Genomic DNA, 366,386 nt, shown 5'->3' with positions numbered 1-366,386 from the left:
GTCAAGAGGGAAACAGCCCAGACCATCAGCTAAGGTCCCCAAGTGTGTGTTAAGTGGGAAAGGATGTGGAGTTGCAAAGACAACCAGGATGTTGGCTTAGAAGCAGCCACCATTTAAAGAGTGCGTAATAGCTCACTGGTCGAGTGACTCTGCGCCGAAAATGTAACGGGGCTAAACACACCACCGAAGCTATGGCTTGTCGTAGCTTTCACTTTGTTCTGGTACACCGGGACATTAGTCAGAATCAACCGATAAGGTTGTTCAAGATTCTGACCAAATGCCCCAGCTAAACGCACCAGCCTGAAGTGAAGGCTACGACAGGGGTAGGGGAGCGTTGAATGTACGTTGAAGTCAGACCGTAAGGACTGGTGGAGCGCATTCAAGTGAGAATGCCGGTATGAGTAACGAAAAGACAAGTGAGAATCTTGTCCGCCGTAAGACTAAGGATTCCTGAGGAAGGCTCGTCCGCTCAGGGTAAGTCGGGACCTAAGGCGAGGCCGAAAGGCGTAGTCGAAGGACAACAGGTTGATATTCCTGTACCACCGTAAGCCGTTACGAGCAATGGGGTGACGCAGAAGGATAGTGACGCGGACTGATGGATGTCCGTCCAAGCAGTGAGGCTGATGTGTAGGCAAATCCGCACATCGATAAGGCTGGGCTGTGATGGGGAGCGAAAATTGCAGTAGCGAAGGTCATGAGTTCAGGCTGCCAAGAAAAGCCTCTAGCCAGGTGAAGGTGCCCGTACCGCAAACCGACACAGGTAGTCGAGCAGAGTATGCTAAGGCGCTCGGAAGAACTCTCGTTAAGGAACTCGGCAAAATGACCCCGTAACTTCGGGAGAAGGGGTGCCTCGGTAGGGTGAATAGCCCGAGGGGGCCGCAGTGAAAAGGCCCAAGCGACTGTTTAGCAAAAACACAGGTCTGTGCGAAGCCGTAAGGCGAAGTATACGGGCTGACGCCTGCCCGGTGCTGGAAGGTTAAGGGGAGTGGTTAGCCGCAAGGCGAAGCTATGAACCGAAGCCCCAGTAAACGGCGGCCGTAACTATAACGGTCCTAAGGTAGCGAAATTCCTTGTCAGGTAAATTCTGACCCGCACGAATGGCGTAACGACTTGGGCGCTGTCTCAACGAGAGATCCGGTGAAATTTTAATACCTGTGAAGATGCAGGTTACCCGCGACAAGACGGAAAGACCCCATGGAGCTTTACTGCAGCTTGATATTGGACTTTGGTACGATCTGTACAGGATAGGTGGGAGCCTTGGAAGCCGGAGCGCCAGCTTCGGTGGAGGCATCGTTGGGATACCACCCTGATCGTATCGGAGTTCTAACCTGGTACCGTAATCCGGTACAGGGACCGTGTCAGGTGGGCAGTTTGACTGGGGCGGTCGCCTCCTAAAATGTAACGGAGGCGCCCAAAGGTTCCCTCAGAATGGTTGGAAATCATTCGTAGCGTGCAAAGGCATAAGGGAGCTTGACTGCGAGACCTACAAGTCGAGCAGGGACGAAAGTCGGGCTTAGTGATCCGGTGGTACCGCATGGAAGGGCCATCGCTCAACGGATAAAAGCTACCCTGGGGATAACAGGCTTATCTCCCCCAAGAGTCCACATCGACGGGGAGGTTTGGCACCTCGATGTCGGCTCATCGCATCCTGGGGCTGAAGTAGGTCCCAAGGGTTGGGCTGTTCGCCCATTAAAGCGGTACGCGAGCTGGGTTCAGAACGTCGTGAGACAGTTCGGTCCCTATCTGTCGTGGGCGCAGGAAATTTGAGAGGAGCTGTCCTTAGTACGAGAGGACCGGGATGGACGCACCGCTGGTGTACCAGTTGTTCCGCCAGGAGCATCGCTGGGTAGCCAAGTGCGGACGGGATAAGCGCTGAAAGCATCTAAGCGTGAAGCCCCCCTCAAGATGAGATTTCCCAGTATGTAAGACCCCTTGAAGACGACGAGGTTGATAGGTTCGAGGTGGAAGCGCAGCAATGCGTGGAGCTGACGGATACTAATCGGTCGAGGGCTTATCCAAGAACATCTCGTTTCAGCTAATGCAAGAAACCTTCGCAAAGGTTCGTATCCAGTTTTCAGGGTGTAACCGATCGTTAATGCCACAGGATAATTCCTGTGGCTTTTTTATTTTCGCTAGAATAGCTTAACATGCCGATGTTACATAGCCGCAAGAAATTGCCCAATAGAAGTCGGCCATTTGGATTTAAGGATCTATACGACAATGGGCACAAGGACTTCAAGTGAATAACACTTCATTCGCCTATTCAATTGCACCTCATTATTTTCCACTTTGGATTCAAGTCCTTCTACCGCCATTCCGTGTGGTATTCGTCTGCTCCTTTGACGCTTAGAATATTTGTGAAGTTACAAAAATGCCCTGATGTCATTTTTATAAGGTTAAAAAGACGTTATGAGAACGGAATAAGGTTAAAAATGCGGTATTTACAAGTTCGTTACCGAATACTATAATCAAGATCATAAAATGCATTCTTACAATGTTACAAAATAATTATTTTTGTAAAGTTGTTTATTGGAGGGCTAGTAGAGCGACATGACAAACAAACGACTAAACGTAGGACTTATCGGGCTAGGCGAAGTGGCGCAGGTCATCCATTTGCCGGTGCTTCAATCCTTGCCGGAACAATACCGAATCGCCGCCATTTGTGACATTTCGCAGAAGCTGGTCGAGCAAATTGGCAGCCAGTATAACGTGGAGAATTTGTATACCGATATGAACGAGCTGGTCAAACAAGCGGATTTGGACATCGTATTCGTGCTTAACAGCGACGAGTATCATGCTGAATGCGCCATTCAAGCCGCGAATAATAAGAAGCATGTATTCATCGAGAAGCCGATGTGCCTGACGAATTCCGAGGCGGATGCCATTATCGAAGCGCGCGACCGCAACGGGGTCCAGATCATGATCGGATATATGCGCCGTTACGCGGCTTCGTTCGTTCAAGCTGTCCAAGAGATCGGCGGGATGGATAATATCACTTATGCACGGGTGAGAGATATTATCGGCCAGAATCACTTCTTTATCCGCCCTACGAGCCGAACGGTGTCGTTTGACGATATTCCGGAGGCAGCGAAGAAGGACCGCAGCGAAAGAGCAGAGCGGCTTGGCAGAGAGGCGACAGGGCTTGAGCCCGAGAACCCGCTGTTCGGATTTTACCGGCTGCTTGCGGGATTGGGAAGTCATGATCTGTCGGCCATGCGCGAGGCGATCGGCATGCCGAAGGCTGTCTTGGCAGCAAAACTATCCACGCACAGCGACAGCATCTTCTTGAACGCGCTATTCGATTACGGCACCTTCTCGGTTACGTATGAAATGGGCATGGATCAACAAGGGCGCTTCGACGCGCATGTGGAAGTGTATGCAAGCCGCAAGTCCGTGAAGGTTCAATATGACACCCCGTACATCCGTCATCTCCCTACGAAGCTTCTTGTAAACGAGACCGAAGGCGAAACGTACACGGAATCGGTCATTCGTCCGACGTTCACGGATTCGTATACGCTGGAATTGAAGTATTTGCACGAAGTGATCACGCAAAATCTGACCCCGAAAACGACGGTGGAAGATTCGAAGGAAGATCTGAAGATTTACCAAATGGTAATGGATGCACTGAAAGCCAGCCAATAGAGAAGATGCGATGCGGAGGGACGAGCATGAATCAGCAGCGCACGAATAAGCGCTATGAAGGCGATCAGAATTCGCATATCGCATTTCCGCTTGGGGGAATCGGGGCCGGGAGCTTTTGTCTGGAAGGCACCGGGGCCATGTCGCATTTTGCCATGCATCATAAGCCGGATAATAGGAACGAACCGATCGTGTTCTCCGCCCTCAGCGTGAAAGGACGGGACGGTATCGTTGGCCGCGTGCTCGAAGGACCCGTGCCGAAACGCAAAATATTCGGCAGCCGGATGAAAGATTCCAGCCCGGGCAGCGGACTGTACGGAAAACATTACGGACTGCCGCGGTTTGACGAAAGCGTTTTCGAAGCGGCGTTCCCGTTCGGCAGAATCGAACTGCGCGATGATAAGGTACCGGCGGCTGTCACGATTACGGGCTGGAGTCCGTTCGTGCCGCTGCAGGCGGACGATTCCAGCTTGCCGGTCGCGGGACTGGAGTATACGTTCGAGAATCTGACCGACGAGCAGCTAGAGCTCGTATATTCCTATCACGCGGCGAACTTCATGGCCGAATACGACTCGAATGATCAGCGTGTCCGGCTGGCCGATTCGTTGAACGGTTTCGTGCTGGATCAGCCGGCCATCGCAGGTCAGCCATGGAAGCAGGGAGCGTTCAGCGCGGTAACGGATCATCCGGAAGCGAAAGTCGATTGCGCTTGGTTTCGCGGAGGCTGGTTCGATTCGGTAACGATGATTTGGAATACGGTCGAAGCCGGGGGCTGGAGGCAGCAGCCTCCCGTAGACGACGACGGAAGGCCGAGCCCCGGCGCAAGTCTATACGTACCGCTGACGTTGAAGCCGCATGAACGGCAAACGGTGCGAATCATGCTTTCCTGGTACGTGCCGGAGTCCGACCAGAGAGAAGGCCTGCCGTCTCCCGTCCCCGCTGCTGTCGGCGACACGACTGCGGTGAGCGCGCAGGCTGCCGCTTCGGCGTATCATAAGCCCTGGTATTCGGGTAAATTCGCGAATATCTCCGAGGTCACTGCGTTTTGGACGAATAACTATGCGCGTTTGCGGGAGGAAAGCTCGGCTTTCACGGACACGTTCTTCGGTACGAGTATGCCGGAAGCGCTGGTGGAAGCCGCTTCTGCGAATCTATCCATCCTGAAGTCGCCGACCGTGCTGCGGCAAACCGACGGAAGGTTCTGGGGCTGGGAAGGCAGCGAGGATGCCAGGGGCAGCTGTCATGGCACCTGCACGCATGTTTGGAACTATGCGCAAGCGCTTTCGCATCTGTTCCCGGATTTGGAACGCTCGATTCGAGATACCGAATTCGAAGAGGGACAAGACGTTACTGGACACCAGAATTTCCGGGTCCCGCTGCCGATTCAACCGGCCGATCACGATTTTCATGCTGCGGCCGACGGTCAGCTCGGCGGCATGATGAAGGTGTACCGGGAATGGCGGATCAGCGGCGATTCGGAGTGGCTGCGCGCGATTTGGCCGAAAGTGAAGCAAAGCTTGCATTATTGCATGGAAACATGGGATCCGGAACGCAACGGCGTTCTCTCCGAACCGCATCACAATACGTACGATATCGAATTCTGGGGTCCGAACGGCATGTGCTCGTCCATTTATATCGGAGCGTTGAAGGCTGCGTCGCGAATGGCCGAAGCCTGCGGCGAGGATGCAGAGCCGTACGAAGAACTTTATCGGCGAGGCAGATCCTACATCGAGAACGAGCTGTTTAACGGGGAGTTTTTCGAACAGAAGATTGTTTGGGAAGGGCTCCGAGCACCTTCGCCGATTCATGCCAAAGCAGCGTGGAACGTCAATTATTCGGTTGAGGCAAGGGCGCTTCTGCAAGAGGAAGGCCCGAAGTATCAGTATGGTCAAGGCTGCTTGTCGGACGGCGTCATCGGGGCTTGGCTGGCCGAAATGTGCGGGCTTGGCGATATTCTCGATCGTGACAAAGTACGGAGCCACTTGCTAAGCGTGTACCGTTATAACCTGATCCGCGATTTATCCGAACATCCGAATCCGCAGCGGCCCGGTTTTGCTCTCGGCGACGAGGGAGGATTGGTGCTTTGCACATGGCCGAATGGCGGTAAACTGTCGCTGCCGTTCGTATACAGCAACGAGGTGTGGACGGGAATCGAATATCAGGTGGCCTCGCACCTAATGTCGCTTGGCTGTCTCGAAGAAGGGCTTGATATCGTACAGACCTGCCGCAGCCGGTTCGACGGCAAGGTGCGGAACCCATTCAACGAGTATGAGTGCGGTAACTGGTATGCGCGCGCGCTGGCTTCTTACGGGCTCCTGCAAGGCTGGAGCGGCATTCGGTATGATGCTTGTGAGCGAACCTTATACATCTCGCCGCGAACGGATGGGGATTACAGCAGCTTCCTATGCACCGCAACCGGCTACGGCATTGCAGGCATAAGGAATCAAGAACCTTTCGTAGAGGTTAAAGCAGGACAGATCGCGATTGATCGCATTCAATCGGGCTAGCCGGCAGGCTGATGCAGCAAGATGGCAAGGGCAAAGAACGGATTCACCATTAACCCTAAATCCAAGGAGTGTTCAACATGCCGAAAGTATTGACGGAAGAACAAGTACAGCATTTTATCGATAAAGGCTGGGTTAAAATAGAAAATGCCTATCCCCGCGATGCGGCGCTGAATGTACAGGAGTTTCTCTGGGACGAATTGGCCAAACGCGGCATTCAAAAGGAAGATTCCGGCACGTGGACGGAACCGGTCGTACGTCTCGGCAATTACGTTCATCCGGTCATGGACGGCTTGAACTCGGAGCGGCTTACAGGGGCGATCGAGGATTTGCTCGGAGAAGGCCGTTGGGAAAGCGGCAAGGATATGACAGGCGTCATGTGGGGCGGCTATATCATTAACTTCGGGCCGGAAGTTCCAGGCGGCTGGCATTACGACGGAAGCCACTTCCGCCATTATCTGGACAGCTGGGAGCAAGGGCTGCTGCTCGTCTGCCTGTTCTCGAGCGTGAAGAAAGGCGGCTCCGGAACGCTGGTGGCCGAAGGCTCGCACAATATCGTCGCGAATATGCTGGCGCAGCATCCGGAAGGCCTGGGTCTGGGAGAAGCCATCCGCGAATGCAACAAGCATCCGTGGCTCGCGGAATTGGTCGGCAAAAAGCCGGTATCCGACGATATCTACGCCGATGAGCCGAAGCAAGAGAAGAAATCGAAGAAAGAACATTTGGCTAAATTCATGGATACCGCCTACGAAGATCCGGCCGGTTACTCCCTGCGCGTTGTCGAATCGACGGGCGAGCCTGGCGATATGATCATCTGCCATCCGTTCCTGTACCATGCGCCGTCGGATAACGAGCTTGGCGTTCCGCGCTTCATGTGCAATCGGGTTGCGCCGACTCGCGAACGGATGAACCTGAATCGCGAGAATCCTGCCGATTATTCGGTCGTGGAAAGAATGATTCGCTCGTCGCTGGGACTGCAAGACGGCGAACCGTGCACTTGGGAAAGAAAAGAAATCGAACAAGCCGAATCGAAATAAGGACGAACAAGAAGAAGGCTGATGAAACGTCGCAATGACGAATCGTCAGCCTTCTTGTTTGAGCCGCGCTTGCCGCTGTTTCAATTGCGGCCTCCCCGTTATCGGGTATCTGCCACCTGATCTGTCATCCGCTCCGTCATCCGCTGGTTCGACGAAGACGTGCTTTCGCCGAATACGACCGACGTGGCCAAGCGGATCGTCTCGAAGGCACGATCCGGCTTGTTCAACCGCTGCAGCAGCTGCTCCGTCGCGCGAAGCCCGAGCTGAAGCTCGTCGTTGGCAACGGTCGTCAAGGTGAAACCGAGCAAGGAGGCTTCTTCGATTTGATCGAAGCCCGAGACGGCGATGTCTTGCGGGACTGACTTGCCGGTTTCATTCGCGTACCGAATGACATGGATGGCGATTTTATCGTTCACGCAGACGAAGGCGGTAGGAAGCGAACGGAGCTCCTTCAGCGAACGGGCAAGGCCTTCGTATTGCTGGTAACCGTCGGGGCTCGGCGCGAGGATGCAGTAAGCCGGATCGACGGAGCGATCGGTATCGAAGTGAGCCCTCTGGAAGCCGAACCAGCGCTCCATGAAGCTTCTGCACGAAGAGATGTCCCCGATAAACCCGATGCTTGAATGGCCTGCTGCGATCAAGTGGCGCGTAATGCGATAGACGCTGTCTTCGTTCTCCATGAAGACGACGTCTGCCTGCAGGCCGGAGAGCGAAAACTCGGGATTGATGTTGATGAACACCTTCGGCATGGGCAGCTCCATCAGCTTGTCGGTGTAAGGCTTGACCATGCTCCCTGCAACGATAAAGCCGTCGATATCGTTATTCGTCAGCACGGCCGGAAGCGCGAGCGATTGAATGTCTTCGTCCTTGATGAAGCTGATCTTCATCTCGTACCCGTTGCTGCTTAGGATTTGCTCGACGCCGCTCATGACGTTCATCCAGAATCCGATGCCGTGATGCAGCTGATGCTTGGTGATATAGGCAATGCTTTTCAGTTTGCCGGCAGTCTCCGGCGGCTGTCCCGAAACGGACGGCTTTATTTTCTTATAGCCCATGGCGATGGCTTGTTCGATGACTTTGCGTTTGGTCTCGACCGTAATGCTGGGGTGGTCGTTAAGCGCTTTGGATACCGTGTTTCTGGATATGCCAAGGCTGAGCGAGATATCGCTGGTCGTAATCTTTTTAGGCATAGGTATCATTCCTTTAGGTAGTTAAAGTTCCTAATTTTATTTTAGAGCAGAGGGCTGTTTTGTCAATAAACAGAATGGCGAAATTGTAACCTTACAAAAATTTTAATGAACTTAGGCGGAAATCGATTATCCGGTCTGTTAACCGTCATATTTTTCATGATATAGTATCGTTATCGACATGTTTGATTACATATATCCAGTTTTGTAATAATATATATTACAAAAATAAAAATTACGAGGCATATTACTAAACAGATTATGACTGAAACTGCTTCACGACAAAATGAAAGCGCTTCTAATAAATGCGATCCATTGGCCAACAACGAGGCTAGAGGGCTAGGATAATCGTTTCTGACATCATGCTGTCTGGAGGAATAGAGGTGCTTCTCAAAACGTCGTACTCGTTAAAGAACAGAGCCTATTTGTTGCTATTCTTAAGCTCCATCATCCCCCTGATCACGATTGGCTACATCTCCTACATCTCGATGGATTCTTTGTTGAATCGCAACATCGACGACGGCATCCGGAGCAATATGAAGCAAATCCAAATCAGTCTCAGCAGCGTGTTCACTAACCTCGAGGATTCAGCCCTTCAGCTGGCCATGTATAACGGCAAAGTCGCGGATGATATCGAAACCTATCTCGATACGACCGACATTCTGACCAAATACGAGAAGAAGAAATCCGTCATCGACAACATCTCGTTCATCAATGCTTCCAAACCGGATATCGGCCTTATCTTTATCTATTACGCGAACAAGCATCAGGTCTTGTTCGAGAACCAGAGCGTCCAGCAAGGGTTCGACCCGGGGCAGCTGCCCGCGCTCGCCGACGGCATCAACGCGACATTCTACGGGCCTCATATTTCGGTGAAAGCGGCGCATGACAGCAACGTGTTTTCCATTGCGAGGAAAGTCAACCTGATCGAAGGCGCCGACATGTACGTATACATGGAGACCAGTATGGAGCTGTTCGTGAATTTGCTTAAATCGCAGCAGTATGAGCTGGCCGTGTCGTCGATTCTGGTCAACGATCACGGTACGATCATGTACAGTCAACAGCATAAGGATTTTCCCGTGGGCTCCTCGATCGACATTACGAGGCTGTCCGAAACGGGTAAAACGAGGGGGATCCGAGACGGGTACTACGTGTTCTCCGAGAAAGGACAGCAGGGCTGGTACATACTTTCCGCGGTGGATATGAAGTCCTACAGCTCCGACGTTCGAAAATGGATGGGCAAATTCGCGTTCTTCGCGATCGTTTCCATCGTCATCAGCCTCTTGCTGGGGCTCGCGATGTGGCGAATCGTCTACAGGCCGCTTCGAACGATCAATCGCGAGATCAAGCTGCTCGCCCATAACAAGTTCAATTCGCAGCTCAAAACGACGGGCATTCTCGAGTTCGACGGCTTGCTGGCCGAATTTCACGATATGAAGAGCAAGATTGCCGAGCTATTCAAGGAGCTGGAAGAAAAGGAACGGAAAAAGCGGGTGATCGAGGTGGAGAAGCTACTGCATCAAATCAACCCCCACTTCCTGCACAATACATTGAATACGGTCCAATGGCTGGCACGAATGAACGGCCAAGACGAAATCGACCGGCTGGTCGCGCTGTTTACGCGCGTGCTGCACTACAATCTGGGCAAGGAAGGCGGAATCGTCGCTTTGAACGAAGAAGTGGAAGCCTTGCAAAATTACGTGGATTTGCAGCGGATCCGTTACGCCTATCATTTTGACGTGCAAATCAAGATCGATCCGGCGCTGCTGGACGTGAACGTGCCGCGATTCATCATGCAGCCGATCGTCGAGAATGCCATCTATCATGGGCTCAAGGACGAAAGCGGCTATATTCAGATCGAAGCTTCCCGTCATGGCGAGGAGCTGCTCATTACGGTCAGAGATAACGGAGCGGGCATGACCGAGCGCGACGTCGAACGGCTGCTCGAGCCGCTCTCGGACGAGCATAAGAAGGTGGGCATGGGCATCGGCCTCAGTTACGTCCGCTACATGCTGGACGTGAATTACGGCGATCGCGCTTCGATGGAAATCATCGGAGAAAAGGATATAGGAACGACATTCACGCTACGACTTCCAATTAGCCGCGCGCTCGGCAAGGAGGAACTGACATGATTAAAACATTAATCGTAGACGACGAAATATACGTTCGGAAAGGGCTGATCTCGATCATGCCCTGGGAGAAGTTCGGATTCAAGATTATCGGGGAGGCCAGCAGCGGAGAGAAGGCGCTCGAGTTTCTGAATGAACATCGCGTGGATGTGGTGTTCATGGACTTGACGATGCCCGGCATGTCGGGCTTCGAATTGATGAAGGAGACGCGAGCCGCCCATGCCGGCGTGAAGACGGTCGTGCTGACCTGCCATCAGGATTTCGATTTTGTCCAGAAGGCGATGCGGCTCGGCGCCATCGACTATATCGTGAAAACCCAATTAGAGAAAGAGAAGTTGGAGGAGCTGCTTGCGCGGATCTCCGATCGCATTAAGATCGACAGCCCGGAACGAAGCAGCGTTATGCCTGCCTATGCGCACGAGCAAGGCAAACGATACTCCGACGAAGTCGTTGCTTCGATCCGTAATGCGATGCTGTACATGAATGCGCATTTGTTCGACGGCATTCATCAGGAAAAAGTTGCCAAAGCGGTCAACATGAGCAGAGGCTACTTCAGCGTCTGCTTCAAGGATATTGCCGGGAAGCCGTTCAGCGAATATTTGCGCGGTCTCAAAATCAGCGCAGCCGAGTCGCTGCTGCGGGAAACGAGCAAGCCGGTGTACGTAGTCGCCGATCAGCTAGGCTTCCAGGACGAGAAATATTTCAGCAAGCTGTTCCGGGAACAGAATGGCATGACGCCTTCCGAATACCGGGAACGAAACCGTTAACTGAAAAACCGCTTTCTTACACAAGGGACGATTTTCATGAGATAGGCAGAATCACGTCATGAAAACGCGTACAACTGCTAACCGAAATCCCATTATATGAGGAAGATCGTCTATCCCGCGGTCTTCCTCCTTGCGTTTAAGATAAAGACAGCAAGAGGAATTACTGAAGAACAAGGGGGATTCATATGAACAAAAAAATGAAAACCGTTGCATCGATGTCGCTCGTAGCCGCCATGATGCTGACAAGCGCAGCTTGCAGCAACTCCAACGATTCCAGTGACACCGGCAATGCGAGCAACAGCAAGAACACGGGCAATGCTGCCGCTTCGAACGACAAAGCGAACAACGCGGCGGCCAACACGGCAGCCAACACGCCTGCCGAGAAACCTGATCCGTTCAGCAAGCTGCCTGAAATGGTCGAGTTTACAACTGGTATTTCGGTTCCTTTCGACATGAAACCGCCGGCAGGAGAAAGCAACGAAAACAACGATGTAACCAAATGGTTCGAGGAAAACTTGAATATCAAGCGGAAGATCGCTTGGACGACCAGTGACCAAAACCATGCCTTCGAACAAAAATTGAGCCTGCTGATTGCGGCGAACAACATACCCGACGTGCTTTCGATCAGCGTCGATCCTAACGGTCTGAGCCTCCTGAAGAAGCTGATCAAAGCGGACATGATCGAGGATCTGTCGAAAGTATACGAAGACTACGCGTCTCCAAACCTGAAGAGCAGCCTTGCGTTGGGCGGTCCGGATGTACTGAAACAGGTATCGTCAGACGGGAAGCTGTACGCCATTCCTTCGATTTCGGACGTCGAGACGGCGATTCCGATCATCTGGTCGCGCAAAGACTGGCTGGACCAAGTCGGCCTTCCCGAGCCGCAAACGCTCGACGACGTGGAAACAGACCTGAAAGCGTTTAAAGCCAAGTTCGGAGCAAGCGCGGGCGTGCTGCCTTCGCAGCAGCTGTTCTACGGCGCGGACACGGACTCCTTCGACTTCGTATTCGGCGCTTACAACTCTTATCCGGGCCAATGGATCAAAACGGCTGACGGCACGGTCGGCTACGGCTCGGTTCAGCCTGAAATGAAAGGCGCGCTGGAAAGACTGGCGAAATGGTACAAAGAAGGCTATATCTCGCCTGACTTTATCATGAACGACAGCAACAAATCGGTTGAACCGATCGCGCAAGGCAAAGCGGGTATCTTCGAAGGCGCATGGTGGTCCACGTGGTATCCGCTTCCGGATTCCGTGAAGAACGACCACAAGGCGGATTGGCAGGCGACAGTGCTTAAAGGCGCAGACGGCATCGCGCATGCCAAAGGTTACGGTGCCGTAGGCGGATTCGTTGTCGTGAAGAAGGGTTACGCGCATCCGGAAGCGATCATGAAAATGCTGAACTACGCACAAGAAGCGAACACGAAGAAGCTTGACTGGTATAACAAGCTGACGATCGACGAAGGCGCGAAATATTTGAATGCGAAAATGAACTTGCTGCCAGTCAGCGCAAGCGCGAAAGATCCGCATGAAATTACGGTTCGCTACAAAGCGATCATGGACGTTGTCAACGGCAAAACGAAAATGGAAGACGCCGATCCGGAAACGAAGGTTCAAGCAACCGCTATTCAGAACTACCAAAAGGCGACGGACAAATTCGCGGACATGGGACTGTGGAGCCTTGCGAACCAATTCTACACCGGTGCAGCCGGCCTCGTGAAAAACCCTGTTCAACAAACGCTTCCTGCATTCGTCGGTTCCACTGACCTGATGCAGAAGAAGAAAGCTTCCATGGATGATCTCGAGAAGAAAACGTTCCTCGAAATCATTACGGGCAAGAAGCCGATCGACGCGTTCGACAAATTCGTCGAACAATGGAACAGCATGGGCGGTAAAGACATTACGACCGAGGTCAATGACATTGTAAACAGCTAACGGCTGCGTATGCGGTTCCGATTTACACGTTTTCAAACAAGTGCTGAGCGGTTCCAAGCCTCAGCACTTGTTTTATCCGAATTGAGGTGGAATTATCGTGAAATCAAACAGAGTGCGCAACAAGGAAGGCATCCACTATCATTTCATGCTGCTGCCGAGCATTGTCCTGTTGGCGATCTTCAGCATTTATCCGACGCTTGGTTCCATCATGGCATTCAAATATTTCGATCCGGTCAAGGGAATCTGGGGCTCGCCTTGGGCAGGATTGGATCATTTCAAAATGTTGTTCCAAATCCCGGAGTTCAAGCAAATAACGATAAACACGGTTACGATCTCGCTGGTCAAAATCGTGCTCAACGTTTCCTGCGCCCTTGCCTTCGCGCTGCTGCTGCACGAAATCAAGCTGAGATGGTTCAAACGAAGCGTGCAAACGATCGTTTATCTTCCTTTCTTCCTGTCCTGGGTTATTTTGGCCGGTATTTTCAAAGATTTCTTCTCCATCGACGGTCTTGTTAACGGTTTGGTTCATCGGATATCCAGCAGCCATGGGCCGACGATGTTTTTCAACAGCGACACCTGGTTCATGATCATTGTGTACGTAACCGATGTCTGGAAAGGCTTCGGCTTCAACGCCATCGTTTTCCTCGCGGCTCTGACAAGCATTAATCCGAACCTGTACGAAGCGGCCGATGTAGACGGAGCTTCCAGATGGGCTAAATTGGTCAATATTACGCTGCCGAGCATCAAAGGAACGGTAGTGCTGATTCTCATATTAAGTCTCCAAGGGATATTGAGCGGCGGCTTCGACCAAATCTTCAACTTGTACAATCCGCTCGTATATCAAGTCGCGGATATTTATGACACGTATATTTATCGCATGGGCTTCCAGAGCAATCAATATGAATTCGCTACCGCGGTCGGACTGTTCCGCTCGGCAGTTGCCTTTATATTTATTCTCGTCTCGCAATGGCTGGCAGAAAAATATGGCGAATATAAGGTTTTCTAGACAACGGGGTGAAATGGATGGGAATCAGGTTAACGAAAAGCGATATCATTACCAACACGATTATTTACAGCATTCTGACGATGCTGGCCGTGATTACGCTCGTTCCGCTGCTGAACATTCTGGCAATATCGTTAAGCGACAGCGCCAAGGCAACGGCAGGGCTTGTCACGGTGTATCCGCTTGGATTGAGCTGGAGCACGTACACGACCATCTTCAAGGATCATGCCATTCTCACGGCTGCGGGCGTATCGTGCGAACGCGTCGTGCTCGCGCTCGTCATCAACATGGTGCTGGTCGTGCTGGCGTCTTATCCGCTATCCAAAAGCAACAAGACGTTTCGGTTCAGAGGCGTTTACATGTGGATCATCATCGGAACGATGCTGTTCGGTCCAAGTATAGTGCCGATGTTCTTTACGGTGAAGGATTTGCACATGCTCGGCACGATTTGGGCGCTCGTCATTCCTGGCGCGGTCGGGCAGTTTAATATCATTCTCATGATGAACTATTTCCGCAATATCCCGTCCGAGTTGGAGGAATCGGCCAGCATCGACGGCGCAGGCCCGTGGCGGCGATTGCTGCAAATTTACGTGCCGCTCTCCCTGCCGATAATGGCTACGATCGCGCTGTTCGTCGTCGTGGGCAACTGGAACGCGTACTTCGACGGCTTGATCTATTCCATGGATCCGAAGGACTTCCCGCTGCAAACGTATATTCAACAGCTTGTCGTGAATTACGATACGACGATTCGCGACGTGGAGCAGGTTCGTAGCCTGCTGGCCGTATCCAACCGAAGCCTGACGGCCGCGAAACTGGTCATTACGATGATTCCGATCCTGCTCGTGTATCCGTTCATGCAGAAGTACTTCATCACCGGAATCATGCTTGGTTCCGTAAAAGAATAGCAGGATCGGCCAATGCCGATCCAGAACTAATTAACGAGCATTCGGCGAGTCCATTGGACGGCTTCGGGTGCTCGTTGCAATCGTTAACCATAGAGGAGGCCGCTTCACCATGATGTACGACTTGAAACAAGCGAAGAGCCGGGCATTCACCGCGGAAAATAAAACCGGCGCCGCAGGCAGCGGAGGGCAAACGAAACAAGGCCGCAAAGGCTCCCCGTGCCTGGAAGGATTCCGCCAAGGCGAAACCATCGAGCTGCTCCGCTGCGAGGGACCGGGCGTTATCCGTCATATCTGGATGACGATCCCGCCAGGCAATGTCGATCATATGCGAAACGTCATTCTGCGCATGTACTGGGACGACCAGGAGCATCCGAGCGTGGAAGCGCCGATCGGCGATTTCTTCGGCATCGCGCACGGGCGGCAGAAGCCGATGATGTCGGATTGCGTCACGATGCAGGCCGGCAAAGGGTTGAATTGCTGGATTCCGATGCCGTTCCGGAAGAATGCCGTTCACGGTCGAGAACGATTCCGAATCCGACGTGCGGCTGTTGTTCTATCAAATCGACGTGACGCAGGGCGATGAGCTTGACGAATCCGCGGGGTATTTTCACGCCCGGTTCCGGCGCAGCAATCCGTGTCCGATGCATGAAGATTTCGTGATCGCGGACGGCATAGCGGGAAAAGGCGCGTATCTGGGCACGACGCTCGGCGTACGGAGTTTGGAGAACAACTCCTGGTGGGGCGAAGGAGAAGTGAAATTCTATATCGACGACGACCGCGACTACCCGACGATCTGCGGGACGGGCGCCGAAGATTACATGGGCTCGGCCTGGGGGCTGGAGGAAGTGTTGACGCCATTCCAAGGCGCGCCGCTCGTGGACGGCAAACAGGGCTTGTATTCGATCTACCGCTTCCATGTGCGCGATCCGATCTATTTTGAACGCAGCTTGAAGGTCACGGTGCAGCAGATGGGCTATGGGAACAAAGAGCAAGCGCGTCTTCATTATGGCGACGAGCAGTTCGTACATTATCGCGCGATGGGCAGCACCGACGAGGCGGAAGATTGCTACTTCGAACGCAGCGATGATTATTGCGCCGTCGCTTATTGGTACCAGACGCTGCCGTCGCTGCCGTTCGATCATTTTCCGAACAGGGCGGAGCGCAGCGCGGATTTGAAGCCGAATGAAGCCGAAGGGCCGAAACGGACGGATATGTAGCGTTCGTTCTGGAAGAATAGGCAATCGATTCTACCATTAATATCCCCTTTCGATAGACTGCGCAAAAAGAGTTCATGGTATGATGGACTCAGCGCTGCCTTCCGGAAGGGGATTTTGCGTTGCGGAAGGCGGTTTGGGAGAACCAAGCAGGAGGGAAAGCAGATGACACGGATTAACGAACTGCGGGACGGCGAGGAATTCGTCGGCTTCTATCTCATCAAGGAGAGCGAAGTGAAGCAGACCAATACGACGCCGCCGAAGGATTTCATGAACATTACGCTGTCGGATGCCAGCGGGCAGGTGCCGGGAAAACTATGGGATGCGTCCGAGAGCGACAAGGAGCAATTCAAGGCGCTGACGCTCGTGAAGGTGCAGGGAATCGTCCAGCTGTACCGCGAGAAGCTGCAGGTGAAAATCAATCGCATTCGGAAAACGACGGAAGCGGACGGCGTGACGTTGACGGATTTCGTGCGCGCGGCGCCCGTCGAACCGGAAACGCTCGTCGCTCGCATTCGGAACGTTGCCGACAGCATCGCCGATGCGGACATTCGTGCGATTGTCGCGTACTGCCTCGATAAAGCAGGGGATCGCCTATTCCATTCGCCGGCGGCGAAATCGCATCATCACGCCTATTATGCGGGACTTGCCTATCATATCTCGAGGATGCTGGAGCTGGGCGAATTCATCTGCGCGCAGCGTCCGTTCTTGAATGCGGACTTGGTCAAAGCGGGTATCATCCTGCATGATATCGCGAAGCCGGAGGAAATGGTGTCCGAGCTTGGCATCGTATCGGATTACAGCAATACGGGGAAATTGATCGGCCATATTTCATTGGCTTCGTTATGGATTGCAGAAGCAGCGTTCCATGCAGGAATCGCCGTGGATTCGGAGCGCGTTATGGCACTGCAGCATCTCGTGCTGTCGCATCATAATTTAGGGGAATGGGGCAGTCCCGTCCAGCCGCAAATCGCGGAGGCGGTTGCGCTGCATTATATCGATTCCCTCGATGCCAAGCTGCAAATGATCGAGGATGCGCTGGATACCGCCGCGAGCCATGAGGATTGGACGCCGCAGGTAAGAGGGCTGGAGAATAAGGCCTTCTATCGCTTGAAGCTATAGCTGCCCGAGCGAAGCCGTCTCTGCTTGATCGAAACCGTAGCTGCCCGATCTGGCATGCGATTGCCCCGAAGCGGGCAAACGGGTAAAATGGATTCCGATGAAAGGGGATTGAAGGATGATACGATTTGGCATTATCGGAAGCAACTTTATAACGGATCAATTCATAGAAGCGGTGCGCGAGGTCGAAGGCGTAACCTTGTCGGCGCTGTACTCGCGGACCGCGGAGCGGGCGGAAACGTTCGCGGCGAAGCACGGCATCCCGCTGACGTTCACGGACATCGACGACTTGCTGGCGAGCAGCGAGGTTGACGCCGTCTATATCGCGTCGCCGACATCGTTCCACGCGGAGCAGTCCATTCGCTGCATGCGCGCAGGCAAGCATGTGCTGTGCGAGAAGCCGGCGGCATCCAATTCGCGCGAGCTGGAGGGGATGATTCAGACGGCGGTCGAGCATGGCGTCGTCTTCATGGAAGCGATGAAGAGCTCGTTCATGCCGGGCTTTCAAGCGATTCGGGAGCTGCTGCCTTCGCTTGGCGCCATTCGTCGGTATACGGCAAGCTATTGCCAATACTCGTCGCGCTACGATGCGTACCGCGCCGGCGAAGTATTGAACGCGTTCAAGCCGGAGTTCTCGAACGGGGCGTTAATGGATCTTGGCGTGTACTGCGTCTACCCGATGATTCTGCTGTTCGGCACCCCGGAACGGATTGCCGCCAGCGGCACGATGCTCTCTTCCGGCGTCGACGGCCAAGGAAGCATCGTTGCAGGTTATAAGGAGATGGAGGCGGTCATCTCGTATTCCAAAATCTCCAACTCATCGCTGCCCGCCGAAATTCAGGGCGAAGAAGGCACGATGACGATCGATGCGATCAATCTGCCGCGCAAGCTCACCGTCCGTTACCGAGATGGGCGCGTGGAAGAGATTGCCGCGCCGGAGCAGGGATTAGTCATGAGCTATGAAGTGCGGGCATTCGCAGAGCTGATCCGGAGCGGACAACTCGAGGGGACGCTCAACTCGCATGCCCACTCGCTGGCGGTCATGAACGTGCTGGACGATGCGAGACGCCAGCAGGGGCTTGTGTTCCCGGCGGATTTGAAGTAATTGATTGAATGTACGATTCATCGGCGGCAGCACTGGACTTTCTCTTCATGGGGTCCGGGGCTGCCGCTGTTTGCGTTGTCAAGACTAACTTATGTCCAGTACGCCAATTGTCACATCCGGTAAGTGTGCTATAGTAAAGGTTAGTCGTTGGATTTCGGAACTGATAGGATGTGAGACTCGCCTTGTCTACGAGAACGAAGATTTTCATAAGCTCAATCGCTCAAGATTCGCTACGGCAGCTTCGCGAGCGCATGTGGGACATTCTGCGGGAGCTCGGGCATGAACCCGTGCTGTTCGAACGGAATTTCGGAGCATGGGATTCCCACACCAATCCGGTCCAAAAGTGCATCAAATGCGTACGAGAATCTGATGCGTTTTTACTTTTCATAGCCAACAAGGCGGGCACCTTCTACGAAAAGCCGCAGCGGACCGTGACGCACATGGAATTCATCGAAGCTTGCGCCCGGCGGAAGACCATTCTCGTGTTCGTGGACAGCGCAGTGAAAGCAGAATATTTCTCCAAAGCGAAATGGATTATCGACGAGTACGTGGAGGCCTATAAAGCAGAAACTTCCTCATTTCCAACGGCATCGGAAACCGTGTCCGCACTCCGTTCTGCCGGTCTGTCTTCTCATGTCGACCCCTATGTTTGGTTTTTCATCCATGACATTGTTGGACGGGGAATCTACTTCGAAGAGTTAAATCTCGCTGTCGCTCCTGATTGGAAGGCGTATTTCAGCGACTTGTTGCGAAGAGGCATCCAGCTGATGCCGTTCAAAGCCGCGATTGAAACGAACGAACGCCAATTGGATCAATACGATCATTTCTACGATATACTGAGCAAAGCCATCGTGAATGTGAACATGACCGGATTTCGCGATCTTAAAGCCTTCCTGGAGTCCTTCCAACGTTCGGTGACAGGCGAGGTCGTGGAGCATGACTATGGTTTCGTGAAGGAACCGGTGGGCGCTTTCCGTAATTGCTCCGCCGTCACGTTATATGAATTCGAAGACGATCGTATGGTTATGTTGGGAAAGACGGGTTTTGCCACCGGCGAAGATTATTACCTGTTGGACAACAAAGACGCTTACGTTGCTCTTACGTACAGCAATCCCGAGCCGGACGATCAGGTATTCTTCAGGGAATCCAATTGTACCTTTTACTTCTGCCTGCGGCTCGCGAACCATGTGATGACGTTTCACTTCCCGTGCGGTCCAGAGTGGAACGCCGACAAGTTCATGGCTTCCAAGGATAGCGTCATACGTGTTATAATTGAAAAAAACGCATTGGCTTTCGAACTTGCACGAATGCTCATAGGAGGGATGCAGCATGGCGACTAAGGTATATGTATCATTGAACGGAGCTGTTACGGAAGCAGTAGGTACGCAGCCGAAGGATGCGCTGCTGTTCGCGCCTTCTAAGAAAAGCATGACGCAGGTTATACTTGAGCAGCGGAAGACGCGTCGGAGTAACAGTCAATTCATTAAGGAACGGCTTGAAGAGGCGTTCAGAAGATAAGAGCTCTTGTACAAACAAGCGCATGATCAAAGCCGCGAAGGCTTTGATCATGCGCTTGTTTTGTTGTTGCCGTCTACTGGCTGCGCTTATAATGCGCCGGCGTGTTGCCCGCGACTTTCTTGAACATCCGGTAGAAATGCGGCAGGCTCTCGAAGCCGCAGGAGGCGGCGATTTCCGCGACGGTGCGGTCTGTCTCGGCGAGTAATTCCTTCGCATGCATGATGCGCTTCGCCACTATATATTCCGTTACGCCGAGGCCGGTATGCTGCTTGAACATGCGCGAGAAGTACGACGGACTTACGGATGCATGGGAAGCGAGCGCCGATAGATGGAGGGATTGCGGCAAATGAGCGTCGATTTCATTCAGCGCGTTCTGCAGCCATGCGGGTCTGGAACCGGCATAAGGCTGCATGCGGTTGCCGGGATTGAGCTTGCGGTTCGTATGCAGCAGGACGGTTTGCAGCAGCAGCAGAATCGCTTGCCTGAACCCGGGCTGCCTGGCTGCGAGTTCTTCCTGCATGTCGCCGAACAGCCCTTCCAGGCGCTGCCGCTCCGCGGGGAGCAGTTCCAGCTTGTAGCTTCGGTTGGCGCGCGCCGTATCGAAGCATTGCAGAAACGAGAAGGAGTCGATTCCGGCGGCGGAAGCCTGCACGAACTGGCCGCTGAAGAATACGACGGAGGAGGTAATCGGCTCATCGGGATGAGGAAGCGTCTTATGAATCGTATTGCCGGGAATGAGGTAGAGATCGCCTGCCTGCATTTCGTAGAACGTATGATTAATGAAGAACGTGCCTGCCCCGCCGTGGACGTAAATGATTTCGTGCCAGTCATGCAAATGGTCCGGCAGCTCCGCTTGCAGGTTCTTCGTGCTGCTCAATTCGAGCGATACAGGAAGCGCGCTGTCGGAAGCAAACTGCTTGCGCATGGGATCCATCCCCGTCATCTCCTTCAATGGGCTGAGTATGGTTGCGGAAGTACAAGAAAAGGTATATTTTCAGCGATATTCGCAATTTAGATTCTGTTTCTTACGATCTATAATTGAACTATATCGGACGCCTAACGGATTGTCCATCTCAAGAATAAGGAATGGTGAATGCGGTTGGAACATGTGATTACTACGGGCGCGGACGCGCTTTATATGAATGAACGCGATCATGTCGTGACGGCATTGCGCGAGATCGGCGCCGGCGAGACGATCAAATATCGCAACGCGGCAGGCTTGCAGGAAGTAACGACGCTGAACGATATTCCGTTCGGCCACAAAATCGCGATTGCCGAAGTCGACGGCGGCGCCGACGTGCGCAAATACGGCGAAGTGATCGGACGTGCCGTAGAGCCGATCGCGGCAGGCCAGCACGTGCACGTACACAATATCGAAGGCATCCGCGGACGCGGCGACCTCGGCACGAAGGAGACGGAATAATGGAACGTACATTTATGGGCTATGAGCGTCCGAACGGCGATATCGGGATTCGGAACCATCTGCTGATCATCCCGACGGTCATTTGCTCCAATCAGGTGAGCAGCAGGATCATGCAGATGGTGCCCGGCGCCGTCGCGATCCCCCATCAGCATGGGTGCAGCCAGATCGGCGCGGACAAGGACCGCACGTTCGAGATGCTTGCGGGCACGGGCAAGAATCCGAATGTCGGCGCCGTCATGATCATCAGCCTCGGCTGCGAAGTGGTGGATCCCGTAGCGCTTTCCGAGGAAATCCGTAAGACCGGCAAACCGGTCGAATTCTTCGACATTCAATCCGCCGGCGGTTCCGTCAAAGCGATCTCCTATGGCGCGGAAGTGGCCAAGCGGCTGATGGCGGATCTGCAGAAGCAGGAGAAGGTGCCGGTTCCGCTGAGCAAATTGAAGGTTGCCGTCAAATGCGGCGGCTCCGACGCGACGTCGGGTCTGGCGTCCAATCCCGCGCTCGGCGTGGCGGCGGATTCGCTTATCGGCGAAGGCGGCTCGATCGTCATCGGCGAAACGACGGAAATCATCGGCGCGGAGCATCTGCTTGCCGAGCGCTGCGCGACCCCGGAAATTTCGGATAAGCTCTATTACATCGTCGACCGCTTCGAGAAAGAAGTCGAGCGGATGGGTGCCGACATGCGCGGCGGCAATCCAAGCCCGGGCAACATTGCAGGGGGATTGTCCACGATCGAAGAGAAATCGCTCGGCTGCATCAGCAAATGCGGCACGGCGCCGATCCAAGGCGTCATTGAATACGCAGAACGCATTCCGGAGCATGGTTTGTACTTCATGGATTCGCCTGGCAACGACATCGAATGCGTATCCGGCATGGCGGCCGGCGGCGCGCATATCGTCTGCTTCACGACCGGCCGCGGAACGCCGACAGGCGCGGCAGTCGTGCCGGTGATCAAAATTACCGGCAACCAAATGATGTTCCGGCGCATGGAAGACAACATGGACGTCGATGTCAGCGATATGCTGGATGGCAGCGTAAGCCTGGAGCATGCCGGCGGGCGGATTTGGCAGGAGATCTTGGACGTGGCGGAAGGGAAATGGACGAAGGCGGAAGTGCTGGGACATACGGAATTCAGCATTAACCGGATCGGTCCGAGCTTGTAATAAATATCAGTGCAACATGCACAGGCAACGGGCAACAGGCACAGGCAACAGATATCGGAGGTGCTCCCTGCATGGGTGCGTTATTGACCAACTGGCTTGACTTGGACTACCGTCCGGCCTTGCCTCAGAATAAAGAAATGGGCATCGGCATCATCGGTGCCGGAGAAATCGTGGAAGCCTGCCATCTGCCGGCTTACCGGATGGGCGGTTTGCGCGTCGTCGGTATTTTCGATCTGAACCGCGAGCGGGCGGAGCAGCTGGCAGCCAAGTTCGGCATCGCGAAGGTGTACCGGGAGCTCGACGAGCTGCTGCTCGATGCCGAGGTGCGCTTCGTGGATCTGGCCGTGCCGGCAAAGGTTCAGCCTGGCATCGCGGAGCGGGCCGCTGCGGCGGGCAAGCATATTCTATGCCAGAAGCCGCTGGCGGAGTCGTATGGGGAAGCGGTGCGAATCGCCGAAGCCTGCGCGAAGCACGGGATCAAAGGCGCGGCGAATCAGCAAATGCGCTGGTCGCCGGGCATCCGGGCAAGCCGTACGATCATCCAGCGCGGCTGGCTGGGCGAATTGCTGCAGGCGACGATCCAAGTGAACGTGAAGCAGGATTTTGCCAATTGGGGCTGGCTGCGCGAGATGCCGACGCTGGAATTCATGTATCACAGCATTCACTATATGGATGCGATCCGTTTCCTGTTCGGCCCGCCGGAGTACGTCTATGCCGACGGGGCCCGCTTCCCGGGCCAGCAAACGATCGGCGAGACGCGTACCTTGCTGCATGTGAAGTTTCCGGGCGAGTCGCGCGGGCTGATTCACGATAACCATAACCATATCGCCGGCGAGGATGACTGGTTCGCCACCTATCGGTTCGAGGGGACGGAAGGCATCATCAAAGGAACGAACGGATCGCTCTACAATTATCCGGTCGGACGTGAGGATACGCTCAGCTTCCATTCAAAGCTTGTTCATGAAGATTATTGGTTTAACCCGCGGCTTCACGGCAAATGGTTCCCGCATGCGTTCATGGGAACGATGGGCGAGTTGATGCGCGCCGTGGAAGAAGAGCGCGAGCCGGAGAACAGCGTGGAAGACAATTTGAAGACGATGCAGATGGTATTCGGGGCGTACTTGTCGGTGCAAGAGAATCGGCCGGTCACGCTGGCGGAAATCGCGAATAGCTAGATGGAGAGGGAGAGGGAGCGCAGCCGCGCTTCTTTTTTTATTACCAGTATGAAACAATTGGCTGCGAAGAAGCGTTGATTAGGTGAACGTAAACATTCGGCAGGGGACGATGGGATGAATCGAAAGCGGAACTGGATCGCGCCATGCGCGGTTATAGTGGTCTTGGCAGGCTTGCTGGCAGCTTGTTCGGGAGGAAATGAGGCTGCAACTACGAATGGGGGTAATATGCAGGAGAATCATGATGCAGCGGGAACGGTCGAGACTCCGGTCATTGCAGCGGCGGACGAGGATCCCGCGCCTGCACCAACCGAGAAGGAAGACGATTCCGTCCGCGCGCTGTTCAAGCTGCCAAGCGGACAATTGAGCGTGAAGCCGGTGACGAAAGCAGTCGTGCAGGCATTCGACGCGCCAAGCTGCTACGGCGCCCAGAACGATCTGAAATGGCAAGGCGAGTACGAGGCGGTTTGGGAACCGGACAAAGGGGATACTGTAAGAATAGGGACCTTCCCTGCGGATTTTGAAATCGTGCAGCAGACCGACAAACCGATTACGATGCAGCACTTCCGGTTCGGCGACACGGATCTGCTTGTTTATGTGCCCCGGTATACCGACTGCCACGCGTTGGAAACCTATTTCTTCGGCGTGCAGGACGGCGAAGCGTTTCCCGTTCCTATGGTGATGAGCGATAAAGAAACATGGCCGAATATCGGGCAGCTGCCTGGACATTTGCTGCAAGTGAAGAACGGCGAGATGATCGTCACCGGCGGTTATGCGGCAGGTCAAGATACGATCCCTGTGTATTATTTTCGCTATGATGCGGCGAATCGCGTTCTCGTTCTGACCAAGACGGAACAGGCGCAGGTGAACGCTATCATTCAGTAACGGGCGGACTACGCAGCGAGCCGGGGCGGATGCGGATTATGGCGATGAGCATGCCGGCGCAGGAGAGGGATTGAAACATTTTCAGGGGGCGTCTCGTTTAGAGGGTACAGCTATGCAAGACTGATAGAATGGAGATGATTCACATGAAGAACGTTTCACCCGTCAAAATGCTCGTGCTCTCGGTACTCTTGGTCGGCGCGATGATGGTATCCGCCTGCTCGAACGATTCGAATTCTGCCAACGACTCCAATTCGGCTACGCAAAATAATGCGCCGTCAAATAACGCAGCGCCTCCGGCGGATACGTCGGACTCGGGCAATAACGTACCTGCGGACAACGGCCAGTCTGGAAACACGGGAAACAGCGGCAATGCCGGAAATACCGGCAGCGCCGCCAACGGCGGAAGCGACACGTCAAATGCGCCGGCGGATCAAGCGGACAGTTCGAGCGTCAAGCAGATCAAAGCGATGCTTGAGCTGGCGAAGAGCGGGAAAGCGGCGGGCATTCCGTTTGCGGCCGATAAAGGACTGATCGATGACGTCGAGAAGGATTGGGGCAAATCCGACAAAACCGACTTCGCCGGTCAAGGCATGTATGCGACTTACGCGAAGAAGCACGCGGTTATCGGCTTCAACAAAGGCAGCCAGATCTTCGATGTCCGTTCCGATGCACCGGAGCTGCAGCAGCTCACCTTGAAGCAAATCGAAGCTGCATTAGGCAAGGCGGCGAAGGTGACCAAGAACGGTACCGACACGATCTACGCGTACGAAGCGAACAAAACCTTCGAGCTGCGGTTCATCCTTTCGGCAGACACGGGGAAAGTCGATCACATCTCGGTGTACGCGCCCGCGGATGCAGTGAATAATATGGCTGGGTAAGCTGGATAGAGAAAGGAGCGAGAGCGTTCTTCGTCAGTATAGGCGGGGGACGCTCTTTCTTCACGCGGCGGCTGGCGGGGAGTCTTGTTGGCGCGTTATTTTCAGCATTTGGCCGGATTGCTATAATGAGAGAACGAAATAAACGCAAATGAGAGTGATTCATTCATGAATACGGAGCAATTAGTCGAATGGGCACGGGCCCATCGCATAGCGGAGAGAACGGAAGCCGGGTTTAGAAATTACATGGATAACTGGAAGAAAGACGATCGAGGGGATCTTTTCGGTACGTTTAGAGGAAAGTCCAATTTGAAATTGCTGCGGACGGAACTTCATTCGCTTCAACTTACACATGTGATCGGATATTCCGACTTCGTCTATTGTAATATTAATATTTATTATCTAGGACAGGATATCGGGCATTATCGGATGGTTTTCACGCTTGAAGGCGAGCCTGCTGACGATGTCATTCATTTCGATAAATACCTGGATAACGCCATTAGGGAAGGGACCGTTAAGGTTGAAATCGTACTGAAGGCGATACAATAAGGCTATACAATCGAAGCGATCGCCAAACTTGTGGAATTGGATGAAGAGCTCATAAGACCTTTGTTTTGAGTGCAGACCGGGGCGGCTGGCCAAGCGGCCATAAAAAAAGGCCAACCAGAAGTTCTGGTTGACCCTCGGCCGTTGTTCTGCCGCCGCTAGGCGTTTAAACGTTTATTATTCTCGTGCGCGATGGACAGCAAGGTCACATAAATCGGCTGCACATTGAACTTCTTGCCGAACTCGAACTTATATTGGGCCGTTTGGACATTATTTGTTTTATAGTAAGGGGAAGTAATATAATGAATCGTAATTTCGCTGTCATCGAAACCCGTTCCGCCGGTTTCCATGGTCACCTCATAAATGGCATTCAAATGAATGGAAGCCACTCTTGTTTTCTTGCCGGTAACGCCTTGGTGATCGATCAGCATCAGCCGGTCGTCCGTGAAAATAAAAGCATCGCGCACGAGCTTAAAGCCCAGCTGTATTTTCTCTTCCGGCATCAAATAAGCGCCATATTGAGCGTGCAGCTCCTGTACGGATACTTCGGAGTAATTCCCCAATAAACCACTGAATAGTCCCATATCAATACCTCCTGATCATGTCGATTCGAATCGGAAAACGCAGTTTCTTGTTATATATTCTCTATTTGCTATAAATTTCCTTCCTGCCATGATTCAGATAATCGCGAACGGAGATGATCGGGGTGCTGGGACTACCGAGCGGCAGCGTGTTTCTTGTTCCTTGGACGGAGCAATGGAATACGGAATATCAGGAAGAAGCAAAGCGGATCACGGGCGAAATTCAGCCTCATCTCCTTGCCGTTCATCATATCGGAAGCACCGCGGTTCCCGGGCTAAGCGCCAAGCCGGTCATCGACATTGCGATCGAGCTGCCTTCGTTCGAAGCGGGTCTTCGCTGCGTGCCCGGATTAACGCGCATCGGTTATGCCTACAAAGGCACGAATATCTTGCCGGACCGGCATTACTTCAATAAAGGCGAGCCAAGGACGCATCAGATCCATATGTACCGGACCGGCAGCGAATATTTGCGCAAACAGCTGCTGTTCCGAGATTATCTGAGGAAGCATGCGGCTGCAAGAGCGGGCTATCAGCAGTTGAAAGAGCAGTTGATTCAGAATAACGGATCGGATAAGTATGCGTATTCGGATGCGAAAACGGATTTCGTGCTGAGCATGATTATGAAGGCGGAACAAGAAGAGCGGCGAGACTGAGCGAGTTGACTATTCGATGGCCGGCATTCGGATGAAGGAGAGGCATTCTCCACCCGGCTGCCGGTCTTTTGCCATCGCAAAATCAACGTGCGAATATGCCTGACTTGGTATATACTACCAACTAAGAACGATGCCTTCATGGATGACCGGTATCACTAAACAACGGAACACCTACATGACGCACGAAGAAGAGGAGTATAACATGAAGCCAATTCGCAACTCGGCAAAAGCCGTCATCATCGATCGCGACCGCGTCCTGCTTACCAAGAATGAGGATCAATGGGGATTCTTCTATCTCTTCCCCGGCGGCGGGCAAGAGAAGGGCGAGGATCTGCGTTCGGCCGTCGTACGCGAATGCTTGGAAGAAATCGGCTGCGAGGTCGAGCCGGGCGACATTATCCATATCCGCGAATATATCGGGAACAATCATGAATTCGCGGAGTGGGATCATGACGTGCATCAGGTGGAGTTTTATTTTGCCTGCCGGCTGGTGAATCATACGGAGACATTCCACGGCAGCAATCCGGACGAGCTCCAAGTCGGCGTAGAATGGGTGGCGCTTGAGCAGCTGCACGAGGTCAGACTTTATCCGCACTCCCTGATCAAACAGCTTAATCGCACGGCAGCAGCCGTTTGTTATGTGGGGGATACGAATTAATGGCATAATGGCATGACAGTCCTCGCTGAACGCGAGGAGACGAAATCCAACGCGGGAAGGCATGGGATGACAATGACTACGAAACCTTCGATTGAAGCGAGATTGGCGGAATTGGGCATTACGCTGCCTCAAGCAAGCAATCCGGCAGGCAATTATACGAATTGCGTGATCGTGAACGGGCTGATGTTCGTTTCGGGGAAAGGACCGTCGGGTAATCCGAAAGGCAAGCTCGGGAGCGAATACACGACGGAAGAAGGCATTCATTTCGCCAGGCTGGCCGGCATCGAAGTGCTCGCCGCCGTACAAGCAGAGCTCGGTTCGCTCGATCGCGTGAAACGCGTCGTGAAAGCGCAAGGCTTCGTCAATGCGGTGCCGAGCTTCGAGGAGCATCATAAAGTGTTGAACGGATTTTCGGACTTGATGGCGGAGGTATTCGGGGAGAAAGGAGTCCATACGCGTTCGGTTCTCGGCGCGGTCTCGCTGCGGAACAATCTGCCGCTCGTCATCGACTCTATATTCGAGGTGGAGAACTGAAGTACGGCATAGGGGGAAGGAACATAACATGAATGAAATCATAAAAGAGTCCGTCATTAAGCTAGCTGAAGCTTTCCAATTCCCCGAACGGGTACTGCATGGGGAAGATTTGCCTTGGGTGCCGTTTGATTCGGGAGAGAACGTCAATTGCTACTTTAAACCGCTGCGCTTCGATCTATCGACGGGGACGTGGATTTATTTATTCCGCATAAAGGGCAATCGCACGCTTGGCCGCCATCGCCATACGGGCGGCAGCGTGATCGGCTTCAATATCGAAGGCGAGTGGGGATATGAAGGAAGAACGTGGACGGCGAAGCCGGGGACGTTTGTTTTTGAACCGCCCGGCGATATTCATACGTTAATTACGGGCGCACAGGAAGTGACGACTCTGTTCATCTTGAGCGGTTCGCTGCAGTACTTCGACGAGGACAACCGTATTATCGGACAGGACGACGTTTATACCGTTTTGCAGAAATATCAGGATTATTGCAGCGCGAACGGCATCGCGTTTCGCGAGGATTTGATCTATTGACGGAGGTTGGGCATGAGTAATTCATGGCATCGCCATCTGGGCATATACGGCATTTGCCGCAGCGAAGACCGCCTGTTGTTGATCCACAAAACGGGAGGTCCTTACACCGGCAGATTTGATCTGCCCGGGGGGAGCGTCGAACCGAACGAGACCATCATCGAGACGCTGCATCGGGAATTCCTGGAAGAGACAGGCGTCGTCGTTACGCCGCTCCGATCGATCGGCACGAAGGATTTTCTAGTCCCTTGGGTAAGAGAGGGGTATGCTCACACGCATTGCCATCATATTGCCGGTTTGTTTGAAGTGGCTTACGAGAGCGGCGATCCGAGCGAATCCCCGCGCATTGACGATTCGCTTGGGGCGGAATGGGTTCCAATCAGCCAAATCGATGCGGATCAAGCATCTCCGCTGGTTATGGCGGCGCTCGATTGGATCCGGCACGGCGTGCTGGATTGGAGAACGAAGAGATATGATTCGTGGGAAATGAAAGCATAGGTGCAAGTCCATATTGCAGCGATGAAGAGCAGCGACATGGAATTGAAACGAGGGATCGCGAGTGCAGGCTTTTCCGATACGAATGACCGAACGGCTCGTACTTCGCCAGTTGAAGCTCGGGGATGCTCCAGAACTGTTCGCGTATTTTGCAAAAGACGAGGTCACCGAATACTACGATTTGGACAGCTTCACGGAGCAGCAGCAAGCGGCATCGCTTATCCAGCGCTGGAACGAGCGATTCGATCGGCAGGACGGCATCCGCTGGGGAATTGCCTTGAAATCCGAGGACCGTATCATCGGAACCTGCGGGTTTCATAGCTGGACGAAGGAACATGCGAAAGCGGAAATCGGCTACGAATTATCGCCCGCCTACTGGCAGCAAGGCATTATGAGCGAAGCACTGGGCAGCGTCATTCCTTACGGGTTCGAGTCGATGGGGCTTAATCGCATTGAAGCCTTCATCGATCCGGATAATATAAGCTCGAGGAAGCTGCTGGAGAAAGCAGGCCTGCGCGAAGAGGGGCTGCTGCGGGACTATTTCTATGAGAAGGGGCGTTTCGTGGATGCCGTGCTGTTTGCAAGGCTGAAGCGGGATTGTTAGCGAGTGCGCGCGCCCGCCCGTTGTAAGAATAGGGTAAAGAAGGAGCATCCAACATGCTGGACAAGTCGATTCCGTATTTCAACGTGATCATGAAACGAAGCGCCGCGCTGCCTGTTCCGGTTCCCGTGCTGCCTGCCGGGTATTCGTTTGCTGCTTTCACGGAAGGCGATGAAACGCATTGGGCTGACATTGAAGCTGCAGTTGGAGAGTTTGAAGATGGTGGCGAGGCGAAGGGGTATTTTCACGACGCATATTTGCCGGAGCGGGACCAGTTGTCCGAACGCGTCTTGTTCGCGAGAACTCCAGACGGCGAATACGCGGGCACCGTTACCGCTTGGTGGAATGACGACGGGGATCGGCGAGTAGCTTCGCTCCACTGGCTTGCCGTGAAGCCGGGCTTCCAAGGACTTGGCCTAGGCAAAGCGCTCGTTCGACAATGCCTGCTGACGCTGGCGCGCACGGAAGGCAAGCAAGATGTCTATTTGCATACGCAGACTTGGAGCTATAAGGCGGTAGGCCTGTACTTGCAGACAGGTTTTGAGATCGAGCCGACGTCAAGCTTCGGCAGCTACCGGAACGATTACGAGCAGGCGATGCCGTGGCTTCGCGAACGATTGAACAGGTGACGGCTGCGCCATGAGACCGGACCGGACCGATAAAGGGGTGCAGGGGATGGAAATCGTATTCGATGCCTATGTCATTTCGGATAACAAAGACAAGCTGGACCATGCCGTTATTTTGGATTATTTGGCCAGAAGCTACTGGGCAAGCAACCGGCCGCAGGAGCGGATTATTAAATCCATCGCGAACTCGGACTGCTATGGCGTATACCTTGAGGGACGGCAGGTCGGTTTTGCCCGTGTCGTCACGGACGGGGCCACGTTCTATTATCTGTGCGACGTGTTTATCCTTGAAGCTTATCAGGGACAGGGGCTGGGCAAAAAGCTGATCGATGCGATCGTACACGCTCCCGAATACGAGGATATGACGGGCCTGCTCGGCACGAAAGATGCCCATGGGCTGTACAAGCAATACGGCTTCGAGCCCAGCGAAGGACGTTTCATGCGCAGGGCCCCTCAAGCCGTTCAGGCCATTACGCCGAATGAAACGGCTTGATTTAGTCAAAGAATGAGGCAGGTAGACAGAGGAACCAGAAGACGACCTAAGACATAACGATAAAAGGTGATTGAACCATGAACGTAAAACAACTGGCGGCAGAGAAGGCCGTCGAACATATCGAACACGGCATGACCGTTGGCCTCGGAACGGGCACGACGGCTTACTTTGCCATTCAGCGCATCGCTGCCCGCGTGAAGGAAGGGCTTGGCATCCGGGCCGTAGCCAGCTCGATGCATTCGGAAGAACTGGCGCGGCAGCTCGGTATTCCCATCGCGCCCTTCGCCGCGATTGAAGGCATCGATGTCACGATCGACGGCGCGGACGAGGTCGACGAGGCGTTGAACCTGATCAAGGGCGGAGGCGGAGCGCTGCTCCGAGAGAAGATCCTGGCTGCGAACAGCGCCAAATTCATCGTCATCGTCGACGAATCGAAGCTTGTCCGCAAGCTGGGGACATTCCCGCTGCCGGTGGAGGTCATCCCGTTCGCCTATGAGCTCACGAGGAGACAAGTACAGGCCTTGGGCTGCGAACCAACGCTTCGGACCGTCGACGGCAAGACGTTCGTGACGGATAACGGCAACTTCATTCTCGATTGCGCTTTCCCTGTCATCGACAATCCGGCGGATTTGAGCGGCAAGCTGCACTTGATTCCCGGTGTCGCGGAGCATGGATTATTCGTGAAGATGACCGATACCGTCATTATCGGCAGCGGCGATGGGACGACTCGTTATCTGTAAGGGAAAGCCGAACGCGCATGATATCGGAACGAAAGGATGCTGCGGATGCTGAAAGCAGTCTTGTTCGACTTGGACGGCACGCTGCTGGACCGCGACCGGTCGTTGGTGTCGTTCTTGGAACAGCAATACGAACGCGTGCCTGGGTTCCGGAGCGTCGGCAAAAAGGCGTTTATCCATCGCTTCATTGAGCTGGACCAGAAAGGCTACGTGTGGAAAGACCGCGTCTATCAGGCGCTGATCGAAGAGTGGAAGCTGAGTCTGGATTGGCAGGAGCTGTTGGACGATTATGTTTCCTCTTTCAAGTACCACTGCATCGGGTTTCCGGGGCTGCTCGGGATGCTGGAGGAACTGAAGCTGCAAGGGCTTAAACTGGGCATCATCACGAACGGGTTCGGCGTCTTCCAGATGAACAACATCCGCGGCTTGGGGATTGAGGGGTACTTCGATGCGATTCTCGTTTCGGAAATCGAAGGGTTACGGAAGCCGGATGTTCGTATCTTCGAGCTGGCGCTGCGGCGGCTCGGCGTCGAACCGGGAGAAGCCGTCTTCGTCGGCGACCATCCCGTGAACGACGTGGAAGCGAGCATGCGCGCAGGGATGCGCGGCGTCTGGAAGGAAGACGAGGCGCTTGGCCGACCAGGCGGCGATGCATGGACGATCAGGGAATTGCCCGAGCTGCTCGGCCTGATTGGGGACCGGAAGCAATGGATATCTTAAATGAAGCGCGATGGCGAGCTGATTTATGATTCATGGAGAGGCAGCTCACCGTTTTCTTAGCGAAAGGTCATCCTTTAGAGGATGGCCTTTTGTATGTTGCAGCGATAATTATATAATTTTAATCGGTAATTATTTATTGTAAAACGATAAACCCCATGCTACAATCAAACTGAAATTATCATGGTGAGGTGTACGTTATGGAACGAGGAACAACACTCTTTTTAAAGATCGTCGTTTGTCTAATTGGACTTGCGATACTTGCGCTGTTCATCTTCTTGGTGCCGGCGATCGGAAACTATGCAGCGGAATTGTATCCGGATCAGGCGTACGTGAAAGTGCTCTTTTTTATTGATTTCTATGCGATGGCGATCCCGGTTTACTTTGCCCTGTATCAAGCGTTTAACCTTCTCGTCTATATTGACAAGAACCAGGCGTTCTCGGAATTAGCCGTAACGGCATTGAAGCATATCAAGAACTGCGCGTTCACAATCAGCGTTTTGTATGCAGCGGGGATGCCGCTCTTCTATCTCCTGGCTGAGAGAGACGATTCCCCAGGGGTGATCGTCATCGGAATGCTCATGATTTTCGCCTCCTTGGTCATTGCGGTCTTCGCCGCGGTATTGCAGAAGCTGTTACGGAACGCCATCGATATTAAAGCCGAGAATGAATTAACGGTCTGACGGACACGATTGCGCATGCCAACAGTATGAGGACGACGAGGTGCTTCTTATGAAACGAGGAACAACGTTATTTTTAAAGGCAGCCGTTATTTTGATGGGCATCCCGGTTCTTGCCTTATGCGTATTCGCAGTGCCCGAGATCGGGAATTTCGCAGCAAAATCGTATCCGAATATCGGCCCGATGAATTATCTCGTTTTCGCCGTGATGTACGGAGCGGCTGTGCCTTATTATATCGCTCTCTATCAGGCTTTCACCCTTCTACGGTACATAGACGAGAACAAGGCGTTCTCGGAATTAGCTGTCCAAGCGTTAAAGAAGATCAAGTACTGCGCGATTGCGATCAGCGGTTTGTATGTATTGGGCATGCCGCTCCTTCGGCTTATTGCGAAGAAAGTTGACCCACCCATTGGATTATTGGGGCTCATCATTATATTGGCTTCGCTGGTTATCGCCGTGTTTGCTTCTATCCTAGAGCGGCTTTTGAAAGAAGCTGTCGATTTGAAATCGGAGAATGACTTCATTGTCTAAAGGCGAATGAACAGCGGGTTATATGCAACCGACTTAATGGGTACATAATTGACGGTCCGAGGTGAAAACATGGCCATTATAATTAATATTGACGTGATGCTGGCGAAGCGGAAAATGAGCGTCACGGAGCTTTCGGAGAGAGTCGGAATCACCATGGCTAACCTATCCATATTGAAGAACGGAAAGGCGAAAGCCGTCCGGATTTCGACGTTAGAAGCCATATGCAAGGCGTTAGATTGCCAGCCTGGGGATGTTTTGGAGTACAGACCCGAAGAAAATACGTAATGGATAAGCGCTTAACAACGATCTTTCTATGGAAAACAAAACCTAGCAAAACCCCGTCAATGGCTGACGGGGTTATTGGTACGTCCATTCACTTGCCCGGGGATGCATAGTGCTGCTTGGCGTATTGTCTGGGCAGGAGACCGACTTTCTTCTTGAACACGCGGAGGAAGCCCGAATAATCGTTAAAGCCTGCATCCATGCTGGCTTCGGTTACGCTGCGTCCTTCCCGGAGCAGAGTTTTGGCCAAGGCGATGCGCTTGTAAAGGATGTATTCATGGATCGTGCTCCCGGTATGCTTCTTGAACAGCCGGCTTAGATGGTATTTGCTGATGAAGAACAAGCCCTCCAGCCGTTCCAGCGATAAATCTTCGGCCAGATGCCGGTCGAGATAAGCGATCACCGGGGCGAGCTGCGGAGGCAGGTCCAATCCGCTGTCCTTGTCTTTGTTCTTATAGAAACAGCGCTGCACGAGAACGAGGATTTCGAGCAGGCAGCCCAGTTTGACGACCGGCGTTTCGGGATAAGGCTGCTTCTGAAGCTCGTCGTATTTGGCGAACAGCGCCTCAAGCGCCGCGCGTTCGTGCTCGCTCAGCCTGATCTTGTTATGCTCGCCGATGGGCCGGTCATAGAAGCATTGAAGCAGGTTCAGCTCGTTCGTCTGGAATAGGGCGACCAGCGCCGGATCGAATTCAATCGTCACCCGCTCGTACGGCGCATCCGTCGTGAGGGCCGGCTTATGAATTTCATGCTCGTTCGTAATGATGAGATCGCCGATTCGCAGCCGATAAACGGCTTTGTCCACGAAATAATTCACGTCGCCCCGTATGAGGAAGAACATTTCGCAGCCCTGATGCAAATGGAAATGAATATTGAACGACGGTTGACGCGTCGCATGGAGGAATTTCACATGGTCGTCGAGCCGGGCGATATAGTCGTTGATCATCCTGCCGTTCCTCCCTGTGATTTTGAGCAATATTATCCACTTTGAGCGCAATTTCGTCAAGGAAGTTGTACTTGGAATTCGATAGGATGAGAGGGTAGGGTTGTATTCCAAAGCATACGGGAGGCGGACAAATGAGCGATCGTATCATTAAATTCGGGCTTGTCGGGATCGGCAGCATTGGGCAGCATCATGTGAACTATTTGCGCAGCATGGATCATGTGGCATTAGTCGGCGTCTGCGACACGGACAAGGAGAAGGCGGACGCAACGGCGAAGGTTTGCGGGGCAAGAGCCTATTATGACGCCATCGATTTACTGGATCAAGCCGAACTGGACGTTGTCATCATTGCGGTACCGCATTACGATCATCCTGCCATTGCGATCGAAGCGTTCAAGCGGGGCATTCATGTCCTGTGCGAGAAGCCGATCGCGGTTCATGTCAATGCCGCCAAGGCGATGATTCAAGCCTATGAAGCGGCCAAAGGGCAGAAGCCGGACCTGCAATTCGCCATTATGTTCCAGGAGCGGACGCTGCCTTTCTACGCCAAACTCAAGGAAATCATGGAAAGCGGCGCACTGGGCAAGCTGACGCGCGCGACATGGATTCATACCAAATGGTTTCGTTCCCAAGCGTATTACGACAGCGGCGGCTGGCGCGCGACATGGGCTGGCGAGGGCGGAGGCATTCTGACCAATCAATGTCCGCATACGCTGGATATGTATCAATGGCTGTTCGGTTTGCCGGACTTGATCTCGGGTCATGCCCATATCGGCAAATACCACGATATCGAGGTAGAGGACGAAGTAACGGCTTATTTCGAGCATGCATCCGGCATGGTCGGCCATCTGATCGTGACGACGGCGGAGCTGCCGGGTACGAACCGGATGGAAATCGTGGGCGATCTAGGCAAGCTCATTTTGGAAAATAACAAGCTGCTTTATTATAAATATCCGCAATCGATGCTCGCGTTCTCGCAGGAGACGGATCAGCGTTTTGCCGAATGGGATATTGCGCCGGAGGAGATCGCGGTCGACACGAACGTTCCGAACGGGCATCACGTCGTAACGGAACGGCTGGTGCAGCGGCTGCTCGGCCAACAGGTCGACCTGATTGCGGAAGGACCGGAAGGGCTTGGTTCGCTTACGTTAGCCAATGGCATCATGCTGTCTTCCTTCCAGAAGCGGCCCGTTACGGTGCCGATTGACGGCAACGCTTTCCAAGCGGAGCTGGAAGAGCGGATTCGCACCTCGAACTATGTGAAGAAGGCCGTCCAAGCGCCGGCTGCAAACCCAGACATGTCCGCTTCCTTCGGGACGACCAAATAGGAGGAGAGAACGAACATGGCTGCCGTTAAACTCACATGCTTCGCCGATGAGATTTCGCATGACTTGGAAGAACAGTTGGATGTGCTGCAGCAGGAGGGACTTCGCCATATCGAGGTTCGCGGCGTATGGGGCAAGAATGTCCTCGATTTGACCGGAGAAGAGCTCCGGCAAATCCGCGCGATGACCAAAGAACGCGGCTTCGGCATCTCGTCCATCGCGTCGCCGATTGGCAAATACGCGCTCCAAGACGATTTCGCGCCGCAAATCGAGAGCTTGCATCGGGCGATCGCGGCCGCGCATGCACTGGAGACGCCATATATCCGGGTGTTCTCGTATTACTTGCCGGAGAACGCCAGCTTGGACGACTGCCGGGACGAAGTGCTGAGCCGCATGAAGCAGCTGGCCGATATCGCCGCGCAGCATCATGTCACGCTTATACTGGAGAATGACGATCATCTGTACGGCGCTAAGGACGACCGCTGTCTGGACATCCTGCAGCATTGCGCATCGGACTCCCTTCGGCTTGCGCTTGATCCGGGCAACTTCGTCATCAACGGCGTGAAGCCGATGACGGATGCCTATCCGAAATTGCAATCGTACGCGGCTTACATCCATGTGAAGGATGCGACAGCCGAGCCGAGGCGATTCGTGCCGGCCGGCGAGGGAGACGGTCAGATCGATCGGCTGCTGCCAGCGCTTCGGGAGCGCGAGTACGCCGGATTCCTGTCCGTAGAGCCGCATCTGCACGATTACATGCCGCATGCCAGCAATCCCAAACGCGTCGTGACGGCTGTCCGCGCGTTGAAACGGCTGCTGGAGCAGGCGGATATGGCGTGGGAATAACTAGAGCGTGCAAATAAGGCGAGATCGATTAAGCCCGGAATAATAGCAAGAAAAGCAAGAGCCACCGTCGTGTTAGACGGTGGCTCTTCGTATGATTTATCGGATGTGGATACGCGTAAAAATGGCATCGATACATAATAGAATATATATTTTTCCAGCATAAGTCTACTGTTTTTTTCGCCAAACCTGTATGGTTATTACAGCGACCGCGGCGCGAGTATGAGCAGGGAGTTGGACCATGGAAACGTATTATTGGGACGGTAAAATTGATTACTTGAAAGCATCGGAGCGCTTGTATTACAACGATGATTATGTGCAGTTTCTGGTAGAACGCGTCTGGAAGATCGACAAGCCCATGCATATCATGGATTTTGGCTGCGGCTTCGGCCATATGGGAGCAAGGCTGCTGCCGCTGCTGCCCGAAGGCTCGGCCTACGACGGCATGGACATGGGCGCCGGGCTGATCGAACACGCGCGCGCTCTCTTCAGGCATGCGCCGTACAAGACGTCGTTCACGGTCGGGGATATAACGAAGACGGCGGTCGAACGCAAATACGACATCGCGGTCTGCCATGCCGTGCTCCTTCATATGGCCGATCCGGAGGCGCTGCTTCGCGCCATGGCAGGATGCGTGCGTCCCGGCGGGCTCGTGATCGCGTTCGAGCCCCACTGGATCGGCAACGCGGCCAACTATGATTACGAAGGGATCGAGCAATTGGACGTCACGCCGCTGGGCTTGCTTCAGGAATTGTACGAGCGCGACCGCCGCCGGACGGGGAAGGACGGCAACATCGGCTTGAAGCTGCCGAAGCTGTTCGCCCGAATCGGGCTGGGCGGCGTGCAGTGCCGGCTGAGCGATAAAGTGAACCTACATGACCCGGGCATGGACGAGGAGGAGCGGGCACGGCTGTTCGAGGGGATACGAATCGCCGATCCCGGCGAGCGCGAACCGTTCACCTTGCAATTGCTCGAGCGGGGCATGTCGCCGGTCGAAGCCGACCGTCTGTACGAGGCCGAGCATCGCTTATCGCGCGAATTCAACGCTTCCGTCTTCGCCGCTTACGCGCCTGGCATGAAGATAACGTTCGGGACGGTGCAGGAGGACTCAACCCCAACATGACAGTCCGGAACGGTTGACATTCAGACTCGATCTGGTAGAATAATCCATCTGTATAAGTCGCATCCACCTGGGAGGGATGAACGTTGCATGAGCAAGTAGCGAAAGCGAACAAGGCGGCGTGGGAAACGAAGGCGTACCAGGCATGGGTACATAGCTACGGAACGCCAGCGGAGCTTGCGGAGGAACTGAAGCAGAGCGGTATGCACAACTTGCGGTATTGGTTGAAATATACGGGCGATCTGAAGGGGAAGCGCGTGCTGAACCTGCTTGGTTCCCATGGCCGAAAGGCAATCGCGATGGCGATGCAGGGGGCAGAGGTAACCGTCGTGGATATCTCGGAAGAAAATCGCTTATATGCCTTGGAGGTTGCGGCTGCTGCGGGCGTGAATCTGACGTATATCTGTTCGGACGCCTTGCGGATTCCGGATGAAGAGAGGCTTGGGCAATTCGATTTCGTGTTGATGGAATTCGGGGTGCTGCACTATTTCACGAACTTGAACGACATCTTCTCGGTCGTCCGCCACAGGCTTGGCGCTGGCGGCCGGTTCCTGTTGACGGACTTCCATCCCTTCGCGCGCGCCTGGCTGAACACGACGAATCTGAGCCAGCCGAGCGGCGATTACTTCGACGAGAGCTTGAAGGAAGGCGACGTGGCTTTTGGAAAACTGCTGCCCGAGGAAGAGCAGTCCGGTCTGAACAAAGTGCTGGTGCGAGGCTGGACGGTCGGCGACATCATTACCGCGATCGCTTCGACTGGGCTGTATATCCGGACGTTCGAGGAGATCCCCGGTGCGACGAATCCGAAGGTTCCCGAGTTTTATACGCTGATTGCAGATAACGCGGATGTACGGCTTGCGCCGCTGCATCCTTGATCATGACGAAGAACGAAGGACTATGGCGGAGGGCCATGGTCCTTCGTTATGGATGCAAAGAAGCCGAAGGAGCAAAGAGGCTGACAGTTAAGAACCGGCGTAGTCCATCGTTATAAACGGAACATCCATACAGGTACATGCACTTCTAGGCGCTCACCCACATAGAATGTAGAACAGTCTCGAATCGTCGGGGAGTTTAATGAGCTTGCCCGGCCATTACATCGTGGGGGTGGCCGTATTATGCCTGGATTTTTTGCTGCAATCGCATTGTTCATTAAACAGCTGTCGCTTCTTGTCTCCTATGTCAAAAACAATGCTTTTCCCCAGCCGCTGCAAGAAGAGGAGGAGCTTCGGCATCTTCAGCTAATGGCGGAAGGAAACCAGCAGTCGCGTAATTTGCTTATCGAGCACAATCTGCGTCTCGTGGCTCACATCGTGAAGAAATTCGACAACACGGGCGAAGGGCTGGAAGATCTCATCTCCATCGGCACGATCGGATTAATCAAGGCGATCGAAAGCTTTCAGACGGGAAAAGGTACGAAGCTCGCGACGTTCGCTGCTCGTTGTATAGAAAACGAAATACTTATGCATCTTCGGTCGCTCAAGAAGACCCGCAAGGACGTGTCCCTGCACGATCCGATCGGAACGGACAAAGAGGGCAACGAAATCACCCTCATCGATATCCTCGGCACGGAAGCGGACGAAGTCGCGGATCGGGTGCAATTGAAAATCGAGAAGAGCAAAATATATAAAAACCTGGACATATTGGACGAACGGGAGAAAGAAGTCGTCGTCGGACGGTTCGGCCTCATCACCGGCGGGGAGGAACGGACGCAGCGGGAAATCGCGAAGGAGCTCGGCATTTCGCGCTCGTACGTGTCGCGCATCGAGAAGCGGGCGCTGATGAAGCTGTACCATGAGTTTTATAAGGCGAAGAAGTGAGGATTAGCTTTGTTATGCTAAAGAAGCCGGCGATGCCGGCTTTTTTTATTTACATAGTTTGTCTATACGTAACAAAAGTACAGTAACCTGCTGAAACATAAGGCTGATAATATACTTTAAATTCGACAACACATGGGAGGGTCTAGAAGATATCATCTCCATCGGCATAATCGGACAAATCAAGGCGACCGAAAGCATCCAATCAGGAAAGGAAAGGAAAGGAAAGGAAAGAAGCCGTGACGTCCGCGGCGCCTATGAATAGGCTGGGAATTTCAGGGAAGCATAGTGATTACTATGCTTCCCTTTCGGCTTCATCAACTCGCAACCAGTGAACGTAGGTGGGATGTCACATGAACGCTAATCTTCCGGTGGACGTGAATGAACGCGTCAGCGTGAATCACGATGCGCTGCGGCATGTGTTCCATAATTGCGCAGACATCGTATTTAGACCTTTAAAAATGTCGGATCACTCGGAAATCCTGCTCGTTTATATCGAAGAGCTGACGGATTCCAATAAATTAGAAGCTATTATTTCGGCCTGCATGATTACGCGAGACTTGAATCGTTTGGCACAATATACAAGCGTTTATCGTTTATCGGAAGTCGTGGCCAAAGTCTTAAAAGGCGGCACGGCTATTTTCGTGGAAGGCCAGCCTTTCGCATTCTTGGCGGATCTGGCCTCGTTCAAACAACGCGCAATCAATGAGCCGTCGAATGAAGCGGCCATTCGCGGTCCGCGGGAAGGATTCACGGAAGACCTCAAAACGAATTTAAGCCTGATACGAAGAAAAATCAGCCATCCTTCGTTAAAGTTCGAAATGCATCTGGCAGGCGAGCTAACCAACACGGAGTACGTCGTTGCCTATGTGGAGGAGAAGGTCAAACCGGGGCTGCTGGAAGAGGTTCATAGAAGACTTCAATCCGTGCGCACGAATCAAGTACTGGATCCCGCTTATATAGAGGAATACATAGAGGACAAGAGCTTATCCCTATTTCCGCAAATTCAAAATACGGAACGTCCGGATACGGTATCTGCAAGTTTATTGGCAGGCAGGGTAGCCATCATTGTCGATGGATCTCCGAACGCCTTGCTGCTGCCGATGACATTTTGGGCTGGACTTCAAGCGGCGGAAGACCACTATGAACGCTTCATCTACGTCTCGGCAGTGAGAATTCTACGGCTGCTGCTTGCTATTCTGTCGTGCTTGCTGCCTTCCGTGTACGTTGCGCTTACGACGTTCCATCCGCAAATGATTCCCCTTGCTCTAATGTTGAGCATATCCGCTTCCAGGGAAGGAATCCCGTTTCCGACCGTCATCGAGACGCTGCTGATGGAGTTGATGTTCGAAGGACTGCGGGAAGCCGGCCTTCGTTTGCCTAAAGCGATCGGTTCTGCCGTCAGCATCGTAGGCGCGCTCGTAATCGGGGAGGCGGCCGTCCAAGCCGGATTCATCTCGGCACCAATCGTAATGATCGTTGCCGGCACCGGAATTGCATCGTTCGCTTTTCCCAGCTACAGCTTGGCATTGCCGTTTCGTATGCTGCGTTTCCCGCTGCTCGTCGCAGGAGGATTCCTTGGTCTGTACGGCGTCGCGATCGGAGTGATGGTCATTATGATTCACCTTGTCACACTGAAATCGTTCGGCACGCCTTACTTGACCCCCGTAGCGCCAATCCGGAAAAATTTCTGGAAGGATGCGATCATTCGAATGAATAGACGGTATGTACCGGCGCCGAAACGGCAATGAAGCACCTGCGCGTCATGACGTGGCTGGCGATGCTAGCGTTCATTTCCGGATGCTGGGACAGGAATGAAATCAATGATTACGCGTTCTGGATCGGGGATGCGTTGGATTCGGCGGGGGATGGGCAAATCAGAAAAAGCGCTCAAATCGCGGTTCCTGCAGGTTTTAGGAATGCAAACGGCGGAGGGGGAAGCGAGCAGAGAGGCAGCATCGTCATATCGGCAACCGGCTCTTCGATCATTGATTTGACGCAGCAGGTTCAAGATAAGCTGCCCCGCAAGGTGTTCTTGGGACATCGCAGGTCCATCTTCTTCGGCGAAAAGCTGGCCCGTCAGGGTATCGGCGATATTATGGATCAATTTACCCGAAATACAGATACGCGCATGCGGACGGGCATCTTCGTCGTGAATAACGGGGAAGGAAAGGACGCATTGGATATCGTCAGCCCATTTAATCAATTTTCATCGATCGTGGCCGTGGACCAAGACCGGTTTTGCCGCTTAGGGGACACCTCCCTAAGAGACGTCCTGCTCGATGCAGGACGGGACGGCGTTCGTCCTTCTATGCCGATGATTGAGATCGCGCCTCAGAATGAACAAGAGAAGCAGGATAGTTTCCAAGTGCGGTCGGTTGCGATCTTTAATAAGCGCCTGCAGATGGTCGGAGAGGTGAGCGGCAGAGAGTCCTTGGAATTGTTCTGGGTCAAAGGCGTGATGAAGAACCAGTTCATTACGGAGGAAACGGGTACAGGCAAAGTATCCTTATACGAATCCAACTTGAAGAAATCCGTCCGTACCGAAATCATCGGAAATCGGTTGAAAGCCTACGTGAAGCTCTCGGGAAACGGCAGGCTGCTCGAAAACAATACGAATTACGATTTCTCCAATACCTCCCAACGCATTCCGCTCGAGCGTAAGCTGAACCAGATCAAAGCGAAGCAGGTCGAAGCGACGATCAAAAAAGTGCAGCTTAAGTATGGACAGGACGTGTTCGGGATCGGAGAAGAATTTCACAGAGAGCATCCCTACCAATGGAAGAAGCTTCGTACGCAATGGGACCGGCTATTCCCGACGGTCGAGGTATCGGTAACGGTCAAATTGAAAATTCAAAGTACGGGGGATGTCGGCAAACGTATCCCTGGATTAGGAGGTCAAAAATGAGAATATCGCCTTGGCAGCTGTTTTGGATGTTAACGACGTTGGAAATTTCAATGAGCATTTGGCTGACGGTGTCTCCCACCATCGAGATTGCGAGACAAGATGCTTGGATCTCCTTGGCCGTGGCCGGTGTCATTGGACTGTTCGTGACGTTGATTGTCATCCTGCTTTGCCAACGGCATGCTTCGCATACGCTCGTGGAATTTGTCCAGAAGCTGCTCGGGAAATGGGTCGGCAAGCTGTTCGCTGCGTTGTATATCCTGATGTGGATATCGGTGTCCGCGGATATCCTGCGAATATTTTCCCTGTTCATTAAACAATACTTATTCCACGATACCCCGATGTGGATCATATCGGGACTGATGGTTGCGGTGATGATTTACATCAATTTCGCGGGCAGCGTCGAGGCGATCGCCCGTTTCAGCCAACTGGCCGGTCCCTTGCTCTTGATCGGCATCGTCATTACTTTCGGCTTGAATGCGTCCAACCTGCATATCGATCTGCTCTTTCCCGTTTACGCAGACTCCGGCGCGGCCCACATCATAAAGGGCTCGTTCGTGAATGCCTCCTTTCTAGGCGAATCCATGATGATCATGATGCTGACGCCGTTCGTCGCAAATGCGAAAAAGATGATGAAGCCGGCGCTGTTTGCCATTTGCATCGCTTCTGTGATTGCGATCCTTACATCCATCATGGTCATTATGACCTTTGGCACCAATATTGGATCATCCTTGATTTTTCCTTATTTCAGTATGGTGCGATTTATTAATTATCTTGAATTTATCCAAAACATGGATGTTTGGATCATGTTCATCTGGATATTCAGCGTATTCGTCAAGCTGGCCAGCTATTTGTTCATCAACAGCTACGGGACGGCTCAGTTGCTCGGCATTAAGAATTGGAAGGCGGCGATCGGATTTGTTGCAACGATCCTGTTCGCGATCTCCTTGGTGCCCGCTAATGTCGTCGGGATGCTGGATTACGCAAAATTTATCTGGATCATCTACATTTTCCCGATCTTCATCGTAGGCTTGCCCATTGCCTTATTACTCGTCAGTCTTATGCGAGGGCAACTGGTTGCGCAGCAAGAGAAATAGGCCGGATCAAGCTGGCTTGTCGTAAGGGCTTCGGCGTTGTGCGCCGAAGCTTTTTTTGGCAGGCGTAACCGAGAACGCCGTACTCGCGCGACAGCGGATGCGCTCTGATATAATGGACGAGAACGGAATCTATCTCATCCGCCCGTTGCAGGCGATAGAGGCGATAGAGGCGATAGAGGCGATAGAGGCACGCAGAGCAGGAATGCCGCATAAAGGAGGGCGTTGCCGTGAACGAAGTCACTATATCCGCCATGCACTATCCATATATCCGGGATATCGGAACGACGCTAACCGAGCCGGGCTGGATTCATCCTGATCGCGCGGCGGATTATCATGTGCTGATTTATTGTATTCAAGGTCAAATGCAAGTCGTCGAAGAAGGAACGGAGTACTTGCTGAGGGATGGCCAAATCCTCTTTCTAAAGCGGGGTCTGCATCATTGGGGCGGAGAGGGAACGATGCCCGGTACGTCTACGGTCTGGATTCATTTTTACGATTCTTGCGGCGAGGCAGCAGCATCGGGGGAGCAGGCGGACGCTCCGCGGCCGCTGCCGAAGATGCATGCTCCCGGCATCTTGACGCCGGGAGACTACGATTTTGCTATCCTACTGCCTAAGACGATCAGCGTCGGCGGAATGCCGCAGCAATTGAAGCGCATAACCGAGATCAACGCGCTGAACCATGCTCCCCAATCGTTGAAGCATCTCTATTTGAGCATGGAACTAATGGCTCTGCTGCTGGATTTGCATAGGGGTTCGCAGCCGGGCAAACCGCGCAGCAAGTCGGAGGCACTCGCGCAGAAGCTTGCCGTTTTCTTGGAAGCACATTGCGGGGAGAAGCTGGATACGGAACGAATCCAAGCGCATTTCCAACACAATTACCGGTATTTGACGACGTTGTTCAAGGCCAAGTACGGCATGGCTATATCCAAGTACCATGAGAGACGGCGGATTCAGAAGGCGGCCGAATTATTGAAAAATACCTCGATGAACATCACCGAGGTCAGCTATGAGGTTCAATTCGAAAGTCCCTATTATTTCAGCCGCGTATTCAAGAAGGTGATGGGCGAGTCGCCCACCGAATATCTTAGGAACGTGTACAGGATGAACAGCGAGCATGATCGCCGTCCGCACTAAAGTGTCGTGCGTGCGTTCGGATGCGAGGTCCGCAAGGATGCATCATCCGGACGAAACACCGTTACTGCTCGTCGAAAGACGGAATGGCGACTTCCTGTCCGCCTTTCATGGCGGATTCATGGGCGCAAATGCCGGCCGCCGTCCAATCGGCTGCCGTCACCGCATCGATCGCCGGAGATCGTCCCTCGACGATGCTGCGCACGAATTCATGCACGAGATGCGGATGGGAGCCATGATGGCCGTTGCCTTGCAGCACGGACTGATGGGGATCGTCCGGGTTGAGATCGATTTGGTCCGTGATATAACGCGCCAACTCGGGCGGCAGCAGATCGGGTCTCGCGGCGGGATGAACCCGTGCGGCGGCCATGGTTCGCCCGCGGCCCTCCTCCAGCGGGCCCATGCGAAACAGGACTTGATCTTCGTCCTCCATATGCCATTCCATGGATGACTGTTCCCCGTATATATTGAAGCTTTCCATGTAGCTCCTGGCGGTATGGAACAAAGAGCGCGTCACTTCCGCGCTGAGATTCGGCTTGTCCAGCTGGAAGATGGCCGTCTCGACAGGGAACGGATTGCCGTATTGCTGCCGCAGTTCTTCTCTCATGACGCCCGAACCGAAGCAGTGGACCTTCGTCGCCCGCGCGCCGGCAATTGCAAGAAGCGGCCCGACCGCATGCGTGGCATAATGCATCGGCGGCAGCCCATTCCAGTAGGCCGGCCAGTTCTCCATATCCTGATAATGGGCGCCTCTCAGAAACTGCAGGCGGCCGAATTCGCCTTGCTCCAGCATTCGTTGGGCATGGAGGAATTGATAAGTGTAAACGGCCGTTTCCATCATCATATAGTTCTTGCCGCTTTCCCGCTGCGCCTTGACGATGGCATGAAGCTCTTCGAGGGTCGTCGCGGCCGGCACCGTGCATGCGCAGTGCTTGCCGGAACGAAGCACATCTACGGCTTGCTTGCCGTGCAGCGGAATAGGCGTGACCAGATGTACGGCATCATAGTCGTCGGACAGTAAAATTTCCTCCAATTCGGTATGTCTCCGTTCAAATCCGAATTTGTCTCCGTATTGTTGTAACCGTTCCGCGTCGGGATCGCAGATTCCAACGTACTCCACGTCGGGATGGGCATGATAGATCGGCGCGAATGCGCCGCCGAACCGCAATCCAGCGATGGCAACGCGAATTTTCTTGGTTTGGTCGGACATCGGGTTATTCTCCTTTGCGTGTCGAGTGCTTTTCACTACTCATTATGGAGAATTGGGCCGGACAATTGAATGCACATCCCACTTGAAAACCTGTACAATGATCAGGTTTTTCTACACGCTTCCAGGGCGGTCTAGACGAGTGTATGGACCTCGTCTATCTGTACGCTTTGCCTTTTGCCCGGACTCGGCATAGAAGGCGCCGAATATTGACTTCCATGAGAGGAAAAAGTAATCTGATTTTGGCTGAAGCATGAAGGGGACATGGAATGAAAAATATTCTTCTAGTTGACGATGACGCCCATATAAGGGCGCTTCTTCGGTATGTCATGATCAAAGAAGGCTATCGGGTATACGAGGCACAGAACGGCGCGGAAGCGGTCAAGCTATTGGAATCAAACCCGATGGATTTGGCCGTCATCGATATTATGATGCCGATCATGGACGGGTTCGAATTATGCGATTTTGTCAGGCAGCATTACGATATTCCGATCATCATGCTTACTGCGCGGGACCAATTGTCCGACAAGAAGCAAGGTTATCTCAGCGGAACGGATGAATACGTAACGAAGCCGTTCGAGCCCGAGGAACTGGTCTACAGGGCCAAAGCATTGTTTCGCCGCTACAATCGTACTTCCAGCGATATCATTCGGATGAATCGAATCGTGATCGATCGGAAGAACGTAGAGATTTCGGATGGGCAGTCCGTTCTCTTCTTGCCGATGAAAGAATTCGAGCTGCTGTCGCAGCTCGCGCAGTTTCCGGGACGGCTGTTTTCGCGCGATGAACTGATCCGCCTTGTTTGGGGAGCGGACTACGCCGGCGACGATCGAACGGTCGATGTCCATATTAAGCGGCTTCGCCAACGGTTTACGGCGTATGCGGACGATTTCACGATTCAGACGGTAAGGGGGATCGGTTACAAGGTCGAGGTGAACAAACGATGAGATCCTTATACTTTCGGGTCTTCCTTATTACAATAGTCGTCATTCTAGTTAGCAGTTTACTTGGCTTCCTGTTAGCGAATACCTACTATCATATGAAACTGAAACCTTTTAATGACGAGAAGCTGATAACGATCGGAAAGCAAATGAAGCAATTCGTTGAGCAGACGCCTGACGAAGCGGATCAGTACCTGAACAATGCCGCGGCGCTTGGGTACGAAATTTACTTGACGGACGGCCGAGGAGATGAACGATCGTTCGGGAAAGACTTCCGAAAACGGGATTTGGACCGGGATGCCATAGAATCGGTACTTAGCGGCAGCTTGTACCACGGCGTGGCCCAGTTTCCGAACAAATGGTTTATCTCTGGCTTTTTCGAGAATCGATTAAGCAATACAGTCGGAATCCCCGTTCGTATTAAGGATCGGGATTATGCGTTGTTCCTGCGTCCTGACGTGATTTTGCAGTTCGGCGAATTACGCATATTTTTTGCATTAATCGGTCTGTTTACCGTAGGCATTAGCATCATCATCTTCTTATTCAGTACACGCTATTTAGTCAAGCCGATCACGCGGTTGTCGGATGCGACGAAACGGATTGCCCAAGGAAATTATAATTTGAGACTGCCTACCCGCAGACGCGATGAAATCGGGCGATTGGCCGAACATTTCATGAGCATGAGCGCCGAGTTGGAACGAGTCGATCAAGCGCGCCAACAATTCGTATCGAATGTATCGCATGAGATACAATCGCCGCTCGCCTCGATTCAAGGTTTCGCGAAAGTGATGGCCGAACGAGATCTCCCGAACGAAGAACGCAGGCACTATGCATCGATTATAGAAGACGAGAGCCGGCATCTCTCGCTGCTCAGCAAACAGCTGCTGTTGATCTCCTCGCTGGAACAAGGACAAGAGGCCGTTAACAAAACGACTTTTTCGCTGCGGGACCATATTCGCCAAGTCGTTCAGGTGCTGCAATGGCAGCTGGAAGACAAGGAGCTGTCGATTAAAATTACCGTGCCCGACTCGATTCGGCTGCATGGCGACGAGGTACTGCTGATGCAAGTTTGGATGAACCTGATCGGCAATGCCGTGAATCATATTCCTCGCGGAAGAACCATTGATATCCGTGCGGAGCGCAAGAACGGGCAATGCGAGATAGCCATTCAGGATACGGGCGACGGCATCGACCCCGAGCATCTGCCGTTCTTGTTCGACCGGTTCTATCGGGTGGATCGCGCGCGCAAACGCACCTCCGGCCGGACGGGGCTAGGTCTAGCCATTGTCAAGAAAATCGTCCAACTGCACGACGGGAGCATAGAGGCGGCCAGTTCATCTGCCGGAACGCGCTTTACCGTGACCCTGCCCCAACTGTAACCTATTATTCACTCGCCGTTCATTTTCGCTTCCTATACTGATGGCATTCGGAAGGAGGGAAGCAAGATGTATCTGGCGATTCGCGAAATGAGATTTGCAAAGGCCCGGTACGCGTTAATTGCGGTAATTATGGTGCTTGTTGCCTTTCTGGTTCTGTTCGTTACCGGACTTGCGCAGGGACTTGCGTATGACAACGCGGCTTCTGTTAAGAATATGGGTGCCACTCATTTTCTATTGGAAAACAATTCCAACCACCGTCTCGCCCGATCCCAGGTCGACCAGCATCAGCTTGACGCGGCCCGTTCAATCGTTGGCGAAGCAAACGCAGAACCGCTTGGCGTGAAAATGACCACGGTTAAGCCAGTCGGCAGCAGCGAAAAGGTGGATGTAACGTTGCTCGCGGTTGATTTCAATAGCTGGCTGGCACCAAAGATGACCGAAGGTAGAGGCGTACCTCTCTCTGACCAAACGGCAGGACATGTTCTCGTCGATCGCAAGCTGTCCGATTCCGGGGTCGAAATCGGCACGATCCTTGTCGATCAAGCTTCGGGAACCGAATGGACGGTAGACGGGTTTGTTGAAAAGGAGTCTTTCAGCCATACGCCGGCCGTATTCCTTACCATGCAGGATTGGTTTCATCTTCAGGCGCTGACGGCGGTTCGTCAAGGAACCCAATCCCAATCAACGGTCAGCCGGGTTTACAATGCGATTGCGATGAAGGATTCGAATGGAAAAACGAAGGAGCTGCAAGCGGCGTTATCGAACACGGAAGTCATATCGAAATCCGAGGCGGTATCCGCGATACCGGGTTACAAAGAAGAGCAAGGATCGCTGCTGATGATGATCGTCTTCTTATTTGTCATCTCCGCATTCGTGCTGGCCGTATTCTTCTATGTCATCACGATTCAGAAGAGCAGCCAATTCGGCATTTTGAAAGCCATTGGCACGCGGACGGCTTATTTAGCGAGAAGCGTAACCTTGCAGGTATTGCTCTTAGCGATCGGCAGCATGGTGATTAGCATTTTACTGGTCAAACTTTTTGAGGTCCTATTGCCGGCTTCAATGCCATTTCAATTAGGGATGTCCAGCTTGTCGCTTACCTGCTTGTCTTTCGTAATCATGTCTTTGGCGGGTTCGCTGTTTTCGGTTTGGAAGGTTGCGCGGATCGACGCCTTAGATGCAATCGGGAGGACGGCGGCATGACGAACAGACTCGAACTACAAGCGATTACGCGGACGTTTCAAGACGGCGATAGCGAAAGAACGATTTTGGATAAGCTGGATTTCGAGGTTGCGGAAGGCGAGCTTGTTGCGGTTATGGGGCCATCGGGTTCGGGCAAGAGTACGTTTCTGTCCATCGCGGGCGTGCTTCTTGCGCCGACGAGCGGGGATGTGCTGCTCGACGGAGAATCGATCCTCGGCAAAGACAAGAAGGAACGTTCCGAACTTCGACTTCGGAAAATCGGCTTTATATTTCAAAGCGCCAACCTAATCCCCTACCTGAAAGTAGAAGAACAACTGATGCTGGTAGCGAAACTTGCCGTCATGGATAAGGCAAGGGCAGCAAAGCGCGCTGGAGAATTACTGGAGCAACTCGGGCTATCTCATAGACGAAGCGCATATCCGGACAATCTGTCCGGGGGAGAACGGCAGCGGGTTGCGATCGCAAGAGCCTTCATGAATGACCCGGCCGTCCTGTTCGCGGATGAACCGACGGCAAGCCTGGATGCATCGAGAGGACTCGATGTCGTGCGCATGATTTCTAAACAAGTAAAAGATCAGCGCAAGAGCGCGGTAATGGTGACCCATGATGACCGGATATTGCCGCTTTGCGATCGCGTTCTTTTCCTGGAGAATGGCAAACTGATACCACGTTGAACAGCGATATGATTTCAATGGCTGCGGTGTTCTTCGCATGCAAAAAGCCGAGAGCGTTAGCTCCCGGCTTTTCCGTATGGCGAATTATCTTGTAAAGTCTGCCGATTGCGAACGGGACGTGGTTTCGTTCCCTTTTTCATCCTTGATGACATATACGACTCTCACCTTATAGCTTGTTCCTTCAGTAAGCTGCGCCAGGGAATATAGACGATTGCTCGTGTCTCCGGAAGTGACGAAGACGTAATTCGTACCTTTCACCAGCTTATCAGGCTGGGGTTGCAGCACGCCGTCCACTTCGTAACGAACGAATCCCCATTCCTTCGTCCGGGCGAACACGTTGCCGCTGCTGTCTTTCACCGGATTATACGTGCCCCCGTTGTCAGTCGAATATTCGTAGTAAGAAGTGAACTGCGAATCCGGATCCGTCAGGTCCAAGTCTTGGTCGACTTGGAACTGCATCGCCAGGAAATAGCCGCCGCTCGTTGCAAAGATAGGGGTGGAAGCGTCCGTAGCAACATGACTGATGGTATGGACCGGAGTCGGCGCTACTGCGGTAAAGTCCACAGATTGAGAACGGGACGTTGTCAGGTTCCCTTTTTCATCCGTGACTTCGTATACGACTCTGACCTTGTAGTTCGTTCCGTCAGGAAGCTGCGCAAGAGAAGCCAACCGATGAGTCGTGTCTCCGGAAGTGACGAAGACGTAATCGGTGCCCGCTACCAATTTGTTAGGTTGGGGTTGCAGCACGCCGTCCGTTTCGTAACGTACGAAACCCCACTCTTTCGTCCGCTTGAACACATTACCGTTGCTGTCGAGCACCGGGGAATACGAGTCCCCGCCGTCAGTCGAGTATTCATAATAAGATGCGAACTGAGTCGCCGGATCTGCCAGGTTCAAATCCTTGCTGACTTGGAACTGCATCGCCAGGAAATAGCCGCTGCTCGTTGCGAAGACGGGGGCCGAAGCGTCCGTAGCAACGTAATTCATGGTATTGACCGCCGAAGAGGTAAAGTCCACCGATCCAGAACGGGAAGTGGTTTCGTTCCCTTCTTCGTCCTTGATGACGTATACGACTCGGACCTTATATTGCGTTCCGTCAGGCAGCTGCGCAAGGGAAGCCAACCGATGGGTCGTGTCACCGGAAGTGACGAATACGTAATCGGTACCCGTTACCAACTTATCCGGTTGCGGTTGCAGCACGCCGTCCGCTACGTAACGTACGAATCCCCACTCCTTCGTCCGCTTGAACACGTTACCGCTGCTGTCCAGCACCGGATTATACGTAGCTCCGCCGTCAGTCGAGTATTCGTAGTATGAAGTGAACTGCGAATCTGGATCTGTCAGGTCTACGTCATGGTCGACTTGGAACTGCATCGCCAGGAAATAGCCGCCGTTCGTGGCGAAGATAGGGGCCGAAGCATCCGTAGCAACGTGATCGATGGTATGGATCGGAATCGGCGCTACCGCGGAAATCGCCGTGTTGACCGCCGTGAACGTATGTCCTGCCTTATCCGTGATTTCAATAACCGCTTTCGTTGGTGCCGCAAATCCGTAAGTCGTGCGATCCCAACGCTGGCCTTCCCCGGCTGTAAACGCTTCGTCGCGTTTGTCGAATGCGACGCTAAGCTGTCCGTCCGCTTCGCCTAAATCGGTATCGTCCGCTTCCAGCACGCGAATATGTTCGCCCTTCGATGTAGCGGAAGCGAGGAACGTAGTGCCGTCGTACAGGGAAACCTTGATCTGTTGAATGTTCGAGTAGGGCAGGCGGTCAAGATTGATATTGAAGCCCACGTTGTAAGCGTCTTCTTCCTTCCAATACCCGAAGTCTTCGGGAACCAAATACGCGGAGTCAGGCGCTAAAGTCTTTACGACCAGCGGCGTGCTTGCCGTCGAAGCGTTACCGGCTGCGTCCTTCGCCTTCACTGTAAACGTGTATTCCGTGTCAGTGACAAGCCCCGTCGCGGAGTATGATCTTCCAGACTGCGAAGCCACCTTCACGCCGTCTTTGTAAATGTCGTATCCGGTAACCGCGACATTATCGGTCGAAGCCGTCCAGTTAAGTTGAAGGCTGTCTTGCTCGATTTGCGAAGCCGCAAGTCCAGTCGGTGCGGTTGGTGCCGAGGAGTCCGTTGTATATCCACCGCCACCGCCACCGCCGCCGCCGCCGCCGCCGATAGGAGTTGGATCCGTAGCAGGTTCATTGGTTGGGTCCGTAGTCGGATCAGTAGTAGGATCAGTTGCCGGGTCCGTGGTTGGATTCTTGGTTGGCTGAATTTCTTCTTGCGTCTCGATGAAGTTTGAAGCCATCACCGCCGCCTGTTCCCGGAGGGCTTCGCCTTTAGGGTTGAAAGATCCATCAGGGTTACCTTTGATCAATCCGTATTTCAACGCCAACGCGACAGCGTTTTTCGCCCAATCCGAAATGCTGTCCGCATCCGTAAACGTGTTGGCAGCTACTTCGTCTTTCGGGATAGCGCCTGTGGAAATCAACGCGTTTACCATGATTACCGTCGCCGCCTCACGGGTCAACGGGGCGTTCGGGCTGAAGAGCGTCGCGCTCGTACCATGAATGATTCCTGCCTTGAAAGCGACGTCAACGTAAGGGGCCGCCCAAGCGGGTACGTCCTTGAACTGCGATGAAGCCGTTTGGTTCAGATCCACTTTCAAGCCCATCGACTTCACGATCATGACGATGAACTGCGCGCGGGTCAGTTGTCCTTTCGGGTCGAAGTTACCGTCCGCATCTCCTTGAATGATGCCTTTGTCCAGAAGTTCCTGGATCGCGTCTTTCGCATAGTTGCTTGCACCGTCCGTGAATCCGGGTGCCGTTGCGGATGTTTCCGCGTAACTGGTTCCCGCCGCGCCGAGCGAACTGAGTACCAAAGCGGACGACAATACTGCTGAAGCTATTTTCTTGTTCATTTTTAAACGTTCCTCCGATTGTTTGGCGGGCTTGGTAGAATAGGTTGTCCTATGAAACGATGCCCGAATGATTGCCTTATTTTCATTATCCTGTCACGACTCAAAGTCGCTTACCGCCTTTGATTATCGAGATGAAATGCTATTCGACATCCCGAGAACTCAATCCGCCTCCCATATTTATCCACGACTTTAGGACTACTACTCCCGGATTATCCCATCTGAGTTAAAAGTTTGTAAATACATGTTTCGACTAAAAATTCATTCTGTTGGAATACATTTACATATTTCTAGCGGCCTGTACTTTTGAAACTTTATATGTCTTTATTCCTATTTTTGAAAAATGGTGTTGCTAGATGCCATTGTTTGCATATTCCAAGTGAAAGAAGGCTCCCGGTTGTTAAGTCAACATTTTCGGCGCGGTTTATGAAGTGAAGCACTATAATTTGGATCCGCGCATTGTAATGCTTATGATTCTTAGGCCTCATAAGAAACCCGCATGTAAATGTCCCGGCGTCATGCGAGCCGAAGGAGCGAAAAGAAACAAAAAAATACATTTATATACATTATGGGGACTAAAGAGGAGGGCATTTCGGATACGTCCAATTGGAGAGCGAGATAAACGAAATATAAAAAAATGGAAACTTTCATGCCGTGAAGGTTATAAAACGCGGAAATAAATAACCGGTTGAACTTGGATGACATCCAGGTCCAACCGGTTCTTATTCGTTATTCGGTGCCGCCGACTGCCGGAGGCTTAAGGGGGATATGCACTCAGAAAGAAACATACGATTGCGTATAACGATGCAAGCAGGAGGGATCCCAGCGATATTGCCGCTCCTCATGGCTGGCAGCCGCCCGCTCGACATGTCTATTCGCGTTCAGGAGCGCGGACTTCACGAGCTCGGATCTCAAGGCTCCCCACGCCGCCTGCTTCTGCTGAACATAGTCGAGGCCTTCCGGTAATGTCCGGCCTTTCATGCGTTGAAGAGGGGCCGTCCACATCACCAAGTCGCCGCTAAGCTGCTTGCAAGGAATCGCAAATTCCGCTGCTCCGACTGCACCCGTATGGGCGGTGATCGCAAGCAGTCCGCAGCAATAATCGTTGCCGCGGCCCGGATGCAGCTTCTCGGTCCATTCGCGGTCGAAGCGAAAACATTCGATGCGGGTAATCGTATCTTGCTGCAAAAGGGCAAACGATGAGCCAACCACCGAATTTTTGAAACGGAGCCATTCTATAAGCCCGGGAAGCGTGTCGCGGCGATACCCGGCGGATTCATCGATCAACGAACGGTCGGCAATCGTGTTCAGCATCCTAATTCCTCCTATAGTCAAGTTGAGTTATGGCAGAAAACAAAAAAGACCCTCTCCGGAATCAGAGAAGGTCATAGGTATGTATGGATAACTATCCTCGCTCTTATCTCCCAGATTCGCTTCGCAAAGCGTTCCGCAAGAATTAGCACCGTGCATTCCTCTGTGACACAAAGGTTTGTCGGTTGCCGGGTATCATCGGGCTTGTCCCTCCACCTACTCTTGATAAGAATAAACATATGAAATTTTCATCATTATGCTATAAAAGTACGCTGTCTGTCAAGGGAGATGGCAATTGTACGACAGAGGCATGTTTAAAGAGCATCATTTTCTGCTATACTTGTGCACATCACGTCAAGAGAGATGGAGATTTACCGCATGAATCGCAAAACAGTTCTCGTTACATTGATCGTTTCGCAAATCATATATGTGATATCCGTAGTCGCATGGCTGTTCGTGCTGGGCATGTCCGTGATGGGTTTCGACAGCCCGCAGGCCCAATACGACATGATGACATGGCTGATATTCATTTATATCCTGATTTATCCGCTGGCGATGGCCGCTTCGGCGGTTACCGCGTGGGTTCTGTTCGCTCGCCGGAGACACCGCTCGGCGCTGCTCTGGAATGGCATCCCGCTGCTCTGGATCGTGCCGCTGTTCGCGCTTCTGATCTATGTATTCGTCGCTTAATCATGTCTCTATGCACAAGAGCCTTGTCCGGATTCGTTTCGGGACGAGGCTCTTGTTCGTTTTCGCGATAATTCGCTATTGACAGTGAATGGGAATCGCAGTACTCTCATTGTGTAATCGTTTACGTAATCGATTACATGAACGATTGCAACCCTTTTCGAGGTGAATAAAGATTGTCCAAAGCAACGATCAAGCAAGTCGCGGCAGAAGCCGAAGTGTCGACGGCTACTGTCTCGCGCGTGCTCAACGACAGCGGCTACGTCAGCGCTGAAGTCAAGGAACGCGTATTCGGCGCCATCGCCAAGCTCAATTATCAACCGAGCGCCATCGCAAGAAGTTTGAAGCAGGACAAGACGTTCATGATCGGCGTCATCGTTCCGGACATATCCAACCCGTACTTCATGGGCATTTCCAGAGGCATCGAGGACGTGGTAGGCCCGGAAGGCTTTCAATTGATGTTCTGCAGCTCCGACGAGGCACCGGAGAAGGAAGCAAGGCTGCTGCAGCTGCTCCACGAGAAACGCGTCGATGCCATCGTGCTTGCCACGTCCGGCGGCAACGTGGCGAACATCAACAGCCTGCGGGACAACGGCCAGCGGATGGTGCTGATCGACAGGCGGCTTGAAGAAGAAGCCGGCACGAACGAGACCGGTCTGCCGGCGCTTGATCTGGTCGCGGAGGATAACGTCCAAAGCGCCTATGAATTGACCAAAGCGCTGTTGGACGACGGTCATGTCCGTATCGGCGCGGTGAACGGTCCGACGAGAGTCAGCACGGGACGCGAGCGCTTGGAAGGCGTGCTTCGCGCGATGAAGGAGCGCGGCGTCGAGGATCGGCTGCTGCTCTACAGCGGGGATTTCTCCGCGGAAGGCGGCATTCGGGCCGTCCGGCAGTTTCTGAACGAGGAAGAGAAGCCGACGGCGATCGTCTCGCTGAACAACCAGATGAGCCTCGGCGTGCTGCTGGAGCTGGTAGGAAGCGGACTGCGCATTCCCGGCGATATGGCTGTCGCTTCTTTCGGCGAAGTGGAAGCAGGCCGTCTATTGAAGGAGCCCGGTCTGTACTACGTGGACCAGGATCCTTACGAGATGGGCCTCCAGGCCGGCGACCTGCTGCTGCGTCTCATTCGGGGCGAGAACGAGGCGCATTCGCCTTCCAGCAAGATTTTTCATCATGAAGTCAAACGCATTCATTCCTGAATTCCAACAAATCCACGTGAAGAAAGAGGAACCTACCCATGAATACGCATATCGGCAACAGACTGCAGGGCAGCTTGCCTACGATCGGCATCCGGCCTATTATCGACGGCCGCCGCGGAGGCATTCGCGAATCGCTCGAAGACGTAACGATGGAGATGGCGCGCAATGCGGCCGCGTTCTTGTCGGAAAACTTGAAACACAGCAACGGCTTGCCGGTGGAATGCGTAATTGCAGATACTTGCATCGGCGGCGTGGCGGAAGCCGCGAGAGCGGAGGAGAAATTCGCGCGTGCCGGCGTCGGCCTGACGATCTCGGTAACGCCTTCCTGGTGCTACCCGACCGAGACGATGGATACGCATCCGACGAGACCGAAAGCGATTTGGGGCTTTAACGGCACGGAGCGTCCGGGCGCCGTATATCTGGCCGCCGTGCTTGGCGCGCATAATCAGAAGGGGCTTCCCGCGTTCTCCATCTACGGCCGCGACGTGCAGGACATCGGCGACACGACGATCACGCCGGACGTGCAGGAGAAGCTGCTGCAATTCGCCAAAGCGGGTCTTGCGGTAGCTGCGATGCAGGGCAAATCGTATCTGTCGATGGGCTCGGTGTCCATGGGGATAGCGGGCTGTATCGTCGACGAGACCTTCTTCCAGCGTTTCCTCGGCATTCGCAACGAGTACGTGGACATGACGGAGTTCGTGCGCCGCATGGGCCTTGGCATCTACGATCAGACGGAATATGAAACCGCTCTCGCATGGGTCAAAGCCAACTGCAACGAAGGCGCGGAAGTCAATCCGGAGCATCTGCAGCGCACGGAAGAGCAGAAAGCGGGCGATTGGGAAACCGTTGTGAAAATGACGCTCATCGCCCGCGATCTGATGATCGGCAACCCGAAATTGGACGAGATCGGCTACGGCGAAGAAGCGCTCGGCCATAATGCGATCGCCGCCGGCTTCCAAGGTCAGCGCGCATGGACGGACTACTTCCCGAACGGCGACTTCATGGAAGCGATCCTGACGTCTTCGTTCGATTGGAACGGCATCCGCGAGCCGTTCATGCTGGCAACGGAGAACGATACGCTGAACGGCATCACGATGCTCTTCGGTCATCTGCTTACGAATGCCGCGCAAATTTTCGCGGACGTGCGCACGTACTGGAGCCCGGATGCGGTGAAACGCGTAACGGGCCATCAATTGGAAGGCCGCGCGGCGAACGGCATTATCCATCTCATTAACTCCGGTCCGGCGGCGCTAGACGGAACGGGCCGCCAGACGATCGACGGCCAGCCGGCAATGAAACCGTTCTGGGATATTACAGAGCAGGAAGTGAGCGATTGCCTGGGAGCGACGAAATGGAGCCCGGCGGTCGACTTCTTCCGCGGCGGCGGCTTCTCGACGGACTTCACGACGCGCAGCGGCATGCCGGTTACGATGGCGCGCATCAACTTGGTCGCGGGTCTCGGACCGGTTCTGCAATTGGCCGAAGGCTACACGGTCGAACTGCCGGACGACGTGCACGACAAGCTTGATCAGCGCAGCAACCCGACTTGGCCGACGACTTGGTTCGTGCCGAATCTGACGGGCGAAGGCTTGTTCAAGGATGTATACACGGTCATGAACAACTGGGGCTCCAACCACGCGGCCGTCAGCTACGGCCACATCGGCGGCGATCTGATCACGCTTGCGGCGATGCTGCGCATTCCGGTCAGCATGCACAATGTTTCGGACGACCGCGTGTTCCGTCCAAGCATGTGGAGCGCATTCGGCGGCATGGATCCGGTCGGCGCAGACTTCCGGGCATGCCAAACGCTGGGACCTCTGTACCGCTAACAGCGGGCGGACGTGCAAACAACGATAACGCGGAAAGCGATGGTGCTCACATGATCGAAACGAAGGAACGGCTATATACCGGCAACGGACAGCGCACCTACCCTGGCGAAGCCAAGGAGGCGCTCTTCCCGCTCGGCGGCATCGGCACGGGCAATATCTCGCTCGGCAGCCGCGGCGAATTGAAGGACTGGGAGATTTTCAACCTGCCGGCGAAGAACACGTTCATGCCGAATACGTTTTTTGCCATTCGCGTCGAGCAAGAGGGACGGAAGCCGGTAGCCAAAGTGCTGGAGTCGAAGCTGCTTCCGCCGCATGCGCTCTCGCACGGCTACCATCCGCTTACGGGAGCCGGACTGCCGCGCCTGGACGAATCCGAGCTGATCGGCACTTATCCGATGGCGCGTATCGCGTTCCGGGACAGCGAGCTGCCGGTCAACGTAGAGCTTGAGGCGTTCACGCCGATGATTCCGCTCGATCCCGAGAATTCCGGCATTCCGGCGGCTTCGCTGACCTATCGCGTCACGAACGTCAGCGATCTTCCGGCCGAAGTCGTCATTGCGGGCTCGATGATCAATCCCGTCGGCGGATTGACCTACGACAAGTTCAGCAATTTGGACTGGAACATGCCTTGCGGGCAGAACGTGAATGCATTCCGGCAGGATGCGGACGTATCCGGCCTTGATCTGACTTCCGAGAAATGGGCGCCCGGCGATCTGAACTACGGCAATTTGGCGCTGCAGACGACCAACACGCATCTGACGGTTAAGCGGGCGTGGCTGCGCGGCGCGTGGTACGATTTTCTGCAGGAGTTCTGGGACGACTTCACGGAAGACGGCCGGCTGACGGATCTCGGGTACGAGACGCCTTCGGAGGAGCATAAGACGGACACGGGCTCGCTCGGCGTCATCGAGACGCTTCAGCCTGGCGAGACCAAGACCTTCCGATTCGTGCTGTCCTGGTACTTCCCGAACCGCATTAACGGCTGGAACGAGCATAACCGGGATAAGACCCCGGGCCGTGAAACGATCCGCAACCATTATGCGACGCGGTTCTCGAGCGCCTGGGAGGCCGGCGCGTACCTGCTGAACAATCTGGATGGACTGCGGACGCGGACGGAAGCGTTCCGGGATGCGCTGTTCGGCACGACTTTGCCGGGTTACGTGATCGACGCCTTGGCCGGCAATATGCCGGTGCTGCGCAGCTCGACCTGCTTCTGGCTCGAGAACGGCAAGTTCCTCGGCTTCGAAGGGACATTCGACGACGGCGGTTCTTGCGACGGCAACTGCACGCATGTGTGGAACTACGAGCAGACGCTCGCGTTCTTGTATCCATCGCTTGAGCGGACGATGCGCCGGGTCGAGTTTATGGAGGAAGTCGAAGATTCCGGTAAAATGAATTTTCGCGCATTCAGCATGTTCGGCTGCGGTGGACCGTGGGGCGGTAAATCCAGCCATCCCGCCGCGGACGGCCAGCTTGGCGCGGTCATGCGCGTGCTTCGCGAATGGAAGCTGTCCGGCGACGGCGATTTCCTGCGGGAGCTGTGGCCGAACGTGAAGCGGGCGCTTGATTTCGCGCTCGCCCACTGGGATCATGACGGCGACGGCGTGATGGAAGGCGTACAGCATAATACGTACGACATCGAGTTCCACGGCCCGAACCCGCTGACCGGCATTATGCTGCTCGGCGCCCTGAAAGCCGCGGAAGCGATGGCACGCTTCTTGGCCGACGACGAAGCGGCCGACCGTTACAGTACGACCGCGGCAGTTAGTGCCAAGCGGCTGAGCGAGCTGACGTGGAACGGCGAATATTTCGTTCAGGTGCTGGACGACGTCAACGCGCATAAGTACCAGCACGGGCTCGGCTGCCTGTCCGATCAGCTGCTCGGCCAGCAGCTGGCGCATCTATACGGCCTCGGCCATCTGATGGAAGAGGATCGGCTCAAGAGCGCCGTCCATGCGGTTTTCCGGCATAATTTCAAAGCGGATTTCAAGGATCACGTGAACTGCCAGCGCGTATATGCGCTTCATGACGAGCAGGGGCTCGTGCTCTGTTCCTGGCCGAACGGCGGACGGCCGAAGCTGCCGTTCGTTTACTCCGACGAGGTATGGACAGGCATCGAGTATCAAGTGGCGACGAACCTGATCTACGAAGGCTTCATCGATGAGGGGCTGACGATCGTGAAGGCGGTTCGCGAACGTCAGGACGGCTACCGGCGCAGTCCGTGGAACGAAGTGGAATGCGGCCATCACTATGCCCGCTCGATGTCGAGCTGGGGACTGTTGATCGCGTTCGCCGGCTTCGAGTTCGACATGGCAGCAGGCACGATGTCGTTCAAACCGGCCATGGAGGACGAAGATTATACGACCTTCTGGAGCACGGGCCGTGGCTGGGGCGTCTACAAGCAGGTCAAAGACCCGTCCAGCGGCAAGCTGGTTCCGAGCGTCGACGTGCTCGGCGGCGATATGAGCGGCGTTCAAGTGCATGCATGCGGTACGACGATCCAATTGTAATCGAAGGAAGATCAGCGACCGTTCCCCGGCTATGTCGGGGGACGGTTATTTGCGTTTTAGCGCGTTTAAGGGGGCGCGACAGATAAAATAGTAAAAATCGAATTTTCACGAATTGAAATGGATGCTATGATCAGTTTAATAGTGGAAAGAATGTCAGCCGAAAGGAGAATTGCGCGATGTTGTACATCTTTGGCGGTTTGCCTGGCACCGGTAAGTCTACGTTGTCGGCAGCTTTGGCGCGGGAGCTTCGGGCGACGTACCTTCGGGTTGACGTCGTGGAACAAGCGATGCGGGTTACCGGGAGCAAGCTTGAAGGGCCGGAGGGCTATATCGTCTGTTACGAGCTTGCGAGGCAGAATCTCCGAATAGGCCTAGACGTGATCGCGGATACGGTCAATCCCATTCAGATCACGCGCCAAGATTGGCGCGGCGTGGCGGAATCTCTCGAGGTTCCTTTTGTCGAAATCGAAGTCATCTGCTCCGACGAGCATGAACACAGACATCGCGTCACGACGCGCGTAACGGATATTTCCGGCCTTGCTCTCCCCACATGGGATGACGTTAAGAACAGATATTACGAGGTTTGGGACCGCGATCGCATCGTGATCGACACGGCGCATCAAACGGTGGAGGAGAGCTTGATGACGCTGCGTGCGCAGCTAGGCATGAAGCGTGCAAGCGATACGGGGTCGGCTAGCGGACTTCAATAATAGGCAAGAGTACGATTAATAGGAGATGTGCGATGAACAGCGGATTTCTGATGGATACGGATCGCAACCGGCAATTGACGCTGAAACAAACCAAACAAGCGGCGCTTAACGCTTTGCGGCAATACGAGGTGGATTGGACTGCCATTCACTTCATCCAAGTTTCCGAGCATGTCACCTTCCGCGTCGAAAGCAGCGAGGGCGGCAAGTTTTTGCTCCGCATCCACCCGTCGAACAAAGCAAGCGGCGAAACCTTGTCCGAGTTGGAATGGCTGGCGGCTCTGGGGCGTAAAGGGCTAACCGTGCCTGAAGCCGTACCGAACCGACAAGCCGCGTTCATTACCAAGGCTGCGACTATCGACGGCCAACAATACGAGACGACTTTATTGCGATGGATCGAAGGCGAGCGCATGGGCAAGGGGGAGCTTACGGAAGCGCGAATTCGGACCATGGGCTCCTTGATGGCCAAGCTTCACGAGGCTAGCGCCGATTTCGGTCCCGGCGAAGGCTTTGCGCGTCCTGCTTGGGGGAGCGAAAGCTTTAACCGGGACTGGGAGCATCTGAAGAAGCATCGCGAGTCTTTTATTTCGGATGAAGCGATGGAGCTCTATGCGATGGCTGCTGCTAAAGTTGCGAATCAATTAAGCACGTTCGTGCCGCACAGGCAGCATTACGGGATGATCCATGCAGATTTGCACATTGGCAATATCGTTTTTCATGAAGAAGAACCGTTCGCGATCGATTTCGGCAGATGCGGCTTCGGCTATCATCTATACGACATCGCCCAGTCGATCATGGGGCTGTACCCTCCCCAGAGAGCGCTCTTCATCGAAGGGTACGAGAGCGTCAAACGGATGAATGACAATGCCGTCCCGATGCTGGAATGCTTCTTCATCATGTCGATCATTGAGGCGTACAGCTTCCATGCCGAGAATGAGCTGGAAACGGAAGGCTTAATAGAAGAGCAGCCTTATGCGCAGGCGATATTAAGCGCCTATGTGAACGGGCAGCCGTTCTTGTTTCAGCCGCTTGGGTAATCCAAGCATTCCGGCATTGAAACCGGGATGGACAACGATCGGCAACGTTCGTATAATCACGTTGACACCGATTTCATCTAGATGTGGGAGGAATACAAGTTGAGAGGCATCGTCAATCCGATCGTACCCGGCTACTACGCCGATCCGGAAGCGCGCACGTACGAAGGCCGTTACTGGATCTATGCGACCCGTTCCATTACGGAATATACGCAGCAAATGAATTTGGAAGCGTTCAGTTCTGCCGATCTCGCAACATGGGAGAAGCACGAAGGCATCATCGCGATGGAAGATTTCCCGTGGATTTGGCGCGCCGTGTGGGCGCCGACGATTATCGAGAGCAAAGGCCGGTATTACCTGGTGTTCGCGTCCAACGATATTCAGAATAACGATGAGACCGGCGGCTTGGAAATCGCTGTCGCCGACAAGCCGGAAGGCCCGTTCCGCGGCTACTTGGGCAAACCGCTGATCGATCGCTTCATTCACGGCGCGCAGCCGATCGATGCGCATCTGTTCAAGGATGACGACGGCACGATTTACTTGTATTACGGCGGCTGGAGCCATTGCAACGTCGCGAAGATGAACGAAGACATGACGGGCTTCGTGCCGTTCGAGAACGGAGAAGTTCATATTAGCATTACGCCGGCAGGCTACGTGGAAGGGCCGTGCATGGTCAAGAAGGACGGCTTGTACTATTTCATGTGGTCGAAAGGCGGCTGGACAAACGGTACATACAGCGTCGATTATGGCGTCAGCGACAGTCCGCTCGGTCCGTTCGAGCCGAAAGGCACGGTGCTTCAGCGCCAGGAGCCGATTGCGGAAGGCCCGGGCCATCATGGATACTTGCATCTGCCGGAGAGCGACGAATGGCTGATCGTCTACCATCGCCGGATTATCGGAGATACGGATCCCGGAAGCCGCGTGCTCTGCATCGACCGGATGGAAATCGGCGGCGGCGAGATCAAGCCGGTCACGATGACGGAGCGCTGGTAATCGTGCGAGGCTGCAAACGCGGCTTTGCGTTGTGCAGCATACATCGTCGACGAACAGGCGCCCTTGAAGGGGCGTCTGTTTGTTTGTTTGTTTGTTCTTGCCTCGTGAGCTGACTAGCATAACGAATACAACAGAAACAGCCTCCAAGCTCGTATTCGGCATAGGCAAGCACAATATTATGGCCGTCTGCGCCGCGGATCGGAAATCAGCGGGACTTATCAGGAGTGTTGCACGAACGGTTAGCAGCCTGCAGCAGTTTCCGGCTTGTCCGAACATGCGTTGCCAGCCTAGCAACAGAGTTCACCTAGACGAAGGTGTAACTGGTGTCTAGTCCATGGATAGCAGCGTGCCGAACGTCGCTCTCATAACGCGTCTAGCCCATGCCGAAGGTTTTACCAAAGAGAATCACTGTAACGAACTCAGCAAGCGTTATTCTCGATTTCTAGAGTCCATTCGAATTTTAACGAATCGAGGGAAGCTTAATGAAGTGAAATCGAGCGGTAATCGAGTAAAACGGGGGCCATGGCGTCGAATAGGGTGTGCAGGATTCGTTAGAATCTCAAACAGCCGTAAAAACCAGTAATAGGGTTTCTGGAGTTCATTAGAATAGCCCCGCCAAGCACCAAGCATCATGCGTCAGCACCAAACAGCAAGCATCAATCACCAATAGCCCCGCCAAGCGCCGAGCGCCTCGTCAAGCGCAAGCGCCCCGTCAAGCGCCGAGCGCCCCGTCAAGCGCCGAGCGCCCCGTCAAGCGCAAGCGCCCCGCCAAGCGCCGAGCGCCCCGTCAAGCGCCAAGCGCCCCGCCAAGCGCAAGCGCCCCGCCAAGCGCAAGCGCCCCGTCAAGCGCAAGCGCCCCGCCAAGCGCAAACGCCAGGCTCCTGGTGCTCAGGCAATTACATGCATCCGTGAGAAAGGCGTGCGCATTTTAACGCACGGGCAAGAGCGTCCGACCTCGTATTGACCGCATCATGTGCCATCCACGAAGCTAAACAGCAAGAAACCTGCCTCGTGATCGGGCAGGTACCTTCTTTGCTTCCTTGCTTCATTGTATCGTTCACGGTCCGCCTTCTGTCGTTAAATCATGCGCGAGAGCTTCCGGAATTGCATGGCGCTCATCCCTTCCCACCGTTTGAAGATCCGGCTGAAATAATGAAAATCCTCGTAGCCGACGGCGCCGGAAATCCATTCGACCGTATGATCGGTCTCGCGCAGCAGCCGTTTCGCTTCCTGATGGCGGACGGACTGGACGAATTTATTCGGCCCGACGCCCATGAGCGCCTTGAATTGCCGGCTCATGTAATCCTCGTGGACGAGCACGTATTTCGCCATTTCGGCACAGGTCCAATTGCGGCTGCAATGCGTGCGGATTTCCTCTGCCAGCGAAAGCAGAAGCTGTTCGTATTTCGGATGCGCTTGCTGGGCAGATTCATTCCCTTGGCGGACGAGCAGCGTGACGAGATGGAGCAGCATCGCTTTGCAGGCGGTATCGTAGCCTGAACGGCGCTCGTTCCACTCCTGCGCGATGCCTTCCAGCAAGGAGACGATCCGCCCGGAGACGTTGGGATACAGATAGCCTGGCAGCAGCGGCTTGTCTTGCAGGAAGGGAACCGCGCTGAAAGCGAGCGGATTGATCTGCAGCTCGTCTACGATAATGTTGTGGTTCGCGGCCGCTCCGTCGAAAAAGTCAAAATGGACGCCGAGCAGCTCCGCATGCGGCTCCGATAACACTTCCACGACATGCGGAATCCACGGGGGAAGCAGGAGCAGCGCGCCTGTCCTGGCGATGTGCGGCTCGCCGCCGATGATCGCCCGGATTTCGCCATGCTTGACGAAGAGCAGCTCGAAATCGTAAATGCGGCGATGCCAATGATAGGCGGGCGTCCGGACATGATGCTGGGCCCAATGGATGACAGGCGATAAATCGCGCAAGCTGCAAGGTCGGGGAACGGCATAGAAGGGGGTTGCCATCAACGTCACCACCGTTTCGGATAATTACGGAAAAATCCAAAAACCGATCCTTTTTATGTAAATCCAACGCGGTTAGCAGAATGGTACCATGTAAGCGCATTCTCTTTCAAGTATAAGAAAGGCGGTTGAGGCAGATGAACGCGCAGCAAATGTTTCAATTATCCGGACGAGTTGCCGTGGTGACGGGCGGCGCCGGGGGACTCGGCTACACGATGGCGCAGACGCTGGCGGAAGCCGGGGCCGCGGTCGTGATTACGAGCCGCACGCTGGCGAGGGCGGAGGAAGCCGCTGCCAAGCTGAAGGAAGATACAGGGGCCGACATCGCTGCGCTGGAAGCGGATCTCGCGGGCTTCGGCGGCGCGGAAGCCATGGTACGCCATGTCGTGGAACGATACGGACGCATCGACATTCTCATTAATAATGCCGGTACGAATATTCGCAAGCCGATCGAGGATTACGACGAAGCAAGCTGGGATCATGTGATGGGCGCGAATTTGAAATCGCCCTATCTGTGCGCGCGGGCCGTTACACCGATTATGAAGGCGCAGAAATCCGGCCGCATCATTAATATCGCCTCGATGCTTGGCGCCGTCGCCCTGCCGGAACGATCCGCGTATTGCGCAAGCAAGGGCGGCGTGATTCAGCTGACCAAGGTGCTCGCGCTGGAGCTGGCGCCATTCAATGTCACGGTCAATGCGCTGTGCCCGGGGCCGATCGCCACGGATTTGAATACGGTCGTCATGAACAATCCCGAAGCGAACCGGTTCTTCATCGAGCAGATCGCGCTCGGCCGCTGGGGCAGGCCGGAAGAAATCGCCGGTCCGATTCTGTTCCTGGCTTCCGATGCCTCAAGCTTCATGACAGGCTCGGCGTTAACGGTCGACGGCGGCTGGACGGCGAGATAGACGGCGGATATTCAGATCGTGATACTTGAAACGATACGAAATGATACGAAATGATACGAAACGATACGAAACGATACGAAACATGAAAGGGTGAGCGAACGATGCAAATCGGACTTTCCATGTTCGGCACGACGTATGCGATGGGGCTCCATCCCCGGTCGGGAAGAACGCCTCTGACGGCGGAGGCTGTCATCGCCTGGGCGCTTAACGCGAATCTGCAAGGCGTCGAGCTGCCGGACTCGATTCTCGCGGCGGCCGACGTGCCGGCCATCGCACGCATGACGCAAGAACGCGGGCTCTACGTATCGGTCGCCTGCGGCGGTTACGATCCAGCCAAGCTCGGCGAAGCTTGCCGGCTGGCGGCTGCTTGCGGAGCGCGGATCGTCCGCACCGTCGCGGGCGGCGCGCGCATCGGCGGCGACCGGCGCAATATGGCGGGGCGTTGGGGGACATTCCTGGAAGAGGTGCGCGAAGGGCTGGCTGCGGCGGTCCGCATCGCCGAACGCGAAGGCGTTGCGATCGCGTTGGAGAATCACCAGGATCTCGCTTCGGAGGAGCTCATCTGGCTGTGCGAGTCCATCGGTTCCCCGAATTTCGGTCTTACGCTCGATACGGGCAACCCGCTTGCGACAGCGGAGGAGCCGGTCGATTTTGCCCGGCGGATCGCGCCTTACCTGAAGAATGTCCATCTCAAGGATTATTGGATTTATCCGAGCGAAGAGGGCTATCGGCTCGTCCGCTGTCCGCTTGGACAAGGCGCGGTCGATTTTCCGGCGCTGCTGGAGGTGTTTCGGCAGTTTGGTCCGCAGGAACTCCCGATGTCCATTGAAATCGGGGCATTGGAGGCGCGGCATATTCGAGTGCTGGCGGACGATTATTGGCCGGATTATCCGGATCGTTCCGCGAAGCAACTGGCGTCCTTGCTGCGATTCGTGGCAGCGAACAGCAAGCCTGCGGCGGATTGGCGCACGCCGCACGAGCGCGAGGCTTCGCCGGAAGAGGTCGTCGCATATGAGCGGGCACAGCTTCGGTCGAGCATTGCCTATATGCAGTCGCTGATCGCGGAAGTCGAATCAGGTGAATCGGGCGAATCCGAGGAGGCGGTCTCATGATCATTGACTTGAACGGGAAAGTAGCGGTCGTTACAGGTGCGGGAAGAGGAATCGGGCGGCAGATCGCGCTGACGCTGGCCCGGGAAGGGGTCAGAACGATCGCGCTGGATGTCCGGCAGGACCTGCTGGACGAACTGGGCAGCCAGTTTGCGGAGCTCGGCTACGAAGGCGCGCAATATATTTGCGACGTGCGGGATGCCCTCCGCGTAACTGAAGTAGTAAGGGAGGCAAGCGAGCTGTTTGGCCGCATCGACATTCTGGTTAATAATGCCGGCGTTGCCAGTGGCGGGGTCGTGGAATCGCTAAGCGAAGACGTCTGGGACGCCAACATGGACATTAATTTGAAAGGCACGTTCCTGATGTGCAAAGCCGTCGCGCCGATCATGAAGGCGCAGGGGGCGGGCAGAATACTGAACGCCGCTTCCTTCGCGGCGATCGTTCCTGCTTTCGGCAGCGCCGCATATGCCTCCTCCAAGGCGGCGGTCAAGCAGTTCACCCGCGTGCTGGCCGGCGAGCTCGGGCCTTGGAACATTACCGTCAACTGCTATTCGCCCGGCATGATTCCGACGGAAATGAACCATTTTGCGGAGCTCAGCGAGGAGCGGCAGAACAGGCTGCTCGATACGTTGACGCTCCGCCGCTGGGGCAGCAAAGACGATGTCTGCAGCTTGATTTGCTTCTTGGCCTCGGATCACGCTTCTTATATTACCGGCACGATGATCGACGTCAGCGGCGGCAAGCTGGCAACGCAAATCCCGAAGGCCGCCTATGATGTCGCCGCGCAGAGGGATGTGAAGGCGCAATGACCGGAATCGAGGTTACAGGCAAGACGATGCTCGTTACCGGCGGCTCGCAAGGAATCGGCGGCGCCATAGCGGACCGGTTCGCGCAGCTTGGCGCCCGGGTTGTCATTGCGGACGTGAACGAAGCGGGCGCCGAGAAGGCGGCTCAGCTTAACGAAGCGGGACATGAAGCGTATTTTATTCGCTGCGACGTCTCCAGCTCCGAGGATATCCGGGCGCTGGCAGCGGAGGTCGGGGAGAAGCTCGGCGCCGTATCGGTGCTTGTCAATAATGCGGGCATTTTCCCGAGGGCCGACCTGCTGCAGACGGAGGAGGCATTCTGGGAGCGCATTATGGATATCAACTTGAAGGGAACGTATCTGATGTGCCAAGCGTTCGTGCCTGGCATGATCGAGCAGGGAGGCGGCAGTATCGTGAACATCGGCTCCACGCACGCCAGAATGGGGAGCGAAGACGCGATGGCGTACGCGGTATCGAAAGGCGGCATCGTGACGTTGACCAGGAATTTGGCCAAAGCGCTGGGGAAGCATGGCATCCGCGTCAACGTCGTGCAGCCCGGCTGGGTAGCTTCGGAAGGCGAGACGGCGAGGATTATCGCGAGCGGCGTCAACCCTGATAAGCTGTTCGCCGACGCGGGCTCGCGGCTGCTGCTCGGCCGGATGCAGACGGGACAGGATGTGGCGGACAGCGTGCTGTTTCTCGCTTCTTCATTAAGCCAACAGGTGACCGGCCAGGTGCTGACGGTAGACGGAGGATTAAGCCTTCGCTGACAGTCATATAGTGATTGACAGAACAAGCGGGCCGGGACTATACTTCTCACTGTACGATCGTTCAACGAAATCTGGAGGTAACGGAAATGGCGCAGCTCAGTCGAAAAGAACAAGCATCGGCAACGAGAGAGAAACTACTAATAACGGCTAAAAATCTTTTCGCTGAGATGGGTTATCACGGTACTCCGGTTCGTGCGATCACGAGACAGATTCAGAAGGGCGATGGCATTCTCTATCATTATTTTCCCGGCGGCAAGCAGGAAATCATGTCTGTTCTGCTAAGGGAAAGTTTTGAGCATCGCGTCCAGGAAATCAAACAGCTGACGAACGAGACGATCGAGCATCTCCCGCTTCGGGACGCCCTGCTCGTCATATTGGGCAAGATCAACGAGCTGTTCCTCGACGATCTCGACCTGATGCGGATATTGTTCCGCGAGAACGAGCTGTTTGATCTGGAAGAAGCGAAGCAGTTGTCCGTCTTAATGTCCGAGCAGGTGGAGTCGATTGCAGAATTCCTGCGGCGCAGGCACGCAAGAGGCGAGATTCGGTTCATGAATTTCACGTTTGCCGCCCGCCAGCTGCTGTCGATATGGATGCAGCATTCGTTTAGCTGCATTGTCGGCATCAAAGTGGTCACGGCACCCGACGTGTCCGCTTATTTGGAAGAAATGGTCGATTTCACGGTAAGTCTCTGGCAGGCGTGACGGAGTGAACTCAGGTACTCGGCACCGATAATCCTTGATTCGGGCAAGCGGCCCGGCAAGGATTCATTGAAATTCAAGAGCGCACTCGCGCGCAATTGTATCGATTGGGGAAGAAACTTGCTTCGACGTCCGTATCGGGCGGCGGCGGCCGTTTCTTCTTGTTCGTTGGAGCTGAACCATCGTCCGTCTTTCGCAGGCACGCAAACGAAACTCCGGCAAGCTGCCGCCTGTGCCGCAAGCATCTTGCGGAACTTGTTCGGAGTTTCATCATTTCTCAAGCATGAAGGTGATGAAAGGGATGTTTTGGTCAAAATTATTAAGCCGGCGTTTTCTGTTGTTTACGCTGCTGCTGCTCATCAAAGGCAGTCTTGTCATGTTCGTCGTATTCGATATCGGATTCTCGTGGGAAACCATCATAACGGAATTGCCGTTCATATGGATCGTGTTCTGCTGCATCGAGCTGTTCGCGAGCAAACGAAAAATGCTTTATTACTTAATCTCTGACTTATTGATTACGCTGCTCTATTTTACAGTCGTCATGTATTACAAATACTATGGCGTTATCGTTACGTACCATGCGCTTCATCAAGCCGACAAAGTCACGAAGGTCGGAGAGAGCACTTATTCACTCTTAGATCCTTATTATCTGCTGTTCTTCATCGATATCATTATTATTGCCGTTATCGCATTCTGGCCGAAGAAGAAGTCTTATTATCCGCACGCTACGAACAGATTGCCGCGCCCTGTGCGCAAAGCGACGCTGTATACCGTCATTATCGCATCGCTGGCGCTCTGCGTGTTCAACATCTGGCCGAACCGGGCAAGCATGAACGAGAACAAGCAAGCGGAAGACATGGGTATTCTCAACTACGAGGTATTCACGCTGCTTAACGATTCCACGGAGAAAGACGAGATCGTTCCGATGGATCAAATTACGCAGGCGAAGATCGATGAGCTGAAAGGGATTCAAACATCGGGCACGCCGAGTAATTTCGGAGCCGCCAAAGGCAAAAACCTTATTATCCTGCAAATGGAATCGTACCAGGATTTTCTAATCGGATTGAAAATCGACGGCCAGGAAGTTACGCCGAATATGAATAAATTAGTGCAAGAAACGTTCCACTACGACCGTTTCTATACGAGCGCGGGCCAAGGCACCACATCCGACGCCGAATACGTCGTCAATACATCGCTCTACGTGCCGCATCATGAAGCGGCTACGGACAGCTATGTCGATAAAGCTTTGCCGAGCTTGCCGAAATTGATGCACGCGAACGGTTACGATACGGCGACGTTCCATACGAACGAAGTGCATTTCTGGAACCGGAACAACCTGTATTCCGCGATCGGCTGGGATAAGTATTACGATCAGAAGTTCTACGGCGACGAGGACCATATCGCGTTCGGCGCTTCCGACGAAGTGCTCTACTCGAAGACCCTGCCGGAGCTGCAGCGTATGGACCAGGCCGACAAGCCGTTCTATGCGCAAGTCATTTCGATGAGCGCGCATCATCCGTACAACATTCCGACGTCCAAGTATAAAATGACGCTGCCGGACAAAATGGAAGGCACGCTGCTCGGCAACTACATCCATGCGCAGAATTACGCGGATTACGCGCTGGGTCAATTCATTCAAGGTTTGAAAGATACGGGCCTGTGGGACGACAGCGTCATTGTTATGTATGGTGACCATCAAGGGCTTCCGATATACTCGCTGAGCGGCGACGAGAAAGATATGTTGAAAGACATGCTCGGTCATGAGTACGGCTATCCGGACATGTTCCGCATTCCGCTTATTCTGAGCGTGCCTGGCGTGACGTATCCAGCCACGCAGCACGACGTCGGCGGTCAAATCGATATTTTGCCGACGGTGGCGAATGTACTCGGCGTTTCGACGGCGAACCAAATTCACTTCGGCGAAGATTTGCTCAATACAACGTCCAATATCCTGCCGATGCGGCACTTCCTGCCAACCGGCTCGTTCATCAATGACGAGAACGTGTTCCTGCCGGGCAAAGGCTACTCCGACGGTACGAACTTCCCGCTCCCTGGCGAGACGAACCCGGCGAAGGCCACGGAAGACCAGTACAATCGCGCATTGGAATTGCTGAATCTGTCGGACAGCTTCGTGTCGCATCTTCCGCTTAAAGAAGGCGGCGACGTAGAATAACGGCTGAGACGGTAAGCATGGACGGATCATGAATCGCAGCCATACTCGAATCGCGGAGGGATCGCCCAATGAGATATCGAACTATACCGGGAACCGATTTGAACGCGGCCGTCATCGTTATGGGGACGGCCGGGTTCGGCGGCAGCATGACGGAAGAGGCCGCTTATCGACTGTTTGACATGTATGTGGAACGGGGAGGCAATTTCATCGATACGGCGCTCGTCTACGACGACTGGCTGAACCAAGGCCGCAGCCTGACGGAAATCAGGCTCGGCAAATGGCTGAAGGCGCGCGGCAATCGCTCGAAGCTCCTCATCGCGACCAAAGGCGCGCATCCCGAGCTGTCGACGATGCAGATCAGCAGAATCGGCCGGGAAGATATAATCGCGGACGTCGAGCGGAGCCTGCTTCAGCTTCAGACCGATTACATTGATTTGTACTGGCTGCATCGGGACGATCCATCAAAGCCCGTATCGGGCATTATGGATACGCTGGGCGAGCTGGTCAAGGCCGGTAAAATCCGCAGCATCGGCTGCTCCAACTGGACGGTCGAGCGGATTCGGGAAGCGAACGCGTACGCGAGCGCGCATGGACGCACGCCGTTCGTTGCCAGCCAGCCGCTCTGGAACTTTGCCGTCCTTAATCCCGGCTCCATCGGGGATCCGACGCTCGTCGTAATGTCGGAGGCGGACAAGCGTTATTACGAAGAGACGGGAATGGCCGTCATTCCGTTCTCATCGCAGGCAAACGGCTTCTTCAGCGGCCGGTACGCGCGCGGACGCGAAGCAGGTATTCAGGGCAGCGCCGCGGCAGTCTCGCGGCAGTATTTCAACGAAGCCAGTTTTGACCGGCTGGACCGCGTGCAGGCGCTTGCCGCCGAACTTGGCGCAGCGAGCTCCGCGGTCGCGCTGGCGTATCTAACGTCGCACCCGTTCCCGGTCTATCCGATCATCGGGGCGACGAAGCCGGAATACATGCGCGAAAGCTGCGCGGCGGGCGATTTAACGCTCACGCCGGAGCAAATGCGATTCCTGGAAACAGGCGAGCGGTAATGCCGAGAGATCAAGAGGCATAACGCGCAAAGTCTGTCGGTCATCATGGCCGGCAGGCTTTTTTGCATGCTGCGAGGACGGCATGCGCTATTGTGTTGGCGCGACGCTTCCGCCAAGCTGTTGGTTTGTCGTAGAGCGCGGCGGCTAGTATACTTAACCTACTGGAATCAATGTATTGGGAGGAGAGACGGCATGAGCAGCTATATCGAACAGGCGGACGGCGTTTTTCCATCCGTTTGCTCTTTGGATTGTCCCGATCAGTGCGGACTTCTCGTTCATAAGCAAGACGGCGTTATCGTCAAAATCGAAGGCGATCCTTCGCACCCCGTCACGCAAGGGGCGATTTGCAATAAAGTACGGAACATGACGGCCCGAATCTACGACGAGAAGCGGCTGCAATATCCGCTTAAGCGGGTCGGGCCGAAGGGGAGCGGCCAATTCCAACGAATCAGCTGGGAAGAAGCCGTTCAAACGATCGCTTCCCGCTGGAAGACGCTGATCGCAGCGGAAGGACCGGAGGCGATTCTTCCGTACAGCTTCTACGGTAACATGGGCCGCATTAATACGGAGGGCATGGGACGGCGGTTCTTCAACCGGATGAATGCCAGCAAGTTAATCTATTCGATCTGCGAGGCGGCAGGTTCTGTCGGTTACGGCTACACGATGGGCGGCAGCTTCGGAGTCGATCCCGAAGACACGGTTCATGCGAAGCTCATCATCATGTGGGGCGTGAACGCGGTCAGCACGAACATGCATCAGGTCACGCTTGCGGAGAAAGCGCGCAAGAACGGCGCGAAGGTCGTCGTCATCGACGTGCACCGCAATCGGACGGCCAAATGGGCGGATTGGTTCGTTCCGGTCAACCCGGGCACGGACGCAGCGCTCGCGCTTGGTCTCATGCATGTTCTGTTCGCCGAGAACATGGTAGACGAGGCGTTCATGGAACAATACACGATCGGTCATACGGAGCTGCGTGAGCATGTCAAAGCCTACACGCCGGAGGCCGTGGCCTCGATTACGGGCGTACCCGCCGAAGATATCGTCACGCTTGCCCGCATGTACGGGGAGTGTGATGGAGCCGCGTTCATCCGGATCGGCAACGGACCGCAGCATCACGATAACGGCGGGATGACGACGAGGACGATTGCCTGCCTGCCGGGACTCACGGGCCAGTGGTTGAAGAAAGGCGGCGGCGCGATCAAAGGGAACGGCGGACATTTGGCAATGAACCGGATCGCCTTGGAGCAGCCGAGTCTGAAGCCGAAGGAATGGAATCGCCCGCGCGACATCAATATGAATCTGATCGGCAGCGCGCTGCTTGAATTGGAGCAGCCGATCTATTCGCTCTATGTCTATAATGCGAACCCTGCCGTCGTCGCGCCGCATGCGGGCAAAGTGAGAGAGGGGCTGGCCCGCGAGGATTTGTTCACCGTGGTGCATGAGCTCTTCATGACGGAGACGGCCAAGTATGCGGATATCGTGCTCCCGGCTACGTCCGCCTTCGAGAACACGGACGTCTACTCGTCGTACTGGCATCATTTTATTCAAATCCAAGAACCGGTTGTCGCGCCGTATGGCGAAAGCAAATCGAACACCGAGGTGTTCCGGCTGCTGGCCCAGGCGATGGGGTACGAGGATGAAGCGCTGCGGGACAGCGATCTCGCCATGATCGATCAGGCGTTGAACAATCCGAACAACCCCAATCTGGCGGGCATTACCGGCGCGCTGCTGCAGGAGAAGCAGTTCGTCAAAGCGAACGTCAAGCCGATCCTGCCGGGCAAGCTTCGCACGCCGAGCGGACGTATCGAGCTGTATTCCGCCGCCATGGAACGGCAAGGCTTCCCGCCGCTGCCGACCTACATTCCGCTGCCGGACGACGGACCGTATCCGTTCCTGTTCATACCGACGGTGAATCACAATTTCCTTAATTCCACCTTCGCCCACAACGAGAAACACGCCGCGATGGAGAAAATGCCGAAGCTGTACATGAACGCCGCCGACGCAGCCGGGCTTGGCATCCAGCAAGGCGATGCGGTGAAAGTGTGGAACGATCGCGGAGAGTGCGAATTAACGGCCGTCGTCGGCGAAGACGTGCTGCCTGGCGTCGTCGTCAGCCAAGGCTTATGGGCCGACGGCGCGGACAGCAAGGCCGTCGTTAACGCGCTTACCCCCGATCGCGTAGCGGACATGGGGCAGGGGGCAACGTTCTTCTCGGGCCGCGTTGACGTGGCGCGGGTTTAGGTTGAACAGGGCGCGGCAGAGCAGCGAAGAGCCCTGCAAGGCGGGGCACAGCACGGCACAGCACATCGCGAAGATTGAGGCGAAGCTGCTGCCCATAATTTCACTTAATTTAAGTTAGTTGCTTGACATTTTTAACTGTAACTCATATAATTACAGTAACGAAGAAACAGCAGGACGGCTAATCGGGCAGCAGCTCAAGCAGCGTCCTCTTTTCTCGCCCATACTGTAACATAAGTGATTACAGTTATGGGGGGTGACATACAAATACGAATGACGGGTGGTGCTGACGATGAGCTTTGCGATCAGTGATTGGGTACAAGGCAGGACGAAAGACGGAGAACTTATTCAAGGCTTTATTACATCGCTGAACGAGAAGCAGAATATTGCGAGCGTGTATGTCGTTCAATCGGATCATGATGCGGCGGTCGGCACTACGGTTGCCGTATTAAGCAGCTGGCTGAAAGAACAACCGACGCTGCAGGTGTTGGATTACGAGGAGCCAATCCTCGATTTCATAGAACTGGCTCTCTCGACGAGGGATACGGAATGGTTCGCGGAGCTGACGGGACGGCTGCACGAGATCGCGCAGCGGCAAGATAGCGGCGGGCCGGTTCTGCATAACCGCAATCGGCTCGGCCGGATCCTCGGATGACGGAGAACGATATGGACAGCAGTTTGCGATGAAGATCGCTTCTCGCGTGGATGTTCTGCACGATATCGTTTCGTTCCGCTCAATCGGACTCATGGAAGAAACGACGCAGTTGGGCGGCGACCATTGCCGGTTTTCCGCCATCATCGGGGCCGGAATGATCCAGGCTGGGGAAATCGATCGACCGGGCGCGGGGCAGGACTTCGGCCAGCTTGCGGAGCACGCTGATTAAGAAGGCCGGACTCTTGCCTCCGCCCATCAATAATATTTTGGTCCGAACATTCGCATACGACGCTAGCGTCCCTTCCGTTTCTTGTACCAGCACATTGTCATAATGAAACGTTGGAACGAGCGCCTTCAGCGGCACGTCGTCCTGCTTGCCCTTGCCGTCGCGAAGCATGGAGAGGTTAAACAGCGGCTGCAGCAGGAAGCGGGGTATCGCGTTCAACAGGGGAGACAGGCTAAGACCTTTAAGGACCGTAATGAGAGCCGAAGCGATTTTGCCATCGGCTATTTCGCGTTCATAGCGCTGAATAAACGTATTTAAGACCGGGCCTGCCTCGAAGGGAGGCTCGTAGAGCGCCGCTTTCCGGATCGCCGGCAGGTGGAGCGTCCCGTACAGGGCGATGACCGCTCCAGAGCTCAGTCCGAATACATAACACGCCCCGGTCTTGACGAGCAGCGCTTCAAGATCTTCGCATTCCTTCTGCAGGCCGTAGTTCTCGCCGCACGGACCGCTTAAACCGCGTCCGCGCCGGTCGGGGATATAGAGCGTGAATTCGTTCGCAAGCTCCGCTGCGAGTCCCGTAAAGTTCTGAGCGGCTTGCATGCCGCCATGCAAGATGACAAGGCCCGGACCGCGTCCTTGCCGTCGGTAGCCGATCTTTGTCCCGTCTTTCGATGTGACGTAATCGGTCGTATACGTTTGTTGGTTATCCATGCACGACACCTTCCTGTTCATTCGGATCAGTCTTAACGCTATCCGTTTATCAAGTAGGATATGCCGGCATTATGAACGGGACATGAACGGCAGTTGAACGGCAGCTGAAGCTCCTTGGAAATTGCTTCTTCAAGTTGCGGCAAGCCGCTGTTATGATAGAGGATGAATCGGCAAGACCAAACGTATGCCATGGAGGTAAGCGGATGCGATTAACGACGGAACAAATCATTTCGTATCAAACGGAAGGGTACCTGATCGTGCCGGACGTGCTGAGCGCCAATGATTTGCAGCCGGTCATCGACGAACTGGAACGGGAGATCGACGATCGGGCTCGCAGGCTTTACGCAGAAGGCAAGTTGAAAGCGCTTTACGAGGAGGAGCCGTTCGAGAAACGGTATGCGAGCTTGTATCGGGATTGCCGGGAAATCGGCAAACGGCTCGATATTCAAGATTATTTGGGCGAAGCGATGTTCCGCCATCTGGGCAGCGAGAAGCTGCTCGACGTGGTGGAATGCCTGCTGGGCAGCGAGCTGAGCTGCAATCCGATCCAGCATTTGCGCGCGAAGATGCCGTCCAAGTACACGGGCGACGAGCCGGACTATTTTCAAAACGTGCCTTGGCATCAGGACTGCGCCGTAACGACGCCGGATTCCGGGGCATCCGAAATCATTACGTTCTGGATGCCGCTTGTCGATGCGACGGCGGAAACCGGCTGCATGGAAGTGATGCCGCGCGTGTTCAAGCAAGGCTACTTGAACCACCGGGCGGAAGGCGGGACGATGATCGATCCCGATAAGCTTCCGGAAGTGAATCCCGTGCTTGCGTCATGCACGAAAGGCAGCCTGGTCATCATGAACAAATATACGCCGCATCGCGGCATCGGCAACCGATCGGACATCGTGCGCTGGTCCATCGACTTGCGCTATCACAAGACGGGCGCGAATTCCGGCCGTTCGTTCCAGCCGTCCTTTCCCGTTCGCAGCGTCTCGGATCCGGCCAGCGTGCTGACCGATCCCGAAGAATGGCGGCATCTGTGGCGGTCGGTCAAGGAAGAGAAGGGGCGGAAGCTGCACCGCGTGTAAGAATATCGTGTAATCGAGGCGGAATTTGCTCCGGCTCTATTGGAATCTTATTCGATCTCTATTCGATCTCTATTCGAACCCTACTCACAACAAAAGACCTGTCTGAACGCTCAGACAGGTCTTTTCGCTTTGCGATAGGCCAGGGGCGCCATGCCCTTGCGTTCCCGGAAGATTTTGGCGAACGTTTTGTAAGAGCCGAACCCGACCTCGAGCGCGACTTCCACGACGCTGAAGTCCGTGGAGATCAGAAGCGAGCTGGCATGCCGCAGCCGAAGATCCTGCAGGAAATGGACGAACGTCTGCCCGGTCTTTTCTTTGATCACTTCGCTGATCCGCGACGCGCTCATGCCGAATCGATCCGACAGCTGCGTAAGCGTGACGTCTTCCTGATAATTGCGATGGATATGGTGGATGATCGGCCAGACGGAAGCGTGCGGCTTTGCTGCGTGCGCCGGGGCCGCTTCTGCGGGCAGATGCTTCCTGCGTTCGCGGTCAAAGCAAACCAGCAGTTCCTTCAATCGGGCTTGCAGCAGGGTCAGCCGCCAGGGCTCGCTGCCCTCGTACTCCCGCATCATATCGTCGATGAGGAAGCGGGTCCGTTCCGCCATGCCGCCGGTAAACGTCGTGTAGGGCGGGAGCGAGCTCGGTTCGATCAGCTCCGCCAATCCGTCGCCATGGCCGCCGGCGTCCATGAGCAGATCCATGCTGAACATGCAGTTGTACAGCAGCAGGGTGCTGCCCGGTTCCGTGAACAACTCGTGGACCTGATAGGGCTGCACGAACGTGAACGTGCCCGGCACCATTTCGTGCCTGACATTGTTGACGACCTCGGAGCCGCGGCCTTCGATCACGTAGGACAGCTCCAGAAAGTCATGCCGATGCGCCCGGAAGCCGCGGCCCAGCGAATGAATGCCGATATGAAAGGGGAACGTCGTATCGACGTTCGGATACGTCTTCAAATAGTCGGGAAAATGGGTCATGGCAAATACGGTCCTCCGAAGAAATGGGACGTTTATCGAAATATGAGACAAGCTTTTTTCTATGGATTATTCTATCATAGAAACGGTAGCGTGTGTTATCATGCATAGGTATTCGGAGAGGAAGATGGGGAATGGCAATTCGGATCGGTATCATCGGCGCGGGCAATATTGGAAGCGTTCACGCGAAGCATTTTTCACAGCTGGGCGACCTTTGTGAAATTACGGCGATTACAGACGTTTATCTCCCGATGGCGGAGCAGCGCGCGGCCGAGTATGGCATTCCAGCCGTGCTTGAATCGCCTGAGGCGCTTATTCAAAGTCCGAACGTAGACGCGGTTATCGTCGGCGTACCGAATCAATTCCACGCGGAGCTGGCTATTCAAGCCATCGAGGCAGGCAAGCATGTGCTGCTGGAGAAGCCGATGGGCATCAACGCGGCAGCGGCCAAGCAAATTCTGAAAGCGAGCCAGAAGTCCGATCGCGTAGTCATGGTCGGTCATCAAATGCGCTGGGAATCCGTGCCGATGCAAATCAAAGAACAGATCGACCGGGGCGAGCTCGGTAAAATTTATACAGCCAAGACAGGCTGGTTCCGCCGCAAAGGCATTCCGGGCTGGGGCACGTGGTTTACGCGCATGGATCAATCCGGCGGCGGCCCGCTGATCGATATCGGCGTACATATGCTGGACTTGGCCCTCTACCTGATGGGCAATCCGAAACCGGTATCGGTCTTCGGTTCCACCTATGCGGAATTCGGTCCGAAGCGCAAAGGCATCGGCACGTGGGGCAAGCCGAATTGGGACGGCATTTACGATGTCGAGGATCTGGCGACGGCGATGATCAAAATGGAAGACGGCAGCACGCTGACGCTTGAAGTGAGCTGGGCCGTCCACATGGATACGGACAATACGCCGTTCGTGCATCTCATGGGCACGGAAGGCGGCGCCAGCTACCGCGGCGCGACTGGCAAGCTGCTGACGGAGAAGTTCGACAAGCCGATGGAAACGGCGTTGTCGCGTCCGGAGAACGACGAGAACGAGCGTCTGCGCTTAAGCCGTCATTTCCTGGATTGCATCAAGACGGGCAAGCAGCCGATCACCTCGGCGCTTACTGGCTTTACGAACAATTTGGTGCTGGATGCGATTTATGAATCGTCCCGTACCGGCCATGAAGTGATATTGGATTGGAACTTGTAATCCCTAACCTTACAAACGGAGGCTGACTAATTATGCTTAAAGGACTTTCCCGCGCCGGACTCGGCGAAATCGGAAGCGACGAGCGTTTCATCGCGCTTGCTGCCGAATACGGCTTTCAAACGGTTGACATCGATGCCAAAGGACTAATCGACCGCAACGGCCTCGAAGGCGCACGCAAGCTGCTCGCCGATAACGGCGTCACGATCGGCTCCATCGGCTTGTCCGTGGAATGGCGCGCATCGGAAGAGAAATTCCGCGACGGCCTGGCGAAGCTGGCCGAAGATGCCGCGGCCGCAGCCGCGCTTGGATGCCGCAACTGCTGCACGTACATCCTGCCGGCCACGGATTACAAAGCGGCCCATTTCACGGTGCTCGCAACGCGCAGACTGCGCACTTGCGCGCAAATCCTCGGCGCATACGGCATTCGTCTCGGCTTGGAATTCGTCGGCCCGCATCACCTGCGCACGGCATGGGCGAATCCGTTCCTATGGACGATGCACGAAACGCTGGACTGGATCGACGCGATCGGCGAGCCGAACGTCGGCCTGCTGTTCGATGCTTACCACTGGTACACGAACGGCCATACGCTGGCGGACATCGAAGCGCTGACGCCGGATCAAATCGTACACGTGCATATCAACGATGCGCCGAACGTGGCAGTCGAAGACGTCCTCGACAATGGACGCATCTATCCGGGCGAAGGCGTGATCGATCTTGCGGGTTTCCTGAAAGCGCTGAACGCGATCGGGTACAGAGGCTCCGTCACGCAGGAGATCTTGTCGAAGGAAGCGCCTGCGGCAGATGCCGCAACGCTGCTGGCTCGTTCCAAAGCGGGATACGATAAGGTATACCAGGCAGCCGGCTTGGTTTAAGCGGCCGCCGATAAAGGCGACTTAGCCGATTATCGGAAGTCATAGAGAAGTCCCGCAATGGCGGCATATCGCCGTCCTGCGGGACTTTTTGGCGTGTCTCGGAGCGGTTGACGGCGGGACAGGGACGTCACCTGCCGATCAACTTTTGCAGACAAATATGCTACAATGAGTCTATTAAATCGTAAAGGAATGAGAGATTGATCATGAACGTTATCGAAGCGATTCGTACAAGACGGAGCATCGGCAAAGTCACGCAGGAGCCGGTTGCCAAAGAAATGATCGAACAGATTTTGGAAGCGGGCACATGGGCTCCGAATCACCGTTTGACCGAGCCTTGGCAGTTTTTCGTTATGAGCGGCGAGGGCCGCAATAAGCTGGGCCAAGCGCTTGCGGCGATCGCAACGAGCCAGGCAGGCGAAGACGCGGATGCGGCCGTGCTGGAAACGAAAGCAGCCGACGCCATGTCGAAGGCTCGTCGTTCGCCGGTCGTGATCGGAGTTGCCGTCGTTCCGGTGGAACGGCGCGACGTCATTGAGCTGGAAGAATACGGCGCCGTATTCGCGGCCATTCAAAATATGCTGTTGACCGTCAACGAGCTTGGACTCGGCGCGGTGTGGAGAACCGGCGAGCCATGCTTCCACCCGCTTATGAACGAGGCGTTCGGACTGCGTCCCCAAGATAAGATGCTGGGCTTTATCTACCTCGGCGTTCCGGACATGACGCCGACGCAAGGCAAGCGTTCGGCAGCCGCAAGCAAAACAACTTGGATCGAGGCTTAATTGTCGGTCTAGGTAAAACAAAGAGGCGAGTGAGCTTCCGCAAAGGGAACTCACTCGCCTCTCTTGTTATGACAAGGATTGTGTCAAGGATTGTCTTACAGGAATGTGTTAAAGGATTGTCTTAAAGGATTGTCTTAAAGGATTGTCTTAACGAACGTCGATCGTGACTTCGTTCGGACGGTATACGGCAATCAGCTTGCCCTGCGCGTCAGCGGCGAACATAACGGTACGTTCTTGCGGAAGCGTGAAGGCGTAACCGGTGCCGGACTGAGGATCGCGAATTTCGATCGCCGCATCGCAGCTGAATTCCGAGACGAAGATGTACAGCGAACCGGAGGCGAACGCAAGCTTGCGACCGTAAACGCCGGGCAGATCGCCGCCGTGCAGCCATTCCACTTCGGTTTCGACGCCGGCTTGCTCGAGCGCATGGCCGTATACGGCTTTCAGCGGCTTCAGGCGCTCGTTCAGCTCGATCGGCAACGGGCAGTAGAGCAGGCGTCCTGCGCCGAGCTCCACTTCCGTCAGCTTCGCCGGTCCGCCTTCTGCCGTTGCCGGTAAGCCTTTGCTGCTGTCCGCGATGCGGGTACCGCCGAACGAAACCGGAATCAGCTTGCCGTTCAGCTCCAGCAGCTCTTCGCGAAGCAGGTTGCCGACGGCGCCCAGTCCGAGCTCGTTGGCCTTCGCTTGTACCGGACGCCAGTACGCGTCCAACCCGAGCGGACCCGTGAAGAGCAGCGTGCCGCCGTGCGTTTCGATATGAGCCGTCAATGTTTCCAGCGCTTCGGAGCTGAAGTTATGCGCGCTCGGCACGATGATCAGCTTCGGCTTCGTCGTTGCGAGCGATTCGAGCTGGTATTCGCCGAGGCCGAACGCATGCACGTTCATCGTGTACGACAGCGTGCGGATCGCGCGGGTCGTTGCTTCGCCCGCCAGCTTACGGTTGGAGAAGTCGTTGGAATACGGGTAGATGACGGCGACGTCTTCCAGCTTGCGGTCCACGAACAGATCGCGGATGGTCTCCATGAAGGAGCCGAAATCATAGGAGACGTTGGCTTCCGGCTTCTCGGTGCCGTCTGCGCGAACGGCGCCGATATGGGATTCGTTGATATTGTGCATGTAGAAGTTGATGTTCCAGATCCATTGAACCGCGCCGGCGCCGCCCGTAGAGAAGGCATAAGCGTATTTGCGCTCCAGGATGTTGCGCAGCTCTTCCTCGCTCCGTTTGGCGCGGCCGTCCGGCGTTTCAACGTACATGATGCCGGTTTCCTGAATCAGGTTCGGCTTATCCGGCGCTTTCGCGAAGATGCCGTCCCATACGAGGTCGTCCATCAGCCACCAGGAATGAACCGTCGTATAGTCGACGGCTTCCGCATAGAAGAACGGCGACGGACGCTGCGCGCCGAGGCCTTCGTCTTGGCCGACCGTCACGAGCTGCTTCGGCTGAATGGAGCGAATCGTATCGATCAGCTGGGATGCCCAGCGGTTGTGCATGTCCATCGTGAACAGCGTGTAATCGAGCCAAGGTCCGCCGCGCTTCTCGACCACTTCCGTCGTGCCGAAAGCGATGTCGCCAGGTTCCGGAAGCTTGACGGCGCCGAAGGAAGGCAGCTCGGACGGCGTCATGTTCCAGCGTTCCTGGAGCAGCTCGATCGAGCCGTGGCGCGCTTCCAGCCATTCCAGGTAAGCGGCATGCTCGAACGAATCGTGCGCGGAGCGCGGGCCGTTGCTGAACACCCGTTTCGGATCGAACATGGAAGGCTCGTTGATGAGATCCCAATGCACGTGCTTCGATTGCGCGTGACGCGACACGATCGCCGCGATGAACCGCTTCTGCGCTTCCACGCTGCGCGGATCGAGGTAAGGGTTAACGCCTTCCCATGTCTCCGGCGTGAAGGCGAAGAAGTTGAACGTCACTTCCATGTCGTGGCGTTTCGCCGTCAGGAAGAGCGCGTCGATGGCGCGAAGGACTTCTTCGTACGGATGGCCATCGACGAACATGTAATTGCGCCATGCCGTCCAGATGCCCGTGCGGATGGAGTTGATGCCCGCGCGCTTCATTTGGGCGATATCGCGGTCCCAAACCGCCGCGTTCGGAAGGAACAAGTATTTGCGAGCGACGTCGCTCGTCATGTAGGTCATGCCGACGATCGGCAGCGGACGGCCGTTCTTGATGAAATAGTCGCGGTCGCACGTAATCATCTCGCCGGATTCGAGCAGCGCTTGGTCCATGCCCCAGAAGCCTTGGCGGAGCAGGCGGCGTTCGCCCGTCGGCGAAACGGCTTCGCATTCCAACGTATAGAAGCCGGCTTCCGCATCCAGAGGCGTTACGATGCGTTGAATGACGAGCTCGCGCCCGATTTCAAGCGTTGCTTCCGTGCGCCAAATTTCGGCAAATCCGCCGTTGTCGTAGTCGAACGAAGGGACCGATTGCTGCACTTCGCTGCTGACCGCTTTCAGGACGCGGATGTTGAAGGTCCAAGCCGCCGTCCGCGAGCTGACGCGCTCCGTGCGGGTTTGCAAGATTTGCTGCCCCTGCAGCATCAGGACGGGACGTTCTCCGAGCTCATAGGAGCCGTAGTTCGGCTTAAGCCACAGCTCCGTTACGCCGGACGCCGTGAAAGCCGCCCATTTGGCCAGCGCTTCCGCACCGTTTCCGGACCAGAAAGCATCGCCGAGCTGCTGGTTCACGAAGATCATCCGGCTGCCGGCGAACGGGCCTTTGGTGAACTCGATCAGGACGGCCGGCGCGGAACGTTCGCGATCCAGGCCGTCGCCGCTGATGCCTTTCAAGAGCGGGTAAATATGCGCATCGATCGGACCGGCGGATCCGTTCTGCTGGCCGGGACAATCGTCCGCGTGCGTAACGTGCAGCACCAGTCCGAAGGTCGGTTGAATCGTGAAGAGCGACTCATAGCCCTCGAAGAGCGCGATGTCACGGTTGGCCGCCAGCTTGGCGACGCCTTCCGTAGCTACAGGCAGCGCCTCGTGGATGTGGATCTGCTGATGATAGGCGGTTTGATCCGGTTCCGCTTTCCAGCTGCCCGCTTCGCCTGTTACAGGCGTTTTGAACGGAGCGCCGCCGGCGGCGATCAGGCCTTTGCCTTGGTTAGCATGCGCAAGGATAGCCGGCCATGCGGCTTTCGGGAAGTACGAACCGTGAAGATGCACGTAGACGTCCGCGTCTTGAAGCGCATCGGCCAGCTCGGCCGCGTTAACGATGCGGAAATCTTCTTGCAGCCTTGCGAGCGCTGCCGCATTCGGCCTTTCGCCTGCGTATGGAAAACTTCCGTCATAGAATAAAATCTGCTTGCTCATTCTCTTTCACTGCCTCTCGATGTGGTGGTGGATAATAATAATACAGATCCAATAAAAATGTTAGGTTTGTTAGGTGACGGGCACTTTATACGCGGCTCACTTTAGAGCTAAAATAAAGAAAAGTCAACTGTTCGCTCAAAGCGAGCTTTAGATGAAAGGAGGCGCCTTCAATGGCCCGAAAAATATCGATGCAGCAGCTCGCCGACCGGCTTGGCGTGTCCAAATATACCGTGTCGCAGGCGCTCGCAGGCAAGCCCGGCGTCAGCGAAGCGACTCGCAGGGAAGTAACGGCATTAGCCGGCGCGTTGGGCTATACAATCAAACCGTCTGCAAGCGGGGATAAAGAGATCCTGGAGGAGAAGCTGGTCTTCATCGGACTGGACGAGAGTCACGACCAGGAGCCAAGCTTCTGGCTGCGGGTGCGGGAAGGGCTTGAGGCCGGCTGCCGGCTGCAGGGACTGCAGCCGAAATTTTTCACATTCGGGGCGGAAGAGTCGAATGCCCCGGAGCTCGTTCCGGGAGGCGGCGTGAACGCCGATCCGGATACCGTTCCTGCGGCAGCCGGGTTCATCATAGCGGGCAAATGCCCGCTCGGCATGCTGCTGCGCCTTAAGCGGCTTGGCTTGCCGATTGTACTGGCGGATCACGAAGAACCGCTGATCGGCGCGGATGCGGTTCTGAATGCCAATGCCGAAGCCGGGCGCATGGCTTGCCGTCACTTGCTTTCGCAAGGATGCCGCCGCATCGTCTTCATCGGACGCGACAGCTTTGCCGTCAGCTTCAGGGAGCGCTGGTGGGGCTGCCGGCAGGCGCTGGACGATTTCAAGGAATCGAGTGGGTCCAAGCGCGGCGGCGCGGACGCGAATCCCGTGCAGCTTAAGAAATGGACGGTACCCTATGGCAGCGTAGCCCTGTCTGCCTGCCAGGCGGCAATGGGACGCAAGCTGGAAGCGGCGATAGAAGAGGGGCTGCCGGACGGATTCGTTTGCGCGAACGACGATCTGGCGCTGCAATTGCTGGAGCTTCTGCGGAATCGGAACTTGCAAGACAGCGTTCGGGTCGTCGGCATCGACAATACCGCTGCAGGCATGAAGGCGGCAGTGCCGCTGACAACGGTAGACCTGGCAAAGGAAACGCTCGGCATACGAGCGGTCGAGGCATTCGCGCGCAAGCTGCTGCAGCCCGAGGCGCAGCCGGAGAAGATCATCCTTGCCGCAAGGCTCATCGTCCGGCGTTCCGGATAGGCGTTCCCGTCATGCCGTCCCGTTCGTGCAACGAAATGCCGCAGGACAACGCTCGCATCCGCATTTGTCCGCATAAACATACAGCAGAAGCCTATCCCGTAACGCGCCGCGCCGTTAACAGACGGCGACAGCCGCATCACCTTGGCCGAGAGGAGTTTCCGTCATGCTATGGGGAGTTAAAAGCGTTTACGATTTCGCCCTGCTGGTGCTGATCTTGTTCATTCTGCTTGTCGTTCTGCTGTTCGTTGCGATTCTGCTGTAAATTGAGCAGGGCAGCGCGTATCCATCAGTCGCTGTCCGGAGCGTTCGCAACTCTTGCGAGCGCTCTTCGTGCTGTCTGCCGAAGGCTCGTGATTGCCGAGAGAAACCGATCGGCAGGCGCCCCGGCCAGATTTTCCGGAATGGCATAAGCCGCTCTGATTTGACACATACTTCAAGCAAATGAACAAGAGGAGGGCACGATCATCGCAACGAAGAGCGCTGGACAGAACAAATACAAGAAGATGACAATGTCGCCTAAAGAATACCAAAACTATGCCAAAACAAGGGAACCGTCCAGGTCGATTTTTGCCAATTGCGTCCGGGCTTTCCTCGTCGGCGGCTTGATCTGCATCTTGGGACAAGCCATATCCGAAGTGTTTATTTACGGCCTCCATATGTCGCGGACGGCTGCGGGTAATCCGACGGTCGCCGTGTTGATTCTCATATCCGTCATTCTGACCTGCCTCGGCGTCTACGATAAAATCGCGCAGTGGGCCGGAGCGGGCACGGCCGTTCCCGTAACGGGTTTCGCCAATTCCATGTGTTCCGCTGCGCTCGAGCATCGGAGCGAGGGACTCGTGCTCGGCGTTGGCGCCAATATGTTCAAGCTGGCGGGCTCGGTTATCGTATTCGGCGTCGTCGCGGCTTTCTTCGTCGGTTTGGTCTATTTAATCTTCGGAATCGGAGGACACTGACATGCTGCGCGGCAAACAAACATGGTGGTTCGATAAACGGCCCGTCATCATCGGCGCGGCGACGGTCGTCGGACCCGACGAGGGGGACGGACCGCTCGCCGCCGACTTCGACCTCGTTCATCCGGAGCTGGACATGCAGCAGAAGAGCTGGGAGAAAGCGGAGCGCCTCCTGCTGGAGCAAGCGTCCGAGATGGCGCTGGAGAAGGCCAAGGTCAACAAGCAGCAGCTGCAGTTTTACGTCGGCGGCGATCTGATGAACCAAATCATCAGCAACAGCTTCGCGGCAAGGACGATCGGCGCGCCGTACCTTGGCGTATTCGGCGCCTGCTCGACCTCCATGGAGTCGCTCGCGCTCGCGTCCCTGATCGTCAATTCCGGTTCCGGTCAATACGTGCTTGCGGGAACGTGCAGCCACAACTGTACGGCGGAGAAACAGTTCCGCTACCCGACGGAATACGGCGCGCAGAAGCCGCCTACCGCGCAATACACCGTTACCGGCGCGGGGGCGGTCGTCGTGGCGCCGGATGGCGAAGGGCCGGTCGTGGAATGCGCGACGATCGGCAAGATCGTCGATTTGGGCATCACGGACCCGTTCAATATGGGTGCGGCGATGGCCCCGGCGGCGGTTGATACGCTGACCGCGCATTTCAACGATACCGGCAGGCAGCCGAAGGATTACGACCTCATCGTCACGGGGGATCTAGCCACTGTCGGCCACGCCATCGCCAAAGATTTGTTTGCCAGAGACGGCGTTCCGATGGAGGATACGGTCTTCGGCGATTGCGGGCTGATGGTTTACGATGTGCAGAATCAGAAGGTGCAGGCGGGAGGGAGCGGCTGCGGCAGCTCCGCCGTCGTCACCTACGGCCATCTGTTGAAACGGCTGCAGAAGGGCGAGTTGAAACGGATTCTCGTCTGCGCGACGGGCGCGCTCTTGTCGCCGTTGTCTTATCAGCAGGGAGAGTCGATACCTTGCATCGCCCACGCCGTTGCGCTTGAAAGTCCGATGCATCAATAACAAGAGGAAGGGAGCATGGCAGCATGATTTATTTGTGGGCTTTTATCGTGGGCGGCGGCATCTGCCTGATCGGCCAGCTGTTGTTCGACGTGGCGAAGCTGACGCCGGCGCATACGATGGCATCGCTCGTAGTGGCGGGAGCGGTCGTGGACGGCATCGGCTGGTACGATCCGCTCATCAAGTTCGCCGGAGCCGGGGCGACGGTTCCGATTACCAGCTTCGGCAACGCGCTCGTTCACGGGGCGCTGACGGAGCTTCATCGCGACGGATGGATCGGGATCATTACGGGGATCTTCGACATTACGAGCGCGGGCATATCCGCGGCGATCATTTTCTCGTTCCTGGCGGCAATTGCAGTCAGGCCGAAAGGATAGCTTCACCTATAACGCAAGCGCGGCATTGGAGATTCCCTCTGTGGGAATCTCCAATTTTTTTTGGCGGTTATGCGCCTATACGGGAGAATGTATTTTCTGTAAAATAATAGGATCAGGAGCCTGCCCGAAGAAGCTGCTTTTGTACATGCCCAATTACTGGATTTATACCGCTTACGCTGCATGAATCCGGTCATTGGGCCTCGTTATACCTTCGACTGCCGGCATCGGACAGACTCCTAGACGCAGCACTTATATCTTGCATTTTTCCGGGAGGAATGTTCATGGAGACTCGTACAGCGGAATACCGGTTAAGCAATGAAATCCGCCGCAATCTAGAAAGCTGCATCCTCGGGAAACGTTCCGAAATCGAGCGGCTGTTAACGGCGCTTCTGGCCGGCGGCCATGTCCTTATCGAAGATGTCCCGGGAACGGGCAAAACACAACTCGTGAAGGCGCTGTCGCGCACGATCGGCGGGCAGTTCCGCCGCATTCAGTGCAACCCCGACCTGCTGCCTTCAGATATAACTGGCGTAGCGATTTACCACCCGAAGCATGAGACGTTTCTATTTCGCCCCGGTCCCGTAATGGCGAACCTGGTCCTCGTCGACGAGATCAACCGCGCGACGACGAAGACGCAGTCCGCGCTGCTGGAAGCGATGGAAGAACGCCATGTGACGGTAGACGGCGACACGTATGACCTGCCTGTGCCGTTCACGCTCATCGCCACCCAGAACCCGATCGAATTCGACGGCACGTACTCGCTGCCCGAAGCGCAGCTGGATCGTTTCATGATGAAAATTTCGCTCGGATATCCCGACGCGGCTACCGAACGTCAAATGATCGTTTCGCCGAATGCCACTTCGCCCGCGGAGTCGCTGGAGGCCGTCGCTACTTCCGCGCAGGTAGCGCTCATGATGGAGGACGTAAAGCGGGTTCATCTCGACAATGCCGTGGCGGATTATATCATCCGCATCATCCGCGCCACGCGCGAGCACAGCGGCGTTCAGCTCGGGGCGAGCCCGCGGGCGGCGATTTCGCTGACGGCGGCCGCCAGGGCGAGCGCGTACCTGCAGGAACGCGACTACGTTATTCCCGACGATATCAAGCAGCTGGCCTCTCCGGTGCTGGCGCATCGGATTATTATGCACACGGAGTCCCGAATGAACGGCCTCACGGCGGAGGATGTCGTGCAGGCGGTCGTCCGTGAAACGAGCGTACCCGTCCGAATGGAGCGTTAACGCCTATGTTGACGGCGAAAGCGACGATATTCAGGTGGCGGCTGATCGGATTTCTCTATATAGCCTCATTGCTGTTCGTGCTGTTTCAAGGCGGCAAAACGTCGCTGATGCTGTTCTGCATCTTCAACGTGCTGCTCGTTTATTTGGTATTCGGCCGCTGGAGCGGCATCGCCCAGGTATCCGGCGAACGCAGGCTGAACAACGGCGCGAGCACGCTGACGGAACAGGCGCTCGTCGCGGGAACGCGGCTCGAAGTGAATATCGATGTGCAGCTCCCCGGCATTTGGCCGATCCCGTATGTGCTCGTCCGCGATCGGCTCGTCGCCCAGAACGGCAATTCCGTCCCGTTCGAAGCTTCGTTCGTGCCGAACTACCGTCGGGCGGGAACGATCAACTACATGACGCCGCCGCTCGAGCGAGGCGTTTATCATTTCGAATCGACGGAATGCTCCACGCGCGATATCTTCGGCTTGTTCGAGCACAAGGGGACCTTCCAATCGTCGATTCCGTTCAGCGTGTATCCGCGCACGGCGGCCATCCGCGAATGGCGGCAGATGCAGCGAGGCTTCAAAGGGCCGTTCTCGACGTCCGCCTCGCGTTCGTCATCGAAGGAAACGACGCAGATCAACGGCGTCCGCGAATATATTTACGGCGACCGGCTCTCCCGCATCCATTGGAACGCGACGGCTAAGACCGGTCAATGGAAGTCGAAGGAATTCGAACGGGAATCGCTGCCGCGCATGATCGTCATGCTGGATCGCTATCTGGGCGCATACGAGAATAAAGGCCAGTTCGAGCTTGCGGTTTCCGCCGCGGCCTCGCTGCTCGACTTCGGCTTTCGCCGGTCGACGGCCGTCGGACTGATCTCCGTCGGCTCGAAGCATGAAGGCTACGCGCCGAATGCTTCTGCCGATCAGCGCGAGCTGATGCTGAAGCATCTCGTTCGCGTCCAGGCCGACGGCGAGCAGCCGCTGTACCGCGCGCTGCGCCAGTCGGGCTCCCTCGCAGGAGGAGGCTCGTTCGTCATCATCGTCAGTCCGCAGACCGGCGAGGAGACGATCCGCGCGATGGAATGGCTGAGCCGGTCGGGCGTCGTGCCGGTGCTCGTTCATTTGAAGCGCGAAGAAGAGACTCGCGGCAGCAAGGTCAGCGATATTCGTTCCGGCGAGTGGCTGCGCCTGCTCCGTCGCAGCGGATTTACTGTCTATACGATCGGCAAACTGCAAGAGCTTCCCGAAGCGTTGGAAGGAGGCCGGGTATGACCGCCATTCGACGCATCGCGATTCACTGGCTGCTTGATGGCATGTATCGCAAAATTTCCGCCGTTTTCGCGGCTTTATTAATCTATCAATGGATTCGCTGCCTAGGCGATTATTGGTGGAGCGAGACGTTCGCGATCGTGAACGGAGTCCTGCTCGTCGCGGTTTTGACGAACCTGCTCATTCCGTCCAAGACGGTATCGATCGGCGTGCAGCTGATCGCGGTCGTGGGCTTTAACATCTCCTATACCCATTTCGAGTGGCTTCCCTTCGTGGGCAGCCATAGGAAATTCTTGAATTGGATGTATTGGATCGGCAATCATTTCGAAGAAGTGAATCCGTATCTATGGATCAGCCTTAGCATTCTGGCCGTGTTTCATCTCATCGTGCTGCTTCGGCGCAAGCGGGGCTACATTTTGCTGGTTGTCGGGGCGGCCATTCTTTCCCTCGCAGTGGCGGATTCCATCTTCACGCCGATCTATCTGTGGGAAGAAATCGCCTGGAGCGTATTCATCGGTCTCGGATGGCTGGTCGCCAGCCATTTCGCGCGTTTCAAGGAACGGCATCCGGACAACTGGGCGCAGCTGCTGGAATATCCGCTCAGCCTGTTCGTTCCGATTCTCTTCATTCTTACGCTCGTCATGGCGGCTGGACTGTTCGTTCCGACCGTGAAGCCGGTGCTGTTGGATCCCTACACGGCCTGGAAGGAATCTCGCGGGGAGACCGTGACTACTTATGTGGGAGACAAGGCTATCGTCGTATCCGCCAGCAAGAACAATGCCGATACCCATTCCGGGTATAGCCGCAACGACAGCGTGCTTGGCGGCGGGTTTACCTTCGATTACACGCCTGTCATGACGGTGACGACGACGATGCGAAGCTACTGGCGGGGCGAGACGAGGGCACAGTATAACGGCAGCGGCTGGGTAGAGTCTTCCGACGAGAAGCTGGAGGAATCGCAGAAATCAATCGTTTCCGGACGAACGCTTCAAGCGAACGGCATCCCGGACTCGACGGTGACGGATACCGTCAGTCAAACGGTCGTCATGGAACGCAAAGACAAGTTTCCCGTTCTGTTCGGCGCTGGTCCGATCTCCAAGGTCACGCTGATCAACGGCAGCAAGGAAGCGTTTCCGGCTATGAGCTGGCTCCCCGATTCTTGGGAACTTCGCATGCCGAAGTCGGCCTCGGTCCATTATCCGAAGTCTTACACGATCGAATCGCAGGTACCGGTGCTGGACGAGAACGCCCTTCGCAGCGGAGAAGCGGTCAAACCCGCGTCAGAGGACGTGGGCGAGATCTACACGAAGCTGTATCCGGACATGCCGGACAGGGTCAAGAACCTTGCCGAGCAAATAACGAAGGATGCGGCGACGCCTTACGATAAAGTTCGAATGTTGATCGACTATTTGCAGCAGAACTACCAGTACACGAACACGCCGGATCTCAGCCGAAAATCGAGCAAGGATTTCGTCGACGCGTTCTTGTTCGAAATCAAGGAAGGCTATTGCGATTACTTCTCTACTTCTTTGGCGGTCATGTCGCGTTCGCTGGGTATTCCGACCCGCTGGGTAAAGGGTTATTCCTCGGGAAGCCTGCCAAGCGCCGATATTATGCAGATGCTCCAAGGTCCTGGCGGCAACGCCAATCCGGAGGGAGCGGGCACGTATACGGTGCGCAACGCGGACGCGCATTCATGGGTCGAAGTGTATTTCAACGGTTACGGCTGGCTGCCGTTCGAAGCGACGCCGGGATTCTCCTTCCCGTATGCGCTGCCGCAAGACGAGCCGGCGCCGGTCGTACAACAGGATCCTGTGACGGACGACAGCACGACCGTTGCCCCGGCCGACGAGGCGAATGGTTTCGAAGTGAAGCCGTGGATGTTCTGGTCGGCGGCAGGACTGCTTGCACTGGCGTTCGCGGTGTACGCTTATCGCGCGTTTCCGGTGCTGCTCCGCCGATATCGCGGCGGCCCGGATACGGTCAATGCCAGAGTCGTCAGGGAAACGAACCGTTTGATCAAGCATTGCCGCAAGAAGGGGATGGACGTGGAAACCAACGAAACGGTGCGGGAAACGATGGGCCGCTGGGCGGCACGGCTCACGTCGCTGCAGCCTCAGTTTAACCTGGTTCAGCATGCGTTCGAGAAAGCGATGTACAGCAGTCAGGCGATAACCCAGGAGGAAGCGGACCGGGTAACCGCCACGATGAAGCAAATCCGCGAGCATATCGGCTGACGCCGATGGCCGGCATGGGTGCGCAAGCGCCGTGCCGGCTTTTTTGCAACAAATTCACAACTTATGGTATAGTTTGCGTGATAGCAACCAAAGGCTGGTCGTACTCATGCGCATATATGAGCATGCTCATAAGCGTACTGCTCGCCTATGCAACCGAAGGAGTCGAAACTATGTTTGAACGGCTGTTGCCGCATATGCGCGTCAATACCATCTATGATATTAATTTGCATGCCTTGAAAGAGCAGGGCATCGTCGGCATTATTACCGATCTTGACAATACGCTCGTCGGAGCGAGAGTGCCCCTGGCGACCCCTGAGCTTGTCAAATGGCTCGACGACGTGCGCGATCTCGGCTTTAAAGTCGTGATCGTGTCCAACAATAACGAAACGCGTGTTTCCAAATTTGCGAAGCCGCTCAATATTGCGTCCGTCCATGCCGCGCGCAAGCCGGCCAACAGGGCATTCATCCGTGCATTGCAGGCACTGGACCTGCCGGCGGAGAAAACAGCCGTCATTGGCGATCAGATGATGACGGACGTGCTCGGCGGCAGGCGGATGGGGTTGTTCACGATTTTGGTCAGACCCATTGCGCCGGACGATGAAGGCATCATGACCCGTTTCAATCGGATGCTTGAGAAAGTCGCCCTGTCCCGTCTGCGGAAGAAAGGGCTATGGCCCGAGGAGGAACGGAATTCATGATTAAGCACCAAGAAGAAGGCGTAAAGTCGTGCGCTGGCTGCGGCGTCAAGCTGCAAACCGAGGCATCGGACAAGATCGGATACATTCCGGCATCGGCACTGGAGAAGGAACCGCCTGTTTGCCAGCGCTGTTTCCGGATCAAGAACTATAATGAAGCGGCATCGGTCGCGATCGACCAAGACGAATTCCTGCGGTTATTGGGCGGCATCGCCGGCACGCAAAGTCTCGTTGTCCATATCGTCGACCTGTTCGACTTCGAGGGCAGCTTGATTTCCGGACTGCAGCGATTCGTCGGGAACAACCCCGTGCTGCTGGTCGTTAACAAGATCGATTTGCTGCCGAAGGGCATCAACCCGAACCGCTTGCTCAATTGGGTGCAGAAGCAGACGAAGGCGGAAGGCTTGAAAGTCGTCGACATCGTGCTCTGCTCCGCCAAACGCAATATCGGCTTCGAGCGCGTCATTGAAGCGATCGGCAAACACCGCGGCGATCGCGATGTCTATGTCGTCGGTGCGACGAACGTCGGCAAATCGACGCTCATCAACCGGCTGATCCGCGATTACAGCGACTTGGAACGCGAGCTAACCACGTCCCGCTATCCGGGTACGACGCTGGACGCGGTCCATATCCCGCTGGACGATGGCAAAGAGATCATCGATACGCCGGGGATCGTCTACGGGCATCGGATGACGGAGATCGTGCCGCGCGACGTGCTCGGCGCCTTGCTGCCGGATAAGCCGATCAAGCAGCTCGTCTATCAGTTAAATGCCGGTCAGACGCTGTTTTTCGGCGCGCTGGCCCGATTCGATTTTATCGAAGGGGACCGTCAATCCTTCTCGATCTATGTTTCCAATGCGCTGCAGGTGCATCGGACCAAGCTGGAGCGCGCGGACGAGCTGTTCGCGGATCATAAAGGCGAAATGCTGGCTCCGCCTTCGCGGGAGCAGCTCGCCGATATGCCGGCATGGACGCGTCATCGGCTGAATATCCGCCGGGGAACCGACACCGATATCTTCGTCTCGGGTCTCGGCTGGATTCACGTCAATGCCGCGAGCGGCGCGCTTGTGGACATTCATGCGCCGAAGGGGATCCGGGTGCTGACCCGCGATGCGCTCATTTAGTCCACCGCTTCATCACGTCTAGGGGAGAGTGACAGGAAGAATGGGCAACAATGTGGACAGCCATACGGTGCTCTACAGCGTCATCGGAGACCCGATTCGGCACTCCAAGTCGCCGATCATGATGAACCGCGCCTTCCGGGAATGCGGCATCAACGGGATCTATACGGCGTTTCATATCACGGCTGACCGGCTCGGCGATTTCGTCGCCGGCGTTCGGGCGATGGGCATTCGCGGCGTGAACGTCACGATTCCGCATAAGCTCGACATCATGCCATTGCTGGATGAAATTCACGAGAGCGCGCAGGCGATCGGAGCCGTTAACACCATCGTGAACGACGGCGGCCGATTGACCGGCTACAATACGGACGGCATCGGCTATGTCCGGTCGCTCAAGGAAGAAGCGAGATCCGACTTGTCGGGCGCGCGCGTGCTTATCGTCGGAGCGGGCGGAGCTACGCGCGGCATTCTCTATGCCCTTGCCCGCGAAGGCGTTGCCTCGGTGACGATTTCGAACCGGACCGTCGCGCGCGCGCAGGAGCTGGCGGATGCGTTCGGCGGCCAAGGCCCTTCCATTCGGGCGATCGGGCAGGATGAACTGCAGGCCGCATGCGCGGATAGCGACATTATCATTAACACGACGTCGATCGGCATGTATCCGAACGTGGATGCAACGCCGCTTGACTGTTCGTGGCTTCGCCCGGGCACCATCGCCAGCGATCTGATCTACAACCCGCTGACGACGCGCTTCCTGGAAGAGGCGAAAGCCCAAGGCTGCCTCATTCACGGCGGACTTGGCATGTTTATTTACCAAGGCGCTTACGCCTTCGAATATTGGACGGGGCAGCCGGCTCCCGCGGCGGCAATGCGCGAAACGGTGCTGTCGGCGCTTCAGTCCTAAAGCCTAATTACCATGAGAGAAGGAACACAAACTATGTTGACAGGTAAGCAAAAAAGCCATCTGCGCTCGCTCGCGCATCACTTGAACCCGATTTTTCAAGTCGGCAAGGGCGGCATGAACGATAATTTGATCCGCCATATCGAAGAAGCAATCGAAATTCGCGAACTTATCAAGGTGAACGTGCTCAACAACAGCGTCGAAGATCCGAAAGAAGTAGGCGCGTGGGTAGCGGCGGAATCCGGCTCCGAGCTCGTACAGGTCATTGGCAAGACGATCGTGCTGTACAAAGAATCGAAGGACCACAAGACAATCGAGCTGCCTAAGTAGGGGCTCGTCAGGCTGGAAACGGAAGGAGCTGCGGGCAATTGGTTAAAGTCGGCTTTATGGGCGGCACGTTCGACCCCATTCATTACGGACATTTGCTTGCCGCCGAAACCGCGAGGGAGACGTGCGGCTTGGACGAAGTATGGTTTTTCCCGTCGGGTGAGCCGCCTTTGAAAGACAGCGGACCGCAGGCCGACGGGGCGTCGAGATTGGAGATGGTGTATCGGGCAATCGACTTCCAGCCGCATTTCCGTGCGATGGATATCGAATTGGAGCGGGAAGGCACCAGCTTTACGATCGACACGATCAAGGCGCTGCACGAGCTGTATCCCGACCGTTCGTTCAGCATCATTATCGGCGCGGACCGCGTCAACGACCTGCCGCAATGGCACGAGATCGAAGCGCTCGCGGGGATGGTATCGTTCATCGGCGTCACCAGGGCGGGGGAAACGTTCCAATTGGAGCAGCTTCCGTCGTTCATCGCCGACAAGCTGACGATCATCGAGATGCCTTTAATGGATATTTCCTCTACCGCCATTCGGAATCGCGTCGCCGCAGGACGTTCCATCCGGTTCTTGCTGCCGGAGAAAGTGCATTCTTTCATTCGGAGGAACGGACTCTATGAATCGGTATGAGATGATGGAGGCCGTCAAGGCGGAAATGCCGGAGCGGCGCTGGAAGCACACGCTCGGCGTCATGGAAACGTCGGTGCTGCTCGCGGAACGGTTTCAAGGCGATCCGGTCCGGGCCGAGCAGGCGGCAATTCTTCACGATGTAGCGAAGTATTGGCCGACGGCACGCATGGAAACGATGATCAAGGAGCAGCGGCTTCCGGAAGAACTGCTCCGCTACGATAAAGAACTATGGCATGCGCCGGTCGGCGCATTCGTCGCTGAACGGGATTACGGCGTGAACGACGCCGAAGTCTTGGATGCAATCCGCTATCATACATCGGGTCGCGAAAGCATGACATTGATGGACAAAATCGTCTGTTTGGCCGACTATATGGAGCCGGGACGGGATTTTCCGGGTGTCGATCACATTCGGGAGCTGGCCGGGCATAGTCTGGAAAAAGCGCTGCTCGCGGGCTTCGATTCGACGATTTCATATTTGCTGCAGCAGGGCAAACGGATCTTTCCGCTGACCATTGCTGCAAGGAATGATTTGATTACACAACTACGGGAGGCTGGGCAATGACAATTAGCTCTGAAGAACTGCTGCAAGCGGTCGTAACGGCGGCAGAAGATAAGAAAGCACAGAATATCGTCGCGCTCGATCTGCAGAACATCTCGCTCGTCGCGGATTACTTCGTTATTTGTCACGGTAATTCGGACGTTCAAGTTCAGGCGATCACGACGGAAATCCGCAAACAGGCGGAATCGCGCGGCGTTCGCGTTCGCGGCATCGAAGGCGCGGACAGCGGCAGATGGGTGCTCGTTGATATCGGCGACGTCGTCGTGCACGTATTCCACCGGGACGAACGCGAATATTACAGTATCGAACGACTTTGGTCGGATGCGAAGGTCGTGGAGTTTGCATGACTTTGATCGCCGGCACGACAATGAATTTGAAGATCGCGCGTGAAGTTTCGCCTTACGGATACTTTATGACCGACGGCGAGAACGAAGTGCTGATGCATTATACCGAGCTTGTCGGCCATCGCCCGCAAATCGGCCAATTCTATGACGTGTTCCTCTTCTTCGATTCCGAGGACCGCATCGCCGCTACGATGAAGAAGCCGCTTATCCAGCTCGGACAAGTGGCTCGTCTTGCCGTTGCGGACCTTCATCCGCGCATCGGCGCGTTTCTGGAGATGGGGCTTGGCAGGCAGCTGCTGCTTCCGTTGTCGGAGCAGCCGGAGCTGAAGGAGCTGCGTCCGAAACGCGGCGACGAGGTGCATGTTATCCTCGCCCACGACAAGATCGGCCGTCTGGTCGCGAAGGTCGCGTTCGAGGAAGAACTGGCAGAGGTTGCGTTCAACGCACCGAGCTCCTGGCACAACACTTGGGTCGAAGGCTGGGTCACGAAGACGCTCAAAATCGGCTCGTTCGTCATGATCGACGGCGGCGTGCTCGGTTTCGGCGCATACGGCTTCATTCCTGCGGAGGAGCGGACGCGGCTGCTGCGGCTTGGCGAGCGCGTGAAGGCGCGCGTGACGTTCGTCCGCGAGGACGGACGCGTGAACCTGTCGATGAACCAGCGCAAGGAAGTCGGCCGTTTGGAGGATTCCGACCGGATTCTGGCGTTTATGAAAGAACGTCCGAATGGCGGAATGCCGTACTCCGACGAGACGCAGGCCGAGATCATCAAGCAAAAGTTCGGCATCAGCAAAGGCGCGTTCAAGCGTGCCCTGGGTAAATTGATGCGCGACGGGCTTGTGACGCAGGAAGGCAGCTGGACGAAGCTGACGGAGCAGGGCGCTGCGGCATCGGCTGAACCGGCACCGGCATCGAAACCGGGCGTTTCGGAGTAAGGAGGCGGCGTGATGGAAGCATACACGCAGTTTGCAACCGTATATGACCGCTTGATGGCGGACATGCCTTATGGGGAATGGCTTGCATTCGCGGAGGCCTGTTGGAAGCGGTACGGAAAACCGTCGACCGTCGTCGATCTCGGCTGCGGCACGGGCAGCGTATCGATTCCGCTCGCTCGCGCGGGCTATACGGTATACGGGATCGACCTTTCATCCGATATGCTGACGATCGGGCGCGGCAAGCAGGGCGATGCGGTCATCGGCGGAACGGTGACATGGCTGGAGCAGGATATGACGGAATGGGAGATCGGCGAGCCTGCCGACAGCGTGATTTCGTTCTGCGACTGCATCAACTATCTGACCGAGGAAGACGATGTGTTGGCCGCGTTTCAGGCGACATTCGCCGGGTTGAAGCCGGGCGGCGTCTTTCTGTTCGACGTCCATGCGCCGCAAACGCTGCAGCGTTATGCGGAGGAGCAGCCTTTCGTGCTGGACGAGCCGGATGTCGCGTATATCTGGACGAGCGAGCTGGATGAGGAGCGGATGGAAATCGAGCATCGGTTGACGATTTTCGCCGAAGCTTCCGGGGGTCGCGGAGGAACGTTCGCGCGTATCGAGGAAGTGCATGTTCAGCGCGCGTATGACGCGGAATGGATTAAGGAAGCCCTGCTGGCGACCGGCTTCTCGAAGGTGGACGCATTCGGAGACTTCAAGCTGGAATCGCCGGATAACGACACGGAGCGGTTGTTTTTTGCCGCCGTGAAGTGACGGTTGAATTGTCAGCTTGAATAGGAGCTATCCATAGACGTTATGAACAGACAGACATAGGCATGGCCGTCAAGCGCCGCTTGGCGGCTTGTTGTATTATAGGGTCAGTAGGCGTTACAAACCTTGACATGACGCGACACGTTCCATATAATCGAATTATCTATTGAAAAGATGGCGTTGAAGAGGAGCAGTAGCTTTGGAGCGTTAGGACTAGAGAGCCGGCGGGTGGTGGAAGCCGGACCAACGTGAAGCGAACTCGCCTTGGAGCCGCATGCGATCGAATCTCCGATTCGGGAAGCATGCCGTTTCGCCCGCGTTAAGGGTATAGAGTGAGCGGCGGTAAAGAATACCGTCCGTTAACTAGGGTGGTACCACGGGAGCGTAATCCTCTCGTCCCTAGCGATTTCGCTGGGGGCGGGAGGTTTTTTATTGCATTCTGCGGCATGCAGGCATGCTTGCACAGGGTAGAGAACAGGGAGGTAAATCGATTATGACACAGGAACGTCAGGAACAGCAGGGTTATAACCCGCTCGTTATCGAGCCGAAATGGCAGAAGCATTGGGATGAGAACAAATCGTTTAAGACGACGGAGGACGCGGGCAAACCGAAATTTTACGCGCTCGACATGTTCCCGTATCCGTCCGGAGCAGGGCTTCACGTCGGACATCCGGAAGGCTACACGGCGACGGATATCGTCTCGCGTTACAAAAGAATGCGCGGCTACAACGTCCTTCACCCGATGGGCTGGGATGCGTTCGGATTGCCGGCGGAACAGCATGCGCTCGATACAGGCGAGCATCCGCGGGAGATTACGGTCAAGAACATCAACAACTTCCGCCGCCAGATCAAATCGCTCGGCTTCTCGTACGACTGGGACCGCGAATTCAGCACGACGGACCCGGATTACTACAAATGGACGCAGTGGATTTTCATCCAGCTGTTCAATAAAGGGCTTGCTTACGTAGCGGAAGTACCGGTCAACTGGTGTCCGGCGCTTGGCACGGTATTGGCGAACGAAGAGGTTATTAACGGCCTCAGTGAACGAGGCAATCACCCGGTCATCCGCAAACCGATGCGCCAATGGGTGCTTCGGATTACGGAATACGCAGAGCGCCTGCTCGAGGACTTGGAAGAGCTCGACTGGACGGAGAGCATCAAGGACATGCAGCGCAACTGGATCGGTAAATCCACGGGCGCGGAAGTGACGTTCGCGATCGACGGTCACGATGCATCGCTCGTCGTCTTCACGACTCGTCCGGATACGCTGTTCGGCGCTACGTACTGCGTGCTTGCGCCTGAGCATGAGCTGGTGGCTGCGATTACGACGGCGGAACAACAAGCAGCGGTGAAAGACTATCAGGAGACGGCTGCGCGCAAGAGCGATCTGGAGCGTACGGACCTGAACAAAGACAAATCGGGCGTATTCACGGGCGCTTATGCGATCAATCCGATCAACGGCGTACGCGTGCCGATCTGGATTGCCGATTATGTGCTTGCGGGCTACGGGACGGGCGCCATTATGGCGGTTCCCGGCCATGACGAGCGCGACTGGGAGTTCGCGAAGCAGTTCGATCTGCCGATCCTCGAGGTCGTGCAGGGCGGTAACGTGAGCGAAGCGGCGTTCGCCGGCGAAGGACCGCATGTGAATTCGGGCTTCTTGGACGGCCTCGGCACGGAAGAAGCGATCGCGAAGGCGATTGAATGGCTGGAAGCAGAGGGTAAAGGCCAAGGCAAAGTAACGTATCGTCTCCGCGACTGGCTGTTCAGCCGTCAGCGCTATTGGGGCGAGCCGATCCCGATTCTTCACTTGGAAGACGGCACGATGAAGCCGGTTCCGGACGATCAATTGCCGCTTCTGCTGCCGGACGTCGAACAGATCAAGCCGTCTGGCACAGGCGAATCTCCGCTGGCCAACGTGACGGAATGGGTCGAGACGGTCGATCCCGAAACAGGCATGCGCGCGCGCCGCGAGACGAACACGATGCCGCAATGGGCAGGAAGCTGCTGGTATTACCTGCGCTTCATCGATCCGCATAACGCCGAAGAGCTCTGCTCCAAAGAAAAGCAGGCCGAATGGCTTCCGGTCGATCTCTATATCGGCGGCGCCGAGCATGCGGTGCTTCACTTGCTCTATGCGCGTTTCTGGCACAAGGTGCTCTACGATATCGGCGTAGTCGATACGAAAGAGCCGTTCCACAAGCTGGTCAACCAAGGCATGATTCTCGGCACGAACAATGAGAAGATGAGTAAATCCCGCGGCAACGTCATTAATCCGGACGATATCGTGAACGAGTACGGCGCGGATACGCTGCGCATGTACGAAATGTTCATGGGCCCGCTGGAGGCAACGAAGCCTTGGAATACGAACGGCGTAGAAGGCATGTACCGTTTCCTTAGCCGCGTATGGCGCTTGTTCATCGGCGACAACGGCGAGCTGAGCGAGAAAATCGGCGGCGACGCCGCGGATGCGTTCAAGCGCACATGGCACCGCACCGTGAAGAAAGTAACGGACGATTACGAGAACCTGCGTTTCAACACGGCGATCAGCCAATTGATGATCTTCGTGAACGACGCGTACAAAGCGGATTCGCTGCCGCGCGAAGCCGTGGAGCAGTTCGTGCAAATGCTGTCGCCGCTGGCGCCGCATATCGCCGAGGAATTGTGGTCGAAGCTGGGCCGCACCGACGCCTTGTCTTATGCAGCATGGCCGGCTTACGAGGAAGCTTGGACGGTCGATCAAGAAGTCGAGATCGTCGTGCAAGTGAACGGCAAGATCATGGATCGGATCTCCATCGCGGCCGATACGGACGAAGCGGAAATGGAACGGATCGCGAAAGCGTCAGATAAAGTGGCAGAAGCGATTGCAGGCAAGACCGTTCGCAAGCTGATCGTCGTGAAAGGCAAGCTGGTTAACATCGTCGTCGGCTAATCCGGCATCGACATCGAACCTGAAAAAAAGAGGTGAACGACCTCTTAACGCAAAGCATGCGTTAAGGGCCGTTCACCTCTTTGCCGTACAAGGCGTCGGAGACGCGCTCGAGATCCTCGTGGTACTTGGCATGGGTGGCCCGGATAACCCCGTTGAACACGCCGTCCAGCTCCCGGTTCAACAGTGCCAGCGCCTGCGCGGTAATGCCGCCGGGAACGACGACCCGGGCTTGCAGCTCTTCGGGCGACATGGCCCCGCCGGTGAGCAGCTGACCCGTACCGAGCAGCATTTCGCTGGCGATCAGCCTGGCTTGCTCGCGCGGGATGCCGGTCTCTTCGTACGCCGCATCGATAAATCTCTGGAGGAGGCAGGCCATGATGGCAGGGCCGACGCTGGATAGATCCGAAACGACGCGCGTATGCGCCTCATCGATTTGAAGCGGTTCGCTTATATAGGAGAGCAGGCCGTTGAGCCTGATGATATCGGCATCGGTCATACGGCTGCCGTACATGCAGAGCGTAGCTCCGCTGCACATGTAATTGGTGATGCTCGGAATCACCTTGGCGATCTTGCAAGGCAGCGAGTCCTCCAGCTGTTTCAGCAGAACGGGGCTCGTGATCGATATGACAAGCTGGTTCGGTTGGACGTATTCGCGGATGCCGTCGAGGACTGTTTTGTATTCATGCGGCTTCACGCATAGGAAAATCACGTCCTGATCGATGACGGCATCGCGGTTCAAAGGGACAGCCTGCAAGCCGGGGTGACGGTCAGCTAAGCAGGCGGCTTTGCCAAATGTTCGATTGCTGGCCGTGATTTGCGATGGCTTTAACGCCCCCGAGCCGATAAATGCATCGATTAGCAAGCTGCCCATGCTCCCGATCCCGATAAACCCGACATTCATTGCAATCCCTCCCATGCGCCTTTTTTGCATCAGCGCAGCTTCAACAGCATTTTACGATTCGATCGATGCGCTTCGAACGCCTCGCTTCCCAAGCGTCGGAATCGAAGCGATGATGCTCTTACTACACTATGCAAGCCGGCAAGGCCATCATGACCATTTTTCTGGAAAAAGATCGTATAACGACAAAAGGAGGCGATTGCCATGTTGAAGCGGCCGAAAAGCAGAACCGGATGGAGCGCATCGCAGTGGGGAGCCGCCGCATGCATCGCGGTTGCTTTGCTCCTGATCGCCGTGGCGCTGATGAAGAACGGTTCGAACGATCAGCCCGAATGGCAGGATATGAACGGGCAAGTGGATCGCGCCTTGATGCCGTTGGAATTGAAAGCAGCGGACAAGCAGGATGCGGCGAAGAAAGACTTAGAGAAGCCGGACGCTGATAAGATGCCGGATGCTGATAAGAAACTGGATGCTGACACTGACAGGAAGCAGGAGCCGCCGAAGGATGGAACGGCAGCGGAGCCGTCGAAGGACGAAGCGGACACCGTGCCGGCGGAAGGAAAGGATGCTGCATCGGCTTCCGGCGAAGGCAAGATCGATATTAATCACGCTTCCGCAGCGGAACTGGACGCCCTTCCCGGCATCGGCGCTGCCAAAGCGGAGGCGATCGTGGCGGACAGGGAACGGAACGGCCTTTTTCAACGATCAGACGATTTGCTCCGTGTCAAGGGAATTGGGCCGAAACTACTAGATAAAATGAAGTCTTACATTGTTCTCCAGCCATGATTATGCGACAATGATAGAGATAGGGTCATTGCTGGCCCGTCCATTCAGGCGAGGAGGAAATTTCAAATGTCCGAACAACGCAAGCTTTCGATTGAAACGCTATCCGTCCACGGAGGCCAGGAAATTGACCCGACCACCCTTTCGCGCGCAGTGCCAATCTATCAAACGACTTCCTATGGATTCCGAGATTCGGAACATGCGGCTAATTTATTCGCTTTGAAGGAATTCGGCAACATCTATACGCGTATCATGAATCCTACGAGCGACGTATTCGAGAAGCGGATCGCCGCGCTCGAAGGCGCGCCGGCGGCGCTTGCAGTCGCTTCCGGTTCATCCGCCATTACATATTCGATTCTGAACATCGCCGAAGCCGGGGACGAAATCGTTTCGGCTAACAGTTTGTACGGCGGTACGTACAATTTGTTCGCGCACACGCTGCCGAAGCTCGGGATCAAAGTCACTTTCGTCGATCCGTCGAATCCGGCCAACTTCGAAGCGGCGATTACGGACAAAACAAAAGCGGTGTTCGCCGAAACGATCGGCAATCCGAAGGGCGACGTCATCGATATTGAAGCGGTGGCCAACATTGCCCACAAGCACGGCATCCCGCTTATTATCGACAATACGTTCCCGAGCCCGTACCTATGCCGGCCGATCGAGCATGGCGCGGACATTGTCGTCCATTCGGCGACGAAATTTATCGGCGGCCACGGCACGTCCATCGGCGGCGTCGTCGTAGACGGCGGCAAGTTCGACTGGAAGAGCAGCGGCAGATTCCCGGGTCTGACGCAGCCGGATCCTAGTTATCATGGCGTCGTATATACGGAAGCGGTAGGGCCTGTCGCGTACATTATCAAGATGCGCGTGCAACTGCTGCGGGATACGGGGGCGGCCATCTCGCCGTTCAACTCGTTCCTGCTGCTGCAGGGCCTGGAGACGCTGCATCTGCGGATGGAGCGCCACAGCTCGAACGCAATGGCGGTCGCGCAATTCCTCGAGCAGCACGAAGCGGTCGAATGGGTAAACTATCCGGGACTAGCCAGCCATCCGTCCTACGACCTGGCTCGGAAATACATGCCGAAAGGACAAGGCGCGATTCTGACCTTCGGCATTAAAGGCGGCATCGACGCGGGCAAGAAAGTCATTGACGCCGTGCAATTGTTCTCGCATTTGGCGAATGTCGGCGATTCCAAATCATTGATCATTCATCCGGCCAGCACGACGCACCAGCAGCTGGACGAGAACGATCAGCTCGCCGCGGGCGTGTCGCCGGGCATGATTCGGTTGTCGATCGGCACGGAAGGCATCGATGATATTTTGCATGATTTAACACAAGCTTTGGCAGCTAGCCAGCAGTAATTGCATGACAGCAGGAAGGATGACTTCTTAGACATGGCACCGGAAGTGCAAGACGGATTGAGAAAAGATTGGGATACGTATTTTATGGACATCGCGTATATGGTTTCGACCCGTTCGCGCTGTCCCCGCAGGCATGTCGGAACCGTGCTCGTGCAGGGGAAGAAGCTGCTCGGTACTGCGTATAACGGCGCGCCTATGGGCGTAGCGGACTGCTCCGAGGACGGCTGCATGATCGTGGAGGAGCTGGAAATGCAGGTCGAGGACGGCGTGGAGCGCATGATCAAGAAGCAGCGCTGCATTCGAACTATTCACGCTGAGCAGAATTTGCTCCTATTCACGGACCGGATCGATCGCGAGGGTTCGACCGTTTACGTGACCGATCAGCCTTGCTGGACATGCGCCAACATGCTTGCGAACAGCGGCGTGAAGGAAGTCGTGTATCATCGCGCGTATTTGAAGGACAGCGAGAAAGTCATTTCGCTTATGCAGGTGAAAGGTATCGTATTCCGGCACTTGTCCGCATACGCGCCGCCGGTTCAGGCTGGCATGGATGTCATTTCATAACGGGTTTCGCGATGCAAGAGGAAGAACCTCTGGCTGCGCCCGGGAAAACAGTGTTTGGCCGTTAATGGCCGGGCACGTTTTTCCAGGGTCGGCCGGAGGTTTTTTTGCATTTTTGCAGTTACGCCGAGCGTAGGCGAATGGAGTATGACAAGCGTGATCGTCAAGTGGATGGACTTGCTGCCGTTACGCGTAGCGTCGGCGGACATTAACAAGGAGGCTGAGTCCGATGTCGCAGAGGCCGCTCGTTTGGTTTACCGTTTGCTGGGTGCTGGGCAGCAGCGCTGCCGCGTCCTTGCCGTCGCTCGGAATCGCTGCTGCCGGTGCGGCGCTGCTTGCTTTGCTGGCGTCGCAGGTTCTGCTGCGGCGCTGTTCGTGGACGCTCGCCGCCGCTTGTATGGCGGCGTTCGGGTTGGCCGCCGGGCAGCGGACGTGGACGGATGCCCGGAACGTTACGGCGCTGCCGGAGCCCTATGCGGCTGCGCTTGCGGCTTCGCCTGCGGACGGAGCGGCTTATGAAGCGAAGCTCGCAGGGAAGATCGTGTCGCCGCCGGAGATTGACGGCGACCGCGTGCAGTTCCGCGTGGCGGGCAGCAGCATCGCCGTCAGCGGGGAAGGAGCGCCCGTGCCGGTGAAACTCGGCGGCGAGCGGCTGCTCGTGCAGGTCAAGCTGGCGAAGGAAGAAGAGCTGCAGGCGGCCGCGGCATGGAAGCGCGGGCAGCAGGTCATCGTCACCGGCGCATTAACGGTGCCGGCCTCCGGCACGAATTTCGGCGGCTTCGATTACCGCGCTTATCTGCGCGGCCAGCGGATCCACTGGCTGCTCGGCGCGGACGGTGCGGCCGCCGTCCACGCGAGCGCCGGCCCGCGCTGGAGCGTCGCTTCGCTGCTGCAGCGAATGGATGCCGTGCGCGCCGCGCTCGGCCGGCGGATGGACGCGCTGTATCCAGGCGTCCAAGCCGGTTACATGAAAGGCCTCGTCCTCGGCATAAGCGATGATCTCGATCCCGCCATGTTCCGCCAGTTTTCGCAGCTGGGACTTACGCATATCCTGGCGATTTCAGGCCTGCACGTCGCCGTCTTCCTCTATGCGCTCGGCGGCCTGCTTCGAATGCTGCGCATGACGCGCGAACGCATGCTGCTCGTCATGATCGCGGCGGTGCCGCTCTACGTGCTCCTTGCCGGCGCATCGCCGTCGGTCGTCCGCTCCGGCATCATGGCCATGCTCGGCTTAGCCGCGGCGCGCTTGCACAAGCTGAAGGACGGCTTGCATTTGTTGGCGGCCGCCGCCTTGCTTATGCTCCTGTGGGAGCCGTACATGCTCGGAAACGTAGGCTTTCAATTGTCGTTTCTCGTGACAGCCGGACTCATAATGGGCACGTCGTCGTTCCGCAAGCTGCTTCCCCGGGGCGGGAAGTGGTGGACCACCTCGATGTACGATTTGCTTTCCGTCACCGTAGTCGCGCAGGCGGTCTCGCTGCCGCTCACGATCTATTATTTTAACGGGCTGCATGTGCTGTCGATCGCCGCAAATCTGGTCCTCGTGCCGTTCATCAGCTTTGTCGTCATGCCGCTCGGCGGGGCTTCGCTCCTGTTGGAAGGGCTGTGGCATCCTGCAGGCGTCCTGGTCGCGCAGATGACGGTGCTCGGTAACGAGCTGACTTTCGGATTCATTATGAAGCTGAGCAGCTGGAAGAGCTTCCGGCTCATTTGGGCTACGCCGCCCTTGTGGTGGGTCGCGGCATTTTACGGGGCGCTCGGCGTCGTGTTCTATACGCTGGGCAAGCTGCAGGCGGCGAAGGAAGATTCGGCTGCCGCCGAAGGGGAAACTTCGAGGGAGGTGAGCAGCATTGCCGATGAGCCCACGCAGCCTCTGCAGTTGCCGCGTGCCAACCAATCTCGCGTAGAACCTCGCAATGCGGGTAAGGACGCCGAAACCGCCGTTTGGTCAGCTCCGTTCATTGAGCTTCCTACTGTTTCGCCAGCAGCCCAGAGGAAGCATCATTTCGCGCTTGCCGGTGCTGTCTCTGCCTTGGCGGCCCTGCTCGTCGGCGCATATTATCCGGATGCCTTCGACCGAAACGCTTATGTCGATTTTTTGGACGTCGGTCAAGGGGACTCCATCTACATCCGAACAGCTGGTGGCAAGCATATGCTCATCGACGGCGGAGGAGCTGTGTCTTTCGGCAATTATGAGGCTTGGCGCCAACGCAAAGATCCGTTCGAGGTCGGAAGGAAAGTCGTCGTGCCGCTGCTTCAGCAACGCGGCGTGCATCAGATCGACCTGCTCGTGCTGTCTCATCTCGACAGCGATCATATCAAGGGATTGCTGGCCGTCATGGATGCGATTCCGGTACGGGCCATTCTCTGGAACGGCACGGTGAAAGCATCCGAGGATGCCGTATCGCTGCTTCGTTCGGCGGTGGATGCGGACATTCCGATGTATCGTGCGGCGAGCGGGCTGAATTGGCGCATAGACAGCGGCGCGTCCATTCAAGTCATCGGCTCGCCGCCAAGTTTGCTAGATGCGGAATCGTTCCGGTCCGTCGTGGATGCGAAGGCTCCATCGTCCGCATCTGAGGAGCTCGCCTCCTCTCCTCCAACAACCGGAGTACCGGACGCAGCCATTCCTGCCGTGCCGGACGTGGAGGATCAGAACGGAGAAAGCACGGCGCTGCTCATCAATCTATACGGCAGGCAATTCCTGTTCACCGGCGACGCGGACGCCGAGGAGGAACGCAGTCTGCTGACACAGCTTCACGCGGGGGAGGAGCGCAGCCCCGAGCAGAGTAGTTCTTCGAAAACACCTGCGGCGGAGACGCCGAAGACGCCAACGACGCCGAAGACGCCAGCGACAACAAAGAAACAACAGCCCATCGACGTCATGAAAATATCCCATCATGGAAGCAAATCCTCCTCGACGGACGAATGGCTGGCTTTCTGGCAGCCTTCCGAGGCAGTCATCTCCGTCGGGCGCAACAATATGTACGGTCATCCGCATCCTGATGTCTTGGAACGGTTAAGACAGGCTGGTATCGAGGCTGCCCGGACGGATCTGGACGGGGAAGTACAGTTCCGGATCAACCCGGGCGGAGTGCTGCAGCAACGTCATGACGTCCCGGCCCGCTGACAGCAAGCCGGGCTGTTCGCATGGCTTGCGTCCGATTCACCCATCCGCCACACCTTCGCCAAAACTCCGCTCGCGGCCCGTCCTCCCGTCACCGGACCCGCAACCACCTCATCCCAATTTCTTTCCGTTATCCGTGGATAATGCTGGCCGTTCAGGAAAAGAATAAGCGAAGCGACTACCTCCAACATCCAGGAAGAGAGGCGAATAAACATGGCGAATCCAAAAGAACCACCGCAGCAGCCCCGCGACGAATCGCGCAGGCAGTTTCTGAAATACTCGGGTACCGCTATCGGCGGCGTCGTCGTCGGCGGCGTGATCGGCGGACTTATCGGGGCGAATGCCAAATCGGACAAGGACGAGACGCCGCCGAAGACGACGACCGATACGGGCAAACCGGCGAAAGCCGCCGACCGCGACTACAACCAGGCGCTTATGTTTTTCAATCAGGATCAATTCGTTACCGCGGAAGCGGCGGCCGAGCGGATTTATCCGAAGGATGATTCCGGTCCGGGCGCGAAGGAGCTCGGCGTTGCCTTCTTCATCGACCACCAGATGGCCAGCGCATACGGCATGAACGCGCGCGAGTATATGAGCCCGCCTTTCTACAAGTCGGAGGCTACGCAGGGCTATCAGCTTTCCTTTAAACGCCGGGAGCTAGTCGCGCTCGGACTCGATTCTTTGAACGTGTACAGCAACGACAAGCATCAGAAGGGATTCCCGGATCTTACGCCGGAAGAGCAGGATCAGGTGCTCAGCGATTTCGAGAAGGACGTCGTTCAAATTAAAGGCGTGCCGGCGTCGACATTCTTCACGTATTTCCTGAACCTGACGATCGAGGGCGTCTACGCGGATCCGCTGTACGGCGGCAACAAGAACATGGACGGCTGGCGGATGCGGAATTACCCCGGCAACCAAATGAGCTTTACCGACACGATCGACAAAGAAGATTTTGTGAAAATGGAACCGTTAAGTCTAAGCGACCATCTGGAAATCGGCTAAAGGCAAAGGAGCGAAGTTACAATGGCAACCAAACTTCCCAAAGTGCCGATCGTAATCGTCGGCATGGGCTGGGTAGGCGGCATCATCGCCGCGGAATTGACGAAAGCCGGCCATTCCGTCGTCGGCTTGGAGCGGGGCAAGAGCCGGAATACGCAGGATTATTATCACGTGCACGACGAGCTGCGGTACGCTTCCCGCTATGAATTGATGCAGGATCTGTCGAAGGAAACCGTGACGTTCCGGAACACGTCCAAGCTGAGAGCGCTGCCGATGCGCAGTTACGGCTCCTTCCTCTTGGGGGATGGGCTCGGCGGCGCGGGCGTCCACTGGAACGGGCAGTATTACCGCTTCCTCCCGTACGATTTCGAGATTCGGAGCAAGACGATCGAGCGCTACGGCGCCAAGAAAATTCCGGAAGGGATGGCGATCCGCGACTGGGGCATTAAATACGACGAACTCGAGCCGTATTACGTGAAATACGAGCAGATGGCCGGCATCGGCGGCGAGCCGACCACGCCGGCCAACGTCGGGGCGATGTCCAAAGCATTCCCCGTCGGCCCGATGAAGAAGACGCCTGCCATGAAGCTGTTTGAAGATTCGGCTTCGAAGCTCGGCTACCATCCGTACGTCATCCCATCGGCGAATTTAACCGAGGTGTACAAAAATCCGGACGGCATCGAGCGGGCGCCTTGCCAATACTGCGGCTATTGCGAGCGTTTCGGCTGCGAGTACGGCGCGAAGGCCGATCCTGTCGTAACCGTGCTTCCGGTCGCCCAGAAGTCGGGCAAGCTGGACCTGCGCACGCATGCCAACGTGACGGAGATCCTTCACGACGGGAAGAAGGCGACAGGCGTGCGCTACGTCAATACGCCGACCGGCGAGGAGTACATCCAGCCCGCGGATATCGTCATCATGTCCAGCTACCTGTTCTCCAACGTCAGGTTGCTGCTGCTCTCCAAGCTCGGCACGCCGTATGATCCCGTTACCGATACGGGCTCGGTGGGGCGCAATTACGCCTATCAAGTCAACGGCGCCAGCACGAGCGTCATGTACGAGGACCGTGAGTTCAATTTGGCGATGGGAGCGGGAGCGCTCGGAAGCAGCATCGACGATTTCAACGGGGACAATTTCGACCATAGCGATTTGAAGTTCCTGCACGGCGCGAACATTCGGTTCACGCAGACGGGAATGAGGCCGATCCAGTACCAGCCCGCGCCGACAGGCACGCCGAAGTGGGGCGCGACGTTCAAGAAAGAAACGCTGCATTATGCCAACCGCATCTTGACGGTCGCCGCGCAAGGATCCAGCATGCCGTGGCGTCATCACTATCTGGATTTGGATCCGGAATACAAGGATGCGCTGGGGCTGCCGCTGATCCGGCTGACGTTCGACTTCGAAGACCAGGACCGCGAGCTGGTCAAATACATCGCCGGCAAAACGAAAGAAATCGCCGACGGCATGGGCGGCACGAAGACGGAGATTCACGATTCCATCAAGCAGTACAATATCGTGCCTTACCAATCCACCCACAATACGGGCGGCACGATTATGGGAAGCGACCCCAAGACATCCGTCGTGAACAACTATTTGCAAATGTGGGATGCCGAGAACGTGTTCATCTGCGGCGCGTCCGCCTTCTCCCATAACAGCGGCTTCAATCCGACCGCGACCGTAGGCGCGCTCGCTTACCGGGCTGCCGAAGGCATCGCCAAATATATCGCCAAGCCGGGATCGCTCGTATGAGCGGCGGGGAGAGCGGCAAGCTTTCCGTGGATCGCGATCTGATCAAGCACCTGACAGAGCTGCGCAAGCGGCTGATCATCGCATCGGTCTGGTTCGTATTGTCGCTTGCCGCCGGCCTGTACGTCTCTCCCCGCCTGCTTCACTTCGTGAAAACGCATCTCGGCTCGGTGCGGGTGGAATGGAGCGTGTTCGCGCTGTCCGACGGCATCGCCGTGTACATGAAATGCGCGCTGATGATCGGTCTGATGCTGTCGCTGCCGGTGTTTTTGTACCAAATTTGGGCGTTCGCAAGGCCGGGCATGACGGATGCGGAAGCCAAGAGCACCTTGCTCTACGTACCGATGTCGTTCTTCCTGTTCGTGGTCGGGGTGTTGTTCGGGTATATCGTGGCGCTGCCGATGATGATCTCGTTCATGATCAAGCTCAACCATTCGATCGGCGCGAACGAGGTGTACGGCATTCAGCATTACGTGTCGTTTCTTGTAAGCTTCCTGCTCCCGATGGGACTAGCCTTTGAAATGCCGCTCGTCATGCTGCTGCTCACGCGCGTCGGATTGCTGACGCCGGGCAAGCTGAAGCAGGTGCGCAAATACGCGTACGTAGGGCTGGCCGTCCTGGGCTCGCTGATTTCGCCGCCTGATTTCGTATCGCATATGTCGGTCACGTTTCCGCTCATCCTGCTGTTCGAGATCAGCGCGTTTATCAGCATGCAGTATTTGAGAAGACGCTCGAAACAAGCCTTCAAACCGGCGCTTCCATGATGGCTTCGAGGGGCAGGGCTTCCATTCAAACGGTCGGAACGCGCTTTATAATCTTGCAACACTAGCGAAAGGAGGTTACTGCCATGTTCAACAATGTCGGCGTTTCCGGCTTGATCATTATTTTGGCCATTGCGTTGATCGTATTCGGTCCGGCAAAGCTGCCGCAGCTCGGCCGCGCGTTCGGAGACACGCTTCGCGAGTTCCGCAACTCGACGAAGGGCATCATCATCGACGATGCCGAAGAGAAGCAGCCAGTCAACGAGCTGGAGCAAGCAAAATAAGGAGTGTAGATGATGAAGGAACGGATTCGGAAAGGTCTGCTGACGGCGGTCCTGTGCTGTGCTGCCGCGCTCGCGCTGAGCGGATGCGGGGGGAATAACGACAATGCCGCGAATAACGCCGGCAATAACGCCGGCACGAATAACGGAGCCAATACGGGCGCAAGCTCAGGCGGCGAACAGGCGATTACGGTCAAAGCGTCCAACTTCAAGTTCGATCAGACCGAAATCCGCGTCAAGCAACATGATAAGGTGACGATCAAGCTTCATAACGATGCCGGCTTCCACGGATTTACCATCCCGGATTACAATGTGGATATTAAAGAGAACGACGGAACCGCAAGCTTCACCGCCGACAAGACGGGCGAGTTTCCGTATCACTGCTCGGTCGTGTGCGGTTCGGGCCACGCGAATATGGTCGGCAAATTAATCGTCGAATAGCCGAAATACCCAGGAAAACCTCAATGAAAAAGCCCCATTGCCGACTGCGTCGCATCGCAGATGACAATAGGGCTTTTTTGGGCTAGCACAGTTCCTTGATCTGCTTCGCCAAATCCATCCGCTGCAACTTGAGCTGCCAGATCAGATCCCGGATCGCCGACTCTTCCTCGGAACTGCTGCTTTGGCGCATCTGATTGAACAGCTCCATCATTTTGAAATTGATGGTATTGAACTGCGACCACAGCTGTTCCTTCGTCAAGTCCCGCATATGATCGTCGTAAGCGGATTCCAGCTGGCGCATCGACGCAGCGATTTCAGCCTGCCAAGCCTCATCTCCGAGCGCCGCCGCAAAGTTGTACATATCTAAATGATCGTCCACCCATTGCTTGCTCCATTGCTCTTTGGTCAGCATAGTAAGAACGCCCCTTTCGCGGGTAACGTAACCCTGGATTTCAGTCTTCGCGCAAAACGATCTCGAACCTATGTAACCGTATCCCCCCGGTTTGACACAATTGTCTTCTGGTGGTAATGTTTGTTGCAATCAGGGAGGGAGTCGTTGCTCATGAATACGATCGTTTCCATTCAGGAATTCGCACCGGATCAAGTCGCGGCGCTTCAAGCGGCCCTGCCGGGATTTGCTTTCGTCGATGCGTCATCGCTCGATTCGGAAGCGGCCAGGGAACAGTTGAAGTCCGCTGAAATTATAATCGGCTGGAACCGGGACGTCAAGAAGACGTTGTTCGAAGAAGACATCGCGTTGAAATGGCTGCAAACGTTGAGCGCCGGCGTTGACGCCATTCCGCTCGAGCGGCTTCACGCGCACGGAGCTGCTTTGACGAATGCATCCGGCGTGCATGCGTTTCAAATCTCCGAATCGATATTCGCCATGCTGCTTTCGCTAACTCGCGGCGTGCACCGCGCGATTCGTAACCAGCCGGCAGGATCGTGGCAGCCGTCGCCTCGTCTCGGCGAAGCGCATGAGAAAACCATGGCCATCGTCGGCGTCGGCGCGATCGGTCTGGAAACGGCCAAGATCGCCAAAGCTTTCCGCATGAAAGTACTGGGCGTTCGCAGATCGGGCTCGCCCGCCGAATACGTGGACGAGATGGCGGGACTGGATCAGCTGAACGATGTATTGGCGCAGAGCGATTACGTCGTCAATTGTCTGCCGCTCACGAACGAAACGAAGCACTTGTTCGGCAAAGCGCAGTTCGATGCCATGAAGCCGACCGCGTACTACATTAATATTGGCAGAGGAGCCACGACGGATACGGCCGCTTTGTTGGATGCCCTGCAGAAGGGGGACATCGCCGGTGCCGGCTTGGACGTATTCGAGCAGGAACCGCTGCCGGAAGGTCATCCGCTCTGGACGCTGGACAACGTAATCGCGACGCCGCACGAGGCAGGCAATACGGACTGCTACATGGAACGCGCAATGGAGATCGTGCTGGACAATTTGGCCCATTACCGCGTTCACGGAATTCCGTGCCGCAATCTCGTCGATTTGGCCGCCCAGTATTAATGCCGCGCTGGCACCGAACGAGGACCGTACCAATGCTGGAAATTCTCTGGCAGGGTGTACGGTCCTTTTATTTTCTGCTATTCTTTTGATGTAATAGGTACGTTTAATCGAGGTACCGTGCTCATCTAAAATTTTAATAAAAAAAGTTTATATGCTGTGCAACTTTCGGCGAACCATATCCGTCTGTTAAGTTGCAAGAGGGGGGACCACCGTGGTGGAGCCAGGCCTGATCAAAGCCGCTCAAGCCGGCGATGGCGAAGCTCTTATTGCGCTGTTGCGACAAATAGAGAATCATGTGTACCGGACCGCATTTTATATCGTCAATAACGAGCAGGACGCGATGGATGCCGCGCAAGAAGCCTTGATCCGCATTTATACGAAGATCGGCACGTACGAGGAGAAGGCGCAGTTCAAGACGTGGGTCCAGCGGATCGTTACGAATATTTGCATCGATAAGTTCCGTCGGAACAAGCCGACCGTATCCATCGACGAGCATGACATGGTGTTCCAGGACCATCATTCCGTCGAGGAGGAAGTCATGTCTTCTTATACCTCGCAGGATATCCGCAAGGCGATCGACAAGCTTCCCGAGCATCATCGGGCCGTCGTCGTGCTGCGATATCTGCAGGACTTCTCATACAACGAAATTGCAGACTCGCTTGATTTGCCGCTCAATACCGTAAAATCTTACTTATTCCGGGCAAGGCAGCAGCTGCAAACATACCTGCATGATTACCAGAGAGGAGGTGTCCGAGGATGAATTGTCAAGAGGTGATAGACTATATGCAAAGACAACTTGATGGGGACCTGGATGAACGGGAAACCGAAATCTTGATGAATCATACGCGGCATTGCTCCGATTGCGCGGCTATGTTCGAGCGGCTGAAGCTGCTTTCTTCGGGACTTGAAAATCTGCCTAAAGTTGTGCCAAGCTACAGCCTGGTGGATGCTATATTGCCGAAGCTCGCCGAGATTCAATCATCGGCCGAGCCATCCGTGCCAGTTCCGCATATCGTAATCGGCGGGGTGGATGCGACGCCGCCACCGCGGCGGGCGAAACCGGCCGCAAGCGGCTGGCGGCGCTGGCTTCCGCTTACCGCGGGCGGCGGCGTCGTGGCCGCGGGCGTGCTGATCGGCATGTTCTTCCTAAGCAATCAAGGCATGCATTCGGTTCGCGATAGTGCCAACAGCGCTCAAATGACGGCCGACGCAGGCACCGCTGCATCGAATACGAGCAGCAACGATTCCGCGGATACGTCGAACAGCTTTACTAAATCCACCGGCAGTCCTTCCGCGAGCGATGATGCCAAGAATGACAGCAGCGTCAAGGCGCAGGCGACGAACGATTCAGCGAACGATTCCGCCGTGGAACCGAAGAAAGAGTTTGTCCGCAATGTCGATCCGAACGGTGAACCGATGCCGCCGATAACGGCGGGGGGACAGAACGGAGAAACGGTCGCTCCCGGTGAAAATTCGCCGAATGAATCGTCCATCGTCAACAATTCCGGCAATATGGCCGCGTTGGACAGCGGGGCTGACGGTGCCGCCGACAGTACAACGAAGAGCACTTCGAACGGGGCATCGGATGCTGCGGCGGCTGATTCATCGAAAGCCGCGGATCAGACTTCGGCCGCAACCAATGCCAATACCATGCAAAACGCGGATAAAAGCAGCGTTTCCAATCAAAATGCCGCCTCTCGCAACAATAGCGGCAAGAACAGCTCGCCGACTTCGAAGATCATGGCATCGCCGATTTCCCCGAATCAGCAGTACCAAGCCTTCATTGTCGATGGTGCGGTAAGCATCTATACGGTCAGCGACAGTTTGCCGGTGTTCCTGGGCAGCAGCCGCAAAGACATCTCCGACTTGAAATGGTCGGATGACAGCAAGCAGCTGACGTATACGGCCGTTCAAGCCGACGGCTCGAAGGTCACGTACACGGTCGATCCGAAGGCGGGAACGGAACAGGCGCAATCTAGCAAATAATGATTTTGCCCATGCACACATGGCGTGACATTCGCGTATGGTGTAGAGAAGAAGGAGTCATAAGACGATCGAGCAAGCCTTGACGTCGTATGACCATTCGCAGCCGGTACCATGGACCGCCGCTAGCGAATGTTTATATAGATGTTCGGGGACAAAGGGATGGGGTGCAGGCTGCCGCATCCCTTTGTTGCGTTTTCGTCGGAATGGCGCTATCGTTAGAATAATGTTTTTAAGGGGGACGAGCGGATGGAGCTGAAGGATGCCGCGAAGGAATGGAAAGCGGGGACGTTTAGACCCGTTTACGTGCTATATGGGAAAGACCGTTACCGGATGCGTCAATTCGTCGAATCGTTGACGGACAAGCTGCTGCCGCCGGACGAACGGGAGCTGGGCATCGTGAAATACGATACGTCGGAGACGCCGGTCGAGGAAGCGGTGGCGGAGGCGGATACGATGCCGTTCTTTGCTTCGCGCAAGCTCGTGCTCATTCGGGACGTGTCCGTGCTCGCGGCGGCCCAAGGCAAGGAAGGCAAGCTGGAACACGGCACCGATTCGCTGATCGCTTACTTGAAGCAGCCTTGCGAGAGCAGCGTTGTCGTCTTTCAAGTGATGGCGGAGAAACTCGATGAACGGCGCAAAGCCGTCAAGCTGTTGAAGGAGCAGGGTGCGCTGATCGCCTTCCAGGAATTGCAGGAGCAGGATTTGCTGCAATGGACGATGAAGCGCGCGGAAGAACAGGGAAGAATCATGAACCGCGAAGCCGCGCAGCTTCTGCTGGCCCGGACGGGCACGAACATGCAGCAGCTCGCGCATGAAGTGGACAAGCTCTGTCTCCATGCCGGCGGCGGCGGGCAAATCACGAACGAGGATGTTGAAACGCTGATTGCTTCGACCGTGGAGGAGGACGTATTCGCGCTGATCGACGCGATGGCGTCGCTTAATGTGGAGAAGGCGCTGCGGTTGTATGCGGAGCTCCTGCTGCGCCGGGAAGAGCCGATCAAGATCGCCGCGCTTATTGCAAGGCAGTTCCGGATCATGCTGCAAGTGAAGGAGCTCGAGCAGCATAATTATTCGCATCAGCAGATGGCCGGCCAAATGGGGCTGCATCCGTATGCCGTCAAGCTGGCTGCCGAGAAAGCAAGACGTTTCACGCCTCAGACGCTTGGCCGGCATTTGAGCAAGCTGGCCGAGCTGGATTACGGGATGAAGACGGGCCGGGTAGACAAGACGCTCGGGCTGGAGCTGTTTCTGCTATCGCTGGCTGCGTAATCCGCCCGTGCGGCGTCACGGCCGCTTACAGGCGGCAGGCGGCGTTCGGAACGATACCTGATCGCCCTGGATGACGGACGCCGCCATGCACCTTGCTGGCGGCGTCTCCTGCTTAGCGATTCCGCCCGCCGCACCTTGCAGTGCGCAGCGAACGAACGTATCGCCTTTGAAAGGCATAAAAAAGTCCTGCTCGTTCGCCGAAGCGAAAAGCAGGACCTTCAATTCGTTTGATTAAGCTTGTGCGCTAAGTGCGTTCAGCTTTTTAGCCAGGCGCGACTTTTTACGAGCAGCAGCATTTTTATGGATCAGGCCTTTTGTTACAGCTTTATCCAGCTTTTTCGTTGCAGTGTTCAAAGCTGCTTTAGCGGCTTCAACATCAGTAGCAACAACAGCTTGGTCAGCAGCTTTAACGGCCGTGCGAAGCGCGGATTTCTGAGAAGCGTTCAAAGCGCGGCGTTTCTCGATTGTTTTCACGCGTTTTACTGCGGATTTAATGTTTGGCATTGCATTCACCTCCTGTAAAAAGGGAAAACCCTTTGTAACAACACAACTTGACATAGTTTATCATGGGCAAGGACAAATTGCAATAGCTCTTCAAGCTTCAATTCCGCGCAAACCGCGCCTTTACCGCATAATTCAAGTCCGGCTTCCGCAAACTAACGTCATTCGACGATGGAAGGAGCGCCCTTATTATATGAGTGACCTTGATTTGCAGGAATTTAACGTGGGCATTGACTTGGCGCTGGAAGCGAAAGAACTGGCGGAATCCGCGGGAAACGGGCCGATCCCCGGCGTTATGTCCGAGGTATCGGAAGATGACGGCATCAAGATTACCCGTCTGGATGTGACGACCGAAGAAGGGTCGCGCATCATGGGGAAAATGATTGGCCATTATGTGACTTTCGAGGTGCCCGAGCTGCGCAAACAGGATACGGGCCTGCAAGACCGCGTCGCCACGAAGCTGGCGCAGGAATTCGCCGACTTCCTGGACCGGATCGGAATCGGCAAAACCGCCAACGTCTTGATCGTCGGCCTCGGCAACTGGAACGTGACGCCGGATGCGCTTGGGCCGATCGTCGTGGAGAACGCGCTGGTGACGCGGCATTTCTTCGAGCTGATGCCCAACGAAGTGGCACCGGGCTACCGGAACGTGAGCGCGGTTGCGCCGGGCGTACTGGGCATTACCGGCATCGAATCGAGCGATATCGTGCAAGGCATCGTCGACAGGTCGAAGCCCGATCTCATCATCGCCATCGACGCGCTCGCATCGAAAGCGCTGGAGCGGGTCAATACGACGATCCAAATAGCCGATACCGGCATACATCCCGGATCGGGCATCGGCAATAAACGGCGCGGGCTGACCCAAGAGATCCTTGGCGTGCCCGTCGTTGCGATCGGCGTCCCGACGGTGCTCTACGCGTCCACGATCGTGAGCAACAGCATCGATCTGCTGCGGGAGCATCTGAAGAAACACGCGGGAAATTCCAGCCAGTCGGATGGCTTCATGGGCCTGCTGGATTCCATCGACGAGAACGAACGTCTGCAGCTCGTCCGCGAGGCGCTAGGGCCGTTAGGCCATGACCTGCTCGTGACGCCGAAGGAAATCGATCAATTTATCGAAGATATCGCGAATATCGTCGCTAGCGGATTGAACGCCGCGCTTCACGAAGCGGTCGATAAGAGCAATGTAGCCGCCTATACGCACTGACCGGCATTATTGACGGTCTTCGAAAGCCCCCGGTCTATGGCCGGAGGGCTTTTTCGGCGTGCTGGTAGAGCGAGTGATAATCTATGAATCTAGTATCCCTGCCTCTCATTCCGGCTGCTTGCCGGCAATCAATCTATCGGTCTACTAAACTTTCGGTTCTAGCAAACAGCTCGTCTTCATAAGATGGAATCAGGCCTGGTTCAGGCAAACCATTCCACAGATCGAACTGGGAGGAGCAACGCGAATGAAACGAATCATAATGACGCTCAATCTTGGCAAAAGCAGCCTGCGGCTCAGGCAGCTGCTCGTTGCCGGACGCACTTTCGCCCTGTTGTCATTAGGATCGATGGTCCTTGTCCTTGTCGTCGGAATCGGCGTGATCGTGCAGCAGCAAGCCTCGACTTCGCCGGTGTCATCCATGAAAGGCTTTGCGGCAGCGGTCGGAGACGGTTTATTCGCGGATATGCTCGCCATGGAGATGCCCGGGACGGCCAAATCGGACGCGAAGTCTTCGATCTCCGGCCACCGGATCGGCAGTTTTCTCGTTCGTTTGCTGACAGATATTAATCCGGATGATCCCAAGAGCCTGCTGGCCAGCCAGTACCCCGGCTTGGAAGGGGACAAAACAACGCTGCTGCGGGGCGGAACGGGCACGGACGCTTCCGTCGAACCCGAGGATGACGAATCCATCCCGGATCATGCCGGCGAAGACGGGGATGCGCCAGACGGCATGTCCGACAGCGACCGGCCCGACCACGACCCGGGCGATACCGGAACGGCCGATGGCGGAGAGGACGTTACGACGCCAAGCGATGCAACGCCTGACGATTCGTCAGTCGACGCGCCTGGCAACGACGGCGGCGGCACCGACAAGCCCGTACCGGCCGATCCGGCGAATCCGACAACGGGCGGACGAAAGGTCGTCTTTATCTATCATTCTCACCCCCGCGAATCCTGGTACCCGGAGCTTGCCAGCAAGAAAATACCGGAATCGTCGACCAAGAACATTACGCTGCTCGGCAAACGTCTTGCCAGCCAATTAAGCAAGTCGGGCATCGGAGCGCTCGATTCCGCGACGGATTACCCGACGGCGATTAAAAACTACAATTGGAACCTATCCTATAAATATTCCAAGCAATCCGTGTTATCGGCGCTCAATAGCAACAAGGATTTAACTTATCTCTTCGATATTCATCGCGATTCGAAGCGCCGCAAGGACACGACGGTGACGATAAACGGCCAAGATTACGCCAAAGTGTTCCTGATTATCGGACATGCGAATCCCTATTGGGAGAAGAACGAAGCGTTCGCCAGCGCCATCAACGATCAGCTCGACAGCAAGTATCCGGGTTTATCGCATGGCATATGGGCGAAGACGACGGCCAGCGGGAACGGCGAATATAATCAGTCGCTCTCGCCGGACAGCGTACTGATCGAGGTCGGCGGCGTCGACAATACGCTGGCGGAATCCTACCGAACGATCGACGTGCTTGCGAAGGTGATTTCGAATCTCTACTGGAAAGACGAGAAAGTATCGGCCCCGCAAACGGAAACGAAATAATTCTGGATAAGGCTTGAACAGAACAAGAGGGGGAATAGAACATGCGCAGTCATACACTGAAAACGGCATTCGTCGGGGGAGCGGTCGCTTTAATCGTCCTGTTCGGCATCGATATCGCATCAAGCGGCATTGAACGGATTTATGGTCCGGTAGACGGCAGCGCAGCCGCCGCGCAGCAACAATCGGCAGCTGCAGGCGGCAGCTTGACGATGCAGCAAGATACGGAGGCGAATGCATCCGTCAGCAGACCCGAACAGCTCCCCGAGAACGAAGTTTCGCCGCTGCGGCAGCTAACGGTCGCGGATGCGCAGCATGGACGCACGGAGGATGAAATTCGACGGGAGTATGAGCTGAAACTGCAGGAGGAGCTTGCGAAGCGGCTTCCGGGACTGCCGAATATGGAAAGCCAATCGACGGTGAACGAGGTCGCGGACGGTACGGCAGGCGTGCTCCAATCCATATCGGCGAAAGGGATCCGGATGGTCGTCTCATTTTTTGAGAAGGTAACGGATTGATGGCCCTTGACCAAACTGGTATAATAAAATGATGATTAGCATTTAGGTACCGTTGGGGGTAAAGCATGGCGGACGTACGCGAAAGACAAACACGAATTAGAAACTTCTCCATCATTGCCCATATCGATCATGGGAAATCGACGCTGGCCGACCGGATTCTCGAATTTACCGGCGCGCTGTCGTCCCGCGAAATGCAGGAGCAAGTGCTTGACCAAATGGATTTGGAACGCGAGCGCGGCATTACCATAAAGCTGCAGGCCGTTCGTCTCGGTTATAAGGCCGACAACGGCGAGGAATATATTCTCAATCTGATCGATACGCCTGGACACGTCGACTTTACATACGAGGTTTCTCGTAGTCTCGCGGCTTGCGAAGGCGCGCTTCTCGTCGTCGACGCGGCGCAGGGCATCGAGGCGCAAACGCTTGCGAACGTCTATCTGGCGCTCGACAACAATCTCGAAATCATTCCGGTATTGAATAAAATCGATCTGCCGAGCGCGGAGCCGGAACGCGTCAAGCAAGAAATCGAAGACGTTATCGGCCTCGACGCCAGCGACGCGGTGCACGCCTCCGCCAAAGCCGGGATCGGCATCAAGGAAATTTTGGAACAGGTCGTGACGAAGGTTCCGGCGCCGACAGGCAATCCGGACGAGCCGCTCAAAGCGCTTATTTTCGATTCGCACTATGATCCGTACAAGGGCGTTATCGTCTACGTGCGCGTCATCGACGGCCATATCAGGGCGGGCAAGAAAATCCGTTTCATGGCTACGGGTGCGGAGTTCGAGGTTATCGAGGTCGGAGCGTTCATGCCGCGCATGGGCATCGTCGACGAGCTTTCCGTCGGGGACGTAGGTTTCGTCGTAGCCGGCATCAAGAACGTCAAGGATACGCGCGTCGGGGATACGATCACCGATGCGAAGAAGCCTGCGCTTGAAGCGCTGCCGGGTTACCGGAAGATCAACCCGATGGTATTCTGCGGTTTGTATCCGATCGAAACGCAGGATTACAACGATCTGCGCGATGCCTTGGAGAAGCTGGAGCTGAACGATGCGTCGCTGCGGTATGAAGCGGAATCTTCCACGGCGCTCGGCTTCGGCTATCGCTGCGGCTTCTTGGGCCTGCTGCACATGGAGATCATTCAAGAGCGGATCGAGCGCGAATTCAACATTCCGCTGATCACGACCGCGCCGAGCGTTATCTACCACGTAACGCTGACGAACGGCGAAGTGCTTCAGATCGACAATCCGTCCAACTATCCGGACGTCAGCAAGATCGAATATGTCGAAGAACCTTTCGTCAAAGCGGCCATCATCGTGCCGAACGATTACGTCGGCGCCATCATGGAGCTGTGCCAGAACAAACGCGGCGAGTTCGTGAACATGGAATATCTGGACACGAACCGCGTTACGATTACGTACGACATGCCGCTTTCGGAGATCGTATACGATTTCTTCGATCAGCTGAAGTCGAGCACCAAGGGCTACGCTTCCTTCGACTACGAGCTGTCGGGCTACCGTCAATCGAAGCTGGTCAAGATGGACATCATGCTCAACAACGAGCAGGTCGACGCCTTGTCCGTCATCGTCCACCGCGACCGCGCTTATCACCGCGGCAAGATCATTTGCGAGAAGCTGAAAGAACTGATTCCGCGCCAAATGTTCGAGGTGCCTGTACAGGCTTCCATCGGCCATAAAGTTATTGCGCGCGAAACGGTTAAAGCGATGCGCAAGAACGTCCTTGCCAAGTGTTACGGCGGCGACATCAGCCGTAAACGGAAGCTGCTGGACAAGCAGAAGGAAGGCAAGAAGCGCATGAAGCAGGTCGGCAGCGTCGAGGTGCCGCAGGAAGCGTTCATGGCAGTATTGAAAATCGACGAGGATTAAGATGCGTTGGAGGGCTGGCCTGCGGCCGGTAAGGGATTACGCTCGCTGTTGTACCCGGATTTCATGAACAATTTTCAAAGGTTGAATTCGGTTACAAAGGCGACCACTTCGTTGCTTCATCTCCTTACCGGCCTCCGGCCCACCTCAACGCAGCCTTTTTAAGGGAGCAAATACGCTTCCTTTTTTTATTTAAGGACGCATGAAAATAAAAACAATTTGTTTCGTATGGAGGCAAATTGACAGCAAGACCTTGGAGGAATGCATATGCTTACCCACGCGCCGAGGGCGCTTTATATTCATATCCCTTTCTGTACGAACAAGTGCCACTATTGCGATTTCACTTCTTACGTGCTGCGCGGGCAGCCCGTGGATGCGTATTTGGACGCGCTGGAGCAGGAGATGGTCCTGACCGCGGAGGCATTGCCGCCCGAAGAGATTCGGACCGTATTCGTTGGCGGCGGGACGCCGACGGTGCTTACGCCGCCGCAGATGGAACGGTTTCTGACTTCCGTGAAGCGGCATTTTCCGATCCATCCGGATGCGGAGTTCACGATGGAAGCGAACCCGGGCACGACGGATTTGGAGAAGCTGCAGGCGATGCGCGCCGGCGGCGTCAACCGGATCAGCTTCGGCGTGCAGTCGTTCGATAACGGCTTGCTGGAACGAATCGGGCGGATTCATAACGTGGATGACGTCTACCGCAGCATCGAGAACGCGCGAATGGCCGGGTTCCATAATCTGTCCATCGATTTGATGTTCGGTTTGCCGGGTCAGCGCGTAGAGCAGCTGTCGGACAGCGTGGCGAAGGCGCTTGCGCTGGATCTGCCCCACTACTCCCTCTACGGCCTGAAGGTCGAGGAGAATACGCTGTTCCATGCCTTGTACGAGCGCAATGAATTGCCGCTGCCTCCGGAGGAGGACGAGCTTGCGATGTACATGCTCCTGATCGATAGACTGACGGGGGCTGGCTACAACCATTATGAGATCAGCAACTTCGCCAAGCCGGGCTTCGAAAGCCGCCACAATATCACGTATTGGCGCAATGAGCCCTATTACGGATTGGGTGCCGGAGCGCATGGTTACGCCCGCGGAGAGCGGCATGTGAATATCAAAGGCATTCAGCCGTATTTGGACGCCGCGTCCGCGCGTCTGCCGCGTCTGGAAACGAACGCCGTTTCCGACGAGGAGGCGATGGAGGACTTCATGATGGTCGGCCTTCGTCTGCTGCAAGGGGTGCGCAATGACGATTTCACGGCGCAGTTTCCGGGCCGGACGATCGAAAGCCATTTCGGCGAACCGCTGGAAAAGCTCTTGAAACAAGGGCTGATCGAAGCCGTAGCGGGCAATGGCGGCGGTTATCGTTTGTCGCAGCAAGGCATCCCGCTAGGCAACGAAGTATTCGGCGCTTTTATAAGCTGAAAACCCGGTCGTTTTCCTGACAAATTGTTCTTGTGTAGAAATGCACCGTATTGTATATTTATACGTATTGATTTATTAAAAAAGGTGGATTGCCAAGGATGGAGGCGCAAGCGATGGAAGCGGTATGCAGAAGAGCGACCGAGAACGATATCGAGACATTGGCGGATTTAATTGCCGGTTACGCTGAGAAAGGAATCATGCTGCCGCGATCACGCGAAACGCTGAAGCGCCAGATCGACACGTTCGTCGTCGCGGAAGTGGGAGAAGACGTCGTGGGCTGCGGCTCATTGACCCGGCTCGGCTCCGATTTGGTGGAAATCCGCTCGCTCGGCATTTCGGAAGGCTATAAAGGGCTCGGCATCGGCAGCAAGCTGGTGGACCAGTTGATTATCGAAGCGAAAGAACAGCATATACCGAAGATTATGGCATTGACCTACGAAGTGCATTTCTTCGAGAAGAACGGTTTTACCGTCGTAAACAAAGAGATTTTTCCCGAGAAGGTTTGGACGGATTGCGTGAACTGCCCGAAACAGCATGCCTGCGACGAAATCGCGGTTCTGAGAATGCTGAACTAAATGAGAAAGCCGCTCGATCGTCAGGAATCTTATTCCTGCGACCGAGCGGCTTTTTTTCGTTAGGCCGCCTGTGGCCGGTACGGATGCCGAGTTGGATAGTATTATCAATTAGGCGGATTGCAGAGGAAGCAGGCGCGGACTTAAGCTACCATTTTGTAGAAATAACTTAAGCAGTCGAGCAGCCGACAGGCATGAGCAGGCAATGGCCCGACAATGGGGGCGAACGCGGGCTATTATACGTCGGGTCAAATGCCGTCGTACTACATCAGGGACGGCGGAGCGGGAACGACGACAAACGCCTTGATTTATTTTGATTTGGCAGGACAGATCCCGGCAGGCGCAACGATCGATTCGGCGACGTTATCGCTATACAATACGGGCAATAATGCGTATATCGGGGGAACGGTCGATTTGTTCCGAATTACGGATGCAAACAACAAGGGCATGTGGGTCGAGGGCAACACCTCCACGGCCTTCGACAAGACAGGCGCAGGCTGGCTGAGACGCGCGGGCACGGGAGACACGGTAACGACCGGCTGGACGAATACGTCGGGCAGCACCATCATGGATTCCGTTAACGGAACGGCTTCCGGCAATATGACGTTCGCAACGAGCGCAGGCTGGACCTCGTCGACAGATATCAAATCCGATATTCAGGCATGGGCGAACGGCTCGGCGGTGAATCAAGCCTGGTATATGCGCGTGCGCAGCGGTACTTCCATCAACATCCAGGAAGTCGCAAGCAACCAATACGCAACGGCGGCCAATAGACCGAAGCTGACGATTTCTTACACGACCGGAACGGGTTCGAGGCCGGCCGGACCGACAGGCTACACCTTTTGCGCGAACGAAAATCAAACCTGCAGTTTCAACGGCAGCGCGAGCGTAGCGTATGGCGCGAACGGCGCCTTCAACTATTTGACGCTTACGGCGGGCACGCCTTGCACCAACGCCGTGTTCGGCGATCCGTTAGTGGGAACCGCGAAGGCTTGTTATTATCAGACGACGACAACGCCGCCTCCGCTTTCATCCGTATACTTGAGCGCCATTCAAACGTACGGGAATTTCGAGACGGCAGGCGTCGATATCAAATTCAAATCGCTGCTATCGTCGGAGACCGCGAAAATGTTCTATAAGAAAACGACCGACAGCACGTACAAAGAAGGTCAACCGTTCACGAAATACGACGGCAATCACATGGCGCGCCTATACATCGCTTGCCGCCTTCAGAACGGCGACGGGTCAGGAAGCGCATGGCGTATGGGGAGACCCTCTCCTGAACTTGAGCGCGCTTGCCGGTTATCCGAGCTATGCCTCGCTCTATAACATGCATCTTAATTCGGCAAGTTCTCCCGCGATCGATGCAGGGGCCGTCATTCCGGGCGTTACGAACAGCTACAACGGAAGCGCGCCGGATATCGGAGCCTACGAGCGTTAGCGGATGGCCGGCTGAGCATGTAACCATGCTGCCGGCTGCCGGGCTTGCAACGAAATAGGCGCACGAAAATGCCGAACCGACTTGACAATCGCTAAGTTGGTTTGGTATTTTTGTAGTAATGATTAGCACTCAACGTTATCGAGTGCTAACGAAGATGAGAACGACTGTACGGAGTCGCCCGATGGTGACCGATCTTCCGAAATTGCGAATCTGGAGGGACTGCGATGTTAACCGAGCGGCAGCGAATGATTTTGAATGTCATCATAGACGATTATATCCGTTCTGCGGAACCGATCGGTTCACGCAGCATTTCGAAGCGCAGCGACGTCAGCTTCAGTCCGGCAACGATCCGCAACGAGATGGCTGATCTGGAGGAGCTTGGCTTCCTGGAGCAGCCCCATACTTCGGCAGGCCGCATCCCTTCGATCAAAGGCTACCGTTATTACGTCGATCATCTCGTCAGGCTTGGCGAAGTCAAAGAGGAAGAAAAGCAGCTGGTCCGTTCCTTCGTTACGGAGAAAATGAATCAGATGGAGCAAATTATCCAGCATGCCGCTATGATTCTGTCGAACATGACGAATTACACGAGCATTCTGCTCGGACCGGAGACGTTCACGACGTCGCTGAAGCATTTTCAGCTGGTACCGCTGACGCAAGACACGGCCGTGGCGATCATCGTCACCAATACCGGCCATGTCGAGAACCGGACCATCTCCCTCCCGGAAGACATGAACATGGAGGAGATGCAGCAGGCCGTTAACATTTTGAATGCCAAACTCGTTGACGTTCCGCTTGTCCGCCTGAAATCGAAATTGTATTCCGAAGTCGGCCAAGAGCTTGGCCGCTACGCAGATCAGTTTGAACGGCTGCTCGGTATTCTGGATCAAACGCTGGCGAGCGAGAACGATCAGCGCGTCTTCATGAGCGGCACGACGAACATGCTCACGCAGCCGGAATTCAAGGATGTCGACAAAGTGAAGACGCTTCTTGATCTGCTGGATGAAACGCCCACGATCATGCAGATGTTCAACGCGCTTCCAAGCGGCATTCAAGTCCGCATTGGAACAGAAAATACGCATGAAGCTATCAATAACTGCAGCCTCATTACGGCAACCTATTCCGTAGAGGGCAAGTCGCTGGGCACGATCGGCATTCTTGGACCTACAAGAATGGACTATGGAAGAGTAATCAGTCTGCTCGACATTCTATCCAAGAACATGGCTGTATTGCTGGGCCGCTGGTACAAGTGATGTGCAGTGAATTATTTATAGGAGGTGTCGATTCGCGTGTCTGTGAATGAACAACATACAGATGAAGAACATAAGCAAGAAATGGACCAGGCGTCGAACGAAGAACAGGAAAACGTAAACGAACAATCCGCGTTTGAAGGCGAAGCGTCTGAAGGCACGGAAGAAGACGGCAGAATCGCCGAGCTGACGCGTCAAGCGGACGAGAACCAACAACGATACTTGCGCGTGCAAGCCGATTTCGATAATTTCCGCCGCCGTACGATGAAAGAACGCGAAGAGCTAGCGCAATACGCGTCCATGAAACTGATCGGGCAGCTGCTGCCCGTCGTCGACAACTTCGGCCGCGCCGTTGAAGCCGCGAAAGCGGGCGGCGACGTCGAATCGTTCTCCAAAGGCGTGGACATGATCTTCCGCCAATTGGAAGGCGTGCTGGATGCGGAAGGCTTGAAACCGATGGAAGCCGTCGGCCAGCCGTTCAATCCTGATTTCCACCAAGCGATCATGACGGTGGAATCCGACGAATACGAAGAAGGCATTGTCGTCGAAGAAGTGCAAAAAGGCTTCATGCTGAAGGATAAAGTGCTGCGTCCCGCGATGGTGAAAGTCAGCGGTTAACGTTCAGCTGTCTATAATTTATTATTTTCCTAAACTAAGGAGGATTTCTACTTATGAGTAAAGTAATCGGTATCGACCTTGGAACAACGAACTCTTGCGTAGCGGTTATGGAGGGCGGCGAAGCCGTCGTTATTCCGAATCCGGAAGGCAACCGCACGACCCCGTCCGTCGTGGGCTTCAAGAAAGACGGCGAGCGCATCGTCGGCGAATCCGCTAAGCGTCAAGCAATCACGAACCCTGACCGCACGATCATGTCGATCAAGCGCCACATGGGCACGAACCACAAAGAAGTCATCGACGGCAAAGACTTCTCGGCACAAGAAATTTCCGCTATCATCCTGCAAAAGCTGAAATCCGATGCGGAAGCGTACCTGGGCCAAACCGTTACGCAGGCCGTTATCACGGTTCCTGCTTACTTCAACGACAGCCAGCGTCAAGCGACGAAAGATGCCGGCAAAATAGCAGGCCTGGAAGTGCTGCGTATCGTCAACGAGCCTACGGCTGCCGCCCTGGCATACGGCCTCGAGAAATCCGAAGACCAAACGATCCTCGTCTATGACCTTGGCGGCGGTACGTTCGACGTATCCATCCTCGAGCTGGGCGACGGCTTCTTCGAAGTAAAAGCAACGAGCGGCGACAACCGTCTCGGCGGCGACGACTTCGACCAAGTGATCATCGACTACCTCGTGTCCGAGTTCAAGAAAGAACAAGGCGTAGACCTTTCCAAAGACAAAGCAGCCGTTCAACGTTTGAAAGATGCTGCCGAGAAAGCGAAGAAAGAACTGTCCGGCGTCTTGACGTCGACGATTTCCCTGCCGTTCATTACGATGGTAGACGGCGTTCCCCAGCATTTGGAGCTCAGCCTGTCCCGCGCTAAATTCGAAGAGCTGTCCGCGGGTCTCGTAGAACGCACGCTCGGCCCGACTCGCCAAGCGCTCAGCGATTCCGGCATTTCGCCAAGCGAAATCGATAAAGTCGTCCTGGTCGGCGGTTCGACGCGTATTCCTGCCGTACAGGAAGCCGTTAAGAAACTGATCGGCAAAGAGCCGCACAAAGGCGTTAACCCGGATGAAGTCGTTGCGCTCGGCGCAGCGGTTCAAGCAGGCGTACTGACCGGCGACGTGAAAGACGTTGTATTGCTCGACGTAACGCCGCTGTCCCTCGGTATCGAAACAGCAGGCGGCGTGTTCACGAAGATGATCGATCGCAATACGACGATCCCGACGAGCAAATCGCAAGTGTACTCGACGTACGCGGACAATCAGCCGAGCGTTGAAATCCACGTCCTGCAAGGCGAGCGTCAAATGGCTGCCGGCAACAAAACGCTGGGCCGCTTCACGCTGGGCGACATTCCGCTGGCACCGCGCGGCGTACCGCAAATCGAAGTTACGTTCGATATCGATGCGAACGGTATCGTTAACGTATCGGCGCTGGATAAAGGCACGGGCAAGAGCCAAAAAATTACGATTACATCTTCTGGCGGCTTGTCGGATGAAGAAATCGATCGTATGATGAAAGATGCCGAGTTGAACGCGGAAGAAGACCGCAAGCGCCGCGAGCTGGTCGAAGCGAAGAACAGCGCGGATCAACTGGTGTATTCCGTCGACAAAACGATCAAAGATCTTGGCGACAAAGTAGACGCCGGCGAAATCGCGAAAGCGAACGATGCGAAAGAAAAAGTAACCGCAGCGCTCGCAACCGACGACGTGGAGCAAATCAATACGGCGGCGCAAGAGCTGACGGAAATCATCCAACAGCTTTCCGTGAAGCTGTATGAGCAGGCGCAAGCTGCTGGCGGCGCCGATGGTGCCGGTCCGGAAGCAGGCGGCCCGCAAGGCGGCAAAGACAATGTAGTCGATGCCGACTACGAAGTCGTCGACGACAAGAAGTAAGCTGCAACTATAAGCATGTACAAGTAATTGGTTGGTTTTGCGTAAACGGTGCGCCGTCCTTGAAAATTTGGACGGCGCAGCCGTTTTTCGTCTGTCTGCAGTATAGTCGGAGAGAGAAACCAGCGTAACTAGGAGACGGGGTGACGGATTTTGGCTAATAAGCGGGATTATTACGATGTGCTCGGCGTTGGGAAAAGCGCAGACGAGGACGAAATCAAGAAGGCGTACCGAAAGCTGGCTCGCCAATACCATCCGGACGTTAACAAGGAAGCGGATGCGGAAACGAAATTCAAAGAAGTCAAGGAAGCATACGACGTTCTTAGCGACGGCGGCAAGCGCGCAACCTATGACCAATACGGCCATGTCGACCCGAACCAAGGCTTCGGAGGCGGAGGAGGCGCGGACTTTAACGGCGGCTTCGGCGATATCTTCGATATGTTCTTCGGCGGAGGAGGCGGACGACGCGATCCGAACGCACCGCAGCGCGGCAACGATCTGCAGTACACGATGACCATCGAGTTCAAGGAAGCCGTATTCGGCAAAGAAACCGAAATCACGATTCCGCGCACCGAAAATTGCGACACTTGCTCCGGCTCGGGCGCCAAGCCCGGCACGAAACCGGAAACTTGCGGCGTCTGCCGCGGTACGGGACAGCAGGAAGTCGTTCAAAATACGCCGTTTGGCCGCATGGTCAATCGCCGCGCGTGCTCGAATTGCGGCGGCGCCGGCAAAGTCATCAAAGAGAAATGCACGACCTGCCATGGCGCGGGCAAAGTGAAGAAGAACCGCAAAATCAACGTGAAAATTCCGGCGGGCGTCGACGAAGGCGCGCAAATCCGCTTGTCCGGCGAGGGCGAGAGCGGTACGCGCGGCGGTCCGTCCGGCGACTTGTATATCGTGATCCGCGTCAAGCCGCATGATTTCTTCGAGCGGGAGAATGACGACATCTACTGCGAGGTGCCGCTGACGTTCGCGCAGGCAGCGCTTGGCGACGAGATCGAGATTCCGACGCTGAACGAGAAAGTGAAGCTCAAGATTCCGGCAGGCACGCAAACAGGCACGTTCTTCCGCCTCAAAGGCAAAGGGGTTCCGCGTCTGCGCGGCTACGGCCAAGGCGACCAGCACGTGAAAGTAACGGTCGTTACGCCAACCAACCTGAACGACGAACAGAAGGATTTGCTTCGTCAATTGGCGGGCGGAGCCAGCGGCGCTGGCGGCACGGGTGACGTGCAGCAGCAGGAGCATCATGAGACGATTTTCGAGAAAATGAAAAAAGCATTCCGCGGCGACTAGCCGAAAAAAAGCCCCTGAATCAGGGGCTTTTTGTCTATGGTCGTCCGGTCACGCATCCACGTATCGACAGGCATAAGATCGCATCCGTTGGCCGATGCTAATCTTCGTGTTTATTTCATCTCAGAACATGAAGGAGAATGACCATGAGCGAGAACCTGAAGAAGCAAAACTTTGCGAATCTGCCGATCGGCAAGAACGAGGACGTGGAATTCGCGGAGGAGCAGGCAGACGAAGCGGACCGCATCGCGATGAAGCGCGCGGAGGAAGCGGACGCAAGGGCGCAGGCGAATGCATCACAGCAAGCGCAGCGTCTGCTGTAGGACGCTCCAGTGACGACGATCCATGCGACATTCCAGGATGAGAATCGGGCACGGGAGGCGCAGCGCAAGCTGCAGTTCCTGCGCATCGAGCAAATTGACGAAGGTACCGACGGCGCATCGCTGACGGCTGACGTCGGCGACGAGCTGGTGGAGCGGGCGCTGCATGTCATCAGGCAAACCGGCGGAGCGGCGGAGATATAAAGCAGGTGAAAGCTGCGAAGCAGGCCAAGCATGTAAGTAAGCAGGTAAAGCCTTGCAGGATAGGAAGCCGGATTGTTCGGCCCGAGCTAAACTCGGCCGGATCATCCGGCTTTTTTCGTTGTGCGGATTTACGAATTATTCAATTCGCCCTATGTCCTTCGGAAATAAGTACGTTTCCCGTTCGATCACTGTGAACGGCGCGCTCGATCCTGACCATTAGACAGGCGTACTGTACGATCCGGTCACGAAGACGCTGAAATTCGTTCCGACGGTATTCGAGGCGCAGGGCGGGCAGCACGACAGTCGCGATGCTGCGCAACGGCAGCAGCGTCTATGGGAGCGGTTGCTCGTGAAAGCCCGCTTTATCAACGAATAAGATAATCTAGCAGGAAGAAGCCTGAGATAGCGTTAGCTGCGAACGGCTCGTTCCCGATTGGGAGCGAGTTGTTTGCGTTGATGGAGGCCGATTTTGTGCAGATTCCGCTTCTAGTGTAGAATAGACGTCATAGGTTTACGCAATGCAAACTGACGAACATTGAATATCAGGGGGACATAGAACGTGAAATGGCATGAAATTACGATTATGACGACTGAAGAAGCGATCGAAATGATTTCGAACTTCCTGCATGAATTGGACGCGGACGGCGTATCCATCGAGGAATCGGGCAATCTTAACAAACCGCGCGACACGTCGCTCGGCCAATGGTACGAGCATCCGCTGAACGATATTCCGGAGGGAGAAGCCGTGATCAAAGGGTATTTCTCCGAACTGGATACGGATCTCGACGCGCTCCTGGCAGGGCTTCCGGCTAGAATCGACGAGCTTCGCGAATTCGATATCGACCCGGGCGATTATACGATTACGACGGCGCTCGTTGACGAAGAAGACTGGGCGAACGCGTGGAAGCAGTACTTCAAGCCGATCCGCGTTTCGCAACGGCTGACGATCAAGCCGACCTGGGAGGAATACTCGCCGTCCCCGGAAGAACGCATCATCGAACTGGATCCCGGCATGGCGTTCGGAACGGGAACGCATCCGACGACCGCGCTTTGCCTGCGCACCTTGGAGTCGGTCATTAAGGGCGGCGAGGAAGTCATCGACGTCGGCACGGGCTCGGGTATCCTGGCCATCGGCGCTATGCTGCTCGGCGCACGCAGCGTGCTTGCGCTCGATCTGGATCCGATCGCGGTTACTTCGGCTAAGGAAAACAGCCGGTTGAACAATCTGCAAGACGATATCCAAGTGCATCTGAGCGATTTGCTGGGCGTGCTGGGCAATCAAGAAGGCGGCGAGGACGCCGTACCGCTGAACGTCACGGTTCCGGTGGATCTCGTCGTGGCGAACATCCTGGCGGAAATTATTCTGCTGTTCATCGACGATGTATACGCAGCGTTGAAGCCGGGCGGAACGTACATCGCTTCCGGTATCTTCAAGAACAAAGAGGATGCGGTGGAAGCTGGTCTCGAAGCGGCTGGCTTTACGATCGTGGACCGTCAGCGCGACCAGGATTGGATCGCGTTCGTGGCGAAGAAGCCGGAGTAAACGCGGCATGAATGCGCGAATCAGAAGACCGGCAGACGCAAAGCTGGTTTTCTGCGCGTGAAGCGGAGGTTTGCATTCGCATTCGCACCAATCATTGGGAGGCTTAAGGGTGAACATTTTATGGTACCCGCTCGACGATTTGCCGTTTATTTTTCTCGTGTTGATGATCGCCTTTACCGTGCATGAATTCGCCCATGCTTTCAGCGCTTACAAATTCGGCGACCGCACCGCCTACGATGCGGGCAGAGTCACGCTGAATCCGCGAGCGCATTTGGACGTGCTGGGAACCATTCTATTGCTGATCGCCGGCTTTGGCTGGGCGAAGCCCGTTCCGGTCAACCGGGGACGATTCAAGTATCCCCGCTTGATGGGGATCGTCGTTTCCGCGGTCGGCCCGCTCAGCAATCTGCTTATTGCGGTCATAGGCATCATTGCGGTTTATATCGTGAACGAAACGGGTTATATCGCATCGGCTTCGCATGGCGTTCAGCAGGCAATCGGCCATTTTTCCTATTATTTGATTACGATTAACATGCTGCTGTTTCTGTTCAATTTGATTCCGGTTCCGCCGCTTGACGGATACCGCATTATTCAAGACCTCGTGCCTTTGAAAGTCAGGCATCAGATGGACCAAATGGCGCATTGGGGAATCTTCATATTCTTGTTAATCGTCTTTATTCCGGCATTGAGAAGCGAGACGCTGGATCCGCTGTTCGCGTTCTGGGTCGATATTTTCTTGTTCGTTTGCCGGAGATGCGAGCTGATCTTCGATCCGGTCAACTGGCCGGCGCTATGGACGGACTTTTTTCAACGATCGTTATAACCCTTGACGCCGCGCTGGAAAATGTTAATGACGGCTGGCGAAGCAGGGCCAAAACGTGTATGATGTAGGTTGGAGTTTTTACGCGGCACGCTGCTTAAGGGCGGACTGCGATTTGACGGGAAAGGTTCAACTAGCATGCAGCGATATTTTGTAACGCCGGAGCAAATTGACGGAAGCCGCATCGTGCTCGCCGGAGACGATGCTCATCATATAACGCGCGTCATGCGCATGGAGGAAGACGACGTCATCATCATCAGCGATGGCGTTTCCCGCGTGGCGGAAGCGACGATCAAGTCGCTCTCCCCCGGCAAAGTGGAAGCGGAAGCCGAAGCTTGGCTGCCCATCGGCGGCGAACCGGTCTGGTCGGTAACGATCGCCCAAAGCTTGCCGAAGGGCGACAAGATGGAACTGGTCATCCAGAAGGGAACCGAGATCGGAGCGGCGGCATTCGTGCCGTTCGAATCCCAGCGGATGATCGTGCAGTACGACGGGAAGAAAGAGGCCAAGCGGCTGGAACGCTGGGGCAAAATCGCCAAGGAAGCCGCCGAGCAGGCGCATCGGAGCCGGATTCCGGCCATCGATGCCGTCGCGACTTGGAAAGAGCTGATTGCGCGGATTCCATCGTTCGATTTGGCGTTGTTTTGCTACGAGAAGGAAGGCGGAGGGCATGGCTTGCGAGAAGCCGTAGCCGCGTGCCGGCAAGACAACTCATGGGGCGGCGAGGAGCGGAACATTCTGCTCGTCGTCGGTCCCGAAGGCGGCTTCACCGAACGTGAAGCCGAAGAAGCAGAAGAGGCCGGCGCGGTTGTCGTCGGCCTGGGCAAGCGAATCTTACGCACGGAAACCGCTGCGATGGTTGGACTCGCCTGCCTCATGTATGAATCCGGAGAAATGGGAGGCGTTTAACGACATGCCGTCGGTTGCTTTTTACACATTAGGTTGCAAGGTGAACTTCTACGATACGGAAGCGGTCTGGCAGCTGTTCAAGAACGAAGGCTACGAACAGGTTGACTTCGAGACGACGACTGCGGACGTTTATTTGATCAACACATGTACGGTGACGAATACGGGGGACAAGAAGAGCAGGCAGATCATCCGCCGCGCCATTCGCCGCAACCCCGATGCCATTATTGCGGTAACCGGCTGCTACGCGCAGACGTCGCCGGCCGAAATTCTAGCGATCGAAGGCGTCGATCTCGTCATCGGAACGCAGGACCGGGATAAATTAATGGGCTATATCGAAGGCCTGCAGAACGAGCGCAAGCCCGTGAACGCGGTGCGCAACATAATGAAAACGCGCGAATTCGAAGAGCTCGACGTTCCGGATTTCGCGGAGCGCACGCGCGCTTTCCTGAAGATTCAAGAAGGCTGCAACAACTTCTGCACGTTCTGCATCATTCCATGGTCGCGCGGACTGTCCCGCAGCCGCGATCCGCAGAGCGTATTGGATCAAGCTCGCCAGCTCGTGGCGGCAGGATACAAAGAAATCGTGCTGACAGGTATTCATACCGGCGGTTACGGTGACGATATGGAAAACTACCGTTTATCGGATCTGCTCTGGGATCTCGATGCCATCGAAGGCTTGGAGCGCATTCGGATCAGTTCCATCGAAGCGAGCCAAATCGACGATAAGATGATCGAGGTATTGAACCGCTCCAGCAAAATGTGCCGTCATCTGCATATTCCGCTGCAAGCAGGCGATAACGACGTCTTGAAGCGGATGCGCCGCAAGTATACGGTGGAGCAGTTCGCGGAGAAGATCCGCCTGCTGCACGAAGCGATGCCCGGCGTTGCCATTACGACGGACGTCATCGTCGGCTTCCCCGGCGAAACGGAAGAGATGTACAAGAACGGCTTCGACTTCATGGAGAAGCTCGGCTTTGCGGAAATGCACGTCTTCCCGTATTCCAAACGAACAGGTACGCCTGCCGCGCGGATGGAAGATCAAATCGACGACGAACTGAAGAACGAGCGCGTTCATCAATTAATCGATTTGTCCGAACGGATGCAATTGAAATACGCCGAGAAGTACGTGGGCGAAGTGCTGGACATTATTCCGGAGCGCGAGTACAAAGGCGCGCCGGGCGAAGGACGGATCATGGGCTATTCCGACAATTACATCCACGTGGTGTTCGAAGGTTCGGAGTCGCTGATCGGCCAGCTGTGCCGGGTCAAAATCACCCAAGCCGGCGTGAATGAATGTCATGGCCAGCTCGTACGCGTGCTGGATGAGCAGACAGCCGCCGCGCTGCGCCCGGAAAGTGCCTCCCGCGCGGAAGACGCCAAGCGCAAGCCGCTGCCGGCAGCGATGCAGGCGTAACGAAATATAGAATTGCTGCAAGGATTCCGATGCCGCCCGAACGAAGGCGGCGAGGAATCCTTGCTCTACATACTGAGCCAATCACGACTAGGCGGAGGGGAGAGGCAAGATGAAGGAAATTTCTGCAGGCGGCGTCGTTTTTCGCCGGGTAAACGGCGAACTGCAAATTCAGCTGATCCAAGACCGATACGGGAAAATATCGCTCCCTAAGGGGAAAATGGAGCCGGGCGAAACGGTGGAACAGACGGCGCTGCGCGAGATCGTGGAAGAGACCGGTATCCAAGGCGCGATCGTTTCCCCGATCGATCAGATCAAATATCGCTACAGCCACGAATCCAAAGGACTCGTGGACAAGGAAGTCCATTATTATTTGGTCGAAGCCGTCGGCGGCAAGCTTCAGGCGCAGGTGGAGGAAATCCGCGGCGTCGAATGGTTCGAGCCCGTGGAAGCCTGGAGACGGCAGAAGCAGTCCGGCTATAACAATAACGATCGGATATTGGGCGGCGCGCTGCGCTTGCTCGGGGTGAAAACCGCAGACGAGTCTTAAAGCGCGCTGCTGTTCGGCAATAAGACCGATAATGGATACCGACATTAGTCGGGTCTCAGCTTCCTCAGACGGGGATGATAACAGACCGGCAGCGCAAGCAGCGAACAGGCGACGTTGAACAGCGTCTGCGCATGGGCGATTTGCCCGGCCGGCGATGAGGTCAGCCAAGCGGCGGCCGTCCCAAGCTCCGAAGTGAAGGGGGCGAACAGGGCGGCGCCGCCGACGTTGAGCAGCACGTGCGACCAAGCGACGAAGCGGCCCGAACGCGTACCGCCGACTGCCGCAATGACTGCGGTGATGCAGGTGCCGACGTTCGCGCCAAGCACGATGGCGATGCCGACTTCGGGAGGCATGGCGCCGGTTTCCGCGAGCCCCATGACGATCCCGATCACGGCAGCGCTGCTATGAATGGCGGCGGTCAGCACGATGCCGGCAGCCAGCCCCCAGAAGACGCTGTCGTCGGCGCGGCTGAGATACGCATGGAAGAAACTCGTCGATTGTATGACCGGGGCGATAGACTGCATCATGCTGATGCCGACGAGCAGCAGGGAGAACCCCGCCGAAACGACGGATCCCGTGCGCAGCGGACCGAGCAGGCCGCCGCCGGGAGGCGGCCCTGAAGATCGGCTTCGGGCGAAGCCCATCTCGCCGAAGAGCGCCGTCAGCAGCCACAGTGCGCAGGAAATTCCGAGCAGCGGCAGGCCGAACCGGTTCAAGTTCAGTCCGATCAGCTCCGTCGTTAAGCAGGTGCCGATATTGGTGCCGAGCACGATGCCGAGCGTTCGCGGAAAAGTGAGCAGACCGGCGTTGACCATCCCGATCGACATGACCGTAACGGCTGTGCTGCTCTGCAGGACAGCCGTTGCTGCGGTTCCGACCGCCAAGCCACGAAGAGGCGTGGACGTGAATTTCTCCAGGATGCGGTGGAGGCTGCGGCCGACGGTTCGCTGCAGCGCGTGCTCCATCGTGCGCATGCCGGAGAGGAACAAGGCGAAGCCGCCGAGCAGCGGCAGGGCAATGGCGAATAACATATCGATTGCGTCTCCTTTGCATACAGGCATAGAGTTCTGCAAGTATCGATACATATGCGGAAGCAAGGACAGGCATGACAAGCATTTCAGCATGGAAAAGGGCGGAGATAAAGATGGAACGCGCAAAAGCGGTATTGAAGAAAGAACGCAAGAAAAGAACGGAATCCGGCCATCCCTGGATTTTTGCCGGCGAAATCGACCGGATCGAAGGCGAAGCGGCTCCCGGCGGCTTGGTTGACGTCGTCACCTATCAAGGCCGTTACTTGGCTACGGGGTACTGGAATCCAAACTCGCAGATTACGATTCGCGTCGTTGCCTACAAACCCGTGGAGGCCATGGACGAGGCATTCTTCGCCGAACGGCTGGAGCAGTGCAAGCAACACCGTTCCCGGTTCGTGAACGGACAGGATTGCCGTCTTGTCTACGGGGAAGCGGATTTTCTGCCGGGTCTCATCGTCGACCGATTCGGAGGCGTATTAGTCGTTCAACTGCTTACGATGGGCATGGAAGTTCACCGTGAAGCGCTCGTGGCGGCGCTGGTTTCGGTGTTCAAGCCAATAGGCATCTATGAGCGGAGCGACGTATCCGTGCGCGGTCTGGAAGGCTTGGAGGAGCGGACAGGCTTGCTGTACGGCGAATGCCCGCGCATCGTGGAAATCGTGGAAAACGGCCTGAAGCTGGAGGTCGACATCGTGGAAGGCCAGAAGACCGGTTATTTCTTCGATCAGCGCGAGAACCGCGCTTCGATCGCGCCTTTGATGACAGGCTGGGGAGCGCGCAGCGGCATTCGGCTCGTAGAACAGCCGAACGGCGACTCCGCCGCGGAAGCCGACGATACCGGCGCGATTGCCGAAATGAAGGAGCCGGAGCTCGTGCCGGTCAACTCGAACGGCAAAGTCGTGACGTTCCCTTATTGGGACGGAGCGACGGTGCTGGAATGCTTCGCGCATACGGGCAGCTTCACGCTTCATGCGTGCAAGTACGGCGCGAAGAAGGTGACATGTCTTGACGTATCGGCCCACGCCGTCGAGACGGCGCAGCGCAACGTCGCGCGCAACGGGTTCACGGACCGCGTCGAGTTCGTCGTCGCGGATGCCTTTGAATACTTGCGCACGCAGGTGAAAGGCATCGAGGAACGGATGGATCGCGGCAACGCGGCGAACGCCAAAGGAGCGAAGCTGGACACATCGAAGCCATTGAGCGGGGAAGCGGGACGGAAATGGGATGTCGTTATTCTGGATCCGCCGGCATTCACGAAATCGAAGCATGCGATCGAAGGCGCGGTGCGAGGCTATAAAGATATCAACCTGCACGGCATGAAGCTGGTGAACGAAGGCGGCTATCTCGTGACCGCCAGCTGTTCGTACCATATGCGTCCCGAGTTGTTCCTGGAGACGATCCAGGCGGCTGCGGCCGATGCCGGCAAGACGCTGCGTCTTATCGAGTGGCGTGCTGCCGGGAAGGACCATCCGCAAATTCTCGGCGTTAACGAAGGCCATTATTTGAAGTTCGGCATCTTCGAGGTGCGGAGCCGTTAATGGAAGAAGAGCCCTCCCGTCCGCGCCTTTCGGCTGCGAACGGGAGGGCTCTTTCGTTGGATTATCGTTTCGTCCGTTCCGGTTAGGACGGCTTATCTCAATGTTTGCCTATCGGGACCGTTTCGTACAGATCCGGCGCGACAACGCCGTCTTGCTCGGTTATCGGGAACACGGACGCGCTGCGCAGCTTGAGAATGATTTTCCGAATGCTGTCGCCGGACAGGTGATACTGCCGTTCAAGCTCCTGCACGGTGCTTCCGTCCGTATAGCGCCGGTAAATCTCCTCGTTGCGCCGTCCGATCATGACGCGCGAACCGCTCTTCGCGCCCCAAGCGGCGCGCTCGCTCTGCTGCTTCGGGATATAGAGCAGCTCTCCTTGGATGTAGTGCTGAAGTTCCTCCAACAGTCTAGGGGGAAGCACATCTTTTCCATTCTTGTAATTCAACGTAAACCTCCTTAATCGTTTCGGCCGCGGAACCGCCTTCGGAAATCGATTTGTTCACGTTTCATTCCCCCTCTCGTCAAATGGAAAAAACACGATCAAGCAACTGAATCGCGCTTCTCTAAACAGTATAAATGAAAACGGTTTAATCCGTCATCTATTCGCTATGAATTAATACGGCATGCTTGTAAGTGTTAAAAGGGAGGCCATGCGGCCTCCCTCTTTATAGCGTTTTACACGGTATGACGATTTCCGCTTTAGGCGGAAATCACCTCTGTGTGTTTGATCAACTGGATCAGCTCCTTTCGCGAAGATTTCGTCGGCCCGACATCTATATTAACGCATGTCAAGATATACACCGGCAAGTGAAAGAACGAGTATAGTTGTTTTTTACGCATGAACTTAGCTGGCTGAAGGGACCATTGCACAATTTACCGATCCAAATTCAGAACAAATGTTTGTGTTTTGGCGTGAACAAATAGATAGCGTATGGTAGAATGAAAGAATCGAAAATGGAAGAGGTGGGCGAGTTGGCGCTCCGTTTTGTAATCGGACGATCCGGCACGGGCAAGACGCATTTTTGCCTGGACGACATTCGCAGGCGTATTTTGGCAGAGCCCGATGGCCCGCCTATTATTATATTGGTGCCGGAGCAGGCTACCTTTCAAACGGAGTACGCGCTGCTCCATCGCCCGGAGCTGAACGGCTCTATTCGGGCGCAAGCGCTTAGCTTTCGGCGTCTCTCCTTCCGCATTATGCAGGAAACGGGCGGGACCGCGCTGACGCCGATCAGCGAGAACGGCAAGAACATGCTGCTTTACAAGATCGTATCCCGGCTGAACAGCGAGCTGCAGCTGTTCCAAGGCAGCGAGAGCCAGCATGGGTTTATCGAACGGCTGGGCGAGCTCATGACGGAGTGGAAGCGGTACGGGATCGACACCGAGGCGCTGCAGGGGTTCGGGGACAACCATTTGTCGGGCTCCCGCAGCACGCTGCTCAGCCGCAAGCTGGACGATCTGCAGCTGATATCGAGCCGCCTGGAGCAAGAGCTCGCCGGACTGTACGTGGATTCGGAAGACTATCTCGGCTGGCTGGTTCGAGGATTCCATGACGCGCCCTCCATGCGAGATTGCGAGATTTGGGTCGACGGCTTCCACGGCTTTACGCCGAAGGAGCTGGAAGCGCTGGAAGCGCTCATGCAGCATGCCAAGAACATGACGGTGACCCTCTGTCTGGACAAGCAGTATGGGAACGGCGAAATGCCGCATGAGCTGGACTTGTTCCGGCCGACAGCGGAGACATTCATGAAGCTGCGCGACCTGGCGGTGAACAACGCGCTGGAAATCGAGGAGCCTTTGCTGCTGGAAGGAACGCCTTACCGTTTCAAGGACAGCCCGATGCTTGCGCATGTGGAGCGCTATTACGGCTATGGCGGAAGAAAAGCGCTTCAGCTGTCGCCGGCGGAGCTTGCCGAAGGGGAAGTTTCGCTTCACGCGGCTTCCGGACGCAGAGCGGAAGTGGAGGCCGTCGCCAGGGATATCGTGCAGCGCGTGCGCGACGAAGATCTGCGTTACCGCGACCTCGCGGTCATGGTGCGCAATGCGCCGGATTACAACGACTACGTCAAGGCGGTTTTCTCCGATTACGGCATACCGTTCTTCCTGGATCAGAAGAATGCGGCGCTTCATCATCCGCTTGTTGAGTTTATCCGCTCGGCTTTGGAAATCGCGACCTACGGCTGGCGGTTCGAGGCCGTTTTCCGCTGCATTAAGACGGAGCTGCTCATTCCGGAGGACGGAAGCCTGACAAGGGAAACGTTCGATTTGCTGGAAAACTACGCGCTCGCGACGGGCATGAACGGGAACAAATGGCTGTCGGTCAATCAGTGGAAGCCGCTGGCACGGGACACGCTGGACGGCGATCCGGTACAGGCCGGGGAACGCGAGCTGCGCGAATTCGAAGCGGTGATGGCCGCGAGGGAAGCCGTAGTTCCCGTCCTGAAGAAATTCGTTCGGGAGCTGAAGAAGGCAAAGGACGTCCGGGGCATGTGCGAAGCGGTATACGGGCTGCTGATGAACGTCGATGCGCCTGACCGGCTGGAGCGCTGGAGCCGCAAGGAGATCGCCGCGGGGAATACGCTGCGCGCACGGGAGCACCGGCAGTTATGGGACGGCGTCATGGATCTGCTGGATCAGCTGACGGAAATGACCGGAACGGAACCGGTGACGATCGAACTGTTCGCCGGCATGGCGGAGACGGGGATCGAAAGCTTGAAGCTTGCTTCCGTGCCGCCTTCGCTCGATCAAGTGCTGGTCGGCAGCATGGACCGGACGCGCTCCGGCAATATATTAATTTGTTATTTATTAGGCGCGAACGACGGGGTCATGCCGCAGCGAATGAAAGAAGACGGCGTGCTGACGGAGCAGGAGCGGGAGACGCTGGAAAGCGGCGGTCTCGTTATGGCGCCGGGCGTTCGCAGGAAGCTGCTCGACGAGCGCTTCATGATCTACAACGCGCTGACGACGCCGAGCCGCCATCTATGGATCAGCTGGCCGCTCGCGGACGAAGAAGGCAAGAGCCTGCTGCCGTCCGAGGTCATTCGGCACGTGAAAGGCCTGTTCCCGGGACTGACGGAGAAAGGCGTAGCCGTAGAACCGGTGCCAAGCATGCCGGAAGCCGAACAGCAAGCGTTCATGGCGCATCCGGACCGGACGCTGTCGTATTTGATTACGCAGCTGAGGGCATGGCGGCACGGGAGCGAAATCGCTCCGTTCTGGTGGGAGACCTATAACTGGTACGCGGTCAGGCCGGCATGGCAGGACAAGCTCCAGCGCCTTGCGGGGTCGCTCCGTTACTCGAACGAAGAACCGGCGCTATCCCGCGAGACGGCGGAGCTGCTGTACGGCAAGCTGCTTCGGGGAAGCGTGTCGCGGATGGAACGGTTCGTCTCGTGTCCGTTTCAGCATTTCGCCATTCACGGGCTTCGTCTGCGCGAACGGGATCAATACAAGCTGGCTGCGCCGGATATCGGACAGCTGTTTCATGCCGCGCTTACCCGGCTTACGGAAACGCTCGGCGACCGCTGGGGCTCGTTGACGGCGGAGGAGCTGCGCGAGCACTGCTCGGCGATCGTGAGCGAGCTGGCGCTGCGGCTGCAATCGCAGATTTTGTTCAGCAGCAGCCGCCACCAATACGTGGCGCGCAAGCTGCGCGACATTATCAGCCAAGCCGCCGTTATTCTCGGCGAACACGCGCGGCGCGCGGCGTTCAAGCCGGTCGGGCTCGAAATCGGCTTCGGGCCGGAAGGTCCGCTGCCTCCGGTGACGATTCCGCTTTCGGACGGCAAGACGCTTGAGATGGTCGGACGGATCGACCGCGTCGATGCCGCGCAAACGACGGACGGCTTGCTGCTGCGCGTCATCGATTACAAATCCAGTGCCAAGCAGCTGCGGCTGGAAGAAGTCGCCTACGGCATGGCGCTGCAAATGCTGACGTACTTGGACGTGCTGCTGACGCATGCGCCGGAATGGCTGGGACAGCCCGCGAAGGCCGCGGGAGCGCTCTATTTCCACGTGCACAATCCGATCCTCTCATCGTCGAACGGCATGCCTCCGGCGAAAGCCAGATCGGAAATGCTGAAGCGATTCAAGCTGAAGGGGCTTGTCCTCGCGGACGAGGAGACCGTCCGATTGATGGATAACGCGCTGTCGACGGGGTATTCCGATCTGCTTCCTCTGGCGCTCAAGAAGGACGGCGCCTTCTACAGCAGTTCTTCCGTCGTGTCGGACGAGCAATGGGGAACTTTGCGCAAATCCGTCCGCGGCACGCTCCGCAGGATCGGCGACAGGATCGCGGGAGGCGACGTATCGATTTCGCCTTACCGGCTGGGCGGGAAAACGCCTTGCCAGTTCTGCGATTACAAGCCGGTCTGCCAATTCGACCCGCTTATTGATGGCAATGACTACAACAAGCTGCAGAGAGCGGGCAAAGACGAGGTCTGGAACCTGCTCGCATCCGGCGAAGAAGCAGAAGAGGAACAGACCGTTCAGTCCGACCCGCCTGGGCAGCACGGAGAACAAGGGAAGGAGGAGAGCGAATCATGACGGCAGCAATGGACAATCAACTACCGGCCAAGCCGCTCGGCAGCACTTGGACGGACGACCAATGGCGCGCCATCGTGACGGGAGGGAGCAACATTCTCGTCGCGGCGGCGGCAGGCTCCGGCAAGACGGCCGTACTGGTGGAACGAATCATTCGCAAGATTGCCGCCGACACCGATGTCGACCGGCTGCTTGTGGCGACGTTCACGAAGGCCGCGGCCGCCGAGATGAAAGAGCGGATTCGAATTGCGCTGGAGAAGGAACTGGACAAGAAGCCGGATTCCGATCACCTTCGCAGGCAGCTTGCCCTCATGGGGCGCGCCTCCATCACGACGCTTCACTCCTTCTGCCTCGACGTTATCCGCCGGTACTATTCTTTGATCGGACTCGATCCCGGATTTCGGATTGCCAACGAGACGGAAGCGGAGCTGCTCCGAATGGACGTCCTGGACGAGCTGTTCGAAGAACGGTATGCCGAGATGGACGGACCGGGCGGCGAAGCCTTCCTGTCGCTCGTGGATCGCTTCGGCGGCGAACGCGGCGATGAGCCGCTCTATGCGCTCGTGCTGAAGCTTTACAATTTCGCCCAAAGCAACCCTTGGCCGAGAGCCTGGCTGCAGCAAACGGCGGCCTCCTTCCGCGTGAGCGATGCGGCCGAGCTGGGGCGCACGGAATGGGTGTCCAGCCTCGGCGGCAGCGTGGCGCTGACGCTGCAAGGCGCGGAGAGCCTGCTGGAACAAGCGCTCGAGTTGACGCGTCTCCCGGCTGGCCCTGAGGCGTACGGCGAGACGCTGCAAGACGATCTGGGTGTCGTGCGTTCCTTGATTGCGAAAGTGGGGAGCCAGCCCTGGGAAACGTGGCATGAAGCCTTCGCCGCGGCAAGCTTCGGCAAGCTGAAAGGACAGCGCGGCGGCGATACGATCGACAAGTCGCTGCAGGAACAGGTCAAGGAGCTGCGCGAACAGGTGAAAGACATGATCGGCGGCTTGAACGACGAGCTGTTCATGCGCTCGCCGGATCAGTTCGCGGCGGAACTGCAAGAATCGGCGCCGTACATGGAAACGCTGGCCGAGCTAGTGGACCAGTTCGGCACAAGGTTCGAGGCGGCCAAGCTGGAGAAAGGGCTGATCGATTTCGGCGATATGGAGCATTACTGCCTGCGCATCTTGCGCGACAGCTCCTCGACGCCCGAACGGATGGCGCCATCGCCGGCGGCGATGGAATACCAGCAGCAGTTCGACGAGATTCTGCTCGACGAGTACCAGGATACGAACATGGTGCAGGAGGCGATCGTTTCGCTGATCAGCCGCCCGGGCAAGGGCAACCGCTTCATGGTCGGCGACGTCAAGCAGAGCATTTACCGGTTCCGGTTGGCGGAGCCGGGCTTGTTTCTGCGCAAGTATAAGTCGTATCTAACGGCCGGTGAAGTACCTGTGGCGGCAGACGAATCAGGTGAAGAAGCTTCGTCAGATTCGGAGCATGCGGAAGCGGAATACGGCGTGCGCATCGACTTGGCGCGAAACTTCCGCAGCAGGCAAGAGGTCGTGGACGGCGTCAATGAAGTTTTCCGTGCCATCATGCGCGAGCGAGCGGCCGAAATGGACTATGACGCGCGCGCGGAGCTTGTATGCGGCGCATCATATCCGGCGGCGAACGACGGCGGGCCGCCGGAACGTTACGCGGTGGAGTTTGCGGTGCTCGATCGGGGCGGCAGCGACGACGGGGAAGAACGGGGCGATTCCGATCATGACGCTTCCGGCCAGGAGACCGCTGAGAGTGAATTGCCTCCGGAAAGTCCGGAGGAGCTCCAGACCGTGCAATTGGAAGCACGCTGGATCGCAAGGCAGATCCTTCGCCTGAAGGGGATGGCCGCAGAAGGCGCAGGCGCGGAAGATCCGTTCCTCGTGTATGACGGCAAGAAAGGCCGCAAACGGCCGCTCGCTTGGCGGGATATCGTTATTCTGCTGCGGGCGGACAAACAGTGGGCGCCGGTTATTATCGAAGAACTGCAGCAGCAGGGCATTCCGGCTTACGCGGAGCTGAGCAGCGGGTATTTCGAAGCGACGGAGGTCGAGACGATGCTCTCGCTCCTGCGCGTGATCGACAACCCGTATCAGGACATTCCGCTCGCCGGGGCGCTTCGTTCGCCGATCGTCGGCTTGTCGGCGGAAGAACTGGCTTTGATCCGAATCGCGGGCGGGCGCGTGTCGTACTTCGAAGCGGTGCGCAAGGCCGCGGACGATCACTTGGCGCCGGAAGAAACGAGACGCAAACTGAGCCGTTTCCTGGATGCGCTCGAAGATTGGCGGAATGAAGCCCGGCAAGGTTCATTGGCCGACTTGCTGTGGCGGATTTACCGGGAAACGGGCTATTACGACCTGGTCGGCGGCATGACGGGGGGCTTGCAGCGTCAAGCCAACTTGCGCGCGCTGCATGACCGTACCCGTCAATACGAGGCGACTACGCTGCGCGGGCTGTTCCGCTTCCTCCGGTTTATCGACCGGATGCGGGACGGCGGCGGCGATCTCGGGACGGCGCGCGCGCTGGGCGAGCAGGAAGACGTCGTGCGCATAATGTCCATCCACAAGAGCAAGGGGCTGGAATTTCCCGTCGTATTCGCGGCAGGACTCGGCAAATCGTTTAACCGCCGAGACCTGCATAGTCCGTTTCTGATGCATAAGCAGCTTGGTTTCGGTCCGCGTTACGTCGATACGGAACTGCGGGTCGCCTATCCGACGTTACCGTACTTGGCGATCAAGCAGCGGCTTGCGATGGAGTCGCTGGCGGAAGAAATGCGAATTCTGTACGTCGCGCTGACAAGGCCGAAGGAGAAAATGTTCCTCGTCGGCACCGTTGCCAACGCCGAGAAGCAGCTGCAGCGCTGGCAAACCGCGCTTGACGCGGAAGGGCGGCTGCCTGATTTCCGGATCGCCGGCGCCGCGCGGTTTCTGGATTGGCTCGGGCCGCTGGCGATGGGAGCGGGAATATCCATGTCGGTCGAACAGTCGTCCGCATTCGAAATCGGAGACGAAGCGGGCGCAATGGACTTGCCGGGTGCAGCGGATAGCGGCATTCCCATAAGCGAAGCGAACGCCGAGAGCATGGATGGCGAAGCCGAGACGGATTTAGCGTCGGGCGAGCCGATCGTAATCGGTTCGGAGCAGGCAGCCGCACCGGAAGGAACGGTTGTGCCTTTCGGCGACTGGCGGACCTCTGTCATTCCTGCGAGCCTGCTTGGTTTGGAGGCAGCGGCAGGCGCGGAGACGGACGAAGCGGCAAGAGCCGCATTCGAAGCGCGCATGAATGCCGTCCAGCAGCTCGCGCTCATCGATGAAGAAGCGGATCCTGAATGGGCCGCCGAGATCGATCGTCGTCTTAGCTGGAGCTACCCTTACGCGCAAGCCTCATTGACCGCCGCCAAAACGTCGGTGACGGAGATGAAACGGCTCCACGCGGAGACGGGGATGGACGAAGAAGCTTTGCTGCTCCCGGAGCTTGCGGGCATGGATGGAGCAGGGGGCCTGGCTGAAGCTGATTTCGATTTGGCGGATGATCCGATCACGGATAACGTTACTTTGGCCGTGGACCAGGCGATTATCGGGAACGACGAGTCCATGTCGGCAGAGCCGGTTTTGGAGTCGGAAACGGCAGTCGATCAGCTGGATTTGTTCAGCTTTGATTTTGCGCAGCCGGAGCTGCCGGCAGCGGAAGCGAAGCTCGAACAAACCGGCGCCGTGGAACGCGCGGACGGCGGCGGAGAGTATACGTTCCGGCTGCGTCGTCCGAAGTTCATGGAAGAAGCTGCGCTTACCGCCGCAGAGCGGGGAACGGTGAGCCATCTGGTCATGCAGCATATTCCGCTATCCGAAGACGGCGTGACCGAGAAGACGATCACGGACGTGATCGAAGGGCTGGTGGCGCGGCGGATGCTCTCGAAGCAGCAGGCGGAAGCCGTGGATGCTGCGGGAGCGGCGGCCTTCTTCGAGGAAGAGGTCGGCCGGCGCCTGCTCGAAGCGCCCTGGGTGAGACGCGAAACGCCGTTCAGCTGCACGCTGCCGGCTTCCCGCGTCTACCCGGGCATGTCCGAAAGCATCGGGGCAGAGCCGATTCTGATTCAAGGGGTTATCGACTGTCTGTTCGAGGACGAACGGGGACTCGTGCTGTTGGATTACAAAACCGACCGCGTCCGTGCGGGTCGCTGGGAAGAGGCGGCCGAACGCCACCGTTTCCAGCTGACGCTCTATGCAGAGGCGATCGCCGGCATCCTCGGCCGCAAGGTCGACGAATGTTACGTGTTTTTCCTTGACGGCGGCAAAGCCGTCAAGCTGTTTTAATCATGGGACGGGGGAACGAATTATTATGCGTATATTGCACACGGCCGACTGGCATTTCGGACGTTCGTTGGAAGGCCGCAGCCGCATCGAGGAACAGGCGGCATTCGTCGACGAACTCGCATCCATCGTAAAAGACGAAAGCATCGACCTCATTCTGCTGGCCGGCGACGTGTACGATTCCGTCAATCCGCCTGCGGCGGCGGAGGGGCTGTTCTACGACGCCGTCGCGCGCCTCGCGGACGGCGGCAAGCGTACGATCGCCGTGATCGCCGGCAACCACGATCATCCCGACCGCGTGTCCGCTTCCGCGCCGCTTGCCGCGCGCAGCGGCATTCGGCTCGTCGGCATGCCGACGGACAAGCCGCTCGTTATCGACGTTGCGCGTACCGGCGAGCAGGCGGTCATCGCCGCGCTCCCGTATCCGTCCGAGTCGCGGCTGCGCGAGCTGCTGAGCGAGGCGACGGATGAAGGTCAGCTTCGCAGCGCGTATTCGGAACGGGTCGGCCGGCTGATGGCCCAGCTTGGGACGGCTTTCCGCAGCGATACCGTCAACTTGGCGATGAGCCATATTTACGTGCTTGGCGGGCTGGAGACGGATTCCGAGCGGCCGATTCAGATCGGCGGCGCCTATACGGTGGATCCGTCGGCATTGCAAATCGGGGCGCAGTACGTGGCGCTAGGTCATTTGCATCGCCCGCAGCGGGTCGCCGGCGACGAAACGATGCGCTACAGCGGTTCGCCGCTCGCTTACAGTTTCTCGGAAGCGAATTATGCCAAAGCGGTCACGGTCTTCGACGCTTCTCCCGGTCAACCTGTTGTCCCGCGGCAGATCCACTTAAGCTCCGGGCGGCCGCTCGTGCAGTGGAACGCCAAAGGAGGCATTGCCGAAGTGCATAGCTGGCTGGAGGAAGGACGGGACGCCAGGGCGTGGATCGACCTCAGCATCCATATGTCCGAAGCGATGACGCTGCAGCAGATCCAGCAGCTGCGCAAGCAGCACGAGGGGCTCGTTCATATCCGCCCCGTCTATCCGGAAATGGAAGACCTGATCGAGCTTGATGCCCGGTCCCGCGAGCAATTGCCGGCCGAGGAGCTGTTCCGCCGTTTCTTCTCGCGCCAGACGGGCGGAGGAGAGCCGGATGCGGAGACGGTTCGATTGTTTCTGGAGCTGATCGCGGAAGAGGATGATGCGCCGAGCGTCGCCGAAGACGCGGACGGCATCGAAGTTCAAGCGGGAGGTGAAGGCGCATGAAGCCGATTTTACTTCGATTGAGCGGCTTGCAGAGTTACCGCGAAGCGCAGGAGGTTGATTTCGAGCGGCTGTGCGAAGCGGGCGTCTTCGGCATCTTCGGTCCTACGGGCAGCGGCAAATCCAGCATTCTGGATGCCGTGACGCTGGCTCTCTATGGGAAAGTCGAGCGTGCCGCCAACGGTACGCAAGGCATTATGAATCAGGCGGAGAAAACGCTGGCCGTCGCGTTCACGTTCGATTTGGAAGGCGGCGGGGAGCGGAAACGGTTCCGCGTGGAACGGCAGTTCAAGCGCGGCGGCGACGTGTCCGTCAGCAATACGCTGAGCCGCTTCGTGGAAGTGACGGAAGCCGGCGACGTCGTCATCGCGGACAAGCTGGCGGACGTGACGCGCTGCGTGGAAGCCCAGATCGGGCTGAACATGCAGGACTTCACGCGCGCGGTCGTGCTCCCGCAAGGGAAGTTCGCGGAATTTCTGTCGCTGACCGGCAAGGACCGCCGCTCGATGCTGCAGCGGCTGTTCCGTTTGGAACGGTTCGGCGACGGGCTGGCGCTGAAGCTCAGCCAGCGCATGAAAGCGGCGGAAGCCGCGCTGCAGGAGGCGGCGGCCGAGCAGCTTGGCCTCGGCGACGCTTCGGCTGCCGCGGTGGATGCGGCGGCGGCCCGCCACCGCGAAGCGGCTGCCGCAGCCGCTGAGGCACGGGCTCTGTTCGCGGAAGCGGATCGGCTGCACGCGGAGCGTGCGCAGGTGCGCGAGCGGCTGGCGGAGCTGCGCGAGAAGGAAGCGCTGCACGCGAAGCTGCAGGCGGAAGCGCCGCTCGTGGCGGAGCTGGAGCGCGAGCTGCAGCGCCTCGCGGCAGCAGAGCGGCTGCTGCCGGCGCTGCGTGCCGCAGGCACCGCCGAAGCGGCGCTGCGCGCTGCCGCTTCGCGCCGCGAGGCTGCCGCGCTGGCGCATGCCGCGCGGCATGCCGAGGCCGAGGCCGCGGCCGCCGCGTGGTCGGCGGCCGCAGCCGAGGCCAAGGCTGGCGAGCCGCGGCTTCTGCTGCGGCTCGACCAGCTCGCGGGCGCGCAGCGCCTCGAGGGCGAAGCCGCCGAATTGGCGGCGGGCATCGCTCTCGTTGCGCAGCGCGCAGGCGAAGCCGCGGATAAGCAGCGCAGCTTCGGCGAGCAAGCCGCGAAGGCCCAGGAGATGCTGGGCCGCGCGACGGCGAAGCAGACCGAGCTGCGCGAGGAGCTGAAGGCCGTCGAGCTGACCGCCGCGGACCGGGAACGGCGCAGCGGCATGACGAAGCGGCTGCAGCAATTCAACGGGCTGTCCGCGCAAACGGAGACGGCACGCAAGGAGCGGGACGCCTCTGCGGTTCAGCGCGACAACGCGGGACGAGCGCAGGAAACCGCCGAGAGCGAGCATCGATTGGCCTATGCGGCTTTAACCGCGCAAGCGGAACAATTGCTTCCGGTACGAAGCCTGCTCGATTACGTGAGCGGCAAGCTGCTAGCCGCATCCAATGTCATTCCGGCGTGGACGGAACGCGTCAGACAAGGACAGCGGGAGCAGCAGCGCATGCAGCTGGCCGCTCAATTGGCCGCGGATCTCAAGGACGGGGATCCATGTCCCGTTTGCGGCTCCTGCGACCACCATGGGCGTCACGCTTTGCCGAGCGCGGCGGATGAAGCGGCGGATTCGCAGCTTCTTGCTTGGGAGGAGCTCAGCGGCGGCTTCCGTCAGCTGCAGCTGACGCTTTCCCCGCTGCAAGCGAAAGCGGAATCGACGATGGAACGTTTGCTCGAAACGCTGCAAGAAGCCGGGCGCGGCCATGTAGACGCCAGCCCGGAGAGCGATGCGGAGCTGCGCATTCAGCAGTTCCGACTGCCGGAAGCGGCGGCTGCGGCCGAAACCTTGCTCCCGGCCGGCGCCGAGGCAAGCCTGGAGGCACCGGATCCGGATGGATCAGCACTGCCGGAGGACGCGCTGGCGCATTACAAACAAGTGCTTTCCGCGATGCAGGAACTGGTTTCGTCGAACGGACAGCAGCTCTCCGCAAGCGAGAAGACGGCCGCATCTGCCCGAACGCGCTTCGCGGATGCGGAACGCCGCCGGGAACAAAGCGCGGCGGCATATGCGACGCAAGAAGCGTTGGCCGTTCGCGCTCAGGCGCAATTCGACCATTGCGAACAAGAACGCGGCAGCGAGCTCGCCGGCTGGGCGGCTCAGTTCGGTCCAGAGCTGCAGCCGCATACGGCGGAGGAAACGCTGCAGGAGCTTGACCGCCGCGAAGCCGCTGCCGACGAGCTGCGCACCCGTTTGGAGGTCAGCGTCACCTACATCGAGGATACGGCCCGCAAGCAGCAGGAGAACGGCAGGCTGGCCCAAGAGGCACAGATAGAAGCTGTCGAGCTGGCAGCGACACTCTCTGCGCGGCAGCAGCAGCTGGCCGAGAAACAACAGCAGTTGACTGCCGTTACGGACGGTCAGCCTGCAGCCGGGCTAATCCGGGATGCAGAGCAGGAGCTTGGCTCTCTCCGTGCACGGAACGCGCAGCTGTCGCAGAGCCATGAGGCGGCCCAACAGGCGCTTCAGCAAGCGGCCGAGCTGCGGACCGGGGCGGCGGAAACGGAACGCGCCGCCGATGAGCGGCAGCGCGAAACCGCAAGCGATTTGGCGTCTGCGCTGGAACGCTCGCCGTTCGCGCACGCGGAAGAGGCGGCTGCGCTGGAGCCGCTGCTGGCGCAGCAAGCGGCAATCGCGGATAACATTGCGCGGCATCGCGAGTCAGAGCAGCAGATTGCGGCTCAGATCCGTTTGCTGATCGACCAGCTCGGCGGCCGAACGTTAACCGAGGAAGAGTGGCAGAACTCGATCGCGGCTCTGCAGCGCTTGAAGGCGGAGAACGAGCTGAACCTTCAGGTGGCCGCGAAAGCGGAACGGGACTTGGAATCGCTGCGCGGCAAGCAAGAGCGCTGGAATGAGCTGGAGAGTAAGCGGCTGGACATGGAACGTCTGGCCGGCAGGCTGAAATCGCTGCAAACCGTGTTCCGGGGCAACGCGTTCGTGGAATACGTGGCGGAGGAGCAGCTCGTCCAAGTGTGCAGAGCGGCATCGGAGCGGCTCGGTTTCCTGACCAAGCGGCGCTACGCGCTGGAGGTCGACTCCGGCGGCGGATTCGTTATACGCGACGACGCGGGCGGCGGGGTTCGCCGCCCGGTATCCACGCTTTCCGGCGGGGAGACCTTCTTGGCCTCGCTCGCGCTGGCACTGGCGCTGTCGAGCCAAATCCAGCTGCGGGGAAAATACCCGCTGCAGTTCTTCTTCCTCGACGAAGGCTTCGGTACCCTCGATCCCGAGCTGCTGGACACGGTTATTACCGCGCTCGAGAAACTGCATCACGAAACGCTGGCGGTCGGCGTCATCAGCCATGTGCCGGAGCTTCGGTCGAGGCTGCCCCGCAGGCTGATCGTCACGCCTTCGGAGCCGTTCGGCAAAGGAAGTTCGGTCGAGCTCGAGACGATGTGACGGATCTGTTAACGTTGCCTGCCCCCGGTTGATTTCTACGTGCGAAACCGCTAACGTAGGGAAGAGAATGCCGACGGTACGGGCTGTGAGCCGGATCCCATGGCGGAACAATCGATTTAGGGGGCAGCTTAGTGGAAGAACCGCGGACAAAACGGCCGATTTTTACGCCGATCGTACTAATTTTGCTGACATTCAGCTTGATCGGCAACGTGTTTTTATACTCCGAAACGATTCAAAACGATCAGACAGACCGTGTCAGCCAAGGGACTGAAATCATACAGTCGGGCAATGCAGCCATAGCATTCATGAACCAAGCAGCCGCGCAGACGGAAGCGCTCGTGACCGCGTCGGATATCGCCGCTCGGATGACTTCCAAGAGCGGACTGCTAGCCGCATACCGCCAAAGCGGGTCCGTGACGGATTTCATTCAGGAAGCCGAAGATGTGAACGGCAAGCCATTCCCGACGGCCAAGGGCGGAGCGACCGAGTTCTTGGACCAGACGCTTGCGTCGCTGCAAGCGATCGGCAATCACGAAGGACCGCTCACGGCGGAGGAGAAGACCTACCTGCAAGGGCTGCACCAAGTGTTTGACGCCTGCAAAAAGGAATTGTCTGCCTTCCAGCACGATACGATCAACCAGGAGCAGTCGCTGTTGATTTTAGTCGACAAGCAATGGCCGCAAATCGCAGGCAAGCTTCTTGAGCAAATGAAACCGGCGGATCACGCCTTTAAAGGCTGATCGCCTGATATAACCAAAGACAGCTGAATTCCCGCCCGCTGCAGGGAGAGCCGGCTATTGCTATTGATAAAGAGAAACCCGCGTTTTTATACCAACGCGGGTTTCTCTTTTGTCTTTATGCACGTCAAGCGTAATGCGCGTAATGCGAAAGGCTAACCTTATACCCGAACCGGAACCTCTTTCAAAATCAGCTCCGCCGCATGACGTCCGCTCGAGAACGAGCGCTCGGCCAGCTCGCCTTTGCCTTCGCAGCCGTCTCCGCAGAAGTAGAACGGCATGTTCTCGATCCGGACCGGCAGCAGCTTGTTGGTCGCGATGTTTTTGACGCTTTGCACCATGGCTTTCTTGGATACGCGCTTGACGGCGACGGCATCGCGCCAGCCGGGGTAGTGACGGTCGAAGAGCGCTTCCATCTGCTGCGTCCGTTCTTCCAGATACGCCTTGCGGTCGCCTTCGCCGCCGGCATTCTCGTCGCTCAGATAGGCAATTCCCTGAAGCAGCTGGCCGCCATCCGGCACGAGCGTGTGGTCGGTAGCGGATACGTCGGAAATGAACATTTTATGGTTCATGTCGCTGATGTAGCTGAACGGACGGGCGACGACAGTGCTTAAGCCGACGTCATAGACCATCACTTCGGTCGCGGTATTGTTCTCGTAAGGCTCGAGGAAAGGCTCCCAAGGCGTTCCGCGGAGCAGTTTGACGACTTGCTGCACGGGCATGGCGAACACGACGCGATCGAAGGATTCTTCGCGCGCTTTCGTCCTCAGCACGTACTTGCCGTGATCGTACTGGATGCTATCCACGCCTTCCTGCAGAGCGATCGTCCAGCGGCCAGCCAGATCAATTTTGTCGCGGAGCTGATTGGTAATGACGGCCCAGCTGCCCAGCACGTAATTAACGGGCCGCTGCGATAGAAATAGATTGTGATAATACTCGCTGATAACGGTGCCGGGCACGCGGCGCGCATCTTCGGGCGCGATGAAGAAATTGCTGCATACCAAGTGCTCCCACAGTTCCTTGACGTTCTCGCCGGCTCCGGACTCCGCCAAGTAATCGCCCAGCGTTGCATAATGTTTGATTTGATGAATATTTGCGATGATGGCCGTGATTTCCCCTACGAACCGAACCTTCTGCATCGTGCTCAAAATATCCGTTTTGACTAGATTAACGAAATCAAGCGGCGCCGGCGTCAAATGCAGCCCTTTCTCGTACATGACCTTCCGTTTGTCTACTTGCTTGCTGCTGAAACGCAAATGCAATTCGCGCTCCATGCCGGAGAGGGTATGGCGGTCTAGACCGTAAATCGCGTGCGCGCCGTAGTTGAGCGTAAAACCGGCCTTCTCGTACGTAAACGCCCGTCCGCCAAGCTGCGGACTGCGTTCGAACAGCACGCCTTGTATGTCTGGCTGCTCCGATAAATAAGCGGCTGCCGTCAGTCCGGCCAAACCGCCTCCGATAATCGCCACTTTCATATCGTTCGTCTCCCCCTAAAATCGATGGCCTCCATGTCCTGGCACAGCTGCTTTCCAGCTTGACGAGCGGCTCGTCTTTTCCAGCTGCAGCGTCCGTTCGGCGCTGCGATGATTACAATTATAAACAAGGCTATTTTGCCAATCCATCTCATTTTAGACTGATAGACTCCTCAAAACGGCATCGATCGCGTCTGGGCGAACGCCTATTTTGCGTGTCCATAGGCGCCATTTGCCTACGGGCGAATATCATGAAATAAGAGTGAAGGAGGTCATGTTGAGCATGGAGAAGAAGGTGTCAACATCCCCGGTTGGCAAAGGTTCCAAGGGCACGGCCACATCCCCGGCAGGCAAAAAATCGACAGGCGCGACAGGCAAGAAGTCCACTGGCGCGGTTAATTCCCCGCCTGTGAAGAAGCCTACGGGCCAAAAAACCGTCACGCCGCCGGAACATAAGCACGTGATCAAAAATTGGTGTCACGACAATATGCATCGGTACGTCCTGGCCCATACGCATGACGGCTATTGCTGCGACGGATTCGTAGAATATATCGACGACGAAGTCGTATGCCTCGCGGTTCCGCACTGCGGCAGCACCGACCGCGCATTTTTCCCGGGACCATTCTACCCGCAGCTGTATCCGTATCCGTTCTTTCCGCGCGGCCGATTCTACCGGCAAGTATTCCCGCTTACGGCGCTCCTCGGCTTGTCGCTCCTGCCGTTCTATTGAGCCCCCGCAGCATGTGCGGCATCCCGCCTTCATGAACCAGCGTGACTATACGTGGCGCTGGTTCGCGGCATTGGACTTGCCGGCCGTTTTTCGTTATTATGGAGCGTAGAGGATTTCATTTCGAAGGGGAGGAAGGTGAAGCATGGATTGTATTTTTTGTAAAATCATCGAAGGCAGCATTCCGTCGAAGAAAGTTTTCGAGAATGAACGCATCGTTGCCTTTCACGACATTCAGCCTGCTGCGCCTGTACATATTCTGATTATCCCGAAGAAACATATCCCGACCATGAACGACGTCACGGCGGAAGACGATGCGCTGATGGCGGAATTGTTCGCGGTCGCCCGTCAACTCGCACAGGAGCTCGGCATTGCCGAATCCGGTTACCGGCTGGTCAATAACGTGAATTCAGACGGTGGACAAGTTGTTTACCATCTGCATCTGCATTTGCTCGGCGGCGCGAAATTGAAGGGTTTAAACTAAAGGGCAAAAAATAGCATGTCCTTTCGAGTTGACACTGGCTTTCCTCATCAACTATAATTAAATTTGATGAACCGTGTTAACTTTCTTGGACGGTCTGATTCGGAGGGAGGGAAAACTGGTGTCTGAAACAAAAGTTCGCAAAAACGAGACGATCGATGCTGCACTCCGCCGCTTCAAACGTACCATCGCAAAGGATGGCGTATTGGCCGAGGTGAAGAAACGCAAGCATTATGAGAAGCCTAGCGTGAAGCGTAAGTTGAAGTCCGAGGCTGCGCGCAAGAGAAAGTTTTAGGAGGATCCTTCCACAATGAACCTTAGCGAACGATTGAACGACGATATGAAGCAGGCGATGAAGAGCCAAGAGAAGTTCAAGCTCTCTACGATTCGGATGATTCGTTCGTCCATCAAGAATCAAGAGATTGAACTGAAACGACCGCTTGAAGATGCCGAAGTGCTTGATATTCTAAGTCGTGAGGTCAAACAACGTAAAGATTCCCTCCAAGAATTTGAGAAAGCCGGCCGCGATGATCTTGCGAAAGATGTCGCAGCAGAAATTGAAATTATTAGTGTATACCTGCCTCAGCAGCTGACCGAAGAAGAGATCAAGTCGATTGTTCAGCAGACCATCCAGGAAACCGGTGCTTCTTCGAAAGCCGAGATGGGGAAAGTCATGAGCGCACTTTTACCGAAAGTTAAAGGGCGTGCTGATGGTAAACTAGTAAACACATTTGTGCAGCAATTTCTGCAATAACATAGGCTGACAGCCAAACACTCCTCCTTGCGGGGGAGTGTTTTTTCGTTTTTCCTCCAGCGTGAAAAAGGTTGACACAGCGTCTTTAGGTGGGTGACAATTGGTCTAACCTAGAGAAACGAGGCCTCTTCGCTCATGCTGCGTAATTGGAAAGTGATTTTATTATTGGCAATTCCTTCTTTAGTTTCTTTTGCAAGCGCTACCGTCGTCGGCACAATCAACCTCATTATTGTCGGTCAGCTCGGCTCGCTCATTATCGCGATCGTCGGCGTGTCAAACATTATTATGTACAATGCGTTCGCGCTTTTCTCGGGCATCGGGCATACGGTCAATTATTTGGTCGCCCAAAACCACGGCGCCGGAGACATGAAGCGGGGCATTCAACGCACTTACATCGCCATGTACATGTGCTTGGCCTTCGCAGTGCTGATCGCGCTTGTCGGCTTCATTGGAGCCGACGACGTACTTCGTTGGACCGGAGGATCGAAAGAACTGGTCCATACGGGAAGCTTTTATTTGGAACTCCGTTTCTATGCCATGTCGTTCGGGATAATCAATTTCGCCTTTCACGGGTTTCTGCGCGGCATCGGCGCGACCAAGATGTCGATGATCGTCTCGCTGATGGCGAATATCCCGATTCTAACCCTTACCTACTTGCTGACCTACGGTAAGCTGGGATTGCCGGAGCTTGGATTAAAGGGTGCCGGGTATGCCACGCTAATTGGCGAATGCACGCAAACGCTCATTTGCGCCTTCATCTTCTTCGTCATCTTGAACAAGAAATTCCAAACCCGCAAATATATGACGCTGGCGTTCAAATGGGTGGAAATGAAGCTGATCATGATGGAAAGCGGCAAGCTGGGCATGCAGGAGTTCTCGCTCAGTCTCTCGATGTATATTTTCACCGCCTTCGTCGCCCGCCTAGGGGATCAGGCATTGGCTGCCAACGAGGTCGCGCTGAGCATCATGTCATTCGGGTTTATGCCTGCGTTCGCTTTCGGCTCGACTGCAACCATTCTCGTCGGGCAGTATGTGGGCAAAGGCACGCCGCTGCTCGGCCGCAGGGTCGGAACGGATACGGCCATTCTCGGTTCGATCTTTCTTGTTTTGCTCGGAACCGGAGAATTTATATTCGCCGATCAAATTACGCATATGTATACGGACGATGCTAAAGTGTATGAAATGGCTGCTTACCTCATCAAAGCATCCGCGTATTTGCAAATTTTCGACGGGCTGCTCAATTTCTATGCGGGCGGGCTGCGCGGAATCGGCGATACGACGTTCCTGCTCCGGATTTCGTTCATCGTCAGCTGGCTGCTGTTCGTGCCGCTGGCGTATCTGTTCATTTTCGTCTTCCACTGGGGCAGCATGGGGGCATGGCTTGCGCTGTACTCGTTCTTGATGGTCTTCGGCATCGCCATCATGGTTCGTTTTTACCGGACGGACTGGACGGCGGTGCGGCTGAAAGAAGCGGTGCATGCTTAGTTGAAACATTTCCGGGCCGCACGCGTACAAGAGGATTAGGTTACATCGTTTGTAAAATAGCGCATAGGAGGGACTACCGTGGGGCAATTCGGTCGGCGGAAACTCAACTGGCTGCTGTCCGTCGTCATGTTGGCAGGATTTATGTTTACGGGAGCGGCTGCATCGGCAGAAAGCGCGTCAACGGACGCGTCGGCAGGCTCTACCGTTTACGTCATCGATGCGGACAGATCCGTGGCATCCGGTCTCTATCAGCACTTGAAACGAGCGTACGACGATGCCGAAGAGGCTAAAGCAAGCCGGGTGCTGCTCGTCTTGAACACGCTTGGCGGCGAGGTCGGAAGCGCGCTGGATATCGGCGAACTGATTCGCGAAAGCAAGATCCCAACGACTGCGTACGTGCAAGGAAAAGCGGTATCGGCGGGCACCTACATTGCGCTGAATGCGCAGCAGATCGTCATGGAGCCGGGAAGCACGATCGGCGCGGCGGCCGTCGTGGACCAGAACGGAACGTTAATCGACAATCCGAAGACGGTGTCGTACTGGACGGAGACGATGAAATCCGCTGCGGAGCTCAATGGCCGGGATCCCGACATCGCGGCGGCCATGGTCAATCCTTCGCTTAAGATCGAGCTCAAAGCGCTCGGCCGCACGAAAGCAGCGGGAGAAGTGCTGACCCTCTCCGCACAGGAAGCGGTTAAAGCGGGCTACGCGGAGTATACGGCGGCGACAGTGGACGAGGCGCTGAACGGGCTTCATCTGGATCAGCCGAATATCGTTCATTATGAATCGGGCGTCATGGAGAAGATCGGCGATTTTCTGACGAATCCGGTCGTGATGACGATTCTGTTGATTATCGGCATTGCCGGCGTCGCCATCGAATTTATGGTGCCTGGCTTCGGAGCGCCCGGTATTGCCGGATTGCTCGCCTTCATCCTGTACTTCTTCGGACATTACGTGTCGGGGTTTGCCGGGTTCGAAGACGTGGCGCTCTTCATTGCAGGGCTGCTCCTGCTCGTCTCGGAATTCTTTATTCCGAGTTTTGGCATTCTAGGTGTGCTGGGAGCCGCTTCCTTAATATCCGGCGTGCTTCTGGCTGCTCCGAATCCGAAGTCCGCGCTGCTCTCGCTGGTGGCAGCGGTCATCATCGCGGCGGTTATCGTGTTCATCGTTGCCAAGCGTTTCGCGCATAAGGGAGTATGGAATAAATTCATCCTGCGCGATCAGCTTACCAACGATAAAGGCTACCGTTCGTCGGTGAACAAAGCAGATTATATTGGCATGCACGGCGTTGCCGTTTCGCCATTGCGTCCGGCGGGGACGGCGAAACTCGGCGAAGCTCGTGTCGACGTTGTGACGCGGGGCGAGTTTATTCCGCTGAATGCGGAGATCATCGTTATTCAAGTGGAAGGCACTCGCGTCGTCGTCAGGCAGACAAACGAGAACGAATAAGATTTTGGAGGGGATAGTTTGACTTTAGATCCTGCAGTAACCGTGATAATCATTGTTGTCTTGGCGATCATCGCCATTTCCGTATTTCTAAGCTTCTTCCCGATCATGCTCTGGATTTCCGCGCTGGCATCGGGCGTGCGCGTCGGCATTATTACGCTCGTAGCTATGCGTTTGCGGCGTGTCGTGCCAAGCCGAATCGTCAATCCGCTCATTAAGGCGACGAAGGCTGGTCTCGGATTAACGATCAACCAACTGGAGAGCCATTTCCTCGCCGGCGGTAACGTTGACCGCGTCGTCAATTCCCTGATCGCGGCGCAGCGCGCCAATATCGAACTTGAATTCGAACGGGCTGCGGCGATCGACTTGGCCGGCCGCGACGTGCTCCAAGCGGTACAGATGAGCGTAAACCCGCGCGTTATCGAAACCCCAACCGTTGCCGCAGTCGCGAAGAACGGGATTGAAGTGAAAGTTAAAGCGCGTGTTACCGTCCGTGCCAACATTGAGCGGCTTGTCGGCGGCGCCGGCGAAGAAACGATTATTGCCCGCGTAGGCGAAGGGATCGTTACGACGGTCGGTTCCTCGGAATCGCATAAGGACGTGCTTGAAAATCCGGATTTGATCTCGCGCACGGTGCTTGGCAAAGGACTCGATGCCGGAACGGCTTTCGAAATCCTGTCGATCGATATCGCGGACGTTGACGTAGGCAAAAACATCGGTGCGCATTTGCAAACGGAGCAAGCCGAGGCGGATAAGCGAATCGCGCAAGCGAAAGCAGAAGAACGCCGCGCGATGGCCGTTGCGCAGGAACAGGAAATGAAAGCCCGCGTTATCGAGATGCGCGCGCTCGTCGTCGAGTCGGAGTCCCAAGTTCCGCTTGCGATGGCTGAAGCGCTCAAACAAGGAAAGATCGGCGTGCTGGACTATATGAATTTCAAAAATATCGAAGCGGATACGAGCATGCGCAATTCCATCGGCAAAGGCGACGGCACCGAGAAAGAAGACGGAAGGTAATGGCTGAATGCCGTAACCAACAATTCCGCGTGCCGGAGGTGAACGCATGGAAGAACTCCTGAAGCTGTTATTTTCGAATTTCTATATCGTGGTCATCATCGTGGGCTTCTTGCTGACGATGTTGAACAAGGCGCGCGGGAAACAAAATCCAGGCCAGAACCGGATGCCTACGTTTGGCGGCGGGACGGCCGACCGTCCACAGGCCAGCCGGCTTGACCAGCGGCAGCCGCAGCCGGAACGCCCGCAGCATATTCCTGCAGGGCAGCCGCAGCGGCCATCGCAGCGCGATAACGCCCAGCGCAGGCAGACAGCGCCCGCGCAGTCCGGCGTGTATCAATCGCAGCGCGAACTGACTTCCGGCGAAGGGGAGAGCATGGAAATGCCCGTGGCCGGCACCTTAACGCGTGCATTGGAGGCACAAAGGCTCGAGGAATCGAAACCGAAGGCGCCAGCGGGCTCCCTGTCCGGGAAGGCCGCTCCGAGCGGGACGGACACCGATCCGTTTCGCATGCCGCAAGGCGACCAGCTGCGACAGGCCTTCATTATGGCCGAGGTGCTTGGACCGCCTAGATCCAAGCGGCCCTTGCGTCAGAAATAACCAAAGCTTAGAAGCATCTGCCCGATTTCGGGCAGGTGCTTTTTTGCATGGTGCAAGTTTCTTGTTCGTCTTTCCGATTTCTCATATTTCCGGCGGCCGCCGCATAGTTTGGTACAGTACGGGAAGGGGGCCTCTGCCTGGATGCGCCGCATAAATCGCAAACTTCGAAAACTGGCTGCCGATTTGCTGGATCTGCCGCAGGACGTCGTTATGGATTTGCCCCGTGTTACGATGATCGGCGACCGGCAGTTGTATATTGAAAACCATCGCGGCGTCTTGCATTTCTCGAGCGATAAGCTGCGACTCGCGCTCAGCAAGGGAGAGCTCGAAGTGACCGGCAGCGATCTGGTCATCCGAACGATATGGACGGAAGAAGTCTTCGTGGAAGGCGTCATTAAAAATATCGAGGTGCGGGAATAAGGGGGAAGAAGAGCATGGATGCCACATGGATGCATTGGCTGCGCGGTTACGTCACCATCGCCGTACGCGGCCAAGGGATCGAGAGGCTTGTGAATGAGGCGCTTGCGGATGGGCTGCAGCTGTGGTCCATTCGCAGAACGAAGGATGGCGGGATGATGTGCAACGTCATCGTCAGCGATTTCTTCCGGCTGCGCCCGTTATTGAAACGGACAGGCTGCCGGCTGCATGTCCATGATCGGATGGGCCTTCCATTCTGGCAGCTGCGTTTGCGGAAGCGCATTTTTTTTGCGGCGGGGCTCGTCCTCTTCTTCATCGGCATGTATTTGTTGTCTTCGCTGGTATGGTCCATCGACGTGCAGGGCAATGACAAGCTGTCCGAAGAACAAATCCTGCAGGCGGCGAAATCGGAAGGGCTGTATCCTTTTCAATGGTCGTTCCGGCTGCAGGAGGCATCGGACTTATCGAAGCATCTTGCTCAGAAGCTGCCAGGAGCGGCGTGGATCGGCGTGGAGAAGCGGGGGACGCATATTACGATCCGCGTCGTGGAATCCAAGACGCCGGCCGCTAGGCCGCTTATGAATCCGCGCCATCTGGTTGCCTCGACGGATGCGGTCATCACGAAAGTGATGGCGGAGTCCGGGCGTCCCGTCGTGAAGCCCAATATGAAGGTCAAACAGGGCGATGTTCTAATCTCGGGTTTGCTGGGGGACGAGACCAATGGCAAGGCGGTCGTCGCGAAAGGCGTCGTCAAGGGCCTCGTATGGCATGAATACGACATCGTGTCCCCGCTTACGCGGACGAGCAAGGTGTATACCGGCAATAAAAAAGAGATCTGGTACGGCGTGGTCGGCGGACGTGCCCTGCGGGTCAGCGGCTTCGGCAAAAACCCCTACGAGATGTACGAACGGGTGGTGCAGGAGGAGAAAGCGGCCTGGCGGACGTTGAAGCTGCCCTTTGGCCGGATGAAAGAAACGATCATGGAAGTCCGGATGCAGCAGCAGACGATCAGCGTCGAGGAAGCCAAAGCGGAAGGCATTCAGCAGGCGCGCGCCGATTTGCTTGCCAAAGTCGGTCCCGACGCGCAGATCCTCGCGGAAAACATTTTGCATCAGAAGACGGACAATGGTAAAGTTTATATGAAAGTGTTTTTTGAAGTGGATCAATCGATTGTGAAAGAGAGACCGTTAGTTCAAATGCAAGGGGACTGAGTATTTTTGCCGAATGAATTCAAGGTAGTCAAAATTCCACTTGCTAACGCAGCGGAAGGGCTGGCATTGTTTGGCCCGCAGGATAAATACTTACGGTACGTTCAGCAGCAATCGTCATCCGATATTATGTCGCGCGATGCGGAGATCGCGATTTCCGGTCCTGCGGACGAAGTAGAATCGCTGGAGCAATTGTATACCGTGCTGCAGCAGCTGGTAAGAGGCGGGTATTCGCCCTCCGAACGTGATATTTCCTACGCGCTAGAGTTGTCCAAAACGATGCAGGCCGATCAGCTGCTGGATCTGTTCAAGGCCGAGATAACGACGACGTTTCGCGGAAAACCGATTCGGGTAAAAACGATTGGCCAGCGCCACTATGTGAAAACCATTAAAAAAATGGACATCGTCTTCGGCATCGGGCCGGCAGGAACGGGCAAAACGTATTTGGCCGTCGTGCTCGCGGTTGCCGCGTTGAAGGAAGGGTCCGTGAAACGAATCGTGCTTACGCGCCCCGCCGTGGAAGCGGGCGAGAACCTCGGCTTCCTGCCGGGCGATTTGCAGGAGAAGGTCGACCCTTATCTGCGGCCGCTCTACGACGCGCTGCATGACGTGCTCGGTCCGGACCAGACGACCAAAGCATTCGAACGAGGTCTGATCGAAGTCGCTCCGCTGGCGTACATGCGCGGACGGACGCTGGAAGATTCGTTCATCATCTTGGACGAAGCCCAGAACACGACCCCCGAGCAGATGAAAATGTTCCTGACCCGTCTCGGTTTCGGGGCCAAGATGGTCATCACCGGCGACGTCACCCAAATCGACTTGCCAAGAGGCAAGCGCTCCGGCTTGATCGAAGCGCAGCGCATCCTGCAAAACATCCCGGAAATCGGCTTCATCATCTTCACCGAGCAGGACGTCGTAAGGCACTCGCTGGTTCAAAAAATCATCACGGCGTACAACATCGACGCCGAAACGCAAGGCAATTAAAAGCAGCAATATCTCAGCTATTACGACATCAACTCCAGCAAAGCGTCCCAAAGCGCTTTGCTACTTTTATTATGAATTCGTTTTGGACACAAACCGTGTCGAACTGACGAAGTATGTCGGTAGTTGACGGTTAAGCGTGAAACGCTTTTAATCTTCTCCCGTATCAATGATGAAGTAAGTACGCCACCTGAAAAGTGTGTCCGCAAAGCGGACGAAAACGAGCCTACAACTAAAGTAAGTTCGAAGAAGTCCAAGTAGCAGGCACGCCCAAACCGGGTCCAGGGACGGAGTCCATGGGATTTGTAAAAGCTTATAAGAGCTACAAAGTAAGAACGCCCCCCGTAAAGTGTGTCCGCGTAAGCGGACGAAAACGAGCCTACAACCAAAGTAAGTTCGAAGAAGCCAAGTAGCAGGCACGCCCAAACCGGGTCCAGGGACGGAGTCCATGGGGTCCCCCTTAGGCAAGGGGATTTAGGGGGTTGCGAAACGCTTTAATAAGTTTTTAAATTATCTAAATAAGAATTCGAGTCACACGTAAACAGGGTCCAAGGGACGAAGTCCCTTAAACAGGTCCCAAGAAGTTCGGGGGATTAGGGGGATGCAGGTTTAGGAGGATAGCAACGATGGCGAATCAACAGATTGGTCAGGATCAAGCAAAGACTTTCGGTTGGAGTGGATGGAAGCAAAGCGGCGTCGTTCGCTGGGTATTGCTGCTTCTGTTCGTTCTGCTTTTTTATTTTAGTCTGGCACCGCATGTTCTTCCCAAAACGTATGACATTCAACTGAACAAAGCGAGCGACCGCGATATTGAAGCGCCGATGGAGATCAACGACGAGAAGGCGACGCTCCAAGCGCGGGAAACGGCCGCCGAGCAGGTCGAACCGATCTATTCCATCGTAGCCCTCCACAGTGAAGCGCTCCTGGAGCAAGTGTTCACGCGCATGGAGCAGTTGAATCTGGACGATCAGGTGACGATCGAGAATAAAGTATCGATTTATCGCAGCGAAATTCCCCAGATGTATATCGATTACGTGGACGGATTCGTAAGGGCAAACAAAGGCGACGGAACGTACAACGACTCGCTGCTCGAGGAAATGTCCAACGTGGTCAAAGATCAAGCTTACCGCATCCCTGAAGAAACGTTCTACAAAATGCCGCAGCTGACGCCCGTGCAGCTCGGCGACATGCAGCTCGTAGCCGTATCGATCGTCCACAAGCTGATGGGCGATTCTCTGCGCGAGGCCGAGACGGCCCGGACGAAGGTAGCGGAGCTTGTTAACGCCAGCACGCTCAGCGAACGCAAGTCGCGCGAAATCGTGCAGGAACTGGTTCGTTATGCCATCATGCCGAACAAATTCCTCGATAAGCAGGCGACAAGCGATGCCCGCGTCGCGGCCAAAGAGAACACCGCGCCGGTCGTGATCAAGCAAGGGGATGTTATCCTTCATAAGGGCGAAGTCGTTAACAAGGAAATGTATGACCGCCTATCGGGCTTCGGCCTGCTGCAATCCAAGCAGAACGATTGGCCGCAGCTGGGACTGCTCTTGTTCTCGGTGTTGTTCCTGATCGTCATCTACGGCTATTTGGAGAGAGCATCGAATTTAAGCGGCGGCACGCGGACGGGATACAGCAACGCACAGCTGACGATGCTGCTGCTGATCTACGTGTTGAATATTTTGGCCATGTCGATCATCGAGCTGACGCAGACGCAGACGATGCCGTACGTGGGCTATTTGGCGCCGACGGCCATGGGAGCGATGTTGATCGTGATGCTCCTGGACGTGCAGCTGGCGGTGGTGAGTTCGTTTGTGTTCGCGATCGTGAGCAGCATTATTTTCAATTCGCAATCCGGACGGATTTTCGATTTCAACTACGGGTTTACGACGGCGGTCGTTTCGTTCGCGGCGATCTTCGCCATTCACCGGGCCAGCCAGCGCTCGACGATTCTGAAAGCCGGCATTATGGCGAGCCTGTTCGGTTCCGCTTCCGTGCTTGCAATCCTACTGCTCGGCGAGCTGCCGGGCAAGACGGATCTGATCATGACCGTGGCATTCGCCTTCGCGAGCGGACTGTTGACGGCGATTCTCGTCGTCGGTCTGATGCCGTTCTTCGAAGTGACCTTCGGTATCTTGTCTGCGCTGAAGCTGGTGGAGCTGTCCAATCCGAACCATCCGCTGTTGCGCAAGCTGCTGACCGAGACGCCGGGAACGTACCATCACAGCGTCATGGTAGGCAATCTCTCGGAAGCGGCGGCCGAAGCGATCGGCGCGAACGGCCTGCTGTGCCGCGTAGGTTCGTTTTATCATGATATTGGAAAAACGAAGCGGCCTAGTTATTTTATCGAAAATCAGACAAACTATGAAAATCCGCATGATTCCATCGATCCCAAGCTGAGTAAATCCATCATAATCGCCCATGCGCGCGATGGCGTGGAGATGTTGAAGAACCATAAGCTGCCGAAGCCGATTCGCGATATCGCGGAACAGCATCACGGCACGACGTTCTTGAAGTTCTTCTACCACAAAGCGACGAAGCTGGCGGAAGAAGCGGGCTTGGAGCCTGACTTCACGGAAGCGGACTTCCGTTACCCGGGCCCGAAAGCGCAGTCGAAGGAAGCCGCGGTCGTCGGCATAGCCGACAGCGTGGAAGCCGCGGTACGAAGCATGCGCAGTCCGACGATGGAGCAAGTGGAATCGATGATTCACAAAATCATCAAAGGCCGTCTGGACGATGGCCAATTCAACGAATGCGATCTAACCTTGAAAGAACTCGATAAAATTGCGCAAACGCTGAAAGAGACCATTATCGGTATCTTCCATTCGCGCATCGAATATCCGGAAGACGTGAAACCAAAGGAGCGGCTGGCATGAGTTTGCAGTTGGACTGGAGCAATGATCAAGACAAAGTGGCGATTTCCGAAGACTTCATCGGCGTATTGGAGAAGCTGCTGCAGCTTGCGGGCGAAGCGGAAGGCTTGACGGACGGCGAAGTGACGCTGTCGATCGTCGACGATGAAGAAATTCATCAGTTGAACAAAGAGTATCGCAATATCGACCGTCCCACGGACGTGCTTTCGTTCGCGATGCAGGAAGAGAGCGACGAAGAGCTCGGCATCATTTACGAAGTGGAAGACGAGAATGATCCGATTCCGTACGAAGGCATGCTGGGCGATATCATTATTTCCGCGGAACGCGCGAAGCTGCAAAGCGAGGAGTACGGCCATTCGCTGGAGAGGGAGCTCGGCTTCTTGTTCGTGCACGGGTTTCTTCACTTGATCGGCTACGACCATCAGGATGAAGAGAGCGAAGCGGTGATGACCCGCAAGCAGGAAGCGGTACTGCTTCAAGCAGGTTTAACCCGTTAATGAGCCGGTTTCTGCGGAGCTTTGTCTTCGCTTGGAGCGGCATTCGAAGCGCCGCGAGCTCACAGGCGAATATGAAATTTCACCTCGCCGCGGCCATCGTCGTGAATGCGGCAGGCTTGCTGATCGGCCTTTCGCGATTGGAATGGCTGGCGATCGTCATCGTTCAAGGCATGGTGCTTGCAGCCGAAACGATGAACACCGCCATCGAGCATGTCGTCGACCTGGCGAGTCCGCAGGAGCATCCGCTTGCGAAAGCGGCCAAGGATACGGCGGCCGGAGCGGTGTTGATAACGGCGATCACCGCCGTTATCGTTGGATTATTTGTATTCGGGCCGCATGTGCTGCCTTAAAGTTGGGAGAATGACGTGATGTCCGAAAACTTCGAAAATCAAAAGCAAACACTTCCCGATAACTATCGTCACTTGATGGACCGCGCCATCGAAGCGCGGAAACGCGCCTATGTGCCTTATTCGCATTTCCAAGTCGGCGCAGCGCTGCTGGATGCGGAAGGCGGCGTTCATGCCGGCTGCAACGTCGAGAACGCGGCGTATAGTCCAACGAACTGCGCGGAACGCACGGCATTGTACCGGGCTATCGCAGACGGTCACGAGGCACGCAGCTTCGAAGCGATCGCGGTCGTCGGCGAAACGGACGATCCGATTACGCCCTGCGGCGTATGCCGGCAGGTGCTCATTGAGCTTTGCCCGCCGGACATGCCCGTTATCATGGGGAATATGAAAGGCGACTGGCGGATATCGACGGTTGCCGAACTGCTGCCGGGCGCATTCTCGTCGGCGCAATTACACAAAGCTTAATTTATTTGCTTAATGCCTGGAAGGGGACATTAGACCACCTATGAAAGCAACAACGACAACAGGTTCCAAAGGATCCAAAGATAAGTACCATTCCGGCTTCGTGGCGATCATCGGCAGGCCGAACGTTGGCAAATCGACTTTGATCAACGAAGTCATCGGCCAGAAAATCGCCATTATGTCCGATAAGCCGCAAACGACGCGGAACAAAATCCACGGCGTTTATACGAAAGACAACTCTCAGATCGTGTTCCTCGATACGCCGGGCATCCATAAGCCGACCTCTAAACTGGGCGACTTCATGGTGAAATCCGCCATCGGCACGTTAGGCGAAGTCGATGCGGCATTGTTTCTGATCGATGCATCCGAAGGACTTGGCGGCGGCGACCGCTTCATCATCGAAGCGCTGAAGAAAGTCAAAACGCCGATCATTCTCGTCATGAACAAAATCGACAAGATCGAACCGGAAGCGCTGCTTCCGCTCATCGTGCAATATAAGGATCTGCATGACTTTGCCGAGATCGTTCCGATTTCCGCGCTCGAAGGCAATAACGTCAATACGCTGCTTAAAGTGCTTGCCGGTTACTTGCCCGAAGGACCGCAATATTATCCGGCCGATCAAGTAACCGACCATCCGGAGCAGTTCGTCTGCGCCGAGCTTGTCCGCGAGAAGATCTTGCATCTGACCCGTGAGGAGGTACCGCACTCCATCGCTGTGGCGATCGAAGACATGAAAGTGCAGGAGAACGGGGTCGTTTATATCGGCGCCGTCATTTACGTCGAACGCGACTCCCAGAAAGGGATCGTCATCGGCAAGCAGGGCGCACTGTTGAAGCAAGTAGGCAAGGAAGCGCGCCGCGACATCGAGACGCTGCTCGGCTCGCGCGTGTTTCTCGAGCTGTGGGTCAAGGTGAAGAAGGATTGGCGCAACCAGGAGCGGGTGCTCAAGGACCTCGGCTTCCGCAACGATTAATTCCGCTTCGCGCCTGAAATGTCAATATTTTGGCGGGCATAAGCTGCCCCTCTACATCGCATCCTAATCCGTGAGCAACATTCCGGAATGAAACGTGCTTCGCCGGCCGACAGGACGGCGAAGGCCGTTTCACCTTGAGCGCGGAAAGGATGAATACGAATGCGAAATTTTTCGTGGAAGTATTTTACGCTGACCGGAGATGTGGAAGCTTTCATGCTTTACCGGGAGATGGAGCAGCAAGCAGAGACAAACGCCGATTCCCATGATGAAGAAGGGGAAGAAGCGTCCGAAAGCGACGGCACTTCATAAGAGGCAACTCGGAGGCCGTACGCGAGAGTTTGGGGGAGAGGCTCATGCAGGTGCGGGTTGAAGGAATCGTCATCCGCAGCATGGATTACGGGGAAGGCAATAAAATCGTCACGCTGCTAACGAACACGCACGGCAAAGCCGGCGTCATCATCCGCGGCGCGAAAAAGATTAAAAGCCGACATGGCTCCCTTTCGCAGCTGTTTACGCATGGGGAGTATCTTTTTTTTCGGAATAGCGGGCTGGGGACATTGACGCATGGTGAGATTATCGAATCTCACCATATTTTGCGTGAACAACTGGACTTAACCGCCTATTCTTCCTATGCCGCGGAGTTGGTTGACCGCGCGCTGCAGGAAGAGGATGCGAGCGCTTTTATATACGAACAGTTGAAAGCCTGTTTGAATGCGTTCGCCGAAGGCAAGGACTTATTAGTTACGATTCAATTATTCGAAATGAAAATTCTTCAAGCGGCAGGGTACGGACCGGAATTCGGCGAATGCGTCTCATGCGGGAATACGGTCGGGGCGATGGCGCTAAGCGCGCATGCCGGGGGAGTGCTGTGCAGCCGCTGTACGTATAAGGACGCGCAAGCGTTCCCGCTGAGCGAAAGCGCGCTGAAGCTTCTTAGGCTCTATCAGCGGATGGATTTAAGACGCCTCGGAAACATCCAGGTTAAGGATGAAACGAAGCAGCAGCTTAAAGGAGCCATGCGGCTGTTAATGGATGCGCACATCGGAATTCCGCTGAAATCGCGTTCGTTTCTGGACCAGATGGACCGCTACTCGATCTAAAAGATGCTGAGGCACCCTTTGTTTGACACGAAGAGCTGAAATTGCTAAGATAGGTTATTATGAACAAGCGATGATGGAGAAAGTAGTCGACATTCGTCGTCCGTAACAAGCGAGCCGGGGGTAGTGGAAGCCCGGATGGACACGTTCGATGAAAGGCGCTCCGGAGTTTAAGGCAAGTGGAAAAGCGGGTTCTCGCCGCGGTCCGTTCAAGCAAGACGGACTGAAGGTTCGAGAGCCAAGTAGGGTGGAACCGCGGAAGCTCAAGCTTTCGTCCCTATGTCTGAGACCAGACGTAGAGGCGGGAGCTTTTTTTGTTTTTCCCGCTTGTCGCAAGCACCGGAAGGAATCAGAGTTTCAAGGGGATCACAGATTCACTATCGCTAAAGGAGAGAAGAAGGACATGAATTTTCAAAACATGATTTTGACGCTGCAGCAATTCTGGGCGGAACAAAATTGCATTCTTGTTCAGCCGTATGATACGGAGAAGGGCGCCGGAACCATGAATCCGATGACGTTCCTGCGCTCGATCGGACCTGAGCCGTGGAACGTGGCGTACGTGGAGCCTTCGCGTCGTCCCGCGGATGGCCGTTACGGGGAAAATCCGAACCGTCTTTATCAACATCACCAATTCCAAGTGATTTTGAAACCGTCCCCGGACAATATTCAAGAATTGTACTTGGAAAGCTTGAAACGTCTGGGCATCGATCCGCTTCATCACGATATCCGTTTCGTTGAGGATAACTGGGAATCGCCGACGCTCGGCGCTTGGGGCCTTGGCTGGGAAGTGTGGCTGAACGGCATGGAAATCACGCAATTCACGTATTTCCAGCAAGTCGGCGGCATCGATGCCAATCCGGTCGCCGTGGAAATTACTTACGGCATGGAGCGTTTGGCTTCCTACATTCAGGAGAAAGAAAATGTGTTCGATCTAGAGTGGGTAGACGGCGTCACTTACGGCGACGTATTCCTGCAGCCGGAATTCGAACATTCCAAATATACGTTTGAAACATCCGACGCGGCGATGCTGTTCTCGCTGTTCAACATGTACGAAGAAGAAGCGAAGAAGACGATGGAGCACAAACTCGTATTCCCGGCTTATGACTACGTGTTGAAATGTTCCCATACGTTCAACCTGCTGGATGCCCGCGGCGCAATCAGCGTAACGGAGCGTACAGGCTATATCATGCGCGTCCGGAACTTGGCGCGTGCCTGCGCGGCTACGTATTTGGAAGAGCGCGAACGCCTCGGCTTCCCGCTGCTGAAGAAAGGAGTGAACGTCAATGGCTAAGGATTTGCTGCTGGAGATCGGACTTGAAGAGGTGCCGGCCCGTTTCGTGCGCGGCGCCATGAATCAATTGAAAGAGAAAACCGCCAAGTGGCTTGAAACGAGCCGCATCGGTCACGGCGAAATCGAAGCCTACGGCACGCCGCGCCGTATCGCGTTGTTGATTCGCGACGTTGAAGAGAAGCAAGCCGACGTGAGCGAGGAAGTAAAGGGACCATCCCGCAAAATCGCGCTGAGCGAGCAAGGCGAGTGGAGCAAAGCCGCGCTCGGTTTCGCCCGGAGCCAAGGCGTGGAGCCTAGCGATTTCTTCTTCAAAGAAGTGGGCGGCGTTGAATATATCTACGCCAACAAGAGCAGCATCGGAACGGTAACGGCCGATGTGCTGCCAGAAGGGCTGACATCGCTGATTACGTCGATGTCGTTCCCGAAAAACATGCGTTGGGGCAGCTATGACCTGCGGTTCGTGCGTCCGATCAAATGGCTTGTCGCCCTGTTCGGCGATGAGATCGTGCCTCTTGAAATCACGGCTGTTCAGAGCGGCAGAACGACGCGCGGTCATCGCTTCCTCGGTACGGAGACGGAGATTCCTTCTCCTGCGGATTACGTGTCCCGGCTGAAAGAACAGCATGTAATCGCGGATACGGCGGAACGCGAATCGCTGATCGTCGGGCAAATCAACGCGCTGGCTGCCGAGAAGGGCTGGCATATCGCGATCAAGGAAGATTTGCTGGAAGAAGTCGTATTCCTCGTTGAATATCCGAACGTGCTGTTCGGTACATTCGATGAATCGTTCCTGAATATCCCGCAAGAAGTGCTTATTACGTCGATGCGCGAGCATCAGCGTTACTTCCCGGTGCTGGACGGCAACGGCAAGCTTCTTCCGTACTTCGTAACGGTCCGCAACGGCGACCGGACGTCCATCGAGAACGTCGCGAAAGGGAATGAGAAGGTGCTTCGCGCACGCCTGTCCGATGCTAAATTCTTCTACGCCGAGGATCAGAAGCTTGCGATTAACGATGCGCTGGCGAAGCTGGAGAACATCGTTTATCATGAAGAGCTCGGCACGGTAGCGGATAAAGTTCGCCGGATCGTTGCTACAACGGGCAAGTTAGCGAGTGCGCTCGGCATGGACGCGGAAGCATCCGCGGATGCGACACGCACGGCAGCGATTTGCAAATTCGATCTCGTTACGCAGATGGTTTATGAATTCCCTGAGCTTCAAGGCATCATGGGCGAAGATTATGCGCGCAAAGCCGGCGAACGCGAAGCCGTTGCCAAGGCGATCAACGAGCATTACCAGCCGCGGTTTGCCGGCGATCGCGCTCCGGCTTCCATCGTTGGCGCTGTCGTCAGCTTGGCGGACAAAATCGATACGATCGTCGGCTGTTTCTCCATCGGCATCATTCCTACGGGATCGCAAGATCCGTACGCGCTTCGCCGCCAAGCTGCCGGTATCGTTCAAATCGTGCTGGCGCACGGCTTGAAGCTGCCGCTCGGCACGATGTTCGATTTATCGCTGGAAGTACACGGCGATCGCGGAATGAAACGCAATGCGGACGAAGTGCGTAAAGACTTGTACGAGTTCTTTGCCCTCCGCGTGAAGAACGTGCTGACGGAACAAAGCGTGCGTTACGATGTCGTTGACGCGGTCATGGCTGTCGGCTACAACGATTTGCGCCAAACGGTCGATCGCGCGGCGGCTGTAACTGCCGCAGCCGCGGGCGACCGCCGCGAAGAGTTCAAGACCGTTGTCGATGCGCTGGGCCGCGTATGCAACCTGGCCTCGAAGGCAGCAGCGTCGAACGAAGTCGATCCAAGCCTGTTCGCGGACGATGTAGAAGGAGCGCTTTACAGCGCGTGGACGACAGTGCGCGATGACGTTACGCGATTGGTCCAGCAGGGCGACGCAGCTGCGGCTATCGCTAAGCTGGCGGGGCTGAAGGCGCCGATCAACGCGTATTTCGACTCTGTCATGGTCATGGCGGAAGACGAAGCGGTCAGAAAGAACCGCTTGGCGACGCTCGCGTCGATCGCGGGAAGCGTTACGCAGGTAGCGGATTTCGCGAAATTGGTCTGGTAAGTGCTTTGTGGCAAGAGATTTGTGGTAAGTGCTTGTGGAACTAAGCGCTTTTGCGAAGCGAAACAACCGCTTGAAATTGCTTTGCGGAACAAACACAACGTGCGGTGCGAAACAAAACGCTCGAAAATGCGTTACTAATTAAAGCTTTCGTGAAACACGCGCATTGTGGAATACTGAATTACCGTCACGATTAGCGTTTCAAAGCGATTAGGAGGGGATTGAAATGGCAGCCGATTCGCAGCCTGAAGTGATTATTTATGTCGTTTCCGATTCCGCCGGCGATACCGGCGAGCTTGTCGTCAGGGCTGCGGTGGCCCAGTTCCATCCCATCCAGACCGATATCCGCCGCGCGCCGTTCGTGCATGACGAAGCATCGCTGGAACGATTCGTCCGACTGGCTAAAGAGCATAACGCCATCATGTTATACACCCTTGTTCTTCCCGGCTTGCGCGAACGAATGGTCGAGCTTGCGGAACAGTACGGAGTCACGGCGATCGATTTGCTTGGTTCGCTCATCCAGAGCCTGGAGAAGAAGACGGAACGCAAGGCCCGTCAAGAGCCGGGATTGAACCATGTGCTGGACGAAAACTATTTCCGCAAGGTCGAGGCGGTGGAATTTGCCGTCAAGTATGACGATATGCGCGATACGACGGGGATATTGAAAGCAGACATCGTGCTTGTCGGCGTTTCGCGCACCTCCAAGACGCCGCTCTCTATGTATTTGGCGCATAAGCAGTTTAAAGTCGCGAACGTGCCCTTGATTCCGGAGGTCGGGCCGCCTCCCGAGCTGTTTCAAATTCCGAAAGAGAAGGTCGTCGGGCTGACGATCGACGTTCGTTACTTGAACGGCATCCGGAAAGAGCGGCTGAAGGCGCTGGGCTTGCCGGACAGCGCATCCTACGCGAAGACGGAGCGAATCGAATTCGAACTGCAATTTGCGGCATCCATCATGGAACAGATCGGATGCATGGTCATCGACGTGTCCCATAAAGCGGTCGAAGAGACCGCGAGCCTCATTTTGGAGTACGTGGAATCCGTTTAAGGCGATATGCAGGATTTTTTGGTTATTTGCCGTATATAATAGTACGGAAGTTACATGAGGATACGGTGGTGCAAATTTGACGGCGATTCCAACGATTGTAGTCGACGCGGACGCTTGTCCGGTGAAACGGGAAATTGTCGAAATTGCTCGAACTCACGGCGTGCCGGTTCTTATGGTAGCATCGCATGATCATCGGCTGCAGGCCGAGAACGGCGTATCGATTATGCAAGTCGACCGAAGCGACCAATCCGTTGATCTGTACATTGCTAATCACATTAAGCGCGGCGATATCGTTGTGACGCAGGACTTTGGCTTGGCAACGATCGTGCTTGCTAAAGGATCCATTGCCTTGTCTTGCCGAGGGCAGCAATACGACGACAGCAACATCGACTACTTGATGGAGCGCAGGCACGAGCTTGCGAAGCGGCGCCGGGGAGGCGGAAGAACGAAGGGACCCAAAGCGATGACGGACGAAGACCGAATCCGTTTTCAGCAAAAGCTGACAAAAGTTTTGGAATCTCGGCAGGAAAATGCTGAACCGTAGCGAATAGTATTACTTGTCATTTAGGATGAAGGTGAAGTATATGGCTTACGAGAAAATACCGGATTCCGTCATTGAAGCGGTGCTGAAGCATCACGATATCGTCGAAACGGTAGGAAAGTACGTTCACCTCTCGAAGCACGGGAAATACTTGAAAGGGCTTTGCCCGTTTCATTCTGAGAAGTCGCCGTCGTTTACGGTCACCCCGGAGAAGGGAATCTTCTATTGTTACGGGTGCGGCAAAGGCGGCAACGCCATTAAGTTCATCGAGGAAATCGAAGAGTATTCGTTTCCCGAAGCTATTCGCGTCATGGCGGAAGAAGCCGGAATTCCGATGGCATGGTCCGGTTCGCAGGATGGGGCAAGGAACGAAGGCAACGGAGAACGCGACAAGCTGGTTCAAGCCCATGAACTGGCTGCCAAGATGTATCATTATCTGCTGATGAATACGACGCACGGTCAGCCTGCGTTGAAGTATTTGCGGGAACGCGGCGTGACGGATAAGCAGATCGATCAATTTCTAATTGGCTATGCGCCTCCGGAATGGGATTTGATTGCACGCTTTCTGGAGAAACGGGAGTTCGACTCTTCTTTGATGGAGAAGGGCGGACTGCTGATCGGAAAGCAAGACAAGAGCGGGTATATCGACCGCTTCCGGGATCGAATCATGTTTCCGATTTGGAACCGCGACGGCAAAGTCATTGCGTTCGCCGGAAGGATGCTCGGAGAGGGACAGCCCAAGTATTTGAACTCTCCGGAGACGATGCTGTTCAACAAAAGCCGGAATCTGTATAACTTTAACCAAGCCAGGGTCGCGCTTCGCAAGAGCAGGCGAGTCGTGCTTTTTGAAGGTTATATGGATGTCATCAAAGCTTGGAGCGCCGGCGTTCACAACGGAGTCGCTTCCATGGGCACGTCTTTGACCGAAGAGCACGCGGCGGTTTTGCAGCGCAATGCGGACGATGCCGTCATTTGTTACGACGGTGACAATGCCGGACAAGCCGCGGCGCTGAAGACGATTCCGATTTTGGAGAAAGCGGGGCTGAGGGTGCAGGTAGCGCTGCTGCCCAAAGGCATGGATCCGGATGAATATATCGAACAGCAGGGCGCGCAGGCGTTCATGCGAGAGGTAATCGAACATCCGGTTTCGGCTACAAAATTTAAATTACTATATGCAAAGAAAAACCATATACTCCTAGAAGAAGAGGGACAGAAAAATTACTTGCTTGAAGCCGTGCGCATCATTGCTGTACTGGATTCACCGACTGAGCGGGAATTTTATTTGAAAGAGCTGTCCCGCGAGTTCGATATGTCTTTGGATTCATTGAAGCAAGACTGTTTTGCGCAGCGGCAGCAGCTTCAAAAAATGAAACCGCAAAGGGATAATAACGACAATTCGTGGAATAATGGTAGGAATGAAAACCGTGAAAACCGTCGTACATCCTCTGCACCGCACGTCATGCCCGCGTATCAGGTAGCCGAACGCAAGCTTCTTGCGCAAATGCTGCAAAGCGCGGACATCGCGAATTCCGTGCACCAAAAGCTTGGAGAAGCTTTTCATGTCGAGGATCACGCAGCGCTTGCTGCTTACTTATACGCTTATTATGCGCAAGGCCATGATCCGGATGTTAGCCGGTTTATTGCATCGCTCCAGGATGACCGTCTCGAACGGGCCGCCGCTTCCATCTTGATGATGGACGATGACATGCCATTCGACGAGCAGCTGCTCGACGATTACGTGAATGAAATCGTTAAAGTACCTAAGCTTCGCGAGATCGAACAGAAAAAAGAAGCCATGGTGCGTGCGGAACGGTCGGGAGACATGCTGAAAGCGGCACAAATTGCAAGTGAGATTATAGCCCTAGAGAGACAGCTTAAAGGTCGGTAGGATGATCGTTCTAGGGAGGAGGGAGTCGGAATATGGCGAATGATCAACATACTGAATTGGATACTGAACAGAAGCTGGAACTCGTCAAAGAACAGCTGATTGAACACGGTAAAAAGAGATCCTCCCTTACGTACAAAGAAATTATGGAGAAGCTTTCACCGTTCGATCAGGATCCGGAACAAATCGATGAGTTTTTTGAACAGCTTGACGATATCGGCATTGAAGTCGTGAACGAGAACGACGATCTTCCGATAAGCAACCGGGATGATCAGGAACGCGAGCATGACGACTTCAACTTCGATGATGACTTGGCGCTACCGCCCGGCATTAAAATAAACGATCCGGTACGGATGTACCTGAAAGAAATCGGCCGCGTACCGCTCTTGTCTGCCGATGACGAAGTCGAACTGGCGAAACGCATCGAGCATGGCGACGAAGAAGCCAAACGCAGACTGGCTGAAGCAAACCTCAGGCTCGTCGTCAGCATCGCGAAACGTTACGTTGGACGCGGCATGCTCTTCTTGGATTTGATTCAAGAGGGTAACATGGGCTTGATCAAAGCAGTTGAGAAGTTCGACCATACGAAGGGTTATAAATTCAGTACGTACGCAACTTGGTGGATCAGACAAGCGATCACGCGCGCCATCGCGGACCAAGCGCGTACGATCCGGATTCCGGTTCACATGGTCGAAACGATCAACAAGCTCGTTCGGGTATCCCGTCAATTGCTTCAGGAGCTGGGCCGCGAGCCGAGCCCGGAAGAGATTGCGGCGGAAATGGATCTGAGCACCGAGAAGGTTCGGGAGATCATGAAAATCGCGCAGGAGCCGGTTTCGCTCGAGACTCCGATCGGGGAAGAAGACGATTCGCATTTGGGCGACTTTATCGAGGATCAAGAGGCGCTTGCTCCGGCGGATGCGGCGGCTTACGAGCTCTTGAAGGAACAGCTGGAGGACGTGCTGGATACGCTCACCGAGCGTGAAGAAAACGTGCTTCGCCTTCGCTTCGGACTCGATGACGGCCGTACGCGCACCTTGGAAGAAGTCGGCAAAGTGTTCGGCGTCACCCGTGAACGGATTCGTCAAATCGAGGCAAAAGCGCTTCGTAAACTTCGTCACCCTTCCCGCAGCAAGCGGCTGAAGGATTTCCTAGAATAACCTTCGAGACCTTACTGCGCAAGCAGCAAGGTCTTTTTTGGAAGTTCAGTGCTGCACCGCTATAGCTTCAAGCATGCCATCACCACGTTCAAAGTGAGGGACAACAGGCCGATATGGATCAGGAACGCCGCAGAGCGATTGTGAAAGAAATCGAACATTGGCAGCGAACGAAATTGCTGCCCGAGCAATATTGCGATTTCCTGCTTAATTTGTATTTGGACGAAGGGGAAACCCGTACGCCGACGACATTCACGGGTAGAGCAGCGGTTGTCGTTAAGGGAGCTTCGGCGAAACAGTGGCTCCTTACATTTGGAATTTTTTCCTTGATTTGCTTTGTTGTTCTTTATTTTAACGTTTTTCATCCGCTATTGCAAATTGCACTGTCGATGTCAGGCGTATATGCCATGCTGCTTATAGGTCAAAAGTATCGCCACAAAAATGAGTCTATGGGACTAATTTTTATTGGGGCGGGCATGCTGCTGATGCTTGGCTCAGGCCTCTATATGCTCGATCTGCATGAGCTGCATGAATGGGGCTGGAAAGCAGGGCTTTTGTCGGCATGCGCGCTCGTATGGGTAGCGTTCGGCATTGGCGCAAGAATACCGCTGCTGCATCTTTGCGGTTGGATGGCCTCGTTCCTTGTATATGCCTGGCTGCTGTCGAACAATACGGATGAGCCGAAATGGTATGAAATTCAGCTGTACTGGCTGCCGCTGTCATTCGTATTCGGCTGGAGCAGCTGGTTCGTCCAGCGCTGGTCGAAATCGTCGGCTTCGATTCTTTTCATTGCCGGTGCTGCGGCATGGTTTATGCCCGAGCTGTACTCGGCGATGTTCGGGGACGATACGAGCGGTTTACAATTGGCTTTAATCATCAAAATCATCGCGGGAGGCGTAATGCTCTTCTCGCTGCGAAAACAATGGATTGCGTGGGTTGCTTGACATGATAAAGTTATCAAAACGATTACAAACGATTGCGGATCAAGTTACGGCAGGAGCGCGTACAGCGGATATCGGTTCCGATCATGCGCTGCTTCCCGTATATTTGCTGCAATGCGGCAAATGTCCTTCGGCGATTGCCGGGGAGCTGAATGAAGGCCCGTTCCAAGCAGCAAGAAGGCAAATTGCCGAGGCGGGGCTTACGAAAGCAATCGAGGCAAGACAAGGGAACGGCTTAGGCGTCCTGAAGCCTGGCGAAGCGGATACGATTACGATTGCCGGAATGGGCGGCGCCCTGATGGCGGATATACTGGAATCAGGACGACTGGCGGGTAAGCTTGCTGGTGTCAGAGAGCTCGTGCTGCAGCCGAACGTCGGCGAGGAAATCGTCCGCAAATGGCTGGTGGAGCATGGTTTTGTGCTTCAGGACGAGACGCTATTGGAAGAGGACGGCAAGATGTACGAGGTGCTTCATGCGCTTCGTGCATCGGACAGTCCGAAGGAAACAACGAATGAAACGCTGTATGATCCCGGTTTCTTGGCAGTTTCGCTGGAAACGGAGCAGAAGCGGAATTGGCTTTATCGTATGGGACCTTATTTGCTGCGTCAGCGCGCGGAGCTGCTGGATAACAAATGGCGGCATGAAATCGGCAAGCTGGAGCGCATCTGCAAGCAGCTGGAGCAATCCGACCTTGCGGAATCCCGCGATAAGCAGACGCAGCTGCGCCAAGAGATCAATGCGATCGAGGAGGTGCTGTCATGTTTGCGAACGGACAAACCGTAGTCCAGCTTCTTGAACAGCTGGCACCGAAGCATATTGCGATGGAAAACGATAAAATCGGACTGCAGCTGGGAACGCTGCAGAAGCAAATAACGAAGGTGCTGGTGGCGCTCGACGTCACGCCCGAGGTCGTGGACGAAGCGATAGCAATCGGAGCAGAGCTGATCGTCGCGCACCATGCCATCATCTATCGGCCGATTGCCAAGCTGGATACATCGACGCCTGCCGGCAAGCTGTACGAGAAGCTGATCAAGAACGATATTGCCGTCTATATTGCGCACACGAACCTTGATGTCGCAGACGGCGGCATTAATGATTGGATGGCCGATATGCTGGGAATCCCTGCGGAAGGCCGCTCCTCATTAGAGGACGTGCATACGGACAAGCTGTATAAATTGGTCGTATTCGTGCCTCAAACGCATCACGAGCAAGTGCTGCAAGCGATATGGAATGCAGGAGCCGGTCAAATCGGCGATTACAGCCACTGCAGCTTCAATATCGACGGCGTAGGCACGTTTAAGCCTGGAGACGACGCCAAGCCGTTCATCGGCGATACCGGGCGTCTGGAACGCGTTCAGGAAGTCAGAGTAGAAACAGTCGTTCCGCATAGCGTTCATCGGAAGGTCGTTCAGGCGATGCTGAAGGTTCATCCTTACGAGGAAGTCGCGTACGACCTGTATCCCGTGGAGCTGAAGGGACGCGTATTCGGCTTAGGCCGAGTAGGCAAATTGCCTGCAGCTGTTAAGCTGGGCGATCTGGCGGAACAGGCGAAGACGGCCTTCGACGTGCCGGCGCTGCGGCTCGTTGGAGACCCGGAACGTCTCGTGCGCAAGATAGCCGTACTTGGGGGATCAGGCTCCCGATATATCCGCCATGCGTCGTTTGCTGGCGCGGACGTGCTCGTAACGGGAGACATCGATTACCATACCGCGCAAGACGCGCAAGCCGCAGGCCTTGCGATCATCGATCCCGGTCATAACATCGAGAAGCTCATGAAACCGCGTTTGGCCGAATGGCTTCGTCAAGAGCTGCAGCAGCGCAAATACGCGACGGAGGCCGCAGCGTCGCAAATCAATACGGAAGTTTTCCGTTTTCTCTAGAAAATAGAAGGGGAACTTCCTGAAGATGGCGGTTTTCCCTGCCCGCGGGCAGGGAACGCGAACCAAACTTCGCTTCCGCCTTGAGGTTTGCCGCAGTTCCTAGTATACTGTTGAATACACGGAAAGTTTGACAGACAATCGCTGGCGGCTTCGTGCCGCGAGAGGAAAGTCCGGGCTCCATAGGGCGATGATGCTGGATAACGTCCAGTCGGCGCGAGCCGAAGGATAGTGCCACAGAAATGGACCGCCGATGGCTGCGTCTTGACGCAGCACAGGCAAGGGTGGAACCGTGGTGTAAGAGACCACGAGGACCGTTGGTGACAACGGTGCTGGTAAACCCCATCTGGAGCAAGACCGAGAGAACGCAGCAGCTTCGCGCTGCATCCCTGCCCGGGACGCGTTCGGGTTGGTCGCTTGAGCTGATTAGCAATGATCGGCCTAGATAGATGATTGTCGCTTCACAAGTGGAAGGGTAGTTCCCGTTATACCACGCGAAGTACAGAACCCGGCTTACGGCAAGCTTTCCATATGCTCAAATAACCCGCAAGGCATTATGCCTTGCGGGTTATTTCGTTGTTAAAGCTGATTGGTTTGCGTTTGCGTCGCGAGACGGAAATGCAGCATTCAGCTAAGGGCTGATTGGTTTGCGTTTGCGTCGCGAGACGGAGATGCAGCATTCAGCTAAGGGCTGATTGGTTTGCGTTTGCGTCGCAAGACGGAAATGCAGCATTCAGCTAAGGGCTGATTGGTTTGCGTTTGCGTCGCGAGACGGAAATGCAGCATTCAGCTAGAAGTTAGCTGTATTTGCGCGCGATTTGCTCCAGGCGGCGTTCCACCTGCTGCGGGAATTGCTGCAAGGACACCTTCGACTGGCGCGCTTCCAGCAGCGCGCGGTCGATGTCGATCAGCCCGTAACCGAAGTACTTGTCTTTGCCTTTATTTCCTAGGTCCTGCGCCGATTTGCGAATAATGTCCATCACCTCGGTGTTCTTCAAATCCGGGTTAATAGAGCGGATGAGCCCCGCAAGGGCGGCGACGTGCGGGCTTGCCATCGACGTGCCGGACAGGGCGGCGTATTGGCTGCCTGGATACGTACTGGCGATGCTCATGCCGGGCGCGGCGACGTCGATATAGTCGCCGTAATTGGAGAACTCCGAACGCGCGCCGTCCGCATTCGTGGAAGCGACTGCGAGCACCTCCGGATACGCAGCCGGGAAGCCGGGGCGTTCCGTATTGTCGTTGCCGCTTGCCGCGACTAGGACGACGTCTTTATCGTAGGCGTACTTGATGGCATCGTGCAGGAACTGGGCTTCGGCATAGTTGCCAAGGCTCATGTTAATGACCTTGATGCCATGATCGGCTGCCCAGATGATCCCTTCGGCGACCGAATACGTAGAACCGGCGCCGCTTGCATCGAGCACCTTGATAGGCACGATTTTGTTATACCAGGTTAACCCTGCAACGCCTTCGCCGTTATTGACGGAAGCCGCGATGATTCCGGAAACATGCGTCCCATGCCCAACATCATCGTCAGGAGGGCTCGTTTCGTCGACCAAATTGGTGCCTTCTTCGATTTTTCCGACCAGATCCGGATGATCTGCTTGCACGCCGGTATCCAATACCCCGATCAGCACCTGGTCGCTGCCCTTCGAAACCTGCCAGCCCTTCTCGGTCTCGATGACAGGCAAATTCCATTGGTATTGCGAGTACAGCGCGTCATTCGGAATGAAATCCGTATCCGTGCTTGCCGGATTGGCGTTCATGTTGACCGTTCCCGTATCGTTCGTCATATACAAATAGTGCGGTTCCACATAGACGACGTTACGGTTGCTTTTGAAATAACGCATCATATCGTCCGCTTCCATAACGCGGGACCGGAATACATACGTATAGCCAAGCTTTTTCGTCGAGAGCGCCGTAATGTCCCGCTGAATCTGAGCCATTTCGTCGGGGGACGGATGCAGCCTGAATCTGACGACGACTTCATTAATATGGTAATGGCTGGCGTTACCGTTATCTTCGCCATTCTTGACCGTAATGTCGACGGTGGAATTCGGCTTCACCGATTCGATTTTATATTTGCCTTCCGCCGGATAAGGGACGAGTCGGAGGTTTCTCCGCTGATGATCTTGGACTTTCATGACAATATCCTGCAGCAGAACGCCAACGATGCCGTCGCCTTTGTGAACCGTGTCAGCTTCGCCGATCACCATATAACGGTGTCCGTTCGCTTGCAGCGGAGAGGAGGCGAAGTCTTTGCCAGCCAAGACGTTACTCTTCGCTTGGCGTATTAGCGTGTCCAGCTTCGAAGAAGAAGGCTTGGTGCCTTCCGCTATGCTGCCGTCTTGATGATGCCACCACACGTAGACCATCTGTTTGTGCATGCGCATCATATGCTGAAGATGCTGTTTGTTCATGGGCATCGCCGCTTCGTGCTTGATCAGCTTCTGGAAATTACGCGAGCACTCGGTCGTGCACAACAAAGCGGTTTTATTCATATCGGATTTCACGGTAGCCAGCTTGAGCTGATGTTCTTTGTGCGCCGACATCGTGTTCATCTGGGCTTTCTTGTCCTTATCGCTCGGAGCATGGCCGCCGAACCATGGGGTGAGCGGTATCAGCAAAGCGACGGCGGCAATCACAGCGAACCAGCCGATCCATTTACGTCGTGTCATTTCGATCATTTCCTCCCTGATTGGCGCTGCAACGCAAAGTCGCGGAACTTCCCGCATCGCCTCTTGACCATAGGGTAACGTGACCGGAAGGAAAATATACGGCTCCGACGTTTTATTCGAGAGTACCATCTATCTCGCATTTGTGGTACGATGTTGATGATTTAAGTATTGTTCGCGACGATGAAAGGGGATCTACCAATCATGCCTTCGACTAATGTAAAAGCGATTAGCGAATCAACGAGAGACAAACTAAAACTTGCCATCAGCCAACTGGAATCGTTTCTGAACGAACACGCTCTTCCGCAGCTTACCGCTGAAGACCAAGGAAACGAATCAGAGCTTTTCTATAAAGGATTGCTGTCTGATCTTCGTCATATGCTTGTTTTCTCCGAAGTGGCGTATGAGAAGCTCGGCGTGGCGCTGAGAAGACCGAATTTCGATACGGATTTCGCGGAACGCGCGCTTTACGAAGTTTACCACCAATGTGTTAATGCATTTTTCTATCCGAAGAACGAATGTTATTCCGAAGACGGCCGTTACGCTTACACGGGACAAGATGCAATTCGCTTCCGCAAGAAACCGGTTCGTACGGCACGCGATATCGTATTGTCCGTATCCAAGCTTTTCGAAGAGCTTCGCGACGACCTGGCCTATTACGAAAGCGATTATATGACCCAACGCCGTATGCAAGGACAAAAATAAGGCAGACATAAATCACCCCCGGTACGGGCAACTTGATACCGGGGGTGATTTTTATGCCGAATGGCGTAAGCTGCAGCGTTGCTAACTGCTCCTTCTGGAAAGACGGGAACCAGTGCGGCGCGGACAAAATTCAGGTCGATATCGACCGCCATGCCAATGTTGATTTCGGGTCCGAATTCGCGGACGAAGGATTCGTTCACGACCATCAAGACGAAGCATCGAACAGTGCGTCCACATGTTGCCATACCTTTAAACCAAAGGAGTGAGGCCGATTGGAACGCGAACGTGAGTCACACGGAAAGTTCGAGCATAGTCCGCATGACGACTCGGCAACGAACCCGCTGTACCATATCGACAGGGATGCGTATAACGAGGAAGCGGCAGCCGAAATCGCAGTACCGAATGCATCGATGAGGGACTATTATCCGGATCGCAAAACGACGCGGATAACAAACGATGCCGTTCGAGAAACCAAATCAGCCGGCGTGGCCACAGGCTGGGCAGCACTTATTCTAGCCGTCATGTCATGGATCGTCTGGCCGATCGTGCTGGGCGCAACGGCAGTCGTCGTCGGGTTCATCGCTTATTGGCAAGGGGCGCGAGGTCTTGGAATAGCGTCCATTACGCTTGGCGCAATCGCTGTAGTTGCTTACTTGGTCCTTGTTCCTTTATATTATGCAATCACCTGAATACTCCCGGCGAAGGCATTCCCTTCGCCGGTTTTTTATTTTTGTAAAGCATTAAAAGGTTTTGGGTTCGGGTTTTGGGTTCGGGTTTCGGGCATCAAGCCCGGCAAGAACGCCGCCTGAAAAGTGTGTCCGCCTCAGCGGACGAAAACGAGCCAACAGCCAAAGTAACGTCGAAGACGGCCCAAGCAGCAGGCAAGCCCAAATCGGGTCCAGGGACGGAGTCCCTGGGGTCCCCCTTAGGAGAAGGGGGATTTAGGGGGATGTGAAAAGGGTTTTGAAAAGGTTTTAAAAGTATTGAAAAGGTCGTGAACTGGTTTTAAATGGTTTCGGGCATCAAGTCCGGCAAGAACGCCGCCTGAAAAGTGTGTCCGCGTCAGCGGATGAAAACGAGCCAACAGCCAAAGTAACGTCGAAGACGGCCCAAGCAGCAGGCAAGCCCAAATCGGGTCCAGGGACGGAGTTCCTGGGGTCCCCCTTAGGAGAAGGGGGATTTAGGGGGATGTGAAAAGGTTTTGAAAAGGTCGTGAACTGGTTTTAAATGGTTTCGGGCATCAAGTCCGGCAAGAACGCCGCCTGAAAAGTGTGTCCGCGTCAGCGGACGAAAACGAGCCTACAGCCAAAGTAACGTCGAAGACGGCCCAGGCAGCAGGCAAGCCCATACCGGGTCCAGGGACGGAGTTCCTGGGGTCCCCCTTAGGAGAAGGGGGATTTAGGGGGATGTGAAAAGGGTTTTGAAAAGGGTTTTGAAAAGGTTGTGAAAAGGTTTTGAAAGAGTTGTAAACTTGTTTGCCAAGGGTTTGGGACTAACGACTCACTGGCTAAAACATCCAGCAGGATGTAAAATAGTGTTAATCTATGTCGAATGACAGCATATGACTGTGGAGGGACGAAACGAGACATGAGCATTGATCCGCGAATTATGACGCAGCTTTTGAAGCTCCAATTGATGCCAAGCCTGGATTTGAACGGCAATGAGAACGTCTTGTCCGCGACGACGGGGACGGACGGTTCCTCGATGTTCGATTCGCTGCTTCAGCAATATATGGCCGGCGGATCGGGAAGCGATCCTACGACCCTCAATGGTGATTTGAATACCGCAGGCTTGATGTCCCTCGGAAGCTTGAGTTCGCTGGCGCCTTTGTTGAGCAGCTTGAACCAGCAGCCGGATACCGTCAGCGGGTCGGGCGATTACGATGCGATCATCGATCAAGCAGCAGCGAAATACGGAATCGATCCGTCGCTGATCAAAGCGGTTATACATACGGAATCCTCTAATAATCCGAATGCGGAGTCGGCTTCCGGCGCCAAAGGCCTTATGCAGCTTATGGATGGCACCGCGCGCAGCTTGGGCGTAACGGATTCGTTCGACCCGCAGCAGAATATTGAAGGCGGCACGAAGTTTCTCGCGTATCTAATGAACAAATACGGCGGTAACGAGCAGGCTGCCTTGGCGGCTTATAATGCCGGCCCGGGCCGGGTTGACCGCGCCGGGATCCAATCGAACAGCGACTTCCAAGCGCTGATGAGCCGGCTGCCGGAAGAGACGCAGCGCTACGTATCGAAAGTGCTGAACGCGCAAACGGGCTATACGGTTTAACGAGCCAACCACACGAACGGCATACGGAAAACACAAGATCACGGGGAAGCTGAAGCGCCGTCGAAACGACCGCCTTGGCCTCTTGCGTTGATCTTTTTCGTTTCTATGCGATACTAATAGAATCCATGTGATTTTTTATTTTATGAAGCAAGACGGAAAGGAAGCTTAAACGATGTATTATTTCGATCACTGCGCATCGACCCCGCCGCATGGGGATGTGATTCGCACAATGGCTGAAATCATGGCCAAGCATTATGCGAATCCTTCCTCGCTGCATCGGAGCGGGCAAGAAGCGCGAAATTTGCTGGAACGTTCCAGATCGGTTATCGCCGGCTTGTTTGCAGGTACCGAAGCAAACGATTGGCTGTTCACCTCAGGCGGCACGGAAAGCAACAATATCGCCATTGTCGGCGCAGCCCGCAGTTTAGCCCGGAACGGGAAACATATCGTTACGACTGCCATCGAGCATCCATCGGTCTACGACACATGCAGACAGTTGGAGCAAGAAGGCTGGACCGTGACGTATCTGCGCGCTGACGAGACCGGCGTCGTATCCGCTGATGCGGTGGAGGCTGCGCTTACGGACCAAACCTCTCTCGTCAGCGTGATGCATGTTAATAATGAGGTCGGCTCCGTGCAGCCGATCGCGGATATCGGACAACGGCTGAAGAGTCGCGGCAATATTGTCTTTCATGTGGATGGCGTGCAGAGCGTCGGCAAACTCCCGATTGATCTCGTCGGCAGCCGGGTCGACTTGTTCTCGGCAACCGCGCATAAAGTGGGCGGTCCACGAGGCGCCGGACTGCTCTACATTCATCCGAGGCTGCAGCTTGCCCAGGTCTATCGCGGTGGCGGGCAAGAGCGCGGTCTTCGTCCAGGCACGGAGAACGTTCCGGCAATCGTGGCGGCCGCCAAGGCATTCCGGCTTGCGATCGAGAGTCAGCCCGCAAGAGCCGAACGGATGTATGCCCTCAGGCAACGTTTGATTGCATGCTTGGACGGTATTCCGGAATTGATGCTCAATGGCAGCAGAGATACAGGGATTGGCGGCAAGGCTGCTCCGAATATCGTTCATTTCTCGTACCCCGGCATGAAACCTGAAGTTATCGTCCACATGCTGGAGCAGCATGAGATTCTGACGTCCACCAAATCGGCTTGTTCTTCGAAGAGCGATGAGCCGAGCAGAGTGCTGTTAGAAATGGGACTGCCTAGGGAGCGGGCATCCAGCGGAGTCCGCGTTAGTTTCGGGGACGAGCATGGAGACGCCGAAATCGAATGGCTGTGCAGCACGCTTGAGATGGTCGTGCAAAAATTAAAACCGTTGGAACGAAGAGAGGATTAACGACAACATGAATCCGGATATGATATTGATTCGTTTCGGCGAATTTACAGTGAAGGGGAAGAACCGCGATCGATTCGACCAACGGATCATGGCGAAAGTGAAACGGGCTGTGTCGGATTTTCCTCGCGCGGAGATTACCCGTGCTTACGGCAGAATCTATATAACGCTGAACGGCGAACCTTACGAGGCAATGGCGGTGAAGCTCAAATCCGTATTCGGCATCGCTTCGTTCAGTCCGATTCGCCGAACGGTCAACGAGCTAGAAGCGATTCGCAGCGCGGCGCTCGACGTCATGCGTGCGCTGCCGAAGCAGCCGGATACGTTCAAAGTGTCCGTGCGCCGCGTGGATAAAGGATTTCCGCATGATTCCCAGGAAATGAACCATTTGGTAGGCGGACATGTGCTGCGCGAGCTCCCGGGACTCAAAGTCAATGTCCGTGAACCCGAAGTAGAGCTCAAAGTCGAAATTCAGCCCGAAGGCACCTACGTATTCAGCAGCGTCGTTCAAGGCGCCGGCGGGTATCCGCATGGCACGAACGGCAAGGCACTGCTGATGCTCTCGGGGGGAATCGACAGTCCCGTAGCCGGCTATCTCGCGATGCGCCAAGGCTTGGAAATCGAAGCCGTCCATTATCACAGCTATCCGTTTACGAGCGAGCAGGCGAAGGAGAAGGTTATCGAGCTGGTCCGCATCTTGTCGCAGTTTACGGGAAGCTCCATTAAACTCCATCTCGTCTCGTTCACCGACATTCAGACGGCCATTGCCCAATGCGACCATAATTCGCTTATCATAACGCTGATGAGAAGGTCGATGCTGCGCATCGCCGAGCAGCTGGCCGGGCAGCGCGAAGCGCTTGGCATCGTGACCGGAGACAGTCTTGGCCAGGTCGCAAGCCAGACGTTGAGCAGCATGAATGTGATCGGCCGGACGACGGAGCTCCCGCTTCTGAGACCGCTGATTACGATGGACAAGAACGAAATCATTCGCATAGCCCGCCAGATCGGAACGTTCGAAACGTCCATTCTGCCTTACGAAGACTGCTGCACGTTGTTCGTGCCGAAGAATCCGACGACCAATCCGAATCTCGGGATCGTCGAGAAGGCCGAGGAGAGCATTTCCAATCTGGATGAAATGATTCTTCAGGCGGTGGCGACGGTGGAGACGTTGACGATACGCCCGGATATACGGACTGCAGTGGAGACGGCCGGCCAAGACGATTGGTTTTAATCGCCGGTATGAGGTAAGCAGTCGCCAGTAAGACACCACACAACAACAGAACAGGGCTGTCCTTACAAATCATTTTCCAGAATGATTTGCAGGGGCAGCCCTTTTGGCATTGCATCATAGGCGCTGCCCAAAGGAAGAATAACGTTGACAGGCAGAGGCGTTTCAAGGTATATTAAACACTGTTTTAAACGATGTTTAAATCTTTGTTTAATCGTGAAATGGAGTGATTCACTCGACAAGGGAAAAGATACTTGCCGCCACCTTGGCACTGATTAAAGCCGAAGGCATCGATAAGGTGACCATCCGCAAAATCGCCAGTGCAGCCGAAGCGAACGTCGCGCTCGTCAATTATTACTTCGGTTCGAAGGAGAAGCTGATAAGCGAAACGCTCAAACTCCAGCTCGCCTCGTTCCAAGAGGCTTTCTCCATATTTGACGAAATCGGACTGCCGCCACTTGAACGGCTCAAGCGATTTTTGCTTGCGTACACGTCGTCGCTGCAGGAACATCCCGAACTCATCAAGCGAGTGCTCGGCCAGGAACGAATGTTCGAGTCCCAATTGGAGTATGCGTCATTCCTGAAAAGCCAGGGATTCGATAAGCTGGGCGCGGCTTTGACAGAAATCATCGGTCCGTCTAGCCGGGAGAAGCTCCTGCTCGTGACGCAGCAATTGTTTGCGGCTATTCTGTCGCCTATCGTCAAAGCCAGCTTTTCGAATGAACACAAATCGATGCAAGGCGAAGGATTCGTCATTACAGCATCGGTCGAAGAGCAAATCGATTTATTCTTGGATCATTATTTCTACAAATATACCGCTCACTGAGCAGAAAGCAGAGGCAAACACCATGTCCGCTCGACCGCAAAAGCTATCCCCGACGAATGGCGGAGACGACTTCTCGTTGAAAGCCATTCTTCCGCCGCTGCTCGCCATTATCGTTGGTATGATCATGGTTATTTTGGACAGTACAGTCGTTAACAACGCCATACCTAAGCTTGTCGAATATTTCGATACCGACCTGAAGACCATTCAATGGACGGTAACAGGCTATACGCTTGCCTTGTCCGCCGTAATTCCGCTTGCGGGCTGGCTGACGGACAAATTCGGTTCCAAACAAATCTTTCTAATTACGATCACGCTGTTCACGATCGGTTCCGTTCTGTGCGGCATCGCGCAGACGCCGGAACAGCTCATCATTTACCGCGTCATTCAAGGCTTGGGCGGCGGTATGGTTTCTCCGATCGGGATGGCGATGGTCTTCAAGCTCGCTCCGCCCGAACGCCGCGGATCCATTATGGGCGTGCTCGGCATTCCGATGCTGATGGCGCCTGCATTCGGTCCCGTACTGTCCGGCTGGCTGGTCGATTCCGTCAGCTGGCATTGGATCTTCATCATCAACTTGCCGATCGGCATCATAGCGTTTATTCTCGGAACCAAATATTTGCCGAAATCCGAACGTCATGCAGCTCCTCATCTGGACATCATCGGGATGTGCCTTGCGCCGATCGCTTTCGCGATGCTGGCTTACGGCGTGAGTGAAGGCGGCACGAGCTGGTCTTCGACCTCGGCGATTACGGGCTTGACGGTTGGCGGCATCGCCTTGATTCTGTTCATCTTCGTGGAACTGAATCAGAAGCAGCCGCTTCTGGAATTGAAAGTGTTCAAATCCTCGGATTTCACGCGCAGCATCATCTTGACCTGGATCGTGCAGCTTGCGCTGTTCGGCGCCATGCTGCTCGTTCCACTGTACCTTCAAGGCGTTAAAGGCTACACCGCGCTGGAAACGGGCTGGATTCTGATGCCGCAGGCACTCTGCGCAGGTATCGGCATGCCGATCAGCGGCAAGCTGTTCGATAAAATCGGCGCTCGGCCGCTCGCCTTCGCCGGTCTTGCCGTCGTAGCCGTCGCGTTGTTCATCCTGTCGGGCGTCAAAGTCGACACGAGCCTGTGGGTCATTATCGTTGCGATCTGCATGATGGGTATCGGCATGGGCTTCTCCATGATGCCGCTCAACACGCATGTGCTCAACTCGGCGCCGCGCCGCCTTGTAAGCCGCGTAACGCCGCTTACGACAGCGGCGCAGCAAGTCGTCGTATCGTTCGCTGTTGCCGGCTTAACAGGCTACCTGACGTCGCAAATCACGTCTCATGCCGCAAGCGCAGGCAAGGATGCGAATCCGTTGACGGCCGTCGTTGCCGGTTATGGCGATACGTTTTTCTTGTCCGCCTGCATCGCGACCGTAGGCGTGGCGCTCTCCTTGCTTCTTCGCAAGCCTCGTCTGAAGGAAGAAGATCAAGCATCGGACGGCAACGCTCCGGATCCGGCTATGATGATGGGGCACTAATCGTTCCAGGAAACGTCATCGCAAATTCAAAAAAAATCGCCCTTCGCTAACAGCGAAGGGCGATTTTGCGCTCCATTGATTGTCCGGGTAAATGAAGGCCTTGCTTCTTAATGCGATTCTTTTCCGTTTTCCAACTGCGCGGCTTGGCGCCGGCTGCTATTGCGGCTGTTCTGCCAAAGCCCGACAACGATGACGGCGATGACGACGAGAATCATGAACGCCCATTCGAATGCCGGATTGCGATTGAAGACATCTTTCAGCTGTTTCTCGTGCGTAATCATCTTGGCGGCCGTATAAGCGATGACGCCGGAGCCGACATAAACGATCCATGGGAACCGCTCGATGATCTTAATGAACAGCGTGCTGCCCCAGACGACGATCGGGATGCTGATTATTAAGCCAAGAACGACCAGCGGGATATTGCCGTGACCGGCTCCTGCGACTGCGATGACATTATCGATGCCCATCGCGGCGTCGGCGATTACGATGGTGCGCACGGATTGCCACAGCGTGCTGCCGGCCTGAATGTTGTCGTGCGTATCCGAATCGACGAGCAATTTGTAAGCGATCCACAGCAATAGAACGCCGCCCGCGACCATAAGCCAAGGCACTTTAAGCAAGTAGACGACGAGCACCGTAGCTATAGCCCGTATGGCGACCGCGCCGACCGTCCCCCACAGGATGGCTTTTTTCTGCTGATCCGAAGGCAATTTGCGGGCCGCAAGGCCGATCACGATGGCATTATCTCCGGCAAGAACAAGATCGATGAAGACAATCGTTAACAGTGCAGTGAAAAATTCGATCGAGAACAATTCCATGGTCTTTCAACACCCTTTCTGCTTGCGAGGAACTTTCTCGTTCATACGGGGGAAGAAGCGAAAGGATTCAAAAAATGCAAACATAAGCTGTCCGCTTGGGACATACCGTTCATAGACGGGGTGCTTTCTTTGAAAACCACTGCGTTTATAGGACGGCGGCAGCCGTTTCACGTTGAATATTCAACTTGGGAGGCGGACAAATTGGACAGCCTGGTCGTATTCGTTCAAATTATGTTTATTAACGTACTGTTAAGCGGTGACAACGCCGTCGTCATAGCGCTGGCAAGCCAGCAGCTGCCGCCCGCGCAGCGGCGCAAAGCGGTGATGTGGGGGGCAGCGGCGGCAGTGGGGCTTCGCTGCGTGCTTACGCTTGTCGCTCTTACTCTCCTGCAGGTGCCGTATCTTCAAGCCGCCGGAAGCGTCTTGCTGTTCTTGATCGCCGTCAAGCTCATTATGGACGCGTCTGCCCATGCCGAGGAATTCCATGCCATGCGCAAGGTCAGATCGCTTGCGGGGGCAGTACGGACGATCGTCATTGCGGACTTTATTATGAGCCTCGATAATGTACTGGCAATCGCTGCCGTTGCCAAAGGCGAACCGATTCTCATCATGCTCGGAATCGTGCTCAGCATTCCGATGATCGTTTGGGGCAGCCAGCTGCTCAGCTCCATACTGCGGAAATTCCCATCGCTGGTGTATATCGGGGGCGGGCTGCTCGGCTATGCGTCGGGCGAAATGCTCGTCCATGACCCGGCCATCCACCGGATATTGGCGGAAAACGCGGCAATAATGATTAAGGCGATTCCAATATTGCTCATCCCATTCGTGATTATTGTGGCATTGCTGCGAATAAAAAGTGGGCGTAACCTATAATTTTCAGTAATTTGCAGTACTTTCACTGGTTTTTTGCCTCCCGTTCCATTACACTAGTAAATGTTAAAAAAGTGTCGAGAGAAAGGAACTTAGGCATGTCGAAAAATCAATACACCGTCGGACTGCTGTTTTTAATTGCCGGCGCTGTGATTTTACTCGGAAAACTGGGGCTGTTTGCGTTTATCGGCACAAACTTCTGGCCGCTTTTTCTGTTGATACCCGGCATTTTGCTGCACGTGCTGTTTTTCGGACGATTGCTGCCTCCGTACGTACTGATCCCCGGGGCGATTTTGACGATTAACGCCTTTATTTTCTTCTTTAGCATGGCGTCTGGCTGGAGCAACATGCAGTACTTGTGGCCTTTTATGATCCTCAGCGTCGCAGCCGGATTGTACGAATATCACCTTTTCGACACGTACCGTCCGAAGTTTCCGCTGACGCTCGCGATTGTGCTGGCGCTGGCGGCAGTGTCATTTTTCATTATCATGCTTGTATGGGGTTGGGGGTTGTACATCATTGCCGCCTTCCTGATCGCGGCCGGCGCATGGCTGGTTGCGGGACGCAAGGCCCGTTGGTAAGCCTGCAATGGTTTGGCACGGTTTATGATGCGCTGTAGTAAACAGACTATAAATAAAAAGTGGAGTGGATAACTTACAATGCAAGCCAGAGAAAACATCAGAAATATCGCTATTATTGCGCACGTCGACCACGGCAAAACAACGCTCGTCGATAAGCTGCTTCAACAATCCGGCACGTTCCGCGACAACGAAACCGTCCAAGAACGCGCGATGGATTCCAATGATTTGGAACGGGAACGCGGCATTACAATCTTGGCTAAGAATACAGCAGTCAACTACATGGATTACCTGATCAACATTGTTGACACACCTGGACACGCCGACTTTGGCGGCGAAGTGGAACGTATCATGAAAATGGTCGACGGCGTATTGCTGGTCGTCGATGCGTTCGAAGGCTGCATGCCGCAAACGAAATTCGTACTTCGCAAGGCGCTCGAAAGCAACTTGACGCCGATCGTCGTATTGAACAAAATCGACCGTCCTAACGCAAGCCCTGAGCAAGTCGTGGACGAAGTATTGGATCTCTTCATCGAGCTTGGCGCGAGCGACCAGCAGCTGGAATTCCCTGTCGTTTACGCATCCGCATTGATGGGTACGGCGAGCATGAACGTGGAGAAGCAGGACGAGAACATGCAGGCGCTCTACGAAACGATCATCGAGCGCATTCCGTCCCCGACGGAAAGCATCGAAGAGCCGCTGCAATTCCTCGTAACGCTGCTTGATTATAACGAATACCTTGGCCGTATCGCGGTCGGACGCGTCAACCGCGGTAAAATCCGCCAAGGCCAAACGGTCGCGGTCATTAACCGCGAAGGCATTACGAAACAAGCGCGTATCGAGAAGCTCTTCGGTTTCCAAGGCTTGAAACGGGTAGAGGTTGAAGAAGCGGGCGCGGGCGATATCGTCGCGATCGCAGGTATCCGCGAAATCAACATCGGCGAAACAATCGCTGATCCTGCAAACCCTGAGGCATTGCCGGTTCTGAAGATCGACGAGCCGACGCTGCAAATGACGTTCCTCGTCAACAACAGCCCGTTTGCGGGCCGCGAAGGCAAATGGGTTACGTCCCGTAAGCTTCGCGAACGCTTGTTTAAAGAATTGGAAACCGACGTTGCGCTGCGCGTTGATGAAACCGACAGCCCGGATGCCTTCGTCGTATCCGGCCGCGGCGAGCTTCACCTGGGGATTCTCATCGAGAATATGCGCCGTGAAGGCTTCGAGCTTCAAGTTTCCAAGCCGGAAGTTATTATTAAAGAAATCGACGGCGTGAAGAGCGAGCCGTACGAGCGCCTGCTCATCGACGTACCGGAAGAAAACATGGGCGCCGTCATGGAAAGCCTTGGTTCGCGTAAAGCCGAAATGGTCAACATGGTCAATAACGGCACTGGCCAAGTCCGCATCGAGTTCATCATCCCGGCGCGCGGCTTGATCGGCTACAGCACGAACTTCCTGACGCTGACGCGCGGTTACGGCATCATGAACCATGCCTTCGATAACTACGGCCCGCTTGCCGGTACTTCCGTCGGCGGACGTCATCAAGGCGTGTTGATTTCCAGCGAGACCGGCGTAACGACATTCTACGGCATGATGGGCGTGGAAGACCGCGGCGTGTTGTTCCTGGAGCCGGCTACGGATGTTTACGAAGGCATGATCGTCGGCGAACATAACCGCGACAACGACATCATCGTTAACATCTGCAAAGAGAAAGCACTGACGAACGTGCGTTCCGCAGGTAAAGACGACACGGTCCGTTTGAAAACGCCGGTTCTGTTCTCCCTGGAGCAAGCGCTGGAATACTTGAACGACGACGAGTATTGCGAAGTAACACCGAAATCGATCCGCCTGCGCAAGAAGCTCTTGAATAAGAGCGAGCGCGAACGTGCGGAGAAACAACGCAAAACCGCCCAAGCAGGCGTTTAAGCATTTCCTGAACATACGCTTTGACGGAGGCAGGGCAACGGACTTCCCATTCGGGATATCCGTTGCCCTGCCGTTTGCGTCAAGCCGATAGATATGCTATTTATAGAATAGACAAAGGAGGAGAACGCACGTGCAGCACTGGCTTTCGCAAAACCCGTTTTTGACGTACATCCTTATCCTCGCGTTTATTATTTATATTTTCAACGCAGTGTTTCGCGCTTCGAAGCGACTGCCGATCCTGAAGGAAATTCTCGTTCATTTGATCATGGTCATCGGCGCGTTCGTTTTGTTTATCCTTCAGGATTTCGGCCTGCCGATTCTCCAATGCATGGCGGTCGCCGTCTTCATGATGCTGCTGCTTCGCGGCAGACAGATCTATGACAGGATCAAAGCGAGACGCAGCAGCAGTTCCGACACGGAAGGGGTATAAACAGTGCGGTTGGAGGATGCCCTATTCAATTGGCTTCAAATTCAGCTTGTCGCCGAAGAAAGGCCCGAGGACCGCGCAGCTGCGGACACCCGCGACTTCTTTCTCGAAATCCTGACGGACGATCATGGTGTAACGAACTTGCTCGTACATAAGACGGACGACACGATGATCCATTTGAAGTATGACAAGGATGGCCGAACGAAGCTGCAGATGTACCCCCGCGAAGCCGCGGAGCAGCTCTTAACAGACATCAACCAGAATCCGAAATACAACTGACGAAGGTGGATAACATGTCAAGGAAGGCAACGCACGCCGTACGACCGAAGAAAAAAAACTATTGGCCGCGCCGCATCATGGTTGCCCTTCTCGTAGGGCTTGTCGGAGTCGCATGCTACCTTGGCTATTTGGTGTATGTATCCAAAGATGCGCTGAAAGATATTACGACAGATGCCGACCCGACTGTTGTGGTTGCGCCTGAGAATTCCGTAAAAGTAAAACCGGTCACGTTAATGCTGCTGGGCATGGACACGCGGAAGAACACCGGAACGCTGAACACGGACGTCATGATGGTCGTGGCGATGAACCCGAAGACCAAGTCCGCCGTAGTCGTCTCCATTCCTCGGGACTCCCGCATTCAGGTGAACGGCTATAATACCCGCAAGGCGAACGCGTATTATGCGAATTTCCTCAGGCAGGAGCATAACGACGGCCTGAAGGACAAGGAAGCCGAGCAGGCGGCGAAGAAGGGCATGCGCTCGATGTTCGGCAAGTTCTTCGACGTTCCGATCGACTATACGACGATGATTAACTTCCAAGGCTTCTCCGACGTCGTGGATGCGCTCGGCGGCGTAACGGTCGACGTCGATATGGACATGCATTACGTCGATAAGGCAGACGGTACCAACATTAATTTGTCCAAAGGCCGTCAAAAGCTGATGGGCGACGATGCGCTTGATTTCGTGCGTTACCGCAAGTCGAACGACGGTAAGAACATGTCCAGCGACTTTGACCGCAACCAGCGCGAGAGCCAGGTTCTTGGCCAAATCGCCGACAAGCTGAAGTCCTTCTCCGGCGTTACCAAGATTGGCAGTGTCATTAAGGCGGTTGGAAACAATCTGCGGATGGACATCCCGGCCGGCGAGGTTACGAACCTGCTCAAAACGTATTACGGCATTAGCGGAAGCGACATTACGTTCATCCCGCTCGAAGGAACTTGGAAGAGTCCTTACGTTTATTTGGATGCGGCGAAACTGCAGGCAGCGAAGGATGCGCTCAGCGCAAAACTGGCTGAATGACGGTGGAAGAGCGGACACTGCTATGCTATAATGGGTGCATCGGAGCATTCATGACACTGTGAGCAAGGAGGGCTGCGGATGACCGAACCCGTCACATTACTCTCTGACGAATTCTATGGCGCACTGAACGACAAACCGTTCGTTCTTCTGCACACCATCGATACGGACAGCGGATCACCGACGTCCAGCGCAATCTCGTGGATTTATGCGGTCAACCGTACCACGCTGCGATTTGCGATCGACGGCCGTTCGCGCTTGTCAGTGAACATGACTTCGAAAGCCGAAATAAGCGTTACCCTGTTTGCGCCAGGAACCGTTCAAACGATCTACGGCACAGCAAGGCTTGTTTCGGAAGCATTGGAAGATGTACCTTTTAAGCTCGTCTGCTTTGACGTTGACATCACGGTTATCCGCGATGCGATGTTTTACGGCGCGCGCTTGTCCGCTCAGCCGGACTATGAGAAAACGTACGATCAACGAGCTGCGGACAAACTGGATGGACAGGTGTTTGCGGCCATGAGAAAAGCCTAGTGAAACTTCACTAGGCTTTTTCTGTCTAAATATAAGGAAGTATAAATTAGCTATACTGACTTATATTTCTAAGGAAGCGATTCTTCTTGTGTTACGGCTTCTCGCGATTCATGCGGCTGTTCACGCGAGTGCCGGTATCCATTTTGTGTTCCATGTTTGGTTTGTTTAAGGCTTTCGGTTCCGCGATCGGCTTCACGTCCCGCGGGATCTGCGGCACGATCCGGCCGATAATGTCCGCCATTTCTTCGCCGAAACCGGCAATCGGGCGGCCGCGTCTAATATCGGCTCCGAGCTCGTTCAGCCGCGAGGAGATGTCGATGTCCGCGGTGACGATGGCGTCGATGCCGTAAGGATCCTTGTGGAACGCCTCCGCTACGGCGTATTTGACGGTGCCGACGCGGGAACGGTCTAAGTTGCCTGCAACGTCGATGCCGACGACGGCTGTATTTTTAAAGACGACGCAGTGCGCGCCCTTAACCCCTGGTACGTGACGCGCCAAGTTCTCTAAATGCGCGGCGACTTGCTTAGGGCTGCTTATTTGTTTCTTTTGCGGGGCGCTCTGCTGCGCTCGAATGCGTTGATCATTCTGCGGAGAGGGTGATGTTTCATTGCGGGCGACAGTATTACAACCTGCTGCCAGCATACAAAGGAGCATAGCGGGCACCAGCCATTTCCTCATATTCGCCACCTGACCTTTCTAAAGTCTGCATCTTTTGTTCAAGCATAGTTTACCTTGAAGCGGGTTCCGCTATGTACGCCTTTGAACGAAATTCCAACGCCAGGAGGGCTCACGATGAAAAAAATATTCGTGCTCGACACCAATGTACTGCTCCATGACCCGCAAGCGATCTTTGCCTTCGATGATAATGAAGTCATAATCCCCGCGGTGGTGTTGGAAGAAATCGACTCGAAGAAGAGGCTCGCGGATGAGCTTGGCCGCAATGCAAGGCATGTTTCCCGCCTGTTGGACAATATGAGAGAGAGCGGGCATTTGCATGAAGGCATCGTGCTGGATAACGGGGGCGTACTGAAGGTTGAACTGAATCATCGAAGCTTTATCCGCGTGCAAGAAATGTTCGGGGAAATGTCGAATGACAATCGGATTCTTGCGGTTGCCTTGAACTATCATCTCGAAGAGCAGGATAAGGGGAGTGCCCGGCCGGTCATTATCGTCAGCAAAGACGTGCTCGTTCGCATCAAGGCGGATGTGCTGGGGATCGAAGCGCAGGATTATCTGTCCGATCAGGTCGTACTGCCATCCGAGGTATACGCCGGCTATTTGACGCTGAAGGTGCATCCCTCGGTGATCGACGAATTTTATACGTACCGGTTTCTGACGATCAAAAATTTGCTGCTGAATCTACGGTTGCAACCCAACGAGTTCGTTATTCTGAGAGACGAAATGGGCACCTCGAAGTCCGCGCTCTTGAAAGTAAGCCAGGATGGGGCGAGGCTGGAACCGCTATACTTAAGCAACGATCCCGTGTGGGGCATCACTGCCCGCAACGCCCAACAGCGCATGGCGCTGGAACTGCTGTTAAACGACGATATTCCGCTCGTGACGTTGACCGGCAAGGCAGGAACGGGCAAGACGCTGCTGGCGCTCGCCGCAGGGCTGATGAAGGTGGAGGATGAGCATAAATACAAAAAACTGCTGATCGCGAGACCTGTCGTGCCGATGGGCAAAGATATCGGCTATTTACCGGGAGAGAAAGAAGAGAAGCTGCGTCCGTGGATGCAGCCGATTTACGATAATTTGGAGTTTCTGTTCGATACGAAGAAGTCCGGCGACATCGACAAGATCCTGATGGGGCTCGGCAGCATCCAAGTCGAGGCGCTTACTTACATCCGGGGAAGATCCATTCCGGGTCAATTCATCATCGTCGACGAAGCGCAGAATCTGACCCGCCACGAGGTGAAAACGATCGTTTCGCGCGTTGGCGAAGGCAGTAAGATCGTGCTGATGGGCGATCCGGAGCAAATCGATCACCCCTATCTCGATTCCATCAGCAACGGGCTCACGCATATCGTGGAACGGTTCAAGCAGGAAGGCGTCAGCGGGCATATGACGCTGGAGAAGGGCGAGCGCTCCAAGCTTGCTCAGCTGGCAGCGGATTTGCTTTAGACGGAAGCCGGCAGGAAGATTTCGAAGGCACAGCGATAAGCGCGGGCAATGCCTGCGAGCAAATCAACCTGATGACGGTCGACGGCGAGCAGCCGGCGGCCGTCTTCTTGCGTTAACGTCGCTATGGCATGCTCATCGGCTTGCTCGAGCGCCGATTCGAACTCCGCAACCGGGTCGTCCCAGGGGGCAAGTTGGACAACGGCGACAAGTCCTCGATCGAGAAATACATTCCCTTCATGCGTTACAATGCCGTAATCCGTGACTATTCGTTCGTTCGGCAGCCAGCCGGAGTCGAGCTGCAGCCAGGTTCCGCGCTCGCAAATGACGTTATATTCGTCCGAGATACGTTCGATCGCTTCGCAATCTTCAGCGGTACGTACGAACAAGGTCGTTTGATGACGGTCCTTCAAGGTGACGGCATCCGCGATGTCTTGGATGAGCCGTGCGTAATAAGTCGGCATCCTATCCTCCTGCAGCAACAGGTCTACACTGTAAACAGTAATCAAGGGCAACATTCTCCTTCCGACGGTCGTCCATTAAGTATGGCGAATATCGGCAAGGGAAGCAATGAAATCTATACAGACAAAAAAACGCTTTCTTGCTACAATGAAAGTTAGCCATTAAACGGCGAGGAGGGATGGAGTGTCCCGTAGAAAAGCGGTCGTTTTGCTATTAAGCGTCTTTACGATATGCGCGGCTTTGCTTGTTTCGATGAATGGCAAATCCGGCTTGCCCATTACGCCTTCGGACGGAGGGACACCTTCCAGCCAGCAGCCGCAGGTCGATAATGGCGACGACTTAGAACCAAAGACACTTTCGATTGCCGTCTCCATGGACGAGTCGGAATTTCAATATTGGATCAAGAGCAATGAACGATTTCAGCTTACCCATCGGAATATCACGATTAAAATGACGAATATTCATGGCCAGGATGCCGACGAAGCGCGAAAAACCGCATCCGAAGCCGGCGAGCCCTTCGACGTCATGCTGCTCGATAATGACCGCGTGCGCGAGTTTGCCATGCAAGGCTACTTGCTTCCCGTCGACGAAATCGTAACCGGCGATTCTGCCGCAGACATATTGGAAGCGCTCACAGGAATGGTGAAGTGGAACGGCTCGCTGTGGGGCGTTCCGATAGACAGCAATCCGCTGCTGAACGTATGGTCGAGGAAACTGCTCCATCTCGCCGGCGTCCAGGAACCGCCCAAAGATATGGAGGCGTTCAAGACCGTTGCCGACGCATTGTCGGAGCTTCAGCCGGGGAATTTCAGCCCGTTTAATCTGAATACGTCGAATCCGCGCGATCTGTCCGCTTGGCTGGGTCTGTTCCCGGAGAACGCGGCAGCCGCGGCCGAATTGTCGCCGTTGACCGCCAGCCAGAAGCAGCAGCTTCATTATGCGGCGGAACATGGGAAGGAACTGCTTCGTTTCAATCCGCTGCTGCAGAAGGAGCAATTGCTCCACGCGTTTCGTTCGGGGACGCTGCTCAGCGCCGTGATTTCCTGGACGTCGTATTTCACGATGACGGATGACGAGCGTTCGCTCCTCGCAATCGGATCGCCTAAAGGTCCTGTCGTGCGGAGCGATGGCCGCAGCTTCGTGCTGACAGCGGAGACGGACAAGCTGGCCGAAGCGCGGGAATGGATTCAAGACATGACGGATTCGGACGCGCAGCTCGACCGCTACCGCCTGTTCGGCTGGCTTCCGGCACGCGTCTCCGTCATGACGGGAGAATTCGAGTACAATGCGATCGCGGACCGTCCGCCGCACTTTCTGGCCCTTATGCTGAAGGATCCCGCTGCAACTCCGGATCCGCCTTGGCGCGAACGCTGGATTCGGTGGACGGCGCTCAGCGCTTCGCTTGGCGGCAACGTAAACGCATTTATGGCGGAGCAAGCCAGCCGGCTGATCACGGAATGGAACGGCGAGCCGGAGACGCCGCAAAAAAACGGCGCCGAAGCGCCGCCGGAACATGAAACTATAGACTGATCGAAAGCTTGATGATTAATTTGCCGTCTTGTACTGCCACCGATTTGGCTTTGACGAAAGAGACGATGTCGGAAGGCGAGAAGCCGAGATCGAATTGCTTCTCCAGCTGCTGGCGCGTCGTATCCGGCAGCGCCAATCCGTTGAAGATCAGCTCGTCGACATGGAAGAGGATGGCGCCGTTCTTTTCCAGCGTGTAATGCCCGGTCAGCTCGACTTGGAGATCGTCTTTTTTACCGGTAATGACGACTTTGTCTTGCTGGAAAGCGAAAGCGAAATTATCGAAAATGTTGTCTTGTCCGCGCAGGAAGTCATTTAACTTATCCGCGGGAATCGACAAGGTGTAGTTGAAGCCGTCGATCTTCAGCATATCCTTGTCTTTCTCGACCCACGAAGGGATTTTATTCATCGCCTTGGATAAGGCTTTAAAATAGCGATTGACCTCGACAAGGCCGACATTCTGCCAGTAGTCGGTGTAATCATCGATCAGCGAGCGCAGCTTGTCTGCATCGGAGCGCCCGTTCAACGTGGAATCGACTTCGCTTTGCAACGCGGAGACGCGGTCGCGCTGCGTTTTCAGCCGCGTCTCCACCTCGTCGAGCTGGGCGGACTGCTCGTTCAGCGAGGTGATGTTTTTCTTAAGCGCCTTGTATTGTTTCGTATAATCGTTCAAAGTATCTTTGTCAGAAGAGAAGATATAGTCGAAGTAGTCCATGACAGTCAGGAGCCCGGACAAATTTCGGGCGGACAGCAGCGCAGTCAACAACACATCGCGTTCTCCGGTATAATAGGCGCGCAGGACCTGACCGGCATTCTCTCGCTTCTTGGCGATGGCATCCTCTTGCAAGGCGAGTTCGGCTTGAGAGGACTTCAGCTTGGCTTGAACTCCGGCCTGTTCCGTTTGAATCCGCGTAATTTCCTTGTCGATTTCAACGACGGACAGGCTTTTCTCCAGCACGCTTCGAGTCTCTTCGTCTTGCGGGACTGCGGGTTCGGCGAGCGCGGGATAGATCGTTAGCCAGCCGGCGAGCGCGAATACGGCCAGCGAGACGGTCCAGCGGCGTTTCGTTCCTTGCACGGTCGTCCCCCTTTCGGGCAATTTTGCATGCACTACTATATGCGTATAATAGTTCTATTATATCTGGTGCCTTTAATTTTGTCCCAGGTTTGGAGGATCATGGCGGTGGGTAACACGAAACGGCTGGCGTCGGCCATAGGCGATGCAATTAAGCTCAGCGATCGAAGCGGGTGGGTAGATTCAACTTCCCCGGCTAGCGGCGAAAGGTACGCCGCGATTACGTTTCATGATTATATGGCGATGTGCTTATACGATGAGATAGACGGCTATTACAAGAGCGGACCCGTTCGCGTGGGAAAATCCGGCGACTTCTACACGAGCTCCGGCATCGGTTCCATTATGGGGATTAAGCTTGCGGGATACGCCGCGAAGCTCGCCGCAGGCCAGGCGAGAGCGGTGACGATCATGGAGTGGGGAGCAGGTACTGGCGCTCTGGCCAATCAAATGCTGACGGCATTGGAGGAGAGTGATGGCGGCGATGGTCCGCCATGGCTGGCAGACGCCCATTACGTGCTCGTGGACAGCAATCCAGTCCATCTGGACGAAGCGCGGAGCACGCTGGCCGGCCGGGCGATGGGCGATGCCGGCTTGGCGCCAGCCCTTTCGTTCATGCAACCGGAAGAAGCGGAAGCGTATCTTCGCGAAGTCGGGAACGAGCGGTTTGCAATCGTAATCGGCAATGAATTGCTGGATGCGTTCCCGGTTCATCGGGTCGTTCAGCGGGAAGGCGCGTTATGGGAACTTGGCGTAACAACGTCAAATGCAATTTCGGCAGCAGCCGATTTTCGCTATGTCCATATGCCTTTGTCCGACGAACGGATTCCGGCGGTTCTGGAGAGGGACGGAATCCAGCTTCGCGAGGGGCAGATCTTCGAAGTGAATCTGAACGCGGAGCAGTGGATCGTGAAACTGGCGCGGTTCATCCATCAAGGCAGCCTCGTGCTCATCGATTATGGCCACGAAGCGCTCGAGCTTGCCGCTCCTCACCGCATGCGCGGCTCGCTGCTGTGCTATAAAGACCATGTCGCGCGGGATGAACCGTTTCTGGAACCCGGGAACCAGGATATGACCGCTCATGTGAACTTCACCTCATGCCGGGCCGCAGGCACGGCAGCGGGCTGGAGCTTGCGTTATTACGCAACGCAGAAGCAGTTTCTCGTCGATGAAGGACTGCTGTCGGAGCTCACCGGGCACGACGGCACGAATCCGTTCGGCGAAGCCGCGAAGCGAAACCGCGCCATTCGGCAGCTGCTGCTCAGCGACGCCATGAGCGAGACGTTCAAGGTGCTCGTGCTGGACAAATCATAAACGCGAACCATCGAAAAAAGGCTGTTCCGGAGAGCTTGTCTCCAGGAACAGCCTTTTGGCTATTTTTTGAAAGTGGAATGTCCGTATATTTAGAATGGGTTCCCCATTACAAATACCGTCCAATACGTAAAGCCGACGAACGAGATAAACATGTATCCCCAGAACATCAGCATGTAAGTTCTTTCGGAAAAGTTCAAATAGCCTAACAGGACAAATACAGCGGTTTGGATAAAGAACAAGAGTGCCATCTCGTTCATATGTCCTGCAAACGCCATCAATGCGATTACAAGCGTCCAAAACCCGAGCACTCGGAACATGCGTGCCATGATTTCTCCCCCTCTCGTCAGTCTAGACCCGATTTCTATTGCCCATTATAACGTTTCAGGTAACGACTGTAAACTGTTTCAATCGTGACGAATTGGCAAACTTTTTACCTTGCCGGCACGCGATATGACAAGTTTGCTTCAATTTGTGAAAAAACATGTATGAGCCTAAAAAAAAATGGATATACAAATTAGTATCCGATAGATTCTATGAACTCTACCAAGGGCATAGAGATAAAGTAAGCGCCTAATGTTGGGAGGTTTTGGTTGCATGACAGCAGTGAGACAAGATGCCTGGAGCCCGGATGACGATCTTATCCTGGCCGAGGTCACGCTGCGGCACATTCGCGAAGGCAGCACGCAGCTAGCCGCATTCGAAGAAGTAGGAGAGCGGATCGGCCGTACGTCGGCGGCCTGCGGATTCCGCTGGAACAGCTGTGTTCGCAAACGCTACGAGGATGCCATTCAAATCGCGAAGCAGCAGCGCCAGAAACGTAATTATATGAAAAAGCAAACGTACGCTGCAGCCCCTCACGTTTCCTCCATTCATGTCGTGGATACCGAGGAACGCGTATACAAGAACGATCCGCTGACGGAAGAAACGTTGTCGATCGATTCCGTCATCCGGTTTTTGCGTCAATGGAAAGGTACGTACCAAGAGTTGAATCGTCAAATCAAGACGCTCGAGCGCGACCTGCGCGAGAAAGACGACGAGCTGCACGAACTGCGCGAAGTCAACGAGCGCTTGTCGCTTGAAGTCAACAACGCGCAAACCGACTACCGTGCCGTGAACGACGATTATAAAACGCTCATTCAAATCATGGACCGCGCCCGCCGCCTTACCGTCTTGACGGAAGAGGACGAAGCGAAACCGAGATTCAAAATGGACGCCAACGGCAATCTGGAACGCATCGAATAACAAGTTTCCGAATAAACGGCTTGCCCTCTACTTGCGGCGGCACACTTAAAATCTCTCCGTACCTATCAGGGCGCGGCGGGATTTTTTAGTTTGTTTCTGATACGATAGCCGTATAACATCATTACGTTAATCGAGGTGGGCGCATGAAAATCATGATCGTCGGCGCCGGCGCGCTGGGCCTCTTGTACGCGGCAAGGCTTGCCGAGGCGGGGGAAGACGTTCTGTTATTAACGCGAACGGACGAGCAGGCGCAGACCTTGCAGTCGGAAGGCCTTCTATATAAAGATGTCACGGGGATCGAACGGCTTGTCAAGATTCCCGCGCAATCCGCGAACCGGTACGCGGATTGCGAAAGCGTGCACGCGTTTGCCGCTGACTGGATTCTGCTAACCGTGAAGCAGCCGGATGTCAACGAGACGTTATTCCATGTCCTGCGGCGAGCGGCTGCCTCGGGGGCGTCGATCCTCGCGCTTCAGAACGGCGTCGGTCACTTGGAGCGGCTGCGGGAAGCGCTGCCGGCTGCGTCGGTATATGCGGCCATTACGACGGAAGGGGCGCTTCGGCCGGATTTGTGCGCCGTTATCCATACGGGAACCGGACTGTTGACGTTCGGCGGGTGGAGCGAAGACGAGAAAAACGATGCTAAACCGCAAAAAATGTTGCTTGAAGCGCTGATTAATGCAGGAATTCAGGCCAAACTGTCGAAAGAGATGAAAGATCAAGTTTTCCTAAAGTTGTTAATTAATGCGGTCGTTAATCCGCTTACCGCTATTTTTCAAGTCAAGAACGGCGAGCTGCCTCAGGACCCCTACCGCTTGAAAATCATGCGAGCGCTCCATGACGAAAGCGAGACGATTCTGCGTGCGGCCGGGATGGCATCCGGGGACGACTTATGGGAACGGCTGCTCGGCGTATGCGCCGCGACGGCGGCCAACGAGTCTTCCATGCTGCGGGACGTGCGCGCAGGACGGGTAACGGAGATCGACTGGATCAACGGCGGAATCATCCAACGGGCCAAGCGTCTCGGCATGCCGTCGCGAATGAACGAAGCCGTAATAGCGCTGGTAGAAGCACTTTAGACTTCTTAATCGTTCTGGAGGAGGAGACGGAGATGCAGTGGATTTGGGAAAGCTTCAAGCATATCTACGCCATCTTGGCGGTTCTTCCCGTCATTCCGTTTCTGCTTGTTTATTTCGGCTATGCCGCCTTCACGGGCGATCGCAAGAAAGCGTTTCGCATGGCGATGGACGTGACGACGGCGTTATTGATCGGCTGCGTCGCGGTGCTGTTCAATCGGGTTTTCAACAGCCACTTCGGGCTGTACGGCATCATGCTGGTCCTGCTGCTAGGCGGAGGACTGCTGGGCAATGTCCAGTATCGCGTAAAAGGAAATCTCAACATGCCCCGCATTATGCGGGCCATTTGGCGGCTCGGCTTCTTCTTAATGAGCTTCTGCTATATCATCCTGATGATGATCGGTCTCGGAAAAAGCTTGTTTACAGTCTGACGCCTGACCGCTCACCCTCCTTGACAGGGGGGTGTTTTCCATATAAACCATCCTCTGGACGCGGTCGTTCATCATCGATCGGCTTCAATAGAGGTTTTTCTTATTTTGACGGTTACCGAAACAATGTGTACAATAAATGAGAAAAAACCGCACTCCATTATTAGCTTGTAAACCGGAGAAAGAAAGGTAGAGACTGCCCGATGAAAACAGTGCAGATCGAGCTGCCTTTCAGTCAACCGATCGCCGAAGCTTACATAAAGCGAAACCACCCCGGGATTGAAGCGTTATTCGGCAGTCATCCCGCTGAGGAAGCGCATTGGCACCGACGCTTGAATTGGCTGAAAGCTCATGCAGACAAACGTGTTGAGCCTGAACGTCTTGCAGAGGTTTTGCTGGCGTATAATAAACGAATGAATGATCACCCTGCGGTGATGGCGAATATCGAAGCCATCCGGTCAGGCGCGCCGGTCGTCGTCACCGGTCAGCAGGCCGGACTATGGACGGGACCGCTGCTCGTTATACATAAAGCCGTTACGGCGATCGCAGCAGCCAAGGATGCGGCGCGGTTGACGGGAACGGAGATTGTCCCCGTGTTTTGGATCGCGGGAGAGGACCACGACTGGGATGAGGCGAATCATGCCTTTATTCGCAGCGGGGAGGCCGAGCTGACCCGCATTGCCGTACCGCGTCCGAAAGGAGGACGGACATCGGTGAGCCGCACGAAGCTGGAGCGCGCCGAGCTGTCGGATTCGCTGAAGCGCCTCAGCGCGTCGCTGCCCGATACGAATTTCAAGCGCGAGCTGCTGGAAACGCTGGAAGGTTTCGCGGCGCGCTGCGACGATTTATCGGACTGGTTCGCGCTCGCCATGGGCTGGCTGTTCGGCAAATACGGCCTCGTGCTGCTCGATTCCGATCATCCCGACATTCGCGCGCTGGAAGCGCCGATGTTCGTGCAGCTTCTTCATCGCAACGACGAGCTGGAATCGGCCTATATGCGCGCTGCCGGCGCGCTGCGGGAGCTCGGCTACGAGCCTTCGGCGGATGTCGCCGAGAACTGCGCGAATGTCTTCCTCTTCGAGGAAGACGAGCGGACGCTGCTTTACAAGCAAGACGGTGATTTCCGCAATCGCAAGGAAACGTTCCGGATTTCCCGCGAAGAGCTGCTTCGCATTGCGGAGCAGGAGCCGCAGCGGCTCAGCAACAATGTACTTACGCGCCCGCTGATGCAGGATTATTTGCTTCCCGTGCTCGGCGCCGTTCTGGGTAACGGCGAAATCTCCTACTGGACGCTGACGGGTGAAGCTTTCCGCTGTCTCGGCATGGAAATGCCGCTCATTATTCCTCGGATGTCTTATACGCTCGTCGAAGGCGCGACCGAGAAGCAGATGGATAAATACGGCCTGTCCTTCGCGGACGTCATGACCCGCTACGAATCGCACAGAGCGGCTTGGCTGAAGGAGCGGGACGAACTGGACATCGAGTCCCGTTTCGAAGAAGCGAGAACGCAGTTCGAGACGATATACAACCCGGTTATGGGCATGTCCGCTTCCATCGAGAAAGGTCTCGAAGCGCTTGCGGCCAACAATCTTCGCCGAATCCAGGATCAAATCTCGTATTTGGAGAAGCGGACAAAGGAAGCGCATGCGAGGCGTTTCGAAGCTGCCTTGCGGCAGCAGGACGGCGTCGCGCTGGCGCTGTGGCCGAACGGTCAGCCACAGGAGCGGGTACTGAACATGACGGATTTCTGGAACCGCAGCGGTTCCGCTTGGCTCGAGAAACTGCTCGATGCGCCGTACGACAGATCAGGCGGCCATCATTTGATCTATTTTTAAACCGAGAGGAAGTGGCACTATGACAGTGAACGCGAAGCAAAACAGCATCGTGCAAGATATGGCGCTTGCGCCGGAAGGCCATTTGAAAATCGACTGGGTAGCTGCGCATATGCCCGTTCTGAACCGCATCCGGGAACAGTTCGAGCAGGAGCAGCCGTTCAAAGGCTTGAAAGTAGCCATCGCGCTTCATTTGGAAGCGAAAACCGCTTATCTGGCGAAAGTCGTTCAAGCCGGCGGCGCAGAAGTGACGATTACGGGCAGCAATCCGCTGTCGACGCAGGACGACGTGTGCGCGGCATTGGTCGAAGACGGCATTACCGTCTTCGCCAAATACAATCCGGAGCCGAAGGAATTCAAAGAGCTGATGATCAAGGCGCTGGAAACGAAGCCGGATCTGATTATCGACGACGGCGGGGATTTCGCATCCATTCTTCATTCGGAGCGTCCGGATCTGATGGCGCAAATTCGCGGGGGAGCGGAAGAAACGACGACCGGCATTATCCGCCTGAAAGCCTTGGAGAAGGAAGGCGCGCTGAACTTTCCGATGGTCGCCGTGAACGATGCCTACTGCAAATATTTGTTCGACAACCGCTATGGCACGGGTCAGTCCGTATGGGACGGCATCAACCGGACGACGAATCTGGTCGTTGCCGGCAAGACCGTCGTTGTCGTCGGCTACGGCTGGTGCGGCAAAGGCGTTGCGATGCGCGCCAAAGGTCTGGGCGCGCAGGTCATCGTGACGGAGATCGACGCGATCCGCGCCGTTGAAGCGCATATGGACGGTTTTACCGTCCTGCCGATGATCGAAGCGGCCAAGCTGGGCGACTTCTTCGTTACCGTAACCGGCAACCGTGACGTCATTCGCGGCGAGCATTACGAAGTGATGAAGAACGGCGCGATCCTGTCCAACGCCGGTCACTTCGATGTGGAAGTAAACAAACCGGAGCTGGAAGCATTGTCGACCAGCAAGCGGGTCGTTCGCCGCAATATCGAAGAATATCAGTTGAAAGACGGACGCAGCATTTATTTGCTGGCGGAAGGCCGTCTCGTCAACCTCGCCGCGGGCGACGGACATCCAGCGGAGATTATGGATATGACATTCGCGCTGCAAGCGGTCTCGCTGAAGTATGTCAACGACAACTACAATACCATTGGCAAGAAAGTCGTCAACGTGCCGTACGAGCTTGATGAACAGGTCGCACGTTATAAGCTGGAAGCAATCGGTACGGGCATCGACAAGCTGACGGAAGAACAGAAGTCGTACCTCGACAGCTGGCAGGAGCACTAATTGCACCAACAGCACCAACAAAACCGTGAACAGTAAGAGCTGAACAGTAAGAGCACCAGCTGCACCACTCAACTATTAGAGCGTATATGCGCGAAACGCGGAAGCCCCTTCGAGATGAAGGGGCTTCTTTGCTTTATTCGTGACGCCAAGCAACATTTGGAAATCCGATCTCGTTAGGAGAAGTGAGTCCGATAAAAGCAAATATAGGGGGTTGTTCCATGCAAGGGTTAGAGACAAAGAATCGATGGAACGGCAAGAAAGCAGGGTTGGCGCTCGTCGGCATGCTATTGTTGGCGTGGATGCTGTCGGGTTGTTCGGCGGGAAACAGCAATAAGGACGGCGGCGCGGCAGACACGGCTAACGGAAACAGCAATACGATGATGAAAGAGTCGGCTTCCATGGCGGCAGCGACGGACGATGCCACGGCTAACGCTCCAGCCGCGCTTGTGAACAGCGCCCAGTCGTCCAGCGCGGATGAAGCCAAGTCGGACGGGGCCAATGCGGCAGTGCCGCAAGGATCGGCCGAAGCCGCGACAGGGGCGGCTTACTCGCCAGCTGCGGATATCGCCGACCAAGGCTTCGATCGCAAGATCGTCTACAGAGGCAACGTAACGATGGAAGTAAAAGCGTATGATGAAGCGCAGACGGCGCTTCGCGATCTCATCCATCTCTCCGGCGGCTATCTGCTTAATTTCGCCGATCAGAAGACGGCGGCTGAACGAGGCGGCACCTACACGATCAAGATACCGGCATCCGGTTTCGACGGGTTCTTGAACGGCTTGGAGAAAATCGATCATGTGAGCTATCAGAGCAGCGCGAAAGGGACAGACGTTACGGAAGAATACGTGGATCTGCAGGCGCGTCTGAAAGCGCGGCAGGTCGTCGAAACGCGACTCCTCGACTTCATGGCGAAAGCGACGAAAACAGCAGATCTGCTGCAAATTTCGAGCCAGCTCGGGGACGTTCAGACGGAAATCGAGCAAATCAAAGGCAGAATCCGGTATTTGGACAATAACGTCGCTTTCTCGACCATCGATCTCCGAGTATATGAGACGTTGAAAGCCGTCGAGCCGGCCAGCGTTGCGAAGCAGGATTTGGGGCATCGCATTTCGGATGCCGCAAGCAGCAGCACGGAGGTTATGTATGCGTTCTTGAAAGGCTTGATCGTCGTAATTGCCGGCGCTTTGCCGGTGTTGGCGGTGCTTGCGGTAATCGGCATTCCGGTTTATGCGTTCTATCGGAACGTCAATCGAAAGCGGATCTTGGAGCGCAGGACCCCGGTGCCGAAGCTGCCGGCTCCAATAGCGGGCGAACCGACTACGGCTGCGGCGGCAGCCGACGACGAAGAGACGTCGGATGGCGGGGAAGCCAATAAATAAGAATAGAAATCGATCTTCAAGCAAAGAGCTGAATCTCTAGTCGTTCGCGACACGGGGATGCAGCTCTTTTTGCTTGTCCGCGGCGCAGCGCTCGCCGGCGCGCCGCATGGCGCAGGCGATGGACGCCTTCTTCGCCATGCTCCGGCGCTCCTCGGCTGCGGCGGTCATGAATTGCGGATCACGCGCCAGCGCGAGCAGCGCCTGCTCGCTTGCGGCTGCTGCATCGCTGTCATTGCCAAGCACATAGTGCGCCACCTGATAGCAGTATTGCTCTTCGTTTCGGAGCAGGGTGAATCTATCGTGCAAGGCGGTAGTGCCGTTCATGGGCAGGCCCCCTGGATGGTTCAGTATTCTTGGCGAAATCGTTGCGGACCGGCCGCACGCATCATTCCGGTAGAGCGATGAGTGAAACCCGCACATTTTCTGCCGACTTCAGTTTACACGATCCAATACAGGAAAAGGTTTCAAATTTGTAACAAGATTAATCCCCTAAATTATTTTGGGGAAATCGTGGAAGTCAAGCAGGAAATAGTTTCTCGGTGGCGAATACTTGAACCCTAGTGGTGAAAAGTGGGGCGAAGTGGTGGAAATAGGGGGAGAGGTGGAGCGGTCAATGTTCATGGGCGAATTTCAACATAGCATCGATGACAAAGGCCGCATCATTATCCCCGTTAAATTTCGCGAACAGCTTGGCGAGCACTTCGTCGTCACCCGAGGACTTGATAACTGTTTGTTCGTTTACCCTGTCGGCGAGTGGAGCCAGCTGGAGCAGAAGCTGAAGTCGCTGCCGATGATGAAGTCTGATGCGCGGGCGTTTTCGCGTTTCTTCTTCTCCGGTGCCACGGAATGTGAGCTGGACAAACAGGGAAGGGTAAACTTACCGAATACGCTCTGCGAATATGCCAAGCTGGAGCGGGATTGCGTCGTGCTCGGCGTTTCGAACCGGGTGGAAATTTGGAGCAAACCGATTTGGGAGAGCTACTTCAAACAGTCCGAAGAAACGTTCAACGAGATCGCGGAGAAGCTTGTGGATTTTGATTTTAATTTTTAGCCGATTCTCGGGTGAAAGGTTCAACGAGAACGGCGGCTACCTTAGAGCCGGGAGGATAACATCATGTTTCAACATATAACGGTGCTCAAGGAAGAAGCGGTTGACGGACTTGCGATTAAACCGGATGGCATTTATGTGGATTGCACCTTGGGAGGAGCCGGTCATAGCGAGCTCATCGCTTCGCGGCTTGGACCCGGCGGACGTCTTATCGCGCTGGATCAGGACGATTGGGCGCTAGACAACGCAAGAATAAGATTGGCGGCTTATATGGATCGCGTCACACTCGTGAAAAGCAATTTTCGCTACTTGGCGAAAGTGCTGCGCGAACTGAACATCGACGGCGTAGACGGCGTCCTGTTCGACCTCGGCGTTTCGAGCCCGCAGCTTGACGAAGGAGAACGAGGATTCAGCTACAATCATGATGCTCCGCTCGACATGCGGATGGATCAAGACGGCATGCTGACGGCGAACGATATCGTGAACACTTGGGACGAACGGGAAATTTCCCGCATCATAACGAATTACGGCGAAGAGAAGTTCGCCAGATCCATTGCCCGCAAGCTGATTGCGGCCAGGGAGAAGGCATCGATCGAGACGACCGGCGAGCTGGTCGAAATTATCAAATCCGCCATTCCGGCGGCAGCTAGAAGGACGGGACCTCATCCCGCGAAGCGGACATTTCAAGCGCTGCGCATTGCGGTAAACGACGAACTGGGCGCGGAGGAAGCGGGACTTGCGCAGACGGTCGACGTGCTTAACCCGGGCGGAAGAGCGTCGGTCATTACGTTCCACTCGCTGGAGGACCGCATTTGCAAGCAGCTGTTTGCGAAATTTGTTGAAAAATGCACCTGTCCCCCTGATTTTCCGATGTGCGTCTGCGGCGGAGGAAACGGGAAGCTGAAGCTGGTGACCCGCAAGCCGATCGTGCCGAGCGAAGCGGAATTGGAACAGAATCCGAGGGCGCGTTCTGCCAAGCTGCGCGTCGCGGAGAAGCTGTAACGTAGACTAGTCAATCATGAATGGACACATAGAGCAATGAAACATGAAGCATGAGGAGAGAGAGGAATCGCTAATGGCCTATATAAATGGAAATCTCGCCATGCAGCCGAAGCGTAAGCCGGAGCAGAAACCTTCTTATCGCGAGACGAAGAAAATCGTGACCAAGCGCAAGTCGATCCCCATGCAGGAGAAGCTGTTGTACCTCTTCACGATTCTTGTATGCGTCGTCGTAGCGGGGGTAATTATTTTCCGTTATGCGCAAATCTATCAGATGGAGCAGCAAATTTCGACGTTGACCGCCAAGCAGGCTAGGCTGGAAGAGCAAATCGCCGATTTGACCTCGCAGAGAGAAGTGGCGAACGATCCGGCTACGATCAAGAAGAAAGCCGAAGAGTTGGACATGGTGATGGGTGACGAGAAAAATAAAGTCACGGTGCCTGCGTCAGCTGACAAGACGCCGGTTGCAAGCAAGGATTAGGTGAAGACAATGACAAAACGAATAAAACTACGCACGCTGCTGGTCGGAGGGGTTATTACCCTCCTTTTTCTTTTCCTCGTCGGCCGCATCTATTGGGTGCAGGTCGTCAAGGCGGATTTCTGGACGGAGAAAGCGAAAGAGGTCTGGGCGAGGTCGGATAAGCTCATTCCCGTGCGAGGCACGATATCGGACCGCGACGGCAATGTGCTGGCGATGGATGTTACTGCATATTCGGTTGCCGTCAATCCGCAGATCATACACGATTTGAAGCTCGAGGACGTCATCGTCAATAAGCTGAGCTCGGTGCTCGGCGTGACGCAAGACTACGTTCGGGGCGTTGTGGAAGCAAAACAGGATAACGGGACGTTCTACAAGCAGCGCGAGCTGCACAAAGGCGGCTGGAAGATCGATAAGGCAGTCGCGGATCGGATCGTCAAGTTCCGCGAGCAATTGATTGAACAAGCGAAGCAAAAGGACGTCGGCATCTATTTAATCGACGAGAAGAAACGGTTCTATCCGAAAGGCTCGCTTGCTTCCCACGTTCTTGGCTACGAAGACAAGGAAGGGAACGCGGTCATGGGGCTGGAAGCATCGCTGGACAGCCAGCTGCGCGGCACGGAAGGGCAGATCAAGTACGAGCGGGACGGCAACGGCATCATTATCGATAACGGCAACGTGGACATCAAGCCTTCGGTTGACGGGAAGAACGTCAAGCTGACGATCGACGTCGACATTCAGCATTATATCGAAGACGCGCTTAAAGAGGCGAACGACAAGTATCAGCCGAAGAGCATTACGGCGATTGCCGCCGATCCGCAAACGATGGAGATTCTAGGGATGGCCAGCTTGCCGACGTTCAATCCCAATTCGTACTGGACGGTGCCGCCGGGCAACTTCTACGATAATGCCATCAAGGCACTGTACGAGCCGGGCTCGACGTTCAAGATCGTGACGCTGGCGGGCGCGGTTCAGGAAAATATTTTCAAGCCCAATGATCAGTACAAGTCGGGTTCGATCAGGGTGCCCGGTTATACGATCCACGATATCCATCAGAATTGGGGAACGATCACGTTCCTGGAAGGCTTGAAACGATCCAGTAACGTGGCTTTCGTCAAACTGGGCTATGAGGGACTGGGTCCCGACAAGCTGATGAGCTACATCAACGACTTTGGCTTCGGCAAGAAGACCGGCATTGAATTGCCCGGCGAAGTGGCCGGCAGGGTCGACCCTCATTATCCGTCCGAGTATGCGACCGCCGCGTTCGGTCAAGGCAAGGTGCAGGTAACGCCGATCCAGCAGGTCGCCGCCGTCGCTGCCGTTGCGAACGGAGGCAAGCTGCTCGTACCGCATCTGGTCAAAGAAATCGACGATCCGGTAACGAAGACGTCGGTTGTTACGAAGCCGCAGCTTGTGCGTCAAACCATCACCGAGAAGACGGCCGACCAGGTCGACGAATATTTGGAGCAGGTCGTATCTGACCAGAAGGTCGGTTCCGGCAAGAATGCCTATATTGAGGGTTATCGCGTAGCCGGAAAGACAGGTACTGCACAGAAGGTTATTCCGGGCAGCAATAAGTATGCCGACGGCAAATACGTGCTCTCGTTCATCGGCTTTGCGCCGGTCGGCAATCCGAAGGTCGTCCTCTATATCGTCATGGACGAACCGAACGACCGGCTTGCTTCCGGGGGCTCGGCGGTCGCGCCGATCTTCAAGCAGATCATGCTGCAGAGCCTTCGTCATCTCGACGTTCAGCCCATCCGGACGACAACCGACGACGTTTCGGAAGACGGCCCTGCGAAGGAACTGACCGTCGCGGTTCCGGACGTGGCGAAGCAGACGCTGGCAGAGGCGAAGAAAAGTTTGGACAGCAAGAAGCTGGGGTATGTCGTCGTCGGCACGGGCAGCTCGGTGTTGAAGCAAATTCCGAAAGCGGGCTCTGCCGTCGGGCAGGACCAGAAGGTCTACTTGCTGACGCAGGAACAGAGCAAGCTGACGACGCCGAACATGAGCGGCTTGCCGCTTCGCGACGCGATGCAAATATGCGCGAACCTGCAGCTCCGCTGCATCGCGAGCGGTGAAGGCTTCGTCAAGTCGCAGACGCCGGCGAAGCTGAACGGCAATGCCGTGCTGACGCTCAATCTGGCGCCGCCTGACGAAGAAATGCTGCGGCAGTCCGACAAGAATGCCGAGGACGGCGACGGCGATAGCGCGGGCGGCACGGGAAGCGCAGGAAGTTCAGGAAGCAGTTCAAAGAATTAGGCAGTCATATCGACAGTCATATAGGCAGCCATATAGACAGTCATAGACAATCATAGACAGCCATCGTCGATTTAAGCGCGCAAATCAGCGTTGAACGATCAGCGGCAAAAAGCAGGTATAAGGACGGCGATAGCCGGTTCTCCCGGGGGGATAGCTTGTTCTATCCCTCTTTCTTTGCGAATAGGCTTGGATTAGGAAACGGTTGGACGAACGTTCCCGTTTCACGAGCCTTTTCGGAGGGATGACAGATGAAGGTTTCCAGCGTAACGATTAGGCGCCGGTTGTTCACGGCGCTTCTCATTGGCGTTCTTGCATTCACGTTTTTGGCAGGCAGGCTGGGCTATGTGCAGTTGTGGAAAGGCGAAGAACTCGCAGCCAAAGCGGAAGATTCCTGGCGCAGGGAAATTCCGTTTGCCGCCAAGCGCGGCGAGATCATGGACAGAAACGGCAGCTTGCTTGCGTATAATATTAGTTCTCCGACAATTATGGCGATTCCGGCTCAAGTCAAGGATAAACAGGCTACTGCGGCCAAGCTTGCCGCCGTTCTCGGCATGACGGAAGATTCCGTGTTCAAGATGATCACGCAGAAACAGCTGATCGTCTACATCAAGCCGGGCGGTCGCAAGATCACGACGGAGAAGGCGCAGGAAATCAAAGATTTGAATCTGGAAGGCGTCGTTGTCGCGGAAGACAACAAGCGGTACTACCCGCTCGGCAGCTTTGCCTCCCATGTGCTTGGCTTTACCGGCGTGGACAATCAAGGTCTGACCGGCATCGAAGCCAAATACGATGATCTGCTGCAAGGCATCAACGGCAACGTTTCTTTTCTATCGGACGCCAAGGGCGACCGCATGCCGGGGGCATCCGATACGTATTCGGCGCCGAAGGACGGACTGAACCTGGAGCTGACGATCGACAAACAGATCCAGACGATCATGGAGCGCGAGCTCGACCAGGCGATGGTCAAGTTTCAGGCTGACGATATCATTGCAATCGCGATGGATCCCAATAACGGCGAGATTTTGGGCATGGCCAGCAGGCCGTCTTACGATCCCGCGAAGTACAAGGAAGTCGACCCGCAAATCTATAACCGCAACCTGCCGATCTGGATGACCTACGAGCCAGGTTCCACGTTCAAGATTATTACGCTGGCAGCGGCATTGGAGGAAGGCAAGGTGAATCTGACGCAGGATCATTTCTTCGATCCCGGCGCGGTAGAGATCGGCGGCGCGCGTCTGCGCTGTTGGAAGAAGGGCGGCCATGGCAGCCAAACCTTCCTTGAAGTCGTGCAAAACTCCTGCAATCCCGGCTTCGTCGCCCTAGGCAACCGGCTTGGCAAAGACAAGCTTTTCGAGTATATTAAAAACTTCGGCTTCGGCAAGAAAACGGGCATCGATCTTGGCGGCGAAGAGAACGGCATCATGTTCAAAATGAGCCAGGTCGGCCCGGTCGAATTAGCTACGACGGCGTTCGGTCAAGGCGTATCCGTGACGCCGATTCAACAGATTACGGCTGTTTCAGCAGCGATCAACGGGGGTACGCTTTATAAGCCCCATGTAGCGAAGGAATGGATCAATCCGGAAACGGGCGAAGCGGTCAGCACGGTCCAGCCGGAAGTCGTCCGCAACGTCATCTCCGATAAAACGAGCGCGGAGGTCCGCAATGCACTGGAAACCGTCGTCGCGAAAGGAACGGGACGCAACGCGTTCATCGACGGCTACCGCGTCGGCGGCAAGACAGGTACCGCCCAGAAGGTCGTCAACGGCCGTTATTCGCCGAACGAGCATATCGTTTCGTTCGTTGGCTTCGCGCCGGCGGACAATCCGAAGATCGTCGTTTACGTTGCGGTCGACAACCCGCAGGGCATTCAATTCGGGGGCGTCGTTGCAGCGCCGATCGTCCGCAATATCATGGCCGACGCCCTTCCTCATCTGGGCGTGCAGCCGAGCACGAAGCAAATCAACAAGGATTACAAATACGGCGAGACGCCGATCGTAACCGTCCCGAATCTCGTCGGCAAAACCGTTTCCGATATCTATGAAGATCTGAACATGAACTTCAACCTGAGTTCCGCGGGCAGCGGCGATACCGTCATCCGACAGTCGCCGGCGGCCGGGACGCGCGTCGACAGAGGGTCAACCATCCGCATATATTTAGCGAAAGACGATGATGAAAGCGAAAAACCCTGACTATAATGAGTAGTGAGATTCGATAGTTGGCGTAGGCTGCGCATAGTGCCTGCCGCCGCTTCGGCGGCTCGCACAGCCTGATCTGCTCATGGGAGGGGACCATTGCGATGCGGGTGGAACAGTTGGCTTCACTGCTGCTTACGGCTGTCCTTGTCGGAGAAGGGGAAACGGAAATTACCGGGATCGAGGTCGATTCCCGGAAAGCCGGAGCGGGAGATCTATTCATATGCATAAGCGGCTTTAAAACCGACGGGCATCATTATGCCGCCGGGGCCGTTGCAAACGGGGCGGCAGCCATCGTCGCCGAACGGCAGCTGCCGGATATTCCGCCTACGGTACCGCAAATCATCGTCAAGGACAGCCGTCACGCGCTGGCCGTCATTGCGGATTATTTTTACGGACAGCCAAGCCGCCGATTGAGGCTGATCGGGGTGACGGGCACGAACGGCAAGACGACGACGACCTATTTAATCGAACGGATTTTACGGGATGCCGGCTATTCGCCGGGCGTTATCGGAACTGTGGAAATGCGGTACGGCGGCCAAGCGCTGCCGATGTCGGGCACGACGCCGGATGCGCTGGAGCTGCAGCGTTCCTTGCAAGCGATGACGGAAGCGGGCGCGGATTACTGCGTCATGGAAGTGTCGTCGCATGCATTGGAGCAAGGCCGGGTGAAAGGCTGCCGGTACCGGACGGCCATCTTCACGAACCTGACGCAGGATCATCTGGACTATCATGCAACCATGGAGCGTTACGCCGCCGTCAAAGAATTGCTCTTCAGCCGGCTAGGCAACGAATTCGCTGCTGCTCCCAAGGATCGGCTGTTCGCGGTGTTGAATGCCGACGATCCCGTATCCCAGGGCTATGCTGGCGCCACGGTGGCGGAAGTGATTACGTACGGCGTGGATCGCGATGCCGACGTTCGCGCCTCGAATGTGCGGATAACGGCGCATGGAACGGCATTCCGCGTGGATACGTTCGCGGGGTCTGCCGACATTACGCTGAAGATGGCGGGCAAATACAATGTCTACAATGCGCTCGGCGCGATCAGCGCAGCGCTCATCGAAGGCATAGCGATTCAACAGATCAAAGGAAGTCTCGAAGCGCTGCCCGGCGTGCCCGGACGTGTGGAAGCGGTAAACGCAGGTCAGCCGTTCGCGGTCATCGTCGATTACGCGCATACGCCGGACGGGTTGGAGAACGTGCTGAAAGCCGTCAAGGAATTCGCCGTTGGCCGGGTCATCTGCGTCTTCGGCTGCGGCGGCGACCGCGACCGGACGAAGCGTCCGCTGATGGGCAGCATATCGGCGCGTTATGCCGATTACAGCCTCATTACCTCCGACAATCCGCGCACGGAGGATCCGCTCCGGATACTAGCCGACGTGGAGGCGGGCCTGCTGCAGGACGGCGTCGCGAAGGACCGTTACGAGCTGCTCGCAGATCGCCGCGCCGCGATTCAAAAAGCGGTTGAAATGGCGAGCCGTGACGATGTAGTATTAATTGCGGGGAAGGGCCATGAAACCTACCAGGATATATGCGGCGTCAAAAGCGATTTTGACGACCGGGAAGTGGCCAAAGAAGCGATAAGGAGTCTTTCATTGTGATCAAACGACCATTAAACGCCATTGCCGCCCTATGCGGCGGCACGATGCTGAACGATAACGGCGGCGCCGAAATAATCGGCGTCTCTATTAATACCCGAACATTGAAGAACGGACAGCTGTTCGTGCCGATTCTGGGCGAACGGGTGGACGGACATGATTTTGTCGCGGATGCGCTGACTGCCGGCGCCGGCGGGGCGCTGTGGCAGCGGAGCGTAGCGGTGCCGGACGTCCTGTCGGATGCGCCGCTTATCCTCGTTGACGACACCGTCGAGGCGCTGCAGCAGCTTGCGGCGAATTACCGGGACGGACTCGAATTGCGTGTGGTCGGCGTAACCGGCAGCAACGGCAAGACGACGACGAAGGATATGGTGGCGGCGTTATTGTCGGGTTCGTTCCGCGTACATAAGACGGAGGGCAACCTGAACAATCATATCGGTCTGCCGCTGACGGTGCTCGAGCTGGATGAGACCGTCGATGCCGTCGTGCTGGAAATGGGCATGAGCGAGTTCGGCGAGATCGATTTTCTGACCCGGCTTGCCAAACCGGACGTCGCAATCATTACGAACATCGGCGACTCGCATATGCTGCAGCTTGGTTCCCGCGCCGGAATCGCGAAGGCTAAGCTGGAGATCGTCGCAGGTCTGCGACCAGGCGGATTGCTGCTCATGAACGGTGACGAGCCGCTTCTGCATGAAGGGGTTCGTTCCGTGCAGCTGCCAGATGGCGTGGACGTGCAGACCTTCGGTCTTCAAGACGGAAGCCGCTGGGTAGCCGATAACATCTCCGTGGATGCGACATCGTCCATGTTCGACGTGAAGGGCGATGCGGAGCTGCAGCGCGTCTTGCTTCCTGTCGCAGGCAGGCATAACGTGTCGAACGCGCTGGCAGCGATCGCTGCGGCGAAGAAGCTCGGCGTGCCGGCTGACGTCATTCGTAAAGGCTTCGAGCAGCTGAAATTGACGAGCATGCGCATCGAACCGAGCATGGCCCATAACGGTGCCATGGTGCTGAACGACGCCTATAATGCGAGTCCGACTTCAGTCCGCGCCGCGATCGACGTTGTCGACGGCCTGCAGGGCTATCGGCACAAATGGCTGGTGCTCGGCGACATGCTGGAGCTTGGACCGCAGGAGAACGAGATGCATGGCGAAATCGGCGCTTACATCACGCCTTCCAAAGCGGATGCCGTGCTGACATTCGGCGCCATGTCGCAGCACACGGCAGCGGCGGCCGCGAAGCAGTTTGCGGCAGCCGGCCTGGAGGAGCGCGTTCGCGCCTTCGAAGACAAACAACAATTAGCGGAATGGCTTCTGGCGCAGCTTCAGCCGGAGGATCTCGTACTGGTGAAAGGATCGCGCGGCATGCGTATGGAAGAAGTCGTCCATGCGTTGCAGCGTGGGTAGGGGTGAAAAATAGATATGGACGTTAAGGTCATTCTTCTGTCAATCGGAGCTTCCTTTATGCTTGCGGTCTTATTCGGACCTTTGTTCATCCCGTTGCTGAGACGTTTGAAGTTCGGTCAGACGATTCGCACCGACGGCCCTCAGAGCCACTTGAAGAAAACCGGCACGCCGACGATGGGCGGCATTATTATTTTGCTCGCGGTGCTGCTGGCCTTCTTGAAATTTTCGGACAAAACGAACGAGTTCTGGGTGCTGCTCATCGCGTGCCTCGGCTTCGGTCTAGTCGGTTTTCTCGATGATTATATCAAAATCGCTTTCAAGCGCTCGCTCGGCTTGACGGCGTCGCAGAAGCTGTTCGGACAGCTGTTGTTCTCGGTCATTATTTGCGTACTGCTTCATCATATGCATCACAGCACGACCATCGGGATCCCGGGCACGTCGACGGAGATCGATTTCGGCTGGTTCTACTATCCGTTCATCGTCATCATGCTGTTCGCCACGTCCAACGCGGTCAACTTCACGGACGGCGTGGACGGCTTGCTGGGCGGGACAGGCGCCGTCGCTTTCACGGCGTTCACGATTCTCGCGCTTCATGCGAGCGAACATGAGTCGGCCGTCTTCTCAGCAACGATGATCGGCGCGCTGCTCGGCTTCCTGGTATTCAACGCGCATCCGGCGAAGGTATTCATGGGCGACTCGGGGTCGCTCGGAATCGGCGGCGGCATGGCGGCCGTCGCGATCTTAACCAAAACGGAATTATTGCTTATCATCATCGGTGGCGTCTTCGTACTGGAAATGCTCTCGGTTATTCTGCAAGTCGGCTCGTTCAAGCTCAGAGGCAAGCGTATCTTCAAAATGAGCCCGATCCATCATCACTTCGAGCTGTCCGGGTGGGGCGAATGGAAGGTCGTAACCGTCTTCTGGTGCGTCGGTATCGTGTTCGCGGCGATCGGCGTGTACTTGGGCCGGTAACGTGTGAATGATGGGTGATGGGTGATGGGGGGCGTGACCTGCGGTCGGTAGGAGTCTCCAATCGCTGTTGTAGTTCAGATTTCTTTGATTATATAAGTGAGTTTAGGTTGAAATCTGACTACAAAGGCGAACGCTGACGCTTTTCCGACTTCCTACCGACCTCCGGTCACTTTCTATCACCGTTTTTTTAAAGCTCCGTCAAGGAACAAGGCAGCGCAGCTGCCGACAACCAACTTCAGCTCGCCAACATGAGAGTGTGTTCCGTTAGGGACAAAGCGGGCAACCCGCAAGACGCAGCAGACTAAGCGCCTCTGTGGGCCAATCGAACGTCAAGACGAAGTCATAACAGGTAGTACTAAGTTCCGCCAAGGAACAAGTCAACGCAGCTGCCGACAACTAACCTCAGCTCGCCAATATGGGAGCGTGTCCCGTAAGGGACAAAGCGGGCAACCCGTATGAAGCAGCAATCTAAGCGCCTCTGAGGCCCAAACGTTCGTCAGGACGCAGTCACAACAGGTAACACAGGCGTTAAAGTCTGTCCCGCAAGGGACATCGAGCCTACGGCAGCACCTGAGCAGGAGCGTCTCTGTAATACCAACGTTCCACCATCCAGGTGTCCAGAGGGTGGAACCCTCGGGGTCCCCCTTTCCAAGGGGGATAGTCTTAAGTTTTAGTGATAAGTTTCTGTCAGGCGCACCAAAAGTAAAGTCTGTCCCGGAAGGGACATCGAGCCCTACGTCGCACTTGGGCAGGAGCGCCTCTGTAACACCAACGTTACACCATCCAGGTGTCCAGAGGGTGGAACCCTCGGGGTCCCCCTTTCCAAGGGGGATAGTCTTAAGTCTTTGAGTTAAGCTCCTGTCAGGCACACCAAACGTAAAGTCTGTCCCGCAAGGGACATCGAGCCCTCCGCCGTACTCGTGCAGGAGCGTCTCTGTAACGCCAACGTTACACCATCCAGGTGTCCAGAGGGTGGAACCCTCGGGGTCCCCCTTTCCAAGGGGGATTTAGGGGGATGCTCCTCAGATTTAGGGGGATGTCATGTCCCTCAGATTTATGAAAATAATATGAAATAAAATTAAGGGAGCGCTGAGGGCAACGCCCTCACTTCCCTCTCCAAGAGGTATGACAAAGGAGTGAAAACATGAATCACCCATCCTTATACAAGGATCAGAAGGTTATCGTACTAGGTTTAGCCAGAAGCGGGGTCAGCGTCGCAAAGCTGTTCCATAAGCTCGGCGCGAAGGTCACCGTCAACGATATGAAGGATCGCCAATTATCTCCCGAAGCGGACGAGCTGGACGCTTTGGGCGTTTCTGTTATTTGCGGCAGTCATCCGGAAGACTTGATCGGGCCGGATACGGCGCTGGTCGTCAAAAATCCGGGCATCCCGTATTCTTCGCCGCCGGTGAAACAAGCCATCGAGCAAGGCATCGAAGTGGTGACGGAAGTCGAGGTTGCTTGTCTGATATCGCCGGCGCCGATCATCGGCATCACGGGTTCCAACGGCAAGACGACGACGACAACTTGGATCGGCGAAATGCTGGAAGCCGCCGGGCTGAAGCCCATTGTGGCGGGCAATATCGGCACGCCGTTATGCGAGGCGGCGCAAGTCGCGGAACCGGACAATTGGATCGTCGCGGAGCTCAGCAGCTTCCAGCTGAAAGGCACGACGGATTTCCGGCCGCGCATTGCGCTTCTGCTCAACATCGTGGAAACGCATCTGGACTACCATGGCGGCATGGAAGATTACAGCGCGTCCAAAGCCAAGCTTTTCGCTAATCAAACGCCGGAAGATACGGCCGTGCTGAATGCAGACGACCCTGCATGCCGGGATTTGATGCATTCGGGCAAGCTGCAAGCGCGCGTCATTCCGTTCTCGACGACGCAAGATCTGACGTACGGCTTATGCGTCACGCCGCCGTATCCGGTAGACCTTACCGAGCCGGTCGGCGACGCCGAACGGCGGATTGTCTGGCGTGACCGGGAGGGCGGCGAGCGCGAGATCATCGGCGTCGCAGAACTCGGCCTTCCGGGCCGCCACAATACAGCGAACGCACTGGCAGCCATCGCGGCATGCCTGGCTGCTGGTGCGTCCGCAGGGTCGCTGCTTGAGCCGCTGCGGCAATTCCGCGGCGTAGAGCACCGGCTTGAATACGTCTGCGATCGCAATGGCGTAGCGTACTATAACAATTCCAAAGCGACCAATTCGACGGCGACGATCATCGCGCTGCGTTCCTTCGCGCCGCGGATCGTGCTGATCGCGGGCGGGCTGGACCGCGGGTCGGATTACATGGAGCTGCTGCCGCATTTCCGCGACCAGGTGAAAGCCGTCGTCGCGCTCGGCGAGACGCGCGGCAAGATCGCGTCGGTAGCGGAGCTGGCAGGTTTAACGGCTATCAAAATCGTCGAACCTGAAGAGGATGCCGAGAGCACCCTCCGCCTTGCGGTTCAAGAAGCGGCAAGCCTCGCTGAACCGGGTGACATCGTTCTGCTGTCGCCGGCCTGCGCAAGCTGGGATATGTTTAAATCCTATGAGACGCGGGGGAGCATTTTTAAGCAATCGGCGCATAACTTGTAAGTAGGGGGCTTGTCCCTACTTCAGCTTGCAAGAGGTGTTCGCTTTATGGCCAAAGCCAGGTCCGCCCCGGACATGTGGATGATTATCGCGATCCTGCTCATTCTCGCCATCGGTCTCGTCATGGTGTACAGCGCCAGCGCCGTACTGGCGTTTCATGATTTTGGGGACAAGTTCTACTATGTGAAACGTCAAGTGCTGTTCGCCGCGCTTGGGATCGGGGCGATGATCGCCACGATGAACGCGGACTATTGGATTTGGAAGAAGTGGGCGAAATTCGGCCTGCTCGTTTGTTTCGGGATGCTGCTGATCGTGCTGGTTCCCGGCGTCGGGGTCGTACGCGGCGGCGCGCGAAGCTGGCTCGGCATCAGCTCCTTCGGCATTCAGCCGTCAGAGTTCATGAAGCTGGCGATGGTCATTTTCCTGGCCAAATTGTTATCCGAGAAGCAGCAAGCCGTGACCCAGTTCGTGAAAGGCCTTCTTCCGCCGCTTGGCATCCTGGGGCTGGCGTTCGGCCTGATCATGCTGCAGCCGGATCTGGGCACGGGAGCGGTCATGATCGGCGCTTCGCTGCTCATCATTTATACGGCGGGTGCCCGTCTTCGCCACCTGGGGTCGCTTGCGCTCGTCGGCGTCGCCGGACTCGTCGGTCTCATTGCCGCCGCGCCGTACAGGCTGCAGCGGATTACGGCCTTCCTCGATCCGTGGGCCGATCCGCTTGGCGCGGGGTATCAATCGATTCAATCGCTCTATGCGATCGGACCCGGAGGTCTTGTCGGCCTTGGGCTCGGCATGAGCCGCCAGAAATTCAATTACTTGCCGGAGCCGCAGACCGATTTTATTTTCTCGATTCTATCCGAAGAACTCGGTTTTATCGGCGGGGCAGCGATTATATTACTATTCGGCATTCTATTATGGCGCGGCATGCGAACCGCGATCGCAGCGCCCGATACATTCGGCAGCCTGCTGGCGGTCGGCATAATCGGCATCGTAGCCGTCCAAGTGTTTATCAATATCGGCGTCGTCATCGGCATGCTTCCCGTAACGGGCATCACGCTGCCGCTTGTCAGCTACGGAGGCTCTTCACTGACCCTGCTGCTGACCGCGCTTGGCATTTTGCTTAATATATCCCGTTATTCGAGGTGAGTTTCCCTATGCGTATCGTGTTGTCGGGCGGCGGAACCGGCGGCCACATCTATCCTGCCCTTGCGATCGGCAAGCAGGTCATGGAGGAGGAGCCGGGTTCGTCCCTGCTTTACATCGGCTCCCCGAAAGGGCTGGAGAGCCGCATCGTTCCCGCTCAAGGCATTGCCTTCGAGGCTGTAGAAATTTCCGGCTTCAAGCGGAAGCTGTCTTATGATAATGTTCGTACGGTCATGCGTTTCCTGAAAGGCGTTCGCCGCTCCAAAGAACTGCTTCGCGGTTTCAAGCCCGATGCGGTGGTTGGTACCGGCGGTTATGTATGCGGCCCCGTGTTGTACGCGGCTGCCAAGCTGGGCATTCCGACGCTGATTCACGAACAGAATGCGATCGCAGGCTTAACGAATCAATTCCTGTCGCGCTATGCGGACAGCGTCGCGGTCAGCTTCGAAGAAGCGTTATCGCAATTCAAGCGGTCGAAGAGTACGATTTATACCGGAAATCCTTGCGCGACGAACGTCGTGCGTGCCGATAAACAAGAAGGTTTCACCCATCTGGGCATTCCGTCGGGCAGCCGGATCGTCCTGCTGGTCGGCGGAAGCCGGGGGGCAAAAGCGATAAACGACGTGATGGTGGACATGGTACCGCTCCTCGGGCGGCTGCCAGACGTCCATTTTGTGTTTGTAACCGGCGAAAGCTATTACGAGCAGACGATGGAACGGATCAAGGCTGCGCAGCCGCGGCTTCCGTCCACGCTGAAAGTGCTGCCGTACCTGCATCGCATGCCGGAAGTGCTGGCTGCTTCGCAGCTGGTCGTCGGAAGGTCCGGCGCGTCTTCCCTGGCGGAGATTACGGCACTCGGCATTCCATCCATCCTGATTCCGTCACCGAACGTGACGAACAACCATCAGGAGGCGAATGCCCGAAGCTTGGCGGATGCGGGGGCGGCGGAAATGATCCGCGAACGCGAATTGAACGGTGCGGCGCTGTTCGAACGAATTAGCCGCATCATGATGAAGAAGGACGTCCACACGAAAATGGGCGAGGCAGCACGGGGGCTCGGCATGCCGAATTCGGCAGCGCTGATCGTCGGCGAACTGAAGAAGCTGACGGGGAAGTAGCCCGTGCCTGTCAAATAGGCGATTGTCACACTCCTGCGCGGGAAGGCATAGTATACTGCATAATCGTGACCGTCATCCGGCGGGCTTATAACCTGGCTTCAGGCAGCGCGGGGCGCATGCCGAAGAGCTGGGAATCGAGCTTCTCGGAGGAAAGGACGAACGCCTGGAGGTTTCAATCGCTTGCAGCAGAAGGAGGTACGACGGATGGAACAGTTTTTAGCGGAATTACGTGAAATCGACGCAGGAAGCGTCTTGTATAACGAACCGCTTGCAGCGTATACGACGTGGAAAATCGGAGGGCCTGCGGATGTGCTAATCATCCCGCAGAACCAAGACCAGCTGGTATCGGTCGTCCGGTTGCTGCGCAAACACGAGCTGCAATGGACCAATCTTGGACGCGGTTCCAACATGCTTGTCAGCGACAAAGGAATCCGGGGCATCGTCATTCAACCGGGCGAAGGATTCGATTATGTGCGATTCGATGGCAACCTCATTCATGCTGGGGCCGCATATTCCTTCATCAAGCTTGCGATCATGGCAAGCAAGCGGGGATTGTCGGGCTTGGAATTCGCGGGGGGAATTCCCGGTTCGGTAGGCGGTGCCGTCTATATGAACGCAGGCGCGCACGGATCTGATGTGTCACGTATATTCAAATCAGCTGACATTGTGCTGGAAACAGGGGAATTGGTTCGCTTCGGGGCAGAGGAGATGTCGTTTTCGTATCGTCATACCTGCCTCCACGAAAGACCGGGCATCGTGACAGGCGCCGTATTCGAGCTGGTAGAAGGAGACCGGAATGAAATCTCGGCTGTGTTAGCCGGGTATAAACAACGGAGACTCGACACCCAGCCGCTAAAGCAGGCAAGCGCAGGAAGCGTATTTCGCAATCCGCCGAACGATCATGCCGCAAGGCTGATTCAAGAAGCCGGGTTAAAGGGTATGCGACAAGGTGGCGCACAAGTCTCCACGCAGCACGCCAATTTCATTGTCAACACCGGGCAAGCGACAGCTGAAGATGTCCTCACCCTAATGAAGACCATACAGCGGACCATTTCGGAACGATACGGCATCGAGCTGGTGGCGGAGGTATTGGTTGTGGGTGAGCGGTAATTCGGAGGTGATAGATTGGACAAATTGGTGATTGAAGGCGGGAAACCACTCTCAGGAACCATTGTTATCCAAGGCGCGAAAAATGCCGCTTTGCCGATTTTAGCTGCATGCATGCTGGTTGAAGGAAAAGTGACGATCGATCAAGTGCCCAAACTGCTTGATATCGACGTCATGCTGAACATTTTGCGCGAACTTGGCTGCCGGGCGGAGCACGAGGACCAAACCGTGCTGCTCGACACGTCAAGCCTGCATTCCTCCCACATTCCTGAAGCGCTGATGCGCCAAATGCGATCTTCCATTTTCCTGATGGGACCGCTTCTGGCAAGGTTCGGCGAAGTGACGATTTATCAGCCTGGCGGCTGCGCGATCGGTGAACGTAAAATCGATTTGCACTTGAGCGGCTTGCAAGCCCTCGGGGCGGAAATCGAAGAGGACGGGAGCCGGATTGCCTGCTATGCGAAGAAGCTGAGAGGCGCGGAAATCCATTTGGACTTTCCGAGCGTCGGGGCAACGGAGAACATTATGATGGCAGCTGTCCTTGCGGAAGGGCTGACGACGATCAGCAATGCGGCAAGGGAACCGGAAATCCAAGATTTGCAGCATTTTCTGAACCGTATGGGCGCGAAGATCATCGGTGCCGGTACGGATACGATCACAGTCGAAGGGGTAGAGCGGCTTACGCCTTGCAACTATCAGGTCATTCCGGACCGCATCGTGACGGGAACCGTGATGGTGGCTGCGGCGGCAACCCGCGGGCAGGTAACGCTGCTCAATACTTGCCCTTCGCATCTGACCTCTCTCATCCACGTGCTGAGACGCACAGGTGTTCAAATAGCGGTAGACGGTGATATAATCAAGGTGGGAACAGCTTCGCGTCCCAAATCGATTGACCGGATCGTCACCTCGCCTTATCCGGCTTTTCCGACCGACCTGCAGTCGCAAATCATGGTGCTGCTTGCGCTGGCGGACGGCGTTAGCATCATGAAGGAAACGATCTTCGAAGGCCGTTTCAAGCATGTCGACGAGCTCGCCCGAATGGGAGCCGATATACGCGTCGATCTCAGCTCCGCGATCGTGCGCGGCGTATCCAGGCTGTACGGCGCAACGGTAGAAGCGACGGATTTGCGCGCAGGCGCCGCACTTGTCATCGCAGGGCTTGCCGCGCAAGGCAAGACCGTCGTGGAGCAGGTGCACCACATCGACCGCGGCTATGACCGGATCGAGGAAATGCTTGGCCGTTTAGGCGCCAGAATTACTCGCTTCTCACCCATTACTAACAATACGATCGTGCCTTGACAATACAAGATAGATTTACAGCATGCACAATACGATAGAGTTCGCGTGAGCGGCTCCAGCCCATAATGCGGCGGGATGCCGTTTGCGTTTTTATGAATAGGGGACAAGCCATGCAGGAGAAGATGCCCGTTCTGCGGGAACCAGTCAAACGGCGCAAGGGCGGCAAGAAATTGCTGGCGGTGCTCGTTCTGCTTTTTATCGTTATTTTGGGCGTGCTGTTCTTTAACTCTTCCATTAGCAAAGTTTCGACCGTCACGGTCGAAGGGCAGAAATACTTGCAGGCCGCGGACATCCGGAAGACAGCTGCCATCGAGGCGGGCGATTCCTTCTTCGGTACGTCGACCTCGGCTATCGAGGCGAGAATTCGAACATTGAAGCCGGTGAAGAGCGTGAACGTGACCAAATCCTTTCCGGGGAGCATAACCATTCACGTGCAGGAATACGAAACCGTTGCCTACTCTTTGTCGAACAAGGGAGAATTATCGGCGGTGCTGGCGAACGGAACGATGGTCCCGGCGGGATCCGACCCGTTGGTCGACAAGCCGATCTTGTCGGGCTGGAAAGAGAACGACGCTTTGCTGGCTGCCCTGTGCAAGGCATTGGCCGCCATTCCGGATCAAGCGCTTTCGGATTTCTCCGAAATCAAGCCGGATCCGACGCCGTCCTATTCGGACCGCATCAAAATCTACACGAGAACGCGTTTCGAGGTGATAACCGCGGTATCTCTGCTGTCCGAGAAGATCGCGACGATGAATGCCGTCATCGAAATCCAGCCGCCCGGGACGATCACGCTGCTGCTTGCGGATAAATATGCGCCGTTCATTCCCGAAGAGCCGGAAAATCCCGTCACTACGCAAAAAGAGACTACTCAATAGCGTGAAAGAATGATAGAATTTTATTTATGTAGATTTAATTTACCCCTTTGCATTTTTTTCGAATGTGACGATTACGGATACAGCGTAGCTATACGCCGGTAATATAATTTAAATGTTGAAAAATTTGTAGAAAAAAGAGGGAAAATGAGAACTGCGTTGAATAAGAAGAGATGCATGCACAGACCCGGCAAGAATTTGTACCCTATTAATGTTGAAACGGAGGTGCCAGAGGTTGAGCAGCAATGACATCATCGTCAGTTTGGACATCGGTACATCCAAAGTTCGTGCTATTATTGGCGAAGTGAATAACGGCGTCATTAATATTATTGGAGTTGGATCTGCCGACTCGGAGGGTATACGCAAAGGTGCTATTGTTGATATCGATAAGACCGTCGCATCAATTCGCAGCGCTGTGGACCATGCTGAACGGATGGTCGACATTCAAATAAGCGATGTTTATGTAGGCATTCAAGGCAATCATATCGGATTGCAAACGAATCACGGCGTAGTAGCCATCTCCAACGAAGATCGCGAGATCGGCGAAGAAGATATCGAGCGTGTTCAGCAAGCGTCGAAAGTCGTCGCACTGCCGCCCGAACGCGAAATCATTAATCTGGTGCCGAAGCAATATTTGGTAGACGGCCTCGAAGGCATTTCCGATCCGCGCGGCATGATCGGCGTGCGTTTGGAAGTGGAAGCAACTGTCGTAACCGGAGCGAAAACAGCTATACATAACTTAGTCCGGTGCGTAGAAAAAGCGAATTTACGGATATCGGGCATCATTCTGATGTCGCTGGCATCCGGCCAAATGTCGCTGACCAAAGACGAGAAAATGATGGGCACCGTACTTGCCGATATCGGCGCAGGCTCCAGCACGATCGCGATTTTCGAACAAGGGAGCATCGTTGCTACGTCTACGCTTCCGGTCGGGGGCGAATACGTAACGAGCGATATCTCTTATGGTCTTCGGACGCAGACGGAGCAAGCCGAGAAGATTAAGCAGAAATTCGGCTGCGCGTTGGTTGACGACGCCGCAGACGATCAGAAGTTCAAAGTGATGCGCATGGGCAGCAACGTGGAGAAGGAATTCACCCAGGTTGATCTGGCGAATATTATTGAACCGCGCATGCAGGAAATCTTTCAATTGATCCGCCAAGAGGTTAGACGATTGGGTTACGGCGACAAGATCAATGGCTATGTGCTTACCGGCGGCACCGTAACGATGCCCGGTACGCTTCCGCTTGCGCAGCATGAATTGGAATCGAGCGTCCGCATTGCCGTCCCGGACTACATTGGAGTCCGAGACCCGGCCTTCACGAGCGGTGTCGGCATGATTCAATATGTTTCGAAATATATGAGGGGCCGTACCGTCTCCGCACCTAAGAAAAGTGCGAGCAGGAAGGCTAGCGCAGCAACTTCTCCCTCGAAGCCCGGAATTTTCGAGCGTTTGAAAAATATGTTTAGCGAATTCATTTGATCGGGGGACCATAGAATGTTGGAATTTGATTTCGATATGGAGCAGATGGCGCAAATCAAAGTCATCGGCGTTGGCGGTGGCGGCAGCAATGCCGTCAACCGAATGATTGAGAACGGCGTTAAGGGCGTTGAGTTTATTACGGTCAATACGGATGCGCAGGCACTTCATATGGCCAAGTCGGAGCAGAAGCTGCAAATCGGAGATAAACTCACGCGCGGTCTTGGCGCTGGAGCAAATCCGGAAGTCGGCAAGAAAGCGGCTGAAGAATCGCGCGAAACGGTGATGAATACACTTAAAGGCGCAGACATGGTATTCGTAACAGCGGGCATGGGCGGAGGAACCGGCACGGGCGCCGCGCCGGTTATCGCCGAAATCGCTCGCGAATGCGGCGCGCTGACCGTCGGCGTCGTAACGCGCCCGTTCACGTTCGAAGGCCGCAAGCGGTCCGGACAAGCCGAGCTCGGGATCGATGCCTTGAAAGAAAAGGTCGATACGCTGATCGTCATTCCGAACGACCGGCTGCTCGAAATCGTCGATAAGAAAACGCCGATGCTGGAAGCGTTCCGCGAAGCGGATAACGTACTGAAGCAGGCGGTGCAAGGCATCTCCGAACTGATCGCCGTACCGGGACTAATCAACCTCGATTTCGCGGACGTAAAGACGATCATGACGGAACGCGGTTCCGCACTGATGGGCATCGGCATCGCGAGTGGGGAGAACCGCGCGGCAGAAGCGGCGCGCAAAGCGATTCAAAGCCCCTTGCTGGAAACGTCGATCGATGGCGCGCGCGGCATTATCATGAGCATCACAGGCGGCTCTAACCTGTCGCTGTACGAAGTGAACGAAGCAGCCGAGATCGTCATTTCCGCGTCCGATCCGGACGTCAACATGATCTTCGGTGCAAACTTCGACGATAGCTTGAAAGACGAAATCAAAGTAACGGTGATCGCGACAGGCTTCGAGCATCGCGATTCGTCGAGCCTTCGCCGGCCGGTTACAGGCCAGCAGCAGAACGATGCTCCACAAGCAAGCGAACCGCAGCAGCATCGTCAGCAGCCGGCTAACAACGGTCCTAAACCGTTCGGTACACCGGTTTCCAGCGATCAGCTGGACATCCCTGCATTCCTCCGCAACCGTCGCAACAACGATCGGTAACATCGAGCGAAACGATCGGTAACATCGAGCGAAATAATGGATTAATAAGAGGACTTTAGCCGCTTTCCGTATCTACGGAAAGCGGCTTTTTTGCTAGGAAATAAGCTTCGCGGCAAGCTTGTCCGACCGCTCGGCGCGCGGCGGGTCGACAAAAAAAGATCGCTCCTGACGGCATGATTAGACAGACATTGTAATAGGATTTAACTATACTAGACACAAGCCGCACATCCTCGCTATAACATCACGATTTAGTCGCGACATGTAACGCGAATACTTCGTGCAAACATCGCGAGAAGCAATTAAGAGAAAGCGGACCATGGGAACTGCAGCAGGAAGGTGAAGGCGCTGAATGCAGTTTATATCGATGTCCTGTTTCTCGTAAACCTGTTGATCGACGGTTCCAATTTGCTGCTGACCGCGTGGGTGCGAAGCATCCGCGCCAAATGGTGGCGAATGCTGTTGGCAGCGGGCGTTGGCTCCTTGTACGCCGTCATGATTGTGTTTCCGCCGTTGTCGTTCATGTTTTCCATCGTCGTCAAGCTTTCGTTCTCTCTTGTTATGCTGCTGATTGCTTTCGGATTTGGAAGCGTCCAGCATTTTGTTCGGTTGATCGGCGCGTTTTACGGCGTGAATTTTGCTGCTGCCGGAGCTTTGCTCGGCTTTCATTATTTATTCATGAACAGTTCGAACCAGCTATGGCGGACCGTCATATACGATGCGAACGGCAGACCTGTTTTCATGCTGAGCACGACGATGGTCTTTCTCTTCTCTCTCATTGTGGTCGGCTATTATATTTACCGTTCGGTGATGACTGGGCGCAGGGAGCGGGATTTGGTCACAACCCATCTCGCGGAGGTGAAAGTGCGAATTGATGATCAGGAGCATTGCTGTACGGGCCTGATCGATACGGGTAACCAGCTGTATGAACCGCTCACGCGAACGCCGGTTATGGTCATGGAAACTTCCGTGTGGCAGGATGTTCTGCCGGCTTCCTGGATTCGGTATATCCGGGAGGCGAAAGTGGATCAGTTGCTCGCCGGCATGACGGATGATGAGCCTTTCAAATGGCGTGATCGGCTTCGGCTTGTGCCCTATCGGGGCGTGAACCGAGGCGCGCAATTCATGCTTGCCATTAAGCCGGACCTAGTCATTGTCGATAGGGACGGGGAGCTATTCCAGTCCAAGAAGGTACTGATCGGGCTGGATGCCGGAAAGCTTGTTGCAGACGGGACGTACAGGGCGATTATCCATCCGTCACTTCTTCAAGAGCGCAGCGTCACGATCGAAACCATTCACAGCACTTCGGGAAGGGATGGAGCAGCATGCTCGTCAAATGGAAATTAATCCTGCAGTTATATTATTATCGCGTTTTGTTTTTATTCGGCCTAAAGAGCGAGGAAATTTATTATATTGGCGGAAGCGAAGCGCTGCCCCCGCCGCTCACGCGCGAAGAAGAAGAATATTTGCTGGAGAAGCTGCCGTCTGGCGACTCTGCTATCCGAGCCATGCTCATCGAACGCAACCTGCGCCTTGTCGTGTACATCGCGCGGAAGTTCGAGAACACGGGCATTCACATTGAAGATTTGGTGTCCATCGGCGCAATCGGTCTTATTAAAGCGGTCAATACGTTCGATCCGGAGAAAAAAATCAAGCTGGCCACCTATGCCTCGCGCTGCATCGAGAACGAAATCCTCATGTATCTCCGCCGCAACAGCAAGACGCGGACGGAAGTGTCCTTCGATGAACCTTTGAATATCGACTGGGATGGCAACGAGCTGCTGCTCTCGGATGTGCTGGGTACCGAGAACGATACGATCTACCGCAACATCGAGGAACAGGTCGACCGCAAGCTGCTGCACAAGGCACTGGATAAGCTGACGGAGCGCGAACGCATCATCATGGAGCTGCGTTTCGGCTTGGCTGACGGGGAAGAGAAGACGCAGAAGGACGTTGCCGATCTGCTCGGCATCTCGCAGTCCTATATATCCCGTTTGGAGAAACGCATCATTAAGAGGCTGCGCAAGGAGTTCAACAAAATGGTCTAAACGGTGAACAAATCAAAGTCCGCATCCCCGCATACGGGGACTGCGGGCTTTTTGGCATATGCTTAGTAATTTAATCCAGTGACAGCCTTGCACGAAATTAGTTATAATGCAATTTGTCGTTTTTAAAATCCAAGAACGAATCTTGTGCGGACTCCTGACGGGAGCCGCCGTAAAATGGGTATTCTACCGCTATTGGCTTACGATGGATGGCAGGGGGTAATTGAACTGATCGAGCTCACAGACATAAGCAAATCCTATCAGACCGGTTCCGCATCCGTGGAAGCGATCAAACATATTAATCTGACAATCGCCAAAGGCGAAATATTCGGCATAATCGGCCATTCCGGCGCGGGCAAGAGCACATTGCTCCGTACGGTGAACCTGCTCGAGCGGCCGACGACCGGTACCGTGAAAGTCGGAGACGTGGAGCTGACGAAGCTGACGTCGTCCCAGCTGCAGAAGGAACGCCGGAGGATCGGCATGATTTTTCAACATTTCAATCTGCTTGCCATGGCAACGGTACGGGATAATATCGCGTTCCCGCTTCGCCTTGCTAAATTGTCCAAGTCCGCGATCCGTTCGCGGGTGAATGAACTGCTGCTGCTTGTCGGACTCGAACAGCATGCGGACAAATATCCCGCTCAGCTGTCGGGCGGCCAGAAGCAGCGCGTAGGCATTGCGCGAGCGCTTGCGAGCGATCCGGACGTCCTGCTATGCGATGAAGCGACTTCGGCGCTCGATCCTCAGACAACGAACGCGATCTTGGCGCTGCTGCTCGACATCAACAAGAAGCTGGGGATCACGATCCTGCTGATTACGCATGAGATGCACGTCATCCGCACGATATGCGACCGCGTGGCGGTCATCGACAGCGGCGAGGTCGTGGAGATGGGCGATGTGCTGGACGTCTTCTTGAAGCCGCAGCATGCGACGACCAAAGACTTCGTCAGCCAAGTCGCGGATTCGTTCGACCCGCGCGAATTGATTCCGTTAAGCAAAGGCCGTCTGATGAAGATCAATTACGTCGGCGATATCACGTATGAACCGCTGCTGTTCAATGCGGTCAAATCGACGTCGGTCCAATTTACGATTTTGCAAGGAACGGTTTCGCGCATGAAGAATACGCCTTACGGTCAGTTGGTCATCGAGTTCATTGGGGATTCGCAGGAAATTAAACAGGTGTTGGCCGCTTTGCGGGATAAAGGGCTGGAAGTAGGTGAACTGACATGACGCTGCGGATGTCGCTCGAGAATATCGTCTGGTCGGAAGTGTGGCAGGCGTCCAAAGATACGCTGAAAATGGTCGGCGCATCGCTTCTATTCACGATCATTATCGGCTTGCTGCTGGGCATCGTCCTGTTCCTGACCTCAAAGCGTCAGCTGCTTGCCCAGCCGGTCGTATATTTCCTGTTGTCATTGGTCGTGAATATATTGCGTTCGGTACCGTTCATTATTCTGATGATCATGATCATGCCGGTCACGAAGGCGATCACGGGCACGACGCTTGGCGTTCAGGGCTCCATCCCGCCGCTCGTCGTCGCCGCAGCGCCATTCTTCGCCCGGCTGGTGGAGACGTCGCTTCGCGAGGTCGACCGCGGCGTGATCGAAGCGGCGCAGGCGATGGGAGCATCCCGCTTGGATATCGTCAGGCGCGTGCTGCTGCTGGAAGCAAGACCCAGCCTGCTGGCCGGGGTTACGATTACGGCCGTTACGCTCGTGTCGTATACGGCGATGTCCGGCGTTATCGGCGGCGGAGGTCTGGGCGATTTAGCGCTCCGTTACGGGTACCAGCGGTTCCAGACGGACGTGATGGTCGTTACCGTCATCTTGCTAGTTATTTTGGTTCAACTCCTGCAGATGGCCGGCGACTATTTGGTTCGCCGATTCAGCCGGAAGTAAGGTGGACATCATAGAGTGAAACATCAGATGGAGGAAAGACAACATGAAAAAAGCTAGCTTAACTATTTTGGCGCTCGTATTGATCGCAGTGTTATCTGCCTGCGGAGCCAAGAACAACGACAATGCCGGAAATTCGGCAGGCAGCAATACGACGGGGGCCGGCAACAATGCAGGCACGAAAGAAATTACATTGAAGGTCGGCGCTTCGCCGGTCCCGCACGCGGAAATTTTGAACTTCATCAAACCGGCTTTGAAAGAACAAGGCATTAACTTGGAAGTCGTGGAATTCAACGATTACGTACAACCGAATACGCAGCTGCACGAGAAGCAGCTGGATGCGAATTTCTTCCAGCATGCGCCTTACCTGGAGGGATTCAACAAAGATAAAGGATACGATCTGGTCAGCGTCGCCGGCGTTCATATCGAACCGTTCGGCGGCTATTCCAAAAAAGTGAAGAGCATGGACGAACTGAAGGACGGCGCGAAAGTCGTCATTCCGAACGATCCGACGAACGGCGGACGCGCGCTCGCGCTGATGGCGGCGAACGGATTGATCAAGCTGAAGGACGGCGTCGGCATTGCCGGCACGGTTCACGACATCGTCGACAATCCGAAAAAGCTGAAAATCACCGAGGTCGAAGCGGCTACGCTGCCTCGCGTCCTGGACGAAGTGGATCTCGCTCTTATCAACACGAACTACGCGCTTGAAGCAGGTTTGGTACCGACGAAAGACGCGCTGTTCATCGAAGGAAGCGACTCGCCTTATGTCAATATCCTCGTTGCCCGTCCGGACAACAAAGATTCCGAAGGAATCAAAAAACTGGCGGCCGCGCTGCAAACGCCGGAAGTCAAGAAATTCATTGAAGATAAATACCAAGGCGCGATCGTACCGGCCTTTAAATAATCTTAGGCGAAATCTATCGACGATCGAACTGAACAATAGCGCTGTCTTCCTGCGGGAAGGCAGCGTTTTTCGTTTATTTTGGCGCAAACGGTTGACGATGCGGTGTATTACGGGTATAGTACACATATAGTGTATGAACTACATAGTACACACACCAAAAACAGGAAAAGATAGGCAGGGGTGAATAACCATTGGAAGTGAAGTTCAACAATCGAGATCCCGTCTATTTGCAGGTCGTCCGCCATTTCAAGGAAGAGATCGCGACCGGGCATCTGGCGAAAGGACAAATCATTCCTTCGCGCAGAGAGCTGGCGGCAACGCTGCAGATTAACCCCAATACGGCGCAGAAGGCTTATAAAGAAATGGAGGAACAAGGATTGATCGTAACAGAGGGAAATTCCCCAAGCCGGATTACGTCGGACGAGCGGGTGCTGCAATCCATTCGCGGCGAACTGATCGCGGATGCGGTCGATGCATTCGTCGCTAGCATTCATAACATTCATGTTCCGGTCGATGAGCTGCTTGCCATCGTGAAGCATCGGATCGAGGACAGCTACGCCAAGCAAGCGGGGAGGGACGAGAACGATGATCGAAGTTAAAGGGATCCGCAAGAAATACGGCCGCAAGCAAGTGTTGAAGGATGTATCCTTCACGGCGGAGAAAGGCCAGATCACCTGCCTGATCGGTATCAACGGCGTCGGCAAATCGACGGTGCTCAAAGCGATCATGGGGCTTACGCCGGTCGCCGGAGGCTCTATTCTCATCAACGGTCAGTCGATTTCGAGCAAGACGTACGAGCATATCACGTTCATACCCGACACGATTTCCATGCCGCCGGGCATGACCGTGGCAGCCTGCATGACGTTCATGAAGGACTACTACGTCAGCTGGAATCCGCAGCGGGCTAACGAAATGAAGGAGTTCTTCAAGCTTAACGAAACGGACAAAGTAGGCGAGCTGTCCAAGGGGAACGCCGCCAAGCTGAATTTGCTTCTTGGCCTTGCGCTCGACGTCGACTATATCCTGATGGACGAGCCGTTCTCCGGCATCGACATGTTCAGCCGGGAACAAATCGCGTCCGTGTTCACGAGCCATTTGATCGAAGACCGCGGCGTAATCGTCACGACGCATGAGATTAACGATATCGAGCATCTCATCGATAAGGTCGTCCTTCTCGACAACGGCATCGTCCGGAGGGAATTCGAAACGGAAACCGTAAGGCTGGAGGAAGGAAAGTCTGTCATGGATGTGATGAGAGAGGTGTATAACGGATGAACCGCTATTTGAAGCTCGTCCACTGGGAAATTACGCGATTTTGGAAAATGCTTGCGGCGCTCGTCCTGCTGACGATCGTGCTGCAATGCGCAGGCATCGTCTATGAGACGAAGAAGTATGTCAATCAAGTGGATGCGGATATGTTTACTTCGCACAGCACGATTGCCGCTTACGTGAAGGACAACGGCAAACTGTCGTTTATGCAAATGGTCGGGCGTGCCGGGTTATGGATGTATGCGCCTGTAGCGCTTTGTATCGGCGGGATCGCGCTCTATATCTTCCTGATCTGGTACAAAGAATGGTACGGCAAGAACGCCTTCGTCTATCGGCTGCTGATGCTTCCGACCGCGCGCAGAAACATTTATTTCGCCAAGCTGACGGCCATTCTCTTATTCGTTCTCGCACTCGTGGCGGTTCAGCTCATCCTGCTGCCAATCGAGAGAAGCTTGTTTATGTCGACGGGCGGAAACGAACTGTTCGTTTCGAGCAACATCTATGATTTGATCGCGAATAATCGCTTCTTTACGGCATTGGTCCCGAACACGTTCACGGATTTCGTGATCTATTACGGCGCTGGAACAATTGCTGTCCTGATTTGTTTCACGGTGGTGCTGATGGAACGAAGCTACAGGCTGAAGGGCATCGGAGCGGCAATCCTGTACATCCTGGCCGTATTTTTATTCATGGGGATTCCGTTCTGGCTTCCGGGCAATCTCCCTGCCACGTATTTCTATACGAACGAGCTGATCGGCATCGAAGCGGCGCTCGGAGTAATCGTCGCGGCGGTTACAGTGTGGCTTGGCCTGCAATTAATTACGAAGAAGATAACGGTATAGGGGCGGATGAACATGAGAAGGTATTGGTTTTCGATCGTGCTTCCGGTCTTTATTGCCGCAAGCATAGGTACGTATTATGTCGGGGCGGCGACGAGGAATTTGCCGGAGTATCAACTCCAGACGGTAGCGGGAGACGCGAATGAAGCGAAGTATCTCGTTCTGGAAGGGCAGACCGCATTTTCAGCTGAAGCTCTTTATGAGACTTTGAAGATTGACCTTGATGGAACCGAATACGATCGCAAGAAGTCGATGATTACGGGAATGAAGGAAGACAGAAACCGGCGCAATGCGGATTTGTCCCGATTGATGAAGGAGCATAGCAGCTTTATGCGCGGTAAAGGCAATTACAACGGCTTCTATGCAGGCGAAGACAACCTCGTCTATGCGCAGGCGAATATGGCAAGCCGACGATCGGATTCGGATACGGGGCTGTACAAGTATCAAATTGCCATTTCGACGCTGGATCTAAAAACGGGCAAGAAGAAGCATTTCGACGCGATTCTGCCGGGGCAGCAGATGTATTCATCCATGTACGTCAATGACGTGCAGGAGGCGGGCGACGACATTCAAATACTCGTCCAGCTGTCCAAAGACAGATTGACAAGCGGCAGCATGCTATCCGAGTACCATCTGTACACCGTGGATCCGGTCAAGGAAGGGATCACAGACGACCGAACGATTACGACGGACGTGATCAAGGAAGCTGGCAAATTGGATCGCTACTTTAATCTCAGCAGCAATATGAATGTCGCTTCACCTTCGAACTATGCGCTTTTTGGCCATTCGGCCGTCAAGATCGTCAAGGACGAGCACGGCAATACGAGCGAGAAGCAGATCAGCAACGATTACTCGGTTCTTGATTATGCAACCGGCGCGTTGACCCCAGTCGCGCTGGATAGCCAAGCTCTCAGCGATTCCGCGGAACCCTTCTTAAGCGGCGGGAAGGTAGTTGCTTTATCGAAGAAAGGCGATCAGGCGCACGTGCTTCTGCTCGATCTTGCCAAGGGTGAAAGCTCCCAATTCGACTTTCCATTGTCGGGAGTAGGCAGTGATTTGTCATCGGTTCAGAGATTCGTATCCGGCGACCGGCTTTATATGAGAAACGCGGCCGGGGGGCTGTTAATCGTGGATTTGTCCGGCGGCAAAGTCGTCTATCAAGGCAAGATTACAGTCGACGGCAGTACGAAACAGCAGAAGGAAAGTATGGATAAACTCCAGATCTACAACTTCTACCTCACCCGTTAATTGGTTTGCGGCAAGCCTCCGGTCATCCCGGAGGCTTGTTTTTTGTCTCTATTTATGCATCCCCAAGCAGCGATGTTCTTCTTGTCCGGCGGGAATAAATTGGGGGTCCGGGGAGATACTGAACATTAATGTTTCTCCTTGGGAGGTAATCACGTTGACCCGAAATAAAGTCGAGATCTGTGGAGTGGATACCGCAAAACTGCCCGTCCTAACGAATGCCGAGATGCGCGAGCTCTTTACCGCGCTGCAAACGCAAAACGAATGGGCAGCAAGAGAGAAATTAGTCAATGGCAACTTGAGGCTAGTGCTTAGCGTGATTCAACGGTTTAACAACCGCGGGGAATTCGTCGACGATCTCTTCCAAGTCGGCTGCATCGGCCTCATGAAAGCAATCGACAATTTCGATCTCAGTCAGAATGTAAAGTTTTCAACCTATGCGGTTCCGATGATTATCGGCGAGATTCGCCGCTACCTCCGGGATAACAACCCTATCCGGGTCTCTCGCAGCCTGCGGGATATCGCGTACAAGGCGCTTCAGGTTCGGGACAGCTTAACGAACAAAAACTCAAGGGAGCCCACGATTTTCGAAATCTCCGAAGCGCTGAATGTTCCTAAGGAAGATGTCGTGTTCGCGCTCGACGCCATTCAAGACCCGGTATCCTTGTTCGAACCGATTTATCACGACGGCGGCGACCCGATCTACGTCATGGACCAGATCAGCGATGACAAGAACAAAGACGTTTCCTGGATCGAGGAAATCGCCCTTCGGGAAGCGATGCACAAATTAAACGAGCGCGAGAAAATGATTCTCTCCATGCGATTCTTCGAAGGCAAGACGCAGATGGAAGTCGCCGACGAAATCGGCATTTCGCAGGCGCAAGTTTCACGGCTTGAGAAATCGGCGATCCAGCAAATGCAGAAACACGTCAAAACCTGATCTACGGCAATGCTGCACTTCACTGCAATGCTGCACTTCACTGCAATGCTGCACTTCACTGCAATGCTGCACTTCACTGCAATACTGAAATCAACCTCTAACGGCGCCCTGCGCCGTTTTTTTCATGCCTTAATTTCGATTCGAGGGCGATAATTCATGCCAAGCAGGACATTTTGCCCATTCGGCACATATAGTAAATATATAGGCCTGTTTGGAATCAGTCCTCCCGGAAGCGTGGTGAACGGTAAATGAAAATTTCCGATTTTCAAACCAAGGATGTCATTAATATCGTAGACGGCCGCAAACTTGGGCAGGTCAGCGATCTGGAACTGGATTTGCGGCAGGGCCGGATCGACTCCATCGTCGTTCCGAGCTATTCCCGGTTTTTCGGTATGTTCGGTAACGGGACGGATGTCATCATTCCATGGCGGAATATCGTGAAGATCGGCACGGACGTCGTGCTTGTCCGCATCGACGATGCAAAGGTATACCGGGTGGAGGAGGACGATGTCGGCGCCCGATAACGATTCCTTAAGCTCTCTTGCGGGCGCCGCTGCGCTCGCAAGAAGGGCGGCTTGCATGGTACACTAGTGGCAGAGGTGAACCAAAGAATGGAACCATTTGTACAACAATATGAACATGACCATGAACATGACCGTGAAGCGAAGGGGCCTTCGCTTTTTTTATTGCGTCGTTGGACGGAACGGTACGCGGGGATAACAGCCGGATTTACCGGCAGAGACGGCGGTGCCAGCGCGGCTCCGTGGACTTCATTGAACTGCGGCCTGCATGTCGGCGACGCGAACGAGGCTGTCGTCCTCAACCGCCGGCGAATCGCCGAAGCGCTCGGCTGGCCGTTCGAAGCGTGGACCTGTGCCGAGCAGGTGCACGGGGATCGCGTGATGGTCGTCGGGAAGGCTGACCGGGGCAAAGGGCGGGAAAGCCGGAGCTCGTCCGTAGGCGATGCCGACGCAATGATAACGAATGAGAAGAACGTGCTGCTCACGTCGTTCTACGCGGATTGCGTGCCGCTGTATTTCTATGATCCCGTCAAGGGCGTTGTCGCGCTTGCGCACGCCGGCTGGAAAGGAACCGTGCTGGAGATCGCCCGTAAGACGGTCGAGGCCATGAGCGAGCGTTTCGGCTGCGTACCCGAGGATATTCAAGCGGCAATCGGCCCGTCGATCGGTTTATGCTGCTACGAAGTGAATGAAGTCGTGCTGGACCGGGTAATACCCCTTGTACGGCAATTGAATCTTGCGCAGGACGCAGTGGTCGTGCCGACTACCGAAGGAAAAGCCAGGATAAACTTGAAAGAATTGAACCGACAGATTATGATAAAAGCAGGAATTTTGCCGAGTTGTATCGAATATTCAGAATGGTGTACCGGCTGTTCGACGGATAAGTTCTTCTCCCATCGGATGGAGGGAGGAGCCACCGGCAGGATGGTCAGCTGGATCGGCATAAGTGAAGGAGATTTGAACGCGTGACTTTGGAACAGCGGATTGAAGAAGTAGAACGGCGTCTCGCGGATGCCTGCGCCAGAAGCGGCCGGAATCGCTCGGACATCGAGCTTATTGCCGTTACGAAATACGTAGGCACCCTGCAGACGCAGAACGCGCTGCGGCATGGACTGACGCATTTGGGCGAGAACCGCTGGCAGGACGCCGAAAGCAAATGGAATGCGATTACAGGCAGCGAATGGGATAGCAGCCGCGAGCATGCTCCCGCAGGACAAGCCGTCTGGCATTTTATCGGCTCGCTTCAGACGAACAAGGTGAAGGACGTCATAGGGAAATTTACATATATTCACTCGCTTGACCGTTTATCGCTTGCGCAAGCCATCGAACGCAAAGCCGAACAGCTTGGGCTTATCGTGCCTTGCTTTCTGCAGGTTAACGTTTCGGGAGAAGAGAGCAAGCACGGTCTTGCGCCGGAAGCGCTGCTGCCGTTCGCCAAGGAATTATCGGGTTTCCGTCACATCAAGCCCGTCGGTTTGATGACGATGGCGCCGATCGATGCCGAGGGCGAACAGTCGCGCCCCGTTTTCCGCGGATTAAGAGAGCTGCGCGACGAGCTTAACGGCAAGGCTGTACTGCCTCAGCCGGTTACGGGATTGTCGATGGGCATGTCGGGGGATTTCGAAATCGCTGTCGAAGAAGGAGCCACCTGGCTCAGACTCGGAACCGTTCTCGTAGGCAAGAGCTAGTGCCAAGGCCGCATAAGGCATGGCAGGGAAGCGATCTCATAAAGAAAGAGGGCGATTGGCATGATGAATAAGTTCATGAGTTTTCTCGGGCTGCAAGAGGAAGAAGAAATCATCGAACGCGAACGCGTCGAATCGCAGGATGATCAAGATGTTGAAACTTCTCCGTTCGAAGCACGTAAACCTTCTACTAAGGGGAATAATATCGTCAGCATACATTCGCAGAAGAACGTTCGCGTCATTCTGAACGAGCCGCGTTCCTATGAAGAAGCGCAGGACATTGCGGATCATCTTCGTTCGCGCCGCTCGGTCGTCGTAAACTTGCAGCGCGTACGCTCGGATCAAGCCGTGCGGATCGTTGATTTTCTGAGCGGCACGATATACGCCCTGAACGGCGGCATCTCGAAGCTGGGTCCTAATATTTTTCTTTGTACGCCGGATACGGTCGAAATTCAAGGTGCGATTACGGAAATGCTGACAGAGGAGCAAGACTACAATAGAACGAGGTGACCTTGAGTTGACTGTTTCGAGTTTAATAATGGATTTAGCTCTGATCTACCAGTATATGATTATCGCATACGTGCTGCTTTCTTGGCTGCCCGGACTGCGTGACAGCTTTATCGGCGCGCTGCTTAGCAAGCTGGTTGAACCCTATTTGGCGCCATTCCGCAGATTCATCCCTTCAATCGGCGGCGTGCTCGACATTTCGCCGATCGTGGCGCTGTTCGCTCTTCGTTTCGTCGCCCGCGGCCTGATTGCGATCGTTGAAATGTTCGTATGAAGAACGATATATACGTTCATTTCCATCCTGACGAGCGGCCGTTCGTGGACCGTGCGTCGGAGTGGGTGGATCGCGCCGCTTATGCCCACGAAATGAAGCTGACCGATTTCCTCGATCCGAGGCAGGCGGAAATCGTCGTTTCGCTTGTCAACCGCAGCCCGGATACGCAGATAAGGCTGTTCGGCGGCTACGAGGGGGCGGAACGAGTGAGAGCCATCCTCGCACCGGATTACAGGCAGCTCGATGACGAACCGGCGCGAATCGCGCTGATCGAAGTGACCGGCGGCACGCAAGGACATCTGGAGCTTGATCACGGCGATTACTTAGGCGCGCTGCTGGGCCTTGGCATTAAGCGGGACCGGATCGGGGATCTTCATGTGCATGAGGATTTCTGCCATTGTCTCGTAGCCGAAGAAATTGCCGATTATATCAATATCCATTTGCGCCAAGTCCACCGCGTTCACGTCCTGACGGACATCCTGCCATTGGAACGACTGCGTCCCGCCGTTTCGGCCATGGAGGAGATGAACCTGTCGGTGGCTTCTTTGCGTCTGGACGGCATTAGCAGCGACGTTCACCGTATCAGCCGGACGAAGATCGTGGATCCGATCCGCGCAGGAAGATGCCGCGTGAATTGGAAGGTCGAAGAGGATCCTTCCACGCAGCTTAAGGAAGGCGACGTCGTCTCCATGCAGGGGCTGGGACGGTTTAAAGTGCTTGTCGTCGAAGGGATTACGAAAAAAGGAAGAATCAGGGTCAAGATCGGCAAAATTATCTAATACTTTGCAGGAATATGGCTCGATCTGTCGAAATTAGAATGTACAAATGGGGTGATCTGCCCTTGAAACTTGTAAACATTCAGGAGGTGCGCCAATGCCGTTAACGCCATTGGACATACATAACAAGGAATTTGGCAGACGTCTTCGCGGGTACGATGAGGATGAAGTGAATGAATTTCTCGACCAGGTCATTAAGGACTACGAAGCGCTGATTCGCGAGAACAAAGAGATTCAGAATCAAGCGCTGGCGCTGCAAGAGAAACTAAACCACTTCTCGAATATCGAAGAAACGCTCAGCAAGACGATCATCGTGGCGCAGGAAGCGGCAGACGAAGTTCGCAACAATGCGAAGAAGGAAGCACAGCTGATCGTGAAGGAAGCGGAGAAGAACGCAGACCGCATCATTAACGACTCGCTCAACAAATCCCGCAAAGTGGCGCTCGAAGTCGAAGAGCTGCGGAAACAAGCTTCAATCTACCGTGCCCGGTTCCGGACGCTGGTGGAAGCGCAGCTGGAGCTGCTGGCTCAAGAAAGCTGGGATATCTTAGACGGCCCGCCTGCTATTGCAAACGATATTCGCGGCTAACGTGCATTGGGCGCGAATTGTTTGACAAATGTTTAGTTATGGCGTATAAATGGTAATAATCAATTTATACGATGATTTCGTTGACGAGAACGAGTACGCAGTCGAATGTTCCCCAGAGAGCCGGTATTTGCTGAAAGCCGGCGTTCGGACGATTGCCGAATATCCTCTCCGAGAAGCGATGCAGAACCTTGCGTGTTGACGCAGGCAGTAAGCACCGCCGGGTTTCCTCCGTTACCTGGAACTCGGATGGCAGTCAGCATCCGTGACTAAGGTGCCGATTAGGTTGCATACCCGAGCAGCGAACGAAGTTCGCGATCAGGGCTGCGCGGCGCCGTGTTTGCCTTCCTGAAGGGAGAGCGCACGGCTCGACGAAAATCGGAACAAGGGTGGTATCGCGAGCCAAGTCTCGTCCCTTTACGGGGGCGGGGCTTTTTTTGTTGTTCAGCGCTAATTTCAAAAGTTGAAAGGGGTAGACGGATATGCAACGGATCGATGTCAAAGAAAAGGCCAGAAGCCGCGATATGCGGGTATTAAGCAAGTGGAGAGAGGACAACACGTTCCAGCAGTCCATCGACAGCCGGGAAGGCAAACCGAATTTCGTATTCTATGAAGGACCGCCGACCGCAAACGGCGCGCCGCATATCGGGCACGTGCTCGGTCGCGTTATCAAGGACTTCATCTGTCGGTTCAAGACGATGGATGGCTACCGGGTCGTCCGTAAAGCAGGCTGGGATACCCATGGTCTTCCCGTTGAGCTTGGCGTGGAGAAGCAGCTCGGCATCTCCGGCAAACAGGAAATCGAGAATTACGGCGTCGAGGCGTTTATTAAGAAATGCAAAGACAGCGTCTTCGAATACGAGCGCCAATGGCGCGAATTGACGGAAGCGATCGGCTACTGGACGAATTTGGATGATCCGTACATCACGCTGAATAACGATTACGTGGAGAGCGTCTGGCATATTCTGTCTTCGATCCACGGCAAAGGCCTGCTCTACCGCGGTCACCGGGTTAGTCCGTACTGCCCGTGCTGCCAAACAACGCTCAGCTCCCACGAAGTGGCGCAAGGCTACGAGGACGTGAAGGATCTCAGCGCGACGGTGAAATTCAAGCTTCAAGACAGCAACGAATACGTGCTGGCATGGACGACGACGCCATGGACGCTTCCTGCGAACGTAGCGCTGGCGGTCAATCCCAATCTGACTTACGCGCGCGTACTCAAAGACGGCGAAGTGTATATCGTCGCGGAAGCGCTGGTCGAGAGCGTCATGAAAGGCAGCGAATACGTTGTACAATCCACTCTGAAAGGCGCGGAACTGCTGAACTTGAACTACGAGCCTCCGTTCCGGTATGCAACGGTGGAGAACGGACATTTCATCATCCCTGGCGATTTCGTCAGCGATACGAGCGGTACGGGTATCGTTCATATCGCGCCGGCGCACGGCGACGACGACTATAAGGTTGCCCGCCAGAACGGAGTCAGCTTCCTGAACGTGGTCGACAATGCCGGCCGTTACGTGGAAGCCGTTACGGATCTTGCAGGTCGTTTCGTGAAAGAGTGCGACGTCGACATCGTGAAAATGCTGAGCGAGCGCGGACTCTTGTTCTCCAAAGAACGTTACGAGCACAGCTATCCGTTCTGCTGGCGCTGCAAAACGCCGCTTATCTACTACGCAACGGACAGCTGGTTCATCGAGACGACGGCTGTTAAAGACCAGCTCATCGCCAACAACAGCCAAGTCGACTGGTATCCAGGCCATATCCGCGAGGGCCGCTTCGGCAAATTCCTCGAGGATCTCGTCGATTGGAACATCAGCCGTAACCGCTACTGGGGTACGCCGCTGAACGTATGGATCTGCGACAAATGCGGCGGTCAGCATTCGCCGGGCAGCCGCGCGGATCTGGCAGCGCGGTCCGTTACGCCGATCTCGGAAAATATCGAGCTTCACAAGCCGTACGTGGATGAAGTGAAGCTGCACTGTCCGCACTGCGAAGGCGGCGTCATGACGCGCACTTCCGAAGTGGTAGACGTATGGTTCGACAGCGGCTCCATGCCGTTCGCGCAATATCATCAGCCGTTCGAGAAGCAGCAGACGTTTGCCGAGCAATATCCGGCGGATATTATCTGCGAAGGTATCGACCAAACCCGCGGCTGGTTCTTCAGTCTCTTGGCTGTTTCTACGTTGTACAACGGCAAGGCGCCGTATAAAGCGGTTATCTCGACGGGGCATATCCTGGACGAGAACGGACAGAAGATGTCCAAATCCAAGGGCAACGTCATCGATCCTTGGGAAATCATCAATGAATACGGCACCGACGCGTTCCGCTGGGCCTTGCTCGCCGATAGCGCACCTTGGAACAGCAAGCGTTTCTCCCGCGGCATCGTCGGCGAAGCGAAGTCGAAAGTCATCGATACGATCGTGAATACGCATGCGTTCTTCGCGCTCTATGCTTCCATCGACGGCTATGATCCGGCGGCTCAGCCGGCCCGCGTATCCGCAAACAAGCTGGACCGCTGGATCGTTTCGCGATTGAACAGTCTGACGGCGAACGTGAACGCGAGCTTAGCCTCTTACGACTTCCTCAACTCGGCCAAAGGCATCGAAGGTTTCGTAGATGAGATGAGCAACTGGTATATCCGCCGCTCCCGCGATCGTTTCTGGGGAAGCGGGCTTACGGACGACAAGCTGGACGCATACGGCACGCTTCGTTCGGTATTGCTGACGCTCGCGCGTCTGATCGCGCCGTTCGCGCCGATGCTGGCTGAAGATGTGTACACGAATCTGGGCGACGGCGGCAGCGTTCATTTGGCCGATTATCCGAAGGCCGACGAAGCGGCAATCGACGAGAAGCTGGAGCGCGATATGGAGACGGCAAGGCAAATCGTCGAGCTTGCGCGCAACGTCCGCAACGAGACGGGCATCAAGACGCGCCAGCCGCTCAGCGAGCTGATCGTTGCGCTTGACAACGAGTTCGACTTGACGCCGTACGAAGACATCATCAAGGACGAAATCAATGTGAAGACGATCACGATCGCAAGCGGAGACAGCGGCTTCGTTGACTTTACGTTCAAGCTGAACCTGAAAGTCGCGGGCAAGAAGTACGGCAAGCATGTCGGTCCGATCCAAACGTACTTGAAGTCGATGCTGCCGGACGAAACGAGCGCAATCGTCAAAGCGGGCGAACTCTCCTATACTTCTCTTGAGGGCGAGAGCTTCGTCATTACGCTGGATGAATTGCTGGTGGAGAAACAGGCGAAGTCCGGGTTTGCGTCCGCTTCCGGCTATCAGCTGACCGTAGCGATCAATACGGAGATTACGCCGGAATTGGAGCAGGAAGGCTTGGTGCGCGAAGTTATCCGCGCGGTACAGGATACGCGCAAGAAGCTGGATCTGCCGATTGAGCAGCGCGTGAATCTTGTGCTGGACGTCGATGCGGAGCTGCGCGCGGCGCTGGATGCCTTTAAAGAAGTCTTGTTCGAAAACGTACTGCTCAACAGCGTCGAATACAGCACGCTTCCGGACATGGAAAGAGTGTCTCTCGGGGATCGCGAGATTGGAATCGCCGTTTCGGGGGCATAGTAACTTCATAGCAGCAAAACGAACGAACGCCCATGGCGGATCGGCAGGCGGCTTTTGCCGCTTGCACCGATACGCTGCATGGGCTTCGTTTTTGTTTAGGACGGCGAAAGCCGTTTCACCTTGAATGCCTTGAAAAGGATTGGACAGCTATGATGACGGAAAATCAGGAAGACCTGAAAAACTTAAAAAGCGTTCGAAATTCGCTCGATGCATTGGAGAAAAGGCTGCAAAAGCTGACTGCGCAAATGGAACGCACCCAGATCGCGGACTACGTCCAGCTGCTCAACCGGCCTTTCTCGCTCATATGGCGAAACGTGCTCGGCGGCTTATCCCGCGGCGTAGGCATCGCGATCGGGTTCACGCTGTTCGCCTCGACAATCCTCTACGTGCTGCAGCTTCTCGGCGCATTGAATTTGCCGATCATCGGCGATTATATCGCGGATATCGTCCGAATCGTTCAAAATCAGCTGGAAGGCAAAGCGTATTAATCGCAGTATTATCCGCGTTCATTTTCAAGCAGGTGATCCCCTTCATCATGCTCGATATATTCGTCGTAAGCTTGATTGCGCACGATATAGCGCCGGGTACCCGTAATGTCGGTCGCTACGAAGCTTTCGAACGATTCGACGTAGCCGTCGGCTTCGTCGGCTTCGATGCCAATGTCGTCGTAGGAGGTCACGTCGCGGTTCTCGGACATGGCCGGCGAATCGGAGTTGCCCCAGCTTTCGACGATTTGCCAAGCATCTTCGCCGTCGAAGCCGTTGTACCCGTCCTCATGGTCGTCCATGCTCGTGCGGCCGAAGGGCGGCTGCATGAAGGACTCTTCAGCCGGTCTGCGGTCGGAAACATGCTGCCTTGGCGAATGCACCATGCAGTAAAGCGTATCGGGGAGCGCCTCCAGCCTGGCGAGCGTAATCGGTTCGCCGCATGTCTTGCATGTCCCGTAGCTGCCGTCTTCCATGGCGGCAAGCGCGGCTTCGATGCGGTTCAAATGCAGTTCCTCCTGCTCGTGCAGAGCAAGATCTTTGCCGCGTTCGTATGTTTCGGTAGCCGCGTCCGCGGGATGGTTGTCGTAAGCGGACAAATCGCCGGACATATCCCGCAGGGACGCATCCAGGCCATAATGCTCGCTGCTGGCGAGCCGATGTTCGGCAGCCGCCTTTTCCACAATCAGCTGGCTCCGGAGATTGCGAAGCTGGGCATTCGTCAGATTCGTCATCGGTAGAAACCTTCTTTCGTCAGAACGGATTGGGCGTTGATGTTTCCCGGAATGAATCGCGCTGCGCCGCCATTAAGAGCTGCCGGCAGCCGTTCACCTTGTCCCATAGCTTTTGCATCCCGGCCTGATTTTAGCGGCGGTCAATCATGGATACACTGGCAGGGAGAGACGGAATATTCGCTGGTCGAATACGGTGGGAATATGCTACAATGTGGGGGATAAGGAGGCATATGCCGTGAAATTTTATTATTATTGGCTGGCGGTTTTTGTGCTTGCAGTCGACTTTCTGAGCAAGAAATGGATCGAGCACAATTTAGCGTTATACGAAGTGAGGAAGGTAATCGGAGATTTCTTCGTAATTACTTCTTATCGCAACAAAGGTGCTGCGTTCAGCATCCTGCAAGAGAAACAAATCCTGTTTCTTGCCATTACTTTGATCGTCGTGGTCGGCATCGTATGGTATATGGCCAAGAACCGCAATTCCGGCAAAGTGCTTCTGTTGTCGGGGCTCGGCCTCGTGCTTGGCGGCGCTGTCGGCAACTTTATCGATCGTGCACTGTACGGACAAGTCGTCGACTTTCTGCAGTTTACGTTCGGCAGCTATGTATTTCCTATATTTAATTTGGCGGATTCCGGCATTTGCATCGGCGTAGGCTTGATCTTGCTGGATGCGCTTTTGACATCCAAGAAAGAGAACGGAGATTCAACATCGAATGGACAAGAACGGAACGGATCAGAAGGACATCAGTTTATTCAGTGAAGATCAGGAACCGATGATTTTCACGATTGAAGAGCAGGATGCCGGCGAACGGCTGGATAAATACGCGACCGAAAGCATGGACGACGGCAGCGTATCGCGCACGCAAGTGCAGGATTGGATTAAGAGCGGAGCCGTGCTCGTTAACGGCCGCGTATCGAAATCGAATTACAAGCTAGCCGTGGCCGACGTGGTCACGGTTATTGTGCCTGAACCGGAAGAAGCGCTTATCGAACCGCAGGCGATTCCGCTCGACATCGCCTATGAGGACGGCGACGTTATCGTCATCAATAAACCGCGGGGCATGGTCGTGCATCCCGCACCCGGCCATTACTCGGGAACGCTCGTGAATGCGCTGATGCATCATTGTACCGATCTATCCGGCATTAACGGCGTACTGAGACCGGGAATCGTCCATCGGATCGATAAAGATACTTCGGGGCTCATTATGGCCGCGAAGAACGACCTGGCGCATGCCTCGCTCGCGGCGCAGCTGAAGGCGCACACGGTGACGCGCAAGTACATGGCGCTCGTGCACGGCAACATGCCGCATGAGAATGGCACGGTAGACGCGCCGATCGGCCGCGACCCTAAGGATCGCAAGCTGTTTACGGTCATTCACAAAGGCAGCAAGGAAGCGGTCACGCATTTTCAAGTCTTGGAGCGCTTCGGCGATTACACGCTGCTCGAGCTGCAGCTGGAGACGGGACGGACGCATCAAATCCGCGTGCATATGAAATACATCGAACACCCGCTCGCTGGCGATCCGGTATATGGACGCAATAAAACCATCGGTCTGAAGGGTCAGGCGCTTCACGCGGCCGTGCTCGGATTCGTGCATCCCCGCAGCGGCGAGTATCTGGAATTCCATGCGCCGATTCCGGCGGACATGGAGCATGAATTGGCAATATTAAGACAGCGCTAGATACGAAATAGTGCAAACTTTTCGCTAAATTCTTTATGTGGCCGACAGCTTTCATTGCGCTATGATGAAACCAAACGATAAACTTTTTTAATCGAAGGGTGAGATCACGCGAATGACGCAAATTAACCACAATTATACGCAGCTGCAAGGCAGCTACCTATTCTCTGAAATCGCGAAACGCCGCACGAAATTCATGCAAGACAATCCGAATGCCCAAATCATCAGCCTCGGCATCGGCGACGTAACGCGCGGCTTGCCGGATGCGATCACGAAAGCGATGCACGACGCCGTGGACGAGCTTGCCAATCCGTCGACATTCCGCGGATACGGCCCGGAACAAGGGTATGACTTCCTAATCAACGAAATCATCAACAACGATTACAAGGCGCGAGGCATCGACATCGGGACGAACGAAGTTTTCGTCAGCGACGGTTCGAAATGCGACGTCGGCAATATCCAGGAAATTTTCAGCCAAGACGCAGTCATCGCCGTACAAGATCCCGTTTACCCGGTATACGTGGATACGAACGTTATGGCTGGCCGCTCGGGTCAATTCAATAAAGAAACGAATCAGTACGAGAACATCGTTTACCTGAAATGCGATGCATCCAACAATTTCACGCCTAGCCTGCCGGAACGCAAGGTCGATCTGATCTACCTCTGCTATCCGAACAACCCGACGGGCATGACGCTGTCGAAGGAAGAACTGAAGCGTTGGGTCGATTTCGCGAAAGCGAACGATTGCATCATTCTGTACGATTCCGCATACGAAGCATTCATTCAAGAAGAGGACGTACCGCGCTCCATCTATGAAATCGAAGGCGCGAAGGAAGTCGCCATCGAATTCCGCAGCTTCTCGAAAACAGCCGGTTTCACGGGCGTACGCTGCGCGTACACCGTCGTACCGCGCGAGTTGAAAGCCAAAGACGCGAACGGCAACGTGGTGCTCGTCAACGATCTCTGGAACCGCCGCCATACAACGAAGTTCAATGGCGTGTCCTACGTGACGCAGCGCGGCGCGGCAGCGATCTATACGCCGGAAGGCAAAGCGCAGATCGCTTCCATCATCGATTACTACATGACGAACGCAGGCATTATCCGCGACGGACTTGCTTCGCTCGGCCTGGACGTATTCGGCGGCGTGAACGCCCCTTACATCTGGCTCAAGACGCCGAACGCGCTCGATTCGTGGGCATTCTTCGATAAATTGCTGTCCGAAGCGAATATTGTCGGAACGCCTGGCGTTGGCTTCGGTCAAGCCGGTCAAGGCTACTTCCGCCTAACGGCATTCGGCAGCCGCGAAAATACGGAAAAAGCAGTAGAACGGATCACGAAGCTGAGCCTGTAGTTAAAAGAAGCATTGACATCTTTTGTCGAATGTGTCATAATTCTTTTGATAAACAGCAGTACCTTTAACTCAGTCCAGAGAGGCTGGCAAGGTAACGTGAATCGTTTTATCGACCGAACGGGGGACAGCCCTGCCACTCGCGCATTTTGGCGCAAGTGGGATTTGTCCAACCTTGAAGGCCGAGCTTAACAAAACGACGAAACTCCTTGCGCAACCTGCAAGGAGTTTTTTTTGTGACAAAGGAACTTCGCACGTACGCAAGGAGGCGCCTGAAACGGATGGATGAACAACATCGCGTCATAATGGACGAAACGGCGATTCGGCGGGCACTGACGCGGATTGCGCACGAGATCGTCGAGAAGAACAAAGGCATCGACAACTGCGTAATCGTCGGCATTCGCACCCGCGGCATCTATCTGGCCGAGCGCATCGCCGAACAGATTCGCGAAATCGAAGGACTGCCGGTGGAAGTGCAGGAACTTGATATTACGCAATACCGCGACGATCGGGAGAGCGGAAGCGGGGGAAGGCCCGCCGCCGGCACTTCGCTGAACGTAAAGAATAAGCGGGTGATCCTGTTCGATGACGTGCTCTACACGGGACGTACGATCCGCGCGGCGATGGATGCCCTCATGGATCTCGGCCGGCCGCAGATGATCCAACTGGCGGTTCTGGTCGACAGAGGGCACAGGGAACTGCCTATCCGTCCGGACTACGTCGGCAAGAACGTACCCACGTCCAAACAGGAACAAATCGAGGTTTCTCTGCAGGAAGTCGACGAGATCGATCAAGTGACGATTATCCATTAAGGGGGAAACTACTACATGACGACCGCAACATTGGTTAAGCAGCGCAGCTTGCTTGGACTGAAGGAGCTCAGCAAGGACGAAATCACGGCAATCCTGGATCGGGCAGCGTATTGGGATGCCGGCCCGAATAAATTCGAGCCGGTGCTGCAAGGTAAGTTCATCGCGAACATGTTTTTTGAAAATAGCACGCGAACGCGATTTTCCTTCGAAGTCGCGGAGAAGCGGCTCGGCGCAGAAGTATTGAACTTCTCCGCAGCCGTGTCGAGCGTACAGAAGGGCGAGTCGATTTACGATACGGTCCGCACATTGGAATCAATGGGGATCGACGCCGGAATCATAAGGTTAAAGCCAAACGGCGTACTGGCCGACCTGGCGACGAAGATTAAAGTGCCGCTGATTAACGCAGGGGACGGCAATAATGAGCATCCTACGCAGGCGCTGCTCGATCTGTACACGATGCGCAAGCAGTTCGGCGAGCTGCGGGGATTGACGGTCTCGATCGTGGGGGACGTTCTTCACAGCCGCGTCGCGCGTTCGAATCTGTACGCGCTGCAGAAATTCGGTGCCAACGTTCAATTCTGCGCACCGGGCAATATGTCGGCGCCAGAGCTTGACGCGCCGCTAGTGTCGATGGAAGAAGCGCTCAAGGCGGACGTCATCATGATGCTGCGCGTGCAGCTCGAACGCCATGAGGCAGGCATGATGGGAACGCCGGAGTCGTACCGCGAGCACTACGGGCTCACGGTGGAGCGGGCTTCGCGCATCGCGCCGCATGCGATCATCATGCACCCGGCTCCGATAAATCGAAACGTCGAAATCGACGATGAACTGGTCGAACATCCTCAATCGCGGATTTTCCCGCAAATGCAAAACGGCGTACCGATTCGCATGGCCGTCATCGAACGGGCATTGACCTAACGGTCGAAAGGAGATAAAACGATGGCAACTTGGATTTTGAACGGATTGGTATGGAATGAGGCAACCGGGGAAACGGAACTGAAACATATTCGCATCGCGGAAGGCATCATCGCCGAAATCGCGGATGCTTCCGCCGGACAGCCGGATACGAACGGACATGAAACGGTCGACGCGAACGGCAAGCTGGTTTCCGCAGGCTTCATCGATATGCACGTGCATCTGCGCGAACCGGGCTTTGAACATAAAGAAGACATTGCGAGCGGTACGCGTTCGGCAGCGGCCGGCGGTTTCACTACGATCGCCTGCATGCCGAACACCCGCCCGGTAACGGATACCGCTGAAACGGTTCGCTTCATTCTCGATAGAACGGCCGAAACCGGCATCGTCAACGTGCTGCCTTACGCGGCGATCACGAAGAACGAGCTGGGCCGCGAACTGACGGACTTCGCTTCGCTGAAGGAAGCGGGCGCTATCGGCTTCACCGATGACGGCGTGGGCGTACAGAACGCGCAAATGATGAAGGACGCGATGAATCTCGCGGCTTCCATGGATATGCCGGTCATCGCGCACTGCGAGGACGACTCGCTGGTCGTCGGCGCAGCCGTCACGGAAGGCAAGTTCGCCGCGGCGAACGGCTTGAAAGGCATTCCGAACGAATCCGAAGCGATCCACGTTGGACGCGACATCCTGCTGGCGGAAGCCACAGGCGTTCATTACCACGTCTGCCACGTCAGCACGGAGCAGTCGGTTCGCCTGATCCGGCATGCGAAGCAGTTCGGCATCAAGGTAACCGCCGAGGTGTGCCCGCATCACTTGATCCTGTCGGACGAAGATATCCCGGGCATGGACGCGAACTGGAAAATGAACCCGCCGCTTCGCACGCCGCGCGACGTACAGGCTGTCATCGAAGGTCTGGAGGACGGCACGCTCGACATCATCGTGACGGACCACGCGCCGCACAGCGCGGAGGAGAAAGCCCGCGGCATGATGCTCGCGCCTTTCGGCATCACGGGTTTCGAAACGGCATTCCCGCTGCTTTACACGAAATTCGTCCGCACCGGCAAATGGACGCTCGGCTTCCTGCTGAAGCGAATGACGTCTGACCCGGCTCGCGTGTTCCGCCTGGCGAGCGGCGTTTTGAAAGTAGGCGCGATTGCAGATATTACAATCGTGGATCTAGAGCAAGAACGTGAGGTTAATCCAGACAGCTTCATTTCCAAAGGGAAGAATACGCCGTTCGGCGGCTGGAAGCTGTACGGCTGGCCGGCAGCGACATTCGTAAACGGCAAGCTCGTCTGGTCTGAATAGGAAGAAGAAGCACGCAACTTGATAACAGGAGTGATACGGATGCAAGCAAGATTGTTATTGGAAGACGGCACGCTGTTTACGGGCCTCGGCTTTGGCGCCGAAGGACAGTCCAGCGGCGAAGTCGTATTTAATACAGGGATTACAGGTTACCAAGAGGTGCTGTCGGATCCGTCCTACTGCGGACAAATCGTATCGATGACGTACCCGCTTATCGGGAACTACGGCATTACGCGCGATGACTTCGAGACGGTCGCTCCGTTCATCCACGGCTTCGTCGTGCGCCGTCATGAGCCGATTCCAAGCAACTGGAGAGCGGAATACTCGCTGGACCACCTGCTGAAAGAACACGGCATCATCGGCATCAGCGACATCGACACCCGGATGCTGACGCGTATCCTTCGTCATCACGGAACGATGAAAGGGATCCTCACAACGGGTTCGGAGCGCGTTGAAGAGCTGCTGGAACGTATGTCCGTAACGCCGCTTATGCGCGACCAAGTGGCACGTACGTCGACGAAGAGCATCTTCTCCAGCCCGGGCAGCGGCGAGCGTATCGTGCTTGTGGATTACGGCGCGAAGAGCGGTATCCTGCGCGAGCTGACCAAGCGCGGCTGCGACGTCGTCGTCGTGCCTCATGACACGACTGCCGAGCAAATCCGCCGCCTGAACCCGGACGGCATCCAGCTGTCCAACGGCCCTGGGGACCCGAAAGACGTACCGCATGCGGTGAAAATGATTCAAGACCTGCTCGGCGAATATCCGATCTTCGGCATCTGCCTCGGTCACCAATTGTTCGCGCTCGCTTGCGGCGCAGATACGTCGAAGCTGAAATTCGGCCACCGCGGCGGCAACCACCCGGTGAAAGAGCTGGCGACGAATCGCTGCTACATCACTTCGCAGAACCACGGCTACACGGTGCTTGAAGAATCCGTTGCCGGCACGAAGCTCGAAGTGACCCATATCAATAACAACGACCGGACGATCGAAGGCTTGAAGCATGCAGAGTTCCCGGCATTCTCCGTGCAATACCACCCGGAGGCGGCGCCTGGACCGCTTGATAACAGTTACCTGTTCGATCAATTCCTGGATATGATCCGCGCAACGAAGAAAAACAACCCGCAGAAATCGCGTCAAGCGCAATTGGCGGCATCATTGAGAGGAGAGCTGCAATATGCCCAGAAATAATAAGCTGAAAAAAATCCTCGTTATCGGCTCCGGTCCGATCGTCATCGGACAGGCGGCTGAATTCGATTACGCCGGCACGCAAGCTTGCCAAGCTTTGAAAGAAGAAGGCTACGAGGTTGTACTGATCAACAGCAACCCGGCAACGATCATGACCGACACGAACATGGCAGACAAAGTATATATCGAACCCATTACGCTCGAATTCGTTACGCAAATCATCCGTCAAGAGCGTCCGGACGGCTTGCTGCCTACGCTTGGCGGCCAAACCGGCCTGAACATGGCGGTCGAGCTGGCGCGCGCAGGCGTGCTGGAACGCGAAAACGTACAATTGCTCGGCACGCAGCTGACGGCAATCGAGAAAGCGGAAGACCGCGACTTGTTCCGCGATCTGATGCGCGAGCTGGAACAGCCGGTACCGGACAGCGTCATTGAAACGACGGTCGAAGGCGCCGTGGAATTCGCCAATAAAATCGGATATCCGATCATCGTGCGTCCGGCTTACACGCTGGGCGGAACTGGCGGCGGTATCTGCGCGAACGAGACGGAGCTGCGCGAAACCGTCGCATCCGGTATCCGTTATAGCCCGATCGGCCAATGTCTGATCGAGAAATCGATCGCGGGCATGAAAGAAGTCGAATACGAAGTCATGCGCGATGCGAACGATAACTGCATCGTCGTGTGCAACATGGAAAACTTCGATCCTGTCGGCGTACATACCGGCGATTCCATCGTCGTTGCGCCAAGCCAAACGCTGTCCGACCGCGAGTACCAAATGCTCCGTTCGGCATCGCTCAAGATCATCCGTGCGCTGAATATCGAAGGCGGCTGTAACGTACAGTTCGCGCTTGATCCGTTCAGCTACCAATACTACGTCATCGAAGTTAACCCGCGCGTAAGCCGCTCTTCGGCGCTTGCGTCCAAGGCGACCGGCTATCCGATCGCCAAAATGGCCGCGAAAATCGCGATCGGCTACACGCTGGACGAAATCGTCAACCCGGTAACGGGCCAGACCTACGCTTGCTTCGAACCGACGCTGGACTACATCGTCTCCAAAATCCCGCGCTGGCCGTTCGATAAATTCATCAATGCCAACCGGAAGCTCGGCACGCAAATGAAAGCGACCGGCGAAGTCATGGCAATCGGCCGGACGTTCGAGGAATCGATGCACAAAGCGGTTCGCTCGCTTGAAATCGGCACCCACCGCATTCACTTGAAAGACGCTTCGGAACTGGCGGACGACGTGCTGCGCCAGCGTCTTGAGAAGCCGGACGACGAGCGCATGTTCCTCGTGGCGGAAGCGTTCCGCCGCGGCTACAAGCTGCAAGAGATCCAAGACATGACGAAAATCGACTGGTGGTTCCTCGATAAAATCGAAGGCATCGTCGCTTTCGAAGACGAGCTTCGCCGCGCAGCCGTTCTGTCCAAAGAACAGCTGTACCAAGCGAAACGCAAAGGTTTCTCGGATCGCTCCATCGCCGAAATTCGCCGCGAAGGCGGACAGACGACCTACACGAACGAGTACGATATCCGTGCGTACCGTCTGGAGCAAGGTCTCAAACCGGTTTACAAAATGGTTGATACTTGCGCCGCGGAATTCGAAGCGACAACGCCTTACTACTACTCCACCTACGAGGTAGAGAACGAAGTAACGGAAACCGACAAACAGAAAGTGCTCGTGCTCGGTTCCGGCCCGATCCGGATCGGTCAAGGCATCGAGTTCGATTACTCCACCGTGCATGCGGTATGGGCGATTCAGAAAGCCGGCTACGAAGCGGTTATCATCAACAACAACCCGGAAACGGTATCGACGGACTTCAGCACCTCCGACCGTCTGTACTTCGAGCCGCTCTTCTTCGAAGACGTGATGAACGTCATCGAGCAGGAGAACCCGATCGGCGTTATCGTGCAGTTCGGCGGCCAAACGGCGATCAACCTGGCGGCTCCGCTGACGAAAGCCGGCGTGCGCATTCTCGGTTCGAGCCTGGAAAGCATCGACGCGGCAGAGGATCGCAAGAAATTCGAAGCGCTGCTTCGCGAATTGAACATTCCGCAGCCGGAAGGCTCGACGGTAACGTCGGTCGACCAAGCGGTTGCCGTTGCACAACGCCTCGGCTATCCGGTGCTCGTGCGCCCGTCGTACGTCCTTGGCGGACGTGCCATGGAAATCGTCTACTCCGACGAAGAGCTGCTGACCTACATGGTGCAAGCGGTGAAAATCAATCCGGAGCATCCGGTTCTGATCGACCGTTACATGCTGGGCAAAGAAGCGGAAGTCGACGCGATCTGCGACGGCGATACGGTGCTGATTCCGGGCATCATGGAGCATGTCGAACGCGCGGGCGTTCATTCCGGCGACTCCATTGCGGTCTACCCGCCGCAGTCGATTTCGAAAGAACTGCAGGATAAGATGGTCGACATCACGATCAAGATCGCACGCGGTCTGAACGTCATCGGCCTGGTGAACATCCAGTTCGTTATCTTCCAAGACGAGGTGTACGTCATCGAGGTTAACCCGCGCTCCTCGCGTACGGTTCCGTTCCTGAGCAAAGTCACGAACATTCCGATGGCGAACCTGGCGACGCAAGCGATTCTCGGCACGAAGCTGGCGGATCTCGGCTACACGGAAGGTCTGTGGCCTGAAGACGAGTACGTATCGGTTAAAGTACCGGTCTTCTCCTTCGCCAAGCTGCGCCGCGTAGACCCTACGCTGACGCCGGAGATGAAATCGACGGGCGAAGTCATGGGACGCGATCAACATTATGCGAAAGCTCTCTATAAAGGCCTTGTGGGTGCAGGCATGCGCATTCCGCCGACAGGCTCCATCATTGCAACGGTATCCGATAAGGATAAGCCGGAAGCGATCGAAATTCTGCGCGGCTTCTACGAGCTGGGCTACAACATCATCGCAACGGGCGGTACGGCGACGGCGTTGAAAGAAGCAGGTCTGCGCGTGAAGACGGTGAACAAGCTGAGCGAAGGCTCGCCGAACATCCTGGATCTGATCCGCGACGGTCAAGCGCACTTCGTCGTCAACACGCTGACGAAAGGCAAAGAGCCAGAGCGTGACGGATTCCGTATCCGCCGCGAAGCGGTCGAGAACGGCGTTGTCTGCATGACCTCGCTCGATACGGTACGCGCTTTGCTTAACATGCTGGAGGCCATCAACTTCTCCTCGCGTCCGATGCCTGTCATCGCGCAAAAATAATTGCATGAATGGCCGTGAACCGGCCGAGAAAGCCTGCCTACAAGCAGGCTTTCGCCATGCCATCACGCGATGCGATTTGCGTAACGTGAATGCAAGGCATCAAGGGAACAATGGTATCAATCAGTCCAAGGGGAGGCGAGAACGTTGAAGCTAAGCAGAGAAGAAGCAGCGGGCCGCATCATGGTCGCGCTCGATTATCCGGATGCCGCTTCCGCTGAAGCGCTGGTGCGGAGCCTGGAAGGCATTCCTTGCTACATGAAGGTTGGCATGCAGCTGTTCTATGCAGCGGGACCAAGCTTCGTTGCGGATTTGAAGGCACGCGGGTACAAGGTGTTCCTGGATTTGAAAATGCATGATATTCCGAACACGGTCAAAGGCGGCGCTAATAGCATCACGAAACTGGGCGTCGACGTGTTCAACGTCCATGCCGCAGGCGGTTCGGCGATGATGAAAGCCGCGATGGAAGGCGTTGAAGCGGCGCTTCAAGCGGATGCCAAGCTGCAGCGGCCTCTCGTAATCGCGGTGACGCAGCTGACTAGCACGAGCCAAACGGTGCTCAATGACGAGATCGGCGTCGACGGCTCCGTCGCCGACGCGGTTGTCCGCTACGCAAAGCTGGCGCATGAAGCAGGCTTGGGCGGCGTCGTCGCATCTCCGCAAGAGGTGTCGTTGATCAAAACGGCATGCGGCGCTTCGTTCCAGACCATTACCCCCGGCATACGCCCGGCAGGCGCTGACGTCGGCGATCAATCCCGCATCATGACGCCGAGCGAGGCGATCGCTCAAGGAACGGATTATATGGTCATCGGCCGTCCGATTACGGCTGCCGCTAACCCAAGACAAGCATTGGAAACCATTATCGAGGAGCTGGTATAAATGACAACATCCCTGCTGGAACAATTGCCGAAAGAGATTGCGAAAGGCTTGCTGAAAATCAATGCGGTCGCGCTGCGTCCGAACGAGCCGTTCACTTGGACGTCCGGCATGAAATCGCCGATTTACTGCGATAACCGGCTGACGATGTCCTATCCGGAGATTCGCGACCTGATCGCGGAAGGCTTCGCGACGATCATCCGCGCGCAATATCCGGACTGCCAGGCCGTTGCGGGGATCGCTACGGGCGGCATTCCGCATGCGGCCTGGGTAGCGCAAAAGCTCGGCCTTCCGATGCTGTACGTGCGCGACAAGGCGAAAGGCCACGGCAAAACGAACCAGATCGAGGGCCATTTCGAGCCGGGGCAGAAGATTGTCTTGATCGAAGACCTGATCTCCACGGGCGGCAGCTCGTTGAAAGCGGCAGTAGCAGTCCGCGAAGCCGGCTGCGAAGTACAAGGCGTCGTCGCGATCTTCACCTACCAGTTCCCGCAAGCGATCGAAGCGTTCGCCCAAGAAGGCATTCCGCTCTCGACGCTTTCGAATTACACGTCGCTGATCGAAGTAGCCGCCGAGAACGGCATCGTGCAGCAGAGCGATATCGCGGTGCTGCAATCTTGGCGGGAAAACCCGCAAGCCTTCGGCGTATAAAGCTGAAGTGACGGCGCTTTAGCCGCAGAAAGTCCATATGAATTGAACCTTGACAAGCCCCGGAGCAGATGCTCCGGGGCTTGTTGTTTTTGTAAAGGTAATCATTGGCTTGATTCATTTTGTTTCCGATCGGTTATAATTAACTAAATCGTCACATATAATAGGGCATTGCCAAATAGATAGCCAAAATAGATTAATAGAATGCGAGGAAACGAACATGAACACAATGTATAAACAATTGATGGACTCGACGGGAGATTTGCTGTACCGTGTACGGATTTACGATCGCAACTTGGAGAAATCTGATGAGATCCTGCAGATGGACGAGGCTTATACGCGTATGCGCTTAGCCTTTGAGGCGATAGATGCACGTCAGGACAACGGCATGATGGAACGGTTCGCGGGCAAGCTGCAGCAAATGCGGACACGCCTAATCACGATGATGGAGGATTTGCTGCACACGGCATAATGGGGCCGGAAGGGGAAAATGACCTGCGGTCGGTTCGGGCCTTCGCTCGCTGTTGTAGTTCTGGTTTCTTCGATTATAAAAGTGAGTAGAGGTAGAAATCAGACTACAAAGGCGACCACTTCGTTGCTACGGCTCCGAACCGCCCTCCGGTCATTTTCCCCGGCCCGATAAAACCTTTGTACAGCAAACCTGTGGGGACAAGGAAAGAAAAAATTCTATTGCCAGCAGGCAGTGACGATGGTAGTATGTTACATTAAATGGAAGGGTTTCTAGGGATCCGCTTCGAGGCGAACCGAGCGAAACCGGGCAGGGCGATACGTCCCGCTACACCGTAGGGATAAAAGACCTTCGGCAAGTTCCACCCAGCACGACTGGGCGGCGCTTGCTCGGAGGTCTTTTTTGCTTTACCATGCCGAAGCGCTGCAACGACATAAAGGGGGCTGGAACGTGGTTGCACTTCAGACGCAGGCATTACGCAAAGTGTTTACGGTCAAACGGAAGGACGCTGGATTAGCCGGGAGCTTCAAGTCGCTGCTGAACCCGAAATGGGAAGAGAAAATTGCCGTACGCAGCATCGATTTGACGGTGCGGCGTGGCGAGATGGTCGCGTTTCTTGGGCCGAACGGGGCTGGAAAATCCACGACGATCAAAATGCTGACCGGCATCCTGCATCCTTCTTCCGGCGAGGCGAAGGTGCTCGGCTTTACGCCTTGGCGGGAGCGGGAGAAGCTGGCTTATCGCATCGGGGCGGTGTTCGGCCAGAAGTCGCAGCTGTGGTACCATCTGCCGCCGATCGACACGTTCGATCTCATCAGTCGTGTATACGAGCTGAACCGCAGCGAGTACCTTGCGCGCCGCGACGACTTAATCCAGCGCTTCGAGCTGGGCCCGTACTTGCATACGCCGGTGCGCAAGCTGTCGCTGGGCGAGCGGATGCGGTGCGAGATCGCCGTTTCGTTCCTTCACCGACCGCAGCTGCTGTTTCTTGACGAGCCGACGATTGGCTTGGACGTCGTCGTAAAGCAGCGCATCCGCGAACTGATTCGCGAGTTGAACCGCGAAGAGGGGACGACCGTATTTCTGACCTCGCATGACGCCGGCGACATGGAAGAACTTTGCTCCAGGGCAGTCGTTATCCATCATGGCGGCATTTTGCTGGATGCGCCCGTCGACCGGCTGAAACGCGAGGTGCTCAATCGGAAAATCATCTCGTTGACGCTTGCCGCCGGATGTGAGGCTTCCATGCTGCCGCCGCTGGACGGAACGGCGGTCATCGCAAGCGACGGGCGAAGATTGAAGCTTGAGGTCGACTTGGCCGTTACCGAGATCGAGCAGGTGCTTGGCGCGGTTATCGCCGCTTTTCGCTTGGAAGACGTTACGGTAGAAGACCCTCCGATGGAAGAGATCATCACCCATATTTACGGGACGGGAGGTTAGCGGGCGATGAGACTGGACAGCCGAATATTCGGAAGCCGGCTTGGCTTATTGCAGGTCAAGGGCCGGAAAGCAGGCGCCGTCGCGCAAATTACGATGCGGCAGCAGATGGCTTACAAGACGGACTTCATCATGCGCGCAAGCTTCATGCTCATGATCCTCTATGTGTTCGTGCAATTGTGGTCGGCTGCCTACGGCGGCGATCATACGCGCGTCATCGACGGCTATACGCTGAAGCAGATCATTTGGTATCTCGTGTTTACGGAAGCGATCACGATGGGCGTTCCGGCGCTGTGCGGTCTGATCGAGAACGAAGTGAAGAGCGGCGACATCGCGATTCGTCTTCTTCGGCCGCTCTCGTATATCGGCTACCATTATGCTGCATATATGTCGGAAGCAATATTTCGGTTCTTCATTCATCTCGCCGTCGGAGGCGCGATCGCTTGGCTGAGCGTAGGGGCGCCGTCGTTTGGATATGGCTGGGCAGGATTATTCTCGCTGGCACTCGGTGCGTTTACGGTTGGTTTTATGCTGAATATGGCGGTTGCGCTGTGCGCGTTGTGGGTGGAAGAAACGAGGGGGATGGAGTTCGTGCTGCATAAGCTGCAGTTTACGGTCGGCGGCATGCTGCTTCCGCTGGATTTGATGCCGGAGCCGCTCCGGCGGGTATGTGCTTGGCTGCCTTTTCAGGCGATGCTGTATTTTCCCGCACGTACGGCCGTCAATTTCGGAGCCGCGCCGGTGCTGCAGCAATTCGTCATTCAAGCGTCGTGGATCGCGGTACTGACGGTGCTTGTCATGTGGATGTACAGGAAAGGAGTGTCGAAGCTGCATGTTAACGGGGGATAGGGAACGCGCGGAAACAGAACAGCACTCATCATGGTTAGGCCGTATCTCGGCTACGACATCGTTTCTAATCACTTGTTGGAAAGTAAATCTGGCCTCCACCATGGAATACCGGGTGAGCTTTCTGCTGATGGCCGGCATGATGTTTATTAACAATTTCATGTGGCTGTTCTTCTGGAGCTTGTTTTTCGGCCGCTTCCAAGTCGTGAACGGCTGGGGGATTCACGATGTCATGCTGATGTGGGCGATCGGAGCGGGCGGTTTCGGTTGGGCGAATATGCTGTTCGGCAATTTCAACCGGATCGCGCCTATTGTGGCAAGCGGGCAGCTGGACGTATACCTGTCGCAGCCGAAGCCGGTGCTGCTTCATGTGCTGGCGAGCCGAATGTCGCTGACGGCGGCGGGCGATTTTGCCTTCGGTCTGGTCGTGTACGCATGGGTTGGCGATCATTCGTTCTCGGGCTTGCTTTTATTCTTCATTGGGTTACTCATCAGCGGCTTGCTGTTCATGGGCGTCACCATCCTCGCCGGCTGTCTGGCGTTCTTCATCGGTAACGCGGAAGGACTCGCGCAGCAAGTATTCAACAGCTTCGTGGCGCTATCCACGTACCCGTCCGATATCTTCAAAGGTCTCGCCAAAACGCTGCTGTTCACGCTTATCCCCGCGGGCGTCATCAGCTACATTCCCATCGGCCTTCTGCGCGGTTTCGATTTCGATTTCGCTTGGAAAGCAGCGGCGCTTACGCTCGGCTTCGGCACGGCGGCAATCCTCGTCTTCAAGCTTGGCTTGAAGCGTTACTCGTCCGGCAATGCGATTACATTGCGAGGGTAGATCGCTGATAGAAGCAAACGAGCCAATGCCAAAATGATTTCCAAAGCCAGCCCCAGGAACAGTCCGGCCTATACAAGGACGAAGTTTCTGGGGTCTTTTTTGAGATAGGGGAATGGGAGAGAAGGGGTTTAGAGGGGGTGTTAAGTTGGTAAGAACGCCGCATGAAAAGTGTGTCCGCGCCAGCGGACGAAAACGAGCCATTCACTAACGATACTTCGAAGTCGGCCCCGCAGCAGGCACGTAAATTCCGGGTCCAGGGGCGGAGCTCTTGGGGTCCCCCTTAGGCAAGGGGGATTTAGGGGGTTGTGAAATGCTTTAGGGGGTTGTGAAACGCTTTAGGGATTGTGAAACGCTTTAGGGATTGTGAAACGCTTTAGTGGTTGTGAAACGATTTAGGGGGTTGTGAAACCATTATAAAATTCTCTTAAAGTCAGAAATAGCTGTAACCTTTTGTTCCCAGCTGTCGTCTAATCGTTAGCAATATTAAAGTTTTCTCATATGGAAGGGGGTTCGCGATCGGAATGGGATGGCGGAAAAGCAGGCAGCCCGTTGCGGAAGCCGTCGAAAACAACGTACATACGCATGAACACGAAACGACAGACGCTGATGATCTTGCGAAACCGCTGCTTGTGGTAGAAGGCGTAGAGCGTACATTCCAAGCCGGAGGCCAGCCGCTGCATGTGCTGAAAGGCATTCATATGGAACTCATGCCTCGACAGCTGGTCATGCTGCGCGGGCGCTCCGGATCCGGCAAGACGACGCTGCTGAATATGATCGGCGGTCTGGATCAGCCGACCAAGGGACATATCTTTTTTCATGACTTGCCCTTCCACGACATGAGCGACGATCAGCGCACCAAAGTAAGGCGCAAAGAGATGGGCTTTATCTTCCAAGCGTATGCCTTGATGCCGCTGTTGTCCGCATACGAGAACGTGGAGCTGTCGCTTCGCATGGCCGGCATTCCTGGCGGGCAGTGGAAGGCAAGGGTCGAGCATTGCCTGGAGCTTGTCGGTCTCGCCAAACGGATGCACCATCGGCCGTTCGAGCTGTCCGGAGGCGAGCAGCAGCGCGTGGCCATTGCCAAAGCGATTGCGCACCGGCCGAGTCTGCTGCTGGCGGATGAACCGACGGCCGAGCTCGATTCCCAGATGGCCGCCCAGATCATGTCCGTTTTTCAAACGATTATTCGCACCGAACAAGTAACGATTTGTATGACAACGCACGATCCCACGATTTTGGAGGTTGCCGATCATGTTTACGAAATGGTTGACGGGAAATTCATTTAAAGCGGCGGCTGTCGTCGTTATCGGGGCATCCCTGTTAACGTCTGCCGGCTGCTCGCTGCTGCCGGACGAGAACAACGAGGAAGTGCTGCCGGAGATCGCGCCGCCTCAAATCTCCAAGAAGCCGGAGTATGAGGTGACGACGGCAACGCTGGAAACGAAGAAGACGGTCATCGGCAAAATGATTTCCACGAAGGAAGAAACGCTGTATTTCTCGCTGGATGGCAAACGTCTCAAGGAACTGAACGTGAAGATGGGACAGAAAGTGACCGCGGGCCAGGTGATCGGTTCTCTGGACGTGGACGATATGCGCAAGCAGCTGCGCTCCGACAAGCTGCAATTCTCGAAGGATGAACTGCAAATGAAAGACACGCTTCGCAAGAAGGACGAGATGGATCCGATCGAATTCGAGCTCGCGAAGATCGATTTCGAGGAGAAGCGCCAGAAGCTCGTGGAATCCCAAGAAGAGATCGATAAGGCCCAGATGACGGCGCCGTTCTCCGGTACGGTCGTCAGCCTGAGCGTTGCCAAAGGCGATGCCATCAAAGCCTACGATCCTGTCTGCATCATCGCGGAAACGAGCAATTTGACGGCTGCCGCCAAGCTTACGCAGGATGAGCTGGAAGGCGTCGCGGTCGGAATGCCGGTTACGGTCAACATCAATAACGCGGGTGAATTCACAGGCAAAGTGACGCAGTTGCCCGTTATTTCGAATGACAACGGCAACGGTGGAAATGGCGGCAACGGCGGAGCGCAGCCCCCGGAACGTCCGGAAGATTTTCTGATGGTGTCGCTGGATAAGCTGCCGAAAGGCGTAACGCGGGGGACGCCGCTCTCGATTTCCATCATCATGGACCGCAAAGAAAACGCCATCGTCATCCCGCCTTCCACGCTGCGCTCCATCGGCTCGCGCACGTATGTGCAAGTCATTGACAGCGAAGGCAAACGCGAGGTGGACGTGGAAGTCGGACAGCAAACCGCGACGGAAGTGGAAATCCTCAAAGGGTTGACGCCGGGGCAGAAAGTCGTAGGTAAATAACGTATGGGGATGCCGCTATTTCGCTTTCTGTTCCGCAAAATGTGGAACACGCGGTGGATGACGCTCAGCTCGCTGGCCGGTCTGATCATCGCCGTCGCGTTCGCGACCAGTATACCGATGTACGCGGATGGCGCTTTGAAGCGGGTCGTGGCCCAAACGCTCAAGGACGAGAGCGGAGGATTACCGGCAGGCTCACTGCTGATGCGCTATCAGGAGACGGCGGGCAAGACGGACTTGAACGGCTTAAACGACGTGGAGCACTATATCAAGGACGAGATTCCTTCCTTGATCGGCTTTCCATTCGCGACGTACAGCCAAAGTTTATCGATCCGAAGCGCCGAGCTGACGCCGGAGGATTCGACCAAAGTCGATGCCAGCCGAGTCCGCAAGATGGCTCTAGGAACGATGGATGGACTGGATAAGAAGGCGGAGCTGACGCAAGGCCGCTGGTTCGCGGATTCCGTGAGCGACGACGATACGGTTGAGGCGGTTTTGATGGAGGAGGCGATGTATCGCAGCGATATTCATATCGGCGACGTGTTCCTTTATCCTATCTACGGCGGGCTCAATCTCACGCTCCGCGTCAAAATCGTCGGTGCTTACAAGCCGCTCAAAGATACCGATCCGTTCTGGTATCAGGGCATGGAGAGCCTGATGAGCACGCTGACGGTCGGTGACAAGGCGTTCCAGGAAGGGCTGCTGAAGGAGCGGAACGTTCCGGTCCATAATGCCAGCTGGTATTACGCCTTCGATTTGAAAGACATCAAGACGAGCCAGCTCTCTTCTTTATCCAGCACGCTGGAACGACTCAATATCGATCTCTATCAGCGGCTTAAGGAAACGCGCGTGGATATTTCCTTCGCCAAACTGCTCGACGAATTCAAGAAGCAAAGCCTGCAGCTGCAGATGCTGCTCTTCACGCTCGCGGCGCCGATGCTGGCGATGGTGTTCTACTTCATTGCCATGAATGCACGCCAATCGCTCGACAAGCAGCGAAGCGATATCGCGGTGCTGCGAAGCCGGGGAGCGGGAACGAGGCAGATCATCGGCATTTATTTGCTCGAAGGACTGCTGCTGGGAATCGTCGCGATGTGCGCAGGTCCGTTTATAGGCTGGTTCATGGCCAAGAGTATCGGATCGGCGAATGGATTTCTCGAATTCGTTAACCGCAAATCGATTCCAATCGGATTTACTACCGATGCGGTAATTGCGGGACTCGGCGCCGTCGTACTCGCCGTGCTGGCGACGGTTATTCCGGCGGTGATGTATGCGAAGGCATCCATCGTCGACTACAAGAAACAAATCGCGCGTTCCGACCGCAAACCGCTATGGCAGCGCTGGTACGGAGACGTGCTCTTGCTCGGCGTTGCCGGTTATGGCTGGTATCTATTTAATGAACGGCAAATGATTTCCATCAAGAGTAATTTGACGACGGATCAATTGGATGTGCAGCCGTTCCTCTTCTTCGTTCCGGCGCTGGCGATATTCGCCATGGGGCTGTTCTTCCTGCGAATCTTCCCCTGGCTGCTGAAGTTGTTTAACTGGCTCGGCAAGAAAATGCTTCCCGTGCCGTTGTACTTGACGCTGACCCAGCTATCGCGTTCGTCGAAGGGGTATTACCCGCTCATGATTTTGCTGATTTTGACGCTGGGTTTAGGCGTTTACAATGCTTCCGCCGCGCGTACCATCGATTTGAATTCGACGGAGCGTACGTTATATAAGTTCGGAACGGACGTCGTCGTTCAGACCGTCTGGGAAGGAAAGACCGAATTGATAAACACGGGCGGCAACGGTTCGGGCGGAGATAACGGCAGCGGCGGCGGCTCTGGCGGATCGGGTAATGGCGGTTCAGGCGGAGGAGGAAATGGCTCCGGCGGAAACGGCGGCTCTGGCGGCTCCGGTGGAGGCGGCGGTGGCGGGACTGTCGTGCCAACGCGCGTCAATTACAGCGAACCGCCTTTCGAAATCTTCCGCAAGCTGGATGGCGTCGATGCCGCGGCCCGCGTCCTGCAGACGAAAGCCAACATCGTCGTTTCCGGACGATCGATCGGCCAAGGCACCTTGATGGGCATCGATAACGTCGATTTCTCTAAGGTCGCTTGGTTCCGCAATGACTTGTATCCCGTTCATCCTTTCAATTATTTGAAAAATCTAGGCGCTTACGAAGAAGCCGCAATTATCCCGTCCAATGTGGCGGAGAAATACCAACTGAAGCTTGGCGACCGGATAAACGCCGGCACGTCGGACGGGGTGATCGAATTCGCGATTGTCGGCATCGTCCCTTACTGGCCGGCGCAATACCCGGATGAATCGCCGTTCATTATCGCGAATCTGGATTATATTTATGACCAAGTGCCGATGATCCCGTACGAGGTCTGGCTGAAGATGAAGCCTGGCGCACTGACAGGGCCGATTATGAAACAGCTGGAGGCAGGCGGCATCGAGCTTGCGGATGTGAAGGACGTTCGGATCGAGCTGGCCGCACAAGCCAAACATCCAACCCGGGGAGGCGTTTTCGGTATCCTCAGCCTAGGTTTCCTGGTGTCGATCATCATTTCGCTCACCGGATACATTCTCTTCTGGTTCTTTAATTTATCGGGCAGGATCGTGCAATTCGGCGTCTTAAGGGCGATGGGGCTGTCGCGGAGGCAACTGACGGGCATGCTGCTGCTGGAACAGATATTCACGGCAGGCTTATCGATCGGTCTGGGGATAATCATCGGCAAAATCGCGAGTTTGCTGTTCCTGCCGTTTCTGCAAACGACGGAGAACGTCGCGAATTCCGTGCCGCCGTTCCGGGTCGTCTTCGATGCCAAAGATACGACGCAGCTGTATATCGTCGTCGCTTGCATGATGCTGATGGGCGCTTTGCTGCTGCTGGCGCATATCCGCAGGCTCCGCGTGCACCAGGCCGTTAAGATGGGGGAGGAACGCTAACACGCCATGATTACATGCGAAGGCTTAGTGAAAATTTACAAGTCCGACGAGCTGGAGGTCGTTGCCCTGCAAGGGCTTAACCTCCACGTGAGCGAAGGGGAAATGATGGCGATCATCGGCAACAGCGGAAGCGGCAAATCGACGCTGCTGAATATTTTGGGCGGTCTTGACCGTCCCTCCGCGGGAAGCGTCAGCGTAGGGCCATGGGATTTGCTCAAAATTACCGATGATCAGCTCGTCTCCTACAAACGGGAAACCGTCGGTTTCATATGGCAGAATAACGCCCGGAATCTGCTCCCGTATCTGTCGGCGCTCGAGAATGTCGAAATGCCGATGATGTTCTCGTCCAAGCTGGACCGTGCTTATGCCAAGCAGCTGCTGGAATGGGTTGGCCTGAAGGATCGCATGCATAACAAACTGCATCAATTATCCGGCGGCGAACAACAGCGCGTGGCCATTGCCATCTCCTTGTCGAACAGGCCGAAGATGCTGCTTGCCGACGAACCGACGGGATCGGTCGATACGCGGACATCGGACTTGATCATGGATATTTTCCGCCGGCTTAACCGCGAGCTGGGCATTACGATCGTCATCGTTACCCACGACTTGTCGCTTGCGTCTAAGGTAGACCGCGTGGTAGCGATCCGGGACGGCTTGACGAGCACGGAATTCATTAAGCGGAATCCGAATTTGGACGACGATTTCGAACCGGGAGCTGGACAGGGAACCGTTCATGAAGAATATGTCGTCGTGGACCGTGTCGGCAGGCTTCAAATTCCAAAGGCGTATTTAACCGCTTTGCAAATTACAGATAAAGCATCGATGGAATTTGACGGCGAGCGAATCATTATTTCGCCGCCCAAATCATTGGAGGGGTAATCAAAATGGGGAACAAGCACCTGAAACATTCAGCGCGAGGAAAGGTCGTCTTGCGGGCTTCATCGGTGGCGTTAACGGCAGCGCTCTTGGCATCCAGCCTGTCGGCATGCAGCAAAGGAGAGGGGAGCGACGCCAAGCGGCATGTCCTGCGCGTAGGGTTTATGTACTCCGACTCGTATAACGAACAATACCTGAGACAGCAGTTCACGGACGGCTACGAGTTGCTGCATCCTAACGTCGATATCGAGATCGTGTCGGCCATGGAAACCCAGAATTACCAAGAACCAGACCCGAACAAGAAGCCGGTCGATCAATACGAGAAGATGAAGGAAATGCTGAACGGCAGCAATCCGGTCGATGTCGTGATCGTGGATTCGCCTTATTTTAAACGGCTTATTCAAGACAATATGCTGACCAAACTGGATACGCTCATTCAGGATAACAAGTTCGATATTGAAGATTTCGTGCCTTCCGTCATCGATGGCATCAAGGAAGCCGGAGAAGGTGCGGTCTATGGTTTGACGCCAACCTTTAACTCGTCGGCATTGTTCTACAACAAGAAACTGTTCGCGGATCAAGGCGTAGAGCTGCCGAAGGACGGATTGCGATGGTCGGATGTCTTTACGCTGGCTCAGCGGCTCGCCAAGGGTGACGGCAAGGATCGTAAGTTCGGATTGGCCATTAACCGATGGTCCGACCCTTATTCCGATATGATGACGTATGCGACGCCGCTGCAGCTCAGAATGTTCGATAAGAACGCGGAGAAAATGACCGTCGATACGGTTCAGTGGAAGAAAGTGTGGACGGATATCACGAATTTGTATCAACAAAAGCTCGTACCGACGCAAGAAGACTATAATACGCCCAACGATGCCATAAACGGCAAGCAAGTGTACAATCCGTTCCAAGGCGATTTGTTCATCAGCGGCCGCGTTGCCATGACGGTAGGCGGATATGACTATGTGACCCAGCTGTCCCAAGCGAAGGATGCATCGACCCAAAATCCGAAAATCCCAAGCGTGGATTGGGATGTCGTGACGATGCCAACTTTCGAGGAAGCGCCGGACATTGGCGGCAACGTATATTTGAACAACCTGATGGCCATTAACGCCAAAGCGCAAAACAGCGAAGATGCTTGGGATTTTATCGCGTTCAACAACGGTACGGAGTGGGCGAAGCTAAAATCTCGCAGCACTTACGAATTGGTATCTCGCAAATCGTTCCTGAAGCCTAAAGACGGCATGACCTACAACATGGCCGCTTTCTACACGCTGAAGCCGGCTCCAGGCCAAGATCCCGATCTTGATAAGTTGTATCAAGAGAAGCCGAACCTGTACCAAGTGCAGCAATTTGCTCCTCAATTGTTCCAAGACGTCGTTCAGAAGAAGAAGACGGTCGACGAAGCGCTTAAAGAATGGCAGACCAAAGGCGACGCCCTGCTGCAGAAGATTAAAACGAACCCGAGCGGACCGCTTGACGGCTCAGGCGGCGTCGGCGTCGGTGGCGGAGGCGGACCTGCGATTGATATTAAACCGGTGGGTTGATTAACGGTAAGCAAACGATAGAAGCAGCTGCGCGAATGAGGCGCAGCTGCTTTTTTTCTTAGGGATGACGATGCGGGCTGCGCGGCTGGAACGCATGCTTATTTATGCCGGAAATGGGTACGCTAATCGTGACAGCGACGGAAGGGGGTAACGTTCATGAAATGGGTATACTGGGGGCGCTTGTACGAAACCAAATTCCAAGCGGGCTGCCTGGTCAGACGCATGGAAAACGATTGGTGGGTATACGGCTACGATTGCCCGCAGGAAATTGAAGTTTTTCGCTCGCGCAAAGGACGATTTGGTGTTCGATTCCTCCCATAGCAATAAATGCTTGACTTATCGTTATTTCCTATAGTATATTAATTCTTGTCGCCATTGAATGTTTTGCTGTGAATCGGTGTTATCGCGGGGTGGAGCAGCTCGGTAGCTCGTCGGGCTCATAACCCGAAGGCCGCAGGTTCAAATCCTGCCCCCGCAACCAACCTTTCGATTAATATCGTAAGGGCCCTTAGCTCAGTTGGTTAGAGCGGTCGGCTCATAACCGATTGGTCGGGGGTTCGAGTCCCTCAGGGCCCACCATTCCACAATACATCACATCATGCCGGGGTGGCGGAACTGGCAGACGCACAGGACTTAAAATCCTGCGGTGGGTGACCACCGTACGGGTTCGATTCCCGTCCTCGGCATCCATAGCTTTGACTGAAAACCCTTGATACATAAGGGTTTTTTTTATTTCTATCGGTTAAAATCGATTCGACAAAATCATGAAGATTGAACGTCATTTTTGCCTTTGGAGGCGGATTGGGGGCGAACTGATTTGGGGGCAAACACTTCAAGGTGCGATGCAGTTTTTTTGCTCAGCTTCTTGGTAACATGAGTATACGTATCAGAAGTAACCTGATAGGTAGCATGCCGCAAACGATGCTGGATTTCCTTGAGTGATACACCTTGCTCCAGCAGGTATGTAGTATACCCGGTGACTGCAAATTTAGTTTTATATCGATATCATCTCTTGTGTACTTTTCATCAAGTGCACCAGATTAATATAAAATGAGCCGATAGTTCGATCAATGTATGGTCCGTATTCGCTCGCATCACTAATAGTATTGTGCGGTCTAATCATACGATAGAGATAAGGGTCCAAACTCTCTCGATCGACTGGCTTTATCCAATTAACTTTACGTCTCTTTACATATGGACATGCTTCTGAAGAGGAGGGGGGTTGAAGGTATACCTCCGAAGTTACCGTCCCAAACAGTATTTTCTTTGAGGAATCATTAGGGATCATAACAATATCGCCTATTTTAATTTCCTCATAAAACCGCTTGAAAAGATTGAATATCTTCCCAGGCTTTTCTTCGTCAGGATAATAGCCCCGTATCCAAACTAGCATCTTCTTTTTTCATCGTTAAAAGCCGCATTGGATTTTTTATTTCATCCCAATTGATAGCAACGAATCCTTCACTAGCGAACTCATCATAAAATAATCCGCCTTGAGTGCGTAGAAACCAATATTTGCGGTCCTCTGGAATCGTCTCTATAAGCTTAAATCCCTCTGCCACCGACAAAACCTCCCACTATTCACCAACATGACTATTTTACTATATCTACCTATAAAAGACGATATTTGATTATGAATAGGAGGTCATAATATCTGATATGGAAAACAGCCTACAGGATATACCAGCGGGCTGCTTTTGTGTAAAAATTGTTTACTTATTTTGTAATAGAAGTCTGCTCAATTTTGTACTCCAGAGATCTCAATACGATTCCGAGGTGTTGCCTGAGATCGTCACGCGAAATCTCGTACTCTGACCGATGCCCAAGGTGCGCGTAGCGGTAGCGCCGCTCGCGTACTGGGACGTCGTCAACCCACATTTTGTTATGCTTCATATTTTGCCTCGATTTCTCAAGTTCGTGTTGGATTGTCTGGCCGACGATTCTGGCAAACTCTTTTACCAGCCCCTTCGATTCCTCGAAAGGCTTCAGAGCTTGATCCCTGGCTGTTAATAAAGCGATATGAACATTTAAAGAGATAATCGGATCGAACAAAGAAACGCACCTTCTTCATGGTTGGTTCCCTCATTATATGCAAACATATGTTCCTTTATCAATCCAAAAAGAAAGAAGCTTACCGGCTATCGAACCGGCAGACTGCATTTATGTAGGACATGCCATTGATTTTACGGCTGCTGAAGTCAACTCCTCGATCTGTCCAACGTAATCGGCAATTTCTACGTTGTCGTTTCTGACCAGATCATAGCTGTGCGAGCTGGGCCTTCTTCAGATCGACTTCCAGGTAGAGTTCTTGGTCTGCTGCAAATATGGTGAGATTTTCGGCGTTGAAGGAGCACTAAATACGTATGTGATTATAGCGAGGGTTTCCATTATGCGGGCCGCTGTAATCCGGAGGCATGAAATAAGTTTTGCCATTTTAAAAAAAGCATCAGCGTTGCCTACAGGTAACAATATCGAGATTAATTGACTATCGTCAATAAAGATGTTGTTTCTGCATCGCGCTTCTTTTTGATGGCTAACTTTTTACTCCCCGGATTGCAGCGGCTTTTTTTGTTTACCCAAAAACGGAGATGATGCTTGGAAGGCTTATTAAAATGGGGCGCAAGGCAAATGTATTATTTACCGCATGACATAATCTTTAGATATTAAAGAATGTATTCTTCTTTTTATTGTAATTTTACCTCTATTAAATATCAAAAGGCAGGTACAGATGCATGAGGGATCTCATAAATGCACAAAAAATTACTTTTCGAGTCGCACGTCAAAATAATAATTTATCTCAAAGTGATGTAGCTACATTGCTCGGTATCACTGAAGACACCGTAGAGGGTTACGAGCATTGTAGTAAGAATATCCCATACGAGCATGCAATAATGATGTTTAAACTTTATGGTATATCATCGGTTCACGTCCACATCGAATAGATGTGGAAAGCAAAAGCAGCCAAGCGGTATTAGCTACAAAAATAAAAGCCCCAACTATAGTAAGGGGCTTTTATTAATATTTTTAGAAGGAAGAGTCAATCCAAACTAATTTTCTATTAATTTGTAGTTCAAAAATATATCGCTTGATTTTAATAATATTGCATTCTTATCATTTTTATTTTCAAAGACAGGAATTGTTTTCAGGGATTCCAAACTATCGGATGCATAACCAAGTTGCGTTCCAAGATCTTTAATACTTATATTACTAGAATCTTCTTTATAGATATGACCAGCAAAGTATACTTCCAATAAGACGGGGGGGTTACCGTATGATATCTCGTAATTATTAAAAAGACTGTTTTTTTGCTCTTCGGGGCCATCTGAACATCCGACTAAAATCATTGAAAATAAAACGAATGTGAGAATAAAAGTTAATGCCTTCATAATTCACTTCCTTTTTCAATTCTTAGACAGAATTAACTAAAAGTCTAACATACTATATGAAAATCACATAGTATGTTAGACTGCTAAAAGATATTTTATTAATAGTGAGCCCATACTACATTGAAGTCACCATTTGTTCCAATTGCTGTTGGGCTAGCCAAAGCAGTACCTGACGAATTCTTCATATATACATACTGTGTTGAAGAAGGAGAAGCTGTAATTAAATTTGCAGTTCCTGATGGACTACTTGCCATTGCAGCTCTAGAGAAGGTTACCTGACTAAATTTAGCCAGATTTACGCTATCAATACTCTGACCTTTAAGTGTAGGTTTCTCAGCTATCCACTCTGCTGAAGTCACAGCGCTTGAGTAATGAATGTTCGTTACAGAAAATGAAAAGATAGTCGATCCATGAGACATGTACATATCGAAATGACCGTTGGACGCACCTGGTGTATAAGAAATATCTGCATATACCGTGTCACCAGGCGAAAATGAAAGCTGAGTTGAACTGAGGTACATTGGGTCCGAATTAACATTTGTATTTACGACTTCATAGAACGGAGAGTATGCGACACTTCCACTAGCATCTATAATTGCAGCTATCCCTGCTTGGAAGAGTGGCTCGCCAGAGCTAGCGGATCCTCCAAGGCCTATCCAACTACTGAAGAATGCGGGTCTATGAGTAGAATCAGCTGATACTGATGGTGAACTCCAAAATGCAGTAGCTCTTCCCGCGGTTTGTTTAGAAATAACTCCGCTCCAATTATAATAAGTAACGTTTGTAGAATTAGAGATACCTGCTTGAAATTTTGATGTTTTCCCTTTTTCAAATTTAGGTTTTTCCCACTTACCAGAAACAACTTTCTTCCAATCTTTAAGTTGAGATGGATCAGTAGGTCTAGGAGGATAAAAATAGTAAGCAAGCTCTTCATCTGAAGCATTTAGGGCATTCCAATTTGCAGGAGGTTCGTGAATAACAATAGTTTGTTCATCATTTCCTTGAGCACTTGTAACGTTAGAAACGCTCATTCCGGACTCTACTTTTCCTGGATCTGCAAACGCATTTCCTGATAGTAGTAATAAAACAGAACATATCAAAAATAAAATCTTCTTCAATGTTATCGCTCCTTAGCTTTTTTATAATGAACGCCGGCCAGCAATTCAGGCAAGACTCATGCTACCATGAAACAATTGTAATAATTTGTCGATTTATGTCGTATTGCTGGAATTATCAGAGATCTTGCTGTTGAAAGCCATGAGCGATTATTCCGTAACGGGGGAAGTTAGTGGAATTGAAAATGGAGCAGTTTGCCTTGTTGGCAGATGCTCCATTTTCGCTTATTTCATCTGGAAGTTATGATGGGAGGGGGGCGAATTGGAGGCGAACGCTCCTTCTGTCCCCAAAAATTCACTTATACTCACTCATTTCGAAAAAGGAAAAACCCTTATATATCAAGGGTTTTGTCAATGTAATCAGGTATACAAAGGTAGAAAGGTATGTCTTAAAATCCTGCGGTGGGTGACCACCGTACGGGTTCGATTCCCGTCCTCGGCATCCAACGAAATCCTTGATGAATCAAGGTTTTTTTATTTTTTTGGCTGTGCCTTAAACCGAATAATTTTACTGAATCCTGTGTGCTTAGAAAGCATAGTAGTAACACTCAGGATTAGTTATTAGATGAATCCTCCTTTGCAGCATTTGAGTGCATACTCGAATGCTGCAAAGGAGTTTTTTATTGGGGGACCTTGATACTTCCATTACAGAACGGCTGCCCGACAAGGGGCGGCCGTTTTTTGCTTTTAACTCCAATCGCTCGTTAACAGCTTCTGTCCAAAAATCATAGGAAAATTCATTTTTTCCTTTCATTGCTGACACTAAAATACAAGTTGAGAATGAATATGCGCTGCATCCTGACACTTGTTATATGGAGATTGCAGCGTTTTTTGTCGCATCAAACGGTATGACAATAGGCGGAGAGTGAGGTGAACGGCTAGTCAAGATGATCTCGGCATCTAACACGTCAATGAAAAGAGAGGGATGATGATATGAACAAGCACAAGCAGACATCGCGCTTGGTGTCACGTCTGACATCTTTGGTTCTCAGCCTTTTATTGCTGGCGACAATTACACTACCGGCAAGAGCTTTCGCAGAAACCCCTACTGGCGGCGATCCCCTCCAAGGCGAGATCCTTTTCCCCTTCAACGAGGGAAATGGTTCAACCTCCAGCGCCATTTCGGGCGGTCTGGCGGCAACGCTAGACAACTATGCGTGGGATCAGAACGGCCGGGGCAATACGCCTGCGATCTCCAATGACCAAACAGGCAAGAACGGAATCACGATCGACTACGGCTCTCGGTTCGCGAGTGTCAATGATCTGACCATGGGCGTCTGGGTGAAGCCCTCGGCTCCAAATGCTGGAGAAGCCAGTTATTTAATGGCCCCGCCTTATGCCGGCACCACAGGCAATTGGGGATTCAGTAACGGGGAAATCTGGTGGAGTATCAACTGGGGCACCAGTGCCAACAGCTTCGCCGACACGAGTATAAGCTTACTGTCTTACGGATCGGACGGTTCCGAGTGGGATGGCGGCATTTCAGCGCCGGCAGGGAATCTGGCCGACGGCAACTGGCACTATTTGGCGTACTCCTTAAGTGCGACGACGAAAACTATCGCTCTGTACGTGGACGGCAGTCGGATCGGCGAGAAAGCTTATAGCACGCTCTATCCTGTCAATCTGCAAGCATACAAGTGGTTCGGCGGGGACGGGTATCAGGATAAGTCGTACACCGGCCTTCTGGATGAGCTCTCGGTTTTCCCTTCGGTGCTCGACGACACCGCGCATGAAGCGCTCTATAACAGAGCGCCGAATACGAGCGTTAACAGCAACCCTGGCGATCCGGGCGATCCGGGTACTCCAGGCGATCCCCTCCAAGGCGAGATCCTTTTCCCCTTCAACGAGGGAAATGGTTCAACCTCCAGCGCCATTTCGGGCGGTCTGGCGGCAACGCTAGACAACTATGCGTGGGATCAGAACGGCCGGGGCAATACGCCTGCGATCTCCAATGACCAAACAGGCAAGAACGGGATCACGATCGACTACGGCGCTCAGTTCGCGAGTGTCAATGATCTGACCATGGGCGTCTGGGTGAAGCCCTCGGCTCCCAATGCCGGAGAAGCCAGTTATTTAATGGCCCCGCCTTATGCCGGCACCACAGGCAATTGGGGATTCAGTAACGGGGAAATCTGGTGGAGTATCAACTGGGGCACCAGTGCCAACAGCTTCGCCGACACGAGTATAAGCTTACTGTCTTACGGATCGGACGGTTCCGAGTGGGATGGCGGCATTTCAGCGCCGGCAGGGAATCTGGCCGACGGCAACTGGCACTATTTGGCGTACTCCTTAAGTGCGACGGCGAAAACTATCGCTCTGTACGTGGACGGCAATCGGATCGGCGAAAAAGACTATACTTCCCTTTACCCTGTCAATCTGCAAGCATACAAGTGGTTCGGCGGGGACGGGTATCAGGGTAAGTCGTACACCGGCCTTCTGGATGAGCTATCGGTTTTCCCTTCCGTACTCGGGGATGCTGCTCATCAAGCGCTATTTCAAAGAGCGCCTAATACGAGCGCTGGCGGCAATTCGGGCGATCCCTTCCAAGGCGAATCCCTTTTCCCATTCAATGAAGGTACAGGTAAGACTTCCAGCGCCATTTCGGGCGGTCTGACGGCAACGTTAAACAACTATCTGTGGGATACCGACAACAACGGAAGAGGCGGTACTCCTGCGATATCCTCTGACGACAGGGGAGCGAGCGGGCTCGCGATCGACTATGGCCCTCAGTTCGCGAGCGTCAAGGATCTTACGATGGCTGTCTGGGTTAAGCCTACAATCCCCGCCGAAATCCCGGATGTCGGAAGAGTCAGTTATTTAATGGCTCCGCCTTATGCCGGCACTAATGGCGATTGGGGTCTTCCTAATGGAGACATCTGGTGGAATATCAAATGGGGCACCGAAGAAAACAATTACGCCGACACAACGCTGGATTTCCTGGATGTAGGATCGGACAACGCCGGTTGGGACGGGGGATTTTCTGCGACAGCAGGGAACCTGGCCGACGGTAACTGGCACTATGTGGCGTTCTCCTACAGTGTAACCGATCTGAAAATCAAGATGTATGTGGACGGCAAGCTGATCGGCGAGAAAGTTTATACTTCCCTAGCGCCTATCAATCTGCAAGCATACAAGTGGTTCGGCGGGAATGGCTATCAAGGACGCGCATACACAGGTCTCTTGGATGAGCTTTCGGTTTTCCCTTCGGTTCTCGATGCCGCTGCTCAAGAAGCGCTGTATAACAGAACGCCGAATACAGACGGGACCGGCCAGCAGGCCGATCCAGCCGACACCGATCAAGTAGGCGACAAAACCTATTATGTAGCTAAGACCGGCAGCGACAGCAATCCAGGTACTGCAGCAGAACCTTTCCTTACGATTCAGAAGGCAGCCGACATTCTCTTGCCTGGCGAGACCGTTATCATTCACGAAGGGGTGTATGCGGAATCGGTACGTCCGAAGTATAACGGCACGGCTGATCACCCCATTACTTTTAAAACTGCCGACGGCGAGAAAGTGGTCATCTCCGGCGCGGACCGAATCACCGGGACATGGCAGACGGCTTCAAACACCGGCGCGGTGCAATACGACCCGAATAATGCAAACCTCTGGAAAGTAGCCGTCAGTTTGCCGATGGGGAATTACCGCAATCAAATATTCGTAGACGGCGAAGCTATGCTGCCTTCGCGTTATCCGAACGTTGCGAAGGAAGATGCGTATTATCGTCCGAACTGGCTGACTTACGTGTTCGACGGCGCGAACGCCAGCGTTGGAGGCTGGTCGAATCCCAATGGCAAACTCAGCGACCCCGAGCTGAACCAACCCGCCGGTACATGGGACGGTGCAGCCATCGTGGGCATGGACAATCGCGGATGGAACCTGTCCGGCGCTGAAGTCGTCTCATCCACGCCCGGCTGGCTTAATCTGACGAATATAAACTTCTACGAGCTGGGGCCAACCGGCTATGCCTCAGGCGATGATTTCCATTACTATATTCAAAACGCGATGGCTGCCCTGGACGCGCCATATGAGTGGTACTATAACCAAACTAGCGGAACCCTGTATTTGCAGCTCCCGAAAGGCATGAACCCCGGCGATCTGGATGTTCGTTACAAAGCACGCGAATGGGGTTTGGATCTGTCTAGCCGCAAGTACATCCATATCGAAGATATCGTCCTGAACGGATCCAACTTGACCATGCGCGGCGGCGTGAGCAATGTAGTTGATCATATGACGGCCAAGTACGTCACCGAGTTCCTGTCCCCGGATGACGAGAAGGGCGGGATCATCGTGGGCGGAAAGAACAACGCCCTGATCAACAGCGAGATCGCCTATTCCGCCGGTGCGTTGGTTACCGTCGAGGGTGAGGGCAACAAGATCGTCAATGACAAGTTGCACGATGCTACTACGGGTCCCACAATGTTTACCAACTCGATTACGATTACGGGGAGAAACCACCTGATCAGCCACAACGAGGTATATAACGCCAGCGGCACGCTGATCGGCGGCAGCTTCTACGCCAGCGAAATTTCGTACAACGACATCCATGACGGCAACTGGCACAGCACCGACGCAGGACTGATGTACTTCGCTTATACCGATTTGGGTAACAGTCAAATTCACCACAACAACATTCATGACTCTCACAGCGAATTTTCCAATGGCGTGTACTTTGACCTAGGCGACAAAAACGCCCAAGTATTCAACAACGTGTTTTGGAATTTACCGTGGGCGGCTACTTTCGTAAACTCCAGCTCCGAGTTCGTATCCGTGTTCAACAACACGGTGTATCAAGGAGCAAGCGGTCACCCGAACCCTGAAATTTACACGAACTCCCCGGGCGACGCGTACATGGACGTTTATATGAACAATATCGTGGACTCGCGCGGCGTGGGCACCGACAACATCAACGCAGGCGCGGTAGTGAAGGACAACTACAGCAGGCCGGAAGAAGACATCGATGGAACCGCCACCTTTAACAACCCGTCGGCGTTTGACTTTACCCTGAAAGCCGGTTCCGACGCGATCGGTGCCGGCGCCTATCAGCCTGGCGACAACTGGGATGCCGGTTTGAAGGACACTCCGGTAACGGTCGACGAAGTCAGCGGCGGTCCGCAGCTCCAGAACTACGCGAACAGAAACCTGCTGTTCAACAGCGGTTTCGAGTGGCCGCGCGTCGACGTCCAAGGCATGGGCTCTTTACCCTATTGGAATAAGACAGGGACGGGAAGCGCATCCCTTGTCCAGGCCTCTTCATCGGCCGACAACGCTCATGCCCGCGAGCAGTACGCAGTGGCGCTGACCGGTCAGAACGTGGGTGTCGAGCAGACCATAACCGGTCTGGAACCCGGTAAGGATTATGTCCTTCGCGGCTTTGCTCGTGTAGGCAGCGGCAGCGAGGCCGCTGGACAGAAGGCGGAAATAGGCGTACGCGTCGGCGAGAATACGCTCAAGGGTGAATTAGACCGGCCCGCATGGCGATCGGTATCGCTCAAGTTCACTGCAGACGAGACCGGAGAAGCTACGATTTATGCAACAAAGACAACATCCGGGTCACAGGTGCTGGTAGACGACTTCTCGGTTGTGAGCGCCGATCTGGTGCCCGACCTAACGCCGGCCAGCGACGACCTATATCCAATGCTGGATTCTCCTGTGGCACTGCTGGACGATATGCTGTTTAAGGATTCCAAATGGACGGTAACCAACCAGTCATCGTTTGAGAAAGACGAACCGGCCGGCCTCACCCTGGAAGCGCAGTCCGGCCAATCAGCAGCTGCATTCTACGCCCAGGAGAAGTACAGAGACAAGGACTTCTATTTGAAATTAGGCCAGAATGAAAATCTTGACGCGCTCGACCTGACCCTCATACTCCGGGCAAATGCGGCGACGCGAGCTGCCAACAGATACGAGATTGCTATTCACGGCACGACAGCCACGCTGACCCGTTATTACAGCGGCACAAGTACCCAATTGGGCCAGTGGCAGGTGGACATCAACGACCGGCTTTTGAAGGCGGGCGCGGTTTGGGATGACGTCAACGGCAGCGGTTACGGCGGCGTGACCGTGACCCTCAAGAGCGGGAACGACACACTGTTCACTTACAGGGATGAAACGAACTTAAACGTCTCCACCCCCGGCTACTTCGGTCTGGCCACCGATTCCTCCATCGAACTCGGACGCGTGACCGAGTACGTGGATATGGGCGCAGTCATCGCGGATAAGGGCAACTGGAAATCCGGGAATTCAATCAACTGGGAGAATGGCGATACCGCGTTGACCCCCGTCGGAAGCGCAACTGCTGGTTACACCGGCAGAACATTCGGCGACGCAGAGTTCGCGGTGGGTTTTGAGTCCGGCATGAACACCGGAGCGTTCCCTGCTTTTATCCTGCGGGCTCCAACCGAGGCGGATCTTCTTGACAACCCTTGGAGCGGCGCGAAGTACGCAGTCATCCTCAAGGAAGGATCCTTCGAGATTCAGCATTGGCCGGATCTCTGGAAGCCGGGTGCTAGCATCCTGTCGAGCGACGGCAGATCGGTTCTGGCGGACAACAAAGGATTTGTGGCGCCATATCAAGATACACTCGTTAAAGTCAGCACGGTGAACACGGACTATGGCGTGTGGATTCGTCTCAAGGCAGGCGACACCATCGTCGCCAGTTGGTTTGACGAGAACAATTACATTCAGGGCGACGGATATTTTGGGGTCAGCGGCTATACCGAGCCAATGACGATCTCAGTTCCAGACGAAAGTACTTATGTGCCGGTCATCGGCAACCCGGACGACAAGCCAGGCAACGGCGCAGTGGATACTTCCGCGCTGCAAGAGCTGGTATCCGGGGGCAATGCGCTTGTTGAAGCCGAGTACACGGAGGCGAGTTGGGCAGCATTCGAAACAGCCTTGGACGATGCGAAGGCTGTCGTCTCAAACAACGCCTCGATCCAAGCGCAGGTAGATGCGGCGTTTACGGCGTTGCAAGCGGCAATGACCAACTTGGAAAAAGTAGCGGATACCGCACCAATAGCGGTTTCCGGTATCACCGTAACCGGTACATCGTCGATCGGCGAACTGGGTGACACGGCGCAAATGAACGCAACCGTGACGCCTGACAACGCGACTGATAAATCCGTCTCCTGGTCGGTAGTCGGCACGATTGGCAACGGGGCGAACAACGCGACGATCGACGAGAACGGGCTGCTGACGGCGGTTGCCGACGGCGTAGTCAAAGTCGTCGCCACGGCGAAGGACGGATCCGGCGTAACGGGCGAAAGCCTTGTCACGATTGATTCGACGCCGCCGGTAATCGTTGCTCCGAGCAACCTGTCGTTCCTTCAATCGAAAGCGGTATCGCTCGCGTTCTCCGCAAGCGACAGCGGAAGCGGCTTGCAATCGTTGTCCGTGTCCTTCAATGGCAAGACGACATCCGGAACGGTTTCCGTAGATCCGCTCGGCCTCGCGGTTGGAACGTATCCGATCGTCGTTACGGCGACGGATAAACTCGGTCATCGAACGATAGAGACGTTCAGCTTGAAGATCACGATTGAAGCGGCTCAATTAGACGAACTGATCTCTCTCGGTGTAACCAGAGGTTTGATTACGGACGCCAAAACCGAGAAATCTCTTCAAAAGGATATTGAAAAAATCCAAAAGGATCAAACGAAAGGCAAGCTGGACGCGAAAGACTTCAAACAGCTGGAAAAGGATATCGACAAGGAAAAAGGCAAAACGATCGATGCCGGCTTCGCGGATCAGTTGCTGCAAGACATCGAAGCTCTGAAGAGCGTTCTGTAAAAACAAGCAAAAAACCGACTTGCGAGAGCAAGCCGGTTTTTGCTTGTTGGACGATTTCGGAAAACTCATGTGCCGATTGAAGCTGAAGTTGGTATTGCGGGAGACGTAGAAAACAAACACGAGTGCATATTGCCAGACGCCCCGTAACTTGTCTATAATTTGACTAGTGAAGACAGAAGCGAAGCTGCTAGAATCATAGGGGAACGAGGTGCAGGAATGCCTGGCGACAAGATTGTCGGCTACAAGGTCATGTTCAAGATGGGCCGATTCCGAATGTGCATTTATATGAAGCAAGATTACTATGAAGTTTGGAAATTTTTTCGGGATGAGCGGATTCGCAATGTGATGGTCGAAGAAGTGGAGTTGGAAGCGAGCCGTTTTATCGGCCAAGAGTAAAGGTTTGAGTTTCGGCGCCCGATTACATATACTAGTGAGACAATGTTACCTCCTGGACGGCTTTCTGATGTTTCAGAGATGCCGCTAGGGGGTTTTTCTCTAAGAGGTGATAAGCGTGATGATTGTGCCATCCTTTGAAAACGATTGGTCGGACATATTGGCATCCGAGCTGGAACAGCCATACTTTCAAGAATTACTCCGTTCGCTTGCAGAGCAATATGAGCAAGAAGCTATTTATCCATCCCCGTCCGCGATATTCAATGCCTTCCGCTATACGTCCTATTCGGAGGTCAAGGCGGTCATTCTCGGTCAAGATCCGTATCACGGTCCCGGACAAGCGCACGGACTTAGTTTCTCGGTGCTGCCGGGCGTGAAGAAGCCGCCGTCTTTGCTTAATATGTTCAAGGAATTACATGACGATCTCGGCTGTTCGATTCCGGATCACGGTTGTTTGGAACCTTGGGCAAGACAAGGCGTGCTGCTATTGAACACGGTGTTGACTGTAAGGGACGGGCAGCCCGCTTCGCATCAAGGGATAGGTTGGGAGCGGTTTACGAATCACGTGATCGCCGAGCTTAATAAGCGGGAGACCCCTGTTGTTTTCGTACTGTGGGGCAAGCATGCGCAGGCAAAAGAAGCGCTGATCGACACGGGACGCCATACGGTCATCGCTTCTCCGCATCCGAGTCCGTTATCGGCGCGTCGCGGATTCTTCGGCAGCCGGCCTTATTCCAAAATAAATGCAAGCTTGCGGCAAATCGGAGTCGGCGAGATTTCGTGGCGGATTCCGCCGCTGGCGGAACTGGAAGCGGCGGCCGCGGCTAACGGCGAGGAGTGAAGCCAGTGCCTGAACAGGACAAGGATAAGGATAAGGATAAAGAGAAGGACAAGGACAAGAAGAAGCCGGTACGCTGGCTGAATCCTGCCTCCGGCTATTTGACCGGTTATGCCTATACGCTTAATCCTTATGTCGGCTGCACGTTCGGCTGTTCATACTGTTACGTCAGACGAATGCCTATCGCGCTGTTCAAAGCGAGCCCGTGGGGCGAGTGGGTGGAGCCGAAACGGTTTGAGGCGGACAGTTTTCGACGCGAATGGCGCAGAGCCATCGCGAAAGGCGGCGTTACGGTGTTCATGTCGTCCGCAACGGATCCGTATCAGCCTGCCGAGCATCAGGAGAAGCTTACGCGCCGGCTGCTCGAAGTGATGGCAGAAGAGCCGCCGCAATTTCTGCTGCTGCAAACGCGCAGTCCGCTCGTATTGCGAGATATCGACGTGCTGAGTCGGCTCGGGGAGCGGGTGCGCGTCAGTATGACCGTGGAAACCGATCTTGAAACCGTCCGCAAGGCGCTGACGCCGTTCGCGCCACCGCTGGCGGGAAGATTGCGGGCAATCCGCGAGCTTCGGCAAGCGGGCATCCAAGTGCAGGCGGCGGTGTCGCCGCTGCTTCCTTGCAGCGAAGCCTTCCCGGAGCTGATCGCGTCCTCGGTCGAACGGGTCGTGGTCGACGACTTCTTCCGGGGGGACGGCAGCGGCGGCAAGCGATCCGCGCAGTTGAAGATGGCCGACCGTTACCGTGAGCTGGGGGAGGAAGCCCGTTATACGCCGGAGACGGCGGATGCATTCGTACAGGCTCTGAAGGCAGTGATGCCTTCTGAGAGCGTCTATTTCGGGCAGGAAGGCTTCCTGCCTTGACCGAACAGACAAGCCCATGCAAGACAAATCGAAGAAGCCCCGGCAGATATCCAAACCTGCCGGGGCTTCTTCGCGTATAGGGTTAATCGTTCTGCGAATCGCCGTCGCTGCCGATAATGCCGGTAGAACCGCTTGCAGCGGATCCGGATGAACCCGTCGATCCTGCGCCTGCATTCGTGCCATTTTGCTCAAGAACGGGCTTGAACGCGGATGAAACATAAGTCACTGCTTTCACTTCCGTCATGACCTGCGCATACTGTTTGTCTTTATCGGGATAGATGGGCTCGACATGGATGATCGCTTGCTCGCCGTCGAATGAGATGGACGAGATTCGCATGCCGTATCCCGGGTTCGGCGCTTGCGCGGTTACGGTGACTTCATTGACATCGGCGTTGATTACGTTCGATTTCAAATTCAGATCGGTGAGCGGAAACGGCTGCTCATCGACTGGCGGCTCGATCGGCGTGTTCTTGTTCACGAATTGAATGGTATCGTACAGCCAGCCGGCTGCGTCGCCTCGCGTAATGATCGCCTTCGGATGAAAATTCTGCGAATCGTCCAGCTTGGCGATGCCGCTGATGAGCAATCGTTGAACGCTGCCCATGTAATCCGGATTAACGTCCGCTTCATCCTTGAGCGTGAGATAAATATCAATGAAGGCATAATCGCCCTTCTTCAGCAGCGCCTGCATCAAGTGATGCGCGAATTGCTCGCGCGTCATCTCGTCATTGGCCTTTGTCTCGCGCGGGATTTCGAGCCCGTTCATGGCTGCGATGATGAAGGCATTCGCATACCAAGCGTCATCCTTCATGTTCGGGAAACTATCCGTTACTTTCGGCTCTTTGAAGAAATTGATGCCGTCCAGATTCAAGCCGAGCCCGTTTACAATCATCGAAATGCCGGCTGCATAAGTAAGCTTGCCGTTCGGATCGAACGTATCCGATTTCGTGCTGGTCCCCGATAGGACCCCGAGTTTCTGCAGCTCCGTGATTTTGGCATCGTTCGGATGGCCCTTCGTATCGGAGAATGCCCATGCCGACTGCGCCAATGCGACGAACAGCAGCAGGACGACGCTGACGAGCGCTAATGGTTTCTTCATTCGTTCCACCTCATTTTCGTTAGGATTTCGCAATGCCTGTTTCATCTATGTAGACGCACCCCGATCCCGGAAGGTTGCAAGAACCGGGAAGCGCCAGCTTCAAGATCAGCTATGGCCTGATCGTCACCCGCGTATGAATCGGTACGAGCGCGGACAAAGCCAACACGTCTTCATTGTACATTCGAATGCAGCCGTGCGAAACTTCCCTGCCGATGGAGCCGGGTTCATTCGTGCCATGAATGCCGTAATGCGGTCTGGATAGCCCCATCCAAAGGACGCCGAACGGTCCGCCGGGATCGGGTTGTTTGTTAATGATCTCGTAATTGCCCGTCGGCGTTCTCGTAAGCATCTTCCCGATTCCTACGGGGAAACCTCTGACGACGATATCGCCATCCAGCAGATATAGCTGCCGATCCGATAAATCCACGATGATCCGGTATTTAGGCATCCTTCATTCCCTCCCTATTGTCCATCATATGAACGGTAAGAGGGAGGGGACTGGATTTCATGCCCGATTGGCCAGATCAAATCAAGAGTCGTGGAGGCCGCGGAGGCCGCGGAGGCATGCACCATTTTTTACCAGCCTTCATATTCTATTAAAAAATGGAGGTTGATAGTGATGGATTTTAGTAATCTTCAGGATCTCATAGATCCTTCGTTGTACATCGTGCTCGTCGCATGCTGGGTACTGGGCTACATTTTGAAAAAAACTCCCCGCGTACCAGATTGGACGATTGTTTATGTCATTACTTTATTTGCGGTGGTCGTTACTTTGTTTACGCTTGGGTTCGAAGTTAAAAGCGTGCTGCAGGGAATTATCACCGGCGCCGTATCGGTGTATGGCAGCCAACTGATCAAGCAAGCGCAGAAAGGAGTGTCCGGTGACGATGCAAGCTAGATCGGCCGGTAACGTCAAAGTCATTGACGTTTCGCATCATCAAGGCGCGATCGATTGGGCGAAAGTGAAAGCGGATGGCGTTGTCGGAGCGATGGTCAAAGCGACCGAGGGCGGCGGCAGCTACGTTGATCCGACCTTCGCGGCTAATGCTGCAGGCGCCGTCAAGGCGGGTTTGCCCGTGGGATACTACCACTATGCGCGACCTGAATTGAACAGCGCCGCCCAAGAAGCCGCGCATTTCGCCGACAAGGTCAAAGGAATGAAGGCCGACTTTCCGCATGCATTGGACGTGGAAGGAAAAGCATCGCGATTAGGCGGCGCAGCGTTGACTGCTTGGTGCGTGGCATGGCTGAAGGCGGTCGAACAGCTGACAAGCCACCCGGTTATGATCTACACGGGAGCCAGCTTCGCCAAGAGCTACCTGGGCAAGAGTCTCGAACAGTGGCCGCTCTGGGTAGCGCATTACGAAGTCGATCAGCCAATGGACAATAACACCTGGTCCGCGTGGGCTATCTTTCAATATTCCTCTGAGGAGAAAGTGGACGGGATTAAAGGGAACGTCGACATGAATGCCATGGAGAAAGCCTTCTATGACAAGTATGTCCATCCCGTTGTCGTTCCCGCGATTCCTAAACCAACCGGGATAGATACCATTAAAGTCGTCGTGAACGATAAGCTTGCAGCTTATGGCCGAATGATTGACGGTCACGTCTATCTCCCGCTGCGGTTATTGGGGGACGCGCTTGGGGTAGATGTCGAGTGGAGGGCGGCGGAAGCATCTCCTTATGTAGGCGGTAAAATAGTTCCTTATTACAAACTGATCGACGGCAAGACGTATATCGGCGTCCGAGTAGCGGCAGAAATGCTCGGAGGCAAAGCATCCTGGGACAATGGCACGAAGAAAGTGTACTTGTATAAATAAAGAAACCTGACGGCGTTCAGCCGGCTTCCGATCTTGCAAGAAGGCCTATGCGATTGCGCATAGGCCTTCTTTATGTTCATTAATTTTATTCTATGAAGGATATGAAAATCAAAAAAGACCTTGAGTATCAAGGCTTTCGGCGTTTGAATGATGGTGATCTGGACAGGGTTCGAACCTGTGACCCCTACCCTGTCAAGATAGTGCTCTCCCAGCTGAGCTACCAGATCATCGTGTAAGTGTTTCTTCTCGTAGAAATGATTATATCTGGTATTCGGCGAGAATGCAATAGTTTTTTTAATAATTCCTTGTATGGAAGGACATTCTATTCGAGGATCAATATATAGGGAGGACCTGCTACGCATGAAACGCTACCTGATAGTGACTGCCATGGCGATGCTCTTGGCGTCCTGTTCTTCGAATGAACAGGCGAATGGCGTCAAAACGAACAGTGCAAGCAATGTCGTTAAGCTTCGGACGGAAGGGAACGCCCAGGTTTTCAAGTCGGAGCATTGGCTGGACAAGGGCAAAGTCTGGATTCCGGCTGAACGTGCGGCTGCGCTGTTAAATTACCGTTACGCTTTAAAAGAAGGCAATCATATGGCGGCGATGGGCTATAGCGATCCGTTGTACGTGTTTACCGCCGATTCGAAACAAGCGAAAATCGGAGAGGACAGCGTCATTCTAAGCGAGGCGCCGCGAATGATCGGCCAATCGTTATGTCTCGAGCTCGGATCGTTGTCTCAGCTGCTGCAGACCCCGGTGAAATGGGATGGGAAGCACCAGACCGTCGTTGTCGGTCCGCCGAAGAACAGGGATCCGCAAAGGACGCCTGCCGTCGGAATGCCAGGTTCGACGCTCCGGACACGATCTGTCGATTCCAATAGCGCAGATAACCCGGATAACGCAGCTAATGATAATAACGCCGATAATGGAGATACAGGCACGAACGCGGGGAGCGACACCGGGACTTCAGATAATGCGGATACCGCGAAGGCCGACGAGGTCATCGCCTATGCAGAACGCTATATGGATACCCCCTATAAGTTTGATGCCGCTCCGTACGAGCAAAGCCATAAATTCGATTGCTCGTCCTTTATGCAGCATGTTTTCGATCATTTTGGCATCGACTTGCCGCGTTCGTCGAAAGCGCAATCCAAGATCGGAAAATACGTGACGAGGAATAATCTGCAAAAGGGCGATATCGTGTTCTTCTACACGCCCGGCAGATACAGCAGTAACGAAATCGTCGGACACGTTGGTCTCTATATCGGTAACAATAAAGTCATTCAAACGTACGGCGATCCCGGCGTTACCATTACTTCGCTCGAAGGAAATTGGGACAAACGGATTCTATGGGCTCGAAGAGTCCTGTAGGCAGGTTAGTGATGAAACGCAATGTTTTCATAGTGCAATTGCAAAAGAAGCCATCAGGAAAATCCTGATGGCTTCTTTATTGCTTTTTCGGCTTTGTCACAAAAGAAAAACCCTTGAATTCACAAGGGCGTTAGTTGATTAATATGGTGATCTGGACAGGGTTCGAACCTGTGACCCCTACCCTGTCAAGATAGTGCTCTCCCAGCTGAGCTACCAGATCATGAGGTGTTTCTTCGCAGTGACAAGTAATAATATATCAAACGAGAAAGTTGAAGTCAACCCTTTTTCACAAAAAACGATTCTATTTATTTATTAACCCGCATATGGTGTACTCAAGCATCGATTCTTGGAGAGGCGGGTTGTCTAGTGGTGGAGGAAGCTGCCTATTTGGCGGTATGGCTGATCGGACTATTCGGGATTGTCGGAGCGGTGTGCATATGCGTGGCAAAGATGGTCATTCACGATTCCACGGCGTATGACGAGAATTACGTTTGGAGGCGGAAGCTGCCCCCTGAAGCAAAGGGAAAACGTTAAGCCAAGAGATGCATCGGGTTTGATTATCGAATGTAAGGGTATACTATTCCAAAGATTGCTAATCCGATCGGGAGTGGTAGCCATGATTAAACGCCTTTGCGTAATTGCCGGTTTACTGCTGTGCGCTGGCTGCGCGCAGTCAAATCCGTCTGCCGCCGTTTCAGTCCCTAAGGCTGAATTGTTCGATAGCGTGACCAGGACGGTGTACCCGCAAGACCAATCCGTGTTGGGCGATGTGTACGAACCTGTCGATCAACCGCGCATCCTTGTTCCGCCGCTGCCCGGCGAACCGGCTCCGGAACAAAGCAAGCCACCACTATTGAATACGAATTGACGGACATGTCCGGATGCCTTCGCGCATGCCGGACATTTTACTTTTCTCGGCACGAAATTAGTGATAGGAGTAAGGTTGCGAATAAAGCGCTTGGTAGTGGGAGAACCTACTTGGGCATCCAGAACAAAAAGGAGGAACTCCATATGGTACGTTTACAACATCCGAATGACGAAGCAGGAGGAGCGGGAGCGGAGACGTTCGTTGCAGCGCGCAAAAACGGCGACGGCGACTTGCTGTCTTTCAAAACCTCGTCCGGCCGCGAAATGAATTATGAAGAGGCGCTGTCGGCAGCGAGCAGCGGCGCGATCGCCGGTGTCAATGTATTCAAGGGCCGAGACGGCGAAATGTACATCCGCGGCGATGCGGATGGAGATCCAACGAACAATTTGGATCAGCTGCCCAACTTTTAAACGAGTCACGCGCAGACGCATGACGATACTGCGAGCGTTAGATCTCCGTTTCGCGCAGTAACGTTCTCCCACAAACAATTACATTTATGCATAACCAAAAAAGCCCGCGCTCTGCGGGCTTTTCGTTGTGATTTAATATGCTATGATCGGTCGCTTCGTATTTGATGCGATCGGTATACGGAATTAGAAGCGGTAACGTTCGTGCTGTTCGACAAAACGCATGACCCCGGTGTGCCCTTCGTATTGCGGCTTCGTATCATCATAATGCATGAGCCATATCCGTTCCTGAACGTAAAGCGGCAAGGACCGCAGTTCATCGAGTGTCGTATGCACGACGCCAGGCGGTTTCAATTGGCAGTCATGAAATATCGTCGTGCATCCGCGCTCGTCAACCAGCCTTTGAAGCAGCCCGGAATTGAAGATCATATCGGCGGAATAGAAGAACGTATCGTTGAAGAAATACGAATAGCTGATTTTATTCGGAATATGCGCTGTCTGGATCGGTTCGACGGTCAGTCCGGGAATCAGTTCCGACTTCGTATCCGGCTGAATGAGCCGAACGTCGAAATAGTCGTCCAGCGAAGGGCATTCATCCTGCAGCAGTCCGCCCTTGAGCGAGCTTTCCCAGAGGGGTTTGGCAAGCGGTTCCGGAATGAATAGCAGCGGTTTGCGCCCGTGGTTGAACTTCATTCGAAAAGCAAGCTCCTCCATGCCCCCGATATGGTCGGCGTGAATGTGGCTGATCAGTACGGCGTCGATATCGCTGATCGGCTTGCCGAGCTGATGGAGGGAAAGCGGTGCCGTTATCCCGCAATCCAGCAGAAGCGTCTGGTTTTCCGAGTAAATCATCGCATTCGTGTTGTAATAGGTTTTGGCAAAAGCGCTGCCCGTTCCGAGCATTTGAATATCCAAGCGGACATCCTCCTATGCGTTACGATACTTTTCAATTTATCATCTCTATTCGGAAATGGAAAGAAAAACTATTTTTCGTTTCCCTCGCTTTGGCCAAGCACGCCTTCGCCGGTCCGGCATACGATAGCAATGAACGGATCACAGATGGGCAGGTGCGGATATTATGGCTCCAAGTAAAACACCAAGCAAAGGTAAAGCCGCAAGTAAGAAGAAGTCGCCTTCGGAACGCAAGCAAGCGGTATTGAAGCTGGTTCTCTCGGATACATGCGCAGTGTGCAAGACGCCATGCGCGAGAGGAACGCGGTATTTGGAAAGCATGCAGCAGCCGGGAGCCGTGGGTAAAGGCGTGCCTTGCATTTTGACGCGAACCTACGTGTAAGCCCCTGAACGGGGGAATGATCGGTATTGCCCAGCTTATTATTTCCCGGGCAAGCGCAGTTTTCTACAGAAAGCGACAGCTTTGTCTAGAGGAAAAAACTTTTACTATTGGCGCAACTTTGGACGGCTTGGCGAGTATAACCATTTATCCAGAGAAACGGACGGAGGTTCTACTACCATGAAGTTCAGAAAGCTTCTGATTGCAACGCTGGTCTTGTCCGTGTGGGGCGGGACGATGCTCTTCGCCGACTCGGCATCCCAGCGGGTCCGGGTCATCGTTAACGGCGCGGAATTGGATGACGCAGGCATTTTTACGGACGGGAAAACGTACTTATCGGTGAGGCAAGTCGCGAATACGCTGCAATCGCTCGTCTTCTGGGACGAAAGCTCGAAGAAAGTAACGATTTATAAACCGAACGTGCATATGTTCCTGTTCCAGGACACGACAATATTCGGCAATGTGGTCAAAGGCAACAAGATTACGTTCAAGGTATTCGCTCAAATCGATAATCTGCTGACCGATATTTCAGCCGTGAAAATTACGATTGCCGATCCGGGGGGAGATGAACAGGTCATCCAGTCCAAGAACGTTTCCGTCGACAAGGACAACTTCTGGTACCGTACGGACGACTACACGTATACCTTCAATTCGGCGGGCAAATATACGATTAACTTCTATATGAAAGTAAACGCCGCCGACGACTGGAAACTGGTTTCGCAGAAGACGATTACGGCGAAAGCGCCATAAAAAACGAGTGCGCTCCAGCCCGCCGCGGCCGGAGCGCTTTCGTTTGACCGAAGACTTGTTCCATGTTACGATACGAAGGAAATGTATCTACGAATGGAAATGAGGGTCTACAATGAGCGAACATGTGCATGATGAGAACTGCAACCACGATCATGACCACGAAGAACACGTATTCCTTGTCTCGGACGAGGAAGGCAACGAGCGTGAAATGGTGATGGTTTTTACGTTTGAATCCGAAGAACAAGTATATTCTGTCCTGCTCGATCGTAACGATCCTGAAGCTGACGGCGTTATTTTCCGTATTGAAGAAGAAGACGGCGAAGCTTTCCTGGTCGGTATCGAAGACGATGCTGAATGGGAGCGCGTGACAGCGATCTACGAAGAAATCGCGAAGAGCGAGAACGAAGGCAAATAAGAAAGCGAAAACTCCGGTGCCGGATGGCAGCGGAGTTTTTTTATGGCCTTTCATAGGCCGGCGTTTATTTGCGCGGGTTGAAGTAAATGGTTCGGCCGTTGAACATCTTGAGCTCGGCTTGCAGCTGCTTGGCCATGTACTTGCACAATTCATTCGCTTTGGATTTGTCGCCATGGGTCGCGGTATCGGGCAGGACGACTTGAACGTGGGAGACGGTCTTCTCGCCGTTCGTTTCCGTGCCGACCCCGAACATAATGTAGTTGTACTGCGGCGTTGTACCCTTCAGATAGAACCAGCGGTCCTCTTCCCCGGACTTCGTTTCAACGGTATACGGAAATGCCGCTTCGGCATAATCCCAATCCAATTGTTGACCTGTTAGGCCCGTCTGTTCCTTGTACCGGTTCAGCCGGTCTTTCACTTCCGAAAGGCTGAGAGCATCGACCGCGGAACCTTGCACGAATTTTATGTAAGCGCTTTGACTCATTATCGCCCACCCCCTCCAACATCATAGCATTCCGAAAATCGATTGACAATCACCGGAAGATCAGGGGAGGGAATCCGAGCGGATAGCCTCGTCATTATTCAAACCCGCGACGCGTGGCCGGGATGGAAGCGACGTAGACATATCGTACTTTCAAGCTCTCTTGATCGAATAGAAAAGAAATGGTATAGACGCGGCTAGGGTGCTTCGTAACGGCATCGTTGCGATTCGAGACGAGCGGCTTATAGGTGCCGTCCTGCATTTTCTCATATTCATAGTTGGCCATCCCGACGCCATCATAACCGAAGGTACCGTATGCGGCTAAGACATCGGACAATGCGCTTTCGCCAAGGATGATGCCTTTGTTCGTTTGCAGAACGGTGTCCGTTAACGATGGCTCTATCGAATCTTGGTCGATCATCCAGTCGTCGAGTATGCCGCGATCATCGAAATGCGCCGAAAATAAAGGAAACGCCGACTGATCGAATACATTCGTTTCCGTAGCGATACCGAATTGCTGCTCGGCGTCCGACTTGGATTCGCCGTAAGTGAGCAGGGGACTGCGGTCTGCCCCGTATAAACCGAAGTCCGCGCCGGTAACGGCTGTCGCACTGAAGTCGGGCAGGCGTTCCGCCGCGGCAACCGGCATCGAAGGCAGTTGATTCGGATCGGACCGCTCTTCGGGACGCGGCTCGATGGTCATCATTCCCTTCAATGTCAGCTGTCTCAGCCATTGCATCGCTTCCGCCCTCGTCAACGTTCGCGCAGCGCCGTACTCCGCAACGGTTCTCGCATCGCTGTTGGCCATGCCTTGACCCAAGAGACAGGCAATCGCCTCGTCGCCTTCGAAATGCAAGCCTTGTGCCGAAGTAATCAGTTCGGCTGCCGCCAGGCGCGTAATCGGCTGCGTCCGTGCTCGCTTATCGCCGGCTCCGGCAGTCGGATGGTTCCACATGTCGGCAAGTCCGTAGGGACCGTCGCTCCAATCGTACGAATAGCCGCTTCCTGCAGGTATATGCTGCGTAGGCAATAGGATGCCGAAAGCGCGGTACAGCGATTTGAGAAACTCGACTTCCGAGATCGGTTGATCGGGTCTCAGCGTGCCGTCCGGATAGCCGTCGATAATATGCTGTTGAACAGCCCATTGAAACAGCGGTTCCGACCAATGACCCGCTATGTCGGACGGCTGCAGGGGGAGATAGGTCCACTCATTGTCGGCGGGCCGATCCGGAATGACCTGATAAGGTATGGCCGACGCCGTGCCGCCGAGCAAGAATGAGCAGATAAGACCGCCTAATAATCCGCGTTGGATCCTCTTCATGTGCCTCGAAACGCTCCAATCGTAGTAGAGTGATTGTACCATCGTATATCGGCATATATCGGCATACGGACCGCCAACATTTATCAGCTATTCCGTATATATAAGAAAAAACCCGATTCTGCCCATGAAGGGCGAATCGGGTCGGCGATGCGATCAGGAGATGGCTTCTTCTTCGACGATGACTTTGACGAATTGGATACTGCGGTCTTCGGGGCCTTTCACCGGCAATCCGACTTCGACGTGGTCGACGATGTAATCGATATTCGTCTGCGAGATGACTTCGCCGGGGAGCAGGATCGGAATGCCCGGCGGATAGACGTAAATGAACTCCGCGATGATGCGTCCGGCAGACTCCTTGAACGGTACGACTTCCGTCGCGCCATAGAAGGCGTCGCGCGGCGTTAGGGACAGATGCGGGATCTCCGGAATTTTCACGACGAGCTCGGTCGCTTCATTAACATGATGCTGTTCGGCGAGATCGCGCAAAGCCGTAAGCAGCTTGCTGATGGAATCTTCCGTGTCGCCGGGCGTCACGAGCGCCAGGATATTGTACATATCGCTGAGCTCGACCTCGATATTGTAATGATCGCGCAGCCAGTTCTCCGTCTCGTAACCGGTAAGGCCTAGATGACGGACATGAATCGTGAGTTTGGTCGGATCGTAATCGTAAGTCGCTTCCGAACCGAGAATTTCTTCGCCGATGCAGTAGAGGCCGGGCATGCTGTTGATCTCGGCCCGCGCGTATTTAGCCAAGCCGATGGCCTTCTCGGCGATATCGTGACCGTTAATGGCCAGGTTCCGGCGGGACGTATCGAGCGATGCCAATAGAATGTACGACGTCGAAGTCGTTGTCAGCATGCTGATGATCGTCTGGACGCGCTTCTGGTTGATGCGCTCGCTGCGCACGTTCAGAACGGAGCTCTGCGTCATGGAGCCGCCGAGCTTGTGGACGCTCGTTGCTGCCATATCGGCGCCGGCTTGCATGGCCGACATCGGGAGCTTCTCGTGGAAATGAATGAGCACGCCGTGCGCCTCGTCAACGAGAACCGGAATGTCGTAGCTGTGGACGAGATCGACGATTTCTTTCAAATCGGCGCATATGCCGTAGTAAGTCGGGTTAATAACAAGCACTGCCTTGGCATCGTGATGGCGATCGAGCGCGCGCTGCACGGAGCGGGTCGTGATGCCGTGATCGATACCCAAGTTGGAATCGCGGGCAGGCGAGATGAAGATCGGGCGCGCGCCGGCGAAGATGATGGCGGACATGATGGATTTATGCACGTTGCGCGGCACGATGATTTTGTCGCCTGGCGAGCAGACGCTCAGAATCATCGTCATAATGGCACCGCTTGTCCCTTGTACCGAAAAAAAGGTATAATCAGCTCCGAAAGCATCGGCTGCCAATTTCTGGGCCTCTTCGATGACGCCGGTCGGCTGATGCAGGTCATCCAGCGGCGCTATATTAATCAGATCGATCGACAAGGCGTTGTCGCCGATAAATTCGCGAAATTCGGGGTCGCTGCCCATTCCCTTCTTATGCCCGGGAATATGAAACTGTACAGGGTCTTTCGCCGCATGCTCTCTAAGGGCGGTGAACAGCGGGGTCCGGGTATGATCCATTGCTTTCATCCCAGCCTTTCATAGTGGATTGTTTAATTGTATTGTTACAAACAAAGTTGAGTATAGCAAAATCAGGGGGGATTGCAAGCGGCATTTTTGTTGAGACTATAGGAACGAAGCTAATCCGGACATGGCATGGAAGGAGAACAGACATGGAGATCGCAAAGGGCTGGGCGGGCAAAAAAGTATTGTCATCGCCGTTCGTCGTTCAGCTGCTCGTCATTATGTATTTGGTAGAATTCGTCAAAGGCGCACTGCTCGTATCTATTCTTCCTGTTTATATGCGGGAGGAGCTGAACTTGACCGCGTACGCGGTCGGCTGGGCGCTTGCGCTGCAGTATATTGGAGATAACGCGTTTCGTTCGCCGCTCGGCTGGATTATCGACCGCATCGGCTATCGGTACGTGATGCTGTTCGGCGTCTTGTTCACGAGCGCCTCCGTGCTGCTCGTCAGTTTTACGAGCGGCTTCGGCTGGATCATCGCGGCTTGTTTGCTGCTTGGCATCGGAACATCGCCGCTTTGGCCGTGCGTCATTAACGGCGCGACGACCGTAGCGGGCAACGAAGCCAGCGGTACCATCATGAGCGTCGTCTATATGGCTTGGCTGACCGGGGTCGGCTGCGGGCCGATCGTCATCAATTTCTTCATCGTACATACATATGCGCCGGCGTTTCGCATTCTAATCGGCATGATGATCGTCGTCGTGCTCGTCGCTTTCTTCCTGCCGGGCAAGAAGCAGTCGATGGCATTGGAAAATCGGGAGATTCCGAGCGCTGCGGACGAGGCGCACCGTCATCTGCCATGGTCTGTGCGCGTAAAGCGCTATTTTGCGAAGGTGGGCGCTTCGCTTCATGCGAGCAAGCTGCTCTATCCCGCGATGTTCACGCAAAACTTCGCGCTGGGGCTGTTGACGCCGGTACTGACGCAATATGCGAGGACGGTGCTGCATTTGTCGCCTCAACAGTACAGTATGTATTTGGTTGCGGGCGGCGCCGTAACGGTGCTCGGATTGATCCCCGTAGGCAAATGGGTAGACCGTTTCGGAACGAAGTGGTTCCTGCATGTAGGCTTCATCACGGCTGCAATCTCGCTCACCACGCTCGGATATACGCGCTCGCTGCCGATGGTGCTGCTTATCGTGGCCTTCGTTGGTCTTGGTTATGCTTGCATCATTCCGGCTTGGAACGCGCTGATCGCCCAAGCGATTCCGAAAGCGGAACGCGGCGCCGTCTGGGGTTTCTTCCTGACGATCGAGGGTCTTGGCATGGTATTCGGCAGCGTAGCGTCAGGAAAACTGTGGGATAAACTAGGCCCTCATTCTCCGTTTCTCGTCAGCGGAGCCGTATTGTTGCTCTTGTTTGTTCTTCATTTGTTCATAACCAGACATCGGACAGATGTGGTACGATGAACGAAGTGGAGGGAATGACATGAAGAGAGACAACCGTTTGGGCATCGTTATGGTTATGCTGATGTCGACTTTTATCGGATTCGGAATTATTATTCCGGTATTGCCGGAGCTTATTAAAGAAGCGAGCCCGGAATCCATGGAATTTCATACGGGAATGATGCTTTCCCTATATTCGCTTATCTCGTTTCTTCTTTCGCCTTTCTGGGGCGGATTGTCGGATCGGATCGGGCGCCGTCCTGTCATACTCATCGGCGTGCTCGGCTTCGCCGCGAGTTTCCTGGTATTCGGCATCGCGGATGGCAGCCTGCCGATCATGTACGCGTCGCGCGTGCTAGGCGGTCTGTTCTCGGGTGCGGTAACGTCCGTCATCGTTGCTTACGTAGCGGATATTACGCCGCCGGATCAACGGACGAAGGGCATGGGGCTCGTCGGCATGTCGATCGGACTCGGCTTTACGATCGGTCCCGGCTTCGGCGGACTGCTCAGCCTGGTTTCGCGGAACACGCCGTTCTTCGCTGCCGCGGCACTTGCGCTGGTGACGTTCTTCATCGCCGTGACGAAGCTTCCGGAATCGCTGCCGTCCGAAATGCGCCAAAGCACGCAGCAGCGCAAGCCGTCCAGATGGAGCGCGTTTACCGGGTCTTTGAAATATCTTTACGTGCTGGCACTGTTCGTTTCCTTGTCGTTGGCCGGCCTGGAAGCCACGCTTCAGCTGTTCGGAATCAAGCGGTTCGATGTATCGCCGCTGCAAGTCGGCTTCATGTTCTTGATCTGCGGCCTGGTCGGTGCGCTCGTTCAAGGCGGCATCGTGCGCAGGCGGATTCGCAAAGGGCAGGAACCGGCGTATATTGCGGCCGGTTTGATCATTTCGGCGATCGGATTCCTGCTTCTCGTGTCTGCGCATACGCTGATCTCCGCGACCATTTATCTGGCTATCTTCGGCGTCGGGAATGCCTTGATACGTCCTTGCGTAACCTCGCTCATCACGCAGAAGACAACGGTGGGACAGGGCGTTGCATCGGGACTCAGCTCGTCGATGGATAGTTTGGGTCGGATTATCGGACCGCTTGCGGGCGCGTTCTTGTACTCGGTTCACTTGACGCTGCCGTTCTTGGCAGGAGGAATCCTGTCTATTGCCGCGCTTACGTTCCTGGTCCGTTTCCGCAGCTTGGATCGCAAGGACGGTTCGGTCGAGCCTTCGGCATCGGTTAAAGTATCGATCGAATGAATTCGAACGCAATCGAATTTTAATAGGAATGAAATGAAGCTTCGCATGATGGCCCACGAGCCTAAGCGAAGCTTTTTTTGCGTCTTATTGGCGTAAACCAAGCCCTTGCATAACGAGTAAGCGCATAGCCGACTACGTCGCGGGACGCTGTGTCTTCTCCGTCTTAGGTCGGGGATAAAGACTGGTCTGCAGACGTTTACCGTCCTTTGAGCGAAAAGGTAGACTTTAACAAGGAGTTCCGAGGAGAACCATAGTTTGAAGGGAGAATGGAAAAAGAATGCAGTGGATTACAAAATGGGCGTTCAATAACAAAGCGGCAATGAAGCTGGTCGTGCTGATGGCACTGGCGATGGGGGTCATCAGTTACTTCAGGCTTCCGATGGAATTTCTTCCGTCCGCCGATAACCCGATGGTAACCATAGCGGCGATCGGTCCGGGCTATGACGCAAAATCGATGGAAACGGAAGTAACCGATAAGCTCGAGGACGCGGTGCAGTTCGTCAAAGGCAAGAGCCTCATGACCTCGTCATCCGGCAACGGGTTCTCCAAGATCGACTTGTCGTTCGATTCGAAGACGAACATGAAGGACGCGAAGGCCGAGGTCGAAGCGGCAGTCAACGCGGTGCAGCTGCCTCAAGGCGTCATGACGCCTTATGTCGTACAGTTCAACACTACGATGATTCCGATTTCCTGGGTATCCATCGGATTGGACGGCGTGAAGGAAGCAGACCGGGAGAAAGTGGAGAAAGATTTAATTAACGAATTCAAGAAAGTCGACGGTGCAGGCGAAGTTTCCCTGAGCGGCAAATCCACGCCAAGCATCTCGATTATTCCGGATACGTCGAAGCTCTCCGAGAAAGGCGTACCGTTCCAATCGCTGATGGGCGTGCTGCAAGGCCGTAACGTAGCGGCTTCCATCGGCGAGAAAACGATCGACGGCGCATCCGGCAATATTATTGTCGAAGCCAGCGTGGGCGATCTGGATACGCTTCGCAAGCTGCCCGTTGCGCAAGGCGTGACGTTAGGCGACGTGGCGGAAGTGAAGATGGAGAACGATCAGGAGAGCATCAGCAGCCTGAGCGGCAAAGACGTACTCATGCTGACGATCTCCAAGACGGCCAACGCCAATGCCGTAAAAGTGGGCAATGCCGTGCAAGATACGGTCGACCGACTGAACAAAGACATCAAAGGCGTCGACATCCAAGTGTTGTCCAGCACATCGGAGCAAGTCGTGCATTCCGTCAATTCCATGCTTCGCGAAGTATTGATGGGCGCCTTGTTCGCAACGGTCGTCATCCTGCTCTTCATGCGCAATATCCGCGCGACGCTCGTAACGATCGTATCGATTCCGTTGTCGCTTGGCATCACGCTTTATTTGCTGCAAATTTCCGGCGTTACGCTGAACATCATTACGCTTGGCGGCGTCGCGGTCGCCGTCGGCCGTCTCGTGGATGACAGCATCGTCGTGATCGAGAACATTTACCGCAGGCTGCAAAAGGAGGCCTTCTCGATCAGCCTCGTAACCGAGGCGACGAAGGAAGTGGCTACGGCGATTACGTCGTCCACGCTGGTAACGGTCGCGGTATTCCTGCCGATGGGGCTGCTCCGCGGTTCGCTGCAATCGTTCCTGCTGCCGTTCGCGTTGACGGTTACGTATTCGCTGCTGTCCTCGCTGCTTGTAGCGTTGACCGTCGTGCCGCTGCTCAGCGCCGTGCTGCTGCGCAATACGAAAATGAAAGAGCACGAAAGCTCCAAACGGTTCACGAATTTCCTGGGCTGGTGCTTGGCGCACAAATGGGTGCCGCTCGTTATCGCCGTTGGCCTGCTGATTGGCTCCGTAGGTGCCTACATGTCGATGCCGAAAGGCGCGATCGACTCTTCGAATGCAGCGAACCTGAACATCACGCTGGAATATCCAAGCGAAACGCCTCATGATGCCGTGATCGCAGGCGGCCGCAAGCTGGAAGCGTTCCTGTCGAAGAACGCCGGAATCGACTGGGTGCTGATGCAGAACGGCAACAGTTCCGATTCGGCTAAATTCGGTGAAGTAAGTTCGCCGACGCTCGTGACCTACCTTGTACAGATGAAAGACGGCGCCGACGCCGAGAAAGTGATTGCGGCCGTGCAAGGACAGCGCTCCTCCTTCAAGGATGCAGAGCTGAATGCGGGAGCCATGGACTTCATGAGCGGTTCCAGCGGCACGCAGGTGCTCGTCGATGTAACGGGAGACGACCTCGAGGCGATTGCCAAGAGCGCGGACGAAGTCGTTGCGGCGATTAAACCGATCAAAAACGTCTTGAAAGTCAAAACGAACCAAGATGAGAAGAAACCGGTCTACACGTTCCAATTGGATCCGTCGCAAACGAATGGTACGGAAGTGGCTTCCCAGCTGCAAGGCTTGTTGAATCCGATCCCGCTCGGTTCGTTGACCATCGACAATCGGACGACGAATGTCGTGCTGCAGCCGTCCGTTAATCCGAAATCGCAATCCGATCTGAACGGATTGACGATTATGACGGCTGCCGGCCCGGCGCAAGTATCCTCCGTCGCGAAGCTCGTGAAGAGCGAGCAAGCAAGCGTCTATTACCATAAAGACGGCAAGCCGTACGTCCGCGTCGTCGCGAATGTGGATCCGAAGCAGCTGTCGAAAGTCGGCAAGGAAATTACGACGAAAGTCGGGGAGCTCAAGAAGCCGGACGGCGTAACGTTTACCGTAGGCGGCGCTTCCGCGGACCAATCGTCCGATTTCGCCGATCTAGGCATCATCATGTTGATCGCCATCGGCATCGTATACCTGATCATGGTCGTTACGTTCAAGACGCTGCGCGCACCGCTCGCCATTCTGTGCTCGCTGCCGTTAGCTGCGATCGGCGCAGTCGTCGGATTGCTCGTCATGGGGATTACGCCTGACTTCACCGCCGTCTTCGGAGCACTGATGCTCGTCGGCATCGTAGTCACGAATGCGATCGTCCTCATTGACCGCGTGAAACAGAACGAGCAGCGGATGACGATCCGCGAAGCGCTTATCGAAGCGGCGGCTACTCGTACGCGTCCGATTCTGATGACGGCGATCGCCACGATTTCCGCGATGCTGCCGCTCGTGTTCGGCTCGTCGGAAAGCGGAAGCATCGTATCCGAAAGCCTTGCCATCGTCGTTATCGGCGGTCTTGCCGCAGCGACGCTGCTCACGCTTGTCATCGTGCCGTGCATTTACGAACTGTTCTTCTTCCGCCAATCCAAGCGCCAGCGCGTAGACGCTAAGATGGAGCATGCGGCATAATAATCGAATCTTTGCCCGCTTGAGCATAAAAGCCTCGCGCCGATGGACGGCGCGAGGCTTTTTGTGCGAATGGGCACGTTATAAATGCGAGGCCATTCGTTAAAATGACATTTTATAGAGCGGCAGCACGGTGCGGAACGTTTCTTCCACTTTGGCAATGAAGGCTTGGCCGTCCGATAGGACGGGATCCTCGCGGTCGATGATGATGCCGCAGAGCGCTTCCGACGCTTTCACGGCGCGAAGCCGTTCGAGAAGCTTGGCAAGTCCATCGCGGCCGAGTTCGGCCTGCGTATCGCCGCCGGGTACCATATGATTGCCCGACCAGACGTAATGGGCCGGAATATGCCGTTCGATATCCTCGAGCTGTTTAAGTGCATGCTCCGCAAACACCGACTTGTTGTCGGACTCGTAAATAATGGCAAATTGCACGAACAAATGGGAGCCGAACAGTCCGATTTGGAAGTGAGGGAACATTTTATAACCGCGCTTGCCCGGCGCGAACGCGACCCAGGTATCATTCGGCGGATTGATGGTCCGACGCGCATGCTTGGCGACATGCGGGAACATCGGCTCTCCGCAGATCTCCGTCAGGAACGGCGCGAGCTGCTCGCCGAGTTCGTTCAATTTAGGCCGGATGCGGGAGATTAGCGCGTCCATCCGCGGTTCGAGTCCCGGAATGGCGAACACGTCGAAATCATCGGACGTAAAGCCGACAAACGCTCCGATCGTGGAGCCGGTAGTAAGTGTCATCGTAATCATTCATCCTTTCGGTCGCAGGAAAACGCATAAAGCCGCAATGCGGCTGCATTCGCATGTGAGTTTGTCCAACTAGCATCCTTTTGATTATAGCATAGGTACGGGTTTGCAATCTCGCAGCGATTCCGGTAGTCTACTTTAGTATGGTTGTACACCTGAGGTTGGGAGAGGTCATTCATGTTTTGGCAGCAATTATGGTTTTTATCGAATATGGTTTTCGTCGCGCTATTGATCGTGTATTTATTCATGCATCGTGCCGTAACGCTTGCCCGCCAGGAGCAGAATGCCGTGCTGCTCGCGAAGAAGTTGAAAGTAAGGATGACGTTCGCGTTCATTACGATCGCTTCCTTTCTCGTCATGATTTCGTTCTTCTTGATCAATATGCGCGTTAACCGTTAACCGGTTGCAAGATGTGTCTAAAACTTGTCTCTTTCCGACTTTTCGCAACTTTTACGAACCATGAACGTCTTTGTTGTTTGAGTAGGCTGAAGGACAGCCGGCAAATGACGCGACAAACGCGCATGGCCATGAGAAGCAAGGAAAAGGAGACGCATCATGAAATCGCTAAAATGGATGTTGCTTGTATCGCTCTTCGTAATGTCGATTACGAGCGCTGCAACAAAGAACACGTTTGCGGAAGGCGGAATCGTCCCCGTAACCACGACCGACACTACTGTCACGAACGGACTTGGTTTTCCGAGTGCCGTCACCCTTACAAATCGGCTTGATCTGACGATGGGAAGCGCCAATATGCTGCATAACGGAACCGCGTACAAATCCGCGCAGCCGGTTGTGAGCATCAATGGGCGGACGTTTATTCCGTTCAGTTCGATCGCAGCCCGATACGGCTACAAAATTTCGTACGATGCCGCGAAGAAAGAATCGATCGCGAAGAGTGACCAGCATGAGCTGGTTTTCAAAATGGGCAGCGGTTTTGCCTACCGGGACGGCGTATTGACGAAGCTGACAGGCGTTCCTTTCATTTCGAACGGTTACCTCATGGTGCCGCTACGTTCTTGGGGGGAGATGGCGGACAGCACGATAGCGGTCGTTAACAAGACGATTACGCTGAAATGGTCGACTACCGTCATTCCGCCGAAGCCAACGGCGAATTTCGAAGTGCAGCCTGGTGAAATTTTCGCTGGACAGACGATTGTCTCGTACATCGATCATTCCACGAATGCGACTGGCGAGCCGTTCGTCGATGAGCGCTGGGAAGGCCGGATGGACGTGTTTCCCGAACCTGGCACTTATGTGATTACGCACCAGCTTGAAGACACGAACGGAATCTGGAGCGAACCGTATTCGGTGACGGTGACGGTCAAAGCGCCGAATATGCCGCCTGTTGCGGATTTCACGACAGAGAAATCGCAGTACCGGATCGGTGAAGAAGTTAACTACATCGACATGAGTACGGACGACGAGAATGCCATCGTTCGCAGAACGTATACGGGCAACGATAAAGTCTTCTTCGAAGCTGGCGATCATTCGGTTACATTGGTGGTCGAGGATTCGCACGGTTTGACGTCGACCGTCACGAAGACGGTTTCGGTCTCGAACAGCGTATTGTACACCAAAGAAGAGTATGAGCGCTTGAATACGAAGGTAGGCGACAACTTCACGATCGATGGGGCGTCGGTACCGAAAATGCCGGCGATCGGTTATACGATCAACTCCGTGCGTTCCCAGTTGGTTCGCAGCAATAGTCCGGAGACGCTTATTCAGGAAGGCATCGCGTACGAAGCGCAGCTTACCGGGCAAGTCAGGTTCATGTTCCATAACGTGAACAAAATCGGTTATCCGGTTCGCATGTATCTGCTCGCGACTAACAATAACAGCAGCACGGTAAACGTCAATACGAGTTCGATCGGCATCGGCGGCCCGGATCCGATTGTCGCCAATACGGCCAAGATGTCGACGCTGCGGTATTTGACATCCGTTGGCAGCAATCCATCGCCGAAGTGGATGACGGTGAAGCCGCATCAAACCATCGAAATTTTGCCCGACATTTCAAAAGTGCCGATGAAGCTGAACGAAGTATTGTCTGCTTACGCGGATATCTACAGCGACCAAGAACTGCAGTTCCATGTGGTCGTCGTAGCAGCCGATAAGAATCCGATTACGGAACTGCCGAAGCTGGCGGTTATGCCGCGCGACGGCATTCACGTCAGAGGTACGTTCAACAACGCGGACCGCACGATCGACATTAACGATACGCTTGGCGATATGGATCAGCGGATCGTGATTGGCGATAAGACGATCGACAAGTATTTGGACGGCATCGACGATACGACAGGCGAGCTGCAATACAACACCGGCAACTTTGGAACGTTGTACCGCATGCATCTGCCGCATGTATCGCCGAATACGCTGATCGCGCTTAACCCGCGGGGCGGCATCTATACGGGATCGTTCATGGTAAACGGACGAGTCGTGACGTCTTCGCTGATGAACAACACGCAGGCTACGGTGCTTTACCGAACCGGAGATACGGAGGAATCGGTGGATCTCGTCTTCACGCTCGCCGGCGGCAGCAATCTTCCGATTGCGCTGACATTCCTGCCGCTGCCGGAGCTCCGCTGGTAGCAAGCTGCAAGTTGCCATTATTAAATAAGAAATGGAACGAGAAGACATAGCATCAGCTATGGCGTATAGCCGATCGCGGTCGGCATATGAAAAAACCGTGCATCCCCAAGTTATGGGGATGCACGGTTTTTCGTGTTGCTGCTGGTTGCAGCAGCACAGGGGTCCACTCGGCCTATCGTTCCCGTTCTCCAGCGATGACGGGGACAAGCTGCTCTTCTTCGGCAGCCGCGCCCGCATGCTGTTTGCGGAACTGCTTCGGCGTCATGTTGAACCGTTTCTTGAAGACGTAGTATAAGTAATTGCTGCTTGCGAAGCCGTGCTCCAACGCAATCTGCTCGATCGGGCGGCTGCCCTCGACGATGGCCGAACAGATTTGGGAGAGCCGGTAGTTCTCCAGATAAGCCGTGAACGAATCTTCGCCTTGTTCGCGGAATACCCGTTGCAGCTGCCTTGGACTGATGGGAATCCGTTCGGCGACTTCCTGCAGCGTGAGCGGCTGCGCGTAGTTGTCATGAATGAACTGCGTCGCAATCCGAAACCGGTGCTCGTTGATGTTGCGGGAAGGCGGTTCGAACGTTACGTTCGGAATGGCGGACATCCGCGCGGCGCGAAGCAGGATTTGAATAATCGCCTGCTTGATGGTGGAGAACGCCCCCGGCTGTCCTTCGTTCCAAGCGCGGTAAGCCGTCAGAAACCAAGCCATCGCATTGTATTGATCGACATGCGGCCGAAGCGGCAGATTGTCGAGCGCCCGAACGCAGGCTTCCGCTTCATGGCGTTCCCAAGGATCGCCCCAAGCGGCGGTTTGATCCGATTCTTTGATCGGAACGATGTCGATGTGGAGGCAGAGCTCATCCATCGCTTCGCGGGCATCGGCTTCCTGCTGGTGGATGACGTTCGGCCCGGTCAAATAGAACAAGCCTTCGTGGAGCGGATAGACGGCATCCTCCAGGATGACAGTGCCTTTGCCCCGCGGGATGAAATGAAACTCGTACTCCGAATGTTTATGGAATCGGACGATCTTGCCCGGTGAGAAGGAGGTCAAGTGGCAGCGCAGCACGCGAAACCCGTAACCGCCCCAGCGGAATTGAATATCGAGCCTGTCGATCGCGTCATTTCGCTCGGCCATCAAGGTGTAAGCAAACGGTTTAGCCAGCTTCATCGCCTCCTTCGAATACTAGGGATCGCAGATTAATTTTGCAGCTCGGACAGGGAAACGGCGCGTTTCTCGGCGTTGGAGATCGTAGCGGCTTCCATCAATTTCGTCAAATCGATCGCATAGCCAACGTTCTCTTCCGCTTCCGTGCCGTTCAGTACGTGGCCGACCCATTGATCGTATGCGGAAATGCGTTGTGCTGGCTGTTCGATTGTTACCCACTCTTGCGAATTCAGCTTGTTGCTGCGAACGCGTACGACTTCATCCGGCAAGCCGTACAGCAGCGTGCCTTCCGTACCGTGGATTTCCACGCAGAATGGGGAATGTGCGTTTACGAAACCTGCTTCGACAATACCGACAGCGCCGTTCTCGTAGCGAAGCGTGGCAACCGCGTTGTCTTCGACTTCTTTGCCCGTTACGTAGCCGAATGCCGCGCTTACGCTCGTAGGCAAGCCGAGGAAGAGGCGAGTCAGGTACATCGGGTGGCAGCCGAGATCGATCAGCGCGCCGCCGCCGCATTGCTCGAGGTTATAGAAATGTTCTGGCAGCCAGTTTGCGATCGCGCCGTTGTGGGACAAACGGACGCGCGCTTGCGTCAGCTCGCCGAGCAAGCCTTGGCTCAGCACTTCTTGTGCTGCCAACGTGTAGCGGTCGTTAAGGCGCGGCAGCGAAACGGTCAGCTTCACGCCTGCTTCGCGAACCGCGGCGATGATTTCGTTGACTTCGCGCAGCGTAGGCGCAATGACTTTCTCCGTGAAAATATGTTTACCGGCGCGGGCAGCCTTCACCATGACATCGCGGTGGATGTTCGTCGGCGTATCGACGACGACGGCATCGATGTCCGTGCGCGCGAGCAATTCATCCAAATTAGCGATAAACGGAACGCCGAGTTTAGCGGCGGCTTCTTGACCGCGGTCCGACAGTTCGTCCCATACGGCGACGATTTCGGTGTTCGGATTTTCTTGAACTTGTTTGGTGTAATCCCAGGCATGAACATGCCAATAGCTGAGCATAGCAACGCGAATCATTGAATTATTCCTCCTAATAGTGGGTAGATGCAAGAAACTTCAGTTGTGGCGTACATTTAGAGTTTTACTTGCTCTAATTATGCGACATGTCTATACGGTAACACAAATGAAATCGTGCAATAATACGTTTCCGTGACAATAAACATACAAAATCACGACAAATGAGTTGTCGCTATTTTGTAAGCTGTTTGAAAATTGACGCCGAAGCCGAATTGCGTCATGATAGATACCATTAAGCCTGCGTACGCGCGCGCATATTTAATAGTAGAAGGGGGAGCTGCCATGCGTGCCGTTATTAAAGCGCCGATTCATGTCTACCGCCGCTATATTTCGCCGCTTAAGCCGCCGACCTGCCGATTTTATCCGACCTGCTCCGCTTACGCGCTGGAGGCGATCGACAAGCATGGGCCGCTGCGCGGAAGCTGGCTGGCGATCAGGCGAATCGGCCGCTGTCATCCGTTTCATCCGGGCGGAGTCGACCTCGTGCCGCCGACGCGCGAAGAGCTTGAACGCCAAGCGTCGGCCGCTCTTGACAGCGTATCGGAGGATTCGGTATAGTTTCAGCAAGAGCATTCGTATTGAATATGGCATTCGATGAACGGATAAGTACAGAAGCGATGACCTTACCAGAGAGCCGGGGGAGCTGGAAACCGGCAAGGAACAGCTTGTGGAAAATGGTCCCGGAGAACCGCTTCCGAGCAGCAGCGCGCAACGACGGCTGGGCAAGGCTGCGGCGATTGACCTCGTTACCGGTCTTTTGCTCATCTGCGCGGATGAGGTGCGTTGCCGAGAGGTGGAGCACCGCGTGTAGTGATCCGGTGAGCCGAATGAAGCTTTCTTCCCGAACGGACGCGGCTGCGCATCCGGTGTGACGGAAGAGAGGAATTTGGGTGGTACCACGTTAGCGACAAGCTTTCGTCCCATAGCGGACGGGGGCTTTTTCTGTTTTTTTGAGTCTATGATGAATGCTTGCTTGAAGCAGGCTAGAGGGAGTGTTACGCATGAGCGACAGCAAACCAGCGTTTTACATTACGACACCGATTTATTATCCGAGCGACAAGCTGCACATCGGACACGCGTACACCACCGTGGCAGGCGACGCGATGGCCCGCTACAAACGTTTGAGAGGCTATGACGTCTGGTATCTGACCGGCACCGACGAGCATGGACAGAAGATCGAACGCAAAGCCGCGGAGAAAGGCAAGACGCCTCAGCAATTCGTTGACGATATCGTCGTGCTTATCAAGGATCTATGGCAGAAGCTCGATATTTCCAATGACGATTTCATCCGGACGACGCAAGACCGTCATAAAGTCGTCGTCGAGCAAATTTTCGATCGCCTGCTGCAGCAGGGCGACATCTACAAAGGCAACTACGAAGGCTGGTATTGCACGCCGTGCGAATCGTTCTTCCTGGAGCGCCAGCTGGTCGACGGCAACTGTCCGGACTGCGGACGCCCCGTAGAGCTGGTCAAGGAAGAGAGCTACTTCTTCCGGATGAGCAAATACGCCGACCGCTTGCTGCAATATTATGAAGAGAATCCGGATTTCATCCAGCCGGAATCCCGCAAGAACGAGATGATCAACAACTTCATTAAACCGGGCCTCGAAGATCTTGCGGTATCCCGCACAACGTTCGACTGGGGCATCAAGGTCAAAGGCGATCCGAAGCATGTCGTGTACGTATGGATCGACGCCTTGTCGAACTATATTACGGCGCTCGGCTACGGGACGGACGATAACGGCCGCTTCGACAAATTCTGGCCGGCGGATGTTCATCTCGTCGGCAAGGAGATCGTGCGTTTCCATACGATTTACTGGCCGATCATGCTGATGGCGCTCGACTTGCCGCTGCCGAAGAAAGTGTTCGCGCACGGCTGGCTGCTCATGAAGGACGGCAAGATGTCCAAGTCGAAAGGCAATGTCGTGGATCCGGTAACCCTGATCGACCGTTACGGCCTCGATGCCCTTCGTTATTACCTGCTTCGCGAAGTGCCGTTCGGCGCCGACGGAACGTTCACGCCGGAAAACTTCGTGGATCGGATCAATTTCGACCTGGCGAATGATCTCGGGAATTTGCTGAACCGGACCGTCGCGATGATCGACAAGTACTTTGGCGGCGAAGTGCCGGCTTACGATGGTCCCGTAACGGCGTTCGACGAGAAGCTGTCTGCGCTTGCCCAAGGCACGGCGGAGCAGGTCGAAGCGGCGATGGAACGAATGGAGTTCTCCGTTGCGCTGACGGCGATCTGGCAGCTGGTAAGCCGGACGAACAAATTTATCGACGAGACCCAGCCGTGGACGCTCGCGAAGAGCGAGGAGAAGCGGGGCGAGCTCGCTTCCGTCATGCATCACCTGGCAGAGTCGCTGCGTATCATTTCCATCCTGCTGCAGCCGTTCCTCACGAACGCGCCGCTCAAGATTCGCGCCCAGCTGGGCATCGCGGAAGGCGCGCTGACCGACTGGGAAAGCACGAAGCAATTCGGACTGCTGCCGGGCGGAACGCGCGTCGCGAAGGGCGATCCGATCTTCCCGCGTCTCGACGTTGCGGAAGAGACGGCCTTCATCGCCGTATCCATGAACGGCGGGGCAGCGTCTGCGGAAGCATCCGAGGAAGCGGCTCAAGCTTTGCCTGCTGCCGAGGCGCAAGCATCGGCTCCGGCGTCGGCACAGCCTGCGGCAGCGGATGCCAAAGAAGAAATCGGCATCGACGAATTCGCCAAGGTCGAACTTCGCGTCGCTCAAGTGCTTGCCGCCGAGCCCGTTCCGAAAGCGGATAAGCTGTTGAAGCTGCAGCTCGATCTTGGTTTCGAACAGCGCCAGGTCGTATCCGGCATTGCCAAATTCTACAAGCCGGAAGACCTGGTCGGACGCAAAGTCATTTGCGTCGTCAACCTGAAACCGGTGAAGCTGCGCGGCGAGATGTCCCAAGGGATGATCCTTGCGGCATCCCACGGCGACCAGCTGACGCTGGCAACGGTTCCGGAAGATATGCCGAACGGCGCAATTGTGAAATAAGCGTGAATATTGACCGCCGGGGCGTGCAGCCCCGGCGGTCGTTTGTTGACAGGGCACATGCCCCTCTATATAATCGTAATAGTAATGTTTACGATTATGGATGATAATAGATGGCAGGTGGATGTACGCGTGTTTAAGAAATCATGGTTTCGTTATCGTTTTGCAGCCGCGGCGGCCTCGCTTGCGGTATTGATTATTTTCACCGCGGGCTGCGGCCCTTCCGGTCAAGGCAAGCTGGTAGAGGGAAAGCTGAACGTCGTGACCAGCTTCTACCCGCTCTACTTCTTGGGCCAGCAGATCGGAGGCGCGGACGCCAATGTCATCAACATGATACCGGCAGGCGTCGAGCCGCATGATTGGAGCCCGAAGAGCCAGGATTTGGACACGGTGTCGAAGGCGCAATTGTTCCTCTATAACGGCGCCGGCTTGGAAGGATGGGTCGATGATTTCCTGGAAGGCCTGCCGGGCAATTCGAAGCTCCAGACGGTCGAGGTCAGCAAAGGCATTCAGAAAATATCCGGTAATCCCGAAGACGAAGACGATCATCCGGACAAGGGGCATGTCGATCCCCATACATGGGTCAGTCCCAAGTCGATGATCATCATGGCGAAGACGGTGCTGGATCGTTTCAGCGAAGCCGACCCGGCGCATAAGGATGCTTATGAGGCCAACTACAAGGTGCTCGAAGGAAAGCTGTCCGCGCTCGATAAGCAATATGCCGACACGCTTGCAACCGTGAAGAAGAAGGATATCGTGACGTCGCATCAGGCTTTCGGCTACCTGGCGCGTGATTACGGTTTGAAGCAAGTGGCTATAATGGGGTTGTCCCCGGATGCCGAGCCGAAGGCGCGGGATTTGCTGAACATCACGAAATTCGTGAAGGCGAATGGCATCCAATATATCTTCTTCGAAGAGCTCGTCTCGGATGAAATCGCCAAAACGCTAGCCAGAGAAGCGCATGTCCAAACGATGGTGCTTAATCCGCTTGAAGGGTTAACGCCTAAGCAGGCGTCCAAAGGAGAAGATTATTTCTCGCTCATGCAGACGAATTTGCAAAATCTAGTGCAAGCTTTACAATAAATAGAGGCATGTCATTGGTCCGGGAGTGAAGTGGATGTTTATGAAGCAACAGCAGCAAGCGCAGCTTGCCTGCCATGCGCCGATTATCGAATTGGATGGGGTTTCGTTCGCCTACGAGCAGCGGCCTGTCATGAGCGATGTCAGTTTTACCGTGCAGGAGCGCGATTTCGTCGGTTTGATCGGGTCCAACGGCGCCGGGAAGACGACGCTGCTTCGCATGATCGTCGGGCTTCTGAAGCCGACGAGCGGTTCGATCAAGCTGTTCGGCCAGCCGATCGGCCAGTTCCGCGATTGGGAACGAATCGGCTACGTGCCGCAGAAGAATTCGTTCAATCCGTTGTTTCCGGCCACGGTTCGCGAAGTCGTGCTGTCGGGCTTGTACAATCGCAATAAGATTTTCAAGCGCGTGTCGAAAGCGGATGCGGTCAAATGCGAGGAAGCGCTGCATGCGATGAAGATCGATGATCTCGCAGGCAAACGCATCGGACAATTGTCCGGGGGGCAGCAGCAGCGTGCTTTTCTGGCGCGAGCGCTGATCAACAACCCTGCGCTGCTCATCCTGGACGAGCCGACCGTCGGTATCGACGCCGATACGCAGGAAGGGTTCTTCCATCTCATCAAACATATGCACCAGCACCATAACATTACGTTTCTGATGGTGTCGCACGATATGGGGATGATTCAATCCTATCTGGGCCATGAGCCGAAGCAGGAAGCGGGCAAAATCAAGTTTTACGTGAAGCATTCCCACGATCTCGAGGATTGCGGGGAAACGAATTTGACGCACAGCCTTCGCGAGCTGCGTCAATCGATGGAGAGAGGGAAAGTAGGCGTATAGCAGTTGGAAATCGTGACACTTGAGTTTTTTCAGAGGGCGCTTATCGGAGGCATTCTCATCGGCATTACGGCACCGCTAATGGGCTTGTTCCTCGTGCTTCGGAGGTTGTCGATGATCGGAGACACGCTGTCTCACGTTTCGATCGCGGGCGTCGCGCTCGGTTTTCTGACCGGGATCTACCCGGTGGCGGTAGGGCTGGTGTTCGCGATTGCGGCGACATTCGCCATCGAGAAGCTTCGCAAGGCGTACAAGACTTACGCGGAGCTGTCGATCGCCATTATTATGTCAGGCGGCGTCGCGCTGGCATCACTGTTATTCTCGATGGGAAAAGGCTTTAACGTCAGCGTTACCGGTTACTTGTTCGGCAGTATCTACACGCTCGACTCCGTGGATTTACTGCTCATCGGCATCGTTACAGTCGTCGTGCTGCTGGCGATCGGCCTGCATGCCAAAGAGCTGTTCCTCCTCGCGTTCGATGAGGATGCGGCAGCTGTCAGCGGACTTCCTACACGGTATTTTAATTTCATGATCAGCATTCTTACGGCGCTTGTCATCAGCGTCTCGATCAAAATCGTCGGCGCTTTGCTTGTTTCCGCACTGTTGACGATCCCGGCCGCGTGCAGCCTTGCCATTGCAAGAAGCTTCCGACAGTCCATCGTTACGGTCGTCGTCGTCGCTGAGCTTGCGGTAGTCATTGGGCTGATTACAGCGGGGATTTGGAATTTGGCGCCTGGGGGCACGATCGTGATGCTCTTAATCGTTATCTTGCTGCTGCTGCTCTCCGTACGACGTAGAGTAAGCAGAGGCTAAAATCGGCTGGTCGTTCCGCTGATGCGGAACTGCTCGCCTATGCATCCTAGGAGGGATCATATGTCTGACGTAACGGTATGGGCGGCGTTCGGGGCGGGAATTGCTTCATTCATCTCGCCTTGCTGCCTGCCGCTCTATCCGTCTTATTTATCCTACATAACAGGTGTTTCGGTATCTGATTTAAAGAGTGAACATCCCGGCCGAGAGGTTCGCGTTCGCACGATGACGCATACGCTGTTCTTCATTCTCGGGTTCTCGGTCGTGTATTACACGCTCGGATACGGCACGAACGCGTTCGCGGAGCAATTCTCGAAGTATCAGGATTTAATCCGTCAGCTGTCTGCCGTACTTATTATTCTAATGGGACTTATACTAATGGGATTAATCCAGCCGAGAGTGCTGCTGCGTGAAATGAAAATGCCGCTGCGGATGAAGAAGTCCGGCTATCTGGCATCGTTCATCTTCGGCATCGGCTTCTCCGCAGGCTGGTCGCCATGTACGGGACCGATTCTGGCAAGCATATTGCTGCTGGCCGCTTCGGAACCCGGTACGTGGTTCGAACTGACGACGGCGTACGCGCTCGGTTTCGCCATCCCGTTCTTCGTCCTGGCCTTCTTCATCGGATCCACGCGCTGGATCGTGCGCTACTCCGGCATTATGATGAGAATCGGCGGTGCGGTCATGCTGCTGATGGGTATTCTGCTGTTCACCGACCAAATGACGAAAATCACGATTTGGTTGAATTCGATTACCCCTGAATTCATGAAGTTCTAGAAGTTTGTCAGGGCATATGACCTCCGGACCGGTATGGGTCTCCAAGTTTATGCTTCCGAAGTAGGTTTTCTCACGAAACCTTTAGCTGTTGTAGTCGGTTGATTTGATTTATTATTCCAAGGTAATCCTCCGACTACAAAGGCGACCGCTAAAGGTGATTGGTTTGTGTTCACTGTCGGGAGACAGGGAATACAGCATTCACCTGAACGCTTTTCCGACTCCATACCGCCCCTCCGGTCATACATTTCCAAACAAATTCTAAGTGAAGTACTCAATTTTTGCATCTTCAAAATGTTCAAAGATGCGCTCCGAGATGAACATCCGGAGCGCTTCTGCTTGCTCGTCGGGATAGACGTATTTGCCCTGTCCCCAGCGGCCCCATTTGTATTTGCGTTTCTCGATGTCCATTTCGAGCTTCGTCCGGGGATAGCGCTTCTCGATAACGTTCTTGGCGGTCTTCGTGAAGCGATGCTGGATGAGCTCGAACGTCAGATTGCGCGATGCATCCTTCGGAAGCGCCTCGGCCAGCGATGACAGCAGCTCGGCATAGCCTTCCTGCCAGCCTTCGTGCCAGATGATGGGGGCGATGATGAATCCGAGCGGATAGCCGGCTTTGGCGATCTTGGCCGCAGCTTCGATTCGATCCTCGAAGCGGGAGGTAGCCGGCTCGAAATTTTTGATGACGTATTTGGCGTTGACGCTGAAGCGAATCCGCGTATGTCCGTTATGCTTGATGTCCAGCAGCGAATCGACGTAATGGAATTTCGTCACGAAGCGAAGACGGCCGTATTCCTGATCCGCCATGAAAGTGATGAGCTCTTTCAAACTGCCGGTTATCGGCTCCAGACCGACGGGGTCGGACGTACAAGCAGCCTCGAAACGGGTGATTTCCGGAATGCGTTCGTCGATGTAGCCTTTCGCGGCGGTAATAATATCGTCCATATTGACGTAGACGCGGATGTACGGCTTTGTGCCGAGCGTCGTCTGCAGATAACAGTAATGGCAGTGGCCCATGCAGCCGGTCGCGATCGGAATGGCGTATTCGGCCGACGGCTTGGACGTATCGAACTTCAGCGTCTTGCGGATGCCGACGACGAGCGTGCGTTTGGCGATTTTGTATTGTTCCAGCTCCGTCTCGCCCGGAAAGTTCATGATGCGATTGTGAGAGGTCGTCATTTGGTAGGGAATGTCCAGCGATTTGACCCATTCCATGATCTGGCGGCCTTTCGGATATTCCAGTGCTGCAGGTTCGAAATAAACGAGTTCGGGAATGAAGGACTCATGTACGTTTTTCTTCGTTTTGGGTCGTTCCAGCGTCGTTGTGCCCATGCGCGGCAAGCCTCCTTGACTTCTACGGACTTGCCGTTAGTGTGGGAGCAATGGCCGGTTTGCAAACATGGAAAGTTAAGTGGGCGGTTGTTGCGGGCGTGGGGGCAGGCAGTGTATGATACTAAGAGTGAATGCGGGACGGCCTAAGCTGCCGGACAGCCGCAATGTGCAAAGCAGACGAAGAATCCGTACGTACGGGACGCTGGTGAAATGGAGGTTGTACGATGCCGACTCCAAGTATGGAGGATTATTTGGAACGCATTTATAAATTAATCGACGAGAAGGGCTATGCCCGTGTCTCCGATATCGCAGAAGGGCTGGAAGTGCACCCGTCCTCTGTTACGAAGATGATCCAGAAGCTGGACAAAGACCAATATTTGATTTACGAGAAGTACCGGGGGCTCGTCCTGACCAACAAAGGTAAAAAAATGGGCAAGCGGCTGATGGAGCGCCATCATCTGCTCGAATCGTTCCTGACCGTCATCGGCGTGCAGGAAGAGAACATTTATAGGGATGTCGAGGGGATCGAACATCACTTGAGCTGGGATTCCATTACATGCATCGAGACGCTGGTTGAGTTCTTCCGTAGAGAGCCGGCAAGGCTGGAAGCGTTCAGATCCATCCATGCGGAACTGAACAACGAAGAAGCATAAGCGAAGTTGAATAGAAAAAGGGCTTTCCAACGCCGCTGCAAGCTGCATGCGGCGTATGGAAAGCCCTTTTTTTGTCATGCGAAGGTAGAGTGCTTCACACGTTCACAAGTCAATGATACTTAGGCAAGTCGTCATCGTCCTTGCCGCCTTCGATAACGCGGAAAGGCATATTTTTGCGGGTTTTGCTCCGGCTGGCTTGCTGCGTATCTTTGCGGGAATTTGTCTTGTAGCGCTGCTGCGGCTTGGTGTTCGCTTTGCGGGCAGCACCCGGCGGAAACTTATAAAGCAAATAAATCGCGCCGAATACGAAGACTGGAATCAGAAGCTGATAGGGATTGCTGATCGTTTGCGAAACAAGACCGATGACGACGAGCACCAGAATGATGATGGTTGGCAGACTCAGTTTACGAGGCATAACGCACTCACCCTTCCTTCCCGAACCTTGATTAAGTGTTGCCGTTGATCATTACGAGCGTACGCCTTGACGATCCAGCTCCAGCATGCGGTTGAACGATGCGATCGAAACGGCTACTTGTTCGTCCGTCGGTTCTTTCGTCGTCAGCTTCTGCAGCCACAAGCCCGGATAGCCCAGGAAACGAAGCACGGGCAAATCGCGCAGTGCGTTCGTGAAGCGGAGCGCTTCATACGAGAAGCCGAGCACGACCGGAAGAAGCAGCACGCGCAGGTAAACCCTTTCCCATAAGGAATCCCAATGGAAGAAGGAGTAAACGACGATGCCGACTAGCACCGAGAAAACGATGAAGCTGCTGCCGCAGCGATAATGAAGCCGGGTAAAACGTTGAACGTTGGAAATCGTCAGTTCCGCGCCTGCCTCGTAGGCGCTGATTACTTTATGTTCGGCGCCGTGATACTGGAAGAGGCGTTTAATCAGCGGCGTCAGTGAGATCATGTAGAGATAAGAGAGCAGGAACAGAATCTTGATAACGCCTTCAATGAGGTTGTGTACTATTATATTCTTGAACGCATGTCCAAAGATCAACTGTTCGATTAAGGCGGGCACGACGGTAAATATTAATTTTCCGGCAACGAAGGACAGAATGCCCGCGACGGCTACGCCGACGATCATGCTGAGGCTCCAGCCCTTTTTCTCTTCTTTAGCGGGAGCGTCGATATCCTTCTCTTCTTCGAGCTCATCCTCTGCATAAGACTCCATCGAGAAATTCAAATGCTGGGAGCCTTTCGCGCTGGATTCCAAGATGGCGACAATTCCGCGAAGAACCGGGATTTTTTTCAGCTTCTGGATCCAAGGCGTCGTTTTGCGAGGGACTTCGTAAAATTTGATTTCATTATTTTTACGGCGCACTGCGGTAACGTTTGCGTTACGGCCTGCAAACATAACGCCCTCAATGACGGCTTGTCCGCCGTAAATATTTTGCGTGCTTTGCGACAAGGGCGAATCACCATCCTTTAATTTGACGTTGTCTTATGAGTTTCTATGAATAGTCTCTCTCTTATTGTACTTGATTCCACAATACTTTGCGAGCGGGATCCTTTCCCGGAAATTGTCCTTGGCTGATTTACCGCTTCGACCTTTGCGCATACTAAAGGAAGGATGATGAGTCTGATGTAAATTGTCTATTTCATGGAGGAATGAAGATGCGCAAGACATTAAAGGACCGCAGACCTGCAGGGAAGAAGCAACGCGAAAGATACGATGAATCGGCGCACACGAATCCCTTCTGGTACTGCTTGCAGCTTGGCTTCTTCGCCGGACTGATCTGGGGAGCGACCCGCTGGCTGCTGTATTTGATCAGTTTCACGAAAGTGCTTCCCGGATTCTTGGCGGATCCGTTCTTCCGTCAGTCCTTTCTCAAGACCTTCTGGGGGCATCTCGTCGGCATCGGTTTCTTTATCGTATTCTCGATCATCGCCGCGTTTCTGTATAAGATCGCGCTTGGCCGGTTATCGGGACCTTGGCCCGGCTTGTTCTACGGCTTGTTCTGGTGGCTGATCCTGTTCGTTATGGGCGGACCGCTGATGGGCATGTTTCCGCATATGAACAAAATCGGATACGATACGATATTCTCGGAATGCGCTTTATATCTCGTTTGGGGCCTGTTCATCGGCTATACGATCGCCTACGAATACACGGATGAAGCGTCTCGGGAGCCTATGGGCGCGCACTAGGGGATCAGAAGCCGCAGCCCTTCTCAAAGCATGGGTCTTTGTGGTAGAATGGCTAATGATCTATGCGCCGGGAGGACTCTCCATGACTTCGATACTTGTATTAAACGGACCGAATCTTAACATGCTCGGCATCCGCGAGCCTGGCGTTTACGGCACGATGACGCTGGAAGCCATTGAAACGCTGCTGAAACAGACGGCGGCTGATATGGGCGTTCACATTTCGTTCTTTCAGTCGAACCATGAAGGTGCGCTGATCGACCGGATCCATGAAGCTTATGGAACCGTGGACGGAATCGTCATCAACCCGGGAGCGTTCACGCATTACAGCTACGCCCTGCGCGATGCGTTCAGCACCGTAGGATTGCCTGTCGTTGAAGTGCACATCTCGAACATCCACAAGCGGGAAGCGTTCCGCCATGTTTCCGTCATTGCGCCGGTTGCCATCGGCCAAATTGCCGGGTTCGGCGCGCAAAGCTACGTGCTTGGCTTGACTGCCCTTGTACAGCATTTGAACAATTAGAACGATCGCTGATGCCGTTCCGATGGCTTCGCAAGATTCAAGAAAAGGGTGATTTCATGACGATTACACGAATCGCGGGATTGCGCGAAAAGCTGCAGGGGCTTGGAACAGATGCCATTCTGGTCACGAATGCCGTGAACCGCAGATACATAAGCGGCTTTACCGGGTCTTCCGGCGTGCTGCTCGTTTCGCAGAAGGACAGCTGGCTGCTGACCGATTTCCGCTATATGACGCAAGCGCCTCAGCAGGCAGCGGGCTTTACCGTCGTGGAGCATGCTCAGAAGTGGATCGAGACGGTCAAGGAATTGGCTGTTTCGGCAGGCATTAAGAAGATGGCTTTCGAACAGGATACCGTCGTATTCAGCGAATACGCCGCATGGAAATCTTCGCTGGGCGATGCAGTCGAGCTGGTGCCGGTAAGCGGCGTCATCGAAGGCTTGCGAATGTACAAAGACGAATCCGAGCTCGCGATTATGCGCGATGCCTGCAAATTGGCGGATGATACCTTTCAGCATATGCTTTCGTTTATTAAACCGGGGCTGGTCGAGCGTGAAGTCGCGCTCGAGATGGAAATGTTCATGCGCAGCAGAGGCGCGACTTCTTCGTCGTTCGACACGATCGTCGCTTCCGGCGAACGTTCGGCGCTCCCGCATGGCGTTGCCAGCGACCGGGTGATCGGAAACAACGAATTCGTGAAACTCGATTTCGGTGCGTACTATAACGGGTATTGCTCGGATCTGACGCGGACCGTCGTCGTCGGCAAGCCGACGGACCGTCACCGCGAGATTTACGAAATCGTGCTGGAAGCTCAATTGGCCACGTTGGCCGGCATCAAACCGGGCATGACGGGCAAAGAAGCCGACGCGATCGCACGCGATATCATAACCCGTTACGGCTTCGGCGACAAATTCGGACACGGAACCGGGCACGGCCTCGGCATGGAAATCCATGAAGCGCCGCGTCTATCGGTTTCCGGAACAACCGTATTGGAGCCGGGCATGACCGTTACGGTCGAGCCGGGGATCTACCTGCCGGGCTTCGGCGGCGTCCGCATCGAGGACGATATCGTTATTACCGCCACCGGAAATTCATTGTTAACCTCATCTCCGAAGACCCTATTTATTTTGGAATGAGTTAAACTTATTAAATTCGCCTGAGATTCGTTTGAATCGGGGCAACTACTTTTAGGAGGAATCTGCAGTGATTTCAGTAAATGATTTTAAAACAGGCGTTACCGTCGAAGTGGACGGCGATATTTTTACCGTCATCGATTTCCAACACGTTAAACCGGGCAAAGGCGCGGCTTTCGTACGCTCCAAGCTCAAAAACCTTCGTAACGGCAACACCGTCGAAAGAACGTTCCGCGCAGGCGAGAACATCGGCAAAGCGAACATCGAGAACCGCGCCGTTCAATATCTGTACAACTCCGGAGCCGAATATTCCTTCATGGATAACGAAACGTACGATCAATTCACGCTCGAGAAGAAACAACTGGAGTGGGAGATCAACTTCCTGAAAGAAAACATGACTGTAAACATCTCCAGCTACAACACGGAGATTCTCGGCATTCAACTGCCGAACAGCGTTGATCTGAAAGTAACGGAAACCGAGCCGGGTGTTAAAGGAAACACGGCGCAAGGCGCGACGAAAAACGCTACGCTTGAAACGGGTCTGACCGTTCAAGTTCCGCTCTTCATCAACGAAGGCGACGTTCTTCTGATCGATACGCGCGACGGACATTACATCTCCCGCGCATAGTTGCAAACGATCATTGGCATTAACAAGAAACCGCTTGGCCATGCGTGCCGGGCGGTTTTTGTCATATTCAAAATTATGCAGGTATGATATAATCTTGTTTTGATGAAACATTACAACCTAAGACTTTTACACTAGAACTTTCGTTGGGAGTGGATGAGCGGTGTCGTTGATAGTAATGAAGTTCGGCGGCAGCTCCGTAGGCTCGACAGAGCGGATGCAGCGAGTTGCAAGACGAATTGCCGATTATAAAGAGGCTGGTCACGACGTCGTCGTTGTCGTTTCGGCCATGGGGGATACGACAGACGATTTGATCGATCAATCGAAGCTTCTTAACGCGAATCCGCCGGCACGGGAAATGGATATGCTGCTGACGGTAGGCGAACAAATATCGGTCGCGCTGTTGTCCATGACAATTGACGCGCTCGGTCATAAAGCCATGTCGTTCACCGGCTGGCAGGCAGGAATTTCGACCGAATCCGTACACGGCAAAGCCCGGATCACGGACATTCAGCCGAATCGGATCTTCGACGCGATCGCAAGCGGTCACGCGGTAATCGTCGCCGGTTTCCAAGGCGCGACGGACGAAGGCGAGATCACGACGCTCGGCCGGGGCGGTTCCGATACGACTGCCGTAGCGCTGGCGGCGGCGATCAAAGCCGATGTATGCGAGATCTACACGGACGTGGATGGCATTTATTCGACGGATCCGCGGATTGTCAAATGCGCTCGCAAGCTCGATGAGATTTCGTACGACGAAATGCTGGAGCTTGCCAATTTGGGAGCGGCCGTGCTGCACCCGCGCGCGGTTGAATACGCGAAAAACTACAATGTAAAGCTCGTGGTGCGTTCCAGCTTTACGCAAAACGAAGGCACGAGTGTGAAGGAGGAAGCGGTCATGGAGCAGGGAATGGTCGTTCGCGGCATTGCATATGACAAAAACGTAGCACGTATCAGCATTTTGGGTGTGGAAGACATTCCGGGCGTCTTGGCGAAAGTGTTCGGCGCGCTTGCATCGAGCGGCATCGACGTCGACATTATCGTTCAAAGCGGCACGCAGGACGGCAAAGCCGACTTCGCCTTCACGGTCTCGTTGACGGACAAAGACAAAGCGATCGCTGTCGTTGAACGCATTCGCGGCGAAGTTCCGTATCGCGAAGTCGCTTCGGAAGAGAACCTGGTGAAAGTGTCCATCGTGGGCGCAGGCATGGTCAGCAATCCGGGCGTCGCGGCGAAAATGTTCAAAGCGATTTACGACCTGGGCATCAGCATCAAAATGGTAACGACATCCGAAATTCGCTTGTCCGTTATCATTGCCGCGGAACCGGCCCAAGACGTAGTGCGCGCGCTTCATACCGCATACGACTTGGATACGGCAGACCAGGCATTCGTAGGCGGACCTCAGGATCGCCGCTAATCGGAACGGTTCTGCACGCACGATAGAAACGAACTAAAGCCTCATCTCTCGCTTAAAACGAGGGATGAGGCTTTTTTGCCGATGATTTGACCGTGCGATGAAATGCGAAGCTGTGCATGCGGCCGTCAGAAGAAGCGGCTGCCAATGATGCTGAACAGCTTAAACAGAATGGCGGTAATCCCCGCAGCCATGAGCGGTCCGACCGGAATGCCTTTCAGGAAGACGATGCCGAAGATCGAGCCGATTACCAGACCGACGATCAGCTGCGGATCGAGCCTCAGCATTTCGAGCCCTTTTCCATTCACGAACGTTGCGATTGCGCCTCCGCTCAAAGCGAGAATGCCCGGCCAGGAGGTGACGACGCCGAGGATGTCCTTGGTCGTGATCCGTTCCGAAGCGAAGGGGACGAGCACGCTGAACGTCAAGAACAACAGACCGAGTTCTAAGCCCCTCCGTTCAATGGTGGGCAGAAATCGCTGGAGATGGATGAGCTTCACGATGAGCAGCACGCAGGCTGCCGTGGAAATAATCGGAGAACGGCCGATTAATCCGATAATGATCAATACGACAAGTACGACTTCCCCGCTCATGCTTGTTGACTCCTTCAACCGTAGTCACCGCCTCCACGCGAATGATGGAGCGTCCATACTTCCATTGTATGGAACAAGCCTTCCCGTTATGTCATTCGATTCCGTCATCCGATTCTTCGTCCTTACACGAGCATATCGCCCTGCAGCCGCGGAACGATGGAGCTGCTGTTCACTTGGCTGCAATGATCGATGTCCCGGGCATTGCCGTTTTTGACAAGCCGGCGGCCCGTGGTGCTTCGAATCAACATTTCCCGCAAGCTGCCGTCGCTGCTTCTATATAAGCCTAGCATGGCGGCGCCGAGATCATTCATATCGATGCCGGATACGCTGCCCAGCTGCTTCAGCTCGCTGATGATGAGTCCGGCGCATAGCCCGTCTTCCAGCGCAAATTCATTATGGCTTCCGGCGCAGAGCAGCACGATATCCCGGCGCAGCTCGGCAGCGGTCACGGCACAAGCGGCGGCATTGTTGAGCGAGCCGGCGAGCACGTAATCCCCGCGCATGGCCTTATGCAGCGCACGGGTGCCGTTCGTCGTCGTCAGCACGACGCGTTTCCCTCCTACGGCAGCGGGCGTAAACTCCTCCGGCGAATTGCCGAGATCGAATCCGGGAATTTTGCGGCAGAACCGCTCCCCGGCGAGCAATTGAACGCTGCATTGGAGCGCCCGCGCTTCCAGTACGGTTTCGACGGGCATAATCCCGGCAGCACCTGCTTCGAGCGCGGCAACAATCGTGCTGGTCGCGCGAAGCACGTCGATGACGATCACGGTCCGATGGACGAACCGATCGGCCTGCGCTTCATTGACGCTGGAAATCACTTCGATTTGCATGCCTTGTATACTTCCTTCCTTATATGCTATCCCACATGATTTGAAGGTTTGCTTTTAAGTGACCGGAGGTCGGAATGGAGTCGGAGAAACGAAGTGGTCGCCTTTTTATTCGGATTTCCACGTTTCTTGAATTTATAAATTCAAGAAATCCGAATACAACAGCTAAAGGTTTTCGCGAGAAAACCCACTTCGGAAGCATAAGCTTGGAGATCCATTCCGACCGCAGGTCATGCTCTGTCAAACCTTCAAATCATATAAACGAACGGTTCAACGCGCTCGCCGAAATAAAACGTATCCGAACGCAGTCCGCGCCGCATCGTTTCCAGAGCGAGCACCTCGGACGGCTGGATATTGCCGAGATTGGCTTCGGCTCCGAATGTTTTCAACATCTGCACTTGCTGCTGTTTCAGCGGCGTCTCCCACATGATCCGGCTGATGTCGCCAAGCGTATGGCTGACGGAGTCGAGCACGCTTTGCGCGCAATCGCCGTTGCGGTCGAACAAGCCGACGTCCATGCCGGATTCCCGCGCTTCGATCGTGACCATATGCGCGCCGGCTTTCCAGTCCGCTTCGGCCGTAAGCAGGAGCTCATTCGCGTCGACGAGCGAACCGCTCAGTTTCTTCCCGTACTCCGTCACGACTTTCAATCCGTTGCGGATGCCCTCATGAATAAGCTCCGTGCGCAGCATCCGGCTCAGTTCGATGGTGCCGTCGGATACTTCGATGCCGTTGAAGCCCATTCTGCACACCGTGCGGAAGAACGCAGGGACGACATTTTGCTGCACCGCGGTTTCCAGCAGCGTTCCGCCGGGCATAACGGTCAGTCCGCAGCGTTTGGCCAGCTCGATTTTGGCCAGCAGCAGATCGGTGGGATAAAGCGGCGCCGTGCCGAAGCCGAACTTGACGCAATCGATATATCCGGCTGCCGTTTCCATCAAGTCGGAGAATGCATGCCTTCCCAGTCCCTTGTCGATGACCATGGTTTGCCCGCGTCTGGTGCTGATCTCCGATTCAGGTTCGTTGCCCGCTCTGCCAGACATTTCGCGTTGACCGCTCGGATCCTGCAAAGCAGCAGGCCAAGCCGCCTGTGAAATTGTTTTCATTCGATCTCCTCGCTATCCATTCGTATCCTTGCAATCTCGGCAAATGCATAGGCAAGTCTGTACCTGCCCGAGCGTTTTTAAGGAAGATCCCAGAGCGCGTATCTACAGGCTGCCGTTGTCGGGTTCTACCTGCCACACGTGCAATATATGCACACCGCCTAGGGTCGGTGCGGCATGTGTCAGGTAGATGCCCATTTTTATGAGAATGAAAGAGAGACAGGCTCGCATAGGCTGTACCAGAGACAATTTGCTATAGAGGCGCAAGGAAGGCTAGCGAAACATAGGAAAAGAGGGATTAGGCATGCTTAACAAAATCGTGCTTAGCATGGCGACGCTGCGGATATTTTCGGGCACGCTGGAGATCATGGCGGCGCTCCTCATGCTGCGGCTGAATCAGATCGACAAGGCGCTCGTCGTCAATTCGTCGCTTGCGCTGGTAGGGCCGCTGGTGCTCATTTCCACGACGACGATCGGTCTCGTCGGGCTGTCGGACAAACTGTCCTATGGCAAAATGCTGTGGATCGTCGGCGGCGTGGCGTGCATTTTGATAGGAGCGCTGAGAAAGTAGATTAGGCATACGCGGCGGCATGTCCGCATACAATGGGAACAAAGATGGACAATCCATCCTTCTATCAAACTAGTAAACGCCGTCAGTCAGAAAGGCAAACGATAGCCGGGCTGGTCGTTCCGCCGACGCGGAACTGCTCGCCAATGCATCCAAGGAGGAATGCCGGATGCTTAGAGGAGTGCAGCATTTGCTGCCTGCCGAGCTTGCCGAAGTGATGGGCCTCATGCCCGAACGATTGAAAAACGAATTGGAAGAAATCCGCATCCGCGAATGCCGGCCCTTGGAAATCGGCACGTCGCGGGGATTCTGGTTTCTGTCGCCCAAGGGACAGCCGCTCGACCGTCCGGAAGAAGCGTACAAGCCGTCAACCGACATCTGCCGCAAATTGCTGGAGCGGGTGACGAACCACTCTTTGTACGCGATGGAGGAAGAGCTGAGGCGCGGATATATTACCGTCGCCGGCGGCCATCGCATTGGACTGGCCGGGCGGACCGTGCTGGAAGGCGGCATCGTCCGCGGGATTCGCGATATCGCGGCCTTCAACGTCCGGATCGCGAGGGAGGTCGTCGGCGCATCGTCGGGCCTGCTGCCGAAACTGCTGGACCATAAACGCCAGACGCTGCTGTCGACGCTCGTCATCGCTCCGCCGCAGCAGGGGAAAACGACGCTTGTCCGCGATTTGGCGCGGGCCGCGAGCAGCGGTGCCTGGGCTCATCCCTCGGCAGCGGGCTGGCCGGGCCGCAAAGTCGGCATCATCGACGAACGTTCGGAAATCGCGGCCTGTATCCGGGGGGTACCCACCTTCGACGTCGGGCCGCGAACAGACGTGCTCGACGCTTGTCCGAAAGCGGAAGGCATGATGATGATGCTTCGCTCCATGTCTCCGGAAATCATGATCGTGGACGAAATCGGCCGCGAGGAAGATGCCGCGGCGATCCTGGACGCCAGTCACGCGGGCGTGGCGGTCATCGCCACCGCGCACGCGCTGGATCTCGAGGATGCCCGCGCCAGGCCCGTCATCGGCAAGCTGCTGGATGCCGGCGCATTCCAGATCTGCGCTCAGCTTCAGCGTAACGGCTCGGGGCTAGCCGGGCTGGTCTTCCCGGTTGCCAGCGCGTACCGGGCGCCGGCAGCACGCGAACCGACTTCGCGGAAAGGAGGCGGCGGCCTTGGTTGAACTTGTCGGGGCGACCTTGATCCTGTTCGCCGGCACGATGATCGGCTGGCAGCAAGCCGCGCGCTATGCGGCGCGTCCGAGGCAGATCCGGCAGCTGATCCATGCGCTGCAGCGGCTCGAGACGGAGATCGGCTACGGCTTTACGCCGCTGCCGGAAGCAATCGCCAGAAGCGCCGCGCATGTTCCGGAACCTGCGGCTTCGATCCTCCAGGCCGTGAACGGCCGGCTTTCCGGAAGCGGGGAGCTCACCTTCAGAGAGAGCTGGGAAGCCGCGCTGCTGGACGCATGGCCGCATACGGCGATGCGGCAGCCGGAGCAGTCGGCATTGGTCCGGCTCGGACATAATCTCGGTATCAGCGATCGCGAGGATCAGATGAAGCATCTGAAGCTTGCCGTGCAGCAGCTGCAATTCGAAGAGGACGCGGCGCGGCACGACAGCGCGCGGTACGTGAAAATGTGGCGAAGCTTGGGGGTTCTCACGGCCGCGCTGATCGTCATTTTGATTCTTTAGTGGGGTGCCGGAAGGATGAACATTGATGTCAGCGCCATTTTCCAAATCGCCGGGATCGGCATCATAACGGCCATGATTCAAACCGTTTTGAAGCAAATGGGCAAGGAAGACATGGCGCAATGGGTAACGCTGATCGGCTTCGTCGTCGTCTTGTTTATGGTCATCCGGCTCTTGAACGATCTGTTTCAGGAGATCAAAACCATCTTTCTATTCCAATGAGGACGGCGCGGAAGCTTACTGGCAAGGCGGGTGAGTGAAGGTTGGAAATCATCCAGATCGTTGGCCTCGGACTCGTCGCAACCGTGCTTGTGCTGGTCGTGCGCGAGCAGAAGCCGATGTTCGGCTTCCTGCTGGCGGCGTTCACGGGATTATTCATTTTCCTGTTCGTCATCGGCAAGATCGAAACGGTCATCGGCGTACTGGAGCAGCTTGCGGATCGGTCGGGCATCCCGTCGATCTACTTGAAGACGGTGCTCAAAATCATCGGAATCGCCTATATCGCGGAATTCGGTTCCCAGATCGTGCGGGACGCCGGCCAGGAGAGCATCGCATCCAAGATCGAGTTCGCCGGCAAAATCCTTATTCTCGTGATGGCGGTTCCCATCATCAGCGTCATCGTCGAAACTGTACTCGGCCTACTGCCGGTGGGGAGTTGAACATTATGCGCCAGCGCTTCATCCGATTCGCGGTTCTGCCGGTCTTCCTCTTCTGGGCGCTGCTTCTGCTCCTGCCCGCAGTGGCCATAGCGGAACCGGCCGAAACGAATGCGGCGGCTGGACAACAAGGCGATTCCGGCCCTGCGGATGTCGAGCAGCAGGCGGAAGCGGTGAACAAGCAGCTGTCGGACGAGCAGCTGCGGGGCATCGACACCGAGGCGGTCGAGGATTACTGGAACAAGCTGATGAGCGATTACGGCGGTTTTTTTCCCGACCATAAAGTGCCAAGCTTCCTCCAGATGATCATGCCGGGCGGCGAAGGGCTGAAGCTGACGACGGTCTTGTCGGGTCTGCTGCGGTACGCGCTTCACGAAGTGCTGTACAACGGCAAGCTGCTGGTCACGATCGTGATCTTGACCGTGTTCAGCATGATGCTGGAGACGATGCAGACGGCCTTCGAACGCAATGCGGTCAGCAAGGTCGCGTACAGCATCACGTACATGGTCATGATCGTGCTCGCGGTCAACAGTTTCAACGTCGCCATCGGATATGCCAAAGACGCCATCACCGGCATGATCCAATTCATGATGGCGATGGTGCCGCTGCTGCTAACGCTGCTGGCTACGATGGGAAGCGTCGTGACGGTATCGGTCCTTCATCCCTTGATCATATTTATGATCAATGCGGTGGGCACCGTCATCTACACGCTGGTGTTCCCGCTGCTGTTCTTCTCGGCCGTCCTGCATATCGCCAGTTCATTGTCGGACAGGTTCAAAGTGACGCAGCTGGCCAACGTGCTCCGCAACGTGGCCGTCGGACTGCTGGGCGTCATGCTTACGGTATTCCTCGGCGTCATTTCCGTTCAAGGCGCGACGGGGTCCGTAACCGACGGCGTAACGATGCGGACGGCGAAGTTCGTCACCGGCAATTTCGTGCCGGTCATCGGACGATCCTTCTCCGATGCGGCGGACACGGTCATGTCGGCCTCGCTGCTCGTAAAGAACGCAATCGGTCTCGCCGGCGTAGTCATCATCTTGTTCCTGTGCGCGTTCCCCGCGCTCAAGATCATTACGCTGGCGCTGATCTACAACGTGTCGGCAGCCGTCATGCAGCCGCTCGGGGACAGCCCGATCGTGAACTGCCTGCAGACGATCGGGAAGACGCTGATCTACGTTTTCGCGGCGCTGGCTGCGGTCGGCCTGATGTTCTTCCTGGCCATCACGATCATTCTGACGGCCGGCAACGCGGCTGTCATGATGAAGTAGCGGCCGGCGGGCAGCCGTTTCACCTTGAAAGATAAGACTTTATAAGTTTTTCGACTTATAGATAAGCTTATCTTTCTCCGGAATGAAACGCGCCGCGCCGTTATAGGACGGCGGCAGCCGTTTCACCTTGGGAGGGGAAGACATGCTGGACTGGCTTGCCGTATGGCTGCAGCAAATCATAGCCGTAGTGCTGCTGGCGGGGTTTATCGACCTGCTGCTGCCGAACAAAGGGATGCAGCGATATGTGCGGCTCGTTGCCGGTCTGATCATCCTGCTTACGATTTTGACGCCGATTATTCGGGTGCTGCAAGGAGACTTCAGCGCGAAGCTGGACGCGCAGGTAGAGGAATGGATCCATGCCGATCCGGCCAAGAGCCTGCATATGCCGACGCTGGAAGACATTCAACAGGATGCGGCGGCGCTGAAGAAGAAAGAAGCGGCGTCGGCTTCCGCCCTGGCGCAGCGGCAGATCGAAGCGGAGATGAAAGCGGGCATCGAACAGTCGACCGGCCTCCAAGCAGCTTCCGTGGCCGTCACGATGAAAGTCGACCGGAAAGGGCAGCCGGCGCAGATCGGCAGTGTCAGCGTAACGCTGGCTCCGGCACGGCTGCCGCAGCCGGATACGACTAATGACGAACAGCAGCAGAATACCGAAACTTCCGCGGATGGCAGCGGCGAATATACAGGTCAGCCGGTTGAAGAAGTGCAGGCTGTGCAAGTGAATGTCGATTCGACATCCGGCGCGTCTTCCCCGGAAGACAAGGCCGCGGAAGTAAGGCTCGCCTCCGGTACGATCGCAGCGGCGGTGAAATCGGTGCTGCGCGAAGGCTGGTCCGTCAATCCGGCCATCGTCGAAGTGCTGGAGCAGGTGCCGGCAGAGGCGTCCGCTCAATAGGGAAAGGGGAGAACGATTTTGGCCAAATGGCTGGACGGGCTGGAGTCGACGATCATCGGCAAAGGGAAGGGAGAACCGAAGCGGGGGCGCTCGTTTCGCTGGCTGCTCATCATCGGAATTATTGGAGCGGTGCTGATGCTGATGAATACGTTTCTTTCGTTTCAGAAGGTGCCGACATCGCAGGCGGATCAGCAGGCTCAGACGCAGCCAGGCGAGCCTCAGGATCAACCGGCATTTGGCGGAGGCGGCAACAAATCCGACAGCTCCTCCTTCGATGCGATCGAGCAGCCGCTGGAAAGCCGGCTGAAAGAGATTTTGGAAACCATCGTCGGTGTCGGCCCGGTGGAGGTGCTGGTGACTGTGGATTCCACGGAAGAAGTGGTCGTACAGCTGAACGAGGAAGAAACGCAGCAAATTACGAACGAAACGGACAAGAGCGGCGGTAAACGAAGCATCACTTCGATCACGAAAAAGGGTCAAGTCGTCCTTTACGATACATCCGGGGGGAACGCCCCGATCATTACGAAACGGATTCAGCCGAAAATCAGAGGCGTGCTGATCGTCGCGCAGGGCGCGGAGAACGGAACGGTCCGAAGGCTGATTATCGATGCCGTCGAGAAGGGTCTCAACGTTGCGGTCAACCGGATTTCGGTTATTCCCCGCAAGCAGCAATAATAAACCAATTGGGATAATGAAAAGGGAGGCAGTAAAGAATGAACAACAAAAGGCAAACGATTTGGCTCGTGTCGATGCTCAGCTTGATGGTGATCCTCTCGGCGTACTATTTGTTCACGGAGGATGTCAGCACGCCGACGAACGATATCGTGACGACGGACGGTACGCAGCAGCAAGGCGATAAGAGCGATGCGACCGAAGCTTCCGGCACGGCGAACGCCGACAACGGCATCGTCGCGAACGAAGTGACGGGCAACGAAGCAGACAGCACGGCGGATAACGCAGCGAATAGTACAACGGATAAGAGCTCGGCTGCAGCCGACAACAACAGCGCATCCGCAGCCGACAACGGCAGCGCGCCGAAGGATGGCACGAGCACGGCGGACAGCAGCGCGAACGGCGCCATGTCGGACGAGGACATCTTGAAGGAAGTCGAATCCGTCGGCGGCTTGGCTACAAGCGTGTTCAGCCAACTCCAAGAACAGCGCGAATCGACGTACTTCGACCAATACAATAAGCTGATGGGCGAAGTGTCCGATACGAAGCTGAGCGAGAAAGACGCGGCGCGCTCCATGGACGAACTGAACCTGCTCGAAGACAAGAACACGAAGATTACGGGGCTTGAAGAGGAACTGTCCAAACAATTCGGCAACGCGGCCGTCGTGCCGGATGCCGGCGACCACTACAAAATTGTCGTGCAAAGCGACAAGCTCGAACGGACGCAAGCGGACAGCATCTTGACGAAGGCCATCGATGAGCTGGGCTTGACGCCTGATCAATTGACCGTACAGTACGTGAAGTAAGCCAAGCGGGCCCCGAAGCCGGATTTTGCGGCCCAGGGGCTTTTTTCCAACTTGGACGAAGGGGGATGACTTTATCGCGCCGTATCGCGTTATACCGATAATAGAAAGGCGTCATCCGCTCCGTCACTTTACCGAAGCTTCAAAAAGGGTGTTCGTGTTCTGGCGTATTTATGCTATAATAAGTTCTGCTATGCGCAGGTTTGGTAAAAATATAAGCAAAAGCATCCTTATTTGCTATACTTTACTTCTTATCGATGGGAAGAAACTTACCACGCCTCTTTAGAACGGCGAGAGCCGTCTCAACATGTTTGCGGCGCATTCCCGCTGCTGCGAACAGCGCTTACAATCAGACAATCAGGAAGCATCCGCAATGAGGATGCAAAAACTTTTAGGAGTGAAACGATGTTTAAACTGAGCGAGATTAAAGAATTGATCAAGCTGGTTGACGGGACTTCCGTCCATGAACTCGAAATTGAAAACGACGGCGCCCGTCTCATGATCCGCAAACCAGGCAAAGCCGAAGTCGTGAACATTCAGCAAGCCGCGCCATTCGTTCCTACATATACGCAGGCCCTCCAACCACAGGCAGAGGCGCATGCTGCAAGCCAGCCGGGAACGGCAGCGCCCGCACCGCAGGCGGCCCCGCAGAACAATTACCACCAGATCGTTTCGCCAATGGTCGGCACGTTCTACCGCGCTTCCTCGCCGGACAAGGCGCCGTTCGTTAACGTCGGCGACCGCATTAACGACAAGTCGATCGTATGTATCCTCGAGGCCATGAAATTGATGAATGAGCTCGAAGCGGAAGTGCGCGGCGAGATCGTCGAAATTCTCGTCGAGAACGGACAACTGGTCGAGTTCGGACAGCCGTTGTTCCTTGTGAAACCGGAATAAGTTCGACATCGGAACGAACCGGAAACAACGGACACGAGAGGAGTTTAACCGTGAAATTCAATAAAATTTTGATTGCTAACCGCGGCGAAATCGCCGTTCGGATTATCCGCGCTTGTCGCGAAATCGGTATTGAGACGGTAGCCGTATATTCTACGGCTGACCGCGAATCGCTTCACGTCCGCTTGGCGGACGAGGCGTATTGCATCGGTCCTGTCGCATCCAAGGACAGTTATTTGAACTTGACGAGCATCATGAGCGTTGCGACGCTTACGAATTGCGACGCCATCCACCCAGGCTATGGCTTCTTGGCAGAGAACGCCGACTTCGCGGAAATCTGCGAATCATGCGGCGTGACCTTCATCGGTCCGTCCCCGCAAGCCATTAGCAAAATGGGCGATAAATCGGTTGCGAAATTGACGATGAAGGAAGCCGACGTGCCGATCATTCCAGGCTCCGACGGTTTGGTCGAGGATATGGACGATGCGATTCGCGTCGCCCGCGAAATCGGTTACCCGGTCATCATCAAAGCGACAGCCGGCGGCGGCGGCAAAGGAATCCGGATCGCCGAGAACGAAGAATCGCTCGTATCCCAGATTACGACGGCACAGCAAGAGGCACAGAAGGCATTCGGCAATGCCGGCGTATATTTGGAGAAATATTTGACAGGCATGAAGCACGTCGAAATTCAAATTATGGCCGACAAGCATGGCAATGCGGTGCATCTGTTCGAACGCGATTGCTCGATTCAGCGCCGGCGTCAGAAGCTCGTCGAAGAAGCGCCTTGCCCGGTACTGAGCCCCGCGCTCCGCGAACGCATGGGTCAAGCGGCGGTGCGCGCCGCGCAAGCCGTGAACTATTCGGGAGCCGGCACGCTTGAGTTTCTGCTCGGTCCGGACGGGAATTTCTACTTCATGGAAATGAACACGCGGATTCAAGTTGAACATCCCGTCACCGAAATGATCACGAACGTTGATTTGATCAAAGAAATGATCTCCGTGGCCGAGGGCAATCCATTGTCCTTCACGCAGGACGATCTCAAGATCAACGGCTGGGCCATGGAGTGCCGGATCAATGCCGAGGACTCCGAGCGTGGTTTCATGCCATCGCCTGGCGAAATCTCGTTCTATCTGCCTCCGGGCGGCTTGGGCGTACGCGTCGACAGCGGCGCTTATCCCGGCTATAAGATTTCGCCGCACTATGATTCTATGATCGCCAAGCTGATCGTTTGGGGAGCGACGCGCGAAGACGCCATCGCCCGAATGAAACGCGCGCTTTCGGAGTTCGCGATCGATGGTATCCGTACGACGATCCCGTTTCACTTGAAACTGCTGAACCATCCGAAGTTCGTCAAGGGTAATTTCGATATCAAATTCCTCGAGGAACACGACATCAATAACCCTGAAGAATTCTCGCAGGAATAGGCAGTAAACAAGCGCTGCGCTGTTTGTCATAATTCCGCCAGAATGCTATAGTATAGGAATAAGAAGCGGATAAGCTATCGGCTGGCGGCTGAGGCACGCAACTTTACGGGAGGTGTAGGATAACCATGAGTACGCTGGCAGCGGACTATGAGAGAACGGACATGGGCACTATTCAAATCGCACCCGAAGTCATTGAAATCATTGCTGGTCTTGCGACGATTGAAATTCAAGGCGTAGCGGGCATGAGCGGCGGATTCGCCGGCGGCATTGCCGAGCTTCTGGGTCGCAAGAACTTGTCGAAAGGCGTTAAAGTCGAAGTGGGGCAGCGCGAAGCGGCAGTGGACGTTTCCATTATCGTGGAATACGGCAACCGTATTCCGGAGATTGCTTCCGACATTCAACGCAACGTTAAGCGCTCCATCGAAACGATGACCGGACTTCATGTCGTCGAGGTGAACGTTCATATCCATGACGTTCATTTCAAAACAACGGCGGAGAAACCGGAATTGGACGAGGTTCAGCTTCGCGTTAAATAATTCTTTTCTTGGAAACGAATGACTCATACCCCCTAGTGGTTGGGCTTGCCGCTCGGCGCTAGGGGGTTTTATCTAGTCATTCATGCTCCAATTGAATTCGGCCTGACTTGCTTCAAGTTTTCAGGATAGAAACGTTTATCGAATCCGACTAAGGTTGGCGTCCGCCGTTTCTTCTCATCCGCTTCAAGGAGGAATTATCGTTGATTAGAGTGTTGGACAAGCTGTTGTTATTCATATACAGCCTGGCGATCGGGGCCGCAGCGGTTATTGCGTTCAGTGCCGGTGTATACTGGTTTCCGGAAGAATGGCTCAACAATTTAGTACATAATTTGTACAGCGGCGACATGCGCTGGCTGCAGTTAACGGTCGTATCGGTGGCAGCCGTCGTGTTTCTGATCAGTTTGCGCTTCTTCTACGTATCGCTTCGGCGCAGCAATGCGTCCGCTCCATCGATCGATCAACGGACGGAATTCGGCGATATCCGCATTTCGCTGGAAACGGTAGAGAATTTAGCGTTGAAGGCGGCAGCCCGCCAGCGCGGCGTGAAAGACCTGAAAGCACGGATCCGCATCGGCGAAACGGGTATCGAAGTGTCGCTGCGCGCAATCGCGGACGGCGAAAGCTCCATTCCGACGTTGACAGAGGACATCCAGCGTGCGGTCAAAACTCACGTGGAGGAAATCACCGGCATTCCTGTTGCAAACGTGTCCGTTTACGTGGCGAACATCATCCAAACCGCGAACTTTAAAAGCCGTGTAGAATAGGGGTGATGCCGATCATGTGGAGGGAAATCTGGACAAGCTATGGAGGAAGGATCGCCGGCGTTTCGGTGGGATTCATCCTGGGACTTCTTTATTTCATCGTAGGATTTTGGGATATGTTGTTTTTCGGTTTATTGCTTTGGATCGGCTATGCGATCGGTAAAATGAAGGATGAGCAGCGAGGCCCGGTCTTTCCATGGCAGCGGATGCTGGAATGGCTGACAGAACGCTGGCGTCCGTTCAAATAGCACTATGATCTCCTCCGTACCCCGGACCATGCGGCATCCGTTCGGGGCAGGGAGGAGATCATATTTTGGCATGAAACGCACCGCGCGTCATACTGGGCGACGCGGGACGCTGAAGGAATTTTAAGGAGCGGTCAGAGGACACATGAAACGAAGGTTAGCACGGGAAATCGTGGTACAAAGCTTGTACCAAATGGAAATGAACGAAGAGGCGACAACCGCGTCCGCGGTGAATATGCTCGTCGACGAGGTGCATGCCGAGAACGAAATCGAGGCGGATGCAGGCGACGTCGGCAAGATTGACGAATATATTCGCAGCCTTCTTCAAGGCGTCGTGGAACATAAAGCAGCGATTGACGATATGCTGCAGCATTACTTAACAGGGTGGCAGGTCGACCGCCTCTCCCGCGTGGACCGTCAAATTCTCAGGCTTGCCTGCTATGAATTGGTGTTCCGCGACGACGCGCCGCCGAAGGCAATCATCAATGAAGCCATCGAACTGGCGAAGCATTTCGGAACCGACGAGTCTGGCCGATTCGTCAACGGCGTGCTTGGCCGCTTGCTTCAAGCGCTTGACGAGCTCAAACCGAAAGCGTAAACTGTCGTCCGCGGCGCTTCATTCAACGGAATGAAACGCCGTTTGCGCTGCCCTGGAGGACGGCGAGAGTGCCGCTTGACCTTGAGCCCCTTGCAGCCTTGCGGCGTAAGGGGCTTCCGATAATTAAGCCTGCCTGAGACATATATATGAGGAGCGATCGAATTGACAGCACAACGTATCGAAGGAAAAGCAATCTCTGACGCCATCCGAATTGAAATCGGCGAAGAAACGGCGAAGCTCGCCGCGCAAGGCATCGTTCCGGGCCTGGCGGTCGTGCTCGTCGGCGAAGATCCGGCATCGAAAGTCTACGTGGGAAGCAAAGAGAAGGCTTGCCAACAGCTTGGCTTTTATTCCGAAGTCCATCGTTTAGAGGCTTCCACGACGCAAGAGGAACTGCTCGCACTGATCGATCGGCTGAATAGGCAGGAAACCATACATGGCATACTCGTGCAGCTTCCGCTGCCTAAACATATCGATGAGAAATCGGTTATCGATGCAATCAGCGCTGCCAAGGATGTCGATGGCTTCCATCCTGTAAGCGTCGGCAATCTCGTTATTGGCGACGACAGCCTGCTTCCTTGCACGCCTGCAGGCGTTATCGAGCTCATTAAACGGACGGGCATCGAAATCGCAGGCAAACATGCCGTCGTTATCGGCCGCAGCAACATCGTAGGGAAGCCGGTATCCATGCTTCTGCTTCGCGAACATGCTACCGTTACGATTTGCCACTCTCGTACGGCTAACATGGCCGACATCGCCAAGACGGCGGATATCCTGGTCGTGGCGATCGGCAAGGCGAAAGCCATCGGCAGCGCGTTCGTGAAACCGGGAGCGGTCGTCATCGATGTCGGCATTAACCGGCTCGAAGACGGTAAGCTCGCCGGAGACGTGGATTACGACGATGTTCTGGACGTAGCCGGGTACGTAACGCCGGTTCCGGGCGGCGTAGGTCCGATGACGATTACGATGCTGATGCAGAACACATTGAAAGCCGCCAAACAACTACACGCAGCAAAGGAGTAGGTCCGGGACATGGCTGACCGAACGCGAATATTTTCGATTAAAGAAATAAACCGCTACATCGGGATGAAGCTGGAATCGGACAACCTTCTGAACGATGTTTGGCTTCGCGGCGAAATCTCGAATTTCACGCATCATTCCAGCGGCCATATGTACTTTACGTTGAAGGACAAAGACAGCCGTTTGAAATGCATCATGTTCGCGTCCCATAATCAACGGCTGCCGTTTATTCCGAAAGAAGGCGCGAAGGTGCTCGCCCGAGGCAATATTGCCGTGTATGAACGGGACGGCAACTACCAGTTCTATTGCACGTCGATGCAGCCGGACGGAATCGGCAGTCTCTATCTTGCGTATGAGCAGTTGAAACGCAAGCTGGAAGACGAGGGACTATTCGAGCCTGCGCGGAAGCGTCCGATTCCGAAGTTTCCGAAGGCAATCGGCGTTATTACATCCCCAACCGGGGCCGCCGTGCGGGATATACTCATAACGCTGCAGCGCCGACACCCATCCGTGCCGGTGCTGCTTTTTCCTGTGTCCGTGCAGGGTAAGGGCGCAGCGCCTTCCATCGTTAAAGCCATCGAAATAATGAACCGATTGGCGGAGGTAGACGTATTAATAATTGGCCGGGGCGGCGGGTCCTTGGAAGAATTGTGGGCATTCAACGAAGAAACGGTCGCCCGCAGCATTGCCGCTTCGCGGATACCGGTCATTTCGGCTGTCGGCCATGAAACGGATTTTACGATTTCGGATTTCGTATCTGATCTTCGAGCGGCTACGCCGACGGCGGCAGCCGAACTCGCGGTTACGAGCGTGCACGAGCTGCGGTCGAAGCTGTCCCAAATGGAATCGAGAATGGTGCAAATGCTGCGCATGAAGCTCCAGGGCCGCCAAGAACGGCTGGCTCGCTTGCGCAGGTCTCCGGTATTCTTGAATCCTCGTAAGTACGTGCTTCAGCAAGCTCAACTGCTCGATATCATGCAGGAGCGGCTTCGCAATCGGGCGCTGCGCTTGGCGGAACGAAACCGTGAAACTTATAAAAATTTGTTTGCCGCGCTCAACAGAGCTCATCCGGGCGGGAAAGCCGCCTTGGCGAACAAGCAACTGCAGGCTGTTACTGGCCGTCTTGAATCCAGCATGGCAGCCGGTATGAAAGAGAGACGGCTGCAGCTGCTGGCCTCGATGCGTCAACTGGATGCGCTCAGCCCGCTTAAGGTAATGTCCAGAGGGTATAGTTTAGTATATGACGAGCACGGGACTAAGCTGGTGAAGTCCGTTTCCGACGTGCAGCCTGGCGATCTGCTTAAGGTGAAAGTGGCGGACGGCCAGTTGGAATGCCAGGTATGGGGATTGAAAGGGGAGGCGTAAACGATGGCGGCGAAAGAGAAGGACAAAGAGAAAGACAAAGAAAAAGAAAAGGAAGAAATCAGTTTCGAGACGGCCATGGAGCGCCTCGAAGATATCGTCGGCAAGCTTGAAAGCGGCGACGTGCCGCTCGAAACGGCGATCGAGCTGTTTCAGGAAGGCATGAAGATGTCCCAACTATGCGGATCGAAGCTTGAGCAAGTCGAACGGAAGATCGAAATGCTGATCGAATCCGAGAATGGCTTGCAAAGAAAACCGTTTGCTCCCGCGAACGAAGACAGAGGGGAATAGGCGTGAAAACTTCGCTATCGCTTTCAGACTATTTGAACCGCTCCGTGTTGGAAATCGAAGCGGCGCTGCACGATTCTATCCCGCAGGAATGGGACATCCCGCCCGCGCTTCGTGAATCGATGATGTATTCTCTAGAGGCCGGAGGCAAGCGTCTGCGGCCCATTCTCGTGCTGAGCGCGGCCGAAGCGATCGGACGTAACGAGAATGCGAGAGCAATCGCGATGCCGATCGCCTGCGCGATTGAGATGATCCATACGTACTCGCTCATCCACGACGATTTGCCGGCTATGGATAACGATGATTACCGTAGAGGCAAGCTGACGAATCATAAGGTGTTCGGCGAGGCGATGGCGATTCTGGCCGGCGACGGGCTGCTGACGCATGCGTTCTATGCCGTTACGCGCGCCTCGGCGCTTGGCGCTTCGCCGGAAACCGCGCTTGCAATCGTGGCCGATCTCGCCAAGCTCGCTGGAGCGCCCGGCATGGTCGGGGGACAAGCGGCGGATATGCTAGGCGAACAAGGCGTTACCTCGCTCGAAGAGCTCGAATATATTCACCTGCACAAAACAAGCGATCTCGTCGTTTTCTCCGTGGTAGCCGGGGCGCGCATCGGTGGAGCGACTCCGCAGCAGCTTGATGCCTTGCGCATCTTCGCCCGCAAGCTGGGGCTGGCTTTTCAAATTCAGGACGATATTCTGGATTTGGTCGGCGATGCTGCCAAGCTGGGCAAGCCGGTCCAAAGCGACGTGGAAGAACAGAAGGTGACCTATCCGTTTCTGATCGGCATGGAAGCGAGCGAAGCGCTCGTGGAGCGGTTGACGCAGGAAGCGAAGCAGGCGCTTGAGGATGCGAAGCTGTCCATGCCGGATACGCTGCGCGAAATCGCCGATTATTTGATGCGGAGAGACCATTAGGGCTTGTTCGTTCCTTTGAGGCAATGCTTGCGCATGCTACCGGGTTCCCTTGGTCATGGGCTTCTGCCTCGAACTATGATATAATTTAGCCACGTTTGACGATTGTTGGATAACGGGAACTGTCAGCAGGGAAAGCGAGGAAATAACGTGTTGCTTGAACATATAAATGAGCCCAAGGATTTGAAATCGTTGTCGATCCCGCAGTTGGAGCAGCTGGCTGGCGAGATTCGCAACTTCCTGATTGAGAATCTGTCAACGACAGGCGGACATCTATCGTCCAATTTGGGCGTTGTCGAACTTACCTTGGCGCTTCATTATTTATTCGACAGCCCGAAGGATAAATTTCTATTCGACGTGGGCCATCAATCGTACGTCCATAAAATGTTGACTGGCCGTCGAAGTCAATTCGATACATTGCGTCAATATAAAGGGCTATGCGGATTCGTGAAGCGTTCCGAAAGCCCGCATGACGTCTGGGAAGCTGGACATAGCAGCACTTCCTTGTCCGCGGCTATGGGCATGGCGCTTGCCCGCGACCTGAAGGGCGAGAAGAATAAAGTCGTCGCCATTATTGGCGACGGAGCGCTGACAGGCGGGATGGCGCTGGAGGCGCTGAATCACATCGGACACGAGAAGAAGAACCTGATGGTGATTCTGAACGACAACGAAATGTCGATCGCGCCGAATGTCGGAGCGCTGCATCACTATCTCGGCAAAATCAGAACGGACCGCCATTACCAGAAGGCGAAGGAAGAACTGAACCAGTTTCTGAACAAAATTCCCGCAATCGGCGGCAAGCTGGCCAAGACCGCAGAGCGGCTCAAAGACAGCATCAAATATTTGCTCGTGAACGGCATCTTGTTTGAACAATTCGGTTTCACCTATTTCGGACCGGTGGATGGCCATGACTTGCCTCAGTTGATGGAGACGATCGAACAGGCGAGCCGTGTGCAAGGACCGGTATTGGTTCATGTAATTACCGTGAAAGGCAAAGGGTATTCACCTGCCGAAGCGGATTCGTTCAAGTGGCATGGCGCATCGCCGTACAAGATCGAATCCGGCCAAATGCTCAAAGCCGTCGGTCCTCCGATGTACACGGAAGTGTTCAGTGATGCGCTGATGGACTTAGCCGAGCAGGATAAACGCATTGTCGCGGTCACACCGGCCATGCCGGGCGGATCCGGACTGCTTAAATTCGCAGAGCGCTTTCCCGACCGGATGATCGATGTCGGCATTGCCGAACAGCATGCGGGTACAATGTGCGCGGCGTTGGCGATGGAGGGGATGAAACCGGTTTATGCGGTCTATTCGACCTTCCTGCAGCGTGCGTATGACCAAGTCGTACATGATATTTGCCGTCAAAATGCGAATGTGGTCTTCGCGATCGACCGCGCCGGCTTCGTTGGCGCCGATGGCGAAACCCATCATGGCGTATACGATATCCCGTTCCTTCGCCATATTCCGAACATGGCGATTATGATGCCGAAGGACGAGAACGAGCTTCGCCGGATGATGAAGACGGCGATCGATTACGAAGACGGACCGATTGCGATCCGTTATCCGCGGATCAACGGCCTCGGCGTTCCGATCGAGAAGGAAATGAAGCCGATTCCGTTCGGTACGTGGGAGACGCTGCGTGAAGGCGATTCGGCGGTCATCGCGGCAATAGGACCGATGATTCCGGTTGCCGAAGAAGCGGCCGACCTATTGAAGCGCGAAGGATTGAATGTACGCATCGTCAATGCCCGCTTTATTAAGCCGCTCGACGAAACGATGCTGCTGAAGATTGCGGAAGAAGGTATTCCGATGCTCGTACTCGAGGAAGGCTCGGAACTGGGCGGTCTCGGCAGCGCCGTATTGGAATTCTATTCCTTGCACCATAAAGACGACATGCACGTCCGCATCGTGGGCGTTCCTGATATCTTCGTCGAGCATGGCTCGGTGAAGGAACAGCGCCAAGAGGTCGGATTGACGGCAGAGCATGTGGCGACCGAATTGTCGTCGCTGCTGCCGCGAATTCGCAAGCGCGTGCAAGGCCAGGTTTAAGAAACAGGAGATTCCTTACAGATGACGATTGCAAAAGAACGAATAGACGTGCTGCTCGTGGAGCAGGGCTACTACGAAAGCCGCGTCAAAGCGAAGGCGGCGCTGATGGCTGGACTTGTCATCGTTGACGGTGAGCGAATCGAGAAAAGCGGCATGAAAGTGCCGAGAACCGCTTCCATCGTCGTCAAAGGCGCACTGCATCCGTACGTGAGCCGCGGCGGCTTGAAGCTGGAGAAAGCGATCAAGCAGTTCGGACTTGATCTGCAAGATGCGGTTATGCTGGATATCGGCGCGTCCACCGGCGGATTTACGGATTGCGCCCTGCAGAACGGCGCGGCTTACGTGTATGCGCTTGATGTCGGTTATAATCAACTGGATTGGTCGCTTAGGCAGCATGAGCGCGTCAACGTGATGGAACGAACGAATTTTCGCTACACGGTGCCCGAGGACTTGAAAGGTCCTGAACCGACATTCGCGACGATCGACGTGTCGTTTATTTCGTTGAAACTGATCTTGCCGACGCTGGGCACGCTGCTTAAGCAAGGGGCTGGCATCGTAGCGCTGATCAAACCGCAGTTCGAGGCGGGCCGCGAGAAGGTCGGCAAGTCGGGCGTCGTACGCGAACCGGCGACGCATCGCGAAGTATTGAAGCAGGTGCTTGGATTTGCGGCTGCACAGGGCTACGTCCTGCAACAGCTCACGTTCTCGCCAATTACGGGCGGGGAAGGGAATATCGAGTTTCTGGCTTATTGGTTGTGGGAGCCAGGTTCTGCATCTGCCGCGCCGGACGATGCCGCCATTGCGGAGATCGTCGAGCAAGCGACCAATACGTTTACTTAGATCCCATTTCCGGATCGGACGGTTTATCGGGGAACCGAAGTCTTTTCAGCAGGCGTTAGTCGCCGGCGGGAAAGGCTTTTTTTATTCTTCCCCTTTGCATTCGCCGAAAAATTTGGTAAGATAAGAACGAAAGCAAACAAATGTTCGGTATTTGGAATACCGGCACCGAAGAGGAAATATACCCAGGGACGCGAAATGGTTAGTGTTACTCTTTTCGACCGCGGGAGGTATCTAATGGGAAACTTCGGTGATTGGCTGGTTATGATTGCGGCAGGCGGATTGCTGGTGTATTGGATTTATCGGGCTTTTTATCGCTGGCTGCACGAACCGCCGGGCATGAATACCAAGCTTCTGCTAAGCGAAGCTGAGAAGGTCAAAGAAGACGACGTGAACGTGCAGTTTCTGGAGAACGCCGGCTATGAAGTGACGCACGGCAAATACCGCGTTCCTCTTACGATCGACTTAGATGGAACCATTTTGCAAAGCCGTTTATTTATCGATTTAATTGCCGAGAAAGACGGCAAACATTATATAGTGAAGACTGCTCGCGAGCGTATGCCGATCGATTGGACAGGCAGTGGAGTCAGAGACCGATTGCTTGTATACGCGCTGCTGATGCCGAATTGCGAAGGGGTTCTGTTCGTGGATCATAAGGAATCCATTATCCGAACGATTACGTTCAGGCTCGGTTCCTAACTTGAGGAGGATAACATGAAGAGCGTTAGGCAAATGAAAATACGCGAACTCATTACGGGCCAGATTATCGAAACACAGGATGATTTGGTGGAGTCGTTACGAACGGCGGGACTTCAAGTAACGCAAGCGACCGTATCCCGCGACATTAAAGAAATGCAGCTGGTTAAAGTTTCGATCGAGGATGGCAGATACAAGTATTCCATTCCGCAGGAAACCCGGACGCACTCCATCTCAAAGCTGAAACGGACGCTGTCCGATCATTTCCTGCATATCGACTACACGGATAATTTAGTCGTGATGAAATGCTTGCCGGGCACTGCGAATGCCATTTGCGCCATGATCGACAACATGGAATGGATCGAAGTGATGGGGACGATTTGCGGAGATGATACGATTCTCATGATTTGCCGATCGAAACCGCAAAGCGCTGAAATTGTGGACAGGCTGCTTGGATTAATGAATTAATGCTTGCTTTCCCATAGACCACTACAGGAACATGTTAAGGAGGAGAACTGCTATGCTTCGCGAGCTGTCTATTCGCAATTTGGCGGTCATTGAACAAGTATCTGTGAAATTTCATGATGGGTTTCATGTTTTAACGGGGGAAACAGGAGCGGGCAAATCGATTCTGATCGATGCGCTCAGCCTTGTTGTCGGCGGCAGAGGCGCTTCGGATATGGTTCGGTACGGCTGCGATAAAGCCGAGATCGAAGCGATGTTCGAACTGTCGGCTGCTCATCCGGTGTGGTCCATTATGAAAACATTCGGGATACATGCTTCGCCAGAAGAGGGACTCGTCATTCGCCGGGAATTGTCTTCCCAAGGCAAGAGCGTCAGCCGTCTCAATGGACATATCGTTACGTTATCCATGCTCCGCGAAGCTGGAGAGTGCCTCGTTAACATTCATGGTCAACATGAGCATCAATCGCTGCTCCGTACGGAGAAGCATTTGGACTGGTTGGATTCCTATGCGGGTGATGCCGTGCTTGGAACGTTGGAATCTTATCGTGTCGTGCATAAGCAGTATGATAAAGTGCGACTCGAAATGAAGGATCTGGAGGAATCGTCCAGGCAGAACATGCAGATGTTAGACTTGTACCGTTTTCAGATCGAAGAGATTGCTTCCGCGCGCTTAAAGCCCGGTGAAGATGAAGCTATGGCCGAGGAGCGTCAGAAGCTGATGTCGGCCGTCAAGCGGCGCGATTCCGCAGCGGAGGCTTACAGCTTGCTGCACGGCAATAAAGGTTTGGATGCGATCAGCAAGGCTGTCGGTAAAGTCACGGACATCCGCGACTATGATCCGCAAGTTATCGATCCTTTGTTGGAGCAGCTGCAATCGGCGTTTTATCAGCTGGAGGATGCAGTGTTTCAATTGCGCGACTACCGGGACGGCGTGGAATCCGATCCGGAACGTCTGACCTTTATCGATGACCGCATCGATCTCATCAACAACTTGAAACGCAAATACGGGGAAACCATCCCCGATATTATAGCCTATTTGAGCAGCATCAAATCAGAAGCTGACAAGATCGAAAACCGGGACGAGCACTTGGCGCGTCTACAAGGCGAAATGATTAAATTAATGACGGACTGTACCGCGCTTGGACTTCAATTGTCACAGCTTCGTCGTAAAGCGGCCGACCGTCTGGCCACAGCAATCGAAAGCGAGCTGCGTCAGCTTCAAATGGAACGTACGACGTTCCGCGTGCAGCTGGAACAACAGCCGGTCGGTGAAGGGTTTAAGCTGCATGCCAACGGAATTGACGAAGCAGCGTTCCTGATCGCTCCGAATCCTGGTGAACCGCTTAAGCCGATCAGCAAGATCGCTTCGGGCGGCGAAATGTCGCGGATCATGCTAGCGCTTAAGACGATCTTCGCTTCTATTGATGGAATACCGGTACTTGTGTTCGACGAAGTCGATACCGGCGTCAGCGGCCGCGCAGCGCAGTCCATTGCCGAGAAAATGGCCCGGCTGTCCAGCCAGTGCCAAGTGTTCTCCATAACGCATTTGCCGCAGGTAGCCTGCATGGCGGAACATCATTACGAAATTAAAAAATCCATCATCGCTGAACGTACATCTACGCGAGTAATGGAATTGAATCAAATGAGTCGAATCGAAGAATTAGCCCGCATGCTGGGCGGTGTGGAAGTAACGGAAAAAACCCGCCATCATGCACAAGAAATGCTTGACTTGGCTTATAAACAGAAGGGGGCATAATGGAACCCATTCAGGGAATGTTTTTGGCGACATAAAACAATAAGGGCAGGGATACCTTAAAGGTACGCAAATGGCGAACCACCTTTCTCGTCAAGCGATTCAGCAGCAGGGAGCGTGAAGTCATTGAATGCCTATCAGCGGAAGCGGTGGCTAGGTCTACTCCTCGTCATTATCGTCTGCATGCTCGGTTTATCTTCTCCAATCCAGCATTTCGCCGCATTTCCGAATGAAGTTCGTTTGTTCTCCGGTCAGTTGAAGCAATTAGATTATGGCATGCCGGTCCATGCGCAGGTTACATCCGATTCGGAGCTCTTGCGTATTAATGGATCAAACGATCGATCTACTTCCATTAACCTGAACAAGCCGCTGACGATCCAATCTTCGCATAGCGGCGAGACGACATTGAAATTGAAATTATTCGGCAAAATTCCATTCAAGACGGTGAAAGTGAATGTCGTGCCTGATTTACGGGTCATTCCAGGTGGACAAACCATCGGAGTCAAAGTGAAATCCGCCGGTATCATGGTCGTAGGACATCATCAAGTCGTTAATGGCAAAGGAACCAAGGTTTCTCCAGGCGAGACGGCCAAATTGCAATTAGGCGATTTGATTGTCCGCATCAATGGCAATTATGTCAATGAGGTTTATAAAGTGGCTAAACTTGCTGAGGAAGCGGGTACCGCAAATCGTTCGCTTCAATTGACAGTGAAACGCGGTACGCGGATGTTTGAAACGAAGCTGACGCCTGTGTTCGATGCTGAAGACCGCGCTTGGCGGCTTGGCTTGTATATTCGCGATTCCGCGGCAGGTGTAGGAACACTGACCTTCTATGCACCGGATCAAGGGGTATATGGCGCACTTGGACATGTCATTACAGACATGGACACGCAAACGCCTATAGAAGTCGGAGAAGGACAAATTCTTCAATCGAATGTGACTTCCATCAATAAGAGTCAAACCGGCGAACCTGGCGAGAAGCGCGCCCATTTCATTAAAGAGAGTAAAGTTCTGGGTAATATTGAACGCAACACACCGTTCGGTATTTTCGGGAAAATGAAAGAGCTTCCTGCGCACAGCTACAATCAGCAAACCATTCCGGTTGCTTTTGCCGAGGAAGTGAAGGAAGGTCCGGCACAGCTGCTTACAGTCGTTAATGGCCAGAAGGTTGAACGATTCAATGTTGAGATCGTTCATGTAACGAAACAGCAGTCTCCCGCAACCAAAGGCATGGTCATCAAAATTACGGATCGGCGGCTATTGGAGCAGACAGGCGGTATCGTTCAAGGCATGTCCGGCAGTCCGATTATTCAAGACGGTAAACTAATCGGTGCTGTGACCCATGTATTCGTGAATGACCCAACATCCGGATACGGCTGCTTCATCGAATGGATGCTGCAGGATGCAGGCGTACTTTTAAAACAAGCAAGTTTAAATCTTAAGGCGGCTTAAGCCCCTTAAGATTTTTATTTTTTAAGGTAAATTAAGGTTTCAACAACGACTTCATTTGTTTATGTAGAAATGTTGATGAATTTCGAATAATTTTGTCGAAAGTCAACGAATCAAGTGTTATCCTGTAATAAATTATTCATTATAAATCACATTGTTTTAAAAATAAAGAAAAATATTATTCGACAGAAGGAATTTTAGCGTACCTGTCGAAAATGTTTTACAAGCAGGTTAAAACGTAAAGTTGCTGCGTCACAACCATTATAGACGGTAATTCGTCTAAGGAGGATACTACCTTGCAAAGAATTGAAGTATTGTTGGCTGATGACAACCGTGAATTTACGACACTGCTTTCGGAGTACATTTCGGAACAAAACGATATGGTTGTAACCGGAGTCGCTTATAATGGTGAAGAAGTACTGCGGCTGCTGGAAGAAACCCGTCCAGATGTATTGATCCTTGATATTATTATGCCTCATCTTGATGGACTCGGCGTTCTGGAACGCTTGCGTGAAATGAATTTACCATCGATGCCCAAAATCATTATGTTGACTGCGTTCGGTCAGGAGAATATTACGCAGAAGGCTGTACAACTCGGTGCTTCATACTACATATTAAAGCCATTCGATATGGAAATTCTCGCTAATCGCATTCGCCAGCTTGTTGGGAATCCAACGGTCATTTCATCTTCGTATTCGAGCGGATCTTCCTCTGCGATTTCGAATTCGAAGTCGAATGTCGTGCCGATTGCAAAAGGTAAAAATTTGGATGCGAACATTACGAGCATTATTCACGAAATCGGCGTACCTGCGCATATCAAGGGGTACCAGTATTTACGCGAAGCGATTACGATGGTTTATAACAATATTGAGATTTTGGGTGCAATTACGAAGACGCTTTATCCGGCGATTGCAGAGAAGTTCAAAACGACGCCATCCCGCGTTGAACGCGCGATCCGCCATGCGATCGAAGTCGCTTGGACGCGCGGCAACATCGACAGCATCAGCCATTTATTCGGCTATACGATCAACATTAGCAAATCGAAACCGACGAACTCCGAGTTCATCGCGATGGTTGCCGACAAGCTTCGTATCGAACATAAAGTGAGCTGAAATTGATCCAAGCATGGAATATTCATGCAACGTTCTCACGATGATATTAAACGTGAAAACGGTTCATTAATCAAAATAATTGAAGGCCTTCCTTATCTCGGAAGGCCTTTTTCATGCCTGTAATTTTAGTGGCGTATGGAGGAAGGGGCAAACGATGATCGATATTCATATTGAGAAAGCTTTGAAACAACTTATGCAAGCGTTGCAATTAGGCAATATAATTGGCACTCCCGCAGCTGTCTCCGGGGGACTTATGCATAAAATGTACGCGGTAGAGACGACGCAAGGGAAATATGCCGTTAAAGCATTGAATCCTCAAATCATGCTGCGGCCAGAGGCGCTTCACAATTTCATACGTGCAGAACGAATTGCCCAGCTTGCTGCGGCTGACGTGCCAGCACTGCCTGCGAAAGTAATAAACGGCGAGTTTCTGCATCGTACCGGCGATCGCTGCTACTTGGTATTCGATTGGATCGACGGCGTTCGGTTACAACCCGGTGAGGTCGAGATCGAGCATTGCATCAGCATCGGCGGTATATTGGCAGCGATACATCGGACGGATTTCTCCGAACTTGCCATTCCTCAGCATAAGGGTGGGCAGGCCTCGCCGACGGATTGGAATACCTATTTGAGGCAAGGACAGAAGGTGCATGCCGAGTGGGCTGGCCGAATGCTTGGCATCATTGATGAACTATATAGTTGGGAAGACAAGGCTACACAATCCGCTCGACGGTCGGCAGACGATCAAGCGGTATTGAGCCATGGCGACCTGGATCCGAAGAATGTCATGTGGCGCCACAATAGTCCCGTTGTTATCGATTGGGAGGCAGCGGGTTATGTTCAACCGATGCTGGATTTAACGGAAACGGCGATTTATTGGTCCGAGGATGAAGAGGGAGACGTGGATCAGCCACGATTCTCGGCGCTCTTAAAGGGCTATCGTAATCGTGGCGGAGTCATGCATGCCGATTGGAGAAGCGTGCTCGAACAAGGGTTTTTAGGCAAATTGGGCTGGTTGGCGTATAACTTGAGACGATCGCTGGGGCTGGAATGTGCCGATGAAGACGAGCAGCGGCTCGGAACGGAGCAGGCCGTACTAACGATTCAAGTCCTTCGGCGTTATGCGGAACGGCTGCCTGAATATGAGAAGTGGCTCATGCAAGAGATGTAGCAGAGGAGGTGCAGAGATGGCGATCGGCGGCATTATTTTCGATATGGATAATACGATTTTGAGATCGAATATCGATTTTGCGGCGATGAAACAGGAGGTGTTCGACTATCTGCTTCGAATCGGGGCAGTCAATCTCGAAATTCCGCTTCATGAGCATACTTCGTCTTCGATGATCGCGCTCGCGCAGCGCTCTGAATTGTGGACGGAACGCATGAAGCAGGAGCTCGAAGCCATTTTAACGAAACATGAGGTCGCAGGCATGATGGGGGCCGAGTTGGAGCCTGGCGTCATTGCGTTATTGGATCAGCTTGCAGGCAAACAAAAATTGGTTATTCTGACCAACAATGCGTATCCGGCCGCGAAGCTGGCATTGGAAACGAATCGCATCGATACGTATTTCGACCGTATCGTGGCCAGAGAACAGATGGCATTCATGAAACCTGCTCCGGACGGGGTGCTCGCTATTCTGGAGCTATATCCGCATATCGGTCCGCAGCATTGGTTGTCGGTCGGCGATTCTTGGATCGATGGCAAGGCTGCTCAAGATGCGCGCGTTGCCTTTATTGCTTATCGCGGAGACGTCGGAAGGATGCACAGCCAAGGCGTTATTCCAGCGGGTCATATCGCAGTCATGGGCGAGCTGCTATCTTTTATCGACGGGTCTGCGTAAATCGCAGTGGATCAATTCATTTGGTAATCATCAGCAAATGCCCCGAAGCTCTTGTTGATCCTACGCGTAGATGCTAATGTAGAAACAGAGAAACCGATTCATTTCGATTGGAATGAAACGCCACTTCCGCGCCTATGGGCTCCGGATGTGGCGTTTCATGTTGTTTATCGCATATTGGAGGCTGGATTTATGACAACGATGGCGCACGCTTCTGCTCCTTCTAAGAAACAATTGATTATTTTGCTTTCCGTTACACTCATCGCGGGCTTCAACCAGGGACTGCTGCTGCCGCTGCTCGCCATTTTGCTGGATCAGCGAGGCATATCCTCGGATTTGAACGGCTTAAATTCGATGGCGCTCTATATCGGCACGTTCAGCATGATGTTCTTTATCGAGAAGCCTGTCCGCAAATTCGGCTATAAAACGGGTATTCTCTCGGGAATCGCCCTCGCAGGTATCGCGACGCTGATCTTCCCGATGTGTTCCTATCTGTGGGTATGGTTTATTCTGCGAATTGCTGTCGGAGTCGGCGATAGCGCGCTTCATTATTGCACGCAGCTGTGGATCGTAAGCAGCAGCCCGCAGAACAAGCGCGGTCGTTATATTTCGCTGTATGGCATGGCGTACGGCATCGGTTTCAGTCTCGGTCCAACCGGCATCAATTTGACGGCCATCGGCAGCTGGTTCCCGTTCGTCATGAACACGCTGCTGTTCTTGATCGTGGCCTTATTCGTGTCGACCCTGAAACCGGAATATCCGGAAGCCGCGCAGCCTGCAGCGGCGAATGGCAACCGGTTCTCCTTTACGTACCGCGTCGCATGGTTTGCATTGCTTCCGGCGATCTTGTACGGTTTGTTGGAATCGACGATGAACAGCAATTTCCCGCTTTACGGTCTGCGCATTGATCTGAGCAAAGAAGCGATCTCGATGCTGCTTCCGGCGCTTGGCATCGGCAGCTTGCTCGTCATGTTCCCGCTGGGCAGCCTGAGCGACCGGATTGGCCGCAAAGGCGTGCTCATGTTCTGTGCCTGCACGGCAGGCGCGCTATTCTTTGCGGTGCCGCTTGCCGGCAATAACATCGTGTGGTTGTTCGTACTGCTTGCGCTCATCGGCGGGCTGGTCGGTTCGTTCTTCTCGCTCGGCTTGGCCTATGCCGCCGATTTGCTGCCGAAGAACGTGCTGCCTTCGGCGAACGTCATCGCTTCGATACACTTCAGCATCGGCAGTCTGCTTGGCCCTAGCTTAGGCGGCTACGGGATGCGTCATATCTCCGTCAACAGCCTTTTCATTATGCTGGGCGGCGCGTTTATCCTCTTCACCGTCACGGGCCTGTTTTTCCGGAAAACGAAAGGAAACGTATCAGCGGAATCGAAATTATTCGTATAATGAGTAGGAGATGCGTATCCTTTTGACAGGTTCGTTCGTTTACGCTGTGAAAGCAAACGAAACGGATGAGGAGGTGCTAAGACGATGACGAAGCAACTGCCAGGCGCTGTTGAAGAAATGCGGTTCGTGCTGTACCGGTACTGTTTGTCGTTGACCCGTTCGACGTGGGACGCGGAGGATCTCGTGCAGGAAACCTGCCTGAGGGCGCTGCCGGTCATGAACGGAGCGATGACGCATCCGAATCCGACGGCGTATTTGCTGCGGACGGCCAGAAACATCGCGGTCGATCAATCCAGGCGGAAGCTGCGTGCCGGCCGGATCTTGGAGGCGATGAAGCGCAACGAGGCGGCGTTAAACCGTCTCTACGACAATTCCCCGGAGCTGGACTACATGCTGGGCCTGCTCATCCAACATTTATCGCCGCTGCAGCGGACGGTCTTTCTATTGAAAGAACTGTTCGGGTATAAGAACGCGGAAATGGCCGCAAAGCTGGCGACGTCGGAAGGCGCGGTCAAAGCGGCGCTTCACCGGGCGCGGGCTGCGGTCGACAAGCTGAACTTGCGCAGCGGCATTCGCCAGCCGGAAGCGGAACGAGGCGGACAGCAGCTGGACGACAGCGGTCTGCTCCAAGCCTATGTCAACGCAGTAAGGGCAAGCGACCCGCAAGCATTGATCATGCTCGCGAATGCAGAGGTTGGTCTTATCGATACCGTGCAAGCGGTCGGTCATTTGAACCAGAACGGTCAATGGCTCGCCTCGGCGGGCGCTGCCGGCTCCTCATCCGTCAGCATGCTGTTTGCTGCTTAACGCGAACGAGGAGGGAATAGGCAATGAGCTTGATGCCATATGTCATTGAATCGACGAACCGGGGAGAGCGCAGCTACGATATTTATTCCCGGCTGCTCAAGGATCGGATCGTCATGGTCAGCGGAGAAATCGAGGATCAGATGGCCAACGCGATCGTGGCGCAGCTGCTGTTTCTGGCCGCCGACGATCCGGAGAAAGACATTCAGCTGTACATTAACAGCCCGGGAGGCTCCGTAACGGCGGGCTTCTCCATCTATGACACGATGCAGTTCATCAAACCCGACGTGTCGACGATCTGCACCGGATTTGCCGCGAGCTTCGGCGCCATTCTGCTGGCGGGCGGCGCCAAAGGCAAACGATTCGTGCTCCCGAACAGCGAGGTCATGATTCATCAGCCTTTGGGCGGCGCGCGGGGCCAGGCGAGCGATATTCAAATCCACGCCACCTGGATTCTGAAGACGCGGGAGAAAATCAACGCCTTGCTGGCGCAGCATACAGGCCAGACGGTGGAACAAATCGAACGGGACTCCGACCGCGACCGGTTCATGAGCGCGTCCGATGCCGTGGCATACGGAATCGTCGATAAAGTCATAGCGGCGGCCGGTAAATAGATCTAGCAGCATGCATGCTTAAATGAACAAAAGGGCAGGCTCGCCGTCATGGCGAACCTGCCCTTTTGCCTTCTATCCGTGCTGCGCGGCGTCCTGTTATAGTTCCGGACGCGGCGGCCGAGGCCGCTTCTTGCGGAACTTAGGTGCCACGTAATTGCGCTTGCGGTCGCGGAAGAACGTCCAGCCGCCGATAAAACCGACGCCGACCAGAAACAGCGCGAGTCCGGCAATGAAACGCCACCACTCGAAAGGATGCGTGGAAGCATCGTCCCCGAAGGAAGCGAAAAAATGAAAAATTGCGTCTTTCATGAGCAGAAATCCATAAGTGGCGCCAAGTCCGGGAATAACGAGCAGCAGAACCGCAATGAATCGAATAAGTACCTGCTTCATACTTGAATGAGCCTCCTGTAGCCTGGTGAAGAAAACGCTTGTACGGTACTCATCATACCTTTTCTGAGCGAACCTGTCCATTTGGAAACAGCTAAGTTTTCCCTCGCCATGAAAAAAAGGTACAATGGGGAAGACTAGCTTTTTGAGATGGAGAGGAGATCGGCCATGACGATTCAATGCGATATTGCCATCATTGGCGGAGGCATCGCAGGATATACGGCGGCAATCCGAGCGGCGCAAGCCGGGAAGAAGGTCGTACTGGTAGAACGGGAGAAACTCGGCGGTACGTGTTTACATAAAGGCTGCATCCCAAGCAAGTCGCTGCTTCGCAGCGCGGAAGTCTATGCCACGGTTCGAAAAGCGGAAGCGTTCGGCGTCCAAGTGGACGGAACGGTATCGCTGGACTTTGCCAAGGTGCAGCAGCGCAAGGAAAGCACGGTCGGAAATTTATACAAAGGCCTGCAATACTTAATGCGCAAACATAACATAACGGTCCTGGAAGGAAGCGGGAACGTCATCGGACCGTCGATTTTCTCGCCGAAGAGCGGAAGCGTCGCGGTCGTGTTTCCGAACGAGGACATGGAGACAGTCGTGCCGGCGCATCTCATTATCGCGACCGGATCGCGGCCGCGCGCGCTGAAAGGGCTCGAACCGGCGGCCGGGCAAATCATGTCCAGCGACGAAGCGCTCGAGATGGACAAGCTGCCCAAATCGATGCTCATCGTCGGAGGCGGCGTCATCGGCGTCGAATGGGCGTCCATGCTGATCGACTTCGGCATCGAGGTGACGCTTGCTGAATCGGCGTCGCGGCTCTTGCCGGGCGAAGACCCCGATGCATCCGCCGAATTGACCAAGCAGCTGCGCCGCAGAGGGGTCCGGATATTAACCGGCATCCAATTGAAGCCCGATACGTATACCTTTAATGATGGGCAAGCTTCCATCACGGCGGACACGGCCGACGGACCGGTCATTCTGAACGCGGAGCGGCTGCTCGTGTCGGTAGGAAGACAGGGCAACGTGGAAGGGATCGGACTTGAAAATACGGATGTGAGGATTGAGAAGGGCGCGATCAAAGTCAATGCGTTCTTCCAAACGAACGAACCGCATATTTATGCGGTCGGCGACGTGAACGGGGGCATGCAGCTGGCGCATGCCGCGGCGCATGAAGCGCTCGTGGCGGTAGACCATATCCTTGGCGGCACGGAACAGGCACCCGACCATTCCCGCATCCCGCGGGCGATCTATTCCAAGCCGGAGATCGCCTCGATCGGCATGACGGAGGACGAAGCGGTCAAGAAGGGACATGCCGTCAAAGTAGGCAAAGTTCCGTTCCAAGCGATCGGGAAAGCGCAAGTGCTCGGAGAGACGGATGGTTTCGCCAAAGTCATCGCGGACAGGAATACGAACGACGTGCTAGGCGTTCATATCGTCGGTCCGCATGCGACGGACTTATTGTCCGAAGCGTCGCTGGCGATGCTGCTGAACGCCGCGCCGTGGGAAGTATCGCAGGTTATCCACCCGCATCCGACGCTGTCGGAAGTGCTGGGCGAAGCGATGCTGGCCGTTGACGGCAAGTCGATGGCGTTCTAGTTGACGGCGAATGCTGGCTGGGCGAATGCGGCGGAGTGAATGCTGTGTTCCCTGACCTGCGTCAGGGAACACAAATTAATCACCCTTACCTGCGCATTTCCTTTTCCATTGAAGTCGGTTATAATGGGTATAGGCAAGTCTTAGTACCTGGTTATAATAGTAGCTAAAAGGAGGGCAATCCTCATGTCACAATCCGATTCCGCCGTAGAGCAAACGAAGCATGCGGCTCTTGGACTCACGGATGAGCAAGTGCTTGAAATGTATAAGATCATGGTTACTGCAAGGAGATACGACGAACGCTGTTTGCTGCTCCAACGTGCAGGTAAAATTAAATTTCATGTCTCCGGCATCGGCCAGGAGGCTGCCCAAGTCGGCGCGGCTTTCGCGCTCGATCGCGAGCAAGATTACTATTTGCCCTACTACCGGGACTACGCGCTCGTCTTGTCTGTCGGGATGACGCTTCGCGAGCTGATGCTCTGCCTCTTCTCGAAAGTGGACGACCCGAACAGCGGCGGCCGCCAAATGCCGGGTCACTTCGGCTCCAAGCGGCTTCGTATCGTAACAGGCTCGAGTCCCGTCACGACGCAGGTTCCGCACGCCGTCGGCTTCGCGCTGGCTGCGAAGATGAAGAAGAAAGACTTCGTCACGTTCGTTACGTTCGGCGACGGTTCCAGCAACCAAGGCGACTTCCACGAGGGAGCGAATATGGCAGGCGTACATAAGCTGCCGGTTATTTTCATGTGCGAGAACAATCAATACGCGATCTCCGTACCGCTGCATAAGCAGGTCGGAGGCCGGATTGCCGACCGGGCAATCGGGTATGGATTTCCGGGCGTTTCCGTGGACGGCAACGATGTTCTGGAAGTGTACCGCGTGATGAAGGAAGCGCGTGCGCGCGCAGCCAAGGGCGAGGGTCCGACTTTGATCGAAACCGTGATGTACCGGCTGTCGCCTCACTCCACGTCCGACGAAGATTTGGCTTACCGGACGAAGGAAGAAGTCGATGCGAACCGGGACAAAGACGGCATTCCGAAATTCAAGCAGTATTTGATCGACTGCGGGATTTGGAACGAGGAACTGGACGCTGAAATGATGAAGGATATCAAGGCAGCCCTGGACGACGCGACGAGCTTCGGCGAGAAAGCGCCGTTCCCGGAACCGGAAGATATTCTGTATCACGTATACGCCGGCGACGACGAAGGCAGAGGGGGACACTAATATGCCGAAAATGGACTATATTGATGCGATCCGCCTAGCCATGAAGGAAGAAATGGAACGCGACGAGGACGTCTTCGTGCTCGGCGAGGATGTCGGTTTCAAAGGCGGCGTCTTCACGACGACGAAAGGCTTGCTGGATCAGTTCGGCGAAGCGCGCGTAATGGATACGCCGCTGGCGGAGTCCGCGATCGTCGGCGCGGCTATCGGCGCGGCCATGTACGGCATGAAGCCGATTGCAGAGATGCAGTATTCGGATTTCATGTTTCCGGCAACGAACCAAATCATAAGCGAAGCGGCGAAAATCCGTTACCGCTCCAATAACGATTGGAACTGTCCGCTCGTGATCCGCGCGCCGATCGGCGGCGGCATCTTCGGCGGCTTGTATCATTCGCAATGTCCGGAATCGGTGTTCTTCGGAACGCCGGGACTGAAGATCGTCGCTCCGTATACGCCGCACGACGCGAAGGGCCTCCTGAAGGCGGCCGTGCGCGATCCGGATCCGGTCATTTACTTCGAAAACAAGAAATGCTACAAGCTCGTGAACGGCGAGGTGCCGGAGGGCGATTATATCGTTCCGATCGGCAAAGCGAACGTTCTGCGGGAAGGCGACGATATTACGGTCATCAGCTACAGCTTGCCGCTCCATTTCATCATGGAGGCTGCCGCCGAGCTTGAAGCGGAAGGCATCACGGCTCATGTCCTTGATCTGCGTTCGCTGCAGCCGCTCGATAAAGAAGGCGTGCTGGAAGCCGCTCGCCGTACCGGCAAAGTGCTGATCGTGCACGAGGATAACAAATTCGGCGGCATCGGCGCCGAAGTATCCGCGATTATCGCAGAAGAAATGCTGTACGAGCTCGACGCGCCGATCATGCGGTTGTGCGGTCCTGACGTACCCGCGATGCCGATCAACCCGCCGGGCGAGAAGTTCTTCATGCTGAACAAGGACAAAGTGAAAGAAGCTATGAAACGTTTGGCGGTTTACTAAACGCGCCCGCGCTTCGCTAGCAGCATACAGCTTGGATTATGCTTTCGAAGCGAGTTTTGCTAAGCTTGCCGGAGCTTCCGGCTGCGCAATGTACTCGCAAAACTTTTAGGAGTGGTCGGAATGAAAAAAATGACGGAAATCGTCATGCCGCAGCTCGCTGAATCACTTGTTTCCGCGACAATTGATAAATGGCTGAAGCAGCCCGGCGATGTCATCGACATGTATGAGCCGATCTGTGAAATCTTGACGGATAAAGTAAACGCGGAGCTGCCTTCGACGATTCAAGGCACGCTGAGCAAAATTTTGGTCGGCGCCGGCGAGACGGTTCCGGTCGGAACGCCGGTCTGCCTCATTGAAGTCGACGAAGAAGGCGAAGATACCGTGGCGCCCGCACCTGCGGCAAGCAGCGGATCATCCGCTGGATTCGCCGCGGCGGCGCCGACGAACGTGAGCAGCAGCGATCGTGCTGCCGTTCGCGCGCAAGGCGGCAGCCCGCAGGAGTCCGGCGACGACAGCATGCGCCATCGCTTCTCTCCGGCCGTTCAACAGCTTGCCGTTCAGCATAACGTCAATCTGACGTACGTGGAAGGAACGGGGCTCGGCGGCCGGATCACGCGCAAGGACGTGCTGGCCTACGTGGAATCAAGCAGCCGCAGCGCCAAGCCGGCAGCGGCTGGCGGTACTTCAGGCGGGGCGTATACAGCCGCTACGAGCATGCCGAACTTGAATTCCAAAGAGCCTGTTCGCTCCACCGGACTGCATTTGTCGGAATCGCCGCGCATTCCGAAGGTCGAGGTCGAAGGCCAGCAGCTGCCAGGCCGCAGCAGCGAATATTTCATCGACGTAACGCCGGTACGCAACGCCATCGCGCGGAACATGCGCCAGAGCGTGACGGAAATTCCGCATGCATGGACGATGATGGAAGTCGACGTGACGAACCTCGTCACGCTGCGCAACAAGCTGAAGGAAGATTTCATGAAGCGCGAAGGGATCAACCTGACGTACATGGCGTTCTTCGTGAAAGCCGTCGTCAATGCGATCAAGGACTTCCCGATCATGAACTCGGTCTGGGCAGTCGACAAGATCATCGTCAAGCGCGATATTCATATCGGCCTGGCCGTCGGCACGGAAGACGCGGTGAAAGTACCGGTCATCAAGAACGCGGATCAGAAGAACATCGCCGGCCTTGCCCGCGAAATCGAGGATCTCGCCCGCAAGACGCGCGAGGGCAAGCTGACGCTGGCGGACATGGAAGGCGGTACGTTCACGGTCAACAATACGGGCTCGTTCGGTTCCATATTGTCTTATCCCATCATCAATTACCCGCAGGCGGCGATCGTCACCTTCGAATCGATCGTGAAACGCCCTGTGGTCATCAACGATATGATCGCGGTACGCAGCATGGCGAACCTCTGTTTGTCGCTGGACCATCGGATCCTGGACGGCGTGATCTGCGGGCGGTTCCTGCAGCGCGTCAAAGAAAATTTGGAAGGCTTCACGCTCGACACGAAGCTGTATTGAAACGAGGCGAACAAGCGGTGACAACGAACGTGAAGACGATCGATGTACGGTATACGCCCATGATGGGTTATGCCGAAGCTTGGGATCTGCAGAAAGCCTGCGTCAAAGAGATCGATAAGGAGGAGCGGCGAGAGTCGCTGCTCCTTCTTCAGCATCCGCCGACCTATACGGTCGGTTCGCAGAAGCATCCCGAGCATTTGCTTTATTCGGAAGAAGAGCTGGCGGAGCGCGGCATCGGCCTGTTCCAGATCGACCGCGGCGGCGATATTACGTATCATGGCCCAGGACAGCTTGTCGGCTATCCGCTGCTCTATTTGGACGGCGAGAACCTGGATTTGCACCGGTATTTACGGGATTTGGAGCAGGTCATTATCGATTGGCTGGCCGGTTACGGCATCGAAGGCGGACGCAAACCCGAATATACGGGCGTGTGGATCGGCAATGAGAAAATCGCGGCGATTGGCGTGAAATTCAATAAAGCGAGGACGCGGCGGGGCTTCATCACGAGTCATGGCTTCGCGCTGAACATCAAAGCCGGCATCGCGCAGGATGGATTCCGGGGCATTATTCCGTGCGGCATTCAAGAATACGCGGTGACGTCTTTTGCGGATGTGACCGGCATACAACTAACGGTAGAACAAGCCGCGGCCGAGCTGCTGCCTTTCTTCTGCAAGCAATTCGGCCGCGAGATCGCGCTGCTCGAAGGTCTGTAATGCTATTCAAACATCCAGCCGATCCCGATAAGCAGCGTGGAAAGCAGCATGGCGGCGATCAGTACCCAAATAAAAGCTTTCATCAATGAATTGCGACGCATGGCATGAAGCTCCTTTCGTACAAGATAAGCAGAGGCTAGAAGTCTATTGTAAACGATATTGAAGGATGGAGGAAAGCCGATGATCGACCGGAACCGATTGATAGAGGAATTCATGGAGCTTGTTCGCATCGACAGCGAGACGAAGAACGAGCGGAACATTTGCGACGTATTGACGAAGAAATTCACCGACCTCGGACTGTCTGTGGAAGAGGACGGAGCCGCGGCCGTTACGGGCCATGGCGCAGGCAATCTGATCGTGAAGCTGGAAGCGAGCGGGGCCGAACAAGCGCCGACGATCTTCTTCACCTCCCATATGGACACCGTTACGCCGGGCAAAGGCATTCAGCCGCGCTTGGACGACGACGGATATATTCGCAGCGACGGCACGACGATTCTTGGCAGCGACGATAAAGCAGGCCTGGCGGCCATGTTCGAAGCGATCCGCGTGCTTAAGGAAAACAAGCTCCCTCACGGAGCCGTGCAATTCATTATTACGGTCGGCGAAGAAAGCGGCCTCGTCGGCGCTCAGGCGCTGGACCGGTCGAAGCTGGAAGCGGAATACGGCTATGCACTCGATTCCAACGGCGAGATCGGCGCGATCGCGGTAGCGGCGCCGGCGCAGGCGAAGGTCACGATCAAGATTTACGGCAAGTCGGCGCATGCCGGCGTTAATCCGGAAGACGGCATCAGCGCGATCCAAGTGGCGAGCAAGGCCGTATCGAGAATGCCGCTTGGGCGCGTCGACCACGAGACGACAGCCAATATCGGACGATTCGAGGGCGGCGGCGCAACGAACATCGTCTGCGAT

Annotated in this window: 342 protein-coding genes, 5 tRNA genes, 1 rRNA gene, 1 other RNA gene, 1 riboswitch and 2 other annotated features (2 of these 352 running past the window's edge); of the genes, 300 read left to right on the top strand and 49 right to left on the bottom strand. The window is 55.0% G+C overall.

Translation table 11 applies throughout. The features are described 5' to 3' along the window. The 4 genes from GZH47_RS06690 to GZH47_RS06675 form a co-directional block, all read left to right on the top strand. A 23S ribosomal RNA gene (locus tag GZH47_RS06690) occupies window positions 1–2,019 on the top strand (it extends 1,012 nt beyond the left edge of the window). A 531-nt stretch (window positions 2,020–2,550) separates the two neighbouring features. Beyond that, complete coding sequence (locus tag GZH47_RS06685; protein WP_162639363.1) at window positions 2,551–3,642, top strand: Gfo/Idh/MocA family protein; 1,092 nt, start codon at window positions 2,551–2,553, stop codon at window positions 3,640–3,642. Between the two features lie 26 nt (window positions 3,643–3,668). Beyond that, window positions 3,669–6,146 carry a GH116 family glycosyl hydrolase gene (locus tag GZH47_RS06680; RefSeq protein WP_162639361.1) on the top strand — a complete coding sequence of 826 codons (2,478 nt, stop codon included), beginning with the start codon at window positions 3,669–3,671 and terminating at the stop codon, window positions 6,144–6,146. A 77-nt stretch (window positions 6,147–6,223) separates the two neighbouring features. Next, on the top strand, window positions 6,224–7,180 hold the full coding sequence (locus tag GZH47_RS06675) for a phytanoyl-CoA dioxygenase family protein (RefSeq protein WP_162639359.1): 957 nt from the start codon (window positions 6,224–6,226) through the stop codon (window positions 7,178–7,180). A 98-nt stretch (window positions 7,181–7,278) separates the two neighbouring features. Here the strand turns inward: GZH47_RS06675 and GZH47_RS06670 are convergent, their stop codons facing one another. Further along, on the bottom strand, window positions 7,279–8,370 hold the full coding sequence (locus GZH47_RS06670) for a LacI family DNA-binding transcriptional regulator (RefSeq protein ID WP_162639357.1): 1,092 nt from the start codon (window positions 8,368–8,370) through the stop codon (window positions 7,279–7,281). 380 nt (window positions 8,371–8,750) lie between these two features. Between GZH47_RS06670 and GZH47_RS06665 the strand changes: the two genes are divergently transcribed. The 11 genes from GZH47_RS06665 to GZH47_RS06615 all read left to right on the top strand — a co-directional run bounded on the left by GZH47_RS06665 (window position 8,751) and on the right by GZH47_RS06615 (window position 20,061). After that, entirely contained in the window at window positions 8,751–10,499 is a 1,749-nt protein-coding gene (locus GZH47_RS06665; RefSeq protein ID WP_162639355.1) for a sensor histidine kinase, read from the top strand. Then, window positions 10,496–11,263, top strand: coding sequence for a response regulator transcription factor (locus GZH47_RS06660; RefSeq protein WP_162639353.1), 768 nt, complete (start codon window positions 10,496–10,498; stop codon window positions 11,261–11,263). The genes GZH47_RS06665 and GZH47_RS06660 overlap by 4 nt, the downstream gene beginning before the upstream one ends. Window positions 11,264–11,448: 185 nt before the next feature. Then, window positions 11,449–13,197, top strand: coding sequence for a type 2 periplasmic-binding domain-containing protein (locus GZH47_RS06655; RefSeq protein ID WP_162639351.1), 1,749 nt, complete (start codon window positions 11,449–11,451; stop codon window positions 13,195–13,197). 97 nt (window positions 13,198–13,294) lie between these two features. After that, window positions 13,295–14,203, top strand: a complete 909-nt coding sequence (locus GZH47_RS06650; RefSeq protein WP_225446385.1) for an ABC transporter permease — start codon at window positions 13,295–13,297, stop codon at window positions 14,201–14,203. Window positions 14,204–14,220: 17 nt separating this feature from the next. Then, on the top strand, window positions 14,221–15,105 hold the full coding sequence (locus GZH47_RS06645; protein ID WP_162639350.1) for a carbohydrate ABC transporter permease: 885 nt from the start codon (window positions 14,221–14,223) through the stop codon (window positions 15,103–15,105). Between the two features lie 109 nt (window positions 15,106–15,214). Next, window positions 15,215–15,688, top strand: coding sequence for a DUF2961 domain-containing protein (locus GZH47_RS34345; RefSeq protein ID WP_162639348.1), 474 nt, complete (start codon window positions 15,215–15,217; stop codon window positions 15,686–15,688). After that, on the top strand, window positions 15,609–16,322 hold the full coding sequence (locus tag GZH47_RS06635) for a glycoside hydrolase family 172 protein (RefSeq protein WP_162639346.1): 714 nt from the start codon (window positions 15,609–15,611) through the stop codon (window positions 16,320–16,322). The genes GZH47_RS34345 and GZH47_RS06635 overlap by 80 nt, the downstream gene beginning before the upstream one ends. 162 nt (window positions 16,323–16,484) lie before the next feature. After that, complete coding sequence (locus tag GZH47_RS06630) at window positions 16,485–17,441, top strand: 3'-5' exoribonuclease YhaM family protein (RefSeq protein WP_162639344.1); 957 nt, start codon at window positions 16,485–16,487, stop codon at window positions 17,439–17,441. Window positions 17,442–17,556: 115 nt separating this feature from the next. Next, window positions 17,557–18,543: a Gfo/Idh/MocA family protein gene (locus GZH47_RS06625; protein ID WP_162639342.1), complete on the top strand. Its 987-nt coding sequence runs from the start codon at window positions 17,557–17,559 to the stop codon at window positions 18,541–18,543. A gap of 182 nt (window positions 18,544–18,725) precedes the next feature. Further along, entirely contained in the window at window positions 18,726–19,883 is a 1,158-nt protein-coding gene (locus tag GZH47_RS06620) for a DUF4062 domain-containing protein (protein ID WP_162639340.1), read from the top strand. After that, entirely contained in the window at window positions 19,873–20,061 is a 189-nt protein-coding gene (locus GZH47_RS06615; RefSeq protein WP_162639338.1) for a hypothetical protein, read from the top strand. Before GZH47_RS06620 ends, GZH47_RS06615 begins: the two co-directional genes overlap by 11 nt. Before the next feature lie 73 nt (window positions 20,062–20,134). Here GZH47_RS06615 and GZH47_RS06610 read toward each other — a convergent pair whose 3' ends face one another. After that, window positions 20,135–20,995 carry a helix-turn-helix domain-containing protein gene (locus tag GZH47_RS06610; RefSeq protein WP_162639336.1) on the bottom strand — a complete coding sequence of 287 codons (861 nt, stop codon included), beginning with the start codon at window positions 20,993–20,995 and terminating at the stop codon, window positions 20,135–20,137. A gap of 174 nt (window positions 20,996–21,169) precedes the next feature. Here GZH47_RS06610 and GZH47_RS06605 point away from each other — a divergent pair, with 174 nt between their 5' ends. The 6 genes from GZH47_RS06605 to GZH47_RS06580 all read left to right on the top strand — a co-directional run bounded on the left by GZH47_RS06605 (window position 21,170) and on the right by GZH47_RS06580 (window position 26,128). Continuing rightward, complete coding sequence (locus tag GZH47_RS06605) at window positions 21,170–21,484, top strand: UxaA family hydrolase (RefSeq protein WP_318653425.1); 315 nt, start codon at window positions 21,170–21,172, stop codon at window positions 21,482–21,484. After that, entirely contained in the window at window positions 21,484–22,647 is a 1,164-nt protein-coding gene (locus tag GZH47_RS06600) for a UxaA family hydrolase (protein WP_162639332.1), read from the top strand. Before GZH47_RS06605 ends, GZH47_RS06600 begins: the two co-directional genes overlap by 1 nt. A 71-nt stretch (window positions 22,648–22,718) precedes the next feature. Then, complete coding sequence (locus tag GZH47_RS06595; RefSeq protein WP_162639330.1) at window positions 22,719–23,822, top strand: Gfo/Idh/MocA family protein; 1,104 nt, start codon at window positions 22,719–22,721, stop codon at window positions 23,820–23,822. A 114-nt stretch (window positions 23,823–23,936) separates the two neighbouring features. Beyond that, window positions 23,937–24,704: a hypothetical protein gene (locus GZH47_RS06590; RefSeq protein ID WP_162639328.1), complete on the top strand. Its 768-nt coding sequence runs from the start codon at window positions 23,937–23,939 to the stop codon at window positions 24,702–24,704. A 143-nt stretch (window positions 24,705–24,847) separates the two neighbouring features. Further along, on the top strand, window positions 24,848–25,582 hold the full coding sequence (locus tag GZH47_RS06585) for a YjgB family protein (protein ID WP_225446384.1): 735 nt from the start codon (window positions 24,848–24,850) through the stop codon (window positions 25,580–25,582). 165 nt (window positions 25,583–25,747) lie between these two features. Then, the gene (locus GZH47_RS06580; protein ID WP_162639326.1) at window positions 25,748–26,128 is read left to right on the top strand and encodes a hypothetical protein; all 381 of its coding nucleotides are present in this window, start codon (window positions 25,748–25,750) and stop codon (window positions 26,126–26,128) included. A gap of 155 nt (window positions 26,129–26,283) precedes the next feature. On the opposite strand, the gene GZH47_RS06575 is transcribed toward GZH47_RS06580, so the two are convergent. Next, window positions 26,284–26,709, bottom strand: a complete 426-nt coding sequence (locus tag GZH47_RS06575; protein WP_162639324.1) for a PH domain-containing protein — start codon at window positions 26,707–26,709, stop codon at window positions 26,284–26,286. Between the two features lie 122 nt (window positions 26,710–26,831). Here GZH47_RS06575 and GZH47_RS06570 point away from each other — a divergent pair, with 122 nt between their 5' ends. From GZH47_RS06570 to GZH47_RS06510, 13 genes are all read left to right on the top strand, one after another. Further along, entirely contained in the window at window positions 26,832–27,359 is a 528-nt protein-coding gene (locus GZH47_RS06570) for a GrpB family protein (RefSeq protein ID WP_162639322.1), read from the top strand. Window positions 27,360–27,561: 202 nt separating this feature from the next. Next, on the top strand, window positions 27,562–28,017 hold the full coding sequence (locus GZH47_RS06565; protein WP_162639320.1) for an NUDIX domain-containing protein: 456 nt from the start codon (window positions 27,562–27,564) through the stop codon (window positions 28,015–28,017). Between the two features lie 66 nt (window positions 28,018–28,083). Next, window positions 28,084–28,551: a RidA family protein gene (locus GZH47_RS06560; protein WP_225446383.1), complete on the top strand. Its 468-nt coding sequence runs from the start codon at window positions 28,084–28,086 to the stop codon at window positions 28,549–28,551. Window positions 28,552–28,579: 28 nt separating this feature from the next. Continuing rightward, window positions 28,580–29,083, top strand: coding sequence for a 2,4'-dihydroxyacetophenone dioxygenase family protein (locus tag GZH47_RS06555; protein WP_162639318.1), 504 nt, complete (start codon window positions 28,580–28,582; stop codon window positions 29,081–29,083). Between the two features lie 12 nt (window positions 29,084–29,095). Then, a complete protein-coding gene (locus GZH47_RS06550) occupies window positions 29,096–29,578 on the top strand; it encodes an NUDIX hydrolase (protein WP_162639316.1) in 483 nt (160 codons plus the stop codon). Window positions 29,579–29,660: 82 nt separating this feature from the next. After that, window positions 29,661–30,179: a GNAT family N-acetyltransferase gene (locus GZH47_RS06545; protein ID WP_162645100.1), complete on the top strand. Its 519-nt coding sequence runs from the start codon at window positions 29,661–29,663 to the stop codon at window positions 30,177–30,179. A 53-nt stretch (window positions 30,180–30,232) separates the two neighbouring features. After that, complete coding sequence (locus GZH47_RS06540; protein ID WP_162639314.1) at window positions 30,233–30,805, top strand: GNAT family N-acetyltransferase; 573 nt, start codon at window positions 30,233–30,235, stop codon at window positions 30,803–30,805. 10 nt (window positions 30,806–30,815) lie between these two features. Then, window positions 30,816–31,295, top strand: coding sequence for a GNAT family N-acetyltransferase (locus GZH47_RS06535; protein ID WP_318653414.1), 480 nt, complete (start codon window positions 30,816–30,818; stop codon window positions 31,293–31,295). Between the two features lie 77 nt (window positions 31,296–31,372). Next, window positions 31,373–32,035, top strand: coding sequence for a ribose-5-phosphate isomerase RpiA (gene rpiA, locus GZH47_RS06530; RefSeq protein ID WP_162639312.1), 663 nt, complete (start codon window positions 31,373–31,375; stop codon window positions 32,033–32,035). Window positions 32,036–32,080: 45 nt separating this feature from the next. Continuing rightward, on the top strand, window positions 32,081–32,752 hold the full coding sequence (locus GZH47_RS06525) for an HAD family hydrolase (RefSeq protein WP_162639310.1): 672 nt from the start codon (window positions 32,081–32,083) through the stop codon (window positions 32,750–32,752). 197 nt (window positions 32,753–32,949) lie between these two features. Further along, complete coding sequence (locus tag GZH47_RS06520; protein ID WP_162639308.1) at window positions 32,950–33,432, top strand: DUF2975 domain-containing protein; 483 nt, start codon at window positions 32,950–32,952, stop codon at window positions 33,430–33,432. Window positions 33,433–33,481: 49 nt separating this feature from the next. Continuing rightward, on the top strand, window positions 33,482–33,961 hold the full coding sequence (locus GZH47_RS06515; protein WP_162639306.1) for a DUF2975 domain-containing protein: 480 nt from the start codon (window positions 33,482–33,484) through the stop codon (window positions 33,959–33,961). 69 nt (window positions 33,962–34,030) lie between these two features. Next, window positions 34,031–34,246 (top strand): helix-turn-helix domain-containing protein, encoded by a 216-nt coding sequence (locus GZH47_RS06510; RefSeq protein ID WP_162639304.1) that lies wholly within the window; start codon window positions 34,031–34,033, stop codon window positions 34,244–34,246. An 88-nt stretch (window positions 34,247–34,334) separates the two neighbouring features. Here the strand turns inward: GZH47_RS06510 and GZH47_RS06505 are convergent, their stop codons facing one another. Continuing rightward, window positions 34,335–35,189 (bottom strand): AraC family transcriptional regulator, encoded by an 855-nt coding sequence (locus GZH47_RS06505; protein ID WP_162639302.1) that lies wholly within the window; start codon window positions 35,187–35,189, stop codon window positions 34,335–34,337. A gap of 131 nt (window positions 35,190–35,320) precedes the next feature. Between GZH47_RS06505 and GZH47_RS06500 the strand changes: the two genes are divergently transcribed. The 9 genes from GZH47_RS06500 to GZH47_RS06460 all read left to right on the top strand — a co-directional run bounded on the left by GZH47_RS06500 (window position 35,321) and on the right by GZH47_RS06460 (window position 45,426). Next, a complete protein-coding gene (locus GZH47_RS06500; RefSeq protein ID WP_162639301.1) occupies window positions 35,321–36,514 on the top strand; it encodes a Gfo/Idh/MocA family protein in 1,194 nt (397 codons plus the stop codon). Window positions 36,515–36,529: 15 nt separating this feature from the next. Continuing rightward, the gene (locus GZH47_RS06495) at window positions 36,530–37,357 is read left to right on the top strand and encodes a sugar phosphate isomerase/epimerase family protein (RefSeq protein ID WP_162639299.1); all 828 of its coding nucleotides are present in this window, start codon (window positions 36,530–36,532) and stop codon (window positions 37,355–37,357) included. A gap of 238 nt (window positions 37,358–37,595) precedes the next feature. Beyond that, on the top strand, window positions 37,596–38,477 hold the full coding sequence (locus GZH47_RS06490; RefSeq protein ID WP_162639297.1) for a class I SAM-dependent methyltransferase: 882 nt from the start codon (window positions 37,596–37,598) through the stop codon (window positions 38,475–38,477). Between the two features lie 83 nt (window positions 38,478–38,560). Next, window positions 38,561–39,349: a class I SAM-dependent methyltransferase gene (locus tag GZH47_RS06485; RefSeq protein WP_162639295.1), complete on the top strand. Its 789-nt coding sequence runs from the start codon at window positions 38,561–38,563 to the stop codon at window positions 39,347–39,349. A 240-nt stretch (window positions 39,350–39,589) separates the two neighbouring features. After that, on the top strand, window positions 39,590–40,291 hold the full coding sequence (sigK, locus tag GZH47_RS06480) for an RNA polymerase sporulation sigma factor SigK (protein ID WP_162639294.1): 702 nt from the start codon (window positions 39,590–39,592) through the stop codon (window positions 40,289–40,291). A 350-nt stretch (window positions 40,292–40,641) separates the two neighbouring features. Further along, window positions 40,642–42,039, top strand: a complete 1,398-nt coding sequence (locus GZH47_RS06475) for a spore germination protein (protein ID WP_162639292.1) — start codon at window positions 40,642–40,644, stop codon at window positions 42,037–42,039. Then, window positions 42,036–43,196 carry a Ger(x)C family spore germination protein gene (locus GZH47_RS06470; protein ID WP_162639290.1) on the top strand — a complete coding sequence of 387 codons (1,161 nt, stop codon included), beginning with the start codon at window positions 42,036–42,038 and terminating at the stop codon, window positions 43,194–43,196. Before GZH47_RS06475 ends, GZH47_RS06470 begins: the two co-directional genes overlap by 4 nt. Further along, window positions 43,193–44,290, top strand: coding sequence for a GerAB/ArcD/ProY family transporter (locus GZH47_RS06465; protein WP_162639288.1), 1,098 nt, complete (start codon window positions 43,193–43,195; stop codon window positions 44,288–44,290). The genes GZH47_RS06470 and GZH47_RS06465 overlap by 4 nt, the downstream gene beginning before the upstream one ends. A gap of 227 nt (window positions 44,291–44,517) precedes the next feature. Beyond that, window positions 44,518–45,426: an AraC family transcriptional regulator gene (locus GZH47_RS06460; RefSeq protein WP_162639287.1), complete on the top strand. Its 909-nt coding sequence runs from the start codon at window positions 44,518–44,520 to the stop codon at window positions 45,424–45,426. Window positions 45,427–45,487: 61 nt separating this feature from the next. Here the strand turns inward: GZH47_RS06460 and GZH47_RS06455 are convergent, their stop codons facing one another. Next, window positions 45,488–46,633, bottom strand: a complete 1,146-nt coding sequence (locus GZH47_RS06455; protein ID WP_162639285.1) for a Gfo/Idh/MocA family protein — start codon at window positions 46,631–46,633, stop codon at window positions 45,488–45,490. Window positions 46,634–46,899: 266 nt separating this feature from the next. On the opposite strand from GZH47_RS06455, the gene GZH47_RS06450 reads away from it, so the two are divergent. From GZH47_RS06450 to GZH47_RS06435, 4 genes are all read left to right on the top strand, one after another. Then, window positions 46,900–47,577, top strand: coding sequence for a response regulator transcription factor (locus tag GZH47_RS06450; RefSeq protein WP_162639283.1), 678 nt, complete (start codon window positions 46,900–46,902; stop codon window positions 47,575–47,577). Beyond that, window positions 47,574–48,950 (top strand): sensor histidine kinase, encoded by a 1,377-nt coding sequence (locus tag GZH47_RS06445; protein WP_162639281.1) that lies wholly within the window; start codon window positions 47,574–47,576, stop codon window positions 48,948–48,950. The genes GZH47_RS06450 and GZH47_RS06445 overlap by 4 nt, the downstream gene beginning before the upstream one ends. A 66-nt stretch (window positions 48,951–49,016) precedes the next feature. Beyond that, entirely contained in the window at window positions 49,017–50,153 is a 1,137-nt protein-coding gene (locus GZH47_RS06440; RefSeq protein ID WP_162639280.1) for an ABC transporter permease, read from the top strand. Next, window positions 50,150–50,827: an ABC transporter ATP-binding protein gene (locus GZH47_RS06435; protein WP_162639278.1), complete on the top strand. Its 678-nt coding sequence runs from the start codon at window positions 50,150–50,152 to the stop codon at window positions 50,825–50,827. Before GZH47_RS06440 ends, GZH47_RS06435 begins: the two co-directional genes overlap by 4 nt. Before the next feature lie 84 nt (window positions 50,828–50,911). Here GZH47_RS06435 and GZH47_RS06430 read toward each other — a convergent pair whose 3' ends face one another. Together GZH47_RS06430 and GZH47_RS06425 are read right to left on the bottom strand one after the other, a co-directional pair. Continuing rightward, window positions 50,912–53,749: an S-layer homology domain-containing protein gene (locus GZH47_RS06430; protein ID WP_162639276.1), complete on the bottom strand. Its 2,838-nt coding sequence runs from the start codon at window positions 53,747–53,749 to the stop codon at window positions 50,912–50,914. Between the two features lie 771 nt (window positions 53,750–54,520). Beyond that, window positions 54,521–55,060: a hypothetical protein gene (locus GZH47_RS06425; protein ID WP_162639274.1), complete on the bottom strand. Its 540-nt coding sequence runs from the start codon at window positions 55,058–55,060 to the stop codon at window positions 54,521–54,523. A gap of 100 nt (window positions 55,061–55,160) precedes the next feature. Next, a riboswitch (SAM riboswitch) is annotated at window positions 55,161–55,289 on the bottom strand. Window positions 55,290–55,435: 146 nt separating this feature from the next. On the opposite strand from GZH47_RS06425, the gene GZH47_RS06420 reads away from it, so the two are divergent. The 7 genes from GZH47_RS06420 to GZH47_RS06390 all read left to right on the top strand — a co-directional run bounded on the left by GZH47_RS06420 (window position 55,436) and on the right by GZH47_RS06390 (window position 64,019). Next, the gene (locus GZH47_RS06420) at window positions 55,436–55,747 is read left to right on the top strand and encodes a hypothetical protein (RefSeq protein WP_162639272.1); all 312 of its coding nucleotides are present in this window, start codon (window positions 55,436–55,438) and stop codon (window positions 55,745–55,747) included. A 173-nt stretch (window positions 55,748–55,920) separates the two neighbouring features. Beyond that, window positions 55,921–56,946 (top strand): LacI family DNA-binding transcriptional regulator, encoded by a 1,026-nt coding sequence (locus GZH47_RS06415; RefSeq protein WP_162639270.1) that lies wholly within the window; start codon window positions 55,921–55,923, stop codon window positions 56,944–56,946. 38 nt (window positions 56,947–56,984) lie between these two features. Continuing rightward, entirely contained in the window at window positions 56,985–58,775 is a 1,791-nt protein-coding gene (locus GZH47_RS06410) for an L-fucose isomerase (protein WP_162639268.1), read from the top strand. A gap of 50 nt (window positions 58,776–58,825) precedes the next feature. After that, the gene (locus GZH47_RS06405; protein ID WP_162639267.1) at window positions 58,826–61,285 is read left to right on the top strand and encodes a GH116 family glycosyl-hydrolase; all 2,460 of its coding nucleotides are present in this window, start codon (window positions 58,826–58,828) and stop codon (window positions 61,283–61,285) included. A 176-nt stretch (window positions 61,286–61,461) separates the two neighbouring features. After that, entirely contained in the window at window positions 61,462–61,995 is a 534-nt protein-coding gene (locus GZH47_RS06400; RefSeq protein ID WP_162639265.1) for a P-loop nucleotide/nucleoside kinase family protein, read from the top strand. A 32-nt stretch (window positions 61,996–62,027) separates the two neighbouring features. After that, the gene (locus GZH47_RS06395; RefSeq protein WP_162639263.1) at window positions 62,028–63,029 is read left to right on the top strand and encodes a phosphotransferase enzyme family protein; all 1,002 of its coding nucleotides are present in this window, start codon (window positions 62,028–62,030) and stop codon (window positions 63,027–63,029) included. A 99-nt stretch (window positions 63,030–63,128) separates the two neighbouring features. Further along, window positions 63,129–64,019 carry a glycoside hydrolase family 43 protein gene (locus GZH47_RS06390; protein ID WP_225446381.1) on the top strand — a complete coding sequence of 297 codons (891 nt, stop codon included), beginning with the start codon at window positions 63,129–63,131 and terminating at the stop codon, window positions 64,017–64,019. A 1,077-nt stretch (window positions 64,020–65,096) separates the two neighbouring features. Here the strand turns inward: GZH47_RS06390 and GZH47_RS06385 are convergent. Beyond that, on the bottom strand, window positions 65,097–65,990 hold the full coding sequence (locus GZH47_RS06385) for a helix-turn-helix transcriptional regulator (protein ID WP_162639259.1): 894 nt from the start codon (window positions 65,988–65,990) through the stop codon (window positions 65,097–65,099). A 134-nt stretch (window positions 65,991–66,124) separates the two neighbouring features. Here GZH47_RS06385 and GZH47_RS06380 point away from each other — a divergent pair, with 134 nt between their 5' ends. From GZH47_RS06380 to GZH47_RS06340, 9 genes are all read left to right on the top strand, one after another. Beyond that, window positions 66,125–66,895: an SDR family NAD(P)-dependent oxidoreductase gene (locus GZH47_RS06380; protein ID WP_162639258.1), complete on the top strand. Its 771-nt coding sequence runs from the start codon at window positions 66,125–66,127 to the stop codon at window positions 66,893–66,895. 101 nt (window positions 66,896–66,996) lie between these two features. Next, window positions 66,997–68,007 (top strand): sugar phosphate isomerase/epimerase family protein, encoded by a 1,011-nt coding sequence (locus tag GZH47_RS06375; protein WP_162639256.1) that lies wholly within the window; start codon window positions 66,997–66,999, stop codon window positions 68,005–68,007. Next, window positions 68,004–68,813 carry an SDR family NAD(P)-dependent oxidoreductase gene (locus GZH47_RS06370; RefSeq protein WP_162639254.1) on the top strand — a complete coding sequence of 270 codons (810 nt, stop codon included), beginning with the start codon at window positions 68,004–68,006 and terminating at the stop codon, window positions 68,811–68,813. Before GZH47_RS06375 ends, GZH47_RS06370 begins: the two co-directional genes overlap by 4 nt. Continuing rightward, complete coding sequence (locus GZH47_RS06365) at window positions 68,810–69,580, top strand: SDR family NAD(P)-dependent oxidoreductase (protein ID WP_162639252.1); 771 nt, start codon at window positions 68,810–68,812, stop codon at window positions 69,578–69,580. The genes GZH47_RS06370 and GZH47_RS06365 overlap by 4 nt, the downstream gene beginning before the upstream one ends. A gap of 86 nt (window positions 69,581–69,666) precedes the next feature. After that, complete coding sequence (locus GZH47_RS06360) at window positions 69,667–70,284, top strand: TetR/AcrR family transcriptional regulator (RefSeq protein ID WP_162639250.1); 618 nt, start codon at window positions 69,667–69,669, stop codon at window positions 70,282–70,284. A gap of 298 nt (window positions 70,285–70,582) precedes the next feature. Then, window positions 70,583–72,454, top strand: a complete 1,872-nt coding sequence (locus GZH47_RS06355; protein WP_318653413.1) for an LTA synthase family protein — start codon at window positions 70,583–70,585, stop codon at window positions 72,452–72,454. 68 nt (window positions 72,455–72,522) lie between these two features. Then, complete coding sequence (locus GZH47_RS06350) at window positions 72,523–73,506, top strand: aldo/keto reductase (protein ID WP_162639247.1); 984 nt, start codon at window positions 72,523–72,525, stop codon at window positions 73,504–73,506. 192 nt (window positions 73,507–73,698) lie between these two features. After that, window positions 73,699–75,747 carry a molybdopterin-containing oxidoreductase family protein gene (locus GZH47_RS06345; protein WP_162639245.1) on the top strand — a complete coding sequence of 683 codons (2,049 nt, stop codon included), beginning with the start codon at window positions 73,699–73,701 and terminating at the stop codon, window positions 75,745–75,747. 289 nt (window positions 75,748–76,036) lie between these two features. After that, window positions 76,037–76,399, top strand: a complete 363-nt coding sequence (locus GZH47_RS06340; protein WP_162639243.1) for a hypothetical protein — start codon at window positions 76,037–76,039, stop codon at window positions 76,397–76,399. Between the two features lie 79 nt (window positions 76,400–76,478). On the opposite strand, the gene GZH47_RS06335 is transcribed toward GZH47_RS06340, so the two are convergent. Next, the gene (locus GZH47_RS06335) at window positions 76,479–77,336 is read right to left on the bottom strand and encodes an alpha/beta fold hydrolase (RefSeq protein ID WP_162639241.1); all 858 of its coding nucleotides are present in this window, start codon (window positions 77,334–77,336) and stop codon (window positions 76,479–76,481) included. Between the two features lie 203 nt (window positions 77,337–77,539). Between GZH47_RS06335 and GZH47_RS06330 the strand changes: the two genes are divergently transcribed. Then, window positions 77,540–78,418: a phytanoyl-CoA dioxygenase family protein gene (locus GZH47_RS06330; protein WP_162639239.1), complete on the top strand. Its 879-nt coding sequence runs from the start codon at window positions 77,540–77,542 to the stop codon at window positions 78,416–78,418. 110 nt (window positions 78,419–78,528) lie between these two features. Here the strand turns inward: GZH47_RS06330 and GZH47_RS06325 are convergent, their stop codons facing one another. Continuing rightward, window positions 78,529–79,398 (bottom strand): AraC family transcriptional regulator, encoded by an 870-nt coding sequence (locus GZH47_RS06325; protein ID WP_162639238.1) that lies wholly within the window; start codon window positions 79,396–79,398, stop codon window positions 78,529–78,531. 131 nt (window positions 79,399–79,529) lie between these two features. Between GZH47_RS06325 and GZH47_RS06320 the strand changes: the two genes are divergently transcribed. The 3 genes from GZH47_RS06320 to GZH47_RS06310 all read left to right on the top strand — a co-directional run bounded on the left by GZH47_RS06320 (window position 79,530) and on the right by GZH47_RS06310 (window position 82,245). Next, window positions 79,530–80,594: a Gfo/Idh/MocA family protein gene (locus GZH47_RS06320; RefSeq protein WP_162639237.1), complete on the top strand. Its 1,065-nt coding sequence runs from the start codon at window positions 79,530–79,532 to the stop codon at window positions 80,592–80,594. Between the two features lie 32 nt (window positions 80,595–80,626). Further along, complete coding sequence (locus GZH47_RS06315) at window positions 80,627–81,466, top strand: sugar phosphate isomerase/epimerase family protein (protein ID WP_162639236.1); 840 nt, start codon at window positions 80,627–80,629, stop codon at window positions 81,464–81,466. 203 nt (window positions 81,467–81,669) lie between these two features. After that, window positions 81,670–82,245, top strand: coding sequence for a nitroreductase family protein (locus tag GZH47_RS06310; RefSeq protein ID WP_162639235.1), 576 nt, complete (start codon window positions 81,670–81,672; stop codon window positions 82,243–82,245). Between the two features lie 147 nt (window positions 82,246–82,392). On the opposite strand, the gene GZH47_RS06305 is transcribed toward GZH47_RS06310, so the two are convergent. Continuing rightward, window positions 82,393–85,560, bottom strand: coding sequence for a beta-galactosidase (locus GZH47_RS06305; protein ID WP_162639234.1), 3,168 nt, complete (start codon window positions 85,558–85,560; stop codon window positions 82,393–82,395). A gap of 170 nt (window positions 85,561–85,730) precedes the next feature. Here GZH47_RS06305 and GZH47_RS06300 point away from each other — a divergent pair, with 170 nt between their 5' ends. From GZH47_RS06300 to leuS, 17 genes are all read left to right on the top strand, one after another. Next, window positions 85,731–86,804 carry a LacI family DNA-binding transcriptional regulator gene (locus GZH47_RS06300; RefSeq protein WP_162639233.1) on the top strand — a complete coding sequence of 358 codons (1,074 nt, stop codon included), beginning with the start codon at window positions 85,731–85,733 and terminating at the stop codon, window positions 86,802–86,804. Window positions 86,805–87,307: 503 nt separating this feature from the next. Continuing rightward, the gene (gene spoVAC, locus GZH47_RS06295; RefSeq protein ID WP_162639232.1) at window positions 87,308–87,760 is read left to right on the top strand and encodes a stage V sporulation protein AC; all 453 of its coding nucleotides are present in this window, start codon (window positions 87,308–87,310) and stop codon (window positions 87,758–87,760) included. Between the two features lies 1 nt (window position 87,761). Continuing rightward, entirely contained in the window at window positions 87,762–88,778 is a 1,017-nt protein-coding gene (spoVAD, locus tag GZH47_RS06290; RefSeq protein WP_162639231.1) for a stage V sporulation protein AD, read from the top strand. 23 nt (window positions 88,779–88,801) lie between these two features. Next, complete coding sequence (gene spoVAE / locus GZH47_RS06285) at window positions 88,802–89,152, top strand: stage V sporulation protein AE (RefSeq protein ID WP_162639230.1); 351 nt, start codon at window positions 88,802–88,804, stop codon at window positions 89,150–89,152. Between the two features lie 281 nt (window positions 89,153–89,433). Further along, window positions 89,434–90,390, top strand: a complete 957-nt coding sequence (locus GZH47_RS06280) for an AAA family ATPase (RefSeq protein ID WP_162639229.1) — start codon at window positions 89,434–89,436, stop codon at window positions 90,388–90,390. 5 nt (window positions 90,391–90,395) lie between these two features. Further along, complete coding sequence (locus tag GZH47_RS06275) at window positions 90,396–91,652, top strand: DUF58 domain-containing protein (protein WP_162639227.1); 1,257 nt, start codon at window positions 90,396–90,398, stop codon at window positions 91,650–91,652. After that, window positions 91,649–93,886, top strand: coding sequence for a transglutaminase TgpA family protein (locus tag GZH47_RS06270; RefSeq protein ID WP_162639225.1), 2,238 nt, complete (start codon window positions 91,649–91,651; stop codon window positions 93,884–93,886). Before GZH47_RS06275 ends, GZH47_RS06270 begins: the two co-directional genes overlap by 4 nt. A gap of 122 nt (window positions 93,887–94,008) precedes the next feature. Then, window positions 94,009–94,584 (top strand): YqeG family HAD IIIA-type phosphatase, encoded by a 576-nt coding sequence (locus GZH47_RS06265; RefSeq protein WP_404823763.1) that lies wholly within the window; start codon window positions 94,009–94,011, stop codon window positions 94,582–94,584. Continuing rightward, window positions 94,581–95,705 carry a ribosome biogenesis GTPase YqeH gene (yqeH, locus tag GZH47_RS06260; RefSeq protein WP_162639222.1) on the top strand — a complete coding sequence of 375 codons (1,125 nt, stop codon included), beginning with the start codon at window positions 94,581–94,583 and terminating at the stop codon, window positions 95,703–95,705. Before GZH47_RS06265 ends, yqeH begins: the two co-directional genes overlap by 4 nt. Window positions 95,706–95,745: 40 nt before the next feature. Beyond that, window positions 95,746–96,603, top strand: coding sequence for a shikimate dehydrogenase (gene aroE, locus GZH47_RS06255; RefSeq protein ID WP_162639220.1), 858 nt, complete (start codon window positions 95,746–95,748; stop codon window positions 96,601–96,603). Window positions 96,604–96,636: 33 nt separating this feature from the next. Continuing rightward, window positions 96,637–96,930, top strand: a complete 294-nt coding sequence (gene yhbY, locus GZH47_RS06250; protein WP_162639218.1) for a ribosome assembly RNA-binding protein YhbY — start codon at window positions 96,637–96,639, stop codon at window positions 96,928–96,930. Between the two features lie 56 nt (window positions 96,931–96,986). Beyond that, the gene (gene nadD / locus GZH47_RS06245; protein ID WP_162645098.1) at window positions 96,987–97,562 is read left to right on the top strand and encodes a nicotinate-nucleotide adenylyltransferase; all 576 of its coding nucleotides are present in this window, start codon (window positions 96,987–96,989) and stop codon (window positions 97,560–97,562) included. Then, the gene (yqeK, locus tag GZH47_RS06240) at window positions 97,549–98,124 is read left to right on the top strand and encodes a bis(5'-nucleosyl)-tetraphosphatase (symmetrical) YqeK (protein ID WP_162639216.1); all 576 of its coding nucleotides are present in this window, start codon (window positions 97,549–97,551) and stop codon (window positions 98,122–98,124) included. The genes nadD and yqeK overlap by 14 nt, the downstream gene beginning before the upstream one ends. After that, window positions 98,121–98,468, top strand: a complete 348-nt coding sequence (gene rsfS, locus GZH47_RS06235) for a ribosome silencing factor (protein WP_162639214.1) — start codon at window positions 98,121–98,123, stop codon at window positions 98,466–98,468. Before yqeK ends, rsfS begins: the two co-directional genes overlap by 4 nt. Beyond that, the gene (locus tag GZH47_RS06230; protein WP_162639212.1) at window positions 98,465–99,400 is read left to right on the top strand and encodes a CvfB family protein; all 936 of its coding nucleotides are present in this window, start codon (window positions 98,465–98,467) and stop codon (window positions 99,398–99,400) included. Before rsfS ends, GZH47_RS06230 begins: the two co-directional genes overlap by 4 nt. Before the next feature lie 12 nt (window positions 99,401–99,412). Continuing rightward, complete coding sequence (locus GZH47_RS06225) at window positions 99,413–100,168, top strand: class I SAM-dependent DNA methyltransferase (RefSeq protein WP_162639210.1); 756 nt, start codon at window positions 99,413–99,415, stop codon at window positions 100,166–100,168. Between the two features lie 168 nt (window positions 100,169–100,336). Further along, window positions 100,337–100,569 (top strand) — a binding site (T-box leader). Between the two features lie 89 nt (window positions 100,570–100,658). Next, window positions 100,659–103,097: a leucine--tRNA ligase gene (gene leuS, locus GZH47_RS06220; RefSeq protein ID WP_162639208.1), complete on the top strand. Its 2,439-nt coding sequence runs from the start codon at window positions 100,659–100,661 to the stop codon at window positions 103,095–103,097. 61 nt (window positions 103,098–103,158) lie between these two features. Here the strand turns inward: leuS and comER are convergent, their stop codons facing one another. Next, a complete protein-coding gene (gene comER, locus GZH47_RS06215; RefSeq protein ID WP_162639207.1) occupies window positions 103,159–103,998 on the bottom strand; it encodes a late competence protein ComER in 840 nt (279 codons plus the stop codon). A 201-nt stretch (window positions 103,999–104,199) separates the two neighbouring features. On the opposite strand from comER, the gene GZH47_RS06210 reads away from it, so the two are divergent. From GZH47_RS06210 to GZH47_RS06170, 9 genes are all read left to right on the top strand, one after another. After that, window positions 104,200–104,781 (top strand): ComEA family DNA-binding protein, encoded by a 582-nt coding sequence (locus GZH47_RS06210; protein WP_162639206.1) that lies wholly within the window; start codon window positions 104,200–104,202, stop codon window positions 104,779–104,781. 66 nt (window positions 104,782–104,847) lie between these two features. Next, window positions 104,848–106,140: a homocysteine synthase gene (locus tag GZH47_RS06205; RefSeq protein ID WP_162639205.1), complete on the top strand. Its 1,293-nt coding sequence runs from the start codon at window positions 104,848–104,850 to the stop codon at window positions 106,138–106,140. Between the two features lie 33 nt (window positions 106,141–106,173). Next, window positions 106,174–106,704 (top strand): deoxycytidylate deaminase, encoded by a 531-nt coding sequence (locus GZH47_RS06200; protein WP_162639204.1) that lies wholly within the window; start codon window positions 106,174–106,176, stop codon window positions 106,702–106,704. Window positions 106,705–106,930: 226 nt separating this feature from the next. Next, entirely contained in the window at window positions 106,931–109,831 is a 2,901-nt protein-coding gene (locus GZH47_RS06195) for a ComEC/Rec2 family competence protein (protein WP_162639203.1), read from the top strand. A 210-nt stretch (window positions 109,832–110,041) separates the two neighbouring features. Beyond that, window positions 110,042–110,830, top strand: coding sequence for a gluconate 2-dehydrogenase subunit 3 family protein (locus tag GZH47_RS06190; RefSeq protein WP_162639202.1), 789 nt, complete (start codon window positions 110,042–110,044; stop codon window positions 110,828–110,830). Window positions 110,831–110,851: 21 nt separating this feature from the next. Beyond that, a complete protein-coding gene (locus GZH47_RS06185) occupies window positions 110,852–112,573 on the top strand; it encodes a GMC family oxidoreductase (RefSeq protein ID WP_162639201.1) in 1,722 nt (573 codons plus the stop codon). After that, window positions 112,570–113,334 (top strand): twin-arginine translocase subunit TatC, encoded by a 765-nt coding sequence (tatC, locus tag GZH47_RS06180; protein ID WP_192043589.1) that lies wholly within the window; start codon window positions 112,570–112,572, stop codon window positions 113,332–113,334. Before GZH47_RS06185 ends, tatC begins: the two co-directional genes overlap by 4 nt. Window positions 113,335–113,417: 83 nt before the next feature. Then, window positions 113,418–113,615, top strand: coding sequence for a twin-arginine translocase TatA/TatE family subunit (tatA, locus tag GZH47_RS06175; protein WP_162639200.1), 198 nt, complete (start codon window positions 113,418–113,420; stop codon window positions 113,613–113,615). A 9-nt stretch (window positions 113,616–113,624) separates the two neighbouring features. Beyond that, complete coding sequence (locus GZH47_RS06170) at window positions 113,625–114,053, top strand: cupredoxin domain-containing protein (RefSeq protein ID WP_162639199.1); 429 nt, start codon at window positions 113,625–113,627, stop codon at window positions 114,051–114,053. A gap of 82 nt (window positions 114,054–114,135) precedes the next feature. On the opposite strand, the gene GZH47_RS06165 is transcribed toward GZH47_RS06170, so the two are convergent. Continuing rightward, window positions 114,136–114,465, bottom strand: coding sequence for a hypothetical protein (locus GZH47_RS06165; protein ID WP_162639198.1), 330 nt, complete (start codon window positions 114,463–114,465; stop codon window positions 114,136–114,138). Between the two features lie 150 nt (window positions 114,466–114,615). Between GZH47_RS06165 and GZH47_RS06160 the strand changes: the two genes are divergently transcribed. From GZH47_RS06160 to holA, 4 genes are all read left to right on the top strand, one after another. Further along, a complete protein-coding gene (locus GZH47_RS06160; protein WP_162639197.1) occupies window positions 114,616–115,575 on the top strand; it encodes a D-2-hydroxyacid dehydrogenase in 960 nt (319 codons plus the stop codon). A 211-nt stretch (window positions 115,576–115,786) separates the two neighbouring features. Then, entirely contained in the window at window positions 115,787–116,335 is a 549-nt protein-coding gene (locus GZH47_RS06155) for an RNA polymerase sigma factor (RefSeq protein ID WP_162639196.1), read from the top strand. After that, window positions 116,332–117,561, top strand: a complete 1,230-nt coding sequence (locus GZH47_RS06150; protein WP_225446379.1) for an anti-sigma factor — start codon at window positions 116,332–116,334, stop codon at window positions 117,559–117,561. The genes GZH47_RS06155 and GZH47_RS06150 overlap by 4 nt, the downstream gene beginning before the upstream one ends. A gap of 246 nt (window positions 117,562–117,807) precedes the next feature. Then, window positions 117,808–118,830, top strand: a complete 1,023-nt coding sequence (gene holA, locus GZH47_RS06145) for a DNA polymerase III subunit delta (protein ID WP_162639194.1) — start codon at window positions 117,808–117,810, stop codon at window positions 118,828–118,830. A 15-nt stretch (window positions 118,831–118,845) separates the two neighbouring features. On the opposite strand, the gene GZH47_RS06140 is transcribed toward holA, so the two are convergent. Next, window positions 118,846–119,007 (bottom strand): hypothetical protein, encoded by a 162-nt coding sequence (locus tag GZH47_RS06140; RefSeq protein ID WP_162639193.1) that lies wholly within the window; start codon window positions 119,005–119,007, stop codon window positions 118,846–118,848. A 54-nt stretch (window positions 119,008–119,061) separates the two neighbouring features. Then, window positions 119,062–119,334 carry a 30S ribosomal protein S20 gene (gene rpsT / locus GZH47_RS06135; protein WP_162639192.1) on the bottom strand — a complete coding sequence of 91 codons (273 nt, stop codon included), beginning with the start codon at window positions 119,332–119,334 and terminating at the stop codon, window positions 119,062–119,064. A gap of 190 nt (window positions 119,335–119,524) precedes the next feature. Here rpsT and gpr point away from each other — a divergent pair, with 190 nt between their 5' ends. From gpr to GZH47_RS06040, 19 genes are all read left to right on the top strand, one after another. Then, a complete protein-coding gene (gpr, locus tag GZH47_RS06130; protein ID WP_162639191.1) occupies window positions 119,525–120,538 on the top strand; it encodes a GPR endopeptidase in 1,014 nt (337 codons plus the stop codon). A gap of 244 nt (window positions 120,539–120,782) precedes the next feature. Continuing rightward, window positions 120,783–122,099 (top strand): stage II sporulation protein P, encoded by a 1,317-nt coding sequence (gene spoIIP, locus GZH47_RS06125; protein WP_162639190.1) that lies wholly within the window; start codon window positions 120,783–120,785, stop codon window positions 122,097–122,099. A 41-nt stretch (window positions 122,100–122,140) separates the two neighbouring features. Beyond that, window positions 122,141–122,614: a hypothetical protein gene (locus GZH47_RS06120; protein ID WP_162639189.1), complete on the top strand. Its 474-nt coding sequence runs from the start codon at window positions 122,141–122,143 to the stop codon at window positions 122,612–122,614. Window positions 122,615–122,679: 65 nt separating this feature from the next. Further along, window positions 122,680–124,497 carry a translation elongation factor 4 gene (gene lepA, locus GZH47_RS06115; protein WP_162639188.1) on the top strand — a complete coding sequence of 606 codons (1,818 nt, stop codon included), beginning with the start codon at window positions 122,680–122,682 and terminating at the stop codon, window positions 124,495–124,497. A gap of 264 nt (window positions 124,498–124,761) precedes the next feature. Continuing rightward, window positions 124,762–125,916 carry a radical SAM family heme chaperone HemW gene (hemW, locus tag GZH47_RS06110; RefSeq protein ID WP_162639187.1) on the top strand — a complete coding sequence of 385 codons (1,155 nt, stop codon included), beginning with the start codon at window positions 124,762–124,764 and terminating at the stop codon, window positions 125,914–125,916. Window positions 125,917–126,014: 98 nt separating this feature from the next. Beyond that, window positions 126,015–126,491, top strand: coding sequence for an N-acetyltransferase (locus GZH47_RS06105; RefSeq protein ID WP_162639186.1), 477 nt, complete (start codon window positions 126,015–126,017; stop codon window positions 126,489–126,491). A gap of 213 nt (window positions 126,492–126,704) precedes the next feature. Then, window positions 126,705–127,817 carry a DNRLRE domain-containing protein gene (locus GZH47_RS06100; protein ID WP_162639185.1) on the top strand — a complete coding sequence of 371 codons (1,113 nt, stop codon included), beginning with the start codon at window positions 126,705–126,707 and terminating at the stop codon, window positions 127,815–127,817. After that, window positions 127,774–127,929: a hypothetical protein gene (locus GZH47_RS06095; protein WP_162639184.1), complete on the top strand. Its 156-nt coding sequence runs from the start codon at window positions 127,774–127,776 to the stop codon at window positions 127,927–127,929. Before GZH47_RS06100 ends, GZH47_RS06095 begins: the two co-directional genes overlap by 44 nt. Window positions 127,930–128,153: 224 nt before the next feature. Further along, window positions 128,154–129,179: a heat-inducible transcriptional repressor HrcA gene (hrcA, locus tag GZH47_RS06090; protein WP_162639183.1), complete on the top strand. Its 1,026-nt coding sequence runs from the start codon at window positions 128,154–128,156 to the stop codon at window positions 129,177–129,179. 42 nt (window positions 129,180–129,221) lie between these two features. Further along, window positions 129,222–129,794: a nucleotide exchange factor GrpE gene (gene grpE, locus GZH47_RS06085; protein ID WP_263866921.1), complete on the top strand. Its 573-nt coding sequence runs from the start codon at window positions 129,222–129,224 to the stop codon at window positions 129,792–129,794. A 53-nt stretch (window positions 129,795–129,847) separates the two neighbouring features. Further along, window positions 129,848–131,686 (top strand): molecular chaperone DnaK, encoded by a 1,839-nt coding sequence (dnaK, locus tag GZH47_RS06080; RefSeq protein ID WP_162639182.1) that lies wholly within the window; start codon window positions 129,848–129,850, stop codon window positions 131,684–131,686. A gap of 150 nt (window positions 131,687–131,836) precedes the next feature. After that, a complete protein-coding gene (gene dnaJ, locus GZH47_RS06075) occupies window positions 131,837–132,979 on the top strand; it encodes a molecular chaperone DnaJ (protein ID WP_162639181.1) in 1,143 nt (380 codons plus the stop codon). A gap of 143 nt (window positions 132,980–133,122) precedes the next feature. Then, window positions 133,123–133,299: a YfhD family protein gene (locus GZH47_RS06070; RefSeq protein WP_318653412.1), complete on the top strand. Its 177-nt coding sequence runs from the start codon at window positions 133,123–133,125 to the stop codon at window positions 133,297–133,299. Window positions 133,300–133,308: 9 nt separating this feature from the next. After that, window positions 133,309–133,500, top strand: coding sequence for a hypothetical protein (locus GZH47_RS06065; protein WP_162639179.1), 192 nt, complete (start codon window positions 133,309–133,311; stop codon window positions 133,498–133,500). 559 nt (window positions 133,501–134,059) lie between these two features. Continuing rightward, window positions 134,060–135,043: a 50S ribosomal protein L11 methyltransferase gene (gene prmA / locus GZH47_RS06060; protein WP_162639178.1), complete on the top strand. Its 984-nt coding sequence runs from the start codon at window positions 134,060–134,062 to the stop codon at window positions 135,041–135,043. A gap of 109 nt (window positions 135,044–135,152) precedes the next feature. Continuing rightward, window positions 135,153–135,866, top strand: a complete 714-nt coding sequence (locus GZH47_RS06055; protein ID WP_404823762.1) for a site-2 protease family protein — start codon at window positions 135,153–135,155, stop codon at window positions 135,864–135,866. A gap of 135 nt (window positions 135,867–136,001) precedes the next feature. Further along, the gene (locus tag GZH47_RS06050; protein WP_162639177.1) at window positions 136,002–136,772 is read left to right on the top strand and encodes an RsmE family RNA methyltransferase; all 771 of its coding nucleotides are present in this window, start codon (window positions 136,002–136,004) and stop codon (window positions 136,770–136,772) included. A gap of 4 nt (window positions 136,773–136,776) precedes the next feature. Further along, a complete protein-coding gene (gene mtaB, locus GZH47_RS06045; protein ID WP_162639176.1) occupies window positions 136,777–138,186 on the top strand; it encodes a tRNA (N(6)-L-threonylcarbamoyladenosine(37)-C(2))-methylthiotransferase MtaB in 1,410 nt (469 codons plus the stop codon). 109 nt (window positions 138,187–138,295) lie between these two features. Beyond that, window positions 138,296–138,733, top strand: coding sequence for an NUDIX hydrolase (locus GZH47_RS06040; RefSeq protein WP_162639175.1), 438 nt, complete (start codon window positions 138,296–138,298; stop codon window positions 138,731–138,733). Between the two features lie 44 nt (window positions 138,734–138,777). Here GZH47_RS06040 and GZH47_RS06035 read toward each other — a convergent pair whose 3' ends face one another. Continuing rightward, entirely contained in the window at window positions 138,778–139,764 is a 987-nt protein-coding gene (locus tag GZH47_RS06035; protein ID WP_162639174.1) for a Na/Pi cotransporter family protein, read from the bottom strand. Between the two features lie 113 nt (window positions 139,765–139,877). Here GZH47_RS06035 and GZH47_RS06030 point away from each other — a divergent pair, with 113 nt between their 5' ends. Then, on the top strand, window positions 139,878–141,302 hold the full coding sequence (locus GZH47_RS06030; protein ID WP_162639173.1) for a class I SAM-dependent rRNA methyltransferase: 1,425 nt from the start codon (window positions 139,878–139,880) through the stop codon (window positions 141,300–141,302). A gap of 97 nt (window positions 141,303–141,399) precedes the next feature. Here GZH47_RS06030 and GZH47_RS06025 read toward each other — a convergent pair whose 3' ends face one another. Further along, a complete protein-coding gene (locus GZH47_RS06025; protein WP_162639172.1) occupies window positions 141,400–141,747 on the bottom strand; it encodes a CD3324 family protein in 348 nt (115 codons plus the stop codon). A 494-nt stretch (window positions 141,748–142,241) separates the two neighbouring features. Here GZH47_RS06025 and addB point away from each other — a divergent pair, with 494 nt between their 5' ends. The 5 genes from addB (at window position 142,242) to GZH47_RS06000 (ending at window position 155,682) form a co-directional block, all read left to right on the top strand. Beyond that, window positions 142,242–145,847 (top strand): helicase-exonuclease AddAB subunit AddB, encoded by a 3,606-nt coding sequence (gene addB / locus GZH47_RS06020; RefSeq protein WP_225446377.1) that lies wholly within the window; start codon window positions 142,242–142,244, stop codon window positions 145,845–145,847. Beyond that, entirely contained in the window at window positions 145,844–150,178 is a 4,335-nt protein-coding gene (addA, locus tag GZH47_RS06015) for a helicase-exonuclease AddAB subunit AddA (RefSeq protein WP_225446376.1), read from the top strand. Before addB ends, addA begins: the two co-directional genes overlap by 4 nt. Window positions 150,179–150,203: 25 nt before the next feature. Further along, the gene (locus GZH47_RS06010) at window positions 150,204–151,430 is read left to right on the top strand and encodes an exonuclease SbcCD subunit D (RefSeq protein WP_162639171.1); all 1,227 of its coding nucleotides are present in this window, start codon (window positions 150,204–150,206) and stop codon (window positions 151,428–151,430) included. Next, window positions 151,427–154,942 (top strand): AAA family ATPase, encoded by a 3,516-nt coding sequence (locus tag GZH47_RS06005; protein WP_162639170.1) that lies wholly within the window; start codon window positions 151,427–151,429, stop codon window positions 154,940–154,942. The genes GZH47_RS06010 and GZH47_RS06005 overlap by 4 nt, the downstream gene beginning before the upstream one ends. Window positions 154,943–155,073: 131 nt before the next feature. Continuing rightward, entirely contained in the window at window positions 155,074–155,682 is a 609-nt protein-coding gene (locus GZH47_RS06000) for a hypothetical protein (RefSeq protein ID WP_162639169.1), read from the top strand. Window positions 155,683–155,840: 158 nt separating this feature from the next. Here the strand turns inward: GZH47_RS06000 and GZH47_RS05995 are convergent, their stop codons facing one another. After that, on the bottom strand, window positions 155,841–157,154 hold the full coding sequence (locus tag GZH47_RS05995) for an FAD-dependent oxidoreductase (RefSeq protein WP_162639168.1): 1,314 nt from the start codon (window positions 157,152–157,154) through the stop codon (window positions 155,841–155,843). 280 nt (window positions 157,155–157,434) lie between these two features. Between GZH47_RS05995 and GZH47_RS34025 the strand changes: the two genes are divergently transcribed. The 28 genes from GZH47_RS34025 (at window position 157,435) to rnpB (ending at window position 183,854) form a co-directional block, all read left to right on the top strand. Beyond that, window positions 157,435–157,881 (top strand): hypothetical protein, encoded by a 447-nt coding sequence (locus tag GZH47_RS34025; protein ID WP_225446375.1) that lies wholly within the window; start codon window positions 157,435–157,437, stop codon window positions 157,879–157,881. A gap of 142 nt (window positions 157,882–158,023) precedes the next feature. Then, window positions 158,024–158,362, top strand: a complete 339-nt coding sequence (locus GZH47_RS05985; protein WP_162639167.1) for a histidine triad nucleotide-binding protein — start codon at window positions 158,024–158,026, stop codon at window positions 158,360–158,362. Window positions 158,363–158,480: 118 nt separating this feature from the next. Further along, window positions 158,481–158,654 carry a 30S ribosomal protein S21 gene (rpsU, locus tag GZH47_RS05980; RefSeq protein ID WP_090573672.1) on the top strand — a complete coding sequence of 58 codons (174 nt, stop codon included), beginning with the start codon at window positions 158,481–158,483 and terminating at the stop codon, window positions 158,652–158,654. A 15-nt stretch (window positions 158,655–158,669) separates the two neighbouring features. Next, window positions 158,670–159,113 carry a GatB/YqeY domain-containing protein gene (locus GZH47_RS05975; RefSeq protein ID WP_162639166.1) on the top strand — a complete coding sequence of 148 codons (444 nt, stop codon included), beginning with the start codon at window positions 158,670–158,672 and terminating at the stop codon, window positions 159,111–159,113. A 135-nt stretch (window positions 159,114–159,248) separates the two neighbouring features. Next, complete coding sequence (locus GZH47_RS05970; RefSeq protein WP_162639165.1) at window positions 159,249–160,598, top strand: MATE family efflux transporter; 1,350 nt, start codon at window positions 159,249–159,251, stop codon at window positions 160,596–160,598. 78 nt (window positions 160,599–160,676) lie between these two features. Beyond that, the gene (locus tag GZH47_RS05965; RefSeq protein WP_162639164.1) at window positions 160,677–162,047 is read left to right on the top strand and encodes an NfeD family protein; all 1,371 of its coding nucleotides are present in this window, start codon (window positions 160,677–160,679) and stop codon (window positions 162,045–162,047) included. 18 nt (window positions 162,048–162,065) lie between these two features. Continuing rightward, a complete protein-coding gene (floA, locus tag GZH47_RS05960) occupies window positions 162,066–163,058 on the top strand; it encodes a flotillin-like protein FloA (protein WP_162639163.1) in 993 nt (330 codons plus the stop codon). A 46-nt stretch (window positions 163,059–163,104) separates the two neighbouring features. Continuing rightward, on the top strand, window positions 163,105–163,656 hold the full coding sequence (locus GZH47_RS05955; RefSeq protein WP_162639162.1) for a hypothetical protein: 552 nt from the start codon (window positions 163,105–163,107) through the stop codon (window positions 163,654–163,656). 141 nt (window positions 163,657–163,797) lie between these two features. Next, window positions 163,798–164,076 (top strand): sporulation protein YqfC, encoded by a 279-nt coding sequence (gene yqfC / locus GZH47_RS05950; RefSeq protein WP_162639161.1) that lies wholly within the window; start codon window positions 163,798–163,800, stop codon window positions 164,074–164,076. Between the two features lie 14 nt (window positions 164,077–164,090). Beyond that, window positions 164,091–165,284 carry a sporulation protein YqfD gene (yqfD, locus tag GZH47_RS05945; protein ID WP_162639160.1) on the top strand — a complete coding sequence of 398 codons (1,194 nt, stop codon included), beginning with the start codon at window positions 164,091–164,093 and terminating at the stop codon, window positions 165,282–165,284. Between the two features lie 6 nt (window positions 165,285–165,290). After that, window positions 165,291–166,265 carry a PhoH family protein gene (locus GZH47_RS05940; RefSeq protein ID WP_162639159.1) on the top strand — a complete coding sequence of 325 codons (975 nt, stop codon included), beginning with the start codon at window positions 165,291–165,293 and terminating at the stop codon, window positions 166,263–166,265. Window positions 166,266–166,888: 623 nt separating this feature from the next. After that, a complete protein-coding gene (locus tag GZH47_RS05935) occupies window positions 166,889–169,135 on the top strand; it encodes an HD family phosphohydrolase (protein ID WP_162639158.1) in 2,247 nt (748 codons plus the stop codon). Next, window positions 169,132–169,629, top strand: coding sequence for an rRNA maturation RNase YbeY (gene ybeY, locus GZH47_RS05930; protein WP_162639157.1), 498 nt, complete (start codon window positions 169,132–169,134; stop codon window positions 169,627–169,629). Before GZH47_RS05935 ends, ybeY begins: the two co-directional genes overlap by 4 nt. Continuing rightward, complete coding sequence (locus GZH47_RS05925; RefSeq protein WP_162639156.1) at window positions 169,629–169,979, top strand: diacylglycerol kinase family protein; 351 nt, start codon at window positions 169,629–169,631, stop codon at window positions 169,977–169,979. Before ybeY ends, GZH47_RS05925 begins: the two co-directional genes overlap by 1 nt. An 18-nt stretch (window positions 169,980–169,997) precedes the next feature. Next, window positions 169,998–170,444, top strand: coding sequence for a cytidine deaminase (gene cdd, locus GZH47_RS05920; RefSeq protein WP_162639155.1), 447 nt, complete (start codon window positions 169,998–170,000; stop codon window positions 170,442–170,444). 40 nt (window positions 170,445–170,484) lie between these two features. Further along, window positions 170,485–171,414: a GTPase Era gene (gene era, locus GZH47_RS05915; RefSeq protein ID WP_162639154.1), complete on the top strand. Its 930-nt coding sequence runs from the start codon at window positions 170,485–170,487 to the stop codon at window positions 171,412–171,414. A gap of 159 nt (window positions 171,415–171,573) precedes the next feature. Next, a complete protein-coding gene (locus GZH47_RS05910; protein ID WP_162639153.1) occupies window positions 171,574–171,723 on the top strand; it encodes a YqzL family protein in 150 nt (49 codons plus the stop codon). 44 nt (window positions 171,724–171,767) lie between these two features. Beyond that, window positions 171,768–172,514: a DNA repair protein RecO gene (recO, locus tag GZH47_RS05905; RefSeq protein WP_162639152.1), complete on the top strand. Its 747-nt coding sequence runs from the start codon at window positions 171,768–171,770 to the stop codon at window positions 172,512–172,514. 400 nt (window positions 172,515–172,914) lie between these two features. Continuing rightward, window positions 172,915–173,802: a glycine--tRNA ligase subunit alpha gene (gene glyQ, locus GZH47_RS05900; protein WP_162639151.1), complete on the top strand. Its 888-nt coding sequence runs from the start codon at window positions 172,915–172,917 to the stop codon at window positions 173,800–173,802. After that, window positions 173,795–175,879 (top strand): glycine--tRNA ligase subunit beta, encoded by a 2,085-nt coding sequence (gene glyS, locus GZH47_RS05895; protein ID WP_162639150.1) that lies wholly within the window; start codon window positions 173,795–173,797, stop codon window positions 175,877–175,879. Before glyQ ends, glyS begins: the two co-directional genes overlap by 8 nt. A 223-nt stretch (window positions 175,880–176,102) precedes the next feature. Further along, window positions 176,103–176,921 carry a pyruvate, water dikinase regulatory protein gene (locus tag GZH47_RS05890; RefSeq protein WP_162639149.1) on the top strand — a complete coding sequence of 273 codons (819 nt, stop codon included), beginning with the start codon at window positions 176,103–176,105 and terminating at the stop codon, window positions 176,919–176,921. A gap of 76 nt (window positions 176,922–176,997) precedes the next feature. Further along, on the top strand, window positions 176,998–177,465 hold the full coding sequence (locus GZH47_RS05885) for a YaiI/YqxD family protein (RefSeq protein WP_162639148.1): 468 nt from the start codon (window positions 176,998–177,000) through the stop codon (window positions 177,463–177,465). A gap of 40 nt (window positions 177,466–177,505) precedes the next feature. After that, window positions 177,506–179,350 (top strand): DNA primase, encoded by a 1,845-nt coding sequence (dnaG, locus tag GZH47_RS05880; RefSeq protein WP_162639147.1) that lies wholly within the window; start codon window positions 177,506–177,508, stop codon window positions 179,348–179,350. 32 nt (window positions 179,351–179,382) lie between these two features. After that, on the top strand, window positions 179,383–180,507 hold the full coding sequence (gene rpoD, locus GZH47_RS05875) for an RNA polymerase sigma factor RpoD (protein WP_162639146.1): 1,125 nt from the start codon (window positions 179,383–179,385) through the stop codon (window positions 180,505–180,507). Window positions 180,508–180,953: 446 nt separating this feature from the next. Continuing rightward, window positions 180,954–181,448, top strand: a complete 495-nt coding sequence (locus GZH47_RS34020; protein ID WP_225446374.1) for a hypothetical protein — start codon at window positions 180,954–180,956, stop codon at window positions 181,446–181,448. Window position 181,449: 1 nt separating this feature from the next. Beyond that, window positions 181,450–182,229, top strand: a complete 780-nt coding sequence (locus GZH47_RS05865; protein ID WP_162639144.1) for a tRNA (adenine(22)-N(1))-methyltransferase — start codon at window positions 181,450–181,452, stop codon at window positions 182,227–182,229. After that, entirely contained in the window at window positions 182,205–183,326 is a 1,122-nt protein-coding gene (locus tag GZH47_RS05860; protein WP_162639143.1) for a Nif3-like dinuclear metal center hexameric protein, read from the top strand. Before GZH47_RS05865 ends, GZH47_RS05860 begins: the two co-directional genes overlap by 25 nt. 122 nt (window positions 183,327–183,448) lie before the next feature. After that, window positions 183,449–183,854: RNase P RNA component class A (rnpB, locus tag GZH47_RS05855), an RNA gene on the top strand. A 266-nt stretch (window positions 183,855–184,120) separates the two neighbouring features. On the opposite strand, the gene GZH47_RS05850 is transcribed toward rnpB, so the two are convergent. Further along, window positions 184,121–186,001, bottom strand: a complete 1,881-nt coding sequence (locus GZH47_RS05850) for a S8 family peptidase (RefSeq protein ID WP_162639142.1) — start codon at window positions 185,999–186,001, stop codon at window positions 184,121–184,123. 201 nt (window positions 186,002–186,202) lie between these two features. On the opposite strand from GZH47_RS05850, the gene GZH47_RS05845 reads away from it, so the two are divergent. The 8 genes from GZH47_RS05845 (at window position 186,203) to GZH47_RS05810 (ending at window position 193,901) form a co-directional block, all read left to right on the top strand. Then, complete coding sequence (locus GZH47_RS05845; protein WP_162639141.1) at window positions 186,203–186,703, top strand: YpuI family protein; 501 nt, start codon at window positions 186,203–186,205, stop codon at window positions 186,701–186,703. A 53-nt stretch (window positions 186,704–186,756) separates the two neighbouring features. After that, complete coding sequence (locus GZH47_RS05840) at window positions 186,757–186,969, top strand: DUF1540 domain-containing protein (protein WP_162639140.1); 213 nt, start codon at window positions 186,757–186,759, stop codon at window positions 186,967–186,969. Window positions 186,970–186,975: 6 nt separating this feature from the next. Next, a complete protein-coding gene (locus GZH47_RS05835; RefSeq protein WP_162639139.1) occupies window positions 186,976–187,392 on the top strand; it encodes a DUF4190 domain-containing protein in 417 nt (138 codons plus the stop codon). Window positions 187,393–188,290: 898 nt separating this feature from the next. Then, window positions 188,291–188,989, top strand: a complete 699-nt coding sequence (locus tag GZH47_RS34495; protein ID WP_162639138.1) for a lytic transglycosylase domain-containing protein — start codon at window positions 188,291–188,293, stop codon at window positions 188,987–188,989. A 172-nt stretch (window positions 188,990–189,161) separates the two neighbouring features. Continuing rightward, window positions 189,162–190,331 carry a cysteine desulfurase family protein gene (locus tag GZH47_RS05825; protein ID WP_162639137.1) on the top strand — a complete coding sequence of 390 codons (1,170 nt, stop codon included), beginning with the start codon at window positions 189,162–189,164 and terminating at the stop codon, window positions 190,329–190,331. 7 nt (window positions 190,332–190,338) lie between these two features. Next, complete coding sequence (gene thiI, locus GZH47_RS05820) at window positions 190,339–191,559, top strand: tRNA uracil 4-sulfurtransferase ThiI (protein ID WP_162639136.1); 1,221 nt, start codon at window positions 190,339–190,341, stop codon at window positions 191,557–191,559. A 223-nt stretch (window positions 191,560–191,782) separates the two neighbouring features. After that, a complete protein-coding gene (locus GZH47_RS05815; protein WP_225446373.1) occupies window positions 191,783–192,382 on the top strand; it encodes a TetR/AcrR family transcriptional regulator in 600 nt (199 codons plus the stop codon). Window positions 192,383–192,404: 22 nt separating this feature from the next. Then, entirely contained in the window at window positions 192,405–193,901 is a 1,497-nt protein-coding gene (locus tag GZH47_RS05810; protein WP_225446372.1) for an MDR family MFS transporter, read from the top strand. Window positions 193,902–194,008: 107 nt separating this feature from the next. On the opposite strand, the gene GZH47_RS05805 is transcribed toward GZH47_RS05810, so the two are convergent. Beyond that, window positions 194,009–194,719, bottom strand: a complete 711-nt coding sequence (locus GZH47_RS05805) for a TerC family protein (RefSeq protein ID WP_162639133.1) — start codon at window positions 194,717–194,719, stop codon at window positions 194,009–194,011. A 201-nt stretch (window positions 194,720–194,920) separates the two neighbouring features. Here GZH47_RS05805 and GZH47_RS05800 point away from each other — a divergent pair, with 201 nt between their 5' ends. The 7 genes from GZH47_RS05800 to GZH47_RS05770 all read left to right on the top strand — a co-directional run bounded on the left by GZH47_RS05800 (window position 194,921) and on the right by GZH47_RS05770 (window position 200,346). Beyond that, complete coding sequence (locus GZH47_RS05800; protein WP_162639132.1) at window positions 194,921–195,592, top strand: TerC family protein; 672 nt, start codon at window positions 194,921–194,923, stop codon at window positions 195,590–195,592. 95 nt (window positions 195,593–195,687) lie between these two features. Further along, complete coding sequence (locus GZH47_RS05795) at window positions 195,688–196,170, top strand: hypothetical protein (protein WP_162639131.1); 483 nt, start codon at window positions 195,688–195,690, stop codon at window positions 196,168–196,170. A 78-nt stretch (window positions 196,171–196,248) separates the two neighbouring features. Next, entirely contained in the window at window positions 196,249–198,090 is a 1,842-nt protein-coding gene (typA, locus tag GZH47_RS05790) for a translational GTPase TypA (protein ID WP_162639130.1), read from the top strand. 130 nt (window positions 198,091–198,220) lie between these two features. Continuing rightward, the gene (locus tag GZH47_RS05785) at window positions 198,221–198,520 is read left to right on the top strand and encodes a YlaH-like family protein (RefSeq protein ID WP_162639129.1); all 300 of its coding nucleotides are present in this window, start codon (window positions 198,221–198,223) and stop codon (window positions 198,518–198,520) included. Between the two features lie 3 nt (window positions 198,521–198,523). Continuing rightward, window positions 198,524–198,796, top strand: coding sequence for a hypothetical protein (locus GZH47_RS05780; protein WP_162639128.1), 273 nt, complete (start codon window positions 198,524–198,526; stop codon window positions 198,794–198,796). 14 nt (window positions 198,797–198,810) lie between these two features. Then, window positions 198,811–199,815: an LCP family protein gene (locus GZH47_RS05775; protein ID WP_225446371.1), complete on the top strand. Its 1,005-nt coding sequence runs from the start codon at window positions 198,811–198,813 to the stop codon at window positions 199,813–199,815. A 78-nt stretch (window positions 199,816–199,893) separates the two neighbouring features. After that, window positions 199,894–200,346 (top strand): PNPOx family protein, encoded by a 453-nt coding sequence (locus tag GZH47_RS05770; RefSeq protein ID WP_162639127.1) that lies wholly within the window; start codon window positions 199,894–199,896, stop codon window positions 200,344–200,346. Between the two features lie 91 nt (window positions 200,347–200,437). Here GZH47_RS05770 and GZH47_RS05765 read toward each other — a convergent pair whose 3' ends face one another. Continuing rightward, the gene (locus GZH47_RS05765) at window positions 200,438–201,001 is read right to left on the bottom strand and encodes a YhcN/YlaJ family sporulation lipoprotein (RefSeq protein WP_318653424.1); all 564 of its coding nucleotides are present in this window, start codon (window positions 200,999–201,001) and stop codon (window positions 200,438–200,440) included. Between the two features lie 138 nt (window positions 201,002–201,139). Here GZH47_RS05765 and GZH47_RS05760 point away from each other — a divergent pair, with 138 nt between their 5' ends. After that, on the top strand, window positions 201,140–202,471 hold the full coding sequence (locus tag GZH47_RS05760; protein ID WP_162639125.1) for a PhoH family protein: 1,332 nt from the start codon (window positions 201,140–201,142) through the stop codon (window positions 202,469–202,471). Here the strand turns inward: GZH47_RS05760 and GZH47_RS05755 are convergent. After that, window positions 202,468–202,932 carry a hypothetical protein gene (locus tag GZH47_RS05755; protein ID WP_162639124.1) on the bottom strand — a complete coding sequence of 155 codons (465 nt, stop codon included), beginning with the start codon at window positions 202,930–202,932 and terminating at the stop codon, window positions 202,468–202,470. The genes GZH47_RS05760 and GZH47_RS05755 overlap by 4 nt on opposite strands. Before the next feature lie 181 nt (window positions 202,933–203,113). On the opposite strand from GZH47_RS05755, the gene GZH47_RS05750 reads away from it, so the two are divergent. Continuing rightward, window positions 203,114–204,460, top strand: coding sequence for an ABC transporter substrate-binding protein (locus tag GZH47_RS05750; RefSeq protein WP_162639123.1), 1,347 nt, complete (start codon window positions 203,114–203,116; stop codon window positions 204,458–204,460). On the opposite strand, the gene GZH47_RS05745 is transcribed toward GZH47_RS05750, so the two are convergent. After that, window positions 204,450–205,535 (bottom strand): coiled-coil domain-containing protein, encoded by a 1,086-nt coding sequence (locus GZH47_RS05745; protein ID WP_162639122.1) that lies wholly within the window; start codon window positions 205,533–205,535, stop codon window positions 204,450–204,452. The genes GZH47_RS05750 and GZH47_RS05745 overlap by 11 nt on opposite strands. 105 nt (window positions 205,536–205,640) lie before the next feature. Between GZH47_RS05745 and GZH47_RS05740 the strand changes: the two genes are divergently transcribed. Then, window positions 205,641–206,843 (top strand): class I SAM-dependent methyltransferase, encoded by a 1,203-nt coding sequence (locus tag GZH47_RS05740; RefSeq protein WP_162639121.1) that lies wholly within the window; start codon window positions 205,641–205,643, stop codon window positions 206,841–206,843. 89 nt (window positions 206,844–206,932) lie between these two features. Here GZH47_RS05740 and GZH47_RS05735 read toward each other — a convergent pair whose 3' ends face one another. Continuing rightward, entirely contained in the window at window positions 206,933–207,169 is a 237-nt protein-coding gene (locus tag GZH47_RS05735; protein ID WP_090638377.1) for a DUF2626 domain-containing protein, read from the bottom strand. A gap of 268 nt (window positions 207,170–207,437) precedes the next feature. On the opposite strand from GZH47_RS05735, the gene GZH47_RS05730 reads away from it, so the two are divergent. The 6 genes from GZH47_RS05730 (at window position 207,438) to GZH47_RS05705 (ending at window position 214,091) form a co-directional block, all read left to right on the top strand. Further along, a complete protein-coding gene (locus tag GZH47_RS05730; RefSeq protein ID WP_162639120.1) occupies window positions 207,438–208,085 on the top strand; it encodes an RsfA family transcriptional regulator in 648 nt (215 codons plus the stop codon). A gap of 143 nt (window positions 208,086–208,228) precedes the next feature. Beyond that, complete coding sequence (locus GZH47_RS05725; protein WP_162639119.1) at window positions 208,229–209,164, top strand: ketopantoate reductase family protein; 936 nt, start codon at window positions 208,229–208,231, stop codon at window positions 209,162–209,164. Window positions 209,165–209,196: 32 nt separating this feature from the next. Then, window positions 209,197–209,592 (top strand): DUF3397 domain-containing protein, encoded by a 396-nt coding sequence (locus GZH47_RS05720; protein ID WP_162639118.1) that lies wholly within the window; start codon window positions 209,197–209,199, stop codon window positions 209,590–209,592. A 200-nt stretch (window positions 209,593–209,792) separates the two neighbouring features. After that, the gene (gene bshC / locus GZH47_RS05715; RefSeq protein ID WP_162639117.1) at window positions 209,793–211,424 is read left to right on the top strand and encodes a bacillithiol biosynthesis cysteine-adding enzyme BshC; all 1,632 of its coding nucleotides are present in this window, start codon (window positions 209,793–209,795) and stop codon (window positions 211,422–211,424) included. 19 nt (window positions 211,425–211,443) lie between these two features. Further along, entirely contained in the window at window positions 211,444–212,712 is a 1,269-nt protein-coding gene (locus GZH47_RS05710; protein WP_162639116.1) for an adenosylhomocysteinase, read from the top strand. A 218-nt stretch (window positions 212,713–212,930) separates the two neighbouring features. Next, window positions 212,931–214,091, top strand: coding sequence for a DUF4349 domain-containing protein (locus GZH47_RS05705; RefSeq protein WP_162639115.1), 1,161 nt, complete (start codon window positions 212,931–212,933; stop codon window positions 214,089–214,091). 36 nt (window positions 214,092–214,127) lie between these two features. Here the strand turns inward: GZH47_RS05705 and GZH47_RS05700 are convergent, their stop codons facing one another. Further along, window positions 214,128–214,415 carry a hypothetical protein gene (locus GZH47_RS05700; RefSeq protein WP_162639114.1) on the bottom strand — a complete coding sequence of 96 codons (288 nt, stop codon included), beginning with the start codon at window positions 214,413–214,415 and terminating at the stop codon, window positions 214,128–214,130. Window positions 214,416–214,704: 289 nt separating this feature from the next. Here GZH47_RS05700 and mraZ point away from each other — a divergent pair, with 289 nt between their 5' ends. From mraZ to GZH47_RS05525, 35 genes are all read left to right on the top strand, one after another. After that, window positions 214,705–215,142: a division/cell wall cluster transcriptional repressor MraZ gene (gene mraZ, locus GZH47_RS05695; protein WP_162639113.1), complete on the top strand. Its 438-nt coding sequence runs from the start codon at window positions 214,705–214,707 to the stop codon at window positions 215,140–215,142. 63 nt (window positions 215,143–215,205) lie between these two features. Further along, the gene (gene rsmH / locus GZH47_RS05690; RefSeq protein WP_162639112.1) at window positions 215,206–216,141 is read left to right on the top strand and encodes a 16S rRNA (cytosine(1402)-N(4))-methyltransferase RsmH; all 936 of its coding nucleotides are present in this window, start codon (window positions 215,206–215,208) and stop codon (window positions 216,139–216,141) included. Between the two features lie 73 nt (window positions 216,142–216,214). Further along, the gene (locus tag GZH47_RS05685; protein WP_162639111.1) at window positions 216,215–216,619 is read left to right on the top strand and encodes a septum formation initiator family protein; all 405 of its coding nucleotides are present in this window, start codon (window positions 216,215–216,217) and stop codon (window positions 216,617–216,619) included. A gap of 9 nt (window positions 216,620–216,628) precedes the next feature. Then, a complete protein-coding gene (locus GZH47_RS05680; protein ID WP_162639110.1) occupies window positions 216,629–218,878 on the top strand; it encodes a penicillin-binding transpeptidase domain-containing protein in 2,250 nt (749 codons plus the stop codon). Window positions 218,879–219,126: 248 nt separating this feature from the next. Next, window positions 219,127–221,067, top strand: a complete 1,941-nt coding sequence (locus tag GZH47_RS05675; protein ID WP_162639109.1) for a stage V sporulation protein D — start codon at window positions 219,127–219,129, stop codon at window positions 221,065–221,067. Between the two features lie 107 nt (window positions 221,068–221,174). After that, window positions 221,175–222,671: a UDP-N-acetylmuramoyl-L-alanyl-D-glutamate--2,6-diaminopimelate ligase gene (locus tag GZH47_RS05670; protein WP_162639108.1), complete on the top strand. Its 1,497-nt coding sequence runs from the start codon at window positions 221,175–221,177 to the stop codon at window positions 222,669–222,671. Continuing rightward, complete coding sequence (locus GZH47_RS05665; protein ID WP_162639107.1) at window positions 222,668–224,074, top strand: UDP-N-acetylmuramoyl-tripeptide--D-alanyl-D-alanine ligase; 1,407 nt, start codon at window positions 222,668–222,670, stop codon at window positions 224,072–224,074. The genes GZH47_RS05670 and GZH47_RS05665 overlap by 4 nt, the downstream gene beginning before the upstream one ends. A 15-nt stretch (window positions 224,075–224,089) precedes the next feature. Continuing rightward, window positions 224,090–225,046, top strand: coding sequence for a phospho-N-acetylmuramoyl-pentapeptide-transferase (gene mraY / locus GZH47_RS05660; RefSeq protein ID WP_162639106.1), 957 nt, complete (start codon window positions 224,090–224,092; stop codon window positions 225,044–225,046). 1,144 nt (window positions 225,047–226,190) lie between these two features. Next, a complete protein-coding gene (gene murD, locus GZH47_RS05655; RefSeq protein ID WP_162639105.1) occupies window positions 226,191–227,627 on the top strand; it encodes a UDP-N-acetylmuramoyl-L-alanine--D-glutamate ligase in 1,437 nt (478 codons plus the stop codon). Between the two features lie 45 nt (window positions 227,628–227,672). After that, window positions 227,673–228,770 (top strand): stage V sporulation protein E, encoded by a 1,098-nt coding sequence (gene spoVE / locus GZH47_RS05650; RefSeq protein ID WP_162639104.1) that lies wholly within the window; start codon window positions 227,673–227,675, stop codon window positions 228,768–228,770. Between the two features lie 8 nt (window positions 228,771–228,778). After that, window positions 228,779–229,885, top strand: coding sequence for an undecaprenyldiphospho-muramoylpentapeptide beta-N-acetylglucosaminyltransferase (gene murG, locus GZH47_RS05645; protein WP_162639103.1), 1,107 nt, complete (start codon window positions 228,779–228,781; stop codon window positions 229,883–229,885). 204 nt (window positions 229,886–230,089) lie between these two features. Next, window positions 230,090–230,995 carry a UDP-N-acetylmuramate dehydrogenase gene (gene murB, locus GZH47_RS05640; RefSeq protein ID WP_162639102.1) on the top strand — a complete coding sequence of 302 codons (906 nt, stop codon included), beginning with the start codon at window positions 230,090–230,092 and terminating at the stop codon, window positions 230,993–230,995. Window positions 230,996–231,010: 15 nt separating this feature from the next. Further along, entirely contained in the window at window positions 231,011–232,291 is a 1,281-nt protein-coding gene (gene murA / locus GZH47_RS05635; RefSeq protein ID WP_162639101.1) for a UDP-N-acetylglucosamine 1-carboxyvinyltransferase, read from the top strand. Window positions 232,292–232,401: 110 nt separating this feature from the next. Beyond that, window positions 232,402–233,166, top strand: a complete 765-nt coding sequence (locus tag GZH47_RS05630; RefSeq protein ID WP_162639100.1) for a cell division protein FtsQ/DivIB — start codon at window positions 232,402–232,404, stop codon at window positions 233,164–233,166. Between the two features lie 232 nt (window positions 233,167–233,398). Beyond that, window positions 233,399–234,643 carry a cell division protein FtsA gene (gene ftsA, locus GZH47_RS05625; RefSeq protein ID WP_162639099.1) on the top strand — a complete coding sequence of 415 codons (1,245 nt, stop codon included), beginning with the start codon at window positions 233,399–233,401 and terminating at the stop codon, window positions 234,641–234,643. Window positions 234,644–234,658: 15 nt separating this feature from the next. After that, the gene (ftsZ, locus tag GZH47_RS05620; RefSeq protein ID WP_162639098.1) at window positions 234,659–235,798 is read left to right on the top strand and encodes a cell division protein FtsZ; all 1,140 of its coding nucleotides are present in this window, start codon (window positions 234,659–234,661) and stop codon (window positions 235,796–235,798) included. A 336-nt stretch (window positions 235,799–236,134) separates the two neighbouring features. Next, window positions 236,135–237,142, top strand: coding sequence for a sigma-E processing peptidase SpoIIGA (gene spoIIGA, locus GZH47_RS05615; RefSeq protein WP_225446370.1), 1,008 nt, complete (start codon window positions 236,135–236,137; stop codon window positions 237,140–237,142). Beyond that, window positions 237,121–237,843, top strand: coding sequence for an RNA polymerase sporulation sigma factor SigE (gene sigE / locus GZH47_RS05610; protein WP_090638315.1), 723 nt, complete (start codon window positions 237,121–237,123; stop codon window positions 237,841–237,843). The genes spoIIGA and sigE overlap by 22 nt, the downstream gene beginning before the upstream one ends. 225 nt (window positions 237,844–238,068) lie before the next feature. Continuing rightward, window positions 238,069–239,073 carry a methionine ABC transporter ATP-binding protein gene (locus GZH47_RS05605; protein WP_162645090.1) on the top strand — a complete coding sequence of 335 codons (1,005 nt, stop codon included), beginning with the start codon at window positions 238,069–238,071 and terminating at the stop codon, window positions 239,071–239,073. After that, entirely contained in the window at window positions 239,070–239,741 is a 672-nt protein-coding gene (locus GZH47_RS05600) for a methionine ABC transporter permease (protein WP_162639097.1), read from the top strand. The genes GZH47_RS05605 and GZH47_RS05600 overlap by 4 nt, the downstream gene beginning before the upstream one ends. A 43-nt stretch (window positions 239,742–239,784) precedes the next feature. Then, entirely contained in the window at window positions 239,785–240,645 is an 861-nt protein-coding gene (locus GZH47_RS05595) for a MetQ/NlpA family ABC transporter substrate-binding protein (RefSeq protein WP_162639096.1), read from the top strand. Window positions 240,646–240,836: 191 nt separating this feature from the next. Further along, window positions 240,837–241,244, top strand: coding sequence for a GntR family transcriptional regulator (locus GZH47_RS05590; RefSeq protein ID WP_162639095.1), 408 nt, complete (start codon window positions 240,837–240,839; stop codon window positions 241,242–241,244). Then, on the top strand, window positions 241,231–241,920 hold the full coding sequence (locus tag GZH47_RS05585) for an ATP-binding cassette domain-containing protein (RefSeq protein ID WP_162639094.1): 690 nt from the start codon (window positions 241,231–241,233) through the stop codon (window positions 241,918–241,920). The genes GZH47_RS05590 and GZH47_RS05585 overlap by 14 nt, the downstream gene beginning before the upstream one ends. Beyond that, complete coding sequence (locus tag GZH47_RS05580) at window positions 241,917–242,756, top strand: hypothetical protein (RefSeq protein ID WP_162639093.1); 840 nt, start codon at window positions 241,917–241,919, stop codon at window positions 242,754–242,756. The genes GZH47_RS05585 and GZH47_RS05580 overlap by 4 nt, the downstream gene beginning before the upstream one ends. Window positions 242,757–242,768: 12 nt before the next feature. Beyond that, window positions 242,769–244,001 carry a PQQ-binding-like beta-propeller repeat protein gene (locus tag GZH47_RS05575; RefSeq protein WP_162639092.1) on the top strand — a complete coding sequence of 411 codons (1,233 nt, stop codon included), beginning with the start codon at window positions 242,769–242,771 and terminating at the stop codon, window positions 243,999–244,001. 154 nt (window positions 244,002–244,155) lie between these two features. Beyond that, entirely contained in the window at window positions 244,156–244,938 is a 783-nt protein-coding gene (gene sigG / locus GZH47_RS05570; RefSeq protein ID WP_090573745.1) for an RNA polymerase sporulation sigma factor SigG, read from the top strand. Window positions 244,939–245,186: 248 nt separating this feature from the next. Next, complete coding sequence (locus GZH47_RS05565) at window positions 245,187–245,462, top strand: YlmC/YmxH family sporulation protein (RefSeq protein WP_162639091.1); 276 nt, start codon at window positions 245,187–245,189, stop codon at window positions 245,460–245,462. A gap of 87 nt (window positions 245,463–245,549) precedes the next feature. After that, a complete protein-coding gene (gene pgeF / locus GZH47_RS05560) occupies window positions 245,550–246,428 on the top strand; it encodes a peptidoglycan editing factor PgeF (RefSeq protein WP_162639090.1) in 879 nt (292 codons plus the stop codon). Beyond that, window positions 246,425–247,147, top strand: a complete 723-nt coding sequence (locus tag GZH47_RS05555) for a YggS family pyridoxal phosphate-dependent enzyme (RefSeq protein WP_162639089.1) — start codon at window positions 246,425–246,427, stop codon at window positions 247,145–247,147. Before pgeF ends, GZH47_RS05555 begins: the two co-directional genes overlap by 4 nt. A gap of 54 nt (window positions 247,148–247,201) precedes the next feature. Further along, window positions 247,202–247,654 carry a cell division protein SepF gene (locus GZH47_RS05550; RefSeq protein WP_162645089.1) on the top strand — a complete coding sequence of 151 codons (453 nt, stop codon included), beginning with the start codon at window positions 247,202–247,204 and terminating at the stop codon, window positions 247,652–247,654. A gap of 28 nt (window positions 247,655–247,682) precedes the next feature. After that, complete coding sequence (locus GZH47_RS05545) at window positions 247,683–247,925, top strand: YggT family protein (protein WP_162639088.1); 243 nt, start codon at window positions 247,683–247,685, stop codon at window positions 247,923–247,925. After that, a complete protein-coding gene (locus GZH47_RS05540) occupies window positions 247,922–248,704 on the top strand; it encodes a YlmH family RNA-binding protein (RefSeq protein ID WP_162639087.1) in 783 nt (260 codons plus the stop codon). Before GZH47_RS05545 ends, GZH47_RS05540 begins: the two co-directional genes overlap by 4 nt. A gap of 94 nt (window positions 248,705–248,798) precedes the next feature. Further along, on the top strand, window positions 248,799–249,290 hold the full coding sequence (locus GZH47_RS05535) for a DivIVA domain-containing protein (protein ID WP_162639086.1): 492 nt from the start codon (window positions 248,799–248,801) through the stop codon (window positions 249,288–249,290). A gap of 71 nt (window positions 249,291–249,361) precedes the next feature. Continuing rightward, window positions 249,362–249,707 (top strand) — a binding site (T-box leader). Window positions 249,708–249,769: 62 nt separating this feature from the next. Beyond that, on the top strand, window positions 249,770–252,868 hold the full coding sequence (ileS, locus tag GZH47_RS05530) for an isoleucine--tRNA ligase (protein WP_162639085.1): 3,099 nt from the start codon (window positions 249,770–249,772) through the stop codon (window positions 252,866–252,868). Window positions 252,869–253,020: 152 nt separating this feature from the next. Further along, window positions 253,021–253,356, top strand: coding sequence for a DUF5665 domain-containing protein (locus tag GZH47_RS05525; protein ID WP_225446515.1), 336 nt, complete (start codon window positions 253,021–253,023; stop codon window positions 253,354–253,356). An 8-nt stretch (window positions 253,357–253,364) separates the two neighbouring features. Here GZH47_RS05525 and GZH47_RS05520 read toward each other — a convergent pair whose 3' ends face one another. Beyond that, window positions 253,365–254,087: a TraR/DksA C4-type zinc finger protein gene (locus tag GZH47_RS05520; RefSeq protein WP_162639083.1), complete on the bottom strand. Its 723-nt coding sequence runs from the start codon at window positions 254,085–254,087 to the stop codon at window positions 253,365–253,367. A gap of 235 nt (window positions 254,088–254,322) precedes the next feature. On the opposite strand from GZH47_RS05520, the gene lspA reads away from it, so the two are divergent. From lspA to GZH47_RS05410, 23 genes are all read left to right on the top strand, one after another. Next, window positions 254,323–254,847, top strand: a complete 525-nt coding sequence (gene lspA, locus GZH47_RS05515; protein WP_162639082.1) for a signal peptidase II — start codon at window positions 254,323–254,325, stop codon at window positions 254,845–254,847. A gap of 13 nt (window positions 254,848–254,860) precedes the next feature. After that, window positions 254,861–255,769 carry an RluA family pseudouridine synthase gene (locus GZH47_RS05510; RefSeq protein WP_225446514.1) on the top strand — a complete coding sequence of 303 codons (909 nt, stop codon included), beginning with the start codon at window positions 254,861–254,863 and terminating at the stop codon, window positions 255,767–255,769. A 112-nt stretch (window positions 255,770–255,881) separates the two neighbouring features. After that, on the top strand, window positions 255,882–257,117 hold the full coding sequence (locus GZH47_RS05505; RefSeq protein ID WP_162639080.1) for an LL-diaminopimelate aminotransferase: 1,236 nt from the start codon (window positions 255,882–255,884) through the stop codon (window positions 257,115–257,117). A gap of 278 nt (window positions 257,118–257,395) precedes the next feature. Next, the gene (pyrR, locus tag GZH47_RS05500) at window positions 257,396–257,926 is read left to right on the top strand and encodes a bifunctional pyr operon transcriptional regulator/uracil phosphoribosyltransferase PyrR (RefSeq protein ID WP_162639079.1); all 531 of its coding nucleotides are present in this window, start codon (window positions 257,396–257,398) and stop codon (window positions 257,924–257,926) included. A gap of 15 nt (window positions 257,927–257,941) precedes the next feature. Beyond that, on the top strand, window positions 257,942–258,844 hold the full coding sequence (locus GZH47_RS05495) for an aspartate carbamoyltransferase catalytic subunit (RefSeq protein ID WP_162639078.1): 903 nt from the start codon (window positions 257,942–257,944) through the stop codon (window positions 258,842–258,844). A gap of 21 nt (window positions 258,845–258,865) precedes the next feature. Then, a complete protein-coding gene (locus tag GZH47_RS05490; protein ID WP_162639077.1) occupies window positions 258,866–260,152 on the top strand; it encodes a dihydroorotase in 1,287 nt (428 codons plus the stop codon). A 39-nt stretch (window positions 260,153–260,191) separates the two neighbouring features. Continuing rightward, entirely contained in the window at window positions 260,192–261,337 is a 1,146-nt protein-coding gene (gene carA / locus GZH47_RS05485; RefSeq protein WP_162639076.1) for a glutamine-hydrolyzing carbamoyl-phosphate synthase small subunit, read from the top strand. Next, the gene (gene carB / locus GZH47_RS05480; protein WP_162639075.1) at window positions 261,324–264,542 is read left to right on the top strand and encodes a carbamoyl-phosphate synthase large subunit; all 3,219 of its coding nucleotides are present in this window, start codon (window positions 261,324–261,326) and stop codon (window positions 264,540–264,542) included. The genes carA and carB overlap by 14 nt, the downstream gene beginning before the upstream one ends. A 180-nt stretch (window positions 264,543–264,722) precedes the next feature. Beyond that, a complete protein-coding gene (gene pyrF / locus GZH47_RS05475; RefSeq protein WP_162645088.1) occupies window positions 264,723–265,418 on the top strand; it encodes an orotidine-5'-phosphate decarboxylase in 696 nt (231 codons plus the stop codon). Beyond that, window positions 265,419–266,066 carry an orotate phosphoribosyltransferase gene (gene pyrE, locus GZH47_RS05470; RefSeq protein ID WP_162639074.1) on the top strand — a complete coding sequence of 216 codons (648 nt, stop codon included), beginning with the start codon at window positions 265,419–265,421 and terminating at the stop codon, window positions 266,064–266,066. 217 nt (window positions 266,067–266,283) lie between these two features. Further along, window positions 266,284–266,535, top strand: coding sequence for a hypothetical protein (locus tag GZH47_RS05465; protein ID WP_162639073.1), 252 nt, complete (start codon window positions 266,284–266,286; stop codon window positions 266,533–266,535). A gap of 447 nt (window positions 266,536–266,982) precedes the next feature. Continuing rightward, complete coding sequence (locus GZH47_RS05460) at window positions 266,983–267,972, top strand: ABC transporter ATP-binding protein (RefSeq protein WP_162639072.1); 990 nt, start codon at window positions 266,983–266,985, stop codon at window positions 267,970–267,972. Window positions 267,973–267,978: 6 nt separating this feature from the next. After that, window positions 267,979–268,818, top strand: a complete 840-nt coding sequence (locus tag GZH47_RS05455; RefSeq protein WP_162639071.1) for an ABC transporter permease — start codon at window positions 267,979–267,981, stop codon at window positions 268,816–268,818. After that, window positions 268,802–269,647, top strand: coding sequence for an ABC transporter permease (locus GZH47_RS05450; protein WP_162639070.1), 846 nt, complete (start codon window positions 268,802–268,804; stop codon window positions 269,645–269,647). Before GZH47_RS05455 ends, GZH47_RS05450 begins: the two co-directional genes overlap by 17 nt. A gap of 521 nt (window positions 269,648–270,168) precedes the next feature. Next, complete coding sequence (locus GZH47_RS05445) at window positions 270,169–270,933, top strand: ABC transporter ATP-binding protein (protein ID WP_162639069.1); 765 nt, start codon at window positions 270,169–270,171, stop codon at window positions 270,931–270,933. Beyond that, window positions 270,899–271,969 (top strand): efflux RND transporter periplasmic adaptor subunit, encoded by a 1,071-nt coding sequence (locus GZH47_RS05440; protein WP_162639068.1) that lies wholly within the window; start codon window positions 270,899–270,901, stop codon window positions 271,967–271,969. Before GZH47_RS05445 ends, GZH47_RS05440 begins: the two co-directional genes overlap by 35 nt. Window positions 271,970–271,972: 3 nt before the next feature. Next, on the top strand, window positions 271,973–274,906 hold the full coding sequence (locus GZH47_RS05435; RefSeq protein WP_162639067.1) for an ABC transporter permease: 2,934 nt from the start codon (window positions 271,973–271,975) through the stop codon (window positions 274,904–274,906). A gap of 6 nt (window positions 274,907–274,912) precedes the next feature. Next, entirely contained in the window at window positions 274,913–275,785 is an 873-nt protein-coding gene (locus GZH47_RS05430; RefSeq protein ID WP_162639066.1) for an ABC transporter ATP-binding protein, read from the top strand. Between the two features lie 5 nt (window positions 275,786–275,790). After that, window positions 275,791–277,329, top strand: coding sequence for an ABC transporter substrate-binding protein (locus GZH47_RS05425; protein ID WP_162639065.1), 1,539 nt, complete (start codon window positions 275,791–275,793; stop codon window positions 277,327–277,329). Between the two features lie 156 nt (window positions 277,330–277,485). After that, window positions 277,486–277,650 carry a hypothetical protein gene (locus GZH47_RS33835; protein ID WP_192043588.1) on the top strand — a complete coding sequence of 55 codons (165 nt, stop codon included), beginning with the start codon at window positions 277,486–277,488 and terminating at the stop codon, window positions 277,648–277,650. Between the two features lie 83 nt (window positions 277,651–277,733). Continuing rightward, window positions 277,734–277,810, top strand: a tRNA-Met gene (locus tag GZH47_RS05420). 21 nt (window positions 277,811–277,831) lie between these two features. Beyond that, a tRNA-Ile gene (locus GZH47_RS05415) sits at window positions 277,832–277,908 on the top strand. 21 nt (window positions 277,909–277,929) lie between these two features. Further along, window positions 277,930–278,015 (top strand) — tRNA-Leu (locus GZH47_RS05410). A 675-nt stretch (window positions 278,016–278,690) separates the two neighbouring features. Here the strand turns inward: GZH47_RS05410 and GZH47_RS05405 are convergent. Both GZH47_RS05405 and GZH47_RS05400 read right to left on the bottom strand, forming a co-directional pair. Next, entirely contained in the window at window positions 278,691–278,891 is a 201-nt protein-coding gene (locus GZH47_RS05405; protein ID WP_162639064.1) for a hypothetical protein, read from the bottom strand. A 154-nt stretch (window positions 278,892–279,045) separates the two neighbouring features. Then, window positions 279,046–279,381, bottom strand: coding sequence for a hypothetical protein (locus GZH47_RS05400; RefSeq protein ID WP_162639063.1), 336 nt, complete (start codon window positions 279,379–279,381; stop codon window positions 279,046–279,048). A gap of 680 nt (window positions 279,382–280,061) precedes the next feature. Here GZH47_RS05400 and GZH47_RS34585 point away from each other — a divergent pair. Next, a complete protein-coding gene (locus GZH47_RS34585) occupies window positions 280,062–280,271 on the top strand; it encodes a helix-turn-helix domain-containing protein (protein WP_404823753.1) in 210 nt (69 codons plus the stop codon). A gap of 105 nt (window positions 280,272–280,376) precedes the next feature. Here the strand turns inward: GZH47_RS34585 and GZH47_RS05395 are convergent, their stop codons facing one another. Next, window positions 280,377–280,715, bottom strand: coding sequence for a hypothetical protein (locus tag GZH47_RS05395; RefSeq protein ID WP_162639062.1), 339 nt, complete (start codon window positions 280,713–280,715; stop codon window positions 280,377–280,379). Window positions 280,716–280,813: 98 nt separating this feature from the next. Then, entirely contained in the window at window positions 280,814–281,833 is a 1,020-nt protein-coding gene (locus tag GZH47_RS05390) for a G1 family glutamic endopeptidase (RefSeq protein ID WP_162639061.1), read from the bottom strand. A gap of 930 nt (window positions 281,834–282,763) precedes the next feature. On the opposite strand from GZH47_RS05390, the gene GZH47_RS05385 reads away from it, so the two are divergent. The 4 genes from GZH47_RS05385 (at window position 282,764) to GZH47_RS05370 (ending at window position 291,712) form a co-directional block, all read left to right on the top strand. Further along, window positions 282,764–289,621 (top strand): LamG-like jellyroll fold domain-containing protein, encoded by a 6,858-nt coding sequence (locus GZH47_RS05385; RefSeq protein ID WP_162639060.1) that lies wholly within the window; start codon window positions 282,764–282,766, stop codon window positions 289,619–289,621. A 216-nt stretch (window positions 289,622–289,837) separates the two neighbouring features. Beyond that, window positions 289,838–290,017: a hypothetical protein gene (locus GZH47_RS05380; protein WP_162639059.1), complete on the top strand. Its 180-nt coding sequence runs from the start codon at window positions 289,838–289,840 to the stop codon at window positions 290,015–290,017. A gap of 118 nt (window positions 290,018–290,135) precedes the next feature. Then, window positions 290,136–290,855: a uracil-DNA glycosylase gene (locus GZH47_RS05375; protein WP_162645087.1), complete on the top strand. Its 720-nt coding sequence runs from the start codon at window positions 290,136–290,138 to the stop codon at window positions 290,853–290,855. Between the two features lie 5 nt (window positions 290,856–290,860). After that, on the top strand, window positions 290,861–291,712 hold the full coding sequence (locus GZH47_RS05370) for an SPL family radical SAM protein (protein WP_162639058.1): 852 nt from the start codon (window positions 290,861–290,863) through the stop codon (window positions 291,710–291,712). A gap of 82 nt (window positions 291,713–291,794) precedes the next feature. Here GZH47_RS05370 and GZH47_RS05365 read toward each other — a convergent pair whose 3' ends face one another. Both GZH47_RS05365 and GZH47_RS05360 read right to left on the bottom strand, forming a co-directional pair. Next, on the bottom strand, window positions 291,795–292,811 hold the full coding sequence (locus GZH47_RS05365; RefSeq protein ID WP_162639057.1) for an S-layer homology domain-containing protein: 1,017 nt from the start codon (window positions 292,809–292,811) through the stop codon (window positions 291,795–291,797). Between the two features lie 109 nt (window positions 292,812–292,920). Next, complete coding sequence (locus tag GZH47_RS05360; protein ID WP_162639056.1) at window positions 292,921–293,259, bottom strand: L,D-transpeptidase; 339 nt, start codon at window positions 293,257–293,259, stop codon at window positions 292,921–292,923. Between the two features lie 171 nt (window positions 293,260–293,430). Here GZH47_RS05360 and GZH47_RS05355 point away from each other — a divergent pair, with 171 nt between their 5' ends. Together GZH47_RS05355 and GZH47_RS05350 are read left to right on the top strand one after the other, a co-directional pair. After that, a complete protein-coding gene (locus GZH47_RS05355; RefSeq protein WP_162639055.1) occupies window positions 293,431–293,709 on the top strand; it encodes a phage holin family protein in 279 nt (92 codons plus the stop codon). Next, complete coding sequence (locus GZH47_RS05350; protein ID WP_162639054.1) at window positions 293,699–294,631, top strand: GH25 family lysozyme; 933 nt, start codon at window positions 293,699–293,701, stop codon at window positions 294,629–294,631. Before GZH47_RS05355 ends, GZH47_RS05350 begins: the two co-directional genes overlap by 11 nt. A gap of 151 nt (window positions 294,632–294,782) precedes the next feature. Here the strand turns inward: GZH47_RS05350 and GZH47_RS05345 are convergent. After that, window positions 294,783–294,858 (bottom strand) — tRNA-Val (locus GZH47_RS05345). 133 nt (window positions 294,859–294,991) lie between these two features. Between GZH47_RS05345 and GZH47_RS05340 the strand changes: the two genes are divergently transcribed. Further along, the gene (locus GZH47_RS05340) at window positions 294,992–296,005 is read left to right on the top strand and encodes a C40 family peptidase (RefSeq protein ID WP_162639053.1); all 1,014 of its coding nucleotides are present in this window, start codon (window positions 294,992–294,994) and stop codon (window positions 296,003–296,005) included. Window positions 296,006–296,149: 144 nt separating this feature from the next. On the opposite strand, the gene GZH47_RS05335 is transcribed toward GZH47_RS05340, so the two are convergent. Then, a tRNA-Val gene (locus GZH47_RS05335) sits at window positions 296,150–296,225 on the bottom strand. Between the two features lie 146 nt (window positions 296,226–296,371). On the opposite strand from GZH47_RS05335, the gene GZH47_RS34010 reads away from it, so the two are divergent. The 3 genes from GZH47_RS34010 (at window position 296,372) to GZH47_RS05325 (ending at window position 297,283) form a co-directional block, all read left to right on the top strand. Then, entirely contained in the window at window positions 296,372–296,539 is a 168-nt protein-coding gene (locus tag GZH47_RS34010; RefSeq protein ID WP_225446369.1) for a hypothetical protein, read from the top strand. 82 nt (window positions 296,540–296,621) lie between these two features. Next, window positions 296,622–296,873 carry a hypothetical protein gene (locus GZH47_RS05330; protein ID WP_162639052.1) on the top strand — a complete coding sequence of 84 codons (252 nt, stop codon included), beginning with the start codon at window positions 296,622–296,624 and terminating at the stop codon, window positions 296,871–296,873. A gap of 143 nt (window positions 296,874–297,016) precedes the next feature. Next, window positions 297,017–297,283: a DUF3892 domain-containing protein gene (locus GZH47_RS05325; RefSeq protein WP_162639051.1), complete on the top strand. Its 267-nt coding sequence runs from the start codon at window positions 297,017–297,019 to the stop codon at window positions 297,281–297,283. Window positions 297,284–297,466: 183 nt separating this feature from the next. Here the strand turns inward: GZH47_RS05325 and GZH47_RS05320 are convergent, their stop codons facing one another. Beyond that, window positions 297,467–298,195 carry an MBL fold metallo-hydrolase gene (locus GZH47_RS05320; protein WP_225446368.1) on the bottom strand — a complete coding sequence of 243 codons (729 nt, stop codon included), beginning with the start codon at window positions 298,193–298,195 and terminating at the stop codon, window positions 297,467–297,469. 163 nt (window positions 298,196–298,358) lie between these two features. Here GZH47_RS05320 and GZH47_RS05315 point away from each other — a divergent pair, with 163 nt between their 5' ends. The 3 genes from GZH47_RS05315 to GZH47_RS05305 all read left to right on the top strand — a co-directional run bounded on the left by GZH47_RS05315 (window position 298,359) and on the right by GZH47_RS05305 (window position 299,736). Next, window positions 298,359–298,574 (top strand): hypothetical protein, encoded by a 216-nt coding sequence (locus GZH47_RS05315; protein WP_162637932.1) that lies wholly within the window; start codon window positions 298,359–298,361, stop codon window positions 298,572–298,574. Window positions 298,575–298,751: 177 nt separating this feature from the next. After that, window positions 298,752–299,321, top strand: coding sequence for a stalk domain-containing protein (locus tag GZH47_RS05310; protein ID WP_162639050.1), 570 nt, complete (start codon window positions 298,752–298,754; stop codon window positions 299,319–299,321). Between the two features lie 112 nt (window positions 299,322–299,433). After that, complete coding sequence (locus GZH47_RS05305) at window positions 299,434–299,736, top strand: DUF1292 domain-containing protein (RefSeq protein ID WP_162639049.1); 303 nt, start codon at window positions 299,434–299,436, stop codon at window positions 299,734–299,736. Between the two features lie 64 nt (window positions 299,737–299,800). On the opposite strand, the gene GZH47_RS05300 is transcribed toward GZH47_RS05305, so the two are convergent. The 3 genes from GZH47_RS05300 to GZH47_RS05290 form a co-directional block, all read right to left on the bottom strand. Continuing rightward, on the bottom strand, window positions 299,801–300,220 hold the full coding sequence (locus GZH47_RS05300; protein ID WP_162639048.1) for a DUF1885 family protein: 420 nt from the start codon (window positions 300,218–300,220) through the stop codon (window positions 299,801–299,803). Window positions 300,221–300,314: 94 nt separating this feature from the next. Next, window positions 300,315–301,538, bottom strand: coding sequence for an S-layer homology domain-containing protein (locus GZH47_RS05295; protein WP_225446367.1), 1,224 nt, complete (start codon window positions 301,536–301,538; stop codon window positions 300,315–300,317). 153 nt (window positions 301,539–301,691) lie between these two features. Next, window positions 301,692–303,158: an aminotransferase class I/II-fold pyridoxal phosphate-dependent enzyme gene (locus GZH47_RS05290; RefSeq protein WP_162639046.1), complete on the bottom strand. Its 1,467-nt coding sequence runs from the start codon at window positions 303,156–303,158 to the stop codon at window positions 301,692–301,694. A 152-nt stretch (window positions 303,159–303,310) separates the two neighbouring features. Between GZH47_RS05290 and GZH47_RS05285 the strand changes: the two genes are divergently transcribed. From GZH47_RS05285 to GZH47_RS05275, 3 genes are all read left to right on the top strand, one after another. Continuing rightward, window positions 303,311–304,567, top strand: coding sequence for an MFS transporter (locus GZH47_RS05285; protein WP_162639045.1), 1,257 nt, complete (start codon window positions 303,311–303,313; stop codon window positions 304,565–304,567). A gap of 19 nt (window positions 304,568–304,586) precedes the next feature. Beyond that, window positions 304,587–305,795, top strand: a complete 1,209-nt coding sequence (locus tag GZH47_RS05280; RefSeq protein ID WP_162639044.1) for an MFS transporter — start codon at window positions 304,587–304,589, stop codon at window positions 305,793–305,795. 277 nt (window positions 305,796–306,072) lie between these two features. Beyond that, complete coding sequence (locus GZH47_RS05275) at window positions 306,073–309,075, top strand: efflux RND transporter permease subunit (protein ID WP_162639043.1); 3,003 nt, start codon at window positions 306,073–306,075, stop codon at window positions 309,073–309,075. Window positions 309,076–309,174: 99 nt separating this feature from the next. Here GZH47_RS05275 and GZH47_RS05270 read toward each other — a convergent pair whose 3' ends face one another. After that, the gene (locus GZH47_RS05270) at window positions 309,175–309,825 is read right to left on the bottom strand and encodes a YktB family protein (RefSeq protein WP_162639042.1); all 651 of its coding nucleotides are present in this window, start codon (window positions 309,823–309,825) and stop codon (window positions 309,175–309,177) included. 183 nt (window positions 309,826–310,008) lie between these two features. Between GZH47_RS05270 and GZH47_RS05265 the strand changes: the two genes are divergently transcribed. Then, window positions 310,009–310,230 (top strand): hypothetical protein, encoded by a 222-nt coding sequence (locus GZH47_RS05265; RefSeq protein ID WP_162639041.1) that lies wholly within the window; start codon window positions 310,009–310,011, stop codon window positions 310,228–310,230. 156 nt (window positions 310,231–310,386) lie between these two features. After that, entirely contained in the window at window positions 310,387–312,417 is a 2,031-nt protein-coding gene (locus GZH47_RS05260; protein ID WP_162639040.1) for a stalk domain-containing protein, read from the top strand. Between the two features lie 172 nt (window positions 312,418–312,589). Here GZH47_RS05260 and GZH47_RS05255 read toward each other — a convergent pair whose 3' ends face one another. Together GZH47_RS05255 and GZH47_RS05250 are read right to left on the bottom strand one after the other, a co-directional pair. Then, entirely contained in the window at window positions 312,590–313,579 is a 990-nt protein-coding gene (locus GZH47_RS05255) for a helix-turn-helix transcriptional regulator (RefSeq protein WP_162639039.1), read from the bottom strand. A gap of 29 nt (window positions 313,580–313,608) precedes the next feature. Then, a complete protein-coding gene (locus GZH47_RS05250; protein WP_162639038.1) occupies window positions 313,609–314,601 on the bottom strand; it encodes a Gfo/Idh/MocA family protein in 993 nt (330 codons plus the stop codon). Window positions 314,602–314,883: 282 nt separating this feature from the next. On the opposite strand from GZH47_RS05250, the gene yidD reads away from it, so the two are divergent. From yidD to GZH47_RS05220, 6 genes are all read left to right on the top strand, one after another. Continuing rightward, entirely contained in the window at window positions 314,884–315,159 is a 276-nt protein-coding gene (gene yidD / locus GZH47_RS05245; protein WP_162639037.1) for a membrane protein insertion efficiency factor YidD, read from the top strand. Window positions 315,160–315,602: 443 nt separating this feature from the next. Further along, a complete protein-coding gene (gene metG, locus GZH47_RS05240; protein ID WP_162639036.1) occupies window positions 315,603–317,618 on the top strand; it encodes a methionine--tRNA ligase in 2,016 nt (671 codons plus the stop codon). Window positions 317,619–317,747: 129 nt separating this feature from the next. Then, window positions 317,748–318,698, top strand: coding sequence for a metal ABC transporter substrate-binding protein (locus tag GZH47_RS05235; protein ID WP_225446366.1), 951 nt, complete (start codon window positions 317,748–317,750; stop codon window positions 318,696–318,698). Between the two features lie 34 nt (window positions 318,699–318,732). Beyond that, a complete protein-coding gene (locus tag GZH47_RS05230) occupies window positions 318,733–319,536 on the top strand; it encodes a metal ABC transporter ATP-binding protein (protein ID WP_225446365.1) in 804 nt (267 codons plus the stop codon). Between the two features lie 3 nt (window positions 319,537–319,539). Next, window positions 319,540–320,346, top strand: a complete 807-nt coding sequence (locus GZH47_RS05225; RefSeq protein WP_162639034.1) for a metal ABC transporter permease — start codon at window positions 319,540–319,542, stop codon at window positions 320,344–320,346. Window positions 320,347–320,406: 60 nt separating this feature from the next. Next, window positions 320,407–321,120 carry a cytochrome c biogenesis CcdA family protein gene (locus GZH47_RS05220; protein ID WP_162639033.1) on the top strand — a complete coding sequence of 238 codons (714 nt, stop codon included), beginning with the start codon at window positions 320,407–320,409 and terminating at the stop codon, window positions 321,118–321,120. A 258-nt stretch (window positions 321,121–321,378) separates the two neighbouring features. Here the strand turns inward: GZH47_RS05220 and splB are convergent, their stop codons facing one another. Beyond that, window positions 321,379–322,449 (bottom strand): spore photoproduct lyase, encoded by a 1,071-nt coding sequence (gene splB, locus GZH47_RS05215; RefSeq protein ID WP_162639032.1) that lies wholly within the window; start codon window positions 322,447–322,449, stop codon window positions 321,379–321,381. 224 nt (window positions 322,450–322,673) lie between these two features. Between splB and mntR the strand changes: the two genes are divergently transcribed. Beyond that, window positions 322,674–323,102, top strand: coding sequence for a transcriptional regulator MntR (gene mntR, locus GZH47_RS05210; protein WP_162639031.1), 429 nt, complete (start codon window positions 322,674–322,676; stop codon window positions 323,100–323,102). 109 nt (window positions 323,103–323,211) lie between these two features. Here mntR and GZH47_RS05205 read toward each other — a convergent pair whose 3' ends face one another. Then, window positions 323,212–323,517 carry a hypothetical protein gene (locus tag GZH47_RS05205; RefSeq protein ID WP_162639030.1) on the bottom strand — a complete coding sequence of 102 codons (306 nt, stop codon included), beginning with the start codon at window positions 323,515–323,517 and terminating at the stop codon, window positions 323,212–323,214. 51 nt (window positions 323,518–323,568) lie between these two features. Continuing rightward, window positions 323,569–324,513, bottom strand: coding sequence for a DUF1385 domain-containing protein (locus GZH47_RS05200; RefSeq protein WP_162639029.1), 945 nt, complete (start codon window positions 324,511–324,513; stop codon window positions 323,569–323,571). Window positions 324,514–324,719: 206 nt separating this feature from the next. Here GZH47_RS05200 and GZH47_RS05195 point away from each other — a divergent pair, with 206 nt between their 5' ends. The 5 genes from GZH47_RS05195 to GZH47_RS05175 all read left to right on the top strand — a co-directional run bounded on the left by GZH47_RS05195 (window position 324,720) and on the right by GZH47_RS05175 (window position 328,942). Next, a complete protein-coding gene (locus GZH47_RS05195) occupies window positions 324,720–325,250 on the top strand; it encodes a YqhR family membrane protein (protein WP_192043587.1) in 531 nt (176 codons plus the stop codon). Between the two features lie 82 nt (window positions 325,251–325,332). Beyond that, the gene (gene aroQ, locus GZH47_RS05190; protein ID WP_162639027.1) at window positions 325,333–325,770 is read left to right on the top strand and encodes a type II 3-dehydroquinate dehydratase; all 438 of its coding nucleotides are present in this window, start codon (window positions 325,333–325,335) and stop codon (window positions 325,768–325,770) included. A gap of 56 nt (window positions 325,771–325,826) precedes the next feature. Further along, a complete protein-coding gene (locus tag GZH47_RS05185; protein ID WP_162639026.1) occupies window positions 325,827–326,903 on the top strand; it encodes a M24 family metallopeptidase in 1,077 nt (358 codons plus the stop codon). Window positions 326,904–326,970: 67 nt separating this feature from the next. After that, window positions 326,971–327,528, top strand: a complete 558-nt coding sequence (gene efp, locus GZH47_RS05180; RefSeq protein WP_162639025.1) for an elongation factor P — start codon at window positions 326,971–326,973, stop codon at window positions 327,526–327,528. A 160-nt stretch (window positions 327,529–327,688) separates the two neighbouring features. Beyond that, on the top strand, window positions 327,689–328,942 hold the full coding sequence (locus GZH47_RS05175; protein WP_162639024.1) for an aspartate kinase: 1,254 nt from the start codon (window positions 327,689–327,691) through the stop codon (window positions 328,940–328,942). 125 nt (window positions 328,943–329,067) lie between these two features. Here the strand turns inward: GZH47_RS05175 and GZH47_RS05170 are convergent, their stop codons facing one another. From GZH47_RS05170 to GZH47_RS05160, 3 genes are all read right to left on the bottom strand, one after another. Beyond that, window positions 329,068–329,532 (bottom strand): DUF441 domain-containing protein, encoded by a 465-nt coding sequence (locus GZH47_RS05170; RefSeq protein WP_162639023.1) that lies wholly within the window; start codon window positions 329,530–329,532, stop codon window positions 329,068–329,070. Window positions 329,533–329,654: 122 nt separating this feature from the next. Further along, window positions 329,655–330,362, bottom strand: coding sequence for a 2-phosphosulfolactate phosphatase (locus GZH47_RS05165; RefSeq protein ID WP_162639022.1), 708 nt, complete (start codon window positions 330,360–330,362; stop codon window positions 329,655–329,657). Window positions 330,363–330,607: 245 nt separating this feature from the next. Next, the gene (locus GZH47_RS05160) at window positions 330,608–331,465 is read right to left on the bottom strand and encodes a phosphosulfolactate synthase (protein WP_162639021.1); all 858 of its coding nucleotides are present in this window, start codon (window positions 331,463–331,465) and stop codon (window positions 330,608–330,610) included. A gap of 301 nt (window positions 331,466–331,766) precedes the next feature. Here GZH47_RS05160 and GZH47_RS05155 point away from each other — a divergent pair, with 301 nt between their 5' ends. The 31 genes from GZH47_RS05155 (at window position 331,767) to clpP (ending at window position 359,060) form a co-directional block, all read left to right on the top strand. Then, window positions 331,767–332,033, top strand: a complete 267-nt coding sequence (locus tag GZH47_RS05155; RefSeq protein WP_162639020.1) for a YqhV family protein — start codon at window positions 331,767–331,769, stop codon at window positions 332,031–332,033. A 166-nt stretch (window positions 332,034–332,199) separates the two neighbouring features. Next, window positions 332,200–333,210, top strand: coding sequence for a stage III sporulation protein AA (gene spoIIIAA, locus GZH47_RS05150; RefSeq protein WP_162639019.1), 1,011 nt, complete (start codon window positions 332,200–332,202; stop codon window positions 333,208–333,210). Beyond that, a complete protein-coding gene (gene spoIIIAB / locus GZH47_RS05145; RefSeq protein ID WP_162639018.1) occupies window positions 333,203–333,721 on the top strand; it encodes a stage III sporulation protein SpoIIIAB in 519 nt (172 codons plus the stop codon). The genes spoIIIAA and spoIIIAB overlap by 8 nt, the downstream gene beginning before the upstream one ends. Before the next feature lie 15 nt (window positions 333,722–333,736). After that, window positions 333,737–333,940 carry a stage III sporulation protein AC gene (spoIIIAC, locus tag GZH47_RS05140; RefSeq protein ID WP_162639017.1) on the top strand — a complete coding sequence of 68 codons (204 nt, stop codon included), beginning with the start codon at window positions 333,737–333,739 and terminating at the stop codon, window positions 333,938–333,940. Window positions 333,941–333,981: 41 nt separating this feature from the next. Beyond that, window positions 333,982–334,377 carry a stage III sporulation protein AD gene (spoIIIAD, locus tag GZH47_RS05135; RefSeq protein ID WP_162639016.1) on the top strand — a complete coding sequence of 132 codons (396 nt, stop codon included), beginning with the start codon at window positions 333,982–333,984 and terminating at the stop codon, window positions 334,375–334,377. A 5-nt stretch (window positions 334,378–334,382) separates the two neighbouring features. Further along, entirely contained in the window at window positions 334,383–335,642 is a 1,260-nt protein-coding gene (gene spoIIIAE, locus GZH47_RS05130) for a stage III sporulation protein AE (RefSeq protein WP_162639015.1), read from the top strand. Between the two features lie 142 nt (window positions 335,643–335,784). After that, window positions 335,785–336,537 (top strand): stage III sporulation protein AF, encoded by a 753-nt coding sequence (gene spoIIIAF / locus GZH47_RS05125; protein ID WP_162639014.1) that lies wholly within the window; start codon window positions 335,785–335,787, stop codon window positions 336,535–336,537. 18 nt (window positions 336,538–336,555) lie between these two features. After that, complete coding sequence (gene spoIIIAG, locus GZH47_RS05120) at window positions 336,556–337,212, top strand: stage III sporulation protein AG (protein ID WP_162639013.1); 657 nt, start codon at window positions 336,556–336,558, stop codon at window positions 337,210–337,212. Between the two features lie 38 nt (window positions 337,213–337,250). After that, entirely contained in the window at window positions 337,251–338,015 is a 765-nt protein-coding gene (locus GZH47_RS05115; RefSeq protein ID WP_162639012.1) for a SpoIIIAH-like family protein, read from the top strand. 402 nt (window positions 338,016–338,417) lie between these two features. Continuing rightward, on the top strand, window positions 338,418–338,909 hold the full coding sequence (gene accB, locus GZH47_RS05110; RefSeq protein ID WP_162639011.1) for an acetyl-CoA carboxylase biotin carboxyl carrier protein: 492 nt from the start codon (window positions 338,418–338,420) through the stop codon (window positions 338,907–338,909). Between the two features lie 50 nt (window positions 338,910–338,959). Beyond that, window positions 338,960–340,330 carry an acetyl-CoA carboxylase biotin carboxylase subunit gene (gene accC, locus GZH47_RS05105; RefSeq protein WP_162639010.1) on the top strand — a complete coding sequence of 457 codons (1,371 nt, stop codon included), beginning with the start codon at window positions 338,960–338,962 and terminating at the stop codon, window positions 340,328–340,330. A gap of 125 nt (window positions 340,331–340,455) precedes the next feature. Further along, on the top strand, window positions 340,456–340,866 hold the full coding sequence (locus tag GZH47_RS05100; protein WP_162639009.1) for an Asp23/Gls24 family envelope stress response protein: 411 nt from the start codon (window positions 340,456–340,458) through the stop codon (window positions 340,864–340,866). A gap of 200 nt (window positions 340,867–341,066) precedes the next feature. Further along, window positions 341,067–341,630 carry an alkaline shock response membrane anchor protein AmaP gene (amaP, locus tag GZH47_RS05095; protein WP_162639008.1) on the top strand — a complete coding sequence of 188 codons (564 nt, stop codon included), beginning with the start codon at window positions 341,067–341,069 and terminating at the stop codon, window positions 341,628–341,630. 14 nt (window positions 341,631–341,644) lie between these two features. Continuing rightward, on the top strand, window positions 341,645–341,875 hold the full coding sequence (locus tag GZH47_RS05090) for a DUF2273 domain-containing protein (RefSeq protein WP_404823747.1): 231 nt from the start codon (window positions 341,645–341,647) through the stop codon (window positions 341,873–341,875). Window positions 341,876–342,017: 142 nt separating this feature from the next. Beyond that, entirely contained in the window at window positions 342,018–342,470 is a 453-nt protein-coding gene (gene nusB, locus GZH47_RS05085; protein WP_162639006.1) for a transcription antitermination factor NusB, read from the top strand. Between the two features lie 162 nt (window positions 342,471–342,632). Continuing rightward, the gene (gene folD, locus GZH47_RS05080; RefSeq protein WP_162639005.1) at window positions 342,633–343,493 is read left to right on the top strand and encodes a bifunctional methylenetetrahydrofolate dehydrogenase/methenyltetrahydrofolate cyclohydrolase FolD; all 861 of its coding nucleotides are present in this window, start codon (window positions 342,633–342,635) and stop codon (window positions 343,491–343,493) included. 9 nt (window positions 343,494–343,502) lie between these two features. Then, a complete protein-coding gene (xseA, locus tag GZH47_RS05075) occupies window positions 343,503–344,855 on the top strand; it encodes an exodeoxyribonuclease VII large subunit (RefSeq protein ID WP_162639004.1) in 1,353 nt (450 codons plus the stop codon). Window positions 344,856–344,858: 3 nt separating this feature from the next. Continuing rightward, the gene (xseB, locus tag GZH47_RS05070; RefSeq protein WP_162639003.1) at window positions 344,859–345,143 is read left to right on the top strand and encodes an exodeoxyribonuclease VII small subunit; all 285 of its coding nucleotides are present in this window, start codon (window positions 344,859–344,861) and stop codon (window positions 345,141–345,143) included. 2 nt (window positions 345,144–345,145) lie between these two features. Beyond that, a complete protein-coding gene (locus tag GZH47_RS05065; protein WP_192043586.1) occupies window positions 345,146–346,057 on the top strand; it encodes a polyprenyl synthetase family protein in 912 nt (303 codons plus the stop codon). A 147-nt stretch (window positions 346,058–346,204) separates the two neighbouring features. Beyond that, window positions 346,205–348,103: a 1-deoxy-D-xylulose-5-phosphate synthase gene (dxs, locus tag GZH47_RS05060; protein WP_162639002.1), complete on the top strand. Its 1,899-nt coding sequence runs from the start codon at window positions 346,205–346,207 to the stop codon at window positions 348,101–348,103. A 21-nt stretch (window positions 348,104–348,124) separates the two neighbouring features. Then, window positions 348,125–348,943, top strand: a complete 819-nt coding sequence (locus tag GZH47_RS05055; RefSeq protein WP_162639001.1) for a TlyA family RNA methyltransferase — start codon at window positions 348,125–348,127, stop codon at window positions 348,941–348,943. A gap of 234 nt (window positions 348,944–349,177) precedes the next feature. After that, window positions 349,178–349,639, top strand: a complete 462-nt coding sequence (locus GZH47_RS05050; protein WP_162639000.1) for a hypothetical protein — start codon at window positions 349,178–349,180, stop codon at window positions 349,637–349,639. A gap of 15 nt (window positions 349,640–349,654) precedes the next feature. After that, a complete protein-coding gene (gene ahrC / locus GZH47_RS05045; RefSeq protein WP_162638999.1) occupies window positions 349,655–350,104 on the top strand; it encodes a transcriptional regulator AhrC/ArgR in 450 nt (149 codons plus the stop codon). 52 nt (window positions 350,105–350,156) lie between these two features. Beyond that, on the top strand, window positions 350,157–351,857 hold the full coding sequence (gene recN / locus GZH47_RS05040) for a DNA repair protein RecN (RefSeq protein WP_162638998.1): 1,701 nt from the start codon (window positions 350,157–350,159) through the stop codon (window positions 351,855–351,857). A 123-nt stretch (window positions 351,858–351,980) separates the two neighbouring features. Further along, window positions 351,981–353,306, top strand: a complete 1,326-nt coding sequence (spoIVB, locus tag GZH47_RS05035; RefSeq protein ID WP_192043621.1) for a SpoIVB peptidase — start codon at window positions 351,981–351,983, stop codon at window positions 353,304–353,306. 293 nt (window positions 353,307–353,599) lie between these two features. Beyond that, the gene (gene spo0A / locus GZH47_RS05030; RefSeq protein ID WP_162638996.1) at window positions 353,600–354,415 is read left to right on the top strand and encodes a sporulation transcription factor Spo0A; all 816 of its coding nucleotides are present in this window, start codon (window positions 353,600–353,602) and stop codon (window positions 354,413–354,415) included. A gap of 154 nt (window positions 354,416–354,569) precedes the next feature. After that, the gene (locus GZH47_RS05025) at window positions 354,570–355,586 is read left to right on the top strand and encodes a phosphotransferase (RefSeq protein ID WP_162638995.1); all 1,017 of its coding nucleotides are present in this window, start codon (window positions 354,570–354,572) and stop codon (window positions 355,584–355,586) included. Between the two features lie 16 nt (window positions 355,587–355,602). After that, window positions 355,603–356,256, top strand: coding sequence for an HAD family hydrolase (locus GZH47_RS05020; protein WP_162638994.1), 654 nt, complete (start codon window positions 355,603–355,605; stop codon window positions 356,254–356,256). A 189-nt stretch (window positions 356,257–356,445) separates the two neighbouring features. After that, window positions 356,446–357,642 carry an MFS transporter gene (locus GZH47_RS05015; protein WP_192043585.1) on the top strand — a complete coding sequence of 399 codons (1,197 nt, stop codon included), beginning with the start codon at window positions 356,446–356,448 and terminating at the stop codon, window positions 357,640–357,642. An 84-nt stretch (window positions 357,643–357,726) separates the two neighbouring features. Then, window positions 357,727–358,449 (top strand): RNA polymerase sigma factor, encoded by a 723-nt coding sequence (locus tag GZH47_RS05010; RefSeq protein WP_162638993.1) that lies wholly within the window; start codon window positions 357,727–357,729, stop codon window positions 358,447–358,449. A 23-nt stretch (window positions 358,450–358,472) separates the two neighbouring features. Next, on the top strand, window positions 358,473–359,060 hold the full coding sequence (gene clpP, locus GZH47_RS05005) for an ATP-dependent Clp endopeptidase proteolytic subunit ClpP (RefSeq protein ID WP_162638992.1): 588 nt from the start codon (window positions 358,473–358,475) through the stop codon (window positions 359,058–359,060). Between the two features lie 96 nt (window positions 359,061–359,156). Here clpP and GZH47_RS05000 read toward each other — a convergent pair whose 3' ends face one another. After that, window positions 359,157–359,450 (bottom strand): DUF2627 domain-containing protein, encoded by a 294-nt coding sequence (locus tag GZH47_RS05000; RefSeq protein ID WP_162638991.1) that lies wholly within the window; start codon window positions 359,448–359,450, stop codon window positions 359,157–359,159. A 165-nt stretch (window positions 359,451–359,615) separates the two neighbouring features. On the opposite strand from GZH47_RS05000, the gene lpdA reads away from it, so the two are divergent. The 5 genes from lpdA (at window position 359,616) to lipB (ending at window position 365,477) form a co-directional block, all read left to right on the top strand. Continuing rightward, a complete protein-coding gene (lpdA, locus tag GZH47_RS04995) occupies window positions 359,616–361,040 on the top strand; it encodes a dihydrolipoyl dehydrogenase (RefSeq protein WP_162638990.1) in 1,425 nt (474 codons plus the stop codon). A gap of 183 nt (window positions 361,041–361,223) precedes the next feature. Beyond that, the gene (locus GZH47_RS04990) at window positions 361,224–362,258 is read left to right on the top strand and encodes a thiamine pyrophosphate-dependent dehydrogenase E1 component subunit alpha (RefSeq protein WP_162638989.1); all 1,035 of its coding nucleotides are present in this window, start codon (window positions 361,224–361,226) and stop codon (window positions 362,256–362,258) included. Window position 362,259: 1 nt separating this feature from the next. Continuing rightward, window positions 362,260–363,243, top strand: a complete 984-nt coding sequence (locus tag GZH47_RS04985; RefSeq protein WP_162638988.1) for an alpha-ketoacid dehydrogenase subunit beta — start codon at window positions 362,260–362,262, stop codon at window positions 363,241–363,243. Window positions 363,244–363,363: 120 nt separating this feature from the next. Continuing rightward, window positions 363,364–364,764: a dihydrolipoamide acetyltransferase family protein gene (locus GZH47_RS04980; RefSeq protein WP_192043584.1), complete on the top strand. Its 1,401-nt coding sequence runs from the start codon at window positions 363,364–363,366 to the stop codon at window positions 364,762–364,764. A gap of 17 nt (window positions 364,765–364,781) precedes the next feature. After that, complete coding sequence (gene lipB, locus GZH47_RS04975) at window positions 364,782–365,477, top strand: lipoyl(octanoyl) transferase LipB (RefSeq protein ID WP_162638986.1); 696 nt, start codon at window positions 364,782–364,784, stop codon at window positions 365,475–365,477. A gap of 2 nt (window positions 365,478–365,479) precedes the next feature. Here the strand turns inward: lipB and prli42 are convergent, their stop codons facing one another. Continuing rightward, window positions 365,480–365,578 (bottom strand): stressosome-associated protein Prli42, encoded by a 99-nt coding sequence (gene prli42, locus GZH47_RS04970; protein WP_162638985.1) that lies wholly within the window; start codon window positions 365,576–365,578, stop codon window positions 365,480–365,482. Between the two features lie 79 nt (window positions 365,579–365,657). On the opposite strand from prli42, the gene GZH47_RS04965 reads away from it, so the two are divergent. Continuing rightward, window positions 365,658–366,386, top strand: partial view of a M20/M25/M40 family metallo-hydrolase gene (locus tag GZH47_RS04965; protein WP_162638984.1) — the 5' portion only. The gene runs 405 nt beyond the window's last position; only the first 729 of its 1,134 coding nucleotides appear in the window; it begins with the start codon at window positions 365,658–365,660; the stop codon falls past the right edge of the window.

The sequence above is a fragment of the Paenibacillus rhizovicinus genome, assembly GCF_010365285.1.
GTDB lineage: Bacteria > Bacillota > Bacilli > Paenibacillales > Paenibacillaceae > Paenibacillus_Z > Paenibacillus_Z rhizovicinus.
Note: the sequence above shows the minus strand (reverse complement) of the source record. Positions and strands in the feature narration are given on the sequence as shown.

Coding starts and splice junctions, on each gene's coding strand:
- GZH47_RS06685 (WP_162639363.1), top strand. CDS start 2,551: ATGACAAACAAACGACTAAACGTAGGACTTATCGGGCTAGGCGAAGTG.
- GZH47_RS06680 (WP_162639361.1), top strand. CDS start 3,669: ATGAATCAGCAGCGCACGAATAAGCGCTATGAAGGCGATCAGAATTCG.
- GZH47_RS06675 (WP_162639359.1), top strand. CDS start 6,224: ATGCCGAAAGTATTGACGGAAGAACAAGTACAGCATTTTATCGATAAA.
- GZH47_RS06670 (WP_162639357.1), bottom strand. CDS start 8,370: ATGCCTAAAAAGATTACGACCAGCGATATCTCGCTCAGCCTTGGCATA.
- GZH47_RS06660 (WP_162639353.1), top strand. CDS start 10,496: ATGATTAAAACATTAATCGTAGACGACGAAATATACGTTCGGAAAGGG.
- GZH47_RS06655 (WP_162639351.1), top strand. CDS start 11,449: ATGAACAAAAAAATGAAAACCGTTGCATCGATGTCGCTCGTAGCCGCC.
- GZH47_RS06645 (WP_162639350.1), top strand. CDS start 14,221: ATGGGAATCAGGTTAACGAAAAGCGATATCATTACCAACACGATTATT.
- GZH47_RS34345 (WP_162639348.1), top strand. CDS start 15,215: ATGATGTACGACTTGAAACAAGCGAAGAGCCGGGCATTCACCGCGGAA.
- GZH47_RS06635 (WP_162639346.1), top strand. CDS start 15,609: ATGCCGTTCACGGTCGAGAACGATTCCGAATCCGACGTGCGGCTGTTG.
- GZH47_RS06630 (WP_162639344.1), top strand. CDS start 16,485: ATGACACGGATTAACGAACTGCGGGACGGCGAGGAATTCGTCGGCTTC.
- GZH47_RS06625 (WP_162639342.1), top strand. CDS start 17,557: ATGATACGATTTGGCATTATCGGAAGCAACTTTATAACGGATCAATTC.
- GZH47_RS06615 (WP_162639338.1), top strand. CDS start 19,873: ATGGCGACTAAGGTATATGTATCATTGAACGGAGCTGTTACGGAAGCA.
- GZH47_RS06610 (WP_162639336.1), bottom strand. CDS start 20,995: ATGGATCCCATGCGCAAGCAGTTTGCTTCCGACAGCGCGCTTCCTGTA.
- GZH47_RS06600 (WP_162639332.1), top strand. CDS start 21,484: ATGGAACGTACATTTATGGGCTATGAGCGTCCGAACGGCGATATCGGG.
- GZH47_RS06595 (WP_162639330.1), top strand. CDS start 22,719: ATGGGTGCGTTATTGACCAACTGGCTTGACTTGGACTACCGTCCGGCC.
- GZH47_RS06590 (WP_162639328.1), top strand. CDS start 23,937: ATGAATCGAAAGCGGAACTGGATCGCGCCATGCGCGGTTATAGTGGTC.
- GZH47_RS06585 (WP_225446384.1), top strand. CDS start 24,848: ATGAAGAACGTTTCACCCGTCAAAATGCTCGTGCTCTCGGTACTCTTG.
- GZH47_RS06580 (WP_162639326.1), top strand. CDS start 25,748: ATGAATACGGAGCAATTAGTCGAATGGGCACGGGCCCATCGCATAGCG.
- GZH47_RS06575 (WP_162639324.1), bottom strand. CDS start 26,709: ATGGGACTATTCAGTGGTTTATTGGGGAATTACTCCGAAGTATCCGTA.
- GZH47_RS06565 (WP_162639320.1), top strand. CDS start 27,562: ATGAAGCCAATTCGCAACTCGGCAAAAGCCGTCATCATCGATCGCGAC.
- GZH47_RS06560 (WP_225446383.1), top strand. CDS start 28,084: ATGACAATGACTACGAAACCTTCGATTGAAGCGAGATTGGCGGAATTG.
- GZH47_RS06555 (WP_162639318.1), top strand. CDS start 28,580: ATGAATGAAATCATAAAAGAGTCCGTCATTAAGCTAGCTGAAGCTTTC.
- GZH47_RS06550 (WP_162639316.1), top strand. CDS start 29,096: ATGAGTAATTCATGGCATCGCCATCTGGGCATATACGGCATTTGCCGC.
- GZH47_RS06545 (WP_162645100.1), top strand. CDS start 29,661: ATGACCGAACGGCTCGTACTTCGCCAGTTGAAGCTCGGGGATGCTCCA.
- GZH47_RS06540 (WP_162639314.1), top strand. CDS start 30,233: ATGCTGGACAAGTCGATTCCGTATTTCAACGTGATCATGAAACGAAGC.
- GZH47_RS06535 (WP_318653414.1), top strand. CDS start 30,816: ATGAGACCGGACCGGACCGATAAAGGGGTGCAGGGGATGGAAATCGTA.
- rpiA (WP_162639312.1), top strand. CDS start 31,373: ATGAACGTAAAACAACTGGCGGCAGAGAAGGCCGTCGAACATATCGAA.
- GZH47_RS06525 (WP_162639310.1), top strand. CDS start 32,081: ATGCTGAAAGCAGTCTTGTTCGACTTGGACGGCACGCTGCTGGACCGC.
- GZH47_RS06520 (WP_162639308.1), top strand. CDS start 32,950: ATGGAACGAGGAACAACACTCTTTTTAAAGATCGTCGTTTGTCTAATT.
- GZH47_RS06515 (WP_162639306.1), top strand. CDS start 33,482: ATGAAACGAGGAACAACGTTATTTTTAAAGGCAGCCGTTATTTTGATG.
- GZH47_RS06510 (WP_162639304.1), top strand. CDS start 34,031: ATGGCCATTATAATTAATATTGACGTGATGCTGGCGAAGCGGAAAATG.
- GZH47_RS06505 (WP_162639302.1), bottom strand. CDS start 35,189: ATGATCAACGACTATATCGCCCGGCTCGACGACCATGTGAAATTCCTC.
- GZH47_RS06500 (WP_162639301.1), top strand. CDS start 35,321: ATGAGCGATCGTATCATTAAATTCGGGCTTGTCGGGATCGGCAGCATT.
- GZH47_RS06495 (WP_162639299.1), top strand. CDS start 36,530: ATGGCTGCCGTTAAACTCACATGCTTCGCCGATGAGATTTCGCATGAC.
- GZH47_RS06490 (WP_162639297.1), top strand. CDS start 37,596: ATGGAAACGTATTATTGGGACGGTAAAATTGATTACTTGAAAGCATCG.
- sigK (WP_162639294.1), top strand. CDS start 39,590: ATGCCTGGATTTTTTGCTGCAATCGCATTGTTCATTAAACAGCTGTCG.
- GZH47_RS06475 (WP_162639292.1), top strand. CDS start 40,642: ATGAACGCTAATCTTCCGGTGGACGTGAATGAACGCGTCAGCGTGAAT.
- GZH47_RS06470 (WP_162639290.1), top strand. CDS start 42,036: ATGAAGCACCTGCGCGTCATGACGTGGCTGGCGATGCTAGCGTTCATT.
- GZH47_RS06465 (WP_162639288.1), top strand. CDS start 43,193: ATGAGAATATCGCCTTGGCAGCTGTTTTGGATGTTAACGACGTTGGAA.
- GZH47_RS06455 (WP_162639285.1), bottom strand. CDS start 46,633: ATGTCCGACCAAACCAAGAAAATTCGCGTTGCCATCGCTGGATTGCGG.
- GZH47_RS06450 (WP_162639283.1), top strand. CDS start 46,900: ATGAAAAATATTCTTCTAGTTGACGATGACGCCCATATAAGGGCGCTT.
- GZH47_RS06445 (WP_162639281.1), top strand. CDS start 47,574: ATGAGATCCTTATACTTTCGGGTCTTCCTTATTACAATAGTCGTCATT.
- GZH47_RS06440 (WP_162639280.1), top strand. CDS start 49,017: ATGTATCTGGCGATTCGCGAAATGAGATTTGCAAAGGCCCGGTACGCG.
- GZH47_RS06435 (WP_162639278.1), top strand. CDS start 50,150: ATGACGAACAGACTCGAACTACAAGCGATTACGCGGACGTTTCAAGAC.
- GZH47_RS06430 (WP_162639276.1), bottom strand. CDS start 53,749: ATGAACAAGAAAATAGCTTCAGCAGTATTGTCGTCCGCTTTGGTACTC.
- GZH47_RS06425 (WP_162639274.1), bottom strand. CDS start 55,060: ATGCTGAACACGATTGCCGACCGTTCGTTGATCGATGAATCCGCCGGG.
- GZH47_RS06420 (WP_162639272.1), top strand. CDS start 55,436: ATGAATCGCAAAACAGTTCTCGTTACATTGATCGTTTCGCAAATCATA.
- GZH47_RS06410 (WP_162639268.1), top strand. CDS start 56,985: ATGAATACGCATATCGGCAACAGACTGCAGGGCAGCTTGCCTACGATC.
- GZH47_RS06405 (WP_162639267.1), top strand. CDS start 58,826: ATGATCGAAACGAAGGAACGGCTATATACCGGCAACGGACAGCGCACC.
- GZH47_RS06400 (WP_162639265.1), top strand. CDS start 61,462: ATGTTGTACATCTTTGGCGGTTTGCCTGGCACCGGTAAGTCTACGTTG.
- GZH47_RS06395 (WP_162639263.1), top strand. CDS start 62,028: ATGAACAGCGGATTTCTGATGGATACGGATCGCAACCGGCAATTGACG.
- GZH47_RS06385 (WP_162639259.1), bottom strand. CDS start 65,990: ATGGCAACCCCCTTCTATGCCGTTCCCCGACCTTGCAGCTTGCGCGAT.
- GZH47_RS06380 (WP_162639258.1), top strand. CDS start 66,125: ATGAACGCGCAGCAAATGTTTCAATTATCCGGACGAGTTGCCGTGGTG.
- GZH47_RS06375 (WP_162639256.1), top strand. CDS start 66,997: ATGCAAATCGGACTTTCCATGTTCGGCACGACGTATGCGATGGGGCTC.
- GZH47_RS06370 (WP_162639254.1), top strand. CDS start 68,004: ATGATCATTGACTTGAACGGGAAAGTAGCGGTCGTTACAGGTGCGGGA.
- GZH47_RS06365 (WP_162639252.1), top strand. CDS start 68,810: ATGACCGGAATCGAGGTTACAGGCAAGACGATGCTCGTTACCGGCGGC.
- GZH47_RS06360 (WP_162639250.1), top strand. CDS start 69,667: ATGGCGCAGCTCAGTCGAAAAGAACAAGCATCGGCAACGAGAGAGAAA.
- GZH47_RS06355 (WP_318653413.1), top strand. CDS start 70,583: ATGTTTTGGTCAAAATTATTAAGCCGGCGTTTTCTGTTGTTTACGCTG.
- GZH47_RS06350 (WP_162639247.1), top strand. CDS start 72,523: ATGAGATATCGAACTATACCGGGAACCGATTTGAACGCGGCCGTCATC.
- GZH47_RS06345 (WP_162639245.1), top strand. CDS start 73,699: ATGAGCAGCTATATCGAACAGGCGGACGGCGTTTTTCCATCCGTTTGC.
- GZH47_RS06340 (WP_162639243.1), top strand. CDS start 76,037: ATGAGCTTTGCGATCAGTGATTGGGTACAAGGCAGGACGAAAGACGGA.
- GZH47_RS06335 (WP_162639241.1), bottom strand. CDS start 77,336: ATGGATAACCAACAAACGTATACGACCGATTACGTCACATCGAAAGAC.
- GZH47_RS06330 (WP_162639239.1), top strand. CDS start 77,540: ATGCGATTAACGACGGAACAAATCATTTCGTATCAAACGGAAGGGTAC.
- GZH47_RS06325 (WP_162639238.1), bottom strand. CDS start 79,398: ATGACCCATTTTCCCGACTATTTGAAGACGTATCCGAACGTCGATACG.
- GZH47_RS06320 (WP_162639237.1), top strand. CDS start 79,530: ATGGCAATTCGGATCGGTATCATCGGCGCGGGCAATATTGGAAGCGTT.
- GZH47_RS06315 (WP_162639236.1), top strand. CDS start 80,627: ATGCTTAAAGGACTTTCCCGCGCCGGACTCGGCGAAATCGGAAGCGAC.
- GZH47_RS06310 (WP_162639235.1), top strand. CDS start 81,670: ATGAACGTTATCGAAGCGATTCGTACAAGACGGAGCATCGGCAAAGTC.
- GZH47_RS06305 (WP_162639234.1), bottom strand. CDS start 85,560: ATGAGCAAGCAGATTTTATTCTATGACGGAAGTTTTCCATACGCAGGC.
- GZH47_RS06300 (WP_162639233.1), top strand. CDS start 85,731: ATGGCCCGAAAAATATCGATGCAGCAGCTCGCCGACCGGCTTGGCGTG.
- spoVAC (WP_162639232.1), top strand. CDS start 87,308: ATGACAATGTCGCCTAAAGAATACCAAAACTATGCCAAAACAAGGGAA.
- spoVAD (WP_162639231.1), top strand. CDS start 87,762: ATGCTGCGCGGCAAACAAACATGGTGGTTCGATAAACGGCCCGTCATC.
- spoVAE (WP_162639230.1), top strand. CDS start 88,802: ATGATTTATTTGTGGGCTTTTATCGTGGGCGGCGGCATCTGCCTGATC.
- GZH47_RS06280 (WP_162639229.1), top strand. CDS start 89,434: ATGGAGACTCGTACAGCGGAATACCGGTTAAGCAATGAAATCCGCCGC.
- GZH47_RS06275 (WP_162639227.1), top strand. CDS start 90,396: ATGTTGACGGCGAAAGCGACGATATTCAGGTGGCGGCTGATCGGATTT.
- GZH47_RS06270 (WP_162639225.1), top strand. CDS start 91,649: ATGACCGCCATTCGACGCATCGCGATTCACTGGCTGCTTGATGGCATG.
- GZH47_RS06265 (WP_404823763.1), top strand. CDS start 94,009: ATGCTCATAAGCGTACTGCTCGCCTATGCAACCGAAGGAGTCGAAACT.
- yqeH (WP_162639222.1), top strand. CDS start 94,581: ATGATTAAGCACCAAGAAGAAGGCGTAAAGTCGTGCGCTGGCTGCGGC.
- aroE (WP_162639220.1), top strand. CDS start 95,746: ATGGGCAACAATGTGGACAGCCATACGGTGCTCTACAGCGTCATCGGA.
- yhbY (WP_162639218.1), top strand. CDS start 96,637: ATGTTGACAGGTAAGCAAAAAAGCCATCTGCGCTCGCTCGCGCATCAC.
- nadD (WP_162645098.1), top strand. CDS start 96,987: ATGGGCGGCACGTTCGACCCCATTCATTACGGACATTTGCTTGCCGCC.
- yqeK (WP_162639216.1), top strand. CDS start 97,549: ATGAATCGGTATGAGATGATGGAGGCCGTCAAGGCGGAAATGCCGGAG.
- rsfS (WP_162639214.1), top strand. CDS start 98,121: ATGACAATTAGCTCTGAAGAACTGCTGCAAGCGGTCGTAACGGCGGCA.
- GZH47_RS06230 (WP_162639212.1), top strand. CDS start 98,465: ATGACTTTGATCGCCGGCACGACAATGAATTTGAAGATCGCGCGTGAA.
- GZH47_RS06225 (WP_162639210.1), top strand. CDS start 99,413: ATGGAAGCATACACGCAGTTTGCAACCGTATATGACCGCTTGATGGCG.
- leuS (WP_162639208.1), top strand. CDS start 100,659: ATGACACAGGAACGTCAGGAACAGCAGGGTTATAACCCGCTCGTTATC.
- comER (WP_162639207.1), bottom strand. CDS start 103,998: ATGAATGTCGGGTTTATCGGGATCGGGAGCATGGGCAGCTTGCTAATC.
- GZH47_RS06210 (WP_162639206.1), top strand. CDS start 104,200: ATGTTGAAGCGGCCGAAAAGCAGAACCGGATGGAGCGCATCGCAGTGG.
- GZH47_RS06205 (WP_162639205.1), top strand. CDS start 104,848: ATGTCCGAACAACGCAAGCTTTCGATTGAAACGCTATCCGTCCACGGA.
- GZH47_RS06200 (WP_162639204.1), top strand. CDS start 106,174: ATGGCACCGGAAGTGCAAGACGGATTGAGAAAAGATTGGGATACGTAT.
- GZH47_RS06195 (WP_162639203.1), top strand. CDS start 106,931: ATGTCGCAGAGGCCGCTCGTTTGGTTTACCGTTTGCTGGGTGCTGGGC.
- GZH47_RS06190 (WP_162639202.1), top strand. CDS start 110,042: ATGGCGAATCCAAAAGAACCACCGCAGCAGCCCCGCGACGAATCGCGC.
- GZH47_RS06185 (WP_162639201.1), top strand. CDS start 110,852: ATGGCAACCAAACTTCCCAAAGTGCCGATCGTAATCGTCGGCATGGGC.
- tatC (WP_192043589.1), top strand. CDS start 112,570: ATGAGCGGCGGGGAGAGCGGCAAGCTTTCCGTGGATCGCGATCTGATC.
- tatA (WP_162639200.1), top strand. CDS start 113,418: ATGTTCAACAATGTCGGCGTTTCCGGCTTGATCATTATTTTGGCCATT.
- GZH47_RS06170 (WP_162639199.1), top strand. CDS start 113,625: ATGATGAAGGAACGGATTCGGAAAGGTCTGCTGACGGCGGTCCTGTGC.
- GZH47_RS06165 (WP_162639198.1), bottom strand. CDS start 114,465: ATGCTGACCAAAGAGCAATGGAGCAAGCAATGGGTGGACGATCATTTA.
- GZH47_RS06160 (WP_162639197.1), top strand. CDS start 114,616: ATGAATACGATCGTTTCCATTCAGGAATTCGCACCGGATCAAGTCGCG.
- GZH47_RS06150 (WP_225446379.1), top strand. CDS start 116,332: ATGAATTGTCAAGAGGTGATAGACTATATGCAAAGACAACTTGATGGG.
- holA (WP_162639194.1), top strand. CDS start 117,808: ATGGAGCTGAAGGATGCCGCGAAGGAATGGAAAGCGGGGACGTTTAGA.
- GZH47_RS06140 (WP_162639193.1), bottom strand. CDS start 119,007: ATGCCTTTCAAAGGCGATACGTTCGTTCGCTGCGCACTGCAAGGTGCG.
- rpsT (WP_162639192.1), bottom strand. CDS start 119,334: ATGCCAAACATTAAATCCGCAGTAAAACGCGTGAAAACAATCGAGAAA.
- gpr (WP_162639191.1), top strand. CDS start 119,525: ATGAGTGACCTTGATTTGCAGGAATTTAACGTGGGCATTGACTTGGCG.
- spoIIP (WP_162639190.1), top strand. CDS start 120,783: ATGAAACGAATCATAATGACGCTCAATCTTGGCAAAAGCAGCCTGCGG.
- GZH47_RS06120 (WP_162639189.1), top strand. CDS start 122,141: ATGCGCAGTCATACACTGAAAACGGCATTCGTCGGGGGAGCGGTCGCT.
- lepA (WP_162639188.1), top strand. CDS start 122,680: ATGGCGGACGTACGCGAAAGACAAACACGAATTAGAAACTTCTCCATC.
- hemW (WP_162639187.1), top strand. CDS start 124,762: ATGCTTACCCACGCGCCGAGGGCGCTTTATATTCATATCCCTTTCTGT.
- GZH47_RS06105 (WP_162639186.1), top strand. CDS start 126,015: ATGGAGGCGCAAGCGATGGAAGCGGTATGCAGAAGAGCGACCGAGAAC.
- GZH47_RS06100 (WP_162639185.1), top strand. CDS start 126,705: ATGGGGGCGAACGCGGGCTATTATACGTCGGGTCAAATGCCGTCGTAC.
- hrcA (WP_162639183.1), top strand. CDS start 128,154: ATGTTAACCGAGCGGCAGCGAATGATTTTGAATGTCATCATAGACGAT.
- dnaK (WP_162639182.1), top strand. CDS start 129,848: ATGAGTAAAGTAATCGGTATCGACCTTGGAACAACGAACTCTTGCGTA.
- GZH47_RS06070 (WP_318653412.1), top strand. CDS start 133,123: ATGAGCGAGAACCTGAAGAAGCAAAACTTTGCGAATCTGCCGATCGGC.
- GZH47_RS06050 (WP_162639177.1), top strand. CDS start 136,002: ATGCAGCGATATTTTGTAACGCCGGAGCAAATTGACGGAAGCCGCATC.
- mtaB (WP_162639176.1), top strand. CDS start 136,777: ATGCCGTCGGTTGCTTTTTACACATTAGGTTGCAAGGTGAACTTCTAC.
- GZH47_RS06040 (WP_162639175.1), top strand. CDS start 138,296: ATGAAGGAAATTTCTGCAGGCGGCGTCGTTTTTCGCCGGGTAAACGGC.
- GZH47_RS06035 (WP_162639174.1), bottom strand. CDS start 139,764: ATGTTATTCGCCATTGCCCTGCCGCTGCTCGGCGGCTTCGCCTTGTTC.
- GZH47_RS06030 (WP_162639173.1), top strand. CDS start 139,878: ATGGAACGCGCAAAAGCGGTATTGAAGAAAGAACGCAAGAAAAGAACG.
- addB (WP_225446377.1), top strand. CDS start 142,242: ATGAAAGAATCGAAAATGGAAGAGGTGGGCGAGTTGGCGCTCCGTTTT.
- addA (WP_225446376.1), top strand. CDS start 145,844: ATGACGGCAGCAATGGACAATCAACTACCGGCCAAGCCGCTCGGCAGC.
- GZH47_RS06010 (WP_162639171.1), top strand. CDS start 150,204: ATGCGTATATTGCACACGGCCGACTGGCATTTCGGACGTTCGTTGGAA.
- GZH47_RS06005 (WP_162639170.1), top strand. CDS start 151,427: ATGAAGCCGATTTTACTTCGATTGAGCGGCTTGCAGAGTTACCGCGAA.
- GZH47_RS05995 (WP_162639168.1), bottom strand. CDS start 157,154: ATGAAAGTGGCGATTATCGGAGGCGGTTTGGCCGGACTGACGGCAGCC.
- GZH47_RS34025 (WP_225446375.1), top strand. CDS start 157,435: ATGGAGAAGAAGGTGTCAACATCCCCGGTTGGCAAAGGTTCCAAGGGC.
- GZH47_RS05985 (WP_162639167.1), top strand. CDS start 158,024: ATGGATTGTATTTTTTGTAAAATCATCGAAGGCAGCATTCCGTCGAAG.
- GZH47_RS05975 (WP_162639166.1), top strand. CDS start 158,670: ATGAACCTTAGCGAACGATTGAACGACGATATGAAGCAGGCGATGAAG.
- GZH47_RS05970 (WP_162639165.1), top strand. CDS start 159,249: ATGCTGCGTAATTGGAAAGTGATTTTATTATTGGCAATTCCTTCTTTA.
- GZH47_RS05955 (WP_162639162.1), top strand. CDS start 163,105: ATGGAAGAACTCCTGAAGCTGTTATTTTCGAATTTCTATATCGTGGTC.
- yqfC (WP_162639161.1), top strand. CDS start 163,798: ATGCGCCGCATAAATCGCAAACTTCGAAAACTGGCTGCCGATTTGCTG.
- yqfD (WP_162639160.1), top strand. CDS start 164,091: ATGGATGCCACATGGATGCATTGGCTGCGCGGTTACGTCACCATCGCC.
- GZH47_RS05935 (WP_162639158.1), top strand. CDS start 166,889: ATGGCGAATCAACAGATTGGTCAGGATCAAGCAAAGACTTTCGGTTGG.
- ybeY (WP_162639157.1), top strand. CDS start 169,132: ATGAGTTTGCAGTTGGACTGGAGCAATGATCAAGACAAAGTGGCGATT.
- GZH47_RS05925 (WP_162639156.1), top strand. CDS start 169,629: ATGAGCCGGTTTCTGCGGAGCTTTGTCTTCGCTTGGAGCGGCATTCGA.
- cdd (WP_162639155.1), top strand. CDS start 169,998: ATGTCCGAAAACTTCGAAAATCAAAAGCAAACACTTCCCGATAACTAT.
- era (WP_162639154.1), top strand. CDS start 170,485: ATGAAAGCAACAACGACAACAGGTTCCAAAGGATCCAAAGATAAGTAC.
- GZH47_RS05910 (WP_162639153.1), top strand. CDS start 171,574: ATGCGAAATTTTTCGTGGAAGTATTTTACGCTGACCGGAGATGTGGAA.
- recO (WP_162639152.1), top strand. CDS start 171,768: ATGCAGGTGCGGGTTGAAGGAATCGTCATCCGCAGCATGGATTACGGG.
- glyQ (WP_162639151.1), top strand. CDS start 172,915: ATGAATTTTCAAAACATGATTTTGACGCTGCAGCAATTCTGGGCGGAA.
- glyS (WP_162639150.1), top strand. CDS start 173,795: ATGGCTAAGGATTTGCTGCTGGAGATCGGACTTGAAGAGGTGCCGGCC.
- GZH47_RS05890 (WP_162639149.1), top strand. CDS start 176,103: ATGGCAGCCGATTCGCAGCCTGAAGTGATTATTTATGTCGTTTCCGAT.
- dnaG (WP_162639147.1), top strand. CDS start 177,506: ATGGCTTACGAGAAAATACCGGATTCCGTCATTGAAGCGGTGCTGAAG.
- rpoD (WP_162639146.1), top strand. CDS start 179,383: ATGGCGAATGATCAACATACTGAATTGGATACTGAACAGAAGCTGGAA.
- GZH47_RS34020 (WP_225446374.1), top strand. CDS start 180,954: ATGGGACTAATTTTTATTGGGGCGGGCATGCTGCTGATGCTTGGCTCA.
- GZH47_RS05865 (WP_162639144.1), top strand. CDS start 181,450: ATGATAAAGTTATCAAAACGATTACAAACGATTGCGGATCAAGTTACG.
- GZH47_RS05860 (WP_162639143.1), top strand. CDS start 182,205: ATGTTTGCGAACGGACAAACCGTAGTCCAGCTTCTTGAACAGCTGGCA.
- GZH47_RS05850 (WP_162639142.1), bottom strand. CDS start 186,001: ATGACACGACGTAAATGGATCGGCTGGTTCGCTGTGATTGCCGCCGTC.
- GZH47_RS05845 (WP_162639141.1), top strand. CDS start 186,203: ATGCCTTCGACTAATGTAAAAGCGATTAGCGAATCAACGAGAGACAAA.
- GZH47_RS05840 (WP_162639140.1), top strand. CDS start 186,757: ATGCCGAATGGCGTAAGCTGCAGCGTTGCTAACTGCTCCTTCTGGAAA.
- GZH47_RS34495 (WP_162639138.1), top strand. CDS start 188,291: ATGAGCATTGATCCGCGAATTATGACGCAGCTTTTGAAGCTCCAATTG.
- GZH47_RS05825 (WP_162639137.1), top strand. CDS start 189,162: ATGTATTATTTCGATCACTGCGCATCGACCCCGCCGCATGGGGATGTG.
- thiI (WP_162639136.1), top strand. CDS start 190,339: ATGAATCCGGATATGATATTGATTCGTTTCGGCGAATTTACAGTGAAG.
- GZH47_RS05810 (WP_225446372.1), top strand. CDS start 192,405: ATGTCCGCTCGACCGCAAAAGCTATCCCCGACGAATGGCGGAGACGAC.
- GZH47_RS05805 (WP_162639133.1), bottom strand. CDS start 194,719: ATGGAATTGTTCTCGATCGAATTTTTCACTGCACTGTTAACGATTGTC.
- GZH47_RS05795 (WP_162639131.1), top strand. CDS start 195,688: ATGTCGAAAAATCAATACACCGTCGGACTGCTGTTTTTAATTGCCGGC.
- typA (WP_162639130.1), top strand. CDS start 196,249: ATGCAAGCCAGAGAAAACATCAGAAATATCGCTATTATTGCGCACGTC.
- GZH47_RS05775 (WP_225446371.1), top strand. CDS start 198,811: ATGTCAAGGAAGGCAACGCACGCCGTACGACCGAAGAAAAAAAACTAT.
- GZH47_RS05770 (WP_162639127.1), top strand. CDS start 199,894: ATGACCGAACCCGTCACATTACTCTCTGACGAATTCTATGGCGCACTG.
- GZH47_RS05765 (WP_318653424.1), bottom strand. CDS start 201,001: ATGCTCCTTTGTATGCTGGCAGCAGGTTGTAATACTGTCGCCCGCAAT.
- GZH47_RS05760 (WP_162639125.1), top strand. CDS start 201,140: ATGAAAAAAATATTCGTGCTCGACACCAATGTACTGCTCCATGACCCG.
- GZH47_RS05755 (WP_162639124.1), bottom strand. CDS start 202,932: ATGCCGACTTATTACGCACGGCTCATCCAAGACATCGCGGATGCCGTC.
- GZH47_RS05735 (WP_090638377.1), bottom strand. CDS start 207,169: ATGGCACGCATGTTCCGAGTGCTCGGGTTTTGGACGCTTGTAATCGCA.
- GZH47_RS05730 (WP_162639120.1), top strand. CDS start 207,438: ATGACAGCAGTGAGACAAGATGCCTGGAGCCCGGATGACGATCTTATC.
- GZH47_RS05725 (WP_162639119.1), top strand. CDS start 208,229: ATGAAAATCATGATCGTCGGCGCCGGCGCGCTGGGCCTCTTGTACGCG.
- GZH47_RS05720 (WP_162639118.1), top strand. CDS start 209,197: ATGCAGTGGATTTGGGAAAGCTTCAAGCATATCTACGCCATCTTGGCG.
- bshC (WP_162639117.1), top strand. CDS start 209,793: ATGAAAACAGTGCAGATCGAGCTGCCTTTCAGTCAACCGATCGCCGAA.
- GZH47_RS05710 (WP_162639116.1), top strand. CDS start 211,444: ATGACAGTGAACGCGAAGCAAAACAGCATCGTGCAAGATATGGCGCTT.
- GZH47_RS05705 (WP_162639115.1), top strand. CDS start 212,931: ATGCAAGGGTTAGAGACAAAGAATCGATGGAACGGCAAGAAAGCAGGG.
- GZH47_RS05700 (WP_162639114.1), bottom strand. CDS start 214,415: ATGAACGGCACTACCGCCTTGCACGATAGATTCACCCTGCTCCGAAAC.
- mraZ (WP_162639113.1), top strand. CDS start 214,705: ATGTTCATGGGCGAATTTCAACATAGCATCGATGACAAAGGCCGCATC.
- rsmH (WP_162639112.1), top strand. CDS start 215,206: ATGTTTCAACATATAACGGTGCTCAAGGAAGAAGCGGTTGACGGACTT.
- GZH47_RS05685 (WP_162639111.1), top strand. CDS start 216,215: ATGGCCTATATAAATGGAAATCTCGCCATGCAGCCGAAGCGTAAGCCG.
- GZH47_RS05680 (WP_162639110.1), top strand. CDS start 216,629: ATGACAAAACGAATAAAACTACGCACGCTGCTGGTCGGAGGGGTTATT.
- GZH47_RS05675 (WP_162639109.1), top strand. CDS start 219,127: ATGAAGGTTTCCAGCGTAACGATTAGGCGCCGGTTGTTCACGGCGCTT.
- GZH47_RS05670 (WP_162639108.1), top strand. CDS start 221,175: ATGCGGGTGGAACAGTTGGCTTCACTGCTGCTTACGGCTGTCCTTGTC.
- mraY (WP_162639106.1), top strand. CDS start 224,090: ATGGACGTTAAGGTCATTCTTCTGTCAATCGGAGCTTCCTTTATGCTT.
- murD (WP_162639105.1), top strand. CDS start 226,191: ATGAATCACCCATCCTTATACAAGGATCAGAAGGTTATCGTACTAGGT.
- spoVE (WP_162639104.1), top strand. CDS start 227,673: ATGGCCAAAGCCAGGTCCGCCCCGGACATGTGGATGATTATCGCGATC.
- murG (WP_162639103.1), top strand. CDS start 228,779: ATGCGTATCGTGTTGTCGGGCGGCGGAACCGGCGGCCACATCTATCCT.
- murB (WP_162639102.1), top strand. CDS start 230,090: ATGGAACAGTTTTTAGCGGAATTACGTGAAATCGACGCAGGAAGCGTC.
- GZH47_RS05630 (WP_162639100.1), top strand. CDS start 232,402: ATGCAGGAGAAGATGCCCGTTCTGCGGGAACCAGTCAAACGGCGCAAG.
- ftsZ (WP_162639098.1), top strand. CDS start 234,659: ATGTTGGAATTTGATTTCGATATGGAGCAGATGGCGCAAATCAAAGTC.
- sigE (WP_090638315.1), top strand. CDS start 237,121: ATGCTCGTCAAATGGAAATTAATCCTGCAGTTATATTATTATCGCGTT.
- GZH47_RS05600 (WP_162639097.1), top strand. CDS start 239,070: ATGACGCTGCGGATGTCGCTCGAGAATATCGTCTGGTCGGAAGTGTGG.
- GZH47_RS05595 (WP_162639096.1), top strand. CDS start 239,785: ATGAAAAAAGCTAGCTTAACTATTTTGGCGCTCGTATTGATCGCAGTG.
- GZH47_RS05585 (WP_162639094.1), top strand. CDS start 241,231: ATGATCGAAGTTAAAGGGATCCGCAAGAAATACGGCCGCAAGCAAGTG.
- GZH47_RS05580 (WP_162639093.1), top strand. CDS start 241,917: ATGAACCGCTATTTGAAGCTCGTCCACTGGGAAATTACGCGATTTTGG.
- GZH47_RS05575 (WP_162639092.1), top strand. CDS start 242,769: ATGAGAAGGTATTGGTTTTCGATCGTGCTTCCGGTCTTTATTGCCGCA.
- GZH47_RS05565 (WP_162639091.1), top strand. CDS start 245,187: ATGAAAATTTCCGATTTTCAAACCAAGGATGTCATTAATATCGTAGAC.
- pgeF (WP_162639090.1), top strand. CDS start 245,550: ATGGAACCATTTGTACAACAATATGAACATGACCATGAACATGACCGT.
- GZH47_RS05545 (WP_162639088.1), top strand. CDS start 247,683: ATGGATTTAGCTCTGATCTACCAGTATATGATTATCGCATACGTGCTG.
- GZH47_RS05540 (WP_162639087.1), top strand. CDS start 247,922: ATGAAGAACGATATATACGTTCATTTCCATCCTGACGAGCGGCCGTTC.
- GZH47_RS05535 (WP_162639086.1), top strand. CDS start 248,799: ATGCCGTTAACGCCATTGGACATACATAACAAGGAATTTGGCAGACGT.
- ileS (WP_162639085.1), top strand. CDS start 249,770: ATGCAACGGATCGATGTCAAAGAAAAGGCCAGAAGCCGCGATATGCGG.
- GZH47_RS05525 (WP_225446515.1), top strand. CDS start 253,021: ATGACGGAAAATCAGGAAGACCTGAAAAACTTAAAAAGCGTTCGAAAT.
- GZH47_RS05520 (WP_162639083.1), bottom strand. CDS start 254,087: ATGACGAATCTGACGAATGCCCAGCTTCGCAATCTCCGGAGCCAGCTG.
- GZH47_RS05510 (WP_225446514.1), top strand. CDS start 254,861: ATGATTTTCACGATTGAAGAGCAGGATGCCGGCGAACGGCTGGATAAA.
- GZH47_RS05505 (WP_162639080.1), top strand. CDS start 255,882: ATGACGCAAATTAACCACAATTATACGCAGCTGCAAGGCAGCTACCTA.
- pyrR (WP_162639079.1), top strand. CDS start 257,396: ATGGATGAACAACATCGCGTCATAATGGACGAAACGGCGATTCGGCGG.
- GZH47_RS05495 (WP_162639078.1), top strand. CDS start 257,942: ATGACGACCGCAACATTGGTTAAGCAGCGCAGCTTGCTTGGACTGAAG.
- GZH47_RS05490 (WP_162639077.1), top strand. CDS start 258,866: ATGGCAACTTGGATTTTGAACGGATTGGTATGGAATGAGGCAACCGGG.
- carA (WP_162639076.1), top strand. CDS start 260,192: ATGCAAGCAAGATTGTTATTGGAAGACGGCACGCTGTTTACGGGCCTC.
- carB (WP_162639075.1), top strand. CDS start 261,324: ATGCCCAGAAATAATAAGCTGAAAAAAATCCTCGTTATCGGCTCCGGT.
- pyrF (WP_162645088.1), top strand. CDS start 264,723: ATGGTCGCGCTCGATTATCCGGATGCCGCTTCCGCTGAAGCGCTGGTG.
- pyrE (WP_162639074.1), top strand. CDS start 265,419: ATGACAACATCCCTGCTGGAACAATTGCCGAAAGAGATTGCGAAAGGC.
- GZH47_RS05465 (WP_162639073.1), top strand. CDS start 266,284: ATGAACACAATGTATAAACAATTGATGGACTCGACGGGAGATTTGCTG.
- GZH47_RS05455 (WP_162639071.1), top strand. CDS start 267,979: ATGAGACTGGACAGCCGAATATTCGGAAGCCGGCTTGGCTTATTGCAG.
- GZH47_RS05450 (WP_162639070.1), top strand. CDS start 268,802: ATGTTAACGGGGGATAGGGAACGCGCGGAAACAGAACAGCACTCATCA.
- GZH47_RS05445 (WP_162639069.1), top strand. CDS start 270,169: ATGGGATGGCGGAAAAGCAGGCAGCCCGTTGCGGAAGCCGTCGAAAAC.
- GZH47_RS05440 (WP_162639068.1), top strand. CDS start 270,899: ATGTTTACGAAATGGTTGACGGGAAATTCATTTAAAGCGGCGGCTGTC.
- GZH47_RS05435 (WP_162639067.1), top strand. CDS start 271,973: ATGGGGATGCCGCTATTTCGCTTTCTGTTCCGCAAAATGTGGAACACG.
- GZH47_RS05430 (WP_162639066.1), top strand. CDS start 274,913: ATGATTACATGCGAAGGCTTAGTGAAAATTTACAAGTCCGACGAGCTG.
- GZH47_RS05425 (WP_162639065.1), top strand. CDS start 275,791: ATGGGGAACAAGCACCTGAAACATTCAGCGCGAGGAAAGGTCGTCTTG.
- GZH47_RS33835 (WP_192043588.1), top strand. CDS start 277,486: ATGAAATGGGTATACTGGGGGCGCTTGTACGAAACCAAATTCCAAGCG.
- GZH47_RS34585 (WP_404823753.1), top strand. CDS start 280,062: ATGAGGGATCTCATAAATGCACAAAAAATTACTTTTCGAGTCGCACGT.
- GZH47_RS05395 (WP_162639062.1), bottom strand. CDS start 280,715: ATGAAGGCATTAACTTTTATTCTCACATTCGTTTTATTTTCAATGATT.
- GZH47_RS05385 (WP_162639060.1), top strand. CDS start 282,764: ATGAACAAGCACAAGCAGACATCGCGCTTGGTGTCACGTCTGACATCT.
- GZH47_RS05380 (WP_162639059.1), top strand. CDS start 289,838: ATGCCTGGCGACAAGATTGTCGGCTACAAGGTCATGTTCAAGATGGGC.
- GZH47_RS05375 (WP_162645087.1), top strand. CDS start 290,136: ATGATTGTGCCATCCTTTGAAAACGATTGGTCGGACATATTGGCATCC.
- GZH47_RS05365 (WP_162639057.1), bottom strand. CDS start 292,811: ATGAAGAAACCATTAGCGCTCGTCAGCGTCGTCCTGCTGCTGTTCGTC.
- GZH47_RS05360 (WP_162639056.1), bottom strand. CDS start 293,259: ATGCCTAAATACCGGATCATCGTGGATTTATCGGATCGGCAGCTATAT.
- GZH47_RS05355 (WP_162639055.1), top strand. CDS start 293,431: ATGGATTTTAGTAATCTTCAGGATCTCATAGATCCTTCGTTGTACATC.
- GZH47_RS05350 (WP_162639054.1), top strand. CDS start 293,699: ATGCAAGCTAGATCGGCCGGTAACGTCAAAGTCATTGACGTTTCGCAT.
- GZH47_RS05340 (WP_162639053.1), top strand. CDS start 294,992: ATGAAACGCTACCTGATAGTGACTGCCATGGCGATGCTCTTGGCGTCC.
- GZH47_RS05330 (WP_162639052.1), top strand. CDS start 296,622: ATGATTAAACGCCTTTGCGTAATTGCCGGTTTACTGCTGTGCGCTGGC.
- GZH47_RS05325 (WP_162639051.1), top strand. CDS start 297,017: ATGGTACGTTTACAACATCCGAATGACGAAGCAGGAGGAGCGGGAGCG.
- GZH47_RS05315 (WP_162637932.1), top strand. CDS start 298,359: ATGGCTCCAAGTAAAACACCAAGCAAAGGTAAAGCCGCAAGTAAGAAG.
- GZH47_RS05310 (WP_162639050.1), top strand. CDS start 298,752: ATGAAGTTCAGAAAGCTTCTGATTGCAACGCTGGTCTTGTCCGTGTGG.
- GZH47_RS05305 (WP_162639049.1), top strand. CDS start 299,434: ATGAGCGAACATGTGCATGATGAGAACTGCAACCACGATCATGACCAC.
- GZH47_RS05300 (WP_162639048.1), bottom strand. CDS start 300,220: ATGAGTCAAAGCGCTTACATAAAATTCGTGCAAGGTTCCGCGGTCGAT.
- GZH47_RS05295 (WP_225446367.1), bottom strand. CDS start 301,538: ATGAAGAGGATCCAACGCGGATTATTAGGCGGTCTTATCTGCTCATTC.
- GZH47_RS05290 (WP_162639046.1), bottom strand. CDS start 303,158: ATGGATCATACCCGGACCCCGCTGTTCACCGCCCTTAGAGAGCATGCG.
- GZH47_RS05285 (WP_162639045.1), top strand. CDS start 303,311: ATGGAGATCGCAAAGGGCTGGGCGGGCAAAAAAGTATTGTCATCGCCG.
- GZH47_RS05280 (WP_162639044.1), top strand. CDS start 304,587: ATGAAGAGAGACAACCGTTTGGGCATCGTTATGGTTATGCTGATGTCG.
- GZH47_RS05275 (WP_162639043.1), top strand. CDS start 306,073: ATGCAGTGGATTACAAAATGGGCGTTCAATAACAAAGCGGCAATGAAG.
- GZH47_RS05270 (WP_162639042.1), bottom strand. CDS start 309,825: ATGACACTTACTACCGGCTCCACGATCGGAGCGTTTGTCGGCTTTACG.
- GZH47_RS05265 (WP_162639041.1), top strand. CDS start 310,009: ATGTTTTGGCAGCAATTATGGTTTTTATCGAATATGGTTTTCGTCGCG.
- GZH47_RS05260 (WP_162639040.1), top strand. CDS start 310,387: ATGAAATCGCTAAAATGGATGTTGCTTGTATCGCTCTTCGTAATGTCG.
- GZH47_RS05255 (WP_162639039.1), bottom strand. CDS start 313,579: ATGAAGCTGGCTAAACCGTTTGCTTACACCTTGATGGCCGAGCGAAAT.
- GZH47_RS05250 (WP_162639038.1), bottom strand. CDS start 314,601: ATGATTCGCGTTGCTATGCTCAGCTATTGGCATGTTCATGCCTGGGAT.
- yidD (WP_162639037.1), top strand. CDS start 314,884: ATGCGTGCCGTTATTAAAGCGCCGATTCATGTCTACCGCCGCTATATT.
- metG (WP_162639036.1), top strand. CDS start 315,603: ATGAGCGACAGCAAACCAGCGTTTTACATTACGACACCGATTTATTAT.
- GZH47_RS05230 (WP_225446365.1), top strand. CDS start 318,733: ATGTTTATGAAGCAACAGCAGCAAGCGCAGCTTGCCTGCCATGCGCCG.
- GZH47_RS05220 (WP_162639033.1), top strand. CDS start 320,407: ATGTCTGACGTAACGGTATGGGCGGCGTTCGGGGCGGGAATTGCTTCA.
- splB (WP_162639032.1), bottom strand. CDS start 322,449: ATGGGCACAACGACGCTGGAACGACCCAAAACGAAGAAAAACGTACAT.
- mntR (WP_162639031.1), top strand. CDS start 322,674: ATGCCGACTCCAAGTATGGAGGATTATTTGGAACGCATTTATAAATTA.
- GZH47_RS05205 (WP_162639030.1), bottom strand. CDS start 323,517: ATGCCTCGTAAACTGAGTCTGCCAACCATCATCATTCTGGTGCTCGTC.
- GZH47_RS05195 (WP_192043587.1), top strand. CDS start 324,720: ATGCGCAAGACATTAAAGGACCGCAGACCTGCAGGGAAGAAGCAACGC.
- aroQ (WP_162639027.1), top strand. CDS start 325,333: ATGACTTCGATACTTGTATTAAACGGACCGAATCTTAACATGCTCGGC.
- GZH47_RS05185 (WP_162639026.1), top strand. CDS start 325,827: ATGACGATTACACGAATCGCGGGATTGCGCGAAAAGCTGCAGGGGCTT.
- GZH47_RS05170 (WP_162639023.1), bottom strand. CDS start 329,532: ATGAGCGGGGAAGTCGTACTTGTCGTATTGATCATTATCGGATTAATC.
- GZH47_RS05165 (WP_162639022.1), bottom strand. CDS start 330,362: ATGCAAATCGAAGTGATTTCCAGCGTCAATGAAGCGCAGGCCGATCGG.
- GZH47_RS05160 (WP_162639021.1), bottom strand. CDS start 331,465: ATGAAAACAATTTCACAGGCGGCTTGGCCTGCTGCTTTGCAGGATCCG.
- GZH47_RS05155 (WP_162639020.1), top strand. CDS start 331,767: ATGCTTAACAAAATCGTGCTTAGCATGGCGACGCTGCGGATATTTTCG.
- spoIIIAA (WP_162639019.1), top strand. CDS start 332,200: ATGCTTAGAGGAGTGCAGCATTTGCTGCCTGCCGAGCTTGCCGAAGTG.
- spoIIIAC (WP_162639017.1), top strand. CDS start 333,737: ATGAACATTGATGTCAGCGCCATTTTCCAAATCGCCGGGATCGGCATC.
- spoIIIAE (WP_162639015.1), top strand. CDS start 334,383: ATGCGCCAGCGCTTCATCCGATTCGCGGTTCTGCCGGTCTTCCTCTTC.
- spoIIIAF (WP_162639014.1), top strand. CDS start 335,785: ATGCTGGACTGGCTTGCCGTATGGCTGCAGCAAATCATAGCCGTAGTG.
- GZH47_RS05115 (WP_162639012.1), top strand. CDS start 337,251: ATGAACAACAAAAGGCAAACGATTTGGCTCGTGTCGATGCTCAGCTTG.
- accB (WP_162639011.1), top strand. CDS start 338,418: ATGTTTAAACTGAGCGAGATTAAAGAATTGATCAAGCTGGTTGACGGG.
- GZH47_RS05100 (WP_162639009.1), top strand. CDS start 340,456: ATGAGTACGCTGGCAGCGGACTATGAGAGAACGGACATGGGCACTATT.
- GZH47_RS05090 (WP_404823747.1), top strand. CDS start 341,645: ATGTGGAGGGAAATCTGGACAAGCTATGGAGGAAGGATCGCCGGCGTT.
- nusB (WP_162639006.1), top strand. CDS start 342,018: ATGAAACGAAGGTTAGCACGGGAAATCGTGGTACAAAGCTTGTACCAA.
- xseA (WP_162639004.1), top strand. CDS start 343,503: ATGGCTGACCGAACGCGAATATTTTCGATTAAAGAAATAAACCGCTAC.
- xseB (WP_162639003.1), top strand. CDS start 344,859: ATGGCGGCGAAAGAGAAGGACAAAGAGAAAGACAAAGAAAAAGAAAAG.
- GZH47_RS05055 (WP_162639001.1), top strand. CDS start 348,125: ATGACGATTGCAAAAGAACGAATAGACGTGCTGCTCGTGGAGCAGGGC.
- GZH47_RS05050 (WP_162639000.1), top strand. CDS start 349,178: ATGGGAAACTTCGGTGATTGGCTGGTTATGATTGCGGCAGGCGGATTG.
- ahrC (WP_162638999.1), top strand. CDS start 349,655: ATGAAGAGCGTTAGGCAAATGAAAATACGCGAACTCATTACGGGCCAG.
- recN (WP_162638998.1), top strand. CDS start 350,157: ATGCTTCGCGAGCTGTCTATTCGCAATTTGGCGGTCATTGAACAAGTA.
- GZH47_RS05025 (WP_162638995.1), top strand. CDS start 354,570: ATGATCGATATTCATATTGAGAAAGCTTTGAAACAACTTATGCAAGCG.
- GZH47_RS05020 (WP_162638994.1), top strand. CDS start 355,603: ATGGCGATCGGCGGCATTATTTTCGATATGGATAATACGATTTTGAGA.
- GZH47_RS05015 (WP_192043585.1), top strand. CDS start 356,446: ATGACAACGATGGCGCACGCTTCTGCTCCTTCTAAGAAACAATTGATT.
- GZH47_RS05010 (WP_162638993.1), top strand. CDS start 357,727: ATGACGAAGCAACTGCCAGGCGCTGTTGAAGAAATGCGGTTCGTGCTG.
- clpP (WP_162638992.1), top strand. CDS start 358,473: ATGAGCTTGATGCCATATGTCATTGAATCGACGAACCGGGGAGAGCGC.
- GZH47_RS05000 (WP_162638991.1), bottom strand. CDS start 359,450: ATGAAGCAGGTACTTATTCGATTCATTGCGGTTCTGCTGCTCGTTATT.
- lpdA (WP_162638990.1), top strand. CDS start 359,616: ATGACGATTCAATGCGATATTGCCATCATTGGCGGAGGCATCGCAGGA.
- GZH47_RS04990 (WP_162638989.1), top strand. CDS start 361,224: ATGTCACAATCCGATTCCGCCGTAGAGCAAACGAAGCATGCGGCTCTT.
- GZH47_RS04985 (WP_162638988.1), top strand. CDS start 362,260: ATGCCGAAAATGGACTATATTGATGCGATCCGCCTAGCCATGAAGGAA.
- GZH47_RS04980 (WP_192043584.1), top strand. CDS start 363,364: ATGAAAAAAATGACGGAAATCGTCATGCCGCAGCTCGCTGAATCACTT.
- prli42 (WP_162638985.1), bottom strand. CDS start 365,578: ATGCGTCGCAATTCATTGATGAAAGCTTTTATTTGGGTACTGATCGCC.